Source organism: Nitrincola alkalilacustris, from assembly GCF_008973755.1.
GTDB classification, from domain to species: domain Bacteria; phylum Pseudomonadota; class Gammaproteobacteria; order Pseudomonadales; family Balneatricaceae; genus Nitrincola; species Nitrincola alkalilacustris.
Map to the genome: position 1 here is coordinate 115,203 of NZ_WBOM01000003.1, position 414,850 is coordinate 530,052.

Here is a 414,850-nt window from a genome sequence, read left to right on the forward strand (position 1 = left end):
ATGTCTGGTTGCATCTGGATGACGGATTCCAGGGTTACCGGCCTGTACCCCTCCACCTGAGAGGCCGCTGGATTCAATCCACCCGCAGTACGTATCAGGCTGTCAGCGAGGGTGTTTCTTCCTCCCATCTGCATGCTGCGCTCATCTGTCATCAGGAGAAAAATCACCCGTTTTGGGGTGTTGACAGACTGGTTCAGCAACGTCTCATGCCGTGTGATTTCGTGTAGAACCTTCTCCGCCTCTTCTGTTCGCTGGAGTCTGTCTGCCAGTTGCAGGAGGTTTTGCTTCAGGCTGGCTATATCCAGTGCCTGAGGCATCAGCAGTGTTGATATGCCTGCCGATCTGAGTAGCTCGATGGTCTGCGCTGGACCTGTTTCTGAAGAGCCGATCAGCAGATCAGGTGCCAGAGAAAGGATGCCTTCGGGGCTGAGCTGACGATGATAGCCAAGCCTGCTGACTCGACTTTCATCGGAAACTTCACTGCTGCTGTCAACGGCCACCAGTTCCGACTCAGCTCCCAGAGCGATAATCAGCTCTGTAATGGTGCTGCCGGCACTGACGATCCTCATTTCTGACAGCGCCGGTAGTGGCAGGTACAGGAGGCATACAAGAAGAAACAATCTGATCATGGTGACATCATCCACAAAGTGAAGTGTTGATTTATTATCTATATGCTATTAATAATAATAATGATTTGCAATAGATTGCGTATTTGTTATGTTATGCAGCAACAGCCTTTTACATCATCGATTTCAATGAGGATTGAGCATGGCGTTAATCGTGCCAGTTAAAGTGTCGTTAAGAGAGCAGGGAGGGAAGCTTTTCCCACTGAGCCTGCTCGCTACAGCTCTGATGTCTGCCGGTGCTATCGCTGCGGATGCCAGAGAGGAGGGGTATCGTATCGACCCTATCACAGTAACAGCCACACGCTCGGGCCAGACGACGGAAGATCTGTCTGCCTCGGTATCGGTTATAGACGCAGAGCAGGTGGAGCGGCAGCAGATTAACGATCTGCGCGATCTTCTGCGCTATGAACCCGGTGTCAACACCGGCGGGGGTGGGAGTCGATTCGGGCTGGATGGCATCACTATCCGCGGGATAGGTGGTAACCGAGTACTGACGCAGGTCGATGGGGTGCCGATCGCCGAAGCCTTCAGTTTTGGGCCTTTTCTGGATGCGCGGCGTAACTATGTCGATATCGATACCCTGAAACAGGTTGAAATTATCCGTGGTCCGGCCTCATCACTGCATGGCGCGAATGCACTCGGTGGCGTGGTGGCTTTTGTGACCAGGGATGCCTCTGACTATCTGGGTGACGGAGATGGTATCGCCGGCAGGCTCAAGACAGGGTATGACTCAAAGGATAAGGGTACGACCCTGAGTGGGACGATCGCCGGTCGTCAGGATAATCTGGATGGTCTGCTTCATCTGAGCCAGCGTCGCTATAACGAAACGCGCAGTTATGGCAAACATCGGGTTGATGGCGCGGCGCGTACCCATGCCGACCCGGTTGACGCCACGACTCACAGCGTCATGGCCAAGCTGGGCTGGGAGCCGGATGATAATCAGCGCCTGCAGCTGACTCTGGAGCGCTTTCGTGATGATGTGGATACCGAAGTGCGGCACCTCTATGCCACCACGACCGGTCGTCCACCGGCGCTGGTGCACAGGCAGTCCTATGATGCCGATGACCGGCAGCAACGTGACAAAATCAGTCTGGATTACTGGGTTCAAGCGGACAGTGCCGCGTTTGATGAGATCCGCACACGACTGGCCTGGCAGGAGAGCCAATCGGATCAGCTTACGATTGAGCGTCGCATGACCAATGGTCAGGCGCAGCAGCAGATCCGGGATTCCAGCTATCAGGAAGAGGTGGTTGATCTCGGTGTACAGCTCGATAAGTCATGGCAGTCCGGTCAGGTGGATCACCATCTGACCTATGGTGCGGATCTGCGTCGGCTGGAAAGTCGTAATTTGCGCCAGGGCGTCAATCGTAATCTGACAACCAGCCAGCAGACGGCACTGCAGCCGACAAGCGATTTTCCAGATCCTGTAGCTGATACCTTTGGTCTCTATATCCAGAACGAAATGGCCATAGGCAACCTGACACTGCTGCCTGGATTGCGCTATGACCGGCATCGTATCAAACCCTCAGTGACGGATGCGTATGTCAACAGCGGAGCAACGGATATGGACCCTCCCGACTACAGTGCCTCTCGTGTGACGCCAAGACTGGGGGTTCGCTATCAATTGCAGCCGGGAGTGTTGTTGTTCGCGCAGTATGCTGAAGGATTTCGTGCCCCTCCGGTAACGGATATGTATGGCGAATTTGTTAATGCCGGACATGGCTATCAGACGTTGGCTAATCCAAATCTCAAGGAGGAGACCAGTCGTGGTTTTGAAATAGGTACACGCTTGGATAATCGCTATGGTCGCATCGAGCTGACGGCATTTCATAATCAGTACAAGGGCTTTATTGAGCAGCAACGAGTGCCGACACCTGGCGGTGGTGCACTGATGAGCTTCCAGTCGATCAACCTGGATCGTGTTGTGATCAAAGGAGCTGAAGTCAGTGGTCGTGCCTATCTGGATGAAATAGGCATTGGTCCTCTGGGTAGTCATGCCAGCTTCAGTCTGGCGTATGCTCATGGCCAGGATAAAGGGGGTAAAAAACCACTGAATTCGATTGAGCCACTGACGGCGATCTTCAACCTTGGGTATGAGGACCCTTCTCAGCGCTGGGGCACCGATCTGTATTGGACGCTGGTCGGAGCTAAGAAGCGCATTGATCAGACAGAAGCTCAAGACGCGCGTCTGGACAGCTTTCCGGCACCTGCTGGTTACGGCCTTGTAGACCTGAGCGGCTGGTATCGGTTCGGGTCGGGTGTGGAACTCAGTGCAGGGCTCTATAATCTGACGGATAAGCGCTACTGGCGTTGGAATGATGTCAGAGGTGTCAGCGCTACGGACCCTGGTCTTGAGCGTTACTCTGCCTCAGGTCGAACCCTGGCGGTCAACCTGAACTGGTATTTCTGAATGAGTAGAGAGATCGGGAGAAGATACAGTCGATGACAACACTTCAACAACAGATACAACAGTGTCTGCAGGAAAAACCAGAGCTGAGAACGGTCGAGGTGGCCAGGCAACTGGAATGCAGTGAGTGGGAGGTGATCTGTTCACTGCCGGATGAGCTGGCAACCTGCCTGCCGGGCGAGAGGGCTCAGGAGCTGCTCCTGCGAATGGCCGAGTGGGGGCTGGTAACAACCATCGTTGAGGTGGAGAGCTCAATTTTTGAGTTCAAGGGCAGCTTGCCAACCGGTAGCCTGGCCTATGGTTACTATAACCTTTTCGGTAAGCCGGGGCAGCTGCATGGTCATCTGAAGCTTGATGCAGTGGCGCATATTGCTCTGATCAGTAAACCCCTGCGAGGCAAAGAGGCCTATGCTGTCTCTTTCTTCTCAAACGCAGGGGGCTGCATCTTCAAGGTCTATCTCGGGCGTGATACTCAGGGTGATATTTTGCACAACCAACGACTGGAATTTGAAAAACTGAAGGAGCTTGCACATGAGTGAGCAACACAACCGATTACAGAAACGGATCGCACCGGAGATCCAGTCATTAAGGGATCAGGCTCGCTCACTGATGCTGGCGACGATTAATCCGGACGGGACACCTAATGTCAGCTATGCCCCTTTTGCGCTGGATCAGGAGGGGTATTATATCCTGATCAGCGACATTGCCAGGCATGGTCGTAATCTCAAGGCTAACCCTCATGTCTCCCTGATGATCATTGAGGATGAGAGCACGGCAAAGCAGTTGTTTGCGCGCGAGCGCCTGACCTTTGAAGCGACGGCAGCTCTGGTGGAACGTGAGTCCGATCTTTGGGCAAACGGAGTTGCGCAGCTGCAGGAGCGCCATGGCGACATGATTGGCAATCTATCGCAGTTGGGTGATTTTAACCTGTTTTGCCTTAAGCCGATTGCCGGGCTCTATGTGCGTGGTTTTGGTCAGGCCTATCAGGTCAGTGGCGATGATCTGGTGGAGGTTGTGCATCTGAAGGAGGGACATCAGCGTCTTAAGGATGCAGGCTGAGAACCCGCTTGCATCCTGCTGTGCTCATCTCATGGTGGGATGAAGGTTTTGAGAGGGCAAACACCCTTCTCAGACAAAGACAGCTCAGACAAAGACAGCTCAGACAGAGGCACTTGAGCAGATCAGGTGCCTCTTGGTAAGTTATCAGGTTCAGGTCAGCAACTGCGCAGCCAGTTCTCGCTGGCGTGCCTTCATCGCCTCGATATCCAGATCACAGATCTGGCCGTCTATAACACGCCAGCGGCCCTGCACCATGACCCTGTCAGCGCGCTGAGCGCCGCACAGAATCAGTGCTGCCAATGGATCACCAGCGCCTGCAAACTGTATCTCATCCAGCTTGAACAGAGCCAGATCAGCCTGCTTGCCGACAGCCAGTTCACCGATATCATCACGCCCCAGACAAGCCGCCGAGCCACGTGTTGCCCAGTCCAGCACCTTCTGATGCGTGATACGTGCCGCACCATAACGCAGGCGTTGTAACAGCAGGGCCTGTCGTACCTCCAGAATCATATTGGAGCCATCGTTCGAGGCCGAGCCATCCACACCGATACCAACCGGACAACCGGCTGCCTCCAGATCCAGTGTCGGGCACTGTCCGGATGCCAGCAACATATTGGAGGAGGGGCAGTGTGCAATGCCGACACCGGCCTTACCCAGCCGCTGTACTTCCTCATCGTTGAAATGGATGCCGTGTGCCAGCCAGACACGATCACTGAGCCAGCCGACCGATTCGAGATAATCCACTGGGCGCTGACCGAACATGCGCAGGCAGAAGGCCGTTTCATCCTCGGTTTCGGCCAGATGGGTATGCAACTGAACCTTGTGCTGCTGTGCCAGCGTTGCACTGGCTTTCATCAGATCAGTGCTGACCGAGAAGGGTGAGCAGGGGGCCAGAGCGATCCGCACCATCGCACTGGGACGGGCATCATGATAGCGCTGAATAAGACGTTCACTATCGTCCAGAATCGTCTGCTCAGACTGAACGGTTGACTGTGGTGGCAATCCACCCTGATCCTTGCCAAGGCTCATGGAGCCGCGCGTGAGGTGAACGCGAACACCGAGCCGAGAGGCCTGTTGGATCTGTATATCGATCGCCTCTTCGAGTCCGGCTGGGAACAGGTAGTGGTGATCACTCGCCGTGGTGCAGCCGGACAGCAGCATCTCAGCCAGGGCAATACTGGTGGATGACTCCACCATCGCCGGATGCAGTCGTGCCCAGATCGGATAGAGCGATACCAGCCAGGAGAACAGCTCCTTATTCAAGGCCTGTGGATGGGCACGGGTGAGTGTCTGATAAAAGTGGTGATGGCTGTTGATCAGACCGGGGAGCAGTACCTGCTCTGTGGCATCATGAATCGTGTCGATGCTGGAGACAGGTGTCTGGCCAGCGGCCACAAGTTCAATGATGATCCCATCTCTGATCACAACACCACCGGCATAGGCACTGTCGAGTGCCGCGAGAGGGTGCTTGATCCATGTTGTCGCTGAGGGCGTTGCTGATGGTGTTGTTGAGTCTTTTACTGATGCTGCTGTAGCAAGCGTCGCTGGGTTTTGCATGAGACTTTCGGCTCCATTGTCAGTTGAAAGTGTGCATCACCCGGATGTAGAAACGCCCTGACGTACAATCCGGAAAGGTACGCCAGGGGATTGAGCCCGACCTTTAAGTGTCGGGCGGCAATAGGGTCAGCTATTGTGGCTGTTGCCGGTAGCCTCCTTGAAGGCAGTACGTGGCAGTGGGTTGTTGTCGTCATTCTCGTCGCTGGTGTCAGCCAGATCATCTGCAGTTTGTGCTTCGATGGCATCAGTAGGGTCTTTCATCTCCGGCAGCAACAGGCTCAGAGTGATGGCAGAAATAGCACCGATGGCAACGGGCGAGCGCAAAATATTGGCCAGGGTGGTTGGCAGCTCCTGCAGGACTTCCGGTACGCTGGCCACACCGATTCCCAGCCCCATTGAGATGGCGATGATGATCATGTTGCGACGATCAAGTTTTGCGTTGGACAGAACGCGGATGCCTGCAACAGCCACGGTGCCGAACATGATCAGTGTCGCACCACCCAGCACCGGCTTGGGCATCTGCTGCAGCACACCGCCGATGATCGGGAACAGCCCCATGATCACCAGAATGGCGGCAATATAGATACCGACAAAGCGACTGGCAACACCTGTCAGTGCGATCACACCATTGTTCTGGCTGAAGGTGGTGGAGGGCATGCTGTTAAAAGTGGCAGCGATCAGAGAGTTGACACCATCACCGAGCACGCCGCCACGGATACGGTTCAGGTAAACAGGGCCCTTGACCGGCTCGCGCGAAATGGTTGAGTTGGCTGTCAGGTCACCGGTGGTTTCCATGGCGCTGACACAAAATAGAATGGCAAGAGGAATGAACGCCGCGAGGTCAAACTGGAAGCCGTATTTGAAGGGCACAGGAATCGAGATCAGCGGCAGACTTGAAAGGTGAGAAAAATCAAGTCGACCCATGAAAAACGCGACCACCATGCCGGCAGTAAGACCGATAACCACCGCGGCAAGGCGAATCATAGGGTTCTGGGAGCGGTACAGCAGTACCACCGTGACCAGCACCACGGCTGCCAGCAGCAGATTGTCCAGTGCACCGAAGTTTTGTGCGCCGAATCCACCGCCGATATCGGTCATGGCTACTTTGATCAGCGGAATACCGATCAGCAGAATGATGGTACCAGTCACGACAGGTGTAATGATTCGTTGCAGCCTGTGTATGAAGCGGCTGAGAAATATCTCTACGAAGGCGGCACAGAAGCTGACACCAAATATTGTCGCGAGGATATCCTCTGGCGTGCCACCATTTCCCTTGACGATCATCCCTGCTGAGAGAATGGCGGTAAGAAAGGCAAAGCTGGTGCCCTGCAGACAGAGCATGCCCGCCCCAATGGGTCCGATACGTCGACACTGAATAAAGGTACCTACGCCGGATACGATCAGCGCCATGCTGATAAGATAGGGGATATGCTCACCCAGACCAAGTACACCACCGATAATCAGAGTCGGTGTCACTACCCCGACCAGGCTTGCCAGAACATGCTGAAAAGCTGCAAACAGAGAGGGGATAAACCCAGGTCTGTCATGCAGCCCATACATCAGATCATGGTTTTTTTCGGGTTGCTTCTGTTGTGTTGCTTCCTGAGTCATGACAAATCTCTTTTATTGTTATTTGCAGACAATCTGAATTCTGCTGCACCTCTTGATTGAGTTTAGACAGAATGCAGGGATCGGTTGAAATCGGACACTTTCAATGTACCGGGAACTGATCCGTCGAGTGTCAAGGCTGACCATTTGAAAGTACATGAAAGAATACATTTTTGCAAAATATTGTTTATCACTATCTTTATTTTTGTTCACAATAATAAATACATTTATTTTGAGTGTAATTTTCTGATTTTCAATAAGTTAATTGTCGAACGTCATCAAATCCTGACTTAAAAATCAGTTATTATGCTGCTTATAAACTGTGAATACCTGGAGTAAGTTTTGACTCGTAAGTCAGTTTATTTATCTGATAATTGTACCGGTGCAAAAAAGTCATGCATGAGCTGCGGACACTCCGGTGCACTGAGTGCTAATCTTATTGTTACTGACTCATACCAATAATAAGGAGATAGGAATGTCTGACGCTTTTTACCGGCAACTTGATGTCGAGTTGGAGCAGATTCGCCAGGATGGCCTTTACAAGGCAGAGCGTATCATCACCTCCGCACAACAGGGCGAGGTCTCCATTGCCGATGGTAGCCATGTCATCAACCTCTGTGCCAACAACTATCTGGGATTGGCCAATCATCCCGAGCTGATTGCTGCAGCCAAGGAGGGGTTGGACAGCCATGGCTTCGGTATGGCCTCCGTGCGCTTTATCTGTGGCACTCAGGATCGTCACAAGGAGCTGGAAAATCGGTTGGCAGAGTTTCTCGGTATGGAGGCGTGTATTCTTTACCCTTCTTGCTTTGATGCCAATGGCGGTTTGTTCGAAGTCCTGCTCGGGCCAGAGGATGCGATCATCTCGGATGCGTTGAATCATGCCTCCATTATTGATGGCGTTCGTCTGTGTAAGGCTAAACGCTACCGCTATGCGAATAATGATATGACCGAGCTGGAGCAACAGCTCAAACAGGCGCGTCAGGATGGCGCGCGTCATGTTCTGATCGCTACCGATGGTGTGTTTTCAATGGATGGCGTCATTGCCAACCTGAAGGGCATCTGCGACCTGGCAGAGCAGTATGATGCCATGGTCATGGTCGATGACTGTCATGCGACCGGTTTTCTCGGTGCCAGTGGTCGTGGCAGCCATGAGTACTGCGATGTCATGGGGCGCGTCGATATCATCACCGGCACGTTGGGTAAAGCCCTCGGTGGTGCGTCCGGCGGCTATACTACGGGCAGGAAGTCCGTCATTGAGCTGCTGCGCCAGCGCTCTCGTCCCTATCTGTTTTCCAACTCGGTTGCACCGGCCATCGTCGCAGCATCGCTGAGGGTGATGGATCTGATAGAGCAGGGTGGAGAGCTGCGTGACCAACTCTGGGACAACGCGCGTCATTTTCGTCAGCAGATGTCTGAGGCGGGCTTTACACTTGCGGGTGCTGACCATGCAATAATTCCGGTGATGATCGGTGATGCGCGTCTGGCGGGAGAGCTGGCCGAAAAACTATTGGCCCAAGGGATCTATGTGGTGGCCTTCTCCTATCCGGTCGTGCCCAAAGGGCAGGCGCGTATCCGTGTGCAGATGTCTGCAGCGCATAGTCGTGAACAACTGGACAAGGCTATTGCAGCCTTTATTCAGGCCGGTCGTACACTGAGTATTATCTGATTGGTCAGATCTGAGGAGTCATCATGAAAGCATTGGCTAAACTGAAGCCTGAACAAGGTATCTGGATGACAGATGTTCCCGTGCCGGCTGTAGGGCACAATGATCTGCTGATCCGTATTCGCAAAACCGCCATCTGCGGAACCGATGTTCATATCTATAACTGGGATGAATGGTCGCAGAAAACAATTCCCGTGCCGATGGTGGCCGGGCATGAGTATGTCGGAGAGGTGGTGGAGATAGGACAGGAGGTACGTGGTTTCAAAATCGGTGATCGTGTATCCGGTGAGGGGCATATCACCTGCGGCCACTGCCGTAACTGTCGTGCGGGTCGAACCCATCTGTGCCGTAATACCATTGGAGTCGGGGTAAATCGTGACGGTGCCTTTGCCGAATATCTGGTGATCCCTGCCTTTAATGCCTTCAAGATCCCGGACAACATCTCTGATGATCTGGCGGCTATCTTTGATCCTTTCGGTAATGCCGTACATACCGCTTTGTCATTTGATCTGGTCGGCGAGGATGTGCTGATTACCGGAGCGGGGCCGATCGGTATCATGGCTGCTGCAGTGTGCAAGCATGCCGGTGCACGGCAGATCGTCGTAACCGATGTGAACGACTATCGCCTGGGTCTGGCCAGGCAGATGGGTGCCACACGCACACTGAACGTCATGCAGGAGGATCTGCATGAGGTGATGCATGAGTTGGGCATGGCTGAAGGGTTTGATGTCGGTCTGGAAATGTCGGGCGTACCCTCGGCCTTTAAGGGCATGCTGGATGGCATGAATCATGGCGGCAAGATCGCGATGCTGGGGATTCCACCATCCGACATGGGTATCGACTGGAATCAGGTTATCTTCAAGGGGTTGCAGATCAAGGGGATCTATGGTCGTGAGATGTTCGAGACCTGGTATAAAATGGCTGCACTGATTCAGTCCGGTCTGGATCTGACACCGATGATCACTCACCATTTCCCGGTAGATGAGTTCCAGAAGGGGTTTGATGTGATGCGCTCGGGTCAGTCCGGCAAGGTGATTCTGGAGTGGTGATCTTCTGATCTGCGCATCGAGTCTGCGGCTTTACTCGATAGGGGAGGCCGCACGCTTTCGGCGCTGAGTTTGATGTACCACTTTGCTGGCTGATGGTCACTATGCGAGCGCTTCCGGTTTAAGACTTTTGTCATGAAAAAAAATCCACACAGGCGAATTTTGCAGCCTGTCAGCTTCAACCCGCATGATCGCTGCACAGAGCCCCTTTTTGTGCATCTGCCTACACTGCAAAAGCCTATAAATCAAGAGTTGAAATTTCCACGTTAGTGGCTATATTGTGTGTGCATTGAGAGTGGGCACACAAGATATTGTGTTTCTAGTGCAAAAAGTAACCAGTGAGCAATAAGCAGCCTGCAGAGCTGTATCATCTGGTTATGACACGCCAGGCAGGGCCGAGAATGAGGCCAAACAGCAGGACCTGACCCGCCTGAATATAACCGACCGATAAAACTGGAAGAGCGTCGTTATGCAGAAAAATCTGATGGTAACCAAACGTGATGGGCGCAAGGAACCGATTGATCTGGAGAAGATTCATCGTGTCATTATCTGGGCGTCTGAGGGGCTGGAAAATGTTTCGGTGTCACAGGTTGAGCTGAGCGCTCATATCCAGTTTTATGAGGGGATCACCACCTCCGATATTCATGAGACACTGATCAAGTCCGCGGCGGACCTTATCTCGGAAGAGGCACCGGATTATCAGTATCTCGCCGCACGACTGGCGATCTTCCATTTGCGTAAGCGTGCCTTTGGCAGCTTTGATCCACCGGATCTGTATCAGCATGTCAGTAAAATGGTGGAAGAGAAGCGTTATGACCGCCACCTGGTTGAAGACTATACCGAAGCCGAGTTTGATGAGCTGAACCAGCATATCGACCATAGCCGTGATATGAACTTCAGCTATGCTGCGGTCAAGCAGCTGGAAGGCAAGTATCTGGTTCAGAACCGTGTGACGGGCAAGATCTACGAAAGTCCGCAGATGCTTTATATGCTGGTGTCAGCATGCCTTTTCTCCGGCTATCCGAAAGAGACGCGTCTGGATTATGTAAAGCGCTTTTATGATGCGACCTCACTGTTCAAACTGTCATTGCCGACACCGATCATGTCCGGTGTGCGTACACCGACGCGCCAGTTCAGCTCCTGCGTCCTGATCGAAACCGACGACAGTCTGGACTCCATCAACGCGACAGCTGCTGCGATCGTCAAGTATGTGTCTCAGCGTGCCGGTATCGGTATCAATGCCGGGCGTATCCGTGCCATCGGCAGCCCGATCCGTAATGGCGAAGCTTTCCATACCGGTTGTATCCCTTTCTACAAGCATTTCCAGACCGCGGTGAAGTCCTGCTCTCAGGGCGGTGTCCGTGGTGGCGCGGCAACACTCTTCTATCCACTGTGGCATCTTGAAGTGGAATCACTGCTGGTGCTGAAGAACAACCGCGGTGTGGAAGAGAACCGTGTGCGTCATATCGACTATGGCGTACAGCTGAATAAAGTGATGTACCAGCGTTTGATCAAGGGCGAGAACATTACCCTGTTCAGCCCGCATGAAGTGCCTGGTCTGTATGACAGCTTTTTTGCCGATCAGGAAGAGTTTGAGCGTCTGTATGTGAAGTACGAGCAGGACCCGTCGATTCGCAAGAAAACCATCAAAGCTGTCGAGCTGTTTGGTCTGCTGGCATCCGAGCGTGCCTCAACCGGCCGTATCTATATCCAGAACGTGGATCACTGCAATACCCACAGTCCGTTTGATCCTGCAGTGGCACCGGTGCGCCAGTCCAATCTCTGCCTGGAGATAGCGCTGCCCACCAAGCCGTTGCAGGATGTGAATGACCCTGATGGTGAGATTGCGCTGTGTACGCTGTCGGCCTTCAATCTGGGAGCGCTGAGTAATCTGGATGAGCTGGAAAATCTGGCTGATCTGATCGTGCGTGCCCTCGACAGCCTGCTGGACTATCAGGATTACCCGATTCCAGCTGCTTATAATGCATCCATGAACCGTCGTACACTCGGGGTCGGTGTAACCAACTTCGCCTACTATCTGGCCAAAAATGGCGTGAAGTATTCCGATGGCTCTGCCAATGGTCTGGTGCACAAAACCTTCGAAGCGATTCAATACTATCTGCTCAAGGCGTCCAACCAGCTGGCGAAAGAGATGGGCCCCTGCCCGAAATTCCACGAGACCACCTATGCCAAGGGGCTGTTGCCGATCGATACCTACAAGCGTGATATCGACAGCTATTGTGAAGAGCCGTTGCACTACTTCTGGGAAACTCTGCGTGAAGATATCCGTGAGTTTGGTCTGCGCAACAGCACCCTGACAGCGTTGATGCCTTGTGAGACCTCCTCGCAGATCACCAACTCAACCAATGGTATTGAGCCACCACGTGGTTTCGTGTCGGTCAAATCAAGTAAAGATGGTGTTTTGAAGCAGGTCGTGCCTGAGTATCTGAAACTGCGTGAGCAGTATGAACTGCTCTGGAGTATTCCAGATAACGAAGGCTATCTGCAGCTGGTCGGTATCATGCAGAAGTTTGTGGATCAGGCGGTCTCCTCCAACACCAACTATGATCCAAGCCGCTTCCCGGACGATAAGGTACCGATGAAACAGCTGATGAAGGATCTGCTGACGGCCTACAAGTATGGTCTGAAGACACTCTACTATCACAACACGCGTGATGGCGCGAGTGATCAGGCTGATGAGGGCTGTGAAGGCGGCGCCTGCAAACTCTGATCGTCCGCTCAATACGCTGCTCTCGTCCGAGAGCAGCGCTTCAGGTTAGAACGCTACACCAGGGAAACTATACGGAATGGCATACTCCACTTTCAGCACCAGTAACCATGATGCGACACGGGAGCCGATGTTTTTTGGTCGCGGTGTCAATGTTGCCCGTTATGACAAGCAGAAGTACCCGATTTTTGAAAAACTGATCGAAAAGCAGCTATCCTTTTTCTGGCGTCCGGAAGAGGTGGATCTGACCAATGATCGCAAAGACTTCATTGATATGCCGGACCACGAAAAGCATATCTTCCTGAGTAATCTCAAGTATCAGACACTGCTTGACTCAGTCCAGGGCCGCTCGCCGAATATGGCCTTTCTGCCAGTGGTATCCTTGCCGGAGCTGGAGACCTGGTTTGAAACCTGGGCGTTCAGCGAAACCATCCACAGCCGCTCCTATACGCATATTATCCGCAACATCATTACCGAGCCGTCGACCGTTTTTGACCAGATCGTGACCAACGAAGAGATCGTCAAGCGTGCCGAGTCGGTAACGCGTCTGTACGATGAGTTCATTGAGCTGGTCAATGTCTATTCACTCTACGGCCCCTGTGTCAAAGAGGTGGATGGACGCCGCTTGGATGCGACTCTGTACAATCTGAAGAAGAAGCTTTATCTGACGATGGTATCGGTCAATGTACTGGAGGCAATCCGCTTCTATGTCAGTTTTGCCTGCTCATTCGCGTTTGCCGAACGGGCGCTGATGGAGGGTAATGCCAAGATCATCCGTCTGATCGCACGCGATGAAGCACTGCACCTGACCGGAACGCAGCATATTCTGACCATCATGGCTGCCGGTAAGGATGATCCTGAGTTCAAACAGATTGCGATTGATTGTCGTCCGGATGTATATGAGATCTTTCGTGAAGCAGCAGAGCAGGAAAAGGACTGGGCGAACTATCTGTTCAGTGAAGGCTCCATGATCGGTCTGAACGCCCGTATTCTCAGCGATTATGTGGAGTACATCACCAATGTCAGAATGAAGGCGCTGGGGCTGGATGAGATCTTCCCGACCAGGCAGAACCCCTTGCCCTGGATGAATGGCTGGCTGGTCAGTGATAATGTACAGGTAGCACCACAGGAATCCGAAATCAGCTCCTATCTGGTGGGGCAGATAGACAATGATGTCGCAACCGACGATTTTGACGGTTTTGATCTCTAAGGTGTGAGTCGATGGCAGGTATACCACGCGTCAAGGTCAACAACTACCATACCTTTTACTATCAGTATGAGTTCTCTCTGCTGGACGCTCTGGAGGTGCAGGATATTCCTGCACCTTATAACTGTCGCGGTGGCTACTGTGGCAGTTGTAAGGTCAGACTGCTGGATGGTGAGGTCGAAATGGTCCAGGATGCCCTGGTGGATCTACAGGATGACGAGATTCTGACCTGCTGCTGCAGGCCTCTTACACATATTGAAATTGAGCTTCCCGAATAACCCTCCTATAAATATGGGTAAAGGCATGAATCGTGCCTTTTTCCAAACCTCCCACTTGACTTTTGCACACCTTGCTTTCGGGTCTGGATGAAAAATCCTTGATAGCGGTGAAATTTTTATTTACGCCTATTGATTTATATAACTTATTGAATTAATTAGTATTTATATTGGCTGTTTGTTTTTGTACCAATCTGCTGAAGGCCCCGAAATACGTTGGATTGAGGTATTGATCCCAAAACTACTCACAGTTTTATCCACAGAAAGTGTGAGTAAGAGCGGGTGTGGATAAAGGCTGCAAAACTGCATATTTCATCAAAGTATTTGCAGGATTACTCACTTTTTTCCTTGTATTCGCAGAGGTCTTCAATAATGCAGGAGCCACACTTTGGCTTTCGTGCGGTACAGACATAGCGGCCATGCAAAATCAGCCAGTGGTGTGCGTCCAGTAGAAATTCTTTCGGCACATGGCGCATCAGTTTATGCTCAACCTCAAGCACATTCTTACCCGGTGCTATCCGGGTACGATTGGATACTCTGAATATATGGGTATCAACTGCCATGGCAGGTTGACCGAATGCCGTATTCAACACGACATTGGCTGTTTTGCGGCCCACTCCCGGCAACTTTTCCAGCGCCTCGCGCCTGGGTGGTACTTCACTGCCATGCTCCTCAATCAGAATGCGGCAGGTCTTGATCACATTTTCCGCTTTGGTATTGAACAGGCCGATTGTACGGATATAGTGCTTCAGCCCATCCACACCCAAGGCCAGAATCGATTCAGGCGTATTGGCGACAGGGTAGAGCTTGCGGGTAGCCTTATTGACGCTGATATCAGTTGCCTGAGCAGATAGCATGACGGCAATCAGCAGTTCAAAGGGGGAGGTGTATTCCAGTTCGGTTCGGGGTTCGGGGTTTTGCTCACGCAGGCGTGAAAAGATCTGATAACGCTTCTCAGCATTCATCGTATATTTCTTGTTTCGATTGTGTCAGTTATTTGGATATATGGCTGAATACCGTCACTCGGTTACGGCCATGCTCCTTGGAGAAATAGAGTGCCTGGTCAGTCTGCTCGATCCAGCGATGATAGTCATCCTGCAGGTTATCCACCTCAGCAATGCCAATGCTGACAGTGATATCGATCCGTTTGTCATCGTATCGGATATCCAGCCCTTCCACAGCGGAGCGCAGGCGCTCGGCAAAAATTTCTGCATTGGCCGCTGGAGTGTTCACCAGCAGGATGCCGAACTCCTCGCCACCATAACGGCCCGCAATATCAGTGGCACGTGCATGGTGACTGATTTCGCTGGCAAGCTTTCGGATCACCTCATCACCCGCCAGATGGCCCAGAGTATCGTTGATTGGTTTGAAGTGATCTATATCAAGCATAACCAGAGAACTGGGAATCTGGGTGCGTACATAGCGCTCAAACTCGTGCTTGACACACTCTTCCCAGTAACCACGGTTATTCAGCTTGGTCAGACGATCAGTTCGGCTCAGCTGTGATAGCTCGGCATTGGCCTGCTGCAGGTCCAGACGGCTGACTGCGGCATCGGTCATATCATAGATAAGAATGCCCAGATGCTCCACCTGGCCGCTTGGAGATGCAAGAGGAATCAGAGTGATGTTCTGATACATGAAGTCGGCGCGCCCGGTGATGGGGCGGTAGGACTTGAAGCGAAACAGATAGGGACGCTCTTCCCAGGTGATAAAGGCTCGGTTATTCAGCAGAAACACACTGTTCAGCTTGCGTTTGAGCCAGGTAGCGGGCAGCTCGGGAAAGGTATCGAACAGAGATTTATTGCGTACCTTACTGTCGCTGATGCCGGAATGGTTCACCATGAAGCTGTTCCATAGCTGAATCTTGAAGTCATGATCCAGTACAATCAGGCCGACATCCAGGGTTTGCAAAAGGCCCAGTTGCCAGTGGAACTCTTCAATACTGATGTTCTGCTCACCTAACTTCATTCGAGGTGCTCCAGTAGCTCTGAAAGTGCTGACAGAGAATCTTCCGTGAACAGGATAAGAAGGTCGCAACTGACTGCGTGGCCCTCAATCTTATAGTCTATCTCAATTGCCAGGGTTTGCTTCCAGCGGGGTTTTTCCTGCTGTAGATCGGGTGGTGCACAATGCAGCCCCAGAATCTGTGGGGTGCCCTGGCTGAAGTTAAGATCCAACTGATTGCCGGTGCTGCTGATGAAGGCACCGATCAGAACGTTGGCTATATCCATCAGCAATTCGCGCTCAATAGCGTCAGTGATTTCACCTTCGTGGTGCAGCAGCCTGGCAATATCAGGTATGGATGAGTCATTGAACATCAGAAGCGCTTCGCCTGCGATGCCCGGGCCGATAAAACTCTGAGAGATGGTGGTGACCGGCTCTTTCCCCGTGGTGGCTTTCAAAGCCATATCGAGTTCGGCAATACTGATCAGCTTGACTCGGGGAATCGGCAACTCAATGAAAACATTCAACAACTGTGCCAACAGATTGGCTGCTCGCCCCATGGACACATTGGCAAGCTCCTGTGAGTATTCACAGAGTTGCTGTGTCGCATTCGGCAAAACCTTGTTTCGGGTGCCAGCCAGAATAGGTGTGGCAGGCTTGGTGTCTGGACGCTTTTCGAGCTCACCCAGCAAGCCGTAGTCTGACAGGGCCTGGTTCAATATCTCGACACTGACGGGTTTCTTGATGAAACCGATCGCGCCAAGAGCCTGTACACGCGCCTGTGCATCCGGTTGAATATCGCCGGATACGACGATGACCAGAGCGGGAAGGTCGTCACGTCGTATCCTCTCCAGTACTTCATAACCATCCATGATCGGCATGTTCAGATCGAGAAAAACAAGGTGGCCTTGTTGTGCACGAATTGCTTCAAGTGCCTGGAGTCCGTGCTCCGCTTCGGTGATTTCAACATTCCAGTGCTGTAGCGCCCGGATCATCTGACGACGGGCAAGGCGGGAGTCATCGCATATGACAATGGGAATGGGATTCGCCACCTTAGCTCCTGAAAGTTATTGTTGTTCTCGAAAGTGAAGGGCCAAGATTAAAGAAATATTGTGTAATATTCAAACAATAAGTGTAAAAAAAATCACATAGAATAAAGCGTTAGATAATAATTTAGTACAGCCTAATGTCTGGGTCTAATGTCTGGGGAGGGCCTGCTAAACTTGCGTCGGCAGATGGATATGCCACAGCTCAACCTCTGGATAGAGAGGAGTCTGAGCTGCGGGTGTAAAGTTGTTTTTGATCAGCCGGTGACTCTGACCCGCTTGCTGCCTGTCGGCTGCTCCTGGGCCTGTTTTCGGCGTGCTTTGATGCGGGTATCAAGGATATTTTTCAACGCGATCAACAGGCCCATGCCGACAAAAGCGCCCGGAGGAAGGATGGCAAACAGAAAACCGCGATAATCTTCAATCAGCGTGATCTGCCAGTTGCTGGCGTTCGGCCCGAACAGTAACTGCATATTGCTGAAAAGTGTACCCAGCCCCAGTGCTTCGCGCATCGCGCCCAGCAGCATCAGTACTGCGGTGAACCCCACGCCCATCATGACACCATCGGTAACGGATGCAGCAACCGTGTTTTTGGAGGCAAAGGCATCGGCACGACCCATGATCGCGCAGTTGGTGACAATCAGGGGAATGAAAATGCCCAGAATAAGATACAGGTCGTAGGTCAGAGCCTGCATCAGCAGCTCGATGGCCGTCACAAATGCCGCGATGATCATAACGAATATCGGCAACCGAACTGACTCAGGTACGAGGCTGCGAAACATTGAGACTGTAAGATTGGAGCCGATCAGCACCAGGGTGGTGGCGAGGCCCAGACCTATGGCATTGACGACTGTGCCTGTCACCGCCAGCAGTGGGCAAAGACCCAGCAACTGGACCAGAGCTGGGTTGTTGTGCCAGAGACCGTCCAGCGTGATCTTGCGATAATCTGCACTCATGACTCATCTCCTGATACGGTAAGGTGGGCGTCCTGTTCGGTGGCTGGTGTCAGTAGCTCTGGTCGTCGGCTCTCATAAAACTGCACGGTTCTGGCAACGGCTCTGACCACGGCACGCGGTGTGATGGTCGCTCCTGTAAACTGATCAAAATCACCACCATCCTTGCGCACCCGCCAACGAGGATCGTTTGAGCTGTCCATCGCTTTATCATCAAAAGACAGTATCCAGTTGGACTTTGCAAGCTCAACCTTGTCACCCAGGCCTGGTGTTTCCTTATGCTCAAGCACACGAACCCCTGCTACACGACCATCACGCCATATACCTACCAGCATGCGTATATCGCCGCTGTAGCCATCAGGCGCGATTGCCGGCAGAATCACGGCCTCTACCTCATTATTCTGGATTGACTGATAGACGGTGATCGGTTCAGCAAACCCCAGCTCAGGAGCGCTGATCAGGATCGACTGCCTGTGCAACTGGTCATCCAGCTCGCGTGGCAGGATTTCGTAAAGTGCACGTGCCTGGTGCTCCTGTTGATTCTGTGATATGCGCTCTCGTGTCATCACTTGAGTCACCGCAATAACACCAGCCGTCACAGCTGCAAACAGAGCGATGCCCAGGGTGCTGCGTCGCATCGAGATGAGTAGTTCCATCGTTTACCCCTTATCCTTGATGCCCACACGAGCACGGGCATGGCCATAGCTGCGCGGCTGGGTATAGAGATCGATGAAAGGTGCGGCCAGATTCATCAGCAAAATGGCAAAGGCTACCGCATCGGGATAGTTACCCCAGGTTCTGATGATATAGACCAGCAGGCCGGCGCCGATACCGAAAATGATCTTGCCTTTGTTGCTGGTGGCGCAGGAGACAGGGTCTGTGGCAATGAAGAATGCGCCCATCATGGTGGCACCGACACCCAGATGTACAAAAGGATCGGCATAGTTGTAGGGATCAATACCGTAAACCAGGCTGGCCATGATGAATAGTGTGGCGAGCATGGCAACGGGTGCGTGCCAGGTGAAAATTTTGCGATAGAGAAGGTATATGCCGCCCATCAGGTAGGCGCCGCTGACAGCATACCAGGCAAATACGCCCTGGCTCAGTACGGCTGAGCTGCGCCATACTTCTTCGGTGGTCATGCCGCCACGGTTCTTGAGTACGTCCAGTGGCGTGGCGCCTGTCAGGGTATCCAGCCAGACGGGCTCCATACCCATGAAAATCAGTCGCAGAGTATCCGCGAAGCTGGCAACCTGCCAGCCATCACCCTGTATGACAAACGGAAGTGTCCAGCGTGTCATCTCGACAGGAAAAGAGATCAGCAGCAGCGCATAAGCCACCATGGCGGGATTAAAGGGATTGTTACCCAGGCCGCCGTAAAGATGTTTGGCGAGCACGATGGCGCTGAAAATGCCCACGGCCATTACCCACCAGGGCGCAAAAGGAGGTATCGCCAGGCCCAGCAGCACTGCCGTCACCAGAGCGCTGCCATCTGTCAGGAAAAAACGCAGTGAGCGTTTGCGCAGTAACAGGCAGATCGCTTCAAAGCTCAGAGCCAGCAGCATGGCGAGCGTGATTTGAATCAGCGTGCCCCAGCCGAAGAACAGCGTCATGGCGAAAATGGCTGGCAGGGTAGCCAGCAGTACCTGCTGCATCACTGCGGCACTGGTGTTGGCCTTGAACACGTGAGGGGAGCTTAAGCGAATCAGTGACATGGCTTGGTTGATCCTGTAGTGATCCTGATGAGATAAGCGTCGATCACAGTGACTCCGTTTCCTGTTGTATGCTGGGGGAGGCTTTCGCAGCTGGATCTTCTCCACCGGCGCTGATCCAGGCGTTATGTGCCTGCTCCGCTTTCAGCTCAAGATCCTTGACGGTCTCCTGCATTTTTTCGATACCTTCCTGGCCTTTATCCTCTGCATTCTTGAGGGCATCACGCGCCTTCTTGAGTTTTGTGCGCGCTATGGCCGCCGCGGTCTTGAGCTGCTTGAGTTCTGCCTCGTTACTTTGCTCAGCAGCGGGCTTGGCATCCTCAGCTCGTTGACGCAGCAGTTGCTGCTTGGCAGCAGCTTCGGCTCGTTCTTTGCGCTTCTGCTCTTTTTCGGCCAGTTCGCGCTCAAGTCGTGCCTGGCGTGCTTCAAAGCGTATGCGAGCATGGTCGGCTTTTTTCTGCTCAGCCTCTTCATTGCGAATCTCGGACTTGGCAAAACGATAGTGCTGCACCAATGGGATGCTGCTCGGGCAGACATAAGCACAAGCGCCACACTCAATACAGTCGAACAGATTATGGTGCCTGGCTTTGTCAAACTCACGACCCTTGGCAAACCAGTACAGCTGCTGAGGCAGCAACTCAGCCGGACATACCTGCTCACACATGCCGCAGCGTATACAGGGCTGAGCCGGTGGTGCCGGGGGCATCTCATCATAGGTGGCGGCAATGATGCAGTTGGTGGTTTTGATGACCGGGATCTGGTCATTTTCGACCGAAATACCCATCATCGGCCCGCCCATAACCAGGCGGAAAAGCCTGTTATGATCAACCTCAGAAGCTTGCAGCAGTGTTTCAAAGGGGGTGCCGATCAGCACTTCCAGATTCTGTGGGTGGCCGACGGCTTCACCGGTAACCGTAACAATACGAGAAATCAGAGGTTCGCCCAGATGTACGGCACGGTGGATAGCTGCAGCTGTACCGACATTCTGACAGACGATACCGACATCAGCGGGTATCTTGCCGCTGGGGACTTCGACATTGGTCAGCAGTTTGATCAACTGCTTTTCGCCACCGGACGGATATTTGGTGGGCACAACAACCAGATCAATATTCAGCTTCGTCTTTAACTGAGTCTGCTGCAGTGCATCACTGAGTGAACGTATCGCATGTGCCTTATTGTCCTCTATGCCGATCAGGATATGGCTGGGTTGCAGCAGGTGAGCCAGTATTTCAATGCCAGACAGCACCTGATCTGCACGCTCTCTGAGCAGCATGTCATCGGCCGTAATGTAGGGTTCGCACTCGGCTGCGTTGATGATCAGCGTGTTGACGATATGATCATCACCCAGGTGCAGTTTGACATCGGTCGGGAAGCCCGCACCACCCAGGCCTGCAATACCGGCCTCACGGATAAAATCGATCAGCTCGCTTTTCTTCATCTGGCGATAGTCGCTGATCGGTTGATGTGTTATCCATTCATCCTTACCGTCGCTATCGAGCACGATGGTATCTGCCTCAAGGCCGGATGCGTGTGGGATCGGATGTGGGCCGATATAGCTGATTCTGCCAGATGTAGGTGCATGTACGGCGGCACTGATGCGGCCGGCCGGCTCTGCGATTTTCTGCCCCTTCAGGACGCAGTCACCAACTGCAACCAAGGGTGTGGCTGGGTGGCCGATATGCTGTTGCAGCGGCAGAATCAGTCGATCGGGCAGTGGCGCAGGGCGGATTGGCGAGCGCGTCGAGTGTTTTTTGTTGTCGGGTGGATGAATGCCACCATGAAAATTGTAGACCTTGACCATCATGCACTCTCCTGCATCAGATGCCCGCGACCACGGTCAGTCAGGATCAGGCTGGGGTCTGATACCGGAGCCGGCCAGCGCCAGTTGTTGGGAGTGACCGGCAGTGGAATCATGTCGATGCAGTCAACAGGGCAGGGCTCTACACACAGGTCACAGCCGGTACATTCGCTGATGATCACGGTATGCATCTGTTTGGCGGCACCAAGAATGGCATCAACCGGGCAGGCCTGGATACACTTGGTACAACCGATACACTCATCCTCGCGAATGTAGGCAACGGTCTTGGGTTTCTCTTCGCCATGTTCTGAGTCCAGTGGGATGGGCTCCAGATCCAGTAGATCAGCCAAAGCATCAATGGTTGCCTGGCCACCTGGTGGACACTTGTTGATGGCATCGCCATTGGATATCGCTTCGGCGTAGGGCTTGCAGCCGGGGTAGCCACACTGGCCGCATTGTGTCTGGGGCAGGATGGCATCTATCTGCTCTACGATCGGGTCACCTTCAACCCTGAAGCGCACAGCCGCATAGCCCAGCAGTAGTCCGAATGCGGCGGCAAGTAGCAACAGAGCCAGTACGGCAGTCAGTATGGTACTCATCAGTCTACCACCTCAGAACTGGACCAGGCCGGTAAAGCCCATGAATGCCAGTGACATGAGCCCTGCTGTGATCATGCCGATGGCAGCGCCGCGAAAGGGGGTTGGTATGTCTGCCACGACAATGCGCTCACGCAGCGCAGAAAAGAGTATCAGTGCCATGGAAAAGCCGACAGCTGCACCGAAACCATAGGCGATGGATTCAACAAAATTATTCTGCTTCTGAATATTCAGCAGGGCAACACCGAGTACGGCACAGTTGGTTGTGATAAGGGGAAGAAATATGCCCAGGAGCTTATGCAGCAAGGGGCTGGTTTTATGTACGACCATTTCGGTGAACTGAACCACGACGGCAATCACCAGAATAAATGAGATGGTGCGCAGATAGGTGATATCAAACGGGATCAGCAGGTAGCGGTAAACCAGATAGCTGCAGACAGAAGCCAGCGTCAGCACAAAGGTTGTCGCCAGTGACATGCCCATGGCAGTTTCCAGCTTGTTGGACACGCCCATGAAGGGGCAAAGCCCAAGAAACTGTACCAGCACAAAGTTGTTAACCAGTACGGTACTGATCAGTATCAGTAGAAAGTCGGTTGTCATGAGATGGCCGGTTCGTCCAGATAAACGAAAAGTCGTTGGTATATCAGCGAAACGTCAATTTTAGCGGAATCATCCCGCTTACGGTACAGCAAGCGGGATGATAAATGGCTTAATCAGCTTTTATTGTGCTGTTCGATGCGGTTCAGCAGCTCAGTGACGACCGAAACAAGGCTACTCTCACCCACTTTATCCAGGTTGACCTCGATGGCGTCATCAATCTGAGTGGCAACATCGGTCAGGAGAATGAAGCCCTTGCCCTGCAGCCAGCCGGACAGGTCTGCGGTATGGCTTTGCAGGGCCGGGCTCAGTGTCTCGGTTTGCAGTACCAATGGCAGACGGCCAAGATCAAACAGGCGTTTTTCCAGCGTATAGATCAACTTTCTGCGATCGCTTTCATTGCCGCCGCTGATCTGTACAACCTGGGCTTTCTGACCGAGGCGTTGTTCCCACTGTTTTTCATCGATCAGGCTGCTGTCGACGACAGTCATGGCTTCCAGGCTGTCACCGGCCTCCAGAATCATGCCGGCAGCGACTGTGCTGTTGGTCAGACGATCCACCAGAATAAATGAACCAGTGCCTTTGTGCAGTTTGTAGTTGTCGGCGATGACAGGGCGCTCGACGACCACTTCAACACGTGCGATCTCATTCAGATTGAGGGTCGCAGCCGGGAAGTGCTCGCGGGTATTAACGTCGATACGGTGACGTATGGCGCTGACCTGTCCGGCATTGCGGGAGGTGGCCAGTTTGACCTCGTAGTTGCGCCCCGGTACCAGTTCGGATTCAGACATCCACACCAGATGAGCATCGAAGCGGTTGCTGGTTTTTGCATCGGTGCCACTGTGCACGATCATATCGCCGCGTGACACATCGATTTCATCTTCGAGTGTCAGCGTCACGGCCATCGGTGCAAAGGCTTCCTCGACATCGCCATCAAAAGTGACTATCGATTTGACTCGGCTCTTCTTACCGGATGGCAGCACGGTGATCTCATCACCCGGGCGCACAATACCGGAGGTGATGGTACCGCAGTAACCACGGAAATTCAGGTTCGGGCGATTCACAAACTGCACCGGGAAGCGCAGTTCATCAAAATTATAGTCCTGAGCTATCTCGATATTCTCAAGAAGCTGCATCAGGGGCTCGCCCTTGTGCCAGGGCATGTGCTCTGACGGATTAACAACATTATCGCCCTTCAGTGCCGACATGGGCACAAAGTGAGCATCCTGAATATTCAGATCGGATGCGAAGGCGAGGTAATCTTTCTTGATCTGCTCAAAACGCTCCTGACTGTAATCCACCAGATCCATCTTGTTAACCGCTATCAGGACGTGACGAATGCCCAGCAGCGATACGATGAAGCTGTGGCGGCGCGTCTGTACCTGAACGCCATGGCGGGCATCGATCAGAATGATAGCCAGATCACAGGTAGAGGCACCGGTGGCCATGTTGCGGGTGTATTGCTCATGACCCGGTGTGTCTGCAATGATGAATTTGCGCTTCGCCGTTGAAAAATAACGGTAGGCAACATCTATCGTGATGCCCTGTTCACGCTCGGCCTGCAGCCCATCCACCAGTAGTGCAAGATCTATCTCACCACCGGTGGTGCCTGACTTTTTACTGTCCGACTGAATGGCAGCCAGCTGATCCTCGTAGATCATTTTGGAATCGTGCAGCAGGCGACCGATCAGGGTCGACTTGCCGTCATCCACGCTGCCGCAGGTCAGGAAACGCAGCAGTTCCTTGTTTTCATGTTGCAGCAGATAGGCATCGATATCGCTGGCAATCAGTTCGCTCTGGTGACTCATACTTTCTATACCTTAAAACAGATTCAGTGGCTGACGGACGTGCAGGGCGAATGGATCAGAAGTAACCTTCCATCTTCTTCTGCTCCATTGAGCCGGCACCATCATGGTCGATAACACGACCCTGACGCTCGGAGGTGGTGGCCAGCAGCATCTCCTGAATGATCTCCGGCAGGGTTTCTGCACTGGATTCAACGGCACCGGTCAGCGGGTAGCACCCCAGCGTGCGGAAGCGGACCTTTTTCATCATCGGCGTTTCGCCCGGCTTCAGTGGCATGCGCTCATCATCGACCATGATCAATGAGCCATCGCGTTCAACCACGGGGCGTATCGCAGAGAAGTACAGTGGCACAATCGGGATCTGCTCCAGATAGAGGTATTGCCAGATATCCAGCTCGGTCCAGTTGGACAGAGGAAACACGCGGATGCTCTCGCCCTTGTCGACACGGGTGTTGAAGATGTTCCACAGCTCTGGGCGCTGATTCTTCGGATCCCAGCGATGGTTCTTGTCGCGGAATGAGAAGATACGCTCCTTGGCGCGGGACTTTTCCTCATCGCGGCGAGCACCCCCAAATGCGGCATCGAAACCATACTTGTTAAGGGCCTGTTTCAGACTCTGAGTTTTCATGATGTCGGTATGCTTTTTGGAGCCGTGCACAAAGGGGCTGATGCCCATCTGCAAACCTTCCTGGTTGATATGGACGATCAGATCCATACCCGCCTTACGCGCCATCTGGTCGCGGAAGTTGATCATCTCCTTGAACTTCCAAGTGGTGTCGACATGCAACAGCGGAAATGGAGGGATGCCAGGGTGAAAGGCTTTACGAGCCAGATGCAGCATCACGGTAGAGTCTTTACCGATGGAATAGAGCATCACCGGATTGTCGAACTCGGCGGCCACCTCACGAATGATGTGAATGCTCTCGGCTTCAAGCTGTTTCAGATGTGTTAAGCGATGTTGCGACAGCGGCTTCATGTTAAGACTCTTTTCAAGCTGGTGATCGGGTATCGGGACGAATTGCATTCATCCTTATATAGATGATGGGATTATCCGCGATGTTTTATAAAATAAAAAAGAATAAATAGAAATTTATTATAGCATTTGGGTATATCAGCAGGTAGTAGGCATGCATCACTTTTTTAGATATGATTTAGCTATATTAAAATGAGTAATTATTATTTTATGTTATATTGCATAGCCGGTATGATGCGCCAATAACGCTGTAAGCAGGTGCCGGGGGTTCCATTCATCTTGTGTAATCTGCATATGATATGATGTCGGGCCTGAAAAGGGTTGCTCCCAGGTGTGGTTGCCTGACAAAGAGTCGCTGCTTGATAAGAGTCAACGTTTAAACCTGTCGCCAAATAATTTAAAGAAGTCATTATGTATCAATACAATGAAGTCGATCAGCGCATCGTGAACGAACGCGTTGAACAGTTCCGGGATCAGACCCGACGCTTCCTGGCCGGGGAGCTGCCGGAAGAGGAGTTCCAGGTGTTGCGCCTGATGAACGGACTCTACATTCAGCGCCAGGCTCCCATGCTGAGGGTTGCCATCCCTTATGGTCTGCTGTCATCCGAACAGTTGCGCAAGCTGGCACATATTGCTCGTGTCTACGATCATGGCTATGCCCACTTCACGACGCGCACCAATATTCAGTACAACTGGCCCAAGCTGGAGCAGGTACCGGATATTCTGGCGGAGCTGGCAGAGGTGCAGATGCATGCGATTCAGACTTCGGGCAACTGTATCCGCAACACGACAACAAGCCACTTTGCCGGTATCGAGGCGACAGAGGTAGAAGATCCGCGCCCCTGGTGTGAAATTATCCGCCAGTGGTCCACGCTGCATCCTGAGTTTGCCTACCTGCCACGCAAATTCAAGATTGCCGTGACAGGAGGTCCTGAAGATCGTGCTGCCAGTCAGGTGCATGATATCGGTCTGCATCTGGTGCGTAACGATCAGGGAGAGGTGGGTTTTGAGGTCCTGGTTGGTGGCGGTCTGGGTCGTACCCCGTTTATTGGCAAGGTGATTCGCGACTTCCTGCCCAAGCAGGATCTGATCTCCTACCTGGAAGCGATTCTGCGTGTTTATAACCTGAAAGGGCGCCGCGACAACAAGTACAAGGCGCGTATCAAGATTCTGGTGGACGCGATGGGTGCTGATGCCTTCCGTGAACTGGTTGAAGCCGAGTGGGCGCATATCCGTGATTCCGAACTGCGCCTGACTGATGCTGAAGTGGAACGTGTCAAAGGTTACTTCGCACCGTTTGCCTATGATGCTGCGGCCGCTGATGATGCATCACTGAATCAGCACCTGGCTGAAGATCAGGATTTCCGTGTCTGGTATGAGCGTAATACCCGTGAGCACAAGGCACCGGGCTATCGCATTGTGACTGTGTCGCTCAAGCCACATCTGGGTGCGCCCGGCGATGCGACAGATCTGCAGATGGAGGTGGTCGCTGATCTGGCTAATCAGTACAGCTTCAATGAGATACGTGTCACGCACGATCAGAATCTGGTGCTGGGTGAAGTGAAACAGGCTGACCTTTACAGCGTCTGGCAGACACTGGTAGAGCATAATCTGGCGCGCGCCAATATCGGTACCCTGACCGATATGATCTGCTGCCCCGGTTTTGATTTCTGCTCTCTGGCCAATGCCAAGACTCTGAATATCGCCGATGATATCAATGCGGCTTTTGATGATCTGGATTATCTCTATGATCTGGGTGAGATCCGCCTGAACATGTCCGGCTGCATCAATGCCTGCGGTCATCACCATGTCGGTCATATCGGTATTCTCGGTGTCGATAAGAAAGGTGAGGACTGGTATCAGATCACGCTGGGCGGTTCCAGCCGTGAAGACGCTTCGCTGGGCAAGGTATTGGGTAAATCAGTGGCCGCCGATGAAGTTCCTGAAACGCTGCGCAGAATTCTGCTGACCTATGTCGAGCAGCGTATTGAGGGTGAACGCTTTTTGGATACCGTTCGTCGTATCGGTATGGATCCATTCAAGGAGAAAGTCTATGCCGCTGCTGCTTGATCGACAGATCGCTGAAAACACCTGGCAGTTTGTAGAAGAGTCACTGCCGGCTGACACAGGTAATGCCGATCTGGTCGTGCCTTTTGAACTGCTGCCACAACTGCTGGATCAGCATCAGGGCCGTTGTGGCGTGCGCGTACCCGGTGAGCTGCCATATGAAGAGCTGCTCCCCTTTCTGGAACGTGTTGCTCTGATAGAGATTGAGTTCCCCATTTTCCGTGATGGGCGTGGTTTCAGTCTGGCACGCCTGTTGCGTCGTGCCGGATTTACCGGTGAAGTGCGTGCGGTCGGTGATGTCAGCCGTGATCGTCTTGGCTATATGGAACGCTGTGGCTTTAATGCCTGGATGATTTCTGATGAGCGCTTCTCCGAGTCGGATTTGCAGGCGTTTGCCGAGATCAGTGTGCGCTATCAGGCGGGAGCAGACGATCCGCGTCCCATCTACCGTCAGCAGTAAGACTTGTCAGTAGCAAGCAATTGACGATAGTCACTATTATCAGTCGTCACTATTGTCAGCAGTGAGCTATTGCCAGTGGAAACCATACAGGGGAAAAGTATGACTATTGATCTGGCTGCGTCCAATGCAGCGCTTGCCGGTAAATCGGCTCAGGAGATTGTGGCCTGGGCGATTGCGCAGGCTGAAAACCCGCTGATCACGACCAATTTCAGGCCTTACGAGTCGGTGATTCTGCATATGGCGACTCAGGTAAAACCTGATATTCGTGTGCTCTGGGTCGATTCCGGCTACAACACTTCGGCGACATATCGTTTTGCCGAGAAGCTGATTCAGGACCTTAACCTGAATATCGTGACTTACATTCCGCAGATGACAGCGGCGCGTCGTAATGTGCTGATGAAGGGCATACCTGATGTTGATGATCCTTTGCATGAAGAGTTTACGCGTCAGGTTAAACTTGAGCCTTTCCAGCGTGCGCTGGCTGAGCTGAAACCTGACCTGTGGCTGAATGCGATCCGTCGTGAGCAGACAGAGTTTCGTCAGACGCTCGATATCGTGACGGCGAGCAAGGATGGTGTCATCAAGGTGGCGCCTCTGTTCGACTGGACAACCGAGCAGCTAGAGGCCTATCTGGCGGAGTACAAGCTGCCGAACGAGCATGATTATTTTGATCCGACCAAAGCGGCAGAAACCCGTGAGTGCGGACTGCATACTCAACTATAATCAGTTCAGGCTGCCATGGTGGTAGCCCTTACCAGAGGTCTGGGTTGTGGATTATCTGCCACTGTTTTTCGATCTGAAGGGCCGGCAGGTACTGCTTGTCGGCGGTGGGGATGTCGCGCTGCGCAAGGCGCGACTGCTGGCACGTGCCGGTGCGGTCATATCGGTTGTAGCCCACGAAGTGGATCCGGAGCTGCGTGAGCTGCTTGAGACCCATCATGGGCAGATCATCATTGGTGGTTATCACAGCGCACTGCTTGATGAAAAAGTGCTGGTGATCGCAGCCACCGATGATGAGCGCGTGAATGAATCGGTTCACTATGATGCTGTGGCGCGTGCGATGCCCGTGAATGTGGTCGATAACCCCCCTCTGTGTACCTTCGTTTTTCCTGCCATCGTTGATCGCTCCCCCATTGTGATAGGTATCAGCTCTGGCGGTCAGTCTCCTGTGCTGGCGCGCCTGCTTCGTGCCCGTCTTGAAACGCTGATTCCCAGTGGCTATAGCCGACTCGGACAGTTGGTCGGTCGCTTCCGAGATCAGGTCAAGGCGCGCCTTGGCAGCGTTGGTGAACGCCGTGTCTTCTGGGAGAAAGTGTTGCAGGGGCAAGTGGCTGAACGCGTCTTTGCCGGCCAGGATGAAGCGGCTGAGCGCTTACTCGAAGAGCAGATCCAGGCAGGTAATGCCGGTCATCAGGTGGGTGAAGTCTATCTGGTGGGGGCGGGACCGGGCGATCCAGAGTTGCTGACCTTCAAGGCGTTGCGACTGATGCAGCAGGCAGATATTGTCTTTTATGATCGCCTGGTATCGGCCGAAGTGCTGGACCTGTGCCGCCGTGATGCGGATCTGGTCTATGTCGGCAAGCAGCGCGACAATCATGCTGTACCCCAGGAGGGGATCAATCAACTGTTGATTGATCATGCACGAGCCGGTAAGCGCGTAGTGCGCCTCAAGGGGGGGGATCCCTTTATCTTTGGGCGTGGTGGCGAGGAGCTGGAGCAACTCAAAGAGGCGGGCATACCCTTTCAGGTGGTGCCTGGCATCACTGCTGCCAGTGCCTGTTCAACCTACAGTGGCATTCCTCTGACACATCGTCAGTATGCTCAGTCGGTGAGGTTTGTCACCGGACAACTGAAAAACCGTGCCAGTGAGCTGAACTATGCCGAACTGGTACACCCGAATCAGACCATTGTCTTCTATATGGGGCTGCATACTCTAAGGACCCTGTGTAACGGCCTGGTGGCCCATGGTAAGCCAGACACCACACCCGCTGCGATCGTATCCAAAGGCACCTCTGCCGATCAGCAGATACTGATCGGTACACTGGCGGATATTGCCGATAAACAGGATCAGTTGCAGCTTCCGGCTCCTGCGATGATTATTGTCGGGGAAGTGGTGGAGCTGCAGTCGAAACTGGCCTGGTTCGGTGACAGTGCTGCTGCTCCGAGAATGAACCTGGCGCAGCAGACCAAGGCTTATGACGAGCAGCTGTAATAAGACACCCCTCCGATCTCAAAGAGCTCCGGGGGTTTAAGCCTGTAATACTTTTCATTTATATCTTTTGCTTGGTCGGCGTAGGGTAGTGTCATGACATCCTGCAACTCTCGAAGTAGAGCATAGTTACCCGTACTTGCTTGCTGATACGCTGGAACAACCAGCCATTCCCGCAAAATATATTTTGGATTTACGCGTTTCATCTGTCTGGAAAGCGCTTCACGAGATCGGGTCGGGCTGTCTATGCTGATGAGCGACTTCCATTTCATAAGCCATTGTGACCAGCGCCTGTCCATCTCTTCGGTGTCTGTTTCAGTCGTCCATTTCATGGACACTCCGGAAGGGCTCGATTCTGTATAAAAGCTTTTTTTCAGTGGACCAATATCATCAGGTATCGTCGAAAGCTCGCGGAAGAAAAGCGTGTAATCAACCGGCGTTTGCGCCATCAGCATCGTCAGCTGGTTAAACAACTCTGTATTAAAGACCTCCAGTCCAAGTTTGGCAGTCCACATTCTCTCCATTTCCGCTTGCATCGCTTTTGGAAAGTTATTTTGAATCTCATCCAGCAGGGATAAGGCGTCAGGGGAGGCCGTCAGCAACGGGCGCATGGCTGAACAGAACATCTGGAAGTTGCGCTCTGCGGCCACGGGTTGGTTCAGGAAGGCGAAGTGGTGCCCGCCACCCGTCCATGGCTGAAAGTGTGGGGAGAACAGATCGCAGAAGCCGTATGGGCCGTAGTCAAGTGTGAAGCCACCGGCCGCGCAGTTGTCACTGTTGAAGTTACCCTGGCAATACCCGACACGGATCCAGTTCGCAACGAGCGATACAAGGCGGCTGCGGAATTCACGGGCAAGCAACACCACCTTTTTTTCGACCTCCAGCTTAGGGTCGATCGCTTCACCGTACTCTCGATCAATTAGATGCAGTACAATTTTTTTGAGCTCTTCCATTGCTTGCGGGTGTTCTTTTTTTCTGGCACGGCGGCCAAAGAGCTCAAGTTGACCTACCCGGATGAACGAAGGTGCAACCCGTGTCGAGATGGCGACTGGCTCTGATACAAGCCTGTCTGGGTCCGGAGACGGTGTGCCATCCGAGTACCACGGGCGCTTGACCTTCTCTGTTTTCGAAACATACAAGCTCAGAGAGCGTGATGTCGGTACACCGAGCGCGTGCATATGCTCTTGCGCCAGGAATTCCCGAACACTGGAGCGCAAAACTGCCCTGCCATCTGCGCCACGGCAGTATGGCGTCCTGCCGCCACCTTTTAACTGCATTTCCCAGCGTTTACCGTTGATGACGGCCTCAAGCACCGACACCGCGCGACCGTCTCCGTAGCCATTACCTGTCTGGAAAGGACACTGCCGGGTGTATTCAGTACCGAAGATGGAGAGTGCGTAGCCACATGCCCAGCCGTACTTGCGCATCGGCTCTGGAGCCTCTGTAAGATCACCGGAGAACACGCGAACGAAATCGGCCGTCTGCGCCAGGCTGTCGTCGAAGCCCAGTTCACGAAAGAGGCTCTTACCATGAGCGATATACTCGGGCGCTTCGATCGGGGTGGGCTTGACGGGGACATAGTGACCTGTAAAGACCTGCCGAGGGTCGTGGTCGGCACCATCCAAAGTCGCGTCAGGATCACAGTTGAGCGATTCCATGAGCGAGTAATCTGCAAGCCCTGCAAGGTCGTCGAGGGTAGAAACGCCAGGGGAAGTTTCTCGGGGTGGTGGCTGTATCATACGGCTCCTTATGGCTTTGAAAACCGCTTTCACGTTCATGCCTCAGCCGATAGAGGTCAATCGTTTTGAGTAGGGTGATGCTGTTACTGAGTGATCCCGCAACCGTGCAATACCAGTTGAGTCAGCGTGGCGGCTGCTGCTTCGTAATCTTCATCACTCATCTCCTGCTTACCACTGACGATCGAGATCTGCCAGCCGAAATCGGCATAGGTCTGGGTTGAAGCCCAGATACTGAACAGCAGGTGCTGTGGGTCGATAGCGGGTGAGATCAAACCTCGATCTTTCCAGCTCTGCAGGCGCGCAATGATATAGCGTGCCTTGTTGTGCAGCTGCTCAGCCATCTCTGGTGACAGATGGGGCGCGCCATGCATGATTTCACTGGCAAAAACCTTGGAGGCATGGGGCAGGGTGCGAGAGATTTCGAGTTTGGAGCGGATGTAGGCGCTCAATACCGGGGCGGGATGATCATCATCCTCTTCAAAGGGAATATAGGCTTCCATCAGGGGTTCAATGATGCTTTCCAGCACCGATTGATAGAGGTTCTTCTTGCTCTGGAAGTAATAATAGACGTTGGCTTTGGGGAGCCCTGCCTTGTCTGCTATATCACTGGTTTTAGCGCCAGCGTAGCCTTTTTCGGCAAAGACTTCGCTGGCGGCGGTGAGAATCAGATCCTGATTTTTTTCTCGAATCCTGCTCATGGAATCCTTCTGGTTGTTCGTTTCCTGTATTGGAAACGACTCTACATCCTGAGCAGGCTTCAGACAAGTGCTTAATCCAGCTTGCTACCGGCTGCGATCCAGGCGCCCACCACATCTCGCTCTTCCTGAGTCATGCCGGTCATGTTACCAAGCGGCATGGTATGGGTGGCAACTGTCTGAGCATGTATTCTGGCTGCATTCAGCTTGATCTGCTCAGGCGTTTCAATGATGAAGCCACCGGGAGGAGATGCAAACATGGGGCTGCTCGGAGAGGTGGCATGGCATATTACGCAATGCTCCTGCATGATCGATTCAACCTGAGTAAAGCTGGGTGCGGCACCAAATTGCGCAGCGGATGCGTCCTGCATTCTGTAATTGGGAGCCGTAACATAAGCCAGGCAGATCATGCCCAGTGCCGCCGCAGGAAGGGTCCAGACATACTTGTTGGTCTCATGACGAGTATTGAAGTAATGACGAACCAGTACGGCCAGTATTGCGATGCCTGCCAGAATCAGCCAGTTGTACTCACTGCCATAGGTCGCCGGATAGTGGTTGCTGATCATGATGAAGAGTACAGGCAGGGTGAAATAGTTGTTATGGCGTGAGCGCAGCAGCGCCTTGCCCGGCAGGACTGGATCCGGGGTGCGGCCCTCCTCTATGGCACTGACGAGTGCGCGCTGGCCCGGCATGATGGTGCGGAATACGTTACCGACCATGATCGTGCCGATGATGGCACCGACGTGGATATAAGCGCCACGACCGGTGAATACCAGGGTCAGAGCCCAGGAGGCAGCGACCAGCAGCAGGAAGATTACTGCGCCGAGCAGAGCCGGCTTCTGGCCCAGAGGTGATTCACACAGAAAATCATACACAAACCAGCCAACGATCAGTGAGCCGATACCGATAGCCACGGCTGTCAGGGGTGTCAGGCCGCTGCCAGGCGCGATCAGGTGCAGTGCAGGGTTCAGGTAGTAGACCACCAGCAGCAGGGCGACACCGGACAACCAGGTGGCATAGGCCTCCCACTTGAACCAGTGCAGGTTCTCGGGCATTTTCGGGGGGGCAAGCTTGTATTTCTCCAGGTGATAAATACCACCGCCATGAATCGCCCAGAGATCACCGGATAGTCCCTCGCGCGGGTTCTTGCGCTCCAGATTGTTTTCCAGCCAGACGAAATAGAAGGATGCACCTATCCAGGCGATGCCTGTGATCATGTGAATCCAGCGCAAGCCCAGGTTGAGCCAATCGATGAGATGTGCTTCCACGTTCTTTACCTCTTGTCAGCCAGCTGATCAACTCTGTATCAGTGGCCTTTTGCGTTTATAAAATTTATTGGTGCAAATCAGCGGTTGGGTTCCAGGGTGATGAGGGTATCATCCGGGAAAAAGTGCTCGTCGCAGTTGGGTAGATCACCGGTACGGTCCACGATAAGAAAGTCATCCTCGGGGAAGAGGGCAATAACCGGGTGGTGCCAGACACCGCTGCGATAGTTGACGCCCTGACGACCATGAGTGATGAACGCGCGGATATCCGCGGGGTTGATCTCATCGCCCTTGGGCGCAACCACCACCAGAAAGGGTCTGCCGAGCAGTGGGATGAATGCCTGACTGCCGTGGGGGTGGCGCTCAAGCATACGGATACGCAGAGGCATCTCCAGCCCCTGTGCTCTGAAGATACTGATGATCGCCTGGCCATCACTTGGTCCGGTTTCCACTTCGGCAAGGCGGTGGTAACGGCGTGTCGAACCATTGTTGATCATGAAAAACTCGCGGTCATCGGTATCGATCACATCGCCGAATTCTGCAAAGGCGGCAGGTGTCAGGGGTTCTGGTTTGAGTAGAAGGTTCATTGCATCTGCCTCATTGAGTCGAAAGTTTAATCTCTGATAACTCAGAGCTGTTGCAGTCGGAACAGGGCGATCTTGTTGATCTCGCTTAATGCCTGTTTGAACTCGTCCTGCTGCGAATGGTGTATGCGCTTTTCAAAGGCTTCCAGTATCTGATAACGGTTGCTGCCCTTGACGGCCATGATAAAGGGAAAGCCGAATTTAGCCTTGTAAGCATCGTTGAGCTCGCTGAAGCGCTTGAACTCCTCTTCGCTGCAGGCATGAATCCCTGCACCTGCCTGCTCGTCCGTGCTGGACTGAGTCAGCTCACCACGAATTGCAGCCTTGCCGGCCAGATCAGGGTGGGCATTGATCAGTGCCAGTTGTGCCTCATGACTCGCGTTCAGCAGCACATCGCACATCTGCTGGTGCAGTGTTTCGATGTCATCCAGATCAATTTCTGTGCTCTGGTCTGCCAGATCATGGACTTGGTCATAAACGGTCTCGGCAACCCAGGGCGAGTGTTCATAGATATCGGCAAAGGTGCTGACAAATTCTTCGCGGTTGAGCTGCGATGGCTTGATGGTCTTAAACTGACTCACAAAGAGGACTCCTTATAAGGGTGTTGTTCATGCCAGTGGCGAGCAATATCTATGCGGCGGGTACACCAGACTTGCTCATGGCTGCGGACATAGCGAAGAAAACGTTCCAGCGCTGCGATTCTGCCGGGGCGGCCTATCAGTCGGCAATGCAGACCGATAGAGAGCATCTTGGGTGCCTCTGCGCCCTCTTCATACAGGACATCGAATGCATCCTTTAGATAGTTGAAAAACTGATCACCCGAGTTGAACCCCTGAACCTGTGTAAAACGCATGTCGTTGGTATCCAGCGTATAGGGGATGACCAGGTGAGGCTTCTGCTCGCCCTTGACCCAGTAGGGCAGGTCGTCGTCATAGCTATCGGAATCGTACAGAAAACCACCTTCCTCCATGACCAGTCGGCGCGTGTTGGGGCTGTTACGACCGGTATACCAGCCCAGCGGGCGCTCGCCGGTGATATCGGTCAGAATATCGATCGCCTTGTGCAGGTGTTCACGCTCTGTTGCTTCGTCGGTGTATTGATAGTCGATCCAGCGATAGCCGTGGCTGCAGATCTCATGGCCGGCTTCTGCCATGGCGCGGATCACATCCGGGTGGCGTTGGGCAGCCATGGCGACAGCAAAGATGGTCAGTGGAATGTCATGTTTCCTGAATAGTTTCAACAGACGCCATACGCCGCTGCGACTGCCATACTCATAGAGTGATTCCATACTCATGTTACGAACGCCCTGCAATGGCTGCGCAGAGACCATTTCAGACAGAAAGGCTTCTGACTCCTTATCGCCATGCAGAACACAGCGCTCGCCGCCCTCCTCATAGTTCAGTACAAAGGAGAGGGCTACCCGTGCGTTGCCGGGCCAGTGAGGGTGAGGTGGCTGGTTGCCGTAACCTATCAGGTCTCTGGGGTATTCTGCGCTCACAGGATGTTCCTTTATCAGTTGTCGCTCGGTTGGGTAGCATGCTGTTGTGTGCATGACGCTCCGAATTTCTGTTATGTATACAATACGTGATTTAAATTGTAAAACATAAAATTAAAAAATTGTTCTTTTTTTGAGTCTGCTTGAGCGGTGGTCGACACTGGAAGTGTAGCCTATCCGGGCTGAAAGCCGCTGTTTATATGGTATGACGTCGAAATTCAATAATTGTGTACAATTTTTAACTAATCTGTAGTACAAAAAAAGAAATGATGGTATGTTTGCTCCTATACCCTTCAGTAACTGACCGAGAGAGGAGGCGAAGTGTCTGCCAATAGGTGGATACTCGAATAGAAATGGGAAGATTGACAACGCATGTACTTGACTCTGCACATGGCTGCCCTGGACATGGAATCAAGATCGAACTGTTCCGTGTAGGCGAGCAGAGTGAGCTGATCCCTCTGACCACATCGATCACCAATGATGATGGCCGCTGTGATAATCCAGTGCTCGAAGGTGAGGCGCTGACCACTGGTGTCTATCAACTGGTATTTCATGCAGGTGATTACTATCGTCAGCGTGGTACTGATCTGCCAACACCGGCTTTTCTGGATCAGGTCGTGTTGCGCTTCGGTGTTGCCAATGCTGATGAGCACTATCATGTACCGCTGCTGATCTCACCCTACAGCTACTCAACCTATCGTGGTAGCTGACAGGGCTTGAATACCACCAGCCCTGTTGTATTGTATGCAGGAATGATACTATTTGTTTTTTTGCACTGAGCCCATGCGAGGGCTTGCTAAAGTGTTTATATGAAAGAACTTATATGAAAGAGCTTTTATGAAAGAAAAAGCTTCCCTGCAAGGCAGTTTATCGCGCAAAGAGAAAGAAAGTGTCTCCAGCACACAGGATGACAGGGTTTACGCCCATATCTTCGAAGCGATTCTGGAACAGCGTCTGGCACCGGGTGTTCGCCTGAGCGAAGAAACACTCGGTGAGATTTTCGATGTCAGCCGTACCACCATCAGGCGTGCCTTGACGCGTTTATCGCATGAGCAGGTGGTTCTGCTGCGGCCAAATCGAGGGGCTGTTGTGGCCAGTCCGAGTCTGGATGAGGCCCAGCAGATCTTTTTTGCACGTCGCATGGTGGAAAAGGCGATAACCGAGCTGGCTGTGGAAAATGCCACCAGCGCTGACATTGCCAGTCTGCGTGCAATGGTTGCTGAAGAACAGGCCTGTTTTGCCCGCCATGATGTCGGTGCCGGGATTCGTCTTTCCGGCGAGTTTCATTTGCGTCTGGCAGATATTGCCGGCAACGCCCCTCTGGGGGTTTTTCAGCGCAGCCTGGTGTCACAAAGCTCTCTGGTCATTGCGTTGTATGATGTTGGCAGCAAGTCGCACTGTTCGTTTGATGAGCACAAAGAGATCATCGACGCGATAGAGCGGAAAGACGCTGTACGTGCAGTGGATCTGATGATGCATCATATGGATCATATCGATGCGAAACTCAATCTGAGCACGAAAAACACCTCGGATAATCTGCACGAAGTATTCTCTCATCTGGCGGCATCGGGCAAAAAAACCTCCCGCAAGCGCGCCTGAAACGGCTGGCAAATCTTATAACCTGAATCCGGGATACGTTAGCAATACAAACAGTTGGCAGTAAAGTCACGGATTCAGGTATGAGCGTTGACTGTCAGGCGGGTTCAACTGCTTTTAGTTTGCGCTGCTTATGCTGCTTGTGAAGGTCTGCTTCGGCGTTATAAGTGGCGATGATCTCACCGGCGATCGAGATCGCTATCTCTGCCGGTAGCTTGCCTTTCACCTGCTCAATACCCATCGGACAACGCATTTTTTGTGTCACGTCCTGGCTGATGCCCGCCTTGTGCAGACGATGCTCAAAGCGATTGCGCTTGGTTTGAGAGCCGATCAAGCCGAAATAGGCGAAATCATCACGTCGCAGGATCTGTTCAGTGATCTCCATATCGAGCTGATGATTATGGGTCATCACGATATAGTAACTACCCGGAGGCATGTTACTGACCTCTGCCACCGGGTCATCAGTCAGGATGCAGTTGATACCTTCAGCTGTCTGCTCAGGAAACTCCTGCTCACGTGAATCTATCCAGTGGATCTGGCAGGGGAGGGTAGCCAGCAGGGGGGTCAGGGCACGTCCGACATGGCCGGCACCGAATACCGCAACCTGAACCATCGTATGACCGAGAGGTTCGAACAACAGCACCGCAGCGCCACCACAGCACTGTCCCAGGCTGGCACCCAGCACAAACCGTTCCATGCGGGTTTCTGTTGCTTTGCCTTGCAGCATCTCACGTGCGATTTTCATCGCTTTGTACTCAAGATGGCCGCCACCGATGGTGTCATGGATAGCATCCAGTGTGACAACCATCTTGGAGCCAGTATTACGGGGTGTTGAGTCGTGATGCTCAATGATCGTGACCAGAATGCAGGCTTGTCCACTGTCATTCAGCGTCTTGATGGCATCTATCCAGTTATTGCTTTTCATCATACGAGTCGCTGTATAGGGTTCTGCCCTTAGGTAGCGGGCAATCAAATGCATTATCTGAATTTAGACTAAACTTGACTCTTAAGTCAAATAAAATTGACTCAAGAGTCAAGCTTCTGTCAATCAGTCAGTTCTGAATCGTCCCAGTCTTGCTTTCAGCTCTTCGGCCAGATCGCGCATCTGTTCGCAGGCCTGGCTGCAGCGGTTGAGATCTTCAGAGGCCTGGCGAGCGACATCGGCAATCCCCTGCACATTCTGATTCACATCATCTGTAACGGCACTCTGCTCCTCTGTTGCGGTAGCAATCAGGTGGTTCATATCCACGATGCGTGAAAGCTGTTCCGAGATCGACTTCAGACTGTCCCGGGTTTCATGTGCAGATTCAACCGCAGTGACTGTTGCCGTCAGCGTCTCCTCCATGGATGTGACAGCCTGGGATGTCCCGCTCTGCAACTGGTCGATGCGTGCCTGTATATCTTCGGTCGAGCTGCGTGTTCTGCTGGCCAGCGTACGCACTTCATCAGCCACTACGGCAAAACCACGTCCGCTTTCACCGGCACGGGCAGCCTCGATGGCGGCATTCAGAGCCAGCAGGTTTGTCTGGTCTGATATGTCACGAATTACGCTGATCACCTTGACGATGTTCTCGACATCTGTAGCCAGAGAGGTCAGCGAGGTGGAGGCGGCATCGATCTGATTGCGCATCCCTTCGGTGTTTTTCAGGCTGGATGCCACTATCTTGTCGGCTGCTTCGGCAGCGTGCGCTGCCTGCTGCGAGTAGTTGGCAGTATCAGTGGCATTATGCGTGATTTCACCCACTGTTGTGCTCATCTCGTGCATGGCAGTCGCGACAGAGTCGGTCATGCGGTTCTGGTCCAGCGCACAGTTTTGAGTATCTTTAACTGTACCAACGACCTGATTGATCATGCCGTGCAACTGCTCATTACTGCTTCGCACATCACGGATCAATACCGACAGCGTGCTGACAAAACTGTTGAAGTTACGTGCCAGATCGCCAATCTCATCCCCACGGCTTTCATCAAGACGGCGCGTCAGGTCACCTTCACCACTGCTGATATCCTTCAGTGCCAGGCTGATTACCTGAACCGGCTGCATCAGTCGTTTGGCTATATAGCCGGTAGCGAGCAGTGCTATCAGCAGTATCACCACTCCGAAAATACTGGCCATCAGCAGGGCCTGACGCGATTCTGCATAGACCTCCGAGGCGGGGATCTCAACGATCAGCCGCCAGTTAAGGCTCTCGATAGGCAGTGAGGCGGTCAGCCACTCCTCTCCATTACGGGTGAGAGAGCGCAGTGTGAGGCTGTCGTCATGCAGCATCTGCTCACTCAGAGCCCGGCTGGTGTGCTGTGCCAGGGTAGTGTTCTGACTGACCAGATTGATATCTTCGTGTATACGGAGCATACCTGCAGGGTCAACCAGATAGGCACGACCTTTTTCACCGACTCTATAGCCCTGGATCAGACGTGACGCCTCTTCCATGCTGATTCCGAGGCCTGCGATGCCGATGTTCTGACCGCTGCTGTTCTGCACCTTGTAATTGAAAAAAAGCGTCAGAGTGCCGGTCGAAACATCCACATCGGCGCTGAGTTCAGGATTGAGAGGGTTGGCAAGGCTGTTCCAGAACCAGCCATCGCGCTCCTGCGATCGGTTCAATGTCCGGCTCATCCCCTCATGTGTCCAGTAGGCGCCGCTGCCGGCAGACACTGCAAAGGTAGTGAAGGCGCTGGCAGAGTTGCGCTTGCGTTGCAGCATCTGCGTTATCTGTTGTCCTTCTGCCTCTGGTTCACCCTGTTCCAGCCAGTGAATCAGAAACTGGTCCTCAGCGATGGCGCGAGCATGGGTGGATGGGCCGATAATGGCGCTTTCAAGCGCATTGCGGATCGATTCTGTCTGGGCCGGGATGGCGGTGTCCAATAGCAGGCGATTGGCCTGGTTGGAGATCATGCGGGTATAGAAAAGACTGCTGGTTCCCAGGGCAATGATTAGTGCAGCACCCATGGCCAGAACCAGTTTGCGCCTGATGCTGAGTTGTTTGAACATACCAGTATCCTCAGATTGATCAGCCTCATGCTTGAGAGGTCAGACATCCGTGCCTGGAGTAGAAGGCTTGTATAGATAGTCAGAGTACTTTTTATAAGACAACCTATAAGACAGTTTAGCCTTTATACCTGAAATTCATAATTTGGCTTTAACCTGTTATTTGTTGAGATACACCCGCATGAACAATTCAGGGCAATCCTTCGTATACATGGTTGTATCCGAAGGATTGCCGCTCCTGGCTTACAGGAAGATGTACTTGGCAATAAACAGGGCACTCAGAACATAAAGAGCCACTGACACCTGCTTATGTTGACCGGTCAGTACTTTCAGCAGAGTGTAGCTCAGGAAGCCCATAGCGATCCCTTCTGCAATCGAGAAGGTCAGAGGCATCATCACCACAGTCACAATCGCCGGGATGCTGTCAGTCAGCTCTTCCCAATCAATACCGGCAATACCAGTCATCATCAGCATGGCAACATAGATCAGTGCACCGGCAGTGGCGTACGCAGGAATCATGCCCGCCAGAGGAGCAAAGAACAGCGCCAGCAGGAACAGAGTTCCGATGGTGACCGCGGTCAGGCCTGTACGGCCACCGGCAGCAACGCCGGATGCGCTTTCAACATAGCTGGTGACAGGCGGGCAGCCGATCAGTGAACCCGCTACGGCAGAGGTACTGTCTGCTTTCAGAGCGCGTGACAGGTTTTCAATCTTACCATCTTCCTTGATCAGCTTGGCACGATGCGCAACACCCATCAGAGTACCGGCTGTATCAAACAGGTTTACAAACAGGAAGGCCAGAATCACGCTGATCATTGCAACATCAAAAGCACCGCGAATATCCAGAGCAAACAGGGTTGGGCCAAGGCTGGGTGGCATGGATACCATACCGCCGTAATTAACCAGCCCGAACAGCATGCCGGCTGCGGTTACCACGAAAATACTGATCAGAATCGCGCCAAAGATGCGATAGTAAGACAGCACGGCAATCATGATGAAGCAGACAGCTGCCAGCAGTGCAGATGGGTCGCGGAAGGAGCCGAAAGTGACCATCGTGGCAGGGCTGGGTACGACGATACCGGCTGTTTTCAGGCCGATGATACCGAGGAATAGTCCGACACCTGCACCCATGGCGAATCTGAGGCTGTTTGGAATACTGTTCAGTATCCATTCGCGGATCTGGGTGAAACTGAGAATCATGAAGAGCACACCGGAGAGGAAAACTGCGCCCAGCGCAACCTCCCAGCTGTAGCCCATATCACCGACAACCGTGTAGGTGAAAAAGGCGTTGAGGCCCATGCCGGGTGCAAGTCCCACCGGCCAGTTGGCCAGCAGCCCCATCAGGTAGCAGGCCAGCGCGGCGCCAAGGCAGGTAGCGACAAACGCGGCTCCGTGGTCAAGCCCGGCAGTTGCCATGATCTGCGGATTGACGAAGATGATGTAGGCCATGGTGAAGAAGGTGGTTACGCCAGCCATCAGCTCTGTGCGGATGCTGGTATTGTGTTCGCTCAGCTTGAAAAACCGATCGAGAAAACCTGGGCTGCTAGCAGAGCCTGGCATGGGGGTGGCGGTTTGTTCTTGGTTGGCGTTCGTCACAGCGGGTAACTCCTCATTATTATTTTAGTGTTCCTGAACTCTGGCTGAGGACCCTGAGTATCGGGAGAATCGGTATCAGCTATTAGCTGACCTAAAAGTCAAAAAATAGTGATAAGTCCGATTATCCACTTGTTTACAAAAAAATCAAATACTGTATTCAAATATGGAGTGAATAATTTTCACTCATACAGGGGGGCGGGTTGAAGTTCATCAATCCAGCGAGCTTCATTAAGCAGAAAATCGTTGAACTGACTGATGATCTCAGGATGCTGGATGGATGACAGGGTGTAATGACCGCTGGCATGTGGCAGGGTAATGTCGAAGACCAGGCTATCGGGCTGTTCAAGGCGATGAGTAAGAAACCAGTTTGCCACAGCGATATTGAAATAGGCACCATCAACACGCTGGTATAGTGCTTGTAAAACAACACTTTCAAGGCTGGAGGTTTCCTGCATCTGTACATGCCCCTGGCTGATAAGGGAAGCAAAGCTCCAGGGTGTGAAACCTCGTACCGTACCCAGTGCCTTGAAGCTGTCAAGACCTTGATGAAGCCGGTCCGGTATGACCATGACACCGTCGGTATAGTGAAAGATCGGATCGCTGTAGTGTATCTCCAGACCAGATTTCGCCTCCTGTGCCCAGTCGGGGCTGTCTGGAAATTTGAAATCCAGTTCTGCGTCTATAAAGGCTTGTGTCAGGCGTGCGACAGGTAAGGGAGTGTATACAAAGGTGTAACCATTTTGCCTGGCAAAACGATCCAGAAGCTGTTTTGACGGGCTGTCCAGAAACTGCCCATTGCTACTGCTGTAGTAGGGGAAGTAATCCAGATCCTCGACACCGATAATGAACTCCTGCGCATGGGTAACGGCGCCCATCAATGAAATGAGAGCAGGAACGAGTAATCTCACACCTGTCATGCTTACCTCGAACGACAGTAAGGCACTCCGCTTGCCGAAATAAAATGACCCCGCATGGATACAGGGTCATCTCGAATGGCTGCTAGGTTGATAGCTCAATCACGTCGATGGACGGACTGCCCTGCTGCCCAGGTTTCACTGATGGTGCGATCATCGCCGAGCGTCATCAGCACAAAGAGGGTTTCCTCTAATGTGCGTGATTGCTGCAGCCGCCAGGAGAGCAGGGGGGTGGCGTGATAATCCAGCACAACAAAGTCTGCTTCGTTACCCTCGGCAAAGCTGCCGACCCGATCCTCAAGGCGCAGTGCACGGGCACCTCCCAGGGTAGCCAGATAGAGCGACTTGAAGGGGTGCAGCTTGGCGCCCTGCATCTGCATCACCTTGTAGGCTTCGTTCAGTGTTTGCAGGATGGAGAAGCTGGTACCGGCACCGACATCCGTCCCCAGTCCGACATTAACCTTATGCTGCTCAGCCTTGGGCAGGTTGAAAAAGCCGCTGCCAAGGAAAAGGTTCGAAGTGGGGCAGAAGGCGATGGCTGAGCCAGTTTCGGCCAGGCGCTCATACTCCTGATCACACAAATGGATGCCGTGGGCAAACACCGAGCGCTCGCTCAGCAGTTGGTGCTGATCGTATACATCCAGGTAGTTCTTGCACTCGGGGAAGAGTTCAAGCACCCACTCACACTCCTTTTTGTTCTCGGACAGATGCGTATGCATATAGAGTCCGGGATACTCCTTGAGCAGACGTGCGGCGGCGTGCAGCTGCTCCGAGGTACTGGTCGGCGCAAAGCGTGGCGTGACGGCATAATCCAGACGCCCCTTGCCATGCCAGCGCTCGATCAGCTCCTTGCTGTCGGTATAAGCCGACTCGGCCGTATCGGTCAGGAAATCGGGTGCGTTGCGATCCATCAGCACCTTGCCGCAGATCATGCGCAGGTTGCGCTGCTCGGCTGCACTGAAGAAGGCATCCACTGACTCCTTATGCACCGTGCCGAACACCAGTGCGGTGGTGGTGCCGTTACGCAGCAGCTCACGGATGAAAATATCCGCCACCTTGTCGGCATGTGCTCTGTCGGCAAAGCGTTTTTCAGCCGGGAAAGTATAGTTGTTCAGCCAGTCCAGCAACTGCTCACCATAGGAGGCGATCATATCCGTCTGCGGGAAATGGATATGGGTATCAATGAAGCCCGGAGTGATCAGGCTATCCTGATACACGGTCAGCTCGGCATCAGCGGGCAGGGTGGGCAGCAGATCTTCGGCCTTGCCCAGGGCAACGACACGGTCACCCTCCACGACCAGCAGGCCATCTTCAAAGTACTCATAGGACGACTCAATGCCGACCTCGGCAGGGTCCGCCACGCTGTGTAATATGGCGGAACGCCAGGCTTTAATTGTTTTACTCATCTGTCAGTGACTCTTTGGGCTCTTGTGGGTGCTCAGGCACAGGTCTGTTTCAGGCGCTGGTCTGTTTCAGAGTTGCGCGGATCTGCTGTGCACCCTTGAGCACACGTTCCGGGGTTGCCGGCGCATCAATCTGCGGCTGGATGCGGTAGTCGCCAAGGCTTGCCACGGCATCCTTGATTGCGCACCAGGCACCGATGCCGAGCATGAATGGCGGTTCACCCACTGCTTTGGAGTGGAATACCGTGTCTTCGGGGTTCTTGCGGTTCTCCACCAGCTTGACTCGGAAGTCGATCGGCATATCCGCCACAGCGGGGATCTTGTAACTGGCCGGGCCGCTTGTCATCAGGCGCCCCTTGTCGTTCCAGACCAGTTCCTCGGTGGTCAGCCAGCCCATACCCTGCACGAAGGCACCTTCCACCTGACCGATATCCACGGCTGGGTTCAGTGATGCGCCAACATCGTGCAGGATATCGGTGCGCAGGAACTTGTATTCGCCGGTCAGCGTGTCGACCAGCACTTCGCAGCAGGCCAGACCAAAGGCGTAGTAGTAGAAGGGGCGTCCGGCAGCCTTTTCACGATCATAGAAGATCTTCGGCGTGCGATAGAAACCGGCACAGGAGAGCGACACCTGGTTGAAGTAAGCCAGTTCGATCAACGCTTCAAACGCCATATACTGATCACGTACTCGCACCTGACCGTTATGGAACTCGACATCCTCCTCGGTCACATTAAAGTGGCGTGCGGCAAACTCCACCAGACGCTGCTTGATGGTCATCGCGGCATTGAAGGCCGCCTTACCATTCAAATCGGCACCTGAGGAGGCCGCCGTTGGTGAGGTGTTGGGCACCTTGTCGGTATTGGTCGCTGTGATCTGGATGCGGTCGGTTTCCACCTGGAACACTTCCGCCACCACCTGCTGCACCTTGGTGTTGAGCCCCTGGCCCATCTCGGTACCACCGTGGTTGAGGTGGATACTGCCATCGGTATAGACATGGATCAGCGCACCGGCCTGGTTCAGGAAGGTCGCGGTGAAGGAGATACCGAACTTGACCGGTGTCAGGGCCAGACCCTTTTTCAGTACCGGACTGTTGCGGTTGAACTCGATCACCTCGGCACGGCGGCGGGCATACTCACAACTGCCCTCCAGCTCCTCGGTCATCTCCTGCATCAGGTTATGTTCAACGGTCTGATAGTAGTGGGTGACGTTGCGCTCATCCTTGCCATAGTAGTTGAGCTTGCGTACTTCCAGCGGGTCCTTGCCCAGGGTACGGGCGATATGATCCATGATCTCCTCGATTGCCATCATCCCCTGCGGGCCACCAAAGCCGCGATAAGCAGTGTTGGAGGCTGTGTGCGTCTTGCAGCGGTAGCCGGTGATCAGAGCATCACCCAGGTAATAGGCGTTGTCGGAGTGGAACATGGCACGATCGACAATGGAGCCGGACAGGTCGGGTGAGTAACCACAGTTACCGGCCAGATCGATCTTGACCCCGTGCAAACGCCCGGCATCATCAAATCCTATATCATAGCGGGCAAAGAAAGGGTGTCGTTTGCCGGTGACCAGCATATCTTCCATGCGTGGCAGACGCATTTTGGTCGGGCGACCGGTCAGACGTGCAATCACGGCACACAGGCAGGCAGGCCCTGCCGCCTGAGTTTCCTTGCCACCGAAACCACCGCCCATGCGGCGCATATCGATCACAATCTTATGCATCGGTACGCCCAGCACGCTGGCGACCAGCTTCTGGACTTCGGTCGGGTTCTGGCTGGAGGTGAACACCAGCATGCCACCATCTTCGGTCGGCATCACTGAGGAGATCTGAGTCTCCAAATAAAAATGCTCCTGACCACCGATATGCAGCTTGCCCTGAATACGGTTAGGCGCCTTGGCCAATGCCGCTTCGGCATCGCCGCGCTTGTGCTGATGCGGATCCAGCACATAAAACTCTTTCTCCAGTGCCTCTTCCACATCCAGAATCGGTTCCAGATCCTCATACTCGATGATCGCCGCCATCGCAGCCTTGCGTGCAGTCTCCAGACTGTCGGCAGCCACGGCAATCACCGGCTGGCCGTAATACTCAACCAGGCCGTCTGCCAGCAGCGGATCACCGGCCACGACAGGGCCGATATCCAGCTCACCCGGAACATCCTTGCTGGTGATCGCAATCGCGACGCCATCGAATGCATAGCAGGGTGAGGTATCAATGCTGATAATGCGGGCGTGGGCCCGGTCACTCATGCGTGCATATACATGCAACTGATTGGGAAACTCCAGACGGTCATCAATATAGATCGCTTCGCCCGTGGTGTGCTTGTCGCCACTTTCATGTTTGATGGGGCGACCAACACCGGTTTTGAGATCCTGGCGGAACAGCGCCTCCAGCTCTGCCTGAGTTCTGGTTTCAACGTAGTGGTTAGACATATGCAGTTACCCGGGTTTCAGTGGTTGGCGATTGCAGCTCCAGAAAATATTTGCGCAGCAGGTTCTGTGCAGTACTCATGCGGTACTCCTTGCTGGCGCGGAAATCCGTCAGAGGGGTGAAGTCCTGAGCCAGCGCAGCGCAGGCGCTTTCAATAGCGGCCTCATTCCAGTCTGCGCCGATCAGTACCTGCTCGCAGGCACTTGCACGCTTGGGAATTGCCGCCATACCGCCAAATGCGATACGCGCATCTTTCACAATACCGCCATCGATATGCAGATTGATCGCGGCACAGACCGCCGAGATATCATCATCCAGGCGTTTCGAGATCTTGTAGGCGCGGAACTGATATTTGCCTGCACGTGGAACGATCACCTTCTCGATGAACTCACTTGGTTGACGATCGGTTTTCTTATAGTCGAGGAAGAAATCTTCCAGTGGCAGAGTGCGTGTCTGATCACCCTTGCGCAGAACGATGCTGGCATTCAGTGCAATCAACAGAGGTGGGGAGTCGCCGATAGGAGAGGCGTTACCGATATTGCCACCGAGGGTGCCCTGATTGCGGATCTGCAAGGAGGCAAAGCGGTGCAGCAGCTCACCGAAGTCGGGGAATTCGCGGGCCAGTGCGTCGTAACAATCGGTCAGGGAGGCGGCCGAGCCGATCTCAATCCGATCATCAAACTCTTCGATACGCTGCATCTCTTTGACATGCCCGACATAGATCATCACCGGCAGCTCGCGGTGGAACTGAGTCACTTCCAGTGCCAGATCGGTACCACCGGCCAGCAGGTGGGCATCGGGAGTGGCGCTGTAGGCTTCGGCCAGTTCGCCGATGGTCAGTGGGATCACACAACGCTTGTTACCGTCGCTCAGCTCGGCGACGCTGCCTGGGGCTATCGATTTCAGGCGGGTGATGGTCTGAGCCTCCGCGGCATCGAATTGATCCGGTACCCTGTTGTCGCAAACTTGTACGGCAGCATCCATGATCGGGCGATAGCCGGTACAGCGGCAGAGGTTGCCAGCGAGAGCTTCCAGTGTCTCCTCCTTATCATAGCCGCTGCTGTTCTTCTGCAGTGCAAACAGAGACATCACGAAACCGGGAGTACAGAAGCCGCACTGAGAGCCGTGGCAGTCGGCCAGTGCCTGCTGCACTGAGTGCAACTGATCACCCTGTTTCAGATCATCCACGGCGATCAGTTGCTTGCCGTGCAGGGCCGAAACAAAAGTCAGGCAGGAGTTCAGTGTACGGTAGCGGAGTTGTCCATCTTCCAGTTCACCGACCACAACGGTGCAGGCGCCACAGTCGCCTGAGGCGCAGCCTTCCTTGGTGCCGGTTTTATGAACAACCGTGCGCAGATAGTTCAGCACGGTCATATTGGGGTCGAGATGCTGCTCGGTGCGCAGCTCCTCGTTAAGTAAGAACTGTATCAAGATGGTCCTCCCGGCGCCTTTTTTATAGATCACACAGCGCTCATTCAAGTTGGTAGACTAACTCTAGAGCAAAGTTGACTTTTGAGTCAATAAAAAATTAACTGTAAGGTCAGAAAATACTGCTGCTACCTGATATTAATATAGTAAGGAGCGAAGAGTTTGGCTGCTTCAGGGGTGTGAAAAGGGTGCGGGTCGTAGAGGGTGAAAGATGACTCCGATGCAGGTTGCTCGGTCTTGGTTAATTGTAATAGCTGCCTGTGGGGTTGATCGGAAGGGCTGTTACGCACCCAGAGCCGGTGCGCAGGATAGAGTGCGTAAGCCGTTGCCGCATCGGCCATCTGCATCGCTTCAGCGACTGGGAGTAGAAACCAGGCGGATCCGTCTGGCTGTAACAGACGATGGGCTGCGTGCAGAAGATCGGTCAATGGCAGGGCACTGTTATGCCGTGCGGTGGCGAGTTTCTGGCAGGGGTTGTGAGTCGAATCACTGAAAAAGGGCGGGTTGCAAAGGATCAGATCATAGCCCTCGACATGCAACTCGGCATGATCACGAATATCCGCCTGAATCACACGCAGCCGATCCGACCAGGGGCTGGCAGCAAAGTTTTCCGCTGCCTGGCGGGCAGCTTCCGGTTCAATCTCGACGCCATCAACCCTTGCCTGACTGCGCTGTGCGGCAAACAGTGCCAGCAGACCGCTGCCGGTGCCGATGTCGAGGATCTGCTTTGCCTGCTCCACCGCGACCCAGGCGCCGAGCAGGCAGGCGTCAGTCGTGACCTTCATCGCACAGCGATCCTGCTCGATACGAAATTCGCGGCACTGGAAAAAGGTGTTGCGGACACGACGGGTCATCAGGCTGGCTCGGTGGTTGAGTGTTTAATTGGTTGTTGTATTGAGTATTGTGCGGATCTTAACCTGAATTGCATTTGGGCTGGATTTTTTTCAGCGAACTGGCATTATCGCGACATGAAAAACTGGTATGTCTATATGCTGCGCTGTGCGGATGGTTCTCTGTATACTGGGGTCACCACCGATCTGACGCGTCGCGAACAGGAACACAACACGAACGATAAGCTCGGGGCCCGTTATACGCGTGGACGCAGGCCGGTGGTGATGGTCTGGTGTGAACCCCATCCCGATCGTGCTTCTGCTTCACGTCGGGAGGTGGCGCTCAAGCGGCTCAGGCGCTCACAGAAGGAGCACCTGATCAAGACTCCTGTGATCAACGGGTAAAACGCAGTCGCTGGCCGAAGTTGCCGGTTTCCTGCACTGCGCCATTACGGTAGCGGATCTCACCGTTGACGAGAGTGGTGTCGATGCTGCTGCGGAATTCATAGCCATCAAAGGGCGACCAGCCGACCTTATAGAGCACATTCTCGGGGGTGACGAGATAGGGCTTGTGCAGATCCACCAGCACCAGATCGGCATGGTAGCCTTCACGGATATAACCGCGCTCGGCTATCTGATAACGCTCAGCGACATTGTGGCTGGTTTTCTGCACGATCTTTTCCAGAGTGAAACGACCATCGTGGTAGTGCTCCAGCAGCGTCAGCAGCGCATGCTGTACCAGCGGCAGGCCTGCCGGTTTGGCAAAGTAACCCTCCTTCTGCTTCTCCTCCCAAGTGTGTGGCGCATGGTCGGTGGCAATGATATCGATCACATCATCATTCACCGCCTGCAGCAGGGCATCACGGTCGGAGGCACTTTTTATCGCCGGGTTACATTTGATCAGCGCCCCCTTGCTGGCGTAATCGTCGGCACTGAAAAACAGGTGGTGCACACAGGCTTCCAGCGTGATCTGCTTGCCTTTCACCGGGCCGCTCTGGAACAGCGCCAACTCATCGGCGCTGGTCAGGTGCAGCACATGCAGCTGTGTACCGAAGCGTTTTGCCAGATCCACCGCCATGGAGGAGGATTTGTAGCAGGCCTCGCGTGAGCGGATCTCCGGGTGCAGCTCAATCGGAATCAGATCGCCGAACTGATCGCGATACATCGCTTCGTTGGCCAGGATCATCGGAGAGTCTTCGCAGTGCGTCACTACCAGCGTTGGTGCTTCGCTGAAAATGCCTTCCAGCGTACTCGGATTATCCACCAGCATATTACCGGTCGATGCCCCCATGAACACCTTGATCCCGCAGGTCTGGTTCTTTTCCAGACGGCGGATCTCATTCAGGTTGTCGTTGGATGCGCCCATATAGAAGGCATAGTTCCCGATCGCCTTGGTGGCTGCCATCTCAAACTTGGCTTCCAGCGCCTCAATTGTCAGCGTGGCGGGGTTCACATTCGGCATATCCATGAAGCTGGTGATACCACCGGCTACCGCCGCGCGGGATTCGGTGCCGATATCGCCCTTATGGGTCAGGCCGGGATCACGGAAATGAACCTGATCATCAATCATCCCCGGCAGCAGCGTCTTGCCTGCGGCATCCAGCACTTCGACGCCTTCAGGTGCCGAAATGGAGCTGCCTATCTGCTCGATTCGACCCTTGTGGATCAGAATATCCGATTCGGTGATCTTGCCTTCGTTGACGATGCGCGCATTCGTAATCAGCAGATTTGACATGGTTCTCTCTCAAACGGGTAATCGGCTCAATATATCTTTTATGACAACTTTTGCGGGCCCACTGCTCAGGGCGATGTTTCAGATTTGGTTGCAGCGGTTTCCCGGATCGGCTTCAGTGCCAGCAGCCACGCCAGGCAGGTAAACAGCAACATGCCGAAGAGTATCGGCTTGAAGCCGGTGCCGAAATCGATCAGAAATCCCAACACGACCGGGGCGATAGCGGTCGAAAACACCATGAATGATGAGCGCACGGAGCGCACCCGGCCCAGATGCTCGGTGCCCCATAAAGACACCAGCAGGCTGTCAGTGGTGGGTCCCTGCATGCCCATGGTGATACCGGCACCCACCAGAATCAGCCAGATACCGATATCGCCGCCAACCAGCGTGCCAATCAACAGCGCCAGCACAAAGGGTAGCAGATTCCAGCGAGCAAGCATTGTCACCCCGAACTGATCCACCCACTTGCCTCCAAGCAGCGCACCGGGCAGCCGCGCCAGCCCCATCGCGGCCAGTCCCAGCGCATAGGCCGTGATACTGGCATTCAGATCGCGGGTCATATGAGCCTGATAGATAAACATGCCGGTCATGGTGACTGGCAGAGCGATCAACATCGGCAGCAGCAACCAGAAGCGGCGTTCGCGCATCGGGTTGGGGCCGGTCTTGCGAATCGCTTTTTTCTCGGCACGAGTGGTGGCCTTGTGCGGGCTGTCTGGCCAGTCCAACTGAATAAACAGCAGCAGCCAGAGTATCACCAGTACACCGGCGATCAACCAGAGCACCTGCTGCCAAGCAAAGGCGATCAGGAGCAGCGCCACCAGCGGTGGCAGCATCATCTCGCCCAGCGGCATGCCCAGGCCGACCAGCCCGAGTGCACGCCCGCGCAATTGCGAGAACTCCCTGCCGGCCAGCGTGCTGCCCAGATGCGTGAACAAACCTTGCCCGCACAGGCGCACCAGCAGCAGACCAGCCGCAGCGCCCAGCCACCAGGGAGACAGTGTGAGCAGACCAATGCCGACCAGCAGGCCGATCAGTACCTGCACGGCGTAACGCCGTGGTGATGTCCAATCGACAGAGGGGCCAAAACGCAGCACCAGAAAGCCGGAGATCAGCGTGACGGTGGCATAGATGGAGCCAAACTCACCGGCCGAGATATCCAGCCTGGCGGCAATCGGTTCCTGAAACATCCCGATAAAAAAACTCTGACCGAGATTACCCGTGAAGATCGCCAGAAAGGCGATGGCCAGCAGGCCTGGCTTATGGCGGATCAGGGTGAGGTAACTGGTGGGTGTGGCCGGAGTGGACAAGAGAAGCTCCATGGCTGAAAAAAACAGGCCAATATAATAGCTGAAACAGATCAATAAAGCCTGAATATAGATGACAGTACCGGTTTGACCGAATCAGTCTTGAGGACTATAGTTCGTTAATCGTCGAATAACGATATAAAGGCTGAATGCCGACAGGAGTATCCAGATGCAGAGTACACAGCTAGCACAGATGGCAGGCGATCAGTTGCTGAATTCGGAACAGCTTGCTGCTATTGCCAAGGCGCTGGCGCACCCGGCTCGGATTCAGATCATTCAGTTGCTGCTTGCTCGCCAGTCCTGCATCGGGTGTGAGATAACGGATGAGGTGGGCCTTGCCCAGTCTACCGTGTCTGAGCATCTGCGCATTCTGAAAGCAGCCGGGATAGTGACCGGTGCTCTGGAGCGGCCACGTGTCTGCTATTCATTGAATGCCACCAGCCTGATGCCTCTGGCCGTCTTATTGAATACCGTGTTTGCGCAGGACAGCGAGGATCAACTGAAAGGCTCGATCTGCTGCGTACCGGCATCAGAACCTCACATTACAATACCCCGGGGAGTGCAATCATCATGATGTTTAGCCATCTGCCAAAGTTTGTGTTCTTCACCGGCAAAGGTGGAGTCGGCAAGACCTCTCTGGCCTGTGCAACGGCGCTGAATCTTGCCGATACTGGCAAGCGGGTGCTGCTGGTCAGCACCGATCCGGCATCCAATGTCGGACAGGTGATGCAAACGGAGATAGGCGACAGGCTGACACCCATCAAGGGTGTTGAACGCCTGGATGCCATCGAGATAGATCCTGAAGCGGCAGCAACGGCTTATCGGGAGCGCATAGTGGGCCCTGTGCGTGGTCAGTTGCCGGAGGCTGAGTTGAAAGCGATCATCGAGCAACTCTCGGGTGCCTGCACAACGGAGATTGCAGCCTTTGATGAGTTCACTGCACTGCTGACCGATCATGAGCTGATCGATCGGTATGATCATGTAATTTTTGATACCGCGCCAACCGGTCATACGATACGTCTGCTGAAATTGCCGGGCGCCTGGAGTGGCTTTCTGGAAGCGGGCAAGGGGGATGCATCCTGCCTCGGCCCCTTGTCTGGCCTGGAACAGCAGCGGGATCGTTATGCTGCGGCTGTTGCCAGTCTGGCTGATGCCGCATCCACACTGCTGGTGCTGGTGGCAAGACCGCAACGCTCGGCACTGGCCGAGGCTGCACGCACAGCCTCTGAGCTTTCGCTGATTGGCATCAATAATCAGCATCTGGCGCTCAATGGCGTGATGCCTGAAACCGGCGATGACCCGCTGGCAGCGGCATTGAGAAAGCGTGAGCAGCAGGCCATTGATGAGATGCCGGATGCTCTGCATCGGCTTCCCCAGTCATCCTTTGCTCTGCGTGCGTTCAATCTGATGGGGCTCGCTGCCTTGCGTATCCTTACCGGTCAGACGGATGAGTCAGAATACAACGCTAAAATATCCGAGGGAGAACGGCCAGATGCTGATCTTCAGGCGCTCGGTGCACTGGTGGATCAGCTGGAGAGCTCTGGCAAGGGGCTGATCATGCTGATGGGTAAGGGTGGTGTGGGTAAAACCACCATCGCCGCAGCGGTTGCGGCTGAACTTGCCGGGCGCGGGCATGAAGTGCTGTTGACGACAACCGATCCGGCTGCGCATCTGACTGAAACCCTGGGTGAGGAGCTGGAACATCTGACCGTCAGCCGGATAGATCCTGCTGAAGAGATTGCACGCTATCGCACGGATGTCATGGCCAGCAAGGGTAAGGATCTGGATGAGCAGGGCAGGGCGATGCTGGAAGAGGACCTGCGCTCTCCCTGTACTGAGGAGATAGCCGTTTTTCAGGCATTTTCGCGTCTGATCCGCAAAAGTTCACGCCAGTTTGTAGTTATGGATACCGCTCCCACCGGTCATACGCTCCTGCTGCTGGATGCTACAGGCTCCTATCACCGCGATATCATGCGCCATGCTGCTACCGGCTCAAAAACGCGCATGATCACGCCGATGATGCGCCTGCAGGATCCGGAGATGACCCGGATACTGATCGTGACTCTGGCTGAAACAACTCCTGTACTGGAGGCAGCCCATCTGCAGGCTGATTTGCGCCGTGCCGGGATAGAGCCCTGGGCCTGGGTGGTCAATGCCAGTGTGGCGGCAGCCCAGACAAGTGATCCGCTACTGCAAAAGCGTGCGGCTTCGGAGCTGCCGCAGATAGCGGCAGTCAGCCGTGAGCATGCTACCCGTTACGCTGTAGTGCCGTTGCAGGCAGTTGAGCCTACGGGGGCTGTCCGGCTGCGTGCACTTTGCCATCTGTCATCAGGCACTCATTAATCAGACATGTAATTTCAAAATCAGGAAGGCATCCATGAGTAGGAGAGCGGCATGAGTAAGGCAGCAGGTCATATGGATACGCACGATGCGCCCGATATCAAAAAGGGGATGGGGCTGTTCGAGCGCTATCTGACTGTCTGGGTGGCAATTGCGATCGTCATCGGGATAGCGCTCGGGCAGTTTGCGCCAGCGATTCCAGAAACCCTGTCGCGATTCGAGTACGCGCAGGTGTCCATCCCGGTTGCGATACTGATCTGGGCGATGATCTTTCCGATGATGCTGCAGATCGATTTTGATTCGATTCTGGGCGTGCGTCGTCAGCCGAAAGGTCTGATTATCACCACCTCGGTCAACTGGCTGATCAAGCCCTTCAGCATGTTTGCCATAGCCTGGTTTTTTCTGATGGTGGTGTTTGAACCACTGATTCCACAGGAGCTGGCGCGCGAATACCTGGCCGGTGCGATTCTGCTGGGGGCGGCTCCCTGCACGGCGATGGTGTTTGTATGGAGCTATCTGACCCGTGGCGATGCAGCTTACACCCTGGTGCAGGTGGCATTGAATGATCTGATCATGCTGTTTGCCTTTGCCCCGATTGTGGTGCTGCTGCTGGGCATCTCCAATATCAGTGTACCCTGGGATACGGTGATTCTGTCGGTGGTGCTGTATATCGTCATTCCGTTGGGTGCTGGATACATGACGCGTAAAGCAGTCATCAGGCGGCAAGGGCTGGATTGGTTCAACAATGTATTCATGAAGCGCCTAGCGCCAGTGACGCCGATCGGGTTGATCATCACACTGGTGCTGCTGTTTGCCTTTCAGGGCGATGTAATCATCCAGAATCCGTTGCATATCCTGCTTATTGCGATTCCGCTGATCATCCAGACTTTCCTGATTTTTTTCATCGCCTATGGCTGGGCCAAGGCCTGGCGGGTGCCACATAATGTGGCGGCACCCGGTGCGATGATAGGCGCCAGTAACTTCTTTGAACTGGCCGTTGCGGTGGCGATCGCCCTGTTTGGCCTGCAGTCGGGAGCCGCTCTGGCGACCGTTGTGGGCGTACTGGTGGAGGTACCACTGATGCTGGCGCTGGTACGCATCGCCAATAAGACCCGACACCACTTTCCAGCGGCTCAAGCCAACTGATCGCTTCGGTCGCCAGGGAGGGTGGCTTTATTCAGCAAGCGCAGACTTTTACCTCTGATTTTGTTATGCTGCAGTGCAGCATAATGTCTTATGATGGATCATGTAGAGGTAAAGGATATGACAAAAAAGCTTAAAACCATTGAGTTGGCCTTGCAGGGTGGCGGTTCGCACGGTGCCCTCACCTGGGGCGTACTGGAGCGGCTGCTGGAAGAGCCGGGTCTGCATATTGAAGGGGTCAGCGGCACCAGTGCCGGTGCGATGAATGCCGTAGTGTTGGCCGATGGCCTGGAAGAGGCTGGGCCAGACGGTGCCATTGCCGCCCTGGAACGCTTCTGGAAAGCCGTCAGCGATGGCGCCAAAAACAGCCCGTTTCAGCGCGATATCTGGTCCCGTATCAATGGCACCTGGAGCCTGGACAGCTCACCCACCTATCTGTTCTTCGATCATCTGTCGCGGGTATTCTCACCCTACGAGATGAACCCGATGAACCTCAATCCCTTGCGCGAATTGGTGTCGGGTCTGGTTGACTTCGATCGAGTCAACCGCTGCACGGCAATCAAGCTGTTCGTCACGGCGACCAATGTCCGCAGTGGTCGCCCGAAAATCTTCCGCCAGCCGGATCTTACGGTCGATTCACTGATGGCCTCAGCGGCACTGCCATTCATGTTTCAGGCAGTCGAGATAGATGGCGAAGCCTACTGGGATGGTGGTTATCTGGGTAATCCGGCCCTTTATCCGCTGGTGGATGAGTGCGATGCCCGGGATCTGATGCTGGTACAGATCAACCCCTTCTATCGACCTGATCTGCCGCGCAGTGCCCGTGAGATCATCAATCGTCTGAATGAGATCACCTTCAACACCAGTCTGGTCAAGGAGCTGCGCTCCATCATACTGCTGCGCGACCTGATCCAGTCAGAAGGGCTGGAGCATGAGCGCTATCGGGATATGCGCCTGCACTGCATCCATGGCGAGGATGATCTGGTACCACTGGAGGCATCAAGCAAGCTCAATGCCGAGTGGGAATATCTGTGTCACCTGCGTGATCTGGGGCGATCAAGAACCGAAAACTGGCTCAAGGACAACTGGGCTGATCTGGGTGAGAGATCCACCTTCAACCCAGACTGGCTGGTGGAGGATGCGGTCAGACCTGTTACACCTGCAAAGGAGTGTGAATGATGTTGGGTTTACTGGGTGTTTTACTGGCATTGGGCCTGCTGATCTGGCTGGCGTATCGTGGCATCAGTGTGTTGCTGCTGGGGCCATTGATGGCGCTGCTGGCAACTATTTTTGCTGCCGGAACCCCCTTGATGGCGAGCTATACGCAGTTGTTCATGGGGTCTGCAGGTAATTTCATCATTCAGTATTTCCCGCTTTTCCTGCTCGGGGCCATCTTTGGCAAACTGATGGACGACAGCGGTGCCGCTGAGTCGATCAGCCAGACCATTGTCGGCAAACTGGGTTCGGAGCGCGCGATTCTGGCGGTGGTGCTGGCCTGTGCTGTACTCACCTATGGCGGCGTGTCGCTGTTTGTGGTGGCCTTTGCCGTGTATCCGATAGCCGCAGCACTGTTTCGCAAGGCGGATATTCCCAAGCGCCTGGTGCCTGCCACTATCGCGCTGGGTGCTTTCACCTTCACCATGACCGCACTGCCGGGCACCCCTGCGATACAGAATGCGATCCCGATGCCGCACTTCGGCACCACGCCCTTTGCAGCGCCGCTGCTGGGTATCATCTCGGCACTGGTGATGTTCGGGCTGGGGCAGCTCTGGCTGTCGCGTCAGGCATCGCTGGCAAAAGCAGCCGGTGAGGGATATGGCGATCATCAGGAACAGCCGATCAGCTTTGACAAGGATCAACGCGAGCGCTGTGCCGGGGAGGGGTTCGATGTCACCCTGATCGAGCCGGAGCATAAACCCAATGCACTGCCACCTTTTGCACTGGCGATTGCACCGGTTGTGCTGGTGATCGTGCTGAACTATCTGTTCAGCAGCCACCTGATCCCCGCGATGGATACCAGCTATCTGGCAGAAGCACGCTATGGCAGCACCTCGCAGGATGCGGTCAGAGGGATCTGGGCAATCATCGGGTCATTGACGGTGGCGTGCCTGCTGCTGATAGCAACCAGTTGGAGCCGCCTGAAGCATCTGCGTACAACACTGGATGATGGTGCCAATGCCTCGGTGCTGCCGATATTCAATACCGCCAGTCTGGTCGGCTTTGGTGCCGTCATCGCGGCACTGCCAGCGTTTGATATCATCAAGGGGTTTGTCGACGATCTCGGAGGTGGTAATCCACTGGTATCGCTGGCGCTGTCGGTCAACGTGCTGGCAGGTGTCACCGGCTCGGCCTCGGGTGGTATGAGCATCGCACTGCAGACCCTGGGGGCCGATTACCTGTTGCTTGCCAATCAGCTCGGCATCTCACCCGATCTACTGCATCGTGTCACCACGGTTGCCACCGGTGGACTGGATAGCCTGCCACACAATGGTGCTGTCGTAACTCTGCTGGCGATCTGCGGACTGACTCACCGCCAGGCCTACAAGGATATCTTCATGGTTGCGGTGGTGTTTCCGATTCTGGCACTGGTGCTGCTGGTTGTGTTGGGGAGTGTGTTTGGGGCGTTTTGATTGCTATCGGATCTGAAGTTTTCAGATGGCGGATGCAGGTTCAGCGACTGCATCCGCTTTCTATCTTCAGTGCTACTTCACCTCGGTGTGAAGTTTTATAGCCTGAATTCAGATAACCTTAGCAGTGTCGGTATCATTACCCGCTACAACGCACCCGGAAACAGTTTCCAAGCCGCCATCAAGAGCATAACCAGCAGTACCAGATAACCAAACAAAAATAGCCCCAGCCTCATCGGTATGTTATTCGAACTCACATGCACGTAAGCATGAGCGTAGCGGCTGAGAACAAACAGCCACGCCAGTGTTACAGCCACAGTACCTGCCGCATTTATTGTATAAAGAACCAAGCTGAGGACATAAAACAGGGTCGGTGCTTCAAACTGGTTTGTGATGTTGTTTGATACCTGGATTACATCCTCAGGCCATACCTTGTTATCTAATGCTGCTTGCTGGCGGTTTACTTTTCCAGCTTTTACAGCCTTAGCTCTCCTGGCCCCGAGTACGATGTACATAATCAAGGTTAGAAATACCAAGGCCAGCACCGGCCAAAAAATGTTGCTTGAATTCATCTGTGATTCCTTATTATGGATACTGTCTTATATCACGTATGTATTCCCCACGCAGGTGGAGGTGTTTCCAACGAACACTTCGCTGTCGGTATCTTCAATTGGCTTTTCCTACACAAGTGAGGGCGCTTAGATAGTTCGCGCTATCCCAAAGAACGCTGCCGCGTTCTCCTCACGCATGTGAGGTATTTTATCGGCTGTTCAAAAATGCATACGGAGACTACAAACTACTGAAAGGTGGGATGCGTCATCGCTATGTGAACCTGCTGGCCGCAGAATTATGTAACTGGATGGAATCGGCAGGGAGGTGTACTGCTGTACCGTCGAAAGGCAATGATGTGTAGCACAGTCGCTCCGCCATTGTGCCACCAGCAGGGTCATTGGATAGCCCTCGGAGGCCTTCCCCTGCGTGTATTACACATCACAAATTCTGTGTAGGGGGTAATCATGGCTGGATCAAGCTGTAACTTACCGGTTCAGGTGATGCTCTACTGAATTTTTGCGCCAGAACCATGGCAGATAGTGGCAGTTTTCTGTCGCCTATCCATGTAGAATATGCGCATTATTCAGCGCGTTCAGCTTTGCTCCTGAGTGCACACCCGTAGGAATTTTATGAAAAAGACATTTGCTTTAACACACTCTAGGCTGAACACGGCTCGTCTGGTCGACTCAATCAAGCATGATATTAAAAAGTACCTTGCCAGAGAGCGTCGTAAGTCTGTGCCCGAGGGCATGGATTACTGGACGTTCGATTGCCGCTTTGGGGCGTCTGCAGAGGTCGCAGAAAAGATCTTTACCTCTGAAATCAATAAACATGTTGATGCTGCCGTGGCGCAGGAGTTGCCGGAGTTCTATATTGAAATTCTGGCCAGAGCCTGCCAGCACAAGCCTCGCGAAAGTGATGTAACCGCAGACTGATTCTGCCCAAATTTATAGCTGTAGCGATGCTACAGAGGAACTCTGATGCAATTTTCATCTTTAGATTTAGCTCCGGATTTACAACGCGCTCTGGTCGAGTATGGCTACAGTGAGATGACACCGGTGCAGGCTCAGGCTATTGTGCCTGCCCGCCGTGGTAAGGATTTACAGGTTACCGCGCAAACCGGTACCGGTAAGACCGCTGCTTTCGCTGTTCCGGTATTACAACGGATGCTGGATAAACCCAAAGCCACCAAAGAACGACGGCCGCGGGCGTTGATCCTGACGCCAACTCGTGAATTGGCAGAGCAGTTAGCCAACGCGATAAGTGCCTATGCGCAGTTTTTGCCTATTAGTGTGACGGCATTATACGGTGGCGTGAAAATGGGTGGCCAGGCTAATAAATTAACCGCAGGTGTTGATATTGTGATCAGCACCCCCGGCCGTTTGCTGGAGCATATGGCGTTGGGTAATGTCATATTGAGTGACGTGGAATTCGTGGTGCTGGATGAAGCGGACCGCATGCTGGATATGGGCTTCAGCACCGATGTGCTGAAGCTGATGCAAATGACGGCAACTAAGCGCCAGACCCTGCTGTTTTCTGCCACAACCTCACCGGCAGTCAATGAGTTGTCGCATAAGATTCTGCACAATCATCAGCAGATCCGGGCTGCTAAAACCAATAGTACGGCTGATACGGTCAACCATGTGGTGTATCCGGTGGAAGAGGGCCGTAAAATCGAATTGTTTACGCAGCTTTTGGCGGAGCAGAACTGGTTTCAGGTGTTGGTGTTTACCAGCACTAAGGAGCAAGCAGACCGGTTGTTGGCGGATCTGAAAAAATTGAAGGTTAACGCTGCGGTTTGCCATGGTGATAAAAACCAGGGAAGCCGTCGCCGTGCGATTGCTGATTTTAAATCGGCTAAATTACAGGTGTTGATTGCTACCGAAGTGGCTGCCCGTGGTTTGGATATTCAGGGCCTGGATTTTGTTGTTAACTTTAACCTGCCTTACCTGCCGGAAGATTACGTGCATCGTATCGGCCGTACTGGGCGGGCAGGGGCGGCAGGTAGTGCTATTTCATTTATCAGCCGCGAAGAAGAGCAAACCCTGGAGCGGATTCAAAAGCTGATTGGCAGCAAGATTAAACGCATTAACAAGCGAGGCTTTGAGGTGAGTGATCGTGGTCCACTGTTGAAAAGTATCTCGCGCAAGGTGTTGTCGGGCCGTTCCAATAAAACGAGTGAAACCGATATAGAGTTCTAAAACTCATATGTAATAGCTCTGGACATAAAAAAACCCGCCAATCAGCGGGTTTTTCGGTTTTAAAGGGCTGTCAGATCTCAGTTCAATTCCAGCGAGAAGCTCATCTCGACGCCTTCATCATCGACTCTGAACCAGTACTCCATGTTCTTGTAGATATCGGCATACTGTCTGAGCATATCGATATCGAACTCTGTCATGTCGTCGTCGGAACCCATCTGTTCCATGAAATCGGCCAGCGAGTGGTAAAACTCACCGCGCAGATGGCCATGAACCAGCAGATTACGATCGGCAGCAGGTGCATTCAGCTCTGCCTGCAGTACAGATGAGTCGCTGATGCCAACGCCCAGTGCCAGTGCCGTGTGAGACATGGCTGCATAGAGATCAGGTGCATCCGGTGGCAGCATCATGCTCTCGATTTTTTTGACTTCGCCGCCTGGTTCCAGCCCAAGCGATACCAGGTCAGGAACAAAGGAGCTTGCAGCAGAGAGCAGCGCCAGAGGGTTCTGTGAGGCCAGGGTCAGGATGCCGGTGCCGCTGGGTTCGCCATCTTTCATGGTCAGGCTGTCGATACGGGCTCTGAAGCCAGACAGGGTCGGGCCGATCATCATGGTAACCGGGTTGTTGATCGCCATGTTGATCTCATTCCATGAACTGTTCAGATCCTGCAGCTCATCGCAGCTGAAGGGGTTCTGACGCACGTCCTGAGCATATTTCTGAACCGTCTGGACCAGGACAGGCAGGTTCAGGCCGAGTCCGAAGCTGGCCATGCCCTCTGTGCTGCCAAGACCGGGCACTTGAGCCGTGATGGCACGCAGGTCGCTGACTATGTCCTTATCGGTTACCAGAATGGCATTGATTTCCATGCGGTTGAGGTTGTACTCGCGCATGCCCATCACCAGACCGGGGAAACGGCTTGTGATACGGTCAATATCGGCCTGACAGGCGGACAAGTCCAGCAGTTCTGCATCAAAGGCTTCGAGCAGGGCATGAGTGCCGGCATGAGTCGGTGTGCTCAGCTCATTGAGCAAACGTGATGAGTAGAGCTGCCCGGCACCGTAAGGTGTGAAGCCATGGCGTTTCTCGATCTCGGCCAGTGCACCGGTATCACCGATGTTGCTCTCGGGCAGGGTTTTACCCAGCACGTGTGACAACAGATCATCGCTGGCATCCTGAGGTACCACTGAGACGACCAGCTGCTGATCGATGATGGCCATGATCGCTTTAACAGGCGCTTCTGGCGACAGGACCCAGTATTCGGTGCCATCGGTGGTGGATGTATCCAGGCTGATTTCGGACTTGGTCAGGATGCGCTGCACACTTTCGCGGAAGGCATCTTCATCCTGCAGCTCCATGCGCAGAACCGGCAGAATGCCCAGTCCGTAGATGGCGACCTGAGGACTCATCTTGATGCCAAGTGCATGAGCATCGCTCAGTGATTCAACACCCACCAGCTCTTCGCCCAGGGCGATAAAGAACGACATTAGTGAATAGAGTACTTCATCGTCAATGTCGTAGAGCATGTCACGCATATCGTCCAGATCGGACTCAAGGCTGCCCTGGGGCTGCATGCGCTGATAGAGATCAAAGGCGTCTTGCTCAGGAAGGGTTTCGTGCGCTGCCACAAAGTAAGGAGAGTCAGCCGGAATATACTTCAGCATGGGCGCTGCGATATTTTTCTGAGCTTCCTGTTTTACGGCGACTGCTGTTGGCTCTTTATCATCGCTGCAGCCGCTGAGCATGCCAGCGCCGAACAGGGCAAGGGTAATAGCCAGGGAAAGTTTGGTTTTCATCCGGTGTCAGTCCTGTGACGAGTTTAGGTTTTAATTGATCATTTTGAGCAGAGAGCCCAGAAAGTGATAATCATACACCAGTGATGAAAGATGAGCTTCCCCCAGCATGAAAAAAACAGCTGTTTGATATGTGTCAGATTCGCTATCTGAATCTTCTGCTAAAGAATGCTATAACAACATAAATACTGAAAGGAGGAAAGTATATGAAAGCAGAGTTACTGGATCTGGCTGCGCGTATGCCCAAGGCGGAGCTGCATCTGCATATCGAGGGCAGCCTGGAGCCTGAGCTGCTGTTCAAACTGGCAGAACGTAATGGTGTGAAGCTGAATTATCCGGATGTCGAAAGCCTGAAGAGGGCCTATCAGTTCAGTAATCTGCAGGAGTTTCTGGATCTTTACTATCAGGGGATGTCGGTGTTGATCACCGAGCAGGATTTCTATGATCTGACGATGGCGTATCTGCAGCGGGTTAAGCGGGATAATGTCGTGCATGTCGAGATCTTTTTTGATCCTCAGGGGCATCTGGAGCGGGGTATCTCCTTCGAGACTCAGTTCAATGGTATTCACAAAGCGCTGTTGGATGGCGAGCGCGATCTTGGGATCAGCTTTCGCCTGATCATGTCGTTTCTGCGTCATCTGTCTGAGGAGAGTGCCTTTGAAACACTGGCGCTGGCAGAGCCTTATCTGGATCGTATTGATGGCGTCGGGCTGGATTCGTCCGAGAAGGGGCATCCGCCGGACAAGTTTGCACGTGTGTTTGCATGCTGCCGTGAACTGGGGCTGAAGATCACCGCACATGCCGGTGAGGAGGGGCCGCCCGAGTATGTCTGGCAGGCGCTGGATCTGATCGGGGTGGACCGCATCGACCATGGCAACCGCTCGCTGGAGGATGAATCACTGGTGGACGAGATTCGCTCGCGTGGTCTCACGCTGACGGTCTGCCCGCTGTCTAACCTGAAGCTGTGCGTGGTTCAGGATATGACACAGCATCCGATTCTGACCATGCTGGAGAAGGGGCTGCAGGCCACGGTGAACTCAGACGATCCCGCGTACTTTGGCGGCTATATCGGGGATAACTATCGTGCCCTGATCGAGCACCTGCCGGTTACCCGCGAGCATATTCAGGATCTGGCGCGTAATGCCTTTACCGGCAGCTGGCTGACAACAGCGGAAAAGCAGCGCCACCTGATTGATCTGAATAAAGCATTCAGACAAAAGTAGTGTTATTCTTTTGTGCGATAAGCTAATAGCTGAAATGTTAATGGCTGAAATATTTTAACCTTCTGAAGAGTGTTCAGCAGCGATGCGTGACTGGGTCAATAATGCGATACGTGAGATAGATGCCGATTTTCAACGCTCGGCAGATACCCATCTGATCAAGCTGGTACTGCCTGAACTGAGCGGTATCGATATCTATCTCAAGGATGAGAGCACGCACCCGACTGGCAGCCTCAAGCATCGCCTGGCCCGCTCGCTGTTTCTGTATGGTTTGTGTAACGGCAATATCCGTGAGGGGGCGCCGGTTATTGAAGCGTCGTCTGGCTCAACGGCTGTGTCGGAAGCCTATTTCGCCCGCCTGCTGGGGCTGCCGTTCATTGCCGTGATGCCTGCCTCGACCGCCTGTAAAAAAGTCGAGCAGGTGGAGTTTTACGGTGGTCGTTGCCACTTTGTGGATCAGAGCAGTCAGATTTACGGAGAGTCGGAGCGGTTGGCAAGTGAACTCGATGGCCACTATATGGATCAGTTCACCTATGCCGAGCGCGCCACTGACTGGCGTGGTAACAATAACATTGCCGACAGTATCTTCTCGCAGATGGCCCAGGAGCGTTTTCCGATTCCGCGTTATCTGGTGATGAGCGCCGGCACAGGGGGTACTTCGGCGACGCTGGGGCGCTATATTCGCTATCGGCGTTTTGAAACTGAGTTGGTGGTGGTTGATCCTGAAAACTCAGTGTTCTTTGATGCCTATCAGCAGAAGGATCTGACCCTGACATCCAGCAACGGCAGCCGTATCGAGGGTATAGGGCGACCTCGAGTTGAACCCTCTTTTGTGCCTTCGGTGATTGATCGCATGATCAAAGTGCCGGATGCTGCATCACTGGCGACCATGCGTTGGCTGGAGCAGGGGATTGGACGTCAGGCAGGTGCTTCCACGGGCACCAATCTCTGGGGTGCCTTGCAACTGGCGCAGGAGATGCTTGAGCGAGGCGAACAGGGCTCTATCGTCACGGTATTGTGCGACAAGGGCGAGCGCTATCTGGACACCTATTACAATGATGAGTGGGTCAGCCGCCAGATTGGCGATCTGACCCACTGGATGTCTAAGCTGCCGGGTTTTTAGCCCAGCAGCGCCAACGTAGATAGTTTTCTTTATCAGTTTTTGGGCTGGTCGAGGTAGGTGGTATCACCCAGACCACTGCGCAGCCACTCCATAAAGCTGTCATGCTCTTCAAGCGTGACATCAGCACAGGCCACCTGCCGTTCCAGCTGCATCAGCAGCGTTTGTGGATCGAAGTTGACGTACTGCAGCACTTTGCTGACGGTATCGCCACGCTGCGAATAACTGACTTCGGCCTTACCCTCTTCATTGAAGATGATATTGGCCGAATCGGTATCGCCGAACAGGTTGTGCAGATCGCCCAGAATCTCCTGATAGGCACCCACCAGGAAGAAGCCCAGCAATGAGTTGTCCACTTCCATCGGTGGGTAGGGCAGTGTGGTCTCTATACCTTCGCCATCCACGTAATGATCGATACGGCCATCGGAATCGCAGGTGATATCACGGATCACGCCACGACGAGTGGGTTCCTGATCCAGATCGTGCAGGGGGATGATCGGGAAGATCTGCTTGATCCCCCAGATATCCGGCAGCGACTGGAAGAGCGAGAAGTTGGCAAACAGCTTGTCGGCCATCTGTTCGTTCAGCTCATCGATAATTACACGCTGCGGACGTTTGGCCGGATTCAGGCTGTGCATCAGATGGAAGGCGGTGGCGCGCATAACCTGCTCGCACTGGGCACGCTCCGACAGGCTCAGATTGCCATGGGTGAAACCCTGATTGATATCCTGAGTGAACGCGACCAGATCGTGATACACCTCATACAGGCTGCGCTCACGAATCAGCGCATCCTGATAGTTCTGCCAGATGTTCTGCATCAGCACTGAGCTGTTGTCGTCTGGTGGGTCCAGATGATGCACTGTCTGGCTTTCGATCCCGATCACATTGGTCATCAGCACCGCATGGTGAGCGGTGACGGCCCGTCCGGATTCGCTGAATACATCGGGATGAGGCAGATCAAACTCCAGTGCAATATCATGAAAGGCGTGCACCACGCGCTTGGCATACTCATCAATGGAGTAGTTCATGGAGCAGATGTTACGCGACGCCGTGCCCTCATAATCAACTCCCAGGCCACCACCAACATCGACCACCTTGATTGGAATGCCCAGCATCGACAGCTCGGCATAGAAGCGTGCGGCTTCACGAAGGCCAACTTGAATATCCTGAATATTGGCGATCTGACTGCCCAGGTGAAAATGCAGCAGTTGGAAAGCCTTGATCTGGTCGCGTGACTTGAGGATTTCGATGGTGTGCAGAATTTCGCTGGCCGACAGACCAAACTTGGATTTGTAGCCACCCGTATCCTGCCAGTTGCCTTTACCGACGGTGGACAGGCGTGCGCGCACACCGATACGTGGTTCAACACCCAGCTCATCGGCGATTTTCAGCACGTCCAGCAGTTCGCTGGATTTCTCCAGCACGATGTAAACCTTGTGGCCAAGGCGCTCGCCGATCAGTGCCAGGCGGATATAGTCTCGGTCTTTATAGCCATTACAGACGATGGTTGATTTACCAGGTTCGGCCACCGCGAGAACAGCCAGCAGTTCAGGCTTGCTGCCTGCTTCCAGGCCAATATGGCCATCCAGTACTTTTTTCTGCCCCTCGACAATGCCTTCCACCACATGGCGCTGTTGATTCACCTTTATCGGGTAGATAGGGGTAAAGCGTCCGGTATAGTCCTGCTGCTCTATCGCGCGCTGAAAACTGCCGACCAGACTGGCGACCCGGTGATGAAGAATATGCGGGAAACGAATCAGAACCGGCAGCTCCAACTCTTTCTCCTGAATCAATTGCAGTATCTCGGGAAAGCTCACCTGAGCGGCGCTTTCCGAGTCCCTGACTACCACATCGCCGTTCTCGGCAATACTGAAATAGCCTGCTCCCCAGCGATCGACGTTATAAAGGGTGATACTGTCTTTTGCTGTCCAGTCGGCCACGTGTAACTCTCCTGACTAACGATTGATCTGATGGTTGATCTGCTGCTTATTCTGATGATGTGTGTCAGCACAGCCACATCCTGTAGTTACCAGTATACAGTTACAGTATTGCAGACTGGCGAAAAGAGTGCAGTGTATAGCGAAGATTTATGTAAGCAAGTGATGCAGCCGGCAACCGGCTCATTTGTGATAAAATGTGTACCTTTTAACGGCTACAGGGGCTCTGGATTCGACATGGCATTAACCGCGCAGGATATTCCTCAGGCAACCGAGCTGGTGCAGCAATGGCTGGAGCAGGTGGTGATAGGCCTTAATCTGTGTCCATTTGCACACAAGCCCTGGCGGGATGGGCAGATTCGTATTCTGGTCAGCCTGGTTGCAACAGAGGAAGAGGCACTGGCGCTGATGGTTGAGGAGCTGAAAGGTCTGGATGACAGCCAGCCTGAAGTGCTGGAAACGACGATTCTGGCGTTTCCGAATCTCTGGCCAGAGTTTCTTGATTACAATGATTTTCTGGATCTGGCGGACGCGTGCCTGGTGTCGATTGATCGTGTGGATCAGTATCAGATTGCCAGTTTTCATCCGCACTATCAGTTTGGCGGCACTCAGCCTGAGGATGCCGAAAATCTGACCAATCGCGCACCTTTTCCGTTACTTCATCTGTTGCGCGAGGCGAGTGTAGCCGCAGCAATAGAGCGCCATCCTGATGCTGATGGCATACCTGATCGCAATATCCGACGTGTCTGCGAGTTGAGTGAGAAGGAGCGACGATCGCTCTTTCCCTGGCTCTCTCAATAAGAAGCTCTCTTAATATGAAGCTCTATGAAGAGAAGTCAGGCGTGTTTTTCCTTCGCCACGACTACATCTGATGCAGACAGGCCATGCTTCTTCAGCAGTTTGTAGAGATCGGTACGATTTCGCCCGGCCAGTTCAGCCGCGCGGGTGACCTGTCCATCGGTCATCTGCAGGACGCGTATCAGATAGCGGCGTTCGAACTGATCGCGAGCGTCGCTGAGTGTCGGCCAGATGCTGCGATCTTCCAGCAGCGCCTGTTCAACCAGTGCCGCGTTGATGACGGGTGATTGAGTCAGGGCCGCGCACTGCTCCACTACGTTGACCAGTTGCCGGACGTTGCCGGGCCAGGCTGCAGTTACCAGCAGTTGCATCGCATCATCCGAGAAGCGGGTCACATCTATCTGGTAACGCTCGGCGCTTTGTTGCAATACATAGCGCACCAGCAGCGGGATATCCTCAGCCCGTTCACGCAGACTCGGGAGGTTCAGATTGACCACGTTGAGGCGATAGTAGAGATCCTCGCGGAAGCTGCCGTCAGCCATCTCATCCGGCAGGTGGCGGTGGGTGGCAGACAGCACACGCACATCGACTGCAACGTTGCGGCTGCTGCCGACTGAGCGCACCTGGCGCTCCTGCAGTACACGCAGGAGTTTAACCTGCAATGACTGCGGCATATCGCCTATCTCATCCAGAAACAGTGTGCCACCATCGGCTGCGCGGAACAGCCCCTGATACTCACTGACGGCGCCGGTAAACGCGCCCTTGGCATGGCCGAACAGTTCAGACTCCAGCAGGTGCTCCGGCAGCGCACCGCAGTTGATTGCAACAAAAGGTTTGTCGGCACGCGGGCTGGCATTATGGATGGCGCGTGCCAGCAACTCTTTACCTGTACCGCTGGCGCCACTGATCAGGACGCTGACATCGCGCTGTGCGATGCGATAGGTCTGTTCCAGGAGGTCTTCCATCACCCGACTGCGTGAGATGATCTCTTTGCGCCACTCACCCTGTTGCGGCACATGCGCCTGTTGAATTGCATCATACAGAGTTCGGCGCAGATCTTCGTGGTTCAGCGGTTTGGTCAGAAATCCAACGACGCCTCGCTGGGTGGCCGTCACAGCTTCGGGGATGGAGCCGTGGGCGGTCATGATGATCACGGGTAACCCTGGATGCCGACGGGATATCTCATCAAAAAGACTCAGCCCATCCTGCCCCGGCATTCGCAGGTCACTCAGAACGGCTGAAAAGGTCTCCGTACTCAACAGGTTCAGGGCGGCCTGAGCACCGTCGGCGGTTCGCACCTGATAGCCCTCGCTTTCCAGTCTCAGGGTCAGCAGGCGTAGCAGGCTGGGGTCATCATCAACCAGCAGTATGGGATGTATCTCACTGTTGGCCATCACGCAGCTCCTCTGTTGATGAGGCATTGAGTCGGGACTCGATTTCAGTCAGAGCCTCAATCTGGGTTTTCTTTTCGGCGATCTCTTTTTCCAGCTGGCTGATGGATTGCTGATGCTGGGTATTCAGACGTGTCAGTGTATGTACGGCCTGCTCCGTTTCCAGTAGTTGTTGCTGGTGTCTGAGCAGCCACCTGAAGTAGTCGGCCAGATCCGGCGGCAGGGTGCTGGCCATCTCCATCAGCACCCACTGATTCTGTTGTCTTATCTGATATGGACTGTCTGGGTGGCTGTGCAGCAGGGCGGCTTTTGCTCTGCCAAGATCACTGTCCGGCAGTTCGCTGAGCATTTTCTGGCGAGCTTCATCACTCATCTGCAGCGTCTTATGGGCGAAGCTCTGCCAGGCCAGAAGGTTACAGGGGGAGTCATTCAGAGACAGTCCCTCTTCGGGCATGGCACAGAAAACCGGGCTACTCCAGGGCAGGTTGATGGAGCCTGTGTCACTGCCCTTTCCAGCCGTCTGCAGTGTAGATGTGCAGCCACTGAGCAGCAGTGTCATCAGCGTCAGTGGAATAATATTGTATTGGATGGTCATTTTTTATCCATATCAGTGAGTCGTGGCAGTCTGATCTGCACACAGACATCGGCGTTATCTCGTTTTACAATGCCGGCCTGCCCCTGAAGCAAACGAGCACAGTCTGCCACTATGGACAGCCCCAGGCCCGAACCCTGAACAGCGTCTGCACGTTGCAAATCACCTCGCTGGAAGGGTTCAAACATCAGTGCTTCCTGACCCTCGGGAATGGCTGGACCAGTATTGGCAACTTCCAGAACAACCTGGGATTTGCTCCTGTACAGACTGAGCCAGATCTGGCCATTTTCGGAACCATAGGCCTGTGCATTATTCAGCAGGTTATCCAGTATGCGGCAGAAAAGCCGGGTATCCGTATGCAGCTCCTCAATGGAGCACTCCAGGTGTACCTCTTGACCGCGCTGCTGCAGTGCAAGGCGATGTTCGGCCAGTGCCTGCTCAAGCAGCGGTATGGCTTTAACGGTGCTGAGCTCGGGGCTGGCCTGCTGTAACAGCCGATTATAGTCGAGTAACTGCTCGGTCAGTTGGTGCAGTCGTTCAGCACTGCCGTTCAACAGATTGACTATCTCCATCTGGCGATCGTTCATCGGGCCGGCAAGCTGTTCAGCCAGCAGTGAGCAGCCTTCGCGGATGCTGGCCAGTGGTGTTTTCAATTCATGCGAGGCGTGTCTGAGCAGCACAACACGCAGTGATTCAAGTTGCTGCAGGCGCCCGGATAGCCAGTGCAGACGATGCCCCAGATCATTAAGCTCCCGTGGACCGCCGATCTGTTCCGGCGCCAGAGTGTCTTTTTGCTGGCCGATGGCGCGAATCATTCGATCCAGGCGCTTAACAGGAGCCGCCACCTGACCACTGGCCCAGATCAGCAGGATCAGAGTCAGCAGGACCAGCAGTACAGTCTGGATGGCCAGTTGTTGCTCCTGACGGGTTGCGCGTGCCTGCTGCTGTTCCAGTCGTGTATCCAGCTCCAGCCCGATAGTGGTGGATAGTCGCGACTGGTTTTCCCACATCTTACTGAAGAGTGTGTCCAGACTTTCACTGGATGCTTCATGGAAAGTTTCAGACAGTGAGTGAAGAAGTGAAGACTGTGTGTCGCATAACTCAGTTGTTTCCTGTTCTGGCAGATCAGCACAGGCACGGCCAAGTGAGTCGAGATAGTTGACGATATGGCCATCTGCCAGGGGTTTGAGTGAATCGGTTTTGAGAATATTGTATTGCCTGACGGCTCGCTCAATATCGGTAATGCGGTTCTTGAGGTTCTCGGCGCGGCGTACAGTCGCTACTGCGTTCTGTGCCTCTGTTAATGCCAACTGATTGAGTTCATTCAATGATTTGCTACCCTGCCAGAGCAGAACCGCCAGTGGTACGAGGGCGAGAGCAAAACCAAACAGCATCAATTGTCGCAGGGACGCGGGTTTAAACAGTTCTTTAACAGGTACCAAACCAGACACTAATGATTACTCATTTTCAGATTTTGAATCAGGCTACTCACTGGCTATTGCACCTGAGGGGAGGAATTAGATGTGAGTAGCCTGGTGAGCTCAGCGTGCCAGGTAAATTGTAAACTCTTCCAGGGTAATGGCGCCATCACCGTCTGCATCGATTTCGTCGAAACGAGTCATGAGTTCATCATCAGCCTGAGCTTCATCACGTGAAATGACACCATCTTCATTAGTATCCAGTGCCGAAAATGCAATCTGTACATCGGCATCAACGCCTGTACCGTCTTCATTTGCAAAGGCAGTCATGGATAGCAGCAAAAGTGATGCGGCAATCAGTGTTTTGTTCATATCAATTTATTCCTTTTGGTTGATAAGTACTAAGGCGTGTTCAAAGCAGTAGTGAATGTGTCGCCTTGACAGGGATAGAGCAGGATGTGTGCCATGATATTAAAACCATATTAAAAACAAATAGTTATTTTAAAATTGGGTGTGCAGGGATAAGTGATCTGTGCCATGGGTGTCGCGATGAGGCGACATGAATAGAGCGCTATTTAAAAAGTCTTTTAAAAACAGTTTGTTAAGATGTCTCTTTCTGGCGACATCTATTAAGCGGAAGAGGCCGGATCAAAAAGTAGTTCTGGAAGTCTGCTAACCAGCGAGGATCATTGATTGGTAAAAAAAGGGCTGGAATCGATGTACTGAGAGCATCACTTCCAGCCCGAAAGCTTGAGAACAAGAGAAGAACGAGGCAAAACTCAAGCGACACGGCGACGTACCATGTGAGGTTGGAGAGCTCAGCCCGCGTGCCATTCGAGCTGAACTCTCCGTAAAGAGTTACATAAAGAATCGAGGTTTCTCTGTCACAGCGGACGGTATGGTACCGTCTGAATTAACCTCAATCAGATAGTTGGTAAGTTTTGGCTGCTGAGGCTCATTCTGATCTTCTGTATTAGCCTGACTATCCATTTCCATTTTTGCATAGGCAATATGGCAGTCGGCCTCATGATCGCTCGCCAGGATGCCAGTGCTTGCACTGTACGCTGCAATGGATGTCAGCAGCAGAGTAGTATTAAGCAGAGACTTCTTCATGACTCATACTCCGTATTGTTTATGTTTGTTGCTATCCGGCAATCTACAAACTGCCGATATCTGCAGTCATGCCTGTAATACAGCATATGTTGTGCCAGAATGTTAAAAATCATTTTAAAACAGATAGTTATGGTATTTTACGGAAAGAGAGACTCACCAGATCTGTTTTTTAGTGTCGCCATTTAGAGACATTAATTTTATGCTTTATATATAAGTCATATAAATCAGTTATTTAGAGTGTATCAATTTGGCGACACCAATAAATCCTCTACTATATTCGGGTTCAGGGCTGCCTAAACTGACAGTCCGAAAGGCATATCAATATCGCCAATCAGGGTTGAGGCGACGGTGGAGTTAAGGGAAAGCCAGGTGTCATATAGCCGATTGTTGAGCCGCCTGTGACGCTCAAGCAGAGCCAGCAGAATATTTCCAAGATCGACTTCAGAGAATGCCAATTGCATATGTGAATTGACCTTTGCTGCCGAGGAACTGTAGCTGAGCGTGATAGCTGCAATGATTGCAATCACAAGAAAGGTGACAATCAGTGATTTTTTCATGATTTGTACTCCATCGTGTTGTAGACATGCCTGCTTTATAACGCTGGAAACAGGGCATTCACACAGATAAAGCAGAAAGCGTGCCAGTTTTTAAAATGTTTTTTTATATCATGTATTTAAGTTAAAAAAGTGCTGATCTGAAGCGACTCTAATGGAGTATCTGTCGCGATCTGGCGTCGCTTTTATAAACTGTTACAAATAACTTAACAAAATCAGTTATTTAAACTGTTTCTACATGGCGACAAAGTGGAGGGTAAAAGGAAAAGGGAAAAGGGGTCAGGTACATTTATGAAGTAGATTTGTGAGGGAGCAAAAAGAGAGTCAGCTGCCCGTTACGCTTCGCGGGAGTTGACTCTCAAGGGCCAGTGTCTGCAGGAGAAATCGCGGACCTGGCCAAGCGACGAACGCGGGTTGTTACAATGCCTTGAATCGTTCTTCGGCCAGTTTATTCGCTATGGCACCGGTTGGGGTGTTGCTCAGGGCACTGCGGTGGAAAATCTCACTCAGGGTATCGCCGATCGATTCGATATGGGCTCGCACTTTAGCCGCATCGTACCCGGTACGCTCATAGAAAATATCGATAATACCGCCTGCGTTGATCGCATAGTCGGGAGCGTAGAGGATACCGCGCTCCAGCAGCATGGCATCGTGTCTTTCTGATTCCAGCTGATTGTTGGCGGCACCGGCGATCACTGTCGCCTTAAGGGTCGGGATGCTGCGATCATTCAGAATGGCACCCATCGCGCAGGGGGCCAGCACATCAACATCTAGGCTCAGAATCTCATCGGCGGATACTGCTGTAGCACCCAGTTCAGTAACGGCGCGTGCTACCTGATCGGCGTGGATATCGCTGACATAGAGCTCGGCTCCGGCGGCATGCAGATGCTGGGCCAGGCGATAGCCAACATTGCCAACACCCTGAATGGCGACTTTGAGACCCTTCAGATCTTCACGATCCAGACGGTGCTTCACGGCGGCTTTCAGGCCGACGTAGGTGCCGTAAGCGGTGGCAGGAGAGGGGTCGCCGTTATTCAGCTTGCCATCGATTCCGACCTGTTCGGTCACGCCGCCTATATGGCTGGTATGACGGCCCATTACCAGTAGATCGGGCACACTGGTGCCGGAGTCTTCTGCAGCAATATAGCGTCCACCGAGGCTTTCCAGATACTGGCCCATTTTCTCCAGCAGTGCTTCACTCTTATGCTCGCGTGGATTACCGATGATGACAGACTTGCCGCCGCCAAGATCGAGGTTCGCCAGTGCTGATTTATAAGTCATGCCACGGGACAGGCGCAGCACATCACGCAGGGCCTCTTCATCACTGGCATAGGGCCACATGCGGCAACCGCCAAGTGCGGGGCCTCGATTGGAGTTGTGTACGGCGATGATCGCCTTGAGCCCAGTATCCGGATCACTGAAAAAGCAGACCTGCTCGTGCTGGTCAAATTCCGGGTGGCTGAAAACGTTATGAGAGGACGCAGAGGGGTGATTCATGGCAAATACCTTATTGCTGCTGGATCTCAGCAACAGCCTGTTCTTTGTTTTTTTAGTGCCGGTCTGGTGTGACCGGCTATCAGGTTTGGCGTCCTTGTGAGACGACAGTGCAGACCTTATGAGATTGTCATGAAAGCGTCAACCGTTTTCTGCAGATTGAGGCTTTCATGCGGATGAAATGAATCAAAATCAGAGAGATAGACGTGGGTCTGTGGCTGCCAGAATAGCTTTCCCTGCATGACGCTCATGGAAGGCTTTCAGGTTGGGGAGTGCGGAATAGTCCTGAAGCTCACGGAACAGGGTCCAGTCTATCAGGCAGTAAAGGCAGATGGCGGCGAAGTTCCAGTCATTCAGATGACCGGCAGCTGCCTGTTGATCCAGCTCTTTCAAGGATGTGGCGATACGCTCGCGTTGCAGGTTGAAGAAAAGTGCATCCTGAGATGTATCGACACCTGAGCGTGTCAGCAGAAACATCTCCACGAAGGAATCATTTGCCGCGTTGACGAGGGTGATCAGATTCTCATCCGCTACCGGGCAGGCCTCTTTATTCAGCTTGTTGTTCAGATAACTGAAAATCACTCGTGAATCAAACACCGGCTGCCCGTTATCCACCAGCATGGGGATCTTGAGTGCCGGGTTGATGGACAGCAGAATTTCGCGGCCTTCAGGCGAATAGATATTGATATCAACAAACTCGTGATCAATATCTTCCATCCATACTCTCAATCGACGAACGTAGGGAGAGGTAGTGGAACCGTAGAGTTTCATGGGTTTGCCCTTTTCTGTCATATGATCTGAATGATGAAGACAGACTGCTTCAGCAGCCTTTAACAGCTAGAGCATAGCATGCCGTAAGCGGATTGATTCCACCAGCAGCAAAGGGTTATTGATAAGCAGTGTGCGGAAGCCAAAGATGAGTATAAAGAGTGTGCTTCGGGAGGATAAAACGAGGGCAGAAACCTGAACAGGGACAGGCTGAGCGTATTTGCTCAGCCTGTCGGGGTGTGTCAGCAGATCAGCGTGCGCGAGCTGTCGCAGGTGCACCTGATTTAGCAGTTGGTGGTCTGCGACGGGCTTTAGGCGGGCCACTGCGATCAGCGCCACGGTCCTTGACGTCATCCTGCCATGGGCGGATGTTCAGCGCCTGACCACAGATACGGGCACGTTTCAGTACCTGCATGGAGTCGGGTGACAGGCTGCTTGGCAGATCGACTGTGCTGTAGGTTTCGTTGATGTCGATGCGACCGATGTGCTGGCTGTCGACGCTGGCCTCATTGGCAATGGCGCCAACAATGTTGCCAGGCTTCACGCCATGCTGATAACCAACACCCAGCCAGAAGCGCTGCATACCGGCGGCAGGAGCATCTGAACGACCTGCTGGACGACGTTTGCCGCGCTCTGCACCCTCATCACGAGGTCTGCGCTCACGCGCAGTAGCAGGTGCTGGTTCCTTTTCATTCAGGAACAGCGGCTTGTCTTTATGCATCATCTTCAGAATGGCTGCTGCGACCTGAACAGGCGACAGTTCCTGCTCTCCGACCAGTGATTCAATCAGTGGCAGGTACTGTTCCAGATCTGAGGCTTCTGCAGCGATACTGATCTGCTTTTTCAGGCGTTCGACACGCAGTTCGTTGAGCTGCTTGGCGGTTGGCAGAATCAGCTGCTCGATCGGTGAGCGGGTAGTGCGTTCGATCTGCTGCAGCAGGCGCTGTTCACGCGGTGCCGCAAACAGGATCGCGTCGCCATCACGACCGGCACGACCGGTACGACCGATACGGTGAATATAGGATTCGGCATCGTAAGGGATGTCGTAGTTGATAACGTGAGTGATGCGCTCGACATCAAGGCCACGTGCAACAACATCGGTTGCGATTACGATATCCAGCTCACCGCTTTTCAGCTTCTCGACCACGCGTTCACGCTGAGCCTGGGCGATATCGCCATGCAGGGCTGCAGCAGGGAAGCCTGCTTTGGTCAGCTGTTCTGCCAGCTCTTCAGTCGCATTTTTGGTGCGAACGAAGACCAGTGCACCTTCGTGCTCCTGGAGCTCCAGCAGACGGGTCATTGCGGTCAGTTTGGTCATGCCGCGAACGGTCCAGACGCGCTGACGAATGGTGCTGGCGGTGGCTGTTTTGCTCTCAATCTTGATGACAGCAGGTTCGGTCAGATAGTTGTCTGCAATACGACGGATTACCGGAGGCATGGTCGCAGAGAAGAGGGCGATCTGGCGCTGTGCAGGTGTGTGCTGCAGGATCCACTCGACATCGTCGATGAAGCCCATGCGCAACATCTCATCGGCCTCGTCCAGTACCAGCGTCTGCAGACGATCCAGTGCCAGTGTGCCGCGACGGATATGATCCATGACACGACCCGGTGTACCGATAACAACGTGCGCACCACGGCGCAGGCCGCGCAGCTGCTCGTCATAACCCTGGCCACCATAGATGGAGAGGATGCGAACGCCGGTCAGATGCTTGGAGTATTTTTCGCAAGCGGTTGAAACCTGAAGAGCCAACTCACGCGTTGGTGCCAGAATCAGCAGCTGCGGGTGAGTTTTGCTTGGATCAAGGCGTTGCAGCAAAGGCAGTGCGAATGCTGCGGTTTTACCCGTACCGGTTTGAGCCTGGCCCAGAAGGTCACGACCTTCGAGAAGTGGTGGAATCGCGCCTAGCTGTATCGGGGAGGGTGTTTCGTAGCCTACGTCATTCAGAGCTTCGAGAATAGGAGCAGAGAGCCCCAGGTCGCTAAAGTTAGCGGGGGTGTTTTCAATATTGGACATGCTGTGATTGCTTACCTGATGAATTGAGGACTTTGTGAGAAAGAAGTCACTCAGTTACGCTAAGAGGCATGGCTGCACTCACAGCAGCATCGCCCCAACAAAAGAGGTGCGTATTATATAGATCTGTTGGGGGCTTGTCCAGAGCAGTATCCGGAAGAGTTGAACGGCGGATCAACTTATCGGGAAGCGTTGCGGGTAATCCGTGATCACACCATCCACTCCCTGTTGCCACAGCAACTCACCCTGTTCCGGGTCATTGCAGGTATAGCTGTAAAGCTCGAATCCGGATTCCTTCACCATCATGAACTCTCTTGCGCTGACCTGCTGCCAGTCGAAATTCAGGCTGCGTGCCCGGATCATATCCAGTCGCTGCTGCCAGTCATCAGGAAGCGCTTCCACCAGATAGCCAAGTGCTGTTTTTTTCTCTGTCTGGTACCAGGCCTGCAGGGTTTCGTGTTCAAAACTGCTGATCAGCAGTTTGTCCGCAGGAAATGGATTGCTGCGCAGGCAGGATTGTACGATATGGGCAATCTTGTCCGGGTCTATCGAGTGTGTCTTGATCTCAAGGTTGAGCCCCAGGCCCAGGTGACTAATCAGTGTCAGTGCATCACTGAGCAAAGGGAGTGGTTCGCCTGCATACTCTTTCGAAAACCAACTTCCGGCATCGATGTTTTTCAGATCCCGACGGCTCAGATCAATCACCAGGCCTTCGGCGTTGGAGCAGCGCGCCAGGTCAGCATCGTGAATCAGTATGGGGGTGTCGTCACCCAGCAGTGTTACATCGACCTCGACCCATTTGACGCCCATTTCTGCCGCCAGGCGAATGCCTGCCAGTGTATTTTCAGGGGCAAGACTGGCCACACCACGGTGGCCGATAAGACGGCTTGTCAGCATGTCATCCTTCTTTAGCTTTCAGAGAGCGATATGTTTAGAGAGCTATTTATTTGAGAGTATCAGGGTATTTGCAGTCCGCGTTGAACAAACGGTAGTTGCAGCATGCGCTCCATCCATGCCTGAACCTGAGGGAAATCATTCAGGTCGATCTGTTGCCATTCGAAACGGTTGGCCCAGGGAAAGATTGCAAAATCGGCAATGCTGAGATCATCTACGACAAACTGTTTTCCTGCAAGCTGTTTATCGAGCACGCCCCACAGGCGTCGGGTTTCGTTGTTGTAGCGCTCGATGGCATAGGGAACTGGCTCAGGAGCAAAGCGGTTGAAGTGATGCGCCTGACCCAGAAATGGCCCAAATCCTCCCATCTGCCACATCAGCCATTGTAGTACTTCAAGACGTTTGCGCTTGTTGGTTGGCAGAAACTCGCCTGTTTTTTCGGCGAGATAGATCAGGATGGCCCCACTTTCAAACAGTGTTACCGGCTCGCCGTCAAAGCCATCATGATCCACAATGGCCGGAATCTTGTTGTTCGGGCTGATGCGTAAAAAATCGGGGGCAAACTGCTCATCATTGAGTATGTTGATCGGGTGAACAGAGTAATGCAGGCGGCAGGCCTCCAGCATGATTGATGCCTTGTAGCCGTTCGGTGTGCCCCAGGTGTAGAGATCTATCACGATAGTATCCTGTAATTTTATTGGGATCTGGCGAAATGGTTATACACGCCAACCAGTTCTTCCTCTTTGAAGTTGATGATGACTAGCTCCTGCCCCGGCTTGATCAGGTGTGGGTTCTGGCCAATCAGACCCTGATGGAAGTTGTAGACAACCGATTCCTGTACTTTCTGATGCAGGAACAGTCCCAGGAAGGAGCTGCTCATATCCTCCTGCAGGCGGTCGGCATCCTCGGGTATCTGGGCGCTCAGAAACTGCGATACTTCGCTGATCTGTATCCCTTCAGCAAAGGTTTCGATCAACCCCTGACGCAGGATGCCCCAGATGCCGAAACGGTCAGCATCGGTGACTGAGTGTATGTAGTAATAGGAGGTAGCCGCCTGATCAGGGTCGGGAAACAGCTCCTGCAGCCGGATCTGACCACCTGTTGAGAGGCTGGTGGCCGCAATGCTCAGACTACCGCTGCCACCGGGGTTGATGCGGCCTGTATCAGGAGCCAGATTGAGCATCTCATTCACTACTGAAGTCAGTTGGCCGTTGCTTGCAGCTGTGGCACTGGTATCAGGCACTACCAGAGTGCCCGTTCGACTCTCCGAGTCAGCCGGAATGGGCTGCTCCACGATCAGTTGATTGGGTTGTGTTGGTTGTGTTGGTTGTGTTGTCGGCTGAGTTACTGTGCCTTGCCTTGTTGCAGTGTTCTGGCTGGCTGGCTGGGTGTCCTGTGCCTGAGTGGATGCTGGCAGCTCGACGGCATAACTTTCTGCTGGGGTCGCATCTGCTTCAAGCACTTCCGAGGCTGCAGTATCTGATCGCCTTGGCGGCAGTGTCAGCATCTGGGTGCCGCGCACAAAATGGTTGGCTTCGCGGACATCAATCGGCTCATCGGACTGCTGTGGTGCAAGTGTGGTGATATGGGCAATAGCTTCGGCACGCTCCTCTGGGGTGATATCGTTGGCCTCCAGAGTTGCCTCAGGTATGGTGACAACCTGGCCGGAAGTGGCGCTGGATGTGTCTGCTGTGTCGCTCTGAGCCGGTAATGCCTCCGTGCTGGCTTCTGTGCCGTCTTCTGTAGTGGATCTATCTGTTGTCTGGCTGGAGGGTGCAGGTATGACTGCTGTCGGAGAGGTCAGCGGTTGATCAGTCTCCGAAAAAGGATCCAGAAACAGGTAACCTCCAATCAGGATCAGAATGGCGATCAGCAGGATCATCAGTCTTTGCATTGCAGCTCTCCACTCGAATATGTTATCTCTTAACAATAGTTGAGTTTAGCGGCAGATAAAATAGCTGTACTGCTCTGTTGTTGAGTGGATGGCTGAAAAAAGTAAAAAGAGTGATGAGCTGAGAAAGTTTCGGCAACTGCCTAACCTGAAAAGGTATTCCAGTTTCATCAGAGCGGATGATCGGCTAAGCTTGGCTTAATCGGTCCTGACCCTGTCTGAGCCAGGGCGGACAATGTACGGCGGGAGCCAGGTATCTATGAATTCAGCACTGAATCCGATTTCGGTGGTGGCGGTCATTGTATCGCTGCTGCTTATCGGCACAACTGTGATGATGTATCTTAATCACAGGACGTTGCAGCGGCAGTTGAAGCAGCAGAAACAGTGGTTCGAGCATGAGCTTGAACGGATCGGAAAAATTGACTCCGAGACAGGTGCCGTGAGTCGTGACTGGTTCCGGCATCTGCTCGACAGTGAGTGCCGGAGGGCAGTACGAGAGCTGACACCGCTTACATTAATGCGTATGCATGTTGATCATTCATCAGGAGTTATTGAAGCACCCATGCTGGCTCAGATAGTTGAGCAGATCAATCGGATGATCAGCCGACCTGGTGACCAGGTGGGGCGATATGATGCCAGAAGTATCGGACTGTTGCTGCCCTCGACCAATGAGCATGCCGGTCGATTCGCCGACCGGTGTGTACAGTCGCTGCAGGAAAAGTTCGCTAGCCAGGGGGTTCGCTTCACGCTGGCTGGCTGGACATTTCAACCCACAGCTGAGCTGAGTGCTGTCAGAGCACAGGAGATGCTGGATAAACTGTATGACGAGGCAGTCACCACATCACCCGGTCAGGTTGTCTATCAGGCAGAGCAGGCCGACGCGCTCAGCATGAACTACAACCTGTAATCCTATGGAATTTCGTGCTGTTGATTGCATGAGCGATCATATTACCCGTGCTGGCCATCGTGGCATTATCTGGGTGGCAGGCAACGCAGAGTGGTGCGCACAGGAGGTGCAGGAAATTCTGACTCATCTCAATGTGCCAGCCGATACAGTGCTGATCAGTGACCGCCCCATGGCAGGTTTGCAGCCCCTTAAGGCTCAGGCGATTTCAGATCGCATGGGCAGCACCTCTGAGATGATTATTTTTGATGCTCATGCCGGGTTCAATCCCAACACCTTTGGCCAGATAGTCGGTACCCTGAAGGGCGGCGGCTGGCTGTTGCTGCTGACACCTGCAGCGGATGAGTGGCCGAGCTTTTCAGATCCCGAATATCCCGCTCTGTGCAGTGTGAATTACAGTCCGGGGCAGATTCATGGGCATTTCATTCGCTTCATCCTGTCTGAGCTGTTGAGCCTGCCTGCCGGACAGTTACTGCGCTGGTGGCAGGACAGGAGTGTCTGCGGCCAGACTGCTGCCGCTCTTCCTGATGTCTGTATTTCGCAAACGACCTTCACCATATCACCTTTTATGAGCCAGGATCAGCAACGGACAGTGGAACGGCTGCTGCATCTTATGAAGCAGCGCCGGTTCAGCGCCGTGGTGTCGTCTGATCGGGGGCGTGGTAAAAGCAGCGCGATAGGGTTGATGCTGGGCCTGCTGAATACAGGCAGACGGGTCAGAGTGTGTATTACGGCTCCATCCAGAGTGTCGTTCGAGGTGATTCTTGAGCAACTGACCCGTCTGACCGGCATATCCAGCATCACGCCTTCTCGCTGGGCATCAGATGCGCTGGAGGTGATCTATCTGACACCGGATCTTATACAGCGTGAACTGCCAGAGGCTGATCTGCTGGTGGTGGATGAGGCGGCTGCCTTGCCGGTCAGTCTGCTCAGCAGTCTGCTGCATCATTACCCTCGTCAGGTGTTTGTCACGACTTTGCATGGTTACGAGGGTAATGGCCGGGGATTCGCTCTGCGTTTTCTGCAAGGATTGAACAAATATGCACCAGACTGGGTTGATCTGCGTCTGTCACAGCCCTTGCGCTGGAGTGCTGGAGATCCGCTCGAAGCGCTTACCTATCGGATGTTGCTACTGGATGCTGAGCCGCAACCAGCAGATAAGGTCGGGGTGGATGAGACGGTGTTCAAGGAGTGGCAGACAGGGGATCTGGTCGGCAATCCTGAGATACTGCGCAGTCTGTTCGGTCTGCTGATAGTGGCTCATTATCGCACAACGCCAGGTGATCTCCGTATACTGCTGGATAGTCCGAATATTCGTATCTTTTCTCTGCAGAAGAACAATCAGGTTATTGCCACTGCGCTGGTAGCCATGGAGGGTGAGTTGCCTGATGCTCTGTGTGAGTCGGTCTGGCAGGGCCGGCGCAGACCAAATGGAGACCTGTTGCCACAGACGCTGATTGCACAGGAGGGGTGGCGTCAGGCGGGCCCTTGGCGAGCCTGGCGAATTATCCGTATTGCTGTTCAGCCACAGGTGCAGCATAGGCACCTCGGATCAAAGCTCCTGCACAGTGTCATCGCTCAAGCGGCTCAGGAGCAGGTGGATTATTGTGGTGCCAGCTTTGCTGCAACGCCCGAAGTGGTTGGTTTCTGGCAGCGCAACGGTTTTTTGCCGGTCCGGCTGGGTGATCGGCGTGATTCTGTGACGGGGACTTTTCCACTGGTGATGCTGCGACCACTGAGTAAGGTAGTCGAGCAATGGATACCACTTGCCCGACAGCAGTATCGGCAAAGTGTGCTGATGCGCCTGCCTTTCTCACTGCGTTTGCTTGAGGCGTCTCTGGCTGTGCAGCTGTTGTATTGCGCAGGTGAGTCAGACTTTATGGAAGCAGGTTATGCGGATGTATCACTGGATGGCGCCAGCCTGGATCGTCTGCAGGGGTTTGTCAGCCACCATCGAACCTTCGAGAGCAGTCTGATGGTATTGCAGCAGTTGCTCATGGCCAGTATGCATCAGTGGCACAAGGCTGGCCTGAGTGAGCAGGATCAGCGACTGTTGCTGGATCGGATAATCAGGCAGAGGTCGGTCGAAGAGGTGCAGAATACGACCGGTTTGCATGGTAAGCGGCGACAATTACAGCGTATGAGAGAACTGGTTGGTGTGTTGGTGGGTCTTATCTGAGTGTTCAGCGGAGCTTCATTCATATTCCCGTATGCTGGATGCAGGTTGTGATAAAAGGAGATGACCATGAAGGCCAGTCTGTTAACCTTTGCTCTGTTGAGCATATCCGTATTTACCTGGGCTGCACCTCCAGGGGCGGCTTCAAGAGGCCATGCGCCTTTCATGCTGGCTCAGGCAGAGCGGGTTGACTCCACACCTCGTGGCAATCTGTTGCCGGCACTGACCGATTCTCAGACCGAGAGTATTATTGGTATAGTGCTGGAGGAGGTATTCGGCATTCCGGCCTCCACCGGGCAGTCCAACGGTAAGCAGAAAGCACTGCCACCCGGGTTGCAGAAAAAACTGGCCAGAGGTGGCGAGTTGCCACCGGGCTGGCAGAAAAAAATTGCACGAGGCGAGGTGCTGGATGGACATCTTTACCGCCAGTCACAGCGCTTGTCACCGGATATTCTTCGCCGAGTTGATGGTCGCCATCAGGATACAGAGCTGATTGTTTTGGGCGATAGAATTGTCAGGGTGATGCAGGGAGAGGGAACCATTCTGGATGTTATCAATATCGCAGGACATGTGTTGGACGTTCAGTAAGACCATGCTAAAGGCTATTCGAAGCTGGCTGATTCTGCTGCTGTTTTCGCTCAGCGGCTGCGCGGCGCTTGAGGTGGGCAGCCGGGCTGATGCAGATCTATATCAGCGTGTTCTGGTTGTAGCGACGGAAGAGGGGTATCGATTTCGTGAGTGTCACCGCTCTCAGTGGCTGTCGCTTTCACAATGGCCAGGTCAGTTGGATAATCAGATCAAACGGCTGGGGTTGAAGGAGGGCGAATCTGTTTATGCTGAGTGGATAGCCCGAATTGACACTGCTGAAGATGAAGCGCAGGTGATCAGTGTCCGGCAGTTACGGTTGATCGGCGGTGATCTTGTCAGTTGTCAGCATCATCTGCGAGGTATCCAGATGCGGGCCTCGGGGCTGGACCCACTCTGGACGGCAGATATTCAGGAAAACCATATTCATGTTCATGATTATGATGGCCTCAAACTGGTGCGCTTTCCACGCACAGCCGTGAGTCGTGATGATGGTGACTGGATCTGGGAAAGCGAAGTTTCCCTGCACCAGGGGCGTGGCCACCGGCTCCTGTTACGCATCAGGCCGCTGGCATGTCGCCAGGGTGATGCCTGGATCGGGCTCAGTGCCGAGATGGAGCTCGATGGGCGCTTTTTTCGTGGTTGTGCCCGAATGGGTGATCTGGATCGTTTGATCCTGCATCAGCAATATCAGCTTCCAGTTGAAACCACCACCCGTGCGATCACACTCAACCTCAGCGTGGATGGAAAGGTTGAACTGCTGGAGGATTACCTGACCGGACAGCCGGTCATGGTCAGTCGTGGTAACTGGCGCTTGTTGTCAGGTGGGCGACTGCTCGTATCGCTGGATGAGCGTGATGCTGGCCAGAGGCAGGAAGTGTTGAGCTTTCATCATGTCGGCAATGGTGTTCTGGCGTTGCAGGGGGTTCATCCCAGTTATGGTCAGGGTGGTCTGACGCTGGTGCCGGCTTCAGATCCACTGCCCTGGAAAACGGGGCGATTCAGAGAGCTGCCCTGATCACCCATTATTTCATTTCCCAAGCAGTATCTTCTTGGCCGCATTGATGCGGGTGGCCAGGTAGGTACTGCCACCTCGGTCGGGGTGAACTTTCTGTATCAGTCTGCGATGCGCCTGGATAATTTCGTCTCGTGTTGCACCTGCGCCAAGTCCCAGTATGTCCAGTGCCTCATCACGACTCATCTGATCACTGTTTGAGCTCCCATGCAGATCATCTCCCTCTTCACCACCCGGGTCATCCTTACGCCAGCTGTCGCCAAAGCGTTTATCCAGATAGGTTTCCAGCAGGCGTGCCGAGTCATGATCCTGCTGACGACAATAGCGCAGCAACTCAATGAAGTCGGTTTCGGACAGCTCATCAAGCTCGCGTCCCTGCATTGGACCTGTCAGCACCCGTCCCTGCATGTTGCCGGTGTCATGATCCAGCGTCATCTCCAGGATGCTGCTGCTGACACGTGATCGATTGGCCGTTGTGTTACCGGAAGGCGTGGTGCGATGCCGGTTACGGTACCAGAGCGACAGAAAGGGGAGCAGCTTGAGTAAAACCGGTGCCATTTTCGATAGGAATGGCAACGAGAGTGCTACCAGCGCACCGAGAATATGAAACCGGCCGCTGATCGACAGATAAACCAGGGCCAGTACCACTAAAATCAGAATCAGCTTAGCCAGTGCCATAGGCTTCTGCTGTGCTTTCTGGTTGCGGAACCAGATAAAACCAACCAGTGCGATGGCTCCTAACACGATCAATCCGAAAGGGTGCAAGTCACTCTCCTGTTTAAATGCTGATTCAGTGTAATTGTTTGGTCAGACGTTTGATATGTTGCCCCTGTCGGGCACTGAAGTGCTCAAGCGCCTTTTTGCCACCAGAGGCATAAACAGCCACTGCTGCGAGCAGGTCCTTCAGGGTGGCGGGGCTGTTGCTGTCAAACGGGGCGTAAGCACCACCGGATAGCTTGCTTAACTGCCGGAACACCGCTTCGGCGTGGGCATCGCCACCCTCATGGAAGATAAAAACCGGTGTGCGCAGCATCCCGAGCTCACCGGCCTGCTGGCACAGGTCATCGATCGATTCCTCGCAGCAGTCCACTATCATCACAACCGCCGTGACGGGTTGAATCCGGGTCTCCTTGCGTGCCTGTGTCAGCACTTTGCGGATCTGTGTATGACCACCAAGGCAGGTGACGCGGTTCATTTTGTTAAGCAACTCACGCGTGTCCGTGACCCAGTCGGTGGCATGAAACTCACCGAAGCCACGATAGTAGCATAGCTGGATAGAGAGCCCGCCCAGCTCACGTGTGGCCAGAAACAGCTCGCTTTGCAGATGGCAGGCCTGATCCCAGGTGGCCTCTCTGCTGGCAGTGGCGTCCAGTGCAAAAATCATTCTGCCTTTACTGGATGTCGCGCTCGGCAGCGATTTCACCTGTTCGATGAATTGATCGATCGCCTGCTTGTCATCGCGCTTCTGTAATGATTTATCCGGCATGAATCCTGTTCCCTCCTCGCTATCAATGTAGCAGTAAATGGCTGCGCTGTGCTTGTCTCAGTTACTACGCAGCTCCCTGCGGATCGGTGCCTGAATCTGTATTTTCGGCTCTACTTCAATCTGTTTGAACATCAATAGCGTAAACCAGTTTCATTTATTGATAAAAGAGTGTCCCATGCACAAAGTGACCCTGACACAGATCAAGAGTGCTGCCATATCCCCAGACCAATTGATTCTCAACTCCTTTGAGTCGAGTGTTTATCTGGTGGAGGTGCAGTTGGCCGGTGAGCGAGTAATGTTGTGTGATGATGCAGGCCTGCCCCGCGTCTTCAGAAGTCAGTTGGAGGCCAAGAAACCTTTCAAAGGGCTGGGTATTGCCAGAACGGTGCTGGTGCATGAGAGCCCCTATAATGAAATGATCGGCATGCCGGGTGGCAAGGTGGACCCGCTTGAAGTCCTCCTTGCCAACCCGGATGATGATCTTTCCTGAAGCCCTGAGTATATAAGGCTTTGAGCTTAGCGAATGCGCATTCCCGGCTGAGCGCCTTCATGAGGCTCAAGCAGCCAGATCTCCTGTCCACCGGGCCCTGCTGCCAGCACCATGCCTTCGGACATGCCGAACTTCATTTTGCGCGGTGCCAGATTGGCGACCATGACTGTCAGTCTGTTCTCCAGTTGCTCAGGTGTGTAGGCTGACTTGATACCGGCAAATACATTGCGTGTTTCGTTGCCGATATCCAGCGTCAGGCGCAACAGCTTGTCTGCACCCTCTACGGCTTCAGCTTTGACAATCCTGGCAATGCGCAGATCCACCTTGGCAAAATCTGCATATTCGATGGTGTCTGCAACCGGCTCATATGTGGTGTCGGCTTTTTCTGCTTCGGCTTTTTGCACCTGAGGGCTCTGCAGCAGATTTTCTTTAGAGGCTTCGACGATACGTTCAATCGCTTCTGGCTCAACGCGCTGCATCAGCGGTTTGAACTTGTTGATGCGGTGGTTGAGCAGCGGTGTCTCGATGGCACTCCAGGCAAAACCGTCAATATTCAGAAACTCGGCGGCCTCTTCGGCAACCTGTGGCAGTACCGGTGCAAGATAGCTGATGATGACGCGGAACAGGTTGATGCCCAGCGTGCAGCAGGCCTGGACCTCGGCTTCACGCCCTTCCTGTTTCGCCAGCACCCAGGGCTCAGCATTGTCGATATACTGGTTGGCCTTATCGGCGACCAGCATGATTTCGCGCATCGCCCTGCCATATTCACGCTTCTCATACGCCTCAGCAATGCTGCGCCCGTGTGCAACCGCTTCATGATAAAGCGCTGGTTGAGCCAGGGTGGTATCCAGCATGCCATCAAATTTCTTCTGGATGAATCCGGCGCAGCGGCTGGCAATGTTTACGACTTTATTGACCAGGTCGGCGTTTACCTTGAGCCGGAAGTCTTCCATGTTCAGGTCGATATCATCAATGCCGGAACCCAGCTTTGAGGCAAAGTAATAGCGCAGATACTCAGGGCGCAGATGCTCAAGATAGGTTTTTGCCATGATGAAGGTGCCACGTGACTTGGACATTTTCTGCCCGTTCACTGTCAGAAAACCGTGACAGAACACGCCGGTCGGGGTTCTGAAGCCCGCCCCCTTGAGCATGGCTGGCCAGAACAGTGTATGGAAGTAGGCGATATCCTTGCCGATAAAGTGATAAAGCTCGGCATCGGATCCTGGCAGCCAGTAGCTGTCGAAGTCGATATTGTTACGCAGGCTCCAGTTTTTGAAGCTGGCCATATAGCCGATAGGTGCATCCAGCCAGACATAGAAATATTTACCCGGCGCATCCGGAATCTCAAAACCCCAGTAGGGCGCATCGCGGGAGATATCCCACTGTTGCAGTCCAGACTCAAACCACTCTTCCAGCTTGTGGATCATCTGTGTCTGAACATGCTCATTAACCCAGGTGCGTAGGAAGGGCTCGAAGTCGGCCAGTTTGAAGAAGAAATGCTCGGAATCTTTCTCGATCGGTTTGGCACCGGAGATCGCTGAATAGGCATTTTTCAGCTCGGTCGGGCTGTAGGTGGCGCCGCAAGCTTCGCAGGAGTCGCCATACTGATCCGTTGCGCCGCACTTGGGGCAATCGCCCTTGATGAAGCGGTCCGGCAGGAACATGTTTTTCTCAGGATCATAGGCCTGGGTGATGGTGCGGCGGGCAATATGGCCAGCATCACGCAAGCGCTCATAGATCAGAGCAGAGAAGTGGCGATTTTCATCCGAATGAGTTGAGTAGTAGTTGTCAAAACCTACCATGAAACCGGAAAAGTCCCGCTGGTGTTCTTCGCTGACCTGGTCTATAAGCTCTTTAGGCGTGATGTTCATCTGATCTGCTTTGAGCATGATCGGCGTGCCGTGTGCGTCATCTGCACAGACATAGGTGCACTGGTGTCCGCGCTGTTTCTGAAAGCGAACCCAGATGTCTGTCTGTATATATTCGACCAGATGGCCCAGGTGTATTGGACCATTGGCGTAGGGCAGGGCGCTGGTGACAAGAATCTTACGCGTGCTGTCGGTCATTTTCCGTTTGAACTCTAATCAGGGATGTTTGATGAAATGTAGGGCTTGATTCTACGCTGATTTTTATGCCTAATGAACCTTTGTCGATTTTTAAAACGGATAGATCCATTTTGCGTAACGTAACATCTTATTTTTCATATTAGAAATAAGTGGATTAAAACATGTCAGCATCCAGTACAGGCATATTCACGATACTCTGCGACCTTGGATCCAGTGATGAGTCATCTGACCTGATATTGCCTGCCGGAGATAAGGTCCGGGTCACAAATATTGACAGTGCCTGGGCTGAAATCGAGCGTAATGACTGCCGCGTGCTGATTGTACGCTCAGACAAGGCTTTTGATAAGGCTATCGGCTTTCTCAAGGAGGTCAGAAGGCGCTACCCCGGGCTGGCGAGAATCCTGATTGCCGGGGAGTTGAGTACAGCTCAGGCGGGTATTGCGTCTGAAGTGGTTCACAGCATATTGCAACCCGATTCTGGGCTGGATGAGCTCCAGCAGGCGATCAAGCGTGCCTTGAAAGCCGAAGAGCTGATTACCGACAAAAAGCTACGCAGCTTTATCTCTTCCGTAGGGCATCTGCCCTCTTTCCCTGAAGTGCTGGGAGAACTGAATGAGGTGCTTGAGTCTGAAGTGGCTGGTGCCAGGGAAGTGGCCAATATTTTGCAAAAGGACCCTGCGATGGTGGCCAAGATCATGCAGCTGGTCAGCTCTGCCTATTTCAGTGGAGGATACAATACCCCGACGACGCTGAAAGAGGCCGTCAATCTGCTGGGACTCAGAGCAGTGCGAGATCTGGTATTGAGCATCCATGTGTTCAAAGCGCTGCCTCAGGATGACAGCTGGCGCAGTTTCTCGTTTCAGCAGCTGCAGAACCGCTCCATAGTGGTCAGTCAGTTTGCGGCAGAGATCTGTAAAAATGCCGGTTACGATCGTCATGTGCAGGGGCAGGCGCGTACTGCCGGTTTGTTGCATGATGTGGGCATGATGCTTCTGGCATTGAATAATCGTGAGAGCTATCACGCGGCGATGGTGCGTGCCCAGGAACTGGGGCAGCCGATCTATGTTGTCGAAAAAATGATGATGGGCGTGACCCATCCGCAGGCTGGCGCTTATCTGCTGGATTTGTGGAGTCTGGCACCTGAAACCATCCATGCCATTTTGTTTCATCATGTCCCGATGGCATCCGGTGATACCGGATTTACCCCCTTGACAGCCGTCCATGTGGCTGACTCCATGCTGCCCCCCTTATTCAATGCCATGGGCTGTAATCTGGGTGGTCGATTATCACGCGACTATCTGGCCCGTATCGGAATGCTGGAGAAGCACCCGGAGTGGGATAAGATGGCGCATGAGTATGCCAGTCAGATACCGTCTCACGCCTGATAGTGCAACCAGACGATTAGTCAAGACAGTATCATCCTGCTAGAATCGCCAGCCCCGAAACAGATGTAACTCAGAGGCGGATAATGGCGATTCCTCAGGTTGAACCAACTCAGTATGAAACCCTGCTGCAGGCGAAGCTTGCGCGCACACGTGAGACCTTTGCGGGGTTTGATCTGCCTGAGATTGAGGTGTTTGACTCGCCGCGAGAGCATTATCGCATGCGTGCCGAGTTCAGGGTCTGGCATGATGGCGATGATCTCGATTATGTGATGTTTGAGCCGGGTGACAACCGTAATCCGGTCAAGCTGAAAAGCTGTCCGATGGTGTCGCGTCGCATCCATGACATGATGTTCCAGCTTCTGGAGCGGCTGCGTCCTGATCCTGTTCTGCGCTTCAGGCTTTTCCAGATAGACTTTCTCAGTACGCTGTCAGGCGAGTTGCTGGTGACTATGCTATACCATCGGCCACTGGATGAGTCCTGGGTCGAGGCTGTGCGTCCGCTTCGCGATGAGTTCAATATCGATATCGTTGGCCGTTCACGCAAGAGCAAGCATGTGCTGGATCGGGAGCATGTGATCGAAACGCTGGATATCAATGGCCGCCAGTACCAATACAAGCAGGTGGAAAACAGCTTTACTCAGCCCAATGCTGAAGTGTGTCGCAAGATGATCAGCTGGGCGCTGGATGCCACACGCAATACCGGTGGGGATCTGGTGGAGTTTTACTGCGGTAATGGTAACTTCACCCTGCCACTGGCGCAGAACTTCAGGCGCGTGGTGGCGACCGAGATCTCCAAGGTGTCGGTTCGTGCTGCGCAGTTCAATATTGAGTTGAACGCTGTCGATAATATCGATGTGCTGCGTATGCCATCCGAGGATCTGGTTCAGGTGCTCAAGGGCGAGAAGCAGACACGAAAAGTGGATGGCTTGGAGCTGGACAGTTGTAATTTTACGACGGTACTGGTTGATCCACCTCGCGCAGGGCTTGATGATGAAACCGTGCAGCAGGTAACAGAGTATGACCATATTCTGTATATATCCTGTAATCCCGAGACATTACACGCCAATCTGGAAGTGATCAGCAGGACTCATCGGGTGGAAAGGTTTGCCATTTTCGATCAGTTCCCCTATACCGAACATCTTGAATGTGGTGTCTATCTGACAAGACGTTAATCTGCGGGGGTGATAAGTGGAGCAGGATGCAAACCAGGCCGGACTGAAGCCTTTGTGGAAGCTGCCGGGCTTCATACCTTTTATTCTTGTCGCCTTTATCAATGCGCTCGTGGATCTCGGTCATAAGATCGTGATCCAGAATACGCTGTTCAAATCCTACGATGGCCCGGAGCAGATCTGGCTGACTGCACTGGTCAATGCCTTGATTCTGATGCCGTTCATTCTTTTCTTTTCGCCTGCCGGATTTCTTTCGGACCGCTTCCCCAAAGCGCGGGTGATGCAGGTGATGGCCGCCGTTGCAGTTATTCTGGCGCTGATGATCACGCTCAGCTACTACCAGGGATGGTTCGTGGCAGCCTTTTCTCTGACCTTTGTGCTGGCCATTCAGAGTGCGGTTTACTCACCGGCCAAGTATGGCTACATACGCGAAATTGCCGGAGATGATCGCTTGAGTGCCGGTAATGGCTGGTTGCAGGCTGTCACGATTGTAGCGATTCTGTCCGGCATTGTGTTTTTCTCGCTGCTGTTCGAAATACTCCTCAGTGGTATTGAGGTGGTTAAGCGGCCGCCTCAGGAGATACTGCCGCTGATTGCGCCTCTGGGCTGGCTGCTGGTGCTCTGCACTCTCATCTCCTTTGTGCTGACACTGCGTCTGTCGCGGCAGTTCATGTACTTCACGCCGACAGCATTTGACTGGAAAGCCTATACCTCGGGTGATCTGTTGCGCAGAAATCTGCAGCGTATTTTCGGATCAAAAGTTATTCTGGCCACGGTGGTGGGGCTGTCACTCTTCTGGTCTATCAGTCAGGTGATGGTGGCTGTATATCCCGCTTATGTGAAAGAGCATATCGGTGAGCTGAATACCTTCATTATTCAGGGCAGTATGGCGATGTCCGGTATCGGTATCATGCTTGGTTCCATAGTGGTGGCGCGGTTGTCGGCCAGCGGGATTCGTCAGGGGTTGGTACCGATCGGTGCGATACTGATTTCGGCTGGTCTGGTGCTGTTGCCGCTGTTTTCTCATCTGCTGCCATCGGCACTGATGTTTTTCATCATCGGCTTCGGTGGGGCGCTGGTGATAGTGCCGCTGAATGCGCTGATGCAGCTGCACGCACAGCGTGATCATCTGGGCACTGTCCTGGCCGGCAGTAACTTCCTGCAAAATATTGCGATGCTGCTCTTCCTGATGCTGACCGTTATCAGTGCCTGGTTGCAGATGCCCTCACTGATTCTGCTGATCCTTCTGGCCATTCTGGCGGTGCTCGGAATGCTGGCTGCGTTCTGGAAAACGCCGCTGCACGAGTAGGGTATATATTAGTAGCTTGTGAGTGACCGGAAGAATACGGCATAATTCCCAGTAAATCAGTTGGATATTATCAGGCTGTATCCGAGTGCTGTATTTCAGTGCTGTATCAGGGCAATGAGTCTGATCAATCCATAACAGGAGCAGAGTAGATGACCGAAATGAGTAACGAGGCGATCAGTGATCTTCTGGGAAACTATGAAGACCCGGAGCTGAACTGCGCACTGGGGGATATCGGGCTGATCAGGTCGCTGGATATCAGCTCGTCTCATATTCGTGTGGTGATTCAGCTCGGATTTGCCTGCGCTGGATACCATCAAACCCTGAGTGGCGAGTTACAGGGGGTGCTGCAGAGGGCTTTTCCGGGCGTCACCGTCGAAGTGACGATTGAACAGCGTATTCCGGCTTATCCTTCGGGCGGTAAGATTCCGGCGCTGGCAGAGGTGCGCAATATCATTGCGGTGGCTTCCGGCAAGGGCGGGGTAGGCAAGTCGACCACTGCAGTCAATCTGGCATTGGCATTGGCCGCTGAAGGGGCGCGTGTCGGCATTCTCGATGCGGATATCTATGGACCTAGTCAGGGCATGATGCTGGGCATTCCCGAAGGGCAGCGCCCTGAGGTGGATCAGGAAAAGTATTTCATTCCGATCACGGCGCATGGTATTCAGGCGATGTCGATGAGCTTTCTGGTCACTGACAGCACGCCGATGGTGTGGCGAGGCCCGATGGCCAGCGGTGCTTTGCAGCAGTTGCTGACCCAGACACACTGGCATGATCTGGATTATCTGTTGATCGACATGCCTCCCGGTACCGGTGATATTCAGTTGACCCTGTCGCAGAAAGCACCGGTATCCGGCGCGGTGATCGTGACGACGCCTCAGGATATCGCATTGCTGGATTGCAAGAAGGGTATTGAGATGTTCCGCAAGGTGGATATACCGGTGCTGGGTGTTATCGAGAATATGAGCCTGCATGTCTGCTCCAACTGTGGCCATGAAGAGGCGGTGTTCGGGGCTGGTGGTGGTGAACGTATTGCCAGGGATTACAACACCGAACTGTTGGGCCAGCTGCCGCTGGAACTGGCAATCCGCGAAATGACCGATCAGGGCACGCCGACGGTTGTAGCGGCGCCACAAAGCACGGCAGCTGGGCACTATCGTTCTATTGCACGCAGGGTTGGCGCGAGTATTGCCAGAAACAGACTGACTCTGGCTAACATCATTCCCAATATCGTGGTTCAGTCCGACTGACAGTTTTTGCATTCACATGCTAAATTTACCGTCCTTTAGCCATAAAGGGCGGTTTTTTTTATCAGAAATGATAGAATGCTCGGCTGAATTGCAAGTTGTCGATGGTGAAAAGCATTTATGGGAATCAAATCAGATCGCTGGATCCGCCGCATGGCTCTGGAACATGGGATGATAGAGCCGTTTGAGGCGCAACAGGTACGTCGTGCAAATGATCAGCCGATCGTGTCTTACGGCACCTCGAGCTATGGTTATGACGTACGCTGTGCTGATGAGTTCAAGATATTCACCAATATCAACTCCACCATCGTCGACCCGAAAAACTTCGACGAGCGCAGCTTTGTCGATGTGCAGTCCGATGTCTGCATCATTCCCCCCAACTCCTTTGCACTGGCACGTACGGTTGAGTTTTTCCGTATCCCGCGTGATGTGCTGACCATCTGCCTGGGCAAAAGCACTTATGCGCGTTGCGGCATCATCGTCAATGTCACGCCACTGGAGCCCGAGTGGGAAGGGCATGTCACGCTGGAGTTCTCCAATACGACCCCCTTGCCGGCCAAGATCTATGCCAATGAAGGTGTCGCTCAGATGCTGTTCCTTGGTGCAGATGAGGTGTGTGAAACCTCCTACAAGGATCGAAACGGTAAATACCAGGGTCAGACTGGTGTTGTGGTTCCCCGAACCTGAATCAGGTCAACGATAATCTTATGGCGCACAATCTCGAACATATACGGGCGTTCTGGCAGCAGCTGGAGAATACACTTGAGCAACTGCTGGAGAGCCAGACAGAGGCCCGGTTTGATGATGATCATCTGCTCGATCATTATCGGACTATATTGCAGAAGATCGATCGCAATCTGACGTTTCATTTCGAAAGAGATGACAACGAAGGTCCGGTTGAGATGGTGTTCGGCTGTGATGGCTACCCTGAGTCGATCCACTCTGTGCTGAACCTTATCGGTGCAGCCCCGGTGCTGACCGGCATCGAGTTTCGTGCCTTTAACGAGCGCTGCAATCCGGTGCCCTCGTTCATTACCCTGGGCGATGAGTTTTGCCAGATCGATGATTTCTGGTGCTCGTTGCGATTGATCGAAGGAAAGCTGCAGCTTGCCGTGTATATGGAAGATATGCCTGCTATTCTGGATATGGACCCGCGAGTCGAGGCGGTGATGATTTTTCTGGACGCGCTGATCGGTGAGTATGAGCTGATGACTCGTATCTGGTCACTCGACTGGTACGAACTGCCGACTGACCCCCTTGATTTTGGCCTGATGCCGCTGGCTGAACTGCGCCGTGCGTTTGATGAGCTTAAAGAGGCCGTTAAACCGGTTGGCATTACCATCCATTGATGTCGATCCATTAATGGTTGCTCAATGAAAACCGGCGATCACTGATAACCGATTACTGTTAACCCAAGGGGTTTCCGATGAGCCAAAAGCTCGCTGAACTGCTGGATCGGGTACGTCTGCAGTATATTCATGCCATGAAGGTTGAAGGCAGTACTGAACCCTACCTGACCGCCCATCGTATTGCTCACCAGATGTTGATGCCGACACCGGAAGAGTTGGCCGATATCATCCAGAGTGATCCCAAGCTGCTGGCTGCCAGAGCGGCTGACCTGATCGAAGATCCTCTTGAAATCGAGAATCCATCAGTGGGTGCGATTGTTTACAGCAATCTTTTTGCTGCCGCTCTTGAAGGTTTGCTCGCTGTTGCGGTCAATCATGACTGGCTTGAAGTGGATGCGGAGGGGCAGATACTGGTCAGTGCCGAGGAGCTGGATCGTGTGCCGGGTATCAAATACACCGACTTCAGTGAGTCACAGATAAAACTCAGCCATACACAGAGCATTCTGGGCAGGCTGTTTGCTGAGGCGGAGAATGACTTTCTCCAGCAACTCAACAGCGCACCACACGATGCCTATCAACTGGCACTGCAGGTATCATCCGATCACACGCTTTTCGCACCCGAGGAGCTGGCTCCTCTGCTGAAGGAAAACCCGCTGTTATTGGGTCTTCGAGCGGATGATCTGGTTGATGAGGATATGTTCGAAGGAGATCTGCCAGCCGGTATTGTCATCAGTGTGCATCTGACCGAGATGCTGCTGCAGCAGTTGCTGGATATCGCTCAGGCTGAAGGGGCGCTGGCCTTTGATAGCGTGGGTGAAATGATAGTCCCTGATGACGATGAAGATAACCCCACCGTTCACTGATTCCCTGTTTTCTGATCCTTCGAAAAGCCCCTGACCGGCAGAGTGCCCGGTCAGGGAGTAGTCCTGTTACCCTTCGCTCTGCAGCCATTCATCCAGTGCAAACAGGTCTTCCGGGCTGAGGGTGCCGACCTGCTGCTTGAACTGGAACAGCGCCAGTATATGGTTGAAACGCGCTTCTGCGTACTCCAGCTGCGCTTCGAACAGGCGTTGCTCAGCGAGCAGTACATCCACCACGTTACGTGTGCCTACATTGAAGCCTTCTTCGGTTGCATTCAGAGCTGTCTGGCGGGACAGAATGCTCTGCTCACGTGCCTGAACACTCTGCACGCTGTTCTGCAGTGTGCGCAGCAGTGAGCGTATGGCTTCGGTGGCACCACGCATTGCATCTTCTCGATTGAACATGGCAGCAAGCTGCTCCTGTTCAGCCTGACGTTGTGCTGAGCTGGTGAAGCCGCCTCGTGACAGTGGGACAGCCAGTGTCAGTGACAAACGGGTTTCGTCGTTCCATCCACGAGGAGTCTGCGCGCCACCATTGAGGCGTGTGTTTTCATGTTGTGCCTGCAGACTGACGGTCGGGTAGTGCTCGGCCTGCTTGCTGCGTGTATCACGTCTTGCGGCGTCAAAGGTCAGGTCACTCATACGTATAGACAGATTGCCGGTCAGTGCTTTTTCCAGCCAGGGCGCAGGATCTGCAGGCACCGGGGGCTCAATGGGATAGTCTTCACGTAGTGGTTGCACCTGGGTGAAAGTCTGCCCGCTCAGGCGTTGCAGTGACTCATAACTGTTTTCGAGTGCGCTTTCTGCATCAATGCGTTGTACCACTGCGTTGTCGTAACTGGCCTGTGCGTCCTGTACATCGGTAATGGCAATCAGACCCACTTCAAACTGGGCATTCACCTGATCCAGTCGGCGCTGAACAGCACGCTCCTGAGCGCGTGCGTTATCCAGACGGCTCATGGCTCTGAGTGAGTTCAGGTATGCCTCGATACTGCGCAGAATCAGCTGCTGCTGAGCCAGGTCGAAGCGTACGGAGGCTTGTTCGGCCAGTACTTCTCCCCGTTTGTAGGTGTGCCAGTTCGCAGCGGAATAGAGTGGCTGCGAAAGCGAAAGGGAGTAGCCAAGGCTGTTGTCAACGTCACGCGTGTCCGAGTCGATCAGCGCAGTGCTGGCCTGAAAATCGGCTCTTGGCAGTAGCGCAGATCGCGTCTGTGCGCCCACCTCTTGCCCAGCCATGAATGTGGCTTCAGCCGCTTTCAGTTGTGGGTCGTTAGCCAGTGCCATGCGATACAGGTCGGCCAGGGGACCAGCCTGAACCATGGAAGCAGACAGCGCCGTCAGCATCAGGGCCGGGATCAGAATTGATTTCACCGTTTTCACAAGTTTAGTCCTTTCGTTTAGTGTTCGGGATTAACGGCACGATAGGTCCGTTTGCCAAAAATACTGTAGATGGTTGGTATGACAAACAGTGTCAGCAGTGTACCAAACAGCATGCCGCCGACAATAACCCAGCCAATCTGCTGTCGTGACTCGGCACCTGCACCGAAGGCCAGAGCCAGTGGCAGGGCGCCGAGAACGGTGGCACCGGTAGTCATCAGAATCGGTCGCAGACGCATGGAAGCCGCACGCAGAGTGGCATCGCGCAGCGATACGCCCTGATCCTGCAGCTGGTTCGCGAATTCGACGATCAGAATACCATGTTTGGTGACCAGTCCGACAAGGGTTATCAGACCAATCTGGCTGTAAACGCTCAGACTGCCGCCGCTGTAATGCAGGGCTACCAGTGCTCCTGCCAGTGCCGGAGGTACGGCCAGCATGATGATCAGCGGGTTGCGGAAGCTCTCAAACTGCGCAGCCAGCACCAGGAAGATAAAGATCAGAGCCAGCACGAAGGTCTGCTGCAGAGTGTTGCTGGACTCCATGAACTCACGGGACTGGCCGGCATAGTCATACAGGGCCTCGGGTGCAATCTCTTGCAGGTTGGTTTCCATGAACTCCAACGCCTCGCCCAGACTGTAGCCAGGTGCCAGCATCGACTGAATCTTGACCGCTTTCATTTTGTCGAAATGGTTAAGCTCACGCGGTGCTACCGTCTCTTCAACCGTGATCAGGTTGCTGAGCTGGATCATCTCGCCCGTACTGCTGCGGACATAGAGATTGCTCAGGTCGGTCGGCGTCTGGCGCTGCTCGGGTGGTACCTGCAGGATGACGTCATACTGCTCATTACCCCGCTTGAAGCGTGTCATGTTGCGCCCGGCAATATAGGTTTCCAGGCTGCGGCCCACTTCCGCGACCGTCAGGCCAGCTTCTGCGACTTTGTCTCGCTGCAGGGTGATCATCAGCTCGGGTTTGTTCAGCTTCAGATCGTCATCCGGCTGCTGGAAGTTGGGATTCTCAGCCATGCGAGCCAGCATCGCATCGGTGATTTCACGCAGTTGGGTGTAATCACCAGTCGATTTGATGATGAACTCAACCGGGCGCGAAATCGGGCTCTGTCCCAGGGAGGGCAGGTTCATGGCAAAAGTCATGGTGCCCGGCACACCACCAAATAACTGAGGCGTCAGCTCTTCGACTATCGCCTGCTGCTTGCGGGTGCGGTCCTCCCAGTCCTGCAGGCGGATGAATACCAGTGAGTTGGTTTCACTGGGCACCCCTGTCACGCCGAAGTGATGGGTTCTCTCCGGTATTTGAGCGATGATGTTTTCCACCTGAGTGGCGTAGCGATTCAGATAATCGACAGATGAGCCGTCCGGCGCGATCGAGAAGGACATGATGGTACCTCTGTCTTCAATCGGCGCGAGCTCCTGGGGCAGCTTGCCATAAAAGTGAACAGCGCCGGCTGCACTGCCTATCAGCAACAGGATCATCAGCAGACGCGCATTGAGCAGGCGGTTCATGATGCGATGGTAACCGTGGCTCAGCGAGTTCAGGAAGCGTTCGATCAGATTGAACATCCAGCTGTGCTTTTTCTCATGATGCAATAGACGAGAGCAGAGCATGGGCGACAGCGACAGAGCAATGAAGGTTGATACCACCACCGCACCGGCAAGTGTCAGCGCAAACTCTGTGAAAAGGCGGCCCGTGCGGCCTGTCGAGAAGGCAACCGGTACGAATACCGCCACCAGTGTGGCAGTGGTCGCGATAACGGCAAAGCCTATCTCTCGACTGCCCTTGAAGGCGGCCTGAATAGGATGCAACCCTTCCTCTACATGGCGAAAGATGTTCTCCAGCATCACGATGGCATCATCCACCACCAGTCCGATCGCCAGCACCAGCGCCAACAGGGTCAGGGTGTTGATCGAAAAATCCATCGCATACATCATCGCAAAAGCGCCGATCAACGACAGCGGAATGGTGATGACGGGTATCATCGTGGCGCGAAGGTTGCGCAAAAAGAAGAAGATCACCACCACTACCAGCAGGCCTGCGAGCATCAGTGTCTGGAAAACCGACTCGATCGAGCGCTCGATGAAGATGGATGAATCATAGGCGACCTGTACCTTCATACCCTCTGGCAGTCCTGGCTGTATCGCTGCCAGCATGTCGCGAACGCCCTGTGAAACATCCAGAGGGTTAGCAGTGGATTGGCGTATGACCCCCAATGCAATGGCACTTTCGCCATTGAAACGCGCCAGTCGTCGAGCGCTTTCCGGTGCCAGCTCAACACTGGCAACATCATTCAGGCGGACAATATTGCCATTGTCACTGCGGATAATGATCTGCTCGAACTCTACAGGCTGGTTAAGGTCTGTCTGAGCAAGAATGGTGAATTCGCGCTCCTTGCTTTCAATGCGGCCTGCCGGGATCTCGATATTCTGCGTGCGCAGGGCATTTTCAATATCCTGCGGAATCACGCCGTAGGTAGCCATGCGCTCAGGGTCTAGCCAGACGCGCATGGAGTAACGGCGCTCTCCGGCTATCATGACACTGGCTACGCCGGCGACGGTCTGGAGTGGGTCCTGAATACGCACCTGTGCATATTCGCTCAGCTCCATCGGATCATGTGCTTCTGACGAGAGTGCGATCCAGATGATCGGCTGGGCATCTGCTTCCGATTTGGCAATCACCGGCTCATCTACCTGATCCGGGAGGCGTCCACGGACACGTCCGACACGATCACGCACATCATTGGCTGCCGAATCCGGGTCGCGATCCAGATTGAAGTGAATGCTGATCTGGCTGCGTTCGGATCGGCTGATGGAGGTCATGTAATCGATGCCCTCTATCCCCGACAGCGAATCCTCCAGCACTTTTGTAACCTGGGATTCGATGATGGATGAGCTGGCTCCGGTATAGCGGGTATCCACCGTGACGACCGGCGTGTCTATCTTTGGATACTCCCTCACCGACAAGCGGTCATAGGAGATCAGACCCACCAGCAGCACCAGCAGGCTGATGACGATTGCCAGTACAGGACGCTTTATGCTGATTTCAGACAGTATCATGTGTTGCTTCCCTCAGCAGCTGGCTGCGGGAAAAGGGGGGTAATCGGCATGCCGGGTCTGAGTTTGATATGGCCCGATGTGACGATGACATCACCAGCATCCAGGCCTGAAGCGATCTGTACTTTTCCGAACTGCCTTGTGCCGAGAGTAACCGGTATCAGGGATACCTGGTTCTCGTCGTTCATGCGCATCACGAAGAACTCCCTGTTTTGAGGAATGATCGCTTCCTCCGGGATCATCAGTGCCTGATCGTCTTCACCGATCAGTATCTCTATTCTGGCAAACAGTCCTGGTCTGAGCAGCAGATCTGGGTTGGGAACACGGGCGCGAACACGCAGGTTGTGACTGCCGGAACTGGCGCTGGGTGCTATGGCGTAGATCTCGCCTTCAAAACGCTGTCCCGGGAGCGCATCCACCACGACAGCTATTGATTGACCTGTGCGAACATCGGTCAGGTTGCGCTCAGGGATGGAAAAGTCCAGTTTCATCTCTTTGAAGTCGGTCAGTTCGACCAGATCCTGACCTGCATTGACAAAATCGCCGGGGCCGACCATGCGCAAGCCGGTCACACCGTCAAAAGGCGCACGGATGGTGGTTTTGGCCAGACGTGTTCTGGCCAGCTCAACCTCGGCTTCATTGATGCGCAGTTGTGCCAGTCTGTTGTCGCGCTCATTTTCTGATCCGACATTTCGTTCCAGCAGATTGGCAGCACGCTCATACTCAATGCGGCTGAGGTTGGCGCGAGCCTGGGTCTGAGCCAGCTCTGCCTCATAGGCGGAAGCATCCAGCTGGACCAGTGCTTCGCCCGCTGAAATCGGCTGACCCTCATCAAACAGTATGCGATGAATGCGTCCGCTGATTTCAGGTCGAATGATTACCGACTCGTTGGCCCTGAGCGTACCGATCACCTGAATTGTATGCTGCAGACGAGTAGCCTCAATCTGAACCACCTCAGCCGGTAATCCTTGTGCAAAGCTGGTAACAGGCAGGGTCAGCAGCGCGAGCGCCATGAGTGTCAGGCGACTAATGTTGAATCGTTTCATGAGATCTGAATGTCCTTTGTCCCTTTGGATGCCGGTGGCAGTACATAATCCCACAATAGAGACAGTGACTGCTGCAAAGGCTGCGTGGTGTTTTCAACTTTCATTCTTAACAGAGCACCTTGCCAGTTATCCCAGATCAGGATGGCGAGAGTTTCTGCCGGCAGATCCTGGCGGACGCTGCCTTCAAGCTGACAGATACGCATATCTTCGGCAATCAGCTCAATTACACGCTGAGTGGCACGACGAATGGCGTTTCTGAATCCCGACGATGCATTGCCTATCTCTCCTGAGAGGTGGGCAATCAGACAGCCAAGGTTTTCACTGGCTTGATCATGCTGCTCGATACTGAGCAATATGGCACGTCGGATCTTTTCCGCATGCGTTCCTTGCAGTTGTGCAAATTCCTGATTCCATCTATCAATTTCCAGAGCTTGATAGTGGGCGAGGATCTCGACAGCATACTCTTCCTTGCTGCTGAAGAAGTTGTAAAAGGAGCCTTTGGAAACCTGGCAGGCTTCCAGAATGGCACTGAGGCTGGTGCCATGATAGCCGTGCTGATGAAAGAGCTCTATACCCTTATCCAGCAGTTTTTCCCGGCTATGGGTCAGGGGTCTGCCCTTCGTCATGTTATAGACCATGCGTTCCAAAAAACGCAATATTATACCGACTGACTGGTCGGTTCAATAATCGGGTGAAATTTTTACTGGCTTTTTGAGGGCGTTATTTCAAATCATGAAAATGTCTGGTTGCTTTCGTTCATGCGCTGATCAGCCAGCAACATCAAAGCCTTACTGCTGCCATGGGTTTCATGCAGCTGTGCCAGAGCGCTCACCGCGTTCAGTTGCGGAGACAGCTTTTGCAGCGCGTGCATGACCTTTTCCAGCCGTTTGGCAACGGGTGGGGCTTTGTCTGTGATAGGCATCAGCATGACAAACTCAGTGCCGCCAAAGAAAAACACCTGGTCCTTGCGTCGACAGATGTTGAGCAGCTCCTGTGCGAAGGTTTTCAGCAGTGCTTCAGACTGTGCTCTGGTGCTCTGCTGGTTACCGAGTGGCAGGTTTTTCAGGCTGATTAAAGCGATCAGGCAATCCTGTTTATCTTCGCGGTAATGTTCGGCCGCCTGTTGCAGCGCCAGATCAAAGCGTTGGCGCCCGGGCAGGCCGGTCAACATGTCGAGTGGCTCGCTGCAGAACTCCTGTGCGCCGTTATTTTTCGGAGCGCTGGCAAGAAAGGCCGCGAGCAGATCCGCTGCGCATCCTATCAACTGCTTGGCAATATCGATTGATCCATGAAGTGGCGGGCCCCAGGCCGCAATGTGTCCGATCGCTTTCTGCGAGGGTAGATCTATGCGATGACCCAGCCAGGTGGTATCTGGCTGCCCAGCCAGGAGATCATCAAGTGGAAACTGATCAGTGTTGGACTGCATGCGTGATGAGAGATAGTCACTTTCATAGAGTGCAAAGGCTGCACTGCTGGCCATAACCTGATGGCGAGGAGCCTGCAGAGAGCCACCCTGCCACAGTCCGAGCAGGTCGATCGACTTGGCCGATTTGCGTTTGGCAACGACACAACCCTGCCATCCTAACAGCGTGCCGAGAATGCGTGCGGCGCTATTGAAAGGATCGCCACCTGCCTGAAGTGCCGGCAGAAGCTGCAGCATCAGGGTGCGCTGCAAATTCGGATCCTGTTCCGGATAGCCGATGATGGCAGTGTGCTTTTTTGCTCTCAAGCGTTGCAGTTGCAGCGTGTCGAGTTGCAGCGACTGGGAGTTTTTATCCTCGATCCATTCCTGAATCTGATGTTTATGTCCAGCACTGAGCTGTACATAGGCTTCATTGGCACAGTTGCTTTTGCCAGGCGTCCGCAACAGGAAGGGAAGAGGCATATCGGCAAAAAGTCTGGATAGTGTCTTTCGCTTCATGCTCTGCTCGCTTTTCAAGTAGGGAATAGGGTGTTGCTGAGGATAGGGCTAAACAGTGCCGACACTGCAAAGGCAGGTCGGCAACTCTGAGGAGCTGTTCAGCCTGCCAGCGCGTTTTTGATGCGTGCCAGTGCGTCCTGCAGCATCTCCATGCTGGTCGCAAACGACAGGCGCAGGTTACCCGGTGCTCCGAAGGCGGAACCCGGCACCAGAGCCACGCCCGCTTCCAGCAGCAGGTATTCTGCCAGTGCGATATCATCAGCAAACTCGGGGCGCGAGTCGATCACCTTCTGGAAGCTCGGGAAGGCATAGAAGGTACCATCTGCAGGCAGACACTCCACTCCCTCTATCTCATTCAGTGCCGCAACCACAAAATCATGGCGCTGCTTGAATGCACGGACCATCTCGGCCACACACTCCTGAGGACCATCCAGTGCAGCCTGAGCCGCGACCTGAGCGATGGAGTTGGGGTTGGAGGTGCTTTGCGACTGAACCTTCTTCATGGCACCGATCAGTTTGGCTGGCCCAGCGGCATAACCGATACGCCAACCGGTCATGGAGTAGGCTTTGGATACACCATTGAGCACGATGGTCTGATCATAGAGCTCCGGGCAGGCATTCAGAATATTGCAGAAGGGCTGGCCGTCGAACAGGGTATGCTCATACATGTCATCAGTGGCGATCAGCACATCAGGATACTGCTTCAGCACTTCACCCAGTGCCTTGAGTTCGTCCAGCGTGTAGGCGATACCGGATGGGTTGGACGGGCTGTTCAGCACCACCAGGCGCGTTTTTGGCGTGATCGCGCTCTGTAGCTGTTCAGGTGTGATCTTGAAGTGTTGATCCTGAGTGGTGGTCAGTATCACGGGCGTGCCGTCTGCAACCAGCACCATATCCGGATAAGAGACCCAGTAGGGTGCAGGGATGATCACTTCATCACCGGCATTGAGCAGCGCCAGCGAGAGGTTGAAGAAGCTCTGCTTGCCGCCACTGGATACCAGAATCTGATTCGGCGCATAGTCAAGGCCATTATCGCGCTTGAACTTGGCAATAATCGACTTCTTCAGTGCAGGTGTTCCATCCACGGCGGTATATTTGGTAATACCGTCATTGATCGCCTTGATTGCAGCATCCTTGATGTGCTGCGGCGTGTCGAAATCGGGTTCACCGGCACCCAGGCCGATAATATTCTTACCTTCAGCCTTGAGCTCGGCTGCACGATTGGTAACGGCCAGAGTAGGGGAAGGTTTGATGCTGTTTACACGGGTGGAAAGCTGCACGTCCAAGCCTGAATCCTCATAAATTATCGGGTGCAATGGATCCGAAAGGATCATGCAGAGCATACAGGATTGATCTGCGACTCTGAATCCCCATAACCCCTTATACAGCAACTTTTTTACGCACTTTGCAGATGGATACGGGTCTGATCAGGTTAGGTTGTCAGTGCTATTTTGCGTATACTGGTTCGCTTGTTTTCGTTGAGTGATTTGAGTGAGAGGAGTTGCGCGTGAAACAGCGCTTCAAAGTACATTCCGGCTTTAAACCGGCGGGTGATCAACCGGCCGCGATAGAGGCGCTGATTGACGGTATCGAGTCGGGGCTGGCCTCCCAGACGCTGCTCGGTGTGACCGGCTCCGGCAAAACCTTTACGGTCGCGAATGTGATTGCGGCTGTTCAGCGCCCCACGCTGGTGATGGTGCACAACAAGACGCTTGCCGCTCAGCTCTATGGCGAGTTCAAGGAGTTTTTTCCGGATAACGCCGTCGAGTATTTTGTTTCCTACTACGACTACTACCAGCCGGAAGCCTATGTACCGTCATCCGACACTTTCATCGAGAAGGACGCATCGGTTAATGATCATATAGAGCAGATGCGTCTTTCGGCGACCAAAGCCTTGCTGGAGCGTGAGGATGCCATCATTGTGGCTACCGTTTCGGCTATCTATGGTTTGGGTGATCCCAAATCCTATCTGTCGATGATGCTGCATCTGGATCGTGGTGATCGTGTGGATCAGCGCACACTGCTGCGCCGACTGGCTGAGCTGCAATACACGCGTAATGATGTCGAGCTGCATCGCGGTACCTATCGGGTGCGAGGCGATGTGATCGATGTGTTCCCGGCAGAATCCGAATATGAAGCGGTGCGTATCGAGCTGTTTGATGAGGAGATCGAGCAGATCAGCTATTTTGATCCGCTGACCGGCGAGCTGCTGCGTCGTGTACCGCGCGCCACCATCTATCCGAAAACCCACTATGTCACGCCACGAGACACCCTGCTGGCAGCTACAGAGCTGATCAAGGTGGAACTGCATGAACGACTTGAGCAGCTGCGAAGTAATAACAAGCTGGTGGAAGCGCAGCGACTTGAGCAGCGTACGCTCTATGATATTGAGATGATCATGGAGCTGGGCTACTGCCCCGGGATAGAGAACTATTCACGCTACCTGTCGGGCCGTGATGATGGTCAGGCACCTCCGACTCTGTTTGATTACCTGCCGGACAACTCGCTGCTGGTAATAGACGAATCGCATGTCACGGTGCCGCAGATCGGCGCCATGTTCCGTGGCGACCGCTCGCGCAAGGAAACCCTGGTCGAGTATGGTTTCAGGCTGCCCTCGGCACTGGATAACCGACCGATGAAGTTTGAGGAGTGGGAAGAAGCAGCACCGCAGATGATTTTCGTGTCGGCCACGCCGAGTAAGTACGAGGCAGCCAACGCGCAACAGATCGTTGAGCAGGTGGTGCGCCCGACCGGATTGATAGATCCCATGGTTGAAGTACGGCCTGCCAGCACTCAGGTGGATGATCTGCTGGGCGAGATACGCCTGGTCACCGAACGCAAGGAGCGCGTCATAGTCACAGTGCTGACCAAGCGTATGGCAGAGGATCTGACCGAATATCTGGCGGACAACGGTGTTCGCGTGCGCTATCTGCACTCGGATATTGATACGGTGGAGCGTGTCGAGATCATCCGCGACCTGCGTATCGGTGAGTTTGATGTGCTGGTGGGGATCAACCTGTTGCGTGAAGGGATCGATATGCCGGAAGTATCGCTGGTAACGATTCTGGATGCGGATAAAGAGGGCTTCCTGCGTTCGGAAACCTCGATGATCCAGACCATCGGCCGTGCTGCGCGTAACCTCAATGGTCGTGCCATCCTTTATGCTGATCGTATTACCGGCTCGATGCAGCGCGCGATTGATGAAACTGAACGGCGTCGCAACAAGCAGATCGCCTTCAATAAAGAACACAACATCACGCCGGTTGGTATCTTCAAATCGGTGGCCGATATTCTGGAAGGCGCACATACACCTGGCCATCGCAAAACCGGTCGGGGCCTGAAGAAGGTGGCAGAGACCGATGCGGAGTACAGAGTGGATGAAGTGGGTATGTCAGGCAAGGAGCTGGCACGCGCGCTCAGTGATCTGGAGGATAAGATGTATCTGGCGGCGAAGAATCTGGAGTTTGAGAAAGCCGCGCGCTACAGGGATGAGTTGCAGAGGTTGAAGCACAGTGGGCTGGTGGATTAATCCATCAGCTCATTGGAAGCGTATCTTTAAACGAACCTGATCATGAGTTCTGGATATTAATTGGCCCATTTCAATATCAATAATGAAATCACACTTCCGTAGAGGCCCGGATCATCGAATCGGTGAAATCGTAGACTTTGTCAGTCTGCGAAAGCAGTTTGATTTTCGTTCAATCGAGGTTGGGCGTTGGGTCTCACGTGCCGAGAATGAACAGGCGGCAGAATATTTCTACGATGCACTGTGTGATCTGATGACGATTCTGGGTGGCACTGAAAGCCTGATTTCACTGCGTGGAACACTGGCTATACAGTATGCCATTGGTGGTCGCCCCGGCGTCGCTGCACATTACAATCCGGCATTGCGTGCGTTTTCACTGGCGAAGAATGCTGGTCCCGGCAGTATTGCACATGAGTGGTTTCATGCGCTGGATCACTATCTGGTCGATAAGGTATTCATGGATGCTCCCACTCGACTGTTTGCCTCAGCAGCCTGGCTGAAGGATGCAACACCGGTTGCCCACCCGCTGAATGATGCTTTGTTCGAGTGCTTTCGGCAGATCATGCTGGATGAGCAGGGAACCGAGCCCAGTGAGCTGTGCAGTGCTTCGCTGAATATTGATCGTACTCTCAATATTCTCTACTACAGCTTGCCGGAGGAACTCTGTGCCAGGGCATTTGAAGCTTTTGTACAGGATCACACTATCTGCAACCACTTTCTGGTCAAAGGTACCAAAGAGTCGAAAGAGGCTGCGCTCGGCCTTTACCCCCGGGGGGCCCAGCGCCAACGCATCAATGAGGCATTCAGTACCTATTTCCAGCTGCTTGGTCGTGCCTTGAAACGCAAGGAGGGAGGCGATGCCTAACCAGCCTGAAAAAATTCAATGCGAACTTTGCGAGCGCGAAGCTCATCTGACGTTTCATCACCTGATTCCACGCAAGGTGCATCGAAGGGCGCATTTCAAGAAGCACTATACCTTTGAGCAGTTGCAAAGAGGCTTGTGGCTTTGCTATCCCTGTCACCGAGCGATCCATAAATTTCATGACGAGATGACACTGGCCCGTTTGCTTAATACTCGTGAACGCCTGTTGGCGGATGACTCGGTCGCGCGCCATGTTGATTGGGTGAGGGGGCAGAGAGTCATCAGGGGGTAGCTACCATTCTAAGTTGAAATCTGGTTTGTATATGGTTTTTCTGATGATCTGGTTTCTTTTATCTGTAGTAAAAGTGTGTCTATTATCGTTATTTCAGTGGTAACCCTTTATATTCAATGCTACTCAGAATTTGGCGGGAATATTGGAAATGGTTGAAGATGCAAGCTGGCGTGATAAATATAAAAAGCTGGCACGTGAGTTTGAGGGGCTAGAAAAGCAACAGAGGGTAGCCACTGATCAATCCCGGCAGTTGTTTCAGGCTTTGGCACTGGGCTTACAGGGAGGCAGTGCCGAGCTGGATCGGTCATTGGAACGGCTGAACCTGCATTTTGGTGAGGGTTCGCAAATAGAGCTGAAGCCAGTCATCAAAGAGATCATGCGCCACTCCAGAGATGCAGATTCCAAAAAAGTCAGAATCTCCGAAGAGTTGAAGAGTACTCTGACGGACTGGAGCCGGCAGCTTGAGAAACTCGACAGGGAGCAGGCGAAAGCAGAGGATCTGGCGGATCTGGTGACCCACCTGCCCGAATCCACCGAGGCGCTTTACACCTTGTCACCTGTGGTAAGGCGGCTGGTCAATTTACAGGATCAGTTACTGGCAGGGGTTTATCGTGGTGAGGAGATCGATCACCAGGCTACCAGCAGGCCCGAATCAACTTTATCAGTAAAAGTGACACGTGAGGTGGTTCAATGGCTGACGCAACTGACTTCGGCCTTACAAAAAATTGGAGCCGATGATCAACTCGTAAGGCCGATAGTCAACCAGCTTTCGGGCCTGAGTGATCCACAACAAATTGCAGGTGTCATCGCTGATCTGGTGCGTCTGGTACAGCAGCTTGAACCAGATATGACACAGGAGTTTGAAAATTATCTGCTGACTCTTAATGAGCAGCTTGAGATGGTTGAGCAGTATCTTGATGAGAGTCGCAACGCCGAGCACAAGGCGTTACTGGAACATCAGGAGCTGGATAAGGCGTTGCGCCATGATGTCAGTCAGATCCACAGCAGCGTTAAATCATCCAAGGACCTGGAAGCGCTGAAGGTCTCGGTTACCAGCCAGTTGGCGAAAATTGTGCGCACGATGAACGATTATAGCAAAGGCGAAACTGATCGTGAGAAGCAGCTTCAGGAACGATATGACAATCTGCTGCAAAAAGTACGTGCAATGGAGGTTGAGTCGGAGCATATCAAAGGGAGAATTGAAGAGGAGCAGCGTCAGGCCCGTACCGATGTGCTGACCGGCTTGCCAAATCGATTGGCATTTAATGATCAGATGAAGTCAGAGCTTGCACGCAAACGGCGTTATGGAACTTCGTTGAGTTTCTGTGTGGGTGATATAGATCACTTCAAGCAAGTTAACGATCAGTATGGCCATCCTGCCGGTGACAAGCTGTTGGCATTGCTATCCAGAACCTTGCGTCGGGAGCTGCGTGAAATTGATTTTGTTGCGCGTATAGGTGGGGAAGAGTTTGCTTTTATCTTCACCAATACCGATTTGGAGCAGGCGAAGCTGGTTGTCGAGAAACTGCGTGAAGCGGTACAGGCAAGTCCTTATCACTTTCAAGGTACGCCGCTTACCATCACCATGTCCTGTGGATTGGTAGAGGCTGGAGAGAGTGACGACTCAGATACCCTCTACGCACGTGCCGACAGACTGTTGTATCAGGCCAAGTCAGAGGGCAGGAATCGGGTTGTTGCTGGTTGAGGGGGAGCGTTTATTCTGAGGCAGGGGCAAATAAAAAACAGCCGCTCAGTTGAACTGAAAGCGGCTGTTTTCTGGAAATTGGTAGGACTAAGCGGACTCGAACCGCTGACCCCCACCATGTCAAGGTGGTGCTCTAACCAACTGAGCTATAGTCCTGAAACGTGGTGCGTATTATATAGGGTTAATGCTGTCTTGCAACACTTTTGCGGGAAAAACAGTAAAAAAATCAACTGAACAAATAGTATACAAGTTATTGATTTTTGCTGATTAACTGCTGATCAGCAGAGTGCCTGCAGGTGATCGCTCCCGCTTCTGTGCTAAGGTGGATAGAGCAGCGTGGCCCAGATGTTACAACAAGGAGGCGAGCCTTATGTTTACAGACTTTGAAGAGCGCGACTACACCGTGAATGGTGTCAGGATACACTGCAGGGTAGGGGGAAGTGGCCCTGGTTTGTTGCTGTTGCATGGGCATCCACAGACGCATGTGATCTGGCACAAGGTTGTGGGTGCACTCGCCAGCCATTTTACTGTGGTGGCGCCGGACCTTCGTGGTTATGGTGATAGCGAAAAACCGCTGGCATCCGAGGGGCATCTGGCGCACTCTAAACGTGAAATGGCGTTGGATCAGGTGGAGTTGATGCGTGAGCTTGGCTTCAGTTATTTCTCTGTCCTGGCACATGACCGCGGAGCGCGTGTGGCTCATCGCATGGCACTGGATCATCCGGGTCTGGTCAAGCGTATGATCCTATTGGATATCGCGCCAACTCTGGCCATGTACGAGCAGACGAATCTGGCTTTTGCTTCGGCTTATTGGCATTGGTTTTTCCTGATTCGGCCAGCCCCGTTGCCAGAAAAGTTGATAGAGGCAGATCCGGAGCTTTTCCTCAGAAGCTGCATGGGTAGTCGCAGTGCGGGTATGACCCCCTTTACTGATGGCGCATTTGCCGAGTATCTGCGCTGCCTGAGGTTGCCCGGAACAGCAACGGGCATCTGCGAAGATTATCGTGCCAGTGCCAGCATTGATCTGGAATATGATCGACTGGATCGCGAAGCGGGAAATAAGATCAAGGTTCCTCTGCTGGTCATGTGGGGCGATCAGGGGATAATCGGACGCTGCTTTGATCCATTGAAAGAGTGGCGGTCTGTTGCGACGGATGTCAAAGGTCATGCATTGCCTTCAGGTCACTATATTGCTGAAGAGATACCTGAGCTGTTGTTGGAGGAGTCATTACCGTTTTTGCTTGAGGTCTGACATGTCAGATGGGCGGCAGGATATAGAACAGATCCTTTGCTGTCGCCTCCACCTGTAATATACTCTAGGCATTATTCCGCTTTTACGATCTGCGCTCAAACGCCTGAACCTATATATTTACGCATTCCGCAAAAAAGGGGTGTGATCTGTAATGTGTGCCTGTCAGTAAGAGTGCATTATTTTCAACTGTCCAGATTCGTTAATCATTAACTGCTTTTTGAATGTGAGGGCAAAATACTATCATGTCAGATCCGATCATGGATTATCTGAGTTCATTTTCTGTGGATCAGCTGTGTGAAATAGCGACAAGGATTGAGGCTGTTGCGGCCAGGCGTCGGACAGAGATGGAAGAAGAGCAAAAGCGCAAAGTATTGGCTGATCAGCAGCCTGCACAGAGTACGTTCAGAGTACCCAAAATACCTTCCGCTGGTAAAGTTGAAGATCTCGCCAGCTCTCTGGATCTCGACATCAGCCAATTGATGAAAGAGGTCAAGGCCTGGTCGCGCTGATATGGCGATATCACCTGGATCTTGGATTCGCTCTATAAAAGCTGCTCTATTGCCGCTTTGATGTCAGCCGAGTCTGGTTTTGTTGTGCTCGGAAAAACGGCTATTACTCTGCCCTCGCGGTCTATCAGGTATTTATAAAAGTTCCAGCGTGGCGCCTGTGATTGCCTGGCCAGCTCATGGAAAACAGGATGTGCATCCGCTCCACGAACACTGATCGGTGCAAACATGTCGAAGGTCACACCAAAATTGATAAAACAGACCTGAGCAGCTGCTTCCTCATCACTGGCTTCCTGGCGAAAGCTGTTGGAGGCAAAGCCAGCAATTTTGAGCCCTTTTGAGCGGTATTCCTGATGCAGAGCCTCCAACCCTTCAAACTGTCCGGTAAAGCCGCAACGGCTGGCAGTGTTGACCAGCAATAGTGGATGCCCGGCATAGGCGTCGCGCAGGTTGACTACTTCAGTGGAGTGCAATTTTCGCATCTCATGGTCGTAGAGTGCAGAGGGGTTTGGTGTCGTGTCTGCCAGCACCGGTGTACAGGTCATCAACAGCATCATGGACAGCTTCTTCAAAGATGGCATAACTGGCTCCGGTTCCAAGTGGTTCAGAATATCATTTCCTTCTGATGATACGTTTGTCTATGAGTATCAGATTGGCACACAGAGCGGAAGTTTCAACCGGATCACAGTACCTCTGCCTGGAATATGGTATCAGCCGGAGCGGGTTTGCCAAGCAGGTAGCCCTGAAACAGGTCGCAACCCTGCTGCCGCAGAAATGTGAATTGCTCTTGAGTCTCGACACCTTCGGCAATGACCTCCAGTCCCAGGCTGTGCCCCAGCGAGATAATGGCAGTCGCCAGAGTGGCGTCATGATCGCCGGTGGTAATGTTATTGACGAAGGATTGATCAATCTTCAATTGATCAATCGGAAGCTGTCGCAGGTAGGCCAGTGAGGAGTAGCCTGTACCGAAATCATCAAGTGAGATCAGAATGCCGGAGGCTTTCAGCTGCTGCATCTTACTGATCACCTCTTCGGTGTTGGCTACAAGGCTGCTCTCGGTCAGTTCTATCTGCAGGTGCCGGGGAGATGCGCCGGTCTGGGTCAGTACTTCGTGTACTTGCATGACAAAGTCTGGCTGGTTGAACTGACGCGCACTGACGTTGACGGACATGATCAGATTGCACCCCTGCTCGGTCTGGTGCCACTGCGCCAGTTGCTGGCAGGCTGTCTTCAATACCCACTCTCCGATTGCCAGAATCTGTCCGGTCTCTTCGGCCAGGGGAATGAAGAGTCCAGGTGAAACCATACCTCTTTCAGGATGTTTCCAGCGGATCAGGGCTTCAGTCCCGATCACCTTGCTCTGCGCATCTGTCTGAGGCTGGTAATAGAGCTGCAATTGATGCTTATTGATCGCTTCGCGCAGTGCATTGATCAGCGCTATACGTTCAAGTATCTCATGTTGCAGGTCCGGGTCAAAAAAGCAGATCTGGTTTCGGCCTGCTGCCTTGGCCTGATACATCGCCTGATCTACCTGTTTCAGCAACTCATCGCCGGTAGCATGGTGATTTTCGAACAGGGTGACGCCAATACTGGCTGTACTGTAGTAAAGCTGGTCCTTCAGTTGATAAGGCTCATTCAAGGCTGTCGCTATTTTCTCGGCAATCTGCTCCGCACGCGCTGCTGCCTGAGCCGAATCGGTACCAATACCCTCAACCAGTGCAATAAACTCATCTCCCCCCAGTCGAGCAAGTGTATCGTTTTCTCTGACTACCCGCTTGAGGCGGCTGGCCGTTTGTTGCAGTAACTGATCACCTGTTTTGAGTCCAAGGGAATCATTCAGATATTTGAAGTTGTCGAGATCAACCAAAATCAGTGCGCTGATATACTGACCTCGTTGAGAGTTGGCCAGGGCATGATCCAGACGATCACCCAGCAGGCGGCGGTTGGGTAGTTGTGTCAGAGGATCGTAGAATGCCAGGCGGTTGATCTTATCTTCCCGCTCTTTGCGTTCCGTCATATCAGTCAGTGTGGCAAGGTAGTGGCTGATGCGGCCTTGATGATCATGAATCGCCGCGATTGATAGCCATTCAGGGTACACTTCACCGCTCTTGCGTCGGTTCCAGACCTCTCCCTGCCAGCCACCTTCACTGTTAAGCTGAGTATACATCTGATCATAAAAAGCCCTGTCATGCCGTCCTGAGCTTAGTATTGATGGCTTTTTACCGATCACCTCGTGCGCTTCATATCCTGTGATTCTTGTGAAAGCCTGATTGACACGGATTATGGTCTGATCTGCATCTGTGACCAGTATGCCTTCGAGTGAATTGAAGGCAGTGGCGGCAATGCGCAGCTCCACTTCTGTTTCCTTGCGTTCGGTGATATCACGCGCCAGCATGATGAACCGTGCATTGCCATTACTCATTTTCTTGCGTGCGACAGAGAGCTCAAACCAATGGGTATTTCCATTAATCTGCAAGGGGTAACTCTTGCCGCTGGAGAAGTTGTTGTCATGAGCTTCCTGAATCGCCTCCATACAGGCTGTGGAAGCTTCGACAGGTAAGAGTTCTGCAAATTGCCTGTTCATGAACGCCTCCGGCGGGAGGTTCAGCAGCTCAGTCCTGGGTGAGTGGTAGGCCAGTATCCGGCCACTCAGGTCTACCTCGAACAGCAGGTCTGGAATGGCATCCAATGTGGCCTTCAGTTGTGACTGTGCTTCCAGAATGTCGGCAGTACGCTTGTGTACTATCCCCTCCAGACTGTGGCGGTGGCGGTAAATTCTGAGCAACAGGTGTGTTTGTAATATGATCAGCAGGGGGAAAAGCAGGCCCAGCAGCAAATTACGAGTGAGGTGCCATTTATTACCCCATCCCCCAACCGGTTCAGCATGAAGCTCCCAGTAGCCATTCGGTACCTGAATGGTGGCTGTAACAGGTTCTGTTAAGACCTGTTTATCAGATTGATCAATTATGTCTTGTGTATTGCCATGTGGGGCAGGTCGCAATAGCTTGTACTCGTAACCACTGAGCAGCAGTTGCGACAATCCAGCTTCGCTCAGTAAATCCGGCAGTCGCAGTGCGACATTCGTGAACCCCCAGAAGAGAGGTTCTTCATCATGTTTCTCGAGGTAAACCGGCAGGCGGGCAATCAGACCAACACCTCCCTGAACAAGCTCCAGGGGGCCAGCCAGTGTCATGGTTCCACTGATGCGAGCCAGGGAGGCTTCCGTACCCTGCTCATCATCTTCCAACTGATTAAATCCCAAGGTGGACTCATTGCCCTGTAGTGGGTAGACATGGGTTATGACGCCATCCGGCGACAATGCCAGATGTGATAAGGCAGGGTAATACTCAAGCAGTGATACAGCAGTGCTGTCAAAGTCGATCACCTCTCCGTGGTGGTGCTCTAACATGGCCGCCAGCGCATAGTTTGCAGACAGGCTTTGATTGAGCGTGGTGTGGATCAGGGCAGCGTGACTATGTACCAGAGCGTTTGCGTTGGCTCGTTCAACACGGGCTCTTTCAGTTTCAAGCTCGTGCACTACGAAGGCAGATAAAAAACCGGCTAAAAGAAATGCGGCAGCGGTGAGCAGACCTGGCGAGCGCAGGGCCAGCAGCTTAAGGCTATGCATCTGATCTATCCATTCTGTCGGTGTTGCTTCTCTGTTGAAAAGGGGGTTGGTTTGTGTCGAAGATGAGCGCCATTGACTACATATCACTGGGATAGAGACCATTCGGTAAATTAGATCTTATCAATATGTAAGGTTGAAATCAGTAACTGATTGAACGTTATGCGTACAGATACATGAAAATGAGGCATAATAGTTGGTAATTGTGGCAATACCTTGATAAAGCATGAGTTGCATAAGGAATATCATGCTGACCACCTCTATAGACAGGCACGGATGAGATGGCTTTTTGGGTGACAAGAATCGTCAGATTGATGTTGATCAGTAGTCTGCTGTGCTTCATGCCATATGCGGTTGCTGAGCCAGAATTAACCTCTGTTCGGCTGCAGCTCAAATGGCTGCATCAATTTCAGTTTGCCGGCTTTTATGCTGCCAGGCATCAGGGATATTACCGTGAGGCCGGGCTGGATGTAGTCATCCTTGAAAATGAACCTGAGCGAGATCCCACTCAGGTTGTGCTCTCGGGAGATGCTGAGTTCGGTGTGGCAACGTCCGGCCTTGCAATCCATCGGGCAGAAGGTAAGCCGGTCGTGGTGCTGGGCGTTATTTTTCAGCACTCGCCTTATGTCGTGTTGGCCAGAACCGGCCAGGACCTCAGAAGTGTGCATGATCTGGCTGGAAAGCGCCTGTTGCTGGAGGGTGGGGCAGAGGAGCTGATCTCTTACCTGCGTATGGAGCAGGTACCGCTCGAAAGCATCGAGATAGTGCCTCATGAGGGTAATGTTACGGCATTACTCGAGGGGCGTGTCGATGCCATGACGGCTTACACCACCACGGAACCCTTTCATCTTCAGCGCGCTGGTTTTCCCTATCAGTTATTGAATCCACGCTCCTCGGGGATAGATTACTATGGTGATACCCTGTTCACGACAGAGTCACTACTGAAGCAGAATGAGCAACTGGTAAGAGCCTTTCGTGATGCCACGTTCAAAGGTTGGCGCTATGCTTTGGATAATACAGAAGAGATCATTGATCTGATCATAAAGGAGTATGATCCACAGGCCAGCCGTGATGCCTTGCGCTACGAAGCACGCGAGATACATAGGCTGATGGTCGGCTCACTGGTGCCTCCGGGGCATATGTATGAGGGTAGATGGCGGCATATTGTCAGCAGTTTTGCAGAAGCGGGGCTGATGTCACCGGAATTTTCGCTTGATGGTTTTCTGTACCTGCCTGAGGCTGATGTGCAGACACCTGCAAATCTGACGACGATCTACACCATCCTGTCAGCTTCTATCATTGTCTCGGTGCTGGCGAGCATCATCATGCTCTATTTTCATCGACTCAATTATCGCATGAGGCTGGAGATCAAGGAGCGGACTCTGTTGGAACAGCGACTCAGAGAGCTGGCGCGTACAGATTGGCTGACCGGTGTCATGAATCGACGCCATTTCATGGAGGTGGCTGATCAGGAGGTATCGCGCTCAAGGCGTTATGCGAAGCCTCTGTCGGTGCTGATGATGGATCTGGATCACTTCAAGAATATCAATGATCGTTATGGTCATGCGGCGGGTGATGAGGTGCTGGTTGCTTTTGTGCGCGAATGCCAGCGGTTGCTCAGGGAAGAGGACTCGTTGGCGCGCATGGGCGGGGAGGAGTTTGCGATACTCTTGCCCGAAACCGGTCTGGAGCGGGCGCTCATAGTGGCTGAAAAGCTGCGCAAGGCAATAGAGTTCAATCCGGTTGAGCGCACAGGCGAGCCGTCTATTTCACTGACGATAAGTATAGGCTGTTGCGAGCTCAGCGAAGAGAACCACGATATAGAGATGATGCTGTCAAAAGCAGATCAGGCGCTGTATCGTGCCAAAAAAATGGGCCGTAACCAAGTAGCCTCCTGACTGTTACCTGGTTAAGGCACCCATTATTATCTCAGTTCGCTGTGTCGGCCAGTGCTGCTTTTTGTTCAGCAGCTCTTGCTTCATGTCGGCGCTTGATCTCATAAATCGCCGCCAGCAGGACAGTGATCACGATCAGTATGAGACCCAGCGCATTGACGGCGGGAGTCAGACCGGTTCTGACCTTGGAGGCGATATAGACGGTCAGCGTCGTATCATAGCCTTTTACGAACAGGGTCGTGTTGTAGTTCTCAAAGGACTGGAGGAACGCGATTACACCTGCTGACAGTATCGCAGGCATAAGGTAAGGCAGAGTGATGCGTCTGAACACCTGCAGATGGGTGGCACCGAGGCTGAAGGCAGCATTCTCCAGGGTTCTGTCAAAGCGCTGCATGCGCGCGAGTATCATCAGCATCACATAGGCAGCAATGAAGGTTGTCTGAGCGATGATGGTCAGGAAGATCCCGCCGCTGACACCCATGCTGCGCCAGAAAATCAGGGTCGAGATGCCGATGATCACGCCGGGTGTCAGGAGTGGGGAGAGCATCAGACCATAGATGAAGTTTTTACCGCCACCACGATAGGTCGAGAGAAACAGGGCGCAGGCGACACCGATAGGCACAGCAATCGCCAGCACACCAGCCGCAATGATGGCACTGTTGCTAAGTGCCTGCCACATGCCGGAGTCGTTCCACAGCTCTTCAAACCATTTCAGTGTGGTACCACGCCAGGGAGAGATCGTCGGAAAGCGGCTGTCATTGAAAGTCGCAGCCGACATGATGATCAGTGGCGTGAACAGATAAAGAAAGAACAGTGTAATGTAGAAACGAATGCCCCACTTGAGGATGTTTTGTGAACTCATCGTGCGATATCCCCCAGGCCAACCTTGAACAGACGCATCACCAGGACGATAAAGCCGATACACAGTAGCAGCAGGATAAAGGCATACGCCGCCCCCTGATTCCAGTCGCCTCCCTCAAAGAACCAGTTGTAGATGATCTGAGTGAACCATCGACTACCTGGTGAGCCAAGCAGCGCAGGCACCGCGTAGCTGCCAGCCGATAGCATGAACACCATGATACAGCCGGTGGCGATACCGGGTTTGGCATGTGGAATGATGATTCGGTAGTGGGTTCTGATCCAGCCGGAGCCAAGATTTCTGGCAGCCTTGATCTGATTGCCGTCCAGACTTTCTATCGCGTTATACAATGGAAACACCATGAACAGGATATAAGCATAAACCATGCCGATGATGACGCCGCCATCTCCCGACAGAAAGCGTATCGGTCTGTCTATGAAGCCCATACCCAGCAACAGTGCGTTCAACGGGCCGCGATAAGACAGGATAATAAACCATGAAAAGGTTCTCAGTATCTCATTGATCCAGAATGGAATGATCAGCAGCAGTACGCATAGAGCCGCTTGCCGCGGGGTTGCAACCTTTGCCAGATAATAAGCCAATGGATAGCAGACAATGAGAGTACAGACGGTCACCAGTACACTTGACCAGATGGTTTTGAAGAAAATGGTTTGATGGATCTGGTTGTTGAACAGCGTGACATAGTTGCTGAGTGTATAGTTGTCATTCGGACCACCGATCTGGCTCGGAGGCAGGTTGGGTCTTAGTGAATAGTCGATCATCAATACCTGGGGCAGAACAACCAGCATCACCAGCCAGAGCAGCATCAGCAACAGAATGCCGATGGCGACCATGGGGCCGAAACGGTCTGAGAGTTGCTTAAACATCGCTTTTACCCGACATGATGATGGCGTCCTGGGCATCGAACCCGAAGATCACCTGATTTCCTGTAGCCAGATCACCTATATTCACATCACTGAGCAGCTGTGCTCTGATGGTGCTCTGAGTGTTGATAGGGGTGGCCTCCATCATCAGATAGGCGCCCTCGAAGTTCAGCTCCTGTATCTTTGCGGTGAAGCAGTTTTCTGTCATTTCGGTACGACGATTGAGCAGCTCGGGGCGGATAAACAGCAGGGCACTCTCTCCAACCGACAGGTCATGCACACTGGTTCCTGAGAGCTGCCCCAGAACGCCGCAGTCCAGTGTGGTTCGCTTACCATCCATCGCAATCACTTTGCCTGCGATGCGGTTGTTCTCTCCTACAAAGGATGCAGCAAAAGGCGTTGCGGGGGCTCGATACAGAGTGACGGGGTCGGCGACCTGCTGCAGCTTGCCTGCCGACATCACGCCGACTCTGTCGGACATGGTCAGCGCTTCGCCCTGATCGTGCGTAATGTAGATAAAGGTGATGCCTGTTTTACGTTGTATCTCTTTCAACTCAGTGCGCATATGCTGGCGCAGTTTAAGATCCAGTGCCGACAGTGGTTCATCCAGCAGCAATACTCTTGGCTCAACCGCGAGTGCGCGAGCGATGGCGATACGTTGTTTCTGTCCGCCTGACAGGTCGCTGATACGCTTGTCGCGGCATTCAGGCAGGGCCACGAGATTGAGCAGGCGATCAGAAACCTTTCTGCGTTCGGCTTTTTTGATGCCCCTGACTTCAAGACCAAACTCAATGTTCTCTGCCACGGTCATCAGAGGGAAGAGCGCGAGGTTCTGAAAGATCATTGAGGTTGGCCGCTTGTTGGCGGAGACGCGGCGCATATCTTCGCCGCCTATACGAACCGTGCCTTCGGTAGGGTCAAGAAATCCACTGATCATATTAAGGATGGTGGTTTTGCCACAGCCTGATGGGCCGAGAAAGCTGAAGAATTCGCCTGATTCGATTTTCAGGTCTGTTTTTTGAACGGCAACGAAGTTGTCGAACTGCATCATGACGTTATCAAGATGAACACTGCTATCCATAAAGTCTTACACCGGGTAGGTAGGGCATGACCCCGAGAGCCGGGGCCATGCGAAGAGTTGTAGGTCTGAATCAGGCGGAGAGGTAGCGATCCTGATATTCGTTGCGCAGCGCAACGTACCAGGGTTCCTGAATCGGCCACCACCATAGATTCTTCAGATCCTGCTCAGTGTAGGAGTCCAGGAAGAACTGTTTGGTCTCTTCCGGCAACAGCTCGGCAGCACCTTTTGAGGTAGAGTTATAACCGGTTGCCTTGACAAACATGGCGCCGGCTTCTGGTGTGTAATACCAGTTGATGAACTCATAAACTGAGTCGATGTTATTGGCATTTTTCGGGATCACAAAGCCTTCCATCCAGGCCATGGCACCCTCTTTAGGTGCGGCATAACCCATAGGCTCACCCTCTTTGATCAGGTTGAAGGCGGTACTGTCCCAGGTCTGGCCAATCACGGCACCGTTGGCCAGGAAAGCACCCTGCGCTTCGTTCTCGGTTGACCAGAACTGAGCGATCATATGTTTGTGCTCAGTTGCCACTTTCAGGATCACATCGAAATTGGCTCGCATTGCCTGCTCGTTCTTGTAGGAATCAAGCAGTGGGAAGGGAAGTTGTCCTGCCTGCTCCAGCCACAGGCCGATACCGACCAGTGCAGAGTGACCACGTACAGTCACACCATCACCATGCTCAGGGTTCCACAGATCACCATAGCTGAGGTTGCTGCGATCAACCTTGGCCAGCTCTTTGTTGTAGCAGATCGCTTCCGTACCCCAGTCAGAAGGTGCGAAGTAACGTTTACCATCAACAATACCGCCGACCTCTGAGCCTTCGATGGCACTTTCCAGGGCGCCATCCCAGTTGATGCGGCTGGTATCCAGTGGCTGAACAAGATCAAACTCGACGTAGCCCGGTACGCGGTCAACGGTTGGCATGATAATGTCAAAGCCTGAGCCATCTGTGGCGCGCAGGGAGTTCATCAGCTCGTCGTTGGTGCCATAGGGGGTGAAAGTGGCATTGATGCCGGTTTTTTCTTTGAAGTCAGAGAGCATTTCGTCAGTGATGTAGCCTGCCCAGGCATAGATACGGAGCTCTTTGCTTGAGGCCAGTGCACTGTTGATGAAAAACGGGCTGGCTGCGAGTGTTCCGGCAGCAGCCGCACCTTTCAAGAATTGGCGACGTGAGACTGTCATGGCATGTTCCTGATGTTAGTTAATTTTCTTGGTTGTTCATCAAGGTCGATAGTATGTTACCAAAGTGAATTATTTATTACATTACGAACATAAACGAAAACTGAATGCTCAACAAGGAGTTTATGGTCTGAAACCAATCACTGTGATATCGTCTCGCAGTGAGTAGTCACCGCGATAAAGATCAAGCTCACTCCTTAATAACTCGCCCTGCCTTGGAAGCGGCAAGTCTGCATGTTGCTGCAACAATGCCATGAACTGTGTGGTACCCATGCCATAGCCCTGTTCGCCACCTGCCTGATCCAGATAGCCGTCACTACAAAGATAGCAGATAGTCTGTGAATTGATGGCAAGCAAGCGATTTTCATACTCAATAGTTTTACGATCGAGCAGGGCGCGTTTTCCCCCTTTGATCTGCAGAACTTCCTGACCGTCATGCAAGAAGAGCGACATTTTTGCGCCGGCAAAGATCATGCGATTGTGATTCGGCTCGGCGAGCACCAGGCCGACATCCATGTTGGTTGCCAGTGCTGAGGGCATGTCATGCTCCTTCAGCATGCTGCGCAGGATCTGATCAGCCCGAGTCAGAAGAGTGGCAGGGGAGCCTATGCCATTTTCATTAATCGCCTGGTCCAGTGCAGCACGTGAAAGCATGGTCATCAGCGCACCCGGCACGCCATGCCCGGCACAATCCACCACGCCTATCAGATAACGATCAGAGTCTGTGTGGAAAAGATAGAAATCGCCACCCACGCCATCACGAGGTAACCAGATGACAAAGTGACTATCTGTCAGGGTTTTGTTCAACAGACTGTCCGGTAATATGGCGCGCTGAATCAGGCTGGCATACTCAATGGAATCACTGACCAGCTTATTGATCGCCTGCATCTCGGTGTTGGCGCCTTCCAGTTCAAAGGTACGCAGTCGAACTTTATCCTCCAGCTCTTCAGTGTGACTTTTGACCTTGTTAGCCATGATGCTGAAGGCACGATTGAGATCCCCTATCTCGTCACGGGAGCGGGCGGGCAGCGCCACATCATAGTTGCCTTGGGCCATTTCGGTTGCAGAACTCTGCAGACGTCTGAGCGGCGCCAGCAACAGTCGCTCAACCGCGTAGGCAAGTGCCATCAGCAGAAAAATCAACAGCAGTCCGAATGTGATGAGCAGCTCGTTTACCCAGGGACCGTCAAAGACCTTTGCGGCATTGAGATCAACAGCGGTCAGAATGTACCACTGCAGTTCAGGGATAAAGGCAACAGCCAGCAGTTGTCTGCGGTCGTCCAGGGTGGTCCACAGGGTGGCAACCTGAGTCGCGTCTGCCTTGAGCTGTGCCATGGCGGCCTTAAGCGCCTGGCTCTCATCTTCACCCAGTTGCTGCACAAGGTTGTTGCCCGACGAGACCATACCGGCAGTTGCGCCAAAGGCGATTCGGCTGGTGTCGGGGTGGGCCTGAATAGCCCCCTCCGGATTGATGATCATGGGTGTGACACCAGGCTCATCTGAGTTGATGAATGCTGCAATGAAATCTGTCAGGTCTATTCCGGTGCCGGCAAAACCCAGTTTCTGATCTTCGCCCGGGATGATGACATTCAACCACACGCGGGTCGTACCCAACTGAACATCCGGGTTGACATTGATATTGTAGTGATCTGTAGTCTCAATCAGGTTAAAAAACCAGCTGTCATCCTGGTTGTCGGGATTCAGATGATAACGCGGCTGATCACTGAAGGGCTGATCGGGATCGTTGAAGTAATATTGAAAGGAGAGGTTGCTGATGATGAAATAGGAACCGCTGCTGAAAGAGTTGGCGTAGCCTGATGCCTCCTCAAACGCCATCGCCTTGAGTGTCTCATCCTCTTCATTCAGCAACCAGTTGCGGATCAGTATAGACTCGGCCAGTCGTTGTGACAGCGCCAGATCGCGGGAGATAGGTGCAATAATGGTTTGCGTATTGAGTTGCGTGAAGTTGCGGGCATAGGCCTCACCGAAGTGCTCCTGAACCGAGGTCAGTACCTGCCAGCCAATCAATCCGGCAGGGATCAGTGCAATCAATGAAGAGAGAAGCAGTGCTGTCAGTGCTTTGGTTCTTAGCCCACTTTTCCAGTTTGCCATCTTGGTTCTGATCCTTTGTCATCAGGCGGAGGATTTAGGGAGCAGGGTGGTCTTCATGCTCCAGATTCAGTTCTACGCGATTACGGCCATTCTGTTTGGCAATGAGGAGCGCGGAGTCGGCTCGATTGATCGCTTCGTCCAGTGTTTCGTCGGGTTGATAGGTTGCGACGCCCAAACTGGCTGTCAGTTTGGTGTGAGGCTGGTCGGGTGAGCGAAATACCTCATCAAGCGTGGATGTTCTCAGCGTTTGAAGCAGGCGTTCAGCAGTGGTTTGAGCGGTCTTCAGATCGGTTTCGGGTAGCAGGATCAGAAACTCCTCGCCGCCCCATCTGGCGCACAGATCATATTCACGAACGGTGTGCTGCATCACCTCAGCAAGCTTGGACAGGACGGCATCGCCCGTTTCATGGCCATAGGTGTCATTGAAATGCTTGAAGTGATCAACATCAAGCATGATCAATGAAAAGCGTGCGCAGCCACGGTCCTGCCTGGCGAGTTCGGACTTCATCCGCTCCAGTATCATGCGCCTGTTGGGAAGTCCCGTCAGTGGATCATGCAGCGCTGCCTGTCGCAGTGACTGGTTCAGCTCCATCATCTCTTGCTGATAGCGATCAGAGATCCGGGTTATTTTTTCCAGACGTCGCAGCTGTTTATCATAGCGTTGTGACAGGCTCAGACTCTGGTTGTGCACAAGGTTGCCGTAGCCGTCGGATATGCGCAACATCCTGTCCATCCGCGCTCTATGCTCTTTATCCTGTTCCAGCAGGTATTTAAGGGCAGGCAGAAGGGGGTTGTTCTGATTAGCCGGGTCGTCCAGCTGGTCAGTGATCCATTGAGGGGTTTCTGAATCCCTGTCCGTCATCTTCTCATTTCTCATCGGGTATGATCATGAAGGAAAAGGTGCAGTCCTCTTTGAACTCCTCAGCCAGCTCAATAACTCGCTCATTTCTGGGATCATAATACCAGTTGACTGAAACAGCGCGTCCCTTGAGGTGGGCCGCTTCAAGCAGATCAAAGATATCCATCATCGCTTTGACGCTGCTGGTGTTCATATATATCAGTTTCAGCTCGAGGTTAAGTGGTTTATCCAACTGATCCAGAAAATCACTGACCCATTCAATCACGTCATTGAAAAATTCGAAGGAGTTTTCAGGGTAGGAGTCACCCGCCATGGAAAGTGTGCCTGTCTCCACATCACAGCTGATGGTTGGTGTGGACGATGTGCCTTCAATATATAGTGCGTTCATATCAAGTAAAAAAGATCCATATCAGACGATTGCGAGCAGGCTGAAGAGTGTTTTTCCATTCTCGGTATCCACGAGGTTGGCGTTCAGCGGCTTTGATGATTTACGAGCGATATCGAGAAGCCCAAGACCCGCGCCAGTGGTTGCGCTCTGATCACGAGGCTTGCGCAGTTGTTGCTTGTAGGCTGCCTTCAGCTCGGCCTTGTCCATGCTGGCAAGCGCTTCTACTCGCTGGCTCAGTAACTGCGCATCCTCTTTTTCGACGATATTGCCTGCGAGGATCGCATAGTGTGTGCTGTCATGTCGTGCAACCACGATGGTGGCTGCGCCTTCGATTTCGGTGTAACCCTTGCTGGTGGCGTAGTGCCTGATGTTCTGTGTCATCTCGATATAGGTGCCGAATACATCCATCGCCGCGCTGGGCTCGGCATCGTTGGCCTGAAGGTAATTTTTCAGTGCATTACCTATCTCTTCAATCAAGCTGCGGGTGATGGGGCCATTGAAGCATAACAGTATCTGCTCCTTGTTGAATTGCTCTCGGATAGACAGTAAATCTAGATCCTGCATCAGGGACCTCCGGCATCTGTGATATACATTGAGTTAAATGTACAAGTTAAACCATGGTTTGAACAGGATCTGGCACAAAGCTCTCTGAGAAATATCAGAAAAGTGTTTGAAAAAAAAGGTGCAATCCTATGATGGCACCTTTTTAAGATTAAAGCATTGACGGGCGTCAGTCTGTGACTTTCCAGCGAGTTGCGTTTTGCTCCAGTTCGGCGGCTACCTGCTTCAAGCGCTCGCTCGAGTGGGCGTTTTCGCTTGCCTGTTCCTGAGATGCGCGGGAGCTTTCGAAGCTGGCTTCAAGCACCTCGGCCAGTTCATGCGTCATATTATTCTGCTCATCGGAAATGGTCAGAATATCCTGATTTGCACTGACTATCGCCTGCAGTGAATCGCCAATCGTGTGAAGTGCAGTCTGTGCTGTTTCGGCAGTGGTCTGAAGCTGCTCGGAGCGCTGCTGCTCGGTTGTCATCATGCTCTGCGCCTGCTCGGTATTGCTCAGCAGCTTATTGATGATCGACTGAATCTCCTCAGTCGCATCATGAGAGCGCTGCGCAAGGCCTCGTACCTCGTCAGCCACTACAGCGAATCCGCGGCCATGATCACCGGCACGTGCGGCCTCAATCGCAGCATTCAGTGCCAATAGGTTAGTCTGCTCTGCTATCTGAGAAATTACCTCAAGCACATGGCGAATCTGCTCAAAGTCCTTAGCCAGGTTGGTGATGGTGACTGCTGCATCACTGACACCCTTGGCCATTTTGTGAACCTCTCTGATCACCTCTTCGATGGTTTGTGTGCTGCCATCGATATTTTCACTGGCTGCACGAGTCAGATCACTGGTGGTATGAGCCTGTTCACTAACGGTCCGTGCGGAGTCAACCATGCCCTTGACCAGACCTTCGGCTGTCTGGTTGCGTTGGTTTTGCTGATTAAGCAGTGCTAGAGTCTGTTCCGAACCCTGACTCAAATCGGAGGAAGCTCCGCTGACGGTTTCTGCTGCCTGACGAGTCAGTTTAACAGATTCGGCGATATCATCCAGCAGGCGATTGAGGGCAGCGGAGATCTGGCCGAACTCATCCTTACCCTTGAGTGGGCTCTTCTGTGTCAGATCTCTGGCCGCCTGAATGTCTGTGATACTGCCACGTAGAATTGAAATGGGTTTGCTCAGTGAGCGAGCAACATAAAGAGCGGCAAAAAATGCCAGTACCAATACCGCAAGCGTGATCCCGATACCATAGCTGATCACCTCTTTGCGCAGCATGCCCACTGCAGACAGCGCTTCATTGGCATCAGTTTCGGTCAGCAGCAGCCATTCTGTACCGGCAAAGCGCAGCGGCCGGAATGATCCGATCACCTCACTACCCAGTGGATTGATGTAAGCAGCAATGCCCTGCTCACCGGCTCGTGCACGCTGAATGCCTTCACTATCAAGGCGCACCAGTCCGCTGGGACTGCCGCGCAGTGTGATACGGTTGCGTGTGATCTCATCCAGGGTGCCAAGCTCAGCAAAAAACTGTGCGGGCTCCTCATCAAACTCACGTTTGCTGGAGAGCAGGAAACCATCACGGTTGAGCAGGTAGGTATCACCCGTTTTGCCGAGTCCCTGTGCCGTACGGTCGCCATTATTGGAGAGAGTGCTTTCTATCTGTTCTGTACTGATCCTGACGGCAAATACACCGGAGAGCTCAGGTGATGTGGATTCTGCTGTCTGATCAAACACCGGCATGGCAAAAAAAGCGCTCGGCTCGCCGAGGGCAGGAATATATTCATCGAAGTTGGCAAAGGCGGGGGCATCGGCGGCGGTCAGGTTGAGGGCTTGTCTGAATGCCTGAGCAAGGCCAGAGTTATTGAGGATTTCGTGCTCTACATTGAGTGAAAAATCCGGTAATTTTCGCAGAGAGTAAACGATATCTCCACCGGGATTGATGTAGTAGATATCTGCATAGTTGTAATAGGCAGCCAGTTCACGCAACTCCTGGTTGAATTCACGGTGCCCAAGACTGTATCGGGAGCGGTCATCTGCTTCATCCACCATATCTTTCTCGGTCCAGTCACCGGCTGAGTCAACCCAGTAGTAGTACTGCAGAATCAGGTCAGGCTTACTCAGGTTGCGCACATAGGTGCCACTGTCAAAAGACAGGTTGGGTGCACTGCGCCTGAGAGCGCTGACGAATCCCTGCTCAAGGTACTCAATCATCTCTGCTTCTTCAGCCAGGGTATCTTCCCTGGACCTTACAACAGCATTTAAGCGATAGCCACGATAGGCGGAGCCCAGAGCGGCTATGCCCCGTCGTGCCTGTACGTTGCTGGCGTAGCCGGCGACTTGCTGCTGTAACATGCTCAGATAGTTTTCCAGACGTTGGGCCTGGGTGTTGCTGATCAGCTCCAGTCTGAGATCTGCCTGTTCAGAGAGGAGGTTTTCTCCGGCGCGAAGACTGGCGGAGCTGATAAAGACGCTGGCGGCGATTGCTGCCATGAGAGATAAAGACAGGATAATCAGAAGTAATTTTTTCTGTATGCTCATGAGCCCTACCTAATGCACAGGATGGTGTGGCTTGCAACGTTGCAAGTTAACGGAACGGCTGGTCACTGTTCACATTAAACAAGCAAGAAATCTGCCATCCATCGAATAGGTTTATTATTATTGTAGTTCAATGTTGACTGATCTGTAGTCGAACATTGAATGCCATCTTAAATCAAAGGGCTGCCATGCACTATCCTTGTGCATGTTTTTTTATCTGAATGATCTGTGTATCTTTACAGTGCGTTACAAAGTGAGGAAAGGTACTTTTTGTGCGTATGACTTTTCCACTTTACAGGTGCTGGATAATAATCAATGATTACTGATAAATATTCGATGGAGACAAAATAATAATGGAAAGAGTTTTCGTCGGACGCCAGCCTATTTTTGATCAGCAGTTGGGTCTGCAGGCATATGAGCTGCTGTTCAGAAGCAGTCAGCAAAATGCCGCGGTGATCGGTAGCCATGATTTTGATCAGGATATGGCAACCACCAATGTGATGCTGAATACCTTTATCGATATTGGTCTTGAACAACTTGTAGAGACCTATCCTGCCTATATCAATCTGTCCCGCAGCTTTCTGATTGGTTCATTGCCCCTGCCATTTGCGCCGGAACAGGTTGTGCTGGAAATTCTTGAGGATATCAAGTCAGAGCCCGAGGTGATTACAGCCATCAGAGACCTCAAGGATAGGGGTTATACCATCGCTCTGGATGACTTCATTAATGTGACTGACATGCACGAGTTGGTAAAGATGGTTGATATCATCAAGGTCGATGTACAGCCTTTGTCGACTGAAGAGTTGTCGGTTCTCGTCAGTAGTCTGCGCCAAATTAACCCGAATATTCGTTTGCTGGCTGAAAAAGTTGAAGATAACGATGTCTTCGAGCATTGTAAATCGCTGGGCTTCGATCTTTTTCAGGGCTACTTTTTCTGCCGTCCCCAGGTTGTTGAAGGTGCGCGCCTGTCGGGCAATCGCCTCGAAATGCTGAATCTGATGGCAGAGTTGCAGGATACCGATACAGATTTTGCCAGGCTCGAATACCTGATTGCCAGGGATGTGGCCCTTTCCTACAGACTTCTGCGTTATATCAACTCTGCTGCCTTTAGCATGCGCCGCTCCATTGAGTCGATCCGACAGGTGCTGACACTGCTGGGCATGAATAAGATCCGTAATATTGTGTGTCTGATCCTCTTGTCCGAAATCGATGACAAACCGAAAGAGTTGATGACCCTGTCCATGATCAGAGGCAAGATGTGCGAACTGCTGGCACAGAGAGAGGGGCTGGACGGTGCAGATCAGTATTTTACGGTTGGCCTGTTCTCATTGCTGGATGCGATCATGGATAGTCCGTTGCCAGAGCTGATCAATAATTTACCGCTGTCTGACATGGTCAAGGATGCACTGCTTGAACACAAGGGTGAGGCGGGTCAGGTGCTTTTACTGGTAGAGCAGTTCGAATCCGGTCGCTGGGACAGGTTGATGGATCAGAAGGTGACACCGGAAACCATCACCGGCGCCTGGATAGACGCCGTGCAATGGGCTCATGAATCCACTGAATCCCTGAAAGCTCAGTAGGCTGACGGATTGGCGGCCATATCAATGGCCGCTGGTAACGTCTGCATCATCGTGACGCAGAAAGTTTACCATCCAGGTGACGACTTCAATGTCATCAACCTCACTGTTCAGTGAGGCCAGCCCTTCCATGATGCATTGCAACGGAATGATCTCTCGGCGATTCTCCATCAGATCATGGCTGTAAGCCTTACTGAATTCAGGATGCCCCTGAACAGTCAGTATGTGGTTGTCTATCTGCAGCATGTAGTAGGGACAGAAATCACTGCTGGCAAGTACCTGTGCACCTTCGGGCAGTTTGATCACCTGATCCTGATGGCTGACGATCAGGTTGAGCCGATCCTTTTCCGGTGTCATCCAGGGGCGGGATTCATCAATGCGATTTTTTGAAACGCCAATACCCCAACCCTTGGGAGACTTGATCACTTGGCCTCCCAGAGCGGTCGCAACCGCCTGATGGCCGAAACAGATTCCCAGCAGTTTTTTGCGCTGCTGATGCAGTACTCTGATCCAGTCTATCAGTGTATCGATCCAGTCATGACCGTCATTAACGCCGTGTCGGCTGCCGGTAATCAGATAGGCATCACAGTGATCAATGTGCGTGGGGTACTCACCCAGCTGTACATCAAACACCTCGAAGCTCAGTGTCGGATCCACCTTGCTGAAAAGGTTAATGAACATCTCGGGATAGTTTTTGTGTTCCGGCTGGAACTTTTCCAGCACATGATCACATTGCAGAATGCCGATTTTCATACTCTGCTCCTTAGAGGCTGGCCTGAGCCAGCCGGCATACAGTCAGGCATTAAAGATCACCGGAAATGGCAGCTTCCAGAATGCTTCGATACTGATCTGCACTGAATTGAATCGGATTGCCGCCTGCTGATGGATCTTCAGTGGCCATACGGGCAACCAGCTCACTGCGGCTGCTGTCGATGTCTATCTCTTGCAGAGTGTGGGGTATGCCGAGTTCTTTGCGCAGTGCCAGCACCCAGTCGAGGAAGCCATCAAAGCCGTTCTCTATCTGCAGATAGGCAGACAGTCTGACTATGCGCTCCTCAATGGCACTACGGTTTGCTTTCAGCACGTAGGGCATCAGAATAGCGTTCAGTGTGCCGTGATGAGCATCGTAAAGGGCACCAAGTGGATGGGCGAGGGCGTGCATGCCGCCCAGTCCGCGCTGGAAAGCAGTCGCACCCATGGATGAAGCCACCAGCATCTGTGCACGGGCTTCAAGGTCGTTTGGCTGAGTCGTGGCACGGGGCAGGTACTCCTTGACCAGACGTATCCCTTCAATGGCGATACCTTCTGCCATCGGGTGGTAGAAGGGTGAGCAGTAGGCTTCCAGATTATGTGACAGCGCATCCATGCCGGTGGCCGCTGTGATGCGAGCAGGCAGGCCGACTGTCAGCTCGGGATCCAGAATAACGATTCTGGGCAGCATATCAGGATGGAAGATGATCTTCTTGATATGGGCTTCGTCATCAGTGATAACGGATGCGCGCCCGACTTCCGAGCCTGTGCCAGCGGTCGTCGGGATCGCAACAACGGGTGCCATCCCTTCACGATTGACGCGGGTCCAGTTATCGCCGACATCTTCAAAATCCCATACGGGACGGTCCTGTCCGACCATCAAAGCCACCGCTTTGGCGGCATCAAGGCCCGAGCCGCCACCAAAGGCGATGACACCATCATGGTTGCCAGCGCGATAGGCGGTGACGCCGTCAACTACGTTCTGTCCGGTTGGATTTGCCTTGATCTTGCTGAATACTGCGGCCTCAAGGCCATCAGCCAGACAAAGCTGGAGGGTTTGCTCAACAATCGGTAGCGCGGCCAGGCCAGGATCGGTGATCAGCAGCGGGGCTTTCATGCCCAGCTCGCGACAGGCAGCAGGCAGCTCGCGGATACGACCGGCACCCACACGCACGGATGTCGGATAGTTCCAGTTAGCTTTGAATGTATTGGTGCTCATGTTTGCCTCGCCTCTCAGTCGATCAGGGTTTTCAGGTGAAAAGATTTTGGACGTGTCAATGACTCATAACCCAGTGCCGACAGGGTACAGCCACGGCCAGAGTTTTTGACACCGGTCCAGGCCAGAGCTGGATCAAGGTAGTCACAGCGATTGATGAAGAAGGTGCCGCACTCAAGCTGCTCACCAACGGCAATACCGGCTTCGATGTCGCGGGTGAATACGGCAGCTGTCAGCCCCAGATCACTGTCATTCATCAGAGTGATCGCTTCTTCGTCACTGCTGACCTTCTGAATGCCGACGACCGGCCCGAAGGACTCCTCTGTCATCACCCGCATCTGATGGGTGACATTGGTCAGAACCTGTGGGGCAAGGTAGGGTGTTCCGGCCTTGTCCAGTTCGAAGGTGGATGGATCAATATGTGCCGTGGCGCCCAGCGCGATCGCCTCATTGATCTGGTCACGCACAAAGTCGGCAGCAGACGCCTTGACCACCGGGCCAAGGGTTGTCTCAGGGTCATCGGATCGACCCAGACGGTAGCCCTTGACCAGTGCGACGGCTTTCTCGACAAACTGATCATACAGGCTCTCATGCACATAGATGCGCTCGATGCCGCAGCAGGACTGTCCGGAGTTGAAAAATGCGCCATCCATGGCTGTTTCGACGGCATGATCCAGGTCGGCATCTGCCCTGACATAGGCAGGATCTTTACCACCCAGTTCAAGACCTACACCAATGAAACGACCGGCAGCCGCACGCTCAACCATGGCACCACCGGGCACCGAACCCGTAAAGGCGACATAGTTGATGACAGGGGACTGAATCACTTTTTCGGTACTGTCATGGCTCAGGTGCAGATACTGGAAGACCCCTGCTGGCAGCCCTGCCGCGGCGAAGGCTTCCATCAGCCTTTCTGCACACAGGGGGGTTTGAGCCGAGTGCTTGAGCACAACAGTATTGCCGGCCATCAGGGCAGGGATAATCGCATTCACGGCCGTGAGGTAGGGGAAGTTCCAGGGCGCAATGATCAGTACGACACCAAGTGGCTCACGCTTGATGTAGCGGGTAAAGCCTGCTTTCTCAGGAAGCTGAACGGGTGCCAGTGCCTCTTCCGCAGCAGAGATCATATAGCGGGCGCGCTCTTCAAAACCTGCCACTTCACCGGCAGCATAACGAATGGGGCGGCCCATCTGCCAGGTGATCTCTCTGGCGATCTCATCTTTTTTGGCGATGAAGGCGTCTACAGCGGCCAGACAGAGGCGCGCACGCTCAGCGACGGGCATGGTGCGCCAGGTAGCCTGTGCCTGTTTCGCAGCCGCCAGCGTTGCATCTATTTCCGCCGCATTTGCATAGGGGCGTTCGACGAAAACTGAGCCGTCGATAGGAGATAGGGTTTTCAGGGAGTCAGTCATCAGAATCTCTCAGTAGTAGTCAATCAGATAATTTCGAAATAGCGATCCAGTTCCCAGTCGGTAATGTGGCGTCTGAACTCGCGCTCTTCCCATTCACGTGTCGCCGCAAAATGCTCAACAAAATCGTTACCGAAGAGAGATCTTGCCGCTTCTGAACTCTTCAGGCGCTGCGCTGAATCCCACAGGGTTCGGGGCAGAGCGAGTTCTGGTGCATGTTGCTGCTCGTAGGAGTTGCCCTTGACCTCGGGGTCTGGTTCCATCTCGTGTTCAATACCCCAGAGCCCTGCACCCAGTGCCGCAGCCAGAGCCAGATAAGGGTTGGCATCGGCTGAGCCCAGGCGGTATTCCACACGCTGTGATTTGTCGCTGCCGGGAATCACGCGCAGGGCCGTGGTGCGGTTTTCAACACCCCAGGTGGCATCGGTCGGCGCCCAGAAGCCTGGAATCAAACGGGTATAGCTGTTCACCGTGGGGGCGAACATGGACAGCAACTCAGGCATAAGGCGCTGCTGACCTGCCAAGAAGTGTCGCTGAATCTTGCTCATGCTGTGTGTCTGGGAGGGGTCATAAAAGGCCGATTTATTATCAGCCTTGTTACGCAGCGACAGATGTATATGACCACTTTGTCCTGGATAGTTGGGTGACCATTTGGCCATGAATGTAGCCATCAGGTCATTGCGTTGCGCCAGCACTTTCATAAAGGTTTTGAACAGTGCGGCCTTGTCCGCAGCTGCCTCTGCTGCATCCACCGCAAGAGCAGCCTCAAGGACTCCCGGACCGGTTTCGGTATGCAGGCCCTCAATCGGGAAGTCCATCACCTCGGCCATCTCCATGATCTGGTGATAGAGTTCGGCATGCACGGAGTTGCGAATCACGGAGTAACCAAAAAAACCGGGTGTGAAGGGTTTCAGGTTGCGGTAGCCCTTTTCGCGGATGGAGTCGGGTGTTTCATCAAACATGAAAAACTCGTATTCAAGCGCTGCGTAGGCATCAAAACCCATCTGACTCGCTTTTTCCAATACACGTCGAAGCGTACCACGTGGACAGATTTTTTCTGCCTGGTCACTCAGCTCAGCCAGAAAGAGCAACTGACCCTCTTCATCGTAGAGTTCACGACAGGTATGCGGGAGTATGCGCACGGGGGCATCGGGGTAGCCGGTATGCCAGCCTGTATAGGTGACATTGTCATATAGCTGATCTTTTGAGTCCCAACCCATGATAACGTCGCAGAAAGCAAAGCCACTCTCCAGTGAGGAGAAGAATTTGCTGCGGCTCATGTACTTGCCACGCATGATTCCATCGCTATCGAAGACTGCAACTTTCACATGGCTGAGGTTGCGTTCTTCAACAATTCGGCGCGCATCATCTGCTGTTTTGACATCACGTGCATTCATCATACGGTCCCCTGGAGGAGCTGTTTTTGCTCCGGCTTTATTGTTGTGAAGTCCTTATTTCGATTGAGTCTAGCGATAGCCGTAAGGGGGAGCAAACAACATTACAAACACTTACTACGTGTTATTAGAAAATCTTATAGTAAGAGGAGGAGCGGTTGGGCGGGCTGGATTATGAGAGAGCTTGTAGAACAAGCGCATCATCCGATGCTGATCTGATCCATCAGCCAGGGAAGCTCCTGGGCAACTTCAGCCAGAAAGCTGTCGCGCAGTATCTGGCGGCTGTCCTCGGCAATCTCCTTTGGCAGGTCCGACAGTTCACCACGTCTTGCGACAAGAGTCAGATGCCGAAAGGGTGCTTCCTGTGGCAGTGGCACACAGTTGACCTGATGCAGGCGGATACCACTTTGAAACAAACACAGCGGGGTAGTGATCGTCCAGCCCGCACCGGATGCCACCATTGAAACGACCGCATAGGAGTTGTCCAGGCGCAGACGCTGAGCGGGCTCAAGCTGTATATGACGCAGATAGCGTTCGATGGTCTGGCCAATCAGTGAATGTGCGCTGTAACGGACAAAATCCATTTTTTTGTTCAGTTGCTGCAGATCACCGGGGTCGCCTTTGTAGTCATTCGGCAAAGCCAGAATAAAGGGTTCGCGCAAAATCTGATAGCGCACCAGGTCGGTGTATTCATCCAGGTTGTCATCGGAGATGATGATATCAACGGCGCGAGACATCAGTCCGTGCGCATGCATATGTGACAGCCCGGTTGTCAGGCTCCAGTCGCGGGTACGTCGTTTCACGGCCTCAAGCAGTGGTCTGCCGACGGCGGTCGCCAGTGAATCCACCATGGCAACATTCACCTGGCGCAACTGCTGGAAATTGGACTTGCGAATATCCTGGCTGGTTTTGCGTGCCTCAGCCAGCAGGCTGGAGGCACGATCATAAAGGAAGCGCCCAGCCGCAGTCATTTCGATAGGCCTTACAGAGCGGTCCAACAGTGTGCTGGACAGGTTGCTCTCCAGGTTTGAGAGCGTCTGTGATACTGCGGACTGCGTCATGCCAAGGCGCTCAGCTGCAACAGTCATATTGCCGGTTTCGGCAACCTGCACAAACACTTCAAGCGCTTTCAGATCAAAACCGAAAATACTGGCCATGGTTACCGGGTTCCATCCAACTGGTCACTGGATATTGAGTCTGCGGGATCAATTCAGAAGCTGCTTACAGGGAAAGACTGATCTGATAATGAACTTTTCTCGGATAAAAGGTACTAACCTTCCAGTCCCGCAGTGTTTAAAAGCACTGTTTTCACCGGCAGCCCGTGTTGCCGGTTTTTTTATGTCCAAGGATGGACGGTACGCTGGCAATGCAGGAGCAATTGCCAGCTCTGACTCCACCTACCATCCCGATGGTACGGGCGGAGCCAGGTGCCGAATTAATATCCGTAGAAGTTACTGTACGTGACCTTCGGTCAACTCTTCAGCAGTTGCTTCACGCACATCAACGACTTTGACATCAAACGTCAGAGTCTGACCTGCAAGTGGGTGGTTGCCATCCAGCACGATATTGTCACCCTCTACCTCGACAACGGTAACCGGTTGCTCGCCCCAGGGGGTCTGTGCCATGAACTGCATACCGACCTGAATCTCGGCAATATCGACAAAGTTGCTGCGATCGACTGACTGGATCAGCTCTTCACGAACTTCGCCATAAGCCTGATCCGGTTCGACAACGACCTGCAGGCTGTCGCCGCTTACTTTGCCGACCAGTGCGTTTTCCAGACCCGGAATAATATTGTTGGCACCGTGAAGGTAAGCGAGTGGATCCTGACCTTCTGAACTATCCATCACCTCACCAGCTGTGTTGGACAGAGTGTAGTGAATTGAAACAACGGTGTTTTCTGCAATCTGCATTGAGCATCTCCTGCTATTGATCATATTGGGCAGCAATCAGCTTCTTCAGACTGCATGCGCTTGCTAAATTGCCTGAATCTTCTACTCAATGAAGAAAGATTCAGGTCACACTCAGGTTGAGCCTGGGCGATACGGGGTCATGCTAACGAGCCAGACTGGCCAGCGCAACCCTGATTGGCTTTCCTTTGTCGCTTGACGACATACATCGCTGCATCTGCCTTGCTCAAGAGTTGATCTGCATCCAGGTCATCTGATTGGCTGGTGATGATGCCAATGCTAGGACCGTCATAGTTGAGCGTCACTGCAGGCAGCTCAAACCGCCCCCGGGTAGCTTCTGATATCCGTTGTGATAATTGTGTACGTTCTTCTTCAGCATCTTTGTCCTGGCTGGCTGTCGCAATCAGAACAAACTCATCACCTCCAAAGCGGGCTGCCATATCACCGGCCCGTATTATCTCACTCAAGCGAGTCGCAAAAGCGATAAGAAAATCATCACCAACATCATGGCCATGAGCATCATTGATCTGCTTGAATTTATCCAGGTCTATAAATGCAATGTGGACCTGTTCATCTGTACGCTTGCCACGACTCAAGCGGCGCCCCAGCTCATCAATCAGGTAGCGTCGGTTGGGGAGGGTCGTCAGCGGGTCATGCATGGCAAAGAAGGTCAGCCGTTTGTTGGCTTCCTCTATCTGCTTCAGGTGAAGAAGCCGGTCTGCCAGTAATGACAGATAGTTTGAACAGTTGCTAAGCATCTGAAATTCGCTGCTGTCATGGCTGATCGGCTCTTGTGAAAGAAGCAGGATTCCACCATGCAGCAGATCATCTGCAACAGCACAGATCAGCACTACTGAGACAGGCGCCTGATGTGGAGCACTGATGCTCTTGAGTCCTTTTAACTTCGTCAGATCGACTTGCTGAAACAGCAGTGTGGTCAAGCCTGGCTCGGTTCTATTTTCGCTGCTGTATCTGTGCAGCAACAGATCAGTGATCAACGGCTGACAGGACTTATCTTCAGCCTCGAATGTATGTGGGGCATCATCAATGACCTCAAAGGGTATGGCGTCTGTCCAGAGCTGTCTGGCTTCTAGCAGGTCTGCAGTCTGATGTATCATCCTGTTCAGGTTGTCGGCTGACAGGCAGCCTGCTCCGACGCTTGCCACGACAGACATCTCATCGATTTTTTTCTCGGCCAGTTCGGCACGTTGCTTCGCCTGTTGGGCATTGGCTTCTCGTGAGGCCTGCTGAGAGATCAGCTGACTGAAGAGTCTGAGTACATCCATCACCTCACTATCGATGGCGATCGCCTCGGAGCTTGCTCCACAGAGGGTGCCGAACAGACTGCCGTCAGCAGACCTGACAGGGATGCTCATATAAGTTTGCAGCCCCAACTCTGCGGCAGCTTCAGAGTCTCCCCATATACCAGGGACATCCTGCGTTATGAATCGCCCCTCCTCAAGCGCCCGACGACAAAGGGTGTCGGACCAGGGCACTTCCATCCCTTCCTGCAGTAAAAGATTGCCGCTGTTCTGGGAAAACAGAATGCGCTGCACCTCTGCAACTTCGTCGATCGTTGTCAGGTAGGTGGATTCGAGCCGTGTGATCCGTTGCAGCAAGTCAAGCAATGGGCGGGTGAGGGCTTCCAGATCTCCGGCATGTGACACTGACTGCGCCAGCTGATGAAGCTGATAGTCCATGCTGCTCATGGTGGGCCTTGTATGTGTGATTGATTCATCTATTCTTGACCGAGATGGCAGGAGCGTCAAGCCAGTCCGACCCCTGTGATCCTGTCACGAAAATACAGCGTATCTATCTGACTGTTTTAAAATGAACTATTCTTTAAACCAAAGAGTATTTTTTATAAACCATCTCGGATCTGATGTGTCATAAAGTATTCATCCGGGCACGCCATGATCCCTTGGAGTAGCAGGCTACAGGAGTGTAGATAATGAAGATAAACAGCCTTGCCGTTATCGGTGCAGGTATTGCAGGTATGGTGGTCGCCAGAACGCTGGCGGACGCAGGTGTAGATGTCACGGTTTTTGATAAAAGCAGAGGTACGGGTGGGCGTCTGGCTTCGACGAGAGTCGGGACGCTGACAGCTGATATGGGGGCTCCGTGGATAGTACCGGAGAAGACGGAGATGGGCCGTTGGCTGAAGTCCTTCTCTGAAGTTACAGACTGCTGGACACCCGCCCGAGCGGATTTTGCATTAGCAGGCTCAACAGATGAGCAGACAGGACTTGTCGCAACACCACGCTCCAGTGCACTGACAAGACAGTTGGCTGCTGGGTGCAGATTGGTTCCGGAAACGCTGGTGACCGTGGTATGGCCGGACCAGGAGGGTGTGATGCTTCGGGATAGTGGTAGTGAGCCGTTGGGTCATTTTGATAGAGTTGTCGTGGCAACTCCTGCGCCTCAGGCGTCCCCATTGCTGGATGCGGTACCTCGCTTCAGGCAGCGGGCAGACGAGGCAGGCACGGAGCCGGCATGGGTTTATGTGGTTGAGCTGGATAATAGGCCCGAGCGTTTGCAGTCGATGGACTGGCTGGAGGGTGACCACCCGTTGTTTCGTCGAGTGGTGCGCGACAGCAGCAAGCCTGGCCGCACAGGTGAGGTATGGGTGCTGGAAGCCAGGTCGGAGTGGAGTCATGAATATATCCACCTGACACCTGAAACGGTCGGAGCTGAGATGCAGGCTGCGTTTGAGGTGCTGGCCGGTGAACCACTGACTGTAGTGTCGAGTAGAGTGCATCGCTGGCTTTATGCGCATGCAGTACCCTGCGGCTGCGATGAGTTATCCTTATGGGATCCGGGTACCGGTATCGGTGCCTGCGGTGACTGGCTGCATACCGGTGGTATGGAGGGCAGCTGGCAAAGCGGTCTCGACCTTGCCCGTAAATTGCTGGCGTCGGGGCATTGATTTGCAGGGTTTACTGATAACAGAGAAGCGATTTGACAACCATTTTCCAGAAAACCTGTCGCTGGCTCAGCCCACACTGTGGTGTCATGGAGGTGCAATGTGAGTGATCTGCTGGCGCAGAAGTTCCAGAATAGCGTAGACGAACTGGGTAAGGTGCTGCTGGGTAAAGAGCAGCAGATTCGATTGGCGATCACCTGTCTGCTGTCCGGAGGACATCTTCTGATTGAAGATCTGCCGGGCATGGGTAAGACAACGCTGGCACATTCACTGGCTCGCGTGTTCGGGTTGGCTGATAAGCGTGTTCAGTTCACCAGTGATATGCTGCCTGCCGATATATTGGGTGTCTCGGTCTTTGAAGCTGCCACTGGTCAGTTTCGTTTTCATCCTGGACCGGTATTCACGCAGGTACTGCTGGCTGATGAGATCAATCGCACCACGCCGAAGACTCAGAGTGCCTTGCTGGAGGCGATGGAAGAGGGGCAGGTGACGCAGGATGGTGAAACCCGGGTGCTTCCGACCCCCTTTTTTGTGATCGCGACACAGAACCCCGTTACTCAATATGGTACCTTCCCGCTGCCGGAATCACAGCTTGATCGTTTTCTGATGCGAATCGCATTGGGTTACCCTGCCCCCGAGGTTGAGCGCCGGCTGCTGACGGTCGGAGATACCCGCCAGCAGATAGACTCACTGCAGACGATGGTGACGGTACAGGAGCTGATGCAGGCACAAAAGGTGATTAATGAGGTGCATGCCTCCAGCAGTCTGATCGATTATCTGCAGCGACTGGTGCAGTACACGCGTGAAGGCAGTGGGTTCAGCTCTGGTGTGTCGCCCCGTGGTGCGTTGGCACTGCTGCGCTGTGCCAGAAGCTGGGCGTGGCTGGAGGGAAGAGAGCATGTCGTACCTGAAGATCTGCAAAGGGTACTGGAGCCGGTGATCGGTCATCGCATTCGCCCTGCCGAGGATATTGCCGGACACACTTCGACCAGGCTGGTGGCTGAGCTGCTCAGTCAGGTCGATGTGATGTCTTAGTTGAGTTGAGTTGAATATGAAGATCGGGCACTGGACTTCAGGTTTGCGTCATCGTATACAGGCCTGGGCCTTGCGTCGCTCTCCTGCCTCGCGCTCTGTCACACTTACCCAAAAGCGGATCTACATTCTGCCGACCCTGTCTGGAATGATGTTCCTGTTACTGCTTTTTCTGTTGCTTCTACTCGCGATCAATTACCAGAATAACCTTGCCTATGCGGCCACTTTTTTACTGGGTGGCATGTTTATCGTGTCGATTCTGCACACCTACAGCAATCTGGCGGGTCTGAGGATCACAGCGGTTTCCGGGCACCCATGTTTCGCCGGAGAAATGGCCGGGTTTACGCTGAAACTGCAACGCCCGGAGAAGCGTGTTTATGAGCAGCTTGATTTTTCATGGCAGGAAGGGCCGCCACTGATGCTGGATATGACCGGCGATACACAGGTTCAGATTGAACTGGCTTGCCATGCACCCAGCAGGGGTTGGTGCCAGCCTGGCCCCCTGCGTATTCAAACGCGCTATCCTTTCGGGCTGTTTCGCGCCTGGACCTGGATCAACACAGATCTGCGAGCACTGGTGTATCCGCGTCCACTGCCGGGTGGTGACCTGCCACCGGTTGCCTCTGGTGAGGGAGAGGGGCTGGAGATGCGTCACGAAGGTAGTGATGATTTCAGTGGTCTGACTCGTTTTGAGCCGGGGATGTCGCCCAGGCGTGTGGCCTGGAAGGTGTTTGCACGCGGGCAGGGGATGCATGCCAGCGAGTATGTCGCTCATCATGATCGTAAACTCTGGTTGGATTGGGATGGCTGGCCAGCGCTGAATGTCGAGCAGCGCTTATCTCGCCTGAGTTACTGGGTGGTTCGTCTGGCGCATACCAATCAGCCTTATGGCTTGAGGCTGCCCGGAAAGGTTTATCCTCCGGCAACCGGGGATGCACAACGCCAGCGTCTGCTGCAGGCGCTGGCGTTATTCCGATTACCTGAAACACAGGTGGAGGCTGAACGATGAAGCAGCCTGTACAGCAGATAAGTCGGGCCGCCGTGGTGTGGCAACTGGTCGCATTTGTGGCGGTGGTGGTGCCGCATCTGATCTGGATGCCTTTCTGGATACCGCTTTTCTGCCTGGCGATGATCGCCTGTCGACTGATGATCCACAGTGGCCGATGGTCCTTCCCGCATTGGAGCATCAAACTGCTGCTGATGCTGATTACAGCTGCGGGGTTGTTGCTGACCTTTGATAAGCAGAGCCTGCTCAGTGGCACTGTATCATTACTGGTGCTTGGGCTATCTCTCAAGCTGCTTGAAATCTATCATCGGCGGGATGCGCTGGTGCTGATTTATGTAGCCTACTTTGTTGCCACCACCATCTTTCTTTTTGAACAGGAGATGTGGGTGGCACTGCTGTGTTTCATCGCCATCCTGTTGGTGACGGCTGCTCTGAACAGTGTCTGGCAGGATCCACAACGGATCGATTATAAACGCCCCCTGGTTCAGTCCTGTCGTGTTCTGTTTCCTGCTATTCCATTGATGTTGCTGCTTTTTCTGCTCTTCCCCCGCATTGAGCCACTCTGGTCAGTACAGCTGGATCGATCTGCAGCCGTGACAGGCCTGTCGGATACCATGGCGCCGGGGGATATCAGTCAGTTGACCCGCTCAGGTGCAATGGCATTCAGGGTGGTGTTTGATGGTGAGCCCCCGCCACCGGCTCAGCGTTACTGGCGGGCAATGGTATACAGTCAGTTCGATGGTCGTCAGTGGTCGCAGGCGAGTCTGCAGTCGAGCCAGTCGGCGGAGTCGCTCATAACTCTGTCTGAGCCCCTTGAATATCAGATCATTCAGGAGCGAACCGGAAGAAACTGGATGTTCGCACTGGATATGCCTGTCTCAAGTGGCCAGGTCACAGACGGGGTGCTGACCCGCACCAGAACCCTGGAAAGCAAGTCAACCATCGAGAGCCGTTTGCATTACCGGTTGCAGTCATCGACTGCTTATCAACTGGGAGCAGATCTGAGTGGCGATGAAAGAGCGCGATATACCCGGATACCGGCCAGCAGTAATCCACGTACTCAGGCCTTGTCCGAACAGTTGTGGCAGGATGCAGGTCAGCAGCCTGATCGCTACATAGATGCGTTACTGGGTCTGTTTAATCGAGAATTTACCTATACCCTGCAGCCACCGCGCATGGAACAGCATTCAATCGATCAGTTCATGCTTGAGCATCAACGAGGCTTTTGTGAGCATTTTGCCGGCGCTTTTGCCTTCATGCTGCGTGCAGCCGGGATACCTGCACGCGTGGTAGGTGGTTATCAGGGAGGGGAGTGGAACCCCTATCAAGGATATCTGCTACTGCGCCAGTATGACGCCCATGCCTGGACAGAGGTATGGCTTGAGGGCGAGGGCTGGGTTCGTATCGATCCAACAGCGGCTGTGGCTCCGCAACGTATCGAGCAGAGTCTGGATAGCCTGTTTGCGGATGATCCGGGGTTTCTGGCTGATAATCCCGTGTCTGCCTTGAGAGTGACGCGTTCAGGGGTGATGCTGCAGCTGCGCCTTTATTATGAAGGCGCCAACTTCGCCTGGCATCGCTGGGTGCTGCATTATCAGGGTGAGCAGGAGCAGCTGCTGCGTAACTGGCTGGGGGAACTGAGCCCTCTGCGCATGATTCTGGCTCTTATGCTGCCCGCATCCTTTGTGCTTGGTTGGGTTGCCTGGATGCAGCTTGGCCAGACAGCCACGATCAGGCGTGATCCAGTTGACAGGGCTCTGCATCGTCTGCTGAAACGCTTGGCAAAGAAGGGGATACCTCGTCACCCGGAAGAGTCCTTGCAAGCCTATTGTGCTCGGTTGGCACAGGAAAGGCCGGATCTGTCGAAGCCACTCAGGCAGATGGCTTTACTGGACGAGCAGCAGCGATATGGTCAGAATAGCTCCCCTGAACACAGGCGTGAGCTGCTGGAGCTGATTCGTGCCTGCCATAGAAGCTTGTAGGTTGAGAAGTGTTGGATGAAGTGGCGAGAGTCTGAACTGGGTTTTCCCTGTCGTGTAGTACGCAGTACCCGACGCACCACTTCAATAGAGATAGTGGCAGGGGAGGTGGTTGTCAGGGCGCCCAGCAGAGTGTCTGAGCCGGTGTTGCTGCACTGGGTGCAGCAGAAACGGCCCTGGGTGTTGAAGCATCTGGACAGGCAGCAGCGTGAGCAGGATTGTCACGAGATCTGTCTGAGTCAGGGAGCTGAGATCCCGCTGCATGGCACAGCTCATCGGCTGCAGTGGTTTGTCGGTGACAGCAGTCAGGTAACACGTCTCGATAACGCAACACTGCTGGTCAGTCTCTCCTCAAGGATAAGGCGCTCTGAGTCCGAGGCGGTTGAGGAGCTGTTGAAATCATGGCTACTGCAAGAAGCGCAGTCACATTTCAAACGGCGACTGCAACTGCTCAGCCAACAGACGGAACTGATACCCAGAGAGCTTGAGGTCAAGGGATTCAAGCGGCGCTGGGGTCAGTGCTCATCGACTGGGATTATCAAGCTGAATTGGCGACTGATCCATGCTCCCAAGGCTGTACAGGACTATGTGATCATCCATGAGCTGTGCCATTTACGCCAGATGAATCATAGCCCTGCCTTCTGGCAGCTGGTTGCCCGTCATTGCCCCGATTACAAGTCACTGAGAACCTATATTAAAAGCCGTAATGCCTGGCTGGAATGGTAATCACTCATACTCTTGTACAACCGGTCTAAAACTTATGGCTAGTTGAAACATTCAAATTCCATTGCAATACTGTGGCCATAGCGCGTAGGCGTCCGTGGCTTTGCGCAATGCGTCCATGCAGTATCCCCCTGCAGCTAAGCGGACAATTATGTTGGCATTCCAATTCTAATAACAGAGTAAGCCAATGAGTTTGTATCGAGCGATAGAAAAGCGTTTCTGGAATTCGCTGACCAAAAAGATAGTCGGCAATATCCTGTTTCTGATGTTTCCCTTCTTTCTTCTGTTGATGCTGATGCTATGGCATTCTGCCAGCTTCAAGGCGGACGTGGTGTCGCAGGGGCTTGCGCCTGAGCAGTTGAATCTGATCATGCAGAGTTATGAACGCTTTCTGTTACCGGGTATTGCCATCATCCTGTTTGCCCTGGCATCAGGTATTTTCACCATCTTCTTCATGCGCCATCTGTTTTTACGCCCGATCAGAGATATCACCAGCGTACTGCGTGCAATCAAGGATAAGGATGGTGATATTTCAGCCACTCTGCCTGATTATACCCATGATGAAATTTCCGAGATGGCGAGAAGCTATAATGACTTCTCGGCCAGTCTGAAAAAAATGATTGCAGAAACACGTCGCCGCTCAGTTAAGGTGGCACTATGCAGTAATCAGTTGCAGAAGGTGGTCTTTGAAGCAGGAAACGCCTCGGACCTTCAGGAAGAACAGGCAATGCAGGTGTTTGAAGCCAGCAGTCAGGCGTCACAGGCGATTGATGAAATTGCCGGTAACACCCTGAGGATCAGCGAGCAGACCAGCAGTAATATGGGTGAGGTCCGGGCATCCAGTGCCGAGTTGAAAAAAGTGCTGCAACAGGTGAAGTCGATTCGTGAACTGGCAAGTAATTTTCAGACCACTGTTCAGCAACTGAGTGAGAACTCGGTCAACATCACCAAGATTCTATCCATGGTTAAGGACTTTTCCGATCAGACCAATCTGCTGGCGCTGAATGCTTCCATCGAAGCGGCCAGAGCAGGGGATGCCGGTCGTGGTTTCTCGGTTGTGGCTGATGAGGTACGAAACCTGTCTCGCAAAGTGGGTGATGCTACAGGCCAGATAGATTCCAACATCAGCGAAATGCGCTCTCTTGTGGAAGTGACTCACAGCAGTGCAGTCGATATTCTGAAGTATGTCGAAAATACTGAGGAGTTCATCGATAAGACCAATGATCAGTTCATCCGCATGGTCAATGACTTCGAGCAGACTACCTCACAGTTGACGAGTATCTCAGCGGCAATTGACGAGCTCTCTTATACCAACAGAGAGTCACATACGCATGTTCAGGCGATTACCAAACTCTCGTCAGAGATGAGAGATGAGATGGTGACGTCCCGTAAGTTTTCGGCCGATCTGGAGATGGCAACTGAACAAACACAGGAGTTGCTGTCACACTTTACCATAGGTTTCGGCGGGTTCGAGTCCATGACTCAGACCGGACAAAACTGGGCCAGACAGGTGATGCAAAAGCTGGAAGAGATGAAGGCTCAAGGGACTAACCTGTTTGATACCAGCTATACCCGCACTAACCCGAATCAGCTGCCGGAGAAGTATGACACCCGTTATACGGATCTTTTTGATCAGGTGATGCGTCCTGTTTTTGATAACTTCATTCAGCAACGGCCCGAGTTTATCTATGCCATCGCCGTGGACAAAAATGGCTATGCACCGGCTCATCACAGTAAGGTGTCTAAGCCACTGACCGGCGATTTTGATATCGATAACCTGCAGAGCCGTAACCGGCGTATTTTTGCTTCCAATCGTGCAGAAAAGCGCAGGGCCTCTCACCAATCACCGTTTTTGTTGCAGACTTTCATACGCGATACCGGAGAGGTTTTGAATGATTTGTCCATACCGCTTTATGTGAATGGCCAGCATTGGGGCGCTCTGATCATGGGCTTTGATCCAAAGCATTTGATGGATGACTCAGCCTGAGTGGTGAGTTCGAAACAGCTATTCTGGAAGTCATATAAAAATAAACCGAGGTAATGCCTCGGTTTATTTTTATAAAGTAGAGAGTTCGATTGCTGTGGACAAAGAGCAGTCACGCAGCAATCAAGAATCAGATCATGTGCTGCTCTTTGATCAGATGTCTGATTAATGTCTTCAACATATCGTAGGATAGAGGCTTGGAGCAGACGGCGGATACCCCTTCGTTCTCAAACGCCTTGAGTGGCTCCTGATTCTGCTCTGATGTCACGACAATGATCGGAACAGCCTGTTGAGTGGTGTACTGGCGGATGTGATGAACCAACTCCAGACCATCGATATTTGGCATGTTGTAGTCAGTGATTACCAGGTCGAACACCTGCACTTTCATCAGCTGTAGCGCTTCGGCTCCATCCTTGGCTTCACGGATGTTGTGTATGCCGATTGATTGCAGAATGCGCTCTATGTAGTTTCTGGACAGTTGACTGTCATCTACCACTAATACGGCCAATTCATCGAACTCATCATCATGCTCTTCATCGCCGCCGTTTCTGTCAGCAACGAAGTGAACAGCACTCTCCAGTGCCTTGAGCATATCTTCAGGATCAAAAGGCTTGGGCAGAATCGCAGTTGCACCGGCCTGGCGTATAGGCTCAAGGTAGCGATACAGGGTTTCACTTGATATCAGAAAAAAGGTGACATCGGCCAGTTCAGGCCGCATACGCATTGTATTGACCATTTCGGAGCCGGTCATATCCGGCAGGTGCATTGCAGACATGACAACGTCAGGCGTAATATGCTCCATTCTTTCCAAAGCCGGCGCTGCTTCGCTGAACTCTTCGACATCATTGATACCCAGCGAGCGCAGGTGTCCGGCAATAATATTGCGCTGAACCCGTGATGGCTCGACAAGCAGAATTAGCAGATCTTTTAAATCCATTTCAGCTCACTCGATAATGCAGTATATGAGAGATTGTTTATACCTTAATAGTTTAATATTGCAACTTCAGGGCATCGGTAGATGCCGGAAAGTATCACTAAAAAGGTCTCAGTCCAGTCTGCCATGTGTCGCGTATGACAGCGATTCATGTTCCTGCAGGAAGTACCCAGTACTCCTGATCCTGTTTGAATTCAGATCTTGAACTGATGACTATAGCTTAGTTCATATCTGTTTCAGCAGGGTGGTTCGTTGGGGGAATTATAATTCAAATTCGCCCTTCCTGTCCGATATTTTGTCAATTTTCGCAAATCATCATCAATAAATCATTTTTTAATCAAATGGTTATACACATTTATGGTGCTTTTTTAGAACCTGCCAGGCTTTCCAGCAGAGGTTCAAAAAGTGCTCGTATTTCAGCTTCATGCTCCAGCTCCCGAGCCTGAGCCAGCAGTGGCAAGAGTTGCTGACGGCTGATGGAGCGTATCAGCAGTTTGACTCTTGGTATGTTGTAGGCACTGAGGCTCAGGCAATCATACCCCAGCGCAATCATGATCAGGACAGCCGCCGGATCTGATGCCATTTCACCGCACAGAGACACCGGCAGAGAGAGCGCCTTGCATTGATTCAGTATCTGCTCAAGTGCCAGCATTACGGCGGGGTGCAGATGGTCAAACAGCTCGGACACGCGCGGGTTGTTGCGATCGACGGCCAGCAGATACTGAGTCAGGTCATTGCTGCCGATGGAGACAAAATCGATGTAGCGTGCCAGTTTGGGTAGCAGCAGCATCGCCGATGGAACTTCAACCATCATGCCGATTTCGGGCATTCTTACTGGTACGCCTTCCCGATTCAGTGCATCAACGGACTTTTCAACATAGCGGCGGAAGGTCACAATCTCATCTATTCGACTGACCATCGGCACCAGCATTTTCAGATTTCCGTGCTCGACATCAGCGCGCAGCATGGCCCTGACCTGTGCCACGAGCAGTTGCGTGTTATCCAGGGTAAAGCGTATGCCGCGCCAGCCGAGATAGGGGTTCTCTTCCGATATGTCGAAGTAGGGCAGTTGCTTGTCACCGCCTATGTCCAGTGTGCGCATCGAGACGGGACGAGGTGCATAGGCTTCCAGCACCTTGCGGTACAGCAGGAACTGTTCCTGTTCGGTGGGAAAACTGTCATGAATCATGAAAGGGATTTCTGAGCGATAAAGACCCACTCCCTCGGCACCTCGCTCCAGCCCCGGCGTGGCGTCTGCCAACAGGCCGGTATTGGTCAGCAGTGTGACCCGAAAACCATCAAGGGTCTGGGCCGGCTCATTCTTCAGCCGATCCAGGTCCTGCATGAAACGACGCTCTTCATCGATGACACGGCGATATTCCTCCAGCAGTGGGGCTGGAGGGTTAAGAATGCACTCGCCACGATTACCATCGACTATCACCTTATCGCCACGGTGGTTGTCCAGGTCCAGGTGTTCAAGCCCCATGATGGCCGGGATGCCGAGTGCATTGGCGACGATGGCCGTATGCGACAGGGCTGAGCCTCCGGTGCAGAGAATGCCATGGATGCGTTTGAGCGGGAACTCTGCCAGATCAGCGATACTGATCTGTTCTCCACCCAGAATCAAGGGCTCATCCGGTGCCTCTATCACCTGGCGATCATGCACCAGTAACTGGTTAAGTATGCGCTGCCCGATATTGCGGATATCTTCACTGCGAGCCTTGAGGTAGGGATCATCAGACTGCTCGAAGGTTGCCGCCATCTGCTCGATGGTCTGTTTCAGTGCCCAGGTGGCACTGTCGCCCAGGATGATCAGCTTGTTCACTCCGCTGATCATTTCAGGACTATGCAGCATCATCTGATAGACACTGAACAGGGCGGAGACATCAGCAGGCAGGTGATGACCCAGTTTGCCGGATCCTGTTTCCAGCTCTTCGGATACGGCTGCAAGTGCATCACTGAAGTCACCTTTTTCCTGAATGGGATCACTGTTGAAACCTGGTTTGACCTGATCGAGTGTCATATGAGGGTCAATGATCCACAGGCGTCCGCAGCCGACACCCTTGGCACCGCGTATCCCCTTGTGACGAATGAAAGGATTGTTATCAGACGTCAGCATCCAGCTGCCACTGCGCTGCAGGTGGTGCAGTGTACCGGCGAGCTGTGACGCGACCGTCATCAGGAAGGCTTCCTCCTCCTGGCTGAAAGGCACCTGTTGTGTTCCCTGAACCACCAACACACCGATCAGCTTGCGCAGGTGAATCAGAGGTACCCCCAGAAAACGGTGATAGGGCTGCTCGTGAGTTTCGGGAATATAAACGAAACGGTCATCTGCCGGGGCATCACCGAGATTCAGCGTATTGAGTGATGCAGCGATATGCCCGACCAGCCCTTCGTTCATCGACAGGCAGGCCGTACCTACAGCGTCGGGAGCCAGGCCGCGTGTGGCAGCCAGCACCAGTCTGTCCTGCTCGGGATTACACAGATAAAGGCTGCAGACCTCAACACGCATCAGCTCACTCAGACGGCCGACAATAGCATCCATCATCGCTTCAGGGTCTTGTGTACGGGCGATCTGCTCTACAAGGGTGATCAGGGTTGTCAGGGGGTATTGCATCGCACTGGAGCTCCGAAGATCCTTATGGCAGATAAGTTATGACTTTTACACAGTTGTTTGAATCCGACAACTGCTTTTCAACGATTATTTCATCTTCAGCTATGCTTATGTGGGTAGGACGGCTATCTGCGAAATGGATGTAGTGTGTTTGAATGATGGCTGTTAAACTATGTTTTTTATCAGGGTTTTTCTAATTGAGCACATATGAATACTGAGGTGCGCAACAGTAACCGGTTGCAGGTGATTGATATCTGCCGCAAGAATATTGTCAGTTGTTCCCCGCAGGACAGTGTCGATACCGCCATTGAGTTGATGTCCCGCTGTCGAATCGGATCGATCCTTGTCTGTCATGAACTGAGACCTGTTGGTATTCTGACGCGCCGTGATGCCATGCGACTGGGTCAGGTAGACTCTGATCGCCCCCTGAAGCTCAGTGATGTGATGTCTAAGCCGGTATTGACGGTGGGGCCCGAAACTACCATCGATGAGCTGGGTCTGGAGTTCATGGGGCGCAGCATCCGCCATGCTGCTGTCGTCAGTACTGCTGGTGAGCTGCTCGGAGTGGTCAGCGAGAGTGATATCGTCAACAGCCAGGGACTTGAGCATGACCTGTTCCTGCGCTCTCTATCGGAAGTCTGTAATCGTGATCCGATGCGACTGCCATCCGCCTGTACCCTGCGCCTTGCGATCAACCGCATGCGCACAGCCGATCTGACGGCAGCTCTGGTCGAGACAGAGCAGGGTGGTTTTCAGATTATCACCGAAACGGACGTGATCTCTTTTCTGGCTACTTACAGCAAGGATCTGGACCGCCCTCTGTCGGCGTTTGGTCTGAACAAGCTGGTAGCCGTACCGGGTGAGTTGAGTCTGTATAATGCACGCAGACACTTCCGTAAGCATGGTTTCAGGCACCTGGGTGTCTTGTCGGCCAGTGGCGAGGTGATCGGTCTGGCTTCCTATTCCGATATTCTGCGCAATGTCGAGATAGATTATGTATTCCGGTTGCGTGAGTTGCTGCACGATCGCAGTCACAGTCTGCAGCAGACCGAACACAGCCTGCGCCTGATAGAAAAGGTGATTGACGCCTCAATGGAGGGGATTCTGATCACCGACAGGCAGGGGCGCATTGTCAGCGTCAACCCGGCCTTTACTCAGATTACGGGGTACGAAGAGTGGGAGGTGCTGGGCTGCAACCCAAATATACTCAGCTCCGGACGACATGATGGGGCTTTTTATCAGCGCATGTGGCACACCCTGCAGGAGCATGGGCGCTGGCAGGGAGAGATCTGGAACAAAAGCAAGCAGGGACGTGTATATCCGGAGTGGCTGAGTATTACGGCTATAGAGGATGAGCGTGGTGAGATACATCAGTATGCCGCTATTTTTCATGATCTGACCGAGGTCAAACGCTCCGAAGCGCGGATGAAGAAGATCGCCTATTTTGACGAGATCACACAGTTGGCGAACAGGCGGCTGTTGCACGATCGCCTTGATCTGGCCATTACCTATGCCAGAGAGCAGGGGACGCGTATTGCTTTGCTGGCACTTGATCTGGACCTGTTCAAACGCGTGAATGACAGATTCGGACAGGTTACCGGCGATAAGGTGCTGCGTGAAATTGCCAGCCGTATAGAGAGCACGGTCAATGAAGAGGAAACGGCAGCAAGGCCTGGTGGAGATGAGTTCAATCTTATTCTGACCTGCTGGAAAAGCGTTGATGAATTAACGTTGGGTATGGAGCATCTGTGCAAAATCATTTCAGCTCCGATACTGGTCGACAATGCAGAGCTGCGCATCTCCACCAGCATAGGGGTAGCGATCTACCCGGATGATGGCGATACCATCGAGCTATTGCTGCGAAGTGCCGATACTGCATTGGCCGAGGCCAAACAGGTAGGGCGAAACAGCTTTCGATTCTACTCGCCGGAGCTGCATCAGCGAGCTCAGTCACGCTATCAGATGACCAGTCATCTTCAAAAAGCACTGGATAACCGGGAGTTGGTTCTCTTTTATCAGCCGAAGCTCTGCCTGAAAAGTGACCGGATAGTAGGTGTTGAAGCATTGATTCGCTGGTTCAGTCCTGAGTTGGGATCTGTTTCTCCCGGGGAGTTTATTCCCCTGGCAGAGGACTCAGGTCTGATTGATGAGATAGGTACCTGGGTACTGCGTGAGTCAGCTTACCAATCGGCAAAATGGCGTGATCAGGGTTTTGACCTGCAGGTGGCGGCCAATGTATCGGCCAGACAGTTTCAGCGCCATGATGTTGCCAGACAGGTATTTGATCTACTGGAGGAGTTTTCTCTGGAGCCGGAGAAGCTCTGTGTCGAGTTGACAGAGACCAGCTTCCTGCACAGTGCCGAGCAGACCAGTGAGGCGCTGAATCGGCTGCGTGAGGCAGGAGTTGGTGTTTCTATTGACGACTTCGGTACCGGCTATTCCAGTTTGAACTATATCCGGATCATGTCACTGAACCAGCTCAAGATAGATCTCAGTTTCATCAATAATATCGAGCACTCCGAAACAGACCGCAAACTTGTATCAGCCATGATCGCCATGAGTCATGCCATGAGCCTTGAAGTGGTGGCCGAAGGTGTGGAGAATACCGAGCAGCTTAAACTGCTCAGAGAGATGGGGTGTGATCAGGCGCAGGGCTATCTGATTTCACGTCCTCTTGCTGAAAAAGAACTCACCCAATGGATGAGAAAACCCTTGGACTCAAGACTGCTTGCTTAATGGAGAAAGACTTTTCAGATGAAGAGTTATCTGTTCACGACCGCCAATAACCGTGGTGGTGTCATACTCTGCAATATCGATACCCTGGAAGAGGCGGTGACCTATCTAGACGGTCGTTTTGAACAGGTTATCCGTGTCGAGCAGGGCAGGCACTACTGGTCAAAGGCTGAGGGTTATGGAGAGCTTGAGCCATTGCCAGTGCCAATGGCTGGCTCCTCAGGCAACTCCTGACATAAAAGTCAGAAGCGCTGTATGTTTCTCAGCGCTGCCTTTCAGAGCGGCTCCTCAGCACTGCTCCTCAGAGCCACTCTTCAGAACCACTCTTCAGAACCATTCCTCACGGCGCTTTCTGCGTTTTGGCAGATGGGGGATGATCAACCCCAGGATGACACCGCCAAGGGCAACGAGGCCGCCATGTGTGAGCCAGCGGATCAGATTACTCTGATCCATATGCTCGATCTCGCTTTCCAGTGAGCGTATCTGGGCCTGTAACTGTTGTACGCCCATCTCATACTGCTGACTTTCGGATGTGAACTGTTGCAGTTGCTCCTGTAGCGAAGCTATCTCACGAGCCTGAGTTTCGACCAGTGTCTGGCTTGCTTCAAGGTCGGTTTCCATCTGCGGCAGTTGATGCAGTATGCTCAGGCCTGTCTCAACAAATTCACTGGGCAACCATCCGGTTCGGCCTGCTTCCGTCCGCACATGAACATAATTGGTATTTCTGTTGCGCTCCAGGATAGTGATGGCTTCGCCACTGTTGACCCTGCCATTGATGCGATACTCATTGCTGGGTCCGCCGTGAGTGAATACATATACATCGTCAGCGATATGGCCGACCTCAGCATGGAGCTGGCTGCTGATCAAAACAAGAAAAGAGATACCGAGAAGCTTTTTCATTAATAATCCTAAACATATCACTGGTACTATTGTACGGATTGAAAATCTGATGGCTACCCTCCATAAAAGTTCAGTGAAAATTTTATCGTTGTCAGTGTTGGCAGGAGCTTGATAATCTAGCGGTGTTCAAGTCTTCACTTTATTCATGATTCGGGATTTAACAGTATGGATAACTTCTTTGATGCCTATGTTCTGCCATGGCTGATCAATATTGGCATGGCTCTTCTGATTTTTTTCATTGGTCGTCAGGTCATTAAATTGATGATCAATGTGCTTGCTCGCCTGTTGCGAAAAGCGCACCTTGATGAGATTCTGGTTAACTTCGTTACCTCCATTGTCAGTGCACTGCTGTTATTGATAGTGGTGGTGGCCTCTCTGGGCCAGTTGGGCGTAGATACTACTTCTCTGATTGCACTTGTCGGCGCGGCTGGTCTTGCTGTCGGTCTGTCGATGCAGGACTCTTTGAAAAACTTTGCAGCGGGTGTGATGCTGATTGTATTTCGTCCCTTCCGGGCCGGGGATTTTGTTGACGCTGCAGGGGTTTCTGGTGTTGTCGAGCAGATCAATATCTTCACAACCATGATGCGTACTGGCGACAATCGCGAGATACTGGTCCCCAATGGTAATATCTATGCAGGTGTGATCACCAACTTTTCGCGTCGGGAAACGCGCCGGGTTGATATGGTGTTCGGTATCAGCTATGACGATGATCTGCGTAAAGCCAAGCAGATACTGCAGGAGATTCTGGCGAGTGATGAGCGGGTGCTGGATGACCCTGCTCCATTGGTAGTGGTGGCTTCGCTGGGCGACAGCAGTGTCAACTTCAATGTACGCCCCTGGGTCAAGAGCGTTGATTATTGGAGCGTGCTCTGGGATGTGACCGAACAGGTGAAGCTGCGTTTCGACGAGGAAGGGATCACCATTCCGTACCCTCAGATGGATGTGCATCTGCATCGAGAAGAGCAGGAAGCCGTGTCCTGATGAAATATGGCCATGTACCTTCACCGTGATTCGGGAAGGTGCATGGCTGTGATCAACTGCTCCCGCTGTCTTCTTTGATCAGTTGCTGTCTGAGCACTTCATTCTCATGCCGTAGTTTCTGAGCCTCCAGGCGATAATCAAATATATCCTGATACTGCTGCTCCAGCTTCTCTTCCATCTTGTTCAGGGCGCTTTGCTGCTTCTCTATCGTATTTTTCAGATCATCTACCTGGTGCTGCAACTCATCCAGCAGCAGATAACCGCTCGGAGCGTGTTCATCCTGATCCGGGTTCTGTGTGACAACACGGATCTGGCCCTGAAGCTCTCCGACTATATGGCTGTAAAGTGCTTTAAGATCAGACGCTTCGCGCTCTGTGTAGCTGATCCGCTCCTCCATGGCGCTGTGAGCACTGGCGGCGCCTATTGAACCTGCGAGTACTTGTTCCAGCATGCGGTGAAACTCCATCAGCTCGATGATGGTGATGTAATCCTTGTTGTGCACCTGCAGATCTTCGGTGATGCGCTCGATGGCTGTTTCCGCTTTTTCATGATTGAGGTAGCGTGCCAGCAGGGAGTGCGCCTCAACCATCTTCGATTCCAGTGCAATATAGGCATCCAGTCCGGTTGGACGAGCCTTGGCACTCATCTGCTTCGACAGCATTGCACTCAGAAACTCTCGGGTGAGGCTTCTTTCCGCTTTTTGCGGGTGATAGAACCAGGAGCCAAGCAGATAAAAAAGTGTGTTGAACAGTAAAGACCAGATCACGCTGTGAGTTATGGCTGGCAGATAGTCCAGGCCGAACAGGGCTTCCGGGCGAAGCCAGTGGAAACCCAGCAGGCCTTCCTCAAGCAGATAACCGGGCAGCCAGCCTTCGCGGATCATGGCTGGGATGATCAGCGTATAACCCCAGATGAGATAACCGCTGAGAAGGCCCGTCATGGCGCCGATGCTGTTGCCATGGCGCCAGAACATACCCAGAAGCAGGGCGGGTGCAAACTGCAGTACAGCGGCAAATGAGATCAGCCCCATTGATGCCAGCAGATAGGTATCACCCAGGCGCATCGCCAGAAGATAGCTGGCCAGCAGAATCAGTGCAGCCATGATCCAGCGTATCTGCAGCATGAAAGCACGGAGGGGCTCCAGGCGGCTGAAACGTTCGCAGAAGGGCAGAACCAGATGGTTCGCTGCCATGGTGGACAGCGTCATGGTGGACACGATAATCATGCCTGTGGCTGCTGCAAACCCGCCGATGAAAGCAAGCAGTGTCAGCCCCTTCTGCCCGAGGTACTGAGGCACGAGGATCATGAAGTAATCGGCTGATCCCAATGGAAGCTCATAGATCAGCCCCGCTGCGGCAATTGGAATTACAAACAGGTTGATCAGTATCAGATAGAGTGGAAACATCCACATGGCTGTTTTGATATGGTTCTGATCGCTGTTTTCCACCACTGCTACGTGGAACTGTCGTGGCAAAAGCTGTATCGCGGCAAAACCCAGTACGATCAGTGTCAACCACAGCACCCCCGAGTGCTGGTTAGCCGTGAAACTGGTCAGTTGTGTGACCTGCATATCATCCAGCAGATACACAAGATGATCGAACCCTCCAAAACCGATGTAGACTACAGACAGGCCGACAATCAGAAACGCGGCCAGTTTGACCAGACACTCGGCTACCAGTACGGCAACCATACCCTGATGACGCTCGGTCGGATCTAGCCGTCTGATACCGAAGATGATGGTGAATGCGATCATCATCAGCGTCACCAGAAACCCGGTGAAGCCAGGGCTAAGGGTGTGACTCACGCCCGTTATCAAGCTATAGCTCTTGATGACAGCCGTGAGCTGCAAAGCTATATAGGGGGCGATGCCACTCAGAGCTATCAGCGTTACGAGTGCGGCGATACGTTGTGAGCGGCGATAGCGTGTTGAGATGAAATCAGCAATGCTGGTGATGCGAAATCCCTCTTTCACCGCTACCATCCGCTTCAATGTGCTCCACCAGAAGATTACGCTGATCAGAGCACCGATATAGATGGCCAGAAAGAGCATTCCGGAGTGGACTGCAAATCCGATACTGCCATAGAAGGTCCAGGAGGTGAAAAAAACGGCCATCGACAGTGCATATACCCAGCTTGATCCCTTGTGCGTGCCGCGCGCCTGCGCACGTTTCTCAACCCATTGTGCCAGTCCAAACAGCAGACCCATATACAGGACCACAATCAGCACAATACTTAACGGTGAAAACATCACAACCTTCCTGTTTCGTGTGGTTATAAACTCAGATGGGCTTTAGCCTGTCGTCTTTTTGCAGTCACATTGCCAACAGTAGCAGAAAGTACCGAAACTGCAGTAAAAACCTTACCTTGGCAGTTTCAGTTGTCATCTTCTGGCTCTTTGTTGGGGCTCTTATTCTCATGCTGACAGCAACGAGGGGGAACTGGGTCGATCCCGCCTTCGCTCCAGGGGTGGCAGCGTGACACTCTGCGCAGGCCAAGCCAGAGGCCCTTGAATGGCCCATGCACCTGTATCGCCTCTATCATGTAGCTGGAGCAGCTCGGATAAAAACGGCAACTGGGTGGTATGAGTGGGCTGATGAAATATTGGTAAAACTTCACCAACAGAATAAAAAAGCGGCTGATCAGGCCTCGAATCCAACGCATCGTGTCTCATTACAGGGCTCAAAGGTACAAGGATGTTATGGTAACGCCGTGCAGAGGTACAGAGAAGCAAAAGCGAAAGGCCGACCGGGTATCTATTGATAAACGGTCGGTTAGTGATAGAGGGTATCAGAGGTGCTCTTCGGCAAACTCTGCCAGGCGCGAGCGGAATACGCCCTGGAAGTGAACGCTGGCGGATCCTTCAAACTCTCTGAAGCGCTCAACAATATAGGTCAGACCCGAGGTGAGCGGCGTCAGGTAGTTGGAGTCTATCTGCGCCAGGTTGCCCATGCAGACCATTTTGGTTCCCTTGCCGCAGCGAGTTATGATGGTTTTGAGTTGCTGTGGTGTCAGGTTTTGCGCCTCATCGATCAGTACGATGGCATTCTGAATGCTGCGCCCACGAATGAAGTTCAAGGACTTGAACTGGATGTTGGCTTTTTCAATGGCGTACTTGACGCTGCTCTGCGGGCGCTCGTCCTGTGCATGCATTGCTTCCAGGTTGTCATTGATGGAGCTCATCCAAGGGGTCATTTTTTCCTCTTCAGTACCGGGTAGAAAGCCGATATCTTCAGCAACAGGTGGTGTCGAGCGGGTAACGATGATCTTGTTATAGCGGCCCTGTTCGATCACCATCTCCAGCGCACAGGCCAGTGCAATCAGGGTTTTGCCCGAACCTGCTGAGCCAAGGAAAATCGTCAGATCAATATCCGGGTCGAGCATCGCCTGCATCGCAAAGGCCTGCTGGATGTTGATCGGCGAGATGCCCCAGCAACTCTGATGCATCATGTGACTGTATCCGAGATCCTGCAGGGTAATACTGTCACCCTCTACTCGGACGGTTCTGGCGACAAAATCCTTGCTGTCATCGTAGATATATTCATTCGGGTAGGTATCCGGCAGCAGTGTATGGGCAACCTTATGATAGGTCTTGCCCTCTTTCTGAAAGCTGTCGACCTTGTCCACACCTTCCCAAAAGGGTTTTTCAAGATGGTGATGCCCTTCCGGCAGCAGGTCGATATCCGATACCAACTGATCAGTACGATAATCCTCAACACGTTCCAGTCCTGCACCCAGCGCCTTGAGACGCATGTTGATATCTTTCGTGACCAGCACGATCTGTCGGTGAGGGAAGGTGGATTGCAGATGCAGAGCGCAGTTGATAATGCGGTTATCCTTGTTTCGCTCATCAGGCAAAAAACCGGCACGGGCTGTCAGCTCATGGTCCGGGAAGATGCTCAACAGACCCAGCTTGGTGGCGCGATCCTTGCCTGGCAGGAGTATTCTGACACCCTTGGTTATCTGAGAAGGATTGGAGGCTGAACTGATGATGCTGTCGATCACGCGGATCGCATGACGCGCTTCTGCGGCCACTGTCTGTTTTCGGTCCTTGATGTCATCAAGCTCTTCGAGAACCGTCATCGGAATCGCAACATCCTGTTCTTTGAACTCAAACAGGCACTTGGGATCATGCAAAAGTACGTTGGTATCGAGAATGTACAGTCTTGACGCTTTCGATGGGCTCATCTGAAACTTCCTTTGCAGTGAGGTACACCTGCAAGCTAAAACAACCTGGCACAGATTACAATCACCTTTTTCAAACTGCTTTGCCAGTCATAAAAATATCATCTGATTGTAGTAAAAAGATGAGGCAGGGTTCATAGTTATAAGAAATAGTATGTTTAAGCCCTTCGAAAAGGTTCAGCAGATGAATCGGTTTGAAGGGGTGGAGTGGTAGTGTGTAAAGGAGGTCAGTTATGATGACCGAGCAGTTTGTGAATGCCAGTGTTACCCCGCGTGAAAGCCTCGATAACCTTTCGCCCCATGAGGTCGCAAAGTTACAGGACAAGAGTCAAAGCGGTTTGTATGCACTGTTTCGTCAATGTGCGCTGGCGGTGTTGAATACCGGTAGTGAGATGGACAGCACGCGCAAAGTGCTGGATAAATATCGTCAGTTTGATGTTCAGATCAGTCAGAAGCATCGTGGCGTTCAGCTGGATCTGATCAATGCGCCGGCCAGCGCATTTGTCGATGGTGAGATCATCCAGGGGATTCGAGAGCATCTTTTCTCTGTGTTGCGTGACCTGCTGTATGTCACGGATGAGCTGGATGACTGTTGTGATGAGATGAATCCCTCAGAGTCCATCTCGAACATGGTGTTTCATATTCTGCGCCATGCCGAAACGCTGCGCCCTCATGTCAAACCTGACCTGGTTGTCTGCTGGGGCGGGCACTCCATCAATAGACTGGAGTATGAGTACACCAAAAAGGTGGGCTATGAACTGGGTTTGCGCAAGCTGAATATCTGCACCGGCTGTGGCCCGGGTGCCATGAAAGGGCCGATGAAGGGTGCAACCATTGCTCATTCCAAACAACGTATTACGCGTGGATGTTATCTGGGAATATCTGAGCCTGGAATTATTGCGGCGGAATCTCCGAACCCGATCGTTAATGAACTGGTGATCATGCCGGATATTGAGAAGCGCCTGGAAGCGTTTGTCAGATTGGGTCATGGCATTGTCGTATTTCCCGGTGGGGCAGGGACTGCTGAGGAGATACTCTATATCCTCGGCATTCTGCTGCGTGACGAAAATGCGGAAATCCGTTTTCCACTGATCTTTACCGGTCCTGCCGGCAGTGAGGCCTATTTCGAAACAGTCGATGCGTTTATCGGTACAACACTGGGTAAGCGTGCGCAGAGTCTGTATGAAATTATTGTGGATGATCCGCATGAGGTGGCTCATCGCATGAAGCAGGGGCTGAGAGAGGTGACGGAGCAGCGCGTGAAGTCAGGCGAATCCTTTCACTTCAACTGGCAGTTGACCATACCGCTGGCACTGCAGCAGCCGTTTGAACCAACACATGAGAATATGGCAGGTCTGCGGTTATCCAAATCCTTGCCTGATCACGAACTGGCGGCACAGTTGCGCTGCGCTCTGTCGGGCATCGTTGCCGGCAATGTGAAGGAATCGGGGATCAGGGCCATAGAGGAGCACGGACCCTTCGAGATCACAGGGGAGGCTGATATCACGCGTGCGCTGGACCATCTGCTTAGCTCATTTGTTGATCAGCGCCGAATGAAAATAAATCATGAAGAGTATGTTCCCTGCTTCAGATTGGCCCATCCTGTGAGCTGATCAGGTTATGATAACGCGGTTAATTCGGGTATATTAACCGCGTTCTGTTTTCCTGATGGGTTCCTGCCTTGCGACATAAACTGATAGTGACACTGACAACGGTCCATGGATCCCGTCAGTACACCTTGAATCAGCTCGCCAGATATCTGGTTTTGCTTGTTTTATTATTATTTGGGCTCAGCCTGCTGGTTTCCAATTTTCTGTTGGTCAAGACACGTGAAGATCTTTCAGGCCTCGAGCAGGATCATCAATTGCTGGTCGATGAGTATGAGTTTACTCTGGGTACGCAGCAGTTGTATCTGTCGCAGTTGAACTCCCTGGGCAGTCTTTTCAGCGATGTCTATTTTGAACGTGATATGCTGCATCAGGAAAAGCTGCGCCTGGATGCCGATCTGACAGATCTTGAATCGATGCTGAATGTGATGGGTGAGCGCTCGGAGATGACAGCATCGGAACGTGTGGAACTGGTGAAAGCTGCGGCCAGACAGCGGCTGTTTTTGCTTCACAGCATTCCCAATGGGCTACCGATCAAAGGAGTACGAATGAGTGGCCGCTTTGGTCCCAGAGTTCATCCGATCCGTAAAACTCGCTCGCAGCACAATGGTGTGGATTTTGCCGCACCACCGGGAACGCCGATATACGCTACTGCGGATGGTGTGGTTGAGTTCGGTGGTTACAGCAGCGAAACAGGATTTGGCAATCTGATAATCCTGCAGCATAATTTCGGTTTCAAGTCGTACTATGCGCACCTTAACAAGGTTGAGGTCAAGCCTCGTGAGTTTGTGCATAAAGGCCAGCTGATCGGTCGCAGCGGTAATACCGGTCGATCCACAGGACCGCATCTGCACTACGAAGTGAGACATCTTCATAGTCCGATTGATCCTGAAAAGTTCATGAAATGGGGGCTGGATAATTTTGATTCGATTTTCAGTACTGTCGAGGGGGTTCAGTGGGAATCATTAAGCGCACTGTATCCGCTAAATCAAACCGGTCAGCAGTAACCATCATTGCTGAGGGTAACCGTTTCTACGGTGATACCACTGTCAGTGGAAAGATGCATGTTGACGGTTTTCTGGAGGGTACTATCAGCTCCAGTGATGATATCTCCATTGGCAAAACAGGTGTCGTTTCCGGGCGTATTCGAGCCCGTCAGCTTTTTGTCAGCGGGGTCCTTGAGGGGGATGTTATCTGTGAAGAGTTGCATATAGAACGCGGTGGCAAAGTCAGGGCCAACGCCTGTTGTCAGATCTTTACCCTTGATCCGCAGGGGTGCTTTCTTGGAGAGCGGCGCTTGCCGGAGCAACCGCAGGCTTTCTCGCTGCCCAATGATGACGTACCTGGCAGGGTGGAGCGTCTGACCGAGCGTCTGGGGTTTGATTCCGGTACGGAACTGATCGACTCATTGCCCGACCGCATTACGTTGACCGGCAAGAAGGCTTAAGCATGTGTGAACTGCTTGGGATGAGTGCCAATGTGCCAACGGATATCTGCTTCAGCTTTACCGGGCTGATGCAGCGAGGCGGGCGCACAGGTCCACACCGAGATGGTTGGGGAATCGCTTTTTATGAAGGTAAGGGGCTGCGCTCATTCCATGATCCTCAGCCCAGTGTCGATTCGAAGGTAGCTCGGCTTATCTCGGAGCATCCCATCAAAAGCTGTACCGTGATCAGCCATATCCGTCAGGCCAATGTCGGGGGTGTCTGCCTTGAGAATACACACCCTTTCAGTCGTGAGCTGTGGGGATATCGCTGGTGTTTTGCACATAATGGCCAACTGGATAAAGCCATTTTCGACTGGCCCCTGACCTTTTACAAGCCGATCGGGACTACCGACAGCGAGCATGCGTTTTGCTGGTTGCTGGATCAGGTTCGATCTGCGTTTCCTGACAGGCCCGAAGACTTTTCAGTTTTGATGGCTTTTGTACATCAGTGCTGTGAAAAGCTCCGGGCGCTGGGGGTATATAACATGCTGCTGAGCGAGTCCACGCATCTGTTTGCCTTCTGCAGTACAAAGCTTTCCTGGATTACGCGCCGCTCCCCTTTCGGTGAAGCTCGCCTCAGTGACTGTGAGGTCGAAGTGGATTTTGGTGCCGTGACGACACCGAACGATATCGTTACGGTCATCGCCACCGAACCACTGACCTGTAATGAGCAGTGGCAATCCCTGGTACCGGGAGAGATGGTAGTATTTGTTGATGGACTGGTGAAGAGTTCTTTTCGCGCTGCCTGTGATGCAGGGCAAGATCAGGCATAGGGAGTGATGATTGACAACACAGAGCCGTCATCTGAGTATTGATCGCAGTGCCGATCTGAATACGTTTTTTACGCAGTTATTCAAACGCTTTGCTCAGCGACCAGCCTTCGGACATATGGGGGCAAGCATCAGCTATGCTCAGCTGGATCTGCTGTCGTCCCGTTTTGCTGCCTGGTTGCAGCACCATACCACGTTGCAGCCGGGTGACCGCATTGCGATTCAGCTACCTAATCTGATGCAGTATCCGGTAGTGTTGATCGGCGCTCTGCGGGCAGGGTTGGTGGTCGTGAATACCAATCCGCTTTATACCCCTTCGGAGCTGGAGTCCCAGTTTATCGACTCAGGTGCCAAGGCGCTGGTTGTCTTTACGCCTTTTGCTCATCTATCTGGTCGCATCCTGCATAAAACAGCCATTGAGACAGTTATTCTGACCGAGATCGGTGATCTGCATCCGCCCATTAAAGGGTGCGTGCTGAATCTGGTACTGCGTTACTGGAAAATGCGGGCACCGGCGCATCAGATTGAAAGCACCATCAGATTGCGAGATATTCTGAAACCGAATGCTGCTCCCGCCATGCGCGAGATCAGATGCGAACCGCAGGATCTGGCGTTATTGCAATATACGGGTGGTACGACGGGCCCTGCCAAGGGGGCGATGCTGACACAGGGCAATCTGCTGGCGAATCTTGATCAGTTGCGCGAGTTACTACTGAAGTACACCCATCCCGGCGAGGAGCGGCTGCTGCAACCTTTGCCGTTGTACCATATATACGCATTCATGCTCACGCTCGCGCTGACCGCCATCGGCAGTCGTACAGAGCTGGTGCCCAATCCGCGGGATATCAAACGTCTGATCGCGACTTTCAAATCCTGCAAGCCCACTGTGTTTGCAGGGATCAATCCGTTGTTTTCTGCACTGATCAGTCAGCCGCGTTTTTACGAGCTGGATCTTAAAGAGCTGCGTCTAACAATTTCCGGGGGGATGGCGCTGACACATGCGCTGGCAAGAAGCTGGCATAAACTCACAGGTTGCGCGATTGCAGAAGGCTACGGTTTGACTGAGTGCTCACCGGTGGTCAGTGTCAATCTGCCAGATGCTGTTCGGGTGGGCACGGTAGGGCCGCCGTTACCTGAAACACAGGTCGCTATCCGAGGCGAGCAGGGGGATGATCTTCCTCTTGGTGAGGTAGGTGGAATCTGGATCAAGGGGCCTCAGGTGATGGCAGGCTACTGGCAACGCCCTGAAGAAACAGCGCTGGTGCTGATGCCGGATGGCTGGTTGGATACGGGCGATATCGGTGTGCTGGATATGGAGGGCTATCTGAAAATCGTTGATCGTCGCAAAGAGGTGATTAATGTATCTGGTTTCAATGTCTATCCGACAGAGCTTGAGGATATCATCAGCTCTCATCCCGATATCGAGGACTGCGCAGTGATTGGGTTGCCGGATGCGAATACCGGCGAGCAGATCAAGCTGTTTGTAGTCCCTATCAGGCCTGGCTTGACGCCGCAGATAGTGCGTGATTATTGCCGAGAGCGCCTGACCGCCTATAAGGTTCCCAAATCCGTAGAGTTTTGCGTCTCGTTGCCCCGTTCACCTGTCGGTAAAGTATTGCGGCGCGTGTTGCGTGAGCAGGTACTGAACCGTCATGCGCGATCCGATAAAGAAGCGGATAAGCACTCCCACTAAGGTTTTTATGTCATCGTTCAAGATAAAGTATCCAGACCTCCCTGTTTCCGAGCGTCGTGAAGAGATCGCTCATGCCATCCAGAACAATCAGGTGGTGGTAATTGCTGGCGAAACGGGGTCGGGTAAAACCACTCAGTTGCCCAAGATCTGTCTGGAACTGGGCTTGGCTGAAAACGGGTTGATCGGCCACACTCAGCCACGGCGTCTTGCCGCCAGAACAGTCGCTGCACGTATTGCAGAGGAGCTGGAGAGCGAGCTGGGGCAACTGGTCGGATATCAGGTGCGCTTTCATGATCAGGTATCCCAGGCCAGCAAAATCAAGTTGATGACAGACGGTATTCTTCTGGCAGAAACGCAGCATGACAGGTTGCTGAAAAAGTACAGTGTGCTGATTATCGATGAGGCGCACGAGCGTAGTCTGAATATCGATTTTCTGCTGGGATATCTCAGCCAGATTTTGCCGAAGCGCCCGGATCTGAAACTGATCATCACCTCTGCGACCATCGATCTGGAGCGTTTTTCACAGCACTTCAACAATGCACCGATCATTGAGGTCTCAGGCAGAACTTTCCCGGTTGAGATGCTTTATCGCCCTCTGCATGAGTTGGAGGAGGAAGATGAGAAGGAGCAGGATCTTCAGCAGGGTATTCTGACGGCGGTCGATGAACTGGTCGCGATAGATCGTCAGAAGCGCTCAGGTGGGCCAGGAGATATTCTGGTATTTCTGCCGGGTGAGCGGGAAATCCGTGAAACTGCAGAGAGTCTGCGTAAAGCTGAGCTGCGCGATACCGAAATCATCCCTCTTTATGCACGCTTGTCACTGGCTGAGCAGAATCGGGTTTTTCATGATCAGCGCAGAGCCGGACGACGTATCGTGCTGGCGACCAACGTTGCTGAAACTTCTCTGACCGTTCCCGGCATCCGCTATGTCATCGATCCGGGTGTGGCACGTATTTCACGTTACAGTTATCGCTCCAAGGTTCAGCGGCTGCCGATCGAAGCGATCTCTCAGGCCAGTGCAAATCAGCGTGCCGGGCGTTGTGGTCGTGTGGCCCCCGGTGTCTGTATCCGACTCTATTCCGAAGAGGATTTCAAGTCTCGTCCGGCCTTCACTGATGCTGAGATACGCCGGACAAATCTGGCGGCCGTTATTCTCAGCATGCTGCAGCTGAAGCTGGGCGATATTTCACTCTTTCCGTTTATTGATCCACCGGACAGTCGCTTCATCAATGATGGTTTCAAGTTGCTGGAAGAGCTAAAGGCGGTTGGTGACAAGCGCCATATGACGCGAATCGGTCGTGATCTTGCCCGCTTGCCGGTTGATCCGCGGATTGGGAGGATGCTGCTGGAGGGAGCAAAGCTCGGGGCTTTGCGTGAAGTGATGATCATCGCCAGTGCATTAAGCGTGCAGGATCCGCGTGAACGACCGCATGACAAACGCCAGGCTGCTGATGAGAAGCATAAACTGTTTGCGGATGATGATTCGGACTTCATGACCCTGCTGAAACTCTGGGAGCTATATGAAGAGCAGAGACAGACGCTCAGCCAGGGGCAGTTGCGTAAATGGTGTCAGAAGCACTTCATCTCCTGGGTGCGCATGAGGGAGTGGCGTGATCTGCATCGACAACTTCTGCTGAGCTGCCGTGAGCTGGGTTATCGTGAGTCTGGTGCCAGTAATGCTGGCTCTGAGAGCAAAGGCTCTGGAGGTGCAGTCGCCGGAAATGCGGGTTCAAGTGCCGCTGTGGAGTCTGCAGATTATGCTTCAATTCACCGGTCGCTGCTGGCAGGTCTGTTGAGTCATATCGGCTTCAAACAGGAAAAAGGAGAATATCTGGGGGCGCGTAACCGTCGCTTCTGGATTTTTCCGGGTTCCAACCTGTTCAAGAAGAACCCGAAATGGATCATGGCTGCCGAGATGCTGGAAACCAGTCGTCTGTATGCGCACCAAGTGGCAAAAATCGAGCCGCAGTGGATAGAGCAACCCGCCTCACATCTGGTCAAGAAAAGCTGGATGGAGCCGCACTGGGAGCAGAAGCGCGCTCAGGTGGTTGCCACTGAGCAGGTGACTCTGTATGGCCTGATCATTGTGCCTCGTCGCAAGGTGCACTATGGCAGTATTGATCCGATTGCGTCGCATGAGATCTTTATTCGCAGTGCGTTGGTGGAGGGTGAGTACACCACTCGCGCCGCTTTCTTTGCGCACAATCGTGCTTTACTGGAAAGTGTTGAAGGGCTTGAAGCCAAGTCCCGTCGACGTGATCTTCTGGTTGATGAAGAGGTGCTTTACCAGTTTTATGCCGAAAAGCTGGATGCACTGGGTGGAGCAAAAATCGTCAATGGGCAGGGCTTTGAACATTGGCGAAAAGAGGTTGAAAAGAGCGATCCCAAAGCACTGTTCATGACCGAGGACGATATTCTTCAACGTTCGGCAGGGCATATTACGCAACAGGCTTATCCGGATCATCTGCTGATCGGTGATGCGCGTTATCAGTTGAACTATCACTTTGAACCGGGTGCCGAAAATGATGGTGTGACGATCGATGTGCCGCTGGCGCTGTTGAGCGCACTTTCGGTGCAGCGTCTGGACTGGCTGGTGCCGGGGATGCTGGCCGATAAAGTCACGGCCCTTCTCAGGGGACTACCCAAGGCGATAAGGAAACACTTTGTACCGGTACCCAATTATGTTGAGGCTTTCTGTGATGCGGTGAGTTTTGCGCAGGGCGATCTGTTTGAGGCGTTGAGTCATAAGCTGTTGCGTATGACCGGTACGCGTGTGGATGTTGCCACGCTGAAGCAGATTGAGCTGGATGATCATTATCTGTTTAACATCCGTGTGCTGGATGAAAAGGGCAAACTGCTTGGAGCAGGGCGCGACTGGGAGGTGCTGGTAAGGCGCTTTGCCCGGCGGGCAGAGCAGGTGTTGCAGTCCAGCCCGTCAGATACCTGGGGACGAAAGGGGTTGGTTGCCTGGGACTTTTCCGAGTTGCCGCAGAGTATCAGGCTCAAGCAGGCCGGTGGTGTAGAGGTAGAGGTATACCCTGCGCTGGTCGATAGAGGCACCAGTGTGGACCTGCAGGTGTTTGCACGCCAGAGCGAAGCACAGCAGCATAATATCCGTGGTGTCGCGCGTCTTTATCTACTTGGTGCACGTGATCAGGCGCGCTTTGCTCAGCGCAAGATGCCGCACCTGAATGATGCGGTGATGCTGAGCAATAAGCTGTTTGATCGTAAAACCCTTGAGGATGAGGTGTTGCTGGCAGCCGTGATGCATTGTGCAGGGTTGCATGATTCATTGCCGCGCGATGCTGCCGCCTTCAAGGCACGATTCGATAAGGTCAAGGGAGAGCTTTACGGAGCTGCTGAGAGGGTCGCAGCATTTGCCTGTAACTGCCATCGCACCTGGCATCAGATCAACAAGTTGCTGAATGGGCGTGTCAGTCTGGAGACAGTGCCAGTGCTCAACGATATAAAGGCGCAGCTTACCAGGCTCTTTACACGTCATTATCTGACTGAGACATCACCCGAATGGTTGGAGCAGTATCCACGATATCTGCAGGCCATTCTGATTCGACTGGAGAAGTATCAGCGAGAGCTGAGGCAGAACTGTGTTCAGTCTGAAGAGCTGCAGCAGTGGTGGGCTCAGTATGAGAAACGTTTTGAGCAGGCGAAGGTGGCAGGGGATGTGCCTGCCCGATTAATTGAGTTTCGCTGGCTGCTGGAAGAGTACCGTGTATCACTTTTTGCGCAACAACTTGGCACCCGTCAGAGCGTGTCCGCCAAGCGTCTGCGCAAGCAGTTGGAAGAGTGCTGAGCCGCTGCAGATTCAGCTTCTGTGTATTGTAGACGTGATCGCATGATGCAAATTGCATGGTGATCGGGGATAAAATGACGGAAAACCTTCAGAATCATGGCGGTAAAACTTGCATCACCCTGTACCCTATGCTGTAATTGCACCTAATTCAGGCACAGGCTTGAGTTACAGTGGCTGAAACCGAGGTTTCAGCTGGTAATCTCACAGCAAGTGTTTACGATCAGATGGCTAATTTTGGGAAAATTCATTTTTTTCTCTTCATTAGTTTGAAATAATCTGGTTTTATAGTATTTTCTCGGTATCACTGATAAGGTGAACCAAGAAAAAGTCAAACAACTACTAGTATGTTGAACGTTGAAGGGGAAAACTAAATGAAAAAGTCACTTATCGCTCTGGCTGTTGCTGGTGCAATGACTGCACCTATGGTTGCAATGGCTGACGCTACTCTGTACGGCCACGTGAACATCGAAGTTCGTAAAGACGATGGCGCTAAAATGGACATCGGTGGTGCAGCTAACTCCGTATCTCGTATCGGTGTTCGCGGTACTGCTGATACTGGCGTTGACGGTCTGGTAGGTTTCTACCACATCGAAATGGGCCTGGCTACTCCAAACGGCGCAACTGCACTGAACACTCGTCTGGCTCACGCTGGTCTGCGCGGTGATTTCGGTTCTTTCGCTCTGGGTACTCAGTGGACTCCACACTACCTGTGGACTACTGGCGCAACTGACGTAATGCTGTCTGGTGCTGCTCGTGTAACTCGTTCTACTGACGTTATCTACCGTGCGTCCAACTCTGCAATGTACATCTCCCCAGACATGGGTGGACTGCAGTTTGCAGGTGGCGTTCTGGCTAGCAGCGCTCGCTCTGACAAGAACATCGATGCATTCAACGTTGCTGCCAAGTACAGCGCTAGCGGCCTGACAGCTTCTCTGTCACACGGCGGTTTCGAGTCATCTTCATTCGCTCTGGATAGCGCTACTGCTGCATCTGTTAGCTACAACTACGGTGCTGGTACAGTTGCTGCTGGCATCTCTCGCAACCGTGTACGCGGCGGTGGCAACACTACTCCGTTCGAACTGGCTGCTACTTACAACGTAACTGACAGCACTACTCTGAAAGCAGCTTACGCTGACTTCCGTGGCAGCGCTAAAGGCTATGCTGTTGAAGTTCAGCACAACCTGGGCAGCATGACTAACCTGTACCTGGGTTACGGTGAAGCCAACTCTTCTCTGGAAGACATGGGCGTTGCTGATACTCTGAGCACTGGTATTCGTGTACGCTTCTAATAGCTAAAGATCTTATTGGAAGTCTTACGGCTTCTATCTGATCACAAAGGCTCCCTTCGGGGAGCCTTTTGCGTTGTGTGAAAGCCTGAAGTTGTTACATAACCAATATCTGCTTTAATCGTAAGCTGGGGGTGTTACAATAAGCCCATCTGAGATTCGGCATACAAGGATTTATAATGCTGGCTACATCTATTCGTAAATCTGCTGCAGTCACCAGTCTGCTTCTGCTGTTTGCTGCTCCCGGTGTTCTGGCAGGCGAGGAGAGCATTAATCTTGATCCTCTGGAGGGGTTCAACAGAGCGATGTTCAGTTTCAATGATGGCGTCGATCGTGTTGCAATCAAGCCATTGACACAGGGTTATCGCTACGTGGTACCTGATGTTGCTCAAACGGGTGTTACGAACTTTTTCAGTAATCTCAGAGATGTCCGTACCCTGCTGAATAATTTGTTGCAGGGGAAGCTTCACAACGCATCTGAGGACTTTGTGCGTTTGTCATTCAATACTGTCTGGGGTATCGGTGGTTTGATTGATGTTGCAACTCCTCTGGGTATACCCAAGAATAATGAAGATTTTGGGCAGACGCTAGGCTACTGGGGCGTGAGTTCCGGGCCGTATATCGTGCTGCCGCTGCTGGGGCCGAGTACTTTCAGGGATACAGCGGGTCTGGTCCCGGATATGATGGCCGATCCGGTTCGATATGTTGATGATCGTGCACTGCGCAATTCTCTTCAGGTTGTACGAGTTCTTGATACACGATCGCGGCTGATGGACTCTGAGCGACTGATATCCGGTGATCGTTATATTTTTGTGCGCGATGCTTACCTACAGCGTCGGGAGTTTTTGATTAATGATGGTCAGGTTGAAATCACGTTTGATGAAACAGATTTTTAAGTGTTTCAAACTCAATGATTTCGTAAAGAGCAGCGAATGTACTTAATCATGAAGGCTAATGAGTCAGTCAGTTAATACGGCCAGTCATTAATGAGCCAACAAGCCCACAATGTTCTGCTGGTATCAGCCTGTACAGAAACAACTGATCGGTTATTTGAGCTATTCGAGCAGTGTGATACAGGCTCTTTGCGAATTATTGTCAGTCGTGATTCGGTGGATGCTGAAAACCAGCTCGAGCATCGTGATTTCATGCTTGCTATCTTCGATCTTGGCTCTTTCGTAACGCCGGAATTCATGTCCATTGCTTCTGCCAGGCTCAATCCCATGCCTGCTATTGCGCTGGTGAGTGATGGAACTGCTGAGCTTATAATTTCTGCCCTCAGGTCCGGTGCAGACGATGTTTTTCTTCCCTCGGATCTTGATCTGCACCCTGATCTTTTCGTTGAATCAATGAGGCGCCAGCTCAAGAGAGCCTTTCATATTGTTGAGGCCAAGCGCCTCAGAGAAAATCTCGAGCGAAGTCTGGATGAGTTGAAGGCTGATCATCGTGCCGCCCAGCAGGTGCAGCAGAATCTTCTTCCGCCTAAAGAGCAAACCATCAATGGCATCCGTTTTGAATATACCCTGACACCTTCACTGCTGCTCAGTGGTGATTTTGTGGATGCGATCGCTATTAATGAACATCAGGTCCTTTTCTATCTCGCTGATATATCCGGGCATGGTGCGTCATCCGCTCTGGTGACAGTGCTGCTGAAAAATATGACGCATCGTCTGTTGCGTAATTACAAACGGCACTCAAGTTTTGATATCCTCTCGCCGATAGCTACTCTGGAGCGTATCAATCGTGAGCTTTTGCTGACAGGGTTGGGCAAGCATCTGACAATGTTTATCGGGCTGCTGGATACAGAATCTTCAAAGCTGGTCTATGCTGTTGGCGGCCATCACCCGATGCCGGTTTTTCATTCTCCGGATTGTACCAGTTACCTGGAGGGTAGAGGTATGCCGGCGGGTCTGTTTGAGACGCCAACTTTCGAGCAGCGCGAGTTGCAACTGCCGCAGACTTTTGCGCTGACACTCTTCTCTGATGGCATTCTTGAAATCATCGATGGTGATAATCTTACAGATAAGGAGGAGAATATTCTGCAGCTATTGAAAGGTGGGTTTGTATCCTCCTTTGATCTTTCAACAAAGTTGATCAAAGCTGATGCTTCGAATCCGGATGATGTGGCAATAATGACTGTGTCTCGAGCTTAGCAATGAATGAAGGTGAAATTTTTTACGCCTGCCAGGATGGGCACTATGTGCTCAAGTTTGTCGGTGAGGTGCGTCTAACGCTTTGTTCAACGATAGATCAGCACCTTGAAAGCCTGCTGTCGCTGGATGAGATTACTGATACATTGATTGATCTGACCGAAACGATCAATATCGATAGTACTTCTCTTGGTCTTATTGCCAAGCTGGCTATAAAGACGGCAGAGCGCAAGATGCCAAAGCCGACACTGGTATCAACCAATCCTGATATCACCCGAATATTGCTGGCCATGGGCTTTGATGAAGTTTTTCTGTTGATTGACACCCTGCCGACCAGTGTCAAGGATCTGAAGAGAGTCCCTTTTGTCCAAGAGTCCGAAGATATTATCAAACAGCGGATTATCGATGCTCACAGAGTGTTGATTGATCTTAATGAGGGTAATCGTTCGGCTTTCAAGGATCTGGTCGAAACGCTCGAAAATTGTGGCTGATATGGTCTTTGTGGGTAATCTGGAAGCCGGTCTGGCCGGCTTCGTTCACTGAAAATCAGGCGATAGTCTATTGACTCAAAAGTGATTCCAGCTTGACCTGATCGGCCGCGAAATTGCGGATGCCTTCGGCAAGTTTCGTGCTGGCCATGGCATCTTCATTGAGCATCCATCTGAATTTGCTTTCGCTGAGGCTGAAGGGCTGGTCTTCGCTGTAGCAATTATCGGCTGTCAACCTCGCATGCAATGGCATGTCGCTGCTCTCCAGCTCCTGCATCAGTGCCGGGCTGATCGTAAGTCGATCGCAACCGGCGAGAGATCGTATCTCATCAGCATTCCTGAAGCTTGCACCCATGACGATGGTGCCATAGCCGTTCGCTTTGTAATAGTTGTAAATGCGCGTCACAGACTCAACGCCTGGGTCGTTATTGCCACTGAAATCCTGATCAGGATAATTGGCTTTGTACCAGTCCAGTATACGTCCTACAAAGGGTGAGATGAGAAATACTCCGGCATCAGCGCAGGCCATCGCCTGACTGAAACCAAATAGCAGTGTCAGGTTGCATTGAATATTGTCGTGCTCAAGAACGCGAGCTGCTTCAATACCCTCCCAGGTTGAGGCGATCTTGATCAAAACTCTGTCCTGAGGGATTTCAAACTCCTGGTAGAGGTCTATCAGGCGCCGGGCACGGTTGATCGTCGCCTGGGTATCAAATGACAGGCGGGCATCCACCTCGGTCGAGATGCGACCGGGAATAATTGACAGAATCTCTTTCCCGATCAGAACGGCCAGCCGATCTGTCATGTTATTCAGCAGCTCCTGGCTGCCGCCTCCCTGTTTTTCTGCCCAGATGCGGGCTTCATCAAGCAGATGGGCATACTTGGGGTCCTGGCTGGCTTTCAGGAGCAAAGAGGGGTTGGTTGTGGCATCAACGGGTTTGAATGCACGAATCGCATCGATATCGCCAGTATCCGCGACAACAGTGGTTATCTGTTTCAGTTGCTCAAGCTGGTCCATTTAGTGGGGCCCTGTCGTTGTTATGTTCTTGAGATACAAATTGCAACGCTTCGCGGTAAACGTCAATAGCTGCACCTGATTTATGCCCATTTTCGCTGATATGACGGCGAAACTGCTTGCCACCACGCTGACCATGAAAAAGTCCGAGAAGGTGTTTCAGAACCGAGTAGAGTGGTGCGCCTTCCTGTAGTTGTGCTTCCAGGTAAGGGATAAATGCTTCGGCGATCTCCAGTCGGGACAAAATCCTGTGGTTATTGCCATAGAGCTCGCAATCAACCTGGCTCAATAATTCGTAGGGGTTTTGATAGGCTTCGCGACCGATCATGACACCATCAAGATGCTCCAGGTGCTGCTGGCATTGATCCAGTGTCTGGATGCCACCATTGATGATGATCTCAAGCTCGGGGAAGTCAGTTTTAATCTGATGGACCCACTCATAACGAAGCGGAGGTACTTCGCGATTCTGTTTCGGACTCAGGCCCTTCAGAATCGCCTTGCGTGCATGGATGATAAAGGTGGAGCAGCCGCTGCCTTTAACAATCTCGATGAAGTTCCTGAGCTGCTCCAGACTTTCCATATCATCTATGCCCAGGCGATGCTTGATGGTGACAGGGATGCTCACTCTTGCCTGCATCTCGGACAGGCACTCGGCCACCAGTTGCGGGTGTGCCATCAGGCAAGCGCCTATCATATTGTTCTGCACACGATCACTTGGGCATCCGACATTGAGGTTAACCTCGTCGTAGCCCCAGTCTTGCGCCATCTGCGCACATTCTGCCAACTCCTGTGGATTGCTGCCTCCCAATTGCAGGGCCAGAGGGTGCTCTGCCTGATCGTAGCGCAGGAATCGCTCACGATTGCCATGAATCAATGCGCCTGTAGTGACCATCTCGGTATATAGCAGTGCATGCTGTGATAATAGACGGTGGAAGTAGCGGCAATGCCGGTCCGTCCAGTCCATCATAGGCGCAACGCTGAAGCGGCGATTAACATTGTCTGCAGGTGGGTTTTGGCGTGGTGCCTGGGTCAGGCTGCTTGGTATCTGGCTGGTGGGCATCTAAAAAGGATCTTTCTGTTAAAAGTGAGCTGTTAAAGCAATCTTGATGGTGAAGGAGGTATCATAACATATTTGTGTTGAAGTGCCGGGGAGTGGCAGGGTACAGGCAAAAAAACGCCGCATCCTAAGATGCGGCGGTATCGCAGTGCCCCTCGAGTGCGATCAAAAAAGCTTGCTTTCAGTACGCATAGTGTCTTCCAGCTTGCTTGATCTATATAAAGCACATTGCGTGCCAATATTATATTATTTATTAATATCAATGGCTTATTATTTTGTCATGCTTTTGCTGATACACAAGATCACTAGATGGCTGCCAATTTCGGGGCGTGTTTCCGTTCAGGTGCACACTTATCGTGCATGTTTCTGCTACCTGTGCTGTGGTAGTTTTCAACCCAGTTGGCCATAGCCGATGCGGCCTGTGGCGCGCTATAATTGCGCCTTTGTCCATTAGTACATTTGTCCAATTCGCAATGAGTACAAGAGATTATGACTGTTCGCACACGCGTTGCTCCTTCTCCTACCGGTGACCCTCATGTCGGTACAGCTTATATAGCACTGTTCAATCTGGCGTTTGCACGTCAGCATGGAGGGCAGTTCATTCTGCGAATAGAGGATACCGATCAGACCAGAAGTACGGCGGAGTTCGAGCAGGCGATTCTCGATTCGCTGCGCTGGCTTGGATTGGAGTGGGACGAAGGTCCGGATGTCGGCGGTCCGCATGGCCCTTATCGTCAGAGTGAGCGTAAGCATATCTATAAGGACTATGCACTTGAGCTGGTAGAGAAGGGGTTCGCGTTCCATTGCTATCGTACGCCGGAAGAACTGGATGAACTCAGAGAGCTTCGTCGTGCAGAGGGTAAGCATACTGCACTGAAGCAGAGCGATCTGGCGCTGCCTGAAGATGAGGTTGCCCGTCGCGCCGCCGCAGAAATGCCCTTTGTGATCCGCATGGTAGTGCCGGAAGAGGGTGTCTGTGAGATAGAGGACATGCTGCGTGGGACCATTGAGATGGACTGGGGGCAGGTGGATGCACAGATTCTGCTGAAGTCTGATGGCATGCCAACCTACCATCTTGCCAATATTGTTGATGATCACCTGATGGGCATCACCCATGTTATCCGTGGCGAGGAGTGGATCAACTCTGCACCCAAGCATAAGCTGCTGTATCAGTATTTCGGATGGGATATGCCGGTCCTGTGCCATATGCCACTGTTGCGTAACCCGGATAAATCCAAGTTGTCCAAACGCAAGAACCCGACCAGTATTCTGTACTACAAGCGCATGGGATATCTGCCCGAAGCCTTGTTGAACTATCTTGGCCGCATGGGGTGGTCGATGCCGGATGAGCGTGAAAAATTCACGCGCCAGGAGATGTTCGAGCACTTTGATCTGACGCGTGTGTCGCTTGGCGGACCAGTCTTTGATCAGGAGAAGCTGAGCTGGCTGAATGGTACCTGGATTCGTGAAGATCTGAGTCCCGAGCAGTTCGCCCAGGCGTTTATCGAGTGGGGGCTTAATCCTGAGTACCTTAAATCGATTATCCCGTTGATTCAGTCGCGTGTTGAGCGCTTCTCAGATGTTGCGCCACTGGCTGGTTTCTTCCTCTCGGGGATGTTGCCGATCAATGAAGAGAGCTTTGCGCATAAAAACCTCACACTGGATGATGTGCGTCGAATTCTGCAGTTTGCTGCCTGGCAGCTTGATCAGCAGACCGACTGGGATAAGGATGTGCTGTTTGGTGTATTGAAGCAGCTGGCTGAGTCTCTGGGCTTCAAGATTCGTGACTTCCTGTTTCCGCTGTTTGTGGCGGTCACAGGAACCAGTCAGAGCGTATCCGTTGTGGATGCCATGGGTATCCTGGGGCCGGATATGAGTCGTGCCCGAGTGCGATTTGCGCTGGATAAGGTCGGTGGTCCATCCAAGAAGGAAGCCAAGCGCTGGGAGAAGGAGTTTCAGGCTCTGCAACTGGGTTGAGGAAAAATCAGGCGTGTTTCAATAATTTATACCAATAACTTGTTGACAAGAAAAGGACGGGGCCTTAATATTTGCCCCGTCTTCAGATGGGGCCTTAGCTCAGCTGGGAGAGCGCGACGCTGGCAGCGTCGAGGTCAGGGGTTCGATCCCCCTAGGCTCCACCATCCTTGAAGATAGCAAGTCCTGCGTTGATATACCCCACTTCACCACCTCTTTTCAGCCTGATGCTGTTAGTAAACTGATATGCTCATGCGTGCCATGAACTGATAGTCTCGCGTTTTCGTATTGTCTAAATCATCTGTATTAAGGTTCATACAGGATTTTGCTGCTGTTTCGGGTATAGGGATCTGCCTCAGGCGTATTATATTTGACTGGCACTGGGGATTTGGATGTTGCTGTCTCGTATTTCTGATTTTGAGCGTGAGGCGGGTGATCAGTCCTGCTATCAGGAGTTGAGTGATGGTTGGTCGATAGCTGTCGCTGATGTGATCGCAAGTACGCAACTGGCTCTTGCTGGGCGTGATCGTGATGTTAACTTTATAGCCGCCTGTGTTGTTGCTGTTCTTACGGAAGTAATGAGCAGTGAGGAGGCGCCTGCCGCCATTCAGTTTGGTGGTGATGGTGCAGTTGCTGCGGTACCGGAGGAGCATTACAAAGCGGTCGAATCTGTGCTGGCTGCACTGGCGTATTGGTCTCAGAGCCAATTTGGTATCCCCTTACGGGTAGGTCTTGTACCTGTTGCTGATTTGAAAAAAGCTGGCCATTCAGCCTATGCAACTCTACATGATATGGGCAATGGCAATGCGTTTGGCTTATTTCTTGGTACAGGGATTATTGAGGCTGACCGTTGGGTCAAGCAGGATTCGAAATGGCGATTGTCCCCCAGGGAGGGAGCGCTGCCGGGAATAGATAATCTTTCCTGTCGCTGGCAGCCTTTACCTGCAAAGCGTGGCAAGGTGATGTGCATGATCATCGATCCACTGGAAGGGCGCGATGATACTCTCAAGCAGGTATTGGCTGATATCAGTGCCTGTGTGCCTGGTGGGGTAGCGGCACCAGTTGGTCCTGTTCAGACGCTGACTCCGCCTGCCTGGCCTTCATGGCAGTCATTGAGGCGTGAGCTGCGATTACCATCATCCAGTGGAGTTATTTCCAGAGTTTTCAGAGCTTTTATCGGATCCGGAATACTGCATCTGGCTTACCGCCTTGGTGGGCGTTTGGGGGGTGTGGATGCTGGGCGCTACCTCAAGTCTCTGGTGCAGCGAACAGACTATCGTAAGCAGGCGGGTGGCCCAAGGCTGGTGCTGGACGTGACCGAGGAGGAGATTATTCGGATTGAGGAGGTGCTGCGTATTGCGGAGTATGATGGCAGGATTTTGTACGGCACCTCTTTCAGTGATGCAGCAACCATGACCTGTCTGGTGGGTGATTTTCAGGCAGACAGGCATGTTCATTTTGTTGACGGAGAGGAGCTTGGCTTCTGGCGTGCATCTCTGGTGCTGAAGGATAAGCTGGTGCAGCGAATGGAATGGGTAAATAAGGGTGTCAGCTCAGATTAAACTCCTGCCCGCAGGAAAGTACCACCAGATCCTGGTCCGGCAGACGGTGCTGGAGCTCTTCGATAATCTGTTTTGTATAGCTGGGCTTCAGGTGAGAGATCCAGATATGTTTCGGCTTTTGGTCCAGCTCTGACAGTAATGTCTGCAGCATGCTCGGCGTGAGATGTTTGGAGAGTTTGGCCAGGGTTTCCATATGGTCCGGCATCGCGCACTCAACCATCAGCGTATTAATTGGACCCAGCCTGTTCAGATTGCTGACAACCAGGGGGCTGAGTGTGGTATCGCTGGTGAATACAAAAACCGGGCAGTCCTTCTTTTCGACTCTGTAGCCACAGGTCGGCACGACATGGTCCGAAGGGAAGGGGGTCAGAGTGTGAGTGCCGGTATCGATTGGTTCCCAGTGTGTAACTGGAATGAAGCGCAGGACCGGGTTTTCTTTGTCTGGCAATAGTGTGAAGTCAGGCCAGATGGACCAGTTGAACATGTGCAGCTTGAGTGCTTCGATCACTTCCGGTAGCGCATGGACCTCAATAGGGCGCTTGAGCTTATCAAAAAGATTGTCAATCAACAGTGGCAGAAAGCAGATATGATCAAGATGAGCATGAGTCAGGAATATACGTTGTATTTGAGCCAGCTCCAATTGAGTCAGACATCCAAGGCCTGTTCCTGCATCGATAAGTGTGTGCTTATCAATGCGGATGCAGGTGGTGTGCTGATTAGCTCCCATGCCGCCGCTACAGCCTAGAATCTCTACCTTCAAGTTTTTATCCTTTTATTGATTTAAAGATAGTAATCAAGTGTTGTTATCTTATCCCATGTAACTCTTGAATCCATCCAGAAGCATCTGAACAGATATTGAGATTAATATCATTCCCATCAGGCGCTCAATCGCTTTTAATCCTCTGGCGCCCAGTAGTTTGAAAAGCCCCTGTGAGGAGAGCAGGATGATCGCGCTGAGAAACCAGGCGCCGCCCAGTGCCATGAGCCAGTCAACGCTTCTATCAGGGCCTGTATCGGCCAGCAGAACAAGTGTCGCCAGTACCGAGGGGCCGGCAATCAAGGGTACTGCCAGGGGAACAACCAGAGGCTCCCCGTCTGATCCATCGTCTCCCATTACGCCGCCTCGGGATGGGAAGATCATCCGGATCGCAATAATCATCAGCACAAGGCCGCCACCTATGGCAACCGCTTCGCGCGACAGGCCAAGTACTTTCAGTATGACAGGGCCGGAAAAGAGAAACAGCAGCATGATCATCAGAGCGATGATCAGTTCGCGGATCAGTATTTTGATTCTTCTCTCAGGGGCTACTTTTGATAATACCGATAAGAATATCGGGATATTACCCAGTGGGTCCATGATCAGAAACAGGGTAACGGCGACTGCAAAAGTTTCCATGATATGCCTTGTGGATAGAGTGCTTATTAATATCTGAAGCTGAAGACGGGCAGCTAGAGCCAGAATCTTATAAATGCATGATAGACGAGAGGATTATATTTTTCCTTCTGAAATATCGCGCATTTTCGTGGATTTTCTGCTTTGCCATAGCCCATAAAGGAAAAAGCCCATGGCGATCCAGATAAGGATGAAGGTGATCAGGCGTTGAGGAGGATAGGATTCATTGAAAATAAACACTGCAATCAGGAATTGCAGTGTCGGATTCAGGTACATGATAAATCCGACAACTGAGAGATCAAGCCGCTTGGCGGCCGCTGCGAATAGCAGTAGCGGTACCGCCGTCACTATGCCTGACATGATCATCAGGGAGGTGCTCAGGGTGTTGCCTGAAAAGAATGCCATCGATCTGCCTGTTTGCAGTTGCCACAAAATCCACCCTAGTGCCAGAGGTAAAATAAGCAGCGTTTCCACAGTCAGGCCGTTTAGGCTATCAACCGGTTGCTGCTTGCGAACCAGTCCATAAAAGCCGAAGGAGAGGGCGAGCGTCAAGGATATCCAGGGGAGTTTGCCCAGCATGATCAGCTCAAGCAGAACTGCTACTGCAGCCAGTGCCCCAGCAATCGCCTGCAGTGGGTGCATGCTTTCCTTAAGTATGATTCGACCAAGGAAGAGACTTACCAAGGGGGTCATGAAGTAGCCGAGACTGGACTCAAGAACACGCTGCTGACTCACGGCCCATATGAAGATCAGCCAGTTTGTTGCGATCAATAAGGAGGATAGCATCAGCCAGCCAAGCGCACGCTTATCCCGCAGCAGGGTGGTCAGGGTGCTCAGCCTGCGAAGCATCAGAATCACAATTGTGGTTGCGACGAAGGACCAGATAATTCTATGTACAAGTACCTCAAAAGAGGGAACTTGAGACAGTAGATTGAAGAATAGAGGAAAGCATCCCCAGATCGTGTAAGCTGCAAGTGCTAACAGCAGTCCTTGCATGTTTGTTGTCTCCGGGGTGCGTTTTCGTAGGAGCGCAGGCCTCAAGGGCTGGCCTGTGATGCTTAACGCATCGCCAGGCGCTGTTCCTGATTTCCTTCGATCATGCTGACCATCTGAGATACGCGCTCGTTGAACTGAGCGAGCTGCTCTTTAGGTACTGAGCTCGCAAGTGGGATATTGGCTGTCATGGCATTTACCGGACGACCGTTCACATGGAGTTCGAAGTGAAGGTGGGGGCCTGTTGTACGGCCTGTATTGCCAGACAGTCCAATGCGCTGTCCGCGTTTGACAGTCTGGCCGCGCTTCACCAGGAAACGGTCAAGGTGCAGGTAACGCGTTTTATACTGGCTGCCATGCGATATTTCTATGTACTTGCCTGCGTATGGGTGATTCTCTACCCGTGTTACTACGCCGTCGCCTGTTGTCAGAACCGGTGTGCCTATCGGCATGGCATAGTCGGTACCATTATGCGGCGACACGCGCCCTGTTACGGGGTGCAGTCTGCGTGGATTAAAGGATGAGCTGATACGATAGCGGCCATTTGTAGGGTTGCGCATGAAGGCGCGGGCCAGGCTTTCACCGTTGGCATCATAGTAATTGCCGTCGTCAAACAGGAAGGCAGTATAGTTGCGTCTGCTTTGCAGTAAGCGTACGGCTTCGATACGAGACTGGCCTGTGTATTCATCACCGACACGCTGGCTGGTACGAACAACCTGAAAAACATCACCAGCCTGAATCTGGCGGGCAAAATCGACTTGTTCCTTGAAAAGGTCGCTGATTTCAGCGATTTCGGACTTGGTCAGACCTTCCCTTATTGCGGATGCATAGAAGCTGCCATGTATCTCACCGGATACTATCTGGTGTTCCCATTCGCCATCGTCGATAACTTCCTGGTACTCAAAAGCGTTATCAGATACGCGCTGGTAGTGGATTCTGTTGCCGGCATGAATATACAGTTCCATCTCATCAAGAAGGCCTGTAGTTTCATTCATTCTGAATGTCAGTATGTTGCCCGGACGAAGCGTGTCGAGGGCGAGGAGTGACTGATCTGCAGCCAGAATGTAGTGCATGACAGCCTGGCTCACCTGTGCTTTGTCAAACAGGCTACCCAGAGTGTCGCCGGGCTCTATGGTGAATTTCAGTTCTGAAGGCGCTTTGGCAGTGACATGATTGTCTGCTGTCTGTAGATCCATCTGGGGCTCATCGGAAATGTCAGAAATGAGCTCGGCAGTAGCTTCCTGAATAGCTTCAGGCAGATCCGGTGTGTTGGGTTCCGCCCCTAAGTGAACAGGCTCCTCAAGACTGGCAAGCATCGGCTCAGCCGGTGCCACTCTCTGAAGGTCTGCGGGGGTGTTGTGGGTTGATGGATTCAGGTTGGCGCTACGATTGGAGTTCCCATGCTGAGACTCATGTTGAGCTGGCTTGATAATGACGGCCTGCTGAACGCCTTCACCCTGTGTCGGCCATACCAGGGCTACCATAACGGTAACCGTCGCGACAGAGAGTCCCCCTAAATGCAATACAGGAATTCTATTCCAGCAATTTCTGACTAACTGTGCTTTTCCAAGATGCATCTGCGCCCCGCATTATCCCCGTTGTATATTTACTATATTATTATTGCGAAACATTACACTTCATATACTGTTTTTTTGCAACCGCAGAGGCTGATTAATTTCCGGAATAATGCTTTATATCAATAGAAAAGCGTCGCTGCACACTGCATTATCAAGGTGACAGATAGTTTTTCTGTTTATTTATTAACCAATACTGCAGCAGTAGATCGGAGAGGTTTATGTATATTTACAACGAGCATTCACCCTGGCGCATACTGCTCAGCGAGAGGGGTGCAGTTGAAGCAGCCAGTTGGCCAGCGGCCTTGCACTCACTCAAGTCGGTCTTGCAGGAAATGTATGGTTCACCTGACCTGGGCGCAGCCAGACGTTTACAGCCCGACATGGTCAGGGAGCTGTTTGCGCTGGATATCCCCGCCTGGCGAATCAGTCAGTTACTCAGTGATCATAACGACTGGGTTTACCGGCGCAGTATTGAGCTGTCGCTGGAGGAGATGCTGGCGCAGGGCTGGGGCTCGCCGCCTTGTCGTTTCTGTATCTTGTCGCTGGGTTCTGGAGCCAGGCACGAAAGTCTGCTGAGTCCGGATCAGGATAATGCCATGATTATCGAATCCTATCCGGATCAACAGCACCATGAAATTGACACCTGGTTCCAAGCTCTGGCCGAACGTTTTACTGATCGTCTTGATCAGGCTGATATACCACTTTGCAAGGGTCATGTAATGGCGCGCTGGCCCTTATGGCGAAAAAATCTTGATCAGTGGTGTGAGCAGATGCGCTTTTGGACCCGGCGTCGGGTTGTCAGACAGGTGCAGTTCTCCAATATACTGCTGGATTTTTATCCGGTTTATGGTGATGTTTCTCTATGTGAGGCATTTCGTGATTGTATCGTGGAGATAATGCCGAATGCAGGGTTGTTTCTTGGGGAAATGAGTGATCTGCTGGATGAAACACCTGTGGCACTGGATCGTTTCGGTCGTGTTCAGGGAGATGGTCGTGATGCACCTCATGCCACGGCCTTGAATATTAAACGGCAGGGTCTGTTGCCCTTGCAGAGTGCGCTGAGGTTGTTGTCGTTGCGTGCGGGGATCAGGGCGATTGACAGTCGCGGGAGGTTGAGGGCGCTGGTTGAATGCAGGGTGATCAGTGAGCGCGAGGCATCTGCTCTGGATGCTGCACTGGGGCGCCTGCAGTCACTCCTGTTGCAGTCACAGATGGCCAGCCTGGAGCAGGGTCGGATGGTCGACGGGTGGATAAACCAGGGGCAACTGGATGAAGCTGGTCTGCAGTTGCTTCGGCTGGACCTGCTCCAGATACAGCAGTTGCAGAAGCGTGCCAGGGTGCAGGCTCACTCCTGAGTAATTACACGTTGATCAGGGGCGCAAGGAAGCTCCATCACCAAACGAGCACCGCCCAGGTTTTCGGGATCCTCTACCCATAGTCGGCCGCCCAGATGAGCAAGGATGCCACGACAGATAGGTAAGCCCAGTCCTGTACCTTTGGGGCGGCCTTTGGGTTGGGTAATGCTGCCTTGCTCAACCTGATGAAATTTCTCAAATACCAGCTCGCGCTGATTTTCGGGGATTCCTTCACCGTTATCCTCAACGCTGAGTCTGAAACAGTGCCCGACCACCTCCAGTGTGACATTGACCCGCCCGTCCTGAGTGGAGGCAAATTTACGGGCATTATCCAGCAGGTTGATCATTACCTGTTGCAGTCGGTCGGGATCTGCCACTACCTCTGCACAATCTCTGGCCAGTGACACTTTCAACTCAATCGAGCGCTCTTCGTAGAGGCGGGCAACAGCATCAATTGATTGGTGCAGTGCCTGAACCAGGTCCAGCCTTTCAGGCTTTAGCGTCATGCGCCCTGACTCCAGGCGAGCCAGATCCAGTATCTCCTCTATCAGGCGAGACAGTCGCTCACTCTCCCGAACGATCACATCCAGAAAGTGGGCTTTTTTCTCATCATTCAGATTGGGAGTGTCGCGAAGTATTTCGGCAAAGGCGCGAATGGATGTCAGAGGGGTACGCAGCTCATGGCTGACCATGGCGACAAACTCATCCTTGAGTCGATCCAGTTCGCGTAAGCGATCATTTGCCGAGCGCAGCTCTTCACCTATTCTGGCCAGCTCCTTGGATTTCTGTTCAAGCTGGCGGTTGTACTCCAGTGTCTGAGAGGTGGTATCAAGGATGCTGAGAACGGCATTCAGGTCCAGCGCTTCACCCTTGACCACTGAGTTGATCAGTACCCTTGCTGAAGAGTTTCCCAGTGCACCAGCCAACTGCTTTTCGGCACTGGCGATCAACCCGGGTGAGGCGGTCAGAGTATCGTCATCTATTTTTGTTTCTCTGGCCGCGGTATCAGGTTGGTATTGGGTGAACAGCCTTTGTGTTGCTCGGTGGCCGAGATAGCGGTGAATCAGGCGTCGCAACTCTCCCCGGCTGGTCTGACCACGCCAGAGTGGAGTGTTTTGCAGAGCGTCCTGTCGCAGCGCCTCGGTAAAAAGTGCCGCCTGTGTCTGCTCCAGATTGGACTGGCGGGTAAAGAGGGAGACAACGACGATCAATCCCACATTCACCAGCATGGTCCAGAAGAGAGCATGGGTATAGATATCATATCCTTCCAGTCCAAAGAGGTTGTATGGGCGAAGCCAGGCTATACCCCAGGGGCCGTCGTTCAGCAGGCTGACATCAATCCAGCCTGACTGGGCAAATCCCGGAATCAGAAGAGTATGACACCAGACAGCAAAACCGCCGATAAGACCAGCAGCAGCACCTGCCTGAGTGGCTCCACGCCAGAAAAGCCCCAGCAGGAGGGCGGGAGCAAATTGGGCCGCTGCCGCAAACGAGACCAGGCCGATGGTGACAAGGCTGTAGGAGTCGCCGATCAGCGCATGATAGAGATAGCCCAGAAACAGAATCAGAATGATGGCGATGCGTCGAATTCCCAGCAGTAAGCCGCTGAGGTCCTCCTGCTGTTCTATATTCAGGCTGCGCATTTTCAGCAGCATTGGCATGACCAGTTGGTTGCTGATCATTGTGGACAGGGCGATCGTCTCGACAATCATCATGCCTGTTGCTGCTGAAAGGCCACCGATGAAAACGAATAATGACAGTACCTCTTTCCCGGCGGCCAGTGGCAGAGTCAGTACGAAGCTGTCGGGTGATTGTGCTGCACTGCCCAGCATAAGGCCGGCCAGGGCTACCGGTATGACAAAGATGTTGATGGCAAACAGGTATAGCGGAAACATCCAGCTGGCGCGGCGCAGGTGGTTTTCATCCACATTCTCTACAACCAGTACCTGAAACTGGCGTGGCAGCGTGATAAAGGCCAGTGTCGACAGCACCAGCAGACCCACCCAGCCTGCGCTGCCACCGGGTACGTCGGCGAGACTGAGGCTTTGAGCCAGCTCAGGATGCTCGGCGGCGCGTTGAAACAGATCGACCGGTCCGGAGTAGAGAAAAAAAGTGACAAAAATACCGACAGCAAGGAAAGCGAGGAGTTTGATAATCGACTCGAAGGCGATGGCGGTGACCATTCCTTCATGACGCTCACTGGCATCAAGCTGCCGAGTACCGAACAGAATGATAAACACCGCCAGTACTATGGCAATCCAGAAGGACTTGTCGAGCAGAAACAGTCCGTCGGGTGTATGGTCGGTTGCGCTACCCGGATAGCTGGTGAGGACGCCGTAACTGATGGTGATCGCTTTAAGTTGCAGCGCGATATAGGGAATGACGCCGATGACCGCTATCAGGGCGACCAGTGCACCGATGCGGCCGCTTTTGCCATAACGCGCGCTGATGAAGTCGGCAATAGATGTGATTCTCTGCGCACGCGCTATTCTGACCATTTTGCGTATCAGCAACCAGCCGAGCAGCATGGCAAGGGTGGGGCCGAAATATATCAGCAGAAAACTGGGGCCATGCTCGGCGGCGCGTCCGACACTGCCGTAGAAGGTCCAGGCTGTGCAGTATACGGCAATTGACAGTGCATAAACGGTTGAGGAGCCAATCACAGAGCGGCCCTTCTCCGCTCTTCTATCTCCCCAGGCAGCAATAATGAACAGCAGTGCAAGATAGCCGAAGGCGATGATCAGTATGATCGGATCACTCCTCATGGCTACGCTCCACTACCAGAGCTGTCAGCAGTATGAGAATCAGCCAGGCAGCAAAAAGGTACAGGGGCAGCCAGGACAGGCCATTGCTGGCCGGAGTATCAAAAATCAGCAGAATGGGAGGGGTAAAAAAGAGTACGCCCAGAAGTGTCAGTGGGATGAGTCGACTCAGTAGCGTTCGTTTCTGCATGCCTATCCAACCCTGACCGGTTCCATGGTGGCCTGCAGTTCAAGTGCCTGCTGCAGGGTGAGGATGCCTCTGGCCTCAAGACGAGGCAGTAGTGCCAGAAAAAGCTCAGCCGTGACCCTGGCATCACCAAGTGCCGTGTGTCTCGAGCCGGCAGCAAAGGCCAGTTGAAAACGACTTGCCAGCGCATCCAGACCATGCCCTTCAAACCCCGGGTCTATGGCTCGGGAAAGCAGCAGGGTGTCCAGTACCGGCATATCAAATGTAATCCCCGCATTCTCAGAGGCTCGGCTGATGGCGAGCATGTCAAATGCGGCGTTATGGGCAACCAGTACACCCTGTCCGACGAAGCTGCGAAAGCGCGGAAGCACAATGGTTAATGGGGGAGCACGTCTGACATCTGCATCAGTCAATCCATGAATGACGGTACTGTCGGCAGGGATGGGGATGCCGGGATTAACCAGTTGCTCGAATGCTTCGTCTGCCAGCAGTTTTCCATTCAGGATTCGACAGGCGCCGATGCTGATGACACTGTCCCCCTCACGAAGCCTAAGCCCCGTTGTTTCGGTATCGAACACCACCATTTCAAGCTGGCGAAGCGGCAGGGCTCCCAGAGTGGCATCCGGGGCCGGTAGTTCTGCAATGCTGAAGTCGTGAAATTCAGGACGTGGTTTTCTGGAACGAACTGGTTCGGGGGCACGCTCCGATGCAGGCAAGGGTATGCGGATACGAGCCTGGCTCTCCTCTTTAAGGCTCCACCAGTCGCTGTTATGCTGATTCAGTACATCGCCCAGTCGTGCCGCCAGGGGCTCTTCTGACAGGGGCATTTCACGCCATTGTTCCAGCAGGCTTTGTGGCAGTGAACCTCCCTGCCAGATCAGATCCATATAGACACGTTTGTTGCCAAGACATATTTCAGCATCAAACAGATTCTGCCCCGTATGCTGTCTGAGCAGTTCGACGAGCACCTCCAGCATGGCCAGCAGAGCGGGGCTGTCTGCTCGGAACCAGGCTGGAATGCCAATCGGGGTCAGGGTGATGTGGCTGGTCGATAGTCGCTCATCAAGTGCTTTCCAGAGGTCGTTGGACCAGGTGTCGTGAAGTTGGCCCTGATCCAGCTGTACTCTTTCAAGAATGCGAGCCAGATTGTCGATCTGATTACCTATGGCAGCTGATTCCTGTTGAACACCCTGTTCCAGTCGGAGCCTGAGGTCACTGCCACTGGCGGTTCCTGACAGGGCTTCTGCGGCGGTTGTCAGGCTTGCGGCGTGGCCTCGCAATGCTGGAATCAGCTCAGCCAGGGGTTGGCGCCAGCGCTGATTGGCGCTCTGGCTCTCTGTGCGATCCTCAAGCGTCAGCAGTACTTCGCCTTGTGTGGCGCTGACTCGGCGCAGGTCGCAGCGTAACCAGCGGCCTTCATGGTGTAGTAGAATCTGTCTTGGTGTGCCATCAGCGGGAAGCCTGTCGAGCGTTTCGGTCAGGTTCTTCACGGGTAATAACTGGCCAAGATGCCTACCGAGGCCAAGAGCAGGGTGGTGGGCGAAGAACTGCTCAGCAGCGGGATTGAGCATCAGTACTCGTTGGTGGGTGTCACACAGTAGCAGGGGGGTCTCGAGCACCTGTAGAACTGCTTCGAGCTCATGGCGGATTCTGGCGGCATCTCTTGCGCCTTCCTCACGGGCCGAAGATAGCGTGTCACGATCTTTCTGCCAGCGCTGGCGCAGCTTGTCGAGGTCCGGTTTCAGCGATGCCAGCCAGCCTTCTGGTGGAAAGTCTTCACGGGCATCGGGGTTCGCAGCCAGGCGGGCAAGCTGTACCTGCAGGTGACGCAGCGGTGCGAAGAGCTTGCGCTCGAGCAGTATGCCGATGATTGCCAGAATCATGCTGCTGCTCATGGCGGTGATCCAGAGCATCCAGCGCGACGTGCCCTCCGGAGCCAGTGCTGCGTCCAATACAAACGCCAATGCCAGGCCGGCAAAAAATGTCAGTCCTGTCAGAAGCAGCCATATTCCCAGTAACTGCTGACGTTTTGGCATCCGTTTATCCCGCTTCGTTTAGCAGATTACGAACTTTGTTCACCAGAGCCTGGGTTGAAAAGGGCTTGGTGATATAATCATCCGCACCTAATGCAAGGCCTTTTTCCCGCTCGACCTCTCTACCGTGGGCCGTCAGCATGATGACCTGCAATTTTTTGAAATCATCACTGCTTCTGATTTTTTCCAGGACATCAAAGCCACTGATGCCCGGCAGGCTGATATCCAGCAGAACCAGATCGGGTCGCTCCCTGTCAATGACCTCCAGGGCTGTTTCCCCATCATCGGCCGTGAAAACATCGAACCCAGCCTGCTCCATCAGAAACTCAAGGGAGAGTAATATGTTGGGCTCGTCATCAACAACCAGTACTTTTGTCATGGTCGATTCTCCGCAGTTCAAGCTATATTGTCATGAGTGTAGTGCTCAGTGGTAGTGCAGGAAAGTATAAGATGCCTTTTAAAGGTGCTGGCCTGTCTTTTGCATGTGAAGCAGACGTTATCATTCAGGTAGTCAAAAGTAATGAATATATTTCCGTGGTTTCAACCGATCATCGAAATTGCCAGCGGAAGAGTGGCAGGTTACGAAGCATTAGCTCGCACACGGAATGAAAAGGGTGAGGTTGTTTCGGCAGCACAGATCTTTTGTGATGCAGCAAGAAGCGTTGAGGAGCGTCGAGACCTGGACAGGCATGTACGGCGCCAGGCGCTGGCCAGGTTTGCAGCGCAACAGGATAATCAGTTTCTGACGGTGAATATCTCACCACAGTGGATAGATTCTCTGTTGAATCTGGATCTGTTGCCGACCCTGGAGATGCTGAAGGAAGCCGGTGTCAGCCCTGATCGTGTCGTGATAGAGATCACCGAGCTTAATGGAGACATTGAGAGGATAAGAGCATTTTCGGAGCGTTATCGGCAGGAAGGGGTCAAAATTGCGTTTGATGACTTCGGCACCGGATTCCAGCAGTTGGATCGTATTCTCGCGTTCAGGCCGGATATTATCAAGCTTGATATGAGAATGTTCCGTCATGGTGCACAGGAGCACCAAAGGAGTGCGTTGTTGCAGATGGTTGGTGATATGGGAGCGCGGCTGGGTTGCAAAATCATCTGTGAGGGTGTTGAAACACCGGAAGAGTTTTTTCTTGCGCTGCATTGTAATGCCAGTTATATCCAGGGCTTTATTTTTGACCCCGCATTGCCCGATTTTGTTGCAGAGGATGCCAAGCGCAGTCAGATGAATGGCTTACTGAATCAGCATCTGGATCTTGCCATAGACGAGACAACCAGGCGTCAGTGGCATGCTGAGCGACTGCATTCTGAGCTGATCGCGTTGCGGGAGTTGCTGGTCAGTGGTGGCGAAGGTGGGCTCGAAACTCATCATCCGGATGAGGATGTACTGAGGTTCTATATCTGCAACCGGGCAGGGCAGCAGATCTCACCCAATTACAGTTATGATCTCGGTATCTGGCACGCTGATGACAGTGTTATCGGCAATAACTGGAGCTGGCGACCCTACTTCTACCAACTGGTAGGGGCGAGTGATTTTGAACGTCGAGTGCTGCGTTCATCACCATATCTGGATATTGCGACTGGTGAGCGCTGTTATACCCTGTCACTGGCGCTTGATGATACCCGGGTGCTGCTGGTGGATGTGAAGGATAGAGCCAAGAGTAATAACCGAATCTCTTCTCTGATTTCATGTCACAGTGACTTGATGCCAGCTTTGTCCTGAGTAGATGGGAGCTGAAAGGTTCGGGCCGAATGAACCGGCCCGAACCTTCTCGGTATCGTCCCGCTACTGCTCCAGACTTTTAAGGAACAGGAGATAGTTTTTACCATCTGTCTCAACCTGATGAATCCGTATCACCATGTAGTCCAGTTCCGGGGCAAACCAGATATAGGTTTCACGATTTGAGCCTTCACCCCGGTCTCGTTCTACCTTGATCGACTTCAACTGGCCGAGTGGGGTGTCTATCACCTCTTCGCCGATGACCCGGAAGCGGTACTCCTGGAGTTTGCCTCCGTCAGCAACCTCATAAATCAGCTCCTCTTTTCCAGCTGCCAGATCCATGCGCATCTGCAACTGGTAGCTGAGCTTATCCTGCACGCCGGGAGTGATGGTCATGCGCCAGGGCTGATTCTCGATATCAGTGGTGACGCTTTCGTTTTCCCAGTCAAATGAGAGTGAAGCTTCGCGGCGCTTGCCCATCACGCGACGCTGGTAGTCATACTTCAGTGGCTTGAGAAAGTCCTCTTCGACCGTAAACTGGCTGACTTCGCGCACACTGGCAAACATGGCAGAGGCCTCAATCGAGAGCTGCCAGGTGCCATCGGCCAGTTGTTTCAGTTCGCGTGTCGCCTCACCGGTGAAAGATATCCCGACATCCATCTCATTGCTGTAAATGGCCTTGTAGGGCGTCAGGCTCAACTCCTCTGCAATGGCACTTGTTTTGCTGCCCAGCAGGGTCAGCATCAGGGTCGCCAGGGTTACGGCTTTTTTCATACAAGCTCCGATAGGTGCACAGAACGGAAAGTGGGTCAGTCTTGCAGTTGGAAACCGCAGCTCGGCAGTAGTTCACCATCAAGCCATACACTTTTGTCTGTGAGGCGCAAACGGTGGCTGCAGAACCAACTGACAGCCACAGGGTAGATTCGGTGTTCCAGCTGATGGACGCGTTGCTGCAGAGTTCCCGCATCATCGCCTGGATGTATGGGTGTTCTGGCCTGAATGATAAGCGGGCCACCATCCAGCTCTTCAGTGACAAAGTGCACGGTGCAGCCATGCTCTGCATCACCCGCTTCTATCGCTCTCTGGTGCGTGTTCAGCCCTTTGTAGAGCGGAAGCAGGGATGGATGAATATTCATCATCCGCCCCTGATAATGACGCACGAAGTCGGCGGTCAGAATACGCATGAAGCCTGCCAGTAGCAACAGATCTGGCTGATGCCTGTCGATCAGCTTGAGTAGCGCCTGATCAAAGCTGTCGCGATCCGGGTACTGTTTGTGATCCAGCGAGTGCGCCGAGATCCCGGCAAGTTCGGCGCGCTGCAGCCCATAAGCGTCGGCGCGGTTACTGATAACCGCGACTATCTGCCCATCTATTTCACCCTGGCTGATGCCATCCATGATCGCCTGCAGATTGGAACCGCTGCCGGAGATCAGCACCACTATCTTCGGTGCCATCCATCAGGCTCCCTGGTTACGCATCTCAACCTGCTCTTCACCTGGCTGGGCAGTCTCTATGCTGCCGATCAACCAGGCTGTTTCACCGGCCTGCTGCATCTCGGCCAGTACTTTATCCTTATCGCCGTCACGCACACAGATAATCATGCCGACACCACAGTTAAAGGTGCGATACATCTCTTTCATCTCGACATTTCCGGCTTCCTGCAGCCACTTGAACACAGGGGGAAGCTCCCAGCTTGCCGTGTTCAGAACTGCTTTGGTATTGGCTGGCAATACGCGCGGGATATTCTCCAGCAGGCCGCCGCCGGTGATGTGAGACAGGGCATTAACCTGATGATTCTTCATCAGGTTAAGCAGGTTCTTGACATAGATGCGGGTTGGTTCCAGCAGAGCCGCAGCCAGTGTGGTATCGCCAAGTGGCTGTTGCAGGTCTGCACCGGTTACTTCAATGATTTTGCGGATCAGTGAGTAGCCGTTGGAGTGAGGGCCGGAGGAGGCCAGTGCGATCAGTGCATCGCCAGACTGCACACGTGAGCCATCTATGATCTCATCTTTTTCGACAACACCGACACAGAAGCCGGCCAGATCGTAATCATCCCCTTCGTACATGCCCGGCATCTCTGCCGTTTCACCACCAACCAGAGCGGCGCCAGCCAGTTCGCAGCCGCGGCCTATGCCTGTCACGACGTCAGCCGCCATGTCCACGTTGAGACGACCAGTGGCGTAGTAGTCAAGGAACAACAGGGGCTCTGCACCAGCTACGATCAGGTCGTTAACGCACATCGCCACCAGGTCGATGCCGATGGTGTCGTGCTTGCCCAGATCCATTGCCAGTCTGAGTTTGGTACCGACACCGTCGGTGCCGGACACCAGTACAGGCTTGCGGTAGCCCTCTGGAATTTCGCACAGAGCGCCGAATCCGCCCAGTCCGCCGAGTACCTCTGGCCGGGCGGTCTTGCGGGCGACGCCTTTGATGCGTTCAACAAGGGCATTGCCTGCATCGATATCGACACCTGCATCTTTATAACTCAGTGAAGTTTTGTCAGAACCTGTAGACATGGCGTTAAGAACCTTTCCAACCAGCGGGGGATCAAAGAAATTTGGTGTGCAAGTTTATCAGGTTGATGGAGAGGGGGCTATTGTGTGTTAAAGTTGGCGCAAAATTTATTGCTATTCGGTTCTGATTCTTATGTTACGACGTCAACATCTTCTTGCGATCTCTCTTGTCTCATTGCTGATGCTCCCCCTTTCTTCAGCCTGGGCCGTGGATGAGACCTTGCTGAGTACAGGACGGATCACGACCCATGATATCAGCGCATTTCCATCGGATGAGCAGTTGCGCTCGGCTCTGGCACAGGTGCTGATCAGAGTCAGTGGTCAGAGTAACATCACAGACCGTGAGGCAGCGAGATTTCTGCTGCAGGATGCCGGGCGTTTCATGCAGCAGTTCAGTTTTGTTCCTCTTTCAGAGCCTGATGCCCAGGGCATGGCCAATGAGCTGGAGATCCAGTTTGACTGGCGCTCGCTCGCCGAAGAGATGCGCGAGCTGGGAATGCCTGTCCTGATGACTGGTCGTCCAACGGTGTTGCTCTGGCTGGCTGAGGAGCAGGGTGGAAGGCGTGACTTTGTCGATTCATCAGACGAGCTCATTCAGAGCCTCAGGCAGGGTGCAAATCAACGTGGCCTGCCACTGCTTTTGCCGATTCTCGATCTGACTGATCAGCAGGCGCTCCCGGTTGGTGATCTCTGGGGTTTTTTCTCAGCCCCCTTGCAGCAGGCTTCCGTTCGTTATGCTCCAGATCTTGTCATGGCTGCTCGAGTTACCGGTTCGGGTGATGCGACACAGATTCAGGCCAGTATATGGACACAGGGGGCGCAGCAGATTCTGCAGGCTTCCGGTGACAGGCCGGTTGCAGCTCGGCAGTTGATGGATCAGATTGCCGATATCGCTTTGCAAGCGGATATGGTGCCAGAGCCTAGGATTACGGCGCCTTTGCCCGGCATGCACCGCCCCCAGGCTGTTCAACCGATTCAGCCGATTCAGCCGGTAGCTTCTGGTGCATCACCTCAGCCCTCAGTCGTATCAGAGCCTTTTTCAGAAGCGGTCATGGAGTTCACACCACCTGGTATTCTGGTGACCATTCATGGGCTGGAGGGTCCCGGAGCTTACCTGGAAGTCACCAACCTGCTCCGAGGTCTGAATGGTGTTCAGTCTGTGCTGCCGGCAACACTGATGCAGGACTCGGCGCAGGTAAGGCTGATGTATGACGGCTCCAGCGCCGAGCTGGAGCAGCTTCTGAATCAGGAGCCAAGGCTGCAGCGACGGTCTGGCGGAAGTTCACTCGAATATGTCTGGAATTGATATAGGATCAGGATGACGGAGCAGACAGCCCCTTTTCAGCTACCGCTTGGTATAACGCTGCGCGATGATGCCCGATTCGAGAACTTCGTTATCGGTGATAATGCGTTGTTGTTTGAAGCGCTCAGGCACTCAGCCACTGGCCAGGGAGAGCAGTTGCTCTATATCTGGGGGCAGCCGAGCACCGGGTGTTCTCATCTGTTGCAATCCTGCTGCCATCTTGCCGACTCAGCGAAGCGCCAGGCTGTCTATCTGCCACTGGCGGAGTTGTTGCAGCATGGTCCCGTTCTGCTGGAGGATATGGATCAACTGGACCTTGTCTGTATCGATGATATCGAACAGATAGCGGGTCTTCCTGCATGGGAGGAGGCGGTATTCCATCTGTTCAACCGTATGCGGGCCCTGCAGCATACCCTGTTGATTGCAAGTAAGCTGCCGCCCAAGACCCTGGGGCTGAAGTTGTCTGATCTTGAGTCGCGTCTGCACTGGGGTATGGTGTTTCGTGTCAACCCGATCAGGGATGACGAGAAAGTGGTGGCGCTCAAGTCGCGGGCTCAGGCACGAGGCTTTGATCTCAGTGATGAAGTGGTGAAGTATATGATGCACCATGGCAGCCGAGATATGGCCAGCCTGCTGAGTGTGTTGAATCGTCTGGATCATGCATCGCTAAGTGCCCAGCGTCGCATTACGGTCCCTTTTGTCAAACAGGTCATGGGCTGGTAAGCGGCAGGAAATACTATAGATGTCAGATCCGAGAGGCGAAGAGAAAGCACGTGATTTTCATGCCCGATCCGAAGAGGAGCAGCAGGCATTTCTGACCAATACCTGGTGTGATAACTGTCATCAGGTGGATCTGGGAATGAGTGAGCCAAGGGAGTATGAGTTGCTGGGTACCATCTTTATCGAAGGTATCTGCAAAGGGTGTGGGCATGTGGTCTGCACTGAGCTGACGGATGAAAGTTTTTGATTTGGTTTCAATTTGTTGAGGTAAAGTGTCAAAGTGCCATCTGATCAGTTTCAGGAGCGTTTCGGGGGAACCCGTCGCCTTTATGGCGAGAGTATTACGAACTATTTTGCTGCTTCACATGTGGCAGTTATCGGTATCGGCGGTGTGGGTTCCTGGGTCGCAGAAGCTCTTGCCAGATCCGCGATGGGCCAGATCACACTGATCGATATGGATGATTTGTGCATCAGTAATACCAATCGTCAGATTCATGCGATGAGTTCAACTATCGGCCAGTCCAAGGTGGAAGTGATGGCACGGCGGATTCGTGATATCAATCCTGAGTGCCGGGTGAATGAGGTATTTGATTTCATCAGCCCAAACAATATCGAGCAGCTGCTGCCACAAGGGCTGGACTATGTTATTGATGCGATCGACAGTGTGCGCGATAAAGCCGCATTGGTTGCCTGGTGCAAGCGGCATAAAATCCCGGTGATCACGATCGGTGGTGCCGGTGGCCAGGTTGATCCGACCCGGATAGCAGTCACCGATCTCAGCAGAACTCAGCAGGACCCGCTGGCTGCCAAGTTGCGTTCTGTATTGCGACGCCATTATAACTTTGGCAAAGGCAAGGATAAGTTTGGCATTGATTGTGTTTACTCGACAGAGCAACTGCGCTACCCACAACCCGATGGTACTGTCTGCCATCAGAAATCCTCAACAGATGGGGCCATGCGCCTTGATTGTGCGGGAGGGTTTGGTGCCAGTACCTGTGTGACGGCGAGCTTCGCCTTTGTCGCGGTTGCCCGCGTTCTGCAGAAAATGCAGGAGCGGTTCGAGCGCCGCCATTCTCAACCTACCTGATACACCTGTTTGTCTAATCGGAATTGAAAACCATGTTCAGCTCTATATCACGGCGCATTTTTTTAACCGCTTTGCTGTTTCTGATGGGTATGCTGGCTGTTCAGCTTGCCGGTTGCTCCAAGCCGGAGCAGAGTAACCCCCGGCTGGAAGGGCAGATCTATGGCACCTTTTGGCAGGTGACCTTGCCTGGCTCCTTTTCCGAGGAGCGTATTGCTGAGCTTCATACCGGGATTGTCGAGGTGCTGCAGCAGATCGATGCGAGCATGTCGACCTATCGTGATGATTCCGAGTTGATGCGGTTCAATCGCCTGCCGGCAGGTGAGTGGATGGTGCTGTCAAAGCCACTGCTGGATGTATTGCTGCTGAGCCAGTCAGTCTCCGAGTCCAGTGATGGTGCGTTTGATGTCACAGTGGGTCGTCTGGTCAATCTATGGAGCTTTGGCCCCGAGCAGAGGCCGTTGGCAATCCCTGATGAGCAGGAGTTGCAGCAGCGCCTGGCACAGGTGGGTTACCAGAATCTGGAGCTGGATATTGAGGGTGGCAGGGCGCGTAAACACAGCGATTGCTTTGTGGATCTCTCGGGTGTTGCCAAGGGGTTTGCGGTGGATGAGGTAGCCAGATGGCTCAAGGGTCAGGGGTTGGAGCATTTTCTTGTCAACATCGGTGGTGATCTGCTGGCTGGTGGAGAGCGTGAGGCAGGGCAGCCCTGGCGTATCGGTGTTGAGGTGCCGCATGAAGGCTTGCCCGCTGCACATCATGTTTTGCCGATTCGTAACATGTCGGTGGCAACATCCGGTGATTATCGTAACTTCTTTGAGGAGGATGGTCAGCGTTTCTCACATACCATCGACCCAACTACCGGCTGGCCAATCAAGCACAACCTTGCATCAGTTACGGTTCTGACCCCGGATAATGCCAGTGCCGATGCCTGGGCGACAGCCTTCATGGTGATGGGTGTTGAGCGCAGTCTGGAAGTGGCTCAGGCTGAAGGGATCAAGTTATTGCTGATCACACGAGAAAACGGTGGTTGGCGGAGTTATATTTCAGAATCAATGGAGGAGTATGTTGGATCTGAGATGGCCAGTGAGCTGCTTGAGCGGCGTTAATGGAGAGGTGTTGAGTTCCGAGATGCCCATTTGCATGAGGTCTGAAACAGCAAATGGGTTTTGTATGCTAAGCTATTGACATTAGAAGTTAATATTGCCTATAGTGCCGCCGCCGCAGTGTCGCGGTGCGATTCAAGAGGACCAGTATGGACCCCAGCAGTTGTTGCTTTACAGCTACCGTACATCGATATGTGTTTAATCCTTGTGTAGCGCTGCCCCGCCAGTCCTGATCTGACCTGCCAGTCAGTCATCCAGTGGGCGCTCTGCTCACGACCGGAGACTGATTATGACTTATGCCAACCTCGTTAATGCCCTGCGCACTGCTCTGGAGCAGCGGGATACTATTGCCATTGAAAAACTGGTCGCAGAGATCCGGCCTGCTGATCTGGCCGAATTTCTGAGTCATGAAGATACTGCTGACAGTCTCAGAATCCTGGCGCACCTGGCGCTGGAAGATCGAGCCGAAGTGTATGGCTACCTGCAGTTATCACAGCAGCATGATATTGCCGAGGAGATGACGGTTGAGGGTCTTGCTCAGCTTCTGTCCTCCATGTCCTCGGATGAGCGTGCCGACCTCTTTAATGTGATGAGTGAAGAGCGTCAGACAGATGTGCTCAAGCTGATGGCGCGTGAAGAGCGTGAGGATCTGCGGCGGCTGTCGAGCTATGAGGAGGGAACTGTTGGAGCGATTATGACCAGCGACTATGCAACCGTGCCGGTAAACACGACGGTCGCACAGGCGTTGGATATCGTACGTAAGACAGCTCCGGATGCAGAAACCATCTATCAGATTTATGTGCTGGACAGACAGCATCGCCTGGTCGGCACCCTGTCGTTGCGTGAGTTGATTCTGAATAAGCCGGCAACAGCCATTGAGGCCTTGATGACAACCGAGTTGGTTGTGATCAGCCCGGAGTCTGAGCAGGAAGATGCATCGCGCATGATCAGTCGTTATGATCTGCTGGCGCTGCCTGTGGTGGATCAGCAACAGCGCCTGGTTGGTATCGTCACCTATGATGATGCGATGGATGTGGCCGAAGCAGAAGCGACAGAAGATATCCTCAAAGGGGGTACGGTCGGTAAGCTGGATGGCGGTCTGAGCAATGCCAGCCTGTTTGTATTGTATCGCAAGCGTATTGTCTGGCTGGTACTGCTGGTGTTTGCCAATATTTTTTCGGCAGCGGGCATCGCCTTTTATGAGGACACTATTCAGGCCTATATCGTACTGGTGTTCTTTTTACCACTGCTGGTAGGGAGTGCGGGTAATGCCGGTTCTCAGGCATCGACCTTGATGGTGCGCGGGATGGCAACAGGAGATGTGGTAACTTCGGACTGGGCAAGACTGTTCGGGCGGGAAATAGTGGTCGCCATAGGGCTGGGGCTGACGATGGCATTGGCTGTGTCGGGTATAGGTGCGTTCAGAGGCGGGGCCGATATTGCACTGGTGGTTTCGCTGAGTATGGTGACAGTGGTCATGGTAGGCAGTCTGGTCGGTATGAGTCTGCCTTTCCTCTTGCATAAACTGGGCTGGGACCCGGCTACAGCGAGCGCGCCATTGGTGGCCACTATTGCTGATGCGGTCGGAGTGTTGATCTATTTCGCCATCGCTACAGCGATTCTGGGGCTATAACTCAACGACTGTTAAAAAGCCCCTCTCCCGAAGGAGAGGGGAATCAAAGTGCATACAACTCAGGAAGAGTTGAGAGATGGGATGCGATTGGTTTCATCTGGAGATGGAAAACCCCTCGCAGTCCTGAACAAGGTCAGGACACTTATCAAGATAGGCTATTTTTGTGCATTGCACAATCGTCAGAGCCCTTTATTTATAGACCGGTTTATTCTAAAAAATATTTTTTTGTTGCGATGCAGCATTAATCCTGATAGTTCATGAATCTGAGTGCATGGCATGAGATATTCAGGTTAAATGTCCGTGCGCAGATGGCTCAGGCGGAAGGGGTGTGCCTGGTAGGTACCCATGATCCTGACCTCTTTTGCAAAGAAGTGCAGCTCCTGAAGAGCGTGCTGCATCGCCTGATCATGTGGATGGCCCTCTACATCCAGGTGAAAACTCGATACCTGCATGGTTTCAGATGCCATGTAGCTTTCCAGCTTGACCATGTTCAGCCCGTTGGTGGCAAATCCACCGAGTGCCTTGTACAGTGCAGCCGGTATATTGCGCACTTTGAACATGATGGTGGTCATGTAGCGCAGATTATCTTCAAGTGGCGGCATCCGGCTCTCTTTGGCCAGGATCAGAAAGCGGGTCGTGTTGCCTGTCTTGTCCTGAAAGTTATCACGCAGAATATCCAGACCATACAGCTCGGCTGCCAGGCTGGAGGCGATGGATGCCTGATCGGGCACGCGAGTTTCTGACAGCTCACGTGCCGAACCGGCTGTATCAAGGCTGGCTACCTGGACAAGCCCCAGCTCCTTGATGTTGCCTTCACACTGCGCCAGTGCCTGGGGGTGTGAGGCAACGCTGCGAAGATCTTCAACCTTGGTGCCAGGAAGCGCGAGCAGGCAGTGGTTCACCGGTTCAAAGTGCTCTCCGATGATATGCAGCTGGGTTTTTGGCATCAGGCGGTAGATCTCCTCCACACGCCCGGCGGTGGAGTTTTCAAGTGGTATCATGGCCAGGCGGGCTTCACCGCGCTCCACCATGAACATCGCTTCAACAAAGCTCTTGCAGGCCTTGGGCTTGAGCTCCGGGTGAACTCTGCTGCAGGAAAGATGGGAATAGGCACCTTCTATGCCCTGATAGGCGATAATATCATTATTCTGAGTCATGATGGCCTTGTTCAACTAAGCACGGTTCATAAAGCATTCATTATGTCACAGGGTTTAGAAATAGGCACGATCAGGCTTTGAAATCAACGAGATCAGCGCCTATCATTGCGACAGAAATATCGTTTCCGATAGTGCACACAGAAATAAGGGAAATACAGATTGGCACAGATAGAGTTTGTTCCGGGGCAACGCTGGATCAGTAATACGGAAGCAGAGCTGGGGCTGGGGCTTGTGCTGGAGTGCGCAAACAGACGAGTTGAGCTGATTTTCCCTGCAGTTGAAGAACGCAGAACCTATGCATCGGATAATGCGCCCCTGAGTCGCGTCTGTTATGAGGTGGGAGAGACGGTCAGCGACAACCAGGGCGTTGAGCTGGAGATCCGGGAGCGTGTCGAGCATAAGGGCTGCTTTATCTATATCGGCCTGGATGCTGAGGGGGACGAGCGTATTCTGCCTGAGCTGGAATTGAACAGTGCAGTGCATTTCAGCAGACCCCAGGAGCGCTTGTTTGCCGGTCAGATCGATCGCAACGGATTATTCAAACTCAGAGTTGAAACCCTGGAGCATCAGCATCGCCTGCGTCAATCACCGGCCTATGGTCTTACCGGCCCCAGGGTTCAATTGCTGCCGCATCAGTTTCATATCGCTGCTGAACTTGCTTCACGCCCTGCGCCGCGTGCCCTGCTGGCAGATGAGGTCGGGCTGGGGAAAACCATTGAAGCGGGTCTGGTGATCCATCAGCGCCTGTTCAGTGGGCATGCTTCGCGGGTGTTGATAGTAGTGCCGGACTCGCTGGTACACCAGTGGCTGGTAGAGATGCTGCGCCGGTTCAATCTGAGCTTTACACTACTGGATGAAGAGCGCTGTGAGGCGCTTGAAGAGTCCGGTACAGATAACCCATTTGAAGGCAGCCAACTGGTCATCTGTGCACTGTCTCTGCTGACTCGTCATGACGTTCGCCAGCAGCAGGCTGAGCAGGCCGGATGGGATATTCTGGTGGTGGATGAGGCACATCACCTGGGCTGGAGTCGCGAGGTCGCAAGTCATGCCTACCTCTGCATCGAAGCGCTGGCAACTCGAATAGCCGGGGTATTATTGCTGACGGCGACACCAGAGCAGCTGGGCCCTGCCGGGCACTTTGCCCGACTCAAGCTGCTGGATCCCGAGCGTTACCACGACCTTGATGCGTTTCTGGCAGAAGAGCGCCAATACCATCACCTCAACCGTATCGTGTCACCGCTGCTGGAAAACAATGGTGCGGAGCTGTTGCGAGAGGATGCTCTTCTGCAGCGTGATGCTGAGGCCTGGGCGGGTAAGAATGCTATTTCCGCCTGGCTTGAGCTGCCACAGATAGAGCAGCCAGCAGCATTGAACAAACTTGTAAAGGAGCTGGTGGATAGGCAGGGAACGGGGCGCGTACTGTTTCGTAACACCCGCCAGACCATCAGCGGCTTCCCGGCGCGTATTCTGCATACCTATCCGCTGGAACCGCATGACATATACGACATCATGCAGGGGGATGCCGAGCTGGAGGCCTGTCTGCATCCCGAGTTACTGCTGGGCGAGGACTGGATCAAGCTGGACCCGCGTGTCGAGTGGTTACAGCAGTGGATCAGGAGTAACAAAAAAGAGAAGGCGCTTGTCATCTGCGCTCATGCAGCCAGCGCAATAGCGCTTGAAAATCATCTGTCGATGCAGGGCGTGCGCAGTTCCGTATTCCATGAGGGGATGAGTCTGGTCAACCGGGATCGCAGTGCGGCCTACTTTGCAGATGAGGAGTTGGGTGCGCAGGTGCTGGTTTGCTCTGAAATCGGCAGCGAAGGGCGCAACTTTCAGTTCTGCCACCACCTGATCATGTTTGATCTGCCGCTCAGTCCTGATCTGGTGGAACAGCGTATCGGGCGTCTGGATCGTATCGGGCAGCACCGGGACGTGCAGATCCATCTGCCGTATTACAGCAGCAGCCCTGTTGAGGTGTTGATGCGCTGGTATCGGGATGGCCTGGATCTGTTCAGCCGGGTCTGTACCGTCGGGGATGCACTGTATCATCAGTTTGCCAAGCCGCTGCGTGACGCCATGCATGAGCCGGGTGACCCCTATTCGCTGGCGCGTCTGATTGATGAAACGCTGCTGGTAAGAGAGGAGCTGGAAGACGAGCTGGCGAACGGACGGGATCGCCTGCTGGAGCTCAGCAGTTGTAACACACCAGCGGCCGAGCGCTTGCTGGAGCAGGTAAGAGAGCATGAGTCCAGCGATCTGCTGCAGCCCTATGCCGAGCGTCTGTTTGATCGGGTGGGCATCAGTGTTCAGCCACATGGACAAAAGGGGATTATCCTGCAGCAAGGCGAGAATATGCTCTGCCATCTGGCGGGTCTGCCTGAAGAGGGACTGACCCTTACCTTCAGTCGCAAGCAGGCACTGGTGCGTGAGGATATTCAGTTTCTGACCTGGGAGCACCCCTTGCTGAATGAGGTGATGGAGCTGATCGGACGCGGGGAGCTTGGTAACAATACTATCTGCTCCTTGAGGCTGCCGGCTCTGACACCCGGCCTCATCCTGTTGGAGGCGATTTACGACCTGCATCTGTCTGCACCAAAATCCCTGCAGCTTTCCCGCTTCCTGCCATGTGGCTATCTGCGCACACTGGTTGACAGTGAGGGCAGGGATCTGTCTGGCGTTCTGGGTCATGCACCGCTGAACCAGTTGGCGCAGCCGATCCCACTATCCACCGCACAGAAAATGATGCGTCTGGCGCGTGATCAGATCAGCAGCCAACTGACCAAATCGAATGAGCTGGCTGAAAGGCAGCGTCCTGCAATCATAGAGCAGGCGTTGGTGCGGATGCAGCAACTGAGAAGTGCAGAGTATGAGCGTCTTCAGGCTCTGGCGGCAGTCAATCCAGCCATTCGTGATGAGGAGCTGGACATTCACCGGACACAGACACAGCAGATGCATGATGCGCTGACACGTGCAGATCTGAAACTGGACGCTTTGCGGGTGATCGTTGTCAGCGAATAATCCATGTGGATACTGCCGGGAAGCACACAGTCAAGAGTGGCTTATCCCGGCAGACTGCTGAATGTCTGTTTGCGGTGACTGATCCAGACCATTGCCATGGCGATCAGTACCGCAGGCAGCATCAGCAGGTTGAGTACCTCCCACCCGAGCTGCATTTGAAAATGGCCGGCCAGCAGGCTACCCAGGGCGGCCGCTCCAAATACACAGAAATCATTCAACCCCTGTACCTTGGCTTTTTCGGCAGGGCGGTAGGTGTGTGTCAGCAGGGATGTGGCTCCTATAAAGGTAAAATTCCAGCCGATACCCAGTGCAACCAGTGCTGTCCAGAAGTGCCAGTACAGAATGCCGAGCTGATTCAGCAGTATGCAGCCTATCAGCAACAGGCAGCCGCTCTGGATGATCTTGATCTCGCCGAAACGACTGATCAGCTTGCCGGTGAAAAATGAGGGCAGGAACATCCCCAGCACATGCCATTGAATCACGCTGGCAGTACTGCTGAAGTTGAATCCACACTCAACCATCGCCAGTGGAGTGGCGGTCATGACCAGCACCATCACACCATAGCCGATCATGCCGGATGAGATCGCGGCCACCAGTTGCGGCTGCTTCAGCAGATCAGCATAGGAGCGCACATCACCATGCTGCTCTGCAAAGGTGGGTTTTTTCAGTGGTAGCAGACTGATCAGTATCAGGGTGATGACATACAGCATGATTAGCGCTGCAAATGCTCCGAGATACTGGCGATCCGGGAAAAAATGCTCTGTCCAGATAGCCAGGTTGGGTCCGAGTATGGCCGCCAGAACGCCGCCAGCCATGACCATCCCAATGGCGCGTGAATGCAGTGCAGGCTCACAACCCTCTACGGCTGCAAAGCGATACTGTTGCCCGACGCCTATCGCCATGCCCAGCAGAAAGGTGCTGATGCAGAACAGGACAAAGTGATTGGAGGAGAGGGCGACGAAGGCCAGTACAGCGCCTGCAACGCCAGTCAGATTGCCCAGTAGAAATCCTGTTTTGCGTCCCAACCAGCGCATCAGGTGTGCGGCAGGGATGGTGACGCCCATCAATCCGAGAAACTGCAGTGCAACCGGGAGCGTAACCAGGGCAAAGGATGGGGCAATCTGTTGTCCTATCAGTGCCGTGACTGACACCAGCAGGATATTCCCAGTTATCAGCAGCGCCTGACCCAGCGCAAGCCCCCAGACTGTAATCGGCATCCTTGTCTCCCTGATTATGCAACTGTTTATGAAAGAAAAAGCGAATATAGCATGTAAATCGGAATTCGGTCTTCAGTTTCAGGTCTGTTGGCCGATCACATGACTAGCGGCGCTCAAACTGTTAGAGTGCCTGCATGGCTGCATATGGCATTTTGCAGTCAGGAATTGCGTAAAAGGAGTCAAATATGAGTATGGTCAGCAGTCTGAGTAGTGTGTTCACTGGGCTTGAGTCGGCACAGCTTAAAAATCAGGTGTCTGTCAAAGTTGCTAAAATGGCACTGGATCAGGCGGCACAACAGGGGGAAATGTTGGTTAATCTGATACCCGATGCGCCTGCCAGCAGTGGTTCATCCGGTTCACTGGGGCAAATCATCAATACCAAGGCCTGAGCCACTTCGATTTCAGGCCACATCCAGATACAATACTTTTATAGCTCCAAGACTTGTATAGCTTAATACCTGTTTAGCTTAAAATATGTATAGCTTTATGAGCTTATACTTCAGCGTTCTTTCAACTCCAACACCCTTCAGATAAGCCCTGCATGATACTTTACATCGCTGAAAAACCGAGTCTGGGTCGTGCTATTGCTGAGGCTTTACCCGGCTCCAGGCAGAAGGGGGATGGTTTTATTCGTTGCGGCTCGGATGCTGTAGTCAGTTGGTGCATCGGTCATCTTCTGGAGCAGGCCGAGCCTGATACCTATGATGCGGCATTCAAACAGTGGCGTCCGGAACATCTTCCGATCATACCTGAGCAGTGGCAGTTGCAACCCAAAAGCAGCACGCGCAAGCAACTGACAGTGTTGCGTAAACTGATCAAGGAGGCGGATCAACTGGTGCATGCCGGTGATCCCGACCGTGAAGGGCAGTTACTGGTCGATGAGGTGATTGCCTATCTCAAGGTGCCAGCCGATAAGCGTCAGCACATGCAACGCTGCCTGATCAACGATCTCAACCTGGATGCGGTGCGCCGGGCCCTGGGTCGATTGCAATCCAATCGTGATTATATCCCTCTCTCCACGTCTGCGCTGGCTCGATCCCGTGCCGACTGGCTTTATGGTATCAACCTGACCCGAGCCTGTACGCTCCAGGGCAGAAAGGCTGGTTATCAGGGCGTGCTGTCAGTCGGGCGGGTACAAACGCCAGTGCTGGGGCTGGTGGTCAGGCGCGATGAGGCGATTGAACATTTCGTTGCCAAGGCCTATTACGAAGTGCTGGCCCTGCTCGAAACTGAAAAAGGTGAACAGTTTCGCGCCAGATGGCAACCCAGCGAAGCCTGTCTGCCCTATCAGGACGAGGAGGGGCGAGTCCTTTCGCGCGCACTGGCAGACAATGTCGTCAGGCGTATTACCGGGCAGCCGGGTGTCGTGACCGAGACCAGCCGTCAGCGCAAGAAACAGGCGGCGCCACTACCTTATAGTCTGTCATCTTTGCAGATAGACGCAGCCCGGCGCTTTGGCTTCAGCGCGCAACAGGTGCTGGATCTGTGCCAGGGGCTGTATGAGCGGCATAAACTGATCACCTATCCCCGCTCAGATTCGCGTTATCTGCCACAAGAGCACTTTGCTCAGGCGGATATGGTGGTCAAAGCGATCCATCAGGTGAGTCCAGCGCTGCAGGGTGCAGTGGCAGGTGCTGATCTCAGGCTGCGCAGCAAGGCCTGGAATGACAGTAAGGTTGATGCACACCATGCGATCATCCCCACGCAGAAGAAACTTGATCCAGCGCGTTTGTCTTCACAGGAACAGAAACTCTACGAACTGATTGCACGACAGTATCTGATGCAGTTCTATCCACCCTGGCAGTATGAAGACAGACGCATTGATGTCGAGGTGACTGGTGGGCAGTTTGTTGCCAAGGCTCGTCAGACGGTCGATCCCGGGTGGAAGGTACTGACCGGTAGTGCTGCCGCTTCAGATGAGCCAGGTGATGAGTATGAGCAGTCATCACTGCCTGATCTGAAGAAAGGAGACGCTCTGACCTGCCTCCAGGGCGAGTTGCTGGAGAAGCAGACACAGCCACCGAAACCCTTCACTGATGCTACCTTGCTGTCTGCCATGACCGGCATCTCACGTTATGTCAGTGATCCCGAAGTACGCAAGATCCTGAAGGATACTGATGGGCTGGGCACAGAAGCTACCCGCGCCGGCATCATAGAGCTGCTGTTTCGGCGACAGTTTCTGATACGACAGGGAAAACAGATACACGCCACACAAGCCGGGCGAGGCCTGATCAACAGCCTGCCTGAGGCAACGACTCTGCCGGATATGACCGCACAGTGGGAAGCGCAGCTGGAAGCTATCAGCAAGCGTGAAGCCAGTTATGCCGCCTTTATGCAACCGATGGAAGGTTATCTGAGGCAGTTGCTGGGAGAGGTGTTCAGCAAGTTGCCACAGATACCGGCATCGGCTGCACCTGTCAGGCGGCGGGCGACGAAAAAAACGGCGGGTAAGTCGCGCCGTGACAGGCTCTAAAACCGCTGCTGCTACGCGAAAGAGGACTCGGACGCATAAAGTGGCTAGCACATGAGTGTTTAGTTGAAGCAATTGTGTCAGCCTAATAGCATATTGATGCTGCTTGGTAGTAACAGGGCAAAAAACAAGGGTAGTATGAAATGGCTAAAGACCTCACGGAATCGTCCCATGACCGCCAGAATATCCTCAACAACCGCTACGCTCTGCAACAGGCCGAGCAGCACCTGAGCTTGGGTGGCGTTCAGTTTCAGGGAGAAACGGTGTTTACGAAGCAGCAGCTTATGCTGCTGTATGAGGTGAGTGACAGTACTATTGAAAAATATCTGGTGAGCCATGCCAACGAATTAAAAGCCAATGGCTACACAGTGCTAAAAGGGAGTAAGCTCAAGGAATTCAAAAAGTTAATGAATGGTACCGTAACCAATTACGGTACCAAAACAAGTGCTCTTGGCGTTTTTTCTTTTCGAGCAGTCTTAAACCTCGGCATGCTACTCACAGAGAGCGAGCCTGCGCGTCTGTTGCGTTCGCGCCTGCTCGACATCGTTTTGGATGTAATGGCTGAGCGTGCTGGCGGACACACCAAGTTCATTAACCAGCGGGATGAGAATTATCTGCTAGCTGCATTCCAGGAAGAGAACTATCGTCGCCAGTTTACCGACGCCCTGGATAGCTATGTTGAAGGTAACAACTGGAAATATGCCCGCTTCACCAACTTGATATACCAGAGCATTTTTCATGAGAATGCCGCGGAATATAAAAAGGTGCTGAAGCTGGCAGAAAAAGAAAAAATCCGTGAGACCATGTACTCTGAAGTGCTGAACCTTATCGCGAGTTTTGAGTCTGGCATTGCGCATGAGTTGGAAAAGGCCAGCCAAGCTCAGGGTTGTAAACTCACACAGAAAGAAGCAGAGAATTTGTTTGCCAGCTTTGAACAGCATCCGTTGTTCAGGCCGTTAATCCTCGATGCGAGAACTAAAATGGCCAGCCGGGATCTGTGCTTCAGAGACGCTTTGCATGAAAAATTGGAAGCTTACATTCAGTCGGTACCTGAAGCCGATTTCGAGCGTTTTCTGGGTGAAAAGAGCAAGTCTCTGGAAGAGCAATTGAGTGATCCGGACACTCTCGCTGTATTCAAACGCCTGAAGGATCGCTGATATGGCCGATTCAGACCTAGGCATCCGGTATCTTTATTTCGATGCTAGACATGCAGTAGAGATTCACGATTGGATCATAGAGAACTCTGGTGGGCTTGCCGGTACCAAGGATATCGGGCAGTTGGAAAGCCCACTGGAGCATATCCAAAATGACTTGTACTACCCGGAAATGGAAGACAAGCTCACGCATTTGGTGTTTTCCATTAATAAACATCATGCATTCAACGATGGCAATAAGCGATCTTCGCTTGCATTGGGTGCCTACTTCCTTGAACTGAACGGCTTCGATTATGTGGTAAAACGGTTTGTGAAAGAGATGGAGAACATCGCTGTCTGGGTAGCGGATAACGTGATTGATAAAAGCCTGCTGTACCAGATTATCAGCTCAATACTTTATGAAGATGACTATTCAGAGACTGTGAAGCTGGCTATTGTAGAAGCCATAGAGGCCGCAGAGCAATTTAAACAGTGATGTGCCTTTAAGCCCTCAGCAGCTATTCATAGTAAGGAAGTATAAGTGACTTCAGTTAATGACCTCCCATCCCCCCAGCCCTCTCTGGAGTCATCGGATAACTCTGTCGACAAGATCTGCTTCGGCGAAGGCAGGATCACCATAGAGCAGATCAATCTCATTGCTAGGCGCAGGTTAACAGTCAGCCTGTCGAGCAGCGCCGAATTTGCTCATAAGATAGATAGCGCTGTCGCATTTCTGGATAAGCTTCTTGAAGAAGATGGCGTGATTTATGGTGTCACGACCGGTTATGGCGACAGTTGTACCGTCAAGGTGCCGCTGTCGCAGGTATATGAGCTGCCGATCCATCTGACACGATTTCATGGCTGTGGCCTCGGTGATAACTTTTCACCACAGGAAGGTCGCGCCATTCTGGCCACGCGTCTGTGCTCACTGACCCAGGGCTACTCCGGCGTCAGCTGGGATCTGCTCAGGCAACTGACTCTCTTCCTCAATCAGGATGTTGTGCCGGTGATTCCACAGGAGGGCAGTGTCGGTGCCAGTGGTGACCTGACACCGCTGTCCTATTTGGCTGCGAGCTTGATCGGAGAGCGTGAAGTCTATTACCGGGGCAGGATACGTCCTGCCGCCGAGGTACTGGCTGAACTGAACACGGCACCGATCCGGCTGCGTCCGAAAGAGGGGCTGGCCATCATGAACGGCACAGCTGTGATGACGGCGCTGGCCTGTATCGCCTATGAGCGTGCCGAGTATCTGACGCGACTGTCCAGCCGACTTACCGCTCTGGCCAGCCTGGCTCTGCAGGGCAATGGCCATCATTTTGATGAGATACTTTTCAGCGTTAAACCACATCCGGGTCAGAACGAAGTGGCCAGCTGGATTCGTGACGATCTGAATCACCATGAACACCCTCGTAACTCCGATCGCTTGCAGGATCGCTACTCCATCCGCTGCGCACCGCATATCACCGGGGTGTTGCGAGATGCGCTGCCCTGGTTCAGGCAGATGATCGAAAACGAGCTGAACAGCGCCAATGACAACCCGATCATCGATGGTATCGGTGAGCATGTGTTGCATGGTGGGCATTTTTACGGTGGCCATATCGCCATGGTGATGGACAGTATGAAGAATGCAGTCGCTAATCTGGCCGACCTGCATGATCGCCAGATGGCACTGTTGATGGATGTGAAGTTCAATAACGGCCTGCCGGCCAATCTGTCCGCTGCCGAAGCGGAGCGCCAGTTTATCAATCATGGTTTCAAGGCGGTGCAGATAGGGTGCTCCGCCTGGACGGCAGAGGCTCTGAAGCTGACCATGCCGGCGAGTGTCTTCTCGCGCTCGACCGAGTGTCACAACCAGGACAAGGTGAGTATGGGGACGATAGCGGCCCGTGACTGTTTGCGTGTACTGCAGCTGACCGAGCAGGTCATGGCTGCAATGTTGATGGCAGTGCAGCAGGGCGTTCAGCTGCGGATACGGCAGGGACAGCTCAAGCAGGAAAGTTTGTCACCACCGATACAGTCTATGCTTGCTGAGTTGCAGGAGTCTTGTCCGCTGCTGGTCGAAGATCGTCGTCTGGACAGCGAGCTTCGTCAACTGGTATCAGGTATTCAAGAGCAAAGGTGGCTCCTGTATCAGGAGGCTGTCAGGCCATGATGGCCAATAGCATGACCCGTCATTGATCAACCCTGAATACGCTCCACTGTATTTTTCGTGTACAATCCCCACCCCTGAGCCTTCCCGGTCCATCCTCAACTTGTTAATTAGCGGAGAAATGCTGCCTGTCAGCAGCCTGAGCCTGTCATGAAGTTTATTGTTCGATTGTTTGCAGAGATCACCATCAAAACCCGTCCGGTTCGCAATCAGCAGATCAGGCAGTTAAAGAAAAATATCCGCACCATACTGAGCTACCTGGATGAAGGGGTAGAGGTCAGTGGTAACTGGGATATGATCGAGGTGACCAGCAGTGCCGATGCCTCTGCGCAAGTGAATGCGCAGATCAGTGATACGCTGACCTGCATACCTGGCATCAGCTATTTTCTGGAGGCACGCGAATATCTGCTGGAGGATTTCGATACCATCTGCAGGCAGACCCTGACTGAGGTAGGCGACAGCCTTCGTGGCAACTCCTTTTCCGTGCGTGTGCATCGGACCGGACATCATGATTTTCGCTCGATCGATCTGGAACGCTATGTTGGCGGCTATCTTAATCAGAACACCGATAATGGCGGCGTCAAACTGAAAGATCCCGACATTCAGGTGATGCTGCAGATCAATCACGATCGCCTGTTCATCGTCAGCCGTCGTCGTGAGGGAATGGGGGGCTATCCGCTGGGTTCACAGGAAGCTGTTGCAACGCTGATCTCGGGTGGTTTTGACTCATCAGTCGCCGCCTATCAGATGCTGCAGCGAGGTATCTGCACTCACTTCATCTTCTTCAGCCTCGGTGGCCGTGCGCACGAAGAGGGTGTCAAGCAGATCGCCTACCACATCTGGAAACGCTATGGCGCCTCGCATAATGTCCGATTTGTCACGGTACCCTTTGAGGGCGTGGTCGAAAATATCCTGACACAGGTGCATAACTCACAGATGGGTGTTGTGCTGAAACGCCAGATGATGAAGTGTGCTGATAAAATCGCGGATCATCTGAAGGCGACCGCGCTGGTCACGGGAGAGGCGATCTCTCAGGTCTCCAGCCAGACGCTGACCAATCTGCAGGTGATCGATCGCAGTATTGATCGCTTGATCCTGCGTCCTCTGATTGCCACCAACAAGCAACGCATCGTTGATGAAGCCAAGCATATCGGTACGGCGGACTTTGCCGCTGCCATGCCGGAATACTGCGGCGTGATCAGTCGCAAGCCGACCACGCGCGCAAAACTTCAAGTGGTAGAGGCGGAGGAGTCGAAGCTCGATCCGGCGGTGATAGAGGCGGCGCTGAGCAATGCACGTTATCAGCCGATCTCCAAAGTAATGGAGGATTTCGAGAGCCTGCCCGATGTTTGCACGGCTGATATCACCGTTGCTTCAGCACAGCCAGTAACCATCATAGACCTGCGTGCACCGGATGAAGTGGAAGCCGCACCGCTGGCAATGACGGATTATGAGCAGATATGTGTACCTTTTTATCAGTTGCACAGCCGTTTTGCCGAACTGGATCAGTCGCGTGAATACTGGCTGTACTGTGATCGAGGCGTGATGAGTCGTTTACAGGCGGTCAATCTGTTGGATGCCGGTTTTAATAATGTGAAGCTGTGCCCGACTGAAATCGTGCAGAAGGCTTCACCCTCCGCTTAGGGTGAAACCTTCCTGCTTCTTATATCGCCGTTAATAGGCGTAATGCAGCTTCAACTCTTCCGGGTGAGGGTTCAGATACACCTGCTGGGCGATATAGGGGTCTTCCCATTCGCCCAGATAGTGTTTCAGCAGGGTCATGGGTACCAGTAGCGGCAACAGGCCCTGACGGTATTTGCTGATCTGGGTGCTCAGTTCCTCGCGTTGCCTGGGCGTCAGCCGTGACGAGAAGTAGCCCTGGATATGCTGCAACACATTGGTGTGACTCTTGCGGGTGGCATGGTGCATCAGTGCACGCATGAACCCTTCAAAATAGGCTGTTGCATCCTGTTCCAGATCGTCTGACAGATTACCCAGCAGTCTGCCCAGTGCGCGGTAACTGTCCTGATGATGCGCCATCACCAGCAGTTTGTAACGACTGTGAAACTGAATCAGCGCATGCCGAGTCAATCCCTCCTGTTTCAGGCGGTGCCAGTCATGATAGGCATAGACACGCGTGATGAAATTTTCACGCAGTACCTGATCATTGAGTCTTCCTTCCTCTTCAACCGGCAATAGTGGCCAGGTGTCCATCAGCTTTTGGGTAAACAGCCCGACTCCCGTCGATGAGGTGGGGCCACCCTTGGCAGGATAGACTTTAACGCGCTCCATGCCACAGGTAGGGGATTTGGCGCAGACAATATAACCACTGAGATAATCCAGCTCAGCGGTTTTCTGCTCGGCATAACTGTGCAGTTGCTCGGTGACATCGAAGCTGTCGTCGCTGGCTCTGGCACGAATGTCACCATCATTATTCACCAGACGGATTGTCTTGCGTGGTGCGCCCATTCCAATGCCCATCTCGGGGCAGGTCGGAATGAAGCTGAACACACTGGACAGCTCATCAAGGCAGTAGCGAGAAGCCTTATGTCCGCCATCATAGCGAACCTTCTGCCCGAGCAGACAACTGCTGATGCCGATCTGGATCTGTTCAGGTTTGAAGTGCGACATATCGGTACCTGCTGAATCATGGAAGTCTTTCAGTATAATACGCAGATAATGACAGTGTGGATCATGAGGTTTTATTGGGATTGTACGTGAGAGGCGGGTCGGGATAGTTGGCCGGACAGGGCGCCCGGCCAACATTCATAAACGGCTTATCAGCGGCTTGGCAGCACAGGCTTAAGCTTGTGATGCATGGCGCGCAGAGACTCTTCAGTGCTTTTCCAGTCGATACAGGCATCAGTGACGGAGACACCGTATTTGAGATCTGCCAGATTGTCGGGGATGTTCTGATTTCCCCACTCCAGGTTACTTTCAATCATCAGACCGATGATCGACTTGTTACCTTCCAGAATCTGGTTGGCAGCATTCTCAGCAACCAGCGGCTGCAGGGCAGGGTCTTTGCTGGAGTTGGCGTGGCTGCAGTCGATCATGATGTTGTTGATCAGACCGGCTTTATCCATCGCCTGTTCGCAGAGCTTCACACTGACGGAGTCATAGTTGGGCTTGCCGTTGCCACCGCGCAGAACAACATGTCCATACTGGTTGCCACGTGTGCGTACGATGGATACCTGACCATCGCCATCTATGCCCAGAAAACTGTGCGGGTGGCTGACAGACTGCATCGCATTGATGGCAACAGTCAAACCACCGTCGGTACCATTCTTGAATCCGACCGCACAGGAGAGGCCGGATGACATCTCGCGGTGAGTCTGAGACTCGGTGGTGCGCGCGCCAATGGCAGACCAGCTGATCAGATCCTGAATATACTGTGGCGAAATGGGATCCAGTGCTTCAGTAGCAAGCGGCAGCCCCATTTCAGACAGGTCGAGCAGCAGCTTGCGTGCAATGTGCAGACCCTCTTCGATATCAAAAGAGTCATTCATGTGCGGATCGTTGATCAAGCCTTTCCAACCGACTGTGGTACGGGGCTTTTCAAAATAGACGCGCATGACCAGATACAATGAATCCTTCACCTCTTCAGACAACGCCTTCAGCCTGCGACCATATTCCAGTGCTGCTTCAGGATCATGAATGGAGCAGGGGCCAATCACCACCATCAGGCGTTTGTCCTTGCGGTCCAGAATATCCTTGATCGTCTGACGGCCGTGCATCACGGTGTTGGCAGCCAGCTCAGTGATCGGAAGTTTGGCTTTGAGGGTTTCCGGGGTAATGATCGGAACGTTCGATTCAATATTCAGGTCTTCTACACGTGTATCACTCATCTTGCTTTCCTGACAGGGTGCTGGTATCCAATACGGCTGTTTATGCCGACTCCAGCTCCTTTTTACCATATTGACTGCGCGCTTATAAGGGGACAAAGGTTTATAATCGGATAAGATGAACGTTTTTTTCATGGCCGTGTCTACGTTGATCATAACCTGCATTCGGGTTCGGTCATTCAATGTCAGATTGAAAGGAAGTTACATTGCATTTCAATGCCGCTAAGAGAGCACTCGGTGCTGTCCTTATTCTGTTGTTCAGTCTGCTGCTGATCTCATCTGCCCAGGCAAGCCTGTTGGGTATCTTCTCGTCATCAGGCAAACAGCATCCATTACCGGTTGAACAGGCCTTCAAACTGCAGGTTGATCTGCCTAATAGCGGTGTTCTACGCCTGAACTGGGCAATCGAGGATGAGTATTATCTGTATCGCGATCATCTGAAGATAGACCTGCCTGAAGGGCTGGAGCTGGTTGCTCAGCAGATCCCGGGTGGAGAACAGAAAGATGACTCTCTGTTTGGCAATGTTACGGTCTGGTATCAGGCGGCAACGGCACAGTTTCTGATCGGCACGGATGGACGTGATCTCAAGGATGCGATGGTCACTATCACCTACCAGGGGTGCTGGGAGGGGGGGATCTGCTATGCACCGGAGCGGGAAACCATCCCGCTGACCGCTCTGCCACTGGCGGCTGGTCTGAGCTGGCCTGATGGCATGGCGCAGGTGACCGATTCCTCAGATATACAATCATCGGCTCCGGCAGCCGCTCCAGTAACTCCGGTAGCAGAGCATGATCGCTTCAGTCAGTTGCTGGCTGGCAAAGGGTTGCTGCTGATTCTGACCGCTTTCTTTGTGGCGGGTCTGGCGCTCTCCTTCACCCCCTGTGTTTTTCCGATGATTCCGATTCTTTCCAGCATCATTGCCGGTCATGGCATGCGGATCACGACAGGGCGGGCGTTCGGTCTGTCACTGGTATACGTACTGGCGATGGCGCTGACCTATACAGTGGCGGGTGTACTGGCCGGGCTGTTCGGCAGTAATATCCAGGCGAGCTTCCAGAATCCCTGGGTGATCGGTGTATTCAGCGCGATTTTCGTACTGTTGGCACTTTCCATGTTCGGTTTCTACGAGTTGCAGCTGCCCTCTGCGTTGCAGACACGCTTCAACCGAGCCAGTCAGGAGCAGCGTGGGGGACATGTTACAGGTGTTGCCGTGATGGGCTTTCTGTCGGCTCTGATTGTTGGTCCCTGCATGGCAGCACCTCTGGCAGGTGCATTGATCTATATTGGCCAGACAGGAGATCCGGTGCTGGGTGGTGCTGCACTCTTCTCCATGTCGATGGGTATGGGCGTACCCCTGCTACTGGTAGGTGCATCGGCCGGGAAGCTTCTACCCAAGGCAGGTGCCTGGATGAATGCGATCAAGGCAGGTTTTGGTGTATCACTGCTGCTGATGGCTGTCTGGATGCTGGATCGGGTGGTATCGATACAAGTGACCATGGCACTGACCAGTGTGATATTGCTGGTGACGGCTGTCTATCTGAATACGCTGGATCGTCTGCATGATAAGGTGTCCGGCTGGCACAAGCTCTGGAAGGGTGTAGGTGTTATCTCGATGATCTATGGTGCCGCGCTGATGGTCGGCCTGTTGTCGGGCGGAAACAGTATGCTCTACCCACTGCAGGGGTTGGCTGGCCCGTCGGCCAGTGAGCGTCAGACCACTTCATTACCCTTCAATACTGTTTATACATCTGATGAGTTGGATGCACAGCTTGCGGTTGCGGAGCGAAACGGTCAGTCGTCGATGCTCTATTTCACGGCTGACTGGTGTGTCACCTGTGCGGAGCTGGATTTCATCACTTTCGCGGATGCACAGGTCCAGAGTCGTCTCGGCCAGGTCAATCTGATCAAAGTGGATATCACCGCGAATGATGACAAGGCGAAAGCGCTTAGCCAGCGCTACAATGTGTTTGGCCCCCCCGCACTGATCTTTTATGATAGTCAGGGGGAGCGGAGGCCTGAGCTGACCGTGTATGGTGTGATACGGCCTGCTGGTCTGCTGAACCAAATTGCTGGATTGTAGTGATCATGAAACTGATGCTACATTTTTATGTTGGTTTATCCATTATCTGTGGGTTTTTTGTGAGCTCGATCCTTGAGCAGCTTGGCGAATTCCAGCAGTAATTCCTTATCATGATCCAGCAGTGCAACAAACACGGCATTAAGCGCGATCTGCCTGCCATCCATTTCACTTTGATCAGCAATTGAAAATATTTCAGTCAGGCTGAAGTCGAGTGCAGCTGCTATACGGTACAGCAAGTCCAGACTTGGCTTTGATTCTCCACGCTCAATTCTGGAAAGGTTTCCAACGTAAGAGTCTGTTTTTTCAGCTAACTGCTGTAGTGTCATGCCTTTTTTAGTCCTGAGGATCTTGAGTGCATTTCCCAGACTCATGATGGTGCTCTCCTGTAACTACGTTCAAAGTGATGTATCTATTCCAAGCCTTGAACATTTCCCTATTTTATTTCTGATCTGTCGGGTTGCGTAACTTATATAACTAACTGCATGTATTTCCTTATTTTTTATTCTAACAACATATTTATATCAATATAATTGAAAAGGCGGTGTAATCATATTGATATGAGTTATATCGTCAATACCTATTAACAGTATAGCCTTTTCGGATTTGGTATTTACTGTGATCTGAAGAAACTAAACATTTATATGGAGGTTGCCCATTTATGGATCACAGAAATAGCCTGAATAGTCACTTCAGAAGTGGTTAACCGGGAGGGGCTGTTTGAACTCGATCGTTCAAAGTAGCAGATTTGAGGTTTAGATGTTATTACTAGCATGTCAATAAAGCTAATGATAATCATTAACAAAAACGCTTGTTTGAATTTTCTCTTCCTGAGCAGCTTGTCTGGTAGTGATCCTGTAACGTCATAAAAAACAGTCAGTATATTTCTCGGTCAATTGAGTTGTGTCTCCACTGAGGTGAGCCTTATGCTGCAAATGCTCTAAAAACAATAAAATTAAATAAAAAATGCTTGTAATGCATATAAATTCGTCTAAAGTGATGTCTTGAAGCAGTGTTCAACAGAAATGGAATGGCTTGTAGTATGGAAGGCACTGATTTTTTGGCAATCAAAAGCGTAATAGAAAATGAGCACTTTGATATAGTGTTTCAGCCCGTTGTCAACATTCAAGAGGGAAGGGTTTTATATTATGAAGTGCTTTCAAGATTTGAAATGCCTGGTTTTGAATCAGGACAGTATCTGAGTACAGAGCAGACCATTCAGCTCATCGAGTCGTGTGATCTTAATTATGATTTTGACTTCAGAGTTCTAAGTAAAGCACTTAAGACTGTAAATGAAATAAGGTCAAAAAATGGATTATATATTTCCGTAGCAGTTAACTTTTGTGCTAAAACAATTTCTGAAGAATCATTTACAAGCGACTTATCATTACTGCTTTTTAAGTATGATATTGAACCAGCCAAACTGGTTATTGAGATCACTGAGCGTGCGGCCTTGAGTGAAAGGTTGCATAGCATAGTTCTTCCTGGTCTTGCTGAGCTTGGCTATTTAATTGCAGCTGATGATTTTATGTCTGGCTATTCAAATTTCAGCGTGCTTTCAGACCCCAATATTAAAATTATCAAGATTGACAAATCTGTGACACATAATCTTGAGAGCTCTGAATTTGCCAGGAAGTTCATGAGAGGAATATTCTTCCTGATTGAGTCTCTGGGGAAGAAAGTGATCGTTGAAGGAGTTGAATCGTCTGCTCAGCACTTGTTTCTGAGTACTATAGGTTGTCAATGCTTGCAGGGGTTCTATTTCTCGAAAGTGATAGCTGCTGAGTGTATTGAGCAGTTTGTAAATGATCTTTCAGTACGTAAGTGGCCGAGTGTTTTCGATGTGTCGGTTGAGGAAGAGGTGATAGCTACATTTTTGTATGATCGCTGATGTTTCAATTATTGGAAAGCTTGTTAATAGTATTATGCATAAACCTAACTGTTTGAAACTACCTGCTTTGATGAACTATGAGGGTTTAAAAGAGCTTAAGAACTACTTTTTCGATATTTCTGATTTTGATGATGTGCTGAGTGTTGATCTATCATCCGTTAATGTAATTGATGGTGTGGGATTGCAATGGCTTCTTATCTTGAGATTTTTCTTATTGAATAAAGGCGTGACAGTAGAGTTTATGCCTCAGCCCCTGATGTTGGACAAGCTTTTCTCTATGATAAACTTTGTGGCCAAAACGCATATCAGTTGTCTTGATAATAACAAGAAATTGGTTCGTAGAAATGCTGCACCAAGGCCACAGCAGTCAAAGGTTTATGACTTAAGCAGGGTGGACAATATCATCGATGGAAAAAAGTACAGCTATCGTATCGATATCAGACCACACCTGCACTCATTTCGTGAAGGGGCAGATTTTGTCCCGATATTACATGAGTTGCAAGGGCTTGGTGAGTGCCATATTTCATCTTTCATCAATAGATCCTTAAATGAAAAGGACTTTGATCTATATGACTGTTATCTGGAATTCTCTGTTTTAATCACCAGCTCTTACACTATTGATATACTGGAAGAGGTGTTCTTTTTTGTTCAGGATCAATGGGATGTATATATTGTTCAGATAGGGAGCTGATAGAGGCTCCGCGTTCATATCGCGTCACCCCCGCGCCAGTCAGTTACGACATCAGCATCGTCAACCAGCCATGGTATAAAGGAATACCGATCATCACATTGAAAGGAAAGGTCAGGCCCAGTGCTGCCAGCATCGCCAGACCAATATCCGCTTCAGGAATCGCGTTTCGAATAGCCGCCGGTGCGGCAATGTATGAAGCACTGGCTGTCATCGTTGCCAGGATCAGCGTTGATCCGATCGGCAGTGCCAGCCAGATCCCCATCAGCATACCGCTCATCGCCAGAATCGGCGGTGCCACCAGTGCGAAGACCAGCACACGCCAGTGACGAGCCGGAAAAGGGCGCAGTGTGGTGGCTGCCGTCAGACCCATATCCAGCAGAAACAGCGCCAGCACTACCTGAAATGCACCTGTCAGCAGTCCTGTTACATCAGCACCATTCACTGGCCCATACATGAAACCGATGACCACACCACCTACCAGCAGGATCACGCCTCGGTTGGTCAGTGCCTCGTGCCACAGACTGCCCAGAGAGCCCTGGCTGGCTGGATTCAAGCGCCGGTAGAGTAACAGTGCCATGATGATAGCCGGCAACTCCAGCATCACCAGATAAAGAGTGACCTCTGGACCGATCGGTAATTGATGAGTCTGGCTGTATGCGAGAGCAACAGCAAAAGTACCTGCACTGACCGAACCATAATGAGCGGCCAGGCTGGCGCTGTTGGCAGAAGACAGTCGTACCACTTTGCGCAACAGCGGCAAAAGAATAAGTGGTGTCAATGCGCCGATCAGAATGACGCCAGCAAGCTCCGGCAGCAGCGACAGGCGTAACTGGCCATGCAGTGCAATACCGCCTTTCAGACCGATTGTCAGCATCAGCATCAGGCTCAGCAGGTCATAGGCTGCTTTGGGAACGACCAGGTCTGAGCGCACAAGCCCGGCAATCAGACCCAGTAGAAAAAACATCACGATAATATCCGGCACGGGGTTTTGCCTCCTTTGTCCATGTTCAGGTTGTCGCGCATTCTGCCCATGATTATATATTTATGCTAATTAAACTCTTGCTGGTAATATATAGATAATTATCTATGGAGATTGTGATGAAATTGCGTCATCTGACTTTCAGATTACTGGAAGTCTATGTCAGTGTAGTACGCCATGGCAGCATCAGTGAGGCAGCCAGACAGTTGCATCTGACGCAGCCCACCGTCTCACTGCAACTCAAGCGGCTGAGTGAAGCGGTGGGAGAGCCGTTGCTGGAGCATACACGGGGCCAGTTGCACTTGACTGATGCGGGGCAGGTGCTCTATCGGGCCTGTCAGGATATGCTGGGCCGCTTTGATGACCTGCAGGATAATCTGCTGGAGCTTAAAGGGGGGCATAGCGGGCGTTTCAGTATTGCGATGGTGAATACTGCGCAGTATGTGATGCCGCGTCTGCTTGGGCCTTTCAGTCAGGACTATCCCGAGGTGGATGTTACAGTCGAGATAGGCAACCGCGAGCAGGTGCTGCATCGTTTCCACCAGCAACTGGATGATATCTATATATTCAGCCACCCCCCATCGCTGGAGCATGCGGCGGCTGCGAGATTTCTGCGTAACCCCCTGATCATGATTGCTGCAGAGGAGCATCCACTAGCCGGCGCTGATGAGATAAGCCTGCCAAGGTTGCTGGAGGAGCGATTCCTGCTGCGCGAACCCGGTTCAGCTACACGAATGCTGTTTGACAGCTGGCTGCAGACACGCGGGCTGCAGCTTCACCGCAGTCTACAGATGGCGAGTAACGAGGCGATACGTGTCGGTGTCGCGGCGGGAATGGGGGTGGCAGTGGTATCACAGCATGTCTTGCCCAAGGGGCTGACGGGTATTGTGCCGTTGCAGGTGGAAGGGATGCCACTGGAGAGTCACTGGCACTTCATCGTTCGCCGGGATCGTCGGCTGCCTTATGCTGCTCGACGCTTCCTGATCCACGCGGATGATCATCTGGAGTCCTGTCTTGATCCGGCCTATGTTTGCCATGAAACCCGACAATTGTTGGCGCAGCTGGGGATATCCTGAAGGATATAGCCAAGCGCTTTATCTCTCGAGTTGGTGTTGTGGGCGCTGTCTGGGTTTAGAGGTGAATGAGCCGGAATACAGTGGCTGTATTCCGGCTCGTTTTAGACTCCGCAGATCAGAGTTATATCGTCAGCTCTGCAGCTCAGGCAAGTCCTTGAACAGCTCAAGCGCTTCCGGATTGGCCAGTGCATCCTTGTTCTTGACCACTTCACCCAGTACGACCTTGCGCACGGCCAGCTCGACGATCTTACCGCTGATGGTGCGCGGAATATCACTGACCTGAATCACTTTGGACGGTACATGGCGCGGTGTGGTGCTGGCGCGAATCGTTTCCTTGATCTTCTTGATCAGCGCATCGTCCAGGGTAAAGCCATCTTTCAGACGCACAAAGAGTACGACACGGACATCATTGTCCCAGGGTTGGCCGATACAGAGACTTTCCAGAACTTCATCCACTTTTTCCACCTGGCGATAGATCTCGGCAGTGCCGATACGCACGCCACCCGGATTCAGAACAGCGTCTGAGCGACCGTGGATGATCACGCCATCATGGCTGGTGATCTCGCCATAATCGCCGTGAGCCCAAATGTTGTCATACAGATCGAAGTAGGCGCTGCGGAATTTGCTCTCATCCTCATCATCCCAGAAGCCGATCGGCATGCAGGGGAAGGGTTTGGTGCAGACCAGCTCACCTTTCTCACCCTGAACCGGCTGGCCGTTGTCATCAAAGATCTCGACCGCCATTCCCAGACCGCGACACTGAAGCTCACCGGCCCAGACCGGGCGAATCGGGCAGCCCAGAGCAAAGCAGGAAACGATATCGGTACCGCCCGAGATGGAGGAGAGCTGCAGGTCCGCTTTGATATCACGATAGACATACTCAAAGCTCTCGTGGGCCAGAGGTGAACCGGTCGAGAGCACAGCCTTCAGGCGGCTGAGATCATATTTCGCGCGGGGAATGACCTCGGCTTTTTCCAGTGCAGCTATATACTTGGCACTGGTGCCGAATACGCTGATCCCTTCCTGCTCTGCAATATCCCACAGGACGGTTGGGCGGGGTGCGAAAGGGGAGCCATCAAACAATACGACTTTGCAACCGACAGCCAGACCACTGACCAGCCAGTTCCACATCATCCAGCCACAGGTGGTGTAGTAGAAGAGAGTGTCGTCCCGATCCAGATCTGTGTGCAGCATATGCTCTTTCAAATGCTGAATCAGCGTGCCGCCGACACTGTGTACGATGCATTTGGGTACACCGGTGGTTCCTGATGAGTACATCACATAAAGTGGGTCATCAAAGGCAACCTGCTCAAAGGTTATCTCGGTGGCCTCGGTATCGACAAAGTCCTGCAGCAGTATGGCGTTTTTCAGCGGGCTGATATCCGGATTCTCATCCATGTAGGGCACAACGATGATCTTCTCAACTGAGTGCAGCAGATCGGCGATTTCACTGACGCGCTCGATGCTGCTGAGGACCTTGCCGTTGTAGCGATAGCCATCGGCAGTGAACATCACCTTGGGTTTGACCTGACCGAAACGATCAATCACGCCGTTGATACCAAAGTCGGGCGAGCAGGAGCTCCACACCGCCCCGATGGAGGTAGTAGCCAGCATGGCAACGACCGTGTCAGCGATATTGGGCATGAACCCTGAGACGCGATCTCCTTTAGTGATCCCCTGCTTACGCAGAGCACTGGCCAACTGAGCAACACGGGTATAGAGCTGAGCATAGCTGAGCTCTACTCGATAGTTGGTTTCTCCGCGAAATACCAGTGCGGGGCGATCATCGCGATAGCGCAGCAGGTTCTCGGCAAAATTCAGTCGTGCCTGCGGGAACCAGGTGGCGCCGGGCATTTTGTCACCATCCAGCAGCACCTGATCACCTTTATTGCTGGCGATGATGCCGGAGTAATCCCAGAAGCTGTTCCAGAAGGTTTCGTGTTGATCAACGCTCCAGCGATAGAGATCGTCATAATGGCCCATCTTGAGATTATGCTGCTGATTCATGGCCTGCATGAAATGGTACATCCGGGTTGACTGGATGCGCTCTGAGCTGGGTGTCCAGAGTGGTGTTGACATTGACCTCTCCTATTATTGTTGGGTCATACCCTCTGTTTAAACGCAGAAACACTTTGCTTCAGGCAATGCGGTAAACAGCAGGGTGAACGACTTTATGAAATTAGCGAAGAAAGTTTTTGCTGATATGTCTGAAGCTGTCAGTGGCGGCTTTCTGCATCCATTCAAAGGCGACCATTTCCCGGCTGACCACCTCAACGCCGTTCTGGCGGAAACGGGCAAGCGCCAGCTCCTTGTCGTGGAGGCTGCGCGATGAAACACAGTCAGCGACAACAAACACTTCATGGTTCTGCTGCTTCAGCTCAAGCGCTGTCTGCAGAACGCAAACGTGTGATTCCATGCCGATGATGATGACTTGCGAATAGGGTTGGATCATGGCGCGGCACTGAGACTCGGTTGCACAGGAAAAGTAGACCTTCTCCATAACGGTTTCAGACGGCAGAATCGCTTTCAGAGAGTCAATGGTGTGGCCAAGTCCCTGAGGGTATTGTTCGGATGTCAGGATGGGAATTTGCAACTCTTTTGCCACTTCTATGAGCCAGCGGCAATTGTTGATCATCTGTTCGCTTTCATAAACGGCGGGAACAAGTTTCCCTTGAATATCAACAACCAAGAGGCAGGATGTATCGGGCTTGATTAACATAAAAGTATCCTGATTATTTTTTTTGTCATCTACTTTGCAGCGATAATAGCATTGCTGCACTGCAAAATGAAACGGCTTTTTTGTGAGCATTCCGCATCAGGAGGCTTTTCCACAGTGGGTCAGTCTATTCTCGGACAGCCTCCTGGGATGATACCTGTTGCATCACGTCTTATTGATGCATTCTGCGGAACAGGTCTTTTCATCAGGTGTATATAATACAGTTTCAGACGGTAAATAATCACTTTGTGTATCGTAAAACTTGAATGTATGCTGTGACCCGACAGTTCGCCTTAAGCAGGCTATGCTGAGTCATTATCAGGAGTCATTTATGAAAGTCTATGCAATTGATGGCATCACGCCGGTGGTTGATCCAACAGCGTTTGTGCATCCGACTGCCGTGCTGATCGGTGATGTGATTATCGGGCCACGCTGCTATGTCGGTCCTGCCGCGTGTCTGCGTGGTGATTTTGGTCGTCTGGTGCTGGAAGAGGGCGCCAATATTCAGGATACCTGCGTCATGCATGGTTTTCCGGGCACGGATACGATTGTTGAACAGGATGGGCATATCGGACATGGTGCGGTGCTGCACGGCTGTATCATCAAGCGCAATGCCCTGGTCGGCATGAACGCGGTGGTAATGGATGGTGCAGTCGTGGGTGAGTCAGCAATGGTAGCCGCCATGGCATTCGTCAAGGCCAAATTTGTCGTGCCGGACAGAACGCTGGTTGCTGGTTCTCCGGCACGGATTATCCGTGAATTGTCGGATCAGGAGATCGGCTGGAAGGAGCTGGGCACGAAGCAGTATCAGGATCTGGCGATTCGCAGTCTGAATACCATGCAAGAGGTTGAGGCCCTGACAGAGGTGGAGCCGGATCGCAAGCGCATGAGCTTTGATGACGACGTACTGCCGCTGTATCAGTTGAAGGAGAAAGAGGGTAGCTGAAAGGTCTGGACATATCCTATCCCGGACGCCCTTGGGTGAGACGCCGTGAACGCATCCCCTGCAGGCTTGAAAACCGCATCCATGCGGCATACCCTCACCCCGGGCCTCAGGGATATGCTTGCACAAACAAATAGTTGGCAGCGAAAGCACGGATTCAGGATCTACTCAGTGGTGCTCTATTCTTTGGAGCTGACAAAATGTGGCCAGTATTTCTGCACCACCGGCCCGCTACTGTCGAAGGTGTGGCAGCTGTTCAGCAGTGGTGGCGGTTCAGCGCCGGCATCCCAGTTGCCCTTGTCTCTGTCCTGGCGCGCCTGATGCGTTGCCTGATAAGCCGTGGTGGCCAGTGGCCCCAGCAGCTCCACCAGATGAGTGCAGCCCTGTACACCACCGAAAAGGCTACGGGTTTTTTTGGTGAATCCAGACTCAATCTTGAGGCCTATCAACTGACGATAAGCATCAGCAATTGAAGGGCATAGATCAAACGGCGTGAAGTCCATGCTGGCTTCGGCGTCGAGAATATTCAGATCAAGATCCACCGTGATGCGAAGCGCCATACCGTGCAGGGGCTCACCGACCGGGATATAGCCATCATTGCGTTCGATACAGCGCATCCTGAAGGTTTTGGTATCAGTGAGATGGCCCTCGATATCCCATAGGCCATCATCGCGCAGATAACCCTGGCAGATCACTTCTCGGGTATGTTGCAGGCTTCTTGAAACAGGTTGTGAAAGTGGCATAAGGGTCCAGACGGAAATGGGTTACAGACACTCAGTACTGAATGCAGAGCCATTTAAGAGTGGTTGCTTCAGTGCTGATCTATTTCGCAGCCGCGATCAGTTGATCAAGCCGGCGAAACTTCTCTCTCGGTTTACCGGCAGTGGCGCGCGCTGTTTCCGCCGCATCGATTTTCTGCCAGTCGGCATAGCTCAGCGGGCGGACACCACGCTGCTCAAGCAGGGCTGAGATGGCATCAAAACCTTCAACTGGTGCTGTAACAGGGTGGTGTTGCAGGTCGGACATTATTTTTTTAGCGACCGTCATGGCATCGACGCGGCTATTGGGGATCACACCCTGCGGGCCATGCTGGCTCCAGCCCAGAGTGTAAACGCCCGGTTCAACCCGACCATCGAGGTTGGATATGATACCGCGTTTTTCATCAAAGGGCATGCCTTGAATCGCAACTGAGCGATAGCCGATTGCACTAATAAGCGTATCCAGCGGGAGTTCTGAGACCGGGCTTTCCGGCTCATCTGTAGGATGACCGTTTGTCAGCACAGTTTTCTTCAATTCAAGTGCGCTTAACCGTCCCTGATCTGATTTCAGCCGGACAGGCGTCTGCTGAAACAGCAGATGCAGCCGGACCGGCTTGCTGCTTGTCTCTCTGGATGCAAACTCATGCAGCAGATCAAGGTTTTTCTGCTGGCGAATTCTGTCCTTAGGGTCTGCTTCCTCAGGTACCGTATCGGGTAGTTGTGACTTGTCGAGACATACTGCGCACTGCTCCAGCTCACCGATCTCTTTCAGTTCCATCGGTGTGAAGCTGGCCTGCAGCGGACCACGACGGCCAATCAGGTAGATCTCCTCAATGCCAGCCGCGCGAATGGTCTGCTCTGCAGTCGGATCGATATCAGAAGAGGCCATCTCGGCAGGTGATTTGGCCAGTATACGCACGATATCGAGGGCAACATTGCCATTGCCGATGATCGCGACTCTGCGCCCAAGATGGGGGGCAAGCTCCGCCTGATCTGGGTGGGCGTTGTACCAGCAGGCAAATGCACCTGAACCATAGACGCCTGTGATGTTAACTCCAGAGCGATTAACTCCAGAGCTTTGATCCCCCTGAAGCGATTCACCTGGAATACCCAGTTGACGATCCTGCAAGGCACCGGTGGCGGCTATCACCAGGTGATAATGCTGCTTCAGCTCGTCGTAGCTCAGGTTCTGGCCTATCTCGACATGCCCGATAAAGCGGACATTGGGCAGCTGTAGTGTCCGGTCCAGTTGGCGGGTGATCTGCTTTGTTATCTGATGATCCGGTGCCACTCCGGCCCGCACCAGACCGAAGGGTGTGGGCAGGCGCTCAAAAAGGTCAATCTGCACAGACGGCAGCTTTTTGCTCAGAATATCAGCGATATAACAGCCGGATGGGCCGCTGCCGATAACCGCTATCTGCAGCGTCGGCTGTACGGATGGTTCAATCACTTACAGTCCACCAAAGCGTTTATAGAAGCGCGGCGCTGGCTCCGGAAGTGGGCCATCTGCCGTTTCCTGAGATTCACTCAGATACTGATCCGCCTGCGCGTGGATCAGACGATAGATATTGCGACACAGAATCCGAGCCGAGGTACCGGTCCAGTCAGCCGGAAGCAGCTTCTCTGGCAACAGAGGGTCGCGCAGCAGAATTCGACGGTAATAGTGAATCATCAGCGTGCGTAACTGGAAACACTGCTCTGGGCTGAGATCATCGGCCTGCTCAACAGCGCGCAGAATAGGGCGGAAGTAGTTGAGGAAGGTTTGATAATCTTCAGACAGCTGTTGCAGATTCCAGCACTCATGCACCAGTTGCTTCATCGTAGTCGATGTATGGCTACCGACCATCTGAGATTTCATATGTATCACTTCACCGGTGACGCATAGATCCTGCAGGGTGTTGTTCAGCTCCTGAGTATCGGCCATGGGGTGTCCCATCAGTCCCGGTGCGATGTTACCAAACCCCTGCCACTCCAGCTCCTTCTTCACCACCTTGCGTAACTCATTGTCGAGTTGGGTCGTGATCACCAGATCCCACTGACCATCCCACTCTGGGTGCAGTGCTGCGTAGATACGACGAAATGCGCTTTCAAAGCGTTTGCGACCACTGTCGGTAAGGCTGTAATAGCTGCGTCTGCCAACCTGTGATGATGTGAGCCAGCCTTCACGTGTAAGACGGAAGATGGAGGTTCGCACCAGGCGCTGATTCAGTCCGAGTGGCTCCAGCAGCTTGATCAGGCTGCCCATCCATACGGTACCACCGCGGGGGGCAATGGAGTCGCCATAGATAGTGATGATGAGTGACCCGCCACGAATCGGACGCTGATCCTGAAAGGTTTGGATGAGTTCGTCAATACAACGTAGTTTTGTCATGAGAATGATAGGGCAACTGCTGCTGATGAAAGGAAGGCCTGAAGTGTAAGTTGAATTGGCGAGGTCTTCAATATGAGTAATTTCCCCATATTTCTGTATCAGATTGAAGGCAGTTTCTGGACCGCTGGTGTATAGACTCTTTCCTCGGAAGAAATAATCAATAAATTATTGATAATAATGAAAAAATAATATCCTGCTGATTTTGACAATAGTTTCATATGTAACTAATATCGAATCATTCTTTTGTGCAACTGATTCAAAATAACAAACAGGAAATGTCCATGATCGAAATCAAACAGATACACCACGTTGCTTATCGCTGTCATGATGCCAAGGAAACGGTTGAGTGGTACAAGGATAAGCTGAATATGGACTTTCTGGTGGCTATTGCCGAGGATAAAGTACCCTCTACCAAAGAACCTGATCCCTATATGCATCTGTTTCTTGATGCCGGGCAGGGTAATATTCTTGCGTTCTTTGAGATCACCAACCAGCCGACCATGAGCAGGGATCCGAATACTCCTGCATGGGTTCAGCATATTGCCTTCGAAGTGGCAGATGAGCAGGCCCTGATGGATGCCAAGGCCGAACTGGAGGGCAAGGGCGTTGATGTACTCGGGCCAACCGATCATGGCATCATCAAATCTATATACTTCTTTGATCCCAATGGCCACCGCCTTGAACTGACCTGTCGACTGGGCACCGCAGAGCAGATGCAGCAACTGAAAGAGGTTGCGCCGGTGATGCTGGAGGAATGGTCGAAAACCAAGACAGTGCCGAAGCATGCAGCCTGGCTGCACGAGAAAGAGTTCTCGAATACCTGATTATCTCCACCTTCAAAGCTTTAACAGAGGGCAGTCTGTAATGGCTGCCTGATGCCCTTTTCCACCTCATTTATCTCCTGCTTCCTGTCCGCTTACGATCATGTGAATTCTGCAGGAAATATCTTTCAAAAAATACTTTACATATGAAATGATCAGATCTAATCTAATTAGAACTAAACCTGTTTTCCGACTATAGTTGAAGCAAGGTCCGGTTATCAGGATCCGAGCAGGAGTTGAGAATGAAGATTACGGTAGTGGGCGGTGGTCCCGGTGGGCTCTACTTTGCGCTCTTGACAAAAAAGGCTCGCCCAGACTGGGTGGTCGAGGTTTATGAGCATAACAGGGCGGATGACACCTTCGGCTTTGGTGTGGTTTTTTCTGACGAGACGCTGGGCGAGTTCCTGTCGCGTGATCCGCAATCCTATGAGCGCCTGAGAACAGGTTTTGCCTACTGGGATGATATTGCCATCCACTACAAGGGGAATGAGATTCGCTGTGGCGGTAACGGGTTCTGTGGTACATCCCGTTTTGCGCTGCTGGCCCTGCTGCATGATAGATGCCGTGAGGAAGGGGTTGCTCTGCACTTTGGTGAAAGGGTAGAAGCGGCAGATCTCGAAACCCGCTTTGCCGATTCCGACATCATCCTGGCAACCGATGGCATCAACTCCCAGATACGCACACACTATTCTGAACATTTCAAACCCAGCATCACGACGCGATCCAACCGCTTCTGCTGGATGGGTTCAACCCGCCCGATGGATGAGTTCAACTATTTCTTCAAAGAGACCGAGCATGGTGTGATCTGTGCCCATACCTATCAGTATGAGCCGGGCCGTTCCACCTGGGTGTTCGAGATGAATGAGGAGTGCTGGCAGGGGCATGGATTTGAAGAGTTTGACGAACCGGGCAGTGCGGCCAAGCTGGAGAAGATCTTTGCCGATGAGCTGATCGGCCATCCTCTGCTGATCAATCGTTCTTACTGGCGACGCTTTCCGCGTATTTTCTGCGAAAACTGGTACCACAAGAACATCGTGATCCTCGGCGATGCCAAGGCATCAGCACATTTCTCCATCGGTTCAGGAACAAAACTGGCGATGGAGTGTGCCATTGCGCTGTCGGATGCCGTGCTGGAACATGCTGAAACAAGTGTGGAGGCCGCGTTCAAAGCCTATGACGATGAGCGACGTACTCCCTGTCAGGTGATACAGCATAATGCGGATGTGTCGCTGGCCTGGTTTGAGCACATGGAGCGCTCCTTCGATATGGAGCCGATGCAGTTTGCAATGGTGGTGATGTGTCGCGCCAAATCGGTGACCTACGAGAATCTGATCATCCGTGACCCGTCATTTGTCGAAAAAGCAGATAGCGAATGGTACGAACGCTATTATCGAGAAACCGGCTACGATTATCGCAAGGCCCGGCCGACTCCCATGTTCACCCGCTTCAAACTGCGCGACATGGAACTGCCCAATCGCATCGTCATGTCACCGATGGCGCAATATTCGGCGGATCGTGACGGCAATCCCACCGACTGGCACCTGGTTCATTATGCCTCGCATGGCATGGGGGGCATGGGTCTGATCTACACAGAGATGACCTGCCCATCACCCGATGCGCGGATAACACTCGGTTGCCCCGGTATGTGGACGGATGCTCAGGAGCAGCAGTGGAAGCGCATCGTAGAGATGATTCATCAGCACGGTGATACCAAAGTCTGCATGCAGCTTGGGCACTCCGGGCGTAAAGGCTCAACGCAACTCGGTTGGGAGAAGATGGATCACCCGATTGCAGAAGCAGGGGATAACTGGCCGGTTGTGTCAGCCTCGCCGATTCCTTACATGGAAGGTATCAATCAGGTGCCGCTGGAGTTGGATGAGGCCGGCATGGACCGCATCACGACCGAGTTTGTTGATGCGACCCGCCGTGCAGATCGTGCCGGTTTTGATATGGTTGAGCTGCACTGCGCACACGGCTATCTGTTTGCCAGCTTTCTGTCACCGCTGACCAATCAGCGCTCCGATCAGTATGGTGGTTCAATCGAGAATCGGTTGCGCTTTCCGTTGCGGGTATTCCGCGCGATGCGCGAAGTGTTCCCCGCCGGTAAGCCGATGGCCGTTCGTGTATCCGGCTGCGACTGGAAGGAGGGCGGTATCACCGAAGCGGATCTGATTGCGATAGCCGAGGCTTTTCGTGATGCAGGCTGTGATCTGCTGGATGTGTCATCCGGCCAGACAGTGGCGGATCAAAAGCCGACCTATGGCCGCATGTATCAGGCCTATCTGGCCGAAGCGGTGCGCAATGTACCCAAGGTACCGGCCATGACGGTGGGAGCGATCACCGATCCGGCGCAGATCAACACACTGTTGCATACGCGTCGGGCGGATCTTGTGGCACTGGCTCGGCCTCATCTGTGGAATCCGTTTTTCGGTCATCAGGCAGAGGCCTGGTATGGCGTCAGGGATCAGACCTGGCCTAAACCTTATCTGTCGGGCAGGGCTCAGGCGCACAGCGAACAGAAAAAGCAGCGTGAGCGGCTCTATGAGCTGCAAACCAAGGCACGCCCACCCAGCCATGCCATACCTGAGACGGATTAAGCGTGTCGGATCATATCCGAGAGGGGGTGATATATGAGTAGCGTTTTTACCGTTAGCTATCCGGTACGTTTTGCTGATTGTGACCCTGCCGGTATCGCGTTTTATCCGCGTCTGATGGAGATGGGTAACAACCTGGTTGAGGAGTGGTTTGATCGGGCGTTGGATCTGAGCTTTCGAAGAATGCATCTGGAGGGCGATACAGGTGTACCGACTGTGCATCTGGAGGTGGATTTCAGGCGTCCTGCGCAACTGGGCTCAACACTTGAATGGACACTTCGGGTGACTGAGTTGGGGCAAACGTCGGTCAGGTTGCGCTTGCAGGCACGTGATGCCGCAGGGCATTTGACGCTTGAGATCCGGCCGAAGCTGGTGCTGTGTGACATGACTGGGGATGAGCCGACATCCCGCGTGATACCTGATCAGCTGCGTGCGCGCATGCTTGAATATATCGAATAAGTATTTGATAAATAATAATAAGAGTGACTGTGTAGGTGCCCGCTGCAATCATTCAAGGAGACCCAACAATGGCGCACACTGCCCATATTGATACGTTTGTGCGGGATCATCTTCCGCCGGCTGAACAGTGGCCGGAGCTGATTTTCAATCGACCCGAGCTGCAGTTTCCTGAGTACCTGAATGCTGTCGATCAACTGCTTGACCGTGCGGTGGATGAGGGTGATGGCGAACGTCAGGCCATTATTGGCAAGGATGTGAGCTGGAGCTATGCCGAACTTCAAAGGCAGGTCAATCGCATCGCGAATGTGCTGGTGCAGGATCTGCAGTTGCAGACAGGTAATCGTGTTCTGCTGCGCGGGATGAACAGCCCGATGCTGGCAGCCTGCTGGCTGGCCGTGTTGAAGGCCGGTGGCGTGGCAGTGGGCACCATGCCGCTGTTGCGCGCCAAAGAGCTCAAGGACATAGCTCAGGCGGCCCGGATTACACATGCCATCTGTGACGAGTCACTGGCACCGGAGTTGCAGCTGGCTGCTGAATCCTGCGAAACGCTGACACAAGTGATCCACTATGGTGGCACAGGTGAGCTTGAGAAACTGGCAGCCGACAAGACGGATGAATTTGCTGCTGTTAATACGGCTGCAGAAGACCCTGCATTGATCGCCTTCACGTCTGGTACCACCGGCATTCCCAAAGGCACTGTCCATTTCCATCGCGATATCATGGCGATGTGCGAAGTATTCCCTCGCCACTGCCTGAAACCCACCCGTGATGATGTGTTTATCGGCACTCCGCCACTGGCATTTACCTTCGGCCTTGGCGGGCTGTTGTGCTTCCCACTCTGGGCCAGAGCCAGCACGGTACTGCTGGAGAAGCTTGCACCGGAACCTCTGCTGAAAGCAATTGAGGAACATGGTGCAACTATCTGTTTTACATCACCTACTGCCTATCGTCATATGACTCCGCTGGTGCCTGAATATAACATTTCCAGTTTGCAGAAATGCGTGTCGGCGGGTGAGGCACTGCCGACTGATACACGCGATAAGTGGCGCGAAGCCACCGGGATCGAGATCCATGACGGTATCGGCGGCACCGAAATGATCCATATCTATCTGGGATCGTCACCGGAGGACTATCGCGCCGGCGCACTGGGTCGCATGTTGCCGGGGTATATCGGCATGATCGTTGACGAACAGATGCAGCCACTGCCGACAGGGGAGGTTGGCAAGCTGGCCGTCAAGGGGCCGACAGGCTGCCGATATCTGGCAGATGAGCGTCAGACCGACTACGTTGTAAACGGCTGGAACCTGCCCGGTGATGCGTTTTACATGGATGATGATGGCTATTTTTATTACCAGGCGCGTGTTGATGACATGATCGTCACCTCAGGCTACAACGTGGCCAGCCCAGAGGTGGAATCAGCCTTGCTGGCACATCCGGCAGTGGCTGAGTGTGGCGTGGTGGGTGTACCAGACCCCCACAGAGGGCAGGTGATCAAGGCCTACGTGGTGCTCAATGTCGACTATGTGGGCGATGATGAGATGACGGCTGAATTGCAGAATTTTGTGAAAAATACGGTTGCACCCTATAAATATCCTCGTCAAATCAAATATATTGATGCATTACCGAGGACAGAAACCGGTAAATTACAACGTTTCAAGCTCAAACAGATTTAACCGATTCAAGAACAGACAGATTTAACAACAGACAGAAGCAATCAGGCAGTCTGATGAGTCCCGGCAACGCTGGCGATAAAGGATGATTGCGATACTAAAAACAAGACTGGAGTTAACCATGCACAAGAAACATTTACTGGCCGCTTCACTGGCCGCGATCCTTGCAGCCGGCACTGTTCAGGCCGCCGATTCGATCAAGGTCGGAATGATGACAACCCTGTCGGGCCCAGCTGCTGGACTGGGTGTCGATATCCGTGATGGTTTTAACCTGGCGGTGAAGCATCTGGGCGGGAATTTTGGTGATCTGACAACGGAGATCATCATCTCCGATGATGCTCAGAACCCGGAAACAGCACGCCAGATTGCCGAGCGCTTCACCCTGCGTGACCGTGTGGATGTGGCCACAGGTGTGGTGTTTTCCAACATCATGCTGGCGGTAGGGCCGAGCTTCTTTGAGTCTGAAACCTTCTACATCAGTGCCAATGCCGGCCCGAGTGAGTATGCCGGTGCCGAGTGTAACCCTTATTTCTTCAATGTCGCCTGGCAGAACGACAACATGCATGAAGCGATGGGCAAACATGTGGCCAGCGAAGGCTTCAAAAAGGTCGCCCTGTTGGCACCCAACTATCCGGCCGGTATCGATGCTTTGAATGGCTTCAAGCGCTTCTACCAGGGTGATGTGGCTGTAGAGCTCTATTCACGGCTGGGACAGCTCGACTATGCAACCGAGATTGCACAGATCCGTCAGACACGCCCTGATGCCCTGTATATCTTCCTGCCGGGCGGCATGGGTATCAACTTCATCAAGCAGTATGCCTCTTCCGGCATGATGAACCGCACGCCACTGTTTGCACCGGGCTTCTCCGGTGACGAAGATTTCGTCAATGCGATCGGTGCAGATATGGTGGGGCTGTTCAATACCAGCCACTGGTATCGTGAAATGGATAACGACCTGAACCAGCGTTTCGTCACTGATTTCCAGGGCGACTATGGACGTCTGCCGACGCTTTATGCCTCACAGGGTTATGATGCAGCGATGCTGATTGATGCCGCTGTGCGCGCCGTGGATGGCAATATTGAAGACAAGGATGCGTTCCGCGAAGCGCTGCGCAGTGTGGATGCCCCGACGGTACGTGGCAGCTACACCTTCGGTAACAACCACTACCCGATTCAGAACTACTACCTGCGTGAAGTGGTACGCGAAGATGACGGCACCGTCCGCAACCGCTTCGTTACTGAGGTCATGACTGATCATCAGGATGCTTACGCCAAAGATTGCAATATGTAAGCAGGCAGCCTGCTGCAAAGGCGGGTTGATTCAATTGCTGCATCCGGCACTGTAGCCGGTGCCTGATGCGGCCACTTGAGCAATACAGATGTATTCAGTAGTCGTGTTCATTGCAGTGCATCCGCTACTGAGGATGCCGCAAGTGCTGCATGACGCGTTGGAGAACTGTTAATGGGTTATCTAATTATCGAGCAGATGCTCAACGGGCTGCAGTACGGTCTGATGCTGTTTCTGTTGGCTGCTGGCCTGACGCTGGTGTTCGGGATCATGGACCTGATCAATCTGGCACATGGCTCTCTGTACATGATCGGGGCGTTTCTGGCGGCCACTTTTTTTCAGATGCTGGGCAGTTTCTTTCCGGCGCTGTTGCTGGCAATTGTTGCCACGGCTTTTATCGGCTTTATTCTTGAAAGGCTGCTCTATCGCAAGCTGCAGACGATGAGTCATCTGTCGCAGGTGCTGGCAACCTTCGCCTTGATTCTGATCGCAAATGAATCGATCAAAATCATTTTCGGTGCGCAACCGCTGATGATCAGCATGCCGTCTGGTCTGTCTCGTGCTATCGAGATCGTGCCGGATGAACTTTACTATCCTGCCTATCGCCTGCTGATTATCGGGGTGGGCTTTGCGGTGGCTATCGGTCTTTATCTGCTGGTGAACAAGACTCGCACCGGCATGTGGATGCGCGCAGGTGCCTCCAATCGTGAAATGGCCGCTGTGATGGGAGTGCGCATCAAGCCGCTGTTTACACTGGTGTTCGTGCTGGGTGCTGCACTCTGTGCCTTGGCAGGTGCGCTGCTGGGTCCATTGCTGGCGGTCACCATTGGGATGGGCGAATCGATACTGATCCCTGCCTTTCAGGTGATTGTGATCGGTGGCATAGGATCGATGCGAGGTGCGCTGATCGGCTCTCTGCTGGTGGGTATGATCGATACAGTCGGTAAGCTTCTGCTGGTGCTCGGGCTGGGCTTCATCACCGATCCGACCAATGCCGGTACCCTGGGTTCTACCCTGGCATCTCTTTCCATCAGTGTGCTGATGGTCGCTGTACTCTACTTCCGCCCGCAAGGGCTGTTCCCGGCACGAGGATAAAATGATGAATCGATTTGGTCCTTCGCATGTCAAGAACACGCCCCTGAATACTGGGCTACCTAATCCCTGGTCGGCCATTCTGGTGGCTGTGTTGCTGGTGACTTTTCCGCTGGCCATGAGCTATATGGGGGAGGATTTCTATATCGGCATGGGCAGCCGGATCCTGATCATGGCGCTGGCTGCTACCGCACTCAATCTGGCACTGGGTTATGGTGGCATGATCAGTCTGGGGCATGCCGCGTTTCTGGGCATCGGCGGCTATACGGTAGCTATTCTGGCTAAGGCCGGTCTGGTTTCAGCATTGCTGGTTTTCCCACTGGCTATCCTGATGGCATCCTTTGCGGCTTTTCTGATCGGCCTGATCAGTCTGCGCACCAAGGGGGTCTACTTCATCATGATCACGCTGGCCTTTGCCGAGGTGTTTTATTATCTGGCGATCTCTCTGCCTAATTTCGGTGGCGATGATGGCTTGCCACTTCGAACGCGCTCCAGTGTTCCCGGTATCCGGCTGGATAATGCACTGACCTTCTATTTCTTTGTGCTGCTGCTGTCGGGTCTGGCCATCGTCTTGATGTATCGACTGGTTTCATCGCGCTTTGGGCGCGCTGTCGTGGCGATACGTGAAAATGAGAAGCGCATGGCAGCGATCGGTTATCCGGTGTATCGCATCCAGTTGATGGCCTTCACACTGTCGGGTGGTCTGGCAGGGCTTGCCGGTGCATTGCTGGCAAACCTCAACATGAGCGTAACACCTCATATGCTGGATTGGCATCAGTCGGGCATCTTGATTGTGATGGTGATTCTGGGCGGCTCCGGCTACTTCTGGGGTGGTCTGACTGGCGCTGCGCTGTTTCTGATCCTGGAAGAGGTGATTGCTGATCATACCGAACACTGGAACCTGTTCCTGGGTGCGATGCTGTTGTTTATCGTACTGGCGGCGCCCAATGGAGTGATGAGTCTGAGGGATCGTGTGCTGGGACTGTTCAATCGCTCTGGTAGTAACGCTGATAGCAAAGGGTCATCTGAGCAGGAGGTGAATAAATGAGCCATATCATCCTAGAGGTCAAGGATCTGGTCAAACGCTTTGGTGGGCTCGTGGCATCGGATATTCAGCACCTGGAGGTGAAGCAGGGCGAAATTCATGCACTGATCGGCCCCAACGGTGCGGGCAAGACCACACTCTTGTCGCAACTCAGTGGTGAGATGAAACCGGATGCCGGTGCGATTCTGTTCGAGGGGGAGGATATCTCCGCACTGCCGGTACACAAGCGTGTACAGGCCGGAATCGCCCGCTCCTATCAGATCACGACTCTGCTGCCACGGCTGACCGTGCGTGAGAATCTGGCGTTGGCGGTTCAGGCGCGCACCGGGCACTCATTCGATTTTCTGGGCACTGTCATGGATGAAACCGATCTTGATGAAGGTGCAATCAATACGGCTGCGCGTGTCGGGCTGAGCCCTGAGCTGGATCAGATCGTCGGTACCCTGTCGCATGGCAAGCAGCGTCTGCTTGAGCTGGGTATGGCGCTGGCCTGTGAGCCCAGACTGATCCTGCTGGATGAGCCGATGGCAGGGACCGATGTTGAAGAGTCGCACAACATGGGTACCCTGATGCTGTCGCTGAAAAAACAGCATACGATCATCCTGGTTGAGCATGATATTGATGCAGTTTTTCGACTTGCTGACCGTATTTCGGTACTGGTCTCCGGCAAGGTGATCGCAACAGGGACTGCAGAGGAGATCAAGCAAAACCCTGCCGTCATCACCGCCTATCTGGGTGAAGAGGACGCTGACGAGCTGGAGGTGAGTGCATGAGTGCGCTGCTGACGATTGAAAATCTTGAAACCGGCTATGGACCCAGTCAGGTGCTGTTCGGTGTCAATCTCGAGGTGCAGGGGGGGGAGGCGTCGACCCTGCTGGGCCGAAACGGTATGGGCAAGACCACCTTGCTGAAGGCTGTGTTTGGCCAGTTGCCAGCATGGCAGGGTGAAATTCGTTTTCTGGGCGAGAAGATCAATGGCAGGTCCACGGAGCAGATCGCTCAGATGGGGCTGGCGCTGGTACCCGAAGGGCGACAGATCTTTCCCAACCTGAGTGTCGAGGAAAACCTGGTGGCGTTTCATGCCAATCGCAATAAGGGCGAGAAGCCTTGGAAGCTGGATGATATCTATGAGCTGTTCCCGCGCCTGAAAGAGCGTGCCGGGAATATGGGCAATCAGTTATCCGGTGGCGAGCAACAGATGCTGGCGGTGGGGCGTGCCCTGATGACCAATCCCTATCTGTTGATTCTTGATGAGGCAACCGAAGGCTTGTCACCGATCATTCGCAAGGAGATCTGGCAGGTGCTGGCAAGGCTGAAGGAAGCCGGGCAATCCTTTCTGGTGATCGACAAGTATTTTAAAGAACTGGTCAGGGTTACCGATCGCCACACCTTTGTAGAGAAGGGCTGCAGTGTCTGGTCGGGCGATACCGAAACACTGCAGCGTTCGCCGGATCTCTGGAAGCGTTACATGGGTGTTTGATAAGGGTGTCTGATAAGCGTGTCTGACAAGTGTTTCTGATAAGAGTGACGACAGGAATGTCTGCAGGAGTGTGTGAATAATGAAAGTGGATTTTGCAGCAGAATATGATGTGCGCGCCCAGATCCCTGGTTTCGAGCAGGTGATCAACAGCTGGACAGCCAGATCGCAAGCGGTGCAGCACCAGTTACCGGGCAGGGTGGATATCGCTTATGGCGACAGTCCGGATGAGACGTTGGATTACTTTTCTCCAACGGGCGTGATCAAGCCACCCTTGCTGGTTTTTCTGCATGGCGGATTCTGGCGCAAGCTGCATAAAGATGATTTTGCCTGGGTGGCACCCCCCTATCTGGAGGAGGGAGTTGCGGTTGCTGTGATCAACTATGGTCTGGCACCAGCCACCAATCTGGAAACCATTGTTGAGCAGGTTCGCAAAAGTATCGCCTGGCTCTATCTGCATGCCGATGAACTGGGGTTTGATACAGATCGGATCACCGTGTCAGGGCACTCGGCAGGTGGGCATCTGACCTGCATGGCAATGGCAACAGACTGGATGGCACGCGACAGCCGTTTACCGGCTGACCTGCTGGCAGCGGGCATAGCCTTGAGCCCGGTGGTGGATCTGACACCGCTGAAGGAGGTACCGATGCTCGAGAATGATCTGCACTTCACCCCGGAGCGCATCGCTACGCTGAGCCCCTGTAAATTGCATCCGGCGACGGCGGCGCCCGTGATCGGCTCGGTGGGCGGGCTTGAGAGTAACGAGTTCAAGCGACAGCGTCAGATACTGGCTGAATCCTGGTCGGGTGTCTGGAACGGAGCCGTGGATATGGCTGACAGAGATCATCTGACCTTGTGTGAAGCGTTTGCAGAGCCAGAAACGGAGCTGTTTGCACGCAGTCTGGCGTTGATAAAGCAGCCTTGAGCCCAGAGTGTTTTTAAGTTCAGGGCAATAATGTTTGACATTTAAAATAATAATATCGAAAATAAATAGTTCATATGAAAACATTTTTTAACTAATGTTTTATGATTAAGATTTGACCAGAACAGTTTATAAATAAAATCTTATCAAGAACTACAGGCGAGGCCCCATGCAGGAATTGACAGACAGACATGCCATCGTGACCGGTGGCGCCACCGGAATCGGGCGGGCAATTGCTGAGCGTCTGCATGCCGAGGGTGCCAGAGTGACCGTGATGGCGCGTGATGAAACGCGTCTGCAGGCTATGTGTCAGGCGTTCCCGGGTATGCAGTACCAGGTGCTGGATGTCACTGACGAGGCGAGTGTGCAGCAGGCCTTCAAGGCCGCTGAACTGGCGTCAGGTGCGGTAAGTGTGTTGGTGAATAATGCCGGCTCTGCCAGAACAGCCCCCTTTGCCAGAACCAGTGCAGCACAGTGGCAACAGATGCTGGATGTTAATCTGACGGGTGTTTTTCACTGTATTCAGGCGGCTCTGCCGAGCCTCACACAGGGCAACTATGGTCGTCTGATCAATATTGCCAGCACTTCCGGTCTGAAGGGTTACGCCTACACGGCAGCCTACACGGCTGCCAAACATGGAGTCATCGGTCTGACCCGCGTGCTGGCTCTGGAGCTGGCCAATACCCATACAACCGTCAATGCCATCTGCCCCGGTTTCACCAATACCGATATCGTATCCGAGGCGATCAGTAATATTGTCAGTAAAACTGGTCGTACAGAGGCCGATGCCCTGGCAGAACTGGTCAAGCACAACCCTCAGAAGCGTCTGATAGAGCCTGAAGAGGTTGCTGCGCAGGTGGCCTGGCTCTGTTCCGATGCAGCGTGTTCGGTGAACGGGCAGGCACTGGTACTGGCAGGCGGCGAGATCATGTAATCCGGATCAACCGGATGGGAGAGAAACAGGTTATGAATCCACAAACGTATCAGCCAAGCCACTTTCAGTGGACCTTCACGGATGGTGTTGCCGTGATTCGACTTGATCGGCCGGAGCGCAAAAATCCTCTGACGTTCGAGTCCTATGCCGAGTTGCGTGATCTTTATCGCGAGCTGGTCTATGTGCCGGAGGTCAAGGCGATCGTGCTGGCGCCCAATGGCGGTAACTTCTGCTCGGGTGGCGATGTGCATGACATCATCGGCCCGCTGATCAAGCAGGATATGACCGGGCTGCTCAAATTTACACGCATGACCGGTGATCTGGTCAAGGCGATGCGCCACTGTCCGCAGCCGATCATTGCCGCGGTGGATGGGGTGTCGGTCGGGGCTGGTGCGATCATAGCGATGGCATCTGATATGCGCCTGGGGACTGCACGTAGCAAAACAGCCTTCCTGTTCAATCGCGTTGGCCTGGCAGGTTGCGATATGGGTGCTTGTGCCATTCTGCCGCGCATCATCGGTCAGGGGCGGGCATCCGAACTGCTGTTTACCGGTCGCAGTCTGGGTGGGGAAGAAGCGATGCAGTGGGGCTACTTCAATCGTCTGGTTGAACCGGAACAGCTTGAAGATGAAGCGATGAAACTGGCCAGACGGCTGGCCGAAGGGCCGACCTTTGCCAATGGCATCACCAAGAACCAGCTCAACCATGAGTGGGACATGAGCCTGGATGCTGCCATCGAGGCAGAAGCTCAGGCACAGGCGATCTGCATGGCCACGAAGGATTTCGAGCGCGCCTATGAGGCATTCGTGAACAAGACTACGCCGCTGTTTGAAGGTAACTAGCAGCTGCCGGGTCGTCAGTACAGGACAGTGTGATGTCAGACCGATCTTTTCTTGACTGGCCGTTTTTTGAGCCACACCACCGCGACCTCGCACAACAGCTGGATCAGTGGTGCCAGGAGCGTCTTGAGCCGCTATTACAGGCACATGCCGATCATGACAGCCATGAAGCACTGGACAGCGCGTGCCGCGCCATCCTGCAGGCGCTGGCTGAAGATGGCTGGATACGCTATGCCGTTCCGAAGGCCTACGGTGGTGTGCATGAATCACTGGATGTGCGTTCGCTGTGCCTGATCCGTGAAACGCTGGCGCGCTATTCTGGCTTGGCGGATTTCATGTTTGCGATGCAGGGGCTTGGTAGTGGCACCATCACCTTGTATGGCACCGAGGAGCAGCAACAGCAGTATCTGCCCGATGTGGCTGCCGGTCGCAAGATAGCAGCTTTCGCCCTGACTGAACTTGAGACTGGCTCGGATGTGGCTGCGATGAAAAGTGATGCCCTGTTGCAGGGTGATCATTATCTGCTTAACGGAGCCAAGACCTTTATCTCCAATGGTGGGATAGCCGACTTCTATGTCAGCATTCTACGCACTGGAGAGGCAGCCGGTGCCAGAGGCCTGTCGGCATTCATTGTCGATGCCGACTCGCCGGGCTTCTCGATCCGGGAGCGACTCGATGTGATCGCTCCGCACCCTCTGGCTACGATCGATTATCAGGATTGCAAAATCCCGGTGTCTCAGCTGCTCGGCGAGCCGGGGCAGGGGTTCAAGGCCGCGATGGCAACGCTGGATATTTTCCGCACCACCGTTGGGGCTGCCGCGCTTGGGTTTGCCAGGCGTGCTCTGGATGAAGCGACGCATCACTCTTCAAGCCGCATGCTATTCAATGCGCCCCTGTCGGATCTGCAACTGGTGCAGGCGATGCTGGCGGATTCTGCGCTGGATGTCGATGCCAGTGCACTGCTGATCTATCGTGCGGCATGGACCCGAGATGTACGTGGTAAGCGTGTCACGCGTGAAGCGGCGATGGCCAAACTGCATGCCACCGAGCAGGCGCAGAAAGTGATAGATCGAGCGGTCCAGATTCATGGTGGCAGCGGGGTGTTGCGTGGCAACAAGGTTGAGGAGCTATACAGGGAGATTCGTGCGCTGCGCATCTATGAGGGCGCTACGGAAGTACAGAAAATCGTCATTGCACGCCAGCATCTGATGCGTGAACTGGGATAATAACGAGGTAAATAATAATGAAACAACTCCTGCCAGAAGGCTGGGTTCGCCCCAAGGGATATTCCGCCGGTATCGAAGTAACGGCCGGTCGTATGGTATTTGTTGCCGGCCTGGTGGGCTGGGATGAGAACGAGCAGTTTGTTTCGGATGATCTGGTTGATCAGTTTCGTCAGGTGCTGATCAATACCTGTGCGGTACTGCATGAAGCCGGTGCAGGGCCGGAACATGTTGTACGCATGACCTGGTATGTCACCAACAAGCAGGAGTATCTGAGCCGCTTGGCAGAGGTGGGTGCGGCCTATCGTGACGTGATGGGCAAGAACTTCCCCACCATGGCCTGTGTCGAAGTGGCGGATCTGATGGAAGATCGCGCCAAGATCGAGATAGAGACCACCGCTGTCATCCCCGCCTGACCTTTTTCGCTGACGCCGCAACCTGCTGCCAGGGGGCGTCGGCTTTTTTCCCGATTGTATTCTCTGCCTCGGCATGATTTCATACTCGGCTTATTCAGCCATACAGCAAGGACTCAGTAATGCTTGATTTCAGATCCGATACCGTCACCCTACCGACAGACGCGATGCGCGCGGCGATGGCCAATGCCGCTGTGGGTGATGATGTCTATGGTGATGATCCTACGGTAAATGAACTTGAGCAGTGGAGTGCTGAGCGCCATGGTTTTGAAGCCTGCCTGTTCACCTCATCCGGTACTCAGGCCAATCTGATGGCTCTGATGAGCCACTGTCAGCGTGGTGATGAGTATCTGTGCGGACAACTGGCACACAACTACAAATATGAAGCGGGCGGTGCGGCAGTACTGGGTTCCATTCAGCCGCAACCGGTCGAGAACGAAGCCGATGGCAGTCTCTCTTTTGACAAGCTGGCGGCAGCGGTCAAGCCGGATGATTATCACTTTGCACGCACTCGCCTGCTCAGTCTGGAGAACACCATTGGTGGCAAGGTGCTGACAATGGAGTATATGCAGCAGGCACGCCGTTTTTGTGATGAGCAGGGGCTGGCACTGCACCTGGACGGTGCTCGCGTGTATAACGCTGCCGTCGCACTGGGAGTGGATGTCGCCGAGATCGCCAAACCCTTCGACTCCATCACTGTCTGCCTGTCTAAAGGATTGTGTGCACCGGTCGGTTCACTCTTGCTCGGATCACATGAGCTGATCAGCAAAGCCCGGCGCATTCGCAAGATGCTCGGCGGTGGCATGCGACAGGTCGGCATTCTGGCCGCTGCCGGAAAGCTGGCGCTGACTGATCAGGTGGAGCGGTTGGCAGATGATCACGCCAATGCAATCTATCTGGGTGAGCAACTGAATAACCTGCCGGGCTTCACTGTGCAGCCGGACTGGATCAACACCAATATCCTCTATGCCGATCTGGATGCCAGCATCAATATTGAACACCTGAAACAGCATCTCAAGGAGGCCGGTATTCTGGTGTCACTGGCCAGGCGTACCCGTTTTGTCACGCACAAGGATGTGGACAGGCTGGCCATAGATACATTGATCAGTACTTTGAGCCGCTACCTTTCCCGCTGAGTGATGGATCTGGAAGGTAATAGGGGATTTCCTTTAATTGAAAATAGTTAAGGTCTAATCTAAAATTAACTGAACTATTATATTCAGGGTTAGTAACCGGTATTAACAATCGGCATTAACAACCGATCGCTCATTGAGTTATCGGTAACTGATTCATTCAGACAAAGGGAGTAAGCCTGTGTCGGCTGATAAATACAGTGCATCAGCGCTCACCAGGGAAGGGGCGCCAGGCAGTGAAGGTCTGACAGATCAACATCAGGCATTACGCTTGTGGCTCAAGATGATCAGTTGCACCAACCTGATCGAGAACAAGATCCGCAAACGTCTGAACGAGCAGTTCGCCTTCACCTTGCCGCGCTTTGATTATCTGGCCCAACTGGACAGAGAGCCGGATGGCATGACGATGGGCGAGTTGTCCAAGCGGATGATGGTCACGGGTGGTAATGTCACAGGCCTGACTGATCAACTGGTGCGTGATGATCTCGTGGTACGCGAGATGGATAGCTCAGATCGCCGGGTTTACCGCATCCGCATGACAGCCAAGGGTGCGGAGAAATTCCGCGAGATGGCGGCTGAGCATGAAGTCTGGATACGGGAGATCATGAGTGTCGTGGATGATCATGAGATTGATCAGTGTCTGAGCATGCTGGCACGTATCAAAAAACAGGCTCAGGATATTTAAACTGAGCCTGTTAGCTTGCACTGATGGCTGGCTCTGTTGGCTGGAAAGAGCGCGGTCAGGGTTTACGCTGCAGGGTGTAAACCACCTCCTTCAGAGGTTTGCCTTTTGGTCCAAGACCATCCCAGCGTCCTTTGAATGTCACATCAAAGCCCTCCTGGTATAAGGTTTCCACTTCATACTGAGGAACGCTGAAGGGTGGTCCCTTGAGCATCCCATCCGGATATTCCAGTGTAATCAGCAGAATACGAGCACCGGCTGGCAGCAGTTTCTCCATATGGCGTACATAATCCTTACGCATATCGGGCGGCAGAGCGATCAGGGCCGCACGATCATAAACTGCCCGTATCTCACCGAGATCCTCTCTGGTCAGTGCAAAGAAGTCGCCTCCGAGCAGTTTAATTCCATCCGTGCTGTACTCAGTGAAGCGATCGGTTTTGCTGACAGTGGAGGGGAGCTGGTTTTCAGTGAAAAAGGCTTGCAGGGCTACATCGCTGATATCGATACCCAGCAAAGCATGCCCCTGCTCACGCAGCCAAAGCATATCCAGACTTTTGCCACACAAGGGTACAAACACAGGTGCATCATTGGGTATGCCAAGCTCAGCCCAGTGGCTGTTCAGATAGGCATTGATCTCTGACTGATGAAAGCCTATCTGGTTCTGTTCCCAGCGCTCATGCCAGAATTGGTGATCCACGTTGTATCCTCTTTAATCAATATGCGTGTGTTTTTAATCAGCTATTTACCCAGCGCTTTACTCAGCGATGATCACTCGGTTGCGACCCTTCAGTTTGGCCTTCATCAGTGCTGAATCGGCACGGGCAAAGAGGGTTTCGAAGTCATCAACCCTCTCATGAAGACCCGGGCTGGCATAAGCACAGCCAAAACTGGCGGTCAGCGTGACCGGTTCTTCCTTCCAGATAAAGGGTGTATCAGCTAACGCCCTGCGAAGCTTCTCAATCTCTACTGAAGGCTGTGCAGCAGAGTCCGGTTGCCAGAGCGCAAACTCCTCACCCCCAAAGCGGGCCAGCAGTGCATGTGAGGGCAGGTGGGCTTTCAGCGTCCTGGCCAGATGCACCAACGCGGCATCACCAGCCTGATGTCCATATTGATCGTTCACCTGTTTGAAAAAATCGATATCCAGAATGGTGAACTGACCGGATTTCTGCTGCTGCAGGTCCTCTTCAATCAGTTTGATCAGATAGCGTCGGTTGAAGAGCGCCGTCAGGTAGTCGTGATTGGCTTCCCAGTGCAGACGCGCACGGAGGATGGCATTGGTCAGCAGCACCGAGGCTATCTCCAGCGCGGCAACATAGCTCTCAGGGTAGGACTTGGGACCATCACAATCATCAAAACCGAGGATTCCCCACCACTGATTGTTCACCATGATCGGAATAGTCAGCATGGAGTGAATATCCTGTCGGATAAACTCTTGCAGAAGATGTCCGCTTAAATTGGCACGATGATGCTGACACCATTCGCCTCTCAGGCGCGCTTCATAGAGGTCTTTGACGACTTGGTCTTTGATCTCGACACGCTGATGATGCAACTGAAGATCATCAATATTCGACAGTTCCGGCCGAGCGGCCCACTCGTGCAGATACTCGGTAATGTAATAGTCATCACCTTTTTCGATCAGCTTGAACATCCAGACACGGCTTGAGCCCGTATTGACACCAAGCTCCTCCAGAAACTGAGTGATACCTTCCTGCCAGTTGACGCTCTCGTTGAGGCGTTTGGCCGCTCGGGTTACCGCAAGGAAAAGCTCACTGTCGGATCTGGGTCTGGCTGTCATGTTCTTCATCAGATGGCAGTTTCCCTTCAGCAGTCTAATGCTCAATATGGCAATTGAAGAATAACAGACTTTTTCCCAGTATGGCGACTGTGCCATAGTAACAAACTCTTATACTATATAAGCATAATCTTATCTTAATTCATACAGGCTACCTGTTCATGTCAGGACTCAGATCACATTTGGTTCGCTACCTGTTACCCGTGCTGCTCATACTGGTCGCTGTTGCTGGATTTCTCCATCTTAAATCTACCAGACCTGAAGCACCACCGGCTGGTGATGAGGAGCGAAGCTGGCCCGTCGCCGCATTGAGCGTGGCGATAGCCGAGCAGTCTCCTGAGGTGAGGCTGTTTGGCAAGATAGGTACCGATTCAACCGCCAGTCTGCGTGCAAGATCGGCAGGTGATGTGGTCAGTGTGGCAGTGCAGGCTGGTCAGATGGTTGTCGCTGGCGACCTGTTGCTGGAGCTGGATCCGACTGATGCACGGGTTGAGCGTGATCAGCGGCTGGCTGAACTTCAGGATCTGGAGTCACAGATTGAGCAGCGTGTCAGCCAGCATGCGCTGGATCGACAGGCGCTGCAGCAGGAGCGAGAGCTGCTGGCACTTGCTGAGCGCCAACTGCAGCGCATCAAAAGTCTTGCAGAGGGGAATCGTGCGGCGCAGCGTGATGTGGATCTGGCAGAGCAGTCATTACTGCAGCAGCAACTGGCGCTGATGAATCGAGAACTGGCGGTCAGCCAGCATCCGTCGCGTCTGAAGCAGCTTGAAGCAGCCGGAGTGCGCGCCAGAGGTCAATTGGAGCTGTCAGAGCGGAATCTGCAGGCAACGCATGTGGTGGCAGCTACTGACATGCGCATTGTGGATCTGATGGTGGCGCCGGGCGACAGAGTCACTGCGAATACAGTACTGCTGACCCACTTTTCACCCATCGATATAGAGTTGGAAAGCCGCATTCCGATGCGCTATCTGCCGCAGCTGCAAGATGCGCTGGCTTCTGATATCACCCTGGAGGCCTTTGCTGATATTGATGGCAGCCATTATGTGTTCGTGCTTGAGCGTCTTGCTGCCGCAACGGATCAGTCGGCTGCTGTTCTTGCCGGTTTCCGGTTGGGTCAGGGGCATGCTGAACGTCTGCCACTGGGGCGTTTTGCAGAGGCCTGGATGCGCCTGCCGATCAATGGCGCGAGTGTCTGGATACCGGCTGAAGCCCTGCATGGACGTGACAGGGTCTATCTGATCAAAGAGGGGCGCTTACAGTCGTTGACCGTTGATGTGCTGGGCGAAACGCGCCGCAATGGGCAAGCAGGTCTGCTGATCAGTGCTACAGAGCTGAGCGAGGGCGATCAGCTGCTGGCAAACCGTTTACCCCAGGCGATGCAGGGATTGAGAGTAGAAGTGGTTGAACAGCTCAGCATACCCGGAGAGGGGTCATGATGCCGCGCAAGGGGTTTATCGCGCTCTTTCTGAACCATCGACTGGCCAGTAATCTGCTGATTGTGCTGATGCTGCTGTCGGGTTTCTGGTCTTTGATGAAGCTGAACACTCAGTTTTTCCCCAACTTTGCTCTGGATTTTGTCAGTGTGCGAGTGGTCTGGACCGGGGCGAGTGCTGAGGATGTCGAAAGCAGTGTGACGATCCCACTGGAGCAGTCCCTCAGAACGGTGGATGGGTTGAAGTCGATCACCTCTACCTCCAGCCTCGGAGTGTCGGCCATCACCCTTGAGTTTCGTGATCGGGTCGATATGGCGCAGGCGCTGGCACAGGTGGAGGATCGTGTCGCGCAGCAGCGCAACCTTCCGCTCAATGCCGAAACACCGGTTGTGAATCGTATCGTTCGCTATGAGCCGATCGTGCGCATGCTGCTGTCCGGTTCTGATTCCATGGCAGAGCTGCGCGCGCTTGCCCGCCGTTTTGAGCGTGAGCTACTGGATATCGGTATCGAGAAAGTCGATTTCACCGGCTTGCCTTCGGAACTGGTAGCCATTGAGGTCAGCAGTGAAATGCTGCAGGCGCTGGATAAAACACCCCGCCAGTTGGCCGAACACCTGGCACGCTTTACCACGGATCAGCCAGCTGGTCAGTTCGGGCGTGATCAGGGTGGGCGACAACTGCGGGTGCTGCAACAGGCGCGCCATGAATATGATTTTGCACAGCTACCCGTGCTCAACAGTGCCGAGCAGGGTTGGCTGCAACTGGGCGATATTGCACATATTGAGCGACGGGCCAGGGATGGGCAAACGCGTGTGCGTTATCAGCAGCAACCCGCACTGGAGTTGCTGTTGCAACGGACCGAAAACACCGATGCACTGGATGCGGCGAAGCGGTTCGGGATCTGGCTGCAGCAAACCGAGCGCAGTCTGCCGCCAGGTATTGAGCTGAAAGTATATGATCAGCTGTGGCAGTTGATCAGCGAGCGTATCAATCTGCTGTTGAAAAACGGGCTGGGTGGATTGGTGCTGGTGCTGGCGATTCTGTTTCTGTTTCTCAGCGGGCGCCTTGCGATACGTGTGGCGCTGGGTATTCCGATCGCCTTCACGACCGCTTTTGTGGCGCTCTATCTGGCCGGAGGCAGCATCAATATGATGTCTCTGTTCGGTTTTATCATGTCGCTGGGGATCATTGTTGATAATGCCATAGTGGTCAGTGAGCATGCCTATACGCTACGCAGTGAAGGTAAATCACCTCAGGAAGCCGCGTTGACGGGCGCAAGGCGGATGCTGGCGCCGGTGATCGCCTCGTCGCTGACAACGGTTGCGGCCTTTTTTCCGCTGATGCTGATCGGCGGCATTATCGGCAAAATACTGTTTGAGATACCACTGGTAGTGATCTGTGTGATCCTGGCGACCTTGCTGATCAGCTTTCTGATTTTGCCGCATCAGCTAAGCAAAGGTCTTGCCGTATCCCGTGCGCAGCTCAAAGAGGAGGAGAAGGGGTTCAGAGGCCGGTTTGAGCAGGGGTTGGAGCATTTCAGGCAAAAGCCCTTTCGGCGTCTGGTGACGGCCTCGATTCGTGCCAGAGGCGTTACGCTGGCCGCTGCGGTAGCGTTGCTGATTCTTGCCTTTGGTCTGCTGGCGGGCGGTCGTGTTGGCTTTACCTTCTTCCCCAATCCCGATGGTACGACCGTCAGAGCGAATATCTCATTTGTGGCTGGTACGGCACCCGAGCAGGTTGAGCGGTTCATGCAGCAGGTTGAAGTCGCACTGGAAGAGGTGGAAGCCTCACTCGAGGAGCCGGTGGTCAGAGTCAAGGTGACGCGGCTCGGGCAGGGGATCGCCAGTGATGGCAGCGGGCCAAGAGGAGATCAGTTTGCATCGATGCTGGTTGAGCTGACCTCTCCGGATCGGCGCGCGATCAGTAACCAGCAGTTAATCCGCATGTGGCGCGAGCAGATACCCCGCGTGCCGGGTCTGGATGCGGTGATCATAACGGCTGTGACCGGCGGACCGCCGGGGCGTGATGTGGATATCCGCCTGACAGGGGTGGATGCGCAGACACTTAAACTGGCTGCACTGGAGCTGGCAGATGCCATGTCGGAAACGCCAGGCCTTTATGCGATTGAGGATGATACACCCTATGGGCGTGAGCAGTTGCTGGTCAGACTCAGTCCACAGGGCGTCGCCCTCGGCTTTACACCGCAGAGCATGGCAGCTGAGCTGCGAGGGTTGTTTGGTGGGGCTCTGGTGCAGTTGTATCAGGATGGACTGGAGGAGGTGGAAGTGCGTGTCCGCCTGCCGGATGCGGAGCGACACAACACCCTGACACTGGAGCGCCTGTCACTGCCATTGCCACAGGGCGGTTGGAGTCCGCTGGATCATCTGGCCGGGTTTGATTATCAACCGGGGTTCGAAACCCTGCGCCATGCAGATGCACGCCTGGCCATCCATGTCTCGGCTGAGGTGGATCGTGCACAGGGAAATGCCGGCCTGATCAGAGAGCGTCTGGCCAGTGATGTGTTACCTGAGTTGGCGACCCGCTATGGGTTGGACTGGTCTTTTCAGGGGCGTGCAGTGGATCAGCAGGAAACGCTGGGGGATATGCGCATGGGGCTGCTGTTTGCACTGGCAGCCATCTATATTGTGCTGGCCTGGATGTTTGCCAGCTATCTGCTGCCGCTTGTGGTGATGGCGATCATCCCTTTTGGTCTGCTCGGAGCAATAGCCGGACACTGGATGCTGGGGTTGGAGCTGACCATACTCTCCTTCTTCGGACTCTTTGGTCTGACCGGCATCGTGGTGAACAACTCGATCATCCTGGTCAGCTTCTATCAAGGGCTGCGTCAGAAGGGAATGGATTGTCACGAGGCGATTGTCGAGGCTTCCTGCCTGAGATTACGTGCGGTACTGATCACCTCCATTACCACCATTGCCGGCTTGATGCCACTCCTGTTCGAGACCTCGGTGCAGGCGCAGTTTCTGATTCCGATGGCGGTATCGATCGTGTTTGGTCTGGGTGTATCGACGGTGCTGGTGCTGGTGGTGATTCCCGCCTTGCTGGCGGTGGTGGAGCGTTAGTGCTCGGTTGCAGGTGGGCGATCAGTCATTATCGGTTGTGACATCAGTTGTGATAAGGGTCATGCTGTCGGGTATCACAGATCTTGCGGTAGCCGGCAGGTGGTCGGTGATGAACAGATCGATCTGGGTCAGTGGGGCAATCTTTGCCAGCGCATTGCGCCCCCACTTGCTCTGGTCTGCCACCAGAATCCTCTGTCGGCAGTTGCTCAATATGGCCCTGCTGACGGCTGCTTCTCGAACATCAAAATCCATCAGTCCGTGGCGGATATCCAGGCCGCCCGTACCGATCACGCCGTAGTCCGCATGGAACTCGCTGAAGAAACGGGTGGTTTCCTCCCCGACCACATCATGGTCATTGTGGCGTAGCTGACCACCAGCGACCATGACCTGAATCGACGGGCTGTTGCACAGCAGTGACGCAACATTCAGGTTATTGGTCAGGACTGTCAGCCCCTTATGATCCGACAGCTCACGGGCAACAAACTCGATGGTGGTACCGATACCGAGAAACACCGAGGCGTTATCAGGTATCAAACTGGCCAGATGGGAGGCGATCCGCTGCTTGGCATGCTGATTGATGATCTGACGTGAGGTGAAGGATAGGTTGGTGACAGATGACGGCAGGCTGACGCCACCATGCCGTCGCCGTAACAGGCCATATTCGCAGAGCTGATTGATATCCTTGCGGATCGTCTGGGTTGTGACATCAAAGCGCTGAGCGATCAGCTCCACCTCCAGATGTTCAGTCTGTCGAATCCATTCAAGAATGGTGTGCTGGCGCTCAGTGAGTCTCATCATCAATCAGTCTGCAAGTAGAGTGGCAGGTATCAAACGATCCGTCGCTGTGAGTCCTTATCAAACAAATGTATGCTGCTTCGATCCACACGTAAAGGCACTTTGGTGCCCCGTTCATAGCGGATCTTACCGGACTGTTCGGCAACCATCAGATCTTCATTGCCGGGCAGGCGACCATAGAGCAGGGTGTCTGCGCCGAGCGGCTCGACCATCTCGACTTGCAGCACAAAGTCGGCATCTGGCATCTCGCAGGCTTCCAGATGCTCTGGCCTCAGTCCCAGTACCAGCTCTTGCTGCTGAAGCTTCGTGAGATCAATGGCCTGCCCCATTTCGAGCTGATGTCCACCGGGCAGGTGCAGGCAGTTGGCATCGACTCTGGCAGACATGAAGTTCATACCGGGTGAGCCTAGAAAGCTGGCAACGAACTGAGTTTCCGGGCGCTCATACAGCTCCAGTGGTGGGCCCATCTGCTCCACACGCCCGTTGTTCATCACCACCAGACGATCGGCGAGAGTCATCGCCTCGACCTGATCGTGGGTAACATAGATCGAGGTGGTACCGAACTCCTGCTGCAGGCGTTTGATCTCGATGCGCATCTGCACTCTGAGCTTTGCATCCAGATTTGATAGCGGCTCGTCAAACAGAAACACCTTGGGATTACGAACAATCGCCCGACCCATCGCTACACGCTGGCGCTGGCCACCCGAGAGCTGCTTCGGCTTATTGGGCAGCAGGTGACTGATCTCCAGCGTTGCGGCAGCACGATCAACCTTCTGCTTGATCTGATCCCGCGGCACTCCGCGGTTTTTAAGACCATAAGCCATATTGTCAAACACCGACATATGCGGGTAGAGCGCGTAGTTCTGGAACACCATCGCGATATCGCGCTCGGCGGGCTCCAGATCATTGACGCGGGTGTCGCCGATATAGAGATCGCCGCCACTGATACTTTCCAGCCCTGCGACCATGCGCAGCGAGGTGGATTTTCCGCAACCGGATGGACCGACCAGCACGACCAGCTCGCCATCGGGTATCTCCAGATTCAGATCATGGATCGCTTCAAAGCCGTTGTCATACTTTTTATTGATGTGTCTTAATGAAACTGTTGCCACGTGGCACCCCTTATTTCTCTTGCTCTATCAGGCCTTTGACAAAAAACTTCTGCATCAGAATGACAACGATCACCGGTGGCAACATCGCCAGCACAGTGGTGGTCATGATGATGTTCCAGGGCACATTACCTTCCCCGGCGGTCATCAGGCGTTTGATCACCATTACAATGGTGTAGTAATCCTCGTCGGTGGTGATCAGCAGTGGCCAGAGATACTGGTTCCAGCCATAGATAAACAGAATCACGAACAGCGCCGCGATATTGTTCACCGACAAAGGCAGCAGGATATCCTTGAAAAACTTGAATGGACCTGCGCCGTCAATTCTGGCTGCTTCCACCAGTGAACTCGGAATCGACAGGAAAAACTGCCGAAACAGGAAGGTGGCCGTGGCACTGGCGATCAACGGAATGGTCAGGCCAGCATAGGAGTTGAGCATGCCAAGCCTGGCCACCACCTCGTAGGTGGGCAGAATACGTACCTCCACCGGCAGCATCAGGGTCAAAAAGATCATCCAGAAGCAGGTGCGGCGGAAGGGGAATCGAAAGTAGACGATGGCATAGGCCGACAGCAGGGAGATGGTGATCTTGCCGATCGCAATCACCATCGCCATGATAAAGCTGTTCCACATCATCCAGGAGGCTGAAACGGTGACGCCAAGTACCCGGTCGTCGTTGTTCCATACCCGCTCAAAGTTGTTCAGGCCCTGCTCGCCGAACCACAGGGGCATCACGCCGGAAAAAAAAGCGCTCGAAGGATGGGTGGCTGCGACCAGAGCGATCCAGATGGGAAAGCCGATCACGGCAATGCCGAAGATCAGCATCAGGTGACGAAAGGCGGTTAGCCAGGGGCGATTTTCTATCATCAGTACTGCACCTTGCGCTCGACATAGCGGAATTGAATCACCGTCAGGGCGATCACCAGGATCATCAGAATGACCGACTGCGCAGCGGAGCTGCCAAGATCAAGTCCGACAAAACCATCTTCATAGACCTTGTACACCAGCGTGCGGGTGGCGTTGTCTGGCCCGCCCAGCGTAGTGGCGTGGATCACACCGAAGGTTTCAAAGAAGGCATAGACCACATTCACCACCAGCAGAAAAAAGGCGGTAGGCGAGAGCAGCGGGAAAACTATCTGCCAGAAGCGCTTGAAAGGACTCGCACCATCGATAGCCGCCGCTTCGATCAAAGACTTGGGAATCGCCTGCATACCGGCAAGGAAAAAGATGAAGTTGTAGCTGATCTGTTTCCAGGCAGAAGCGATCACGACGACAGTCATCGCCTCACCGGCATTCACATAATGGTTCCAGTAATGACCGACGAACTTCATCCAGTAGGGCAGAATACCTATGGAGGGGTTGAACATCAGCCACCACAGAACAGCTGCGACTACCGGGGCAACGGCATAGGGCCAGATCAGCAGGGTCTTGTAGGTGCCGGCTCCCTTCAGTACGCGATCAGCCATTGCAGCCAGCAGCAAGGCAACCCCCATTGCAGTGACTGCCACCATGGCACTGAACAGAAAGGTGACCTTCATTGAGTTCCAGTACTCAGGGTCCTGAAACAGGTAGACGAAGTTCTCGAACCAGACAAACTCGCGTGAAAATCCGAAGGCATCCTCTATCAGAAAGGATTGATAGAGCGCCTGACCGGCTGGCCAGATAAAAAACACCAGTGTGATGATCAACTGGGGTGCCAGCAGGAAGTAGGGCAGAATCTTATTCTTGAAAACAACGGTATCGTGCATCGTAGCGCTCTCAGACCCGAAAACCCTGCCGCATTTAAAGATGAGGCAGGATCGCGAAACGGAAGGTCCGGGCTGAGCAACTCATATGTGTGATCATATGTGTGATCAAATGAGTTTACTCGCCCGGATCAGCTCAGCCATACGCCGGGTTATCAGCGATTGGCGCGCTCGAAACGACGCAGTTGCTCGTTACCACGGCTGACGGCACGATCCAGTGCCTCCTGTGCAGAAGCTGTACCATTCCATACTGATTCCAGCGACTCATCAATGATGCCGCGAATCTGCGGGAAGTTACCCAGACGCAGCCCTGTTGAGTTCTCGGTTGGTTCAACAGAGGTCATCTGCTTGATGGAAGTATCAGTGCCAGGATTCTGCTCATAGAATCCCTGCTCTTCAGAGAGTTTGATGGCAGAGTAGGTGATCGGCAGATAGCCGGTGAACTGATGCCAGTCCGCCTGTACTACGGGGTCAGACAGATAGTCGTAGAACGCAGCGACTGTGCGATACGCGTCATCATCATGTCCTCGCAGTGTCCAGAGGGTTGCGCCACCTATGATAGTGTTCTGAGGTGTTTCGATAGCGTTATCCCAGTAGGGCAGTGAGCTGACACCGAACTCAAACTGAGCATTGGCATTAATGCCGGCATAGCCTGCTGAGGACTCGGTATACATGCCACACTCTTCACTGTAGAACTTGGCCGAGCCTTCGTTGGTACGACCGGAATAGCTGAAGATACCGGCTTTCTGCCACTCACCCATCTTCTCGATATGGGCAACCTGAACAGGGCCATTGAACTGCAGTTCTGCATCCGTGCCACCGAAGCCGTTTTCCTTGCTGGCAAAGGGAACATTATGTCGTGCTGACAGGTTTTCCAGATGGATCCATGACTGCCAGGCAGTGGTGAAACCGCACGCATAACCGGCATCGAGCAGTTTCTGACCGAACTCTTCCATTTCAGCCCAGGTGGCAGGGCCGCGATCCGGCAGACCCGCTTTCGCAAACGCACCCTTGTTGTAATAAAGCACAGGAGTGGAGCTGTTGAATGGCATGGAGAGCATATTACCGTTCTGATCAGCATAATAGCCGGTGACACTGCTCAGGTAATCAGACTGGTCAAACCCTTTACTGAACTCTTCCATCAACTGATAGGTTGGGTAGATGGCGCCTTCAGCGGCCATCATGGTTGCTGTTCCCACCTCGTAGACCTGCACAATCGCAGGCTGCTGATTGGAGCGGAAGGCTGCAATGGCGGCAGTCATGGTGTCGTTGTAGTTGCCGCGGTAGCTGGCGTTGACCTGGTACTCGTTCTGTGAGGCATTAAAACCAGCCACCACATCCTCAACCTTTTCGCCCAGTGCTCCACCCATGGCATGCCAGAACTGGATCTCGGTTTTAGCCAGCGCAGGTGTTGCGCTCAGCGAGCAGATAAAGGCTGCAATCAGCGTCTTCTTCATAGGGGTTCCTCAGAGTGTTGTTGTTATATTGGGTTCATTTGAATATTCACTAAGTGCATAAATGAACTCTGAACCTTCAATCTAGCCCAATAATTTTCGTTTTGTCACCTAATTTTTATCATTTTAATGATTGAGTATGACGAAATGGTAACTGAATGATGACAGTTGTCATTCATTTGAAAACAACAGAAGGTGGGCTTTCTAAAGTGACGCTCAGTCAATGAGGTTTTGGAACAGGGCTCTCCATACGTGGTTTGTAGAAAGTGTGCTATAGATAAATAAATCATCACTGATATAAGATGCGCGACCTGTTTTACCCATCACAACTCATCTAATAAAGGGGTCATTCATGTTTCGACAACTCTCTCTGCGAGTGCGTATTTTTCTGCTCGTTCTGCTGGCTGTGTTTGGTGTGATTGCGCTGACTATGGCCTCTCTGATATCTACCAAACGAGATCTGACACAGGGACGCATGGATGTGATTCAGTCAGTGATTGAGTCATCGCATAGTATCGCCTCGCACTTTCATGCGCTTGAACAATCGGGAGAGTTGACGCGAGAGGCAGCACAGGAAGCTGCAGCTGCGATGTTTCTGGCTGGCCGTTACGGCGGCGCTGATGGAAAAGCAGAATATGTCTATGCCTGGACGATGGAGGGTGTTGGAGTGGCGCATGTCAATCCGGCGTTCAAAGGGCGTAACATGAGCAACGAGATAAGGGATGGACAGGGGCGTTATACGATTCAGGATATTATTGCAGCAGTCAGAACCACGCCATCCGGTGCTTTTGTGGATACAGAGTTCCCAAGGCCAGGCGGCACTCAAGCGGTTGAAAAACTTCAGTATGTAAAGCAGTTCCAACCCTGGGGCTGGATCATCGGTACAGGTATCTACATGGATGATCTGGCGGCCGATCTGCGCAGGCAGTTGATCACTGACGGCCTGATTGCGTTGATGATTCTGCTGATCATCAGCTGTGCCGGATATTTCATAGCTCGCAGTATCCTTAGGCAGGTGGGGGGTGAACCATCCTTGGCTATTGATCTGATGTCTCGTGCTGCTGCCGGCGATCTTACAATTCGTATCGACCATGCCCCTGAAGGAAGCCTGTTGGCAGGTCTTGAGTCGATGGTAGTATCAATCAGGCAGACAGTTACAGAGATCAGAGAGGAGTCGGAAAAGGTTCATCGAAATGCTGATAATATCAATGCTGCTTCCGCTGATGTTGCTCTGGCTGCGAATGATCAATCAGAAGCGATCACCTCCATGGCTGCGGCTATTGAGGAGATGACGGTCAGTATCAGTCACATCTCTGAAAGTGCACGGGAGACAGAAGAGAACTCCCGCTCCTCTGCAGAGCTGGCACAACAGGGTGTCTCTCAGGTCAGTAGCGCTAGTAATGAGATCAATAAAATAGCTCAGATAGTTAAAACGGCATCTGCAAAAGTAAGTGACCTAAATTCCAATGCCACTCAGATATCCTCAATTGCCGGTGTCATCCGGGAGATTGCAGAGCAAACGAATCTGCTGGCATTGAATGCCGCGATAGAAGCGGCCCGTGCCGGTGATCAGGGCCGTGGGTTTGCTGTCGTGGCTGACGAGGTGAGAACCCTGGCAGCGCGTACCGCTTCTGCAACCAATGATATAGAGAAAATGATTGAAGGGGTGCTTACAGGTACCGGGCAGGTAGTCGAGACTATGGATGCAGCACTGCCTCAGGTTGAGGCTGGTGTAATGGCTACTGAGTCAGCGTCGGCTTTGCTGGCACAGATCAAGCAGGGTGCTGAATCTACTCTGATGAGCGTAACTGGCGTTGCCAACTCGACTCAGGAGCAAAGTCTGGCAAGTGGAAGTATTGCGGAAAAAGTTGATCATATTGCGCAGATGGTCGAGAACACGAGTCGAGCCATGCATGCAACAGCAGACAGCGTCAAAGATCTTAATGAGATTTCAGCAGAGCTGCGCCAGATGGTCAGCCGGTTCCAGTGCTGAGGCGGTGATCGGGGAATAACCTTCTGAGCCGGGCATTATCTGATGTACTGCCTGGTCTGGCCTGCCATACGCAAGTCATGAAGCATCTGCAGTAGTATCTGTGCAGGCTGGTAGTCATGATTTCGCTGACTGGCAGCCAGTTTCATCTGCCTTTGCAGGGATGGATTGGCGAGGTAGCGAATCGCTGCCTCTGCCATTTCGTCGGCATTCTCAGTCAGAAAGCCATCTATCTCATGACGGATAATGTCCTTGGGTCCTTTCTCCTTGTATGCGATGACGGGCACACCACAGCCCATCGCTTCCAGTACAACGCAGCCAAAAGTATCAAAGCGTGAGGGTAACAGCAGAAGATCACTGTCAGCGTAAACAGCTGCCAGTGATTCTCGCCCAACCCAGCCCAGAAAATGTGCATCAGGCAGGGCTGTTTCAAGCTTCTCCCGTGACGGTCCGCTGCCGGCTATCCATAACTCTGCATTGGGACAGGCTGCCTGGATCTGCTCCCACACAAATGGCAGATCCATCACCCCTTTTTCATCACTGAGTCGGCCGGCATAAAGAATGACCGGTGGTCTTGCATCTGCAGCAGTTGGCAGATGAGGCGGATTGATAAAGCAGGGGTCTGCCCAGTGACGTGTCAGAAACACCTGATTCTGTTCGATCCCCATGTCTGGTCCACAGAGCCAGGCCTTGTGGTCACTGTTAAGGACAAATATGCCGTCAAACTGACGGTAAAAAGCACGGATAAGACGCCGTAGCCGGTCCATTCCATGCTGATCCAGCTTACTGCTGTGGCTGAAAAACTCTATCCAGTCCGTATGCATGAAAAAATAGGCCGGAACCGAATAGGCGTGCTTCAGATACTGGGCAACCACACCCATCACCAGTTCTGTCGAGCAGATGATCCGATCATAGCCTCCCTCTTCAAAGATGCGCTGAATGGCAAGCAGATCAGGGATATGGATCAGTTGCTCACCGAGTTTCTGCATGTCGAAGGATGCCAGTGGGCGCACAACATGGAGATGTGGTTGTGCATCAAGGTCCGGATGGCAGACCAGCATATCGATAGGCAGGTTGTCAGCCTGTATCTCTTGCAGCGTACTCTGCAGAACGGATGAAACACCATTATGATCGGTCAGCGTGTCTGTGAGCCAGAGCACACGTTCTGGGTGGCGGTGTTGATCCAAGGTATCCGCCAGGCGATTCAGGAACTCGCGATTGGAATAGAGTACATGGCGGCTCGCCAGTGTTGCACCCGCGAGCACCACTCCAGCCAGTGCCGGAAAGGTCAGGCTATCCATCAGTTTCAACAGGTTCAGGGACACCATATCGGTGGAACGACTGCGCTCGCTGCTGAAGAGTGTTCGTGCATGAGTGGGGAGCTCAAACTGCCGGATCAGCTCATCGATACTCAATGTGTTGAACAGATCGCTCTCCACATTCGAGAGGTTCTCCTTGAGCCGCAGCAGTAGTACCGTCGATATCTCACGAAAAAGTGCCGGCAGCACCTCCCGAAGCACTGCCAGAAACTGGTCGGGCTCATGCCGCTGGGTGCGTGCGATCTTCTTGATCATCTTGAGCAGGGGCTTGAACTCCTTGCTGACTCCGAGAGTAACGAGCAGCTTTGGTTTTTTTCCTGCCAGAGCCTGATGAAAGGTTTCCAGGAAGGTCAGGGTATATTTATGACGCTTCAGCTCCTGCATCACATTGCTGATACCCAGGCAAATCAGCTTGTCATTCATGGAGCCCTTGTGCAGCATCAGTCGGAGCAGTCCCGGGTCTTTCATATTGATCGCAACCTGCGAGAAGTAGTCGAGAAAGGTTGCGGTCAGCTTTTCCTCTTCCCCCACCTCGCCATAAGGGGCCATCTGGCCATTACGCAGCGCTTCGAGTGCGAGTACGGATGCCGGGGTCTCTTTCAGTCTCTGCTGCAGGTTATCAACCTGGAGCAGGGTACCGCAGCGCCCGGCAAATATGCCGTTATGATCGTCGGATCCACCTGTCATGCGTTTTCGATAGGGTTCTGTGCAGAACTCAAAAGGGTTCAGCTTGTGTTCCCGTGACAGAAAGTCGATCCGTTCAGGTGTCAGGCTATCTATCCAGCTTCTGGTCAGCGTGTTTTGCCAGTAACCGCGCTGTCCGTTAAGTACCTCAAATCGCTCAAACAGCAGGGCAAACTTCTCCAGTAGACTGATATCCGGCTGTTTGCCGTGGGCATAGAAAAAAAGCGGGTGTGGCAGCACCGTCGGCAGGGCATGCTCACGGCAGAAGCCAGCGAAGTGATAGATATTGCGCCGCAGCAGGTTAAGCATTACCTCCTGTTCGGGTGTGAAACCATAGGTCAGTACATGGATGCTCAGCTCAGAGTCAGGGAAGTGACAGGTAAATTCTGCCCCTACCAGCACATCAAACCCTCTATCCAGCAGATCCCAGCAGGAGCGGGCATTGTTGTGATTAGTGATGGTGATCAGATCACAGCCGTTATTCTGCAGACGCTTGACCAGATCCTCTGTTTTAAGCCAGGTTTCGGGCAACCTAAGCAGTCTTCCCCAGAGCTCATCAGGTACATCGCTGTTGTGATCATGGCAGTGCAGATCCACCCGCAGGATATTTTCAGCAGCAGGAGCATCAGGTATCAGTAACTGTTTCTGCTGCAACAGAAACTGCTCATATTCTGAGCGCACGGTCTTGTGGAAGCCAGGGCTAATCTCTTTCTCAGAAAAATTTGCTGTATCCGGGATGACTGGCTGCACGGTAGACCTCTTTTCGCAGGGTTTACCGGCAGCTTAAGGGCTGTGTATGACAGTTCGTTGACATTTTTCATATCAACAGCTGATCAGATCGCGTATGAAAAGGTGAGGATATATTTTAATTTTGCATGCTAGTTTATTTGAGGAATCTTATGGCTCCAACCTTCAGAGTGACGTGACTGCATGGGGGCTGACCAGTAATGAACCTGCTGAGTACATCATGAATGAGAACAAGAGGGTCCATCCAACTCTCTCATTGATACCTGAAAACATGAACGACATAGTCCGTGAGACAACTGTGGCACCTTGTCAGCCTCAAAGAGTCTGAGATGAGCTAAGCCTTCTTCAAGCTCAGCCCATTGCTCCGATGATATTTTCAGTTTCTTGCACATGCTGCATACTGTCACGATATCTGATGATCTTGGTATTTGTGTATCAAGCAGGCTGGTATAGGGCCGGGGTTCCGTGCGGCAAATGGTACTAGTGATTTTGATTTGCTCATCTGGCAAGGCCTCGATTTGAAGCTCAAGGTATCTTCGTTCAACTGGAGAGTCACAACGGAAGGGGATAGTCACTGAGCTTTTTACCCCTGCTCTTACTCTTTTAAACAACTCTTGATACAGTTGCTGTGTCTCAAGATCCTGAATGAAATCCCATAGTTTGCGTCCTACCACTTCTTCCGGCGCCTGATAGCTATTCCAAGCGTTAGAATCAGCGAAGCCACCCCAATTGTCACTGATGCTGATGATGGTATCAGTGCTGTCAATCCGGTAAATGTATACATCGTTGCTCATATGGCTTCACTTTCATGTCTGATTTTCGTTTGGTCAATCCAATCTGAACAGGAGCTTTTCTCCAGCTGGCTTGATACAGGGTATCAGGTTATGCGCACCAAGATCGCAAAGATAGGCAGTGGTTTGTTGGTTTGCGATGATGTGGCTGGCCGGCTCAAGAAGCTATTGGCCGAGTCCATACAGGGTAAGGACGCGTTAAGGGCTGGGTATGACAGTTTGTTGACTTGATGCTCTTCTTCTGGAGGTGCCCCTTACCTGTGAGCTGAGTTTTAACATAGTGCGTATATAAGTCAGCTATTCATACTGATAAAACCATTACATCCGGGAGGGGATATATGAAAAATATCAGACTGAGCGTAATGCTGTATACGGGCTTTGCTATTGTGGCTTTGATTGTTTTGATTATCGGATTTATCGGAATTCAGGGCGAAAGGTCAATGGAAAAAGAGATTGCGTCGGTCGGGGCAGTGAGAATGCCAGCAGTACTTGCACTGAATGAGATTAATATGGCACGACTAAGGGTAGGGGCACAAACTCAGGAGTCGTTACAGCAAAACAGCTGGAGTGCTGAAACTCGCCAGCTACTGACTGATATTCTTGATCGTCGTAATGGCTCATGGTTACAGATTGAGGCTGCCATCAGTCATTATGCTGAGCTGCCTAAATCAGCTGAGGGTGAGGCGCTATTTCAGGCGTTCACGCAGAGCTACACACAATGGCGTGAGCAGTATCGGACCTTGGATCAGAGGTTACAGCAGCTGAGTGGCAGCTCGGATGCAGTTCAGTATGCGTTGGATTTTAATCAATATCAGGCTTTTGCTGGTGACATTGCTCCGCTTACGGCGGTGGTCAGTAATGCTATCGAGGAGATGGTGGAGCGAAATGTAGCTCAGACGATAGCTGCGGTTGATCAAGCTGAGGTAGAGGCCGCAAGATCAATAATGCTCCTGTCACTGATTATGGCTATCGGTTTTGTGCTGGCAATGCTGTGTGGCTGGTACATCACGCGGCAAACGCTTCGGCAACTGGGTGGTGAGCCGGCATATGTGATGGAAATTGTTGACCAGGTGGCCGATGGTGACTTTACAACAGCGATCAAGCTGCGGTCGGGGGATACCGAGAGTCTTCTGGCGAATTTCGATCAGATGGTACGCAAGATCAGTAAATTGATGAAGGAGGTATCCGAAGCATCGCTTCAGGTGTCGGCTGCAGCGGAGGAGCTCTCGGCATCAAGTGCTCAGACCAATGCGCAGGTTCAGCTGCAGCAAGCAGAGATTACACAGGTTGCAACGGCGATGAATCAGATGACCGCTACAGTGCTGGATGTTGCCAGCAATGCCTCTGCCGCTGCGAGAGCCGCGCAATCGGCGGATGGTGATACTGCAGCTGGTCTGGACGTGGTGAATGAAGTTGTCGAGGCGATCAATGGTCTCGCCAAAGAGGTGGAGAGCACAACCGATAACATTCTTAAACTTGTTGATGACAGTAAGGAGATCGGCAGTGTGCTGGACGTGATTCAGAGTATTGCAGAGCAGACAAACTTGCTGGCACTGAATGCTGCGATTGAAGCTGCCCGAGCAGGTGATCATGGCAGGGGTTTTGCGGTGGTAGCTGATGAGGTACGATCACTGGCAAGCAGAACACAGGACTCGACTGAGGATATCAAGGATCGTATTGATCGAGTACAGAGCAGCTCAACATTGGCTGCAACCAGGATGGAAGACGGGCAAAATCTTGCATTGCAAACAGTTGAGAAGGCAGGTCTGGCCGGTGAAGCCTTGAGAACCATCAGTGCTTCTGTGACTGCCATCAACGATATGAACGCTCAGATAGCCACTGCAGCAGAGCAGCAGTCATCCGTAGCAGAAGAGATCAATCGCAATGTCAGCAATATCACTCAGGCCATTGATGAAACCGCGACTGCTGCCAGCCAGGTGACTTCAGCCAGTCAGGAGCTGGCTGAACTGTCTGCCTCTTTGCAACGAAGCGTTCAGCAGTTCAAGGTTGTGTGAATATGAAGAGGGCTGTGTATTTGAGGGCCGCAGGTGGCCCTCTTTAAAACTATTATTATCTCCTCAACTGATCTCTAGGGTCGTACCCAGTACTGCAATGATTTCTTCATTCAGATCAGTGGATAGACCCGTTAGTGCAGACAGGGCAACCCCAAAAACCGTGCGCCATCCCGATATACCACAGGCAGCCTTTGAGGTAGAGCTGGCATAGGTTAATGAGGGAGGCAAAGAACAGGTTGCAAACATACCCTATCTGTCACAGGAAAGTGCTGAGCAAACAGAGTCTGCTGCCAGAACGATGCAGGAGGTTGTGTCAGTTTTGCGGTGGCTTCATGAATTTGTGGTGCGATTCAAGCGTTAAACTGATGCAGGACTCCTGAAAAGACAGTTGATTATGTAAAAGGGGCTTTTTGAACTAGACTTTCCGCAATGGCCGCTATCTGAAAACTTCTTGTGCCTGGAACTACTGCAGCAAAACCAACGGTACATCTTTCGGAGCAGCACGACTAGCGTGTCAAGCGGAGCCGGTTCCCAAAGGAGGTGTATCAATGAAAAACATAAAACTGAGTGTAATGCTATATTCGGGATTTTTCCTTGTGGCATTGATAGTTCTGATCATAGGTTTGATCGGTATTCAGGGTTCCCGAACAATGGAAAAGGAGATAGAACTCATCGGCGATGTTCGTATGCCAGGGGTGATTGCACTGAATGAAATTAATCAGGCGCGACTGTCAATACGGACTCAAACGCTTGAGTCGATGCTTTATACGCAACCTGCTTCTGATACCCGCAATCAGTTATTGAACCTGCTCGAGCAGCGTAATCAATCCTGGCAGCAGATTGACACAGCCATGAGTCTATATGCAGAGCTGCCCAAGTCTACAGAGGGCGAGGCACTGTTCCAGCAGTTTCGTCAGACATTCAGTCAGTGGCGTGAGCAGTATCAAGCACTGGATCAAAGCTTGCAGCAGCTGAGTGGCGTCAGTGAGGCTGATCAGTATGGGGTAATGTTTGACCAGTATCGTGCTCAGATAATGGCAATAGTTCCTGTAACCGACAGACTTGGAAATGAAATAACAACACTGGTTGAGCGTAATCTAAGTCATACCCAGGCAGCCATGGCTGTGGCTGAAACTGCCGCTGAGCGCTCTTTGGTAACCCTGTCAGCGATTATTCTGGTGGGTTTTGCAGTCGCATTGGGAAGCGGTTGGTATATCACTCGCCATACACTCAAGCAGCTGGGAGGGGAACCTGCTGATGTGATGGCAATTGTAGATAAGGTGGCCGATGGAGATCTGACTACTTCTATCAAGTTGCGACCTGGTGATTCGGAGAGTTTGTTGGCCAGCTTTGATGAGATGGTTCGAAAAATGCGTAAATTGATGCAGGAGGTCACTGAAGCGTCAGTTCAGGTGGCTGCAGCTGCTGAGGAGCTGTCTGCATCCAGCTCACAGACCAATGCTCAGGTACAGCTGCAACAGGCCGAAATCACGCAGGTGGCAACTGCCATGAATCAGATGACGGCAACTGTACTTGATGTTGCAAGTAATGCGTCGGCTGCAGCACGTGCTGCGCAATCAGCGGAGGGAGAAACTGTTGCCGGTATGGATGTCGTCAATCAGGTTGTTGAATCAATCAACGGATTGGCCCGCGAAGTAGAGTTGACTACCGGTAATATATTGAAGCTGGTGGACGACAGTAAGGAGATTGGCAGCGTTCTTGATGTCATTCAGAGTATTGCTGAACAGACCAACCTGCTGGCTTTGAATGCGGCGATTGAAGCAGCCCGTGCGGGTGACCATGGCCGTGGTTTTGCCGTGGTGGCTGATGAAGTGCGATCTCTGGCCAGCCGAACTCAGGATTCGACTGAGGATATACAGGCGCGGATTGACCGTGTTCAGAACAGCTCAGGGCGTGCTGCCAAACAGATGGAAGAGGGGCAGGCACAGGCGATGCAAACAGTTGAGAAGGCAGGTCTGGCCGGTGAAGCCTTGAGAACCATCAGTGCTTCTGTGACTGCCATCAACGATATGAACGCTCAGATAGCCACTGCAGCAGAGCAGCAGTCATCCGTAGCAGAAGAGATCAATCGCAATGTCAGCAATATCACTCAGGCCATTGATGAAACCGCGACTGCTGCCAGCCAGGTGACTTCAGCCAGTCAGGAGCTGGCTGAACTGTCTGCCTCTTTGCAGAGAAATGTACAGCAGTTCAAGATTGCGTGAGTATGACGGAGAAGCGATATGGAGGGCCGCAGTGGTCCTCCATGTTTGATACAGGTGTTAGTGATGTGATTCAGTCAATAACCGTCTGAACCTGATTGCGCCCGCTCTCTTTCGCCTGATAGAGTGCTTTGTCTGCGCGATCAACTAATTGCTCCGGCAGGTCGAATGGCTGCTGTACTGTCACACCGAATGAAGCGGTCATGGCGCTGATCACAACCCCCGTTTGTTTGTGTTTGATACGGATTGACTGGATTTTATGACGCAGGCGATTAGCCAGTGTTTCGGCCTTGTCGGAGTCACATTCATACAGCAAAATCGCAAATTCCTCACCGCCGAATCGGACCGCATCAGCTTTTTCCTGGCACTCCTCCATCAAAAGCTGACCTATGCACTGCAGGGCGCGATCTCCCATGATATGGCCATACTGATCATTCAGTTGTTTGAAGTGATCAATATCCATCATGATCAGAGACAGAACCGGATCATCATTTCCGGAGCAGATTCGCTGCAGTGTCTCATCCATAAAACGACGGTTATACACTTTAGTGACGGGATCAATATAGATATCCTGCCGTGCACTTGTCAGCTCTTCCTGAAGCCGCCGAATCTCCTGTTGTGCTTCGGTAATCTGTTTCTGGAACACCTCTGCCGAAGCGGATACCTGAACGGTGTTGTCGTACAGGGATTGTGCAATGGTTTCCAGTGGCAGCGCCCGGTCTGAGCTGTTCAGAGCATCCAGGCTTTCCTGTAGCAGTTGACTATACTGACTCGTATGCTTGACAGCGTCACCAGCCGACTCACTCAGACTGGTTGCAACAGTGATCAGCGCCGATTGCAGTTTGTCGGTGGAGCCCATCTCATCGCTGATCAGGTGACTTCTGAATAGTTTCGTCTCAAAGCCGGCGGGGCAGGTGCCATATTTGGTGATGGTTTTATCCAGCTCCTGATTCAACGATGGCAGTCGCTGCGTGACGTAGGTATACCAGAGTGCATAATTGAGCGGGTGAGGCGGGATCTTGTACTTGACCATCAGAGGAACAGCCTGACGAAGAAATTCAGCGGCTTGCTGCGAATTGTCTGAATACTGCATAGAGCGCCTCTGTATAAAACAGGAAAGTGACCACTAAACCAATAATAGCACTAATCGCTTTTGCCGCTACAATTACCTAATATCTGGTGTTATTTCTCTCAGTGCAGGGATTCCTGAATGAGCCAAACAAGCCATCAAAGCCGTTTTCATTTTCATCCAGAACAGTTGGAAACACCTGTATGGGTGTTTGATCTTGAGCAGGGTCAAGTGCTCTGGGCAAATCCGGCTGCGGTGCGCCTGTGGGCAGAGGCTAGTCTTGAGGCCTTGACCGAGCGTGATTTTGGTGCCGATAAGCTCAGAGGCGGTATTCATTCGAATCTACAACCTCATCTGAATGGCTCCGTGTCTGAACAGAGCGCCAAGTGGTTTACCCGACCATGGGTATTTTATCCCGAAGGTGAGCCCCTGAATGTGCAGTGCCATTGCAAGCCTGTTCCGCTGGATGATGGACGTCAGGGAATGCTGGTTGAGGCTTTGTCGCGCAGTGAGGAGTCAGAGCGTGAGGGGCAGCACCAGGCAGTACGACAGGACGCTGCAGGGCTGATGATCTCGGTTTTTGATGAGCAGGGGCATCTGTTGAGCCGCAACAGTGCGGCTGAAGCCGTCCGAATAGGACATGATAACCTGGCTGATTATTTTTCAGATCCAGATCAGGGGAATGTGATTCGGGAACGCCTGCTGAGCAATCGTTCGGGTGTTGTGACAATGGATCTGCAGGTGTCTGGTCGAGGCCGCTGGCATCGTATAGAGCTGAGGCTGGGTTATGATCCGTTCCGCGGAAGCCAGATACTGCTGCTGACGGAGCAGGATATCACCCGGCAGAAAAGCCATCAGGTCCAGCTTGAACATGCTGTTCATTATGATGCGTTGACAGGTTTACCGAATCGCACACTTCTCACCAATCAGCTTGAGCTGGCGCTGCAGTCAAGGCAGAAGGACAAGCAGCTAGCACTGGTCTATCTGGATCTGGATGGTTTCAAGGAGATCAATGATGCCTACGGTAATGAGCTGGGCGATCAGTTATTGATCGAGTTGGGCCAGCGTCTGAAAAAAGCGTTGCGCTCAGGTGATACCCTTGCCCGGTTGGGTGGCGATGAGTTTGTGGTGGTGCTGTCTAATGTCGGTAATGCGGGGGAGTACAAGATCGTTCTTGACCGTCTGATCCATGCCATCACCCTGCCGATACAGTTGCGCAATCATCTACTCAATGTTTCGGCCAGCCTGGGTGTGACGCTGTATCCGGACGATGAATCGGATGCGGATACACTCCTGCGTCACGCCGATCAGGCGATGTGTCAGGCAAAATTGCTTGGTAAGAATCGCTACCATGTCTATGACCCGTTTGAAGGGCGCACTACGACAAGCCAGCAGGAAAATATCCTGCGTATTGAACAGGCGATCGATAATGATGAGATGGAGCTCTATTATCAACCCAAGGTGAATATGCGCTCTGGGCAGATCATTGGTGCCGAAGCGCTGATCCGCTGGAACCATCCGCAACAGGGAGTCCTGTCCCCAGCTGCCTTCCTGCCGATTATCGAAGATACCAGCTCCATCTTCAAACTGGATACCTGGGTGTTGCGGGCTGCCCTCAGGCAGCAGACTCTCTGGCAGCAAGCCGGACTCAGACTATGTCTGAGTGTCAATATTGCCGCATTAGACCTGCAGCAGCCTGACTTTCTTCATCGTTTGCAGGGCTTGCTGGCTGAATATCCTGTCGTGGATACAGATCTGCTGGAGCTTGAGGTGCTGGAAACGGCAGCCCTTGAGGATATCGTCAAGGTGTCGGGTGTGATGAAAGAGATCGCACAACTGGGTATCCATTTTTCACTTGACGATTTCGGTACTGGCTATTCGTCACTGAGCTATCTCAGACGGCTGCCGGCTGGTGCACTTAAAATCGATCAGACCTTCGTCCGCGATATGCTCTGGGATGTTGAGGATACAACACTGGTACAGGGTGTGATCAGCCTGGCAACAGCCTTTCAGCGCAGTGTGGTCGCAGAAGGGGTGGAAACCGAGGAGCATGGCGAGCTGCTGCTCAGACTGGGGTGCGAGATAGGGCAGGGCTATGGTATTTCAAGGCCGATTCAGGCGGATGCCTTTACAGAGTGGGTTTCGCAATGGAGGTCTTTCGAGTCCTGGAATGCGTGTCAGAACTTCCCCGTCAATCGTGACAATCTGGCTCTGATCTATGCCGAAGTGGATCATCGTGGCTGGTTGCGAAACATCGAGAATTACCTGAACGACCTGAGCGCCACACCGCCACCACTATATTCATCTGATGCATCAACTGTCTGGTACAAGCAGGGCTACTTCAGGCGGATGCGCCAGCAGCCCGAGTTTGCCGCTATCGAGCCGCTCTATCATCAGATTGATAAGGTCAGTGCTCAGATCTATAACCTGAAGGAGAATGGGCGTGACCAGCAGGCAAAGCAAGGCTTTGCTCATCTTGAGCGGATCAGTAAAGAGTTGGTGGATCAGTTACGGACACTATATGTCGTTATGAACTGCCAGTGGTAAACAGTACCCTGTCGAATCAGGCAACGCGGCGCTTGAGTCCCGACTCGACCATCACGCGAGTGGCGATCTCTTCGATGGAAAAATAGGTGGTATTGATCATCTTGATATCGGCCTGTCGTAACCGGCGCTCCACCTCCCTGACCTCATACTCGCACTGATTCATGGACGCATAGTGGCTGTTGGGGCGGCGCTCATGCCGGATTGCTGCGAGTTGGAAGGGGTCTATCGTCAGGCCGAACAGTTTATCCCGGTAGTTGCGCAAAATTTCCGGCAAGCCCGGATGCTCCAGATCATCAATGGTGATGGGATAGTTGGCTGCCTTGATGCCAAATTGCAGGGCAAGATAAAGGCAGGTTGGAGTCTTGCCGCAGCGTGATACGCCGACGATGATGATGTCGGCCTTGTCGTACTGCTGAGTGCGCGCGCCATCATCGTTATCCAGAGCAAAGTTGACTGAGGCGATGCGCTCCTTGTAACGACTGGTCTCCTGTATAGCATGAGATTTACCGACTGAATAGGAGGAGTGGGTGTTGAGCTCCTTCTCCAGTGGTTTGAGGAAGGTAGCGAACACATCAATCTTGAAGCTGTTGCTGGCCGCAATCAAATTGCGGATATCCTCATTGATGATGGTGTCGAATACGATGGCCGAAGCCCCATCCATCTCTGTGGCCTGATTGATCTTGGCAACTGCCGCCTCGGCTTTTTCCAGCGTATCGATATAGGGCAGGGTGATGGAGGTGAAGTGAATACCTTCGAACTGGGTCAGCAGGCTGTTACCCAGGGTTTCGGCCGTGATGCCGGTTCCATCCGAGATAAAGAATGCGGTTCGTTTCATGGCGGTCCTGTCTTCTTCCAGTCTTTGTCATCATCCTATCGGATAGATTAGCCAGCGGCCATAATCCAGCGTTTTGTAGTGAAATTACATTCGTGTCAAACGAGCGATTTCTGTTGCCAACTGCAGTATGATCCGCTCAAGCTGCCATGGCAGTAGAGATTCTTTGGATGTCGACAAAGGAGAGTGATCTGTGCAGGATTATGTACTGCGCCTTGAACAGGCCGGAATGAGTGACGTTCACCGGGTAGGCGGCAAGAATGCATCGCTGGGTGAGATGATCAGCCAGTTGAGTGAAGTGGGCGTCAAGGTGCCGGGTGGCTTCGCCACTACGGCAGAGGCTTATCGTGATTTTCTGAAGCAGGATGGTCTGGCCGACAGGATCGAGCAGGCACTTGTTTCGCTGGATGTGAATGATACCCGGGCATTGACTGACGCTGGTCGGCAGATCCGGCAGTGGATCATGGAGACCAGTTTTCCGGCGAAGCTGGATCAGCAGATCGACGCTGCCTATGCCGAGATGGCTGATGGTCATGAGATAGCAGTCGCCGTCCGCTCATCGGCCACTGCTGAAGATCTGCCGGACGCCTCCTTTGCCGGTCAACAGGAAACTTTCCTTAACATTCGTGGCCTTGAGCAGATCAAGCAGGCGATCCGCGAGGTGTTTGCCTCACTTTATAATGATCGTGCCATCTCCTACCGCGCTCATCGTGGCTATCGTCATAGTGAAGTGGCGCTGTCGGCCGGCATTCAGCGTATGGTACGCAGCGAAACCGGCGCATCCGGTGTCATGTTCAGCCTGGATACCGAATCCGGCTTTCAGCAGGTGGTGTTCATCACTGCTGCTTATGGCCTGGGCGAAACCGTGGTGCAGGGCGCCGTGAACCCGGATGAGTTCTATGTCTACAAGCCGACGCTGAATATGGGTGTGCCGGCGATACTGCGCCGGACCCTGGGTTCAAAAGCGATCAAGATGATCTACTCCGGCAAGGGTAGCACCGCAGATGCCGTCGAAGTGGTCGATGTTGCACGCGAAGATCGCAACCGCTTCTGTATTGCGGATGCCGAGGTTGAAGAGTTGGCACGTATCGCCGTGACGATCGAGAAACACTACGGTCGTCCGATGGATATCGAGTGGGCCAAGGATGGTGATGACGGCGAGCTGTACATTGTTCAGGCGCGACCTGAAACCGTCAGAAGCCAGAGCAACTCAGCGCAGATTGAGCGTTACCTGCTGAAAGAGAAAGGCAAGGTGCTGGTGGAAGGGCGTTCGATAGGGCACCGCATCGGTGCAGGCCCCGTGCGTGTCGTCAGCAGTCTGGATCAGATGCATGATGTTCAGGCGGGCGATGTGCTGGTCACGGATATGACTGACCCGGATTGGGAGCCTGTCATGAAGCGGGCCTCGGCGATCATTACTAATCGTGGTGGCCGTACCTGCCACGCGGCGATCATTGCGCGCGAACTGGGTATTCCGGCGATTGTTGGCTGCGGTGATGCCACGGCAAAACTTAATGATGGTCAATTGGTAACCGTATCCTGTGCCGAAGGTGATACCGGGCGCGCCTATGAAGGCAAGCTGGCATTTGAGCATCAGACCAACAGTGTCGGCGCCATGCCGGCTTTGCCTTTCGATATCATGATGAACGTCGGTAATCCGGATCGGGCATTTGATTTTCAGTCCCTGCCAAATGCAGGTGTAGGGCTGGCGCGCCTTGAGTTCATTATCAATCGCATGATCGGGGTGCACCCCAAGGCGTTGCTCAATTTTGATCAGCAGTCGCGCGATATGAAGCAGACCATCGAACGCCGTATTGCGGGTTATGCCTCACCAGTTGATTTTTATGTCGATAAGCTGGTGGAAGGGATCTCCACTCTGGCGGCTGCCTTCTATCCGAAGAAGGTTATTGTGCGCATGTCGGACTTCAAGTCCAACGAGTATGGGCACCTGATCGGCGGTGAGCGCTATGAGCCGGTTGAAGAGAATCCAATGCTCGGCTTTCGTGGTGCTGCGCGCTACATATCCGAATCCTTCCGTGACTGCTTCGAACTCGAATGTCGCGCCCTGAAACGGGTACGTGATGAGATGTGTTTGACCAATGTCGAGATCATGGTGCCCTTTGTACGCACTGTCGGAGAAGCCTGTCAGGTGGTCGAATTGTTGGCCGAAAATGGTCTGAAACGTGGTGAAAATGGACTGCGTGTGATCATGATGTGCGAAATTCCCTCCAATGCGCTGCTGGCGGATAAGTTCCTGGAGTATTTTGATGGTTTCTCCATCGGTTCCAACGACCTGACGCAATTGACGCTGGGACTGGATCGTGATTCCGGTATCATCGCCCATCTGTTTGATGAGCGTAATGATGCCGTCAAACGACTGCTGGAGATGGCGATCGTCGCGTGTCGCAAGGCAGACAAGTATATCGGTATCTGTGGACAGGGGCCGTCTGATCATCCTGATCTGGCGCGCTGGCTGATGGAGCAGGGGATTAACAGTGTATCCCTGAACCCGGATTCGGTACTGGATACCTGGTTTTTCCTGGCCAACGAACAGAGTTAAGGTTAACTTCATCTGAAGGCGGTAAACTGCCGCCTTCAGATATGAGCTATAACCAACAGGATAAGCATGTTACCCGCCTGGACAGATCGTTTTTTACACTGGTTCACCCCCTATAAAGATCGGCGCATGCTGACACTGCTGGCTCTGGGTTTTTCCAGTGGCCTGCCGGCTCCGCTGGTGTTTTCCAACCTTTCCATCTGGCTGCGCGATGTTGGCGTCAGTCGTACCGATATCGGTCTGTTTGCGCTGGCGGCTACGCCCTATGCCATTAACTTTCTCTGGGCGCCGCTGGTGGACCGCATGCGTATCCCCTGGTTTTCTGCCCGTTTCGGGCGCCGCCGCGGCTGGGCGCTGTTTACACAGTGTCTGCTGATGCTCGCGATCGGCCTGCTGGCACTGACCGATCCAGCCGAGAGGCTGCTGTTGATGGCGATGGCCGTGCTGTTTGTCACGTTTATCTCTGCCACACAGGATATCGTGATTGATGCTTATCGTATCGAAGTGCTGGAACCGCATCAGTATGGCAGTGGCTCAGCAGCCGCAATCTGGGGCTGGCATCTGGGCGGCACGCTGGTCGGTGGGGCAGGCGGTCTGTATCTGGCCTCATCCTTTGGCTGGAATGCTGCCTATCTGCTGCTCGCCGGTGGTGTATTGATCGGAATGATTGCGGTACTGATGAGTCCTGAACCCAATCGCGCACCACCTGCCGAAACCCTGGCTGAGGAGCAGCGGGCACTGGCAGTGCTGGATCGCTGGGAGGCTCTGCCGGATACGCAGCGACGTGTGCTGGGATGGCTCTATGTCGCTATTCTGGCGCCGCTGATGGAGTTCACACGCCGTCAGGGTTGGCTGCTTATCCTGATCTTCATATTTGTTTTCAAACTCGGGGATGCTCTGCTGGGGCGCATGTCCGGCGTATTTTATCGTGAGCTGGGCTTTTCGCTGACACAGATAGCCGATGTCGCCAAAATATACGGCCTCAGTGCCAACCTGATCGGTATCGTGATCGGTGGGGTGCTGGTGGCCAGAATCGGGGTGCTCAAAGCACTGTTTCTGGCTGGCCTGGCAACTGCTGCCACCAATCTGACCTACTCTTGGCTGGCGATGTCGGGGATGTCCTATGGCGTGTTTGTCACGGCTGTAGCTTCTGATAATTTCACAACAGGGCTGGTGACAGTGGCGCTGGTGGCCTACCTGTCGAGCTTGTGTAACAGTGCCTACACGGCCACTCAGTATGCGCTGCTGGCCTCTCTGGCGAATCTGGCACGTATCTGGTTCTCGGCCTCCAGCGGCTGGATGGTAGACAGTCTGGATGGTGACTGGGCAATTTTCTTTGTATATTGTGCGGTGATAGCACTGATTGGCCTGCCGTTGCTGCTGGTGATCATGAAGTATTATCCGCAACCGCCTCAGGCAACTGTCGCTCAGTCCGCGTCGGCAGAGGCCGAGGTTGTTTCACAACCGATGAAGTAATCCTATGCCCATCTATCTCGAAAATCTCAAACAGCTATCCGACAGATTGGTAGCGATTCAGAAGCCGATCCAGATACTGGATGCGATCAAGTGGCCCGCTGTCTTCGAGGATCAGTTTCTGGCATCGGGGGGCACAAGACTGCCCGCTGCGGATCTTCAGTTTTATCAGCAACAGGCATTAAGCTTCAGCCCTGATAAATTACAGCAGGATCTGAATGAGCTGCGACAGGACGTGGTGCGCCGACTGGGCAGGCATGATGGACTGGGCAGAATACTGCAGGCTAATATCGAACAATACCTGATAGTGGCCGAGATGCTTAAAGGGCGGGGTACCGCTGAGTTCGGCAAACACAGTCGAGCGCTTTACGGTTCTGCACAGGATCGGATGAGGGGCGATCGCAAGACATTGCGTGAACTGGGCGAGCGTTTGTGCCGCATCTTCTCAACACCCGCGGTTGAACACCTCAAGCGCCCTTATGCCAATGATATTTCAGCCCATAAAGCTGTGGACCTGCTGGCCGACCGGCTGGGACGATACTTTAATCCGGGGGATGTGCGGGTGCAGATCTCCAACGGTATCGTATCGGATGCAGCGGCCGGCGGTGATGTGATCAAGCTTAATGAGCGTGCTTACTTCTCCGAACTCGATCTGCAGGTGCTCGAAGTGCATGAGGGCTGGGTGCATGTCGGCACTACCCTGAATGGGCGCAAACAACCCTGGGCAACCTGGCTGGGTGTCGGATCACCTCGTATCACCGCAAATCAGGAGGGGCTGGCTGTGCTGCTGGAAACCCTGACCTTCAGCTCATTTCCGCAGCGTGCCCGTCGCGTCAGTGACCGGGTGGTGGCGGTGGATCTGGCAGAGCAGGGGGCTGACTTCATTGAGGTGTTCCGGCACTTCCGTGACAGTGGCTTGAGTGAACATGACAGCTACCGTGTGACACAGCGGGTTTTTCGTGGCGGAACCCTTTCGGGTGGTTCGGTTTTCACCAAGGATCTCTCCTATGTGAAGGGCTTTGTCGAGAATGTGAACTTCATCAAGAGCGCGATAGAATCCGGTGTGCCGGAGATATTGCCGATGCTGTTTGTCGGCAAGGTTACGCTGGATGATATTCCGATACTCTATGAACGCCATCTGGAAGGCGTTATTGATGCCCCCGTGTATCTGCCGCCCATGTTCCGCGACCTGAATGGACTCTTTGTCTGGTTCGGTTTTTCCAGTGGCCTGAGCCTGGTGAATATGTCCCGGGTGCAGAAGCACTTCAATCAGCTGTTTGATCAGTTGCCTCAAACCGCACCGCTGTATACGGCACAGGGTGATGTGGATATCGACTGAGCGATGCGCATCTCCCTGACACTGCAACAGCAGGCTCATGAGCTGGAAACGGAAGTGGATCAACCGTTGCTGGCACTGTTCAAAATGGCGGGGTTACCGGTCAGAGAGGCGTGCCGTAACGGTAACTGTGGTGTCTGTCGTTGCCGTCTGGTCAGCGGTGAAGTCGACTATCGCTCGCGCAAGGTCTATGGCTTGCGCGAGGAGGAGATCAGTGAAGGTTTTATTCTTACCTGTATTGCTCATGCTGTCACTGATTTGGAACTGGATACTTTTCTTCCTCAGTTAAGTCGGATCAGATGAACAGGAGCCGCTAAACAGGGGCCGCTCTAAACAGGACTCATGTAATCAGGCCGCTATCAGCAGATAGCCTCTGATCAAGCGATGTGCTGCGCGTAGTCAGAACTTGAGCTGATCAGGAGCCAAGTTGCGCCCACAGGGTTTCGATTGCCGGCTTTTTGATCAGCGCGCAGCGATAGAGCCGGATCTCAAGCGGTGTCTGCCATTGCGCAGAGCCACAAACCACCAATCGCTTCTCTTCCAGCTCACGCTCAATACACAGCCTTGGCATCCAGGCGATGCCGCGACCCTGTAGTGCCATCCCTTTCAGCCCCTCTGCCATGGCTGTCTCGTAAACAGTTTTCAGGCGCAGGCGAACCGGGTCATGTTTCAACAGAAGGCGAACCGTGCGGCCGAGAAAAGCGCCCGAGGTATAGGCGAGATAGGGGAGAGGGTCTTCGTTCTGGGAATCCAGGCTGTAGATGGGTTCTCCATCCGCATTCGGTTTGCATACCGGCAGCATCAGTGTTTCGGAGAGCTGAATCGATGGAAATATCGCTGGGTCCAACTGCAGGGTCGCGTAAGAATCATAATAGACCTGCATCAGATCACACTGCCCTTCGCGCAGCGCCACGATGGCATCTTCGACATTCATCGCCACCAGGCGGATGGACAGATTATGCGTCAGATCGCCCAGTGTGCTGAGCCAGTCAGGAAAAAAGGTGAACGCAAGAGAGTGGGCTGCAGCGACTTCGATCACCTGCTGCTCATGTGGCTGCAAGCCTCTTAATCTGGCAATACTCTCGTGCAACTGGCCGACAATGCTGCGAGCGGTCACCAGAAAAAGCTGTCCCTCAGGCGTCAGGGCAACCGGTGTTGTTGATCTGTCTACCAGTGTGACACCCACAGCGTTTTCCAGCGATTTGATGCGTCGGCTGAACGCCGGTTGTGTTACGTGACGGCGCTCAGCCGCGCGTGAAAAACTCTGGGTGCTGGCCAGCGCCAGGAAGTCTTCCATCCAGCGTGTTTCAAAATCCATCAAGTGATCCTGTCGCTTGCGTTATCATGCAAATGTTGCATACTGTATCTGATAATAGCATTGGATAAAATGTCTATACAGGCGTCAGAATAGCGTTTCAGTTGATTAAACAATGATTGTCATCAGATCAGGTAACCGAAACATCATGAACCCCGTCCCCCGTCAGGAAGAGATTCTCAGCCAACCCCACCGTATCGAAAAGGACCTTCTGGGCAAGCTGGCTGTACCGGCCGATGCCTATTATGGCGTGCAGACCCAGCGTGCACTTGAAAATTTCGCTCTCACAGGCGTCCCCATTGCTCACTTTCCCAAGTTGATTGTTGGGTTGGCGATGGTGAAGAAAGCTGCAGCAGCTGCCAACTGCGATATAGGCCTGCTCGAAACAGATAAGTATGAGGCGATCGCAGCAGCCTGTGATCGGCTGATCAATGGCGAGTTTCATGATCAGTTCGTGGTTGACATGATTCAAGGTGGTGCCGGTACCTCGACCAACATGAATGCCAATGAAGTGATAGCGAACGTTGCGCTGGAGGCGATGGGGTATGCAAAGGGTGCATATGAGCATCTGCACCCTAATAATGACGTTAACATGTCACAATCGACCAACGATGCCTACCCGACCGCTATCCGTGTCGGTTTGCAGTTGTCTCATGCCGAGCTGGTGGATAGTCTTGCGCTGTTACAGGCCTCGTTTGCCGGTAAGCGTGAGCAGTTTCATGATGTGATCAAGATGGGACGGACGCAGTTGCAGGATGCAGTCCCCATGACGCTGGGACAGGAGTTTGGTGCCTATGCGACCACGCTGGGTGAGGATATAGACCGCATTGCCGGGATGATTGATCTTCTGCGTGAAGTGAATCTCGGTGGTACGGCGATCGGTACCGGGATCAACTGCGACCCGCGCTATTCCGAGTTGGCGGTCAACCATCTGTCTGAAGTGTGTGGTCACAGGATGCGCCTGGCTGCGGATCTGATCGAAGCGACTTCGGATATGGGGGCGTTCGTGCTCTTCTCCGGCATGACCAAACGTCTGGCGATCAAGCTATCAAAAATCTGTAATGACCTGCGTCTGCTCTCCAGCGGTCCGCGTACTGGCTTCAATGAGATCAATCTGCCGCCACAACAGCCAGGCTCTTCCATCATGCCGGGTAAGGTGAACCCTGTGATACCGGAAGCGGTGAATCAGGTGGCTTATCAGGTGATCGGGAATGATCTGGCGATCACCATGGCGGCAGAAAACGGCCAGTTGCAGTTGAATGTCATGGAGCCGCTGATCGCCTATAAAATACTGGAGTCCATGCGCCTGTTGCGCCGTGCGATGGATATGTTGCGAGAGCGCTGCATCGATGGTATCACGGCGAATCGTGATCGTTGTCGTGAAATGGTGGCCAACTCCATCGGTTTGATCACTGCTCTGAACCCCTATATCGGTTATGACAATGCCACACGTATCGCAAGCCTCGCGCTGGAGTCAGGCCGTGGTGTGCTGGAGCTGGTACGTGAAGAGGGGTTGCTGGATGAGGATGAGCTGGCGGAAATACTCAAGCCGGAAAATATGGTCAATCCTCGCACCATGAATGGTAAGAACAGCAATGATCGGCGTGGCTATCTGCGCATTGGTAAGCGTTGCGTCAAAGCCTGATTCCTGTCAGTAAAGGATGCATTAAATCAGACACCAGCGTCGCCTCAGCTATCTGTTAAGCGGCGCTGGTGTCTATGCCCAGCAATCTGATCAGCTGAGGACGGTCAGCTTCAGGCAGAGTATCTGCCAGAGTGTAACGATCCAATGTAGCCAGAAAACTCTTCAGCGCTTCATCAAACACCGATTTGAGATGGCAGGCAGGGGAGATTGCACATTGCCCCTTGTCTGAGAAACACTCTACCAGCTTCATATCCTGCTCGGTCTCGCGTACCAGTGCACCAATATTGATCTCTGAAGGAGAGCGCCTGAGCCGGATGCCGCCTTTTTTACCTCTGATTGTATCGATATAGCCTGATTTCTGCAGATGATGGACCACCTTGGTCAGATGGTTCTTGGAGATCTGATAACTGTCTGCAATCTCCTGAATGGTCATCAGTTTTCCACCTGGCTGCAGCGCAAGATGGGTCAGTACTCTCAATGAGTAATCTGTATAGATCGTTATTTGCATGCGACAACTCCTTGATTCAGCCACTCATGATACTTTTTTCATCTGGTTAAAGAAATAAATCAAATGCATCAATTCATTTATTGTCTTTAAAGATGTATATTGTATCTATCTTTAAAGAGGGTATGACTCAAACATGCCTGAAACGTCAATGAAAGGAGCAACATCATGAGTATGGCAGAACAGTCACTGGGACAGATTGCACAGGATGTGCCGGGTGCAACCGCTGTTTTTCATAAATATGGGCTGGATTTCTGCTGTGGTGGCAAGAAGTCGCTTGTTAAAGCCGCATCAGATAAAGGGCTGGATATTGAGGCTTTGATATCTGATCTGAGTATTCTGGCTCAATCTGCATCAAGTGATGAAGGAAGCGTGACAGGAGAAATGGATGATCAGCATCTCATCGAATATATCCTGACACGTTTTCATGATGTGCATCGCGAGCAGTTGCCGGAACTGATCCGCCTTGCCAATCGGGTTGAGCTGGTACATCGCGATCACCCCCTGTGCCCGGCTGGGCTGGTGGCACAGTTGGAAAAGATGCAGGACGCACTGGAAAGCCATATGCAGCGTGAGGAGCAGATTCTGTTCCCGATGATTGCGCGTGGCCTGCACCCTATGGCCCGGCAGCCGGTTCAGGTGATGCGGCATGAGCATGATGACCATGGTGATGAGCTGGCAAAGCTGGAGCAGATCACGCATGGCATCAAGCTGCCGGAGAATGCCTGTAACACCTGGCGTGCCCTCTATCTTGGTCTTCAGACACTGAAAGAGGATCTGATGCAGCATATCCATCTGGAGAATAATGTGCTGTTTTCAAGAGTGGATGGTCAGATGGGTGGTGCACGCTGAAGCAGATAGTCTCTCGGGTATTGCTCTTGAATATGCGCTTTCAGCGCCTTCGCAAATGTAAAAACAGGCGATTCATCCTGCTCATCTTTTCTGAGCAGGATGCGCCAGTCAATTTTCAGGCCTGAAGCGGTTGTCTGGCTCGTGTAAAGACCGCCTTGTGAAAGGTAGGGCTCAAGTGTCCAGGCAGGCATGATGGTGATGCCGAGTCCCGCTCTGACCATGCCGATCACTGCGTCTGTCACGCCAGCCCGGATCACTCTGACCGGCAGGCGGTTATAGCGGCTGAATAACTGTTCATACTCTCGTCCCGAGTCAGGGTTGGTGTGATGAGTGATATAGGTTTCGGCCGTGATCGCCTCAATCCCAATATAGGGTGAACCAGCCAGTGGGTGACTCGCGGGCATAACCACACGTAACTCATCCTGAAACAGCGGTTCATTGCGAAATCCGCTGATTGGCGCCAGGTCAGAGACAACCGCCAGATCGATTCGTCCATCGCGCAGTGCGCCGTAAGGATCTAATGTAAGATCCGGGATCACTTCAAGACTAATGCTGGGATGTGTCGCACAAAAGATTTTCATGAATGAGGGCAGCCAGTGATATCCGGCGAAGGCGTCGTTTCCCAATCGGATCACATGCTCAATGCCTACCGATAGTTTGTTGATATCTGTCTCGGCACGTTCCAGTTCAGCCAGGATCACTCGGGCTGAGTAGAGCAGGCGCTTGCCAGCACTGGTGGGGGTTAATTGTTTGTTGTTGCGATAGAAAAGCTCAGTACCCAACAGTCTCTCCGCTTCTTTAAGTCGGTGACTCAGTGCCGATTGTGTTACCCCTATCCTGTGGGCTGCATCGGATACGCTGCCAGTGTCGGCGACGGCGGCCATCATCTGCATATGCTTGGTACTGAGTTTTGTTGTCATATCGTATTAAAAAAATTAATAACTTTGTGGATTTTTATGAAATTTACAGATAGATGTGCGACAAGTAAACTGATTGAAGATGATTATCATGTTTCTACAGCGACAGGTGTAAGACGATGAATACGAAAGAGCAGGTAGCAGCAGGGCAGGCTGGCGCGGTTGATCTGGCTGATGAGGCGGTTCACTGGGATCAGGATATCAGCTATGGTCAGTATCTCGCGCTTGAAAAACTGCTGGACTGCCAGCACCCCCGATCCGATCAGCATGATGAAATGCTGTTTGTCGTGATCCATCAGGCATCAGAGCTATGGATGAAGCTCTGCCTGCATGAGGCCTGTGCTGCAGTTGCCCATATCAATCGTGATGAGTTGCGTCCGGCTTTCAAGATGCTGACCAGGGTTGCTCGTATTCAGGAGCAACTGATTCAGGCGTGGGAGGTACTGGTGACCATGACACCGGCAGACTACGCGAGTTTTCGTCCGTCGCTGGGGCAGAGTTCAGGCTTTCAGTCCTATCAGTATCGAGAACTGGAGTTTCTGCTGGGCAATAAAAACGCAGCAATGATCGAGGCGCACCGCTCGCACCCAGAGAATTACGAGCATCTGAAAAAAGTGCTGAATTCACCAAGCCTGTATGATATCTGCCTTCAGCTTCTGAATCGGCGCGGCTTCGATATTCCGTCTTCTCACCTCGAACGGGACTGGTCGCAGCCCTATGTCAAGGATGCTCGGGTTGAAAAAGCCTGGGCGAAGATCTACCAGAACACGCATGACTACTGGGATCTTTATGAGCTGGCCGAAAAGCTGGTGGATATGGAGTATAACTTTCAGAAATGGCGCTTCAGCCATATGAAAACGGTTGAGCGGATCATCGGTTATAAAAGGGGTACGGGTGGTACCGGGGGCGTGTCCTATCTGGTGAAGGCGCTGGATCTGCAGTTCTTCCCGGAGCTATGGTCTGTACGTACCGCCATCTGACAGGAGCAGTCACAGAAGGTCGTCATGGATAGGGCCAGGCAGTGACTCTGCTCTTATGAGTCAGGTCGTTTGAACAGAATCACTGCTGTACGAAGGTTGTCCTTGCCGAAGCGAGACATGCGTGAAAAGGTGCGCCTCGGAACCGGCACATGCTGCGTGTCGAGCAGAGTTTTGTTGTCTTCCTCATCCACCTCCGGATCATGCAGGTAGATGTAATGTTCATCAATTGCCGTGATCACCACCCAGTGTGGGCTTTTCTGACGACTGAAACCCCAGGAACTGATCAGTATCAGCGGGACACCACCTCGCTCAATCGCCTCTCCCAGCGCTTCCTGTGTGATATCCTGAGGGTGTATCAGGACATCTGTTTCGGTCAGTTGATCCGAGAAGGACTGATGAACCAGTTCCAGTACCTCTTTTTTAGCGCCCTTGCGAACGCCATGGATAAACAATGGACCATCCCGGTTGATCCAGAGATCTACAGCAAAGCCACGCTGCCAGGCCGACAGGGCCAGCCCTCTCGGGCCACAGCCTCCATGACCGGTTGTCATGAAAATCGAGGTGGCTTCACGCCATATCTGCAGCTCCTGCAGACGTGACATCTCAAGTTCAGGTGACAGTGCTTTCATCGCCATCAGCAGTGATGCAGGGCCACAGGTAAAGGGCAGGGTTTGCTGGTAATAGGGAACATCCAGTTTAAGGCCCTGAGGGGGCTTGCGGATCCGCTTCTGGAACCGCAGTGCTCTGGCGTGATCCTCATAATAGTCCTCATAGTAGCCAAACTGACGATAACCGTTGCGCTCATAGAGATTGATGGCTGCTGGATTATCCGGTCTCACCTCCAGGCGAAGGGCCATGCATTCATGCTCGATTGCTGCCTGCTCTGCTGCATGAAGCAGTGTCTGTCCTACTTTCTGGCCACGAAAGGCAGGATCAACTGCGACAGAGTAGATTCTGGCCAGAGAGGTACCACGATGAAACAGTGTCAGAATATAACCGGCGGCGACCTGTTCATCAGCGACAGTTACAAATGCCATGATAAGGCTGCAATGTCCCTGCTTGAGCATCCAGCGGAATTGCCGCCGACTGAGTTTGTCGCCGGTGAAACTGTTGTTTTCAAGAGTCACCAGTGCCGCAATATCATTCAGCAAAGCGTCGCGTACCAGTAGCGATGTTCCTGATTTGGATGATGAAGTGGTCATACGTAAACAGTCCGGATAGCAGTTGCAGCGAAGTTGCTGTATCTGTTATCAGCCAAGCTTACGCTGACAGGGAACGGGCTGCCAATGGGGCGGAAGTTTATTTTTTCAGGCTATTGCAGTGCGCTCGTATTAGCATGATAGTAATAGCGGCAAGCGCTAGGGGCTGTTTCTGTCAAACCTTCACGAGGGCACGATGTCCAGATTGAAAATTGTTGTTGATAAGCTTGAAGACTGGGTGGCTTTTTATCCCACCGAGGACTTGATTACCGCTCATGATTATCTGGCGCTGGGCAGTCAGCCGGATACCCAGCCTACTCAGGTGATCAATCTGTGCCGCCATTATCGTTATCTGAGTTATGGGTATTATATTTCCCTGCTGGCAGAGGCGCGTGGGCATCGTGTCATACCTACAATCAGAACGATTAATGACCTGGGGAAAAAGTCTATTTATGGCCTCAATATGGAGAGCCTGAATGACTCGCTGAACAAGCTGATCGTGAAAAACCCACAGCTCAAATCTAGCCTCAGTGCAGATAATCGCCTGGAGGTGACTATCTGCTTCGGCAAGACGCTGTTTGCACCCTTGGCCGATCTGTCACGACAGATTTTCGAACAGTTCCCGAGCCCAGTGCTGAAAGTAACCTTCCGACTGGTCGATGAGTGGCAGATAGAAACGGTCAAGCCTGCCAGTATTGATAGCCTGGAGGAAAATGAGGAGGATCTGTTTGCTACTGCCCTGGATTCCTTCAGTCGCAAAGTCTGGCGTAAGCCAAGTGTTCGGAAAAAATACCGCTATGATCTGGCTATACTGATCGATCGTCAGGAAAAAATGCCGCCCTCGGATCCCATGGCCCTGAAACACTTTATCCGTGCCGGCCGCAAGCTGGGCATAGATGTCGATCTGATCGAGAAAAAGGATTTCAGCCATCTGGCAGAATATGACGGCCTGTTTATCCGTGAAACAACTTCCATCAGCAACCACACCTATCGCTTTGCAAAAAAAGCGGAAGTGGAAGGGCTGGTGGTCATGGATGATCCTGCATCGATCCTCAAGTGCTGCAATAAGGTGTATCTGGCTGATCTTCTTTCGGCCAATGGTGTGGCCATGCCGGAAACCCACTTTCTGTATAAGGATCGCAAGCGTGAGCTGAAAGCGCTGGCGAGCACGCTGACCTATCCGATTGTATTGAAAATACCGGATGGCTCCTTTTCACGCGGCGTGGTAAAGGTCAGTGATCCGCAGGCGTTGATAGATCAAGCCAATCAATACTTTAAGCAGTCCGCCATCGTGCTGGCCCAGGAGTTCATGTACACCGATTATGACTGGCGTATTGGTGTGCTGAACCATAAACCGATCTTTGCCTGTCAGTATTTCATGACAAGAGGGCATTGGCAGATCTATAACCATCAGGGGGGAACCGCTGAATCGGGCGCCTTTACCACCTTGCCGATTCATGAGGTACCAGCCAAGGTGATGAAGGTGGCGTTGAAAGCCACCCGATTGATCGGTGATGGTCTTTATGGAGTGGATCTTAAGCAGTCAGGGGATAAGGTGGTGGTGATTGAGGTTAACGATAACCCCAATATCGATTCTGATGTGGAGGATCTCTATCTCAAAGAGAGTCTGTATCGAATTGTCATGGAGGAGTTTCTGCGCAGAATGGAGCGCAGACGACTTGGAATCTGAGCAGTAGAGCTCAATGCCAAAGGGGAGAATAACGTATGCTGGATGTTATCAAATCGGTCTTGGCTGCTTTTTTCGGCGTACAGTCCGAGGCTAATCGACAGCGTGATTTTCAGGCTGCTTCACCCTGGATGTTTATCGTGGTCGGTATAGCTCTCGCAGCCGTTTTTGTCTTGATAGTCGCGGGCGTTGCCTGGTTGGCTGCTCAATAAACAATCAACTCGTGGTGCATGGAAGTGTCGGTTAAATATACAGAATTGATCAATTTTTGTTTTGCACCTTTGATGGCCATGACGTAGACTCAGGTCGACAATCTGGTTTTATGCTTCATTTCCGACACATAAAAAAAACAAGGAGGGGATGATGAAACGATTCGCCTTAACGGGGATTTGTTTCTTACTGCTTGCTGCCTTAATGGCCGGCAGTACCTATGCTGCATCGATAAACACGTCGACGGGCTGGAATATGCCGCCGGGTGTGACTGATGTCAGTCGCGAAGTCTACAGCCTGCACATGACCATCTTCTGGATATGTGTTGCGATATCGGTCGTCGTGTTCGGCGCCATGTTCTGGTCGCTGTTCGCCTATCGAAAATCCAAGGGTGCCAAATCTGCTCACTTCCACGAGAACACTACCGTTGAAGTGATCTGGACAGCTATCCCTCTGGTTATTCTTATCGTCATGGCCGTTCCGGCCACTGCCACACTCAAGAAAATGTATGACACCTCCAACGCCGAGATAGATATCCTGGTGACCGGCTATCAATGGCGCTGGCGCTATGAGTATCTGGGTGAAGATGTCAGTTTTTTCAGTAACATGTCGACACCCAGAGATCAGATACAGGGTCTGGAAGAGAAGGGGGACAACTATCTGGTCGAAGTTGATGAGCCGATGGTGGTGCCACTGGGTAAGAAGGTCAGAATTCTATTGACAGCCAACGACGTGATTCATGCCTGGTGGGTGCCGGATCTGGCGGTCAAAAAGGATGCCATTCCTGGCTTCATCAATGAAAGCTGGTTCCTGGTGAATGAACCGGGAATCTATCGTGGTCAATGTGCCGAACTCTGCGGCCGCGATCATGGTTTCATGCCGATCGAAGTCAAGGCAGTGCCGCAGGAAGAGTACGACGCCTGGCTGGCCTCGCGACGCGATGCCGCGGTGGCTGAAGCAGCCGGTGCGGACCGTGAATGGACAATGGATGAGTTGATGGAGCGCGGCGCAGGTGTTTACAACACCTACTGTGCGGCCTGTCACCAACCGGAAGGGCAGGGTCTGCCTCCTGTATTCCCAGCATTGGCCGGAGTCGGCATGTCTGTCGACCCTGAGCAGCGTGCTGAGCATATTGCCATGGTAGCTTATGGCAAAACCGGTACGGCGATGCCGGCTTTTGGTGACACCTTGTCACCGGCTGAAGTTGCCTCGGTCATCACCTATGAGCGTAATGCCTGGGGTAATGACACCGGAGATATGGTTCAGCCATCAGAAATCCGCGATCTGCTGGGCAAATAACAAGAGGAATTCTAGCCATGACACCTGAAACTACGCAGTCGGTCAGTCAGCACAGTGTCAGTGATGTTGCCAGCGGACATGATGCCCATGCACACGGGCACGCTCCAACGGGCCTGATGCGTTGGCTGCTGACAACCAACCATAAAGAGATAGGCACTCTCTATATGCTTTTCTCGCTGCTGATGCTGTTCATCGGCGGTACGATGGCGCTGGTTATCCGCGCCGAGCTTTTTCAGCCGGGTCTGCAGTACGTGCAGCCCGAGTTTTTCAACCAGATGACGACCATGCATGGTCTGATCATGGTGTTCGGTGCGATCATGCCTGCTTTTGTGGGTCTGGCCAACTGGATGATTCCACTGCAGGTCGGTGCACCGGATATGGCACTGCCACGACTGAATAACTTCAGTTTCTGGCTCTTGCCCGTAGCCTTTACCACGCTGCTGGCGACTTTGTTCATGGAAGGGGGCGGCCCGAACTTCGGCTGGACCTTCTATGCGCCTTTGTCGACCACTTATGCGCCACCTTCTACCAACTTCTTCATACTGTCGATCCATCTCGCGGGTATCAGTTCGATTCTGGGTGCAATCAATATTATTGCCACCATACTCAATCTGCGTACACCGGGCATGCGTCTGATGGATATGTCGCTGTTTGTCTGGACCTGGCTGATCACCGCTTTCCTGCTGATAGCAGTGATGCCGGTTCTGGCTGGTGTGGTGACCATGATGTTGCTGGATATCAATTTCGGTACCAGCTTCTTTGATGCTGCAGGTGGTGGTGATCCAGTGCTGTTCCAGCATCTGTTCTGGTTCTTTGGTCATCCGGAAGTGTACATCATGATCCTCCCAGCCTTTGGTATTGTATCGCTGATCGTACCGGCCTTTGCTCGCAAACGCCTGTTCGGCTATGCGTCAATGGTTTATGCAACGGCTTCCATTGCGATACTGTCTTTCGTCGTCTGGGCACACCATATGTTTACGGTTGGTCTGCCTCTCACGGCGGAGCTTTTCTTCATGTATTCAACCATGCTGATAGCCGTTCCGACAGGTGTGAAGGTTTTCAACTGGATTGCAACGCTGTTCCGAGGCTCTATCAGCTTTGAAACACCGATGCTCTTTTCGCTCGGCTTTATCGTCATGTTCACTATCGGCGGTCTGTCCGGTGTCATGCTGGCGATAGTCCCTGCTGATTTCCAGTATCACGATACCTACTTTGTGGTGGCCCACTTCCATTATGTGCTTGTGCCGGGCGCGCTCTTTGCGATCATGGCAGCGGCATACTACTGGATGCCGAAATGGACCGGGCACTATGCCAATGAAACCTTGGGTAAATGGCACTTCTGGCTGTCGGTGATCGGGGTCAACCTGACCTTCTTCCCGATGCACTTCTCCGGACTTGCGGGTATGCCGCGCAGGATACCGGATTACGCGCTGCAGTTTGCCGACTTCAACATGCTGTCGTCAATTGGTGGGTTCCTGTTCGGTTTCTCCCAGTTGATCTTTGTATGGGTCGTTATCAAAGCTGTGCGTGGTGGAGTGAAGGCACCAGCGAAAGCCTGGGAAGGTGCCGAAGGTCTGGAGTGGGCAGTGCCAAGCCCTGCGCCCCTACATACCTTTGATACGCCCCCTGAGTTTGTGCCGGAGAGAGATTCGCCAAGTCGCCACAGTGATCATTGAGTGGAGAGGGGAGAAATGACTGTACATCAGAGCACTGATAACAGCAGCGGAGTCAAGAGGACGGTCAGGAATACATTGTTTGCATTGGTGGCGATGGTGGGGTTCACCATCGCACTGGTGCCACTTTACGATGTGTTTTGTGAAATCACCGGCCTGAATGGTAAGACGGCCGACTCTGCTCAGGTTATCAGCGCTACTGGCGTAGACACTTCCCGCACGGTTCGCGTACAGCTGGTAACACGCAGTGCGCCGGGGCTGCCCTGGCGCCTTGAGGCGATCAATCAGGTAGTGACAGTACATCCGGGTGAAGTGGCGCAGGCACGTTTTCGCTTCACCAACACCAGTGACCAGCGCTTGTCAGGTCGAGCAGTTCCAAGTGTCAGCCCTTCTCAAGGGGCCAGACACTTCAGGAAAATGCAGTGCTTCTGTTTCCAGGAGCAGTGGCTTGCCGGCGGTGAGAGCCTTGAGCTGCCACTGGTGTTTCAGGTTGATCCTGCCTTACCTGATGATGTTGCCACGCTGACTCTGGCTTATACCCTTTACCCAATGGGCGAGGAGATTGCCCTAGGAGGTTTGCATGACTAGTCAATACTATGTTCCACCTACCAGCAAATGGCCAATTATAGCCGTGATCGTGGTGGGCTGTACGGCACTTGGTGCTGGTTCGTTGATGACTTATGGCAGTGGTCTGCCGTTTCTTTTGATCGGGCTGGCGGGTATCGCTTTTGTGATGTATGGCTGGTTCCGTGACGTCATAAATGAGTCTATGGGCGGCTTGTATGATATGCAGATGGACCGTTCGTTTCGTCAGGGAATGGGCTGGTTTATTTTCTCGGAAGTGATGTTCTTTGCAGCCTTCTTCGGAGCGCTGTTTTACATCAGAGTCTTTGCTCTGCCCTGGTTGGATGGAGAGGGTGCTAAAGGAGTAACCGCTCTGTTGTGGCCAGACTTCACGGCTAGCTGGCCGTTGATGAATACCCCGGACCCCAGTATCGGTGGCCCTGATGCGGTTATCAATCCCTGGACGCTGCCACTGATCAATACCATCTTGCTGGTCACCTCCAGTGTGACGTTGACCATTGCGCACCATGCGTTGAAAGAGGGAAATCGCGCCAAGCTGAAAAATTGGCTGATCGGTACAATAGCTCTCGGGCTGGTGTTCCTGGTCATACAGGGTATTGAGTATGTCGAGGCCTGGACTCAGTTGGGCCTTACACTTCAATCCGGCATCTATGGCTCAACTTTCTTCCTGTTGACAGGTTTTCATGGTTTGCATGTCACGATCGGTGCCATTGTATTGATTGTGTTGCTGTTCAGGGTGATGAAGGGGCACTTTACGGCTGATAACCACTTCGCATTTGAAGCCGGTGCCTGGTACTGGCACTTTGTTGATGTGGTGTGGATCGGTTTGTTCCTTTTTGTTTATGTGTTCTAAAGAGCACTAAATAAGCTGGCCCTGTGTGAAACCATACACCAGCAGGGCCAGCAGGGTGACAGCCAGACCGACCCGTAATTTGAGTGATGTCAGTACTCGGCTTGAAGCAGATGCATCTTTCAGGAGAAAACCGGCCCCGGCAGCGAGACTGGCCAGCATCGCCAGAAAAACCAGGGCTATAAGGAATTTAAGCATGAGTGTCTCCGGCGTGAAATCGTCGCGTATCAGTCGACCAGAAAAGCAGACGCGGGTCAAGGTGATTATCAAGCTACTGTTCTGGTGGGCTTTCTGGCTATCGCTGATGATCCTCGGATTACTACTGGCTAACTGGCAGTGGCACAGGGCGGCCGAAAAGGTGGCGCTCCTGTCCGCATGGGAGCATGCACCCATACACATGAATCCTTTGACTGAGCCGGAAAATCTCGCCAGATTAAAGCTTACAGGTTACTTCCTGGAAGATGAAACGCTCTGGCTGGATAACCGCATCCACAATGGGCAGATAGGCGTTGCGGCCTTGACGCCGTTACTGACTGATTCAGGTCAGTGGTGGTTGATACAGAGAGGGTTTGTTGTAACCGGCGTTGATCGTCAGTTTGAGCCGTCTGTTCCAACCCCTGTTGGCTTGTCACTTGTCAGGGGGCGCTGGCAACAGATCCGGCCGGGGGCGCTTGTACTGGGAGATAATCGGGAGGGTAATCGTCTGCAGTCACTTTCAATAGCACCCTGGTCACACTTATCTGGTAACGTGTTTGAAGGTGTGGTGCATCAGGAGTCTGGTGATGGCCTGCTGACGACCTGGTGGCAGCCAAGTCAGATGCCACCTGAGCGCCATACAGCTTATGCATTGCAATGGTTGTGTCTTGCGCTGTTGGCACTTGTCATGGCGGTTATCGGGCATTGGAAATGGTTTAAGGATTAAGAGTGGCAGGAGTTAATCGTGAGTAGTCGGCTTAAGCTTTTACTGTTGATACTGGTTCTGGGGGCGCCCATGCCTGTTGCCTGGGCGATGCTGCATTGGCAGATCGGGCTGCCAGACAAGCATGTCGCAAGAGGGGAGTTGAGCCCGGCACTGCCTCCTTTGACGCAATGGCCAATCGAGTGGCAAGAGAGCGATGACTGGTGGCTGGTATGGGCGGCATCCGATATCTGTGAGGAACGTTGCCAGGCCGAGGCTGATAAGTGGTGGCGGATGCATCGGGCGCTGGGCCGAAATGCAGAACGTGTCTATCGCCTGCGACTGGGTGGAGATCAGGACGCCTTACCTGGTGAGCGGCAGTTGTCCTGGTTGACTGAGCGACCTGAATGGGTGGCGGATGCTCAGGTGTGGCTGGTTGATCCTCAGGGGAATATCGTGACACGTTATGCGCCCTATGTTGACGCCAAGGATGTGCATAAGGACCTCGAGCACCTCCTGAAACGAAATCCGGTGCGATAAATATGAAATCCTGCTTGCAGCGAAAACCTTTCTGGTTTATCACTAGTGTGTCTGCTATCAGGCTGAATAACAATAATAAATAGAGTAATGAGGTTTATACATGGGCTCAGGCTTTTCCAGCAGTCAGCTCACCCCGACAGCCTCGATAAGGCGAGCAGCACGTATTGCCGCAGCCGGGGTAGGTTTTACGTTCATAGTCATCCTCGTAGGTGTCTGGACACGCTTGTCCGATGCCGGGCTTGGTTGTCCCGACTGGCCGGGCTGCTACGGCTCCCTGGTTGTACCGAGCGCGGATCGCGCTGCCGATTTTGCGCCGGATATTCCTCTTGAACCCTTCAAGGCCTGGGTGGAAATGTTCCATCGCTACATTGCCAGTGGGCTTGGGCTGGTGGCACTGACACTGACCTGGATGGCCTGGCGTATGCACCGTGTGGAGGGCTACCCGGTATTTGCAAGCTTCATGCTGTTGCTGGTGATCTGTCTTCAGGGTGCTTTCGGTGCCTGGACCGTCACGCTCAAACTCTGGCCTCAGGTAGTGACCCTTCATCTTCTGGGCGGTTTTTCTGTTCTTGGCATTTTTTTCTGGCTCTATCTGCGTCTGGCTGGCTGCCTCAAGGGGCAGGTTCAACGTCGCAGGCCACCTGTTTTGTGGTGGCTGGTTGGGCTGGTTCTAGTCGGACAGGTGGCCTTGGGCGGGTGGACATCAAGTAATTATGCCGGTATTGCCTGTACCGGTTTCCCGACTTGCAATCAGGAGTGGTGGCCTTCCTACATGGATTTTGATGAAGGTTTTCACCTGACTCAGGAGGTCGGGCCCAACTATCTGCATGGCCAGTTGCATGCAGGGGCCCGAACTGCGATCCACTATACTCATCGCCTGGGCGCGCTGGCGTTGGGTGTTGCACTGTTTCTGCTGTTCATCTCTTACCGTCATCAGCGCAAAGCCAGAGGAGCCTTGCTCAGTGCGCTGGTTGTCTATGCTGTTCAGATATCACTGGGTATTATTCTCGTACTCTTTTCACTACCTCTTTCCGTGGCACTGCTGCATACGGCGGGGGCGGCACTGCTGTTACTGATTTTGCTCAACGCCGGGTGGCGCCTGGGTGCAATTCAGTCGTCCATGTCCTCAATGATCTATAAAAAGGTGGCCCATGCGTAATTCAGAGCTGGTGATTTCGCGTAAGTTTGATCCCGGTGCATTACTGGGCATCGCGAAAGATTTTTTTGAGCTGGGCAAGCCACGAGTTGTTCTGGTGATGCTGGTCTGTGCTCTTGTGGGTATGGCGCTGGCTGTCCCCGGCATGCCGGCGATCGACAAGGTGGTGTTCGGTCTGATGGGCATCGGTCTGGCCTCAATGGGAGCAGCTGCCTTCAACCATCTGCTGGATCAGCGTCTGGATCAGATGATGCTGCGTACTTCGCGTCGCCCTGTGGCTGAAGGGCGATTGAAAAGCTGGCAGGCTGCTACCTATGCAGCCGGCTTGTCGATTGCAGGGTTGGTGTTGCTCTGGTTTGAAGTGAACCCACTGACATCGATGCTGACAGCTGCAGCTCTGCTCGGCTATGCCGTGGTGTATACCGCTTTTCTCAAGCGTGCCACTCCTCAGAATATTACCATTGGTGGATTGGCGGGGGCTGCACCACCACTGCTTGGCTGGACAGCTGTCACCGGTCATCTGCACGCCGATGCACTGTTGTTGGTTCTGATAATCTTTGCCTGGACGCCACCACATTTCTGGGCACTCGCTATCCACAAGCGTGAAGAGTACGCCAAAGCGGGTGTGCCAATGCTGCCTGTCACACATGGCACTGAGTTCACGCGATTACAGATCTGGCTCTATGGCTGGTTGACTGTGGCGGCCACACTACTGCCTTTTGCGACCGGCATGAGTGGCTGGATCTACCTGGTGGGTGTTCTGGGATTGAATGCACGTTTCATGTACTGGAACTGGAGGATCTGGAGAACACAGGATGTCACGGCACCTCTGTCAGCCTTCTGGTTCTCGATTCGCTATATTCTCTATCTTTTTGGTTTGCTTTTACTCGATCATTATTTTTTCTACTAATATAAGAGAAGGGAGGACGACGCGTTTCCTGATAACAATAAAAACAACAGTGTCAACGAACCCTATAACCGGGTAGACATGTATACCAAGGAGATGACATATGTTATTTCAGCAAATGTGCGGCGTAATGTTTCATCAGAAAGATGTGTGGACCAAGATTCGAGAGCGAAAATATACGGTTATTGAATGCTATACCCATGTTCTATTGTGGCTTTGTGCGATAGCACCGGTCAGCTTCTTCTTCGGGACTACCCAGATAGGTTGGAGTTTCGGCAACGGCGATTATGTCAAGCTGACTGTAGGCAGCGCCCTCATGATTGCCATAGTGTTCTACTTTGCGTTACTGGTCGGCGTGGGTTTCATCGCTCATGTCATTCACTGGATGGAAAAAACCTATGGTGCCGACTCTGATCTGGAGCATTGCATGGTACTGGCAACCTGTACAGCGGCTCCCTTGTTGCTGGCAGGCATAACAGGCCTCTGGCCAATGCTCTGGTTTGTTGTCGGAGTGGGACTCGTCGCACTAGCCTATACAGTTTACCTTCTGTATTCAGGTGTACCTGAACTGATGAATATTCCCCAGGACCAGGGTTTCATGTTCTCCACCTCAATACTGACTGTCGGTATGGTCGTGCTGGTCAGCATGCTGGTCTCAACCGTCATCCTGTGGGATCTTGGTATCGCACCAGCGTTTACCAACTAGACTCTACTGACTAGAGTCGGCTGCTGTTCAGCAGGCTGATAAGGGTGTTTGCAAGCGGCTCTGGATCATGACTGTGATGAACCAGAGCCAACACCTCTCCTCGACTATTGACCAGATAGGTTTGTGCTGAATGATCCATAGTGTATTCCAGAGCGGAGTCCAGCATGACTTTTCTGAAAAAAGCTCCATATTGTCGAGTGATACTCTCGATTTCATTCAGTGCTCCGGTCAGTCCGATGAACTGCTCATCAAAAAAAGTGACATACTCGGCCAGATAGTCTGCCGTATCCCTCTCCGGATCTACGGTAATGAACAGGGGCTGGATACGCGCTCTTTGCTCCGGGTCAAGGCGCTTGAGACTGGCTGCTGTTGTCATGAGCGAAGCCGGGCATACATCGGGGCAGGAGGTGAAACCGAAGAAAATCAGAATCAGTTTGTTGTCGAAATCAGACAGACTGACAGAGCCGTTGGCTGACTGGAGTGTAAAAGGGCCACCAAGCTGAATACCTGCTGACAACTCCTGCGATGACTGTGGTGCAGAATCCGGTTTGGTCAGTGTATATACCGTACCGGCCAGCGCCAGCCCAGCCAGCACTGAGAGCAGAATGATCGAGTTGGATTTCACATTGAGTCCTTCTTTTGTGTTGTATTAATCCGAGATATGCATGATAGCGTATTAAGACTGTATAAATGATAGTGAGAGATCTCAAGGTGAATAATGATTCGTGCCACGACTTATAAATCAATACGCTGGTGGCTGCTCGCGCTGGTGGTGATGGTGATCGGACTCTCCTCTTTGATGGTATACAAGAGCGAGGGCAAGTCGCTGCCCGAAGGGATCATGTTGGCCAGCATTGAGGGGCAGTCAGTGCAGCTGGATCAGTTCAAGGGGAAACCTTTGATCATTAATTTCTGGGCTACCTGGTGCCCGCCCTGTATCAGAGAGATGCCACTGCTGAGCCAATATGATGAACTGCCCTATGTTGATGTGATTCTGATCAATCAGGGGGAGACCGTTCCAGTGATAGAGTCTTATCTGGAGAGTGCCGGTATTAACTTCCGTAATATGTTGCTTGATCCTCGGCAACAGAGCCTTCAAGCACTCGAGATAAGAGGTTTGCCGACTACACTTTTCTATTCTGCTGAGGGTGTGCTGGTGGATGAGCATCTAGGTGAAGTGACAGCTGAACAGCTTGATGCTTTTCTCCGGCTTCATACTGAGTTTGATGGCAGAAAATCCTGACTTGTCAATTGCTTGTCACTTACACTAGACTGCTGAGACGATATCCTGATGATGGTTACCCGGGAGAATTCAGTTACGATGAAAAGATCTAGCTCATGGAGCATTAGTCTTTTTCTGTTTTCGTTGATGTCCTCAATGATGATAACAACAGCCGTTGCTGAGGAGGCCTGTACTCGATTAACCGCCAGCGGTAACCCCGAATACCCTCCCTACCTGTGGCGCGATCGTGCTGATCCTCAGCGTTTGATCGGGGCAAATGCTCAGATGATCGAATTTGTCGCCAATGAGCTGGGGATCGAAATAGATCTTTTTTACAGTGGCCCTTGGGGGCGCACTCAGGAGGAGGTTTCAGCGGGTCGTATTGATCTGATTGCAGGCGCTTTTTATACCGAAGCCAGAAGTGAGTGGATGGATTACTTATATCCTGAATTTCAGGGTACCAGAACTGCCGTGTGGGTCCGAGCAGATGCCGATATCGACTATCGGGAATGGGCTGATCTCAAATCCTATCAGGGTGTTACCGTCATCAATAACAGTTTCGGGCAGGATTTTGACACCTTCGCGCGAAAAGAGCTCTCTATCATGGAGGTAGGTAGCCTTGGCCAGGCGCTGAATCTGGTAGCTGAATCTCGGGTGGACTATCTGATCTATGAAGATAACCCGGGTAAAGCCTATGCAGAGCAACTGAACATTCAAAACCTGAAACTTTTGCCTGTCGCTATCACCAGTCAGAATCTGTACCTGACCATTTCCAGATTGTCTGACTGCAATCAGGATGAGTTGAAAGAGAAGTTATCTGAGGCGTTGCTGAAGCTTCAGGATGAAGAGTTGATGCCGCTGTTTCTTGAGAGGGCGCATGCTCACTGGCGAGAACAGACTCGATATTAGTTATGTAATCCATACAAGGAGTTGAACCTGTGATGCGGACAAGCTGTAAATGTTAAAGAGATTGATCCAGACATCGCTCAGTAAGCGCTTCCTGTCCAAGGTTCTGCCAGTATTGTTTATTGCTTCTGCAGTATTTCTGGCCGTACTGGCCTGGCTTGAGCTGGAAAAGGCTCAGGAGGTTAATCGCCATCTGGCACAGCAAAAAGTCAACAATCTGTCGCGGCTGCTTACCGAACCTGTCTGGCAGTTGGCACACTCCGTATCGGAAAACATTCTGGAAACAACACTTGAGGATCCGACAATCGCCTGTGTGATTCTTGAGCATGCTTCCGGGGGAGTACTGACATCGCCGCCGCTGCAGGTGGGCAGGTGTGATGAAATCGAAACTGACTGGAATCACTTTTCCAGCACGATTGTTTACTCTGGTCCACGCGGCGATCATGCATTGGGCACGGTTGGCATATATGCTGACATTCGAAGCAGCCTGCAGGATATCACAAGCCAGCTATGGGGGCTTGCGCTGCTGGTGGCGATACTCTTCATGGCTTTGGTAACAACTACCGCTCTGGCTTTTCGCTGGACAATTCTTCATCCATTGAACAGCTTTTCTGAGTCCCTGAGGCATTATCAGAACACAGGTAAGCGTTTGCCGGTAGATTGGCACTCTCGTGATGAGCTGGGGTTGCTGATCAACGAGTACAATGCGACTCTTCATCTGCAGGCCCAAACTGAGCGGCAATTGTCTGAAGCCAAGGATGAGGCTGAGCAAGCGCTGGCAAGCCTCAAAGAAGCTCAGGACATGCTGATCCAGACCGAGAAACTGGCATCTCTTGGGCGGCTGGTTGCCGGGATCGCACATGAAATCAATACTCCAGTCGGCAATAGCCGCACCGTAGTGACAGCTCTGGGATTAAAGTTGAAGCTGTTTCATCAAGAGCTTGAGTCGGGTTCGCTCAAGCGTTCAAGTCTGGATAAATTTCTGGCGTCACTTGATGAGGCGATCCGTATTCTTGATTCCAGCCTTGATATGGCAGCAGAACAGATCAGCAATTTCAAGCAGGTGGCTGTTGATCAGACCAGTACACAGCAGCGGCGCTTCGACCTCAGGGAAGTGGTAGATGAGGTGATTTATACGCTCAGACCACGTATCAAACATACTCAGTTTCATGTTGAGGTGGATGTGCCGGAAGGTATTGAACTGGATAGTTTTCCAGGCCCACTGGGGCAGATTATCACCAACTGTTTCAATAATTCATTGATTCACGGATTTGATGGGCGTGAGCAGGGGTGTATCACGATTTCGGCAAGGCGAAATGGTGAACATGATGTTATGCTTGAGATCAGTGATGATGGCATAGGTATGAGTGCTGCTGAACTAAAAAAGGCGTTTGATCCATTTTTTACGACCAAAATGGGGCGAGGTGGATCTGGTCTTGGTCTGCATATTGTGTTCAACTTGGTTAATACGGTACTACGCGGTTCGGTCGAACTTGATAGTGCACCTGGTAAGGGGCTGAAGCTTCTGTTCAGGATACCGGTGCGAGTATTGGCTGATGCTTAATTAAGGGTAGCTATGGGTAACCATCACGCACAAGATGATGATCTGTTGATTTTTGCAGATGAGGACCTGGATGGGTTTGAGTCTGTAGAGGGCGATGGCCCATGTTGGCATGTCCTTATTGTCGATGATGAGCCTCATGTGCATGACGCTACTCGTTTTGCGTTAGCCGACTTCAAGATTCTCGGCAGACCCGTTGAGTTCTCAAGTGCCTATTCTGCCGCTGAAGCCAGAGAGATGCTCCAGAAGGGCCCCCGTTTTGCCTGTATTTTGCTCGATGTAGTGATGGAGTCTGAGGATGCTGGCCTGAAACTTGTCAGTTATATTCGGGAAACCATCCATGAGCTGTCGAGCCGTATCATTCTTCGCACAGGTCAGCCGGGTTATGCCCCGGAACTGGATGTGATCCAGCAGTATGATATCAATGACTACAAATCAAAAAGCGAGCTGACCAGCAACCGCCTGATTACAACACTGATTTCTGCGATACGTTCCTACCAGCAGCTGGAAATGATCAATGCTAACCGACAAGGTTTGGCAATGATCATTGATGGTGCTTCTGAACTGTTCAAAGAGAGAGCTGTTGATACCTTTTCCCGTGGTGTATTGTTGCAGTTGTGCAGTTTGCTTCAGATCAATCGCAACGGTTTCATGTGCTGCCATGAGGATTCCGTTGATCATGAGATCAAAGTCGTTGCAGCTTTCGGGCGCTTTGAGCCCTATGCCGGTTCAAGTATCGACAGGCTGCAGGACGAAGTTCTGAAGACTGAGGTGAAACAGGTTCTGAAAACACGTCAGCACCTGATTGATGAAACTCATGTTGTGCTTTATCTGCTCTCACCACATGATGATGAACTGGTTGTCAGGGTTGAAACCAGTCGCCCCATGAGTGAACTGGATGTACGATTGATTGAGCTTTTCTCGGTTCATATTTCTGTCGGTTTTGATAATGCCAGACTGTTTGAGCGCGTGGAGCATCTTGCCTATATCGACTCGCTGACAGGGTTGCCGAATCGTACTGGATTCCTGTTCAAGCTGGGCAAGCTGATGCAGAGCAATAAGCCGTTCAGTCTGGTGCTTGCCGATATTGATAACTTCCAGGCAGTGAATGATGGCCTGGGCCACACCATCGGTGACAAAACACTGGTCAAGACCGCGCAGCACCTGCGCAGTTTTTTTGGCGATGAATGCCTGATGGGGCGTATCTCTGCCGATAACTTCTGTATTCTACTACCAGGTATTGATGAGTCTGACCTATCGATACAGGCCAACAAGCTTAATGAGTCATTGGCTCATGGTTTTTCGATTGCCGGTAACGAGGTGCCTGTCAGCCTGACAATAGGGATCGCACTTTACCCTACACACGGTAAGGATGCTGAAACCCTGCTGCAAAATGCCGGTATTGCGCTGAAACACTCCAAGCGAACACAGCGTGCATCCTTCAGCATTTTTGGTACCGAGTTTGAGCAGGAGCTGCAGCAACGTCTTCAGATAGCCCTGGAGCTGCGTCACAGCGTTGAGCGCAATCAACTTATTTTGCACTTCCAGCCTCAGGTGTCCCTGGTGGATCGCAAGGTGGTTGGTGTCGAGGCCCTTTTGCGCTGGCAGCGTGATGGCGAGCTGGTTCCGCCCGATCTGTTTATTCCGGCTGCAGAAACATCCGGTCATATCGTCTCCATGGGCGCCTGGGTACTGGAAGAAGCCTGCCGTCAGCAGGTACTGTGGGCTGAGGAAACAGGTCAATCGATTCGCATGGCAGTGAATGTATCGATCCGTCAGTTGAAAGATGCTGATTTCCTCAAAATGCTGGATGATGTACTTCTCAGGACAGCCATCAATCCGCACTGTCTTGAGCTGGAGATCACCGAGTCGATGGTGATGGAGGATCACGAGGCGCTGATCGATATTCTGAATGCGATTCGCAGCCGTAATATTCAAGTAGCAATGGATGACTTCGGCACTGGTTATTCATCCTTGAGCTATCTCCGCCAACTCCCGATTGATCGTCTGAAAATAGACCGCGCTTTCACCAACAAGATTACGGTTGGTGAGCAGGATAAAGCACTGGCCGATCTGATGATAAAAATGGGACATCTGGTGAATCTCAAGGTTATCGCTGAAGGTGTGGAAAGTGAGGTGGAAGAGGCGATGCTGATTGCACTGGGTTGTGATGAAGCACAGGGATATTTTTACTCTCGTCCACTCGATTCAGCCCAGTTCATCGACTTCCTCAAGAAGAAATAATTTACCGCAACAGCCACTTAGCTTATACAGACGGTTCAGTCTGAACGAACCATGGTTGTTTCGGTCTACACCTTTTACATCTAATCGGTCTGCCGACCAGAGACAGAGGAGGTGAACGAATGCCGCAAACAACCCACCGCCGACTGAAGCATGTCGTTTCCGCGCTTACCGGATCTTTCGCTGTAATCACGCTTACCGCCAGTGTTCTGGCCCATGCCCGTGACACAGTTCCTATAGATACACAGCACTACAGCCTTGCTCTTGAGATAGTTGCCGGGAATCTTGAGCATCCCTGGTCAATCGCCTTTCTGCCTGATGGCGAGATGCTGGTGACCGAGCGCCCGGGGCGATTAAGGCGCATCGTTGATGGAGAGCTGCTGGCAGAGCCGGTTGCTGGTTTGCCTGATGTGGCCGCCAGTGGTCAGGGTGGTCTGCTGGATCTGGCACTGCATCCCGCGTTTGCCGACAACCAACTGCTCTATTTTTCCTATTCTGACCAAACCTCGGATGGTATGACCACGCGTGTCGCCAGAGCGCGATACGAGTCTGGTCAGTTGCAGGAGGTTGAACCCATCTTCGAAGCGCTTCCACGCTCCAGCGGAGGTCGACATTTTGCCGGTAGATTGGTATTCGACCCCGATGGCTATCTGTATATCAGCGTAGGCGACCGAGGGGAAATGGCGCGTGCCCAGGATCCTGCCGATCATGCTGGCAGCATCATCAGATTGCATGATGATGGTTCTGTTCCTGAAGATAATCCTTTTGTTGATCAGGCGCAGGTACGTGATGAGATTTTCACCTGGGGTAACCGTAATCCTCAGGGGCTCACAATCCATCCTCAGACGGGAGAGGTCTGGTCCAATGAGCATGGCCCACGTGGTGGTGATGAGATCAACCTGATTCGGTCAGGTCTCAACTATGGTTGGCCTGAGGTAACCCACGGTGTCAATTACTCGGGCTTCAGCATCACACCTCATACCGAACTGCCGGGAATGGAGTCGCCCCTATTGCACTGGACACCCTCGATTGCTCCCAGTGGCATGACTTTTTATACAGGCTCGGACTTTCCGCTCTGGCAGGGGCAGATTTTTTCTGGCGCACTGCGCGATCGGTTGGTATCAAGAGTATCGGTGACTGAAACCGACGAGGGGTATCAACTGCATGAAGAGGAGCGCTTTCTGCAGGAGTTCGGGCAGCGAATACGGGATATCCGCCAGGGACCGGATGGTTATCTCTGGCTGTTGACGGATGAGAATCCCGGACAGGTGGTGAGGATCTTACCCGCCGCGGAGTAAGCAGTGTACCGGCACTTCTCAGCTATGAGTAAGTGCCGATCGTCGATCAGGCCGCAGTGTTGACATCATGCTTTTTTGCACGGCCGCGATGTCCGACAAAATACCACACCAGTGCCAGCGCCTGAACGGCAGCACAGATACCGATACTGACCTGATAAGCCTGCACAGGATAGAAGCCATTTTCCAGTGGCTGCCAGAAGCTCACCATCACCCCGATCAGCCACTGCAGCAGAAACGCACTGATAAACACCATCAGGTTCAGCGCTGTGTTGACCCGCCCGGACAGAGATTTTGGGAAACCCTGTGACAGTGCAGCATACATCAGTGCACCTGCGGTACTGAACAGACCCAGTAGGAACCACAGAGGGATCGCAGGGACCTGAGCGCGAACCAGCACCAGCACCAGCAGGATCAAAAACAGTACCATGCAGATGATACTGACCAGTGAGGTCGAGATACCCAGTGATTGCAGTCGCGATGCCAGCCAACCAAGGGTCAGGAATCCGACCACCATGCCTGCCGCAGACCAGAGCAGCAGATCAGCTGTGGCAGCCTGGCTGTAACCATCGACCTGTCTGAGCCAGATCGCAGCCCAGAGACTCAACAGGGCTACATAGAGCGACTGATTAATAACGCTGGCAGGTGCAATGCGCAGAAACAGCGGGTGTCTGAAAATTGCCAGACTCTCTTTGATCTGAATCGACAGGGCGACCGGTTTGTCAGTGGTGGGTAGGATAGGCGGCACACGAAAGCGCACAAATACTGCCAGCAGCAGGCTCAGCACAGCCAGTCCGATAAACAGACCACGCCATCCAATTAAAGGCAGCATCAACTCCACCGGCAGCGTAGCTGTGAGTGCGCCGAGACCACCGGAAGCCAACTGCAGACCGTTTACCAACGGCAGGCGTTCGGGCGGCAGCAATGCGGCATAGGCTCTGAATGCAGCCATCAGACAGGCTGAGACGCCCAGCCCGATCAGACCTCTTCCCAGCCAGAGCATCAACGCACTCTGGGCGAAAGCAAATGTCAGCGAGCCTATGGCGGCAATGATCAGAATATAGGAGGCAACCTTGCGCGTATCATAGCGGTCGAGCAACACACCCAGTGGTAGCTGTGATGATGCAAAAAACAGGAAATAGGCACTGCCGATCCAGCCCAGTGACGCAGGACCCAGTCCCAGTTCCAGTGCGACAGGTTCAGCGATGACGCCATTCACAACACGGAAAAAATAGGAAAGGTAATAACCCATTGCGAAGGGCATGAAAACATGCAGAAAAAAGCGCAGATTCAGATTCACAGCCGATTCCTGTTCAGTTAGGCAAGCGCACAACTTAAGGGATTACTAATTTGGTTACAAGGTACAGATTCATCCCAAATCAGTGCTAACTGTTCTGTTGAGCCTATACCGATCAAGCCAATGTTTACACAATTTTTATCATAGCTGCCGGTTTCTCGAATCGTTTGTTTATGCCAACTGACGGGATAATGATACTTCCTTCAGGTTGGAGTTCAGCTGTGTTCAAACTGTTTCGTCCGTTGCTGTTTGTCTATGGGGTATTGCTGTTGTGCATGTCAGTATTGATGGCGGGTGTGACACTGTTTGCCGGTTTAACTGGAGATTCCGAGTTCAGGGTATTTCTGGTGTCGTCCTGTGCCGTTTTTGTCACAGGCGCTCTGCTGACGGTGATCTTTCATACACGGCGGTTTCAGCTGGTTTCAAGGCAGCTTTATCTACTGACGACCTTCAGTTGGGTGATCATGTCACTGGCAGGGGCATTGCCATTCTATTTCAGTCACTATCCGTTGACCGTCACCGATTCTATATTCGAAGCCGTCTCAGGCATCACAACGACGGGCTCAACTGTTATCAGCGGGCTTGAAACCCTTCCCGAAAGCCTCCTGCTGTGGCGTTCTTTACTGCAGTGGCTGGGAGGGCTTGGTGTTATCGGAATGGCTGTATCAATACTGCCATTTCTGCAGGTCGGAGGTATGCGTCTGTTTCAGACAGAGTCTTCAGACTGGTCTGATAAATCCTTGCCACGTCTGCAGGATCTGGCGCGTGCATTACTGCTGACCTACCTGGCCCTGACATTGGCATGCACGACTAGCTATTGGCTGGCCGGAATGACGCCGTTTGATGCCGTCAACCATGCGATGACTACCGTTTCTACAGGTGGATATGCCACTGATGATCGTTCAATGGGGCGCTTCAGTCCCACGATACTGTGGATTTCGATCCTGTTCATGTTACTGGGGGCATTACCCTTTGTGATGATCATCGGATTCCTGAGGAAGCCCTCACTGGTGCGGCTCAAAGATCAGCAGGCAAGGGGGTTTGTACTGATAGTGGCAACTCTGGCTCTCAGTCAGACGCTGTTCCTGATCCTTTACAACAAAGAGGATGCATTTGATGCACTGACTCAGTCAGTCTTCAATCTGATGTCTGTCATCACGACGACCGGGTATGCCTCGGCAGATTACAGTAGCTGGGGCACATTCAGTTTCGTGCTGTTCTTTCTGGCGACATTTATTGGTGGTTGCTCCGGGTCCACCAGTGGCGGGATGAAAATTTTTCGGTTTCAGCTCAGTTCGATGTTCCTGAAAAGCCAGATACACAAGTTAATACACCCCAGTGGCGTATTCTCGATTCGCTATAATCAAAAGGTGGTGCAGGATGATATCATGCTCTCCGCGGTGGCTTTCTCCTTCATGTTCTTTGTTGCACTTGGCGTCATCACCTCGTTGCTCTCTATGTTTGGTTTGGATTTCATCACCAGCTTGAGTGGTGCTGCAACTGCGTTGACCAATGTAGGCCCCGGGCTCGGAGATATCATTGGCCCAGCCGGTAATTTTCAGCCACTGCCTGATGGTGCCAAGTGGCTGCTGGCATTTGCCATGATACTGGGCAGACTGGAGTTGCTGACCGTTATGGTGCTGTTCACTCCCATGTTCTGGCGAGGATAATACGTCTGGTGAGTAAACAATCAATATTTTCACAACGGATTAATCGAAACATGATCTGGATATTGCCCTGGTTTATGCCGTTGCTGGCGTTGGGTATTTCGCTGCTACTGTCGCCGGTGTTGCCCAGCGCCAATCTGGCGATGATCTACCTGGCAGGCGTGCTCATCACGGCTGTCAGCACCCGCGTCAAACCCGCATTGATCAGTGCGTTGCTGAGCTTTCTGATTTATAACTTCTTTCACACAGAACCACGTTTCACGCTGTTGATTCTGCATAGAGAAGATGTACTGACTGCAGTGCTATTAGTTCTGGTGGCGGTTGTGACCGGCCATCTTGCGGCGAGACTCAGCGAAAAAGTAGAAGCACTGCAGATAAGCCATCAATGGAATCAACGCCAGATAGCATTTGCGCAGATGCTGGCACCCTGTGTCAATGGCGCCGAGATTGCCGATGTGCTGCAGCGGCAACTGGCCAGTTATTTTTCGCGACGCTGCACCATCAGCTATCAACCCGATGGCCAGGAAAAGATTGGCTCTGTTGCGGATGAAAAGGGGGCAGAGGATACAGTCATTCTACTGGAGGAGAATGGCATAGTGAGTATTCTTTTTCTGAAGGACTGGTGTTGTCAGATACGGCTTGAATTAGACTTCGGTCATGCTGTAGCGACAGAAAAGAGAGCGCATCTTGAAGGGTTTGTGAATCTGGCTCGTCTGGCATGGGATCGAAGCCTGCTTGCACAGGCTTTGCAGGAGGAAACAACGATCAAAGAGCGAGAGCAGTTGCGCTCAGCGCTGCTGTCATCCATCTCTCATGACCTCAGAACGCCACTGGCAACCATGATCGGTTCGGTGTCGAGCCTGATTGAGTTGGAAGGGGCCTTTACTCCGGAGCAGAAAAGAGAGCTTCTTAATAATACTCTGACTGAAGCGCGACGTCTTGATGGCTATATACAGAAGTTGATCGATATGACTCGACTTGGCCAGGGCGAACTGTCGCTGGATCGTGATTGGGTTGGGCTTGATGATATTATCAGTGTGGTCATCAAACGTATCAAACCGCAGTTGAACAGTGTGCAGTTGAATATTGAGCTTTCGGATAATTTGCCACTGCTGTATGTTCATCCGGCCCTGATTGAGCAGGCCCTGTTTAATGTACTGGAAAACGCAGTGAGGTTTTCACCTGCGTCGTCCACTATTCATTTAAGTGCCAGACTCAGCGCACAGTTTGTGAATATTGATGTCAAGGACTCCGGGCCGGGCATCCCGGTAAATGAATGGGACAGTATTTTCGACATGTTCCATACACTCGGGCACGGTGATCAGTATCCCTCGGGGACTGGACTCGGCCTGGCGATCTGCCGTGGCATCATCGGCGCTCATGGTGGACAGGCAATCGTACTCGAAAGCAGCCCGGGGCGTGGCACGACAATTCGCCTCAGTCTTCCGAGCGATCCAGAAGTCGACGATATGCAAAGGGGGTGTGATGACTCAGATACTGATCATTGATGATGAACCTCAGATCAGGCGGTTTCTGACCATCTGCCTCAGTTCACAGGGGTATCAGGTATTGGAGGCAGTTGATGCTCTCAGTGGCTTGCAAACGGCTGCACTGAAATCACCGGATCTGATCATTATGGATCTTGGCCTGCCGGATATCGATGGTCAGGATCTGCTCAAGGCACTCAGAGATTTCTATCAGGGGCCTGTCATTGTGTTATCGGTACGTTCTTCTGAAAAGGAGAAGGTTCAGGCGCTCGATAGTGGTTGTAATGACTATGTCGAGAAACCTTTCGGAGCAAACGAACTCTTAGCCAGAATCCGCTCTGTGCTGCGTACGTTTTCCAGCATAGATGTACCACCGGTCAACTTTGATGATGGCTATCTGTCGGTTGATCTGCAAAGTCGTAAAGTGCAACTCAATGGAGAGGAGGTGCATCTGTCCAAAAAAGAGTTTGAATTGCTCAGGGCACTGATCACCTATCCGGGACGGATTCTCACTCAACAACAGTTGCTGCGCGAAATCTGGGGCGAATATCATACCAAGGACACACACTACCTGCGTGTATTCATCGGCCGACTGCGCAGCAAACTGAAGGATGATCCGACAGCACCTCGTTATATCGAAACCGAAACGGGTGTTGGGTATCGATTCAAAAGTGGCTGAAAATATTTACACAATGTTTATACCTCTCTCCTGACTCACGAATGGCTTGTTTACGCCACTTCCTTTGACAATAGATCTATGGAACAGCGCTTTGACGGCTGGCTGTTGCATTGGATCTCAGTGTCTGGAGTTGGCGTAAATCATGAGAATTATTATTCTGGGTGCCGGGCAGGTCGGTGGCACTTTAGCCGAGAATCTGGCTGGTGAGTCAAATGACATCACTATTATTGATACTCAGGCGGCACGATTGCGTGAGTTACAGGACCGGCTGGATATCAGAACATTAGAGGGCAGAGCATCTTTCCCATCTACGCTGGAGCAGGCGGGTGCACGTGATGCGGATATGCTGATTGCGGTTACCAGCAGTGATGAAGTGAATATGATGGCGTGTCAGGTGGCTCATACTCTCTTCAGTGTTCCTACCAAGATTGCACGTGTGCGAGAGCACGACTATCTCTTGAATAACCGTTCCCTCTTTGCCAGTTCCGCAATGCCGGTCGATGTCTTGATCAGCCCTGAAGAGCTGGTGACGCGACATATCAAAAAACTGATTGAGTACCCCGGTGCTCTTCAGGTGATCGACTTTGCTGAGGGCAGCGCTCAGTTGGTCGCCATCCGCGCCTACTATGGTGGCCCTCTGGTTGGACGCGAAATCGCATTTCTCAAACAGCATCTTCCCAGTGTCGATATGCGTGTGGCTGCGATTTACCGTCAGGACCGTGCCATCATCCCTGATGGATCGACTCTGGTGGAGGCAGATGATGAGGTATTCTTCGTAGCCGCCAGGCAGGATATCAGGCTGGTGATGAGTGAGTTACGCCGACTGGATAAACCCTATCGGCGCATCATGATAGCCGGTGGCGGTAATATCGGAGCGCGATTGGCAGAGCAGCTCGAGTCGAATCATCAGGTAAAACTGATTGAGTTAAACAAGCAGCGCTGTGTTCAATTGTCCCACCATCTGACTTCCTGCATCGTATTACATGGCAGTGCCTCGAATAAGGACTTGCTGCTGGAGGAGAATATAGAAAACTGCGATGTCTTCCTTGCACTTACCAATGATGATGAGGCCAATATCATGTCCTCAATGCTGGCCAAGCGTCTCGGCGCTCGCACAGTGATGACATTGATCAATAACCCCGCGTATGTGGATCTGGTTCAGGGTGGTGTGATCGATATTGCCATCTCGCCACAGCAGACAACGATTGGAGCATTACTGGCCTATGTCCGTCGGGGCGATGTAGTGGCGGTTCATTCCCTGAGACGAGGTGCAGCGGAGGCGATTGAAGCGATAGCCCATGGTGATCCCGGTAACTCCAGGGTTGTTGGTAAAACCATCGATGAGATAGATTTGCCTGCTGGAACAACGATAGCTGCAATTGTTCGTGAGAAGAAGGTGCTGATAGCTCATGGTGATATACGCATAGAAAATGATGATCATGTCATCATGTTCCTGGTCGACAAAAAGCGCATCCATGAGGTGGAAAAGCTGTTTCAGGTCGGGCTTACCTTCTTTTAACGATAGTTACAGCCTGTTTTCTGCAGCCAGCCACTTCATCACACCTTTGGCGGCATGATGACCGCTGGCAAAGCAGGCGGTCAGCAGATAACCACCTGTGGGTGCTTCCCAGTCCAGCATCTCACCGGCACAGAAAGTACCGGGCCGTTTGTTCAGCATCAGATCCTCTGTCATGGCGCTAAAATCGACGCCGCCGGTCGTGCTGATTGCTTCATCCATCGGCCGAGTGGCGGTCAGTGTCAGGGGCAGGGATTTCAGTGTGCTGGCGAGCTGGGCCATATCCTGCATCTGTTCGGCGCTGAGTACCTCGCGCAGCAGATCAGTCTGGATGCTCTTGATTCCCTGCCGACGCAGATGGTTGCTCAATGAGCGTGAACCGCGCGGTTTGCTCAATGCCTTCAGCAGTTGCTGTTCACTGCGATCCGGTATCAGATCAATTGTGATCACGGCTGATCCCTGTGTCTCGATGGTATCGCGAATGGGTGCCGACAGGGCGTAGATCAATCCACCCTCAAGTCCGTAGCGCGTCAGCATCAGCTCGCCCTTCTGTTGCCAGTGTTTGCCCTGCGGGTCGGTGCAGCTCAACATAACACCTTTCAATGGCTCTCCGGCATGTCTACTCTGCATCAGCTCGCTCCAGTCGGTGATAAAGCCACAGTTGGCAGGTCGTAGTGGTTGCAGCAGAACTCCGACGGCTTCAAGCAACGGATACCATGCACCATCTGATCCCAGTTTAGCCCAGCTGCCGCCCCCCAGTGCCAGCAGAGTCGCATCGGCACGGACTGAGCGGACCCCCTCAGGCGTTTCAAATGTCAGTTGCTGTTGCTCCCAGCCGGTCCAGCGATGTCTGACATGAAAACGTACCCCCTGAGCACGCAAACGGTGTAACCAGGCGCGCAGCAACGGTGCAGCTTTCATCTCACGTGGAAAAACACGCCCGGACGAGCCGACAAAGGTTTCAATGCCCAGATTGGCCGCCCAGAGTCGCAGATGGTTGGCATCAAAATTTTGCAGCATCGGCAGCATCTGTGCTGAGCGCTCACCATAGCGAGTGATGAAGTCTTCAAAGGGTTCGGTATGGGTGATATTAAGGCCACCACGACCGGCCATCAGAAATTTCCGTCCAAGCGAGGGCATGGCATCAAACAGCTCAACATTTATGCCGGCATCGGCCAGGGTTTCTGCTGCAATCAAGCCTGCAGGACCGCCACCGATGATCGCGACCAGTGGACGAGTGTCAACTGACTGGGAGGAGGGGGCGTGTTGATTCATCGGGCCTGCTTATCGTGTTGTCTGTTGGGTGTCTGTCATGCGGCATGATAGCAGGTGTCGCTTCAGCAGCGAAGTAATGCCCCGGCAGAGCAGTAGTAACCGCGTATAATTTAAGAGAAAGGGGCGAGCACTTTATTCGGGTTTCCATTATCATGATGGTGGTGTCGGATGAATTATCGGTATCTGTTCATCTGTTTTTTTCCATCTATTGTTGAATCTGTATCATGAAAAAACTACTGCTTGCTGCCGCTATTCTTTTTGCCACTATCCCTGCTGCACCAGTCATGGCCGACACTGCACTCACGCACAAGGCGCAGACACTGGATAGTTCAGCGCTGAATCTTGCCTCTGTTCATGCGGCTATCGCCCCGCTGGGATCAGATGCAGTGATCTTCAGTAAACATGCCGACAAGGTTGTCCCGATTGCGTCGATCACTAAACTCATGACCGCCATGATCGTGCTGGATTCGGATCAGTCGCTTGATGAGTGGGTCGAGATCAGCAAACGCCACAAGCCTGCAGCGACGAATGCCTACTCCCGTATTCGTGTCGGATCTGAAGCCAAACGACATGACTTGCTGCGGATGTCTCTGATGTCCTCTGAAAATCTGGCCTCCTATCAATTGGCGCGCCATTATCCAGGTGGCTATGATGCGTTTATCGCCGCGATGAACGAAAAGGCCAGAGCACTGGGTATGCATAATACTCGTTTCGTAGACTCCACAGGACTTTCCACCGACAACCGTTCCACCGCTTCAGACCTGCTCAAACTGGTGGCAGCCGCATATCAATATGACGAGATTCGCAAGCTATCGACAGTCGGCAATTACGACGTTAATTTCAGAAAACCCCGCTATGCACTGGCATATGGCAACACCAATCCTCTGGTGCGGTCCGAGCGCTGGGATGTGCAGATGAGCAAGACTGGCTTCCTGAATGCTGCAGGGCGCTGCCTGGTGATGGTCGCGCGAATTGATGGTGAGCTGGTCGCTATGGTGTTTCTGGATTCGCTGGGCAGAATGTCACCGATCGGTGATGCCGGACGTGTCCGTCGTTGGCTTGAGACCGGCAATGGTGGTGATGTAACCAGCGAGGCCCTGGCCTATGAGCGCCAGCGCAGGACTGAACTTTACAGCAGCAGGTAATTGATCATGGATCTGATGGCTATCAGGGCAGTCGTGTTTGACCTGGATGGAACGCTGGTTGATTCAGGCCTCGACTTCAAAGCGATGTGCGATGAGCTGGGTTTGCCTCATGGCACAGCTATTCTGGAGCATATGGGTCAGCTCGAATGCCCGGATGCCAGGCGTTCAATCGAAGAAGTGGTTCGCAAGCATGAACTTGAGGGCGCACGAAGAGCTACCTGGATGCCGGGTGCCAAAGCCTGTATTGATGCTTTGCACCAACTCGGTATGCCCATGGCTATCCTGACCCGGAATATGCGTGAAGCCACTGAGTTGACCCTGACAAATCTGGATATACCGATCGATCTGGTTCTGACGCGTGAAGACTGCCTGGCCAAGCCAGATCCTGAGGGATTGCACCTGATTGCCGACAAGCTTGGTATCCCCTGTGGTGATATGGTTTATATCGGTGATTACATCTTTGATATACAGGTGGCGGCGAATGCACGCATGGCTTCCTGCCTGTATCGCAACGCCCGAAATGCTCATTTCGCGGAACAAGCCGACTGGATAATCGACCATTTTGATGAGTTGACCAGAAAGGTTGAGAAGAGAAGGTTGGCACTGACGCCCTGATCTGACTCACTGCCTTACTAACAGCTTTGAGTCTGCCTGTCAGTAGACTCCATGCGACTAAAGTCGCAGAGCTTTACATTAGCTGAACTGTATACTCGATCGCTTTTGGGCGGGATCCAGTATGAAGCTCTGGCTTGAAGATTACCTGAACAGAGATATCCTGCGGCTGGTCTTGCTGGGGATGGCTGCAACAGGTATGGGAATAGGTCTCGGTCGTTTTGCCTATGCCGCGCTGGTACCGGGTATGATCGAAGCCGGGTGGTTTTCAGAACGTACCGTTGGCTTGATGGGGGCAGTGAATCTGCTGGGCTATCTGCTTGGTGCTTTGACCGCTTCGGCACTGGCGAAACGCTTTCCCGTGCATCGCATCATTCAATGCTCAGCACTGGGCATCGTCCTCAGCTTCCTGCTTTGTATTCTGCCACAGCCTGCCGGCTGGTTTTACCTTTGGCGGTTTATCGCCGGTATGACCGGTGCACTGCTGATGGTACTGGGGCCCGCCTCTGTAATGCGACTGCTGCCGGAAAATGTGCGCAAGGTGGCATCCACCTGCGTATTTGCCGGTATAGGCGTTGGCATACTGCTCTCTGCAACACTGGTTCCAATGTTGGTGAACCTTTCCAACAGCTATGGCTGGGCTGCACTGGGTGTTACAGCCCTGCTGGTGTTTCTCTATATGTTCAGATGGCCGCTCGTCTCATTCAGTAACGGGCAGCATGCTCACATACTCAACCGTGCCGACAAGCGCTCCTTACTGATGGCGGGTATGGGCGTTGTGGTTGTTGCCTATGCCTTGGATGCTGCCGCCTTTGTGCCGCATACGGTTTTCTGGGTGGATTATCTGCAGCGTCATCTTGGCTGGTCCTCAGCTGCCGGTGGTTTTCAGTGGGCGCTGTTCGGTATTGGAGCGATAGTGGGGCCCTTCATGGTCGCTCTGCTGTCTGCGCGCTTTGGTGTCAGTCGTACACTGTTGGTTGCGCTGGTGCTGAAAAGTCTGGCGATCATGATGCCGACCTTTTTGCATGCGCCAGTATTTATCAGCCTGTCATCCTTCGCTGTAGGTGCGCTGATCCCTGGAGTGGTGGCATTGACCTCAGGGCGTCTGGCTGAACTGGTGGGGCTTGAACATCATGCATGGGCCTGGGGGTTGGCAACGGCGATATTCGCCCTGTCGCAGGCATTTGCCGGTTTCGGTTTTGCAGCGCTCTATACAGGGAGTCTCGGTGCAGGAAGTGTGTTTGTGCTGGCAGGCTCACTGGCGATGGTCGGCGTGCTTTGTCTGTTGCTGGTCAGGCAGCGCAGGGTTCAGATCTGAGCCTGATCCACAAGGCTCATCTATTCGGATTTCTGCCCTTTACCGATAAAACGAACACTGGCGGGCAGCTGTGCTTTCGCCAGACCATCCCTGACATACTGGAGCAGAGACTCTGCCGCAGGCGTCAGCGAGCGTTTACGGCGGGTGATGATGCAGATTTCACGCTCTATGAGAGGAGTGTCCAGCGGAATGAAGCGCAAGCGCTCAAATGAACTGGTGTCGGCGGCCAGGGCTGGAATGATTGAGATGCCTAGCCCTTCACTGATCAGAGCGGCAAGACCTGCCGGGTTGGATACCTCAAGCAGTGATGTTTCCAGAGTGACAGGCGCTACTCCCTGAGCTGAAAATCCCTCCAGTTGTGCTCGAATACCGGTATCAGAGGAGAGCAGAATTAATGGATAGGCGCGAACCTGATCCCACTGCAAAGGCTGTGTCAGTGTGACCAAAGGGTGCTCCTGAGGTACCACAACACCATAACGGTCGCGAAGTACCGGCTCATAATTCAGCTCAGCTTGGCGCGAGTGGTTACTGGCCAGACCGAAGTCCACCTCATTATCCAGCACGCGCTGTTCGATACCGCCAGCACCATCATCGCGCAGATAAAGGCTGATCCCCGGGTAATCGGTAGCGAAGTGCTTGACGATGGTCGGCAGCAGGCGTGTCAGCATGGAGGGAGAGGCCGCAAGACCGACATGTCCCTGTTGGCGCAGTGATGTGGCACGCAGATCCTCCATCGCGGAACGAAAGTCGGACAGCAGGCGTTGGGCTACAGGCAAAAACCGTTCACCCTCCTGAGTCAGGAATACACGGCGAGTGGTACGATCCAGCAGGGTCAGCTCTGCCTGTTCTTCCAGCTGCTTGATGGTGGCGGTCAGCGTTGACTGTGTCAGGTGCAGATGTTCGGCTGCACGGGTAAAACTGCCACTGGATGCAATCTCGACAAAGGCTTGAAGATGGCGAATGGAAATATTCATTTATTGATTATTTAGATTAATTGATAGAATTTTATCGTTTGAATGATTAATGGATATTTTGCATCATTGCATCCTACAACACCAGTCAGAACTTTTTCCCAGCAGGCAGCCTCATGATTCCACGTATTGCCGAGATCAACGCCACTCAATCGCTGTATCTCGATTTCATCGAAACTCTCAAGCGTAGTGGTTTTGAGGGCGACCTGAATCCCGATTATGCCAACCGAGTGGTGCTGTCGACCGACAACAGTATCTATCAGGTGCTGCCACAGGGCGTCATCTATCCAAAGCGAACCGAGGATCTGGTCAGAATAGCCAAGCTGGCAGAAGAGGAGCGCTTTCAGTCAGTTGCGCTCAGCGCACGGGGCGGCGGTACGGGCACCAATGGTCAGTCGCTGACGGATGGGCTGGTGGTGGATGTGTCCCGGCATATGAATCGGATACTCGAAATCAATCCCGATGAGCGATGGGTGAGGGTGCAGGGTGGTGTGGTCAAGGACCAGCTCAATGCGGCACTCAAACCCTACGGACTGTTTTTTGCTCCGGAACTGTCGACCAGTAACCGCGCCACCATTGGCGGTATGATCAATACCGATGCCAGCGGGCAGGGCTCGGTATTGTATGGCAAAACACGTGACCATGTGCTGGATCTGACCAGTGTCTGGCTGGGTGGCGATATCTGGCACTCAGCACCCTTGGAAGCCAGTGAACTTGAGGTCGCGAAAACCCAGCCGGGTAAAGTAGGGGAGATTCATCGGCTGCTGGACGAGATTCATCGGGACCAGGCCGAGTTGATTGATGCGTGTTTTCCCAAGCTGAATCGCTGCCTGACCGGTTATGATCTGGCGCATATTTATGATGAATCGGGTCGTTTCAATCTGAACTCCATTCTCTGCGGCGCCGAAGGTTCTCTGGCGTTTATTGCAGAGGCGCGCCTCAATGTGCTGCCGATCCCGACCTATTCGGCGCTGGTCAACGTCAAGTACGACAGTTTCGAATCCTCGCTGCGTGATGCCAAATCCTTGATGGAGTGGCAGCCGACATCGATAGAAACCATAGATTCCAAAGTACTCAATCTGGCGATGGGAGATATTGTCTGGGATACCGTGCGTGACTATTTTCCGCAGCGTGATGATGAGCCGGTGATTCAGGGTATCAATCTTATTGAGTATACCGGCGAAGATGAAGCAGAGCTGAAAGGAAAGGTAGAGCGTCTGTGTCAGCATCTGGATGCGGTATCCGGTCAAGCGGGTAAAAGCTTTGGGCATAGCGTGGTTTACGGATCAGCCGAGATCAACAAGGTCTGGGCGATGCGTAAGAAAGCGGTCGGGCTGCTGGGTAATACTCAGGGGCAGAAGCGTCCGGTACCTTTTGTTGAGGATACAGCTGTGCCGCCTGAAAATCTGGCAGATTTCATCATGGCATTTCGTAAGGTGCTGGATGATCACGGGTTGCAATACGGGATGTTCGGACATGTCGATGCCGGGGTGTTGCATGTCAGACCGGCACTGGATATGAAAGACGCGGAGCAGGAGAAGCTGGTACGCACGATTACCGATGAGGTGGTCAGGCTGACCCGTCAATACAAGGGCTTGCTGTGGGGTGAGCACGGTAAGGGGGTACGCTCGGAATACGCACCTGAATTCTTTGGCGAGCTCTATCCACAGTTGCAGCGGATCAAGGCGGCCTTTGATCCGCGCAATCAGATGAACCCTGGCAAGATTGCAACACCTGCAATAGAGGGTGTGGAGCTGCTGAAGATAGATGGGGTGCCGACACGCGGTCGTCATGATCGTCAGATCAGTGCTGTGGTACGTGAACAGTATGATTCGGCGATGAACTGTAATGGTAACGGTGCCTGCTTTAACTATGACCCGAACGATGCGATGTGCCCATCATGGAAGGGAACTCGTGAGAGGGTACACTCGCCCAAGGGGCGCGCATCGTTGATTCGCGAATGGCTGCGATTGCTGGCAGAGCAGGGTAGTGATCCGGTTGCCGAAGCAGGGCATATCCGCAGTAGAAGCTGGTTATCCGGTCTGCCGACCAAGGTGAAGAATACACTGGGGCGTCGCCGTGGCGAGTATGATTTCTCGCACGAAGTGCATGAGGCGATGATGGGATGCCTGGCGTGTAAATCCTGTGTCGGGCAGTGCCCGATCAAGGTCAATGTACCGGATTTTCGCGCCCGTTTTCTTGAACTTTACTATGGCCGCTACCTGCGTCCGGTGAAGGATTACCTGGTGGGCAGTCTGGAGTATATGATGCCTGTCGTGGCCAGGTTTCCGGCACCCTATAACCTGCTGATGAATAACCCGTTCAGCCGTGCGGTGATGAAACATGTTGTCGGTCTGGTGGATAGTCCGCAAATCTGTCGTTTCAGCCTGAAACAGGGACTGAAGGCGCGCGCCATAGACTGGGCAACACCGGAGGTGATCGCTGCACTGAGCCCATCGCAAAAAGCGCGCAGCGTGATTCTGGTTCAGGATGCCTTCACCAGTTATTTTGAAACTCAGTTGGTGCTGGATCTGGCCGATCTGCTGACGCGTCTGGGCTTCAACCTGCTGGTGGCCCCCTTCAAACCCAATGGAAAGCCTTTACATGTGCATGGCTTCATGCAGAAGTTCGAGCAGGCCGCCAAGGATAATGTGGCAATGTTGCGAGCACTGGAGGCCAGTGGCGTGCCGTTGATTGGTCTGGACCCCTCCATGACGCTGACTTATCGCCAGGAGTATCGTGAGTTTGTCAGTGGAGAGCTGCCGAAGGTACAGTTGCTGCAGGAGTGGCTCAGCGGTGAGCTTGAACAGCTGAATCTGGCAGATAAGGCTCAGGGTGGTACTTACCGTTTGCTGGCTCACTGCACCGAAAAAACCTCGGCAGCACCTTCGTTGCGTCAGTGGCAGTCGATCTTCACGGCGATGGGGCAGGAGCTGGAGATACTCTCTACCGGCTGCTGTGGCATGTCGGGTACTTTCGGCCATGAGCGCGAAAATCTGCGACGCTCAGAGGATATCTATCGCCTGAGCTGGGGTGAGATTGTCAATAACAAACTGATCAATGGTAACCTGATGGCTACAGGCTACTCCTGTCGCTCACAGGTGAAGCGCATGGATCGGCAACAGCTGCCACATCCGGTACAGGTGCTGCTGGCTATTCTCAGTCAGCGCGCGCGTCAATGACTTTTTTGCCATCAGTATCAGTCATTCGTTGTAGTGCAATCAGCGGTATGATCAGACACACTGATCCATCAGTGAAAATGTAGAAGGAGAATTGAATGGACGATCTGTTACCCGAGCTATGTGACCAGTATCCTGATCTGGTCAGGGTGGTTGAGCCTATGTTTGTTAATTTCGGAGGTCGTGAAAGCTTTGGTGGTGAAATAGTCACCATCAAGGCTTATGAGGATAACTCGTTGGTGCGCGAGCAGGTAGCTGAACCGGGTGAGGGCAAAGTACTGGTCGTGGATGGCGGCGGTTCCATGCGTCGGGCGATGCTGGGCGATATGCTGGCAGAGAAGGCCGAGCAGAATGGCTGGGAAGGTATTCTTGTCTATGGCTGTATCCGCGATGTTAATGCGATAGGGATGTTGAATCTGGGGGTGCAGGCGCTGGGCAGCCACCCGATGAAAACCGAAAAGCGTGGTCTGGGAGATCTGAATGTGCCACTCGTGTTTGGTGGTGTGACCTTCATGCCGGGCGAATATGTGTATGCCGATAATAACGGTGTACTGGTGTCGTCACAGAAACTGACTCTGAAAGAGAGTTAATGTTTTACGTGATGAAAAAACATTTTTCTCTTTTAATACAATGACTAATCTTTCTTATGCAATAATTTTAATCAAATTTTCAAAATATTCATTAGCATGAAGCTCGAGACAATGCTAATGTTACAGATAGCGACGTGTCTCTGCAGTATTTAAAGCTTAAATGTACAGGGATTATCAAGATTACGTTGCTGTTGCTCGGTTAAGCTCAATATCACAGTGTCCCCTTCCTGACATCGATATCTGAGTTACAACATGACATTGCAAGACCCTGCCGCTTCACTGGTCACCCCTTCGCCAGTGAAGCGGCTTCTTTTTTATATCAGTAGCTTACTTCGCATTCCTCATTCTTTTTTACCTTGAATGGCAGCTTATTACAGCTGTTAGCCCTGCTCTGTTTAATCTGTGCGTCACAGGTTGCATTCAACCAGTACTGAAGTAGCATTAAACTAATCAGATCAGCCCTTTAGTATAGTGATCATGTACCAGGGGTTGGTGCTCGATGTCTGGTGGAAACAGGGGGCTTAGATGAATGCATCATATACGATAGAACCGGTCCAGACGGCCGTATCCCGCCAGACTGATTCCGCACTTGCCGCCAGTGATCTGGCAGCTCAATTATCCGATCCGGCATTGGGGTTTGTGCTGTTCTTCTGTTCAGCTGAGTATAACCTTGTCTCACTGGCCAGGTCTCTTGAGCAGTCGTTAGTGGGTATTAAAGTCATTGGTTGTACGACTGCCGGCGAGATCACTGCACAAGGGTATGAGCAGCACTCGATCACGGCCCTGGGATTTAATCGACACTGTTTTGCGGTAGATGCCGCACTGATTGAATCCTTGGATCAGTTTGGTCTGGTGCAGGCTCAGGCTCTGACAGAGTCACTGATCGCCCGCTGCCTTGAGCATCGTGTTGCACCCATCAAAGGCCACAGCTTTGCCATAACCCTGCTGGATGGCCTGTCCAGTCAGGAGGAGATGGTGTTGCTGGCGCTTAATTCGGCACTTGGTAGTATTCCGCATTTTGGTGGCTCAGCCGGTGATGATATCCATCTGGCCAACACTCATGTCTATTTTGATGGAGAGTTCCATACGAAAGCGGCAGTCGTTATTCTGATCAACACTCTGCTGGATTTCGAGGTCTTCACGACCCACCATATGCTTCCCCTGCAACAAAAGTTCATCGTTACCCAGGCAGATCCTGCCACGCGCACCGTGTTTGAGTTGAATGCTGAGCCTGCCGCCGAGGAGTATGCGCGTCTGGTGGGTGTGCCGGTGGCAGAGCTGGATCATCAGATATTCGCACTTAACCCTCTGGCGGTACGCATCGGACAGGAGTTTTATGTGCGCTCCATTCAGCGCGTCAATCTGGATCTGAGTCTGACTTTCTATTGCGCCGTGGAGAATGGCATAGTGCTTACGGCTATGGAGCCAGGCGATATGCTGCCCAATCTTGAAGCTGAGTTTCAACGCATAGAAGCCCAGATAGGGGCACCATTGATTACCCTGGGCTGCGACTGTTTTCTGCGCAAGCTGGAAGCGCAGTGTCGGGGAACCCTGACTGAAACATCCGATTTTCTGGTCCGGTATCGTGTCGTGGGGTTCAATACCTATGGCGAACAGTTCGATGGCATGCATATCAATCAGACCTTTACCGGCGTGGTGATCGGCAGGAGTCAGCGCTATGTCTGATGCGGATCGTATCAGACAGCTTGAGCAGCGCGTCGAGGTGCTGGAATATGAAAACGCCAAGCTGGAGCGCATGAAAAATGCTCTGATCGAGCGGGTCGAGGGGAGCAGTGGCAGTGCGTTGCGAGCAGATGCCTATGCGGCTTTTGAGCACTCGGTGGTGCTGGCCGAGCAGGTGCGTGAGCGCACCGAGGCGCTGAACACGGCCCTGGCAGATCTCAAGCAGAGTAATGAATCGCTCAAACGCGCTAACCATGAGGCTGCGATAGCACATCAGCGCCTTATCGATGCTATCGAAAGTATATCCGATGCGTTCGTCCTGTTTGATCGTGAGCGCCGGATCGTCCTGTTCAACAGCAAGTTTCGTCAGTACTGGGCCGGCACCGGCACGGAGATTGAGTGCGGCATTACTATCTCGGATGTCAAACGTCTGGCATACGAGCGGGGGTTGATAGCAGAGGAGCAGATCGGTCACGACCATGCAACGGTCTATCGACTTTCCAACGGTCGTTGGGTGCAGATGAGTGAGCGGATCACCGGAGATGATGGCTTGGTCATCCTGTATAACGATATCACCGCACTCAAGGCCAGTGAGGCGGCTCAGCGCGAGCAGGCACTGGCACAACAGCATGCAGAAACCCTGCGTGAGAGCGAACGCTGGATTCGCCTGATTACGGATCATGTCCCCGCTTTGATCGCCTATGTCGGCGATGATCTCTGTTATCAGTTTACCAATCAGGTTTATGACGACTGGTATGGTTGGCCCCGTGGTTCTTTGCTGGGTGAAACCATTCAACGGGCCCACGGAGTGCAGCAGTTTGTCAGGCTGCAGCCCTTTATTGAGCAGGCGTTACTGGGTGAGAGTGTCACCTTTGAGATAGATGAGCATAATGCGGCTGGCCAGTTGCGACATATGCTCAAGTCCTATGTACCCAACCGGGAGGCTGATGGGAAAACAGTCGGCTTATTCGTTCTGATTCGTGATATCACTGAGCGCAAGCAGACGGCGCTGGCGCTGCAGGAGGCCTATCAGCACCTGGAACAGCGTGTACGTGAGCGTACCTCCGAGTTGACCGAAGTAAATCAGCAGATGCGCCAGGAGATCGGCGAGCGGCGAGCAGTGGAAGGACGGTTGCGTGAAGCCAAGCGCGAGGCAGAGCAGGCTAACCTGTCAAAAACCAAGTTTCTGGCGGCTGTCAGTCATGACCTTTTGCAACCACTCAATGCAGCGCGCCTTTTCACCAGTGCGCTGCTCGAGCAGCCCGTGTCTGATGATGTGGCATCACTGGTACATTCTGTCAGTCATTCACTGGAGGATGTGGAGAGCTTGTTAGGCACGCTGGTGGATATTTCAAAGCTGGATGCAGGTGTTGTAAAGCCGGACATATCTACCTTTGAAATCAAAGTATTAATGGATAATATTGCTGCAGAATATAAGCATATCGCCAGTACTGAATCTCTCAGTTTCAGCTATCATCCGAGCGCTGCAGTCATCATGAGCGATATGACTCTTCTGGCACGCATCCTGAGGAATCTGCTGTCGAATGCGGTGCGTTATACACCAGCCGGTGGACGCATTCTACTGGGCTGCCGTCGCTCTGCCAGCACATTGAAAATCCAGGTGTGGGACACGGGGTGCGGGATTCCTGAGGATAAGCTTGAAGAGATTTTTCAGGAGTTCAAGCGTGTACAGCAGTTTCGGCCAGTTCAAGATAAGGGGTTGGGGCTGGGGCTTGCCATAGTCGACAAGATATCGAAGATGCTGTCGCATCCGATCAGCGTCCGCTCCGAAGAGGGTAAAGGCTCTCTCTTTACCGTTGAGGTTCCTTTGGGTGTACTGGCCCCGACTGCTGATCAGGTACCTGAAGCTCCGATTGGTCTCGATCAGCTGTTACAAGGCAGCCGCATCTGGATGATCGACAATGATCCGGCTATCTGCAAAGGGATGCAGGTACTGTTGTCCGGTTGGGGATGTGACTTGCGAGTTGCAACTGGCCTGGAGGCACTTCAAGCGCAGTTGGACATAGCGTCCGAAGCTGTCGATCTGCTGATCATGGATTATCATCTGGACAACGATGTCAGTGGCATTGAGGTGGTCAATGAGTTGGTGCGATGTCGTGGTGAGCCACTGCCAGTATTGATGATCACGGCTAACTACAGTAATGAGCTGAAGCAGGAGATACGTGAGCGAGGCTACTTGCTACTGCATAAACCTGTCAGGCCGATGAAGCTCAAGGCAGCGCTGAGTCATATGCTCAAGCCATCAGTTGAAAGATGACAGAATAAATCAACGACGCAGATACTGCGAAAAGTTGATATCGCTGGCTGACAGTATCGCCTGGACTCGGTTATGAACACCCAGCTTCCTGAGAATGGCCGACACATGCGCCTTGACGGTGGTCTCTGCGATACTCAGGTGGTAGGCGATCTGCTTATTGGATTCGCCCTTTGCCATGCGCTCCAGAACCAGTAACTGTCTGCGGGTAAGAGACTCAAGCAGCTCAGGAGGCAGTGGTGTCTGCTTCTGGTTTCTGCTGCGATCAGGATCACTGCGAGTGGAGCGGATAATTTCTGAAGGCAGATACACACTGCCATTGAGAATCTGCGTCAGTGCTCGGGTCATCTCTTCACGGGATGAGGATTTGCTGATGAAGCCGACCGCGCCATAAGTGATCGCCTGAAGAACAATCTGCTTGTCATTCTCTGCCGAGACTATCACCACCGGGATGGTTGGTGCCTGATTTCTCAGACTCATCAATCCGCTCAGTCCATGCATGCCCGGCATATTCAGATCCAACAGTATCAGGTCGATATCATCCTGCTCGATCGCTTGGGCGAGTGCAGTGTCCAGATCATACGTTTCCTGTGTCTGGCTGTCTGGAAAGGCCGCTTGAATAACGTTGGTGATTGCCTCACGAAACAGCGGGTGATCATCAGCTATCAGTATCTTGTACAAGTCTGGTGCTCCTGCTTATCTTTATTATTGCTGACAATTATACAGCATCTACAACCCTGGTCAGATCCAACCGAGGAGTTTCCACCAGAGATAATCCAGCGGCACCAGAAATAACAGGGTAATGGCGACCAGTGGAAAGGTGAGCTTAAGCGTTGAGATCACCGACTCGCGTGCCAGCAGCATTGCGACTACCAGTGGCCCGGATTGATAAGGGAACAGAATAGTAGAAAACCCAATTACCTGCGTCATCAGTACAGCCTCCAGGCTCCAGCCGGACTGCTGTGCGAGATCGCCGGCAATGGGTGTCAGTACTGCGGGCACACCAGGCAGCGTTGTGAGGATGCCGGTCAGGAAAGCGCTCAGAATCAGGGAGACGAAGTTGACGAAATCTCTGCCCGGTGCCAGTGGTAATACATTGATCAGCGCTTCGCCCAGCATGGCGCCAAGCCCGGTGGCATTGATAATGGCGCCCAAACCCAGAATCGCCGAGATAAACAGAAGAATGCCCAGGTTTACCTGAGCGGCAAAGCTTTTGTTGTCGACAACGCCGACACGGGGCAGCAGCAGAAATACTGCTGCACTCAACCCCACCCATGCCGGGTTGATGCCATGAAATGAGTCTGTCATCCAGAAGAGCAGTGCGGCAGACAGCACCATAATCAGCAGCTTCTGAGCGCTATTGAGAGCGCTGGGCAGGCTGACATCACTCGGGTGAGGCTTAACCTGATCAGGGAAAAAACGCAGGATCAACCAGATCACCAGTGCCGCCTTCACCACACCGAGCAGAGGGAAGTGCAGCAGCAGGTAGGAGGTATAGTTGAAGCTGGTGCCATAAATGGTTTCAGCAGCGCCGACCAGCACCATATTGGGAATGTTGGAGGGCAAAATGGCAAAGGTTGGCAGGTGACAACCAAAGGCTGCGGCCAGCGCAACGCCAGTACGCCCTTTGCTGCCGGATACGAGTTGGCATCGATCGGCCAGGGCCATGGCGATAGGTACCATCATCACGGCGCGACCGATAGAGGAGGGCATGAAAAAACCCAGTACCACGCAGGCGATGACGATACCGCTGATCAGCATCGGGTAGCTGTGCTCAAGGTTGCGTCCAAGCGTACCGGCGATGCGATCACCAAGGCCGGTATCCTTGATGGCAGCGCCCAGCACCATGCCGGAGAAGATCAACCAGATCGCTGTCGATGTAAAGCCGGAGAACACAACAGATGCATCGGCGACATTAAACAACATCGCCGCCAGAAAAAACAACAGGGCAGTCAGGTACTCCGGCAGCAACGCCGTTGCCCAGAGGGTGATGGCCATAATGACCAGACTCAGGGCAAGAGTTTGCTCCTGTGACAGCATGGCAGGTGGGAACAGCACCAGTACCAGGCACGCTAATGCCATTATGATGACCAGTAGAGGCTGTATCCTGAATGTCATGACTATACCTTTATCATCAAATATTTACAGACAACTATTAATGCGCAGCCTTCTCGACTTTTTCTGCCTGCTTCTGTAGCCGATACATCTTCTGATAGCGTCCTTTCGGATGTGTCATCAACTCTTTGTGACTTCCCATCTCGACCAGTTCGCCCTGTGACAGCACCAGAATCTGATCTGCATCGCGAATGGTCGACAAGCGATGGGCTACAACGATCAAAGTCACCTCACCACGCAGGTCGTTAAGGGCACGCTGCACCACCTGCTCTGTTTCACTGTCGACATTGGCTGTAGCTTCATCCAGCAGCAGAATTCTGGGAGCGGCGGCCAGCGCTCTGGCAATGATCAACTGCTGTCGCTGTCCGGCAGAGAGGCGAGTGCCTCGTTCACCCAGATAGGTATCATATCCCTCGGGCATCGCTTCGATGAACCTGTCCAGATGCGCTTTTCGGGCTGCTGCTTCAATCTGCTCACGCGGGAGATGGCGGCCCATATCGATATTGTCATGGATCGTCCCGGACATGATAAAGGGTTCTTGTGGAATAAACCCGATACCCAGTCGCAGGGCCTCATGCCCATATTCGGCCAGTGGGCGATCATCGATGCAGATCTTACCGCTCTGGGGTTGATAAAAGTTCAGAATCAGCTTCAGCAGTGTGCTCTTGCCACTGCCGGTATGGCCTGCAATCGCATAGAACTGTCCCGCCGGGATTGTGACCGACAGATTTTTTATGGCGGGTTTGTCTGCCTCAAAACTGAAATCAAGATTAGTCAATGCCAGTGAACCGTGATCAATGGCCAGTGAGCTGTCGGGATAGTGCTCCTGAGGTTCCTGCAGCAGCGTGTGGACTCGGCCACCAGCAACAATCGCCTGCTGGTACAGATTGAAGCGTTGAGTGATCTCGGCCAGTGGCTCGGTAAAACGTCCCAGATAGTTAATGAAGGCATAGAGCACGCCGATTTCGGCAACCCCCATTACAACCTGTGTGCCGAACAGATGCAGAATACCCGCTATCACCAGCACGCTGATCAGGTCAATGGCAGGGCGCAACAGAGCAGCGCCAACCTTGACTGTGCGCATTCGAGCTTTGTAATAGTGGCCGTTCAGTTGTTCAAAACGTTCCGTGAAACGCTGTTGCTGATTCACGGCCTGGATCACATCCATCCCGGCAATCGATTCACTGATCTGAGCATTGATATCGGATCTGAGCTGGCGAGTACGCGCGACGGCAGCACCACTGAGTCGCTGGTAGATATAGATAACTGCAATGATGGTTGGAATCAAAGTCAGGGCGATCAGCATCAATTGCACATCCAGCAGAGCCATCGCGATGATGATGCCGATCAGGAGTATCACATTGCTCAACACCACCGATAAAAACTGCACATACAGATCCTTGATCGCTTCGGTGTCGTTGGTAATGCGGCTGACCAGCTGCCCGGTGATGGCATGATCAAAATAGCGCATCGGCACCTTGAGCACATGTGCAAACACGCGTTGTCGGATATCCAGCACGGCGGCCAATGCCATATCGGTGAACTTCAGGGTCTGATGGTATCTCAACCAGGCCGCCAGCAGCTGACTGACCAGATACGCCACCAGAAGACCAGCCAGAGGCGCAACCGCAAAGTTGTTCTGCATCAGATAGTCATCAATGAAGATCTTCGCCAGAATCGGGCCAAGCACATCGGCTGCGGTTGCCAGTAGCAGGAATCCTACCGCCTTGAACAGTAACCTGCGGTCACGATGGATGTAGTCGAACAGCAGACGAAATGCCGAGTGACGACTGTCTTTGTCCAGAGTCGCTTCTGTTGTGGAGTCATGCATCCAGGGTTGCCTCCAGTTTCTGATACACCCACATTCTGGCGTACCAACCATCCTGCCTGATCAACTCGCTATGCGACCCGCGCTCACTGACATGTCCCTGTGTCAGTACCAGAATCTCATCGGCGTGCTCCAGTGCAGACAGGCGGTGGCTTATGATGATGGCACTCGACTTTGATGTCGGGTTCTGGTCAGACTGATGGCGCTGACGCTGTTGCAGATGTGCGATAATCTGCTGCTCCGTTTCAACATCGACTGCCGACAGGGCATCGTCCAGAATCAGCAGTGGCGCACCGCTGAGCAGTGCGCGTGCAATCGCCAGACGCTGGCGCTGTCCACCGGATAGCGTCATGCCTCGCTCACCGACAGGAGTTTCATAACCCTGTTTGAAGCGCAGGATGTCCTCATGGATGGCGGCTGTTCTGGCGGCTGCTTCTATCTCCTCGCGGCTGGCATCGGGTCGGGCGAGGGCGATGTTGTCGGCAATACTCATGCTGAACAGAAAAGGCTCCTGAGGCACATAAGCAAAGCAGCGTCGCAGCTCCTGAAGGGGATAGGCTGACAAGGGCTGGTCTCCCAGCAGTAACTGATCTGTTTCGGCGCTTTCGCGATAGCGCATGATTAACTGAATCAGGGTCGTTTTGCCTGCACCTGTTGGCCCCGCGATGCCGAGTACCTGTCCTGATGGAAGGTTGAAGCTGATGTCATCCAGTGTGGCTTCATGACCACCGGGATAGGTGAAACTCAGCGCTCTGGCCTCCAGTGAAAGGTCGCTTACTGTCGCGGTACCCTGGTCAACTATTTCATCCGGCTTGATCAGCATCTCATCTACACGTTTGAAGGCGGCACTGCCGCGTTCAATGATATTGAGCAACCAGCCGAAGGCAAACATCGGCCAGATCAACTGACCGAGATAAAGTGTAAACGTGGTCAGCTCTCCAACCGTCAACTCGTTGCGCGCGATCAACCAGCCGCCACACCCCAGCGTCAGCAGCACCGCCATGGTGAGGCAGATAAAGATCACCGGATCGTAGAGCGCTTCACTGCGTGCAACCTTGTAATTACTGCGTGCAGCACCCTCGGCCAACTGATTGAAGGTGGCAGACTCAGATGCCTCGAGTCCCATCGCCTTGACCAGTGCGATGCCCGATAGTGCCTCCTGAGTTTTGTCATTCAATGCAGAGAAACGCTCAAGCGCTTCACGAAACTGATGATGAATCGCATTGGATATTCGATAGAAAGCAATACCCATCAGAGGGAAGGGGAGCAGAGCCAGTGCCGCCAGACGCCAGTCGATCAGTGCGAACATCATCACCAGCACCAGTACAAAAGTGAGTAGCCCGTCAAAGCCCGACAACACGCCTTCACCTGCGGCCAGTTCAACCGCATCAATATCGTTGGTTGCACGGGCCATCAGGTCGCCAGTGTTATGGCTACTGAAAAAACGCTGGCCCTGATGAGTCAGGCGGATATAAAAGCGAGAGCGCAACAGGTTGCCAAGGCGGTAAGAGGTACCAAACAGAATCCAGCGCCAGGCCACACGCAGCAGATAAATAGTTACGCCCAGTACCAGCAGGAAAAAAAGTGTCTGGTAATGTTCGGCGGTCAGTCCGTTGCCGGTATGGTTCATCAAGGTATCGATGCTGCGGCCTATCAACCAGGGGATTGTCAGGCTCAGCACCGCCACCAGTGTCAGCATTACCAGTGCAATCAGATAAGTGCGCCAGTTGTCTTTGAAAAACCAGGCGAGATGACGAAACAGTGCCATTGTGCATTCCAGTGCATATCAGCGAAGAGGCGATTATGCCTGCTGAGCAACCATCTGCCAATCTGACCCTTGCCATCTCCATGATGGACAAGTGTCAGATACATACTATAAGAAATACTAATGCAATAGCGTAAGTGATTGTAATGATGTTTGCCCCACCATTTTTCCGTGACTAGTATCGGTTGCAGGTGGTGGTGAAGTTGCACCATCTGGTCATGCACTTTTCAGGTGCTGACAACTACCAAAAAAAATAAAGGGACCGTGCAATGCCACAAGTCATCAGGGCCTATGTGCGCTATGTGGATGCAGTTAATCGGGCTGTTGGCCGGTTTGCCATGTGTCTGATTTTTGTCATGATGGGTATTCTTTTGTACTCGTCCATATCGAAGACGTTCTTCGTTCCCGCACTCTGGACCATGGAAATGGCCCAGTTCACGATGGTGGCTTACTACCTGCTGGGTGGCAGCTACTCCATGCAGATGGGTACTCATGTGCGAATGGATCTGCTTTATGGCATGTGGTCGGATCGCACCAAAGCCTGGGTCGATTGTTTCACCATTTTTTTCCTGATTTTCTATCTCGGTGTTCTTCTCTACGGCGGTTTTAACAGTACTGAGTATTCTCTTCAGTATGGTGAGCGCAGTAATTCAGCCTGGCGACCCTATCTGGGGCCAATCAAGATCATCGCCTGTATCGGCATCTTCCTCATGTTACTGCAGGCGTTTGCCATGCTGTTTAAAGATATTGCCAAAATCAAAGGAGAAGAGCTCTGATGAGCTATGAAATGATCGCGTTGATGATGTTTGCCTCCATGATGCTGATGCTCATGACGGGGCAGCGCGTATTTGCAGCCATTGGAATAGTTGGTGTAGTGGCCTCCATGGTGCTGTGGGGAACTGGCGGCTCGGAGATCGCCTTCTCCGCCTCGATGAAGCTGATGGGCTGGTATCCACTACTTACTCTGCCTCTGTTTATCTATATGGGCTTCATGCTCTCTGAATCAGGTCTGGCCAACGATCTGTATGACATGTTTCATGTCTGGTTCGGCTCGTTGAAAGGGGGCCTGGCTGTGGGCACCATCGTGATGATGGTGGTGGTATCGGCGATGAACGGTTTAAGCGTCGCAGGTATGGCGATCGGTGCAACGATTGCACTGCCGGAGCTGTTGCGCCGTGGTTATGACAAGATCATGGTCACCGGGGTGATACAGGCGGGTAGCTCACTCGGGATTCTGGTACCACCAAGTGTTGTATTGGTGCTCTATGGAATGATTGCGCGTCAGCCGGTTGGACAGTTGTGGCTGGCCGGTGCAATACCAGGCCTGATGATGGCGGGTATGTTTATCCTCTATATTGTGATCCGCTGCAGGCTGCAGCCATCACTCGGCCCGGCACTACCAGCCGATGAGCGCAACATACCGATGCTGCAAAAACTCAAGCTGTTGCAGGCGGGGATCGTGCCCTTCGCTATATTCTTCTGCATGACAGGTTTGTTCCTGATGGGCTATACCAGCCTGGTTGAAAGCTCGGCCGTCGGCGCTGGGGCTGCTACTGTCGCTGCACTGGTCAAGCGCCGCCTCTCCTGGAAAGTGCTGGAAGCGACCGTGCGAAAAACGCTGGGCGTGAGCTGCATGTTCATGTGGATCATTCTGGCAGCCATGTGCTTTGGTGCCGTATTCGATGGCTTGGGCGCCGTACGCGCCGTGCAGGGACTCTTCCTCGATCAGTTGGGGCTTGGTCCCTGGCAGGTATTGATTCTGATGCAGCTCTCATTCCTGCTGATGGGCACCTTTCTGGATGATACGGCGATGCTGGTCATCGTTGCACCGCTCTATGTTCCGCTGGTGGCAGCACTTGGATTTGATCTGATCTGGTATGGCGTGCTCTACACCATCACCTGTCAGATCGCCTATATGACACCGCCATTTGGCTACAATCTTTTTCTGATGCGCGCGATGGCTCCTCCGGAAGTAGGGCTGATGGATATTTACCGCTCCATCATTCCGTTTGTGATGATCATGGTGCTGGCGCTCGCGATGGTAATGATATTCCCGCAGATCGCACTGTGGCTGCCGAGTTTGCACTATGGTTAAAAGCAGACATGTTTGAAAGCTGGCTGGTTAAAATCAGGCCTGTTTTGAAAGTAAAGACTGAGAAAAAACATAATGTCATGTAACCGTAAAAAAGCGAGGTATTCATCCTCACAGGAGGATGGAAAATAAATCCGGTGGCCATCAAGCCACATCAATAAAAAAGGGATCCAGAACAATGACTAGCAGACGCGACTTTTTAAAAAAAGCAGGTGTGGCCGGTGTGGCTGGTGCAACCTTGGGCGCTCCGGCGATTGTGCAGGCACAGCGCAAAATCCGCTGGCGCCTTCAGACCTATGCAGGGCCAGCTCTGGGCGAACATGTTATCAAACCCTCCATCGATGCTTTCAACAAAGCTGCCAATGGCGAGATGGAGATCGAACTTTATTATGCGGACCAGTTGGTGCCCACCAATGAGCTGTTCCGTGCGATGCAGCGCGGTACGATAGATGCTGTTCAGTCAGATGATGACTCCATTGCTGCGCCGGTCGATATCTCGGTATTCGGCGGCTACTTCCCCTTTGGGACCCGTTACAGTCTGGACGTGCCAGTGCTGTTCAACGACTGGGGCCTGAACGAGATCTGGGAAGAAGCCTATGGCGAGATTGATGGTGTCACCTGGCTCGGTGCCGGTGCCTGGGACCCATGCCACTTTGCGACTAAAGAGCCGATTCGCAGCCTGGAAGATCTTCGCGGTAAACGTATCTTCACCTTCCCGACGGCCGGGCGTTTCCTCAGCCGTTTTGGTGTGGTGCCAGTGAATCTGCCCTGGGAAGATATCGAAGTTGCGATGCAGACAGGTGAGCTGGACGGTATCGCCTGGTCCGGTATCACCGAGGACTACACCGTGGGTTGGGCAGATGTCACCAGCTACTTCCTCACCAACAACATCTCAGGAGCCTGGTGTGGCTCTTATTTTGCCAACTCCAAAAAATGGGACGAGCTGCCGGATCATCTCAAGGAGCTGTTCAAACTCTGTATGGACAGTTCTCACTACTACCGCCAGCACTGGTATTGGGGTGGTGAAGCACGCCTGCGTACCGAAGGCACCAAGCTTGAGCTGACCAGTATCCCGGATGCTGAATGGGCAACAGTGGAAGCTGAAGCACTCAAGTTCTGGGACGAGATTGCTGAGACCAGCCCACGCTGCGCTCGCGTGGTACAGATCTTCAAGGACTATAACGCCTTGATGGCTAAAGCAGGTCGCCCTTACCGCTACAGCTGATCTCCCTCTGCCGCCAGCCGGGTGCTGCACTACTTTTGCTCGGCTGCGCGGCCTTTTCTCCCGCCTTTGACATGCTAGAATGGTTTTTTACTATTTCATGGAGTGGTGTGGATGTCCGTTCAGCAAGCCTATAGCCAGACATTGGCCTTGATAGATTCAGCCAACAGTGCCGACCCGAATCAAGCGATCGACAACGGCAACTCCCGTCCTAAAGAGCAGCTTTATGCCGAGCGCATGACCGATATGCTGCTGCGCTTCAAACCCGATGCCGATGAACTTCAGCATCTGGCAGCCAGGGCCCAGCATATTGAACGCTGGAAGACCCCCCGCAGCAATTACCCGATGGATAAACAGGGCTATATGCAGTGGCGAACCGGTCTCTATCGCTATCATGCCGATCGTGTCGGCGAGCTGATGCTGCAAAGCGGCTACGATACTGAATCGATAGAGCGGGTAAAAAAAGCCGTTGGCAAAAAGGGGATCAAGGTTAACCCGGATAGCCAACTGATAGAGGATATCGCCAGTCTGGTGTTTATAGAGCACTACATGTTCGATTTCGCACAGCAGCACCCGGAGTATGATGAAGCCAAATGGATCGGCATCATTCAGAAAACCTGGCGTAAAATGTCGGAACAGGGACAGGCTTTCGCACTCTCGGGCCAGCTCAAACTGCCTGAGCCGCTGGTGCCGGTTATTCAGAAAGCATTGGGAGTCTGATGCTGCCTTCATAGGCCAGATTGGCTCTGACCTGTTGCTGTAGGCATTCCATTCCCTTGATTCAGGAGGAGATACAGCATGGAAAAATTTACAGGCGGCTGTCTATGCGGGGATGTCAGAATTATCGCAACAGGGCAGCCATACCGGGTCGGTATTTGTCACTGTCTCGAATGCCGTAAGCACCATGGTGCTCTGTTTCATGCCTCGACTCGCTTTGAGGAGTAGTCGCCATGAAATGGATCGCCATACTTTTGCTGACTGTGTCAGTTGCTGTAAAAGCCGAAACTGAGCTGGCGTTTCAGTTGTGCTCTTCTTATATTCAGCAATCAGAGGTTGGTGCCCTGAGTGAAGAGGGGCGCTGGCCGGCTTACATCAAACTGACCGAGCTCGGGACCTCAAGTTTTGGTGAATACACCGCAGCTAACGTTGGTAATAAGATACGTTTGATAGTCGATGGCCAGGAGTTTACGAGAGCAGTGATAGTGGTGCCGGTGAATACTGGAAATATTTGGGGCCAGTTCGACACTAAGGAAGAAGCGATGAGGTGGCAGGACGTTCTGACAGGTGGGTTGTCTGCAGATCCGTGTGGACCGAGTTCAAACTAATTTCTTATCAGGATCTCCTAATGAAAGCAGGATAGAAAAGGCACGTATGTCAATCAAGGAAATAGAGGCAAGTGACTGGAAGGGAATTCTGCATGTTCAGGCTGAAGTGTATTCTGATGTAGAGCCAGAGCAGGAGGCGGTGTTACGTCATAAGTGGGAGCATTCTCCTGATAGTTGCTTCGTGTATGAGAAAAATAACACCATATCCGCTTATCTGCTTGCCCACACCTGGGGAGGGGAGGCACCGCCAAAACTGCATGCTTTGTTACCGGCAAAGCTGCAAGGACAGACGCTGTTTCTGCATGATTTGGCTGTCTCTGCCCGGCTGTCAGGTTCAGGAGTCGGATCTGCAATGGTTAATCATCTGGTGCAGATTGCCGCAGCAAACGGCTATGAAAAAATCATGCTGGTTGCGGTACAAAACTCCGCTCCATTCTGGAATAAAATGGGGTTTTCTGAAATGCTCGGCATCCAAGCGTGTCCCAGTTACGGCATTGGATCCAGGGTGATGCAGCGGGCTACCATTGAGGTTGACACCTGATACGATATAGGTTACGATTTTGTCATGATAAGGACATTTAAACACAAGGGATTGGCCAAATTCTTTAAAACTGGTAGCACAGCCGGAATTCAAGCAATACATGGAAAACGTCTCAGATTGATCCTTGGCCGTCTTCATGCGGCGACTACCCCCAAGGATATGGACTTGCCAGGACTTCGGCTGCATGAGCTTGTTGGCAATCGAACTGGTACTTGGTCAGTTACCGTTAGTGGAAATTGGCGAGTGACGTTTATTTTTGTGGGCGAAGACGCTGATGTTGTCAATTATGAAGACTACCATTGAGGTTTTACCATGCTAATGCATAACCCTCCACATCCCGGAGAAATTATTAAAGAGCTATGCCTTGAACCATTGGGTATCTCTGTCACAGCTGCGGCTGATGCGCTTGGCGTCAGCCGTAAAACGTTGAGTGCTATATTGAACGGTCGGGCTGGAATTAGTCCTGAAATGGCTGTTCGACTTTCCATTGCATTTGATACATCTGCTGAAAGCTGGCTTAATCAGCAATCTCAGTATGAGCTCTGGCATGCTGAGCAACATAGAGGCGAGCTTCGGGTCAGGAAGCTGGTTGCAGCGTGAGAAAAGCATAAAACCCACATTACCCTGCGCTCAGTTAATAGGCATCAGCTTTTTCATTACGCGCCTGAGCGGTTAATACCAAATCCCTGAACCAGTGATTGCTCCCTCTGGAGATCTTAGCCGTAAAACTACACATGTACTTGCGCTGCGGTGTATCGCAGCGCCACTTGCTATCCAGTATGAATATTGCGAACTATTAAAGTTTCACAATCAGCTTGCCTTCGTTTCCACCCGTAAAGAACAGGTTTAAACCCGTTATTGCTGATTCGAGCCCTTCAAGTGTGTGCGCACGATATTTGATTTTTCCCTGTTGCACATAAGGTGTCAGTTTGGCCAGTAGTTGCGGTGCCTGATGTAGATGATCCGGCATGGTAAAGCCCTGAATCAGTAAACGCTTTTTGATGATGTTTATCCAGTTTGGGCCTGGGCTGGGCTCGCTTGCGGTGTAGTCGGCTATCATGCCGCAGACAATGATGCGCCCGTGTGCATTCATGCGCTCAAATACCCTGTGCTGTATCGGTCCGCCGGTATTCTCGAAATAGAGATCTATGCCGTTGGGAGCGAGTTCGTCCAGTCTGGCATCAAGATCATCGGTCTTGTAGTTCACCGCACCGTCAAAGCCGAGTTCATTGATGATCCAGTCGGCTTTAGCATCACTACCGACGACACCGATAACGGTCAGGCCATCCGCTTTGGCCAATTGTCCGACTATGGAGCCTACTGATCCTGCTGCACCAGAAACCACCAGCGTCTCACCTGGTTGTGGTTTGCCGATACTGTATAAGCCTTGGGTGGCAGTTAAGCCTGGAAGAGCAAAGACTGACAGCAGCATTTCAGGTGGCAAGGATGCATCCACCTTGTTGACGCCTTGGCCCTTGCTGACGGCCAATTCCTGCCAGCCAAACATGCCCATGACACGGTCGCCTGTTGTGTAATCGGGATGCTTCGACTCAATAACCTCGCCAATCCCGGACGAACGCATGACGGTGCCCAGTTCAACGGGCGGTATGTAACTGTCAGTATCAGCAGACATCCAACCCAGCATGGCTGGGTCCAAAGACATGTGTGTCTGGCGAACCAGGAACTCACCTTGGTCAAGCGCAGGAACAGTCTTTTCTACGACTTCGAACAGTTCAGGCCCGATAGCGCCCTGTGGCCGGCCGATCAGGTTGATGGCTGTGTAGTGCTTCATAAATGTGACTCCTGAAATGCTTGCTATCAATTAGTCTGATTGTTTTGCTTGGTACCTATTATTGCTTTTATTAAATTGATAAAAAGACCCGTTTGGGCGAATATCTATTGTCTTTAAAGCAATAATAGAGGCGTCTCAGGCGTTATGGATCAGCTACGGGCGATCAAATACTTTGTGAAAGTTGCAGAAACCGGGAGCTTCTCGCGGGCAGCGGAGCATTTTCAAGTGCCGCCATCTTCGCTGTCGCGGCGTGTGGCAGATCTTGAGTCGCTCCTTGGCGCTACCTTACTGACCCGATCGACCCGCGTGGTCAGGCTGACTGAGATCGGTCAGCGCTATTACCGTGACATCTCTGAGGTACTGTCACAACTGGATGCGACAGACGAGGCGGTCAAACTGTATCAGACCGAGCCCATGGGACGGTTGCGTATCAGTGCAACAGTGGGGTTCGGAGAGCTGATTCTATTACCCTTGATGGATCGATTTAACCGGCTCTATCCTGAGGTTCAACTGGATATTACACTCAGTGATGAGTTGAGCGTGCTCGATCGGGATGATGTTGATATCGCTATTCGTGGCGGCTATGCACCAGATGCCCGAGTGGTGGCAATCAAGTTGATGAGCAACGATTTCATCGCTGTGGCCGCGCCTGACTATCTGGCACAATATGGTGCGCCGAGCCATCCGCTGGACCTGAAACACCATAAAGGGCTGTATTTTCGAACACCTCAAGGCCCGACTCGCTGGATTTGTGAGTTGGACGGCCGTTGGCAGGATGTATCAGCGCCCAGCGTGGGTGTTGCCAACACCGGGCGATGGTTGCTGAACCGTGCTATCAGGGGGGAGGGTATCCTGATGTTGCCAGAGTGGGTGTTAAAGCCCTATCTGGAGCGTGGCGAGCTGGTGCCTGTTGTGGTGACGCCCGCTTTGCAGATTACTACTCAGCCGGGCCTGGCGATCTATCTGTTGTATCAGAAAACCCGATATCAGGTGCCGAAAATACGGGCAGCGGTGGATTTTCTGGTGGCCGAGATAGCGCTGTTATCTGACTGAATATAAGATTTCTGCGGTAGTGTAGTCGAGCTTGATTTCTCGGCCCAGCACTGGCAAAGCATATTTGAAATAACTATCTTTAAAATGGTGATAGATAGCTTTATGAGTCAGTCAAAAATACTGAATTATCTTAGTGGTTACAGTCCGCAGGTTCAGCAGCAGGTGCTAGCGTTGTTGGATAGTCATAAATCTGGTGCTTGGTTACTGAAAAAATATCCGCAAGTTCATGAGCTGGTGTCAGAGAGGGCTTTGTACGATTATGCTCAAGGCATCAAGAATCAGTACATGCGCAGCTCACCACCGATCAGTAAGGTGATTTATGATGATAAAATTCATATCATTAATAATGCGTTAGGCCTTCACACCTATGTATTTCGGGTACAGGGCGCTAAATTAAAGAAAAAAAACGAGATTCGTATTTCTTCTTTATTTCGTAAGGTTCCAGAGCCATTTTTACGAATGATTTTGGCTCATGAACTCGCGCATTTGCGTGAAAAAGAGCATAACAAAGCGTTTTACAAGCTCTGTTGTCATATGGAGCCTGAGTATCATCAACTTGAATTTGATCTTCGCTTGTACCTGTGTCATCGAGATCGTTTTGGTGTTTTATGGGGCTGATCAGCCGATTGAAATCCTACTACCACCCAATCTTAGTTAACCCTGATCTACCGATTTCATTAAAATGACCTCGATATATATAAAATGCTACTCAAGGTGCTTTTGTGACAAGTTCATAAGGGTAGGGGCCGATCATTTGACAACCCAAGCCAGAGTTCACTGGCGACTACCCCAAAAGCATGGTCACGTCGACGAATAGCATGAATATGTGAACGGCGCAGAGGAAACTCTGGTATCTCCAGCTGAGTCAGCTCTCCGGTATCCAGCTCCTTTCTCACCAGATGTTCAGGCATTCCCCCCCAACCCATTCCTGCAAGAATGATCTCCTTTTTCGCGGCAAAATCGGAAACAGTCCAGCGTAAGCTATTGGGTAGAACGTCTCGGGTTTGCTCAAATGAGCCCTGCCCAGTGCCCGTTACAATCACTTGTACATAGTCAGCCATATCAGTGGCACTCAGCAATCCCGACTTTCGGACAGGTCCATAATTGGGTCGAGCGACAGGTACAATGTTGATGCAGGTGTAGGGGATAGCTTCCACTATATCAAGAGACAGTCCATCCAGTGTGGCGATAATGACTTGCGCCTTGCCACTCATCAGTTTTTCAGCGCTGCCGCCCATCACATCGGTGTTTAATCGGATGTCAGTGGCAGAAAAAGTTCGTCCTACCTTGCCAATAACTTCCAGTAGCGGTGACAAAGGACAGGTGGCCGTTACCGAAAGCGTAATCTCAGGTTCCTGCTGGCCTGAGAGCTTTTCAGCGAGGTTAGAAAGCTCCTGCATTTGCTGCAGCAAAGCGTGTGCTTTTCGATAGAAAATCTCCCCTGCGGGTGTGAGTGTCGGGCGATAGTTATCACGCGAGATCAAGGTCAGTCCAATCTCGTTCTCCAATGCTCTTACCAGTTGGCTGACTGCGGGTTGGGATTTATGCATGGCGACAGAGGCGCCACGAAAAGTACCTGCCGTGACAACAGCCTGCAGTGCACGTAACTGCTCTAGTTTCATGATGGCTTCTTCATTTTATTGATGATAATTATTACCTATCAAGACATTAATAAAACGATATTATTTTGTTTTCATCTATTTGTATAAGCTTTTTCTGTCCAGGCCTGAGTGCCTGATCATCAACAGAGGTTATGAGAGATGAAACTCTTCTACAAAACAGGTGCCTGTTCGCTTGCTACACATATCGTACTTCGTGAAGTGGAGGCTGAGTTCACATTGATCCAGGTCGATACTGAACGTCAACAGACGGAGTTTGGCGCCGATTATCGCACTGTGAATCCGAAAGGCTATGTGCCGGCGCTGCAATTGGAATCCGGCGTGATCCTGACTGAAGGCGCCGCAATTTTGCAGTACATTGCTGATTTAAATCCAGCCAACCAACTCTCTCCAGCGCAAGCAGGGATTGCGAGAGCGCGTCTTCAGGAGTATCTGAACTACGTTTCCTCAGAGTTGCATAAAGCTTTTGCGCCTCTCTTTCGTGGCAACGCTACTGCCACACAGAAGGACGATGCTGTAAAGGCTGTTGCAGCAAAGTTTGATTATGTGGAATCGCTGTTTGCAGATGGTCGCTCATTTTTGCTGGGTGAAAATTTTTCTGTGGCAGATGCTTATCTTTTTGTTGTTGTTAACTGGACTAACTTCACTGGCATTGAGCTGAAGCCCTGGCCGATGCTGGAAGCCTTTTTCCACCGAGTACTTGCTCGTCCGAGTGTTCGGAGCGCTTTTGCAGCGGAAGGGTTGGATACATGAATCTCTCATCGTCCCATACAGCCATTCAGGACTTACTGAAAAGATATTTTGATGGGCTATATCACGCTGACAGTAAGGCTCTTGTAGAGGTTTTTCATCCTGATGCCCGGTACATCAATACGGTCTCAGAAACCTATTGCAACCTGTCTGTATCAGAGTATTTTCGGATACTGGATGAACGGGTGCCACCTGCGGCAAACGGCGAGCAGCGTAGAGATAACATTCTTTCCATTGAGATTGGAGGACAGAACCTCGCCTTTGCAAAAGTCACGATGACCATGATGGAAAGGGATTACATCGATTTTCTGACCCTGATATTCGATACAGGAAGATGGTCAATTATCACCAAGGTTTTTCACTACCAACCGACTACCCAAGGGGAATAATATGCCATATGTTAATATTAAAGTGACGCGTGAAGGAGGCCCGGATGGCAAAGGTCCGTCAGCCGAGCAGAAAGCTGAGATTATTGCGGGAGTCACTGAGTTGCTGGTAAGGGTGCTGAATAAAAGCCCAGCAACCACCATGGTGGTTATCGACGAGGTGGAATTGACTAACTGGGGCATGGGCGGTATGTCTGTACCTGAGTTTCGGGCAAAGCGTGTCGGTAATGAAGAGAGCAAGGCACCGGATTAATGCTCCAGAGCTATAATCATTAAAGGCACGCAGACCCTCGATAGGGAGTTGATTAAGAGTGATGACTGACAGGAGCTGCCACAAGGCAATCAGCCATAAAACCAGCCTGAGTGGTGTTCATGCACTCACGCTGATGTCTGATCATGCTTTTCCCCGTCATTCACATGATCAGTTTGGCGTTGGCTATATTGTTCAAGGAGCGCAACGCTCCTGGAGCGGGCGTGGCATGGTTGAGGCTCAAGCCGGGGACCTGATTACCGTCAATCCCGGCGAGATTCATGATGGCAGATCGCTGACCGAACAGGGTCGGTACTGGCATATGATCTACATCGATCCCACCATGCTCCTGCGCCAGTTTGCCAATGAGGGTCTGTGTGCGTCTGCCGAATGGGCTCAGCCTGTCGCGCATAATGCGGTGCTCAGCAGGCTGTTTTTATCTGTATACAAAAGGTTAACGCACCCGGAGGATTCGTCTGACGGAAAAGAGGAGCAGTTGTTGCTGCTGATCGATCATCTGTTTGCGCAACTGGGCAGCACCCAACGCAAACCTGTCGAGAGCCAGTTCAAACCTGATCTGAAACTTGCATTAGAGCGGCTGAAGGATGCGCCAGAAGCGCCGCTGTCATTATCTGAGCTTGCAGAGCAGGTTCACCTCAGCCGATTTCAACTGATAAGAGCCTTTAAGTGCCAACTGGGTATAACCCCTTTTGCTTACCTATCTCAACTCAGGGTTAATCGAGCCAAACGACTGATCGGCCAGGGGTTGCCATTGAGTGATGTGTCATATACTGCCGGGTTTTCTGATCAAAGCCATCTGTGCCGCGCATTTCGAAATCAGTTTGGTATCACGCCGGGCCGGTGGAAAAAAATAACCAGCCGTTGATCGCTCTGCGCAATCTCGTTCAATACTTCTTAGCCCTACAGGTTCACTCTGCATCTAGTCCTATTGATGCGGAGAGAAAATATGCCAATCGAATTCTTGGTGACATCCCTGGTCATCATTGCAACACCTGGAACCGGGTCGCTCTACACAGTGGCCATGGGGATTACTCAGGGACGTCTTTCCAGTTTATACGCGGCCCTTGGCTGTACACTGGGTCTGTTTGTGCATATGGCCATCGCTATTTCAGGGGCAGCGACCATTTTTCATACCAGTCCAAAAGCCTTCTCGATGCTGTCACTCGCTGGTGCTGCTTACATGCTGTATATGGCGGCATCCATGCTGCGCAGTGACGGCCCATTAGCATTGAATCATGATGAGCCAGACAGGCAGGCCGTACAGATCATTCGACATGCCATCGTGATCAATCTGCTGAATCCTAAGTTACCCCTGTTTTTCCTGGCGTTTCTGCCAGCGTTTGTATCGGCATCGGACACTCAGGTTGTCATGGAGATGACGATATTAAGTTTGTGGTTCATGCTGCTGACGCTGATTATTTTTGCACTCTATGGTTGGTTTGCAGCGCTGTTCCGCTCGACTCTATTGAGCAAACCACGCGTTATGTTAACCATGCAACGCGGCTTTGCAGTTGCTTTTGTACTGATTGCAATTCAGCTAGTGCACAGCGTATTGGTATAGAGAACAAGGTTATGTTTTTACCGCTCGCTAGCTTGTCTGCAATGCAACCGAGACTAATGGCAGCAAAAACGGGATAATAGCGGGCTGAACGCAGAACGCTTGCTGAATCTTACATATCCGGTACCTTGTTAATGGAAATCAAAGTCAATTTTCTCGACAATCTCAGACTCGAAGCCAAGTTTGACGACTTCACCGTCATCACCGACCAGCCGATACGCTACAAGGGTGATGGCTCAGCCCCCAGCCCGTTTGATTACTTTCTGGCATCTTCAGCGCTTTGTGCTGCTTATTTTGTGCGTGTTTACTGCCTTGCGCGCAATATCCCGACTGAGAATATCCGTCTGTCGCAGAACAACATCGTGGACCCGGAGGATCGCTATAACCAGATTTTCAAGATTCAGGTTGAGCTGCCGGAAGATATTTCAGATAAGGACCGGGAAGGGATACTGCGTTCGATAGACCGCTGTACGGTCAAGAAAGTGGTTCAGACAGGACCGGTTTTTCAGATCGAGACCGTAGAGAGTCTTGATCAGGATGCGCAAGCCTTGCTGATGGCGAAGCCGGAAGGTGAGGGCAGTACTTATATTGTCGGGAAAGATCTGCCGCTGGAGCAGACCATCGCCAATATGACCGCGATTCTGGCGGATCTTGGCATGAAGATCGAGATCGCCTCCTGGCGTAATATCGTGCCGCATGTGTGGTCGCTGCATATTCGTGATGCGGCCTCTCCCATGTGCTTTACCAATGGCAAGGGCTCAACCAAAGAGAGCGCACTGTGTTCGGCGCTGGGTGAGTTCATTGAGCGTCTGAGCTGCAACTTTTTCTACAACGATCAGTTTTTTGGTGAAGAGATCGCCAACAGTGATTTTGTTCACTATCCGAATGAAAAGTGGTTTCAGCCAGGCCCGGCTGATGAGCTGCCTGAAGGTATTCTGGATGACTACTGCCTGGCGATCTACAACCCGGACGATGAGTTGTGCGGCTCCAACCTGATTGATACCAACTCAGGTAACAGTGAGCGGGGCATCTGCTCCTTGCCCTTTGTGCGCCAGTCGGATGGAGAGGTGGTCTATTTTCCTTCCAATCTGATCGAGAATCTCTACCTCAGCAACGGCATGAGTGCCGGTAATACATTGTATGAGGCTCAGGTGCAGTGTCTGTCGGAGATATTCGAGCGGGCAGTGAAGAAGCAGATCATCGAAGAGGAGATCGCACTGCCGGATGTGCCGCTATCCGTATTGGAGAAGTATCCGCATATTCTGGAAGGTGTTAAAGCATTGGAAGAGCAGGGCTTCCCGATTCTGGTCAAGGATGCATCATTGGGTGGTAAGTTTCCGGTGGCCTGCGTCACACTGATGAACCCGAGAACAGGAGGCGTATTTGCATCCTTTGGTGCGCATCCCACCCTGGAAGTGGCGCTGGAGCGCAGCCTCACCGAGCTGTTACAGGGCCGCAGTTTTGAAGGTCTTAATGACCTGCAGCCGCCGACATTTAACGGACTGGCAGTCACAGAGCCGAACAATTTTGTGGAACACTTTATCGACTCGTCCGGGGTGATCTCCTGGCGTTTTTTCAGTGCCAGAGCAGATTATGAATTCTGCGAATGGGATTTTTCCGGCACAAATGAAGAGGAAGCCACCTGTCTGTTCAGTATCCTGAAGGAGATGGATAAAGAGGTTTACATGGCCGTTTACGAAGACCTGGGTGCGCCAGTCTGCCGTATTCTGGTGCCGGGTTATTCTGAGGTCTACCCAGTGGATGATCTGGTATGGGATAACACCAATAAAGCACTGGATTACCGTGAGGACATCCTCAGCATCCACACCCTGAATGACGATCAGTTGGTTGATTTGGCAGAGCGCCTGGAAGAGAGTCAGCTTGATGACTACTCTGATATTATCACCCTGATAGGGATTGAATTTGATGAGAATACCGTTTGGGGGCAGCTCACTATATTAGAGTTGAAACTGCTGATCTATCTTGCTCTGCAGCAGCATGAGGAGGCTCTGGAGCGGGTGGAGCGCTTTTTGCAGTACAACACTAACACTGTCGAACGAGGGTTATTTTATCGTGCGGTGAATGCGGTGCTGGAAATTACCCTGGATGATGAATTGGAGCTGGATGATTATCTGCCCAACCTCAAACGCATGTTCGGTGAAGAGGTCATGAAGGCGGTGGTTGGCTCAGTGAATGGCGAGGTGCGTTTTCATGGGCTGACGCCAACCAGCATGCAGCTGGAAGGCCTGGACAAGCACTTGCGTCTGATCGAAAGCTATAAAAAGTTGCATGCTGCTCGTGCAGCCAGAGCCAGGCATTGAAACAGCCCTGAGGCAGGTGCACTCATTGAGATATCTGCATGACCAGTAAAGTGATTAAAACCATCGCGGCAGATCATGCTCTGGAAATTCTTGATCGTGTGCATCTGTTTGACTCCTTGTCGCTGGATGACAAGCGCCTGATCGTCCAGATTCCTCAGCTGTTCCAGGTGATTCCAGAAAACGACACCTTCATTCATGCCGGTGATATTGATCACAGCATCTATGTGTTGCTGTCGGGTGAAGCGCTCGTCATCAAGCAGGATGTCATTCTTGGCAAAATTACACCAGGTGATTTTGTCGGGGAGGTGGGGTTTGCAACACAAGAGGTGCGAACTGCGTCAGTAGTGGCGATGAGTGATCTGATAGTGCTGAAGATCAATGCTGATCGCTTCAGGCTGCTGCCTTGGAATGTGCGTGAGATCATCAAGGATCATATTATAGAGGGCTTGGTCGAACGGATGAAACGAATGAACCAGGAACTTGTCAATTATCGGGAATTACTGGCTGATCAGCGACGCCCCCCTGTTAAACCAAAAGATAATTGAGTATGTTGTTTGATCGATAGATGATATCGACCATTACAACTATAAATATTATGACCCTTCAGCCCCTAAGTCAGGAATGTCATGAGAGTATTTGCTGTTCTCTTTGCCCTGGCGCTTGCTTGCCCAACGTATGCAGCCCAGACACAAACTGACGCAACGGACGCGACACTCACTTTTACAACCGCCGATGTCTGGCCCTGGGGATACAGGGGTCCGAATGGTGAGCCGGCTGGTTTCGTTGCAGACTTTGTAGCCGAACTGGCTCAGGAGTCAGGGCTAAAGATTGATAATCAGCTGAGTCCACACTCTCGTGCCCTGATTGAGTTAAGTGCGGGGCAGGTTGATCTTTCTGTACTCTATTACAGCCCTGAAATGGATGATATTGGAATCAATCTTGGCCGAGTTGTTACCGTGCCTGTGCTCTTTGTGACGCACAAAAGCGACCAGCGTGGTATTACATTTGATGAGCTTACTCTAGGGCATTCGATAGGTTATATCCGTGGTACCTACTATGGTGAAGCTTTTGCCAGTAAGGATGATGTCACCAGGGTATCGGTGCAGTACCTGGATCAGGCTATCCGCATGCTGGAGCTGGGCAGAATCGATGGGTTGCTGGCCAGCGATCGTGCATTTTTCGGTACGCTTAAACAGTTGGGCCTGGATGTGAAAGATTTTCAGTTCAACAGCATTGTCAACCAACAGACAGCCTATCTCTACATGTCTCATGGCAGTAAGCGTCAGGATTGTGAAGCGCCCTTGCGCGAGGCATTGAATCAGATGCGCAGCGATGGTCGTCTGGCAAGAATATTCTCGATGGACTGGGGGGAGGTTGAGTGATTCGCATCACTTAGCTGTATCACTCCAAACCGACCCGCTATTACTTCAACTCACCACAACCAACGCTTCACCTGCTTCTGATAGTGCTGGAAGGCTTCGCCAAATTTTTCGTTCAGTGCTCGCTCTTCAGGTTCTATCTGAAAACGATCCATGTAGAGGGTATAAAGCCAGGCGAAGATCAGAGCCAGCATGCTGGCCAGATAGATCCCCCAGCCAGCCAGCGCGACCAGAAAACCAAGGTACATGGGGTTGCGCGTGTAGCGATAGATACCACTGGTGACCAGTGACGAGCTGGCACTGGGGATCATGGGGTTAACCGTGGTCGATGCTCGCTTGAAGCTGATCACGCCAGCCAGGGATATCCCAGCGCCTGCGATAATCCCTATGATCAGAGCTGCCCAGCGCAAGACGTCGGGCAGGGGAAGTCCAGGTAGCGGCGAGGCAATCAGCCACATGATCGCCGCAGTGATCAGTACGACGATAACCGGCGGAATTTTTAATTCCAGAGATTTCAGGTTGAGTAATTTCATTCAGCTTCTGACGGCAGGTTATTGATTCATGAAGAACCTTTACACAAAAGTGCGTGTCAGGCAAGGATTGACTGCCTGTGTGACCGAGGACATGTTGTGGTAGAAGCAGGGGCAGGTTGTTTGGCTGAAAGTGCTCGATCAAGCTTTGTTGATCGTTTTGGTCGCTTGTTTACAGGTGTAGGGATGGCTTTCCTGCCGCCACGCTGATGCAGTCAGCGATGCCGGCAGGAAGCAGTTATTTATTGTGGGTACAGAATGTCGTTAAGGCGTCCGGTGGACTTCAGGTGTTCCAGACCTGCATTGAAGGTGTCAATAATAGTCTGAGCCTGAGGGTGTGCTCTGGAAACTATCAGATGATAGGGCACAGCCTTGATTGGTTGAGGGGCGTATGAAACACTATCTTCGATGCCCACAGCGCGAGCAAGCGCCAGGCCAACCTGGATCTCCTCCATCACGCCATCCACTCGTCCAGCTTGTAATTTCCGGAAGTTGTTTTCAGGTACCCCTATTCTGTCCAAGTTATATCCGGCCTCATCGGTTATGAAGCCATAGTCGTAAGCAACTACTGCGCCTAGCGTCTTTCCTTTGAGGTCTTCTGGATTACTCCAGTTCAGAGGGCGTTCATTCCAGTAAAAAACCACGGTTTCCAGTTCAATAACCGGTTCGCTGAAGAGGAAATCCTGACTGCGATCGTCGTTATAACTATAAAGAAATGTTCCATCCAAATGTGCAAGCCTCGCTTCATCCAGACCTCGCGCCCAAGGCATGTACTGATACTGTACAGTCCATCCCTGACTGGCGAAGGATTCTGACACCACTTTTGCTGCCGGCCCGCCTTCATCCAATGCTGCACCCTGATAGGGCTCCCACTCTCCACTGGCAAAAGTGACGGTTTGTGGTGCCTGCGCGTGGCTCTGAATTGCAAATGCAGACACAGCGAGGCTCACTGCCAGATAATAGATGAATTTTGATTTTTTTATTAATTTCAATGACATGATTATTTCCTCAAAACGAATTAAGTCGATGATTAATCTCTATTGCCAACGAAAACCGGCAAGGTTCTGCTTTAAATCATGGGTTTGTGCACGTACCTCCTGACTGGCTGATGTTGACTCATCCAGTTGATCGCTGGATTGTTGAGACAGCTCAGAAAGGCGGTTGATATTGCGACTGATCTCCTGACTGACTTGTGATTGCTGTTCAACTGCTGTGGCTATCTGCGACGTCATGTCGTTAATCTGATTGATTGCTTCAAAAACAACACTCAATGATTTCTCCGCATCCTGGGATTGTTCCATACAGGACTCACTCGACTGCTTGCCCTCAAGAGCCATAGCGCCTCCTCTTTCGGAGCTGAGCCTCAGGCGTTCCATTTTTTTCTCAATCTCTTCTGTACTGTCCTGTGTGCGGGCGGCCAGCTTGCGTACCTCGTCTGCCACCACTGCAAACCCGCGCCCTTGATCCCCGGCCCGAGCTGCTTCAATCGCGGCATTTAGTGCGAGCAGGTTTGTCTGCTCCGCAATCCCTCTGATGGCAGTCACAATCTCTCCAATACTGTCTACATCTTCCTGCAGGGTTGACATGGCGAGTGTGGTTTTCCCGATTTTTTCAGACAACTGACTCATGATCAGCACGGTACTCTGCATGGATTGACGTGTTTTATCCGCATTGGTGACGACACTTTCTGCAGCAGTGGCAGTAGATTGCGCATTCTTAGCAACATCCTGAGTGGCCGTGCTGCTCTGGGTCACAGCGGCAGCAATGGATTCAATCTCTGAGGTCTGGTCTGATACCAGTTTACGACTGGCATGAAAGGACACTTCCATTCTTTCCACTGCATCATCGACACCCTGAGCCACACTGCCCACTGAGCTGATAGATTGCTGTAACTTATTTACAAACTCATTGAAGTAACTGATCAGACTCCCGATCTCGTTGTTTTGCTTTACAGGTATGCGTTTGGTGAGATCGCCTTCTTGCTGGGCCATATCGCGCATGGCATCTCTTAACTGCACAATAGGCCGCTTGACCAGGAGGGTCAGTAGCGTATGAACAATGATAATCAAGGCAAGCATGAGCACCAAAGTGCTGAGAATCGAGAAGTAGATGACGTTGCGAAGGCGGTCTGTCAGATAGCTGTAGTTGGTCTCAAGGTAAACATGTGCAATGGGGTCGCTCCCTGATTCTTCAGCAAACAGAGCCACCTCTCTCAACAACTCCCTGGCAGGCAACTGCTCAGCAGCAACGATCTCATTGTTGGAATTCACAACCAACCCTTTACTGAGCCGATCATTCTCAACCAGATACACGCCATTGATGATTTCACTGCCAATGGTCGCTCTCAGGATACGATCAACAGTACTCAGCTCGTAATTCCATAGGGCTTCGGGTAAAGAAAGACCCAAAAATGCTGAAATGTCTTCCTGTTGAGCCGATACAGTCTGATGCAAGCCAGCAGCACTTCTCTGATAATCGATCCATGAACCGATAATAAGAAGTGTAGCAATGATGGAGACTGCATACAGGTTGAATTTCAGGGTCAGTGAATTATTGCGTCGGGACATGATATGGACTCCGTAATGACTGCCTGAGTATGCGAATGTATTCAGTCTAGCACCTCGCCATAACTTACGGCGGGCATTTCTGATAGCTACTGCATTTAGATGATTGTTGGTCAGGGAAGGAAAGGCCTGGTATACACACCACAGAACTGAATGGCTTCTGCCGCCTGATACTGACGGCCTGAATCAGGGTTGTAGCTCTGGTTTTATACCAGTACATTAAGATGACAGGTCGAGGCTGCTGTATTCGTGGCCGACCACATTTTGAGAGTTGAGGACAGCCATGACCAATGGAACTGAAACGAACGCATCGCTGGCGGTGTTGATTGATGCTGATAATGCAAGCCCTGCCATCATCGAAGGTCTGCTGGCCGAGGTGGCCAAGCTCGGCGTGGCAAGCGTCAAGCGCATATATGGCGACTGGACCAAACCGAATCTGGGCTCATGGAAAAATGAACTGCTGCAGCACTCCATCCAGCCGATTCAGCAGTTTGGCTACACGACCGGCAAGAATGCGACCGACAGTGCCATGATCATTGATGCGATGGATCTGCTTTATGCTGGTCACTTCTCGGGTTTCTGTATAGTCTCCAGCGACAGTGACTTTACGCGTCTGGCTTCACGGATACGAGAGTCCGGGCGGCGAGTGTATGGCTTCGGCGAACGCAAGACGCCACGTCCTTTTGTGTCAGCCTGTGATCGTTTCATCTATACCGATGTCTTCATGGCGCCCAAGGATGATCCTGAGCAGGAAGTGATCAAACCGGTTACGGCCAAGCAGCTGAAAGGGGATACCGCTCTGGTTAATCTGATTCGGTCAGGAATAGAAGCAGAGTCTGATGAGGCAGGCTGGGCTCAGTTGGGGCCGGTCGGTAGCTATATCAACAAGACTGCCAATGATTTTGATCCGCGCAACTATGGTTTCTCCAAACTTAGCCAGTTGATTGTAGCGATTGGGCTTTTCGAGATAGACCGGCGCGATTCAATGGTGCTGGTTCGAGATGCCAGAAAGAAGAGCTGACTCTGGGCATACAGGGGTGGCATATAGAGTGCAGCTCTCAAAACCTTTTTGATCAGACAAAAACCGCCATCTTTTCCCCCTGCAGTTCACTGATCAGTTTTTTTGATTCCTGCCCGATCAGCTCAACAGCCTTCTCATTTTCAATACAGGGGCGCTCGGTAAAGTTAAGACGCATGCAGTTGCGGTATTTACCGGATGCCGAGAAGAGTATGCCGGGTGCCAGGCTGACACCTTTGCGCGTGGTGCGCTTGTTCAGCTCAGCCGTATCCACATCTGCCGGCAGCTCAACCCAGAGCAGAAAGCCCCCCTGTGGGTAGCTGATACGTGTGCCTTCAGGAAAATAACGCTCTACCCAGTCGATCATCATGTCACGGCTATGCTGATAGCGAGAGCGCATCTTGCGCACATGCCTTTCATAGCCCCCCTGAGCAATGAACTCGGCCAGTGCCAGCTGCGGCAGCGTGGCACTGCAGGCTGTCGAGACATACTTCATATGGACCACCTGATTAAGGTGGCGCCCCGGTGCCACCCAGCCCACCCGAAGCCCTGGTGCCAGCGTTTTTGAGAAGGAGGAACAGAGCATGACGCGGCCATCTGTATCGTAGGACTTAATGGTGCGTGGGCGTGGGTACTGATACGAAAGATCGCCATAGATATCATCTTCGATAATAGTCAGATCGTAACGGGCAGCCAGTGCCACCAGCTTTTGCTTGTTCTCGTCTGGCATCGTGTAGCCGAGCGGGTTGTTGCAGGTAGGTGTCAGTTGCAGCGCCTTGATCGGCCATTGGTCCAATGCCAGCTCCAGAGCTTCCAGACTGATCCCGGTTTCGGGGTGGGTTGGTATCTCGATGGTTTTAAGGCCATGAGCCTTGATCGACAGCATTGAGCCGTAGAAGCTCGGCGAATCCACCGCAACGATATCTCCGGGTGTGCAGATCGCCCGAAGACTCACTGACAGTGCCTCCTGGCAACCGGTAGTGGTGACGATATCATCCGGATGCAACAGACTGCCTGAGTCCACCATCAGACGCGACAGTTGTATGCGCAGCTTGTCTGAACCGCGCAGATCCTCATAGGAAAAGGTCTGGATAGGGGCCGTACGGTTCAGTTCAGACAGAATTTTGCGCAAGGGAATAAGGGATTTGGCATTCAGATCGGGAATCGCCCGGCTGAGCTGTATCACGTTCGGCTCATACATGTTGGAGAGCAGGTTCAGCACCTCTTCCCAGTGCGACACCTCCAGCGGGCGCTGTACAGGGCGGGATACATCAGGCAGGTTCGGTGTGCGCTGCCGGTTAAGAACATAGAAACCGGACTTGGGACGGGCTTCTATCAGCCCCTTGCGCTCCAGCGTTCTGTAAGCCTCCTGTATGGTGGAGATGCTGACATCGTACTCCGTACTCAAAATACGTATTGATGGGAGCTTCTGGCCCGGCTGGTAGTAGCCCTGCTCGATACGTTCGCACAACGCTGTGGCGACCTGCTTGTAGAGCTTCATATCTGTAATGCCTGTGATTTGTTTGTAACCGGTACAGTTGTGCTGTAATTCTTTAATACAGCTTAATTGCCCTGTATCTGTACCGGTTAAAATAAATTTATTCTGAATCTGTATTGTGTTCAGTCTACCCCGTATTCTATATCTCATCAACAATGTGATAGGGGGTCACTGAGATGCTTATACAGTCTGTTCTTCTTCGTACTTTTAATGCGCTGAAACGCGCCCATCAGCGCAGAGCGGCACGCCGCCAGCTGATGAAAATGGATTACTACAGCTTGAAGGATATCGGCATGACACATTTTGATGTAATGCTCGAAGCCAACAAGCCGTTCTGGAAACGCTAGACCATGACTTTACCCCGCACAGACTTCTGTAGCGGGGTTTTTTATGTCTGGATCAATTGTATGTTCAGACAATACCCGGCAGGTGCTACCCCAGCGCCTGACAATGCTGGCGCTGGGCCGGTTATTCGCCTAAAGTAGAGTGCATCCGATATGTCCTTTCGGGCGTATTATCGTCATTCAATAAATGGAGATGTGATGATGGCAACAGTAACTCTGCGTGGCACCCCCTTTAATACCGTTGGTAACCTTCCTGGTGTGGGTGATCAGGCGCCAGAATTTGAGTTGACGGCTGGCGATCTGAGTACGATCAAGCTGGCAGATTATGCCGGTCAGAGACTTGTTCTGAATATTTTTCCCAGTGTTGATACACCTACCTGCGCAACCTCTGTTCGCAAGTTCAATGAAGTTGTCAGTCAGTTGAATAACACTTCTGTGTTGTGTGTGTCGGCTGATCTGCCATTTGCCCAGTCTCGTTTCTGTGGTGCGGAAAATATTGAAAAGGTCAGCAGCGGCTCAACCTTCCGCAGCAGCTTTGGTCAGGACTATGGTGTCTCTTTTGCCGATGGTCCACTGATGGGGCTGTTGTCGCGGGCAGTGGTTGTGATTGATGAAACCGGTAAGGTGATTTACAACGAGCAAGTCAGTGAGACCGCTCAGGAACCCGATTATGATGGTGCGATTGCGGCGCTGAAGTAATCGTGTCAAACGCTCCCGAACTCTTCGGGAGCGATCTTCATATCAATTGGTTTTCTATCGCAAACTTTGTCAGGCCCGCGGTGGTCTGAATCCCCAGTTTGCTTTTCAGCTTCTGCCGATGGGTTTCCACTGTGCGAACGCTGATGCGCAGATCGCGGCCTATCTCTTTATTGGAAAGACCGGCAGCCAGTAGCTTGAGTACGGTCAATTCACGCTTACTCAACTCACTCGGAGTCTGCTTGCTGGTCGTATCAGGCATCTGGAACAGGGCATTGGATGCCCCGGAGCTGAAATAAGTGTTACCGGAGTGTACGGTTTCTATTGCATTGATCAACTCATGCGATGACACATCCTTCAGAACATAGCCGGATGCACCGGTTTGAATCAGTGACAGGATATATTCACGGTCATCGTGCATGCTGAGAATAAGGATGCGTGTGCCCGGGAGTTCAATATTGAATCGTTTGGTGGCTTCAAGCCCATTAAGCACCGGCATGGATACATCCATGATCACAACATCGGGTGATAGCTTGCGGGCAGCCTTCAAGGCTTCTTCACCATTATTGGCTGTGCCCACGATCTCGATATGTGGTTCCATGGCCAGTCTAGCCTGAAGGCCGTCGAGAACCAGCATGTGGTCATCTACAAGTAAGACACGGATTGTTTCGTCAAGCATAGTTCCAGCCAGAAGATGTTATTGTTATCTTGGTAGTGGCTAAACCAACAGGCTAAACCAGCAACGCTGAGCCGTAGCGGCAGGGCAGTATACCAGTTATTTTATAACAGTCATTCTACGTAGTATTACTCAGTCTGATCCGTATTTCTCGCATTTAATCCGTATTGCTACGAATGGACGTATGTTTTCATGCGATGGAAAATACAGACTACCCTGAGTGTATGTGCTTAAATATAACAATAAAATCCTGAGGATAAGGCTGATGAGAACCTGGTCATTACGGCTGAAGTTGACTCTGGGGGCGGCTCTGGGGCTGACCCTTACACTCATAGCAGTAATTGCTATTGGCTGGATCACCATGCAGAAGAGTGGTGAGCAGGCGGTTGAGGATGCCTCCACATCCTTTGAAGCATTGGTGGAGCGCAATCTCACAGAGGCCGCTCAGGTGGTATCCGGTGAAGTGTCCCAGTTTATCAATCGCAGCTTCGATCTGCCCAATACCCTGAGTACTATCATAACATCCAGTGCGGCCGGTAGCGGTGGTCTGCCATTCCAGCGCTACACGGTAATGAGCATGGTGCGCGACACTCTCTCAGCGAACCCCGGGGTCAGCTCGGCCTACGCTCACTTTGAGCAGGATGGTTACGATGGTCTGGATAATTTCAATATTGGCCCACATCTGGAACACTCGTCTGACGATGGCAGTCTCGAGCTTTATTGGGTACGAGAGGGTGGCCAGTTGGTGTTTTATCCCACGGCAGACAGCGGCTTCAAATACATTGAAACACCCAATGAATTTGGTGTGCGTGAATCCGAGTGGTATCTGTGCAGTCGCGATACGCTCAAGCCCTGCCTGATGGAGCCTTACCTTTACGAGATAGAGGAAGGGAACGAGGTGCTGCTGACATCACTGGTCAGTCCGGTCGTTGTTGAGGGTGAGTTCCGTGGTGTTGTTGGCGTAGATATCAATATGCCGGTAATTCAGCAACGTATTGAGGCATACCAGAAAACTCTCTTCGATGGACACTCCAATATCCACCTGATCAGCGATATGGGGTTGATTGTTGCCAGTACAGCTCATTTCGACAAGGCTGGCAGGCCCATGAAAGAGGCTAACGCTGAACTTGCAGCCACCCTGGCGGGTATGAATGGCGATATGGCCGAGATAGATGGTGTAATTGTAGTCAGGGCTCCGGTAAATCTGGAGCTGTCTGATGAGCAGTGGGTTGCCATTGTAACCATCCCGACCGATATCGCCTTCGCCGCCACGCGTGAGCTTGAACAAACACTTGTAACAGGTTATCAGAATACAGCGCTGACCATGCTGGTTTCCGGTGTGGGTCTGTTGATCGCTGCGGTGTTGATTCTGAGTATCTGGCTGCGGCTGACCACTCAGCCTATGGTCAGGATGCGTGAGCTGGTGGACGACCTCTCTGGTGCCGAGGGTGATCTGACCCGCAGGCTGGAGGTAACCAGTCATGAGGAGTTGATTGGCATTGCCAATGGCTTCAACGCCTTTACCGACAAGTTGCGTTCCATGATTATCGATCTCAACTCATCTGCCAGTGAGCTGCGAGGCCAGAGTGTCTTGCTTGTTAATGCCTCACATGAAACCGCTTCCGCAACTCAGGCACAGCAGGTCGAGATGCAGAGCGTAGCTTCTGCGATGACCGAGATGTCGGCTACCGCTAACGAGGTGGCAGGACTTGCCTCACGCACAGCACATGAAGCGGAGCAGTCAAATGCTGCGCTGAGCGAGGCGCAGGGCGCCTTTCGGGTTACGGTTAATGAGGTGCGTTCAGTCGCAGAGGAGATTCAGGCGGCCAGTGAGCGTGTCTCCAGCGTTGCCAAAAGCAGCGAAAACATCTATGGCATCATTGAGGTGATTCAGGGTATTGCCGAGCAGACCAATCTGCTGGCATTGAATGCTGCGATTGAAGCCGCGCGTGCTGGCGATCAGGGGCGCGGTTTTGCCGTTGTCGCGGATGAGGTGCGTAACCTTGCCCGTCGGACCCAGGCCTCGACTGAAGAGATTCATGCGTTGATCCAGCGTTTACAGGATGATGTATCGGCGTCGGTCAAGGATATGGAAGCCAGTACACTGCGTGTGTCCCGCACAGTGGAAGAGGCCAGTAAAGCCTATGATCAGATGGAGACAGTTGCTCATAACATTGCAACGATCACCAGCAATGTGACTCAGGTAGCAACGGCTGCAGAGGAACAGGATAAGGTGGGCGAAGAGATCAGCCGCAATATTACGGTTGTGGAGGATGCCAGTACACGTCTTGCAGAGCTGGCAAACGATGTTCGTGGTGTCAGTGAGTCCATGAGTAATATCACTGATGCACTGGAAACCCAGCTGCGTAAACTGAAGGTATGACGGCTTAAACCGTTACTTTCCCTGAGGTGTAAAAAAGGGCCAGTGCTGCGATCAGCGCACTGGCCCTTTTTTTTGTTGACCCGTACTGCTCCCACGGCTCTTATCGGTCCACGATATAACGAATACTTATGACTCTGTTTTCAAATTCTCATTGGATTTGTCATTGATCTTTTGCCAGAGTTAGTCGATACCTGTGCTGGAAAAACTCTGTGTAAGAGATTATGCCTGAGATTGAGAGCAGCACATCAGATAAGCTCTGAGGCGTTTAGATGCCTCACCATGAGGGTGTTCAGCATGACAGCTAATTATATCGATCACTATGTTGCCGGACAGCGCGTCGCCGGCGACTCTACTCGTACTCAATCAGTGTATAACCCGGCTACCGGGCAGGTGACAGGTCAGGTACGTCTGGCGAGCCAGTCGGATGTGACGGTTGCTGTGTCTGCTGCCCGTGCAGCCTTTCCAGCCTGGGCTGCGATGCCGCCACTGCATCGTGCACGCCTGATGAACAATTTTCTGCAGCTGGTGCGTGCCAATAAGGAGAAGCTGGCGCATGCGATCACCGCAGAACATGGCAAGGTGTTTACCGATGCCTGTGGAGAGGTTGAGCGCGGTATCGATATCATCGAATTTGCCTGCGGTATTCCCCAACTGCTGAAGGGTGACTATACCGAGCAGGTCTCAACCGGTATCGACAACTGGACCACCCGCCAGCCTCTGGGTGTTGTGGCGGGTATCACACCCTTCAATTTCCCGGTCATGGTCCCGATGTGGATGTTCCCTGTTGCGATTGCTGCCGGTAATACCTTTATCCTGAAACCTTCACCGACCGATCCGACACCCTCCCTTTTGTATGCGGATCTGATGAAAGAGGCAGGGTTCCCGGATGGCGTCTTCAATGTGGTACAGGGCGATAAGGAAGCTGTAGATGCACTGCTGGCAAATCCGGATGTGCATGCACTCTCTTTCGTTGGCTCCACACCGATTGCCAACTACATCTATGAAACAGGTGCGCATTACGGCAAGCGTGTTCAGGCACTCGGCGGTGCCAAGAACCATATGCTGGTGATGCCCGATGCCGATCTTGATAAGACCATCGATGCATTGATGGGCGCAGCCTATGGTTCTGCGGGTGAGCGCTGCATGGCAATTTCGGTCGCTGTACTGGTGGGTGATGTTGCAGACAAAATCATTCCTGAGCTGGCAGAACGGGCTCGCAATCTCAAGATTAAAAACGGTACTGAACTGGATGCTGAGATGGGTCCAATTGTCACTGCAGCGGCTTTGCAGCGGATTACCGGTTATATCGAGAAAGGTGTTGAAGAGGGCGCATCACTGGTGGTGGATGGCCGCGATTATCAGGTTGAAGGGCATGAAGAGGGTTTCTGGCTCGGTGGAACGCTGTTCGATCATGTCACACCTGATATGACCATCTATAAGGAAGAGATCTTTGGCCCGGTACTGGTATGCGTCCGTGCAAAAGACTTTGCCGAAGGCCTGGAGCTGATCAATAACCATGAGTTCGGTAATGGCGTGTCGCTGTTTACCCGTGATGGCAATATTGCGCGCGAGTTCGGCCGTCATGTACAGGTTGGCATGGTGGGTATCAACGTGCCGATTCCAGTTCCGATGGCTTGGCACGGTTTCGGTGGCTGGAAGAAGAGTCTGTTCGGCGATATGCATGCCTATGGCGAAGAGGGAGTACGTTTTTACACCAAGCAGAAGTCGATCATGCAGCGTTGGCCTGAAAGCATTGCAAAGGGTGCTGAGTTCACCATGCCAGTCTCTCAGTAATCAGGTATTAGATACAAAAGTAAAGCTATTATGACGCTGAAAAGGAGTTGAGTTGCCATGCCGCGTGATGCATTTGACTATGTTGTAGTAGGGGCCGGAACGGCTGGCTGCCTGCTGGCCAACCGCCTCAGTCAGGACCCATCCAAAACGGTTCTGCTGCTGGAAGCGGGTAAACGGGATAACTATCCCTGGATACATATCCCGGTTGGTTATCTCTACTGCATAGGTAATCCCCGTACCGACTGGCTCTATCAGACTGAGCCGGATGCGGGTCTCAACGGACGTTCATTACGCTATCCGCGCGGCAAAACACTGGGTGGCTGCTCATCAATCAATGGCATGATCTATATGCGTGGCCAGGCACGAGATTATGATCAATGGGCTGCGCTGACAGGCGATAACAGTTGGAGTTGGGAACACTCTCTGCCCGACTTTAAAGCGCACGAAAATCACTATCGACTTGATGATGGCAATAATCCCAGCGGCCAGAAGGGCGTTCCTTTTGCGGAGCTTCATGGCCATGGTGGCGAGTGGCGTGTCGAGAAGCAGCGCTTGCGCTGGGAAATTCTGGACAGCTTTGCCGATGCTGCCGTCCAGGCAGGCATTGAACGATCAGCTGATTTCAATACGGGTGATAATGCCGGGATAGGCTATTTTGAGGTTAACCAGCGTCAGGGCTGGCGCTGGAACACTGCCAAGGCATTTCTTAACCCTGCACGCAAGCGCCCGAATCTGACCATCTGGACTGAATCTCAGGTTGAGCGTCTGATCTTTGATGATACTGGCAATGAGCAGCCTCGTTGCTCCGGTGCGGTGGTGCGCCGTGGTGGTGATGCTATGACGGTGAGGGTGAATCGTGAGGTGATTCTCAGTGCCGGCGCGATAGGATCGCCTCAGATCCTGCAGCTGTCGGGGATAGGCCCTGCAGCACTGCTCAAACAGCATGATATACAGGTCGTGGTGGATGCGCCGGGGGTAGGCGAAAATCTGCAGGATCATCTGCAGATACGTGCCGTATTCAAGGTGAAGGGCGTCAAAACGCTGAATACTCTGGCCAACAACCTGTTCGGAAAGGCGATGATTGGCCTGGAGTATCTGGTCAAGCGCTCCGGCCCGATGAGTATGGCACCGAGTCAGTTGGGTGCGTTTACCCGTTCCGACCCGGATCAGCCATATCCCAATCTCGAATATCATGTGCAACCGCTGAGTCTGGATGCCTTTGGTGAGGATCTGCATCCTTTTCCTGCTTTTACAGCAAGTGTCTGTAACCTCAATCCGACCAGCCGGGGTTTTGTTCGTATACGATCCAACCGCTGTGATGTTGCACCACAGATTGCACCCAACTATCTCAGTACCGAGGAGGATCGTAAAGTTGCCGCACAGAGCCTGCGTCAGGTGCGCAATATCGTGTCGCAATCCGCATTGGCGAAATATGAACCGGAAGAGTGGCGCCCAGGTGTGCAGTATCAGACGGATGACGAGCTGACCAAGCTGGCCGGTGATATCGCAACCACGATATTTCATCCGGTGGGTACCGCTAAAATGGGACGTGATGATGATCCTATGGCCGTGGTGGATTCTCGCTTGCGTGTCAGGGGTGTCACTGGGCTGCGTGTGGTGGACGCGAGCATCATGCCGACCATCACCAGCGGTAATACCAACTCACCCACCCTGATGATTGCTGAAAAAGCGGCGCGCTGGATAAAAGAGGCCTCTTGAGCGTTGTTCAGTCCAGCTAATCAATAGTGGCAAGCAAGACAAATACCTTTGAGGGTGAACATGATGACTCTGAAAGCTCACTCGAACCTGCCACTTGCTGGCGTAAAAGTGGTTGATTTTGGTCAATATATGGCTGGCCCTGCGGTTGCCATGATTATGGCGGATATGGGGGCTACCGTCGTTCATGTGGATCCACCTGGTGGCCCCTTGTGGGATACACCAGCTAATGCCACGCTGAATCGTAACAAGTTGATCGTGACTGTCGACCTTAAATCCGCAGCAGGTTTGTCGGAGGCGCTGCAACTGATTGAGGAGGCTGATATTGTTATCGAGAGCTTCCGTCCAGGAGTGATGCAGCGATTGGGTCTGGATTTTGCTGAATTACGACAAGCGCGCCCTGAACTGATTACGCTGTCGATCCCGGGTTTTGCGTCCAACGATGAGCTGCGTCGTGACTGGCGTGCATTTGAAAGCGTGATTGCAGCCAATTCCGGTGTATTTACCGATATGGGCTTAAACCGGGTGTTGATGGGGGTCAATCCCTCCTTTTCACCTCTGCCACTGGCATCTGCCTATGGCACCATGCTGGCGGCATCAGCAACTGTATTGGCACTTCAGGCTCGAGAAAGAACCGGCCTGGGCGATCAGGTCGAGGTTCCCCTGGTGGCAGCACTGATGGAGGGCCTCAGTTACAACTCCATTAAAATCGACAACTACCCTGAGCGTTACAAAACTCAGCGCGAACAAGAGATTGAACGCCGCCGCATAGAGGGTTTGCCGATGAACCTCGGCTATGACGAGCTGCAGGAGTTGCTGGACCCTTTCTACCGCAGTTACAAATGCAAGGATGGGCGGATGTTCTATGTGGTCTGCCCAAGTCATAAGTACCATGCTAAGCGATGTCTTAAAACGCTGGGTATCTACGATGAGTTGGTCGAAGAGGGGCTGACGGAAGAGGAGGATACCTATCTGCCAGTCAGTGAATGGAACTCAGATGTCTCCCTTGGGGTTTACCCACTTCCCAAGGTATGGGCTGATCGTATCTCTGAAAAAATGAAGGCGGTTTTTTTAACCCGTACATCCAAGGAGTGGGAAAAGATTTTTGGTCGCGGGAAGTTCCCGGGTGCACCGCAGCGCTGGCTGCAGGAGTGGATACATGATGATCATGCGGAAACAGCAGGCTTGATGGTCGAGGTGGATGACCCTCAGTACGGTATGATGACCCAGCCGGGACCTATGGTGTGGTTGCAGGAGAGTGCTCAGGAGATGCTGACCCCTCAACCCAGGGTCTGGACCAGTGTGGAACAGGCATTGGCTGTACTGGGCCGGATGGAAACCAAATTGCCACGTGTGCGAGCCAAAAATACACGTGATGGCTGGCTGGAAGGGGTGAGAGTACTGGATCTGTGTAATGTCATTGCAGGGCCGCACTCGGTCGCCTACCTGGCCCGCTTTGGCGCTGAGGTGATCAAGCTTGATCCGGCAAAACCATTGTATGATTGCTGGAATACCGTGATTTTCGGCATGTCGCATATGCGCTCAAAACAATCGATATTAACCGACATGCGCTCACCTTCCGGGCGTGAGGTTTTCGAGAAGCTGGTCAAATCAGTAGATGTCATTGTCTGGAATGCGACCGATAAGCAGGTCAGTCAGATGGGGCTTGATGAAGCCGGACTGAAGGCGCTGAACCCTGAGGCGATTTTTTGCCAGTTGGACTGCTTCAGCGGCGTGCTGCCAGGGCCCAGAACCAACTATCTTGGCTATGATGATCTGGTACAGGCTACTACCGGTATCATGTTGCGCTTTGGTGGCAATATGGATACACCTGAAGAGCATGCTCATGTTGGGACTATAGATGTGATGTGTGGCTTTGGTGCATCACTGGGTATTGCTGCAGCCCTTTATCAAAAACTCAAGACCGGGCGTGTGGGACGTCCCAGAACATCTCTGGCTGCCCTGAGTGGGTTGGCGCAGATCCCCTTTTGTTATGATTATGAGCGTCGTGGGTTATTCGATGAACCGTCAGGCCGTGAAACTAATGGGTATGATGAGCTGACCCGTTTTTACAGTACAGCAGATGGTATTTTGCTGATCAGCGCCTATGAGAAGGATGTACCACTTTTTGAGGATGTGGAGGGGTTGGTGGGCTTCTCCAGGCTGGAAAAAGAGGAGCGGGCGGCCTTCCTCGCAAACGCTTTCATGAATGCAAAGGCAACGGATTGGGCTGATCGCTTGCAAGCGGCTGGGATAGGTGCGGCCGTTTGTGAAAATCTGGAAAGTCTGCGTGCTTACAACAGTTGGCCGGCAAATGAGTCAACCGGCATTGAGCGTGGCAGTTACTCTTTCTCTGTTTATGAGGATCACCCCAGTGGGCATGTTGTGACGCAGCTTGACCCTTATGCAATCCGGCCGTCTCGCGGCAAGATCTATACTCTTAAACCGGCAGAGAAATACGGGGCATCGACCCGATCTGTACTGAAATCACTCGACTACACTGATCAGGAGATAGATCAGATGATCGATAGTGGTGCTGTATCCGATAGCTGGAGTAAGGACTACTTGCCTTGCTGACAGGCTCTGATTGGTTTGTGGGAAAACGCCAGGCTTGAAACTGTAAGTTGAAGTGTCAGGTGACAGTAGCGTAAGGTATTGCCGAGACATTACTGCTGCAGCGATGCAGTATAATGATCGGATAATCCAAAACCGAAGGACGCTTTTCAGCAAAGGGTGTATTTCATGGCGCGCTATCCCAAACATATGATCGGACATGGTCCTGTAAACCCTTTCCCGGGTCTAAAGGCCTTGGAGCGGAGACTCGGTCGCGAGATTCCGCATCGGCTCGGCTCCAATGAAGGCTTGGATATGCCACATCAGGCATTGCGGCAGCATTTCGGTGATGCCATGGTGGAGCATGTCTACTGCTATGGTGATTGCGATGCTCAGGGGGTGCGAGAGCGTATCAGTGCGCAACAGGGGATAGAGTTGGATGCGCTGTTGGTGGATGCCGGCGCGGACAGTTTGATCGCCTTGTCACTGAGATCTCTGGTTGACCCGGGTGAGGCGGTTGTCTGCGCACGTGGAACCTATCCAACCTTCGCTTATTTTGCGGAGGGTCAGGGTTGTCGATTGGTTGAGCCACCCTATCTGGAGTCTCCCGGGGTGCTGGCACCCGACATTGATGCGTTGATCGAGGCGGCCAATCAGGAGAATGCGCATCTGGTATATCTTGCCAATCCGGATAATCCCAGCGGGCATCTGCATACTGATGATGAAATACGACGTTTGCGTGCCGGTTTGCCGGAGGAGTGCTGGTTGCTGCTGGATGAGGCCTATCATGATTTCAGGGATGATGCGGACAGTCCCTTTGCATCAGAAGTGATACCCGGTGTGGTACGCCTGCGGACCCTGTCCAAGGCCCATGGGCTGGCAGGCTTGCGAGTAGGCTATGCGATTGCCGATCCGGAAGTGCTGGCGATGATGCAGCGTGTTCGCATCCATTATGCAGTGTCGGCCTTGTCGCTTAAGGCGGCCGAGGTTGTGCTGGATCATCTCGAAGAGGTGCAGCAGCATATTGCAGAGGTCAAATCACGCCGCACACAATTGACGGAGCAGTTGCGCCAACTCGGTGGTGAGGTGCTGCCCAGCGATACCAATTTCATCGCCGTCCGGTTGCCCAGTGTTGAGCTGGCCGAGCAGGTTCAGCGGGACTTGCTGGCGAATGGATGTTTGGTTGCACGCCCTGCCAACCCCGCTATGGGCCATATTCTGCGGATAACGGCCGTGGCGGATGCATTGGTTCCCGGGCGTCTGGCGATCCTTGAAGAGGCATTAAAAAGGATACAAGGTGGATCACACCCGGCTTAAGGCGTTTGTAACAGTTGCGCAGGAAGGAAATCTGACGCGCGCAGCCGAGCGCCTTTACATGACGCAACCCGCGTTGAGCCTGCAACTGAAAAAGCTTCAGTCTGAGATAGGTCTGGTGCTGTTCGAGCGTACGCCGCGCGGCATGAAAATGACGGATGAAGGCCGCAGGCTTCTGCCTGCAGCCGAGCGTGCCGTACAGGCTGTCAGTGAATTTGCATCGGCTGCGGCGGGCTTGAAGGGGATGTTGCATGGTGAATTGCGCCTGGGTACGATAGTTGATCCCGAGTTTCTGCGCCTGGGCGCTTTTCTGGGGCTGCTGGCCAAACGGCATCCGGGACTCGCGTTTGATCTGCGCCACGGCATGTCGGGTGCGGTGATGCGAGATGTCGAGATGGGGCAGTTGGATGTGTCCTATACGCTGGGTTTGCCGGGCTTTCATGAGTTACAGGATAAGTTTCATGTAGTGTCGCTGGCGACCTTCAACTACCGTGTCATCGCGCCGCCAGGCTGGGATTCACAGGTCCGTGGTAAAGGGTGGACAGAGTTGGCGGCTCTGCCCTGGATCGCAACACCGCCTGAGTCTGCGCATTCACGACTGCTGAATCGGATCTTTGCTGAGCAAGGGGTAGAACCCCATGTGGTGGCGAGGGTGGATCTGGAGGCATCCATGATAGATCTGGTGCGATCAGGTGTGGCACTCGCATTGGCGCGCGACAGTCTGGCTCTGCGTGCTGCGCATGAACAGGGCGTAGTGATTGCCGACAGCGTCAGTGTTGATGCGGCACTTGGATTCATCTGCCGTAAGGATAGACGCATGGAACCACCGATTATGGCAGCACTTGAAGTAGTGGCCGAGATCTGGGCACGCCATTGACCTGGTAGTTCGACGGCTAGCGTTTGTAGGGGAGGGTGGCACTGATCTGTGAGCCGTGCCCCTCCTCGGAATGCAGTGAAAAAGTACCTCCGATCACTTCAACCCGCTCCTTCATATTGACCAAACCAATCCCCTGATGTCTTGTACCACGGGTATTGAACCCCTTGCCGTTGTCCATCACCTGAAAATGGATCTGATCGCCAGTGCTGCTCAGTTGTATGTACACACGATTGGCATCGGCATGTTTTTCGATATTGGTCAGACACTCCTGGGTCAGACGGTAAATGGTGGTTTCGATATCATCCGGTACCTCCAGTCCATCGAGTGCGAAACTCAGATTGACCTTGATTGAGGTACGCTCCGAAAACTGATCAAGAAGCCCATTCAATGCTGATTTCAAGCCGAGATCATCCAGCAGGACCGGACGCAGATTATGTGATATCTGCCTCACCTCTTGCATGGTCTGATTCAACACCTTGCTCGCTATATTCAGATCATTCAGGGCAGGGTGCTGTTGAGAGTCTATCTCGAGCTTTTTAACTGCCAACTCAATGCGGAACTTGAGTGAAACCAGCTGCTGGTTTATTCCATCATGCAGCTCACGGGAAAAGCGTCGGCGCTCATTGACCTGAAGGCGCATGAATTTCTGTACCAGCTCCTGCAGGCGGCTGTCCGCCAGGCGATGCTCATGCAGATTTATCGCCAGACCCAGCATGATGATCAATACAACCGTTACCAGCAGTACAGTCATCACAGCGATAAAGCTGTTACGGATATTGGTATCGAAGGAGGTTTTGACTTTATCCACTTCTGAATAGATGGTGTCGAGATAGAGGCCGGTGCCGAACATCCACTGCCAAGGCTCAATCAATGCCGCATATCCCAGTTTGTCCTCCTGTTGCATCAGTGGCGGTCGCTCCCAGATATAGCGATGATAGCCGCCTCCCTGATTGGCCGCAGCCAGCAGGTGCTGAATCAACTGATTGCCACTTCGATCCTGAAATTCATACAGATCCTGTCCGACAAACTCAGGAATTGTCGGATGCACCAGGTTGATACCATCCTGGCTGTAGGCAAAGAAATAGCCATCCTCTCCAAAAGTCAGATTGCTGAGCAGTATCTTCACTGCTTGCTGTGCCTGCGCCTCTGTCAGATCAGGATCTCTGATAATCCCGTTGATCGCTGACTGCGCCAGATCCACCTGCTCCTTCAGCGCCTGCTTCTTGGACTCCACCAGATTATATTCATATACCTGAAGCACCTGATCAGCCAGATTGCGGGCATGAGTCAGCCCCAGATAAGAGAGAATACCGGCTGCTGTGAGCAGTGGCAGTATGGCCAGTAACAGAATCTTCGCCTTCAGGTTCATGTGTGTCTCGCATCTGACTGATTTTCTTTCGTGTGTACAGCGCTCAGGATACTACGGTTATGGTCGCTGTAAGGGCACTTATTAAGAGTACTACATGCAGGTAGTCAGGGGACTACGTAGAAATACTGATCAGACTACGTATTTTTTGGCTGATTTTTAGGTACTCATACGAATGGAAAGAGGCATCCAGACAAGGGATCATGCAGCCTGTCACATCCGCCTTAAGGCTAATAACTATAATCTCTGAGGTAAACAATGCAGATAGTGTCATATCTGGTCAGATTGATCTGTTCCATCAATCTGCTCCTTGGCATCATTTTCTCCTGGTTCTCGCTCGGCATCGTCCTGGTCTGTTTTACCGTTGTGGTCCTGCGTTACTTTTTCTCCACCGGCTTTGTCTGGATGCAGGATCTCTACGTCTGGCTCAACGGCATGATGTTCATGGGGATTGCGGGTTTCACACTGCTGAAAAACGGCCATGTCCGCGTCGATATCTTCTACCGCGAGGCCAGGGTCAAAACCAAGGCACTGGTGGATATGTTCGGCACCGTCGTGTTCATCGGCCCCTTCGTCTATGTGCTCTTCTATTACGGCTTGCCCTATGTGCAGCGCTCCTGGCGTTTCATGGAGGGATCGGCCAACTTTGGCGGCATGCCGGGGCTGTATATCCTGAAGAGTTTCCTGCTGGTGTTCGCCGTCGTGGTGGCCTTGCAGGCGCTGGCCATGTTCCTGCGCGGTGTGCTGGTACTGGCAGACCGCGAGGATCTGCTACCGGAATCCCTGCGCTATCATGAAGGGAGTATCTGAGCATGGATCCGGTACTGCTTGGGGAGATCCTCTCCCTGCTGATGTTCTTCTCCATTATCGGCGTGCTGATGCTGGGCTTTCCGGTCGCCTTTTCACTGGCCGGCACGTCGCTGTTCTTCGGTACTCTGGGGTATTTCCTCGGGGTGTTTGACCCCTCCAACCTGTCCAGTCTGGCCCCGCGTTACATGGGCATCATGCTCAACGAGGTGCTGGTGGCGGTGCCACTGTTCATCTTCATGGGGATGATGCTGGAGCGCTCCGGGATTGCCGAACAGCTGCTGATCACCATGGGTCGTCTGTTCGGTGCGCTGCGTGGTGGTCTGGGCTTATCCGTCATTGTGGTGGGTGCGCTATTGGCGGCCTCCACCGGCATCATCGGCGCCACCGTGGTGACCATGGGGCTGTTGTCGCTGCCGGCGATGATGCGCGCAGGCTACGACACCAAACTGGCCACCGGGGTGATCTGTGCCTCGGGCACGCTGGGGCAGATCATTCCGCCGTCGACCGTGTTGATCTTCATGGGGGATATGCTGTCCGGCGTGAATGCGCAGGTACAGATGTCCAAGGGTAACTTTGCGCCGACACCAGTATCGGTCGGGGACCTGTTTGCCGGGGCGTTCATTCCCGGTCTGATTCTGATCGGTGTATATATGAGCTGGATGATCTATAAGGCGATCCGTGAACCCGAGAGCTGCCCGGCACTGGAAGTGACCGCCGAGGAAAAAGCACGCCTGTTCCGCGATGTACTGGTGACACTGCTGCCACCACTGCTGCTGATCGTGGCAGTACTGGGCTCGATTCTGACCGGTGTGGCAACGCCGACTGAGTCCGCTTCTGTCGGGGCTGTGGGCGCGATGCTGCTGGCGGCGATACGCAGCAAACTGACCTATCAGAATCTGCGCCAGGTGATGACGGCGACGGCTAACACCACCACGATGATCTTCATCATTCTGCTGGGTGCCTCGGTCTTCTCGCTGGTGTTCCGCATGATGGGCGGGGAGGAGCTGGTCAGCGATTTCCTCAACAGTCTGCCGGGTGGCAAGCTGGGCGCGATCATCTTCGTCATGCTGCTGATGTTCGTTCTGGGTTTCATCCTGGATACCTTCGAGATCATCTTCATTGTGATCCCGATCACGGCGCCGGTGCTGCTGATGATGGATGTGCATCCGGTGTGGCTGGGTGTGATGGTGGCGGTAAACCTGCAGACCAGCTTCCTGACACCACCGTTCGGTTTTGCGCTCTTCTATCTGCGCGGTGTGGCGCCGAGTACGGTCAGAACTTCGGATATCTACCGTGGTGTGCTGCCGTTTGTAGGGCTGCAGCTGTTCGTGATTGGTCTGCTGGTAGCCTTCCCGGGGCTGGTGACCTGGTTGCCTAATCTGATCTATGGCAGTTGATACAAGCTACTTTCTCCCTTGGCTGGCCGGAACCTGATCCGGTCAGCTTTTTCCACTTCCGCTCATTTCTACCGCTAAAGCTTTCACTGTATCACCGTATGACTCAATTATCTAATTTAACAATGGTTAAATTAGTGTTTTAATTGATTATTTTTTATACAATCCGATGTTTGCGAACGCGCGTGAAAAGCTGTTCTAGTGAAGAAAAAAAATTCAGTGAAATTTTTATATAAGTAAATAACTTAGCTATCATTATATTAGATATGACTGTTTGATTTTTGATCACTCGATGTGCTATAAGTTGATCATGAAGGTTGTTTAAATCAACCGATTTGTGCCACTAAAATAATTATAAAGGCCCTATGTCTTCATTAGCAGCAAAACCTCAAGCGGGTAGTGATGTTGCAAATCAGTCAATGGTTTCAGCAGTATTGCTCACCTTCGATCCGGATACCCAGTCTGTACTGGCAACACTGGAGCCCTCTCCGACTGCCCATCAAATGGACCTGCCTTCACTGCAGGCTCTGCTGGAGGCTCAGGGTTATGGTGAGTTCTATGTATCAAAATCCGGCATGCATGAACTGATCACTCAGGCCAATCAGGGCAAGAGTGGTAGCATGACCATTGCTCATCGTCGCGATGCAGAGCTCGAATGGGTGATCAAGCCCGATAAAATGGCTGTTTATCTGACGGCGATGCCTGCATATGGTGGAAAGAAAATAACGCGTGAGTGGTTGTTGGAAGAGCTGCAGGAGCAGGGAATACATGAATCCTGTGTAGACCTGAGCGCTCTTGACCAGGTATTGGAGGCTGGTCAGGCTGAACGTTTGTGTGTCGCCCGCGGCATCGAGCCAGTACCCGGGCAGGATAGTCAGTTTGATGGACTGGTCGAGGGGTGTAAAAACCTGCTTGATGAGTATTCGGAAGAGGACCAGGTCGATTTTCATCAGATTCAGGACTTTATTGTTGTTGAGAAGGGCGAACCTCTGATGCAGCGCCTGCCACCAACGCAGGGTGTACCGGGCCTGAGTGTGCTGGGTGATATGCTCCCGACAGAGCCTGGTAATGAGTTGGAGTTTAACCCGGATGCTGATGGCGCTATTATCGATCCGGATAATCCGGATCTGTTAGTTGCTTCAGTCAAGGGCCACCCCATACTGATTGAAAATGGCGTCTATGTGGACCCGACCTTAAGGGTCAATGCTATTAATCTGGAAAGTGGCAATATTGATTTTGACGGATCGGTTGAAGTTCAGGGTGATGTCACCAGTGGTTTTTCACTCAAGGCAACGGGCGATATTTTTATTCGTGGTATGGTGGAAAAGGCAACGGTCATTGCCGGGCGAAATCTGACTATTATCGGTGGGGTGGCAGGCGAGGATCTCGGGCGGGATCAGAACAAGGAGCTGATTCTTAAAGCACGTATCAGAGCCGGGGGCAATATACGGGCTAAATATGCCAACCTCGCCTATCTGCGTGCCGGTGGCGATATCATTATTCGAGAGTTTGTTCTGCAAAGCCATCTGTCTGCAAACGGTAGTGTGTATCTGACACAGCCTGGCAGTAAAGGCTGTATTATAGGCGGTAGAACGATTGCCCGTAATGAAATTATCGTCAATTGCCTGGGTAGTGATGCGAATGTCCCGACAGTTGCCAGAGTCGGGAGGATCAACTGCAAGCGCAAGCTGGAGGAGCAGCTCCAGGCTGAACACAAAAACTGTCTGTTGAACTGTGAAAAGCTGCAGAAAGTGCTTAAGTCAGCAGAAGCTTCCGAGCAGAAAGCGTCCATAGATAGTGATATGGTGCGTAAGATCAAGGCTACTTTGCTCTCATATGAGCAGAAGGCGGAGCGTATCAAAGGCATTCAGGCAAGGTTGAGTGCTCGCAAAAAAACGACCAGTGATGCCATCGTGACAGTCAAGGGGATGATTTTTCCAAACGTCTGCATAGGGATTGATGGTGCAAGCTTTAACAACCGGGCGCGAAAGGGTGGGTGTTCTCTTGTACGTGAGGGCTGTGAGATCGTGTCACGCTGATTCAGTCAGCGTGACGATACCGCCAGAGCAGCGCCTGCTGAGATAAACAATCCGCCAAATACTCTGTTTTGAATACTCAGCATTTTCTCATCATGAAACCAGCGCCTGAAACGGCCGGCCAGCAGTGCTATCAATGTCATGATGATAACATCCACAACTACCATGGTAGCGCCCAGTATGCAGTACTGCAGTACCTGGGGAGCATTGGTGTTGATGAACTGAGGCGTCAGCGCGACGATAAAAATGATCGCCTTGGGGTTGGTCAGATTCACCAGTAAACCTTGCCTGAACAGGCGTGAGCTGGATTCAAGGTGGATCCGCTCAGCCTCTATGGCATGCACCGGTGAGATCCATTTCTGAAAGCCAAGCCAGACCAGATAACCGGCACCTACTACCTTCAGTGCAAGAAACGCGGTATCCGATGCCGCCAGCAAAGCCCCCAGGCCGATAGCGACAATCATCAGATGTATCAATAAGGCAATTTCAAGACCGATCAGAGCATGCACAACCGTTCGATAGTTGTACCTGAGACTCGTGGCGAGCACCAGAACGGCACCAGGGCCAGGGGTTGCTGCGATAATGACCGAGGCCGCAACAAAGGCGAGCCAGACACTCAAGCTCATTGCTTATGCTCCTTGTGCAGGTTTGCTTCCTGTGACGCTATGTACTGTTCAATGGCGGCGATGGTGACTGGGTCCAGCAGCCCGAGTCGTGGCCCCTCATAATAGCCCAGCAACTCCAGGTTGTATTGGAGTGATCTCAGCTCCAATCGTTGTCCGACCTGTCCCAGGTTTGCCTGAACCTTCCCATCATGGTAACCGAGCTTTTTAAGAGACTGGTTGACACTGTCGACCAGAGCCTGCTCTTCAGGGATGTTATCCAACACTATAGGCTCGGGGCGCATATCATCGCAACTGCTCAGTGACAGGCACAGCAGCAAAAAAAAGATACGCGAAAGGGCGGCCATCAAGCCTTTGCTCTTATTCATTGATCCATTCTAATCATTAAGATCTCAAATACAAAAAACCGCCCATGAAAAGGCGGTTTTTGTGTGTCATGAGGCAGTGTTCAACTGCTGGTTGCGGGCTTGTCAACGCGCTGAATTTCACCACTGTCGATCTTGGCCCAGTAAGCGTTCAGCTCACGTTTGACGACCGGCATCAGCAGGTAAAGGCCGATGATGTTGGGGATCGCCATGGCGAACAGCATGGAGTCAGAGAAGTCGATGACAGGACCCAGGCTCATGCTGGAGCCAATCACGATAAAGATGCAGAACACGAAGTTGTAGGCCATCTCCTTGTTGCGACCCTCACCAACCAGGAAGGTCCAGCTCTTCAGTCCATAGTAAGACCATGCAAACATGGTAGACAGTGCGAAGAGAACCACGGCTATAGCCAGCACGGTCGGGAACCAGGGCAGAACGGTCGCGTAAGCTGCTGAAGTCAATTGAACGCCTGTCAGATCTGTCAGCAAAGCGCCGCTGATGATGATCACCAAGGCTGTCATGGTGCAGATCACGACAGTGTCGATGAACGGCTCAAGCAGTGCGACAAAACCTTCGGTTACAGGCTCTTTGGTACGTACCGCAGAGTGGGCAATGGCGGCAGATCCGATACCGGCCTCGTTGGAGAAGGCGGCACGTCTGAAGCCCTGAATCAATGCACCGAGAACACCACCGACAACCCCCTCACCGGTGAAGGCGCCACGGAAGATTTCAGCAAAGGCCCAGCCGACCATGTCGATATTGACAACAATGATGATCAGACCGGCAAACAGATACAGGCCGGCCATCAGAGGAATCAGCTTTTCAGTAACACGACCGATAGACTTGATACCGCCGATGATCACGCTGCCAACCACGACTGCCATCATGATCCCGAACAGCCAGCCTTTATCTGCCAGGAAGCTGTTCTCACCACCGGTGACATTTACAACCTGTGAAAAGGCCTGGTTGGCCTGGAACATGTTGCCACCACCTAGCGCACCACCGATACAGCAGATAGCGAAGATAACGGCAAATACCTTGCCCAGACCCGGCATGTTGCGCTCTTCCTTGAGTCCACGTGCCAGATAGTACATCGGCCCACCGGAAACACGGCCATCAGGCAGTTCATTTCGATATTTGACACCCAGAATACACTCAGTGAATTTGGATGCCATCCCCAGCAGGCCAGCCAGAATCATCCAGAAGGTGGCGCCCGCACCACCAATGGAAACAGCAACAGCCACGCCTGCGATATTACCCAGACCGACAGTACCGGACAGTGCCGTTGTCAGTGCCTGGAAGTGTGAGACCTCACCGGCATCATCCGGTTTGGAATAGCGACCACGAACCAGATCGATCGCATGTTTGAAACCACGAAACTGGATACAACGGAAAAAGATGGTGGCAACAACACCACAGAGTACCAGCCAACCCACGATCAGAGGGAACTGAACGCCTGCTACAGGTACGGAGTAGAAGATGACAGCACCGATGGCGTTGGCTATCGGTTCAAAAATGCTGTTGATGGTCTGATCAAACCCATTGGTCTGGGCAAAACTGCTGGAAGCAAACATCAACAGCAGCATGGATAGGATGAGTTTGTTGAGGTAATTAAGCATGATGGATTATTCCATGTCTTGTTTTTGTTTATAACGCGCTGCTCTGCCTGCTGCAGTTTAAAATGACAGAGTAAAGCGAAGACTCGGCTCAAAGGCCCGTTCAGGCATCTGTTTTAAGGTACAACAGTGACTGGGACAGGGGAGGTCTGGACCAGTGACAAGCCCAGGCTGCCGACCATCAGGCGAGTCAGTTTGGATGAGCCTTTGCGGCCGACAAAGATCTGTGCGGCCTTTTTGTTCTTGGCTATTTCACACATCAGTTCGCTGGGGTTGCCGTAGCGGACTTCGCTGGTGACTTCCAGGCCTTGGTCGCGAAGGGCTTTGCAGGTGGGGGCGATGAACTTTTCGGCACTGGCCACTTCCTTTTCCTTGCGTGCGTGGCGCTCATGAAGCTCTTCCTGAGTCAAAAAGGAGTAGGGTGACCACTCCAGGATATGGACCAGATGAATCGTGCCACCCTGTGCCTTGGCGCATTCAACTGCAAAGTCCATGGCTCGCTGGCAAGTCTCAGTACCATCGAAGCCGACTATAAATGTTTTAACCATGATATTTTCCCCGATTTTTATATTTTTCTGGTGGTATCCGGGACGTCTGATACCAGCCTTGTTGTGCTTACCATGCACTACCAGCCACTGCGTCGGATCAAGCGGGCAGATGCAAACTCCATAGCACTGCTATAATTTTATACCTTAGTCTTAGATTAGTATTGTCGAATTATTGAGGAGTTTATACAAATTCTCCGACCCGGCTTATGCACAATGGCAGTTCGCAACGGGCTGATGTGAGTCGCGAGCAAGGGGATCAGTGCTATCTGGCTAAAAGGGATACATTATGGTTAAATATTTTTAACTTTTCGTATCACAATAATTGGTGTATTGTTAACACATATTCTGACACTCGGGTTGCCCCCGAAGAATCACCGAATTTTAGCATCCGCTATTGCATAAAATAATCAATCTGTATCCTGAATAGCGCATATTTGATGCCTTTTCAGGCTGGCCCCAGGCAAGAGGAATTCTGATGAGTACGCCACTGAGTCAACTGTTCGAAAAACATTCTGATACGCTCAAGGGTGCGCTGAAAGCGATACGCACGCGCGACTACTGGTCACCCTACTCAGAAAATCCGAGCCCCCGTGTATACGGCGAAACGGCCAATCAGGATGGTGAAGCGGCATTCAAGGCTTATCTGGGTAAAACCTTTGAGCTGGATATGCCCGGTGCAACAGGTCAGGCTGGCGCAGAAAAATCTCCATTTGGTATCGATCTGAATGTGCAGTATCCCACAGCTGATCTGAACACACTGCTGCCCGCGATGGATGAGGCACGCAAAGCCTGGCGCGATGCCGGTGTCGATGGACGTGCTGCGGTATGTCTTGAGATTCTGGATCGTTTGAACAAGCGCAGCTTCGAGATCGCCTATGCCGTGATGCACACCTCCGGCCAAGGGTTCATGATGGCGTTCCAGGCTGGTGGCCCGCACGCTCAGGACCGTGGTCTGGAAGCTGTTGCCTATGGTTATGAGGTGATGAGTGCCGTACCGGGTAAAGCGACCTGGACCAAGCCTCAGGGCAAGCATGATCCGCTGGTGATGGAAAAGACCTTCACGACGATGGGGCGTGGTATCGGCCTGGTGGTTGGCTGCTCAACCTTCCCGACCTGGAATACCTATCCCGGTATGTTCGCATCTCTGGTCACCGGAAATCCGGTCGTGATCAAGCCGCATGCCGGTGCGATTCTGCCGGCTGCGATCAGTGTGCGTATTGCTCAGGAGGTACTGAAAGAGTGTGGTTTGCCGCCACATATCGTCTCACTGGTGGTGGATCAGGACCCTCAGGCACCCTGCACTAAAGAGCTGGCTCAGCACCCGCTGGTCAAACTGATCGACTTTACCGGTAATACGGCTTTCGGTGACTGGCTGGAGCAGAACTGCCCTCAGGCACAGGTATATACCGAAAAGGCTGGTGTTAACACCATCGTCATCGACTCAACCGATGACTTCAAAGGCATGGTGCGCAACCTGGCCTTCACCCTGAGCCTCTACTCCGGCCAGATGTGTACCACACCTCAGGATATCTTCGTACCGGCAGAGGGTATCGAGACTGAAGATGGTCATAAATCCTTTGATGAAGTCGCGCAGGCGATTGCCTCCGGCGTCAGCAAATTCCTGTCTGATCCCGAGCGTGCTGCGATGGTGCTGGGTGCCGTGCAGTCCACTCTGACTGAAGAGCGTATCAAGGCCAGCGCATCGCTGGGCAATGTCGTGCTTGAGTCCAAAAAGCTGGAGAACGCACAGTTCCCGGATGCTCGCGTTTACTCGCCATTGATCATGACCATCGATGCGGATAAGGCCGATGTCTACATGAACGAACTGTTTGGTCCGATCAGCTTTATCGTCAAATCCAACAGTCGTGAGCACAGTATTGAACTGGCCCATAAGGCTGTGAAAGAGCATGGTGCGATCACCATGGGCTGTTACAGCAAGGATGATGCGATGCTGGAGCAGATCGAAGAAGCCGCGCTGGATGCAGGCGTTGCGCTGTCGATCAACCTGACTGGTGGTGTGTTCGTCAACCAGAGTGCGGCATTCAGTGATTTCCACGCAACCGGAGCTAATCCTGCGGCCAATGCGTGCCTGACTGACTATGCGTTTGTTTCCAATCGTTTTCGCGTAGTGCAGAGTCGCCGCCACCCAAAGTCCTGAGCGCCAGCCTCAGTCGGTCAGTAGTGACCACTGTGGCTGGCCAGATGCAGGTGCAGCAGGTGCCGTTTGAGACGATTCAGGTTGAGCTGAAGGAGGGGGTCGGTGTTATCTCGCTGAACCGCCCTGAGTCGATGAATGCGTTGAATTCGACGCTGACGCGTGAGCTGGGTGAGGCGATCGATGCCCTGGAGGCAGACGTCTCCATCGGCTGCATTATCCTGACGGGTGGCTCGCAGGTGTTTGCTGCCGGCGCCGACATCAAGGAGATGAAAGGGCAGAGTTTTGCGGATCTTTACAACCGCGACTTCCCCTATATCCAGCGAGACTGCTGGCGTGCGATAGATGATGCGCGCAAGCCGATCATTGCAGCGGTTGCCGGGTTTGCACTCGGCGGTGGCTGTGAACTGGCGATGGCGTGCGACTTCATTATCGCGGCAGATACAGCGAAGTTCGGACAGCCCGAGATCAATATCGGCACCATGCCGGGCGCAGGCGGTACACAGCGCCTGACCCGTGCGGTGGGCAAGGCCAAAGCGATGGATATGTGCCTGAGCGGGCGGATGATGGATGTCGCTGAAGCGGAGCGCAGTGGTCTGGTATCCCAGATTGTGGCACCTGATGCACTGGCGGAAGTTGCTTATAAGACAGCACGCCGGATTGCAGCCAACTCACGCCCAGCTGTGATGATGATCAAGGAGTCGGTCCGCATGGCCGGAAATACCCATCTCAATGAAGGGATGCGTTTTGAGCGTCATGCCTTCCAGTCTACTTTTGTGTTTGAGGACTGCAAAGAGGGGATGGATGCCTTTGCCGAGAAGCGTAAGCCCATGTTTAAGCACCGCTGAGAAAGAGCTTAAGCATCTCTGATTAAGTGTTTAAGATTGCTGAATAAGGGAGCGAAGATGCAGTTGAAAGGCAAGCGTGTCTGGATCACCGGAGCCAGTTCCGGTATCGGTGAAGCGACCGCCCGACTGCTGGCTGCGGAGGGTGCCCTTGTGGTGCTCTCTGCACGTCGGCGCGACAAGCTCGAAGCACTGGCCGCTGAACTGAGTGGGCAGGGAGCTGATGTTCATATCGAGGTGGTGGATGTCTCCGACCGTGCAGCGATGGCGGCGGTCGGCGAGCGCCTGGCTGATCTGGGCGGTGTCGATATTCTGATCAACAATGCCGGCACCATGCCACTGAGTCCGATTCTCTCGGGTCGAGTTGATGAATGGGAGCAGATGATTGATGTCAACATCAAGGGTGTGCTCTATGCGATCCATGCGGTTTACCCCGGCATGGCGGAGCGCAAGGATGGGCATATCGTCAATATCAGCTCTGTGGCGGCTCGGCTTACCTATCAGAGCGCTGGCGTCTATTGCGGCACTAAGCATGCGGTAAGAGCGATCTCCGACACGCTGCGCAAGGAGGCGATCCGCTTTGGTGTCCGGGTGACGGATATACAGCCTGGTTCGGTGGATACCGAACTACCGGACAGCATCCGTCACGACAAGATTCGTACCGCTGTGAAGGACAACATGTACGCGGAAGGTTCGCCGATTCTGAAGCCTGAAGATATCGCACGCGCCGTGCTTTATGTGGTAACCCAGCCAGCTCATGTTGATGTCAGCGAGTTGCTGATACGTCCTCTGATTCAGGAAAACTGATAACCGCTACTGCTCGGATGGCAGCTCGCAGGTATTCAGCCTGTCGAGCTGCTTATCCAGTTTCTGCATGATATTGAACAGATCCCGATACTCCTTGGCCGAGAGACTACCCACCAGCGTACTTTCCCATTCCAGTGCGCGTGGGATCAGCTCATCCAGCAACGCGTGCCCCTTGTCGGTCAGGCTCAGCATCACCTCACGCTGATCATCCGTATTGCGTCGACGGTTGATCAATCCCTCGGTCGCAAGCTGGTTGACCGCGCGCGACACCTTCACCTTGTCCATCTGGCAATAGCGACCGATCTCACGTGCTGTCATCTCGTTCTGGGAGTTCAACCAGACGAGAATTCGCCACTGCGGAATACTGATGCCGAACTCTTCCTGATAGATGTGCGACAGGGAGCAACTGATACGCTGAGCCAGGTTGTTGATCCTGTAGGGCAGGAACTGCTCCAGCCTGAGTAAGACGCGATTGTGATCCAACATAGTCTCCAAGAGCGGTTAGTCTGGCTGCCCGGCCAGTTGCCAGAACCAGGTGGCAAGGCCGATCATGCCACAGAGCGAAATAATAACAGTTAATGGTATGACAGTTCCGTTATAGAAGTAACCAGCCAGTGCACCTGTTGTGGCAGCAGTCCCGATCTGAATCAGTCCAAATACAGCAGATGCTGAACCTGCGTACTCCCGGAACAGGCTGATTGAGCCCGCCTGGCTGTTAGCCAACGTCAGCCCGCCTGAAGCGAACACCAGGAACATCGCAAACAGCACACTGACCAGATTGATCCAGTCTGTCAGGATCGCAAGAAGCATCACCACACAGGCCAGCAGCAACAAGCCCAGCCCTAACCCAATGGTTTTATTCAGCCCCAGTCGAGAGACCAGTCTGGCACTGGAAAAAGCTCCGATCATGTAGCCCATCACATTAACGGCAAAGGTATAGCCGAACAGCTGTGGTGATAGCCCGATCACCTCTGTAATGATATAGGATGAGGAGGAGATGTAGGCAAACATGGCGCCAAACGAAGTACTGGCACAGATCACGTAGGCGATAAACAGGCGATTCTGGATGAAGCGCGGAAAGTTGCGGAAAATATCCATGAACCGCCGCTTTTGTCCCTCCGGATGATCCGGTCGTGTCTCCCATAAAAACAGCAGCACACCGATCAGTGTAATAACCGAGAAGGCCGCCAAGGCGACGAAGTGTGATCTCCAGGTAAACCAGATCAGCAGCCAGCTACCGATAATAGGTGCCAGTGCGGGAATCAGTGCCATGGCCGAGCTGAGGTAAGCCAGCACCTTAGCGGCATCTTCACGCGGGTAGACATCACTGACAATAGCTCGTCCCAGTACCGGACCGACACTCGCACCAAGCCCTTGCAGAATACGACCCACCCAGAGTGTCTCAACAGTAGGGGCCCAGATACAGATCAGCGATGCCAGAAAAAACAGCACCAACCCAAGCTTAAGTACCGGCATTCGCCCCCAGGTATCAGCCAGTGAGCCGCTGATGATCTGCCCAAACGCATAGCCCAGCATAAACAGGCTCAGCGTTAGCTGGACATGGCCGTGGTTGCTGTTCAGGTCTGTGATCATGGCCGGTAGTCCGGACAGATACAGGTCGGTCGATATGGCGCTGAATGCAACAAGCCCGACAAGGACTATGCCCTGTATCAAACCTGGGGATCGCTTAGCAGGAGCAGGGGAGTGACTCATGGGGCATCCTTATCCGAGATCTTAACCCCCGGCAGCCGACCTCATGAGTCAGCTGCCGGGGTAATTATTGGCCGAGATTAAGTCGAGTAAAGCAACTGGGGAAGATAGAGTGCCAGTGCAGGGATGAAGAGTACCATCAAAAGACGCACAATATCAGCTACCCAGAAGGGTGTGATCCCGCGGAAAATAGTGGCGGTCTTGACGTCCGGCACAAGACCTTTCAGAACGAACACATTCATCCCGACCGGAGGTGTGATCAGGCTGATCTCGATCACGATCACTACGATAATGCCGAACCAGACCAGATCGAAACCGAGGCCGGCAACAACCGGGAAGAAGAGCGGCACCGTCAGCAGCATCATCGACATGCTCTCAAGCATGCAGCCGAGAACAATATAGATGGCAAGGATCACCAGCATCACCATCATTGGTGTCAGATTCCAGCTGTTCAGCACTGCCAGAAGCTCCTGAGGCAGGCCAGCTCGGTTGATGAAGTTGGAGAAGATCAGCGCTGCGATTATTACAGCAAACAGCATTGCAGTGGTGCGGGCAGTATCAACCAGCACCTCATAGAGAATGCTCCAGGTCAGTGCGCGTCGCATGAAGGCGATAATGAAGGCTCCGAAGGCTCCGATTCCTGCTGCTTCAGTCGGTGTGAACATACCGATATAGATACCGCCAATGACCAGAATGAACAGCAGCAGTGTGGTACCGACACCCGCAAGGGCTGCAAAGCGTTCCCCCCAGCCGACACGTTCAGCATCTTTGCAGGCATCTGAGTTGCGGCGAACGACATACTGAACAGCGACCAGATAGAGCACTATACCAAGCAGTCCCGGGATTAGCCCTGCGGCAAACAGTTCACGGATACTCTGTTCGGTCAGAATACCGTAGATCACCAGCATGACACTCGGCGGAATCAGTATACCAAGTGTGCCACCGGCAGCGATGGAAGCGGTCGCCAGCGCATCGGAGTAACCGTATTTTCGCATCTGCGGCATCGCCACTTTGGTCATCGTCGCCGCTGTGGCCAGGCTAGATCCACTGATGGAGCTGAAGCCTCCGCAGGCCAGGATGGTCGCCATCGCCTGACCACCACGAAAATGACCGATAAAGGCATTGGAAGCACGGTAGATCGCATCCGACAGCCCCGCCTTGGTCACCAGGTTGCCCATCAGAATAAACAGAGGAATGACCGACAGGCCATACTCCTGGCCAGTATCTACAATGCGGCGGGCCGACATGGCGGCCGCTGCGTTCCAGTTACCGCCCAGGACATAATAGAAACCGATAAAGCCGATGGCTCCCATCGCAAAGGCAAGCGGGACACGCAGCAGGATCAGTGCAAAAAGAATGGCGAAGCCGATAAGTGATTCAAACACAGTAAAGCTACCTCAATACCGATGAAACCAGATTACTGGCCGTTGGGCTGATTATTGTTCTTGTCGGGATGAGACACGCTGCCCAGATACTGATCGGACATTTTTTCCGGATCATGATGGGCCCAGGTCTTGTAACCGAAGATTTCAGGCACATAAAAAAGAGCACGAATAAGGGTGAAGGCGGCTGCAATCCATGCCATTAATGACATGAGATATATCAGGTAACCAACTGGTATTCTTAAGAATTCTGTTACATCTCCATAAGACATGGAGCGTCCGGCAAAGGCCCATATCCGATCAGCCATCACATAAAGTGCAAAAGTACAGATACCGTTGATGACGATCTGACGCCAGGGCACGATCCAGGCAGGCACCCACTGGTCCAGCAGGTCAACAGCAATATGCTCCTCTTTCCAGCACACCACTGGAAACGAGCAGAAGATAACAACTGCCAGCATCAGCTGAATCAATTCAATTGCACCGAGCAGAGGGGAGTTGAAGAAGAAGCGACCGATGACATCAAAAGTGGTCACCAGCATCATGCCGAGCAGGGCGATACCCGCCAGACCTTCCAGTCCGGTTCTGATGACGCGCTCGGTGTTGTGTGTAAGCTTGGCCAGCATGAATAACCTCGGATCAATCGGGGTGGCATTCGGCAGAGGGCTTGATGCACTCTACACTGTTCAGTCATGCAAATGTTCGATGATGCATACAGTGTAGAGTGCTTTGAGGGAAACAGCAGGGCTGTCTGATTACTGAGTCAGTTCTGCGAGCTGGGCTTTGAAGAAGTCCAGTGCAGCCTGCGCTTCCACGCCACTTTTGGTAGCATTTTCAACCCAGGTGGCTTCCAGATCCGCTGTCAGTTCACGTGCAGCAGCCACCACTTCAGGTGAGGCTTCAGTGAAGGTATTACCCTGCTCTTTGGCGAAGGCGACACCGCTCTCGTCAGAGATATCCATCATCTCACCGAAGAGACGTGACAGACGCTCACCGGACACACCCATGATCGCTTCACGGTCAGCAGCGGACAGAGATCCCCAGGTGTCCGGGTTGATGACGATGGCAAAGCTACCACGATACAGGCCACCTGGCAGGCTCAGCGTGTAAGGGGCGACCTCTGCTACACGGAAGGAGCGCAGACCTTCGAGGGTCAGGAAGGCACCATCGATGACACCCTGTGAGGCGGCCTCATAAGTCTGAGTAGGTGGCAGGTTGACGCCAGAGATCTCAAGACGGCGGGCAATTTCAGACATTACGCCACCGCCGACTCGCATGCGTTTGCCTTTGAGTTCGTCCAGAGATTCGATTTTTTCACGGCTGAAGATCTGACCAGGACCATGCACACCAACGGCCAGCACCTCGACATCGCGGTGCTCACGGGCCTTGGCGAGGTATTGTTCATGGGTGCGCCAGTAGGCGGCTGACATCGCCTCGGAGGAGATATCTTCAAAGAAGGGCAGTTCAGGCAACTCGGTGGTCAGGAAGCGGCCGGGGAAGTGACCATGGAACATCCAGGTGACATCACCGATACCATCCGCAACGATATCCATCTGCGAGTGCGATGGCCCCAGGTCATAAACCACATTCAGTTTGACACGACCTTCAGTGGCTTCTTCGATCCATTCACCCCAGGTGGGCCATACCATGGAGTTGATCCCATGATTGGGGGATGCCCAGGTGCTGACGGTCAGCGTTGTCTGAGCCATGGCAGGGGTAAAGGCTGTGGCGGCCATCAGGCCTGTCGCCAACATGAGGGACTTGATTGTTTTCATTCGTCTATCCTTTCGAGAGTTTAAGGCGTTGTATTTATAGTTTCACTCGAAACTTACCCAGTCGTCGCTGAATAAAGGGTCGCTACCCGGCAGCGATCTTGATGAGCAGTATCAATCGCGCTGTTTACTGGGTATTGAACGTTAAGCAATATCTGATATATTGCCGCCCACTGTCAAGCAGGCCCTATCAGACTATTGGTTACATATGAAACCAATAAAGGGGCTTTTCCTCCAGCCTGTATAGCAAGATCAGGTTTTTTTGAGATAGCTCAGCTGATCCCGAATCAGACACTGAGCGGCACTGATTTAGAAATTAAATCCTTGATCTGAATCAATATTGATGATTAATTCGTAAGTGGGTGCGGCCCTCGATTGGTCCACTATCAGTGATGGAAGCCACTGTATTCAGGCGTTTTTCTGTTAAGCTTTGTTTGGATACTTTCCGAATAAGAAACAATGTTATTCATTTTTTGACGCGGTGATACTACCCGCTGATCCGACTGATTAAGGGGACGGGATTTGGATCTGTTATCTGCCATGGCGATCTTTGTCAGAGTGGTCGATCTTAAAAGCTTTTCGTTGGCAGCAAATGAACTGGGCATTTCCAGCTCCTCTGTCAGTAAGCAGGTATCACAACTGGAAAAGCATATCGGTGCCCGCTTGCTGCAACGCACTACACGGCGGTTGAGTGTGACAGAGGCGGGAGCAGCCTATTACGAAAAGTGCATCAGCATCATGGCTGAGGTGAAAGAAGCCGAGAATCTGGTGTCACAGCTCCAGGGGAAGCCCCGCGGCATACTGCGAATCAATTGCAACATGACCTTTGGGCAGTTTCAACTGGCCAAGTCGATCCCTTCATTCATGGAGAAATTTCCTGAGGTACATTTTGAGGTTACTCTGGATGATCGTATGCCGGATATTGTCAGAGATGGCTTTGATCTGGCGATACGCATCACGGACCCTCAATTACCTGATTCCAGCCTGATTGCGAGAGAGATCTCAACAATTCCGATGTATGTCTGCGCGACGCCCGAATATATCAGGCAGCATGGCCGGCCAGACACGCCAGATGCACTCAGAGCTCATAACTGTCTGATATTCGTACATGCCAGTAATGCCAACCTCTGGTCCCTGCGAAAAGGGGAGAAAAAATACAGTATTCAGGTCAGTGGTGATCTGCGCGCCAATAACAGTCTGATCGTACGAGAGGCGGTGCTGGCACATCGCGGCATAGCGAATCTGGCGTCCTTTGTGATTGAGCCCTATGTGGCAAGTGGTGAACTGGAACTGGTTTTCCCAGAATATGAGCCGGAGCGCCTCAGTATTTTTGCGGTATACCCTGATCGCAAGTATATCTCACCCAAGGTCAGTGCCTTCATTGAGCATTTTCAGCAATGGCTTGAAGACAATCTTGAGTTGCAGATCAAGGTTTGATGGGGAGGTGCAGAGAGTGTACTGATTGAAAAAAAGTGCTCCAGAAGGGTTCTGGAGCACTCCAACTGGTCAGGCCTCCAGTGCCTGAAAAGCTTCCCGAGTCAGGTTGCGGCTCTGTGTGTCTGCTATTACCAGATTGTCCTCTACACGAATCCCGCCAAAGGGTTTAAGGCGCTCGATCAGGTCCAGATTGCAACCGTGTTGTGGTATCTCGCGAACCATCCGATCCAGCAGCATGGGGATGAAGTAGAGGCCCGGTTCGATGGTGATCGCCATTTTGCTTTCCAGGCGGCGTGTCAGGCGCAGAAAGGGTGCATCGTCGCCCGGTTTGAGCAACGTACCCAGTTCGTCAATCTGATGTCCAGCGACATCATGTACCTGCAGGCCAATCAGATGACCCAGTCCATGTGGTGAAAATACCTGCGGAATACGCTTGTCCATCTGCTCATCCACTGGCAGGGTACAGATGCCCATATTAAGCAGGACAGCGGCGATCTCACGAAGCCCTGTCTGGTGCAGGTTCTGATAGTCTGTTCCGGCCACAGCGGCTTCGCAGATGCGATGTTCCAATGCTTCCATCTGATTCAACAGCTCTTCAAACAGCGCTCCATCCGGAGTGCGATTGTTGCAGTAGGTGCGGGTAATATCACTGCAGTAGCCAAGATGGCTCGCACCGGCATCTATCAGCATGGAGCGATGACTGTCAGGTTTTTGCCATTGCTTATGCTCATAGTGCAAAATAGCAGCGGACTGATTAAGACAGACGATACCGGGGTAGGGCTCATCAATACTGAGCTGCTCACTGGCGCTGAGAAAGTCGAGATAGATCTCTGCTTCACTTTTACCGGCATGAAAACCAGCTTCGGCGGCAAGGTGACCCTTAACACCCTTGATGCTTGCCAGTTCCATGCAGGCGATCTCGTAGTCACTCTTGATGGCGCGTTGATAGTAGAGCGGAAGCAGCAAACGATCGGGGTTGATCTCCAGCTTGAGTCCCAGAGAGTTCAGCTGCGGATTCAAGGGGCCCAGCCAGGCAATACTGCCCTGCAGTGCCGGCATCCAGTCTTTCAGTGCACGAGCTGTGTCAATCTGCCACAGCGACTGCCAGTCTCCGTCTGGAATCCGGGCAGTGGTGTGCCAGAAGTCGGGTTTGTCAGGCCAGACCAGTCTGGGCTTGCCTTCACGACTGATCAGAATAAACAGATCTGGTCGGGCAACAAAGGGTAGCCATTGCTGAGCACCGGCATAGGCCTTGTAAGGATGAGTATGGTCATCATGGAAGTAATAGGACTGACTACCGCTGCTGATGATCAAGTGATCAATATCGGTGCTGCTCATCAGTGACTGATACTGTTTGCACAGTCCCAACAGGTGTTGCGGGTAGAGTTCTGTTGTCATAAATGAACGTTCTCTGAATAGCCTGTGACAAATCTGGTCGTATTAACCTGTAACTTGCATATAATGTTCAATAGCTGAAAGTGTACTCAGACTAAAATTTTTAGTACATATAATATTTTCATAAATTGCACATTTTTGTTGAACAATGTTAACGCACAGCTTTTTATAATACGGTTTTTTACCGAAACACACTTTACATCGAATAAGAAGAGAGTAACCCAATGAGTCACCCTCAAGAGCAGGACGCCATTACGCTGACATCTGCAGCACCCTTAGGCCAGCTTGCCCGCAGTCGCCGTAAAGAGCTCGGATTGACACTTCAGCAAGTGGGCGAACGGGCCCATCTTTCCATTGGATTTATTTCGCAGATGGAGCGCAATCTGGTATCCCCGTCACTTGCGTCACTGGTCAATCTGGCCAAGGCGCTGGATGTCAGCGTCGACTATTTCGTCAAGATGCCGGAAGGGGTTGGGCATATTTCGCGGAAGTCTGAACGCAAGTCGATGCAGTTCAGTAACAATGGCCTGACTTATTCACTGTTGTCGACCGAGTTCAATGGCCAGACCATGAGCGCCATTGAGATAGACATGGAGCCGGGTTACCTATCTGAACTGGTCAGCCACGAGGGCGAAGAGACCATGCTGGTGCTGGAAGGGGAGCTGTTTCTCAAGCTGGATGGGCAGGATCATGTTTTGCGGGAAGGCGATTGTGCGCATTTTCAGTCAACCATGCCGCACCAATGGGGCAACGCTTCTCAGGAAGTGGTCACGCGTGTTTACTGGGTGGGCAATCTTGAGGTGAACTTCAAACCCACACAGGCTGAATAGATGGGTGCTGGCAGCAGATCTTGGTAGCATCTATCGAAAACAGGGGGTGATCATGCCGAGCCCGATCTGGATCAGCCATCGTGGCTACAGTCATCATGAAACCGAGAACACCAGAGCTGCATTTGACGCAGCGCTGGATCTCGGTTTCATGCATTTCGAGACAGATCTTCGCACCACCCGCGATGGCCATCCAGTACTCTGCCATGACCCGGATCTTGAGCGCATCGCGGGTGTCTCCCGCTCAGTTGAGAGTAGCACCCGCTCCGAGCTGGCATCGCTTCGTTTGAAGACGGGCGGAACCCTGCTTTTCTTTGATGAGATGGTTGAACGCTACTCCGGGTATCACTGGATACTGGATATCAAACCTGAAAGTGGCATGCAGACACTCAACCGCTTGCTGCAGCTCTGTACTCAACACGGTTACAGAGAGTTCCTGACACATCAGGTACGCTTTCTGTTCTGGCGATCGGAGCAGGAGCGGTATCTGCTGGGGCATCATCCCGATGCAGTCTGTATGGTGAGAGAGGGCGGCTGTCGTCGTGCCGGTTTTTGTTGCCTGATGCGCCTGCCGTGGCTTGCTGACATTTCACCGGGAAAGGTGTATTCACTGCCACCCCGTTTTAAGGGTATTGAAGTGATGAGCCCCGAAATTGTAGCACGCTATCATGCCTATGGTGCCAAAGTGCTGGCGTTTTTGCCGGAGACAGATGCGGATGCGAGGCGAGCGCTGGACGCTGGTGTGGATGAGATACTGACTAATCATCAAATACTGACCTGATGATAGTTATCGCTTGCAGTGGCAGGCACTCGCTTCAAGAAGACGAGGGCCTGCCTGTTCAGCATCAGCTGGTTTTCAATACATTCGCAACAGCCTTGCAGACATAGTCAAGATTCTGCCCAGACAAACCCGCTACATTCACACGACTGGAGTCGACCATATAGATGCTGTACTCATCGCGCAGACGGTGAACCTGTGCAGCCGAGATACCCAGGAAGGAGAACATGCCTTTCTGGCGCTCAATAAAGCTGAAATCCTGCGCCACACCCTGTTGGCTCAACGTATGATTGAACTGTACGCGCAGATCGCTGATCCGTTTGCGCATCTGTCCCAGCTCCTGTTGCCAGAGGTTGCGCAGATCACCATTACCCAGAATCACTTCCACTATAGCGGCCCCGTGATTGGGGGGCATGGAGTAGTGAGAGCGGATGGTGCCGAACAGCTGGCTAGCCGTGTTGGGCGCCTGCTGTGCATTGGCGGACAGGATCAGCAGTACACCTGTGCGCTCACGATACAGGCCGAAGTTCTTTGAGCAGGATGCTGCGATAATCAGCTCAGGTACTTGTTCTGCCATGAAGCGAACACCGGCGGCATCCTGATCCAGCCCGTCACCCAGACCCTGGTAGGCGATATCAACAAATGGCAGCAGCCCCTTGCGCTGAACCAGTTCGGTGACTGCCTTCCACTGCTCCAGATTCAGATCGGCACCGCTTGGGTTATGGCAGCAGCCATGCAACAGCACGATATCACCGGTTTTGGCGTTTTCCAGTGCCGACATCATCTTGTCAAACTGAATGCCGCCACTGGCATGGTCATAGTAGGCATAGGTCTGGATCTTCAGACCTGCACCACCGAGCAGCGGGATATGGTTGGCCCAGGTTGGGTCGCTGACCCATACAGTGGTATCGGGTGAGCAGCTTTTCAGAAACTCTGCAGCCATGCGCAACGCACCACAACCGCCCGGTGTCTGGGCAATCGCAAGGCGATCACTCAGTTGCTGATACAGGGACTGACCCAGAATCAGTTCGCTGATCAATTGATTGTAAAGAGGTGAGCCAGCCGGTCCGATATAGCTCTTGGTCAGCTCCTGCTCAAGCAGGATGCGCTCGGCACGGTCAACGGCCTGCATGATGGGGGTGTTGCCCAGCTCATCCTTATAGACCCCCACGCCAAGGTCTACCTTGTGCGGATTAGGGTCCTGCCGATACAGTGCCATCAATTGCAGTATCGCGTCGTGGGGCTGGGCTTGAATGACTTCAAACATTTTTATTCTCCTCAGGCTGCGCTGGCGGTAGCGACAGCAACTCCATTTTTATACTCTGCGAGCAGGATCCGGTGCTTTTCAGCTGCTTTTTCAGCCGCTTGCTCACGCACCGGGCCGAAGCCTCGGATCTCGGCAGGCAGATTAGCCAGTTCTACAGCCGTTGCATAGTTCTCTTTATCCAGTGATCCGACAAACATATCCAGCAGTGCTTCATAGTCGGCCAGCAGCTGTCGGTCCAGTTTACGATCGGCACTGAAGCGGAAGGGGTCGAGTTTGCCATTTCTGAGATGACGCAGACCGGCCAGCACTTTAAGAGCCTTCAGCATCCAGGGGCCAAAGCGACGTTTGGCCGGGCGCCCCTTGCCATCAAGTGCCTTTGACAGCAGTGGTGGTGCCATATGGAAATTGATGGTGTAGTCACCACTGAAGGTGCTTTCGATCTCCTTCAGGAAGTCTGTTTCGGTGAACAGACGTGCCACTTCATACTCATCCTTATAAGACATCAGACGGAAAAGTTGTTTCGCAACGGCTTCGCTCAGTTTACCAGAAAAAGCGCTGCCTGATTTGCCGACAAGCTGTTCTTCGGCTTTCATGACTCTGGTCATCTGCTCGCGATAGCGTGCTGCCCAGGCGCTGTTCTGATAGCGGGTCAGATACTCTGCATTCTTCTGTATCTGCTGCTCCAGAGTCAGTGGCTCAACGATTTCTGCTGCGGCAAAACGGGACTTGAGGTACTCCGCATCTGCTGCAGCCAGTCGACCCCACGCAAATGCCTGCTTGTTCTTCTCAACCGCGACGCCGTTGAGTTCAATCGCGCGCTGCAGAGCAGCCATGGAAACCGGTACCAGACCACGCTGCCAGGCAAAGCCCAGCATCATCATGTTGGAGAACACAGTATCACCCAGCAGGCGCTCGGCCATGGTGTTGGCATCCATGCTGTCAAAACCGGATTCACCGGCTATATCGGCCAGCATGCCGACGCGCTTGCGACTGTCCATATTGGCATCACGGAAGAGTACATAGTCCGCTGTCGGCAACTCCGCCTGGTTGACTACGATACGGGAGTGGTCCTTACGCAGTACATTCAGGGCTTTCTGCGAGGTCGCAACCACCATATCACAGGCGATCAGGGCATCGGCCTGGCCCTCTTCAATACGGACCTGATGCAGCTTTTCAGGACTGTCGGCCAGGCGAACATAGCTTAATACCGCACCACCTTTTTGCGCAAAGCCCATAAAGTCGAGTACCGATGCACCCTTTGATTCCAGGTGAGCGGCCATGGTAATCAGCGCACCTATGGTGACGATCCCGGTTCCACCGACACCCACGACCATCATGTCATAGGTGCCTTGCAGGGCAGGCTGCAAGGGTGAAGGCAGATCGTTTACCCGCTTCCAGAAACTGTCACCGACGCTTTCCGCCTGAGGCTTGCGCAGTTCGCCACCTTCAATGGTGACAAAGCTCGGACAGAAACCCTTCACGCAGGAGAAATCCTTGTTGCAGGAGGACTGATCGATCTTGCGCTTACGACCCAGCTCAGTCTCACGCGGCACAATCGACAGACAGTTGGACTGCACGGAGCAGTCACCACAGCCTTCGCACACATGATGGTTGATAAAGGCGCGCTTGGCAGGATCAGGGAACTGGCCACGCTTGCGACGGCGGCGCTTCTCGGCGGCGCAGGTCTGGTCGTAGATCAGTACGGTACAGCCTTTGATCTCACGCAGCTCACGCTGAATGCCATCCAGCGCATCACGATCGTGGAAGGTAACCCCCTTCGGGAACTGACCTTCATGCCCCTTGTACTTCTCCGGTTCATCACTGAGCACGACAATGCGTTTAACACCTTCGGCGGCGGCGTGGTTGGCGATCATCGGTACCGTGATCTGACCATCCACCGGCTGACCGCCGGTCATGGCAACGGCATCATTAAACAGGATCTTGTAGGTAATATTGACGCCTGCTGCAACCGCCTGGCGGATCGCCATAGACCCTGAGTGAAACCAGGTGCCTTCACCCAGGTTCTGGAAGATATGGCCGTTGCCGGTAAAGCGGCTCTTGCCGACCCAGTTGACCCCTTCACCACCCATCTGTATCAGGGATTCGGTATCTCGCCCCATCCATGAGGCCATGAAATGACAACCGATACCGGCCAGCGCCTTGCTGCCCTCAGGTACTTTGGTTGAGCTGTTGTGAGGGCAGCCGGAGCAGAAGTAGGGCATGCGACGCACACCACCGGGGTCCTTGATCCCACAGCTGTGAGCCTGCAGCCTCGCCAATGGCTCATCAAAGCTGATATTGAAGAAGCGGCTCAGGCGGGCGGCCACAAAACCGGCCAGTATGCGCGGGCTCAGTTCGCCGACATAGGGAATCAATGGCTCACCGACTTCATTCTGTTTGCCGACGATCAACACCTCACCGGGGCGATCCGGTTCAGACATCGCTTCCTTGATCTGACTCTCGATAATGCCGCGTTTCTCTTCGATCACCAGCACTTCCTGCTTGCCGTGAACAAAGTTGAGCATGCCCTGCTTCTCGATCGGCCAGACCATGCCGACTTTGTAAATATCGATACCCAGCTCGCGTGCACGGGCTTCATCAATCCCCAGCATCTCCAGCGCTTCCATCAGATCAAGATGGCCCTTGCCGGTGGAGACGATGCCGTAGCGTGCCTGGGGGTTATTGAACAGGCACTTATCGATCGGGTTGGCACGGGCGAATGCCTGTACGGCTGCCAGCTTGTGCTCGATACGAGTTTCCAGCTGCGGCCCCGGCAGATCGGGCCAGCGATAGTGCAGGCCAGTGGCGGGTGCTGTGAAATCGGTTGGCATAACGAATGTGGGCAGAGGCTTGAGATCAACCGATGCCGCACTCTCGACCGTTTCGGAGATCGCCTTGAAACCTACCCAGCAACCGGAGTAGCGCGACAGGGCATAGCCCCAGAGTCCGAAGTCAATATACTCGGCCAGGTTGGCAGGGTTGATGGTCGGCATGAACCAGGACATAAAGGCAACATCGGACTGGTGCGGCATGGAGGAGGAGACACAACCGTGGTCATCACCGGCTACGACCAGTACGCCGCCGTGCGGGGAACTGCCATAGGTAGTACCATGCTTGAGCGCATCGCCTGCGCGATCCACACCTGGCCCCTTGCCATACCACAGGCCAAATACACCTTCGACCTGTTTATCAGGGTCGGTCTCTACCTGCTGGCTGCCGAGAACCATGGTGGCGGCGAGGTCTTCGTTGATCGCGGGTACAAACTCAATCTTATGCTCGTCAAGCAGCTTCCGGCATTGCCACAGCGCCTGATCATAACCACCGAGGGGAGAACCGCGATAGCCGCTGATCAACCCTGCAGTGTTGAGGCCGTTTTGCTTATCCAGAGCGGCTTGCATCAGGGGAATGCGAACCAGTGCTTGAGTACCGGTCAGGAAGACTCTGCCTTCCATGCGGGTGTAACGATCTTCCAACTGATAATCATCGAGCTTGGAGATATGGCTATTCATTGACGTTGCCTGCTGGGTCTGATTTCTTGTTATGTCACCCGTGGCGGAGAAAACAGGATTCCGCCACAGATGCAGTGGTTACATCCATTGTAGGAAAAATCAGGAGAAAGGTGCTTGCGAAAAAGGCAGTCAAACTGTCTGGTTAAGAAAGAATATTTACTTTAATGGTAATTTTGTGATGATTTATTTCCAAATGCTTCATTATTGCGTTCCAGTATGCGCATCCATGCTGAGATAGTATGGTTTTTGCTGAACAGTGGCGACCTGACCATGAGTCAGTGGTCGCCAGTCAGTGTTCAGCAAGCGGGATGAGACAGTTGCAGAAATATAAAGATTGGACTGCCTGCCTATTTTACGCATTTACGGATGATCTGTGAGATATCCCTGCGTGTCAGGCCTATATCATTCAGAATCCTATCATCAAGTTCGGATAACTGGCGCTCAGTTTCGTTGATACGGTACCAGCGAAAAGATGACTCTATCAGACGAGTGATTGCATTCAGTATTTTTTTCGGAATATCGATCCAACTGCTCAACTTCTTCGGGCTGCGCTGTTCTGCACACACCTGTTGAAGGCAGATAGTTTGATTAGTATTGTTCATTGCTTACACCTGCTATATTGAGTTGATGAAAGTGCCTTAATGACATGTTTATAGGGTCAATATCTCAGTTGTATCTGCTGCTGACAAACGATGATAATTTGATAAAGGGTTAGATTTTCTCACTTATGAATATGAAGCGAAAACTACCTCCACTGAATGCATTGCGTGCTTTTGAGGCTGCAGCCAGGCATATGAGCTTTGCCATGGCGGCGGATGAGCTGAATGTCACACCCGCTGCGATCAGCCATCAGATAAAGGCACTGGAAGATCATCTCGGTGTCATGCTGTTTATCAGGCGTCCACGTGCCCTGATACTGACGGAAGCAGGCCAGGGGTGCCTGCCGGATCTCAGGGCTGGTTTTGACCAGATGGAGGCCGCAGTGAACCTGGCGAGACGCTGGAACGCCACCAAGCCCCTGACTATAAGCGTTGTGCCGACCTTTGGAGCGCGGTGGCTGGTGCCGCGTATTCATCTCTTTCGCAAACAGCACCCGCAGATTGAGATTCGCATAGATGCCTCAATGGCGATGGTGGATTTTCAGCGTAGCGATATTGATCTGGGCATTCGTTATGGGCTGGGTAACTACCCGGGGCTGCATGTCGAGAGAATTGTTTTCTGTGACCATGTTTTTCCAGTCTGCTGCCCGGAGCTGTTGAAGGGGCCTCATCCTCTGCTGACACCGCAGGATCTGCAATTTCATACGTTGCTGCATGTCACCAGTGGCACTGGTGTACCCAGCTATTTTGACTGGAACATGTGGCTGCGAAGTGCCGGTATCGAGGGGGTCAACAGTGAGCAGGGGCCCTATTTCGTTCAGACAGATCTGGCGCTGAGGGCTGCCGTGTCAGGACTGGGTGTCTGCCTGGCCAGTGAGTTACTGGCACAGGAGGAGCTGGAAACCGGCCGCCTGGTCAAGCCTTTCTGCCAGCAGTTTGAAAGTAACTTTGCCTATTACCTGGTCTGCGCTGAGCGCAATGTCAATGACCCCAGAGTGAAGAGTTTTTTCAAGTGGATCCATGGCATGGCAGAAGTTGAGAAGGATCAGTCGCCAGGTTGTCTTGCAGATCTGGTGACCGATCCATAAGTGATGGCTGTCAGGCTTTTCGGTTTTTCAGATAGCAGATCGGGTGCAATACCAGCCAGGCGTAGATACCCAGTCCAATCGAAGCACCAATCAGGTTCATCCAGTCTACCCAGGTGTTCACATATGCGATGCTGGACTGGGTATGAATCGGTACGAAATAGAGCGCTGCTATTGCTACGATCGGTGGCAGCAGTTTTGAACCAATACCGCCTGGTTTTGTAAAGCCATAGCCTTTAGTGCGTGCGATCACCTGTGGGATCAGAAAAATCACAAGCATCAGAGCAATCAGCCACAGCCAAGGCAGGGCGGAGTACCAGAGAACAGTCAGAATGCCAGTCAGTGTCATGGTGATACTCCTTATATTTTGCCTTCAAGCATGGCGTAGTAAGCGGGGCGCAACATGCGCTCTTTCATGACCCATACGGTCCAGGATTCCTCTTTCGGATCGATGAAGGAGAAGGAGGGCAGCAGCTTGCTGTCCCAGCCAAACTCCACCAACATCGCCTTGCCGATACTGGTGATCAGTGGGCAGGAGGTATATCCGTTATGACGGGCAGGCAGTGGGCGATCCTGCAGATAGGCCAGGAAGTTCTGCTCCAGTACATTGGCCTGCATCTTCACGCTGGCGGCGGTCTTGTTGCTGGGCATCCCCATCACATCACCGATACCCCAGACATTGGGATAGTTGGGGTTCTGCAGGGTTTCTCTGTCCACCTCCATCCAGTCGACAAAGGGTCCTTCGCTGAAGCGCAGCGGGCTGTTGAGGATTGATTCCGGTGCGGTCATGGGCGGGACAACATGAATAAAGTCGTAATCGCGTGTTTCCTCCCAGGTGTCCTGTTGCTCACTACCAACAGTGTAATGGCCAGATGTTGCCGTCCCTGTGCGCTCGCCCTTGACCTTATAAGTGGCTTTCTTTGCATCGGCATCAATCCCTGTGAGGGTCCAGAAATCGTTGCGTATCACCCCCTGCTCGGTAAAGCGCTGCTTTACAAAGTCGTTATAGAAGGGCACACCGAACAAGCCGCCTGAAGGCGTCATGAACTCGACATTGAACTGATCACGTTTACCACTGTTCTCAAGGCGGGACAGGGTGGTGAAAGTCATTTTAAGGGGCGCACCGGCACATTTGAGGGCTGTCGGTGGCAGATTGAACAGGCCGGTACCACGCCCACTTGCTATCCAGCGATCGATCTCGACACTGGTGGCTTCAGCCTCATTAATCCCGGCATAGACGCTGCCGATCCCCTTGCCCTGGCCAATCAGGCGTGTATCAATCCCTTCGATCCGTTCATAGCGCAGCTGTAATCCGCAAGCCACTATCAGGTAGTCATACTTTAATGTTTCACCATTACTGAGCGTGACCTGATTGTTATCCGGATCATACTCGGTCACCATGCCACGCACCCAGTTGACGCTGGGTGGCAGCCATTCGGCGGTTTTCGACAGTGTCTTCTTTTTGTTCCATACCGCTGAGGCAACCAGCGTCCAACCGGGCTGATAGTGATGATCCTCACGGCTGTCTATGATGGTGATGCGCGCGCCGGGAAGGCTTCGGGTAAAGCGGTTAGCCATTGCAATACCACCTGCACCGGCGCCGCTGATAACAATATGCGCATTAGTCTGCTGAGCCAGCGCGTCAGGAATCAAACCTAATGCCGGTCCTGCAACGGCAGATGCCAGACCTAACTTGAGCAGGTCTCGGCGACTTTTACTATCTGGATGTGGGGTCTTTCTAGTCATTGCACTTTACTCCGGGCGCCACTGAGTGATTAATTGGTGATCACTCTATTTTTATATATATTAACATGACTTAAATTATATATAACTAATACTAAGGTCAATATTCCATTCTGTTTTACTTGCGCTGGATCAATACTTGAGTGGAAGGTTTGAATAGGTCATTGTGTAGAGATAACATTTGAACAAATAAACAAACGGATGCCCTTGTCCGGCAGAGCAGGTAAGTTCAACCGTGATTCAACTAGATACCTACGACAAACGCATCCTCAAGCTGCTTCAGACTGATGGACGCATCAGCAATCAGGAGTTGGCAGACAGTATCGGGCTGTCTCCCGCAGCTTGCTGGCGTCGGGTTAAGGCGCTGGAGGAAGCAGGCGTTATTCGTGGTTTTGTCGCGCTAGTAGAACCTCGTCAGGTAGGTCAGCCCCTGTGCGTGATGGCGATGGTGACCCTGTTACGACACAGTGCCGACAGCACGGTTGAATTTGAGGAGCGGGTAAAGCAGTACCCGGAAGTGCTGCAGTGTTATGCAGTGACGGGTACGGCGGATTTCATGTTGCGGGTCGTTATCCCCGATATGGAATCTTATGATCGTTTTCTGAATGAAAAGATCTTCACCATCTCCGGCATCTCACAGGTGCACAGTAATTTTGCACTGCGTGAAATCAAAAACGAGACAGCAATACCTGTCTGATTTTCAAGGGTAGCAGATTCAGCACAGACTCTTTCCTGTAAGGAAATAATCTTCTTCACCCTGTCGGGATTATCCCCGGATCAAAATTGGGTAAGGTAGGTCAGATAAAGAGAACCTACAAAAACAAGAAAGAAGAGAGCGACGATGCTGAACACCTACACCTTCCCCGAGTATGATTATATTCGCTCCAAGGATCAGGATGCGGCTGAGCCTGTTCGCCATCCAGTGATAGTGGTCGGCGCCGGACCAATCGGCATGGCGATGGCATTGGATCTGGCGTTACATGATGTACCCGTCGTGGTGCTGGATGACAACAACACCGTCAGTGTCGGTTCACGTGCTGTCTGCTACGCCAAGCGTTTTCTTGAGATCATGGATCGCCTGGGAATCGGGCAGCGTCTGGTGGACAAGGGTGTCACCTGGAACATCGGCAAGGTGTTCTTCGACCGTGATCTGGTTTACACCTTCAACATGCTGCCGGAGGAGCATCATCGACGTCCCGGTTTCATCAATCTTCAGCAGTATTACCTTGAAGAGTACATGGTTGACCGCATCCATGAGCTGGGCGGTATCGATCTGCGCTGGAAAAGCAAAGTCACTCAGGTTGAGCAGGACGAAACGGGCGCCACTGTCACGGTCGAAACGCCGGAAGGCAGCTATCGCATGCAATGCGACTACCTGATCGCCTGTGATGGTGCCAACTCTCAGATCCGCAGCCAGTGTGGACTGGAGTCCAAAGGGCAGATCTTCAAGGATCGCTTCCTGATCGCCGATGTGGTGATGGACCCGAGCAACTTCCCACCTGAGCGCTGGTTCTGGTTCAACCCGCACTTCCATGAGGGGCAGTCTACACTGCTGCATCGTCAGGCTGACAATGTCTGGCGTATCGATTTCGATCTGGGTTGGGATGCCGATCCGGAAGAGGAGAAAAAGCCGGAGAACATCATTCCACGTGTGCGTGCCTTCCTGGGAGATGAGGTCGAGTTTGAACTGGAATGGGCGAGTGTTTATACCTTCACCTGTCGCCGCATGGACAACTTCCGTCTGGGTCGTATCTTCTTTGCCGGTGATGCTGCACATCAGGTTTCACCCTTTGGTGCACGTGGTGCCAACTCCGGTGCCCAGGACACCGATAATCTGGCATGGAAACTCAAGTTGGTGATGGATGGCCGTGCGCCGGACAGCCTGCTGGATACCTATTCAGATGAGCGCGTCTATGCAGCAGATGAGAATATTCTCAACTCGACCCGTTCAACAGACTTCATTACCCCCAAGAACGAGATCAGCCGTGTATTCCGTGACGCGACACTGAGCCTGGCCAGGGATTATCCCTTCGCCCGCCGTCTGGTCAACTCGGGCCGCCTGTCTTTGCCTGCGGTGTACACCCACTCATCGCTGAATACGCTGGATCAGGAAACCTTCGTCGGTAATATGCTGCCCGGCGCGCCAAGCACCGATGCACCGGTCAGCAAGGCAGGGCAGGAAGGTTATCTGCTCGATCATCTGGGCAATCAGTTCAATGGCCTGCTGTTCATTGAAGGCAAGCGTGATCTGAGCCAAGCGGTACTGGATCAACTTTCGGCCCTGTATCAGGCGAAAATCCCGCTGAAGAGCTATCTGGTCTGCTCACACCAGGTTGATCTGCCTCTACCTGATGGTGTCGAGTTGCTGGTGGATACACTGGGTGTGGTCAAGGAGCGCTTTGACGCAACTGCAGGAACCTTCTATGTGCTGCGCCCGGATCAGCATGTCTGCGCCAGAATGCGCCAGCTTGATAACAACCGCGTTGCTGCTGCTATCCGCAAGGCAACGGCTCAGTGATTTCGTCAAGACAGAATAAGAGAGAGAAACATGACTAAACTTATAACTGATCCGAACCTGCTGCAGCCGGATGATTTCTATCAGGAGCTGACAGATCTTCACCGTGATCTGACGCCCGAACAGAGCGCCGAGATCAATGCCAAGCTGATCCTGTTGCTGTGTAATCATATCGGTGATCAGGCGGTACTGTCGGAAGCGATGCTGATCGCGAAAAAGAATCTGAAAGCGGCTTAATACAAACGCCGCATTTGGGGCGATGCCCCGGACAGACACAGTGCACTGGCGCACAAGACGCCAGGCACATCTATGCTGTAAGTGCTTTTAATGAAAGGGTGATACATGAAAAAATGGATTCACTACCCCGTTATCGAGGGTGAAACCACGCGCCAGGCTCACTGCGACATGCCTGCGGGTACTTTTGATCGCGAGGTAGGGCGTGAAGGCTTCTTCGGCCCAGCCACGCAGATGCATCACAAGCATGCACCGACAGGCTGGATCAGAATGGAAGGGCCGTTGCGCCCACGCTCTGCTGATATCAACGAAATTTCCAACCGGGCAGACAGTCCGGCAGATGCGGTTCTGTTGCTGCACAATGCTGCATGCAAGGTACGCACCTGGCGCTGTGATCAGGCGATGGACCATCTGTTCCGCAATCAGGATGGTGATGATCTGCTGTTTATCCATGAAGGCAGCGGCGAGTTTTTCTGCGATTACGGTCATTTCAGCTTCCGGGATGGTGACTATATCGTGATTCCCCGCGGCACCATGTGGCGTATCGAGCCTACCGCGCCGATCTTCATGATGCTGACCGAAGCGACTAACGATGCCTATCAACTGCCGGAAAAAGGAGCGGTCGGTCAGCACGCGATCTTTGATGCCGGGGTGCTGGATCGCCCGCATATCAATGACCAGTTCAAGGCGCAGCAGGATGAAAACGAGTGGACCATCCGTGTTAAGCGCCTTAACCAGATCACCGAGATCACCTATCCCTACAATCCGCTCGACTGTGTCGGCTGGCACGGTGATCTGTGTGTGGTCAAACTCAACTGGCGTGATATCCGTCCGCTGATGAGCCACCGTTTCCATCTGCCGCCAAGTGCACACACCACCTGGGTGGCAAAGCGCTTTGTAGTATGCACCTTCTGCCCACGCCCGATGGAGACTGATCCGGGCGCCCTTAAGTTGCCCTATTTTCATAATAATGATGATTATGATGAGGTGCTCTTCTATCATCAGGGTAACTTCTTCAGCCGTGACAATATTCGTGCCGGGATGATCACCTTCCATCCCTGCGGTTTTACGCATGGTCCGCATCCAAAAGCCTATGCTGCTGCCGAAGGCAATGCCGGCAAGATGACCGATGAGGTGGCGATGATGATCGATACACGCGATCCACTCGAACACACGCCAGCCTTCAGTCAGGTGGAAGATGTCAACTACGTGAACTCCTGGAAACCGAAGTAACCGGGAATATTCATCAATAACCGAGCCTGACTGCTGTGATGCATAAAACTATCCGGCAGCCAGGCTCCAGAATAAATTTTTCAAGGTGAACATATGAAACTCGGATCTCTCAATCAGGGACGTGACGGCAAGCTGGTCGTTGTATCCCGTGACCTCAGCCTGGCAGTTGAGGTGCAAAATATCGCACCAACCATGCAGTATGCGATCGACAACTGGGATACGGTGGCGCCAGCGCTGGAACGTATCTATCTGTCACTGAATGAAGGTGAGGTAGTCGGTTCCTTTGAGCTGGATCTCAATCAGCTTGCCTCTCCACTGCCACGTGCCTATCAGTGGTGCGACGGATCAGCCTATGTGAATCATGTAGAGTTGGTACGCAAGGCACGTAATGCCGAGATGCCACCGAGCTTCTGGACAGATCCGCTGATGTATCAGGGTGGATCTGATGCTTTCCTGGCACCCACAGGTGACATTCTGATGGAGAGCGAAGAGTGGGGGATCGACTTTGAAGCAGAAGTGGCCGTTGTCACAGGTGATGTGCCGATGGGTGTCAGTGCTGAGAAGGCAGCAGAGACGATCCGTCTGGTGATGCTGGTTAATGACGTTTCACTGCGTAATCTGATTCCGGCAGAGCTTGCCAAAGGCTTTGGCTTTTTCCAGTCGAAACCCTCAAGTGCTTTTTCACCGGTTGCCGTCACGCCGGATGAGCTGGGCAACAGCTGGCAGGATGGTCGCCTGAATGGACCGATGCTGGTGGAGTACAACAATCAGCCGTTCGGCAAGGCCGATTGTGGCACCGATATGGTGTTCAACTTCCCACAGTTGATCGCCCATGCGGCCAAAACTCGCCCACTGGGTGCCGGTGCCATTATCGGCTCAGGTACCGTTTCCAACAAGCAGGATACTGAGCATGGTTCTGCGATTGCTGATGGTGGTGTTGGCTACTCCTGCATTGCCGAGGTTCGCATGATTGAAACGATCAATACCGGTGCGGCCAAAACACCTTACATGAGCTTTGGTGATCGTGTGCGTATCGACGTTAAGGATGCCAAGGGTCAGAGCATTTTTGGTGCGATTGATCAGAAGGTTGTCAAATATACCGCTTGAGTATGTCTGCCCGGTCGTTGAGCGTCACAGCTCAGCGGCCTGTCTGATACAGAACAATCATACGATCAATCACAGAGGACAAAAATGATGAAGCTCTATGATTACTGCCGCTCATCGGCGGCCTATCGTGTGCGCATTGCGTTGAATATGAAAGGCCTGGAGTACGAACAGATCCCGGTCAGTCTGCTGGAAGCCGAGCATCGCAGTGCTGAGCACCTGTCCCGTAACCCTCAGGGTCTGGTACCGAGTCTGGAAGACAAGGGCGCTATCATCAATCAGTCACTCGCCATAGTTGAGTACCTTGAGGAGCGCTACCCGGATACCTTCCGACTGCTGCCGGCAGAGCCTCTGGCACGTGCTCGTGTGCGCTCGCTGTCCCAATTGATTGCCTGCGACATACATCCGGTCAATAACCTGCGCATTCTGAAGTATCTAGTCTCTGAGTTTGGCATCACGGAAGAGCAGAAAACCGCCTGGTATCAGCACTGGATTCATGCAGGTTTTCAAGCCCTGGAGCAGCACCTGACTAGTAGTGATGAGACAGGTGTGTATTGCCAGGGCGACAGTCCGACATTGGCTGATATCTGCCTGGTTCCGCAGGTATTCAATGCCAACCGCTTTAAATGTGATCTCAGCGATTTCCCGACCATCCGTCGTATCCATGCGGCCTGTGAAGAGCTGGAGGCGTTCAGTAAAGCGCATCCTGATCTGCAGCCAGGTGCTTGAGATCTGACTTAATTCGACCTATTCAAGAACAGGAAACCATCATGGCGAAAAAACCCTTTGCATCATCCGCCGATCTCGGCGAGAAAAAAGAGATCCTCGAAGTCCTTGGTGACGGCATCTATGCCTTGACCGCCGAAGGTGACCCCAATGTGGGTGCGATCGAAGCGGAAGATTTCATCATTGCATTTGAAGCCCGTGCGACACCCAAAGCCGCAAATGACTGGCTGGAGATGCTGCGCGAACATACTGATAAACCGGTTAAATATCTGGTGCTGTCGCACTACCACGCTGTGCGTGTACTGGGTGCATCTGCCTTCAAGGCTGAAAGCATTATCGCGCATGAGAAAACCAAATTCCTGATCGATGAGCGCGGCAACGAAGACTGGGCCAGCGAATACGGCCGCATGCCACGCCTGTTCCGTGAGCCAGATGGCATCCCCGGTCTGACTCACCCCGATATCGTGTTCAATGATCGTCTGGAAATCCCTCTGGGCGGTGATCGTGGCAGCCTGATTCTGGAGTATTGCGGTCGTGGCCACACGGCTGGCGATATCGTGGCCTGGTTACCGAAACAGAAAGTCCTCTTTGCAGGTGATCTGGTTGAAGCGGCAGCCGCACTCTACACAGGCGATGCTTTCCACTTCGACTGGGCCAGCAAAACACTGGACAAGGTTAAATCCTACGAAGCAGAAGTGCTGGTCGGTGGCCGTGGTGCAGTGGCACGTGGTCGTGCCGAGGTTGATGCTGCCATCGAACAGACCCGTGGATTCCTCACCGGCATGATCGAAAAAGTGGGCGAAGTGCACAAGCGCGGCGGCACGCTGAAGGAAGCCTTCGAGCAGACTCACGAGCATCTGGCACCCAAGTTCGGCATGTGGCCGATCTTCGAACACTGCCTGCCATTCGATGTGCAGCGCCTGTGGGACGAGTTCGACGACATCGACTGGCCACGCATCTGGACCGCAGAGCGTGATCAGGAAGTTTGGGATAAACTGCAGGATTAATCGCTTCAGGCGATGCTGCTTGTACCAAACCTTTCCCGGTAATCCTGAGGGGATACACCAATATGGCGCATGAAACAGCGCCGCATCCCCTCATATCCGGAAAAGCCACAGCGGCGTGAAATGCTGGCGATACTTTGCTTCGTAGTCGTCAGCAGCCTCTGTGCCTCTTCAAGTCTGAACCGCTCAACGGCGCGAGCAGGAGATAGCCCCATTATCTCCTTATACTTGCGGTAGAAGTTTCGTGGGCTCATGCTGACCTGTTCAGCCAGCAACTCAATGCTGAGATCCTCTGCAAGATGCTCGATAATCCAGGCATGCAGTGTATCGAATCGACCGAGGCCATCATTTATCTGGCTCTTGAGCAGGTTGCTGAATTGCGCCTGTCCGCCGGGCCTTTTAATAAAAATCACCAGCGACTGAGCTAACTGCATCGCTGCGTCATGCCCCAGATCCTCTTCAACCATGGCCAGTGCCAGATCTATCCCCGCTGATACACCCGCGGAAGACCAGATATGCCCATCCCTGACATAGATTGGGGCGGCATCGACCTGCACCAGCGGGTAGCTCTGCTGCAGTTGCTCACACCAACGCCAGTGAGTTACGGCGCGCCGGTGGTCCAGAACACCTGCCGCCGCCAGAATAAACGCCCCCATGCAGACAGAGCCCACGCGCCTTACCTTCTGGCTTTGGGTTGCAATCCAGTCGGTGAGTCGTTTGTCGGTTGCCGCTGTTATCGCGCTTCTGCCACCCGCTACGATCAGTGTATCAATTAAGGTTGTTGCGGCTTCATGAAGGGTTATCGTGTCAAAGGTCACACCGGTGTCAGTCGCGATTCTGCCACCTTCAACAGAGGCGAAAATCGGTTCATAACAGGGTGTATCACTATTATCGGATCGCGCCTGATGAAATACCTGCAGCGGGCCTGCAATATCCAGCAGCACAGCTTCCGGAAACAGAATAAATACAAGTCGTCTGGGTGACTCGTTGGTTTTTGTTGATTTGGCAGTATTAGTGGACATCTTGTCATTTATGCCATGACTGTTCTGATTAAGCTAGCTGCAAGAGTCAAATAACCAATGGAGATAGCCATGTCATTGAGTCTGGAAAACTGCATCAACAGTCACTGCCCCTGGTCGGGTAATCCAGTCAGCGCTGAGGCATTAGCCCTGTATCGTGGAGTGACAGTCGGATTCTGTAATCCTGGATGTCGGGATAAGTTTATTAAGGCCACCAGTCTGTTTGATGAACTGCTGAATAGTCTGGAAACTACGAGGCGAGGCAAGGAATGAACATTATCCGGTCTCATGAATTCACAGCTCCACACGCCTGGGGTGCAATCAATATTTAGAAGCAAAGATCAATATTTTCAGGCAATTCCGCAATAAACGTCATATCCTTTGTACTATCAGAATGAGGACCCTGTGTTTTAGTAAAGGATCTGAACAGAGTGATGATGACAACAGGCTGGCGAATATCTGTTGCGGCAATTGTATTGTCGCTTGCTGCACCTTCATATGCCGACAGGTCTGCTGAGACTACCCTGGAGGTTCTTCATTGGTGGACATCTGCCAGCGAGCATGCAGCGGCCGAGTTGCTGCGTGAAGCGATGGAAGAGGAGGGTTATCGGATCACCGATTATGCAATTGTCGGTGGTGCCGGTGAAGGTGCAGTCAAGGTACTCAAGGCACGGGTACTGCTTGATGATGCGCCGGATATTGCACAGATTATCGGGCCATCGATACGGAACTGGGCGGAGTTGGGGTTTTTCCATTCGCTGGCTGGTAGCCAGGATAACCACACTCTGTTTGATAACCTTTCCAGCCCCGTGTTTGATCTGGTCGCGTATGAGGAACAGCCGTTTGCTGTCCCGCTTGCGATCCATCGAGTTAACACGCTGATCTTTAATCAGACACTTTTTGATAAGTTCGGACTTGAGCCTGCTGTAGACTGGGCTAGCTGGCTGGAGCAGTTAGATCTGTTGCAGCAAGCAGGCATCGTGCCCCTGGCTCACTCAAATCAACCTTGGCAGAATGCGACCTTGTTCGAAACTGTTCTTGCAGTCACAGCATCCCCCGATACCTACCATCAGATCATGATCGAACAGGATAGCTCGGCACTTTTGGGCGAAGAGATGGCGCTGAGCCTGACCCGATTCAGGCAACTGAAATCCTACATGCAACCTCTGCGAAACAGTGACTGGAGCGAGGCCACGCGCCAGGTATTTGAGGGAAAGGCAGGAATGCAGTTGATGGGTGACTGGGCGCTAGGTGAGGTGCTGCAATGGCAGACTGGCGGTCTGGTCGGTAGCCAGATTGACAATCAGATCGGCTGTTCGGCATTTTTCTCGCAGCAGCATCTGTACAGTGTTGATAGTCTGGTATTCTTTCGCAGCGGCTCTTTGACGGAAGGCGCAGTTCAACGCTTAGTGCAAAAACTTGGCGATTCGGATTTTCAGTATCGCTTTGCACAGGTTAAAGGCGCCATACCGGCCAGACAGGATGCAGCGTTATCGGTACAGCCATGCCTGGCGGCTTCGGCACGAGACTTTGAACAACAGACACGCTTACCCAGTCTGGTGCATCGGACGGCCGCCATAGAGGAGGTGCGCAATGTATTCATTCATGCGCTGCACCGCTTTTTCAACGATGACACACAGGATATCAAGCTGACTCAGACGCGTCTGGCAGCTGAACTCAGAGCATTACAATAATGAAAACCCTACTCATAGTAGATGATGATAAGAAAATACTGAGTCTGTTACAGGCCTATCTTGAGCGTAATCAGTTCCGCGTGATCAGCGCCTTGAACGGCGAAACAGCGCTGCAGATGTATGAGCAGCATCCGGAGATTGAATTGGTAGTATTGGATGTGATGCTGCCGGATCTGGATGGTTTCCAGGTATGCCGTTTGCTGCGCAAGCGCTCAGATGTGCCGATTCTGATGCTGACGGCTAACATTGATGAAACCGACCGTATCGTTGGGTTAGAGCTGGGAGCAGATGACTATCTGGGCAAGCCGTTCAACCCGCGTGAGTTGCTGGCTCGTATCAAAGCCATTTTGCGGCGTGTGGAAGGCGGCAATGCTCAGCAACCAACCTGTTATTTTTTTGCTGATTTCTGTCTGGATTGCGTCAACCGAACGCTGATGGGTGCCGACGGGCAAGAGGTTGTTCTGTCGGGCAATGAGTTCATGTTGCTGCAATACCTGGTTCAGAGAGCTGGCTCGATTGTGGAGCGAAGCCAATTGATTGAGGCTACACATGGACGAGATCTGGGACCATTGGATCGTAACCTGGATGTCCAGATCAGCCGTTTGCGCAGTAAACTCAAAGACGAAGGTAAGCAGCCGCGATTTATCAAAACTGTGAGGGGCGTGGGCTATGTATTTGCCTGCGAGGTGAGTGTGGATGCGCCTGATTGAGTCGCTCATGCCAGCGTCTTTGCTGGCTCGGATGATCCTGACGCTTGCGCTGGGGATGGTTCTGACTCAAACGGCGGTCAGCCTGAACTGGTCCACCCATCTACACAATCAGGCTCGTCATGATACTCAGCAGGCGGCTGGTTATCTGGGCAGCGCAGCGGCGGCCACAGTTCATTACTTTGCCTTGTTGCCGCAGAGTTATCAGCCACTGGTGATTGATCAACTCAGGGAGATGGGTGGTACGCGCTTTTTTGTCACGCTCAACCCCGAAGTACTGCAGATAAACGGTATCAGCGATGACCCTTTGGCAGAGCAGGCGCGGATCAGCTTTCAACAGGCGCTGGAGGAGCAGTTAGGGACGGGCTTTCCGCTTGAGGCAGCCATTGCCTGGCCTGAACAGTTGGTGACATCAGAGCAGGGCACCCTGATTACAGATTTGCCTCGTCAATGGACTGAGTTCAGTCTGTTATTACAACCTAAGCCGGCACCGATCCTGGTCGCTCAGATAGCGCTGGAAAATGGTGATTGGCTGTATCTCGCCAGCCTGATGCCGGATCCCTATTTCCTGGATAAATCCAATCCCTTCAGTGGTTGGAGTTGGTTGATTCAACTGGTACCGATTCTGTCTGCGCTGGTGTTGATGATTCCGCTGACCCGCTCAATCACCAAGCCGCTTGCCCGACTGTCGGCTGCCACGCACAGCTTCGGACGCGGGTTGGCACATGAGGCCTTGCCGGAAACGGGTAGCCGAGAGTATCGCAATCTGCGCAATGCACTATTGGAAATGGAGCGTCGTATCGAGCAGTTCATCGCAGATCGAGGGCGGCTTTTTTCATCCATCAGCCATGACCTTCGCACACCTATCACACGCCTCAAACTGAGGACCGAAATGCTGGACGATCCTCAAATTCAACAGGAGTTTCATGAGGATCTGGATGACCTGTCACGACTGGTGACAGCAGCGCTGCAAAGCGTCAAGGACACAGCACTGGATGAGCCGATCAGCGAAGTCAGGCTTGATGAATTGCTGCGACGTCTCACTCAGACCTACAGCCTCAGCGGCCAGGTGGTCAGCATTAAATGCCCAGAAATTTTACTGCAGACACGGGTACTGGCACTCAAACGCGTGCTTGATAATCTGATCAACAATGCACTGCTCTATGGCGATAAGGTGGATATTCGAGTTGAGCAGCGAGAGCAGCTTTGGATCAGTATCAGGGACTATGGCCCCGGTGTAGCGGAATCGGAGATCGAGAACCTGATACAGCCTGGCCAGCGTCTGGAACATGGTCGCAGTCGTAACCAGGACGGGCAGGGGTTGGGTTTAACCATCAGTCATAACCTGGTGCTTGGGCTGGGTGGCCAGTTGAAGCTCTTCAATCATCCTACCGGTGGCCTGGTCGCTCAGATACGCCTGCCTCAGAAACTGACCTGACAACATCTGTTGCAAGGTTTTGCAAGATTACGTAGTGCCCTGTAATACAAGCAATTATTTGCAGTACTTTTCTGAAAGACACACTCCTTACTTCATCTTAATGTAAAGAATCTGTCGATGACCTGTAGCCAGGTTCCTATCGGCACTGCTGCCTTGCAGCCAATAAACATAAGAAAGGTTGAAGTGTCATGTCAGATTCATTACTGCAGATCATCAGTCCTGTTGCCGGACGTGTTCTTGCGTTGAGTGATATTCCCGATCCGGTTTTTTCAGAAGGTATGGTTGGCGATGGATGTGGTATCGACCCGACGGGGCAAGAGATATCCGCGCCTGTGAGTGGTGTGATCAGCCAATACCATCGTTGCAAGCATGCGTTGGCAGTCCGTCATGACAGCGGCATAGAAGTATTGATTCATCTTGGGTTGGATACAGTCACTCTTGAGGGAAAAGGGATATCCAGCCTGGTACAACAGGGTGACAAGGTGATTGCCGGTCAGCCGTTGCTCAGATTTGATGCAGACTATCTTGCACTGAATGCCCGATCATTGATCAGCGCCATTGTTGTGACTAATCCTGAGCTTTTGACAGGTATCTCTGTGGTCGCACCCTCACTTGTTGAGTCTCATCAGCCTTTGCTGCAGCTGGAGCTGAAATCCGACACCGTTATTAATGGCTCTTCCGCACTTGTTTCAGAGGATTTTGTTTCAGAGGACCTAGTTTCAGAGGACCTAGTTTCAGAGGACCTGTCTTCGGCAATGACTCACGCCTGTGGAGAGGTGTGTATACCTAATCCTTTGGGGCTGCATGCACGTCCAGCAGCCCGCTTGTCTGATCATGTAAAGAAGCTTGGTGTGAAGGTCACCGTTTATAAAGGTGTACAGGCGGCCAATGCGGCATCTGTTGTTGCCGTGATGGGGCTGGGCACGGTGCAGGGTGATCGACTTAAAGTCGAAGTGACAGGTATTGATGCCGAGTCGGCATTAGAGTCCATATTGTCGGCTATTGTGGGTGGCCTCGGTGAGGTTTGTCAGCCAGTTGAAGCTGCACCCTCTGTTACTGCACCCTCTGTGATCGCGCTTGAAGACGAGCCTTCATTACTTCGCCGTCGAGTGGTGTCTGAGAATCAGTTACTGGGCGTTGCCGCATCAGCCGGTCAGGCAGCCGGTGTCATCTATCGTATAAATGACGAACTACCGGATTATAGCCGTGTTTCAGATGACTCAAGACAAGAGTTGATGCGCCTCAAAGCAGCTCTTGCGGATCAAGCTATGAGTTTTCAGACACGCATCATACAAACAGAGGATGTTGATCAGGCTGATATATTCAGCGCCCATCTGAGTATGCTGCAGGATCCAGATCTGCTGCTTTTGATCGAACAGTACATAACCGATGGCGCCAGCTGTGAAGCCGCAGTTGATGACGCGTTCAAGCAGCAGATACAACAGCTTCAAAAAACAGAAAACAGCCTGCTGCAAAGCCGTATAACGGATCTTGTCGATATCCGTCATCAACTTCTGCAACGCATGCTGGGTGTGGATTCTGCGACTGATATTCCAGATGAAACTGTGTTGCTGATCAAAGATCTGAGCCCTTCGCTGGCAGCGAGTCTTGATCCGGCCGTCATCAGAGGGGTTATCACAGAGCAGGGTGGTGCAGCATCACATGCGGCCATTGTGATGCGTGGCCTGGGCATACCGATGTTGGCAGGGCTGGGTACACAATGTCACTCCTTACACAACGGACAACGTGTGATCGTGGATGGATCTCGCGGCGTGCTCGACATTGATGTCAGCGACAGTCAATTACAGACATTTGCGATCATGCAGACCGCTCGGCAAATGCAGGCTGATCGAGATCTTGCCCAGGTTCATGAACCCACCAGAATGCGCCAGGGGAGCCTGATTCAGGTTGCAGCCAATGTCGGTTGCCTGGCAGATGCGCGTCAAGGGTATCGTTTGGGTGCTGAAGGATCTGGCCTGGTGCGTACTGAGTTTCTATTTCAGTCGCAGCAGAAAGCACCCGATGAGAATCAGCAGTATGCGGCCTATATGGAGCTGCTGAGTGCTATGCCAGGCCAGACACTGATTATCCGAACTCTTGATGTCGGGGGCGACAAGCCGTTGAGTTATCTTCCTTTGCCGAAAGAGGATAACCCTTTTCTGGGTGAGCGGGGGATCCGAGTCGGTCTGCATCGCCCTGCGCTATTGCGCACCCAGGTACGCGCTATCTTGCGTGCCCATGCAGAAACTGGCCGTTGCAAGATCATGCTGCCAATGATTTCGAGACATGAAGAACTATCTCTCAGTCGCTTACTGATTCAGGAGGAGGCTCATAATCTTGGTGTTATGGTCTGTGATGTAGGCGTCATGATTGAGGTGCCATCGGCAGCGATGATGGCGGATCAACTGGCCAGTCAGGCCGATTTTCTCTCTATAGGCTCCAATGATTTGACTCAGTATGTGTTGGCGATGGACCGCGGACATCCGCAGTTGGCTACCTATGCAGATGGACTGGAGCCATCGGTGCTGAGAATGATTGCAAAAACCACCGAGGGCGCACTATTTCATCAGCGCTGGGTAGGTGTCTGTGGTGGATTGGCCTCAGATCCAACGGCTGTTCCAATTTTGCTGGGACTGGGGGTAACCGAATTATCAGTCAGTGCGCCCGCATTGCCTGAGATTCGTGCACTGGTGCGTCGCCTGGATGAAAAACAGTGTCAGGAGTTGGCACGCAAGGCATTAGACGCATCGGATGCCGAAGCCGTCAGGGCGCTGTCAACTGAGTTTTCCGGGAGTCTGTCATGAATCTGCTGAATAGTTTGTCACGGGTATTAAGTAATCGTCCCTCTAGCAAAATCGATACGCAATCATTTTTAACTCCATCTTCGCCGCCACTGGAACAGGTTTCAGTGCTGGCAGGTGGTGATGAGAATGTCGTGAGCATGAAAGTCTGCGCATTGACTCGATTACGAGTTGAACTGAAATCCCCTGTGTCATTGACCCTATCGCAATTGCCGGCACCTTTTGTCGGGCTGCTACCGATCAATGAACGTGTGATTTATCTGGTGGCTGCTGAAGATATCAGCCACTGGTCTGTCTGAGGAGGCCGCATGTCCTCCATAACAATAAAAAATGAAAACGGAGAGAACTCATGAACCTGTTAGGTTATGCTCAACGGCTCGGAAAATCGCTGATGCTTCCGATCGCCACGCTCCCGGTTGCTGCCTTGCTGCTTCGCCTTGGAGCGCCGGATCTTTTCAATCTTCCCTGGATGTTTCAGGCGGGGTCAGCCATTTTCAGTAATCTGTCACTGATCTTTGCACTCGGCATTGCCGTAGGGCTGGCACGTGATGAGCATGGCGCGGCTGCACTTGCCGGTGTCATTGGCTGGTTTGTGCTGACAAATACCGCAACCACAGTGAACGACACCATCAATATGGGGGTGTTTTCGGGCATTATCGCAGGGATAGTGGCCGGGCATGCCTATAACCGCTTCCATGCGGTAAAACTGCCCGATTATCTCGCTTTTTTCGGTGGCAAGCGCTTGGTCCCCATCATGACCGGTCTTATCACACTGCTTCTGGGCTTTGTGCTCGGGTATCTCTGGCCTGTGGCACAGCAGGGTATAGATGCCTTTGGTAACGGAGTGATAGAGTCCGGCAGCATCGGCCAATTTATCTATGGCACGTTCAACAGACTGCTGATTCCAGTAGGGCTACACCACGTTCTGAACAATATTTTCTGGTTTGGTATGGGTGAGTGCGTTCAAGTGACCTACGCGGTTGCTGATGCTGTCCGCAATACCTGTCTCGCATCTGATATCGTCAGCAACTTGTCACTCGGGGATTATTTGCCTGGCATAGATAATGCCGTGGTTACAGCGATCAGCACCACCGCAACCAGTGGCGATCTGCTGCGCTTTGCTGCAGGTGATCCGACGGCAGGTGTGTTCATGGCTGGTTTCTACCCCGTGATGATGTTTGGCCTTCCTGGCGCGGCATTGGCAATGTATTTTGCAGCACCTAAAGAGCGTCGTGCGGAAGTGGGCGGAATTCTCTTCTCAGCTGCGTTTACAGCGTTTCTGACCGGGGTGACAGAGCCGATTGAGTTCCTCTTCGTGTTCCTGGCACCAGCTCTGTATGTTCTGCATGCTGTGCTGACAGGTATCTCTCTGGTGGTCGCTAATATCAGTGGCGCTCTGCACGGGTTCGGATTCTCTGCTGGCCTGTTTGATCTTGTGTTGAATTGGAGCGGAGCGACACGTCCGGTGTTGCTGGTGATTCAGGGTGTCGTATGGTTTGCGCTTTATTTTGTCCTGTTCAGCTTGGCTATTCGCTTCTTCCGCCTGAAAACGCCGGGCAATGAATCCATTGATGCCGGTACAGGGACTGAATCCGGGCTCAACGTCTCAGGCTCTACACCGTCGGGTGTATCGGGCCAGTCGCAGCAAACGCTGGCACGCCAGTATCTGAAAGCGCTCGGTGGGCATGACAATATCAGCCATATAGATGCCTGTATCACGCGCCTGCGCCTGAGCGTCAAGGATCGATCCCGTGTACAGGAGTCTGCCTTTAAAAAGCTTGGTGCCAAAGGTGTTGTCAGTCTGGGGGAGAAAAACCTGCAGATCATTCTGGGACCACAGGCGGAGATCATTGCCGCCGAGTTGCGAATCATCCCGACCGATGAGTCTTTGCAGCAGATTCAACTGCCCGTTTAGACAGATAAAGCCTGAGCGATATATCGGTATCTGTACCATCGCTCAGGTTGTCTGATTCTGGCCTCATTGGTAAAAAGCAGGAACAAAAGCATGAGTAATAATATGACAAGTTTAATGGCCGCTGAAGCAGCAGAGACGGCAGATCGCATTGCCGAGCAACTGGACAAAAACCTGCCTGCCGTACAGCGGGTAGTGGATCTCATCCGCCTTAAAAGACCGGAGCTGGTGTATATGGTTGGCCGTGGGTCGTCGGATCATGCCGGCGTGTTTGCCAAATATCTGATCGAAATTGAACTGGGGATTCCGGTCACTGCGGCAGCACCCTCTATTGCCAGTGTTTACCACCGTCAGCTAAAGCTGGAAAAGGCGCTGGTACTGGTGCTGTCTCAGTCCGGCCGCAGCCCTGATATTCTGGCGCAGGTGGCCATGGCGAAGGCATCTGGGGCGATGATGATTGCCATAGTGAATGATGCTGAATCACCATTGGCGCAAACGGCAGATGTAACTCTGCCAATTCTGGCAGGAGAGGAGCGTGCTGTTGCCGCTACCAAAAGCTATCTGGCCACGCTCAGCGTGTTGTTGCAACTGGTTGCTTGTTGGTCTGGCAATCAGGAGTTGCAGGAGGGGTTGAAGCGATTGCCGGCGCTCTTGAGAGATGCACAGGCACTACCCGCGCAACTGACAGCTGATTCACTCAGGCAGATAAGCCACTGCGTTGTGCTGGGGCGGGGGCTGGGATATGCCATCGCACGCGAAATTGCGTTGAAATTGAAAGAGGTGTGCGGAATTCAGGCCGAAGCTTTCTCCAGTGCCGAGTTCATTCACGGGCCCGTGACACTGGTGCAGCCAGGTTTCGCTTTGATTTCTGTTGATATTGCAGATGAGAGCCAGGCTGCTCATCTGACGCAGGTGGCAGATATCGAGAGCCGAGGCGGTCTGATTCAGGTTCTGCATGTTGGGGGATTGACTGCTCATCCCCGACTATTGCCACTGCTGGTGTTGCAGCGCTTTTATCTGGATATTGAAGTGGTGGCGCGTAGTCTTGGCGTTAATCCTGATGCTCCGCCGGGGCTTAATAAAGTCACACAAACGGTGTAGCCATGATGCAACTACTGAATGTTGAGCGTCTGTTTGATGGTGAGTCCTGGCACCAGCATATTGAGGTACAGATCGAAGAGGGAGTGATTCGCTCACTGAAACCTACCGATCCAGATTTTTGTGATGGCATACTGGTGCCTGGCTTTATAGATCTTCAGGTGAATGGTGGTGGCGGTGTTCTATTCAATGCTTCACCTACTCTCGATACCTTACGCCGGATGGTCAGAGCGCATGCCCGTTACGGAACGGTAGCTCTGTTACCAACACTGATCACAGATGATCTGAGGGTGATGGAGCGTGCGGCTGATACTCTATCCGAGGCGATCGCGTCGGCAGAGCCAGGTGTGTTAGGCCTGCATTTTGAAGGACCGCACCTTTCAGCCCCCAAGAAAGGAGTGCATCCGCAGCAGCATATCCGGCCACTCAGCGAGCGAGAGCTGGCGATCTATGCCCGTCAGGATATCGGTATCAAGTTGGTGACGGTGGCGCCGGAGTGTGTACCCCCTGAACAGATACGACAACTGATCGCGCAACAGGTGACTGTCTTCCTGGGGCACTCCAACGCCGATGCTGAAACAGTGCTCGCAGCCATTGACGCCGGTGCGCGAGGATTTACCCACCTCTATAATGCCATGTCGCCTCTGACATCACGTGAACCGGGCATGGTCGGCGTTGCTCTTGTTGACCAATCCACCTGGTGCGGAATAATACTGGATGGTCATCATATGCATCCGCTTGCTGCCCGTCTTGCCCTGCAAAGCAAACCACAGGGTAAGTTGCTGCTGGTGACGGATGCAATGTCGCCTGTTGGCACCGATGATCAGCATTTTGATCTCTTTGGGGAACAGGTCACGCGCCAGAATCTGCAACTGACGAACAGCAGAGGGCAGCTGGCAGGCTCCGCACTGGATATGGCATCGGCTGTGCGTTATGCGATCAATCAGTTGGATGTCAGTGAAGATGAAGCCTTGCGGATGGCTTCGCGCTACCCTGCGCAGTGCCTGGGGTTATCGGCAGGCCTTCTCAGAAAGAGTGATGCCGCAAGTATGGTATTACTTGATCAGAACTGGCAGGTGCAGCAATGCTGGATCAATGGGATGTGTTTGCCTGCTGTAGATAAAGAGTTGCTAATATGTTAAAGATTATCGGGATCAATAAATAACTATAAAGGATATAGCATGACCTCTGCCACTGCTTCGGAAGACGCACAGCTTTTACGTCAGGATGATAAAGGCGTTGCCTGGCTGACCCTTAATCGGCCGCAGGCACGCAACAGCCTGTCACTTGATTTGATCGCGACCCTCCAGGCCGAGCTGGACCAGATCGCCGCAACGCCCTCCATCCGCGTGGTTGTCTTAGCAGCCAATGGACCTGCGTTCTGTGCCGGACATGATCTTAAGGAGGTCTCCTGTGCTGATCAGATATTCCATCAGATGCTGTTCAACCGTTGCAGTGAGTTGATGCTGAGTATTCGGCGCTTGCCGCAGCCAGTGATTGCCTGTGTTCAGAGTCTGGCAACGGCTGCTGGCTGTCAGTTGGTAGCGAGCTGTGATCTTGCGGTGGCAGCTCGCTCAGCCCGCTTCGCGACCCCGGGTGTTCATATCGGCCTGTTCTGCTCTACACCAATGGTGGCGCTGACACGTAATGTGCAACCCAAGCAGGCGATGCAACTGTTGCTGACGGGTGATCCGATAGACGCGAATACGGCACTTGCTTATGGACTGGTCAGTCAGGTGGTGGAGGATGAGGCGCTGCAGGAGGAGACCTGGGCGTTGGCCAGTAAAATTGCAGCCAAGTCGGGCCACACGTTGCGTATTGGCAAAGAGGCCTTCTATCAGCAACTGGAGATGAGTGAGCCGGATGCCTATGCGCTGACCAGCGAGGTTATGGCAAAGAATCTGCAGATTGACGATGCCAAAGAGGGGATAGCCGCCTTTATAGAAAAGCGCCATCCGGTGTGGGAGCAGGACAGGGATCAGTAACTGACTCTGCTTTATTTAATGCTTATGGCTGCTCAGATCACTCCTGAGATGCACCAAACTGTGCAAACACCTCGGCACCTGTCATGTTCTTCGTTGTATTGGCAAAGTCGTAATAGGCCGGTTTTTCATCAATGAATACCTGATGGTCAAACTGCCACTGGTCATTTGCAAACAGTCCAGCTGGAATGGCATGGAAGCCACCCTCTTTAAGACGATAAAAGAGGTGGGTGCCACACTCACGACAGAAACCACGCTCGGCCCAGTCGGATGAGTTGAATACCCCGATATGTGCTTCGCCGTCGAATTTAACGTCATCCCCACATTCCAGCGCCATCAGTGGTCCACCGCCCCATTTGCGACAGATGCTGCAGTGGCAGGCGCCAACGCTCTGGTTCTGAACGGTCGCTTCCAGGCTGACGGCTCCACAAAGGCACTGTCCCTGTAAGGTCTGTTGTTCTGACATGGTTCACTCCTTGATTACTGATTGAGGAAGAATAAGTTGTAGTAGTCGTGCTGATTCAGAATTCTAGCAGCCGATGGAGATTTTCGCCTCTACTCCCGATCCTGCATTTAATTACTGAATATATCCCGCTACAATCAATCGCTTCCCGCCCGTATTCAGTCACAGGATGTTGATAATGTTTGAAGTGGTTGCGCTGACTATCTATCCCGTTAAATCCCTGCAGGGGATTTCATTGAACGACGCTCAGTTGGATGTTCGTGGGCTGGCCCATGACCGTAACTGGATGATAGTGGATGATAACGGTCACTTTGTCACTCAGCGCCAGATCCCGAAGATGGCGACCATCCGTGTGGCACTATCGGATCAGTCGCTGGTGTTGTCTCATGCCGAGGTTGAAGATCTTAAGGTGTCGTTGCAACTGGAGTCACCTGTTCGGCGCGATGTCGTTGTCTGGGGCGATCAGTGTAAAGGACTGGATGCCGGTGATGAGGCATCCACCTGGTTGACGGCAGTGCTGGGTGAGTACAAAGGGCAGAAACTGCATCTGGTTCGCTTTGCCGATGATACCCGGAGGAACGTTGACCCCGACTACTTGCAGGATGAAGAGGCTCATACAGCCTTTTCTGATGGTTTTCCTTTTTTGATTGCCACTGAAGCGTCTCTTGACGCGTTGAACCAGCAGTTGCGTGAGCGTGGTGCCAGCCCGGTGGGTATGGAGCGCTTTCGTCCCAGTATCGTGCTGCGTGGTATTGATAGTGCAGGGCAACCCTTTGCGGAGGATGGTTGGAGGCAAGTGAAAGAACAGAGCGGGGCATATGAACTGGGGATACGCAAACCCTGCCAGCGTTGCAAAATTACCACCGTCGATCAACAAACGGGGCAGATCTCAGAGCCAGCCGAGCCCTTGCGCACGCTGGCTGCGATGAATACCCAACCGACACACAAAGGGGCGTTCTTTGGGCAGAATGCCATCTTGTCATCAGGGGAGGGTGTAACAATAGCGGTGGGTGACAGGCTGCTGGCCGAGTGAGTGGCACGGCAGCCTGAGTTTCAACAGTGCATCAAGCCCGTGACAGGTACTTGCCGGTTTCGGTATTGATCTTCACCTTGTCGCCAGTCTCCAGATACTCAGGCACCTGAAGCTCCAGACCTGTCGCGAACAGGGCAGGTTTGGTGCGACTCGTAGCACTGGCAGACTTCATCGCCGGTACGGTTTCGATAATCTCCATCACCACTGTCGGTGGCAGGGCCAGCGCGATCATGTTGCCATCGACCAGCAGGGCCATCAGCCCTTCCATACCATCAGAGATGAACGGGATCTGATCTTCAATGGTTTCCTGATCGATGCTGTACTGGCTATAGTCTTCTGCATCCATAAAGGTCAGCAGATTGTCTTCACGGTACAGGTAGGAAACACGACGCCTTTCCAGCTGTATATCCTTGATGATGTCGTCACCAACATAGGTTTCTTCATGCTTGCGGCCGCCGGGAACCTGGCTGAAGCGGACTTTATACAGCGTTGCAGCACCACGTGCCGAGGGGCTTTTTACATCGACAGTCTGGGCTATATAGAGGTTGCCGTTGATCTCGACGACATGGCCGCGTTTGATTTCAGATGCCTTTGGCATGGTTTTCTTCTCAGAAAGTTGTCTTGTTGGCCGGCCGACTCTTATCCCGGGTGCATCGGATCGGCACCTGTACAGTTGAGTAGGCTCTGGAGTCTGTTTGGCGACAGTCATAACTGCCGGTGGCGAATTGTATTCCACTCCGGGTTATGATTCGATCTCTGAATACAGATTTTTTTGAGGATTCTGAAACATGTCTGAGCAGCTTCTCTTAATGGGTGAGGGCAAGGTGCTGCCCGAGTGGATCGATTACAACCAGCATATGAATGTGGCGTATTATGTGCTGGCATTTGATCACGCCACTGACGCGCTGCTGGCACATCTGGGAATGGATGCAGAGTATCCGACACGAGAGGGTGGATCATCCTTTGCGCTGGAGATGCATGTCACCTATGATCGTGAGCTGCAGTGCGATGAGCCCTATCTGATCTATACGCAACTGCTGGATGCTGACAGCAAACGACTGCACTTTTTCCATCAGATGATCCACGCCACTGAAGGCTGGCTGGCCGCCACGAATGAGGTGATCACCCTGCACGTCGGCATGGCAGAGCGCCGAGCAGCGCCTTTCCCGCCAGGGGTTCAAGAGCAGGTTGATCAGCTGTTTGCAGCACACCAGAACCTGCCAAGGCCCGACAAAGCGGGCAGGGTGATTGGCATCCGGCGTAAAACTGACTGACTCTGCTTATATAAAAAACATGGAGAGAAAATGAAAACGATCGGTTTATTGGGCGGAATGAGCTGGGAATCCACCGTTAGTTACTATCAGGCTATCAACCAGGGCGTTAAACAGGTGCTGGGCGGCCTGCACTCGGCCAAAGTGGTGCTTCACAGCGTCGATTTCGCAGAGATCGAAGCACTGCAGCATCGTGGTGAATGGGATGAAACCGGGCGAATTCTGAGTGAAGCGGCACGCTCGGTTGAAGCGGGTGGTGCTGATTTTTTGCTGATCTGTACCAACACGATGCACAAGGTTGCCGATCAGATCCAGGCGGCTATCGATATCCCGATACTGCATATTGCCGATGCCACCGCCGAAGTGCTCAGGCAGGATGGGATTCGGCGAGTTGGGCTGCTGGGCACACGCTTTACGATGGAACAGCCCTTTTACCGCTCCCGACTGGAAGATCATTTCGGCATCGAGGTGCTGGTACCGGATGAGTCTGAACGTGATGATGTGCATCGCATCATCTACTCCGAATTGTGTCTGGGCAAGATCGAGCCCCACTCACGCACTCGTTACCTCGAGATTATCGCCTCACTAGAGCAGCGCGGTGCGCAGGCCGTCATCCTCGGCTGTACCGAGATTGCATTGCTGGTCAGCCCATCGGATACATCAACACCCCTGTATGACACCACCGCGATTCATGCGGCGCGGGCAGTCAGAGAGGCGCTGTCTTAAGTTTCAGCGCCCATTTGCATCATGCACAAATGAATACTATAGTTTCCTTTAAGCGCTATAAGGAACACTATGGTATTCATTTTATGAAAAATCTGTCATCCCCGGCTGAAATTGCATTGCAGCAGTTAGGCGAACATCTTCAGATTGCACGCAAGAGCCGGCGCTGGACGCAAGCAGAGGTTCAGGCTCGCACAGGATTATCACGCGTCACCATCCGCAGAATTGAGCAGGGCTATCCTGGCGTGACGATGGGCAACCTGGCAACCCTGCTGGCACTTTACGGACGGGTAGAAGCACTTGCTCATATCATCGAGCCGGAACAGGATCTGCTCGCATTGAACTTTGATCTGCCACGCAGAATCCGGCAGAGCCGAAAAGAGTATGACAATGACTTCTGAGCATGACGAAATATTCAGCGCGTATGTATTCGTCGAGCTGCCCGATGAGGAGGAGTCAGTACTGGCAGGGCGGTTGATACTTGAGTCGCGTCGCAGCGTTTTCTTTTACGGTAAGTCATACCTGAACCGGCCGGATGCTTTTGCATTTGACCCTATCAACCTGCCGCTGGTTAATACACCACAGATATTTGCCGGGCAGAACCATATACCTGCCGTTCTGTTGGATGCAGGCCCAGATAACTGGGGCAAGCGTTTGATGTATACGCTGCACAAGCGCACGCCGCGCAATGCCGTTGAAGAACTGCTGGCAACACGCGGAGCCGGTGTGGGTGCATTGAGCTTTTCGCTCTCTCGTACCCGACCCAAATCCACCCCTGAGTTCGAGTCTTTAAAGCATCTGCTGGCTTTGGATAAAGGCATCAGTGACCTGTTGGAAAGCAACCTCCTGACACCAGAGGTAGTCAGGCTTTTTGAACCGGGTTCATCCATGGGCGGGGCAAGGCCAAAGTCCGTTGTGCAGGATGAGACGGGAGCTTTATGGATTGCCAAGTTCAACAGGCCAGAAGATCTGTTTGATCAGGCTGCAGCCGAGCAGATGTGTTATCTGATGATGAGAGACTGCGGTATCTATGCCTGCCAAACCCGTTTGATCAGAGCCGGTGGAAGGCATGTGCTGCTGGTCCGGCGATTTGATCAAACCGAGGCAGGACGACGTTTACACTTTATCAGTGCACGCGCGCTGATGTACCAGCCACGAGTGCGGGTGGATGACGTGCCTGTTCAGTACGCATACCCGCGCCTGGCCAGCCTGATTGATCAGATTGGAGATAGGGCAGAACAGGATAAAACCGAACTGTTCCGCAGAATGGTTTTTAATATCCTGGTGGGCAACTCAGATGATCATCTGCGCAATCATGGGCTGCTGAAAAACATATCAGATCACCATTACCGCCTGACACCTGCCTATGATGTCGTGCCTCAGCCAGGTCAGTTTCATCTTCAAGCGATAGGAGTGGGGCAGAAGGGACGCGAAAGCTCACTTGAAAATGCGCTGTCTGCCTCTCAGCACTTTGGGCTTTCGACAACCCAGGCAGAAAGCATCATCAAAGAGATCGCCAAAGTGACACGCCAGTGGCGAGACTATGCCGAGCAGGCAGAGTTGTCTGAAGCTGACTGTCGGATATTGACGGAGGTGATGGAGTTGGAGCGTTCTGTCAGATGAGAGCAGAGGGGTATTCACTTATCCCAAGCCCATTCGCGCATTGCACCCACAATAAAGATAGGGTAATTTCGATCGGATAACTCAGAAGTACCGACTTGCTGTGATGGAGCACCGGCCGGGCGGTAGCGTGTGTGACGGTCTGTAAATCTTTGCTCAGCAACAAACCACTGCCATAAAGCATCTGAATTTCCAGTCGTTAGATGTCTTGAAGTAAACGGGAGGCGATTATTACAACTTCGAACCTAAGCCATGCCATCTGGCCGCTGAAGAGCATCGTTATACGTTGGCCGAAGTAAGTCTAATTTCGACCCAAAGCGGACGTTGGGCTAAGCCACTTTAAATATACGATACTTAATATTTCCTATAGCTCTGTAAGGAGACAAATACAGAGAGAACACGGGGCGCCAAATGTATTTAAGCAGAGTTAAATTATGTAACTTTCGTCGACTATCCAATGTATCTATTGGTTTGGATGAAGATATTTCGGTTTTTGTTGGAGCAAATAACAGCGGTAAGACGTCTGTTGCGCAGGCTATGCATTTGTTTCTTGCGGGTGCTCGCGATCGCTTTTCCTTCTACGATATTAGTGCATGCCGCTGGGGCGCAGTTGAGTCTTTTGCAAACGGTGAAGAAGGAGCCACTCTTCCTGAGATGGCTATCGACCTTTGGTTTGCTGTCGAAGAGGAAAATCTGCACCGTGTGATTGATCTTCTTCCACGCCTCGACTGGCAGGGAACGCATGTTGGCATCAAGATCACCTTCGCGCCGCAGAACCAAGACGAAACTCTCATTCGCTTTCGGAAACGGTATGCAGAAGCGCAGCAACTGGCTGAAGGCATACCTGTTGCTGAAGGTGAAGAGGCGTATATAGCACCACCAAGAACTCTTCGAGAATACCTGGAAACTGAATTACATCGTGAGTATGAATTCAAATATTATGTTCTCGATGAGGCACAATTCGGCGATGATTTTGAACCAAATGAGGGTTATCAACCGCAGGAGTTGCTTAAAGAACATGGCCGTACCGGCAAAGATATTATTAACTCCCTGTTGAAGGTTGATTTCTTGCACGCACAGCGGCATTTGTCTGACAGTTCCGGAGGCAGCCGTACTGAAGAACTTTCGCGCCATTTGAGTCGTTACTATTCGCGCAATCTTGAACGCCACAACGAAGACTACAACGCTATAAGGGCACTAGCTGTATCCGAAGACCTATTAAACCAACACCTTGGGCAGGTCTTCGCTGAAACGCTCAGACGACTGGAACAACTTGGATATCCAGGTTTTGCTAACCCGCGCCTTTTAATTAAGTCAGCACTGAATCCAGCCACGGTGATGAGCAGTCAAGATGGAACGCATGTGCACTATGCTTTACATGATGGAGACGATGCACTTACGTTGCCCGACAAATATAACGGGCTTGGCTTTAAAAATCTGATCTATATGGTAGTAGAGTTGTTAGACCTACATGCTCAGTGGATGTCAGTCGAGGACAATCGTCCAACTCTTCATCTCGTTTTTGTTGAAGAGCCTGAAGCACATCTTCATGCACAACTACAGCAGGTATTTGTGAATAAGGTTCTTGATATACTGCGCGAAGAAGCGGATGACCCTGAAACATTTAGAACACAGCTTATTCTAACTACTCATTCCCCCCACATCTTATACGAGCGTGGCTTCAAACCAATCAGGTATTTTCGGCGTGAAAACGCAGGGGTTGCGCAGAGCTCTCAAGTATTGAATCTGTCAGAGTTCTATCACAGGACTGCGAACCCAAGCAGAGACTTCTTGGAGCGTTACCTCAAGCTCACACATTGCGACCTATTTTTTGCCGATGCCGCCGTGCTGGTGGAGTGAAGTGGCTATAGTTTCCCGGACACACAACTGCAGGTAAGATCACCTGCCTACAAAAGGTGTGTTGAAGTGGCTATAGTTTCCCGGACACACAACTGCAGGTAAGATCACCTGCCTACAAAAGGTGTGTGTCATGAGTCAGAAGAAAAGCAATTCCTATACAGCTGAGTTCAAAGAGTCGGCAGTCAAACT

General features: G+C 52.7%; 355 protein-coding genes and 2 tRNA genes (1 of these 357 running past the window's edge). 204 read left to right on the forward strand and 153 right to left on the reverse strand.

The features are described from left to right. A protein-coding gene (locus tag F7R27_RS06140; RefSeq protein WP_151703354.1) for a heme/hemin ABC transporter substrate-binding protein crosses the window boundary here: on the reverse strand, positions 1-629 show its 5' portion. 199 nt of this gene lie to the left of the window's left edge; 629 of the gene's 828 nt are visible here — the first part of the coding sequence; its start codon is at positions 627-629; its stop codon lies off the left edge, out of view. 139 nt (positions 630-768) lie between these two features. Here F7R27_RS06140 and F7R27_RS06145 point away from each other — a divergent pair, with 139 nt between their 5' ends. From F7R27_RS06145 to hutZ, 3 genes are read left to right on the forward strand one after another with little or no spacing between them, the layout of a single operon-like run. Next, entirely contained in the window at positions 769-3,036 is a 2,268-nt protein-coding gene (locus F7R27_RS06145) for a TonB-dependent hemoglobin/transferrin/lactoferrin family receptor (protein ID WP_151703355.1), read from the forward strand. A gap of 32 nt (positions 3,037-3,068) precedes the next feature. Then, positions 3,069-3,572: a heme utilization cystosolic carrier protein HutX gene (gene hutX, locus F7R27_RS06150; RefSeq protein ID WP_151703356.1), complete on the forward strand. Its 504-nt coding sequence runs from the start codon at positions 3,069-3,071 to the stop codon at positions 3,570-3,572. Then, the gene (gene hutZ, locus F7R27_RS06155) at positions 3,565-4,092 is read left to right on the forward strand and encodes a heme utilization protein HutZ (protein ID WP_151703357.1); all 528 of its coding nucleotides are present in this window, start codon (positions 3,565-3,567) and stop codon (positions 4,090-4,092) included. The genes hutX and hutZ overlap by 8 nt, the downstream gene beginning before the upstream one ends. A 150-nt stretch (positions 4,093-4,242) precedes the next feature. Here hutZ and F7R27_RS06160 read toward each other — a convergent pair whose 3' ends face one another. Both F7R27_RS06160 and F7R27_RS06165 read right to left on the reverse strand, forming a co-directional pair. Then, a complete protein-coding gene (locus F7R27_RS06160; RefSeq protein ID WP_151703358.1) occupies positions 4,243-5,649 on the reverse strand; it encodes an 8-oxoguanine deaminase in 1,407 nt (468 codons plus the stop codon). A gap of 126 nt (positions 5,650-5,775) precedes the next feature. Beyond that, positions 5,776-7,260: a nucleobase:cation symporter-2 family protein gene (locus F7R27_RS06165; RefSeq protein WP_151703359.1), complete on the reverse strand. Its 1,485-nt coding sequence runs from the start codon at positions 7,258-7,260 to the stop codon at positions 5,776-5,778. 472 nt (positions 7,261-7,732) lie between these two features. Between F7R27_RS06165 and kbl the strand changes: the two genes are divergently transcribed. From kbl to yfaE, 5 genes are all read left to right on the forward strand, one after another. Continuing rightward, the gene (kbl, locus tag F7R27_RS06170) at positions 7,733-8,926 is read left to right on the forward strand and encodes a glycine C-acetyltransferase (RefSeq protein ID WP_151703360.1); all 1,194 of its coding nucleotides are present in this window, start codon (positions 7,733-7,735) and stop codon (positions 8,924-8,926) included. A gap of 23 nt (positions 8,927-8,949) precedes the next feature. Continuing rightward, positions 8,950-9,972: an L-threonine 3-dehydrogenase gene (tdh, locus tag F7R27_RS06175; protein WP_151703361.1), complete on the forward strand. Its 1,023-nt coding sequence runs from the start codon at positions 8,950-8,952 to the stop codon at positions 9,970-9,972. Between the two features lie 466 nt (positions 9,973-10,438). Next, the gene (gene nrdA, locus F7R27_RS06180) at positions 10,439-12,700 is read left to right on the forward strand and encodes a class 1a ribonucleoside-diphosphate reductase subunit alpha (RefSeq protein ID WP_151703362.1); all 2,262 of its coding nucleotides are present in this window, start codon (positions 10,439-10,441) and stop codon (positions 12,698-12,700) included. 76 nt (positions 12,701-12,776) lie between these two features. Beyond that, positions 12,777-13,907 (forward strand): class Ia ribonucleoside-diphosphate reductase subunit beta, encoded by a 1,131-nt coding sequence (gene nrdB, locus F7R27_RS06185; RefSeq protein WP_151703363.1) that lies wholly within the window; start codon positions 12,777-12,779, stop codon positions 13,905-13,907. Between the two features lie 11 nt (positions 13,908-13,918). Next, complete coding sequence (yfaE, locus tag F7R27_RS06190) at positions 13,919-14,182, forward strand: class I ribonucleotide reductase maintenance protein YfaE (RefSeq protein WP_151703364.1); 264 nt, start codon at positions 13,919-13,921, stop codon at positions 14,180-14,182. Positions 14,183-14,511: 329 nt separating this feature from the next. On the opposite strand, the gene nth is transcribed toward yfaE, so the two are convergent. The 11 genes from nth to cysD form a co-directional block, all read right to left on the reverse strand. Then, positions 14,512-15,144, reverse strand: coding sequence for an endonuclease III (gene nth, locus F7R27_RS06195; protein ID WP_151703365.1), 633 nt, complete (start codon positions 15,142-15,144; stop codon positions 14,512-14,514). Between the two features lie 28 nt (positions 15,145-15,172). Further along, a complete protein-coding gene (locus F7R27_RS06200; RefSeq protein ID WP_151703366.1) occupies positions 15,173-16,147 on the reverse strand; it encodes a sensor domain-containing diguanylate cyclase in 975 nt (324 codons plus the stop codon). After that, on the reverse strand, positions 16,144-17,175 hold the full coding sequence (locus F7R27_RS06205; RefSeq protein WP_240776260.1) for a response regulator: 1,032 nt from the start codon (positions 17,173-17,175) through the stop codon (positions 16,144-16,146). Before F7R27_RS06205 ends, F7R27_RS06200 begins: the two co-directional genes overlap by 4 nt. Before the next feature lie 251 nt (positions 17,176-17,426). Continuing rightward, positions 17,427-18,125, reverse strand: coding sequence for an electron transport complex subunit E (locus tag F7R27_RS06210; protein ID WP_151703367.1), 699 nt, complete (start codon positions 18,123-18,125; stop codon positions 17,427-17,429). Next, positions 18,122-18,778 (reverse strand): electron transport complex subunit RsxG, encoded by a 657-nt coding sequence (gene rsxG, locus F7R27_RS06215; RefSeq protein WP_151703368.1) that lies wholly within the window; start codon positions 18,776-18,778, stop codon positions 18,122-18,124. The genes F7R27_RS06210 and rsxG overlap by 4 nt, the downstream gene beginning before the upstream one ends. Before the next feature lie 3 nt (positions 18,779-18,781). Beyond that, entirely contained in the window at positions 18,782-19,837 is a 1,056-nt protein-coding gene (locus F7R27_RS06220; protein WP_151703369.1) for an RnfABCDGE type electron transport complex subunit D, read from the reverse strand. Positions 19,838-19,880: 43 nt separating this feature from the next. Next, complete coding sequence (rsxC, locus tag F7R27_RS06225; protein WP_151703370.1) at positions 19,881-21,635, reverse strand: electron transport complex subunit RsxC; 1,755 nt, start codon at positions 21,633-21,635, stop codon at positions 19,881-19,883. Then, a complete protein-coding gene (gene rsxB / locus F7R27_RS06230; RefSeq protein ID WP_151703371.1) occupies positions 21,635-22,231 on the reverse strand; it encodes an electron transport complex subunit RsxB in 597 nt (198 codons plus the stop codon). Before rsxB ends, rsxC begins: the two co-directional genes overlap by 1 nt. A gap of 12 nt (positions 22,232-22,243) precedes the next feature. After that, positions 22,244-22,828 carry an electron transport complex subunit RsxA gene (gene rsxA / locus F7R27_RS06235; protein ID WP_151703372.1) on the reverse strand — a complete coding sequence of 195 codons (585 nt, stop codon included), beginning with the start codon at positions 22,826-22,828 and terminating at the stop codon, positions 22,244-22,246. A 113-nt stretch (positions 22,829-22,941) separates the two neighbouring features. Beyond that, complete coding sequence (cysN, locus tag F7R27_RS06240) at positions 22,942-24,633, reverse strand: sulfate adenylyltransferase subunit CysN (RefSeq protein ID WP_151703373.1); 1,692 nt, start codon at positions 24,631-24,633, stop codon at positions 22,942-22,944. Between the two features lie 55 nt (positions 24,634-24,688). After that, positions 24,689-25,606: a sulfate adenylyltransferase subunit CysD gene (gene cysD / locus F7R27_RS06245; protein ID WP_420846615.1), complete on the reverse strand. Its 918-nt coding sequence runs from the start codon at positions 25,604-25,606 to the stop codon at positions 24,689-24,691. A 408-nt stretch (positions 25,607-26,014) separates the two neighbouring features. On the opposite strand from cysD, the gene F7R27_RS06250 reads away from it, so the two are divergent. From F7R27_RS06250 to cysG, 4 genes are all read left to right on the forward strand, one after another. Beyond that, positions 26,015-27,673 (forward strand): nitrite/sulfite reductase, encoded by a 1,659-nt coding sequence (locus F7R27_RS06250; protein WP_151703374.1) that lies wholly within the window; start codon positions 26,015-26,017, stop codon positions 27,671-27,673. Further along, positions 27,657-28,130: a DUF934 domain-containing protein gene (locus F7R27_RS06255; protein WP_151703375.1), complete on the forward strand. Its 474-nt coding sequence runs from the start codon at positions 27,657-27,659 to the stop codon at positions 28,128-28,130. The genes F7R27_RS06250 and F7R27_RS06255 overlap by 17 nt, the downstream gene beginning before the upstream one ends. Positions 28,131-28,229: 99 nt before the next feature. Continuing rightward, a complete protein-coding gene (locus F7R27_RS06260) occupies positions 28,230-28,853 on the forward strand; it encodes a phosphoadenosine phosphosulfate reductase domain-containing protein (protein WP_151703376.1) in 624 nt (207 codons plus the stop codon). Between the two features lie 46 nt (positions 28,854-28,899). Next, positions 28,900-30,342 carry a siroheme synthase CysG gene (gene cysG, locus F7R27_RS06265; RefSeq protein ID WP_151703377.1) on the forward strand — a complete coding sequence of 481 codons (1,443 nt, stop codon included), beginning with the start codon at positions 28,900-28,902 and terminating at the stop codon, positions 30,340-30,342. Here the strand turns inward: cysG and F7R27_RS06270 are convergent. The 6 genes from F7R27_RS06270 to puuE form a co-directional block, all read right to left on the reverse strand. After that, complete coding sequence (locus F7R27_RS06270) at positions 30,324-32,078, reverse strand: protein adenylyltransferase SelO (protein ID WP_151703378.1); 1,755 nt, start codon at positions 32,076-32,078, stop codon at positions 30,324-30,326. The genes cysG and F7R27_RS06270 overlap by 19 nt on opposite strands. 83 nt (positions 32,079-32,161) lie before the next feature. Further along, positions 32,162-32,776 carry a TetR/AcrR family transcriptional regulator gene (locus tag F7R27_RS06275; RefSeq protein WP_151703379.1) on the reverse strand — a complete coding sequence of 205 codons (615 nt, stop codon included), beginning with the start codon at positions 32,774-32,776 and terminating at the stop codon, positions 32,162-32,164. 71 nt (positions 32,777-32,847) lie between these two features. Continuing rightward, on the reverse strand, positions 32,848-34,041 hold the full coding sequence (locus F7R27_RS06280; RefSeq protein WP_151703380.1) for a urate hydroxylase PuuD: 1,194 nt from the start codon (positions 34,039-34,041) through the stop codon (positions 32,848-32,850). Between the two features lie 77 nt (positions 34,042-34,118). Further along, complete coding sequence (locus F7R27_RS06285) at positions 34,119-34,625, reverse strand: ureidoglycolate lyase (RefSeq protein ID WP_151703381.1); 507 nt, start codon at positions 34,623-34,625, stop codon at positions 34,119-34,121. Between the two features lie 41 nt (positions 34,626-34,666). Beyond that, entirely contained in the window at positions 34,667-35,203 is a 537-nt protein-coding gene (gene uraD / locus F7R27_RS06290; protein WP_151703382.1) for a 2-oxo-4-hydroxy-4-carboxy-5-ureidoimidazoline decarboxylase, read from the reverse strand. Beyond that, positions 35,200-36,120, reverse strand: a complete 921-nt coding sequence (gene puuE / locus F7R27_RS06295) for an allantoinase PuuE (protein WP_151703383.1) — start codon at positions 36,118-36,120, stop codon at positions 35,200-35,202. Before puuE ends, uraD begins: the two co-directional genes overlap by 4 nt. A 350-nt stretch (positions 36,121-36,470) precedes the next feature. Between puuE and uraH the strand changes: the two genes are divergently transcribed. After that, a complete protein-coding gene (gene uraH, locus F7R27_RS06300; protein WP_151703384.1) occupies positions 36,471-36,827 on the forward strand; it encodes a hydroxyisourate hydrolase in 357 nt (118 codons plus the stop codon). A 127-nt stretch (positions 36,828-36,954) separates the two neighbouring features. Continuing rightward, positions 36,955-37,716 (forward strand): GntR family transcriptional regulator, encoded by a 762-nt coding sequence (locus F7R27_RS06305; protein WP_151703385.1) that lies wholly within the window; start codon positions 36,955-36,957, stop codon positions 37,714-37,716. Between the two features lie 94 nt (positions 37,717-37,810). Here F7R27_RS06305 and xdhC read toward each other — a convergent pair whose 3' ends face one another. The 8 genes from xdhC to F7R27_RS06345 all read right to left on the reverse strand — a co-directional run bounded on the left by xdhC (position 37,811) and on the right by F7R27_RS06345 (position 49,317). Next, a complete protein-coding gene (xdhC, locus tag F7R27_RS06310) occupies positions 37,811-38,641 on the reverse strand; it encodes a xanthine dehydrogenase accessory protein XdhC (RefSeq protein ID WP_206060426.1) in 831 nt (276 codons plus the stop codon). A gap of 120 nt (positions 38,642-38,761) precedes the next feature. Then, positions 38,762-40,702: a methyl-accepting chemotaxis protein gene (locus F7R27_RS06315; protein ID WP_151703386.1), complete on the reverse strand. Its 1,941-nt coding sequence runs from the start codon at positions 40,700-40,702 to the stop codon at positions 38,762-38,764. Between the two features lie 240 nt (positions 40,703-40,942). Then, positions 40,943-42,259 (reverse strand): NCS2 family permease, encoded by a 1,317-nt coding sequence (locus F7R27_RS06320; protein ID WP_151703701.1) that lies wholly within the window; start codon positions 42,257-42,259, stop codon positions 40,943-40,945. Positions 42,260-42,474: 215 nt separating this feature from the next. Further along, a complete protein-coding gene (locus F7R27_RS06325; protein WP_151703387.1) occupies positions 42,475-43,203 on the reverse strand; it encodes a type 2 periplasmic-binding domain-containing protein in 729 nt (242 codons plus the stop codon). A gap of 104 nt (positions 43,204-43,307) precedes the next feature. After that, positions 43,308-44,615: a guanine deaminase gene (guaD, locus tag F7R27_RS06330; protein WP_151703388.1), complete on the reverse strand. Its 1,308-nt coding sequence runs from the start codon at positions 44,613-44,615 to the stop codon at positions 43,308-43,310. A gap of 49 nt (positions 44,616-44,664) precedes the next feature. Beyond that, positions 44,665-47,037 (reverse strand): xanthine dehydrogenase molybdopterin binding subunit, encoded by a 2,373-nt coding sequence (xdhB, locus tag F7R27_RS06335; RefSeq protein WP_151703389.1) that lies wholly within the window; start codon positions 47,035-47,037, stop codon positions 44,665-44,667. Next, positions 47,030-48,466 carry a xanthine dehydrogenase small subunit gene (xdhA, locus tag F7R27_RS06340; RefSeq protein WP_151703390.1) on the reverse strand — a complete coding sequence of 479 codons (1,437 nt, stop codon included), beginning with the start codon at positions 48,464-48,466 and terminating at the stop codon, positions 47,030-47,032. The genes xdhB and xdhA overlap by 8 nt, the downstream gene beginning before the upstream one ends. A gap of 125 nt (positions 48,467-48,591) precedes the next feature. Next, a complete protein-coding gene (locus F7R27_RS06345; RefSeq protein ID WP_151703391.1) occupies positions 48,592-49,317 on the reverse strand; it encodes a tRNA1(Val) (adenine(37)-N6)-methyltransferase in 726 nt (241 codons plus the stop codon). A 114-nt stretch (positions 49,318-49,431) separates the two neighbouring features. Here F7R27_RS06345 and F7R27_RS06350 point away from each other — a divergent pair, with 114 nt between their 5' ends. Then, positions 49,432-49,698, forward strand: a complete 267-nt coding sequence (locus F7R27_RS06350; RefSeq protein ID WP_151703392.1) for a GIY-YIG nuclease family protein — start codon at positions 49,432-49,434, stop codon at positions 49,696-49,698. On the opposite strand, the gene F7R27_RS06355 is transcribed toward F7R27_RS06350, so the two are convergent. Both F7R27_RS06355 and F7R27_RS06360 read right to left on the reverse strand, forming a co-directional pair. Then, positions 49,688-51,028 (reverse strand): dihydroorotase, encoded by a 1,341-nt coding sequence (locus F7R27_RS06355; protein WP_151703393.1) that lies wholly within the window; start codon positions 51,026-51,028, stop codon positions 49,688-49,690. The genes F7R27_RS06350 and F7R27_RS06355 overlap by 11 nt on opposite strands. Before the next feature lie 65 nt (positions 51,029-51,093). Further along, positions 51,094-52,332, reverse strand: a complete 1,239-nt coding sequence (locus tag F7R27_RS06360) for an MFS transporter (RefSeq protein WP_240776261.1) — start codon at positions 52,330-52,332, stop codon at positions 51,094-51,096. Between the two features lie 166 nt (positions 52,333-52,498). Here F7R27_RS06360 and F7R27_RS06365 point away from each other — a divergent pair, with 166 nt between their 5' ends. The 5 genes from F7R27_RS06365 to F7R27_RS06385 all read left to right on the forward strand — a co-directional run bounded on the left by F7R27_RS06365 (position 52,499) and on the right by F7R27_RS06385 (position 58,442). Continuing rightward, entirely contained in the window at positions 52,499-52,903 is a 405-nt protein-coding gene (locus tag F7R27_RS06365; protein WP_151703395.1) for an ArsR/SmtB family transcription factor, read from the forward strand. Beyond that, positions 52,900-54,672, forward strand: coding sequence for an arsenical pump-driving ATPase (gene arsA / locus F7R27_RS06370; RefSeq protein ID WP_240776262.1), 1,773 nt, complete (start codon positions 52,900-52,902; stop codon positions 54,670-54,672). The genes F7R27_RS06365 and arsA overlap by 4 nt, the downstream gene beginning before the upstream one ends. 108 nt (positions 54,673-54,780) lie before the next feature. Then, positions 54,781-55,815, forward strand: a complete 1,035-nt coding sequence (gene arsB, locus F7R27_RS06375) for an ACR3 family arsenite efflux transporter (RefSeq protein ID WP_151703702.1) — start codon at positions 54,781-54,783, stop codon at positions 55,813-55,815. Positions 55,816-55,932: 117 nt separating this feature from the next. Beyond that, positions 55,933-56,991 carry a patatin-like phospholipase family protein gene (locus F7R27_RS06380; protein WP_151703397.1) on the forward strand — a complete coding sequence of 353 codons (1,059 nt, stop codon included), beginning with the start codon at positions 55,933-55,935 and terminating at the stop codon, positions 56,989-56,991. Continuing rightward, positions 56,988-58,442, forward strand: a complete 1,455-nt coding sequence (locus F7R27_RS06385; protein WP_338088392.1) for a GntP family permease — start codon at positions 56,988-56,990, stop codon at positions 58,440-58,442. Before F7R27_RS06380 ends, F7R27_RS06385 begins: the two co-directional genes overlap by 4 nt. Before the next feature lie 143 nt (positions 58,443-58,585). Here F7R27_RS06385 and F7R27_RS06390 read toward each other — a convergent pair whose 3' ends face one another. After that, entirely contained in the window at positions 58,586-59,011 is a 426-nt protein-coding gene (locus F7R27_RS06390; protein WP_151703398.1) for an MAPEG family protein, read from the reverse strand. 609 nt (positions 59,012-59,620) lie between these two features. Between F7R27_RS06390 and F7R27_RS06395 the strand changes: the two genes are divergently transcribed. Together F7R27_RS06395 and F7R27_RS06400 are read left to right on the forward strand one after the other, a co-directional pair. Further along, positions 59,621-59,926 carry a DUF6172 family protein gene (locus tag F7R27_RS06395; protein WP_151703399.1) on the forward strand — a complete coding sequence of 102 codons (306 nt, stop codon included), beginning with the start codon at positions 59,621-59,623 and terminating at the stop codon, positions 59,924-59,926. A 45-nt stretch (positions 59,927-59,971) separates the two neighbouring features. Further along, positions 59,972-61,192: a DEAD/DEAH box helicase gene (locus tag F7R27_RS06400; protein WP_151703400.1), complete on the forward strand. Its 1,221-nt coding sequence runs from the start codon at positions 59,972-59,974 to the stop codon at positions 61,190-61,192. Positions 61,193-61,269: 77 nt separating this feature from the next. On the opposite strand, the gene F7R27_RS06405 is transcribed toward F7R27_RS06400, so the two are convergent. Further along, positions 61,270-62,982, reverse strand: a complete 1,713-nt coding sequence (locus F7R27_RS06405; protein WP_151703401.1) for a hypothetical protein — start codon at positions 62,980-62,982, stop codon at positions 61,270-61,272. A 203-nt stretch (positions 62,983-63,185) separates the two neighbouring features. Here F7R27_RS06405 and F7R27_RS06410 point away from each other — a divergent pair, with 203 nt between their 5' ends. Both F7R27_RS06410 and F7R27_RS06415 read left to right on the forward strand, forming a co-directional pair. Further along, a complete protein-coding gene (locus tag F7R27_RS06410) occupies positions 63,186-64,202 on the forward strand; it encodes an adenosine deaminase (RefSeq protein WP_151703402.1) in 1,017 nt (338 codons plus the stop codon). Positions 64,203-64,284: 82 nt separating this feature from the next. Beyond that, on the forward strand, positions 64,285-65,322 hold the full coding sequence (locus F7R27_RS06415) for a PLP-dependent cysteine synthase family protein (RefSeq protein ID WP_151703403.1): 1,038 nt from the start codon (positions 64,285-64,287) through the stop codon (positions 65,320-65,322). A 32-nt stretch (positions 65,323-65,354) separates the two neighbouring features. On the opposite strand, the gene speA is transcribed toward F7R27_RS06415, so the two are convergent. Beyond that, entirely contained in the window at positions 65,355-67,259 is a 1,905-nt protein-coding gene (gene speA, locus F7R27_RS06420; protein WP_151703404.1) for a biosynthetic arginine decarboxylase, read from the reverse strand. 234 nt (positions 67,260-67,493) lie between these two features. Here speA and F7R27_RS06425 point away from each other — a divergent pair, with 234 nt between their 5' ends. Then, the gene (locus F7R27_RS06425) at positions 67,494-68,057 is read left to right on the forward strand and encodes a DUF1415 domain-containing protein (protein WP_151703405.1); all 564 of its coding nucleotides are present in this window, start codon (positions 67,494-67,496) and stop codon (positions 68,055-68,057) included. 35 nt (positions 68,058-68,092) lie between these two features. Here F7R27_RS06425 and F7R27_RS06430 read toward each other — a convergent pair whose 3' ends face one another. The 12 genes from F7R27_RS06430 to F7R27_RS06485 form a co-directional block, all read right to left on the reverse strand. Beyond that, on the reverse strand, positions 68,093-69,448 hold the full coding sequence (locus tag F7R27_RS06430; protein WP_151703406.1) for a sigma 54-interacting transcriptional regulator: 1,356 nt from the start codon (positions 69,446-69,448) through the stop codon (positions 68,093-68,095). After that, positions 69,435-70,040, reverse strand: coding sequence for a hypothetical protein (locus F7R27_RS06435; RefSeq protein ID WP_151703407.1), 606 nt, complete (start codon positions 70,038-70,040; stop codon positions 69,435-69,437). The genes F7R27_RS06430 and F7R27_RS06435 overlap by 14 nt, the downstream gene beginning before the upstream one ends. Beyond that, positions 70,037-71,488, reverse strand: a complete 1,452-nt coding sequence (locus tag F7R27_RS06440; protein WP_206060428.1) for a sensor histidine kinase — start codon at positions 71,486-71,488, stop codon at positions 70,037-70,039. The genes F7R27_RS06435 and F7R27_RS06440 overlap by 4 nt, the downstream gene beginning before the upstream one ends. Before the next feature lie 90 nt (positions 71,489-71,578). Beyond that, complete coding sequence (locus tag F7R27_RS06445) at positions 71,579-71,827, reverse strand: EF-hand domain-containing protein (protein ID WP_151703705.1); 249 nt, start codon at positions 71,825-71,827, stop codon at positions 71,579-71,581. 486 nt (positions 71,828-72,313) lie between these two features. Continuing rightward, positions 72,314-72,568 carry a hypothetical protein gene (locus F7R27_RS06450; protein WP_151703408.1) on the reverse strand — a complete coding sequence of 85 codons (255 nt, stop codon included), beginning with the start codon at positions 72,566-72,568 and terminating at the stop codon, positions 72,314-72,316. A 293-nt stretch (positions 72,569-72,861) separates the two neighbouring features. Continuing rightward, a complete protein-coding gene (locus F7R27_RS06455; protein ID WP_151703409.1) occupies positions 72,862-73,125 on the reverse strand; it encodes a hypothetical protein in 264 nt (87 codons plus the stop codon). Positions 73,126-73,539: 414 nt separating this feature from the next. Beyond that, a complete protein-coding gene (locus F7R27_RS06460) occupies positions 73,540-74,619 on the reverse strand; it encodes a Glu/Leu/Phe/Val dehydrogenase dimerization domain-containing protein (RefSeq protein ID WP_151703410.1) in 1,080 nt (359 codons plus the stop codon). A gap of 189 nt (positions 74,620-74,808) precedes the next feature. Continuing rightward, positions 74,809-75,387, reverse strand: coding sequence for a glutathione S-transferase family protein (locus F7R27_RS06465; RefSeq protein ID WP_151703411.1), 579 nt, complete (start codon positions 75,385-75,387; stop codon positions 74,809-74,811). Between the two features lie 247 nt (positions 75,388-75,634). After that, a complete protein-coding gene (locus F7R27_RS06470; protein ID WP_151703412.1) occupies positions 75,635-77,398 on the reverse strand; it encodes a DEAD/DEAH box helicase in 1,764 nt (587 codons plus the stop codon). Positions 77,399-77,569: 171 nt separating this feature from the next. Further along, a complete protein-coding gene (locus F7R27_RS06475; RefSeq protein WP_151703413.1) occupies positions 77,570-78,292 on the reverse strand; it encodes a glycerophosphoryl diester phosphodiesterase in 723 nt (240 codons plus the stop codon). Between the two features lie 59 nt (positions 78,293-78,351). Next, the gene (locus F7R27_RS06480; RefSeq protein ID WP_151703414.1) at positions 78,352-78,966 is read right to left on the reverse strand and encodes a glutathione binding-like protein; all 615 of its coding nucleotides are present in this window, start codon (positions 78,964-78,966) and stop codon (positions 78,352-78,354) included. 17 nt (positions 78,967-78,983) lie between these two features. Next, complete coding sequence (locus F7R27_RS06485) at positions 78,984-80,183, reverse strand: hypothetical protein (RefSeq protein ID WP_151703415.1); 1,200 nt, start codon at positions 80,181-80,183, stop codon at positions 78,984-78,986. Positions 80,184-80,439: 256 nt separating this feature from the next. On the opposite strand from F7R27_RS06485, the gene F7R27_RS06490 reads away from it, so the two are divergent. The 4 genes from F7R27_RS06490 (at position 80,440) to F7R27_RS06505 (ending at position 84,863) form a co-directional block, all read left to right on the forward strand. Beyond that, entirely contained in the window at positions 80,440-81,087 is a 648-nt protein-coding gene (locus F7R27_RS06490; RefSeq protein ID WP_168927445.1) for a diguanylate cyclase domain-containing protein, read from the forward strand. Positions 81,088-81,115: 28 nt separating this feature from the next. Further along, complete coding sequence (locus tag F7R27_RS06495) at positions 81,116-83,263, forward strand: tRNA(Met) cytidine acetyltransferase TmcA (protein ID WP_168927446.1); 2,148 nt, start codon at positions 81,116-81,118, stop codon at positions 83,261-83,263. A 66-nt stretch (positions 83,264-83,329) separates the two neighbouring features. Then, positions 83,330-83,848, forward strand: coding sequence for a hypothetical protein (locus tag F7R27_RS06500; RefSeq protein ID WP_151703418.1), 519 nt, complete (start codon positions 83,330-83,332; stop codon positions 83,846-83,848). Positions 83,849-83,852: 4 nt separating this feature from the next. Next, positions 83,853-84,863, forward strand: coding sequence for a hypothetical protein (locus F7R27_RS06505; protein ID WP_151703419.1), 1,011 nt, complete (start codon positions 83,853-83,855; stop codon positions 84,861-84,863). 12 nt (positions 84,864-84,875) lie between these two features. On the opposite strand, the gene F7R27_RS06510 is transcribed toward F7R27_RS06505, so the two are convergent. Both F7R27_RS06510 and F7R27_RS06515 read right to left on the reverse strand, forming a co-directional pair. Further along, positions 84,876-85,625 carry a J domain-containing protein gene (locus F7R27_RS06510; protein ID WP_151703420.1) on the reverse strand — a complete coding sequence of 250 codons (750 nt, stop codon included), beginning with the start codon at positions 85,623-85,625 and terminating at the stop codon, positions 84,876-84,878. Positions 85,626-85,650: 25 nt separating this feature from the next. Then, positions 85,651-86,346, reverse strand: a complete 696-nt coding sequence (locus tag F7R27_RS06515; RefSeq protein ID WP_151703421.1) for a vWA domain-containing protein — start codon at positions 86,344-86,346, stop codon at positions 85,651-85,653. 175 nt (positions 86,347-86,521) lie between these two features. Here F7R27_RS06515 and F7R27_RS06520 point away from each other — a divergent pair, with 175 nt between their 5' ends. Continuing rightward, on the forward strand, positions 86,522-86,836 hold the full coding sequence (locus F7R27_RS06520; protein ID WP_151703422.1) for a DUF6482 family protein: 315 nt from the start codon (positions 86,522-86,524) through the stop codon (positions 86,834-86,836). Positions 86,837-86,862: 26 nt separating this feature from the next. On the opposite strand, the gene metG is transcribed toward F7R27_RS06520, so the two are convergent. Continuing rightward, a complete protein-coding gene (gene metG / locus F7R27_RS06525) occupies positions 86,863-88,902 on the reverse strand; it encodes a methionine--tRNA ligase (protein ID WP_151703423.1) in 2,040 nt (679 codons plus the stop codon). 161 nt (positions 88,903-89,063) lie between these two features. Between metG and F7R27_RS06530 the strand changes: the two genes are divergently transcribed. The 7 genes from F7R27_RS06530 to F7R27_RS06560 all read left to right on the forward strand — a co-directional run bounded on the left by F7R27_RS06530 (position 89,064) and on the right by F7R27_RS06560 (position 96,221). Further along, positions 89,064-90,287 (forward strand): HDOD domain-containing protein, encoded by a 1,224-nt coding sequence (locus tag F7R27_RS06530; protein ID WP_151703424.1) that lies wholly within the window; start codon positions 89,064-89,066, stop codon positions 90,285-90,287. Positions 90,288-90,370: 83 nt separating this feature from the next. Next, positions 90,371-91,459, forward strand: coding sequence for a tRNA (uridine(54)-C5)-methyltransferase TrmA (trmA, locus tag F7R27_RS06535; protein ID WP_151703425.1), 1,089 nt, complete (start codon positions 90,371-90,373; stop codon positions 91,457-91,459). A gap of 16 nt (positions 91,460-91,475) precedes the next feature. Continuing rightward, positions 91,476-92,765 carry an MFS transporter gene (locus F7R27_RS06540; protein WP_151703426.1) on the forward strand — a complete coding sequence of 430 codons (1,290 nt, stop codon included), beginning with the start codon at positions 91,476-91,478 and terminating at the stop codon, positions 92,763-92,765. A gap of 149 nt (positions 92,766-92,914) precedes the next feature. Then, positions 92,915-94,012: an iron-sulfur cluster carrier protein ApbC gene (gene apbC / locus F7R27_RS06545; protein ID WP_151703427.1), complete on the forward strand. Its 1,098-nt coding sequence runs from the start codon at positions 92,915-92,917 to the stop codon at positions 94,010-94,012. A 117-nt stretch (positions 94,013-94,129) separates the two neighbouring features. Then, on the forward strand, positions 94,130-94,696 hold the full coding sequence (gene dcd, locus F7R27_RS06550; RefSeq protein ID WP_151703428.1) for a dCTP deaminase: 567 nt from the start codon (positions 94,130-94,132) through the stop codon (positions 94,694-94,696). 20 nt (positions 94,697-94,716) lie between these two features. Continuing rightward, on the forward strand, positions 94,717-95,358 hold the full coding sequence (locus tag F7R27_RS06555; RefSeq protein ID WP_151703429.1) for a hypothetical protein: 642 nt from the start codon (positions 94,717-94,719) through the stop codon (positions 95,356-95,358). A 77-nt stretch (positions 95,359-95,435) separates the two neighbouring features. Further along, entirely contained in the window at positions 95,436-96,221 is a 786-nt protein-coding gene (locus F7R27_RS06560) for a hypothetical protein (protein WP_151703430.1), read from the forward strand. 66 nt (positions 96,222-96,287) lie between these two features. Here F7R27_RS06560 and F7R27_RS06565 read toward each other — a convergent pair whose 3' ends face one another. The 6 genes from F7R27_RS06565 to F7R27_RS06590 form a co-directional block, all read right to left on the reverse strand. Next, positions 96,288-97,598 carry a TolC family outer membrane protein gene (locus tag F7R27_RS06565; RefSeq protein WP_151703431.1) on the reverse strand — a complete coding sequence of 437 codons (1,311 nt, stop codon included), beginning with the start codon at positions 97,596-97,598 and terminating at the stop codon, positions 96,288-96,290. Between the two features lie 17 nt (positions 97,599-97,615). Beyond that, complete coding sequence (locus F7R27_RS06570) at positions 97,616-100,663, reverse strand: efflux RND transporter permease subunit (RefSeq protein WP_151703432.1); 3,048 nt, start codon at positions 100,661-100,663, stop codon at positions 97,616-97,618. Further along, positions 100,660-101,706 (reverse strand): efflux RND transporter periplasmic adaptor subunit, encoded by a 1,047-nt coding sequence (locus tag F7R27_RS06575; RefSeq protein WP_151703433.1) that lies wholly within the window; start codon positions 101,704-101,706, stop codon positions 100,660-100,662. Before F7R27_RS06575 ends, F7R27_RS06570 begins: the two co-directional genes overlap by 4 nt. Next, complete coding sequence (locus F7R27_RS06580) at positions 101,703-102,332, reverse strand: TetR/AcrR family transcriptional regulator (RefSeq protein WP_151703434.1); 630 nt, start codon at positions 102,330-102,332, stop codon at positions 101,703-101,705. Before F7R27_RS06580 ends, F7R27_RS06575 begins: the two co-directional genes overlap by 4 nt. A 104-nt stretch (positions 102,333-102,436) precedes the next feature. Then, positions 102,437-103,627, reverse strand: a complete 1,191-nt coding sequence (locus F7R27_RS06585) for a GGDEF domain-containing protein (protein ID WP_151703435.1) — start codon at positions 103,625-103,627, stop codon at positions 102,437-102,439. A 98-nt stretch (positions 103,628-103,725) separates the two neighbouring features. Further along, positions 103,726-104,913, reverse strand: a complete 1,188-nt coding sequence (locus F7R27_RS06590) for a pyridoxal phosphate-dependent aminotransferase (RefSeq protein ID WP_151703436.1) — start codon at positions 104,911-104,913, stop codon at positions 103,726-103,728. 221 nt (positions 104,914-105,134) lie between these two features. On the opposite strand from F7R27_RS06590, the gene uvrB reads away from it, so the two are divergent. The 4 genes from uvrB (at position 105,135) to F7R27_RS06610 (ending at position 110,012) form a co-directional block, all read left to right on the forward strand. Next, a complete protein-coding gene (uvrB, locus tag F7R27_RS06595) occupies positions 105,135-107,156 on the forward strand; it encodes an excinuclease ABC subunit UvrB (RefSeq protein ID WP_151703437.1) in 2,022 nt (673 codons plus the stop codon). Positions 107,157-107,238: 82 nt separating this feature from the next. Then, a complete protein-coding gene (locus tag F7R27_RS06600) occupies positions 107,239-108,018 on the forward strand; it encodes a CLCA_X family protein (protein WP_151703438.1) in 780 nt (259 codons plus the stop codon). Beyond that, positions 108,011-108,307, forward strand: a complete 297-nt coding sequence (locus F7R27_RS06605; protein WP_151703439.1) for a hypothetical protein — start codon at positions 108,011-108,013, stop codon at positions 108,305-108,307. Before F7R27_RS06600 ends, F7R27_RS06605 begins: the two co-directional genes overlap by 8 nt. Before the next feature lie 148 nt (positions 108,308-108,455). After that, positions 108,456-110,012, forward strand: coding sequence for a sensor domain-containing diguanylate cyclase (locus F7R27_RS06610; RefSeq protein ID WP_151703440.1), 1,557 nt, complete (start codon positions 108,456-108,458; stop codon positions 110,010-110,012). A gap of 79 nt (positions 110,013-110,091) precedes the next feature. Here the strand turns inward: F7R27_RS06610 and F7R27_RS06615 are convergent. Next, positions 110,092-110,168, reverse strand: a tRNA-Val gene (locus F7R27_RS06615). Positions 110,169-110,382: 214 nt separating this feature from the next. Between F7R27_RS06615 and F7R27_RS06620 the strand changes: the two genes are divergently transcribed. Together F7R27_RS06620 and F7R27_RS06625 are read left to right on the forward strand one after the other, a co-directional pair. Beyond that, a complete protein-coding gene (locus F7R27_RS06620) occupies positions 110,383-111,264 on the forward strand; it encodes an alpha/beta fold hydrolase (RefSeq protein WP_151703441.1) in 882 nt (293 codons plus the stop codon). Between the two features lie 242 nt (positions 111,265-111,506). Next, positions 111,507-111,773 (forward strand): hypothetical protein, encoded by a 267-nt coding sequence (locus F7R27_RS06625; RefSeq protein ID WP_151703442.1) that lies wholly within the window; start codon positions 111,507-111,509, stop codon positions 111,771-111,773. Positions 111,774-111,805: 32 nt separating this feature from the next. Here F7R27_RS06625 and F7R27_RS06630 read toward each other — a convergent pair whose 3' ends face one another. Both F7R27_RS06630 and F7R27_RS06635 read right to left on the reverse strand, forming a co-directional pair. Continuing rightward, positions 111,806-112,351, reverse strand: a complete 546-nt coding sequence (locus F7R27_RS06630; RefSeq protein ID WP_151703443.1) for a glutathione peroxidase — start codon at positions 112,349-112,351, stop codon at positions 111,806-111,808. 101 nt (positions 112,352-112,452) lie between these two features. After that, complete coding sequence (locus F7R27_RS06635; protein WP_168927447.1) at positions 112,453-115,398, reverse strand: EAL domain-containing protein; 2,946 nt, start codon at positions 115,396-115,398, stop codon at positions 112,453-112,455. A 278-nt stretch (positions 115,399-115,676) separates the two neighbouring features. Here F7R27_RS06635 and F7R27_RS06640 point away from each other — a divergent pair, with 278 nt between their 5' ends. Next, on the forward strand, positions 115,677-117,293 hold the full coding sequence (locus tag F7R27_RS06640; RefSeq protein ID WP_151703445.1) for a GGDEF domain-containing protein: 1,617 nt from the start codon (positions 115,677-115,679) through the stop codon (positions 117,291-117,293). A gap of 31 nt (positions 117,294-117,324) precedes the next feature. Here F7R27_RS06640 and F7R27_RS06645 read toward each other — a convergent pair whose 3' ends face one another. The 9 genes from F7R27_RS06645 to F7R27_RS06685 all read right to left on the reverse strand — a co-directional run bounded on the left by F7R27_RS06645 (position 117,325) and on the right by F7R27_RS06685 (position 127,735). After that, positions 117,325-118,152: an ABC transporter permease gene (locus tag F7R27_RS06645; RefSeq protein WP_151703446.1), complete on the reverse strand. Its 828-nt coding sequence runs from the start codon at positions 118,150-118,152 to the stop codon at positions 117,325-117,327. Continuing rightward, a complete protein-coding gene (locus F7R27_RS06650; RefSeq protein WP_151703447.1) occupies positions 118,149-119,036 on the reverse strand; it encodes an ABC transporter permease in 888 nt (295 codons plus the stop codon). The genes F7R27_RS06645 and F7R27_RS06650 overlap by 4 nt, the downstream gene beginning before the upstream one ends. Beyond that, positions 119,029-120,114, reverse strand: a complete 1,086-nt coding sequence (locus tag F7R27_RS06655) for an ABC transporter ATP-binding protein (protein WP_151703448.1) — start codon at positions 120,112-120,114, stop codon at positions 119,029-119,031. Before F7R27_RS06655 ends, F7R27_RS06650 begins: the two co-directional genes overlap by 8 nt. A gap of 70 nt (positions 120,115-120,184) precedes the next feature. Beyond that, on the reverse strand, positions 120,185-121,297 hold the full coding sequence (locus F7R27_RS06660; RefSeq protein ID WP_151703449.1) for an extracellular solute-binding protein: 1,113 nt from the start codon (positions 121,295-121,297) through the stop codon (positions 120,185-120,187). A gap of 120 nt (positions 121,298-121,417) precedes the next feature. Next, complete coding sequence (siaA, locus tag F7R27_RS06665) at positions 121,418-123,406, reverse strand: biofilm regulation protein phosphatase SiaA (RefSeq protein ID WP_151703450.1); 1,989 nt, start codon at positions 123,404-123,406, stop codon at positions 121,418-121,420. A gap of 34 nt (positions 123,407-123,440) precedes the next feature. Then, on the reverse strand, positions 123,441-124,283 hold the full coding sequence (siaD, locus tag F7R27_RS06670; protein ID WP_206060429.1) for a biofilm regulation diguanylate cyclase SiaD: 843 nt from the start codon (positions 124,281-124,283) through the stop codon (positions 123,441-123,443). Next, complete coding sequence (siaC, locus tag F7R27_RS06675) at positions 124,273-124,653, reverse strand: biofilm regulation phosphoprotein SiaC (RefSeq protein WP_151703451.1); 381 nt, start codon at positions 124,651-124,653, stop codon at positions 124,273-124,275. Before siaC ends, siaD begins: the two co-directional genes overlap by 11 nt. A 21-nt stretch (positions 124,654-124,674) precedes the next feature. Continuing rightward, complete coding sequence (siaB, locus tag F7R27_RS06680) at positions 124,675-125,217, reverse strand: biofilm regulation protein kinase SiaB (RefSeq protein ID WP_151703452.1); 543 nt, start codon at positions 125,215-125,217, stop codon at positions 124,675-124,677. 166 nt (positions 125,218-125,383) lie between these two features. Further along, a complete protein-coding gene (locus F7R27_RS06685; RefSeq protein WP_151703453.1) occupies positions 125,384-127,735 on the reverse strand; it encodes a methyl-accepting chemotaxis protein in 2,352 nt (783 codons plus the stop codon). 350 nt (positions 127,736-128,085) lie between these two features. Between F7R27_RS06685 and F7R27_RS06690 the strand changes: the two genes are divergently transcribed. Next, complete coding sequence (locus tag F7R27_RS06690; RefSeq protein WP_151703454.1) at positions 128,086-129,312, forward strand: EAL and HDOD domain-containing protein; 1,227 nt, start codon at positions 128,086-128,088, stop codon at positions 129,310-129,312. A gap of 21 nt (positions 129,313-129,333) precedes the next feature. Here the strand turns inward: F7R27_RS06690 and F7R27_RS06695 are convergent, their stop codons facing one another. From F7R27_RS06695 to F7R27_RS06725, 7 genes are all read right to left on the reverse strand, one after another. Next, positions 129,334-130,062, reverse strand: a complete 729-nt coding sequence (locus tag F7R27_RS06695) for a glutamine amidotransferase-related protein (protein ID WP_151703455.1) — start codon at positions 130,060-130,062, stop codon at positions 129,334-129,336. A 49-nt stretch (positions 130,063-130,111) separates the two neighbouring features. Beyond that, on the reverse strand, positions 130,112-131,278 hold the full coding sequence (locus tag F7R27_RS06700) for an iron-containing alcohol dehydrogenase (RefSeq protein WP_151703456.1): 1,167 nt from the start codon (positions 131,276-131,278) through the stop codon (positions 130,112-130,114). 14 nt (positions 131,279-131,292) lie between these two features. Beyond that, entirely contained in the window at positions 131,293-132,687 is a 1,395-nt protein-coding gene (locus tag F7R27_RS06705; RefSeq protein WP_151703457.1) for an aldehyde dehydrogenase family protein, read from the reverse strand. A 23-nt stretch (positions 132,688-132,710) separates the two neighbouring features. Continuing rightward, the gene (locus F7R27_RS06710) at positions 132,711-134,084 is read right to left on the reverse strand and encodes a glutamine synthetase family protein (RefSeq protein WP_151703458.1); all 1,374 of its coding nucleotides are present in this window, start codon (positions 134,082-134,084) and stop codon (positions 132,711-132,713) included. Between the two features lie 194 nt (positions 134,085-134,278). Further along, complete coding sequence (locus F7R27_RS06715; RefSeq protein WP_151703459.1) at positions 134,279-135,235, reverse strand: LysR family transcriptional regulator; 957 nt, start codon at positions 135,233-135,235, stop codon at positions 134,279-134,281. Positions 135,236-135,529: 294 nt separating this feature from the next. Then, the gene (locus tag F7R27_RS06720) at positions 135,530-135,991 is read right to left on the reverse strand and encodes an FKBP-type peptidyl-prolyl cis-trans isomerase (RefSeq protein ID WP_151703460.1); all 462 of its coding nucleotides are present in this window, start codon (positions 135,989-135,991) and stop codon (positions 135,530-135,532) included. 137 nt (positions 135,992-136,128) lie between these two features. Then, on the reverse strand, positions 136,129-137,688 hold the full coding sequence (locus F7R27_RS06725) for a sensor domain-containing diguanylate cyclase (RefSeq protein ID WP_168927448.1): 1,560 nt from the start codon (positions 137,686-137,688) through the stop codon (positions 136,129-136,131). 251 nt (positions 137,689-137,939) lie between these two features. On the opposite strand from F7R27_RS06725, the gene F7R27_RS06730 reads away from it, so the two are divergent. The 6 genes from F7R27_RS06730 to F7R27_RS06755 all read left to right on the forward strand — a co-directional run bounded on the left by F7R27_RS06730 (position 137,940) and on the right by F7R27_RS06755 (position 145,638). Then, positions 137,940-138,914, forward strand: a complete 975-nt coding sequence (locus F7R27_RS06730; protein WP_151703462.1) for an NAD(P)/FAD-dependent oxidoreductase — start codon at positions 137,940-137,942, stop codon at positions 138,912-138,914. 99 nt (positions 138,915-139,013) lie between these two features. Continuing rightward, complete coding sequence (locus F7R27_RS06735; protein WP_240776263.1) at positions 139,014-139,946, forward strand: AAA family ATPase; 933 nt, start codon at positions 139,014-139,016, stop codon at positions 139,944-139,946. 16 nt (positions 139,947-139,962) lie between these two features. Next, positions 139,963-140,952: a DUF58 domain-containing protein gene (locus tag F7R27_RS06740; protein ID WP_240776265.1), complete on the forward strand. Its 990-nt coding sequence runs from the start codon at positions 139,963-139,965 to the stop codon at positions 140,950-140,952. After that, the gene (locus tag F7R27_RS06745) at positions 140,949-142,931 is read left to right on the forward strand and encodes a transglutaminase TgpA family protein (protein WP_151703463.1); all 1,983 of its coding nucleotides are present in this window, start codon (positions 140,949-140,951) and stop codon (positions 142,929-142,931) included. The genes F7R27_RS06740 and F7R27_RS06745 overlap by 4 nt, the downstream gene beginning before the upstream one ends. Positions 142,932-142,946: 15 nt before the next feature. After that, entirely contained in the window at positions 142,947-143,654 is a 708-nt protein-coding gene (locus F7R27_RS06750) for a M48 family metallopeptidase (protein ID WP_151703464.1), read from the forward strand. Positions 143,655-143,838: 184 nt separating this feature from the next. Next, positions 143,839-145,638, forward strand: coding sequence for a methyl-accepting chemotaxis protein (locus F7R27_RS06755; RefSeq protein WP_151703465.1), 1,800 nt, complete (start codon positions 143,839-143,841; stop codon positions 145,636-145,638). Positions 145,639-145,765: 127 nt separating this feature from the next. On the opposite strand, the gene F7R27_RS06760 is transcribed toward F7R27_RS06755, so the two are convergent. Continuing rightward, entirely contained in the window at positions 145,766-146,572 is an 807-nt protein-coding gene (locus F7R27_RS06760) for a response regulator (protein WP_151703466.1), read from the reverse strand. Positions 146,573-146,924: 352 nt separating this feature from the next. Then, positions 146,925-149,186, reverse strand: a complete 2,262-nt coding sequence (gene ptsP, locus F7R27_RS06765) for a phosphoenolpyruvate--protein phosphotransferase (protein ID WP_151703467.1) — start codon at positions 149,184-149,186, stop codon at positions 146,925-146,927. A 204-nt stretch (positions 149,187-149,390) separates the two neighbouring features. Here ptsP (F7R27_RS06765) and F7R27_RS06770 point away from each other — a divergent pair, with 204 nt between their 5' ends. Together F7R27_RS06770 and F7R27_RS06775 are read left to right on the forward strand one after the other, a co-directional pair. Continuing rightward, positions 149,391-151,919, forward strand: a complete 2,529-nt coding sequence (locus F7R27_RS06770) for an EAL domain-containing protein (protein WP_151703468.1) — start codon at positions 149,391-149,393, stop codon at positions 151,917-151,919. A gap of 18 nt (positions 151,920-151,937) precedes the next feature. After that, positions 151,938-152,150 (forward strand): hypothetical protein, encoded by a 213-nt coding sequence (locus tag F7R27_RS06775; protein WP_151703469.1) that lies wholly within the window; start codon positions 151,938-151,940, stop codon positions 152,148-152,150. A 93-nt stretch (positions 152,151-152,243) separates the two neighbouring features. On the opposite strand, the gene F7R27_RS06780 is transcribed toward F7R27_RS06775, so the two are convergent. Continuing rightward, positions 152,244-152,816, reverse strand: coding sequence for a TIGR04211 family SH3 domain-containing protein (locus F7R27_RS06780; RefSeq protein WP_151703470.1), 573 nt, complete (start codon positions 152,814-152,816; stop codon positions 152,244-152,246). A gap of 165 nt (positions 152,817-152,981) precedes the next feature. Here F7R27_RS06780 and F7R27_RS06785 point away from each other — a divergent pair, with 165 nt between their 5' ends. Beyond that, positions 152,982-153,797, forward strand: coding sequence for a mechanosensitive ion channel family protein (locus F7R27_RS06785; protein ID WP_151703471.1), 816 nt, complete (start codon positions 152,982-152,984; stop codon positions 153,795-153,797). A 52-nt stretch (positions 153,798-153,849) separates the two neighbouring features. On the opposite strand, the gene F7R27_RS06790 is transcribed toward F7R27_RS06785, so the two are convergent. The 3 genes from F7R27_RS06790 to F7R27_RS06800 all read right to left on the reverse strand — a co-directional run bounded on the left by F7R27_RS06790 (position 153,850) and on the right by F7R27_RS06800 (position 157,982). After that, a complete protein-coding gene (locus F7R27_RS06790) occupies positions 153,850-156,045 on the reverse strand; it encodes a sodium:solute symporter family protein (protein WP_151703472.1) in 2,196 nt (731 codons plus the stop codon). A gap of 125 nt (positions 156,046-156,170) precedes the next feature. Then, the gene (gene yidD, locus F7R27_RS06795) at positions 156,171-156,458 is read right to left on the reverse strand and encodes a membrane protein insertion efficiency factor YidD (RefSeq protein ID WP_151703473.1); all 288 of its coding nucleotides are present in this window, start codon (positions 156,456-156,458) and stop codon (positions 156,171-156,173) included. A gap of 126 nt (positions 156,459-156,584) precedes the next feature. Then, positions 156,585-157,982: a PhoH family protein gene (locus F7R27_RS06800; protein ID WP_151703474.1), complete on the reverse strand. Its 1,398-nt coding sequence runs from the start codon at positions 157,980-157,982 to the stop codon at positions 156,585-156,587. Positions 157,983-158,212: 230 nt separating this feature from the next. Between F7R27_RS06800 and ppnN the strand changes: the two genes are divergently transcribed. The 10 genes from ppnN to F7R27_RS06850 all read left to right on the forward strand — a co-directional run bounded on the left by ppnN (position 158,213) and on the right by F7R27_RS06850 (position 171,270). After that, complete coding sequence (gene ppnN / locus F7R27_RS06805) at positions 158,213-159,592, forward strand: nucleotide 5'-monophosphate nucleosidase PpnN (protein WP_151703475.1); 1,380 nt, start codon at positions 158,213-158,215, stop codon at positions 159,590-159,592. A 203-nt stretch (positions 159,593-159,795) separates the two neighbouring features. Further along, complete coding sequence (locus F7R27_RS06810) at positions 159,796-160,593, forward strand: M23 family metallopeptidase (protein ID WP_240776267.1); 798 nt, start codon at positions 159,796-159,798, stop codon at positions 160,591-160,593. Beyond that, complete coding sequence (locus F7R27_RS06815; protein WP_151703477.1) at positions 160,542-161,033, forward strand: bactofilin family protein; 492 nt, start codon at positions 160,542-160,544, stop codon at positions 161,031-161,033. The genes F7R27_RS06810 and F7R27_RS06815 overlap by 52 nt, the downstream gene beginning before the upstream one ends. A gap of 2 nt (positions 161,034-161,035) precedes the next feature. Then, positions 161,036-161,845, forward strand: a complete 810-nt coding sequence (locus F7R27_RS06820) for a class II glutamine amidotransferase (protein ID WP_151703478.1) — start codon at positions 161,036-161,038, stop codon at positions 161,843-161,845. Positions 161,846-161,855: 10 nt separating this feature from the next. Beyond that, the gene (locus tag F7R27_RS06825) at positions 161,856-163,535 is read left to right on the forward strand and encodes an AMP-binding protein (RefSeq protein ID WP_206060431.1); all 1,680 of its coding nucleotides are present in this window, start codon (positions 161,856-161,858) and stop codon (positions 163,533-163,535) included. 7 nt (positions 163,536-163,542) lie between these two features. Next, positions 163,543-167,346 (forward strand): ATP-dependent RNA helicase HrpA, encoded by a 3,804-nt coding sequence (gene hrpA, locus F7R27_RS06830; RefSeq protein WP_240776269.1) that lies wholly within the window; start codon positions 163,543-163,545, stop codon positions 167,344-167,346. Between the two features lie 371 nt (positions 167,347-167,717). Beyond that, positions 167,718-168,635, forward strand: a complete 918-nt coding sequence (locus F7R27_RS06835; protein WP_151703480.1) for a porin — start codon at positions 167,718-167,720, stop codon at positions 168,633-168,635. Positions 168,636-168,811: 176 nt separating this feature from the next. Continuing rightward, positions 168,812-169,528, forward strand: coding sequence for an MlaA family lipoprotein (locus F7R27_RS06840; protein WP_151703481.1), 717 nt, complete (start codon positions 168,812-168,814; stop codon positions 169,526-169,528). Positions 169,529-169,618: 90 nt separating this feature from the next. Then, a complete protein-coding gene (locus F7R27_RS06845; protein WP_151703482.1) occupies positions 169,619-170,782 on the forward strand; it encodes a PP2C family protein-serine/threonine phosphatase in 1,164 nt (387 codons plus the stop codon). A gap of 2 nt (positions 170,783-170,784) precedes the next feature. Further along, complete coding sequence (locus F7R27_RS06850; protein ID WP_151703483.1) at positions 170,785-171,270, forward strand: STAS domain-containing protein; 486 nt, start codon at positions 170,785-170,787, stop codon at positions 171,268-171,270. 67 nt (positions 171,271-171,337) lie between these two features. On the opposite strand, the gene tal is transcribed toward F7R27_RS06850, so the two are convergent. Next, positions 171,338-172,285, reverse strand: coding sequence for a transaldolase (gene tal / locus F7R27_RS06855; protein WP_151703484.1), 948 nt, complete (start codon positions 172,283-172,285; stop codon positions 171,338-171,340). Beyond that, positions 172,272-173,342: a tRNA dihydrouridine(20/20a) synthase DusA gene (dusA, locus tag F7R27_RS06860; protein ID WP_151703485.1), complete on the reverse strand. Its 1,071-nt coding sequence runs from the start codon at positions 173,340-173,342 to the stop codon at positions 172,272-172,274. The genes tal and dusA overlap by 14 nt, the downstream gene beginning before the upstream one ends. 486 nt (positions 173,343-173,828) lie before the next feature. Here dusA and gltX point away from each other — a divergent pair, with 486 nt between their 5' ends. The 3 genes from gltX to F7R27_RS06875 all read left to right on the forward strand — a co-directional run bounded on the left by gltX (position 173,829) and on the right by F7R27_RS06875 (position 176,875). Continuing rightward, on the forward strand, positions 173,829-175,316 hold the full coding sequence (gene gltX / locus F7R27_RS06865; RefSeq protein WP_151703486.1) for a glutamate--tRNA ligase: 1,488 nt from the start codon (positions 173,829-173,831) through the stop codon (positions 175,314-175,316). An 88-nt stretch (positions 175,317-175,404) separates the two neighbouring features. Then, positions 175,405-175,480, forward strand: a tRNA-Ala gene (locus F7R27_RS06870). Between the two features lie 225 nt (positions 175,481-175,705). Continuing rightward, positions 175,706-176,875, forward strand: coding sequence for a DUF3095 family protein (locus tag F7R27_RS06875; protein WP_151703487.1), 1,170 nt, complete (start codon positions 175,706-175,708; stop codon positions 176,873-176,875). On the opposite strand, the gene F7R27_RS06880 is transcribed toward F7R27_RS06875, so the two are convergent. The 4 genes from F7R27_RS06880 to F7R27_RS06895 all read right to left on the reverse strand — a co-directional run bounded on the left by F7R27_RS06880 (position 176,862) and on the right by F7R27_RS06895 (position 180,745). Further along, positions 176,862-177,635, reverse strand: coding sequence for a 3',5'-cyclic-nucleotide phosphodiesterase (locus F7R27_RS06880; RefSeq protein WP_151703488.1), 774 nt, complete (start codon positions 177,633-177,635; stop codon positions 176,862-176,864). The two genes, F7R27_RS06875 and F7R27_RS06880, sit on opposite strands and share 14 nt — an antisense overlap. 48 nt (positions 177,636-177,683) lie before the next feature. Continuing rightward, on the reverse strand, positions 177,684-178,271 hold the full coding sequence (locus tag F7R27_RS06885; protein WP_151703489.1) for a YhgN family NAAT transporter: 588 nt from the start codon (positions 178,269-178,271) through the stop codon (positions 177,684-177,686). A gap of 93 nt (positions 178,272-178,364) precedes the next feature. Continuing rightward, a complete protein-coding gene (rarD, locus tag F7R27_RS06890; protein ID WP_151703490.1) occupies positions 178,365-179,264 on the reverse strand; it encodes an EamA family transporter RarD in 900 nt (299 codons plus the stop codon). Positions 179,265-179,326: 62 nt separating this feature from the next. Next, on the reverse strand, positions 179,327-180,745 hold the full coding sequence (locus tag F7R27_RS06895) for a peptidoglycan DD-metalloendopeptidase family protein (protein WP_168927449.1): 1,419 nt from the start codon (positions 180,743-180,745) through the stop codon (positions 179,327-179,329). A gap of 311 nt (positions 180,746-181,056) precedes the next feature. Here F7R27_RS06895 and F7R27_RS06900 point away from each other — a divergent pair, with 311 nt between their 5' ends. Continuing rightward, entirely contained in the window at positions 181,057-182,193 is a 1,137-nt protein-coding gene (locus F7R27_RS06900; RefSeq protein ID WP_151703492.1) for a DUF294 nucleotidyltransferase-like domain-containing protein, read from the forward strand. Here the strand turns inward: F7R27_RS06900 and F7R27_RS06905 are convergent. The 4 genes from F7R27_RS06905 to F7R27_RS06920 are packed head-to-tail and all read right to left on the reverse strand — an operon-like array spanning position 182,184 to position 187,554. Further along, on the reverse strand, positions 182,184-184,958 hold the full coding sequence (locus tag F7R27_RS06905) for a sensor histidine kinase (RefSeq protein ID WP_151703493.1): 2,775 nt from the start codon (positions 184,956-184,958) through the stop codon (positions 182,184-182,186). The two genes, F7R27_RS06900 and F7R27_RS06905, sit on opposite strands and share 10 nt — an antisense overlap. Then, complete coding sequence (locus F7R27_RS06910) at positions 184,948-185,145, reverse strand: hypothetical protein (RefSeq protein ID WP_151703494.1); 198 nt, start codon at positions 185,143-185,145, stop codon at positions 184,948-184,950. The genes F7R27_RS06905 and F7R27_RS06910 overlap by 11 nt, the downstream gene beginning before the upstream one ends. Before the next feature lie 2 nt (positions 185,146-185,147). Beyond that, the gene (locus tag F7R27_RS06915; protein WP_151703495.1) at positions 185,148-187,178 is read right to left on the reverse strand and encodes a 3'-5' exonuclease; all 2,031 of its coding nucleotides are present in this window, start codon (positions 187,176-187,178) and stop codon (positions 185,148-185,150) included. A gap of 4 nt (positions 187,179-187,182) precedes the next feature. Then, complete coding sequence (locus F7R27_RS06920; protein ID WP_151703496.1) at positions 187,183-187,554, reverse strand: response regulator transcription factor; 372 nt, start codon at positions 187,552-187,554, stop codon at positions 187,183-187,185. Positions 187,555-187,695: 141 nt separating this feature from the next. On the opposite strand from F7R27_RS06920, the gene F7R27_RS06925 reads away from it, so the two are divergent. Further along, entirely contained in the window at positions 187,696-188,904 is a 1,209-nt protein-coding gene (locus F7R27_RS06925) for an EAL domain-containing protein (protein ID WP_151703497.1), read from the forward strand. 63 nt (positions 188,905-188,967) lie between these two features. On the opposite strand, the gene F7R27_RS06930 is transcribed toward F7R27_RS06925, so the two are convergent. From F7R27_RS06930 to purM, 3 genes are read right to left on the reverse strand one after another with little or no spacing between them, the layout of a single operon-like run. Further along, positions 188,968-189,675 (reverse strand): DUF3108 domain-containing protein, encoded by a 708-nt coding sequence (locus F7R27_RS06930; RefSeq protein WP_151703498.1) that lies wholly within the window; start codon positions 189,673-189,675, stop codon positions 188,968-188,970. A gap of 35 nt (positions 189,676-189,710) precedes the next feature. Continuing rightward, positions 189,711-190,355, reverse strand: a complete 645-nt coding sequence (purN, locus tag F7R27_RS06935) for a phosphoribosylglycinamide formyltransferase (protein ID WP_151703499.1) — start codon at positions 190,353-190,355, stop codon at positions 189,711-189,713. Between the two features lie 3 nt (positions 190,356-190,358). Further along, positions 190,359-191,417 carry a phosphoribosylformylglycinamidine cyclo-ligase gene (purM, locus tag F7R27_RS06940; protein WP_151703500.1) on the reverse strand — a complete coding sequence of 353 codons (1,059 nt, stop codon included), beginning with the start codon at positions 191,415-191,417 and terminating at the stop codon, positions 190,359-190,361. A 130-nt stretch (positions 191,418-191,547) separates the two neighbouring features. Between purM and F7R27_RS06945 the strand changes: the two genes are divergently transcribed. The 6 genes from F7R27_RS06945 (at position 191,548) to mgtE (ending at position 197,260) form a co-directional block, all read left to right on the forward strand. Next, complete coding sequence (locus F7R27_RS06945; protein ID WP_151703501.1) at positions 191,548-192,720, forward strand: DUF2066 domain-containing protein; 1,173 nt, start codon at positions 191,548-191,550, stop codon at positions 192,718-192,720. A gap of 12 nt (positions 192,721-192,732) precedes the next feature. Then, on the forward strand, positions 192,733-193,440 hold the full coding sequence (gene hda, locus F7R27_RS06950; RefSeq protein ID WP_151703502.1) for a DnaA regulatory inactivator Hda: 708 nt from the start codon (positions 192,733-192,735) through the stop codon (positions 193,438-193,440). 19 nt (positions 193,441-193,459) lie between these two features. Further along, positions 193,460-193,684 (forward strand): hypothetical protein, encoded by a 225-nt coding sequence (locus F7R27_RS06955; RefSeq protein ID WP_151703503.1) that lies wholly within the window; start codon positions 193,460-193,462, stop codon positions 193,682-193,684. A 33-nt stretch (positions 193,685-193,717) separates the two neighbouring features. Continuing rightward, positions 193,718-194,524 carry a tRNA cyclic N6-threonylcarbamoyladenosine(37) synthase TcdA gene (tcdA, locus tag F7R27_RS06960; protein WP_151703504.1) on the forward strand — a complete coding sequence of 269 codons (807 nt, stop codon included), beginning with the start codon at positions 193,718-193,720 and terminating at the stop codon, positions 194,522-194,524. 32 nt (positions 194,525-194,556) lie between these two features. Further along, positions 194,557-195,630 carry an FAD:protein FMN transferase gene (locus F7R27_RS06965; RefSeq protein WP_240776271.1) on the forward strand — a complete coding sequence of 358 codons (1,074 nt, stop codon included), beginning with the start codon at positions 194,557-194,559 and terminating at the stop codon, positions 195,628-195,630. 286 nt (positions 195,631-195,916) lie between these two features. After that, positions 195,917-197,260, forward strand: a complete 1,344-nt coding sequence (mgtE, locus tag F7R27_RS06970; RefSeq protein ID WP_151703505.1) for a magnesium transporter — start codon at positions 195,917-195,919, stop codon at positions 197,258-197,260. Positions 197,261-197,550: 290 nt separating this feature from the next. On the opposite strand, the gene F7R27_RS06975 is transcribed toward mgtE, so the two are convergent. Further along, positions 197,551-198,417 (reverse strand): prephenate dehydratase, encoded by an 867-nt coding sequence (locus F7R27_RS06975; RefSeq protein WP_151703506.1) that lies wholly within the window; start codon positions 198,415-198,417, stop codon positions 197,551-197,553. Between the two features lie 159 nt (positions 198,418-198,576). Between F7R27_RS06975 and rapA the strand changes: the two genes are divergently transcribed. Beyond that, the gene (rapA, locus tag F7R27_RS06980; protein ID WP_151703507.1) at positions 198,577-201,435 is read left to right on the forward strand and encodes an RNA polymerase-associated protein RapA; all 2,859 of its coding nucleotides are present in this window, start codon (positions 198,577-198,579) and stop codon (positions 201,433-201,435) included. A gap of 41 nt (positions 201,436-201,476) precedes the next feature. On the opposite strand, the gene F7R27_RS06985 is transcribed toward rapA, so the two are convergent. Then, positions 201,477-202,652, reverse strand: a complete 1,176-nt coding sequence (locus F7R27_RS06985) for an MFS transporter (protein ID WP_151703508.1) — start codon at positions 202,650-202,652, stop codon at positions 201,477-201,479. Positions 202,653-202,837: 185 nt separating this feature from the next. On the opposite strand from F7R27_RS06985, the gene F7R27_RS06990 reads away from it, so the two are divergent. The 6 genes from F7R27_RS06990 to thiI all read left to right on the forward strand — a co-directional run bounded on the left by F7R27_RS06990 (position 202,838) and on the right by thiI (position 210,048). Then, complete coding sequence (locus F7R27_RS06990) at positions 202,838-203,041, forward strand: YjfB family protein (protein ID WP_151703509.1); 204 nt, start codon at positions 202,838-202,840, stop codon at positions 203,039-203,041. Between the two features lie 152 nt (positions 203,042-203,193). After that, positions 203,194-205,125, forward strand: coding sequence for a DNA topoisomerase III (locus F7R27_RS06995; RefSeq protein WP_151703510.1), 1,932 nt, complete (start codon positions 203,194-203,196; stop codon positions 205,123-205,125). A gap of 140 nt (positions 205,126-205,265) precedes the next feature. Further along, positions 205,266-206,279 (forward strand): DNA-binding protein, encoded by a 1,014-nt coding sequence (locus F7R27_RS07000; protein WP_151703511.1) that lies wholly within the window; start codon positions 205,266-205,268, stop codon positions 206,277-206,279. Position 206,280: 1 nt separating this feature from the next. Continuing rightward, positions 206,281-206,751: a type II toxin-antitoxin system death-on-curing family toxin gene (locus F7R27_RS07005; protein WP_151703512.1), complete on the forward strand. Its 471-nt coding sequence runs from the start codon at positions 206,281-206,283 to the stop codon at positions 206,749-206,751. Positions 206,752-206,796: 45 nt separating this feature from the next. Beyond that, positions 206,797-208,407: an HAL/PAL/TAL family ammonia-lyase gene (locus F7R27_RS07010; protein ID WP_240776273.1), complete on the forward strand. Its 1,611-nt coding sequence runs from the start codon at positions 206,797-206,799 to the stop codon at positions 208,405-208,407. Positions 208,408-208,554: 147 nt separating this feature from the next. Beyond that, a complete protein-coding gene (gene thiI / locus F7R27_RS07015; RefSeq protein WP_151703513.1) occupies positions 208,555-210,048 on the forward strand; it encodes a tRNA uracil 4-sulfurtransferase ThiI in 1,494 nt (497 codons plus the stop codon). Positions 210,049-210,078: 30 nt separating this feature from the next. Here thiI and F7R27_RS07020 read toward each other — a convergent pair whose 3' ends face one another. Both F7R27_RS07020 and F7R27_RS07025 read right to left on the reverse strand, forming a co-directional pair. Beyond that, entirely contained in the window at positions 210,079-211,035 is a 957-nt protein-coding gene (locus F7R27_RS07020) for a YbgA family protein (protein WP_151703514.1), read from the reverse strand. Positions 211,036-211,184: 149 nt separating this feature from the next. Next, positions 211,185-212,252: a 3-deoxy-7-phosphoheptulonate synthase gene (locus F7R27_RS07025; protein WP_151703515.1), complete on the reverse strand. Its 1,068-nt coding sequence runs from the start codon at positions 212,250-212,252 to the stop codon at positions 211,185-211,187. Between the two features lie 203 nt (positions 212,253-212,455). Here F7R27_RS07025 and dsbD point away from each other — a divergent pair, with 203 nt between their 5' ends. Continuing rightward, positions 212,456-214,330: a protein-disulfide reductase DsbD gene (gene dsbD, locus F7R27_RS07030; protein WP_151703516.1), complete on the forward strand. Its 1,875-nt coding sequence runs from the start codon at positions 212,456-212,458 to the stop codon at positions 214,328-214,330. 35 nt (positions 214,331-214,365) lie between these two features. Here the strand turns inward: dsbD and F7R27_RS07035 are convergent, their stop codons facing one another. Then, positions 214,366-214,701: a helix-turn-helix domain-containing protein gene (locus F7R27_RS07035; RefSeq protein ID WP_151703517.1), complete on the reverse strand. Its 336-nt coding sequence runs from the start codon at positions 214,699-214,701 to the stop codon at positions 214,366-214,368. A gap of 668 nt (positions 214,702-215,369) precedes the next feature. On the opposite strand from F7R27_RS07035, the gene F7R27_RS07040 reads away from it, so the two are divergent. Together F7R27_RS07040 and F7R27_RS07045 are read left to right on the forward strand one after the other, a co-directional pair. Beyond that, on the forward strand, positions 215,370-216,218 hold the full coding sequence (locus F7R27_RS07040) for an EAL domain-containing protein (protein ID WP_168927450.1): 849 nt from the start codon (positions 215,370-215,372) through the stop codon (positions 216,216-216,218). Then, positions 216,208-216,909, forward strand: a complete 702-nt coding sequence (locus tag F7R27_RS07045) for a hypothetical protein (protein WP_151703519.1) — start codon at positions 216,208-216,210, stop codon at positions 216,907-216,909. Before F7R27_RS07040 ends, F7R27_RS07045 begins: the two co-directional genes overlap by 11 nt. Before the next feature lie 43 nt (positions 216,910-216,952). On the opposite strand, the gene F7R27_RS07050 is transcribed toward F7R27_RS07045, so the two are convergent. Next, complete coding sequence (locus F7R27_RS07050; RefSeq protein ID WP_151703520.1) at positions 216,953-217,891, reverse strand: sodium-dependent bicarbonate transport family permease; 939 nt, start codon at positions 217,889-217,891, stop codon at positions 216,953-216,955. Between the two features lie 116 nt (positions 217,892-218,007). Between F7R27_RS07050 and F7R27_RS07055 the strand changes: the two genes are divergently transcribed. Further along, positions 218,008-218,964 carry a LysR family transcriptional regulator gene (locus F7R27_RS07055; RefSeq protein ID WP_151703521.1) on the forward strand — a complete coding sequence of 319 codons (957 nt, stop codon included), beginning with the start codon at positions 218,008-218,010 and terminating at the stop codon, positions 218,962-218,964. Positions 218,965-219,093: 129 nt separating this feature from the next. Here the strand turns inward: F7R27_RS07055 and F7R27_RS07060 are convergent, their stop codons facing one another. Together F7R27_RS07060 and F7R27_RS07065 are read right to left on the reverse strand one after the other, a co-directional pair. After that, a complete protein-coding gene (locus F7R27_RS07060) occupies positions 219,094-221,043 on the reverse strand; it encodes an acetoacetate--CoA ligase (RefSeq protein ID WP_151703522.1) in 1,950 nt (649 codons plus the stop codon). A 100-nt stretch (positions 221,044-221,143) separates the two neighbouring features. Then, on the reverse strand, positions 221,144-221,773 hold the full coding sequence (locus tag F7R27_RS07065) for a hydrolase (protein WP_240776275.1): 630 nt from the start codon (positions 221,771-221,773) through the stop codon (positions 221,144-221,146). 238 nt (positions 221,774-222,011) lie between these two features. On the opposite strand from F7R27_RS07065, the gene paaY reads away from it, so the two are divergent. Further along, the gene (gene paaY, locus F7R27_RS07070; protein WP_151703523.1) at positions 222,012-222,626 is read left to right on the forward strand and encodes a phenylacetic acid degradation protein PaaY; all 615 of its coding nucleotides are present in this window, start codon (positions 222,012-222,014) and stop codon (positions 222,624-222,626) included. Between the two features lie 176 nt (positions 222,627-222,802). Here the strand turns inward: paaY and F7R27_RS07075 are convergent, their stop codons facing one another. The 3 genes from F7R27_RS07075 to paaX form a co-directional block, all read right to left on the reverse strand. Continuing rightward, complete coding sequence (locus F7R27_RS07075) at positions 222,803-223,366, reverse strand: DUF2889 domain-containing protein (RefSeq protein WP_151703524.1); 564 nt, start codon at positions 223,364-223,366, stop codon at positions 222,803-222,805. A gap of 79 nt (positions 223,367-223,445) precedes the next feature. Beyond that, positions 223,446-224,831 carry an NAD(P)-binding protein gene (locus F7R27_RS07080; protein ID WP_151703525.1) on the reverse strand — a complete coding sequence of 462 codons (1,386 nt, stop codon included), beginning with the start codon at positions 224,829-224,831 and terminating at the stop codon, positions 223,446-223,448. Beyond that, positions 224,832-225,752 (reverse strand): phenylacetic acid degradation operon negative regulatory protein PaaX, encoded by a 921-nt coding sequence (paaX, locus tag F7R27_RS07085; protein ID WP_151703526.1) that lies wholly within the window; start codon positions 225,750-225,752, stop codon positions 224,832-224,834. It abuts the gene before it with no gap. A 281-nt stretch (positions 225,753-226,033) separates the two neighbouring features. On the opposite strand from paaX, the gene F7R27_RS07090 reads away from it, so the two are divergent. From F7R27_RS07090 to F7R27_RS07165, 16 genes are all read left to right on the forward strand, one after another. Then, positions 226,034-226,576: a VOC family protein gene (locus F7R27_RS07090; RefSeq protein WP_151703527.1), complete on the forward strand. Its 543-nt coding sequence runs from the start codon at positions 226,034-226,036 to the stop codon at positions 226,574-226,576. 239 nt (positions 226,577-226,815) lie between these two features. Beyond that, positions 226,816-229,170 (forward strand): oxidoreductase, encoded by a 2,355-nt coding sequence (locus F7R27_RS07095; protein WP_151703528.1) that lies wholly within the window; start codon positions 226,816-226,818, stop codon positions 229,168-229,170. 33 nt (positions 229,171-229,203) lie between these two features. Then, a complete protein-coding gene (locus F7R27_RS07100) occupies positions 229,204-229,626 on the forward strand; it encodes an acyl-CoA thioesterase (protein WP_151703529.1) in 423 nt (140 codons plus the stop codon). A gap of 68 nt (positions 229,627-229,694) precedes the next feature. Continuing rightward, positions 229,695-231,299 (forward strand): AMP-binding protein, encoded by a 1,605-nt coding sequence (locus tag F7R27_RS07105; RefSeq protein WP_151703530.1) that lies wholly within the window; start codon positions 229,695-229,697, stop codon positions 231,297-231,299. A gap of 118 nt (positions 231,300-231,417) precedes the next feature. Next, positions 231,418-232,587 (forward strand): ABC transporter substrate-binding protein, encoded by a 1,170-nt coding sequence (locus F7R27_RS07110; protein ID WP_151703531.1) that lies wholly within the window; start codon positions 231,418-231,420, stop codon positions 232,585-232,587. 171 nt (positions 232,588-232,758) lie between these two features. After that, entirely contained in the window at positions 232,759-233,679 is a 921-nt protein-coding gene (locus F7R27_RS07115; protein ID WP_151703532.1) for a branched-chain amino acid ABC transporter permease, read from the forward strand. 4 nt (positions 233,680-233,683) lie between these two features. Continuing rightward, complete coding sequence (locus tag F7R27_RS07120) at positions 233,684-234,724, forward strand: branched-chain amino acid ABC transporter permease (RefSeq protein WP_206060432.1); 1,041 nt, start codon at positions 233,684-233,686, stop codon at positions 234,722-234,724. Then, positions 234,721-235,494: an ABC transporter ATP-binding protein gene (locus tag F7R27_RS07125; protein WP_151703534.1), complete on the forward strand. Its 774-nt coding sequence runs from the start codon at positions 234,721-234,723 to the stop codon at positions 235,492-235,494. The genes F7R27_RS07120 and F7R27_RS07125 overlap by 4 nt, the downstream gene beginning before the upstream one ends. Continuing rightward, on the forward strand, positions 235,491-236,201 hold the full coding sequence (locus F7R27_RS07130) for an ABC transporter ATP-binding protein (RefSeq protein ID WP_151703535.1): 711 nt from the start codon (positions 235,491-235,493) through the stop codon (positions 236,199-236,201). The genes F7R27_RS07125 and F7R27_RS07130 overlap by 4 nt, the downstream gene beginning before the upstream one ends. 79 nt (positions 236,202-236,280) lie before the next feature. Continuing rightward, the gene (locus F7R27_RS07135; RefSeq protein WP_151703536.1) at positions 236,281-237,123 is read left to right on the forward strand and encodes an alpha/beta hydrolase; all 843 of its coding nucleotides are present in this window, start codon (positions 236,281-236,283) and stop codon (positions 237,121-237,123) included. Positions 237,124-237,289: 166 nt separating this feature from the next. Next, positions 237,290-238,054 (forward strand): SDR family NAD(P)-dependent oxidoreductase, encoded by a 765-nt coding sequence (locus F7R27_RS07140; protein ID WP_151703537.1) that lies wholly within the window; start codon positions 237,290-237,292, stop codon positions 238,052-238,054. Between the two features lie 32 nt (positions 238,055-238,086). Beyond that, positions 238,087-238,896, forward strand: coding sequence for an enoyl-CoA hydratase family protein (locus tag F7R27_RS07145; RefSeq protein ID WP_151703538.1), 810 nt, complete (start codon positions 238,087-238,089; stop codon positions 238,894-238,896). 32 nt (positions 238,897-238,928) lie between these two features. Further along, positions 238,929-240,119, forward strand: coding sequence for an acyl-CoA dehydrogenase family protein (locus tag F7R27_RS07150; protein ID WP_151703539.1), 1,191 nt, complete (start codon positions 238,929-238,931; stop codon positions 240,117-240,119). A gap of 17 nt (positions 240,120-240,136) precedes the next feature. After that, a complete protein-coding gene (locus tag F7R27_RS07155; RefSeq protein WP_151703540.1) occupies positions 240,137-240,532 on the forward strand; it encodes a RidA family protein in 396 nt (131 codons plus the stop codon). Between the two features lie 119 nt (positions 240,533-240,651). Further along, entirely contained in the window at positions 240,652-241,665 is a 1,014-nt protein-coding gene (gene ltaE, locus F7R27_RS07160; RefSeq protein WP_151703541.1) for a low-specificity L-threonine aldolase, read from the forward strand. Positions 241,666-241,843: 178 nt separating this feature from the next. Next, positions 241,844-242,347 (forward strand): MarR family winged helix-turn-helix transcriptional regulator, encoded by a 504-nt coding sequence (locus F7R27_RS07165; protein WP_206060435.1) that lies wholly within the window; start codon positions 241,844-241,846, stop codon positions 242,345-242,347. A gap of 55 nt (positions 242,348-242,402) precedes the next feature. Here F7R27_RS07165 and F7R27_RS07170 read toward each other — a convergent pair whose 3' ends face one another. Both F7R27_RS07170 and F7R27_RS07175 read right to left on the reverse strand, forming a co-directional pair. After that, positions 242,403-243,041 carry a thiopurine S-methyltransferase gene (locus tag F7R27_RS07170; protein WP_151703542.1) on the reverse strand — a complete coding sequence of 213 codons (639 nt, stop codon included), beginning with the start codon at positions 243,039-243,041 and terminating at the stop codon, positions 242,403-242,405. A 57-nt stretch (positions 243,042-243,098) separates the two neighbouring features. After that, a complete protein-coding gene (locus F7R27_RS07175) occupies positions 243,099-244,148 on the reverse strand; it encodes a diguanylate cyclase (RefSeq protein ID WP_168927451.1) in 1,050 nt (349 codons plus the stop codon). 149 nt (positions 244,149-244,297) lie between these two features. On the opposite strand from F7R27_RS07175, the gene F7R27_RS07180 reads away from it, so the two are divergent. After that, on the forward strand, positions 244,298-245,572 hold the full coding sequence (locus tag F7R27_RS07180) for an efflux RND transporter periplasmic adaptor subunit (protein WP_151703544.1): 1,275 nt from the start codon (positions 244,298-244,300) through the stop codon (positions 245,570-245,572). Beyond that, positions 245,569-248,649: an efflux RND transporter permease subunit gene (locus tag F7R27_RS07185; protein WP_151703545.1), complete on the forward strand. Its 3,081-nt coding sequence runs from the start codon at positions 245,569-245,571 to the stop codon at positions 248,647-248,649. The genes F7R27_RS07180 and F7R27_RS07185 overlap by 4 nt, the downstream gene beginning before the upstream one ends. Before the next feature lie 21 nt (positions 248,650-248,670). Here F7R27_RS07185 and F7R27_RS07190 read toward each other — a convergent pair whose 3' ends face one another. The 5 genes from F7R27_RS07190 to ugpB all read right to left on the reverse strand — a co-directional run bounded on the left by F7R27_RS07190 (position 248,671) and on the right by ugpB (position 253,753). Further along, positions 248,671-249,447, reverse strand: coding sequence for a DeoR/GlpR family DNA-binding transcription regulator (locus F7R27_RS07190; protein ID WP_240776276.1), 777 nt, complete (start codon positions 249,445-249,447; stop codon positions 248,671-248,673). A 29-nt stretch (positions 249,448-249,476) separates the two neighbouring features. Continuing rightward, the gene (locus F7R27_RS07195; RefSeq protein ID WP_151703546.1) at positions 249,477-250,556 is read right to left on the reverse strand and encodes a sn-glycerol-3-phosphate import ATP-binding protein UgpC; all 1,080 of its coding nucleotides are present in this window, start codon (positions 250,554-250,556) and stop codon (positions 249,477-249,479) included. A 10-nt stretch (positions 250,557-250,566) separates the two neighbouring features. Further along, positions 250,567-251,418 (reverse strand): sn-glycerol-3-phosphate ABC transporter permease UgpE, encoded by an 852-nt coding sequence (gene ugpE, locus F7R27_RS07200; protein ID WP_151703547.1) that lies wholly within the window; start codon positions 251,416-251,418, stop codon positions 250,567-250,569. Next, positions 251,418-252,299 carry a sn-glycerol-3-phosphate ABC transporter permease UgpA gene (gene ugpA, locus F7R27_RS07205; protein ID WP_151703548.1) on the reverse strand — a complete coding sequence of 294 codons (882 nt, stop codon included), beginning with the start codon at positions 252,297-252,299 and terminating at the stop codon, positions 251,418-251,420. Before ugpA ends, ugpE begins: the two co-directional genes overlap by 1 nt. Before the next feature lie 152 nt (positions 252,300-252,451). After that, complete coding sequence (gene ugpB / locus F7R27_RS07210) at positions 252,452-253,753, reverse strand: sn-glycerol-3-phosphate ABC transporter substrate-binding protein UgpB (protein ID WP_151703549.1); 1,302 nt, start codon at positions 253,751-253,753, stop codon at positions 252,452-252,454. 349 nt (positions 253,754-254,102) lie between these two features. Here ugpB and F7R27_RS07215 point away from each other — a divergent pair, with 349 nt between their 5' ends. Further along, entirely contained in the window at positions 254,103-255,743 is a 1,641-nt protein-coding gene (locus tag F7R27_RS07215) for a methyl-accepting chemotaxis protein (protein ID WP_151703550.1), read from the forward strand. Positions 255,744-255,778: 35 nt separating this feature from the next. On the opposite strand, the gene F7R27_RS07220 is transcribed toward F7R27_RS07215, so the two are convergent. Both F7R27_RS07220 and F7R27_RS07225 read right to left on the reverse strand, forming a co-directional pair. Next, a complete protein-coding gene (locus tag F7R27_RS07220) occupies positions 255,779-258,493 on the reverse strand; it encodes a glycosyltransferase (RefSeq protein ID WP_151703551.1) in 2,715 nt (904 codons plus the stop codon). Between the two features lie 215 nt (positions 258,494-258,708). Next, positions 258,709-259,284: a PAS domain-containing protein gene (locus tag F7R27_RS07225; protein WP_151703552.1), complete on the reverse strand. Its 576-nt coding sequence runs from the start codon at positions 259,282-259,284 to the stop codon at positions 258,709-258,711. A 335-nt stretch (positions 259,285-259,619) separates the two neighbouring features. Between F7R27_RS07225 and F7R27_RS07230 the strand changes: the two genes are divergently transcribed. Beyond that, positions 259,620-261,296 (forward strand): methyl-accepting chemotaxis protein, encoded by a 1,677-nt coding sequence (locus tag F7R27_RS07230; protein ID WP_151703553.1) that lies wholly within the window; start codon positions 259,620-259,622, stop codon positions 261,294-261,296. A 548-nt stretch (positions 261,297-261,844) separates the two neighbouring features. Next, positions 261,845-263,521 (forward strand): methyl-accepting chemotaxis protein, encoded by a 1,677-nt coding sequence (locus F7R27_RS07235; RefSeq protein ID WP_151703554.1) that lies wholly within the window; start codon positions 261,845-261,847, stop codon positions 263,519-263,521. A gap of 70 nt (positions 263,522-263,591) precedes the next feature. Here the strand turns inward: F7R27_RS07235 and F7R27_RS07240 are convergent, their stop codons facing one another. Next, entirely contained in the window at positions 263,592-264,611 is a 1,020-nt protein-coding gene (locus F7R27_RS07240) for a GGDEF domain-containing protein (protein WP_151703555.1), read from the reverse strand. 117 nt (positions 264,612-264,728) lie between these two features. Here F7R27_RS07240 and F7R27_RS07245 point away from each other — a divergent pair, with 117 nt between their 5' ends. Then, entirely contained in the window at positions 264,729-267,134 is a 2,406-nt protein-coding gene (locus F7R27_RS07245; RefSeq protein ID WP_151703556.1) for a putative bifunctional diguanylate cyclase/phosphodiesterase, read from the forward strand. A 16-nt stretch (positions 267,135-267,150) separates the two neighbouring features. Here the strand turns inward: F7R27_RS07245 and ppsR are convergent, their stop codons facing one another. Then, entirely contained in the window at positions 267,151-267,969 is an 819-nt protein-coding gene (gene ppsR, locus F7R27_RS07250; RefSeq protein ID WP_151703557.1) for a posphoenolpyruvate synthetase regulatory kinase/phosphorylase PpsR, read from the reverse strand. A gap of 190 nt (positions 267,970-268,159) precedes the next feature. Here ppsR and ppsA point away from each other — a divergent pair, with 190 nt between their 5' ends. The 4 genes from ppsA to F7R27_RS07270 all read left to right on the forward strand — a co-directional run bounded on the left by ppsA (position 268,160) and on the right by F7R27_RS07270 (position 273,635). After that, positions 268,160-270,526 (forward strand): phosphoenolpyruvate synthase, encoded by a 2,367-nt coding sequence (gene ppsA, locus F7R27_RS07255; RefSeq protein ID WP_151703558.1) that lies wholly within the window; start codon positions 268,160-268,162, stop codon positions 270,524-270,526. A gap of 66 nt (positions 270,527-270,592) precedes the next feature. Beyond that, on the forward strand, positions 270,593-271,999 hold the full coding sequence (locus F7R27_RS07260; RefSeq protein WP_151703559.1) for an AmpG family muropeptide MFS transporter: 1,407 nt from the start codon (positions 270,593-270,595) through the stop codon (positions 271,997-271,999). Between the two features lie 4 nt (positions 272,000-272,003). Next, positions 272,004-273,335: a flavohemoglobin expression-modulating QEGLA motif protein gene (locus F7R27_RS07265; protein WP_151703560.1), complete on the forward strand. Its 1,332-nt coding sequence runs from the start codon at positions 272,004-272,006 to the stop codon at positions 273,333-273,335. A 3-nt stretch (positions 273,336-273,338) separates the two neighbouring features. Continuing rightward, on the forward strand, positions 273,339-273,635 hold the full coding sequence (locus tag F7R27_RS07270) for a 2Fe-2S iron-sulfur cluster-binding protein (RefSeq protein WP_151703561.1): 297 nt from the start codon (positions 273,339-273,341) through the stop codon (positions 273,633-273,635). Between the two features lie 112 nt (positions 273,636-273,747). Here F7R27_RS07270 and F7R27_RS07275 read toward each other — a convergent pair whose 3' ends face one another. Continuing rightward, entirely contained in the window at positions 273,748-274,650 is a 903-nt protein-coding gene (locus tag F7R27_RS07275; protein ID WP_151703562.1) for a LysR family transcriptional regulator, read from the reverse strand. A gap of 145 nt (positions 274,651-274,795) precedes the next feature. Between F7R27_RS07275 and F7R27_RS07280 the strand changes: the two genes are divergently transcribed. Then, a complete protein-coding gene (locus F7R27_RS07280; RefSeq protein ID WP_151703563.1) occupies positions 274,796-276,292 on the forward strand; it encodes an aspartate ammonia-lyase in 1,497 nt (498 codons plus the stop codon). Positions 276,293-276,347: 55 nt separating this feature from the next. On the opposite strand, the gene F7R27_RS07285 is transcribed toward F7R27_RS07280, so the two are convergent. Next, entirely contained in the window at positions 276,348-276,800 is a 453-nt protein-coding gene (locus F7R27_RS07285; RefSeq protein WP_151703564.1) for an RrF2 family transcriptional regulator, read from the reverse strand. A 165-nt stretch (positions 276,801-276,965) separates the two neighbouring features. Between F7R27_RS07285 and ytfE the strand changes: the two genes are divergently transcribed. Further along, positions 276,966-277,649: an iron-sulfur cluster repair protein YtfE gene (gene ytfE, locus F7R27_RS07290; RefSeq protein ID WP_151703565.1), complete on the forward strand. Its 684-nt coding sequence runs from the start codon at positions 276,966-276,968 to the stop codon at positions 277,647-277,649. Here ytfE and F7R27_RS07295 read toward each other — a convergent pair. Next, positions 277,628-278,569 (reverse strand): LysR family transcriptional regulator, encoded by a 942-nt coding sequence (locus tag F7R27_RS07295; protein WP_240776277.1) that lies wholly within the window; start codon positions 278,567-278,569, stop codon positions 277,628-277,630. The two genes, ytfE and F7R27_RS07295, sit on opposite strands and share 22 nt — an antisense overlap. Before the next feature lie 116 nt (positions 278,570-278,685). On the opposite strand from F7R27_RS07295, the gene kynA reads away from it, so the two are divergent. After that, entirely contained in the window at positions 278,686-279,546 is an 861-nt protein-coding gene (gene kynA / locus F7R27_RS07300; protein ID WP_151703566.1) for a tryptophan 2,3-dioxygenase, read from the forward strand. Positions 279,547-279,599: 53 nt separating this feature from the next. Here the strand turns inward: kynA and F7R27_RS07305 are convergent, their stop codons facing one another. Next, on the reverse strand, positions 279,600-280,748 hold the full coding sequence (locus F7R27_RS07305; protein WP_151703567.1) for a GNAT family N-acetyltransferase/peptidase C39 family protein: 1,149 nt from the start codon (positions 280,746-280,748) through the stop codon (positions 279,600-279,602). A gap of 193 nt (positions 280,749-280,941) precedes the next feature. On the opposite strand from F7R27_RS07305, the gene F7R27_RS07310 reads away from it, so the two are divergent. The 6 genes from F7R27_RS07310 (at position 280,942) to F7R27_RS07335 (ending at position 287,052) form a co-directional block, all read left to right on the forward strand. Then, on the forward strand, positions 280,942-282,435 hold the full coding sequence (locus F7R27_RS07310) for a RimK family protein (protein WP_151703568.1): 1,494 nt from the start codon (positions 280,942-280,944) through the stop codon (positions 282,433-282,435). Between the two features lie 35 nt (positions 282,436-282,470). Continuing rightward, on the forward strand, positions 282,471-282,644 hold the full coding sequence (locus F7R27_RS07315; RefSeq protein WP_151703569.1) for a DUF2970 domain-containing protein: 174 nt from the start codon (positions 282,471-282,473) through the stop codon (positions 282,642-282,644). A gap of 151 nt (positions 282,645-282,795) precedes the next feature. Continuing rightward, the gene (gene coxB, locus F7R27_RS07320) at positions 282,796-283,941 is read left to right on the forward strand and encodes a cytochrome c oxidase subunit II (protein WP_168927452.1); all 1,146 of its coding nucleotides are present in this window, start codon (positions 282,796-282,798) and stop codon (positions 283,939-283,941) included. A gap of 17 nt (positions 283,942-283,958) precedes the next feature. Continuing rightward, positions 283,959-285,617 carry a cytochrome c oxidase subunit I gene (ctaD, locus tag F7R27_RS07325; protein ID WP_151703570.1) on the forward strand — a complete coding sequence of 553 codons (1,659 nt, stop codon included), beginning with the start codon at positions 283,959-283,961 and terminating at the stop codon, positions 285,615-285,617. Between the two features lie 15 nt (positions 285,618-285,632). Then, the gene (locus tag F7R27_RS07330; protein ID WP_151703571.1) at positions 285,633-286,202 is read left to right on the forward strand and encodes a cytochrome c oxidase assembly protein; all 570 of its coding nucleotides are present in this window, start codon (positions 285,633-285,635) and stop codon (positions 286,200-286,202) included. Next, the gene (locus tag F7R27_RS07335) at positions 286,195-287,052 is read left to right on the forward strand and encodes a cytochrome c oxidase subunit 3 (protein ID WP_151703572.1); all 858 of its coding nucleotides are present in this window, start codon (positions 286,195-286,197) and stop codon (positions 287,050-287,052) included. Before F7R27_RS07330 ends, F7R27_RS07335 begins: the two co-directional genes overlap by 8 nt. Before the next feature lie 6 nt (positions 287,053-287,058). Here the strand turns inward: F7R27_RS07335 and F7R27_RS07340 are convergent, their stop codons facing one another. After that, entirely contained in the window at positions 287,059-287,247 is a 189-nt protein-coding gene (locus F7R27_RS07340) for a DUF2909 family protein (RefSeq protein WP_151703573.1), read from the reverse strand. On the opposite strand from F7R27_RS07340, the gene F7R27_RS07345 reads away from it, so the two are divergent. The 5 genes from F7R27_RS07345 to F7R27_RS07365 all read left to right on the forward strand — a co-directional run bounded on the left by F7R27_RS07345 (position 287,246) and on the right by F7R27_RS07365 (position 291,256). Continuing rightward, complete coding sequence (locus F7R27_RS07345; RefSeq protein ID WP_151703574.1) at positions 287,246-287,971, forward strand: SURF1 family protein; 726 nt, start codon at positions 287,246-287,248, stop codon at positions 287,969-287,971. The two genes, F7R27_RS07340 and F7R27_RS07345, sit on opposite strands and share 2 nt — an antisense overlap. A gap of 18 nt (positions 287,972-287,989) precedes the next feature. Then, positions 287,990-288,487, forward strand: a complete 498-nt coding sequence (locus F7R27_RS07350) for a hypothetical protein (RefSeq protein WP_240776279.1) — start codon at positions 287,990-287,992, stop codon at positions 288,485-288,487. A gap of 100 nt (positions 288,488-288,587) precedes the next feature. Next, the gene (locus F7R27_RS07355; protein ID WP_151703576.1) at positions 288,588-289,646 is read left to right on the forward strand and encodes a COX15/CtaA family protein; all 1,059 of its coding nucleotides are present in this window, start codon (positions 288,588-288,590) and stop codon (positions 289,644-289,646) included. After that, the gene (gene cyoE, locus F7R27_RS07360) at positions 289,639-290,553 is read left to right on the forward strand and encodes a heme o synthase (protein WP_151703577.1); all 915 of its coding nucleotides are present in this window, start codon (positions 289,639-289,641) and stop codon (positions 290,551-290,553) included. Before F7R27_RS07355 ends, cyoE begins: the two co-directional genes overlap by 8 nt. A gap of 100 nt (positions 290,554-290,653) precedes the next feature. Then, positions 290,654-291,256 (forward strand): Yip1 family protein, encoded by a 603-nt coding sequence (locus F7R27_RS07365; protein WP_151703578.1) that lies wholly within the window; start codon positions 290,654-290,656, stop codon positions 291,254-291,256. A 10-nt stretch (positions 291,257-291,266) separates the two neighbouring features. On the opposite strand, the gene F7R27_RS07370 is transcribed toward F7R27_RS07365, so the two are convergent. Beyond that, complete coding sequence (locus tag F7R27_RS07370) at positions 291,267-291,881, reverse strand: SCO family protein (RefSeq protein WP_151703579.1); 615 nt, start codon at positions 291,879-291,881, stop codon at positions 291,267-291,269. 93 nt (positions 291,882-291,974) lie between these two features. On the opposite strand from F7R27_RS07370, the gene F7R27_RS07375 reads away from it, so the two are divergent. The 5 genes from F7R27_RS07375 to F7R27_RS07395 all read left to right on the forward strand — a co-directional run bounded on the left by F7R27_RS07375 (position 291,975) and on the right by F7R27_RS07395 (position 298,484). After that, complete coding sequence (locus F7R27_RS07375) at positions 291,975-292,499, forward strand: TlpA family protein disulfide reductase (protein ID WP_151703580.1); 525 nt, start codon at positions 291,975-291,977, stop codon at positions 292,497-292,499. Between the two features lie 135 nt (positions 292,500-292,634). Further along, positions 292,635-293,387 carry a substrate-binding periplasmic protein gene (locus tag F7R27_RS07380; RefSeq protein ID WP_168927453.1) on the forward strand — a complete coding sequence of 251 codons (753 nt, stop codon included), beginning with the start codon at positions 292,635-292,637 and terminating at the stop codon, positions 293,385-293,387. 49 nt (positions 293,388-293,436) lie between these two features. Beyond that, positions 293,437-294,948, forward strand: a complete 1,512-nt coding sequence (locus F7R27_RS07385; protein ID WP_151703582.1) for a sensor histidine kinase — start codon at positions 293,437-293,439, stop codon at positions 294,946-294,948. A gap of 12 nt (positions 294,949-294,960) precedes the next feature. Then, the gene (locus F7R27_RS07390; protein ID WP_151703583.1) at positions 294,961-297,189 is read left to right on the forward strand and encodes a bifunctional diguanylate cyclase/phosphodiesterase; all 2,229 of its coding nucleotides are present in this window, start codon (positions 294,961-294,963) and stop codon (positions 297,187-297,189) included. Between the two features lie 119 nt (positions 297,190-297,308). After that, positions 297,309-298,484 (forward strand): PQQ-dependent sugar dehydrogenase, encoded by a 1,176-nt coding sequence (locus F7R27_RS07395; RefSeq protein WP_151703584.1) that lies wholly within the window; start codon positions 297,309-297,311, stop codon positions 298,482-298,484. Between the two features lie 46 nt (positions 298,485-298,530). Here the strand turns inward: F7R27_RS07395 and F7R27_RS07400 are convergent, their stop codons facing one another. Beyond that, positions 298,531-299,781, reverse strand: a complete 1,251-nt coding sequence (locus F7R27_RS07400; protein WP_240776280.1) for an MFS transporter — start codon at positions 299,779-299,781, stop codon at positions 298,531-298,533. Positions 299,782-299,999: 218 nt separating this feature from the next. Here F7R27_RS07400 and F7R27_RS07405 point away from each other — a divergent pair, with 218 nt between their 5' ends. From F7R27_RS07405 to trkA, 4 genes are all read left to right on the forward strand, one after another. Then, entirely contained in the window at positions 300,000-301,448 is a 1,449-nt protein-coding gene (locus F7R27_RS07405) for a TrkH family potassium uptake protein (protein ID WP_240776281.1), read from the forward strand. Positions 301,449-301,498: 50 nt separating this feature from the next. Next, the gene (locus tag F7R27_RS07410; protein WP_151703586.1) at positions 301,499-302,953 is read left to right on the forward strand and encodes a sensor histidine kinase; all 1,455 of its coding nucleotides are present in this window, start codon (positions 301,499-301,501) and stop codon (positions 302,951-302,953) included. Further along, positions 302,931-303,611 carry a response regulator gene (locus tag F7R27_RS07415; protein ID WP_151703587.1) on the forward strand — a complete coding sequence of 227 codons (681 nt, stop codon included), beginning with the start codon at positions 302,931-302,933 and terminating at the stop codon, positions 303,609-303,611. Before F7R27_RS07410 ends, F7R27_RS07415 begins: the two co-directional genes overlap by 23 nt. Positions 303,612-303,753: 142 nt before the next feature. Next, positions 303,754-305,130, forward strand: a complete 1,377-nt coding sequence (trkA, locus tag F7R27_RS07420; protein WP_151703588.1) for a Trk system potassium transporter TrkA — start codon at positions 303,754-303,756, stop codon at positions 305,128-305,130. Between the two features lie 6 nt (positions 305,131-305,136). On the opposite strand, the gene F7R27_RS07425 is transcribed toward trkA, so the two are convergent. Next, complete coding sequence (locus tag F7R27_RS07425; protein ID WP_151703589.1) at positions 305,137-306,402, reverse strand: TIGR03862 family flavoprotein; 1,266 nt, start codon at positions 306,400-306,402, stop codon at positions 305,137-305,139. A gap of 224 nt (positions 306,403-306,626) precedes the next feature. On the opposite strand from F7R27_RS07425, the gene pbpG reads away from it, so the two are divergent. The 3 genes from pbpG (at position 306,627) to F7R27_RS07440 (ending at position 309,477) form a co-directional block, all read left to right on the forward strand. Further along, positions 306,627-307,547 carry a D-alanyl-D-alanine endopeptidase gene (gene pbpG / locus F7R27_RS07430; RefSeq protein ID WP_151703590.1) on the forward strand — a complete coding sequence of 307 codons (921 nt, stop codon included), beginning with the start codon at positions 306,627-306,629 and terminating at the stop codon, positions 307,545-307,547. A 6-nt stretch (positions 307,548-307,553) separates the two neighbouring features. Then, positions 307,554-308,162 carry an HAD family hydrolase gene (locus tag F7R27_RS07435; RefSeq protein ID WP_151703591.1) on the forward strand — a complete coding sequence of 203 codons (609 nt, stop codon included), beginning with the start codon at positions 307,554-307,556 and terminating at the stop codon, positions 308,160-308,162. 121 nt (positions 308,163-308,283) lie between these two features. Continuing rightward, positions 308,284-309,477, forward strand: a complete 1,194-nt coding sequence (locus tag F7R27_RS07440; RefSeq protein WP_151703592.1) for a YbfB/YjiJ family MFS transporter — start codon at positions 308,284-308,286, stop codon at positions 309,475-309,477. A gap of 20 nt (positions 309,478-309,497) precedes the next feature. Here the strand turns inward: F7R27_RS07440 and F7R27_RS07445 are convergent, their stop codons facing one another. Next, on the reverse strand, positions 309,498-310,451 hold the full coding sequence (locus tag F7R27_RS07445; protein ID WP_151703593.1) for a LysR family transcriptional regulator: 954 nt from the start codon (positions 310,449-310,451) through the stop codon (positions 309,498-309,500). 113 nt (positions 310,452-310,564) lie between these two features. On the opposite strand from F7R27_RS07445, the gene ydiJ reads away from it, so the two are divergent. The 4 genes from ydiJ to F7R27_RS07465 all read left to right on the forward strand — a co-directional run bounded on the left by ydiJ (position 310,565) and on the right by F7R27_RS07465 (position 318,178). Beyond that, positions 310,565-313,630 carry a D-2-hydroxyglutarate dehydrogenase YdiJ gene (gene ydiJ, locus F7R27_RS07450; protein WP_151703594.1) on the forward strand — a complete coding sequence of 1,022 codons (3,066 nt, stop codon included), beginning with the start codon at positions 310,565-310,567 and terminating at the stop codon, positions 313,628-313,630. 95 nt (positions 313,631-313,725) lie between these two features. Then, complete coding sequence (rraA, locus tag F7R27_RS07455) at positions 313,726-314,217, forward strand: ribonuclease E activity regulator RraA (RefSeq protein WP_151703595.1); 492 nt, start codon at positions 313,726-313,728, stop codon at positions 314,215-314,217. A 525-nt stretch (positions 314,218-314,742) separates the two neighbouring features. Next, a complete protein-coding gene (gene nosP / locus F7R27_RS07460; protein WP_151703596.1) occupies positions 314,743-315,903 on the forward strand; it encodes a nitric oxide-sensing protein NosP in 1,161 nt (386 codons plus the stop codon). After that, positions 315,896-318,178 carry a hybrid sensor histidine kinase/response regulator gene (locus F7R27_RS07465; protein ID WP_151703597.1) on the forward strand — a complete coding sequence of 761 codons (2,283 nt, stop codon included), beginning with the start codon at positions 315,896-315,898 and terminating at the stop codon, positions 318,176-318,178. Before nosP ends, F7R27_RS07465 begins: the two co-directional genes overlap by 8 nt. 9 nt (positions 318,179-318,187) lie before the next feature. Here the strand turns inward: F7R27_RS07465 and F7R27_RS07470 are convergent, their stop codons facing one another. The 4 genes from F7R27_RS07470 to F7R27_RS07485 all read right to left on the reverse strand — a co-directional run bounded on the left by F7R27_RS07470 (position 318,188) and on the right by F7R27_RS07485 (position 323,886). Beyond that, positions 318,188-318,856 carry a response regulator gene (locus F7R27_RS07470; protein WP_151703598.1) on the reverse strand — a complete coding sequence of 223 codons (669 nt, stop codon included), beginning with the start codon at positions 318,854-318,856 and terminating at the stop codon, positions 318,188-318,190. Between the two features lie 60 nt (positions 318,857-318,916). Beyond that, a complete protein-coding gene (locus F7R27_RS07475; RefSeq protein ID WP_240776282.1) occupies positions 318,917-320,257 on the reverse strand; it encodes an SLC13 family permease in 1,341 nt (446 codons plus the stop codon). Between the two features lie 73 nt (positions 320,258-320,330). Further along, entirely contained in the window at positions 320,331-322,121 is a 1,791-nt protein-coding gene (locus tag F7R27_RS07480; RefSeq protein ID WP_151703600.1) for an ABC transporter ATP-binding protein, read from the reverse strand. Next, complete coding sequence (locus F7R27_RS07485) at positions 322,114-323,886, reverse strand: ABC transporter transmembrane domain-containing protein (protein WP_151703601.1); 1,773 nt, start codon at positions 323,884-323,886, stop codon at positions 322,114-322,116. The genes F7R27_RS07480 and F7R27_RS07485 overlap by 8 nt, the downstream gene beginning before the upstream one ends. A 266-nt stretch (positions 323,887-324,152) precedes the next feature. Here F7R27_RS07485 and F7R27_RS07490 point away from each other — a divergent pair, with 266 nt between their 5' ends. The 9 genes from F7R27_RS07490 to F7R27_RS07530 all read left to right on the forward strand — a co-directional run bounded on the left by F7R27_RS07490 (position 324,153) and on the right by F7R27_RS07530 (position 329,663). Then, positions 324,153-324,659 carry a TRAP transporter small permease subunit gene (locus F7R27_RS07490; protein WP_151703602.1) on the forward strand — a complete coding sequence of 169 codons (507 nt, stop codon included), beginning with the start codon at positions 324,153-324,155 and terminating at the stop codon, positions 324,657-324,659. After that, positions 324,659-325,978 (forward strand): TRAP transporter large permease, encoded by a 1,320-nt coding sequence (locus tag F7R27_RS07495; RefSeq protein ID WP_151703603.1) that lies wholly within the window; start codon positions 324,659-324,661, stop codon positions 325,976-325,978. Before F7R27_RS07490 ends, F7R27_RS07495 begins: the two co-directional genes overlap by 1 nt. Before the next feature lie 175 nt (positions 325,979-326,153). Next, on the forward strand, positions 326,154-327,200 hold the full coding sequence (locus F7R27_RS07500; protein ID WP_151703604.1) for a twin-arginine translocation signal domain-containing protein: 1,047 nt from the start codon (positions 326,154-326,156) through the stop codon (positions 327,198-327,200). Between the two features lie 111 nt (positions 327,201-327,311). After that, positions 327,312-327,917: a DUF4202 domain-containing protein gene (locus F7R27_RS07505; protein WP_151703605.1), complete on the forward strand. Its 606-nt coding sequence runs from the start codon at positions 327,312-327,314 to the stop codon at positions 327,915-327,917. A 78-nt stretch (positions 327,918-327,995) separates the two neighbouring features. Next, positions 327,996-328,142: a GFA family protein gene (locus F7R27_RS07510; protein ID WP_240776287.1), complete on the forward strand. Its 147-nt coding sequence runs from the start codon at positions 327,996-327,998 to the stop codon at positions 328,140-328,142. 5 nt (positions 328,143-328,147) lie between these two features. After that, complete coding sequence (locus F7R27_RS07515; RefSeq protein ID WP_151703606.1) at positions 328,148-328,522, forward strand: SecDF P1 head subdomain-containing protein; 375 nt, start codon at positions 328,148-328,150, stop codon at positions 328,520-328,522. A gap of 46 nt (positions 328,523-328,568) precedes the next feature. Continuing rightward, on the forward strand, positions 328,569-329,063 hold the full coding sequence (locus tag F7R27_RS07520; RefSeq protein ID WP_151703607.1) for a GNAT family N-acetyltransferase: 495 nt from the start codon (positions 328,569-328,571) through the stop codon (positions 329,061-329,063). Positions 329,064-329,087: 24 nt separating this feature from the next. Then, the gene (locus tag F7R27_RS07525; RefSeq protein ID WP_151703608.1) at positions 329,088-329,366 is read left to right on the forward strand and encodes a type II toxin-antitoxin system RelE/ParE family toxin; all 279 of its coding nucleotides are present in this window, start codon (positions 329,088-329,090) and stop codon (positions 329,364-329,366) included. Between the two features lie 9 nt (positions 329,367-329,375). Further along, the gene (locus F7R27_RS07530; protein WP_151703609.1) at positions 329,376-329,663 is read left to right on the forward strand and encodes a HigA family addiction module antitoxin; all 288 of its coding nucleotides are present in this window, start codon (positions 329,376-329,378) and stop codon (positions 329,661-329,663) included. Positions 329,664-329,859: 196 nt separating this feature from the next. Here the strand turns inward: F7R27_RS07530 and F7R27_RS07535 are convergent, their stop codons facing one another. Next, a complete protein-coding gene (locus F7R27_RS07535; protein WP_151703610.1) occupies positions 329,860-330,855 on the reverse strand; it encodes an NADP-dependent oxidoreductase in 996 nt (331 codons plus the stop codon). 144 nt (positions 330,856-330,999) lie between these two features. On the opposite strand from F7R27_RS07535, the gene F7R27_RS07540 reads away from it, so the two are divergent. Continuing rightward, positions 331,000-331,908 (forward strand): LysR family transcriptional regulator, encoded by a 909-nt coding sequence (locus tag F7R27_RS07540; RefSeq protein ID WP_151703611.1) that lies wholly within the window; start codon positions 331,000-331,002, stop codon positions 331,906-331,908. A gap of 102 nt (positions 331,909-332,010) precedes the next feature. Next, a complete protein-coding gene (locus tag F7R27_RS07545; protein WP_151703612.1) occupies positions 332,011-332,526 on the forward strand; it encodes a YgjP-like metallopeptidase domain-containing protein in 516 nt (171 codons plus the stop codon). Positions 332,527-332,639: 113 nt separating this feature from the next. Here the strand turns inward: F7R27_RS07545 and F7R27_RS07550 are convergent, their stop codons facing one another. Continuing rightward, positions 332,640-333,530, reverse strand: coding sequence for a LysR family transcriptional regulator (locus F7R27_RS07550; RefSeq protein WP_151703613.1), 891 nt, complete (start codon positions 333,528-333,530; stop codon positions 332,640-332,642). A gap of 138 nt (positions 333,531-333,668) precedes the next feature. Between F7R27_RS07550 and gstA the strand changes: the two genes are divergently transcribed. The 8 genes from gstA to F7R27_RS07590 all read left to right on the forward strand — a co-directional run bounded on the left by gstA (position 333,669) and on the right by F7R27_RS07590 (position 340,195). Next, positions 333,669-334,280 (forward strand): glutathione transferase GstA, encoded by a 612-nt coding sequence (gene gstA, locus F7R27_RS07555; protein ID WP_151703614.1) that lies wholly within the window; start codon positions 333,669-333,671, stop codon positions 334,278-334,280. Beyond that, positions 334,277-334,666: a nuclear transport factor 2 family protein gene (locus tag F7R27_RS07560; RefSeq protein ID WP_151703615.1), complete on the forward strand. Its 390-nt coding sequence runs from the start codon at positions 334,277-334,279 to the stop codon at positions 334,664-334,666. Before gstA ends, F7R27_RS07560 begins: the two co-directional genes overlap by 4 nt. A gap of 1 nt (position 334,667) precedes the next feature. Beyond that, on the forward strand, positions 334,668-334,916 hold the full coding sequence (locus F7R27_RS07565; RefSeq protein ID WP_151703616.1) for a tautomerase family protein: 249 nt from the start codon (positions 334,668-334,670) through the stop codon (positions 334,914-334,916). A gap of 61 nt (positions 334,917-334,977) precedes the next feature. Next, positions 334,978-335,799, forward strand: a complete 822-nt coding sequence (locus F7R27_RS07570) for a helix-turn-helix domain-containing protein (RefSeq protein ID WP_151703617.1) — start codon at positions 334,978-334,980, stop codon at positions 335,797-335,799. A gap of 81 nt (positions 335,800-335,880) precedes the next feature. Beyond that, positions 335,881-336,495: a LysE family translocator gene (locus tag F7R27_RS07575; RefSeq protein ID WP_151703618.1), complete on the forward strand. Its 615-nt coding sequence runs from the start codon at positions 335,881-335,883 to the stop codon at positions 336,493-336,495. Positions 336,496-336,626: 131 nt separating this feature from the next. Further along, complete coding sequence (locus F7R27_RS07580; protein WP_151703619.1) at positions 336,627-338,813, forward strand: OsmC domain/YcaO domain-containing protein; 2,187 nt, start codon at positions 336,627-336,629, stop codon at positions 338,811-338,813. 38 nt (positions 338,814-338,851) lie between these two features. After that, positions 338,852-339,358 (forward strand): Crp/Fnr family transcriptional regulator, encoded by a 507-nt coding sequence (locus F7R27_RS07585; protein WP_151703620.1) that lies wholly within the window; start codon positions 338,852-338,854, stop codon positions 339,356-339,358. An 81-nt stretch (positions 339,359-339,439) separates the two neighbouring features. Further along, positions 339,440-340,195 (forward strand): substrate-binding periplasmic protein, encoded by a 756-nt coding sequence (locus tag F7R27_RS07590; protein WP_151703621.1) that lies wholly within the window; start codon positions 339,440-339,442, stop codon positions 340,193-340,195. 50 nt (positions 340,196-340,245) lie between these two features. Here the strand turns inward: F7R27_RS07590 and F7R27_RS07595 are convergent, their stop codons facing one another. The 3 genes from F7R27_RS07595 to F7R27_RS07605 form a co-directional block, all read right to left on the reverse strand. Continuing rightward, positions 340,246-340,725, reverse strand: a complete 480-nt coding sequence (locus F7R27_RS07595) for a methyltransferase family protein (protein ID WP_240776290.1) — start codon at positions 340,723-340,725, stop codon at positions 340,246-340,248. Positions 340,726-340,964: 239 nt separating this feature from the next. Further along, entirely contained in the window at positions 340,965-341,720 is a 756-nt protein-coding gene (locus F7R27_RS07600; RefSeq protein ID WP_151703622.1) for a substrate-binding periplasmic protein, read from the reverse strand. A 39-nt stretch (positions 341,721-341,759) separates the two neighbouring features. After that, positions 341,760-343,289, reverse strand: coding sequence for a methyl-accepting chemotaxis protein (locus tag F7R27_RS07605; RefSeq protein WP_151703623.1), 1,530 nt, complete (start codon positions 343,287-343,289; stop codon positions 341,760-341,762). A gap of 280 nt (positions 343,290-343,569) precedes the next feature. Here F7R27_RS07605 and F7R27_RS07610 point away from each other — a divergent pair, with 280 nt between their 5' ends. After that, positions 343,570-344,307: an NYN domain-containing protein gene (locus F7R27_RS07610; RefSeq protein ID WP_151703624.1), complete on the forward strand. Its 738-nt coding sequence runs from the start codon at positions 343,570-343,572 to the stop codon at positions 344,305-344,307. A gap of 52 nt (positions 344,308-344,359) precedes the next feature. On the opposite strand, the gene F7R27_RS07615 is transcribed toward F7R27_RS07610, so the two are convergent. Then, on the reverse strand, positions 344,360-345,805 hold the full coding sequence (locus tag F7R27_RS07615; RefSeq protein ID WP_151703625.1) for an aminotransferase-like domain-containing protein: 1,446 nt from the start codon (positions 345,803-345,805) through the stop codon (positions 344,360-344,362). Positions 345,806-345,978: 173 nt separating this feature from the next. Between F7R27_RS07615 and F7R27_RS07620 the strand changes: the two genes are divergently transcribed. Together F7R27_RS07620 and tpx are read left to right on the forward strand one after the other, a co-directional pair. Then, positions 345,979-346,149: a YjiS-like domain-containing protein gene (locus tag F7R27_RS07620; RefSeq protein ID WP_151703626.1), complete on the forward strand. Its 171-nt coding sequence runs from the start codon at positions 345,979-345,981 to the stop codon at positions 346,147-346,149. A gap of 198 nt (positions 346,150-346,347) precedes the next feature. Further along, a complete protein-coding gene (tpx, locus tag F7R27_RS07625) occupies positions 346,348-346,845 on the forward strand; it encodes a thiol peroxidase (RefSeq protein ID WP_151703627.1) in 498 nt (165 codons plus the stop codon). Positions 346,846-346,882: 37 nt separating this feature from the next. On the opposite strand, the gene F7R27_RS07630 is transcribed toward tpx, so the two are convergent. Further along, positions 346,883-347,521: a response regulator transcription factor gene (locus tag F7R27_RS07630; RefSeq protein ID WP_151703628.1), complete on the reverse strand. Its 639-nt coding sequence runs from the start codon at positions 347,519-347,521 to the stop codon at positions 346,883-346,885. A gap of 262 nt (positions 347,522-347,783) precedes the next feature. On the opposite strand from F7R27_RS07630, the gene F7R27_RS07635 reads away from it, so the two are divergent. The 6 genes from F7R27_RS07635 (at position 347,784) to F7R27_RS07660 (ending at position 358,155) form a co-directional block, all read left to right on the forward strand. After that, positions 347,784-349,901: a methyl-accepting chemotaxis protein gene (locus F7R27_RS07635; RefSeq protein ID WP_151703629.1), complete on the forward strand. Its 2,118-nt coding sequence runs from the start codon at positions 347,784-347,786 to the stop codon at positions 349,899-349,901. Between the two features lie 294 nt (positions 349,902-350,195). After that, positions 350,196-351,695 carry a CoA-acylating methylmalonate-semialdehyde dehydrogenase gene (locus F7R27_RS07640; protein ID WP_151703630.1) on the forward strand — a complete coding sequence of 500 codons (1,500 nt, stop codon included), beginning with the start codon at positions 350,196-350,198 and terminating at the stop codon, positions 351,693-351,695. 57 nt (positions 351,696-351,752) lie between these two features. After that, on the forward strand, positions 351,753-353,414 hold the full coding sequence (locus F7R27_RS07645; RefSeq protein WP_151703631.1) for a GMC family oxidoreductase: 1,662 nt from the start codon (positions 351,753-351,755) through the stop codon (positions 353,412-353,414). 63 nt (positions 353,415-353,477) lie between these two features. Then, positions 353,478-355,988 (forward strand): CoA transferase, encoded by a 2,511-nt coding sequence (locus F7R27_RS07650; protein ID WP_151703632.1) that lies wholly within the window; start codon positions 353,478-353,480, stop codon positions 355,986-355,988. Positions 355,989-356,153: 165 nt separating this feature from the next. After that, positions 356,154-357,281: a pyridoxal phosphate-dependent aminotransferase gene (locus F7R27_RS07655; protein ID WP_151703633.1), complete on the forward strand. Its 1,128-nt coding sequence runs from the start codon at positions 356,154-356,156 to the stop codon at positions 357,279-357,281. Then, positions 357,262-358,155 carry a LysR family transcriptional regulator gene (locus F7R27_RS07660; RefSeq protein WP_151703634.1) on the forward strand — a complete coding sequence of 298 codons (894 nt, stop codon included), beginning with the start codon at positions 357,262-357,264 and terminating at the stop codon, positions 358,153-358,155. The genes F7R27_RS07655 and F7R27_RS07660 overlap by 20 nt, the downstream gene beginning before the upstream one ends. A 16-nt stretch (positions 358,156-358,171) precedes the next feature. On the opposite strand, the gene F7R27_RS07665 is transcribed toward F7R27_RS07660, so the two are convergent. Beyond that, entirely contained in the window at positions 358,172-359,524 is a 1,353-nt protein-coding gene (locus F7R27_RS07665; protein ID WP_151703635.1) for a cache domain-containing protein, read from the reverse strand. A gap of 255 nt (positions 359,525-359,779) precedes the next feature. Here F7R27_RS07665 and F7R27_RS07670 point away from each other — a divergent pair, with 255 nt between their 5' ends. The 3 genes from F7R27_RS07670 to F7R27_RS07680 all read left to right on the forward strand — a co-directional run bounded on the left by F7R27_RS07670 (position 359,780) and on the right by F7R27_RS07680 (position 363,764). Beyond that, the gene (locus tag F7R27_RS07670) at positions 359,780-360,331 is read left to right on the forward strand and encodes a TRAP transporter small permease subunit (protein ID WP_151703636.1); all 552 of its coding nucleotides are present in this window, start codon (positions 359,780-359,782) and stop codon (positions 360,329-360,331) included. A 2-nt stretch (positions 360,332-360,333) separates the two neighbouring features. Further along, entirely contained in the window at positions 360,334-361,728 is a 1,395-nt protein-coding gene (locus F7R27_RS07675; protein WP_151703637.1) for a TRAP transporter large permease, read from the forward strand. A 362-nt stretch (positions 361,729-362,090) separates the two neighbouring features. Then, positions 362,091-363,764 (forward strand): DUF342 domain-containing protein, encoded by a 1,674-nt coding sequence (locus F7R27_RS07680; RefSeq protein WP_151703638.1) that lies wholly within the window; start codon positions 362,091-362,093, stop codon positions 363,762-363,764. A 5-nt stretch (positions 363,765-363,769) separates the two neighbouring features. Here F7R27_RS07680 and F7R27_RS07685 read toward each other — a convergent pair whose 3' ends face one another. The 4 genes from F7R27_RS07685 to F7R27_RS07700 all read right to left on the reverse strand — a co-directional run bounded on the left by F7R27_RS07685 (position 363,770) and on the right by F7R27_RS07700 (position 366,913). After that, positions 363,770-364,387: a LysE family transporter gene (locus F7R27_RS07685; RefSeq protein WP_151703639.1), complete on the reverse strand. Its 618-nt coding sequence runs from the start codon at positions 364,385-364,387 to the stop codon at positions 363,770-363,772. After that, positions 364,384-364,752 carry a hypothetical protein gene (locus F7R27_RS07690; protein ID WP_151703640.1) on the reverse strand — a complete coding sequence of 123 codons (369 nt, stop codon included), beginning with the start codon at positions 364,750-364,752 and terminating at the stop codon, positions 364,384-364,386. The genes F7R27_RS07685 and F7R27_RS07690 overlap by 4 nt, the downstream gene beginning before the upstream one ends. Positions 364,753-364,832: 80 nt before the next feature. After that, positions 364,833-366,368 (reverse strand): alanine/glycine:cation symporter family protein, encoded by a 1,536-nt coding sequence (locus F7R27_RS07695; RefSeq protein ID WP_151703641.1) that lies wholly within the window; start codon positions 366,366-366,368, stop codon positions 364,833-364,835. A gap of 113 nt (positions 366,369-366,481) precedes the next feature. Then, complete coding sequence (locus F7R27_RS07700; protein WP_151703642.1) at positions 366,482-366,913, reverse strand: universal stress protein; 432 nt, start codon at positions 366,911-366,913, stop codon at positions 366,482-366,484. Between the two features lie 475 nt (positions 366,914-367,388). On the opposite strand from F7R27_RS07700, the gene paaN reads away from it, so the two are divergent. From paaN to F7R27_RS07715, 3 genes are read left to right on the forward strand one after another with little or no spacing between them, the layout of a single operon-like run. Further along, positions 367,389-369,071: a phenylacetic acid degradation protein PaaN gene (gene paaN / locus F7R27_RS07705; RefSeq protein WP_151703643.1), complete on the forward strand. Its 1,683-nt coding sequence runs from the start codon at positions 367,389-367,391 to the stop codon at positions 369,069-369,071. Between the two features lie 59 nt (positions 369,072-369,130). Further along, complete coding sequence (locus F7R27_RS07710) at positions 369,131-369,916, forward strand: enoyl-CoA hydratase-related protein (protein WP_151703644.1); 786 nt, start codon at positions 369,131-369,133, stop codon at positions 369,914-369,916. Between the two features lie 57 nt (positions 369,917-369,973). After that, entirely contained in the window at positions 369,974-370,720 is a 747-nt protein-coding gene (locus F7R27_RS07715) for an SDR family oxidoreductase (RefSeq protein WP_151703645.1), read from the forward strand. A gap of 6 nt (positions 370,721-370,726) precedes the next feature. Here the strand turns inward: F7R27_RS07715 and F7R27_RS07720 are convergent, their stop codons facing one another. The 5 genes from F7R27_RS07720 to F7R27_RS07740 form a co-directional block, all read right to left on the reverse strand. Further along, a complete protein-coding gene (locus F7R27_RS07720) occupies positions 370,727-371,203 on the reverse strand; it encodes a MarR family winged helix-turn-helix transcriptional regulator (RefSeq protein WP_420846618.1) in 477 nt (158 codons plus the stop codon). 18 nt (positions 371,204-371,221) lie between these two features. Continuing rightward, positions 371,222-372,433 carry a multidrug effflux MFS transporter gene (locus F7R27_RS07725; RefSeq protein ID WP_151703647.1) on the reverse strand — a complete coding sequence of 404 codons (1,212 nt, stop codon included), beginning with the start codon at positions 372,431-372,433 and terminating at the stop codon, positions 371,222-371,224. Between the two features lie 77 nt (positions 372,434-372,510). After that, positions 372,511-373,815 carry a TRAP transporter large permease gene (locus tag F7R27_RS07730; RefSeq protein WP_151703648.1) on the reverse strand — a complete coding sequence of 435 codons (1,305 nt, stop codon included), beginning with the start codon at positions 373,813-373,815 and terminating at the stop codon, positions 372,511-372,513. A 32-nt stretch (positions 373,816-373,847) separates the two neighbouring features. Continuing rightward, positions 373,848-374,438 carry a TRAP transporter small permease gene (locus F7R27_RS07735; RefSeq protein WP_151703649.1) on the reverse strand — a complete coding sequence of 197 codons (591 nt, stop codon included), beginning with the start codon at positions 374,436-374,438 and terminating at the stop codon, positions 373,848-373,850. 129 nt (positions 374,439-374,567) lie between these two features. After that, positions 374,568-375,587 carry a TRAP transporter substrate-binding protein gene (locus tag F7R27_RS07740; protein WP_151703650.1) on the reverse strand — a complete coding sequence of 340 codons (1,020 nt, stop codon included), beginning with the start codon at positions 375,585-375,587 and terminating at the stop codon, positions 374,568-374,570. 519 nt (positions 375,588-376,106) lie between these two features. Here F7R27_RS07740 and F7R27_RS07745 point away from each other — a divergent pair. After that, positions 376,107-377,021, forward strand: coding sequence for a LysR family transcriptional regulator (locus F7R27_RS07745; protein WP_151703651.1), 915 nt, complete (start codon positions 376,107-376,109; stop codon positions 377,019-377,021). A 69-nt stretch (positions 377,022-377,090) separates the two neighbouring features. Here the strand turns inward: F7R27_RS07745 and pepQ are convergent, their stop codons facing one another. Next, positions 377,091-378,419, reverse strand: a complete 1,329-nt coding sequence (gene pepQ / locus F7R27_RS07750) for a Xaa-Pro dipeptidase (RefSeq protein ID WP_151703652.1) — start codon at positions 378,417-378,419, stop codon at positions 377,091-377,093. A gap of 221 nt (positions 378,420-378,640) precedes the next feature. Between pepQ and F7R27_RS07755 the strand changes: the two genes are divergently transcribed. Together F7R27_RS07755 and F7R27_RS07760 are read left to right on the forward strand one after the other, a co-directional pair. After that, entirely contained in the window at positions 378,641-379,246 is a 606-nt protein-coding gene (locus F7R27_RS07755; RefSeq protein WP_151703653.1) for a helix-turn-helix domain-containing protein, read from the forward strand. A gap of 52 nt (positions 379,247-379,298) precedes the next feature. Then, on the forward strand, positions 379,299-380,024 hold the full coding sequence (locus F7R27_RS07760) for a glycerophosphodiester phosphodiesterase (RefSeq protein WP_151703654.1): 726 nt from the start codon (positions 379,299-379,301) through the stop codon (positions 380,022-380,024). Between the two features lie 64 nt (positions 380,025-380,088). On the opposite strand, the gene F7R27_RS07765 is transcribed toward F7R27_RS07760, so the two are convergent. From F7R27_RS07765 to F7R27_RS07775, 3 genes are all read right to left on the reverse strand, one after another. Beyond that, on the reverse strand, positions 380,089-381,288 hold the full coding sequence (locus F7R27_RS07765; protein ID WP_151703655.1) for an amino acid aminotransferase: 1,200 nt from the start codon (positions 381,286-381,288) through the stop codon (positions 380,089-380,091). Between the two features lie 11 nt (positions 381,289-381,299). Further along, a complete protein-coding gene (locus F7R27_RS07770) occupies positions 381,300-384,797 on the reverse strand; it encodes an indolepyruvate ferredoxin oxidoreductase family protein (protein WP_151703656.1) in 3,498 nt (1,165 codons plus the stop codon). Positions 384,798-385,144: 347 nt separating this feature from the next. Then, the gene (locus tag F7R27_RS07775) at positions 385,145-385,399 is read right to left on the reverse strand and encodes a DUF1127 domain-containing protein (protein ID WP_151703657.1); all 255 of its coding nucleotides are present in this window, start codon (positions 385,397-385,399) and stop codon (positions 385,145-385,147) included. Between the two features lie 125 nt (positions 385,400-385,524). On the opposite strand from F7R27_RS07775, the gene F7R27_RS07780 reads away from it, so the two are divergent. After that, positions 385,525-386,484: a transcriptional regulator GcvA gene (locus F7R27_RS07780; RefSeq protein ID WP_151703658.1), complete on the forward strand. Its 960-nt coding sequence runs from the start codon at positions 385,525-385,527 to the stop codon at positions 386,482-386,484. A gap of 10 nt (positions 386,485-386,494) precedes the next feature. Here F7R27_RS07780 and F7R27_RS07785 read toward each other — a convergent pair whose 3' ends face one another. Both F7R27_RS07785 and F7R27_RS07790 read right to left on the reverse strand, forming a co-directional pair. Beyond that, positions 386,495-386,830 (reverse strand): hypothetical protein, encoded by a 336-nt coding sequence (locus F7R27_RS07785; protein WP_151703659.1) that lies wholly within the window; start codon positions 386,828-386,830, stop codon positions 386,495-386,497. A gap of 11 nt (positions 386,831-386,841) precedes the next feature. After that, complete coding sequence (locus F7R27_RS07790; RefSeq protein ID WP_151703660.1) at positions 386,842-388,227, reverse strand: NAD(P)/FAD-dependent oxidoreductase; 1,386 nt, start codon at positions 388,225-388,227, stop codon at positions 386,842-386,844. A 232-nt stretch (positions 388,228-388,459) separates the two neighbouring features. Between F7R27_RS07790 and F7R27_RS07795 the strand changes: the two genes are divergently transcribed. The 7 genes from F7R27_RS07795 (at position 388,460) to F7R27_RS07825 (ending at position 395,043) form a co-directional block, all read left to right on the forward strand. Beyond that, the gene (locus tag F7R27_RS07795; protein WP_151703661.1) at positions 388,460-388,921 is read left to right on the forward strand and encodes an Lrp/AsnC family transcriptional regulator; all 462 of its coding nucleotides are present in this window, start codon (positions 388,460-388,462) and stop codon (positions 388,919-388,921) included. Between the two features lie 144 nt (positions 388,922-389,065). Beyond that, the gene (locus F7R27_RS07800; protein WP_151703662.1) at positions 389,066-390,742 is read left to right on the forward strand and encodes an FAD-dependent oxidoreductase; all 1,677 of its coding nucleotides are present in this window, start codon (positions 389,066-389,068) and stop codon (positions 390,740-390,742) included. A 30-nt stretch (positions 390,743-390,772) separates the two neighbouring features. Continuing rightward, positions 390,773-390,976, forward strand: a complete 204-nt coding sequence (locus F7R27_RS07805; RefSeq protein WP_151703663.1) for a DUF2783 domain-containing protein — start codon at positions 390,773-390,775, stop codon at positions 390,974-390,976. 105 nt (positions 390,977-391,081) lie between these two features. Then, complete coding sequence (locus tag F7R27_RS07810; RefSeq protein ID WP_151703664.1) at positions 391,082-392,206, forward strand: homogentisate 1,2-dioxygenase; 1,125 nt, start codon at positions 391,082-391,084, stop codon at positions 392,204-392,206. A 93-nt stretch (positions 392,207-392,299) separates the two neighbouring features. After that, complete coding sequence (locus F7R27_RS07815) at positions 392,300-393,313, forward strand: fumarylacetoacetate hydrolase family protein (protein ID WP_151703665.1); 1,014 nt, start codon at positions 392,300-392,302, stop codon at positions 393,311-393,313. Positions 393,314-393,397: 84 nt separating this feature from the next. After that, a complete protein-coding gene (maiA, locus tag F7R27_RS07820) occupies positions 393,398-394,039 on the forward strand; it encodes a maleylacetoacetate isomerase (protein WP_151703666.1) in 642 nt (213 codons plus the stop codon). A gap of 41 nt (positions 394,040-394,080) precedes the next feature. Next, positions 394,081-395,043 (forward strand): MBL fold metallo-hydrolase, encoded by a 963-nt coding sequence (locus tag F7R27_RS07825; RefSeq protein ID WP_151703667.1) that lies wholly within the window; start codon positions 394,081-394,083, stop codon positions 395,041-395,043. A 5-nt stretch (positions 395,044-395,048) separates the two neighbouring features. Here F7R27_RS07825 and F7R27_RS07830 read toward each other — a convergent pair whose 3' ends face one another. Further along, complete coding sequence (locus F7R27_RS07830) at positions 395,049-396,062, reverse strand: GlxA family transcriptional regulator (protein WP_151703668.1); 1,014 nt, start codon at positions 396,060-396,062, stop codon at positions 395,049-395,051. Positions 396,063-396,131: 69 nt separating this feature from the next. Here F7R27_RS07830 and F7R27_RS07835 point away from each other — a divergent pair, with 69 nt between their 5' ends. The 10 genes from F7R27_RS07835 to F7R27_RS07880 all read left to right on the forward strand — a co-directional run bounded on the left by F7R27_RS07835 (position 396,132) and on the right by F7R27_RS07880 (position 407,694). Next, positions 396,132-396,332: a glutathione S-transferase gene (locus F7R27_RS07835; protein WP_151703669.1), complete on the forward strand. Its 201-nt coding sequence runs from the start codon at positions 396,132-396,134 to the stop codon at positions 396,330-396,332. Positions 396,333-396,493: 161 nt separating this feature from the next. Further along, complete coding sequence (locus F7R27_RS07840) at positions 396,494-397,753, forward strand: ABC transporter substrate-binding protein (protein ID WP_240776299.1); 1,260 nt, start codon at positions 396,494-396,496, stop codon at positions 397,751-397,753. Next, on the forward strand, positions 397,753-398,463 hold the full coding sequence (locus F7R27_RS07845) for a response regulator (protein ID WP_151703671.1): 711 nt from the start codon (positions 397,753-397,755) through the stop codon (positions 398,461-398,463). The genes F7R27_RS07840 and F7R27_RS07845 overlap by 1 nt, the downstream gene beginning before the upstream one ends. Continuing rightward, positions 398,450-399,898, forward strand: coding sequence for an ATP-binding protein (locus F7R27_RS07850; protein ID WP_151703672.1), 1,449 nt, complete (start codon positions 398,450-398,452; stop codon positions 399,896-399,898). The genes F7R27_RS07845 and F7R27_RS07850 overlap by 14 nt, the downstream gene beginning before the upstream one ends. A gap of 188 nt (positions 399,899-400,086) precedes the next feature. Further along, positions 400,087-402,702 carry a phosphoenolpyruvate--protein phosphotransferase gene (gene ptsP / locus F7R27_RS07855; protein ID WP_151703673.1) on the forward strand — a complete coding sequence of 872 codons (2,616 nt, stop codon included), beginning with the start codon at positions 400,087-400,089 and terminating at the stop codon, positions 402,700-402,702. Next, positions 402,699-402,998, forward strand: a complete 300-nt coding sequence (locus F7R27_RS07860; protein WP_151703674.1) for a PTS sugar transporter subunit IIB — start codon at positions 402,699-402,701, stop codon at positions 402,996-402,998. Before ptsP (F7R27_RS07855) ends, F7R27_RS07860 begins: the two co-directional genes overlap by 4 nt. Before the next feature lie 50 nt (positions 402,999-403,048). Continuing rightward, positions 403,049-404,614, forward strand: a complete 1,566-nt coding sequence (gene nagE, locus F7R27_RS07865) for an N-acetylglucosamine-specific PTS transporter subunit IIBC (RefSeq protein WP_151703675.1) — start codon at positions 403,049-403,051, stop codon at positions 404,612-404,614. 102 nt (positions 404,615-404,716) lie between these two features. Then, positions 404,717-405,712: a glucosamine-6-phosphate deaminase NagB-II gene (gene nagB-II, locus F7R27_RS07870; protein WP_151703676.1), complete on the forward strand. Its 996-nt coding sequence runs from the start codon at positions 404,717-404,719 to the stop codon at positions 405,710-405,712. A gap of 2 nt (positions 405,713-405,714) precedes the next feature. Beyond that, positions 405,715-406,851 carry an N-acetylglucosamine-6-phosphate deacetylase gene (gene nagA, locus F7R27_RS07875; protein ID WP_151703677.1) on the forward strand — a complete coding sequence of 379 codons (1,137 nt, stop codon included), beginning with the start codon at positions 405,715-405,717 and terminating at the stop codon, positions 406,849-406,851. A 39-nt stretch (positions 406,852-406,890) separates the two neighbouring features. Continuing rightward, entirely contained in the window at positions 406,891-407,694 is an 804-nt protein-coding gene (locus tag F7R27_RS07880; RefSeq protein ID WP_151703678.1) for an enoyl-CoA hydratase, read from the forward strand. A gap of 37 nt (positions 407,695-407,731) precedes the next feature. Here F7R27_RS07880 and F7R27_RS07885 read toward each other — a convergent pair whose 3' ends face one another. Next, positions 407,732-408,157 carry a GFA family protein gene (locus F7R27_RS07885; RefSeq protein WP_151703679.1) on the reverse strand — a complete coding sequence of 142 codons (426 nt, stop codon included), beginning with the start codon at positions 408,155-408,157 and terminating at the stop codon, positions 407,732-407,734. A gap of 175 nt (positions 408,158-408,332) precedes the next feature. Between F7R27_RS07885 and F7R27_RS07890 the strand changes: the two genes are divergently transcribed. Next, complete coding sequence (locus F7R27_RS07890) at positions 408,333-409,187, forward strand: MOSC domain-containing protein (RefSeq protein ID WP_151703680.1); 855 nt, start codon at positions 408,333-408,335, stop codon at positions 409,185-409,187. A gap of 31 nt (positions 409,188-409,218) precedes the next feature. Here F7R27_RS07890 and efpL read toward each other — a convergent pair whose 3' ends face one another. Beyond that, entirely contained in the window at positions 409,219-409,785 is a 567-nt protein-coding gene (gene efpL / locus F7R27_RS07895) for an elongation factor P-like protein EfpL (RefSeq protein WP_151703681.1), read from the reverse strand. 190 nt (positions 409,786-409,975) lie between these two features. Here efpL and F7R27_RS07900 point away from each other — a divergent pair, with 190 nt between their 5' ends. The 5 genes from F7R27_RS07900 (at position 409,976) to F7R27_RS07920 (ending at position 414,661) form a co-directional block, all read left to right on the forward strand. Further along, the gene (locus tag F7R27_RS07900) at positions 409,976-410,461 is read left to right on the forward strand and encodes a thioesterase family protein (RefSeq protein ID WP_151703682.1); all 486 of its coding nucleotides are present in this window, start codon (positions 409,976-409,978) and stop codon (positions 410,459-410,461) included. A gap of 30 nt (positions 410,462-410,491) precedes the next feature. Next, on the forward strand, positions 410,492-411,184 hold the full coding sequence (locus tag F7R27_RS07905) for an aspartate/glutamate racemase family protein (RefSeq protein WP_151703683.1): 693 nt from the start codon (positions 410,492-410,494) through the stop codon (positions 411,182-411,184). An 83-nt stretch (positions 411,185-411,267) separates the two neighbouring features. Next, positions 411,268-411,582, forward strand: coding sequence for a helix-turn-helix domain-containing protein (locus F7R27_RS07910; protein ID WP_168927454.1), 315 nt, complete (start codon positions 411,268-411,270; stop codon positions 411,580-411,582). Further along, positions 411,572-412,804, forward strand: coding sequence for a type II toxin-antitoxin system HipA family toxin (locus F7R27_RS07915; protein ID WP_168927455.1), 1,233 nt, complete (start codon positions 411,572-411,574; stop codon positions 412,802-412,804). The genes F7R27_RS07910 and F7R27_RS07915 overlap by 11 nt, the downstream gene beginning before the upstream one ends. A gap of 408 nt (positions 412,805-413,212) precedes the next feature. Next, positions 413,213-414,661: an ATP-binding protein gene (locus tag F7R27_RS07920; protein ID WP_151703686.1), complete on the forward strand. Its 1,449-nt coding sequence runs from the start codon at positions 413,213-413,215 to the stop codon at positions 414,659-414,661. The last annotated feature ends 189 nt before the right edge of the window (positions 414,662-414,850 follow it).

Excerpts from the sequence above, each read along its gene's own strand:
- uraH (WP_151703384.1), top strand. The coding sequence starts at position 36,471 with ATGGGAAGATTGACAACGCATGTACTTGACTCTGCACATGGCTGCCCT.
- F7R27_RS07530 (WP_151703609.1), top strand. The coding sequence starts at position 329,376 with ATGCTAATGCATAACCCTCCACATCCCGGAGAAATTATTAAAGAGCTA.
- F7R27_RS06820 (WP_151703478.1), top strand. The coding sequence starts at position 161,036 with ATGTGTGAACTGCTTGGGATGAGTGCCAATGTGCCAACGGATATCTGC.
- F7R27_RS06400 (WP_151703400.1), top strand. The coding sequence starts at position 59,972 with ATGCAATTTTCATCTTTAGATTTAGCTCCGGATTTACAACGCGCTCTG.
- F7R27_RS07540 (WP_151703611.1), top strand. The coding sequence starts at position 331,000 with ATGGATCAGCTACGGGCGATCAAATACTTTGTGAAAGTTGCAGAAACC.
- F7R27_RS07480 (WP_151703600.1), bottom strand. The coding sequence starts at position 322,121 with ATGCATGACTCCACAACAGAAGCGACTCTGGACAAAGACAGTCGTCAC.
- cysN (WP_151703373.1), bottom strand. The coding sequence starts at position 24,633 with ATGAGTCACCAGAGCGAACTGATTGCCAGCGATATCGATGCCTATCTG.
- F7R27_RS07550 (WP_151703613.1), bottom strand. The coding sequence starts at position 333,530 with ATGAAACTAGAGCAGTTACGTGCACTGCAGGCTGTTGTCACGGCAGGT.
- rarD (WP_151703490.1), bottom strand. The coding sequence starts at position 179,264 with ATGCAAGGACTGCTGTTAGCACTTGCAGCTTACACGATCTGGGGATGC.
- paaN (WP_151703643.1), top strand. The coding sequence starts at position 367,389 with ATGAGTACGCCACTGAGTCAACTGTTCGAAAAACATTCTGATACGCTC.
- cyoE (WP_151703577.1), top strand. The coding sequence starts at position 289,639 with ATGCGTAATTCAGAGCTGGTGATTTCGCGTAAGTTTGATCCCGGTGCA.
- F7R27_RS06505 (WP_151703419.1), top strand. The coding sequence starts at position 83,853 with ATGCTAAAGGCTATTCGAAGCTGGCTGATTCTGCTGCTGTTTTCGCTC.
- F7R27_RS07510 (WP_240776287.1), top strand. The coding sequence starts at position 327,996 with ATGGAAAAATTTACAGGCGGCTGTCTATGCGGGGATGTCAGAATTATC.
- F7R27_RS07825 (WP_151703667.1), top strand. The coding sequence starts at position 394,081 with ATGGCGAAAAAACCCTTTGCATCATCCGCCGATCTCGGCGAGAAAAAA.
- F7R27_RS07885 (WP_151703679.1), bottom strand. The coding sequence starts at position 408,157 with ATGTCAGAACAACAGACCTTACAGGGACAGTGCCTTTGTGGAGCCGTC.
- rsxA (WP_151703372.1), bottom strand. The coding sequence starts at position 22,828 with ATGACAACCGACTTTCTACTGATACTGATCAGTACCGTACTGGTTAAC.
- F7R27_RS06200 (WP_151703366.1), bottom strand. The coding sequence starts at position 16,147 with ATGAAGTTAGGTGAGCAGAACATCAGTATTGAAGAGTTCCACTGGCAA.
- F7R27_RS07055 (WP_151703521.1), top strand. The coding sequence starts at position 218,008 with ATGAAATTGCGTCATCTGACTTTCAGATTACTGGAAGTCTATGTCAGT.
- F7R27_RS07465 (WP_151703597.1), top strand. The coding sequence starts at position 315,896 with ATGTCTGATGCGGATCGTATCAGACAGCTTGAGCAGCGCGTCGAGGTG.
- ugpA (WP_151703548.1), bottom strand. The coding sequence starts at position 252,299 with ATGCACGATACCGTTGTTTTCAAGAATAAGATTCTGCCCTACTTCCTG.
- F7R27_RS06925 (WP_151703497.1), top strand. The coding sequence starts at position 187,696 with ATGAATATATTTCCGTGGTTTCAACCGATCATCGAAATTGCCAGCGGA.
- F7R27_RS07630 (WP_151703628.1), bottom strand. The coding sequence starts at position 347,521 with ATGCTTGACGAAACAATCCGTGTCTTACTTGTAGATGACCACATGCTG.
- F7R27_RS06645 (WP_151703446.1), bottom strand. The coding sequence starts at position 118,152 with ATGAGTTCACAAAACATCCTCAAGTGGGGCATTCGTTTCTACATTACA.
- F7R27_RS07690 (WP_151703640.1), bottom strand. The coding sequence starts at position 364,752 with ATGAATAAGAGCAAAGGCTTGATGGCCGCCCTTTCGCGTATCTTTTTT.
- efpL (WP_151703681.1), bottom strand. The coding sequence starts at position 409,785 with ATGCCAAAGGCATCTGAAATCAAACGCGGCCATGTCGTCGAGATCAAC.
- F7R27_RS06250 (WP_151703374.1), top strand. The coding sequence starts at position 26,015 with ATGTATCAATACAATGAAGTCGATCAGCGCATCGTGAACGAACGCGTT.
- F7R27_RS06425 (WP_151703405.1), top strand. The coding sequence starts at position 67,494 with ATGGCATTAACCGCGCAGGATATTCCTCAGGCAACCGAGCTGGTGCAG.
- F7R27_RS06715 (WP_151703459.1), bottom strand. The coding sequence starts at position 135,235 with ATGGCCAGTATTTTCGGTTTTGATCTGAAAGCGCTTGAAGTGTTTGTG.
- kynA (WP_151703566.1), top strand. The coding sequence starts at position 278,686 with ATGAATACGAAAGAGCAGGTAGCAGCAGGGCAGGCTGGCGCGGTTGAT.
- F7R27_RS07490 (WP_151703602.1), top strand. The coding sequence starts at position 324,153 with ATGCCACAAGTCATCAGGGCCTATGTGCGCTATGTGGATGCAGTTAAT.
- F7R27_RS07120 (WP_206060432.1), top strand. The coding sequence starts at position 233,684 with ATGAATCGATTTGGTCCTTCGCATGTCAAGAACACGCCCCTGAATACT.
- siaC (WP_151703451.1), bottom strand. The coding sequence starts at position 124,653 with ATGAACGCACTATATATTGAAGGCACATCGTCCACACCAACCATCAGC.
- F7R27_RS07785 (WP_151703659.1), bottom strand. The coding sequence starts at position 386,830 with ATGACACTGACTGGCATTCTGACTGTTCTCTGGTACTCCGCCCTGCCT.
- F7R27_RS06610 (WP_151703440.1), top strand. The coding sequence starts at position 108,456 with ATGGTTGAAGATGCAAGCTGGCGTGATAAATATAAAAAGCTGGCACGT.
- F7R27_RS07475 (WP_240776282.1), bottom strand. The coding sequence starts at position 320,257 with ATGGCATTAGCGTGCCTGGTACTGGTGCTGTTCCCACCTGCCATGCTG.
- kbl (WP_151703360.1), top strand. The coding sequence starts at position 7,733 with ATGTCTGACGCTTTTTACCGGCAACTTGATGTCGAGTTGGAGCAGATT.
- F7R27_RS06445 (WP_151703705.1), bottom strand. The coding sequence starts at position 71,827 with ATGAACAAAACACTGATTGCCGCATCACTTTTGCTGCTATCCATGACT.
- F7R27_RS06655 (WP_151703448.1), bottom strand. The coding sequence starts at position 120,114 with ATGGATAGCAGTGTTCATCTTGATAACGTCATGATGCAGTTCGACAAC.
- F7R27_RS07335 (WP_151703572.1), top strand. The coding sequence starts at position 286,195 with ATGACTAGTCAATACTATGTTCCACCTACCAGCAAATGGCCAATTATA.
- F7R27_RS07390 (WP_151703583.1), top strand. The coding sequence starts at position 294,961 with ATGGGTAACCATCACGCACAAGATGATGATCTGTTGATTTTTGCAGAT.
- F7R27_RS07655 (WP_151703633.1), top strand. The coding sequence starts at position 356,154 with ATGGCGCGCTATCCCAAACATATGATCGGACATGGTCCTGTAAACCCT.
- F7R27_RS06605 (WP_151703439.1), top strand. The coding sequence starts at position 108,011 with ATGCCTAACCAGCCTGAAAAAATTCAATGCGAACTTTGCGAGCGCGAA.
- F7R27_RS06775 (WP_151703469.1), top strand. The coding sequence starts at position 151,938 with ATGAAGAGTTATCTGTTCACGACCGCCAATAACCGTGGTGGTGTCATA.
- F7R27_RS07330 (WP_151703571.1), top strand. The coding sequence starts at position 285,633 with ATGACTGTACATCAGAGCACTGATAACAGCAGCGGAGTCAAGAGGACG.
- F7R27_RS07765 (WP_151703655.1), bottom strand. The coding sequence starts at position 381,288 with ATGTTTGAAGTCATTCAAGCCCAGCCCCACGACGCGATACTGCAATTG.
- F7R27_RS06710 (WP_151703458.1), bottom strand. The coding sequence starts at position 134,084 with ATGATGAATGCACGTGATGTCAAAACAGCAGATGATGCGCGCCGAATT.
- F7R27_RS06430 (WP_151703406.1), bottom strand. The coding sequence starts at position 69,448 with ATGGCCAACAGTGAGATACATCCCATACTGCTGGTTGATGATGACCCC.
- F7R27_RS07815 (WP_151703665.1), top strand. The coding sequence starts at position 392,300 with ATGAAACTCGGATCTCTCAATCAGGGACGTGACGGCAAGCTGGTCGTT.
- F7R27_RS06515 (WP_151703421.1), bottom strand. The coding sequence starts at position 86,346 with ATGCCGGATAAATCATTACAGAAGCGCGATGACAAGCAGGCGATCGAT.
- F7R27_RS07675 (WP_151703637.1), top strand. The coding sequence starts at position 360,334 with ATGGATCCGGTACTGCTTGGGGAGATCCTCTCCCTGCTGATGTTCTTC.
- F7R27_RS07760 (WP_151703654.1), top strand. The coding sequence starts at position 379,299 with ATGCCGAGCCCGATCTGGATCAGCCATCGTGGCTACAGTCATCATGAA.
- F7R27_RS07395 (WP_151703584.1), top strand. The coding sequence starts at position 297,309 with ATGCCGCAAACAACCCACCGCCGACTGAAGCATGTCGTTTCCGCGCTT.
- F7R27_RS06315 (WP_151703386.1), bottom strand. The coding sequence starts at position 40,702 with ATGTTCAAACAACTCAGCATCAGGCGCAAACTGGTTCTGGCCATGGGT.
- F7R27_RS07545 (WP_151703612.1), top strand. The coding sequence starts at position 332,011 with ATGAGTCAGTCAAAAATACTGAATTATCTTAGTGGTTACAGTCCGCAG.
- F7R27_RS07265 (WP_151703560.1), top strand. The coding sequence starts at position 272,004 with ATGCCCATCTATCTCGAAAATCTCAAACAGCTATCCGACAGATTGGTA.
- F7R27_RS06470 (WP_151703412.1), bottom strand. The coding sequence starts at position 77,398 with ATGTCCAATATTGAAAACACCCCCGCTAACTTTAGCGACCTGGGGCTC.
- tpx (WP_151703627.1), top strand. The coding sequence starts at position 346,348 with ATGGCAACAGTAACTCTGCGTGGCACCCCCTTTAATACCGTTGGTAAC.
- ugpB (WP_151703549.1), bottom strand. The coding sequence starts at position 253,753 with ATGAAGAAGACGCTGATTGCAGCCTTTATCTGCTCGCTGAGCGCAACA.
- F7R27_RS07260 (WP_151703559.1), top strand. The coding sequence starts at position 270,593 with ATGTTACCCGCCTGGACAGATCGTTTTTTACACTGGTTCACCCCCTAT.
- tal (WP_151703484.1), bottom strand. The coding sequence starts at position 172,285 with ATGGACCAGCTTGAGCAACTGAAACAGATAACCACTGTTGTCGCGGAT.
- F7R27_RS06660 (WP_151703449.1), bottom strand. The coding sequence starts at position 121,297 with ATGACAGTCTCACGTCGCCAATTCTTGAAAGGTGCGGCTGCTGCCGGA.
- F7R27_RS07525 (WP_151703608.1), top strand. The coding sequence starts at position 329,088 with ATGATAAGGACATTTAAACACAAGGGATTGGCCAAATTCTTTAAAACT.
- F7R27_RS06885 (WP_151703489.1), bottom strand. The coding sequence starts at position 178,271 with ATGGAAACTTTTGCAGTCGCCGTTACCCTGTTTCTGATCATGGACCCA.
- F7R27_RS06945 (WP_151703501.1), top strand. The coding sequence starts at position 191,548 with ATGTTACGACGTCAACATCTTCTTGCGATCTCTCTTGTCTCATTGCTG.
- F7R27_RS06580 (WP_151703434.1), bottom strand. The coding sequence starts at position 102,332 with ATGACGAAGGGCAGACCCCTGACCCATAGCCGGGAAAAACTGCTGGAT.
- F7R27_RS06345 (WP_151703391.1), bottom strand. The coding sequence starts at position 49,317 with ATGACCCGTCGTGTCCGCAACACCTTTTTCCAGTGCCGCGAATTTCGT.
- F7R27_RS07040 (WP_168927450.1), top strand. The coding sequence starts at position 215,370 with ATGGAAGGCACTGATTTTTTGGCAATCAAAAGCGTAATAGAAAATGAG.
- nrdA (WP_151703362.1), top strand. The coding sequence starts at position 10,439 with ATGCAGAAAAATCTGATGGTAACCAAACGTGATGGGCGCAAGGAACCG.
- thiI (WP_151703513.1), top strand. The coding sequence starts at position 208,555 with ATGAAGTTTATTGTTCGATTGTTTGCAGAGATCACCATCAAAACCCGT.
- F7R27_RS06165 (WP_151703359.1), bottom strand. The coding sequence starts at position 7,260 with ATGACTCAGGAAGCAACACAACAGAAGCAACCCGAAAAAAACCATGAT.
- F7R27_RS06915 (WP_151703495.1), bottom strand. The coding sequence starts at position 187,178 with ATGCCAAAACGTCAGCAGTTACTGGGAATATGGCTGCTTCTGACAGGA.
- F7R27_RS07340 (WP_151703573.1), bottom strand. The coding sequence starts at position 287,247 with ATGCTTAAATTCCTTATAGCCCTGGTTTTTCTGGCGATGCTGGCCAGT.
- F7R27_RS06380 (WP_151703397.1), top strand. The coding sequence starts at position 55,933 with ATGACAAAAAAGCTTAAAACCATTGAGTTGGCCTTGCAGGGTGGCGGT.
- F7R27_RS07230 (WP_151703553.1), top strand. The coding sequence starts at position 259,620 with ATGAAAAATATCAGACTGAGCGTAATGCTGTATACGGGCTTTGCTATT.
- F7R27_RS07685 (WP_151703639.1), bottom strand. The coding sequence starts at position 364,387 with ATGAGCTTGAGTGTCTGGCTCGCCTTTGTTGCGGCCTCGGTCATTATC.
- F7R27_RS06850 (WP_151703483.1), top strand. The coding sequence starts at position 170,785 with ATGAATGAAGGTGAAATTTTTTACGCCTGCCAGGATGGGCACTATGTG.
- F7R27_RS07345 (WP_151703574.1), top strand. The coding sequence starts at position 287,246 with ATGAGTGTCTCCGGCGTGAAATCGTCGCGTATCAGTCGACCAGAAAAG.
- hutZ (WP_151703357.1), top strand. The coding sequence starts at position 3,565 with ATGAGTGAGCAACACAACCGATTACAGAAACGGATCGCACCGGAGATC.
- F7R27_RS07135 (WP_151703536.1), top strand. The coding sequence starts at position 236,281 with ATGAAAGTGGATTTTGCAGCAGAATATGATGTGCGCGCCCAGATCCCT.
- F7R27_RS07860 (WP_151703674.1), top strand. The coding sequence starts at position 402,699 with ATGAATCTGCTGAATAGTTTGTCACGGGTATTAAGTAATCGTCCCTCT.
- F7R27_RS06575 (WP_151703433.1), bottom strand. The coding sequence starts at position 101,706 with ATGAAACGATTCAACATTAGTCGCCTGACACTCATGGCGCTCGCGCTG.
- F7R27_RS06720 (WP_151703460.1), bottom strand. The coding sequence starts at position 135,991 with ATGCAGATTGCAGAAAACACCGTTGTTTCAATTCACTACACTCTGTCC.
- F7R27_RS07915 (WP_168927455.1), top strand. The coding sequence starts at position 411,572 with ATGACTTCTGAGCATGACGAAATATTCAGCGCGTATGTATTCGTCGAG.
- F7R27_RS07020 (WP_151703514.1), bottom strand. The coding sequence starts at position 211,035 with ATGTCGCACTTCAAACCTGAACAGATCCAGATCGGCATCAGCAGTTGT.
- F7R27_RS07725 (WP_151703647.1), bottom strand. The coding sequence starts at position 372,433 with ATGAGTCACTCCCCTGCTCCTGCTAAGCGATCCCCAGGTTTGATACAG.
- yfaE (WP_151703364.1), top strand. The coding sequence starts at position 13,919 with ATGGCAGGTATACCACGCGTCAAGGTCAACAACTACCATACCTTTTAC.
- hda (WP_151703502.1), top strand. The coding sequence starts at position 192,733 with ATGACGGAGCAGACAGCCCCTTTTCAGCTACCGCTTGGTATAACGCTG.
- F7R27_RS07620 (WP_151703626.1), top strand. The coding sequence starts at position 345,979 with ATGCTTATACAGTCTGTTCTTCTTCGTACTTTTAATGCGCTGAAACGC.
- arsB (WP_151703702.1), top strand. The coding sequence starts at position 54,781 with ATGGGGCTGTTCGAGCGCTATCTGACTGTCTGGGTGGCAATTGCGATC.
- F7R27_RS06705 (WP_151703457.1), bottom strand. The coding sequence starts at position 132,687 with ATGACTGACTCCCTGAAAACCCTATCTCCTATCGACGGCTCAGTTTTC.
- F7R27_RS06220 (WP_151703369.1), bottom strand. The coding sequence starts at position 19,837 with ATGTCACTGATTCGCTTAAGCTCCCCTCACGTGTTCAAGGCCAACACC.
- F7R27_RS07410 (WP_151703586.1), top strand. The coding sequence starts at position 301,499 with ATGATCTGGATATTGCCCTGGTTTATGCCGTTGCTGGCGTTGGGTATT.
- F7R27_RS07790 (WP_151703660.1), bottom strand. The coding sequence starts at position 388,227 with ATGACTAGAAAGACCCCACATCCAGATAGTAAAAGTCGCCGAGACCTG.
- F7R27_RS07680 (WP_151703638.1), top strand. The coding sequence starts at position 362,091 with ATGTCTTCATTAGCAGCAAAACCTCAAGCGGGTAGTGATGTTGCAAAT.
- F7R27_RS06755 (WP_151703465.1), top strand. The coding sequence starts at position 143,839 with ATGAGTTTGTATCGAGCGATAGAAAAGCGTTTCTGGAATTCGCTGACC.
- F7R27_RS07500 (WP_151703604.1), top strand. The coding sequence starts at position 326,154 with ATGACTAGCAGACGCGACTTTTTAAAAAAAGCAGGTGTGGCCGGTGTG.
- F7R27_RS06780 (WP_151703470.1), bottom strand. The coding sequence starts at position 152,816 with ATGAAAAAGCTTCTCGGTATCTCTTTTCTTGTTTTGATCAGCAGCCAG.
- F7R27_RS06585 (WP_151703435.1), bottom strand. The coding sequence starts at position 103,627 with ATGAAGCGAAAGACACTATCCAGACTTTTTGCCGATATGCCTCTTCCC.
- F7R27_RS06835 (WP_151703480.1), top strand. The coding sequence starts at position 167,718 with ATGAAAAAGTCACTTATCGCTCTGGCTGTTGCTGGTGCAATGACTGCA.
- F7R27_RS07640 (WP_151703630.1), top strand. The coding sequence starts at position 350,196 with ATGACAGCTAATTATATCGATCACTATGTTGCCGGACAGCGCGTCGCC.
- xdhC (WP_206060426.1), bottom strand. The coding sequence starts at position 38,641 with ATGATGAAAAGCAATAACTGGATAGATGCCATCAAGACGCTGAATGAC.
- gstA (WP_151703614.1), top strand. The coding sequence starts at position 333,669 with ATGAAACTCTTCTACAAAACAGGTGCCTGTTCGCTTGCTACACATATC.
- F7R27_RS07910 (WP_168927454.1), top strand. The coding sequence starts at position 411,268 with ATGAAAAATCTGTCATCCCCGGCTGAAATTGCATTGCAGCAGTTAGGC.
- F7R27_RS06640 (WP_151703445.1), top strand. The coding sequence starts at position 115,677 with ATGGCTTTTTGGGTGACAAGAATCGTCAGATTGATGTTGATCAGTAGT.
- F7R27_RS06285 (WP_151703381.1), bottom strand. The coding sequence starts at position 34,625 with ATGAACCTTCTACTCAAACCAGAACCCCTGACACCTGCCGCCTTTGCA.
- cysD (WP_420846615.1), bottom strand. The coding sequence starts at position 25,606 with ATGAAGCCGCTGTCGCAACATCGCTTAACACATCTGAAACAGCTTGAA.
- F7R27_RS07035 (WP_151703517.1), bottom strand. The coding sequence starts at position 214,701 with ATGAGTCTGGGAAATGCACTCAAGATCCTCAGGACTAAAAAAGGCATG.
- F7R27_RS07850 (WP_151703672.1), top strand. The coding sequence starts at position 398,450 with ATGCGCCTGATTGAGTCGCTCATGCCAGCGTCTTTGCTGGCTCGGATG.
- F7R27_RS06930 (WP_151703498.1), bottom strand. The coding sequence starts at position 189,675 with ATGAAAAAAGCCGTAACCCTGGCGACCCTGATGCTGACCCTGCTGGGC.
- F7R27_RS07755 (WP_151703653.1), top strand. The coding sequence starts at position 378,641 with ATGAGTCACCCTCAAGAGCAGGACGCCATTACGCTGACATCTGCAGCA.
- F7R27_RS07240 (WP_151703555.1), bottom strand. The coding sequence starts at position 264,611 with ATGCAGTATTCAGACAATTCGCAGCAAGCCGCTGAATTTCTTCGTCAG.
- F7R27_RS06160 (WP_151703358.1), bottom strand. The coding sequence starts at position 5,649 with ATGCAAAACCCAGCGACGCTTGCTACAGCAGCATCAGTAAAAGACTCA.
- F7R27_RS06895 (WP_168927449.1), bottom strand. The coding sequence starts at position 180,745 with ATGGTAGCCCTGGTATGGCCGACACAGGGTGAAGGCGTTCAGCAGGCC.
- F7R27_RS07830 (WP_151703668.1), bottom strand. The coding sequence starts at position 396,062 with ATGTCCACTAATACTGCCAAATCAACAAAAACCAACGAGTCACCCAGA.
- F7R27_RS07805 (WP_151703663.1), top strand. The coding sequence starts at position 390,773 with ATGACTAAACTTATAACTGATCCGAACCTGCTGCAGCCGGATGATTTC.
- F7R27_RS07560 (WP_151703615.1), top strand. The coding sequence starts at position 334,277 with ATGAATCTCTCATCGTCCCATACAGCCATTCAGGACTTACTGAAAAGA.
- F7R27_RS06530 (WP_151703424.1), top strand. The coding sequence starts at position 89,064 with ATGTCAGCATCCAGTACAGGCATATTCACGATACTCTGCGACCTTGGA.
- F7R27_RS07585 (WP_151703620.1), top strand. The coding sequence starts at position 338,852 with ATGACCAGTAAAGTGATTAAAACCATCGCGGCAGATCATGCTCTGGAA.
- F7R27_RS06910 (WP_151703494.1), bottom strand. The coding sequence starts at position 185,145 with ATGCAGAAACGAACGCTACTGAGTCGACTCATCCCACTGACACTTCTG.
- F7R27_RS07535 (WP_151703610.1), bottom strand. The coding sequence starts at position 330,855 with ATGAAGCACTACACAGCCATCAACCTGATCGGCCGGCCACAGGGCGCT.
- F7R27_RS07175 (WP_168927451.1), bottom strand. The coding sequence starts at position 244,148 with ATGAAGAACATGACAGCCAGACCCAGATCCGACAGTGAGCTTTTCCTT.
- F7R27_RS07375 (WP_151703580.1), top strand. The coding sequence starts at position 291,975 with ATGATTCGTGCCACGACTTATAAATCAATACGCTGGTGGCTGCTCGCG.
- nagB-II (WP_151703676.1), top strand. The coding sequence starts at position 404,717 with ATGACAAGTTTAATGGCCGCTGAAGCAGCAGAGACGGCAGATCGCATT.
- F7R27_RS06410 (WP_151703402.1), top strand. The coding sequence starts at position 63,186 with ATGAAAGCAGAGTTACTGGATCTGGCTGCGCGTATGCCCAAGGCGGAG.
- F7R27_RS06560 (WP_151703430.1), top strand. The coding sequence starts at position 95,436 with ATGAGCCAAAAGCTCGCTGAACTGCTGGATCGGGTACGTCTGCAGTAT.
- F7R27_RS07840 (WP_240776299.1), top strand. The coding sequence starts at position 396,494 with ATGATGACAACAGGCTGGCGAATATCTGTTGCGGCAATTGTATTGTCG.
- F7R27_RS06485 (WP_151703415.1), bottom strand. The coding sequence starts at position 80,183 with ATGCAAAGACTGATGATCCTGCTGATCGCCATTCTGATCCTGATTGGA.
- F7R27_RS07900 (WP_151703682.1), top strand. The coding sequence starts at position 409,976 with ATGTCTGAGCAGCTTCTCTTAATGGGTGAGGGCAAGGTGCTGCCCGAG.
- purM (WP_151703500.1), bottom strand. The coding sequence starts at position 191,417 with ATGTCTACAGGTTCTGACAAAACTTCACTGAGTTATAAAGATGCAGGT.
- F7R27_RS07645 (WP_151703631.1), top strand. The coding sequence starts at position 351,753 with ATGCCGCGTGATGCATTTGACTATGTTGTAGTAGGGGCCGGAACGGCT.
- paaX (WP_151703526.1), bottom strand. The coding sequence starts at position 225,752 with ATGACAAAACTACGTTGTATTGACGAACTCATCCAAACCTTTCAGGAT.
- F7R27_RS07065 (WP_240776275.1), bottom strand. The coding sequence starts at position 221,773 with ATGCTCACAAAAAAGCCGTTTCATTTTGCAGTGCAGCAATGCTATTAT.
- F7R27_RS07225 (WP_151703552.1), bottom strand. The coding sequence starts at position 259,284 with ATGAGCAACGATGTATACATTTACCGGATTGACAGCACTGATACCATC.
- F7R27_RS07385 (WP_151703582.1), top strand. The coding sequence starts at position 293,437 with ATGTTAAAGAGATTGATCCAGACATCGCTCAGTAAGCGCTTCCTGTCC.
- F7R27_RS07000 (WP_151703511.1), top strand. The coding sequence starts at position 205,266 with ATGGCTAAAGACCTCACGGAATCGTCCCATGACCGCCAGAATATCCTC.
- F7R27_RS06570 (WP_151703432.1), bottom strand. The coding sequence starts at position 100,663 with ATGATACTGTCTGAAATCAGCATAAAGCGTCCTGTACTGGCAATCGTC.
- F7R27_RS07920 (WP_151703686.1), top strand. The coding sequence starts at position 413,213 with ATGTATTTAAGCAGAGTTAAATTATGTAACTTTCGTCGACTATCCAAT.
- F7R27_RS07600 (WP_151703622.1), bottom strand. The coding sequence starts at position 341,720 with ATGTCATTGAAATTAATAAAAAAATCAAAATTCATCTATTATCTGGCA.
- F7R27_RS07235 (WP_151703554.1), top strand. The coding sequence starts at position 261,845 with ATGAAAAACATAAAACTGAGTGTAATGCTATATTCGGGATTTTTCCTT.
- F7R27_RS07005 (WP_151703512.1), top strand. The coding sequence starts at position 206,281 with ATGGCCGATTCAGACCTAGGCATCCGGTATCTTTATTTCGATGCTAGA.
- F7R27_RS06750 (WP_151703464.1), top strand. The coding sequence starts at position 142,947 with ATGAAGTGGCGAGAGTCTGAACTGGGTTTTCCCTGTCGTGTAGTACGC.
- F7R27_RS06490 (WP_168927445.1), top strand. The coding sequence starts at position 80,440 with ATGAATTCAGCACTGAATCCGATTTCGGTGGTGGCGGTCATTGTATCG.
- F7R27_RS06740 (WP_240776265.1), top strand. The coding sequence starts at position 139,963 with ATGAAGATCGGGCACTGGACTTCAGGTTTGCGTCATCGTATACAGGCC.
- F7R27_RS07610 (WP_151703624.1), top strand. The coding sequence starts at position 343,570 with ATGACCAATGGAACTGAAACGAACGCATCGCTGGCGGTGTTGATTGAT.
- F7R27_RS07215 (WP_151703550.1), top strand. The coding sequence starts at position 254,103 with ATGTTTCGACAACTCTCTCTGCGAGTGCGTATTTTTCTGCTCGTTCTG.
- F7R27_RS07025 (WP_151703515.1), bottom strand. The coding sequence starts at position 212,252 with ATGAGTGATACACGTGTAGAAGACCTGAATATTGAATCGAACGTTCCG.
- dusA (WP_151703485.1), bottom strand. The coding sequence starts at position 173,342 with ATGCCCACCAGCCAGATACCAAGCAGCCTGACCCAGGCACCACGCCAA.
- rsxC (WP_151703370.1), bottom strand. The coding sequence starts at position 21,635 with ATGGTCAAGGTCTACAATTTTCATGGTGGCATTCATCCACCCGACAAC.
- F7R27_RS06355 (WP_151703393.1), bottom strand. The coding sequence starts at position 51,028 with ATGTCAAATCTGCTGATTACGAATGCGCGCATCGTCAACGAAGGCAAG.
- nagE (WP_151703675.1), top strand. The coding sequence starts at position 403,049 with ATGAACCTGTTAGGTTATGCTCAACGGCTCGGAAAATCGCTGATGCTT.
- F7R27_RS07365 (WP_151703578.1), top strand. The coding sequence starts at position 290,654 with ATGTTATTTCAGCAAATGTGCGGCGTAATGTTTCATCAGAAAGATGTG.
- rsxG (WP_151703368.1), bottom strand. The coding sequence starts at position 18,778 with ATGGAACTACTCATCTCGATGCGACGCAGCACCCTGGGCATCGCTCTG.
- F7R27_RS07145 (WP_151703538.1), top strand. The coding sequence starts at position 238,087 with ATGAATCCACAAACGTATCAGCCAAGCCACTTTCAGTGGACCTTCACG.
- ppsR (WP_151703557.1), bottom strand. The coding sequence starts at position 267,969 with ATGAAACGAACCGCATTCTTTATCTCGGATGGAACCGGCATCACGGCC.
- F7R27_RS06905 (WP_151703493.1), bottom strand. The coding sequence starts at position 184,958 with ATGAGGAGTGATCCGATCATACTGATCATCGCCTTCGGCTATCTTGCA.
- trmA (WP_151703425.1), top strand. The coding sequence starts at position 90,371 with ATGGCGATTCCTCAGGTTGAACCAACTCAGTATGAAACCCTGCTGCAG.
- ydiJ (WP_151703594.1), top strand. The coding sequence starts at position 310,565 with ATGATTCCACGTATTGCCGAGATCAACGCCACTCAATCGCTGTATCTC.
- F7R27_RS06745 (WP_151703463.1), top strand. The coding sequence starts at position 140,949 with ATGAAGCAGCCTGTACAGCAGATAAGTCGGGCCGCCGTGGTGTGGCAA.
- F7R27_RS07095 (WP_151703528.1), top strand. The coding sequence starts at position 226,816 with ATGAAGATTACGGTAGTGGGCGGTGGTCCCGGTGGGCTCTACTTTGCG.
- pepQ (WP_151703652.1), bottom strand. The coding sequence starts at position 378,419 with ATGACAACAGAACTCTACCCGCAACACCTGTTGGGACTGTGCAAACAG.
- F7R27_RS07270 (WP_151703561.1), top strand. The coding sequence starts at position 273,339 with ATGCGCATCTCCCTGACACTGCAACAGCAGGCTCATGAGCTGGAAACG.
- F7R27_RS07570 (WP_151703617.1), top strand. The coding sequence starts at position 334,978 with ATGACTGACAGGAGCTGCCACAAGGCAATCAGCCATAAAACCAGCCTG.
- maiA (WP_151703666.1), top strand. The coding sequence starts at position 393,398 with ATGATGAAGCTCTATGATTACTGCCGCTCATCGGCGGCCTATCGTGTG.
- F7R27_RS07595 (WP_240776290.1), bottom strand. The coding sequence starts at position 340,725 with ATGAAATTACTCAACCTGAAATCTCTGGAATTAAAAATTCCGCCGGTT.
- F7R27_RS07495 (WP_151703603.1), top strand. The coding sequence starts at position 324,659 with ATGAGCTATGAAATGATCGCGTTGATGATGTTTGCCTCCATGATGCTG.
- F7R27_RS06260 (WP_151703376.1), top strand. The coding sequence starts at position 28,230 with ATGACTATTGATCTGGCTGCGTCCAATGCAGCGCTTGCCGGTAAATCG.
- F7R27_RS06270 (WP_151703378.1), bottom strand. The coding sequence starts at position 32,078 with ATGATACAGCCACCACCCCGAGAAACTTCCCCTGGCGTTTCTACCCTC.
- F7R27_RS07520 (WP_151703607.1), top strand. The coding sequence starts at position 328,569 with ATGTCAATCAAGGAAATAGAGGCAAGTGACTGGAAGGGAATTCTGCAT.
- F7R27_RS07110 (WP_151703531.1), top strand. The coding sequence starts at position 231,418 with ATGCACAAGAAACATTTACTGGCCGCTTCACTGGCCGCGATCCTTGCA.
- F7R27_RS06520 (WP_151703422.1), top strand. The coding sequence starts at position 86,522 with ATGCACAAAGTGACCCTGACACAGATCAAGAGTGCTGCCATATCCCCA.
- pbpG (WP_151703590.1), top strand. The coding sequence starts at position 306,627 with ATGAAAAAACTACTGCTTGCTGCCGCTATTCTTTTTGCCACTATCCCT.
- arsA (WP_240776262.1), top strand. The coding sequence starts at position 52,900 with ATGATGTTTAGCCATCTGCCAAAGTTTGTGTTCTTCACCGGCAAAGGT.
- F7R27_RS06630 (WP_151703443.1), bottom strand. The coding sequence starts at position 112,351 with ATGCCATCTTTGAAGAAGCTGTCCATGATGCTGTTGATGACCTGTACA.
- F7R27_RS06995 (WP_151703510.1), top strand. The coding sequence starts at position 203,194 with ATGATACTTTACATCGCTGAAAAACCGAGTCTGGGTCGTGCTATTGCT.
- F7R27_RS07635 (WP_151703629.1), top strand. The coding sequence starts at position 347,784 with ATGAGAACCTGGTCATTACGGCTGAAGTTGACTCTGGGGGCGGCTCTG.
- nagA (WP_151703677.1), top strand. The coding sequence starts at position 405,715 with ATGATGCAACTACTGAATGTTGAGCGTCTGTTTGATGGTGAGTCCTGG.
- F7R27_RS07440 (WP_151703592.1), top strand. The coding sequence starts at position 308,284 with ATGAAGCTCTGGCTTGAAGATTACCTGAACAGAGATATCCTGCGGCTG.
- F7R27_RS07180 (WP_151703544.1), top strand. The coding sequence starts at position 244,298 with ATGTCAGGACTCAGATCACATTTGGTTCGCTACCTGTTACCCGTGCTG.
- F7R27_RS07355 (WP_151703576.1), top strand. The coding sequence starts at position 288,588 with ATGGGCTCAGGCTTTTCCAGCAGTCAGCTCACCCCGACAGCCTCGATA.
- purN (WP_151703499.1), bottom strand. The coding sequence starts at position 190,355 with ATGGCACCGAAGATAGTGGTGCTGATCTCCGGCAGCGGTTCCAATCTG.
- F7R27_RS07890 (WP_151703680.1), top strand. The coding sequence starts at position 408,333 with ATGTTTGAAGTGGTTGCGCTGACTATCTATCCCGTTAAATCCCTGCAG.
- F7R27_RS06695 (WP_151703455.1), bottom strand. The coding sequence starts at position 130,062 with ATGAAAATCGGCATTCTGCAATGTGATCATGTGCTGGAAAAGTTCCAG.
- nosP (WP_151703596.1), top strand. The coding sequence starts at position 314,743 with ATGAATGCATCATATACGATAGAACCGGTCCAGACGGCCGTATCCCGC.
- F7R27_RS06785 (WP_151703471.1), top strand. The coding sequence starts at position 152,982 with ATGGATAACTTCTTTGATGCCTATGTTCTGCCATGGCTGATCAATATT.
- F7R27_RS06965 (WP_240776271.1), top strand. The coding sequence starts at position 194,557 with ATGTTCAGCTCTATATCACGGCGCATTTTTTTAACCGCTTTGCTGTTT.
- F7R27_RS07280 (WP_151703563.1), top strand. The coding sequence starts at position 274,796 with ATGAACCCCGTCCCCCGTCAGGAAGAGATTCTCAGCCAACCCCACCGT.
- F7R27_RS06275 (WP_151703379.1), bottom strand. The coding sequence starts at position 32,776 with ATGAGCAGGATTCGAGAAAAAAATCAGGATCTGATTCTCACCGCCGCC.
- F7R27_RS07770 (WP_151703656.1), bottom strand. The coding sequence starts at position 384,797 with ATGAATAGCCATATCTCCAAGCTCGATGATTATCAGTTGGAAGATCGT.
- F7R27_RS07155 (WP_151703540.1), top strand. The coding sequence starts at position 240,137 with ATGAAACAACTCCTGCCAGAAGGCTGGGTTCGCCCCAAGGGATATTCC.
- F7R27_RS07505 (WP_151703605.1), top strand. The coding sequence starts at position 327,312 with ATGTCCGTTCAGCAAGCCTATAGCCAGACATTGGCCTTGATAGATTCA.
- F7R27_RS06500 (WP_151703418.1), top strand. The coding sequence starts at position 83,330 with ATGAAGGCCAGTCTGTTAACCTTTGCTCTGTTGAGCATATCCGTATTT.
- F7R27_RS07780 (WP_151703658.1), top strand. The coding sequence starts at position 385,525 with ATGAATATGAAGCGAAAACTACCTCCACTGAATGCATTGCGTGCTTTT.
- ugpE (WP_151703547.1), bottom strand. The coding sequence starts at position 251,418 with ATGATAGAAAATCGCCCCTGGCTAACCGCCTTTCGTCACCTGATGCTG.
- F7R27_RS06455 (WP_151703409.1), bottom strand. The coding sequence starts at position 73,125 with ATGAAAAAATCACTGATTGTCACCTTTCTTGTGATTGCAATCATTGCA.
- rraA (WP_151703595.1), top strand. The coding sequence starts at position 313,726 with ATGGACGATCTGTTACCCGAGCTATGTGACCAGTATCCTGATCTGGTC.
- ctaD (WP_151703570.1), top strand. The coding sequence starts at position 283,959 with ATGACACCTGAAACTACGCAGTCGGTCAGTCAGCACAGTGTCAGTGAT.
- ytfE (WP_151703565.1), top strand. The coding sequence starts at position 276,966 with ATGAGTATGGCAGAACAGTCACTGGGACAGATTGCACAGGATGTGCCG.
- F7R27_RS07515 (WP_151703606.1), top strand. The coding sequence starts at position 328,148 with ATGAAATGGATCGCCATACTTTTGCTGACTGTGTCAGTTGCTGTAAAA.
- F7R27_RS07880 (WP_151703678.1), top strand. The coding sequence starts at position 406,891 with ATGACCTCTGCCACTGCTTCGGAAGACGCACAGCTTTTACGTCAGGAT.
- F7R27_RS06625 (WP_151703442.1), top strand. The coding sequence starts at position 111,507 with ATGTCAGATCCGATCATGGATTATCTGAGTTCATTTTCTGTGGATCAG.
- F7R27_RS07435 (WP_151703591.1), top strand. The coding sequence starts at position 307,554 with ATGGATCTGATGGCTATCAGGGCAGTCGTGTTTGACCTGGATGGAACG.
- F7R27_RS07185 (WP_151703545.1), top strand. The coding sequence starts at position 245,569 with ATGATGCCGCGCAAGGGGTTTATCGCGCTCTTTCTGAACCATCGACTG.
- F7R27_RS07100 (WP_151703529.1), top strand. The coding sequence starts at position 229,204 with ATGAGTAGCGTTTTTACCGTTAGCTATCCGGTACGTTTTGCTGATTGT.
- F7R27_RS06770 (WP_151703468.1), top strand. The coding sequence starts at position 149,391 with ATGAATACTGAGGTGCGCAACAGTAACCGGTTGCAGGTGATTGATATC.
- F7R27_RS07305 (WP_151703567.1), bottom strand. The coding sequence starts at position 280,748 with ATGACCACTTCATCATCCAAATCAGGAACATCGCTACTGGTACGCGAC.
- F7R27_RS07150 (WP_151703539.1), top strand. The coding sequence starts at position 238,929 with ATGTCAGACCGATCTTTTCTTGACTGGCCGTTTTTTGAGCCACACCAC.
- F7R27_RS06725 (WP_168927448.1), bottom strand. The coding sequence starts at position 137,688 with ATGGACTATCAGCTTCATCAGCTGGCGCAGTCAGTGTCACATGCCGGA.
- F7R27_RS06385 (WP_338088392.1), top strand. The coding sequence starts at position 56,988 with ATGATGTTGGGTTTACTGGGTGTTTTACTGGCATTGGGCCTGCTGATC.
- F7R27_RS06320 (WP_151703701.1), bottom strand. The coding sequence starts at position 42,259 with ATGCCAGGCTCTGCTAGCAGCCCAGGTTTTCTCGATCGGTTTTTCAAG.
- F7R27_RS06450 (WP_151703408.1), bottom strand. The coding sequence starts at position 72,568 with ATGAAGAAGTCTCTGCTTAATACTACTCTGCTGCTGACATCCATTGCA.
- F7R27_RS07445 (WP_151703593.1), bottom strand. The coding sequence starts at position 310,451 with ATGAATATTTCCATTCGCCATCTTCAAGCCTTTGTCGAGATTGCATCC.
- F7R27_RS06475 (WP_151703413.1), bottom strand. The coding sequence starts at position 78,292 with ATGCTGACAAGCCGTCTTATCGGCCACCGTGGTGTGGCCAGTCTTGCC.
- F7R27_RS07295 (WP_240776277.1), bottom strand. The coding sequence starts at position 278,569 with ATGACAACAAAACTCAGTACCAAGCATATGCAGATGATGGCCGCCGTC.
- F7R27_RS06600 (WP_151703438.1), top strand. The coding sequence starts at position 107,239 with ATGAAATCACACTTCCGTAGAGGCCCGGATCATCGAATCGGTGAAATC.
- F7R27_RS06255 (WP_151703375.1), top strand. The coding sequence starts at position 27,657 with ATGCCGCTGCTGCTTGATCGACAGATCGCTGAAAACACCTGGCAGTTT.
- trkA (WP_151703588.1), top strand. The coding sequence starts at position 303,754 with ATGAGAATTATTATTCTGGGTGCCGGGCAGGTCGGTGGCACTTTAGCC.
- tdh (WP_151703361.1), top strand. The coding sequence starts at position 8,950 with ATGAAAGCATTGGCTAAACTGAAGCCTGAACAAGGTATCTGGATGACA.
- F7R27_RS06800 (WP_151703474.1), bottom strand. The coding sequence starts at position 157,982 with ATGAGCCCATCGAAAGCGTCAAGACTGTACATTCTCGATACCAACGTA.
- F7R27_RS07775 (WP_151703657.1), bottom strand. The coding sequence starts at position 385,399 with ATGAACAATACTAATCAAACTATCTGCCTTCAACAGGTGTGTGCAGAA.
- metG (WP_151703423.1), bottom strand. The coding sequence starts at position 88,902 with ATGACCGACAGCACGCGTAAGATTCTTGTCACCAGCGCCCTGCCCTAC.
- F7R27_RS06690 (WP_151703454.1), top strand. The coding sequence starts at position 128,086 with ATGGAAAGAGTTTTCGTCGGACGCCAGCCTATTTTTGATCAGCAGTTG.
- F7R27_RS06460 (WP_151703410.1), bottom strand. The coding sequence starts at position 74,619 with ATGAATCACCCCTCTGCGTCCTCTCATAACGTTTTCAGCCACCCGGAA.
- mgtE (WP_151703505.1), top strand. The coding sequence starts at position 195,917 with ATGACTTATGCCAACCTCGTTAATGCCCTGCGCACTGCTCTGGAGCAG.
- F7R27_RS07835 (WP_151703669.1), top strand. The coding sequence starts at position 396,132 with ATGTCATTGAGTCTGGAAAACTGCATCAACAGTCACTGCCCCTGGTCG.
- siaB (WP_151703452.1), bottom strand. The coding sequence starts at position 125,217 with ATGCAGGATCTAGATTTACTGTCTATCCGAGAGCAATTCAACAAGGAG.
- F7R27_RS06495 (WP_168927446.1), top strand. The coding sequence starts at position 81,116 with ATGAGCGATCATATTACCCGTGCTGGCCATCGTGGCATTATCTGGGTG.
- F7R27_RS07075 (WP_151703524.1), bottom strand. The coding sequence starts at position 223,366 with ATGCCACTTTCACAACCTGTTTCAAGAAGCCTGCAACATACCCGAGAA.
- F7R27_RS06730 (WP_151703462.1), top strand. The coding sequence starts at position 137,940 with ATGAAGATAAACAGCCTTGCCGTTATCGGTGCAGGTATTGCAGGTATG.
- F7R27_RS07315 (WP_151703569.1), top strand. The coding sequence starts at position 282,471 with ATGCTGGATGTTATCAAATCGGTCTTGGCTGCTTTTTTCGGCGTACAG.
- xdhB (WP_151703389.1), bottom strand. The coding sequence starts at position 47,037 with ATGTCTAACCACTACGTTGAAACCAGAACTCAGGCAGAGCTGGAGGCG.
- F7R27_RS06985 (WP_151703508.1), bottom strand. The coding sequence starts at position 202,652 with ATGCCGATTACAGTCTGGGGGCTTGCGCTGGGTCAGGCGCTGCTGATA.
- paaY (WP_151703523.1), top strand. The coding sequence starts at position 222,012 with ATGAAAGTCTATGCAATTGATGGCATCACGCCGGTGGTTGATCCAACA.
- F7R27_RS06975 (WP_151703506.1), bottom strand. The coding sequence starts at position 198,417 with ATGACTCAGAATAATGATATTATCGCCTATCAGGGCATAGAAGGTGCC.
- F7R27_RS07735 (WP_151703649.1), bottom strand. The coding sequence starts at position 374,438 with ATGCTGGCCAAGCTTACACACAACACCGAGCGCGTCATCAGAACCGGA.
- F7R27_RS07615 (WP_151703625.1), bottom strand. The coding sequence starts at position 345,805 with ATGAAGCTCTACAAGCAGGTCGCCACAGCGTTGTGCGAACGTATCGAG.
- F7R27_RS06700 (WP_151703456.1), bottom strand. The coding sequence starts at position 131,278 with ATGAGCACCAATACATTCAAAGCTAACTGGAACTATCCGACATCCGTG.
- gltX (WP_151703486.1), top strand. The coding sequence starts at position 173,829 with ATGACTGTTCGCACACGCGTTGCTCCTTCTCCTACCGGTGACCCTCAT.
- F7R27_RS07695 (WP_151703641.1), bottom strand. The coding sequence starts at position 366,368 with ATGCTTAATTACCTCAACAAACTCATCCTATCCATGCTGCTGTTGATG.
- F7R27_RS06790 (WP_151703472.1), bottom strand. The coding sequence starts at position 156,045 with ATGTTTTCACCGTTAAGTATTGTGCTGATTGTGGTCCTGTATATGGGT.
- F7R27_RS06435 (WP_151703407.1), bottom strand. The coding sequence starts at position 70,040 with ATGACCATCCAATACAATATTATTCCACTGACGCTGATGACACTGCTG.
- F7R27_RS07140 (WP_151703537.1), top strand. The coding sequence starts at position 237,290 with ATGCAGGAATTGACAGACAGACATGCCATCGTGACCGGTGGCGCCACC.
- F7R27_RS07715 (WP_151703645.1), top strand. The coding sequence starts at position 369,974 with ATGCAGTTGAAAGGCAAGCGTGTCTGGATCACCGGAGCCAGTTCCGGT.
- F7R27_RS06875 (WP_151703487.1), top strand. The coding sequence starts at position 175,706 with ATGTTGCTGTCTCGTATTTCTGATTTTGAGCGTGAGGCGGGTGATCAG.
- F7R27_RS07700 (WP_151703642.1), bottom strand. The coding sequence starts at position 366,913 with ATGGTTAAAACATTTATAGTCGGCTTCGATGGTACTGAGACTTGCCAG.
- F7R27_RS06365 (WP_151703395.1), top strand. The coding sequence starts at position 52,499 with ATGCAGAGTACACAGCTAGCACAGATGGCAGGCGATCAGTTGCTGAAT.
- F7R27_RS07740 (WP_151703650.1), bottom strand. The coding sequence starts at position 375,587 with ATGAAAACAATCAAGTCCCTCATGTTGGCGACAGGCCTGATGGCCGCC.
- F7R27_RS07130 (WP_151703535.1), top strand. The coding sequence starts at position 235,491 with ATGAGTGCGCTGCTGACGATTGAAAATCTTGAAACCGGCTATGGACCC.
- F7R27_RS06845 (WP_151703482.1), top strand. The coding sequence starts at position 169,619 with ATGAGCCAACAAGCCCACAATGTTCTGCTGGTATCAGCCTGTACAGAA.
- F7R27_RS06920 (WP_151703496.1), bottom strand. The coding sequence starts at position 187,554 with ATGACAAAAGTACTGGTTGTTGATGACGAGCCCAACATATTACTCTCC.
- F7R27_RS06305 (WP_151703385.1), top strand. The coding sequence starts at position 36,955 with ATGAAAGAAAAAGCTTCCCTGCAAGGCAGTTTATCGCGCAAAGAGAAA.
- F7R27_RS07090 (WP_151703527.1), top strand. The coding sequence starts at position 226,034 with ATGATCGAAATCAAACAGATACACCACGTTGCTTATCGCTGTCATGAT.
- F7R27_RS07115 (WP_151703532.1), top strand. The coding sequence starts at position 232,759 with ATGGGTTATCTAATTATCGAGCAGATGCTCAACGGGCTGCAGTACGGT.
- F7R27_RS07605 (WP_151703623.1), bottom strand. The coding sequence starts at position 343,289 with ATGTCCCGACGCAATAATTCACTGACCCTGAAATTCAACCTGTATGCA.
- ptsP (WP_151703673.1), top strand. The coding sequence starts at position 400,087 with ATGTCAGATTCATTACTGCAGATCATCAGTCCTGTTGCCGGACGTGTT.
- apbC (WP_151703427.1), top strand. The coding sequence starts at position 92,915 with ATGACCGAAATGAGTAACGAGGCGATCAGTGATCTTCTGGGAAACTAT.
- F7R27_RS07190 (WP_240776276.1), bottom strand. The coding sequence starts at position 249,447 with ATGATGAGACTCACTGAGCGCCAGCACACCATTCTTGAATGGATTCGA.
- dcd (WP_151703428.1), top strand. The coding sequence starts at position 94,130 with ATGGGAATCAAATCAGATCGCTGGATCCGCCGCATGGCTCTGGAACAT.
- F7R27_RS06405 (WP_151703401.1), bottom strand. The coding sequence starts at position 62,982 with ATGAAAACCAAACTTTCCCTGGCTATTACCCTTGCCCTGTTCGGCGCT.
- F7R27_RS07845 (WP_151703671.1), top strand. The coding sequence starts at position 397,753 with ATGAAAACCCTACTCATAGTAGATGATGATAAGAAAATACTGAGTCTG.
- F7R27_RS07590 (WP_151703621.1), top strand. The coding sequence starts at position 339,440 with ATGAGAGTATTTGCTGTTCTCTTTGCCCTGGCGCTTGCTTGCCCAACG.
- nrdB (WP_151703363.1), top strand. The coding sequence starts at position 12,777 with ATGGCATACTCCACTTTCAGCACCAGTAACCATGATGCGACACGGGAG.
- F7R27_RS06555 (WP_151703429.1), top strand. The coding sequence starts at position 94,717 with ATGGCGCACAATCTCGAACATATACGGGCGTTCTGGCAGCAGCTGGAG.
- F7R27_RS06415 (WP_151703403.1), top strand. The coding sequence starts at position 64,285 with ATGCGTGACTGGGTCAATAATGCGATACGTGAGATAGATGCCGATTTT.
- hutX (WP_151703356.1), top strand. The coding sequence starts at position 3,069 with ATGACAACACTTCAACAACAGATACAACAGTGTCTGCAGGAAAAACCA.
- F7R27_RS07060 (WP_151703522.1), bottom strand. The coding sequence starts at position 221,043 with ATGTCAACACCACTCTGGACACCCAGCTCAGAGCGCATCCAGTCAACC.
- hrpA (WP_240776269.1), top strand. The coding sequence starts at position 163,543 with ATGTCATCGTTCAAGATAAAGTATCCAGACCTCCCTGTTTCCGAGCGT.
- rsxB (WP_151703371.1), bottom strand. The coding sequence starts at position 22,231 with ATGAGTACCATACTGACTGCCGTACTGGCTCTGTTGCTACTTGCCGCC.
- F7R27_RS07650 (WP_151703632.1), top strand. The coding sequence starts at position 353,478 with ATGACTCTGAAAGCTCACTCGAACCTGCCACTTGCTGGCGTAAAAGTG.
- F7R27_RS06635 (WP_168927447.1), bottom strand. The coding sequence starts at position 115,398 with ATGCATAGCCTTAAGCTGCTGGCCCTGCGCTCGCCAGGTCTGCTCACC.
- F7R27_RS06350 (WP_151703392.1), top strand. The coding sequence starts at position 49,432 with ATGAAAAACTGGTATGTCTATATGCTGCGCTGTGCGGATGGTTCTCTG.
- F7R27_RS07425 (WP_151703589.1), bottom strand. The coding sequence starts at position 306,402 with ATGAATCAACACGCCCCCTCCTCCCAGTCAGTTGACACTCGTCCACTG.
- F7R27_RS06620 (WP_151703441.1), top strand. The coding sequence starts at position 110,383 with ATGTTTACAGACTTTGAAGAGCGCGACTACACCGTGAATGGTGTCAGG.
- F7R27_RS06685 (WP_151703453.1), bottom strand. The coding sequence starts at position 127,735 with ATGAGCATACAGAAAAAATTACTTCTGATTATCCTGTCTTTATCTCTC.
- F7R27_RS06900 (WP_151703492.1), top strand. The coding sequence starts at position 181,057 with ATGTATATTTACAACGAGCATTCACCCTGGCGCATACTGCTCAGCGAG.
- ppnN (WP_151703475.1), top strand. The coding sequence starts at position 158,213 with ATGATGACCGAGCAGTTTGTGAATGCCAGTGTTACCCCGCGTGAAAGC.
- yidD (WP_151703473.1), bottom strand. The coding sequence starts at position 156,458 with ATGCGTTGGATTCGAGGCCTGATCAGCCGCTTTTTTATTCTGTTGGTG.
- ptsP (WP_151703467.1), bottom strand. The coding sequence starts at position 149,186 with ATGCAATACCCCCTGACAACCCTGATCACCCTTGTAGAGCAGATCGCC.
- F7R27_RS06145 (WP_151703355.1), top strand. The coding sequence starts at position 769 with ATGGCGTTAATCGTGCCAGTTAAAGTGTCGTTAAGAGAGCAGGGAGGG.
- F7R27_RS07670 (WP_151703636.1), top strand. The coding sequence starts at position 359,780 with ATGCAGATAGTGTCATATCTGGTCAGATTGATCTGTTCCATCAATCTG.
- siaA (WP_151703450.1), bottom strand. The coding sequence starts at position 123,406 with ATGGCAAACTGGAAAAGTGGGCTAAGAACCAAAGCACTGACAGCACTG.
- guaD (WP_151703388.1), bottom strand. The coding sequence starts at position 44,615 with ATGAGTAAAACAATTAAAGCCTGGCGTTCCGCCATATTACACAGCGTG.
- F7R27_RS07125 (WP_151703534.1), top strand. The coding sequence starts at position 234,721 with ATGAGCCATATCATCCTAGAGGTCAAGGATCTGGTCAAACGCTTTGGT.
- F7R27_RS07380 (WP_168927453.1), top strand. The coding sequence starts at position 292,635 with ATGATGATAACAACAGCCGTTGCTGAGGAGGCCTGTACTCGATTAACC.
- F7R27_RS06840 (WP_151703481.1), top strand. The coding sequence starts at position 168,812 with ATGCTGGCTACATCTATTCGTAAATCTGCTGCAGTCACCAGTCTGCTT.
- F7R27_RS07800 (WP_151703662.1), top strand. The coding sequence starts at position 389,066 with ATGCTGAACACCTACACCTTCCCCGAGTATGATTATATTCGCTCCAAG.
- F7R27_RS07275 (WP_151703562.1), bottom strand. The coding sequence starts at position 274,650 with ATGGATTTTGAAACACGCTGGATGGAAGACTTCCTGGCGCTGGCCAGC.
- F7R27_RS07045 (WP_151703519.1), top strand. The coding sequence starts at position 216,208 with ATGATCGCTGATGTTTCAATTATTGGAAAGCTTGTTAATAGTATTATG.
- F7R27_RS07575 (WP_151703618.1), top strand. The coding sequence starts at position 335,881 with ATGCCAATCGAATTCTTGGTGACATCCCTGGTCATCATTGCAACACCT.
- F7R27_RS06760 (WP_151703466.1), bottom strand. The coding sequence starts at position 146,572 with ATGGATTTAAAAGATCTGCTAATTCTGCTTGTCGAGCCATCACGGGTT.
- F7R27_RS06210 (WP_151703367.1), bottom strand. The coding sequence starts at position 18,125 with ATGAGTGCAGATTATCGCAAGATCACGCTGGACGGTCTCTGGCACAAC.
- F7R27_RS06990 (WP_151703509.1), top strand. The coding sequence starts at position 202,838 with ATGAGTATGGTCAGCAGTCTGAGTAGTGTGTTCACTGGGCTTGAGTCG.
- F7R27_RS07285 (WP_151703564.1), bottom strand. The coding sequence starts at position 276,800 with ATGCAAATAACGATCTATACAGATTACTCATTGAGAGTACTGACCCAT.
- nth (WP_151703365.1), bottom strand. The coding sequence starts at position 15,144 with ATGAATGCTGAGAAGCGTTATCAGATCTTTTCACGCCTGCGTGAGCAA.
- F7R27_RS06390 (WP_151703398.1), bottom strand. The coding sequence starts at position 59,011 with ATGAATTCAAGCAACATTTTTTGGCCGGTGCTGGCCTTGGTATTTCTA.
- F7R27_RS06465 (WP_151703411.1), bottom strand. The coding sequence starts at position 75,387 with ATGAAACTCTACGGTTCCACTACCTCTCCCTACGTTCGTCGATTGAGA.
- F7R27_RS07580 (WP_151703619.1), top strand. The coding sequence starts at position 336,627 with ATGGAAATCAAAGTCAATTTTCTCGACAATCTCAGACTCGAAGCCAAG.
- ltaE (WP_151703541.1), top strand. The coding sequence starts at position 240,652 with ATGCTTGATTTCAGATCCGATACCGTCACCCTACCGACAGACGCGATG.
- F7R27_RS07485 (WP_151703601.1), bottom strand. The coding sequence starts at position 323,886 with ATGGCACTGTTTCGTCATCTCGCCTGGTTTTTCAAAGACAACTGGCGC.
- F7R27_RS06955 (WP_151703503.1), top strand. The coding sequence starts at position 193,460 with ATGTCAGATCCGAGAGGCGAAGAGAAAGCACGTGATTTTCATGCCCGA.
- F7R27_RS07905 (WP_151703683.1), top strand. The coding sequence starts at position 410,492 with ATGAAAACGATCGGTTTATTGGGCGGAATGAGCTGGGAATCCACCGTT.
- siaD (WP_206060429.1), bottom strand. The coding sequence starts at position 124,283 with ATGAGAAATGAGAAGATGACGGACAGGGATTCAGAAACCCCTCAATGG.
- F7R27_RS06650 (WP_151703447.1), bottom strand. The coding sequence starts at position 119,036 with ATGTTTAAGCAACTCTCAGACCGTTTCGGCCCCATGGTCGCCATCGGC.
- F7R27_RS07105 (WP_151703530.1), top strand. The coding sequence starts at position 229,695 with ATGGCGCACACTGCCCATATTGATACGTTTGTGCGGGATCATCTTCCG.
- F7R27_RS07415 (WP_151703587.1), top strand. The coding sequence starts at position 302,931 with ATGACTCAGATACTGATCATTGATGATGAACCTCAGATCAGGCGGTTT.
- coxB (WP_168927452.1), top strand. The coding sequence starts at position 282,796 with ATGAAACGATTCGCCTTAACGGGGATTTGTTTCTTACTGCTTGCTGCC.
- F7R27_RS07810 (WP_151703664.1), top strand. The coding sequence starts at position 391,082 with ATGAAAAAATGGATTCACTACCCCGTTATCGAGGGTGAAACCACGCGC.
- F7R27_RS07310 (WP_151703568.1), top strand. The coding sequence starts at position 280,942 with ATGTCCAGATTGAAAATTGTTGTTGATAAGCTTGAAGACTGGGTGGCT.
- F7R27_RS06395 (WP_151703399.1), top strand. The coding sequence starts at position 59,621 with ATGAAAAAGACATTTGCTTTAACACACTCTAGGCTGAACACGGCTCGT.
- F7R27_RS07245 (WP_151703556.1), top strand. The coding sequence starts at position 264,729 with ATGAGCCAAACAAGCCATCAAAGCCGTTTTCATTTTCATCCAGAACAG.
- F7R27_RS07665 (WP_151703635.1), bottom strand. The coding sequence starts at position 359,524 with ATGAACCTGAAGGCGAAGATTCTGTTACTGGCCATACTGCCACTGCTC.
- F7R27_RS07565 (WP_151703616.1), top strand. The coding sequence starts at position 334,668 with ATGCCATATGTTAATATTAAAGTGACGCGTGAAGGAGGCCCGGATGGC.